The sequence below is a fragment of the Gordonia sihwensis genome (genome assembly GCF_029632925.1).
Classification (GTDB): Bacteria; Actinomycetota; Actinomycetes; order Mycobacteriales; family Mycobacteriaceae; genus Gordonia; species Gordonia sihwensis.
In genome coordinates this window covers 1257507-1708187 of the sequence record NZ_CP121248.1, presented here as the reverse complement: position 1 = coordinate 1708187, position 450681 = coordinate 1257507, and the positions used below count along the sequence as shown (strand labels likewise).

Below are 450681 nucleotides of genomic sequence, written 5' to 3'. Positions count from 1 at the left end.
GCTCATATCCGAGACCGTGCGGCACCGACCCGGCACACAGGAGGCGAGCGTGAACGACGAGAGCATTCCGTCCCGATCCGAGCTCACCCGGCGGCGTCTGCTCGACGCCGCATTGGAGGCCTTCGCCGAACGCGGCTTCCACGGCACCACGACGCGCGACATCGCGTCGGCCGCCGGCATGAGTCCGGCGGCGGTGTACGTCCACTACCGCAGCAAGGAAGACTTGCTCTTCGAGCTCTCGCACACCGGCCACCAGGCCACCCTCGCGACCGTCGAGCAGGCCGACGACCCCGGTGCGGACCCGGCAGAGCGGCTCGCCTCGGTGATACGCGCATTCGCCGAGTGGCACGCGAGGGGACACACCAGCGCACGGATAGTGAACTACGAACTCACGAGTCTGACTCCCGAACACCGCCGCGAGATCGTCGAACTCCGCCGCGACATCACTCGGCGCGTGCGGGCGATCGTCGACGCCGGGATCGCCTCGGGCGCGTTCGACGTCGACGATCCCCACACGACCACGAACTCGCTCCTGTCGATGGGGATCGACATCGCTCGCTGGTACTCCGAGTCCGGCCCGCTCGACCCGAGCCGGCTCGGCGACTTCTACGCGGGCATCGCCCTCCGCGTGGTCGGCGCCGCTCCGGTGCGCGCCGATCGGCCCGATCCGTAGTCCGAATGAATTGATTTGCGACACACCGAGGCCAACCGGGAACATTCAGGGGCCGGTATTCGTCTGACAGAGTGAAGGACGACGAACCGATTCGCGGTTCGCCGGCTATGGGACGGAGGACGACATGAGCGACATCGCCACGACCGCACCCGCGAGGACGCCGCTGACTGCCGCAGACCGCTGCGATCGCTGCAGCGCCGCTGCCAAGGTGCGCGCCACCCTGCCGACCGGTGGAGAGCTGCTCTTCTGCCTCCACCACTACAACGATCACGAGGCCCGCCTCGTCGAGATCGGGGCGGTGGTCGACTGACCGCCGCGCCGGTCACGGCCGGCTGACTCCAGGCTCGAAGCCCTGCGAACCTACCAGGTTCGCAGGGCTTTGATCCTTTCGCGCAACTGTTCGGCGGTCGCCATCGCCGTCGGCGGACCGCCCAGGCGAGTGCGCAGCTCGTTGTGGACCTGGCCGTGCGGCTTGCCCGTCCGGTGGTGATGGAGCGCGACGAGGGTGTTCAACTCCTTGCGCAGGGCGTGCAGGTTCTCCCCCGTCTGCCGTTCAGCGGCGTTCGGAGCGGCCTGCGCCTGAGCGTCGTCGGCGGGACGCGCCTTGGCCGCGGCCGACCGTCGTGTCACCTGGTCGGCCTGCCGCTGCTGCAGCAGCGTTCGCACCTGGTCGGCGTCCAGCAGTCCGGGAAGTCCCAGATAGTCCGACTCCTCGTCGGAACCGACGAGTGTCGTGGTGCCGAACGAGGAACCGTCGTAGATCACCTGATCCAGTTCGGCGTCGGCGTGCAGCGATTCGAAGGTCTTCTCGTCCTCGCCCGGCTCGTCCTCGCGCTTGTTGGCCTGAGCCAGGAGCCCGTCCTCGAGTCCGTCCGACTCACGATGCGGCTTGCCCAGCACGTGATCGCGCTGCGCCTCGAGCTTGCTCGCCAGGTCGAGCAGCACCGGCACGGAGGGCAGGAAGACGCTCGCCGTCTCCCCCGGGCGCCGCGACCGCACGAATCGGCCGATCGCCTGCGCGAAGTACAGCGGAGTCGACGCATTGGTCGCGTACACCCCGACCGCCAGCCGCGGCACGTCGACGCCTTCGGACACCATGCGCACCGCGACCATCCACTCGTCCTGACTCGCCGAGAACTCGGCGATCCGGGAGGACGACTTCGGATCGTCGGACAGGATCAGCGCGGGCTTCTTGCCGGTCATCGACAGCAGGAGCTCGGCGTAGTCGCGCGCGGTCTGCTGGTCGGTCGCGATCACCAGTCCGCCCGCGTCCGGCACACCCGAGTCCCGCAGCTTCATCAGCCGGCGGTGGGCTGCCGAGAGGACCGCGGGGATCCAGTCGCCGTGGGGGTCGAGCGCGGTGCGCCAGGCGCGCGAGGTCTGCTCGGCCGAGAGCGGCTCACCGAGCCGGGCGGTGAACTCCTCACCCGCGCTGGTCCGCCAGCTCGCCTGACCGGAGTATGCGAGGAAGACCACCGGCCGGACCACGCCGTCGCGCAGGGCGTCGGCGTAGCCGTAGGAGTGATCGGCCTTCGAGCGCTGCCCACCGCCCGGCTCCGGTTCGTAGGTCACGAACGGGATCGGGGAATCGTCCGAGCGGAAGGGTGTTCCGGTCAGCGACAGCCGTCGTTCCGCATCGCTGAACGCCTCCCGGATCCCGTCGCCCCACGATTTCGCGTCGCCGCCGTGGTGGATCTCGTCGAGAATCACCAGCGTCCGGTACTGCTCGGTGCGGACGCGGTGGCGGGACGGGTGCGCCGCCACCTGTGCGTACGTCAGGACCACACCGTCGAAGTCCGAGCTGGTCGACCCCGTCGAGTTGGAGAAGTTCGAGTCCAGTGCGATGCCGACGCGCGCGGCCGACTGTGCCCACTGGTGCTTGAGATGCTCGGTCGGCGCCACGACGGTGATCCGTTCCACGGTCCGGTCGGCCAGCAGTTCCGAGGCCACGCGCAGCCCGAAGGTCGTCTTTCCGGCACCCGGCGTCGCGACGGCGAGGAAGTCCTTCGGCCGTCTGGTCAGGTATTTCGTCAGCGCCCGCCGCTGCCAGGCACGCAGCGGCGCGCCCGATCCCACGCGCCGAGCAGCCTCACCGTCGACCTCGTCCACCCCGTCACCGATTGTCGTCCCGGACCCGACTTCTGTCTCCGTGCTGGTCACCCTGCTCCTGCACCCTCCTCGCGAGAAAACCTTCACGAGTCTATCCCGGCCGCCGGACATCCTCGCGGTCGCCGCCGCACGCCTGCGCGCCACGCCCGCCGGCGGGGCGCTCGTTCCGGGCGTGGCGCCCATCCGCCATGCTGGTAGGCATCGACACCGAGCACCACGCGCCCACCGACGGCGAGGAGAACGCGAGTCAGGACGACCGGCAGAGCCGGGCGAGCCTGCCCGAAGTGATACGTGGAATCCCTCGTCTGGCGTGGCGGACGACGGTCAAGTCCTGGGACGACTCGATCATCGGCTGGGCCGCGCAGGCGGCGTTCTGGCAGGCTCTGTCGCTCCCCCCGCTGTTGCTCGGCGTACTGGGCAGCCTCGGATACATCGCCGACTGGTTCGGCCCCGACACCGTGCAGATCATCACGGAGCGCATCATCTCGTTCTCCGAACACGCCTTCACACCGAACGTGGTCGACGACCTCATCGCTCCGACCGTCGAGAACGTCCTCGGGCGGGGCCGAGTGGCGATCATGTCGGTGAGCTTCGTGATGTCTCTGTGGGCGGGATCGTCGGCGATGTCGTGCTTCGTCTCCTCGATCGTGCACGCACACGGACAGCACGAGATCCGCCACCCGGTGTGGCAGCGCATCTTCGCGCTGCTCATCTACATGGTCTTCCTGGTCTCCGGCGTCCTGGTGCTGCCGCTGGTGGCACTGGGGCCGACGTATCTGCACCAGATCCTGCCCGACGCGTGGGATCCGGCGATCTCCGATCTGGTCGACTGGGGCTACTTCCCGTTCGTGGGGGTGCTGTTGATCGGCGCGCTGGTGACGCTGTACCGGTTCGCGCTGCCGCATCCGGCGCCCTGGCACCGGCTGCTGCCGGGCGCCCTGTTCGCGGGTGTCTTCTTCTGGGTCGCGACGTACGTCCTGCGCTTCTACCTGACCGCGCTCACCCGCGCCGGCTACACCTACGGCGCCCTCGCGACGCCGATCGCGTTCCTCCTGTTCACCTTCTTCCTCGGCTTCGCGATCGTCGTAGGAGCCGAGTTGAACGCCTCGATCGAGGAACTGTGGCCGGCGCCGCGCGGCGGCGGGGTGGTGCGCAGCTGGGTCACCAGCCAGACCACCGAACTGACCGACACACTGCGCAATCGCGCACTGAACGGCCGCGGGTCGGGCGACGGCCGGGACAGGGACGACGGCCGGGACGGGGACGATCCCGACGGACCCGCCCCGACCGCCCGCTGAGAATCGGTTACTTCTTCATCTTCTGGTAGATCTTCTTGCACTTCTCGCAGACCGGCGAGCCGGGTTTCGCGGACTTGGTGACCGGGAAGACCTCACCGCACAGGGCGACCACGTGAGTACCCATGACCGCGCTCTCGGCGATCTTGTCCTTCTTCACATAGTGGAAGACTTTCGGAGTGTCATCGTCCTCCTCAGTGCGTTCATCGATGTCCGGGCGTTCGATCGTCTGAGTAGCCATGACTCCATTGTGGACCACTGTGCAACCATGGAGGTATGGCGGAACGACGAGGACGCGATGGTGACGGCGACAGCTTCCTGATCACCAGCGCTGAACCCGACCGCGACGCCGTCTTCCGCGCCCGCAAGCGCCGCTATTTCCTGATGATGTCGATCCGCATCCCCGCACTGATCATCGCGTCGATCGTGTACGGCGTCACGCAGAACGGCTGGATCGCACTGGCGATCATCGTCGCGTCCATCCCGATTCCGTGGATCGCCGTCCTCAAGGCCAACGACCGGGAACCCCGCAAGCACGGCGAGGTGCCGATGTATCACTACGGCAGCACCCGCACCGTGCAGCCGGAGATCGCGCCCGAGCCGCATCGCGATCGCTACGACGACCGGTCGCACCGGATCATCGAATCCGAGGTGGAGGGACGTCCCGATCCCGAGCGCCCGGAACGCGAGTAGGGCTCAGCCCACCGCGCGTTCGTCGCGTCCGCCGCCGATACGGTCGCCGTCCACTCGGTCGCCGTCCACGCCGTCGGCCAGCCAGGTCGCGACCGCATCGTCGACCGGCATCTCCAGCGCCGCGCACAGCCCGACGACGGTCCCGAAACTCGGGCTCGGCATCCGGCCGGACTCGAGCTTGCGCAATGTCTCCGGCGAGATCCCGGCTGCGGCCGCCACCCGCACGGGATCGCGGTCGGCCCGTGCGGAGCGGAAGAGGACTCCGAGGCGTCTGCCTGCGGCGAGTTGCTCGGGAGTCAACGGGAGACGAACCATACCCGCAGCTTAGCGGTATTCGAATACCGCGGGGCTGCTACAGTGTCGGTATTTAAATACCAACGCTGGGAGATGACGATGATGGAGCTCAAAACGCCGGATGAGATCGGGAAGATGGCGGTCACCGGCGCGTTCGTCGCCGAGGTCCTCACCGACCTCTCACGTCTCGCGCGCCCGGGCGTCGACGTGATGGATCTGGAACATCACGCACGACGGCTGATCGCCGATCGCGGCGCGGTCAGTTGCTATTGGGACTACTCCCCCTCCTTCGGCCGAGGACCGTTCCGCAACGTCGTCTGCCTGTCCGTGAACGACGCCGTGCTGCACGGCCTGCCCGTCCCGCACGTCCTCGCACGCGGCGATCTCCTGACCATGGATTTCGCCGTCTCGATCGATGGCTGGACTGCAGATTCGGCGATCACCGTTCAAGTCGGCTTCGACGACGACGTCGCTTCCCGCACCGACGATCCCGACGCACGACTGATCGACTCCACTCGCCGTGCTCTCGAGGCCGGCATCGCGGCCGCCCTTCCCGGAGGCCGACTCGGCGACATCTCCGCCGCCATCGGCGCCGTCGCCGCCGCCGACGGCTACCGCGTGAACACCGACTTCGGCGGCCACGGTCTCGGCCGCACCATGCACGAGGATCCACATGTCCCGAACGTCGGACGCGCCGGCCGCGGCCTCCGATTGAAGCCCGGAATGGTACTGGCTCTCGAACCGTGGTGGGCTGCGGGAACCGATGAGATCGTCTACGACGCCGACGGCTGGACGATCCGCTCGGCCGACGGGAGCAACACCGCGCACTCCGAGCACACCGTGGCGATCACCGAGGACGGACCGACCGTCCTCACCGCTCGCTGACAGCCGCCGTGTCCACAGTGTCTGCAGTCTCCACAGTGTCTGCAGTCTCCACCGTCGCTCCAGTCTCGACCGTCCACGCCGACATTCGGCTGACGGCGCGAGCGGCGTCGGGCAGCCGAGAACGCAGCAGGTCCGCGAGTTCGCCGGGCCCGAAGCTCGCGACGACGGTCAACTCCACGTCGCGATCGTGGGCGACGTCGAGCAGTGCCGCCCACCGGGCGAGCGCGTCGGGGCCGGCGACGCACTCGTCGGGCATCGTCACCCGCCAGCGCGGAAAGCGCTCGGCCAGCGACAGGTAGTCCGATACATGGGCGGGGACCTCGCACAACTCGCCGAACCCGAACTCCACCGTCCCCTCTTCGTCCATCTCTTCGCCGGAGGGGACCGGGCGGCCGCCCCCGGCGCGTCGCACGGATCCCGCACCGCAGATCGTCCAACGCCCCCGACGGAAGCCGCCGGCGGCGAGGACGACCGCCGCACCCGCCTCCCGCAGATCGCGGCCGTCGTCCAGGGTCGCGACGGTGAAGATGTCTTCGATCGTCGCGATGGTCGGCTCGAATGCAGAGTGGAACAACGGGTTCGGCATCAGCTCGGCGGGCGCGCGATTCGAGGTCACGATGATACGGATCCGGCGGCGGTGCAACTCACGCAGCACTCGGTCGAGCAGCACTCCGTCGGCCGGGTCGTGGACGGTGAACTCGTCCAGGCAGACCGCCCGCGCCGAACCGACCAGTGCGGACACGCTCGGGGCGAGCCCGCCGGTCGCACCGATACCGTCGTGCAGATCCCGGAAGAACTCGTGCAGATGCCATCGGCGCGCACCGAGTGCCGCGACCACGGCGTCGACGAGCCAACTCTTACCGCGGCCAGGCGGACCGTGGAGGTAGACGTTCTCCTCACCGGACAGCAACCGCAGCACGGCGAGTTGTCCATCGGTGAGACGCAGTCCTTCCCGTGCCGCGCGCTGATGCACTGCCGCACGGACCGCGGCGCGGCGCTCCCGGTCCGCACGCATCGCTCGCTGCTCTCGCCACTTCCACATAACGAACACTCTATGTTCGTAGAGGGTGATTCAATGAGTGACGTGCCCGATCTCACTCCCAGGACCGATCGACGTGAGGCGATCTGCGAGGCTGCGCTCGACCTCGCCGCCGCCGGCGGCAACCGCGCGGTGACCCACTCTGCCGTCGACCGGGCTCTCGACCTGCCCAAGGGATCGACGTCCTACTACTTCCGCACCCGTGCAGCACTCCTCGGCGGCGCGATCGCGCATCTGACCCGGACCTCGCGCGCCGCCTTCCACCGCGTGTCGGCGACCGCCGAGTCGTCGGGCACGTCACCGGGCACGGTCATCGCCGACTATCTTCACCATCTGACCGGCGTGCGGATGCGCGATGTGCGTGCCCGTTACGCCCTCGCCCCGGACGCCGCCGAAGCCGGCACGGCGACGGCGCTGAGCGAGTGCCTCTTCTCCCGGTCCGCAGCCATCGCGCTCTTCGCCGCCCGTTCCCGTATCTCTCGCGAGCGGGGTGCGGACGATCTGGCCGAGGATCTGATGGTGTTCTGCGAGGGCGTCACGGCTCTCGCCTACTTCTCCGGCACGGTGCGCGATGCGCGGGAACTTCGGGATGCGATCGGTCGTTACTTTCCTGACCTGGTCCAATGAGCCGATTCCACCGCGCAGCGGTAGACTAAGCAACTTCTCAGCAACCACGGGGAACCTTTCCGGCACCCGCGACGTTGGACCTGGTGAACGCACTGATGAATCGCATCTCCAGGAGGTCGCATGGCTCACTCGACGATTGCCCGCCCGTCCGAAGCTCGTTCCACTCGTACTCGCCCGGCTCTCACCGAGCAGGATCTGGATGCGCAGTCACCCTCGGCCGACCTCGTCCGCGTCTATCTCAACGGCATCGGCCGCACCGCTCTGCTGACCGCTGAGCAGGAGGTCGACCTGTCCAAGGCCATCGAGGCCGGGCTGTATGCGAAGCATCTCCTGGCCACCAAGAAGCGCCTGAGCCCGGCCAAGAAGCGCGATTACGCCATTCTGGTCCGCGAGGGCGAACAGGCTCGCGCACATCTGCTTGAGGCGAACCTGCGCCTGGTGGTCTCCCTGGCCAAGCGCTACACCGGCCGGGGCATGCCGCTGCTCGACCTCATCCAGGAGGGCAACCTCGGTCTGATCCGCGCCGTCGAGAAGTTCGACTACGCGAAGGGCTACAAGTTCTCGACCTACGCGACCTGGTGGATCCGCCAGGCGATCAGCCGCGGCATGGCTGATCAGAGCCGCACCATCCGCCTGCCCGTCCACCTCGTGGAGCAGGTCAACAAGCTGGCCCGTATCCGCCGCGAACTGCACCAGCAGCTCGGCCGGGAGGCCACCGACGAGGAACTGGCCCTGGAATCGGGCATCCCGGCTGAGAAGATCGCCGATCTGATGGACCACAGCCGCGATCCGGTGAGCCTGGACATGCCCGTCGGCAACGACGAGGAGGCGCCGCTCGGCGACTTCATCGAGGACGCCGAGGCCACCTCGGCCGAGACCGTCGTCATCGCGAACCTCCTGCACTCCGACATCCGCTCGGTGCTCTCGACGCTCGACGAGCGGGAGATGCAGGTCATCACGATGCGGTACGGCCTCGAAGACGGTCAGCCGCGCACGCTCGACCAGATCGGCCGCGCCTTCGGGCTCTCGCGCGAGCGTGTCCGCCAGATCGAGCGCGAGGTCATGACCAAGCTGCGTCAGGGCGACCGCGCCGAGAAGCTCCGCGCTTACGCGAGCTGATCCGATGAGGGACCGCGCCGCGGTCCCGCCCCAGACCGGCGGCGCGGTCGATGATCCCCCGAGTCAACCCAGCCGCCTCGGCCCGGTGTCCGCGAGTGTGGGCACCGGGCCGACATCTATGTGCGACCCCAGGACCGAGATCCCGTCGGGCGAGGCGAGGATCGGGTCGAGCGTCAGCTCGCGGATCTCGGGGACGTCGTCGATCAGCGCCGACACCCGCTGCAGCAACTCCACCAGCGCGTCCGGATCGGTGTGGTCCTCGGCCAGCAGCGTCCGGACACTCGGCTCGTCGACCAGTTCCCTGGCATCGTGCTCAGTCAGCGGGATCGACCGGAAGCTCCGGTCACCGAGCGCCTCGAACAGTCGTCCGGAGAGGCCGAACGACATCAGCGGACCGAACGACGGACTGTCGGAGACGCGGAGGTACATCCCGACGCCTTTCGGCGCCATCCGCTGCACCTGGAGCGACGAGTCGCCGGTGAGGGTCTGCAGTTCGTTGAACGCGGTGATGACCGCGGTCGCGTCGGACAGGTCCAGCCGGGCGCCCTCCCGGTCCACCCGACCGACCCAGGCCGGCGAGGTGGACTTCACCACGACCGGGAATCCCAGCTCACGCGCCGCCGCAGACGCCTCGTGCATCGTCCGGACGTCCCGGAACGGAACCACTTCGATGCCGAAGTGCCCGAGCACGTACGACCCCTCGCGCGGAGTGAGCGAGCGCGGGCCGTCGGCCATCGCCTCTCGCACGAAGCTGCGCGCGTCCTCCGGCCGCGAATCCGGGATGGGTGCGGGCGCGGCGGCCGGCCGCGACCGCCACCGGGAGTAGCGCCACGCCTGCGCCAGCGCGCTCGCAGCGCGCTCGGGCGTCGGGTACGACGGGATCGACCCGCGCACAGGCAGCCCGTCCGGTCCGGTGCGCGACAGACCGGGCGGAACACCCTCCACCGCGAGGAAGGTCGTCACGACCGGTTTGGTCGGAACATCGCCTCCGTCGGCCGGGCGGGTCGCTTCCAGCAGGCCCAACGCGTAGTCGGACGAGTCGACGGCCACCGGCGGGACGAACACCACGATCACCGCGTCGATCGCGTCGTCGTTCATCGCCTCGGCGACGGCGGCCGACAGTGCGTCGTGTGTCACGGCCGGCCCCAGATCCACGATCGAGACCACTTCGAGGCCCGAGCTGCGGGCGGTGTTGGCAGCCAGGGACGCGATGACCGACGAGTTTCCGAGGATGGCCGTCCGGGGACCCTCGGGCAGCGGCTGGTAGGCCAGCACGGTAGCGGAGTCGAAGAGCTCCGCGATCGTCTCGACCTGGATCACCCCGGCCTGTTCCAGCACCATCTGCGCCACGCGGTCGTCGCGCACCGGACCGGTGCGCTGGGCGTGTACCGGCGACATCGCCCCGCTGCCCGACTTGATCGCGACGATCGGCTTCTTGGACGCCACCCGGCGGGCGATCCGCCCGAACTTGCGCGGATTGCCGAAGCTCTCCAGGTACAGCAGCACCACGTCTGTGTCGTCGTCGGTGTCCCAGTACTGGAGCACGTCGTTCCCGGACACATCGGCGCGGTTGCCCGCGGAGACGAACGTCGACAGGCCGAGCCGGCGGTGGGCAGCGGTGTCGAGGATCGCGATGCCGAGCGCACCGGACTGGCAGAAGAATCCGACACGGCCCGCCCCCGGAATGCGGGGAGCCAGTGACGCGTTCAGCGCGATGTCGGGATGGTTGTTGACCACGCCGAGCGCGTTGGGCCCCACCAGGCGCATTCCGTGGGCGCGGACCTGTTCGGCGAGCCGCTTCTCGTTCTCCAGCCCGGCCTCGCCTTTCTCACCGAAGCCGGCCGACACCACCACCAGGGTCCGCACGCCTTTGGCGAGACAGTCGTCGAGCACTTGGTCTATGCGCGCGGCAGGCACCGCGATGACGGCCAGATCCACCGGGTCGGGGATGTCGCGCACAGTCGAATAGGAGCGGATCCCGCGCACCGACGGCGGTGCGGTGCGCGGCGGTCGTCCGGGACCGCGGCGCGGCTGGGCGTCGTCCGGTTCGGACGCCACCGCCGAACCGTTCACCGGGAACACCGGCCCGGTGAAGCCGGCCGCGAGCACATTCGCCAGCAACACGTTGCCGACCTTCTTGGGGTCGGCGGAGGCACCGATCACGGCCACCGACGAAGGACGCAGCAGATTCGCGATGCTGCGTGCCTCCGAGGCACGCTCGCGGGCGTTGCGCACCGCCGTCAGCGCCTCGGTGGGATCGATCAGGAACTCGACGTGCACGGTGCTGCCGTCGAAGGCCCGGCTGATCTGATATCCCGCATCACGGAATACAGCCACCATGTTGGGGTTCTCCGACAGCACCTCCGCCTCGAACCGGGTGAAGCCGTTCTCCGCCGCCGCACCCGCCAGGTGCTCGAGCAGGATCGGACCCAACCCACGGCCCTGGTGATCGTCGGCGACCACGAAGGCCACCTCGGCGGACGTCGGTTTACCGTCCGCCGCGAGCCCCTCGTACAGCCCCATCGCGATCACCCGGTCGCCGAGGAAGGCCAGCAGGGCGACGCGGTTGCGGTAGTCCACCGTCGTCATGCGCACCACTTCACGCGGCGGGAGCGTCGGCGTCGGACCGAAGTACCGCATGTAGCGGGTGCGTTCGCTGAGACCGTTGTGGAACTCGACGAGCAGGTCGGCGTCGGCGGGCATGATGGGCCGGATGTGAACCACGCCTCCGTCCGAGGCGAGGACGTCGGCGCTCCACTGCCGCGGGTACTCGCGCGGGAGCGCGTCCTCGGTCGTCGGCGTGTCCTCCGTATCGCTCGCGGTGTCCGTCGATCCGGTGTCGGGCGTGTCAGTCACGAGGATCCTCCGGGTCCAGGCCGTGCAGCGGGAACACCGCTCGGCGGGTGGCGATGATGGCTTTGTCGGTCTGCCGCTGGGCGGTCTCCGAGACGCCGTCGGGTGGTTCTGCGCTGCCGTCGCCGTCCCAGCGGACGAAGTCGGTGACGCCGCCGTCTCCCATCGTGGCCTCCGGCGGCCGCGCGTAGTCGGGGTGAACCGTCTTCGCCAGATCCTGCGCGCCGGCGAGCCAGTCGTCCCCGATGCGGGTCTGCGCGGGCACGTCGCGATCGAGCGCCGCGCCGATCAGATGCGTCCAGCTGCGCGGGACCACGTTGATCACGCCGTATCCCCCGCCGCCGACGGCCAGCCAGCGTCCCTCGCAGTACCGGTCGGCGAGTTCGCGCAACGCCCGGACCGCGGCGGCGTGGCCGTCGACGGTCAGTGCCAGGTCGGTGAGCGGGTCGTCACGGTGGCTGTCGACACCGATCTGCGTCACCAGGATCTGCGGCTTGAACGCCTCCACCATCGACGGAACGACGGCGTGAAAGGCGCGCAGCCACAACGAGTCCGGCAGCCCGGGCATCAGTCCGACGTTCACCGCGGTGCCCGTGGCCGGTCCCTCGCCCACTTCGGTGGCCCAGCCGGTGCCGGGCCACAGCGTCGCGGGGTGCTGATGCAGCGACACCGTCATCACCCGCGGGTCGCCGATGAACTCGGCCTGCACGCCGTCTCCGTGGTGCGCGTCGACGTCGATGTAGGCGATCCGGTCGTAGCCGTGCTCGAGCAGCCAGCGGATCGCGATCGAACAGTCGTTGTAGATGCAGAAGCCGGCGGCGTGGCCCTTCATCGCGTGATGCATGCCGCCGCCGATGTTGACCGCTCGGCGCACACTTCCGGACGCGATCGCCGCGGCCGCGGCCACCGAGCCGCCGACCAGCATCGCTCCCGCATCGTGCATGCCCTCGAAGATCGGGTTGTCCGCGCTGCCGAGGCCGAAGAGACGCTCGAGGACCGGGCCGTTGAGCGAGGCGGTGCCGTAGCTGACGGCCCGGACCGCGTCGACGTAACCCTGCGTGTGGACGGTGGTCAGGAGCCCGTCGTCCACCGGCAGCGGCTCGATCGTGTCCACGTCGTCGAGCACACCGAGGCTGCGCGCCAGCGACATCGTGAGGGCGAGGCGCACCGGACTCATCGGGTGGGTGTAGGCCCACTTGTACTCCATGAAGTGCTCGCTCCAGATGATCGCCGCACTCATCGCCTCGCCTCTTTTCGCATCACCCTGTCACGCTAACGGTTTCACGCCACTCGGGGACTGCATCAGGTGCCCCTGACGCCCTGCCTTACAGGTAACCTGAACTGAGGCGAAAGGACTGAGGCTTCGTGAACGATCTTGTCGATACCACAGAGATGTATCTGCGGACGATCTACGACCTTGAGGAGGAGGGGATCATCCCGCTGCGCGCTCGCATCGCCGAGCGCCTGGAACAGAGTGGACCGACGGTCTCGCAGACGGTGGCCCGCATGGAGCGCGACGGGCTCCTGCGCGTCGCGGGCGATCGGCATCTCGAACTCACGGACAAGGGCCGCAATCTGGCCATCTCAGTGATGCGCAAGCACCGATTGGCCGAGCGGCTGCTGGTGGACGTGATCGGTCTGCCGTGGGACGAGGTGCACGACGAGGCCTGCCGCTGGGAACACGTGATGAGCGAGAACGTCGAGCGGCGCATCGTCGAGGTCCTCGACAACCCGACGACGTCGCCGTACGGCAATCCGATTCCCGGGCTGGAGCAGCTCGGGGTCGAGGCCAGTGCGCGCGAGGACACCTCGGTGCGGCTCGTCGACCTCCCCCAGGGCGAGAGCACCGTCGTGATCACGCGTATGTCCGAGCACGCGCAGGCCGACCCGGAGTTGATCTCCGAGCTGCGGCAGGCCGGCGTGGTGCCGAACGCACGCGTGTCGGTGAACGTGACACCCCGTGCGGTCATCATCAACACTCCCGGACACGAGGGGCTGACGCTGTCCTCGGAGATCTCGCACGCGATCTTCGTCAACAAGACCTGATCACCGCACGGTCAGCCGGCCGGCTCGTGCACCGGGGCGGGCAGAGGGCCGCCGAGGCTCTCGGCGATCTCGTATGCGAGTTCGGCGAGTCCGCGCAGTTCCCTCGGTCGCATGCCGTTGATCAGTGCAGTGTCGAGCAGGTTCGCGAGATGGTAGTCGGGGTCGGCGTCGTGCGCCACGCCGAACGCCACGCCCGCGTACGCGCCCTCCCCGGCCATGTAGTGCAGATGCCCGAGCAGTGTGGCCGCCGCCGCGCGGGCATGGCCGTCGAGCCGTCTGGTCAGGGTGCGCCACAGATCCTCCGCCGCGCCGCGCTGTTCGGTGAGCGAGAGTCCGAGCAGCGCGTCGCGCACATGCACCGACACCAGCGCTTCGGCGAGGGTGTTCACGTCCGCGCACGTCAGATCGGTGTCGCCGGCGCTGAAACGGGCCAGCGTTCCCAGCGCGAATGCGAGCCCCTGCGCGTCGACGCGGCCGGGTTCGTGCCGCACTGGAACCGGTGACACGCCGCGGCAGCCCGCCCGGGCGCAGTGCGGTTCCGGCGACAGCAGCGCAAGCATCTCCGACCGCCGCGCCAGAATCCGTCTGCCGGAGTGGACCGCGCGCTCCAGCGCGGTCGGCGAGGCGTTGGGGTCCGACAGCACTCCGGTGGCCGGTACCGCCGCGGTGAACGGATAGGGCGCCGCTCGGCCCCCGGCCGGTCGCCACACGGTGTGCCACCGGCTGCCCGAGGCGGCCTGTGCCATCGCGAACGCCGCGGACAGTCCGCCCGCGGGGCCGAAGCCCTTGTTCGCAGCCGCCGCGACGGCGCGGTAGCGGTCGTCGTCGGGCGGGTAGCGGTCGTCGACGATCACCGCGACGGTGCCGATGGCCCCGTAGGAGGCCGCGAGCGTCCCCAACCGGATGAACAGCTGCCGCATGCCGGCGGACGGCGAACCGTTCTTGGTCAGGCACAGATCGTGCCGCATGGTCGCCACGACAGTGCGGTCGGCACCGAACACCAGCAGCACGATCGACTGTTCGGGCACGAAGCCGAGCAGTCCCGGGACCGCGGCGAGCAACTTGTCGGGATCGGAGCGACCGTCGGTGTGGCCGCCTGCGGGAATGCTGAGTGAATTGGTCATGCACCCACGCTGGCCTCGACGCGGCCGGCCGGGAAGACCCCGCCGGCCGATGTTGACCGACAAGGCGTCGATGCACAGATCGACCTGGGCGTTTGCCCGTCGGTGGTGCGTCAGCCGCCGAACGCGCGTGTCCGTGCGGCGTCGAACAGCGTGCGAGTGGCGCCCAGTTCCTCGGCGCCGAGATCGTCGCCGCCCGGACGCCGATTCTGCACGTAGACGCGGATGTCCCCCTGCTGCGCCACGAACTCGGTCACCGAACTCGTCGGTGGCGGCGCGGGCTGATCGGCCGGTCCCATTCGGATGCGGCGCTCGAGCCGGACTCCGGGAACACCGCCGTCGACGGGAGTGACCTCGGTCGCCACCGACGTGCCGACCGTTCCGCCGAGAGCGAACTCCCCGCACCGGCGAGCCCGCGCGACGAAGTCGTCGAAGCTGTCGGTGGCGCGCACCACCATCGTGGTCAGCGTCCCCTGCGCGGGCCCTCCCGGCCCCACGAGCACCCTCGCCGTCGGCGCATCCACCGGCGCCGGAGTGCAGTCGGCCGGGGTGTTCTCACCGCGGAGCGGACGGAACGTGATGTCCGCCAGGATGCCCGGGACCTGGGCGGACGGGACCTGCTGCCCGGGGCCGTAGGGGAACGCCGAACTCGGTACCGACTTCGACGAGAGATCCAGTGACGGGACTGCCTCTCCCGTCACGGCGCACGCCGACGCCGCCCCGGCCACCATCAACACGGCAGCCACAGACTTCACTCCAGCAACAAGTCGCACACCACCACTGTGCCATCCGCGCGGCCGCGACACGGGAATGACCCGCCGCAGAGCCGTGTTGAACGCGATGAGTCCCGTACGGGACAATGAGATGTCACATTCGAAGGGAGAGACCATGGATGAGCGGCAGGACGACCCCCGCAAGCTCTACGATCTCGAGTTCCCGGCTCCCGCCGTGTACGGCGCCGACGGCGACGGACCGGTGCTGATCCACGCCCTCGAGGGCTACGCCGACGCCGGACACGCCGTCGCGCTGGCCGCGACGCACCTGCGCGAGGCCCTCGACTCCGAACTGGTCGCGACGTTCAACACCGACGAGTTGATCGACTACCGGTCGCGGCGGCCGATGATCTCCTTCAGCGGTGTGGAGTTCGACGGGATCGACATGCACAAGCTCACCGTCCACGCGGTGCGCGACAACGCCGGGGTTCCGTTCCTGCTGTTGGACGGACCCGAGCCCGACCTGCGCTGGGAGCAGTTCACCACCGCGATCACCGCACTCGCCGAGCGGTTCGGCGTCTCGCGAGTGGTCGGTCTGAACTCGATCCCGATGGCGGTTCCGCACACGCGGCCTGCCTCGATCACCGCGCACGGCAACGATTCGGACGCTCTCGGCGACCTGAACCGCTGGGGCAACCCGATGAAGCTGCCCGCCAGCGCGTCGATGCTCCTCGAACTGCGGCTCGGCCAGGCCGGCTACCGCACCGCGGGCCTGTCCGCGCACGTTCCGCACTACCTGGCGCAGGCCAACTACCCCGGCGCGTCCGCCGCACTGATCCAGGCGATCGGAAAGGTCGCCGGTCTCGAACTGCCGGTCGCGGCGCTCGAGAACGCCGCGGAGCAGATGCGCGAGCAGATCGACGGCGAGGTGGCGTCCAATGCGGAGGTCGCGGCCGTCGTCACGTCGCTGGAGAACCAGTACGACGCCTACATGCGCGCGAAGAACGAGCAGGCCTCGCTGCTGGCCGCCGACCAGGATGTCCCCTCGGGCGACGAACTGGGTGCGGAGTTCGAGCGGTTCCTGGCCGAACACGCCGCGGAGTTCGACGGACTCGGCGATGGCGCCTTCCCGGAGCCGGACGACGAGAGCGACACCGGGCCCGACGACACACAAGGACGTGATCCGAGCTGACGACGCCGGCCACGGAACCGAGCGACACCGTTCCGCTGACGCCCACCACTGACGAAGATCTCGCATTCGAGAGGTTCACGACGTGGTGGGCGTCTCGCGGGCTCGACCTGTACCCGCATCAGGAGGAGGCGCTCCTCGAGCTCGTCTCGGGCAGCAACGTGATCCTGGCGACGCCGACCGGATCGGGCAAGTCGCTCGTCGCCTCCGGCGCCATCTATTTCGCGCTCTGCCGCGGGCGGCGCGCGTATTACACAGCGCCGATCAAAGCCCTGGTCAGCGAGAAGTTCTTCGATCTGTGCGATCAGTTCGGTGCCGCCAATGTAGGTCTGCTCACCGGCGACGCGTCGGTCAACGCCGACGCGCCGATCGTGTGCGCGACCGCCGAGATCGTCGCCAACATCGCCCTGCGCGACGGCGCCGGATCCGACGTCGGCGTCCTGGTGGCCGACGAATTCCACTATTACGGCGAGTCCGACCGCGGCTGGGCCTGGCAGGTCCCTCTGATCGAACTGCCGGATCCGTCGCCCGAGACCGCTGTCGACCGGCAGCCGCAGTTCCTGCTGATGTCGGCGACGCTGGGCAGCATGGACTTCTTCGTCGACGACCTCACTCGCCGCACCGGTCGCACCACCGTGCCGGTGACCGGTGCGCAGCGGCCCGTGCCGCTGCAGTACCGATACGCGATCACCCCGATCCACGAGACGATCGCCGAGCTGATCGACGCCGGCCGGGCGCCGGTCTACGTGGTTCATTTCACGCAGCAGCAGGCCGTCGAACGCGCCCAGGCGCTGCTGTCGGTGAAGATCTGTGACAAGGAGGAGAAGGCGGCCATCGCCGAGGCGATCGGCGACTTCCGGTTCCAGACCGGCTTCGGAGGCACCCTGTCGAAACTCCTGCGGTCGGGCATCGGCGTGCATCACGCGGGCATGCTCCCCCGCTACCGGCGGCTCGTCGAACGGCTGGCGCAGGCCGGCCTGCTGAAGGTGGTCGCCGGAACCGACACCCTCGGCGTGGGCATCAACGTGCCGATCCGCACCGTGCTGTTCGCGGGCCTGACCAAGTACGACGGCCACCGGGTGCGCCGGCTGCGAGCGCGGGAGTTCCACCAGATCGCCGGCCGTGCCGGCCGGGCGGGTTTCGACACCGTCGGCTACGTGGTGGCCCAGGCACCCGAACACGACGTCGAGAACGCGCGCGCCGTGGCGAAGGCGGGCGACGACCCCAAGAAGCTGCGGAAGGTGGTGCGCCGCAAAGCCCCCGAGGGGTTCGTCAGCTGGGGCGAGAAGACCTTCGAAACGCTGATCGACGCTCCCGACGAAGAGTTGAAGTCGCATTTCCGGATGACCACCGCGATGCTGATGGAAGTGCTCGAACGGCCCGGCGACTGCTTCGCGGCGCTGCGGCATCTGCTCGAGACCAACCACGAACCGCGCTCGCGGCAACTGCGCCACATCAAGCACACCATCGCGCTGTACCGCGACCTGTGCGAGACCGGGATCGTGACGAAGCTCGACCGGCCCGCGGCGGACGGGAAGCACGTGGAACTCTCCATCGACCTGCCGGAGAACTTCGCCCTCACCAATCCGCTCTCGGCGTTCGCGGTCGCCGCGTTCGAACTCCTCGACACCGATTCGGACACCTACGCGCTCGATGTGATCTCGATACTCGAATGCACCCTCGACGATCCGCGCCCCGTGCTCGTCGCGCAGCGCAAGCAGGCGCGCGACGCCGCCGTCGCCGAGATGAAGGCCGACGGGATCGAGTACGAGGAGCGCATGGAGCGACTCGAGCAGATCACGTGGCCGCAGCCGCTCGCCGAGGAGATCGGTTTCGCATACGAGACCTATCGCCGGGGCCATCCCTGGCTGGCGAACACTCCCCCGTCGCCCAAATCCGTCCTGCGGTACATGCGGGAGCGGTCGATGACCTTCACCGAGCTCATCTCCGACCTCGGGCTCGCGCGCAGCGAAGGCGTCGTCCTGCGGTACCTGACCGACTGCTACCGCGCACTGAACAGCGGGTTGCCGATGTCGGCGGTCACCGACGAGATCGAGGACATCACCGACGAACTTGGCGATCTGATCCGCGACGTCGACTCCAGCCTCATCGACGAGTGGGAGCAGCTCACCGCTCAGGCGTGAGGCCGACGGCGGTGTCGTCGGTGCCGCCGGACCGCGTGCCCACCGGGGTCACCGCGCCTCCGTCGGCCACCAGTTCGGCGATGTCGGCGGCCAGCGCGCGGTAGGCCTCACCCCGGCCCGACGACTCCCGGTACACGAGGCCGATCGTGCGGCCGGGCCGCGGACGCGCGAACTCGGCCGTGGCGAGTCCACCCGCCGCGGTCTCGACGGCCACCGCGGTCTGCGGGATCAGCGTCACTCCCAGCCCGCCTTCGACACACTGCACCGCGGTCGTGAGCGACGCGGCCCGCGTCTGACGCAGATCGGGCGAGACGCCGGCGAGCTGACACACCTCGAGAGCCTGATCGCGCAGGCAGTGTCCTTCGTCGAGCAGCAGCAGCGGAAGATCCTCCAGCATCTTCGGCGACAGCCGCTTCCGTCCGGCGAGCGGATGTCCTTGCGGCAGCGCGAGGACGAAGTCCTCGGCGTACATCGGGATCTCGCCGATCCCCGGTGCGCCGGCGGGCAGGGCGAGGACCGCCGCATCGAGGGCTCCGTCGCGCAATTGTCCGAGCAGACGGTCGGTCTGATCCTCCACCACCAGCAGATCGAGCGCCGGTCGGCGTTCGGCGAGCCCCTGCAACACCCGGGGCAGGATGTAGGGCGCGATCGTCGGGATCAATCCCAACCGGAGAGTCCCCGACAGCGGGTCGAGGTCGCCGGCGGCATCGAGCAGGAAGTCGTCGACGGCGTCGCACACCGCGATCGCCGACCCGAGCAGCCGGCGGCCCTCCGCCGTCAGCATCACCCGCCGGGTGGTCCGTTCGACGAGCCGGAGTCCGAGCCCCGCCTCCAGTCCGGCCAGCGCCTGTGACAGCGAGGGCTGACTGACCCCGAGTTCGGCTGCGGCGGAGCCGAAGTGCAAGTGCTTCGCCACGGACACGAACGCCCTCAGTGCGGTGATGGGCGGCTGATAACTTTGATCGGTCATGCCTATCAATATAGTGACTACTATCGCATTTGCTTTTCACTGGGTTTCGGGCAGAATGGACTCCAGGCGGGAAACCGACCGTTTCTCCGCCGGAATCTTCTCTCCCGCAACATGAATCCGAATTGAAGGAGTACACACATGGCTCTGCTCACCATCGGCGACCAGTTCCCGGCCTACAACCTCACCGCCGTCATCGGCGGCGACCTCTCGAAGGTCGACGCGCAGCAGCCGGACGACTACTTCACCACGGTCACCAGCGACGACCACGCGGGCAAGTGGCGCGTCGTCTTCTTCTGGCCGAAGGACTTCACCTTCGTCTGCCCCACCGAGATCGCCGCCTTCGGCAAGCTGAACGACGAGTTCGCCGACCGCGACACCCAGGTGCTCGGCGCCTCGATCGACTCGGAGTTCGTCCACTTCCAGTGGCGCGCCCAGCACGAGGACCTCAAGACCCTCCCCTTCCCGATGCTCTCGGACCTCAAGCGCGAGCTGGTCGAGGCCACCGGCGTCCTCAACGCCGACGGCGTCGCCGATCGCGCCACCTTCATCATCGACCCGAACAACGAGATCCAGTTCGTGTCGGTCACCGCGGGCTCGGTCGGCCGCAACGTCGACGAGGTCCTGCGCGTGCTCGACGCCCTGCAGTCCGACGAGCTGTGCGCCTGCAACTGGCGCAAGGGCGACCCGACCATCAACGCGGGCGAGCTCATGAGCGCGGGCGTCTGATTCCGGCCGTTCCCGGATCTCCCACGCCACCTCACACTCGAAGGGATCGAGCGATATGAGCATCGACAACCTGAAGAACGCACTCCCCGAGTACGCCAAGGATCTCAAGCTGAACCTCTCCTCGATCAGCCGCACCACGGTGCTGAACGAGGAGCAGCTGTGGGGCACGCTGCTGGCCACCGCCGCGGCGACCCGCAACGCCACCGTGCTGCGTGAGATCGCCGACGAAGCCGCCGACAACCTGTCGGCGGAGGCGTACAACGCCGCCCTCGGCGCCGCCTCGATCATGGGCATGAACAACGTGTTCTACCGCGGCCGCGGCTTCCTCGACGGCAAGTACGACGACTTGCGTCTCGGTCTGCGGATGAACATCATCGGCAACCCGGGCGTGGACAAGGTGAACTTCGAGCTCTGGTCGCTGGCGGTGTCGGCGATCAACGGCTGCGAGCACTGCGTCGGCGCGCACGAGAACGTCGTCCGTGAGGGCGGGCAGGACCGCGAGGTCGTGTTCGAGGCCCTCAAGGCCGCGTCGATCGTGGCCGGCGTCGGCCAGGCGATCACCTCCGCCGAGGCACTCGCCGCCGCGGGAGTCTGACGGACTGCCGCCCGCACCACTGCGGGCCACATGCGGGCAGGCCCCGAGCGCGTGAACTTCACGTGCTCGGGGCCTGCCGTCATTTCAGGTGGGCAACCGCCGTCTGACGTCAGTCAGTCGGTCAGGCGGCGGCCACCTCCTCAGTCCTGAAATTCACCATTTCCCGGACCACCTCCTTCCCTGTTGACGAGCAGAACGCTACGCCGATGCCCGGAGCGGCCGCAACGGGTTTTCCGAGGCGACTTCGGGGTATCGATGTGGTGGCCGTCGATATCGGTGGCTACAGCTCCCGCACGGCTTTCGCCACCCGATCGGCGAGCTCCCCCACCTCGTCCGCGGTCATGATGAACGCCGGCGAGATCTGCAGTGCGCCCTGACCGGCCACCCGGCCGCTGACACCGTGCTCGCGCAGCTTCGTCACGGCGGCCGCTCCCTTCGACGGGTCGGCGAGCTGTACCGCCGTCACCGCTCCCAGACCGGTGCGGACCTCGCCGACCTGAGACAGCTCCGCGAGCGGCGCGAACGCCGCGGCGAGGTCGGACTCGAGACGGCTCGCCGTCTCGAGCAGTCCCTCGCGCTCGATGATGTCGAGGTTCACCAGTGCGGCCGCTGCCGCTGCGGCGTGGCCGCCGTAGGTGTATCCGTGGCGCCACCACGTGCCGCCGGCGAAGAACGGCGCCGCCACCCGCGGCGCCACCACCAATGCGCCCATCGGCACATACCCGCTGGTGAGTCCCTTGGCCGTGGTCATCATGTCGGGATCGAGACCGAATCGGGAGGAGGCGAACCACTCCCGGGCCCCGATACGGCCGAACCCGGTGACCACCTCGTCGGCGATGAACAGCACGTCGTGGTCGCGGCAGATCTCGCGGACTTCGCGCAGGTAGCCCTCCGGCGGCGGATACACTCCGCCCGCGCCCAGGATCGGCTCGGCGATGAAGGCCGCGATGCGCTCGGCTCCGATCCGCTCGATCAGCCCCAGGAGACTCTTCGCGTCATCCCACGCGACGGTCTCGGTGTCGGACATCAACTCGCCGTAGCCCTCGCCGTTGGCGTCTATGCCCGCGAGCGAAGTGCCCGCGACGTGCATCCCGTGATACGCCCGGCTGCGTCCGACGACGATCGTCTTGTCGGGCGCGCCCTGCTCGACCCAGTACCGGCGCGCCAGTTTGACCGCCGACTCGACCGAATCACTGCCGCCAGAGGTGAACAGCACCTTCGAACCCGGTACCGGCGCGATCGCGGCGATGCGCTCGGCGAGTTCGACGGTGATCTCCGACGCCACGTCGCCGAAGTTCGAGTAGTGCGCGAGCGTCGACAGCTGCCGCGCCACCGCGTCGGCCACCTCGGTGCGACCGTGACCGATGTTGGCGAACCACAGACCCGCGGTGGCGTCGATGTATTCCCTGCCGCTGTCGTCGTAGACACGCGTCCCGCGTCCGCGCGTCACGATGAACGGTCCGTCCGCGGTCACCGCACCCATGTCTGCAAAGCCGTGCCAGAGAGAACCCATGCCTTGAATATGGCACTTCACCCCGGGTTGCGCTCACCTCTCAGCCGGACTCCGCGAGCCGGGCGAGACGGTCGATCGACGACGCCAGCCGTTCGCTCGTCGTCGCCCTGGCGCGGGCTTCGCGCTTGGGGTCGTGCAGTTCCGTCCAGTCGTACGTGTGCACCACACGGGTTCCGTCGGCGTGCTCGAAGAGTTCCCAACGCCAGAGGTGGCCGGGCGGATTCTTCCCCACCTCCGACGGCAGCCACGCGATGAGACGTCCCTCGTCGAATTCGACGACGTGATTCGCGCGCACCGCACCGGGTTTGGTGAGCCGCATGGTGAAGACGTCGCCGACGCGGCGCACCCGCCGGCCTGGCTCGGCCGCGGTGAGGTTGTCGTTGCCGTCCCACTCGGGCTGACGGGCGGGGTCCGCGATGAGCTCGAAGATCCGGCTGCGCGGTGCGGCGACGATCCGCTCGGCGGAGACGACGCGTGCGGAGGACTCTGTTCCGGGTGTCATCACCGCATTGTGGCCCACCGTAGAATCGATGTCATCATGCCTTCCGCGATCCCGTCTCCGGACCTGTCCGCCCTGACGATCTCCTATCCGCCGGAACTCCCGGTCAGCGCCTGCCGCGACGAGATCGCCGAGGCGGTCTCCGCACACCAGGTGGTCGTGATCGCGGGCGAGACCGGTTCGGGCAAGACGACCCAGTTGCCGAAGATCTGCCTCGAACTCGGCCGCACCTCGATCGGTCATACGCAGCCTCGGCGGATCGCGGCGACGTCGGTGGCCCGGCGGATCGCCGACGAGTTGGGCACCGAGATCGGCGGGACCGTCGGGTATCAGGTGCGCTTCTCCGACAAGGTCGGCAAAGACACCCGCATCAAGGTGATGACCGACGGCATCCTGCTGCGCGAGATCGGCCGGGATCCGCGGCTGTCCGGTTACGACACGATCATCATCGACGAGGCGCACGAGCGCAGCCTCAACATCGACTTCCTGCTCGGCTATCTCAAGCAGTTGCTGCCGACCAGACCGGATCTCAAGCTCATCATCACCTCGGCGACCATCGAGCCCGACCGCTTCGCCCGGCATTTCGCCACCACCGCGGACACGGTGCCGATCTTGGAGGTCTCGGGGCGGACGTACCCGGTCGAGATCCGGTATCGGCCGCGCGAGAGCGACGACTCCGACCATGACGACCTCGATCAGATCGCGGCGATCGACGCGGCGGTCGGCGAGCTGTGGTCGCACGCCCCGGGCGACATCCTGGTGTTCCTGCCGACCGAGCGCGACATCCGGGACACGGCCGATGCCCTCCGCCGACGCAGCGAGGCCGAGATCGTTCCGCTGTTCGCCCGGCTGTCGGTCGGTGAGCAGCAACGGGTGTTCGCCCCGTCCAACGGTCGGCGGATCGTGCTGGCCACGAATGTCGCCGAGACGTCATTGACCGTTCCCGGCATCCGGTACGTGATCGATGCGGGTACGGCGCGCATCTCCCGCTATTCGACCCGCACCAAGGTGACTCGTCTTCCCGTGGAACGGGTCTCACAGGCCAGCGCCCGTCAGCGCGCGGGTCGCTGCGGCCGGGTGGCGCCGGGCATCTGCATCCGCCTGTACTCGGAGGACGATTTCGACGCTCGTCCGGAGTACACCGACCCGGAGATCCTGCGGAGCAATCTCGCCGCCGTCATCCTGTCGATGCTGTCGCTGCGGCTGGGCGACATCAACGATTTCCCGTTCGTGCAGGCGCCCGACCCGCGAGCGGTCCGCGACGGCATGGCACAGCTGTCCGAACTGGGAGCGGTCACCGGCACCGATTCCGCGTCCGCGCGGCTGACCAAGATCGGCAAGCAGCTCGCGCGGCTGCCCGTCGACCCGAGGTTGGGCCGGATGCTGGTTGCCGGACACGACAACGGCTGCCTCGATCACCTGCTCGTCATCACTGCGGCGCTGGCCCTGCCCGACGTTCGGGAGTTCCCCAGCGACAAGCGGGAGGCCGCCACCGCCGCCCATCGCCGGCACGCGGTGCCTGGGTCGGAGTTCCTCGGGCACCTCAAGCTCTGGGAGTATCTGACGGCCAGGCGCGCGGAACTCTCAAGCAGCCAGTTCCGCAAGATGTGCGAGCGAGAGTTCCTGCACTTCCTGCGGATCCGCGAATGGATCGATCTGAACCGGCAGCTGCGGCGCACCGTCAGCGACCTCAAGTGGCAGATCCCGGACACCGAGGTGGACCCGGCAGCCGTTCATCGCAGCGTGCTCTCCGGCCTGCTGACCAACATCGGTGCGCGGCAAGGCGACTCACGCGACTATCTGGGCACCCGAGGCACGAAGTTCGCGATCTTCCCCGGATCCTTCCTCGCGAACAAACCGCCCGCCTTCGTCGTGGCCGCCGAACTCGTCGAGACCTCGCGCCTGTTCGCACACACCGTGGCCTCGATCGATCCGGCCTGGGTCGAGGAGTTGGCCGGCGACCTGGTGACGCGCACCTACTCCGAGCCGCACTGGTCCACCCGCCGCGGCGCGGTGATGGCGTACGAGAAGGTCAGCCTGTACGGAGTTCCCCTGGTGGCACAGCGCCGCGTGAACTACGGGTCGATCGACCCGAAGACCTCGCGCGAGATCTTCATCCAGGAGGCACTGGTCGCCGGACGCTGGCGTAACCGTCATGCGTTCTTCGCCCACAACGCCGAGTTGCTCCGCGACGCGTCCGAGACCGAACATCGCGCGCGGCGTAGGGACCTGCGCATCTCCGACGACGAGCTCTTCGAGTTCTACGCGGCGCGCATACCGTCCACCGTGGTGTCGACACGGCATTTCGACTCGTGGTGGAAGAAGGCGGGCCGCACCGATCCGGCGCTGCTCAACCTCCGGCCCGAGGACTTGCTCGGAGACGACGTCCCCACGGCCGCCGACTATCCGGCCGCCTGGCAGCAGGGCGAGACCCGCCTGGAGCTCCGCTACCACTTCGAGCCCGGCGCACCCGATGACGGCGTGACCGCGATCATCCCCGAGCCGCTCCTGGCACATGTGCGAGACACCGGATTCGACTGGCTCGTACCCGGGATGCGCGCCGAACTCGCGACGCAGCTGATCAAGTCGTTGCCCAAGGGTCTGCGCAAGTCCATGTCCCCGGCGTCCCGGTACGCCGAACTCGCTCTCAGCCGACTCTCGGTGCGCAGCGAGCCACTGCTCACCGGCCTGGCTCGCGAGCTGTCGTCGATCAGCGGGGTCACCCTGGCTCCGCGCGATTTCAATCCGTCGGCACTCCCCCCGCATCTGCGGATGCACTTCGCAGTCACCGGCACAGACGGCGCGATCATCGCCCGCGGCGACCGGCTCGCCGCGCTTCGCACCGACCTGTCTGCCGACGCCGACCGCGACCGCCGTGCGCCCCTGCACCGCGAATGGACCGCCGACGGTCTGGGCACCCTCGCCGACTCCGAGACGGCGACCGTTGCGGGACAGACGATCACCCGCTATCCCACGCTCGCGACCGTGCCGGGACAGGGCGTACGCATCGCGAAGGCCGCCACCTCCACCGAGCGCGACGCCGGCATCGCCGCCGCCGCCGGAGAACTCCTGCGCCTCGCGATCGCGCCGCCCAGCCGCAAGCTGGCGTCGACTCTGCCGCCGCCGGCCAAGCTCGCGCTGAGCCAGAGCCCGTATCCGGACGTGGACGCGTTGCTGGCCGACTGCACGGCACGGGCGGTCACCGACACCCTGGCACGGGAGCCGGAGTTGGCCGCGCTGCGCAGTCCCGGTGACTTCGGCGCGCTCTCGGCGCGGCTGGGGCCGGTGATCCGGTCGCGCGCACCCGAGTACTTCGACGCCGCCGTCGCGGCGCTCGCCGAATACTCCCCGGTGCGCCGGGCCGTCGACGCCCGGTCCGGGACTCTCGCCGCCGACGACGTCTCCGATCAGGTCAACGATCTGATCTTCGACGGCTTCGTCGGCGCGACGGCATTGGAGCATCTGCGCTCGCTGCCGCGCTATCTCACCGCCGCACGGCTGCGCCTCGAGTCCCTCAACACCGCCGCCGGCCGGGACAACGAGGCGATGGGCGCCATCGACAGGGTGGTGGCAGTCTGGAATAGGCGCCTCGCCCAGCTTCCGGCCGCACGCCACGAGGCGCTGAACGAGTTGGTGCAGTGGCGCCTGGAGGAACTCCGCGTGAGCCTGTTCGCTCAGCAGCTCGGCACCAACGGTCCAGTCTCCGAGCAGCGGATAATCAAGGCGATCGACAAGTTCAGCTGACTGCTCGGGGCGGTGGCTGACTGCTCGGACCGGCGGCGCCGGTGCCGTGAGTGTCAGTGACGGTCGCGGCGCAGCGAATCGATCTCGCGCTGGAAGTCGTCGGCCGACTCGAACGACCGGTAGACCGAGGCGAACCGCAGATAGGCCACCTCGTCGAGGTCGCGCAGCGGACCGAGGATCGCGAGACCGACCTCATTGCTCGGTATCTCGGCCGAACCCGACGAGCGCACGGTGTCCTCCACCTGCACCGCTAGCTTCGCCAGTGCGTCCTCGTCCACCTGACGGCCCTGGCAGGCGCGGCGCACGCCCTGCATCACCTTCTCGCGACTGAAGGGCTCGGAGATGCCGTTGCGCTTCACCACGGACAGCACAGCCGTCTCGACCGTGCTGAACCGCCGCCCGCATTCATTGCACGACCTGCGGCGACGGATCACCTGGCCGTCGTCGGCGACTCGGGAGTCGACGACACGGGTGTCGTCGTTCTTGCAGAACGGGCAGCGCATGCCATGACAATACCCGCCCGCCTCAGCCGTACTGCGGGGCGATAAGCGCTTGTCCGACATGCAGTCCCGATGTCTCGAGGCCGTTCAGGTCGCGCAGCTGGGCGATGACGCCGGCGGACGGCAACTCCGGAGCGATCCGCTCAGCGAGCGCGGTGAGCGACTCCCCCGACCGGACGTACACCACGTGCGTCGCCGCCGGCGACTCCGGCGTCGCCGCATCCTGGTAGCCCGCTCCGACGAGGGCGAGCAGCCACACCATGCCGGCGAGGGTGCCGCCGACCACCGCGGCCCCGGCCCACCGGCGCCTGCGGTACACCGCGGGCGACAGCGCGGTCCGGCCGGCCGGCGGCGCATCGAACATCACTCGCCGGTCCGCGACCGGGCGACGCCGCTCGGGGCGGCCGGTCGGGAAGCACGTTCCGCTCGAGTCGCCTCGCCCCGCTCCGCGTACTCCCCGATCACGGACCAGCGAGCCACGGACCAGCGGGATGTCGCAGGTCATCGCCGACGCGGTGGAGTGCGCAGCAGTGGAGTGCGCAGCGGTGGAGTGCGCAGCGGTGGAGCGCACAGCGGTGGCGCGTCCGGTCGGGGCGGGTGCCGTCCTCGTGCTCATGACTCGTCTCCAATCGATCGCGTGTTCGAAGCACTCTTGTTCGATAGTTAACACGAGGGGTCCGACAAACGCCGACACGCGTCGAACAATTGTTTGAGTTTTGTGACCTACTCAACTAGCCTTTGGACCATCGATCGAACACAGCTGACGAAAGGCCCGACCGTGACCGACACGCCCGATCCGATGCTCTCCACCGCGACGCTCGAGGCCTCATTGACCCAGCGTCAGCGCGAGGTGCTCGAGGTCATCCGTCAGTCGGTCCGCGAGCGCGGCTACCCGCCGAGCATCCGTGAGATCGGCGAGGCCGTCGGACTCACCTCCACGTCGTCGGTGGCCCATCAGCTCCGCACGCTCGAGCGCCGCGGCCTTCTCAAGCGCGATCCGCACCGTCCGCGTGCGGTGAACGTTCGGGACGATCAGCGGACACCGCCCTCGGGCGGTGCCGAGGCCGACGGAGAGTCACTCCCCACGCCGACCTTCGTTCCGGTGCTCGGCCGGATCGCCGCCGGCGGACCGATTCTCGCCGAACAGGCCGTGGAGGAGGTCTTCCCGATGCCGCGCGAACTGGTCGGCGACGGTTCCCTGTTCATGCTTCGCGTGGTCGGCGAATCGATGATCGACGCGGCGATCTGCGACGGCGACTGGGTGGTCGTGCGCCAGCAGAACGTGGCGGAGAACGGTGACATCGTCGCCGCGATGATCGACGGCGAAGCCACCGTGAAGACCTTCAAGCGCACCGACGGTCACGTCTGGCTCATGCCGCACAACGAGCATTTCGAGCCCATCCCCGGCGACGACGCCGCCATCCTCGGCAAGGTCGTCACGGTGATGCGCCGTATCTGAGGCGCCCGGCCGGCCTCAGCGGGACATCACACCTCGCCGGCCAGAACCGCGCGAACCGCCTCGCGCGCCTGTGACGGACTCGTCGCGGCGATCGCGGCGGACGCCGCATCGCGGCACTGATCCATGGTGACGGTACCCAGCTTCAGTCCCACCGCGGCCGACGCCGCAGGCGCGGACGACAACGACGTCACACCCATCCCGACCAGCACACATGCCAGCAACGGATCGGCAGCCGCCTCGCCGCATACGCCCACGGGCTTGCCCTGGTCCCGACCGGCGTCCCCGACCCGCTGTATCAGCGCGAGTACCGCCGGCTGCCACGGGTCGGTGAGCGCCGCCAGCTCCGGCGACATCCGGTCCGCCGCCATCGTGTACTGGGTCAGGTCGTTGGTGCCGATCGAGACGAAGTCCACTTCGGCGAGGATCGCGTCGGCGAGGATCGCCGCCGACGGCACCTCGATCATCACCCCCGGCACCAGACCGCGTTCCCGAACCCGCGCGGCGAATTCGCGCGCCTCGTCGACCGTGGCGATCATCGGTGCCATCACCCACGGCGTCGCACGGCCGTCGTCGCGCGCCGCCTCCGCCAGCGCATCGAGCTGGTTGTTGCGGATGTCCGGATACGTCTGCACGATGCGGTTGCCGCGGACTCCCATCGCCGGATTCGGCTCGTCGGAGTGGGCGACGAACTTCAGTGGCTTGTCCGAGCCCGCGTCGAGGGTGCGGATCACCACCTTGCGCCCGGGAAAGGCGTCGATCACCTCCCGGTAGAGCTCTACCTGCTGGGCGACGGTGGGCTCGGCCGCGCGGTCCAGGAAGGCCAGTTCGGTTCGGAACAGTCCGACGCCCTCCACCGGCGCCTGCGCCGCCGACCGAGCGGACACGCCGTCGGCCACGTTGGCCAGGATCGCGACCGCGTGCCCGTCCGCCGTGCGGCCCGGCCCGCGCCAGGCCGCCGTCTCGGCCGCCCGCGTCGCCGCGGCCGTCACGGCGTCCGAGATGAGTCCGGCGTCCGGGGCGGCCCCCACCGTTCCCGCGTCCCCGTCCACGTAGCCCATGGCTCCGGAGGGGATCTCATCGAGTTCAGCGGCGGCGACCACGCACGGAATACCGAGTTGGCGAGCAATGATCGCCGTGTGGCTGCTGGGGCCGCCGAGCCGCATGCCCAGCCCGATGACGCGTGCCGGGTCCAGACCCGCGGTGTCGGCGGGCGCGAGGTCGTCGGCGAGCAGAATCGACGGTACGTCCGGCACGGGGATGCCCGGCTCCGAGAGCCCGAGGAGTTCGGCGACGACGCGGTCTCGGACGTCCAACAGATCGGTGACCCGTTCAGCCATGAGGCCGCCGAGCTTGGTGAACATCTCCACGAACTGCTCGGTGGCCGCGATCGCGGCGAGCGGCGCTCGAACGCCCTGCGCAATCGACTTGCCCGCGGCCGTCGCCCACCCGCGATCGCGCGCGAGACCGGCCGTGGCAGTCAGGACCTCGGCCGCGACGCCGGTGCTGTGGGAGGCCCGGTCGGCCAGCCGGTCGGCCACCACTCCGGCGGCGGCGGTGAAACGCTCCATCTCTGCGTCGCGGAGCTCCTCCGGAACGGGAGAGTCGTCGATGGCGTCGAAGCCGGGTCGCGGTGCGGGTCTGATGATCGGTCCGTACGCGAGGCCACCGACCACCGGAGTACCGGAGACGATGACGTCGGCGCGGAACGGGTTCTCGGCAGGCACGGGAGAAGTCACCTCGGTCATGTGAGAAAGATTACAGAAAGTCCTTGACGTGTCAACACGTACCCATGTAAACAAAGATGTGTAACCAACCAAATCAACACAGATCCACATCTTTGCACGATCCCCATCGTTGCATGAGATCGGACAGTCGGGAGAGCAGATGTACGCGGAGGAACGCCAGTCGGCGATCGCGAACGAGGTCCGCCTGCGCGGCCGCGTCTCCGTAGCCGATCTCGCCGCGCGCTTCTCCGTGACCGGCGAGACCGTGCGCCGCGACCTGGCTATTCTCGCTCGCAGCGGCCATCTGGTGCGCGTCCACGGCGGAGCCGTACGCCTCGACGTCGCCGCAGTGGTCGACGAACCTGATCTGGTGGTTCGGGAGGAGACCCACCGAGGCGAGAAGAGCGCCATCGGTGCCGCTGCGCTGGCATTCCTGCCCGCCGACGGCGGTTCCATCGTGATCGACGCCGGGACCACCACTCTGCAGTTGGCTCTGTCCATCCCCGCCGACGCCCGCTTGACCTGCGTCACCAACAGCGTGCAGATCGCCGAGGTGGTGGCGGAGTTGCCCGGCTCCGGGGTGCTGCTGACCGGCGGCAGACTCCGGCCCAAGACCGGTGCCTCCGTCGGCGCCGACGCGATCGAGCGACTCTCGCGCATCCGTGCGTCGGTCGGCTTCCTCGGCACCAACGGTCTGTCGCTCGAGCACGGTCTGTCGACACCCGACGCCGACGAGGCCGCCACCAAACGCGCCATGATCGCGGCCTGCACGACGACGGTGGTCCTCGCCGACTCGTCCAAGATCAACCGGGAGGAACTGATGAGCTTCGGAACCCTGGAGGACGTCGATGTCCTCGTGACCGACGCCGGGATCGACTCGGCCTTCGCCGACGAACTGCGCGCCCACGAGATCGAGGTGGTGATCGCATGATCGTCACCGTCACCGCCAATCCGAGCACCGACCGTACGATCGAGCTCGCCGGACCGCTCCGGAGGGGCGAGGTGCACCGTGCGGCCCGCGTCGTCGACCAACCGGGCGGCAAGGGAATCAACGTCGCACGGGTGGTGCGGGCCGCCGGCCTTCCCACACTGGCCGTCCTGCCCGCCCGCGCCGACGACCCGTTCATCGACAGCCTGCGCGCCGTGGCCCTTCCGCACCAGGCGGTGTCGGCGGACGGGACGGTCCGGACCAACCTGACCGTCGCCGAACCGGACGGCACCACCACCAAGATCAACGACGCCGGAACGGCCGTCTCCGCCGAGGCCGCGGCCGCGCTGCGCACCACGATCCTGGCCCGTGCCGAGGGAGCGGACTGGCTCGCTCTGTGCGGCTCGCTGCCGCCCGGCCTCCCCGACGACTGGTACGCGCAGGTACTCGCCGCGACGGCGTCGCTGCACTGTCGGGTGGCCGTCGACACGTCCGGTGCACCCCTGGCCGCGGTGGCCGCCGCCCGTCCGGCACTGCTGAAGCCGAACTCCGATGAGCTCGCCGAACTCACCGGCGACGATCCGGCCGGCATGGAGAGGTCTGCGGCGCAGGGTGATCCCAGCGTCGCAGCGGCCGCCTCCCGAACACTCGCCGACCGGACCGGCGGGACGGTGCTGACCACGCTGGGCGCGGCCGGCGCTCTCCTGACCACCCCGGACGGCATATGGTTCGCCACCGCGCCGGCTGTCGCGGTCCGCAGCACCGTCGGCGCGGGCGACGCCTCACTCGCCGGTTATCTGATCGCGCACCTGCGCGGTGCCGACGAGGCCGGGCTCCTGCGCAGTGCCGTCGCTCACGGCTCGGCGGCCGCAGCACTGCCGGGCACCACGCCGCCCACTCCGGATCTGCTCGACGAAGCGGGTGTGTCCGTCTCCCGGCTGTCCTGATCCGTCCGCGAAGAACCCCGACACCCAGAATCTCCGAGTCCCCGAATCCCCGACCCCCAGAATCCCGACCCCCCCAGAATCACCGAGGGAGCCATCATGTCCCAACAGATCATCACGCCGGAGCTGGTCCTGCTCGACGGTGACGCCGGCGCTGATGCGGACAGTATCATCGCCGCGCTCGCCGGTCTGGTCGCAAACGCCGGCCGCTGCACCGACCCGGCCGAGCTCGCCGAGGCCGCTATGGCACGCGAACGCAAATCCGCGACCGGGCTTCCCGGAGGCATCGCGATCCCGCACGCACGCGTCGCCTCCGTCACCACCGCCACCCTCGCCATGGCACGCCTGACGCGAAAGGCAGAATTCGGTGCTCCGGACGGGCCCGCCGACATCGTCTTCCTGATCGCGGCACCGGAGGGAGCCGCCGGCGAGCACATGAAGGTGCTCAGTTCGCTGGCGCGCGCCCTCGTGCGGCCCGACTTCGTCGCCGCCCTGCGCGCGGCGCCCGACGCCGCCGCCGTCGTCGATCTGGTCAACGAGGCCGTCGAGGGCAAGCCGGCCCCTGCCCCGGCCGCAGCGACCCCCGCAGCGACCCCGGCAACTGAGACCCCGGCAACTGAGACCCCGACCACCGAATCCCCAGCGGCCGAGCCCGGGACCACTCGGATCGTCGCCGTCACCGCGTGCCCCACCGGGATCGCGCACACCTACATGGCCGCCGACGCCCTCAAGCTCGCCGCCGAACGCGCCGGCGTGGAGTTCGCGGTGGAGACCCAGGGGTCGACCGGTTCGACGCCCTTCGCCCCCGATGTGATCGCCGCCGCGGACGTGGTGGTCTTCGCGACGGATGTGGGCGTCAAGGGCCGCGACCGGTTCGTCGGCAAGCCGGTGGTCGCCTCCGGCGTCAAACGCGCGATCAACGAACCCGATGCGATGATCGCCGAGGCGGTCCGCACGGCGCGAGATCCCCGGGCCGCCACCGTCGCCGGGGATGCGAACGCCGGCGCGCAGGCGCCCGCGGCCTCCCGTGTGGGCATCGGAGGTCAGCTCAAGCAGGCTCTGCTGACCGGTGTCAGCTACATGATCCCGTTCGTCGCCGCGGGCGGTCTGCTGATGGCGCTCGGCTTCCTGCTGGCCGGCTACGAGATCGGCAGTTCGACGGTGCAGGAGGGCACCTCGGACGGACTGTACTACGCACTGCACTACAGTCTCTGGGATCTGCCGCCGGGCGGGCTCATGCAGTATCTCGGCGGAGTGAGTTTCGCGATCGGCAATCTGGCGATCGGGCTCATGGTGGCGGTCCTGGCCGGCTACATCGCCTACGCGATCGCCGACCGGCCCGGTCTCGCTCCCGGATTCACCGCGGGTCTGATCGCCGTCGCCGTGAACGCCGGCTTCATCGGCGGTCTCGTCGGTGGTCTGCTGGCCGGCGTCGTCGCCCTCTGGCTCTCCCGGCTGCCGCTGCCCCAGTGGGCGCGCGGACTGCAACCGGTCGTCATCATTCCGCTGGTGGGCACGCTCGTCACCGGCTTCATCATGTTCGCTCTGCTGGCCCGTCCGCTGTCGTGGATCAACACCTCGCTCGAGGACTGGCTCAACTCGATGTCCGGCAGTTCCAAGGTGATCCTCGGCATCGTGATCGGCCTGATGATGTGCTTCGATCTGGGCGGACCGGTCAACAAGGCGGCGTACGCCTTCGGCGTCGCCGGCCTCGGACTCGCCGGCGCGGGCGTCGCACAGTGGGAGATCATGGCCGCGGTGATGGCCGCAGGCATGGTTCCGCCGCTGGCGATGGCGCTGGCGACCACCCTCCGACCGTCGACGTTCACCGAACCGGAGCGCGAGAACGGCAAGGCCGCCTGGCTGCTGGGCGCGTCGTTCATCTCCGAGGGCGCGATCCCGTTCGCCGCCGCCGATCCGTTCCGCGTGATCCCGTCCATGATGCTGGGCGGTGCGGTCACCGGAGCGCTGTCGATGGCGTTGAGCGTCCAGTGCCGGGCACCCCACGGGGGCGTGTTCGTCCTCTTCGCGATGAACGGCACGTGGTGGAAGTTCCTGATCGCTATCGTGGCGGGCGTGATCGTCTCCGCCGTCGCCGTCCTCGCCGCCAAGCAGTACCAGCCCAGCCGGGAGCGCACGCCGATCCCCGCCGAGGCCGCCTGAAACACCCGGGCCCGAGCACGCAGCTCGGGCCGTCACACCGAAAGAAAGGCACGTCCATGCCCAGCACCACCGTCACCGTCGGATCGGCCGTCGGTCTGCACGCTCGTCCCGCCGCCATCATCGCCGACGCGGCCACCGCTCTCGGCGTCCCGGTGACGCTCGCCGCCGGCGGTGATCCGGTCGACGCGGGCAGCGCGCTGATGATCATGACCCTCGGCGCGGAGAAGGGCGCCTCGGTCACCGTCGAAAGCGACGACCAGGCCGCGGTCGATCAGATCGCGGCACTGGTCGCCAAGGATCTCGACGCCGAGTAGCCGGGCGAGACCGTCAGGCGACGGTCAGATCGCTGTACTCGGCCGCGAGCGCAGAAGGCATCCGCACATGCAGGCGGGTGCCTTCGGCGTTGTGCTCCGTGTCGAGCACGTGCGCGTGCTGGTGGAGCCGGGAGATCACCTCTCCGCGGGCGAACGGCACCTGCAGGACGGCGTCCACATCGTCTCGCTGCAGGAAGTCGGTGATCGCGGCGAAGAGCCCGTCGAGCCCCTCACCGGTCCGGGCCGAGACGAACTGCGCATCCGGATACTCGGCCCGCAGCGCCGTCATGGTCACGCCGTCGACGGCGTCGATCTTGTTGACGACCAGCATCTCCGGCGGCGCGGGGCGGTCCTCTTCGGCGAGCACCTCCCCCAACACCTGGCGGACGGCCGAGATCTGGTTGGCCGGGAACGGGTCTGACCCGTCCACCACGTGGACGAGCAGATCGGCGTCGACGGCCTCCTCCAGTGTCGACCGGAACGCCTCGACCAGCTGGGTGGGCAGATGCCGGACGAAGCCGACGGTGTCGGTGAAGACCACCTCGTGCCCGTCGGCGAGCTGCGCGCGGCGGGTGGTCGGATCGAGCGTCGCGAACAGTGCGTCCTGCACGAGGACTCCCGAGCCGGTCATCGCGTTCACCAGGCTCGACTTGCCGGCATTGGTGTAGCCGACCACCGTCAGGGCCGGTACACCGCCCCGGCGGCGCGCCGCGCGCTTCACCGTCCGAGCCGTCTTCATCCCGCGAATCTCCTTGCGCAGCTTGGCCATTCGCTCGCGGATCCGCCTGCGGTCGGTTTCGATCTTCGTCTCACCGGGGCCACGCAGGCCCACGCCGCCGTTGCTGCCGGCGCGGCCACCTGCCTGGCGCGACATCGACTCGCCCCAGCCGCGCAGCCGGGGAAGCATGTACTCCATCTGCGCCAGCGCCACCTGCGCCTTGCCCTCACGCGAGGTGGCGTGCTGGGCGAAGATGTCGAGGATGAGCGCGGTGCGGTCGATCACCTTCACCTTGACGACCTTCTCCAGCGCCGTCAGCTGGGCGGGAGTCAGCTCACCGTCGCAGATCACGGTGTCGGCTCCGCTGGCGACCACCACTTCGCGGAGTTCCTCGGCCTTGCCGGAGCCGAGATAGGTGGCCGGATCAGGTTTGCCACGGCGCTGGATCAGGGCGTCGAGCACCTGCGATCCGGCAGTCTCGGCGAGCGCGGCGAGTTCGGCCATGCTGGCGCGGGCCGCGGCGACGCTCCCCGTGGTCCAGACGCCCACGAGGACGACCTGCTCCAGCCGGAGGCGGCGGTACTCGACCTCGGTGACGTCCTCGAGTTCGGTCGACAGGCCGACGACGCGTTGCAGCGAGGCACGCTCGTCGAGCTGGAGTTCGCCCACCGTGGGTTCGCCCGGGCGTCCACGCTCCGAGAGCCCCGGGACCTCCTCGGCGGACCGGTCGTCGGCGGATTCGTCCAATGCAGATTCTTTGGTCAGTTCAGTCATATGTACATCCATTGTGCCCCCGACCGGCACCGGAACGCATCCGGATTTCCCGCGGGTGCCCGCTCAGTCGGCCCAGCCCGCGACGAGCCGGCCGCGGGCCACCAGCCGAGACGGGCCGCGCAGGACGGCCGAGCCGTCGCCGACAGTGACCAGCACGTCGCCGCCCGGCACTGTGACCGCGACCGACCCCGAGTCTCTGCCGGCCCCCGACAGCGCAGCCGCTGCGGCGGCCACCAGGCCGGTACCGCACGATCGGGTCTCCCCGACGCCCCGCTCGAACACTCGCATGTGCGCATGGAAGTCGGCCTCGTCGGCCGGGGTCGGGCCGCCCGGGGTCAGCGGGGTGAGGATCTCGACGTTCGCCCCGTCCGGAAACAGCGCCGAGTCCAGCTCGGCGCCGGTGGTGAGATCCAGTGTCGCGAGCCGTTCGGGCGTCAGGCCGTCGACCACGCAGGCCAGGTGAGGGTTGCCGACGTCGACGGCCTCGCCCGTCAGCGTCGTACCCGCGATGCGGACCTCGCTCGGACCGCGCAGCGCCACCGGTCCCATCGAGACACTCACGTCGGCGTCGGCGTCGTCGGCCGAGTGCACGGTGACCGGACGGGCCCCGGCGCGCGAACCGACGGTGAACGCATCGGTGTCGACGAGCCCTTCGGTCCGGCAGTAGTGCGCGAACACGCGCACACCGTTGCCGCACATCTCCGCGATGGAACCGTCGGCGTTGCGATAGTCCATGAACCAGTCCACGCCCGAAACGCCTTCGGGTAGCCGTTCCAGCACCTGTTCGGCCACCAGCGATCCGGCGGTCGCGACGCGCAGAACGCCGTCGGCACCGAGTCCCCGCCGGCGGTCGCAGAGAGCGACGACGAGGTCCTCGGTCAGTTCGATCTGGGCCTGAGGATCGGGCAGGATCACGAAGTCGTTCTGGGTGCCATGCCCTTTGACGAAGGTCAGCGCCGGAGAGTTCTTCACGCCCATCAGGCTACGCGGAGCGCGCGGAGCGCATTCTCCAGCAGGGCGGGATCGGCGGCGTCGAGCCACACCGCGCGCGGGTCGCGCCGGAACCACGACCGCTGCCGGCGCACGTACCGTCGCGTGCCGAAGAAGGTGCGCTCCTGCGCCTGATCGAGGTCGTAGACGCCGTCGAGATACTCGATGACCTGTGCATAGCCGATCGCCCGCGAGGCCGTCCGCCCCTCCCGCAGGCCGGTCTCGCACAGTGCTCGCACCTCGTCGACCAGGCCGGCGTCGAACATCGCCGCGGTGCGCAACCGGATCCGCTCGTCGAGGGCCTCCTTCTCTCGGTCGAGGGTCAGGATGCGGGTCCCCCACCGCGGTTCACCGATCGACGGCGCCGACGCCGCGAACGGCTCCCCGGTGATCTCGACCACCTCGAGGGCGCGCACGATGCGCCTGCCGTCCGAGTCCAGGATGGTGGCCGCGGCGGCCGGGTCGACCTCGGCCAGCCTGCGGTGGAGAGCCAACGGCCCGATCTCGGTGAGCAGCGCCTCGTACTTCGCCCGCACCGCGGGATCGGTCGACGGGAACTCCCAATCGTCGAGCAGGCCCTGGATGTACATCATCGACCCGCCGACGATGACCGGCAGCCGGCCCGATGCGAGAAGCGCTTCGACGTCTGCCGTCGCCGCGGACTTGTAGCGGGCGACGGTGGCGGTCTCGGTGACGTCGAGGACATCGATCTGGTGGTGCGGTATCCCCCGCCGTTCGGCGACGGGAAGCTTGGCGGTGCCGATGTCCATCCCGCGGTACTGCTGCATCGCGTCGACGTTGACGATCTCGCCGCCGAAGTGTTCGGCGAGATCGAGGGCGAGTTCTGATTTGCCGCTGGCCGTCGGGCCGATGACGGCGATGGGTGCGAGGGTCACCGCGGCGCCCCCGGCGACCAGACGGCGACGGTGTAACCGACCCCGAACGGGGCATCGCGATACAACACCTCTGCCGCTGCGACATCAGACACAGCGACATCGGCCGCGGGACCGCCGCAGGCGGCCGCCAGGACCTGCCATGCGGCCCTGCCTCCGACTCCCTCCGCGGCGCACGCGTCCGCGTCGAGGGCGGCCAGTGCGCCGGTGTCCGCGCGGGCGAGCGCGTCGTCGATCCGCCGCTGAAGCGCGATCGCCGAGGGCCGCTCGCCGCCGCCCGGAGCGCCCGGCGACAACGCGGTGCAGCCGTCGGCCACCACCAGAAGTCCCACCCGGTCGCCGCTGTCGGGATCGCCGCTGTCGGGATCGTCGCTGTCGGGATCGCCGCCGTCGGACAGGGCGCGCGCGAGTTCCAGTCCGGCTGCCGCGCACTGGTCCGGCGACCACTCCGGATCCACCACCCACGGCGTCACCGTGGTCCGCTCTCCGCCGCCGTCGGCCTCACCGCGGACCCACCCCGCGATCAGCATCGACAGGGGCAGCGGCGCGCCCTCGGTCGGCGGACCGCCGAGTCGTACCGGGTGCGGCACACCGTATCCGCCGAAGTCGCCGCAGCTGCGGTAGTCCGTGGCACCGGCGGAGCCGGCGCGATCGGCTGCGCCGAGTGCGATCCACCGATCGGCCGCGCTGCCGAGCCGCTTCGCCACCGCACGCACGGCCGCGCGTACGGGTTCGGTGTCGGTGGCGGCCGGACCGGCCAGTTCGGGGACGAGCAGCGGAGCGCTCGGGACTATCGCAACCAGGGCTAGCACGGTCTCGACGCTACCGGTGCGCGCGCGGAACATCGGTTCGGGCCCGGCACCGGCGGCGTCCCGGCCTCGATGTGGGAGGCAATGTTGCAGGCCGCGCCCACAACCGTCGCCGTGCCTGCTTGAATGAACCTCGTAGTGAATGAACCACGTGAATGAACCACGCAGTGATCTGGCAGCCGTGACGCGCGGCGAAGACGATTCAAGAGGTACACGCATGATCAACTCGCCCGACTCGAGCAACCCGGCCTCGAACGGCCCGTCGGCCCCCAAGCCCGGCCCGAAGCCGGGACCGAAGCCTGGCCCTCGGCCGCGTCCGGTCCCCCGGCCCGCAGTCGGCGGCCCGACCCCGGCGGTACCGGTCCATCCGGTGCCGGTGGGTGATCCGAACGAGTTCGGCCGGATCGATTCGAGCGGTGCGGTGTGGCTCAAGACTGCGAGCGGCGAGCGCCAGATCGGCTCGTGGCAGGCCGGGACCGTCGAAGAGGGCCTCGCGCACTTCTCCCGGAAGTTCGCCGACCTGGCCACTGAAGTGGAGATCCTCGAGGAGCGTCTCACCGCCCGTTCCGGCGACCCCAGGAAGACTCAGGCGTCGGCGGCGCATCTGCTCGCCGAACTCCCCGACGCACAGGTCATCGGTGACGTCGACAGCCTGGCGGCCCGTCTGGAGGTGATCGTCTCCGGCGCCGACGATGTGGCGCAGGAGGTCAAGGACCTGCGCGAGTCGGCCCGTGTCTCGGCGATCGAACGCAAGGAGGCGCTGGCGGCCGAAGCCGAGCACATCGGGAGCGAGAGCACCTCGTGGAAGGCGGGCGGCGACCGGCTCCGGGCGATCCTGGACGAGTGGAAGACGATCAAGGGCATCGACCGCAAGACCGACGATGCGCTGTGGCGGCGTTACTCGAAAGCGCGGGACGCGTTCAACCGGCGTCGCGGTGCGCACTTCGCCGAACTCGACCGCGAACGGGCGGGAGCCAAGGCGCGCAAGGAGGAACTGATCGCCGAAGCCGAGGCGCTGTCGGACTCCACCGACTGGGGCCCCACGGCGGCCAAGTTCCGCGAACTCCTGGCCGAATGGAAGGCCGCCGGTCGCGCACCGCGCGACACCGACGAGGCGCTCTGGCTCCGGTTCAAGGCCGCACAGGATGTCTTCTTCCAGGCCCGCAACGCGGTGAACTCCGAGCGTGACGCCGAGTTCGCGGAGAACGCGAAGGCCAAGACCGCACTGCTCGACGAGGCCGAGGCGAAGATCGATCCGGCGGCCGATCTGGAGACCGCGCGGCGCGAGTTCCGTACCTTCCGCGAGAAGTGGGACGAGATCGGCAAGGTCCCGCGCGAACAGATGCACAGACTCGAGAGCCGTGCGCGGGCGCTCGAGAAGCGGCTGCGCGACGCCGAGGACGCCGACTGGGCACGCACCGACCCGGAGGCGCAGGCGCGCGCCGCGCAGTTCACCGAGCGCGCCGACAAGCTCGACGAGCAGGCCGAGAAGGCCGCCGCCGCGGGACGCGACCGTGAGGCCGCGGAGCTGCGGCAACAGGCCGCGCAGTGGCGCGAGTGGGCCAGCGCGGCCCACTCGGCGCTCACCGATCGCTGACGCCCACCAGGTCCCGACGGCCCGGGCGCGGTGCGTTCGCACCGAGCCCGGGCCCGGAACTCAGTCGTCCGACGCGGTCCCCTCAGGAGTCTGGTCGCCCCGAGTCTGGTCGCCCTGCGTGTGGGCATTCTCCGCCGAGTCCGCTTCCGCAGAATCCGCTTCGTCGGCTCTCGCGGCCTTCGCGCTGGGCGCCACCGGTCGCTGGAGCGACAGTCCGAAGGCTTCGCGGTTGGCGGCCTCGGCGCGACGTTCCTGCTCCAGCGCGAGGTGGTAGGAGTTGCGATTCCACACCACTCGGGCCCAGTGGAACACCAGAACGATCGCGACGGCCCAACCCAGCAGCAGACCCGCGCCGGCACCCGACGGCGACGCCGTCTCGTCGACTCCGACGGTGTTCCGGGTCCAGATCGCGAGCATGCCCGCCACCGCGTCGACCGCGGTTCCGGCCAGCGCGATCCAGGCGAGCACCCAGCGACGGGTGATCAACGCGAGCGTCGAGAAGCCGATGCCGAAGATCGCCAGCATGTAGACGAAGATCTCCGACGGCAGCTTGATGTGCTCGGCGGTGGCCTTGTCGGTCATCATCAGCACGTCGAGACCCGTGGCGTCGCCGGCATGCGGCAGAACCAGCGAGACCATTGCGAGCAGCACGCATACGGCGACCACCACGGCCCGGGCACCGGGGTCGATCTCCCCCGCGACCTTCTTCTCGGTCTTTCGGAGCTCGCGCTCGTATCGAGTGAAAGTATCCAGATCGTTCTTACTCATGAACAGCCTCCAGTTCCGCATGCGCTCGTCGGCTCAGGAACGGACTGCACTCCGATCGACGGCATCCCGAGCCCGACGCCGACGGGTGGTGTGGTGGGCAGGGTGCCCGCCTCGTGCGCATCGCCGGCGCGGGTACGACGGTGCGAGAGCACCCCGGCGTCGGCGATCAGATGATGGGGGGCGGCGTCGGTGATCACGGTGGTCACGACATCACCCGGACGGATGCCGCCGGTCCGACCGTCCGCATCGCCGGTCGATAGGAAGTGCACCAGACGTCCGTCGCGGGCGCGTCCGGTCATCCGCCCGGTCGAGGAGCTCTTGCGTCCCTCGTCGGCGACGACGAGCAGTTCCGCCTCGGTCCCGACCAGCGCCGTGTTGCCCTCCAGACAGATCCGCTCCTGGAGCGCGATCAGCCGCTGGTACCGCTCGGTCACCACCTCCGGCGGAACCTGATCGGGCATGGTGGCGGCCGGGGTGCCCGGTCGCGGCGAGTACTGGAAGGTGAACGCGCTCGAGAAGCGCGCCCGCTCCACCACGTCGAGCGTCTCCGCGAAGTCAGCTTCGGTCTCGCCGGGGAAACCGACGATGATGTCGGTGGTGATGGCGGCGTGCGGCATCGCGTCGCGGACGCGGTCCAGGATGCCGAGGAACTTGGTTCTGCGGTAGCTGCGTCGCATGGCCTTGAGGACTCGGTCCGAGCCGGACTGCAGCGGCATGTGCAGCTGCGGGCAGATGTTGGGGGTCTCGGCCATCGCCGCGATGACGTCGTCGGTGAACTCCGCCGGATGCGGCGAGGTGAAGCGCACCCGCTCCAGTCCCTCGATGCCGCCGCACGCGCGCAACAGATCGGCGAACGCCCCGCGGTTGCGCGGGATGTCCGGATCCGCGAACGACATCCCGTAGGCGTTGACGTTCTGGCCCAGCAGGGTCACTTCGAGCACGCCCTGGTCCACCAGTGCCTGCACCTCGGCGAGAACGTCGCCCGGACGCCGGTCCACCTCCTTGCCGCGCAGCGACGGCACGATGCAGAAGGTGCACGTGTTGTTGCAGCCGACCGAGACCGACACCCAACCCGAATACGCCGAATCACGGCGCGCGGGCAGGGTGGACGGGAATCGTTCGAGCGAATCCAGGATCTCGACCTGCGCCTCGTCGTTGTGGCGGGCCCGTTCGAGCAGCACCGGCAGCGAGCCGATGTTGTGGGTTCCGAAAACGACGTCCACCCAGGGTGCGCGGCTGCGGACGGTGTCCTTGTCCTTCTGCGCCAGACACCCGCCGACGGCGATCTGCATCCCGGGTCGCCGCGCCTTCACCGGCGCCAAATGCGACAGATTGCCGTAGAGCTTGTTGTCCGCGTTCTCACGCACCGCACAGGTGTTGAAGACCACCAGATCGGCGTCGTCGCCGTCGTCGGCGGCCACATAGCCCGCGTCTTCGAGGAGGCCCGCGATCCGTTCGGAGTCGTGCACGTTCATCTGACATCCGTAGGTACGGACCGAATAGGAGCGCGGCGCCGTCGCCGCATCCTCGGTCGTCGTCTCTCCCAGGGCCTCAACACTCACATCTCAAGGTTACGTGGCGGGGCAAATCCGTCCGCGTCACACGTACCGCATCGCCGGCATGTCCGGTTCCGCGCGGCGACACGCGGGAACATGCGAAAGAACCCGTGCGGCGACGCGCGTCACAACTAGTTTGTTAGTCATGCCCGACACGAACGTCACACCGATGATCTCGATGAAGAACGTGCAGAAGCACTTCGGCGACCTCCATGTGCTCCGCGACATCGACCTGGAAGTGCCCCGCGGTCAGGTGGTGGTCGTCCTCGGCCCCTCCGGCTCGGGCAAGTCCACCCTCTGCCGGACCATCAATCGACTCGAGCCGATCGACAGCGGCGAGATCCGGGTGGAGGGCGAACTGCTGCCCGCGGAGGGCCGCGACCTGGCCCGGCTCCGCGCCGACGTGGGCATGGTCTTTCAGTCGTTCAACCTCTTCTCGCACAAGACGATCCTCGACAACGTGACGCTCGGACCGATCAAGGTGCGCAAGGCCTCGAAGGCGGATGCCCGCAAACGTGCGGAGGAACTGCTCGACCGCGTCGGCATCGCCGCTCAGAAGGACAAGTACCCGGCTCAGCTCTCGGGCGGTCAACAGCAGCGCGTCGCCATCGCCCGCTCGTTGGCGATGGATCCGAAGGTGATCCTGTTCGACGAGCCGACCTCGGCCCTGGACCCGGAGATGGTCAGCGAGGTCCTCGACGTGATGGTCGCCCTCGCCAAGGAGGGCATGACGATGGTGGTCGTGACGCACGAGATGGGCTTTGCCCGCAAGGCCGCCGACCGCGTGATCTTCATGGCCGACGGTCAGATCGTCGAGGACACCGATCCCGAGACGTTTTTCACCGCGCCGAAGTCCGACCGTGCGAAGGACTTCCTGTCGAAGATCCTGGGAGGCTGACATGGCGACCACTTCCCGCAGACGCCCGTCACGCCGACGCCGCGCACTGCCGGCGCTGATCCTCGCGATCGCCCTGGCACTGCCCGCCGTGGCCGCGTGCGGCAGCACCGAACCGCGCGACCTCGTCGAGTCGATCAAGTCCGGCAAGGTCGTCCTGGGCACCAAGTACGACCAGCCCGGGCTCGGTGTGCAGCAGCCGGACGGTTCGGTGGTCGGTTTCGATCCGTCGGTCTCCGAGTACGTCGTCGACCACATCGCCGACCGGCTCGGCGTACCGCATCCGGAGATCACCTGGCGCGAGACACCCTCCGCTCAGCGCGAGACCCTCATCGGCAACGGTGAGGTCGACATGATCGCCGCGACGTACTCGATCAACGAGGCGCGCGCGAAGAAGGTGGCCTTCGCGGGCCCCTACCTCGTGACCTACCAGGGGCTCCTGGTCCGCAAGAATGACTCGTCCCTGAACTCGCTGATGGACCTCAACAACGGCAAGAAACTGTGCTCGGTGAGCGGTTCGACACCGGCGCAGAACGTGAAGGCTCAGCTGCCGGGCGTCCAGCTCCAGGAGTACGACTCCTACTCCTCGTGCGTGGAGGCGCTGCGCCGTGACAAGGTCGACGCGCTCACCACCGACGAGACGATTCTGGCCGGGTACGCCAACCGCTACCCCGGCGAGTTCAAGCTCGTGTCGATGACCTATCCCAAGGACGCCTGCGTCGGCGGGAAGCTGAAGAAGAAGGGCCAGCCGTTCTCGACCGAGCGCTACGGCATCGGCATGGCGAAGAACTATCCCGACTCGGTCGCGAAGGTCAACGAGGCGCTCGAAGCGATGCTCGCCCCGCTGCCCGGCTCCGACCAGTCCGTCTGGAGCCGGGATCTCCGCGACGCGCTCGGCAACGAGACGATCGATTCGTGGATCGCCCGCGCCGACGCGCCGGGATCGCAGTACAAGCTCTTCCCGGACGTCGGGAATCTCGACTTCCTCACCTCCCCGTCGACGCCCTGCGAAGGAGATGCGTAGATGTCCGACCTATGGCAGAGCATGGGTCCGCAGATCTGGCCCGCGTTCTGGATCACCATCAAACTCACTGTCTATTCGGCGATCGGCGCACTGATCTGGGGTGTCCTGCTGGCCGCCATGAAGGTCTCGCCGGTTCCGGTGATGCGCGGCTTCGCGACCGTGTACGTGAACGTCGTGCGCAACACCCCGCTCACCCTGATCGTGCTCTTCTGCTCCATCGGCCTGTATCAGAACCTCGGTCTCACGCTGGCGACGGAGAGCTCGAAATTCATCGCCACCAACAACTTCCGGCTCGCGGTGCTCGCGTTCGTCCTGTACACGGCGACGTTCGTCTGTGAGACCCTCCGCGCCGGGTTCAACACCATTCCGCTCGGACAGGCCGAAGCCGCTCGATCGCTCGGGCTCACCTTCACCCAGGTCTTCGGACTGATCATCCTGCCGCAGGCGCTGCGCACCGTCATCGCGCCGCTCGGATCGGTGCTGATCGCGCTCACCAAGAACACCACGATCGCCTCGGTGATCGGCGTCGCGGAGGCCTCACTGCTCATGAAGTCCGAACTCGAGACCCACGGCGACCAGATCCTGCTGATCTTCGCCATCATCGCCATCGGATTCATGATCATCACCCTCGCGGAGGGTGCGGTCTTCGGATGGGCCGCCAAGCGATGGGCGGTCAAGCGATGAGCGATCAGTCGACCGTCCTCTACGACGCGCCCGGGCCGCACGCCCGGCGCCGCAACCTGATCACCGCGGTCGTCTTCGTCGTGATCCTGATCGCGATCGCCGCGTACATCATCAAAGTGCTGGCCGACAACGGCCAGTTCGAATCGGACATGTGGCGACCGTTCACCGTCGCCGGGACCTGGACCACCTGGCTGCTGCCGGGTCTGTGGGGAACGATCAAGGCGGCGTTCGCCTCGATCATCCTGGCGCTGGTGGTCGGTACGCTGCTCGGCATCGGACGATTGTCGGACCACCGGGCGGTGCGTGCCGTCTGCGGTCTGATCGTCGAGGTCTTCCGTGCGATCCCGGTCCTGATCCTGATGTTCTTCGCGTACTACCTGTTCGCCAAGTACGCGGTCGTGCCGTCGTCACAGCTCTCGTTCGCCGCCGTGGTCTTCGGTCTCACCCTGTACAACGGCTCGGTGATCGCGGAGATCCTGCGGGCGGGAATCCAGTCGGTTCCCAAAGGACAGTCCGAAGCCGCCCTGTCGATCGGCATGCGCAAGTCGCAGATGATGCGGATGATCCTGCTGCCGCAGGCGGTGACCGCGATGCTGCCCGCGTTGATCTCGCAGATGGTGATCGCGCTGAAGGACAGCGCTCTGGGCTACGCCTTCGGATACATCGAGGTGGTGCGGTCGGGCATCGTCTCGGCGTCGTACTGGGGCAACTACCTGCCGTCACTGCTCGTGGTGGCGGTGATCATGATCGCGATCAACTTCTGTCTGACGGGCCTGGCGAACTACCTCGAACGCCGTCTGCGCAGCGGCCGGCGCCGGACCGCGGCTCCCGATCCGGATGTCGCCGATCTGGAAGCGATGGAGAACATCCCCGGCTTCACCGGTATCGGCCGGTGAAGCCGGGAGTCAGGCGGAGTGTCGAGCGCGGTCGAGGACTTCCTTGACCACCGATCCGACCATCTCCGGCGGATAGCCGCGGCGACCCAGGGCCCCTGCGAGCCGCCGATACGCCTTGGCCCGGATCTCGCGGTCACCGAGTTGTTCGCCGGAGACGTTCAGCTTCTTCTCCGCGAGCCGGACGGCGATCTCCCGCTCGTCCTCGGGATCGATCTGGTCCAGTGCCTGCGCCGCGGTCTCATCGTCGATCCCCTTGGTCCGCAGTTCGCGTTTGAGAGCCAGCCGCCCGCGACCGGAGTGCGCATGCCGCGATCGAACCCATTCGGCGGCGAAGTCGGCGTCGTCGAGCAGCTTCCACTCGTCGAGCCGGCGCAAAGTCTGCTCCACCTCGTCCGGGGTGAAGCCGCGTGCGTTCAGACGGTCACGCATCTCCGCCCGGCTCCGGGCCCGGGTCCCCAGGAGCCGCAGCGCAGCATCCCAGGGCGACGGGCCGGACCGGGCCGCCGTATCGTCGGACATAGGTGGATCAGAAGTCGACGGGCTCGGGGGCGATCTCGTCGGCGTCCGCGGCGGGACGACCGATGCCGAGCTTGTCCTTGATCTTGCTCTCGATCTCGTTCGCGACATCGGGATTGGCGATGAGGAACTTACGGGCGTTCTCCTTGCCCTGCCCCAGCTGATCGCCCTCGTAGGTGAACCACGAACCCGACTTGCGGATGAAGCCCTCGGCCACGCCGAGATCGATCAGCGAACCCTCGCGGCTGATGCCGTGCCCGTACAGGATGTCGAACTCCGCCTGCTTGAACGGCGGCGCCACCTTGTTCTTGACGACCTTGACGCGCGTCCGGTTGCCGACCGCGTCCGTGCCGTCCTTGAGCGTCTCGATCCGCCGGACGTCCAGTCGCACAGACGAGTAGAACTTGAGGGCCTTGCCGCCGGTCGTGGTCTCCGGCGAACCGAACATCACACCGATCTTCTCGCGCAACTGGTTGATGAAGATCGCGGTGGTGTTGGAGTTGTTGAGACCGGAGGTCATCTTGCGCAGGGCCTGGCTCATGAGCCGTGCCTGCAGTCCGACGTGGCTGTCGCCCATCTCGCCCTCGATCTCCGCCTTGGGCACGAGCGCCGCCACCGAGTCGATCACCAGGATGTCGAGCGCACCCGAGCGGATGAGCATATCCGCGATCTCCAGTGCCTGTTCTCCGGTGTCCGGCTGCGAGACCAGCAGCGCGTCGATGTCGACACCCAGCTTCGCCGCATACTCGGGATCGAGTGCATGTTCGGCGTCGATGAACGCGGCGATGCCGCCTGCGGCCTGAGCGTTCGCGACGGCGTGCAGGGCGACGGTGGTCTTACCCGAGGACTCCGGGCCGTAGACCTCCACGATCCGGCCGCGCGGGAGGCCGCCGATGCCGAGTGCGATGTCGAGGGCCACCGAGCCGGTCGGGATGACCTCCATCGGCGGGCGGGCGTCCTCACCCAGACGCATCACCGAGCCCTTGCCGAAATTCTTGTCGATCTGAGCCAGCGCCAGATCCAGTGCCTTCTGCCGATCAGTCACGGGTGCCATCGGTCTCTCCTCCGGGTGCTCTGCTGTATTGGAACGTTGCTGTGGATACGAACGTCTTCCGCTTTCGTGACCACACGGTAGGAGACGGGTGTGACATTTCCGCCCGGGCCCGTTCGTACGGTCATTAAATTGGACGCACCAGAGCGCGCTCCGGTTCCATTACAGGATAGCGAACAGATGTTCGACGGCAATCCGACACGCCGGATCCGGCGATCACCAGCGTTCCGGCGGTACGTCGAATTCGCGGCAGAGTGCCCGCCACACCAGCTTCGGATCCACTCCCTGCTCGATGGCCTCCCGGCCCGTGCGGCCGCCCAGTTCCATCAGCACCAGATCGGTCAGCAGACCGTCGGCCCGCTTTCTGCCGAACTCTGCCTCGGTGAGTTCGGCGAACTCCGTCAGACGCATGGTTCCATTCTCCACGATCGCCGGACCGCCGCCACCGACGGTCCGGACGTGCAGGTGTTCACCTCGGCCCGGTCCATCGCCGATACGCGGCGTGCGCGACCCGCACCGGATCGACGACGCCCGAGACGGTGGCGGCGACCCGCCGGGCGGCGTCGGCGTGACGCCGATCGTCCAGCACTCCGGCGATCGCCTCCGCCAGTGCGGCGGTGGTGGCCGGGCGCACCAGCCGTCCGCAGCCGATCCGCGCGACCCGGTTGGCGAGCTCCCACTGATCACCGCCGCCGGGCACGGTAACCACGGGCACTCCCGCGAGCAGCGACTTCGCGAGCAGGCCGTGACCGCCTCCACAGATCACCAGGTCGGCGTCCGGGAGGAGTTCGTCCTGACGGCCCGTCGCCGCGACCAGCCGGTCGGGCAGCACCTCGGCATGCGGTGGCTGCAGGGCGGAGTACACCACCCGCAGCGGTCGCGTGGACTGCAGGTCGGCGAGCGCGGCCAGTGCCGCGGCGCCGAGATCGCCCGCCCCCGTGGCCGCTGTGGACGGCGCGACCACCACGAGCGGGCCGTCGCCCTCGGGCCGAACGAAACAGTCGTCGGTCGGTTCGAACAGCAACGGTCCGATCAGGTGGGTGCGCTCAGGCCAGTCCGGGCGCGGAACCTCCAGTCCCGGCAGGGTCGCGACGAATCGTGCGAGGGGCGTCGACTCATCCGGGAGGCCGATGCTCCGTCGGGCGCCGCGGCGCTGTCGACGGCCCTTGGCCACAGCGGGTGCGGCGCTCGCACGCAGGAGCGCGTCGCGCAGCCGCCCGCCGATTCCCTCGCCGGCGGCCAGTCCCGCGCCGATCGGCGGCAGGCCGGCCGACTGCTCGTAGAGCGGATGCGGCGAGAGCTCGATCCAGGGCAGACCGACCAGCTCGGCCGCCCAGGCCCCGGCCACCGTGATGACGTCGCTGACGACGAGGTCGAATCCGCCGGTCGCCAGTTCCGGAGCCAGGGCCGTCGCCATCCGCGCGGCCCGTACGCTCAGTTTGGCTCCGGCATCGTCATCGTCCTCATCGGGCAGAGCCGCCAGTCCCGGCAGCGGACGCACCTCGAGGCCCCGGCGCGCTGCCGCCGCGGTCCACCGCTCACCGGTGTAGACGACCACGCGGTCGCCTGCCGTACGCAGCGATGTGGCCAGGCCCAGCGCCGGAAATGCGTGTCCGGCGTCGGACCCGGCCACGATCGCGATGCGCAACGGGCCCGTCTCGGACCCGTCGTCACGGCTGCCGGAGCTGTCGAGGGTGCTCAGCTCTGTTCCGGGGTCTGCGGGGCGGGCGCAGCGCCGTCCTGCTCCACCTGGCCCGCCGGGGCGCCCTGTGCGCCGGCGGTCTGCCCCGGCGCGAGCGATCCACCGTTCATGCTGGCCCGGATCTGCTCGAGCCGGGCGTGGCCGGCGAGCTGGACGCCCGCGGCCTCCACCTCCTGCATGCGTCCGGCGACGGTGCCCTTGGCGAGCTCGGCCGACCCCAGGGCATTGGCGTAGCGACGCTCGATCTTGTCGCGCACCTGCTCGAGGTTCGGCGTGTTGCCGGGAGCCGAGAGCTCGCTCATCTGGTTCAGCGAAGCACTGACCTGCTCCTGCATCTTCGCCTGTTCGAGCTGGCTCAGGAGCTTGGAGCGTTCGGCGAGCTTCTGCTGCAGAGCCATGGCGTTGCGCTCGACGGCCTGCTTGGCCTGCGCTGCGGCCTGCAGGGACTGATCGTGCAGCACCTTGAGGTCTTCGACGTTCTGCTCTGCCGTCACCAGCTGCGCCGCGAAGGCCTCGGCGGCGTTGGTGTACTCGCCCGCCTTCGCACTGTCACCGGCGGCCGCGGCCTGGTCGGCGAGCGTGAGCGCCTGGCGCGCATTGCCCTGCAGCTTCTCGATCTCCTCGAGCTGGCGGTTGAGCCGCATCTCGAGCTGCCGCTGGTTGCCGATGACCGCCGCTGCCTGCTGGGAGAGCGCCTGGTGCTGCCGCTGCGCGTCCTCGATCGCCTGCTGGATCTGCACCTTCGGATCGGCGTGCTCGTCGATCTTAGAATTGCCCAGCGCCATCATGTAGTTCCAGAACTTCACAAACGGATTGGCCATCGGTCTTCCAAACTCCTCGTTGCGCGGGTCGCGTCGTCGTTCGATCGATCACGCGGCGGCAAGTGCCGCGGGCACACCCGCGTCGTCCACCGAATCTTCCTGGGGGGCAATGACTTCGACAAGGCTATCGGACGCTCCGACGGGCCGGCCCGCCGGCTGCATCAGGCCCGCGACCTGGAAGAGCACCTCGCCGATCGGCACGTCGAGCGCCTCGCAGATCGACGCCAGCAGCTCGCTGGAGGCCTCCTTCTGCCCGCGTTCGACCTCGGAGAGGTAACCGAGCGACACCCTCGCGTCGGTCGAGACTTCACGCAATGTGCGTCCCTGACCGTTCCGAACACGGCGCAGCTCATCGCCGATCGCCTCACGCAAGAGCAGAGTCACGCGCGGACCTCCTCACGATTCTCCAGGAGCCCGGGGGTCGGGCCGTCGATTCCATCAATAGCCTGTGCCGTCGACCCTAGCCGAATTCCCGACCGGCCGCCGCCGACATACCGCACGCCGCGGCGCTCCCGCGCACGCCCGGCACACTCGGATCTCAACGCCGTGGGCCCCTGGCCTATTCCGCGCCGCGCCGCAGCACGACGGCCCGCCAGACGTAGTCGAGTCCGGTGACCACCGTCGCGACCAGCGCGGCTGCCATGATCGCCCACGCGGCGGTGTGCCACGCTCCCGAGAGCGGCAGCACGAACAGTCCGATCGCCACCGACTGAAGCAGGGTCTTGAGCTTGCCGCCCCGGCTGGCCGGGATCACTCCGTGGCGCAGCACCCAGAAGCGCAGCAGCGTCACTCCGATCTCCCGCGCCAGAATCACGCCGGTGACCCACCAGGGCAACTCCGCCAGGATCGACAGGCCGATCAGCGCCGCGCCGATGAGCGCCTTGTCCGCGATCGGATCGGCCATCTTCCCGAAGTCGGTCACCAGGTTCATGCCGCGCGCCAGGCGGCCGTCGAGCTGGTCGGTGAACGCGGCGACCGCGAAGACCACGAAGGCCGCGATCCGCCAGCTCACCGATTCCCCGTCGTCGACGAAGAGCAGGACCACGAACACCGGGACCAGGACGATGCGGAACACCGTGAGTGCGTTGGCGATGTTCACCACGGGCACCGGGGCCGCATCCTCGCCGAACACACGGCGTACAGGCTCAGTCACGTGATCAAGCCTAACGTCACGCTTTTCTCAGACTCCCGAAGGGCGCGCTCGGACCTGCGGCTACTCTCGATGGCATGCTGAGCGAACAACCCGATTCCCGCACCGGCGAGCCCTCATCGGTCCTCGTCCGCCGTGCCCGGACATCGGATGTTCCCCGCATCAAGGAACTGATCGACATCTACGCCGGCAAGATCCTGCTCGACAAGAACCTGGTCACCCTCTACGAGTCGGTCCAGGAGTTCTGGGTCGCCGAAGACGGCGGAGAGGTGGTCGGTTGCGGCGCCCTGCACGTGATGTGGTCGGACCTCGGCGAGGTCCGCACCGTCGCCGTCGACACCGCGCACGCCGGTCGCGGCATCGGGCACAAGATCGTCGACCGGTTGATGGATGTGGCCCGCGAACTCGAATTGGAGCGGGTCTTCGTCCTCACCTTCGAGACGCAGTTCTTCTCGCGGCACGGCTTCGTGGAGATCGACGGCACCCCGGTCTCCCGCGAGGTCTTCGAGGAGATGTGCCGGTCGTACGACACAGGTGTCGCCGAGTTCCTCGATCTCAGCTTCGTCAAACCCAACACCCTCGGAAACACCCGGATGCTCGCGCATCTGTGACCGCCACGGAAGGACATCGGACATGGCCGGCTTCTTCGCCGTCGAATACACCTACGCCCCGGAGGCCGCGGCGGTGCGGGACCGGTTCCGCCCCGAACACCGGACCTGGCTGGGTGCACAGCACGAGGCCGGCCGTCTCCAGTTCGTTGGTCCGTACTCCGACGGCAGCGGCGCGCTCCTGATGATCACGGCCGACGACGCCGACGCCGCGCGCGACCTGCTTGCGCAGGACCCGTTCGCGCGCGAGTCGGCCGTCGCCGCCGTCTCCGTCAAAGAGCTGACGCAGGTCTTCGGCCCCTACTGACGCGAGGGTCCGACGTCGGCCGCGTCGCGACTGCGCTTGCGGCTGACCACCAGGCTGGCCACCGTGGTCACCAGCAGGGTGCCGCCGATGATGCCCAGCGACAGAGGAGTGCCGATCTCCGGCACCGGAACGGACTCGCCGCCGTTGATGAACGGCAGCGTGTTCTCGTGGAGCGCGTGCAGGACCAGCTTCACGCCGATGAAGGCCAGGATCAGCGACAGACCGTACGAGAGGTAGATCAGCCTGTCGAGCATGCCCCCGAGCAGGAAGTAGAGCTGCCGCAGACCCATCAGCGCGAAGGCGTTGGCGGTGAACACCAGGTACGGCTCCTGGGTGAGTCCGTAGATCGCCGGAATGGAGTCGAGGGCGAACAGCACGTCGGTGAAACCGATGATGATCAGCACCACCAGCAGCGGTGTGATGTAGCGCTTGCCGTCGATCTTGGTGGTGAGACGGTCACCGTCGTAGACGTCGGTGGCGCGGAACCACTTCTTGACGAACCGTTCGAGCCGGCTCTCGCGCTCGCGTTCGTGCACGGCGGGCTCGTCGCTCTCCTTGAGCAGCTTCACCGCCGTCACGAGCAGGATGAGCCCGAACAGATAGAACACCCAGCTGTAGGCGTTGATGGCGGCGGCGCCGACTGCGATGAAGGCGCCGCGCATGACGAGCGCCATCACGATGCCGAGGAGCAGCACCTTCTGCTGGTAGACGCGCGGCACGGCGAACGACGTCATGATGACCACGAACACGAACAGGTTGTCGACCGAGAGCGCCTTCTCGGTGACGTAACCGGCGAAGTACTCGCCGCCGTAGGTTCCGCCCCATTTCCACCAGACGAATCCGCCGAACAGGACGGCGATGCCGATGTAGACCGCCGACCAGAATCCGGACTCGCGGAGCGTGGGCTCATGCGGGGTACGGACGTGGGCGAAGAAGTCGAAGACGAACAGGCCCAGGATCACCGCCCCGGTGACCAACCAGGTCACGACAGTGACATTCATGTATTCCTCCAACACGTAGCACGAAGCGACGATGCTGGAGGTCTCTCCCACCGGCGGCGCCGGCGGCGGCCCCGGGAGCGGTGCACGGCATCCGATCCGCGGATGCCGCACCACCGTTCCGTACTGACGGGAACGCCTGCGAAGCGGGGATACTCCCCTCCAAGATCTCCGTCAGTTTAACGGATCGGCGTCCTCGCCGCCTCCCCCGGTGATCGAGGCGATGACACCGGCGAGGTCCTCGGGCTTGACCAGGACCTCGCGGGCCTTCGATCCCTCGCTGGGGCCGACGATGCCGCGCGTCTCCATCAGGTCCATCAACCGGCCTGCCTTGGCGAATCCGACGCGCAGCTTCCGCTGGAGCATCGACGTCGAACCGAACTGGCTCGACACCACGAGCTCGATGGCCTGCAGCAGATCGTCGAGATCGTTGCCGATGTCGGCGTCGATGTCCTTCTTCTCGCCGGCCTTGGCCGTCGTGACGCCTTCGGTGTAGTCCGGTTCGGACTGCTCGCGGGTGAACTCGACGACGGCCGAGATCTCCTCGTCGGTGATGAACGCGCCCTGCATGCGGATCGGCTTGTTCGCACCCATCGGGAGGAACAGACCGTCGCCCATGCCGATCAGCTTCTCCGCCCCCGGTTGGTCGAGGATCACCCGGGAATCGGTCAGCGAACTGGTGGCGAAGGCCAGTCGGCTCGGGACGTTCGTCTTGATCAGGCCGGTGACCACGTCCACCGACGGTCGCTGCGTGGCGAGGACCAGGTGGATGCCCGCGGCACGCGCCTTCTGCGTGATGCGGACGATCGCCTCCTCCACGTCACGCGGCGCCGTCATCATCAGATCGGCGAGCTCGTCGACGATCGCGACGATGTACGGGTACGGCTTGTACACCCGCTCCGATCCGAGCGGAGTGGTGATCTCACCCGATCGGACCTTGGCGTTGAAGTCATTGATGTGCCGCACCCGGGACGCCTTCATGTCCTGGTAGCGCTGCTCCATCTCCTCCACCAGCCAGGCGAGCGCGGCCGCCGCCTTCTTCGGCTCGGTGATGATCGGTGTGATCAGATGCGGAATGCCCTCGTACGGCGTGAGTTCCACCATCTTCGGATCGATGAGGATCATCCGCACCTCTTCGGGTGTGGCGCGGGTCAGCAGCGACACGAGCATCGAGTTCACGAAGCTCGACTTGCCCGAACCGGTGGAACCCGCCACCAGCAGATGCGGCATCTTCGCGAGGTTGGCGCTCACGAAGTCGCCCTCGATGTCTTTGCCGAGACCGATGACGAGCGGATGATTCTCCTTGCGCGTCGTCGGCGCCGCGAGGACGTCCGAGAGGCGCACCATCTCACGGTCGGAGTTCGGCACCTCGATGCCGACCGCCGACTTGCCCGGGATCGGCGCCAGCAGACGCACGTTGTCGGTGGCGACGGCGTAGGCGATATTGCGCTGCAACTGGGTGATCTTCTCGACCTTGACGGCCGGACCCAGCTCCACCTCGTACCGCGTCACCGTCGGACCCCGGGTGTATCCGGTGACCGCGGCGTCGACCTTGAACTGCTCGAGCACACTGTTGATGCGGTCGATCATCTCGTCGTTGGCAGAGGTCCCCAGCTTGGCGGGCTCGCCCTGCACCAGCAGGTCGGCCGGCGGCAGGAGATATCCCGATTCGGGGTCCTGATCGAGGAACGAACCGCCCGACGGCGCTGCGGGAGGAGCGGTCGTGACCGGCTTGCGAGCGGCCGCCGGTGCGGGAGCGGGCGCCGGCCGGCGGCGCGGGCGCGCCGCGGGAGTCGGCTCGTCCGACTCGTGGTCGTCGGCCTCGAAGGCATCGCTGTCGAGAGCACCGGAGTCGAGAGCGCCGCCGTCCAGACCGTCGTCGCCGAGGACATCGCTGAGGTCGCCCAGCGGCGCGGTCGGATTGTCGTCGACGGGAACGTCGAAGGAAGGCTCCCCCGCCCCGGGCCGGCGTGCGGACGCCGGCAGCGGCGCGTCGATCAACGGCTCGGTCAGCAGATCGGCCATGTGCGAGTCGCGGTCCTGCCCGGCGGTCCTGCGCCTGCGCGGCGACGCACCGCCGGAGCGGGGACGGCGCCGCGTATCGGGCGGGTAGTTCCGGTACGGGTCGCCGTAGTCGATCGCCGCGTCCGGATCGGCACGGCGCTCGTCCGCCGCATCCGGCTTCGGCTCGTCGCCGTAGTCGTCCGGTCCGTACTCGTCGTACTCGTCGTCGGGCCCGTAGTCGTCGGGCCCGTAGTCGTCGTACTCGTAGTCGTACTCCGCCCCCAGGCCCAGGTAGTCCGACGTGGCGGCGACCACCTCGCCCAGTGTCCGTCCGCTGAGGGCGAGCACGCCGAAGGCGGCCAGAAGCAGGAACAGGGGGACGGTGACCCAGACCGTGACCGCGTTCGTCAGCGGCGAACCCAGTACGTAGCCGACGAAGCCCGCCGATCGGGCGCGAGCGTCGTAGCCGGTCGGTGCGCCGTGCATCAGGTGGGTGAGGGCGAGCACCGGAACGGCGATCAGCAACGTCCCGGCGACATTGCGCAGACGACGCTCCGGGTTGGCCGGAAACCTCATCACCAGCACCGCGACGGCGACCAGGAACACGGGGACGCCGTAGGCGAGCGCGCCGAAACCGGCCCGGACGAGCGTGTCGACGAATGCCCCGACCGGCCCCAGTGCGGTGAACCAGACGCCGAGCGCGACCAGCGCTGCGGCGAGTGTGAGAGCCAGACCCGCGCTGTCGCGTCCCTGCGACGGCGCCTCGTCCCGGTGAGCACCGATGCGTGCGACGCCGCCCAGACCGCGTGCGGCGAGGTTCCAGGTCGCCGCTGCGGCCCGGCCCATCCCCCGCGCCACCGACGACCGTTCCGCCGGCCGGCGCTTGAGATCCTGCGAGTGCGCCGGGCGGCGCGCGGTTCCGGCCCGGTCTGCGGGCGGCTTGCGCGCACCGCCGCGGCCGCCCTGTCCGGACTTGGGCCGTGCCGTCGCCGTGGCCCGAGTCCCCCCACGTGAGGCGCCGCTGCGCGACCGGCCGCCGGCCGACGACTTCGGCTTCCCCGAAGTCTCGGATGAGCGGCTGCGCGTTGATGCATTGGAAGCCATGGCCTCCAGCCTAATGCCCGCCAATCACATCAGTCACACTGGCAACACCGCAGAGATCACGGTCGTGTCGATTTCGTGACCGGTTCACAACGTCCGGTGGGCACTGCGCAGGCTCGCTATCGCTGCCGGAGAACCGGAGAACTCCACGTCGACCGGTGCACGGCCGAACGCGAAGAGCAGCAGTTCCCCGACCGAGCCGGACACTCCCACCGGCTGGCCGCGGCCCACGCTCATCACCTCCCGACCGTCCCCGGTGCGCAGGGTGGCCCGCACGGGAGAGCCCGCCATGATCCGGCGTCCCACCGTCCGCAGCGGAAGCTCTAGAGCCCGCTCGAGATCCGGCGACACCTGCCGCGGCAGGAACGGACCGGCCGGATCGGCGCCCCCGCGCAGCACGTCCTCGTGATGAACGAACATCTCGGCGAGGTTGAGGAAGCGGTCGGCCACCCGGAACGGCGAGTACCAGGGCGGCCCGTCGGACAACATGGCCAGCAGCTCGTCCCAGGGCTTGTCGGCGTAGCTGTCGGCGACGGCAGCGGTGTGTCCGGCCAGCGGGCCGATGAAGATGCCCGCTGTCGCATCGAGCCTGCGTTCCCGCAGGATCAGGTGGATCGCGAGATCACGGTTGTCCCAGCCCGCACACAGCGTGGGGGCGTCGGGCCCCGTCCGGCGCATCGTCTCGACGAGCGCCGCCCGCTCGGATCGGGCGAGATTCACCGCCGCTCCCCCACCGCGATGACGGTCGGGACGATCATCGGCCGGCGCCGGTACTTCTCAGCCACCCATCGACCCACCGCGCGCCGCACGCCCTGAGCGATCCGGTGGGTGTCGGTGACCCCTTCGTTGGCCAGTTCGACGAGCGCCTTGTTCACCAGTTCGGCGGCGTCGTTCAGGGCGCCGGGATCGTCGGAGAAGCCGCGGCCGGACACCGTCGGCTTGCTCACCGCGGCACCCGTCGACGCGTCCACCGCCACCGAGATGGAGATGAAGCCGCCTTCGCCGAGCACGAGGCGGTCCGAGAGCGTCGATTCCCCGACGTCGCCGACCGAGAGTCCGTCGACGTAGACGTATCCGACCGGCACGCGGCCGGTGATCCTGGCGCGTCCGTCCACCAGGTCGACGACCACTCCGTCCTCGGCGAGGACGATCCGGTCGGCGGGAACCCCTGTGGCCTCGGCGAGCGCGGCATTGGCGCGCAGGTGGCGCCATTCACCGTGCACGGGCATGGCATTCGACGGGCGCACCGCGTTGTAGAGGTACAGCAACTCGCCCGCGGAGGCATGGCCGGAGACGTGGACCTTGGCGCTGGCCTGGGTCACCACGGTGGCGCCGCGCTTGGCGAGACCGTTCACCACGGCGAACACGGAGTTCTCGTTGCCCGGGATCAGCGACGACGCGAGGACCACGAGGTCGTCGGCGCGGATGTTGATCTGGCGGTGCTCACCGCGGGCCATGCGCGAGAGGGCCGAGAGCGGCTCTCCCTGCGAGCCGGTGGAGATGAGCACCAGCCGGTGGTCGGGCAGGGTGGCCGCGGTGTCCATGTCCACCACCACGCCGTCCGGCACGGTGAGGTAACCGAGGTCTTGCGCGATCTGCATGTTCCGGACCATCGACCGGCCGACGAAGGTCACGCGCCGACCGTGCCGGTGTGCCACGTCGACGATCTGCTGGATCCGGTGGACGTGGCTCGCGAACGAGGCGACGATCACGCGCTGGCGGGCCTTGCCGATGACGGTGTCGAGGACGCCGCCGATCTCACGCTCGGGGGTGACGAAACCGGGGACCTCGGCGTTGGTCGAGTCCACCAGGAACAGGTCGACGCCCTCGTCGCCGAGTCTGCTGAAGCCGGCCAGGTCGGTGAGACGGTTGTCCAGCGGCAGCTGATCGAGCTTGATGTCGCCCGTGTGCAGGACCAGACCGGCCGGCGTACGGATCGCGACGGCGAGCGCGTCGGGGATCGAGTGGTTCACCGCGAAGTACTCGCAGTCGAATCCGCCGTGCGAGAGGCGATCGCCCTCGGCCACCTGGACCAGCTTCGGCCGCAGGCGGTGTTCGCGGCACTTGGCCGCGACCAGTGCGAGCGTGAACCGGGAACCGACGATCGGGATGTCGCCGCGGAGCTTGAGCAGGAAGGGCACTGCGCCGATGTGGTCTTCGTGGCCGTGCGTCAGGACCACCGCTTCGATGTCCTCGACGCGGTCTTCGATGTAGCCGAAGTCGGGCAGGATCAGGTCGACGCCGGGCTGCTGGTCCTCGGGGAAGAGCACGCCGCAGTCCACGACGAGCAACTTGCCGTCGTACTCGAAGACGGTCATGTTGCGGCCGATCTCACCGATGCCGCCGAGCGCGACGACGCGGAGTCCGCCCTTGGGCAGCTTCGGCGGGGCGGGCAGCCGGTCGATGACGTCGCCCGTGACGCTCGATCCGGTGGCCGCGGCCACCTGCGGAGGCAGTTTCGCGGCACCTGAATCGGCCGCCCGCGCCTTGTTCGGGTGGTCGGCGGGCGGGCCCGCCTTGCGTGAGGCCCGCCGACGACCGCCGCCCTTGCGGCCGCCCCCGTCGGCGTTGCCGTTACCGCTGTTGTCGCCGGCGGTGTTGTTGCTGTTGTCGGCCATCAGGAGATCACCTCGGCTGCGCGCAGATCCGTGATGAGTGCTTCGATCTGGGCGGGTTCGGCCGCGACCTGCGGCAACCGCGGATCCCCCACTTCCAGACCGGTGATGCGCAGGGCCGTCTTGACCATGCACACTCCGCCGAGCCGACCCATCGCGTCGACCAGCGGTGCCATCGAGTCGGCGAGCCGGCGCGCCTGCGCGAGGTCGCCGGCGAGCACGGCGGCCCGCAGATCGCGGAGCCGGCCCGGCACGAGATGGCCGATGACGCTGACGAAACCGGTGGCGCCGATCGACAGCCACGGCAGGTTCAGTGCGTCCTCCCCGGACAGGTACTCCAGGTCGGTGGCCGCCAGGATCTTCGACGCCGCATGCAGATCGCCCTTGGCGTCTTTGACGGCTTTGATGTTGGGGTGCTCGGCGAGGCGCAGGATGGTCTCGGTCTCGATCGGGATCACCGACCGCGGCGGGATGTCGTACAGCATCACCGGCAGACTCGACGCGTCGGCGATGGTGCGGAAGTGTGCTAGGACACCCGACTGGGGCGGCTTGCTGTAATACGGGGTGACGATCAGCACGCCGTCCGCGCCGATCTCCTCCGCTTCGCGGACGCGCCGCGCCGACTCGGCGGTGTCGTAGCTGCCGGCCCCGTGGACGACCTTCGCGCGGTCGCCGACCGCGTCGAGCGCGACCCGCAGAAGGTCGTTCTTCTCCTGCACCGTGGTGGTCGGCGACTCACCGGTGGTGCCGTTCACGACGATGGCGTCACAGCCCCCGTCGACCAGGTGAGCGGCCAGCTCCGCGGCTTTGTCGAGATCGACCTTCCCCTCCCGAGTGAAGGGGGTCACCATTGCCACCGAAACCGTCCCGAACGGGTGTTCCGCAATTCCTGCGTCAGCCGAGTTCATGCCGCTCAGGCTACCGTCTGACGGGCCGATCGCCGCGCTCAGCCCTCGAATACGAAGGGCGAGGTCGCGACTTCGGTTCCGTCGGCGAGTTCGCCGATTTCGAAGTCCCCGAACGCCGTCGGTGCCACCTCGCGGAGCCGGCGCAGGCATTCCACGGCCAGCTGGCGGATCTCGACGTCCGCGTGCTCGGTCGCCCGCATTCCGATGAAGTGGCGCCAGGCCCGGTAGTTGCCGGTCACGACGATCCGCGTCTCCGTCGCATTCGGCAGCACCGAGCGGGCCGCCTGTCGGGCCTGCTTGTGCCGCAGGATCGCATTCGGGACGTCGGCGAACTTGGCCTCGAGCTCGGCCAGGAGGTCGGCATAGGCGCGCCGCGCCGCGTCGGTCGCTTCGACGAACAACTCCTCGAGGCGCTCGTCACCGCGGATCGCCGGCGGCGCGACCACGTTGGAATCGTGTTCGGGGACGAAGCGCTGCGAGAGCTGCGAGTAGGAGAAGTGGCGATGACGGATCAGCTCGTGCGTGCACGACCGGGAGATCCCGGTGATGTAGAAGGTGCACGTGGCGTGTTCGAACAACGACGTGTGGCCCACCTCCAGGACGTGGCGCAGATAGCCGGCGTTGGTGGCGGTGCGCGGATTCGGCTTGTGCCAGCTCTCGTAGCAGGCGCGACCGGCGAACTCGATGAGGGCCTCGCCACCGTCGGCGTCGGTATCCCAGTCCACCTCCGGCGGCATGAACTGCGTTGCCGCGACCAGCTGGACCTTCAGCGGCACTAATTCGGACACGTCGCAACTCCTCGGCACTGCAGCGGCTCATGACGGGCTCTGCGGGTCATGGCACCCGGACAGCCTCGAGCCTCGATTGTCTCGCATCCGGTTCGTCCTGCGGCATCCGGGCCGGTGGTGCATCATCGGTCCGGTGAGCTCTTCGATCCGCCGCCGTCGCCTCGCGGCCCTCGCCCTGTCCGCCGCCCTGTCCGCCACCGCCCTGTCCGTCACCGTGGTCGTTCCCACGGCCTCCTCTCCGGCCCTGGCCGCACCTGCCGCCGCATCACCGGTGGCCACGGCCGCCGTCACGAACTCGGCGATCACGCCCGGACGGGAGATCGGGCTGGAGGGGACGATCAACACCAGGACGCTCGAGGGCTATCGCGCCGCCGACGGTCGGCATGTCAACGGACTCGTGCTGCGGAGCGACAATCTCTCGCGGCTCACCGCATCCGACATCTCAGCGCTGCGCGCCCGCGGTCTGGCGACGGTGATCGATCTGCGGACCGGTATCGAGCGGGCAGTCCAACCCGACCGTCGCGTGCCCGGCACGCGCCAGGTGAGTGCGGACGTCCTCGGACAGGTGTCGCCGCTGAGTCTGATCGACGTCGCGTCGGCGTATCCGGAATTCGTCACCGACGCCAACGCGCGCGCTCAGCTCCGCACGGCCGTCCTCGAGATCGCGAAGACGGCGAAGACCGGCCGGACCACGCTTTTCCACTGTTCGGCGGGCAAGGACCGCACCGGCTGGGTGGCGGCCGTCCTGCTGACCGTCCTCGGTGTCGACCGCGCGACGATCGAGGCGGACTATCTCGCCTCCAACCACTATCGGCGTGCATCGGCCACCGACCCGATCAACGGCGTGGACATCTCGATGCTGAACTCGGCCTTCGCGGCCGCTGATCGCGTTTACGGCTCGATGGACGGCTACCTCCGCAAGGGGCTGCGCCTGACGGATGAGGACGTCGACTCGCTCCGGAGCAGCCTGCTGAGCTGAGGCCCCGGTGGCCGGCGCGGCGCGTCAGCCGCGGACGATGGCGCCCAGCTTCGCGTAGGTGTCCTGCCAGCCGTGGACGGCGACCGCGTCGATGCCGAGTTCAGCCACCGGACGGTCGTTGCCGCCCTCGTCGAGACGGTCGCCGAAGAACAGGATGTCGTCGGTGCCCAGGCCGAGGATCTCCATCAGACGGCGCGCCCCGTAGGCCTTGTCGATCCCCTTCGCCGTGATGTCGACCGACGTCGATCCGCCGCTGCGGACCTCGAGGTCGGGCAGCCGCTCGGCGGCGTACGCACGCAGCGACTCCTTCTTGCGCCCGTCCGGATCCCACGCCGCCTTCGCGTCGACCGGCGCGGACTGGCCGAGCGCGGAGAAGGTGACCTGACTGCCGCGGTCCTCCAGGATCGGGCCCCAGGTCTTCTCCTCCCAGAGCCCGAGCTCACGTGCGCCGGCCTCCACCACCCGCATGGCCTCGGCCTTCTGGTGGTCGGAGAGGTCCTCGGCGTACACCGTCTCCCAATCCCGGCCGGACCACCGGACGTAGCGGGTGCCGTTGGTGGGCATCAGGTGCAGGTTGCCGCGGTCCGCGAAGTCGCCGAGCCGGTCGAGCACCTGCGACTGGAACTGCCCGTACTGACCGCCGGAGATGATGCAGCCCATGCTTCCGGCGAGCAGTTCCCGGAACAGCCCGACCATCTCGTCGCTCATCGCGGTCTTCGACGGCGCCAGGGTGTCGTCGAGATCGAACATGACGAGTCGGTAGGTCTTGCCGTTGTGCGTGACGGACACGTGTCCACCCTTCCGTTAAGTGTGCGCGCAGAAGTGTAGCCGGGCGCCGGTCCCGGGCCGGTGCGGGTCAGTCCCCGGCGATGACCCAGTCGAAGGCCTGCGCCTTGGACCGCGCTCCCTGCGCGGCCTTCGACCGCGACTGTTCACCGAGTTCGGCGAGCAGCCGTTCCCCCGCACGGACGAGGTCCGCGAGCACGGCCGGCGTCAGGAATCCGGGGCGAGTGGCGAAGAGGAGGTCCTCACTCGCGGTGTTGCCGCTGGCGCCGGGAGCGAACGGGCAGCCGCCGAGTCCGCCGAGCGCACCGTCCACCAGTCGGGCGCCGCCGTCGGCGGCGGCCAGCGAGTTCGCGACGCCCATCCCCCAGGTGTCGTGTCCGTGGAAGACGAGCCTGCGTTCGCCCGCGCAGACGGTCGCGAACAGGTCGCGCACCTGATCGGGGTGGGCCTGGCCGAGCGTGTCGGCGAGCACCACGTCGTCGGCGTCCGCCGTGCGCGGGTCGGCGACGATGCCGCGGACACGATCCGGGTCCACCGGACCGTCGAACGGGCAGGTGAACGCGGTGGCCAGACAGAGTTGGATGCGGCCGCCCGCCTCCTTGGCCGCCGCGACGGCTCGCGGCATGGCGGCGACGCTGTCCTCGGCGGACCGGCCGATGTTCGCCTTGTTGTGCGCGTCCGACACCGACAGGCAGTACTGAAAGTTCCGGACGCCCGCCGCGGCGGCCTTCTCGACGTGTCTCGGGGTGGCGACCCACACCCAGCAGCGGTCGAGTTCGTCCGGCGTCAGTTGCGCGACGATGTCGAGGGTGCCCGCCATCGGCGGAACCAGATCGGGCCGCGCCATCGAACCGATCTCGAGTTCGGGCACACCCGCCGCCAACAGGGTGCGTGCCAGTGCCACGCGGACTTCGACGTCGAGCACCTTGCCGGTGAGCTGCAGTCCGTCACGCAGGGTCACGTCCCGGAGTGCGACCTGCGAATAGTCCGTGGCTCCGGAGGCCGACTGCGCGCTCATCGCCGTCCTCCCAGAAAACGCGCGCGGATCTCGTCGGTGTGCTCACCCAGGTCGGGGCCGACCGAGCGGATCGGCAGCGAGGTCTCGCCGAGTACCGGGACGATGCCCGGGAACGCGACCCGGCGCGGCTCGGGGCCGCCGGCGTCGACGTCGAACTCCTGAATCATGTTCCGCGCGCGGTACTGCTCGTCCGCGACGATGTCGGCGGCGGTGTAGATCGGACCCGCGGGGACGGCCGCGTCGTCGAGCACGGCGAGCACCTCGTCGCGCGACCTCGCGCCGGTCCACTCCCCGATCGCCGCGTCGATCTCGTCGCGCCGCCGCCACCGGCCGTCGTTGGTGGCCAGATCGGGGTCGTCGGCGAGATCGTCGCGGCCGATCGCCCTCATATAGCGGGGGAAGATCGCATCCGCGTTGCCCGAGATGACGACGGAACTGCCGTCCCGGCAGAGATAGCCGTTCGACGGTGCGATGCCCTCCATGCGTCCGCCGGTCCGTTCTCGCTTCACCCCGTACGCCCCGAGGTCGGGCACCAGCGACTCCATCATCGAGAAGATCGCCTCGTTCAGGGCGACGTCGACGATCCGATCGGCCAACGGCAGGCCGGGCTCACCGTCGCCGCCGCGGTTCTCGTCGCGCCTGCGCAGACGCTCGTAGAGCGCCATCACGGCGCCGAAGGCTCCGTAGAGTCCGGCGATCGAATCCCCTATCGAGACCCCGACGCGCACCGGCGGCCGGTCGGGGTCGCCGACCAGTTCGCGGAACCCGCCGTAGGCTTCGGCGACCGCCGCGAAGCCCGGCCTTTCCGAATAGGGGCCGGTCTGACCGAACGCGGAGATGCGGACGAAGATCAGGTCCGGGTTCGCCTCGCTGAGCGCCTCGGGGCCCAGCCCCCAGCGCTCCAGAGTTCCGGGACGGAAGTTCTCGAGAACCACGTCGCAGTGCGCGGCAAGGCTTTTGACGTCCTCGCGCCCCTGTTCGGTCTTGAGGTCGAGCACCACGGACTTCTTGTTCCGGTTGATCGTCCGGAACAGCATCGACGTCTCGCCGTCGTACAGCCGCCAGTTGCGGAGTTCGTCGCCGGTCTCACGTTCGATCTTGATGACCTCGGCGCCGAAGTCGGCCAGCATGCGCCCGGCGGTCGGCGCCGCGATGTAGTTGCCGAGCTCGAGCACCCGGACCCCGTCGAGCGGCAGCCTCCGCTGGTGTTGTGGAGAGTTCACGCCTGCCAGCCTATTAGCCGCGGGCGGCTTCGGAGCGCAAGGCGGGACCGAGGTCGCCGCGTCCGGTGACCTCCACCCGGTCGAGGCCGCGCCAGTCGGCCAGCGCCGCCAGGTCGACGGCCAGCGACCGCGCGACCCGCGCGGTGTCGGCGCCCGGCTCCGCGTGTGCCGAGAGCACCCGGAGGACGCCCGCGGCGCGGTCGGCTTTGAGGTCGACGCGAGCCGTCAGTTCCTCGTCCATCAGATACGGCAGCACGTAGTAACCGTGCACCCGTTTGTGCTCGGGTACGTAGATCTCGATCCGGTAGCGGAAGCCGAAGAGCCGCTCGGTGCGCGGGCGGTAGAACACCAGCGGATCGAAGGGCGACAGCAGCGTCGAATGCGGTACTCGGCGCGGCAGCCGCGCGTCGCGGTGCAGATAGGCGGGCTCGCTCCAGCCGTCGACCCGCACCGGCGTCACCACTCCGGCGTCGACGAGGTCGCCCAGCACGTCGCGGACCTCGGCGGTCCGCAAGCGGTAGTAGTCGGCCAGGTCGGCCGCCGTCGCGACCCCGTGCGCGGCCGCGGCGCGGGACACCAGCTCGCCGTGCGCATCTCGCCGGCCGACCGTGACACCGACGCGCTCGGCGCCGGCGATGCGCTCGGCGAGGTCGTAGTGCCGGTGGAAGTGCGGGCTCCGCACGGCCGACAGCGAGCCGGCGGCGAACATCGCCTCGCACAGATGCTTCACCTCACCGCGCATCCACCAGGAGCCGCGCTCGGCCGGAGCCCGCGTGATGCCGAGCGCGTCCTCGATCTCGCGCGGGGTCATCGCACCTTGATCGGTGATCACGGCGAGCACGTCGGCCGCACGGGACCTGTTGCGCTGCAGCACCTCTCGCGTATGGCGGTAGCGGCCGTCGCGATACTCGTCCATCCGCCAGCCGAACAGCGGCCAGTCGTCGACCGGAACCAGTGCCGCCTCGTGTGCCCAGTACTCGGCGAGCAGCCGCGGGCTCCGCGCCTGCGGGCGCCAGGCCGCGCCGTCGAGAAGCCCGTCACGATACGCTCCGAGCCGGCTGAACGCGGGGAGGTAGTGCGCTCGCGCGAGGACGTTCACCGAGTCGAGCTGAAGCAGCCGTGTGCGGCTCAGCACTCGTCGCAGATGTCTACGGGTCGGCTCGCCCGCCGGCGGCGGATCCGCGAATCCCTGCGCCGCAAGGGCGATGCGGCGGGCCTGCGCCACCGAGAGTTCGGTGCGCATCGCCGTCATCAGTGCACGGCGTCGAGGGTGATGTACACCGCGGTGCCCTCGTCCGTGGACTTCGCGACAGCCGTGCCGGTGCGGTCGACGCCCTCGAGCCGGATCCCGATCGGCGCCGGTCCGGGATCGAAGTTGCGCCACCAGTTCTTCTTGTCCGGCATCGCGACGCCGACGATCACCTCGTCGGCGCCGCGGCGGCGGTATGCGACCGGCAGCGAGAACTGCTTCCCACTCCGCCGGCCGGTGTAGGTGATCTCGGTCATCGATCTCGACAGCATCCCGCCGACCACGGGCGCCCTCAGAATCGGGGCCACCAGCCTGTTGACACCGTGCGCGACTCGCTGAAACGTGTTCATCTCGACGAGCCTAACCGCGCCGCGCCCGCGCGTCAGCCGGCGGCGTTGATGCGGACCATGTTCCCGGCGGGGTCGCGGAACGCACAGTCCCGCGGCCCCCACGGCTGATCGATCGGCTCCTGGAGCACTTCGGCTCCGGACGCGGAGACCTTCTCGAAGATCGCATCGAGGTCGTCGGAGCGGAACACGATCGGCGGCATCATGCCCTTGGCGACGAGACGGTGGATCGCCTCGGCGTCCTCGGGCGAGCGGCCGCCTCCGGGCTGCGACAGCACCACCTCGACCGACGGCTGATCGGGCAGGCGCAGGGTGACCCAGTGGTGGTCGCCGTTGGCGACGTCGCGCGTCACCTCCAGACCGAGGGCGTCGCGGTAGAAGCCGAGTGCGGCGTCGATGTCGTCGACGGTGATGGGACAGTAGGTCAGTTCGATGTTCGTCATGCGGACAACGCTAGAGGTCCCGCCGTCGCCGTGCTTCTCGAAAACTGCTCGGTTCCCACGGCCGTGCTCCTCGGGGCGTCAGCCGAACGGCATCGGACGCGCGAGGATCTTGGTCATACACGACGGCAGCCCCTCGAGAGGCTCGTGCGAGCGCGCCCGGTAGGCGCTGGGCGTCTCCCCCGTCAGGCGCCGGAACGTGGAACTGAACGAGCCGAGCGAGGTGAACCCGACCTCGACGCACGCATCGGTGACACTCATGCCGGACCGGAGCAGCGCCATCGCCCGTTCCACCCGCCTCGTGACCAGGTAGCCGTACGGGGTCTCGCCGTACGCGATCTTGAACTCCCGGCTGAAATGCGCCGTGGACATCAGCGCCCGGCGCGCCATCGTCGGCACGTCGAGGGGTTCGGCGTATTCGCGATCCATCAGGTCCCGAGCGCGACGGAGGTGGGCGAGCGTCTCCGGAGACTGCGGGGTGGACGGACCGGGCATGTCAGCGCACCCTCCCGGCGATGACCGTCACCGGCCATCGCACGACGCGGCGGTCGTCGCCCCAGCGCGGCGCGAGGTCGGCGGCGAGTGCGTCGACGAGCCCGCCGGCATCGGCCTCGCCGGCGCGGCGGACCGCGGACCAGGTGCCGAGGTAGCCGACGAACTCCTCGAGCGTCCACGATCGTTCGATGGTGACCGCCGGTGTGTCGAGACGCTCGAACGGGAACTCCAGCTCGGCGTAGCCGTTGTCGACGTGCCGGCGCTCGGACGGCCAGTAGGGTCCGATCTCCTCGCGGTAGAACGTCCCGAACCGGTCCGCCAGATCGTCGTCGAGCACGAGGACCCCGTATGTGATCAAGGCCAGCACTGCGTCGTCGACCGCGATCCGGCGCACCTCGCCGTAGAACGCGCTCAGATCGAACCAGTGCGCGGCCTGCGCGGCCGTGACCAGGTCCGCGGTGTGGTCTTCGACTGCGAGGTGCTCGGCCGCACAGACGCGGTAGTCGATGTTGCCCGCGGTCACCGCGTGAGCTATCTGCTCGCCCGCCGGATCGAGTCCGACGACGCCGGTGAAGCGCTCGGCCAGCAGCGCGGTGAGCTGGCCGGTTCCGCAGCCGACGTCGACCGCGCGGCGAGTGTCCGGCGCCGCCGATGCGAGGGCGTCGACCAGTGCGGCCGGATACGTCGGCCGATAGCGGGCGTAGTCGCCACCGCCCGCGCTGAACCAGCTCACCGTCGCCGGTAGTCGATGAACCGGTACAGCGTGCCGGTCGACGAGTACAGCCACTCGCCGACGGTCACCGACTCCCATCGGTCGGGATCCACGACGGGTGCGAAGGCGTCGGCGCCGTCCACCAGCACGTCGATCTCGGTGACCCGCAGGTGTGTGGCCCGGTCGATGGCCGCGGCGTAGATCTCCCCGCCGCCGATCACCGCGGCCGCCTCGCCCGCCGCGTCGAGCGCCGCCTCGAGGCCGGCGACGATCTCGGCACCGTCGGCGCGGTAGTCGCGCGCCCGCGTGATCACGATGTTGCGCCGCCCGGGCAGCGGACGCACCGCGGCCGGCAACGACTCCCAGGTCTTGCGGCCCATGATCACCGTCGAGCCGCCGGTGATCTCCTTGAAGCGCCGCATGTCCTCCGGGACGCGCCACGGGATCGCGCCGGCGCGGCCGATGGCTCCCGCGCGGTCCTGCGCCCACACCAGGGTGATTGTCATGTCCGCTCCGTTCCCGAGGAGGGTGTCACCGGCTCAGACCGCGACCGGCGCTTTGATCGCCGGATGCGACCGGTATCCCACGACCTCGAAGTCGTCGTACTGGTAGTCGAAGATCGAGTCGGCCCTGCGCAACTTGAGCGTCGGATACGGCAGCGGTTCGCGCGAGAGCTGCTCGCGCACCTGGTCGACGTGGTTGTCGTAGATGTGGCAGTCGCCGCCGGTCCACACGAACTCGCCGACCTCCAGCTCGGCCTGCTGCGCCATCATGTGCGTGAGCAGGGCGTAGGACGCGATGTTGAACGGAACGCCGAGGAACAGGTCGGCGCTGCGCTGGTACAGCTGGCAGCTCAGCCGCCCGTCGGCGACGTAGAACTGGAAGAACGCGTGGCACGGCGGCAGCGCCATCTGCGGAATCTCTCCGACGTTCCACGCGGAGACGATGTTGCGCCGCGAGTCGGGGTCGGTGGTCAGCGTCTCCAGCGCCAGGGCGATCTGGTCGACGTGCTCACCCGACGGCGTGGGCCAGTTGCGCCACTGCACGCCGTAGACCGGGCCGAGCTCCCCGTTCGGCGACGCCCACTCGTCCCAGATGCTCACCCCGTGCTCCTGCAGCCACCGGACGTTCGAGTCGCCGCGCAGGAACCACAGGAGTTCGTAGATGATCGACTTGAGATGCACCTTCTTGGTGGTGATCAGAGGAAAGCCCTGCGAGAGGTCGAAGCGCATCTGGTGGCCGAACACGCTGCGTGTTCCGGTCCCGGTGCGATCGGCCTTCGGGGTTCCGGTCTCCAGCACCAGTCTCAGCAGGTCCTCGTACGGGGTCGGGATCGACGCGCTCACGCCGTCGAGTCTAGCGAGCGTTCGCCGGTCCCGGTCGCAGCTCATCCTCCCCGGGCGTCGGCGGCCTCCGCGAACGAGTCTCGCAGGTGTTCTCGCGGCGGTCACGGAATCAGCTGCGCGGCGACCGTCGCCCCCAGCTCCCAGCACGCCTCCAGCACCGCCTTGTCCGGCTTGTTCGCGGCGATGACGTACTCGGCGGACTTCTCCCAGCCGAGTCCGGCGGTGATGCGGTCGATCATGTTCTCCGCGCCTTCGGTCCCCTCGTTGCCGTGCAGGTACAGCCCGAACGGGCGGCCCCGCGTCGAGTCGAGGATCTGGTAGTACGAACAATCGAAGGCGTGTTTGAGGGCCCCTGAAATGGAGCCGAGATTCGCCGGACTGCCGAGCACGTACCCGTCCGCGTCGAGGAAGTCGCTCGTGGACACCGACAGCGCCGCGCGGCGCACCACCTCGACCCCCTCGATCTCGGGATCGGTGGCGCCGGCGATCACCGCCTCGAACATCGCCTGGCAGTGCGGCGAGGGCGTGTGGTGAACGATCAGCAATCGAGCCATGACGCCATCATGCCCCCGATCGCGCGATCACGACCGCTGCTCGGCCTTCGCCGCCCGATACTGCTCCGCGGCGCGCCGCATCATCTCGCGCGCCCGCGAGCGGTCGCCCGCGTAGTCGTAGGCGCGAGCGATGCGATAGGTGCTCACCCAGTCGGACGGGTCGGCCTCCCATTCCACCTTGACCTGCTCGAAAAGTTCCAGGGCGGCGTCCTTCTCGATCCGCCCCGAGGGCCGCCGGGGCAAGTCGTCCACGTCGAGGTCGCGCCCCAGATCCTGCGCGGCCGCCACCATCCGCTGATGCTCGATCCCCGACCGCAGCGTCGACACCACCATCCAGACGCCGAGCAGCGGCAGCACGATCACACCGACGCCGAGCCCGATGCCGACGACACCGCCGTCGGAGATCAGGCCGATCGCGGTCCGGCTCAGCAGGACGAAGTACACGCAGAGCGCGACCACCAGGAAGGCGATGAGCGCGACGATCGGCCGGGCGTCGGCCTTCTTCTTCGCAGCCACCGACGACTACAGATCCATGAAGGTCTCGAGCCCCACCGTGAGCCCGGGACGGTCGACGATCTCGCGGACACCCAGCAGCACCCCGGGAACGAAGGAGTTCCGGTCGATGGAGTCGTGACGGATGGTGAGGGTCTCACCCTGGGTGCCGAAGAGCACCTCCTGGTGCGCGACCAGACCGGCCAGACGCACCGAATGCACGCGGACCCCGTCGACGTCGGCGCCGCGGGCACCCTCGAGTCCGGTCGACGTCGCGTCCGGACTCGCGCCGAGCCCGGCTTCCGCGCGCGCCGCCGCGATGAGCTGCGCGGTGCGCCCGGCGGTGCCGGACGGCGCGTCGGCCTTGTGCGGGTGGTGCAGTTCGATCACCTCCGCCGACTCGAAGAACCGCGCGGCCTGCTGCGCGAAGTGCATCGAGAGCACCGCGCCGATCGCGAAGTTCGGAGCGATGAGCACGCCGACGCCGGGGTTCTGCTCCACCCAGCCGCGGACGGTGTCGAGCCGCTCGGCGGTGAAGCCGGTGGTGCCGACGACGGCGTGGATGCCGTTCTCGATGAGGAACTCGAGGTTGTCCATCACGACGTCCGGGTGCGTGAAATCGACGACGACGCGGGTCTGCGAGTCGACGAAAGCCGAGAGCGGATCGCCCTTGTCGACACCCACGGTGAACACGGTCTCCGCCGACGCCTCGACGCCTTCGACGATCGCCTTGCCGACCTTGCCGTTACTGCCCAGCACACCCACGCGGATGCCGTTGCCCATGAGGGACCCTTTCGTCTCGTGAATCCACCCCAGTCTAGAAGGCGCCCGAACGCACCGCTCCGGCCGCTCGAGCCGGAACGTGCGCCAATCCCGAGCCATCTGTTGATCGTTCGATCAACAGCGGGCTAGGGTCACACCCGATCTGCGCTGAAGCACCCGTCACACGAGGAGTCCCATGAGTTCCGTCTCACGCCGAACCTTCCTGCAAGCCGCGGCCGTAGGGGCCACCGCGGCGACGGCGCTCGGCGCCGCATCGTTCGGCGAGACGGGACCCGCCTCGGCCGCGTCGGGTTATCTCGTCGGCGCGGGCAAGGGCGACATGACGGGAGCGATCGCCGGTCAGGGCATGATGGGCTACTCCGACATGGAACAGGTGGCGAAGGGACTGCTGCAGCGCACCTGGGCGCGGGCGTACATCATCGCCGACGCGGCCACCGGCAAGCGCGTCCTGTTCATCACCGCCGACATCGCGTGCGTCTTCGTCTCGCACCATCAGACTTTGCTCGCCGAACTCGCGAAGCGGTACGGCACCACGTACACCGCGCAGAACGTCAACATCAACGCGACGCACAACCACAACTCCTGCGGCGGCACCGCATGGGATTACGCCTACGTCCTCGCCGCCAAGGGCCATCGGCACAATTCTTTCCGTGCCGAGATCGACGGGCTGCTCGACGCCGTCGCGGCCGCGCACGCCTCGCTGGGGCCGGGGACCGTCGAACTCGGGCACGCCGAACTCCACGACGCGAGCGCGAACCGGTCGATGCCGGCGTTCGAGCTCAATCCCGCCGCCGACCGCAAGCACTTCCCCGACGCCATCGACCCGCAGGTGACGGCCATCCGCCTGCGCCGCGGCGGAGCCGTCATCGGCGAGATCACCTGGTTCGCCACGCACGGCACCTCGCTCACCGACGCGAACTTCCTGATCAGTGCCGACAACAAGGGCTATGCCGCATACCTGGCCGAACAGCGCGACCCGAACGTCGTGAGCGCCCACGCGCAGACCAACGCGGGCGACATGAGCCCCAACCTGTGGCTGCGCAAGATGCATCCGGGCGGTCCGACCGCCGATCACCGGGCCAATCGCATCATCATCGGGCGCCGCCAGGATCAGGCCGCGCAGGCGGCCTTCCGTGCGGCGCGCCCGATGACCGCCGGCGGTGTCGACTCCGCCACCCGGTACGTCGACATGGCGAACGTCTCGATCGACGGCCGCTACACACCGCACGGCAAGGCGGCTCGCACCTCACCCGCCATGATGGGCGCCGCTGCGGCGGCCACCAGCCAGGAGGACAACACCCGCAGCCAACTGGGATTCCTCAACGAGGGCGTGCGGAACGAGTTCGCGATGGCGCTCGGCGCCGGTACGGCCCCGACGCCCGATCCGTGGATCGTCGACAACCAGGCGCCGAAGGCGATTCTGTTCCCGCTCGGCATCCTCCCGCCGCGGCCGTGGATCGAACAGACTCTTCCGGTGCAGTTGATCCGGATCGGCGACCTCGTGCTCGCCGCATTGCCGAGCGAGTCGACGATCGTCGCCGGCCTCCGAATCCGCCGGATCGTCGCCGACGCCCTCAAGGTCCCGCTGGAGAACGTCCTGCTGCAGGGCTACTCGAACGGCTACAGCCAGTACACCGTGACGCCGGAGGAGTACGTGGCCCAGCAGTACGAGGGCGGCGAGACGATGTTCGGCCGATGGACGCTGTGCGCCTACATGCAGGAGTTCGACGCCATGGCGCGGGCGATGGCCCGCGGAACCCGGCTGGCCGCCGGGCGCCGTCCGGCCGACACCTCGGGCCTGCAGCCGGATCTACTGGGCTCACAGCCCGCCGACACCCCGATACCCGGCCGCCGGTTCGGCCAGGTGATCTCGAAGGTGCCCGCCGCGGCGAAGCCCGGCACCACGCTCCGGGTGGCCTTCTGCGGCGCCTACCCGAGCAACCGGATCCGTCGTGGCGGATCGACCACCGGGTACTTCGCCGTCGAGAAGCTCACCGCCCGCGGCTGGACCGTCGCCTACGACGACGATCATGAGACCACCGAGATGACGTGGGAACGTCCCGGCGGCAGCCCGTCGGCGTCGAAGGTGACCGTCACGTGGCGTGTGCCGCGGGGCGCGGAGGGCGACTACCGGGTGCGGTACTACGGCGATGTGAAGAGCGCATCGGGAGCGCTCCGCCCGATCAGCGGCGCGACCGGCCGCATCAAAGTCGGCTGAGACAGCACGCGGATCCGTCGGCTCGCGGGCGAAGTCAGCTCTGAGCGAGATACAGCAGGATCGCGCGCACCCGGCGGTTGTCGGTCTCCGGGGGCAGGTCGAGTTTGAGGAAGATGTTGGCGACGTGTTTGGCGACCGCGGCGTCCGAGACCACCAGGGCGGCCGCGATCTCCGAGTTGCTCGCACCCCGCGCCATCAGTGCCAGCACCTGGGACTCCCGCGGGGAGAGCCGGTCGAGCGCGGCGGTGGCGAACAGCGCCGAGACGACCTCCGGGTCGACCACCACGCCGCCCGCGCACACCGTCTCGACCGCCCGGAGGAAGTCGGCGATCCGCCCCACACGCTCCTTGAGCAGGTAGCCGACCCGACCCCCGCCTTCGGTTCCGAGCAGTCGCCGCGCATAGGCCGCCGCCACGTACTGGGACAGGACCAGCACCGGCAGGTCGGGCCGGCGGCGACGCAGATCGAGCGCCGCCCGCAGGCCGTCGTCCCCGTCACCGGGCGGCATCCGTACGTCCGTGATCAGCAGGTCGATCGAATCCACGTCGATCTCGCGCAGCGCCGGGGCATCGGCGACGGTGCCGACCACCTGGTGCCCGGCGCCCTCGAGAATCCGCACGAGACCTTCGGTCAGCAGCACCGAGTCCTCCGCCACCACGATTCGCACGCTCACGCCTGTCAGTGTGGCCGACGGCCCGCCGGGCACGCCGACGGGGTCACCCGCGGACCGACCCGGACCAGCGAAGGACGGTCGGCCCGCCGACCGGGCTGACGACGGTGAGACTCGCCCCGATCGTCGCCGCCCGTTCCACCAGGCCCGCCAGCCCGCGTCCGGCTGCGGGCACCGCTCCCCCGCAGCCGTCGTCGGTCACGGTCATGCTGACGACGCCCGCCGCCTCGGCGAACTCGATCGTCACCGTCGACGCGCCGCCGTGCTTGGCCGCGTTCGTCACCGCTTCGCTGGCGGTGTAGAACAGTGCGCGCTCGGTCTCTCCCGGGAGCCGCCGGCCGGGTATCCATCCCGGACCCCGGATCACCCGGACCAGGACCGGTCCGCCGAGTTCGGCGCAGGCCGCCTCCACTCCGTGGTCGTCGAGCACCCGTGGATTGACGCCGCGCACCGTGTCGCGCAGTTCGGCCAGCGCCCGCTCCACACGCGCCTGAGCGGTCTCGATATGGGCCCGCGTGGCCGGATCGTCACTGTCCTGCGCGATCTCGCCGAGGTGCATCACCGCACCGACGAGGTGCTGCTGCGGACCGTCGTGCAGATCGCGCTCGATCCGTCGGCGCTCGGCCTCGAACGATCCGACGAGCGTTCCTCGCGACGACCGCAGGTCGGCCACCTGCGCCGCCAGTTCCTCTTCTCGCGGACCGAGCAGCCCGGCCGCGATGGACGCCACGATCGCGGCCGCCGCGCCGAACAGATACAGGGTGAGGATGAACAACGGCAGCGCGACCGGAACCACGCGCCAGGCCTCCTGCGGCGTCTCCAGCTGCCACGGCCCGATCGACATCTGACCGCCGGCCGCGACGACCAGCGGCGCCGCAGCGAATCCGCCGGTCAGCACGCAGGCGATCAGCAGACCGAGCGTCGCCAACGGAGCGAAGGCCGCCAGCGCCAGCGAGTACACCACCTCACGCCAGGTGACCGGCTCGGCGAGTCGGGCTCGCGCGCGGGCGCCGAACGATCCGGTCACCGCCGGATGCGGGTCGGCGATGGCCGCCATCCGGAGCATCCGGACCCGCTGCCGCTCGATGCGGCCCAAGAGGATCGACCAGGCGGGAGCGAACGGGAGCAGCACGATCACCACGTACGCCATGAACACCGTCCAGCCCAGTGCCAGCGAGATGATCGTGTACGCCACCGCGCGCCACGGGTAGGAGGAGAAGAGGAAGCGCAGCGGCGATCCCGAGAGCATTCGCCAGGGTGAGAGCCGATAGGCGTCGTCTGATGTCATGGCAAGAACGCTATCGATCGCCGTCGGTCCAGGGCACGGGAGCGGCCGCGAGTCTTCGGGGTAGTGCCCGCACTACCCCCACTCCGGCGCGGACCGGATGCCTACCGCGACGAGCTCGGCCCGGGACGCATGACACGTCCCGGGCCGAGCTCGTCTAGATCGAACAGGTGCGGTCGCCGTCAGGCGTCGACCGCGACCTCGTCCTTCGCGCCTTCGGCCGCATCGGCGCTGTCGCGCACCGGAACGAGGCTGATCTTGCCGCGCTCGTCGATGTCGGCGATCTCGACCTGCAGCTTGTCGCCGACCTTGACCACGTCCTCGACCTTGCCGATCCGCTTGCCGTTGCCCAGCTTGCTGATGTGGACCAGTCCGTCGCGGCCGGGGAGCAGGGAGACGAAGGCGCCGAAGGCGGCCGTCTTGACGACGGTGCCCAGGAAGCGCTCGCCGACCTTCGGCAGCTGCGGGTTGGCGATGGCGTTGACCTTGTCGATCGCCGCCTGCGCGGACGGGCCGTCTGCGGCGCCGATGAACACGGTGCCGTCGTCCTCGATCGAGATGTTGGCGCCGGTCTCCTCGGTGATGCCGTTGATCGTCTTGCCCTTCGGGCCGATCAGCTCACCGATCTTGTCCATCGGGATCTTGATGGTGGTGATGCGCGGCGCGTACGGGCTCATCTCGTCCGGCTCGTCGATGGCCTCGGCCAGCACGTCGAGAATGGTGAGACGGGCCTGCTTGGCCTGGCTCAGCGCACCGGCCAGGACCTTGGAGGGGATGCCGTCGAGCTTCGTGTCGAGCTGCAGAGCCGTCACGAAGTCCTTGGTGCCCGCGACCTTGAAGTCCATGTCGCCGAACGCGTCCTCGGCTCCGAGGATGTCGGTCAGGGCGACGTAGCGGGTCTCGGTCTTGCCGTCGATGGTGACCTCGTCGGAGACGAGGCCCATCGCGATGCCTGCGACCGGCGCCTTCAGCGGAACGCCCGCGTTCAGCAGCGAGATGGTCGACGCACACACCGAGCCCATCGAGGTGGAGCCGTTGGAGCCGAGGGCCTCGGAGACCTGACGGATCGCGTACGGGAACTCCTCCACGCTCGGGAGCACCGGCACCAGGGCACGCTCGGCGAGCGCACCGTGACCGATCTCGCGGCGCTTGGGCGAACCCACGCGGCCGGTCTCACCGGTCGAGTACGGCGGGAAGTTGTAGTGGTGCATGTACCGCTTGCTGGTCTCGGGGCCGAGCGAATCGATCTGCTGGGCCATCTTGACCATGTCCAGGGTCGTGATGCCCATGATCTGGGTCTCGCCACGCTCGAACAGCGCGCTGCCGTGTGCGCGCGGAACGACGCCGATCTCGGCGGACAACGCACGGATGTCGGTGATGCCGCGACCGTCGATGCGGAAGTGATCGGTGAGGATGCGCTGACGCACGAGCTTCTTGGTCAGCGACCGGTAGGCTGCGCCGAGCTCGCTCTCGCGGCCCTCGAAGCGCTCGCCGAGCGCCTCGAGCACGTCGCCCTTGAGTGCGTCTGTCGCGTTGTCGCGCTCCTGCTTGTCGGCGATCGCCATCGCCTCGCCGAGGCGGGTGGTGGCGAACTCGGCGACCGCCTCGTAGGCGTCGTCCTGGTAGGCCGGGAACAGCGGGAACTCGCGGGTCTCCTTCGCGGCGGCCGCGGCGAGCTGCTTCTGCGCCTCGCACAGGGTGGCGATGAACGGCTTGGCGGCCTCGAGGCCCTCGGCGACGACGGCCTCACTCGGCGCCTGGGCGCCGTCGGCGATCAGCGCGAGGACGTTGTCGGTGGCCTCGGCCTCGACCATCATGATCGCGACGTCGCCGCCGTCGATCAGGCGTCCCGCGACGACCATGTCGAAGACCGCGCCCTCGAGCTGCTCGACGGTGGGGAAGGCGACCCACTGGCCGGCCTTGTTCTGCTCGGTCGGGATCAGCGCGACGCGCACGGCGCCCACCGGACCGGAGAACGGCAGACCCGAGATCTGCGTGGATGCGGACGCCGCGTTGATCGCGACCACGTCGTAGAGGTCCTTGGGGTCGAGCGACAGGACGGTCTCGACGATCTGGATCTCGTTGCGCAGGCCGTCGACGAACGACGGACGCAGCGGACGGTCGATGAGGCGGCAGGTGAGGATCGCGTCGGTCGACGGGCGGCCCTCGCGGCGGAAGAACGAGCCGGGGATGCGACCCGCGGCGTACATGCGCTCCTCGACGTCGACCGTGAGCGGGAAGAAGTCGAAGTGCTCCTTCGGCGACTTGGACGCGGTGGTCGTCGAGAGGATCATCGTGCCCTCGTCGAGGTACGCGGTCACCGAACCCGCGGCCTGCAGAGCCAGGCGGCCGGTCTCGAAGCGGATCGTGCGCTTGCCGAACGATCCGTTGTCGATGACGGCGGAGACTTCGGTGATCGAATCATCGAAGTCGGCGTTGACGTCAGTCAAGAGTGTTTACCTTTCGTGGCGGCCGCGACGACACCACGACGGCGCCTGCGGCCTGTATTCAGCGGTCGGTTCGCGCAAGGCGCGGCGAACCGACAGACGATGGGCGCGAGTCTCGCGCCGGAAGTGGACGGCGCACCTGCGCCGTGAGCAGACGGCCTTCGATCGAAGCGGCCGGAATCGCTTGGGGATTCCGGCGGCCACTACCGAGGACCGATCCGACGATCACTACCGAACTGCCGCCAAGCGGCCTTCGTCCGCTACCAGCCTAACATTCTCCCTGCTGGGACGGCGGCTGTCGTCTGCGGCGACCGTCGGGCGTGTCCGCGGCGTCCTCGCCGACGAATCCCGATGCCGCCGTGCCCGACAGACAGCTGTGGCCGCCGTTCCGCGTGGGAACGACGGCCACAGAAGCAATCAGGGGGCGTCAGCGACGCAGACCCAGGCGCTCGATCAGCGAGCGGTAGCGGTTGATGTCGACGCTCGCGACGTACTTGAGCAGGCGGCGACGGCGACCGACGAGCAGCAGCAGACCACGACGGCTGTGGTGGTCGTGCTTGTGGAACTTGAGGTGCTCGGTCAGATCCGTGATGCGCTTGGTCAGCAGTGCGACCTGCGCCTCCGGCGAACCGGTGTCGGTCTCGTGCAGACCGTACTCGCTGAGGATGGCCTTCTTCTCTTCGGCGGTCAGAGCCATGAGAGATCTCCTTGATTTTCAGTTCCGTGCTCCAGGCCCTGCAACCAGCAGGGGGTGCGCCGCCACGGACCGCAGCTGACACCGGCGGCCAAGACTACCAGCGCTCGACCCCCGACCGGAAATCAGCGCCGGCGCATGGAGCGCTCGGGCGGGTCACTCCGCCCGCAGCAGGGTGCGCGTGCGCTCGACGTCGTTGTTCATCTCCGCGATCAGTGCGTCGACGCTGTCGAAGGGCTCCATGCCGCGCAGCCGTGCGACGAAGTCGACCGCCACATGCTGACCGTAGAGGTCGGCCTCCACATCCAGCACGTAGGCCTCCACCGTGCGGACTCTGCCGGAGAAGGTCGGGTTGGTGCCCACCGAGACCGCGGCCGGGTACCGCCGGCCGATGGTGACCCCGTCGGGCTGCGTGGCGCTGTCGAGCACGGTGAACCATGCCGCGTACACGCCGTCGCCGGGGATCGCGGTGTGCTCGGGCGGCGCGACGTTGGCGGTCGGGAAACCCAGGTCGCGGCCCCGGCGTTCGCCGTGCACCACGACGCCTTCCACACGATGCGGCCGGCCGAGCGCCTCGGCGGCCAGTTCCACGTCGCCCGCCGCGATGCACGACCGGATGTAGGTGGACGAGAAGGTCACGGCATGCTCACCGAACAGGGAGATCGCGGTGACCTCGAAGCCGAACCGCTCCCCCAGTTCACGCAGTTTGGGCACGTCGCCGAGCGCCTTGTGGCCGAAGGTGAAGTTGTCGCCGACCACCACCTCGGCCGCGTGCAGTTCCTCGACGAGGACCGAGTGCACGAAATCCTCCGGCGACTGGGCCGCGAGGGTCGCGGAGAACGGGATCACGCAGAACACGTCGATCCCCATCTCCTCGGCGAGATCGGCACGCCGCCGCAGCGTCGACAACTGCGGCGGGTAAGCACCCGACCGCACCACCGACGACGGGTGCGGGTCGAAGGTCATCAGCACCGAGGGCACACCGCGCTCGGCCGCCGCCTTCGTGGCGGCGGCGACCAACTGCGCGTGCCCGCGATGGATTCCGTCGAACACGCCGATCGTGACCACGCATCGGCCCCAGCCCGCAGGGATGTCGTCCAAACCTCGCCAACGCAACACACGCTAAGCCTACGACTCGCCAGCAGCCGCTGCGCGTTCGGTGGGTAAGGTCGTACGCATGCCCGACTCTCGCCCGGTGAACGAACTCACCTCGGTAACCCAGGACTATCTGAAAGTGATTTGGACCTCGCAGGAGTGGTCGGACACGAAGGTCACCACGAAGTTGCTGGCCGAGAAGCTCGGCGTCTCACCGTCCACCGCGTCGGAGGGCATTCGGAAACTGGCCGATCAAGGTCTCGTGGACCATGCGCCCTACGGCGCGGTGACCCTGACCGAGACGGGGCGGGTGGCCGCCGTCGGCATGGTCCGGCGGCACCGCCTGCTCGAGACCTTCCTCGTCCGAGAGCTCGGCTATCGCTGGGACGAGGTGCACGCCGAGGCCGAGATCCTCGAACACGCGGTCTCGGAGCAGTTGCTGGCGCACATCGACGCCAAGCTGGGCCACCCGAAGCGCGACCCGCACGGCGACCCGATCCCGGCGTCCGACGGCACCGTGCCCGAGGCCGGCGCCGTGCAGCTGGCCGACCTCGACGTGGACCAGACCGGGGTCATCACCCGCATCTCCGACTCGGATCCGGAGATGCTGCGGTACTTCGAGGAGATCGGCGTCAATCTCGACTGCCGGGTGCGGGTCACCGAGAAGCGCTCGTTCGCCGGCACCATCACCGTCTGCGTCGACGATTCGGACCCGATCCATCTCGGTGACATCGCCGCCCGCGCGATTTTCGTCGACGGCTGAGATGCCGGCGCGCAGCGCCGCGGCCTATCGAGACCCGCACCACGTTCACACTCGAATCTCGATACGCTCGCTCACTACGTTCGCCGGCTACTCGATGAGCCTGCCTGAAACTTCCTCCCGACAGGCTCCTCGAGTAGCCCCGGCGCGCAGCGCCGCGGCCTATCGAGACCCGCACCACGTTCACACTCGAGTCTCGATGCGCTCGCTACTCGATGAGCCTGCCTGAAACCACCCTCCCGACAGGCTCCTCGAGTAGCCCCGGCGCGCAGCGCCGCGGCCTATCGAGACCCGCACCACGTTCAGACTCGAGTCTCGATGCGCTCGCTACTCGATGAGCCTGCCTGCCCCCTCTGGCGGACCTGACCAGACCTTCGGCCGCCCTCAGCGCAGCGTCGCCGGTCGCACGACCATCACCGAACTCGCCCGCTTGCCCTTCTCCTGCACGAGAGCGATGGCCTGCCCGCGCGGATCGACCACCGTGTAGATACCCTTCATGCCCACCGGCTCCAGCCAGCGGCCCTGGCTGATCGACTCGGCCTCGTCGTCGGAGATCGCGCGATGCGGGAAGCACAACTTGGCCGCGTCGTCGATGCCGAGACTCAAACCGGGATTCTCGTCGACATCGGCCATCGTTCGCGAGTGCTCCAGGGTGAACGGCCCGACGGCGGTGCGTCGCAGCGCCGTCAGGTGCCCGCCGACGCCGAGCGCGGCACCGAGATCCCTTGCCAGAGAACGGATATAAGTGCCCGACGAGCAGTCGACCTCGACGTCGAGGTCGATGAACTCGCCGTCCCGGCGAGTATCGAGCACGTCGAAACGGTCGACGGTGACCGGCCGCGCCTGCAGTTCGAACTCGGCCCCGGTGCGGACGAGCGCGTGGGCGCGACGACCGTCGACCTTGATCGCGCTGACCTTGGCGGGCACCTGCTCGATGTCGCCGGTGAGCGACGCGACGACCGCCGCGATCTCCTCGTCGCGGACCCCCGAGGCGTCCCGCGATTCGATGACCTCGCCCTCGGCGTCGTCGGTCGACGTCGACTGCCCCAGCCGGATGGTCGCAGCGTACGACTTGGTGGTGAGCGAGAGCAGCCCGAGCAGCTTGGTCGCGCGTTCGATGCCGATGACGAGAACCCCGGTCGCCATCGGGTCGAGGGTGCCCGCGTGTCCGACGCGACGGGTGTTGAACGCCTTGCGGCACTTGGCCACCACGTCGTGGCTGGTGATGCCGGCGGCCTTGTCTACGACGAGGAGTCCGGCGTTCTCGATGGAGGCGTCTGCCATGTCAGGTGAGTGCAATCGTGGTGAGGATCAAACCGCGGGAGATCTGCCAGCGGCCGGGCAGCGTCAGCAGCGGCGGTCCGCCGTCGATCACCGCTCCGTCGATCAGGATGGTCGAGGTGAAAGTACCCGCAGGCGCGCCCGCGGTGCCAATCGAGTCGTCTCGCTCGAACGTGATGTGCGCGTCCTCGAAACCCAGCCACCGCTCGGTGAGCGGAAACCAGGCCTTGTAGGTGGCTTCCTTGGCGCAGAACAGGAGCCGGTCCCAGTGCAGGTCGTGGTCCCGGTCGGCGAGGACCTCGCGTTCGGCCTCGATGCTGGTGTGGTCGAGGACGCCGTCGGGCAGGGCCTGATGCGGTTCGGCATCGATACCCAGCGAGCGAACCTGCATCGAATATGCCGCGACGGCCGCACGGTAGCCGTCGCAGTGCGTCAGGCTGCCGACCACCTGACGGGGCCACAGCGGCATCCCGCGTTCACCGCGCAGGATCGGCACCGGCGCGACTCCCAACTGCCCCAGCGCCTGCCGTGCGCAGTGCCGGGCGGTGGTGAACTCCCGGCGGCGCTTCTCCACGGCCTTGGCGATCAACGCCTCCTCGGCGGGAAGCACGGTGAGCCCGTCGGGGTCGCCGAACGACTCGGCGGTCCCGACTCCCGCGGGCATGAGGTCGTCGATCATCGACCGTCCTTCCTGTTCTTCTCGGCCCTGTCCTTCTCTGCTTCAGCACGGCGCGCGCGGGTGCGCTCCACTCGCGCCCGGAACTCGGCGGCACGCTCCCGGTAGTCCGGCGGCAGGTCGAACCGGGCGCCGAACTCGTTGAGATCGGCCGGATGCAGTCCCTCGTCCGGTGCGATCTTCCGCAGCAGCGGCGACGGCAACCCGCGTCTGCTCCACTCACGCGGATATCCCACCGACACCTCCTCGAAGCGCACGTCGTCGTACCACGTGGTCCTCGGGATGTGCAGATGCCCGTATACGCAGCAGGCCGCGTTGAATCGGGTGTGCCAGTCCGCGGTGAGCTCCGAGCCGCACCAGAGCGCGAACTCGGGATACATCAGCGCATCGCACGGTTCCCGCCGCAGCGGCCAATGGTTGATCAGCACGGTCTTCTCGGCGGGGTCGAGCGCCTCCAGTCGCGACCGCGTGGCCTCGATCCGGGCGCGCCCCCAGGCGTCGCGCGTGCCGAACGGTTCGGGCGAGAGGAGGAATTCGTCTGTGGCGACGACGTTCGCCTCGCGTGCGACGGCGAGCGCCTGCAGCGCCGTCGAGGTGCCCTCCGGCCGGAACGTGTAGTCGTAGAGCAGGAACATCGGCACCACCCGGACCGGCGGTGTCCCGTCCCCGGGATCGAACAGCGGATACCGGTCCTCGGGAGTCACTACGCCGAGATCACGGCAGGCCTGCACGAGGTAGTCGTACCGTGCGACGCCGAACACCTGGAGCGGGTCCTTGGCCGTGGTGTACAGCTCATGGTTCCCGGGCACCCACACCACCGTGCGGAATCTGTTCTTGAGCCGGCGGAGGGTGTCGATGATGTCGTCGGTGCGCTCGGCGACGTCGCCCGCGACGATCAGCCAGTCCCCCGGTTCGGCCGGCCTGATCCGATCGAGGATCGCCTCGTTGCCGCGGTGTGAGACGTGCAGGTCGCTGACCGCCCAGAGCGTTGGCATGGGGACCATGGTGCCACGAGCCCGCTCGGCGACGAACCCGGCTTCGGCTCCACACCGGCGACGACGTCCTCGGCGAGAAGGTGGGCGCGGTGATCGCCGATTTCACGGCGCCGCAGTTCGTCTCCGTGATCACCGCTGAGCGGTCACGGGGAGTGGCACGCTTGGGGCGTGGCGGCGTCGACCTGCACCGATCCGGTAGTAGCGTCGACGACATGACCGCATCAGTCCCCGTTCCGCCGCCGACGGTCGAGCTCACTCCGGCGCCGACACTGCGCAACTTTCCCGATCGGGACCGCTACGAGCTCTGGTCGGGTGATGAACTCGTCGGAGTGGAGGGCTACGAACGCCGCGACGAGCACACCCTCGTCCTGCTCCACACCGTCGTCACCGAGAAGTGCGGCCGGGCGGGCTTCGCTCGGTTGCTCGTCGCCTCGGTGCTCGACGAACTCTCCGCGCAGGGCACGAAGATCGTCCCGGTGTGCACGTACGTGCAGTCGTTCCTCGAGCGTTTCCCGCAGTATCAGCCGGTCGTCGCCGAGCAGTGATCCGGCTGCGATGAATCTGCGCCCGGTGCGGGCGCAGATTCATCGCGGTGAGGTCATACCCGTGCGTTGAGCATCTCGAGCACTTCGTCCACGACCTCTCCCGGCCGATCCGTCAGGTCGTGCCAGGTGTACACCTTCTTGCGCCACCCGGCGGCGTCGAGCGCGTTGTATTTCGCCCGGTCCGCCTGGAACCGGTCATGCTGGTAGTGGAAGGCCAGTCCGTCGATCTCGATCGCGACGCGGAGATCGGGCCAGCCGAAGTCGAGACGCCACCGTCCGAATCGGAGCTGCTGCACCCATCCGGTGATGCCCGCCTCTCGAAGCAGACGTACGAAGAGCCGTTCGGCCGCTGACTCTGAGTCCTGCGAGGCGATGCGCACGAGCCGGCGTGCCTCACCTATCCCGCGACTGCCCGCGTAGCGCTCGACGACGGCCTCGAGTTCGGTGACTGTGACGACACCGCGCTGCAGCGCCCGGTCGAGGAATCGACCACCGTCCGGCATCGCTGCCGCGCCGAACACCACCGTCGCCGGCGGCGTGGTCACGCGGAGCCCGCGGACCGTGGTCAGGTCCGCATCGTCGTAGTGCCGACGAGTGAGGCCCAGCGGGCCGAGCGACCACCGGTCGGCGGTGGTCGTGTTGGCTGTCGCGACGGTCAACGGATACGCCAGGGAATCGAGCATTCCATGCCACCATGCCGCCGTGGTGCGGTCAGCCACGCCATGGTGCGCGGCCACCGCTGCGCGGACCAACAGGCTCTCAGTCAGCGGATGCGAACTCGATCGATAGATTCCGCGAACGAGCGCGCACCACTCCCGCCGGTCCAGTCGGCCGCGGATCTCCTTGCGGGAGAGACCGGCCCGGAGTGCCTGCGCCGAGGTGATGAGTCCATCCTGTTCAGCGATCAACGCGGCCAGCGCGCCCGAGTCCCCCATGTCCTATTGGACGCAGCGGCACGCTCCTCGGTTCCACCGACACGACTACTTCACCCACGCGCCGCTGCGCACCCGCCACACCACCGCGGCGAGTCGAGTGCACATGAACGCGAGCAGTCCGCTCCAGATTCCCGCCAGCCCCCAGTCGAAGGCCCACGACAGCCAGATCAGCGGCAGGAACGCGCCGAGCGCGCCCGCGAGAGTCGCCGTCCGGAGGAATGCGGCGTCGCCGCTGCCCAGCAGCACACCGTCGAGCGCGAACACCGCGCCGGCGATCGGCAGCATCGCGACGAAGAACCACCACGGCGTGCGCATCGCGTCAAGGATCGCCGCATCGTCGGTGAAGATCCGCGGAATCACCGCGACCCCGGCCGCCAGCACGGCGGCGAGAAGAACCGAGATCCCCACCGACACGGCGGTGGCCCGCGTCGCCGCACGCCGGGCCACCCGGAACGCACCCGCGCCCAGCGCCGCGCCCACGAGTTGCTGAGCCGCGATCGCCAGCGAGTCGAGCAGCAGCGAGGTGAACTCCCACAGCTGCAGTACCACCTGATGCGCGGCCACCTGCGCGACGCCGAAGCGCGCGGCCACAGCCGCCGCGGAGATGAAGCACACCTGAAACGACAGGCTCCGCAGCACCAGATCGCGGGCCATCGTCAGCTGGGCGCGGATCACCGGCCAGTCGGGGCGCAGCCGGCCACGACTCTCGCCGATCAGCCGGACCGCGAAGGCGATCCCCGTCAGCGACTGCCCCACCAGATTCGCCCAGGCGCTGCCCTGCAGGCCGAGTCGCGGGAGTCCGCCGACCCCGTGCACCAGACCGACGCAGAGCACGGCGGCCACGGCCAGTCCCGCGACCACGAAGTACACCGGCCGCCGGGTGTCCTGCACTCCGCGCATCCAACCGTTGCCGGCCATCGCCAGAAGGATCAGCGGCACGCCGAACACGGCGATGCGCAACCAGGACGCCGCTTCGGCCGCGACCTGGTGGTCGGGCACCAGCGCGCCGGTGACCGCGGGCGCCAGGAGCCACGCGACGACGACGATCGCCGCCCCCACGCCCACCGCGATCCAGCTCGCCTGCACTCCCTCGTCGACGGCCCGGCGTCGATCACCCGCACCGAAGGCGCGCGCCGACCGCGCGGTGGTTCCATAGGAGAGGAAGGTCAGCTGAGTGCTGATGACCGACAGGACCAGCGTCGCCACGGTCAGGGCCGCGAGTTCGGTCGCGCCGAGGCGGCCGACCACGGCCAGATCGAGCATCAGGTACAGCGGCGGCGCGATGAGCACCACCAGTGCCGACCCGGCGAGTCTCAGCACTCTCGACGCCGCCGATCACCTGCGCAGGGCGGCGAGCAGATGCCCGACGACCTCTGCCGCGTCTCCGGTGTCGCTGTACCCGGCCGCACGCACGTGGCCGCCACCGCCGAGCGACCTCGCGATCGGCACCACGTCGACGTCGGTCTTGCTCCGCAGCGACACGGTCCATTCGCCCGCCCGCACCTCTTTGAAGACGGCGGCCACCTCGGCCTCCCGCGCAGTGCGCACGACGTCGATGACGCTCTCCGACTCGTCCCAGTTCATATCCGACATCTGATCGGCGTTCACGACCGCGTACACCAGTCCGCGCCCGTCCAGTGCGCCTTCATCGAGCACGGAATCGGCGAGCACCTCCGAGAGCATCTGCAGCCACGAGTACGGGTGGGCGTCGAGGAGGAGACGGCTCCACCGCGGACCGTCGACACCGGCCTCGAGCAGTCGTGCCGCCACACCGAACGACGCGGGCCGCGCCCATTTGAACGAGCCCGTATCAGTCACCAGGCCCGCGTACAGGCAGGTCGCGATGTCCGCGGTGAGACTCGCGCCGAGCCGGTCGATCACCCGGAGCACGATCGACGCCGTGCAATCGGACTGCGGGTCCACCAGATCCAGATCCGCGAATCCCGGATTGGAGACGTGGTGGTCGATGCAGACGGTGGTGCTTCCCGAGGTGAAGACCTGCTCCAGCCCGCCGAGACGTTCGACGGTGGCCGCGTCGACCGCCACCGTCACATCGGCGACGGGCAGCCCCGCCTCGTCCACGAGCAGGTCTACTCCCGGCAGTTCCCGCAGCGGACCGGGCAGCGCCTCGGGACCGGAGAACGCGCAGTGCACGCGTTTCCCCAGCCCCGTGAGCGCCAGCCCGAGTCCCAGTGCACTGCCGATGGTGTCGGCGTCCGGACGGACGTGGCTGATGATCGACACCGAATCGGCGCCGAGCAGCGTGGCAGCCACGGAGTCGCTCGAAGCGGGATTCACCCGAGCGCGCCCCCGGATTCGTCCGACGCGGACTCTTCCTCGTCGTGCCGATACGGGTCGACCTCGCCCGCCGGCCGCGCATTGCGCGCGGCGCGGGCCACCGACTCGTCCCGGGCGCGGGCGCGGGCGAGGAGCTCGTCCATCGCACGCGTCGCGTCCGGCACCGTGTCGAGTTCGAACCGCAGAGTAGGGGTGAACCGGACTCCGGTCCCGGCACCGACCTTCGACCGGAGCACGCCGGTCGCGGCGGCCAGACCGGCCGCCGCTTCCGCCACGTTCGGCTCGGCATCCACCGAGTCGCCCAGCACCGTGTAGAACACGGTGGCGTCGTGCAGATCGCCGGTGACCCGGCAATCGGTGATCGTCACATGAGCCAGGCGCGGGTCCTTGATCTCCCCACCGATCGCCGAGGCGACGATGGTGGTGATCCGTTTGGCGAGCCGAGCGGCCCGTGCAGGATCTGCCATGACCTAGTCCCGTGCCTTCTCGACCATCTCGAAGGCCTCGATGACGTCGCCGACCTTGATGTCGCCGTAGGTCAGCGTCAGACCGCACTCGTAGCCTTCGCGGACCTCGGTCGCGTCGTCCTTCTCACGCTTGAGCGAGCTGATCGTGAGGTTGTCGGCGACCACCGCGTTGTCGCGCAGCAGGCGTGCCTTGGCATTGCGCCGCATGATGCCCGACTGCACGAGGCAACCGGCGATGTTGCCGACCTTGGACGACTTGAAGATCGCACGGATCTCCGCCCGGCCCAGTTCGGACTCCTCGTAGATCGGCTTGAGCATGCCCTTGAGCGCGGCCTCGATCTCCTCGATCGCCTTGTAGATGACCGAGTAGTACCGGATCTCCACGCCCTCGCGGTTGGCCAACTCGGTGGCCTTGCCCTCCGCGCGGACATTGAATCCGATGATGATCGCATCCGACGCCGCGGCCAGGTTGACGTTGGTCTCGGTGATGCCACCGACACCGCGGTCGATGACCCGCAGCGAGACCTCGTCGTCGATCTCGATCTGAAGGAGCGCCTCTTCGAGCGCCTCGACGGTACCCGAGTTGTCGCCCTTCAGGATCAGGTTGAGCTGACTGGTCTCCTTGAGCGCCGAATCCAGATCCTCGAGGCTGATCCGCTTGCGGCTGCGTGCCGCCAGCGCATTGCGCTTGCGCGCATTGCGGCGGTCGGCGATCTGCCGGGCGATGCGGTCTTCTTCGACCACCAGGAGGTTGTCGCCCGCACCCGGAACCGAGGTGAAGCCGATCACCTGCACCGGACGCGACGGCAGCGCCTCTTCGACGTCGTCGCCGTGCTCGTCGACCATCCGACGGACGCGGCCGTATGCGTCGCCGGCGACGATCGAGTCACCGACGCGCAGGGTGCCGCGCTGGATGAGGACGGTCGCGACCGGGCCGCGGCCACGGTCGAGGTGCGCCTCGATGGCGACACCCTGAGCGTCCATGTCCGGGTTCGCCCGCAGATCGAGCGAGGCGTCGGCGGTCAGCAGGACCGCCTCCAGCAGCTGGTCGATGTTCAGGCCCTGCTTGGCCGAGATGTCGACGAACATGGTGTCGCCGCCGTACTCCTCGGGAACCAGGCCGTACTCGGTCAGCTGGCCGCGGATCTTGGCCGGGTCCGCGCCCTCCTTGTCGATCTTGTTGACCGCCACGACGATCGGCACGTCGGCCGCCTGCGCGTGGTTGACGGCTTCCACCGTCTGCGGCATGACGCCGTCGTCGGCCGCCACCACGAGGATCGCGATGTCGGTGGCCTTCGCACCGCGGGCACGCATGGCGGTGAACGCCTCGTGACCCGGGGTGTCGATGAAGGTGATCAAACGGTCCTCGTCGTTCAGGTGAGTGTTCACCTGGTACGCGCCGATGTGCTGCGTGATGCCGCCGGCCTCGCCCGCGCCAACGTTCTCCTTGCGGATGGTGTCGAGCAGTCGGGTCTTGCCGTGGTCGACGTGACCCATGACGGTGACCACCGGCGGACGCTGCGCGAGGTCCTCTTCGCCGCCCTCGTCTTCGCCGTAGGTCAGGTCGAAGCTCTCCAGGAGCTCACGATCCTCGTCCTCCGGGCTCACGACCTGGACGACGTAGTTCATCTCGCCGCCGAGCAGCTCCAGCGTCTCGTCGTTGACCGACTCGGTCGCGGTGACCATCTCGCCGAGGTTGAACAGCGCCTGGACCAGCGAAGCCGGGTTGGCGTTGATCTTGTCCGCGAAGTCCGAGAGCGAGGCGCCGCGAGCGAGGCGGATGACCTCGCCGTTGCCGTGAGGCAACCGGACGCCGCCGACCTCGGGTGCGCGCATCGAGTCGTACTCTTGCCGCTTCTGACGCTTCGACTTGCGTCCCTTGCGGGGTGCGCCGCCGGGGCGACCGAACGCTCCCGCGGTTCCGCCGCGGCCACGACCGCCGCCGCCACCGCCGCCGGGACGACCGCGGAAGCCGCCGCCCGGAGCCGCACCGCCACCGCCGCCGTTACGGAAGCCACCGCCGCCGCCGGGACCGCCGCTGCGGCCGCCTGGGCCACCGCGGCCACCGGGCCGAGCGTCGGGACGCGCCGCACGCTGCGGCATCGCTCCCGGGCTGGGACGCGAAGGCATGTTGCCCGGCGTGGGGCGTGCGCCGCCCTGACCGCCGGGACGAGGGCCGCCAGCACCCGGACGTGCGCCCTGACCGCCACCCGGACGGGGACCGCCCTGACCGGCGCCGGGACGCGGACCGCCCTGACCGGGACGACCGCCCGGACGCGGACCCGCCGCACCCGGACGCGGACCCATCGGACGCGGCGCGGGCGCCGGGGCCGAGGAATACGGATTGTTGCCCACTCGGGGCTGCCGGGGACCGGGGCGCGGACCCGGACGGGGACCCGGCGTCGCCGGTGCCTGACCCGACTGCGCCGCCGGTGCCGAGGGCTTGCCGGCCGGCTCGGCGGACTCGGCCGCCGGTGCGGCCGGAGCCTGCGGTGCCGGAGCCGCCTTCGGTGCGGGCTTGGGGCCCGGCTTGGGGCCGCCCGCCGCCGGCTGAGCCGGGGCGGATGCTCGTGCCGCCGGGGCCGCCTCGGCGGCCGGAGCGGAGTTCGCCGCTGCCGGCTTGGGTGCCGGACCGGGCTTGGGACCCGGCTTGGCGCCGGATGCCTTGGCCGCCGGCTTCGCCGAAGCGGAACCGGAGCCGGATTCGAAAGACTCACGCAGTCGACGGGCCACCGGGGCCTCGACAGTCGACGATGCGGATTTGACGAACTCGCCCTGCTCCTTGAGCCGCTCCAGCACTGCTTTGCTGGGTACGCCCAATTCCTTGGCCAGTTCGTGAACGCGGGCCTTGCCTGCCACTGCTCTCCTCACTTGGAGGTCGAGCGGGCTGCCCGCATCGACCTCGGTTTATTCAGTAAACGTGCTCATCGTGGAGACTTCACGGTGTGCTCATGTCTTCTGCTGCCTGTCCTGACTCCCTGCGGAGCCCTCACTGTTGATGATCCCGCCGATGTGCTCGGCCAGATCCTCTGGTCTCACGGCGACGCCGCGATCCCGTAGCGCCGTGCCGAAGGCGTTGCGCCGCACCGCAAGCGAGAGACATCTCTCATCGCGGTGCAGCCAGGCGCCTCGTCCCGGCAGTCTCCCCCGTTCGTCGATCGCCACCTGCGATGCGCTGTCCGCGCCTCGCACAGCCACCAGCCTGACCAGGTGTGAAGCTTGATCACGCCGGCGACAGCCGATACAGGTACGCACCGGAGATGTCGACGTTCGAAGGGCCACAGGTCAGTCTAGCGTATCGGAGGACTCGACGGCGCCACCGTCGGCGTCGCGGGGACCGCCGTCGCCCGCATCCGACCGGATGTCGATCCGCCACCCGGTGAGCCGGGCCGCCAGCCGGGCGTTCTGCCCCTCCTTGCCGATCGCCAGCGACAACTGGTAGTCGGGCACGATGACGCGCGCGGCCTTGGTCTCCTTGTCGATCACGGTGACCGAGACCACCTTGGCCGGCGACAGCGCGTTGCCGACGAAGACCGCCGGATCCGCGGCGTAATCGATGATGTCGATCTTCTCGCCGGACAGTTCGCTCATCACGTTGCGCACCCGCTGTCCCATCGGACCGATGCACGCGCCCTTGGCGTTCAGTCCGGCCACGCCGGTGTGGACCGCGATCTTGGAACGGTGACCGGCCTCGCGGGCCACGGCGACGATCTCGACCGACCCGTCCGCGATCTCGGGTACCTCGAGCGAGAACAGCTTGCGGACCAGGTTTGGATGCGTGCGCGAGAGCGTGATCTGAGGTCCGCGGGCCCCGCGCGCCACCCCCACGACGTAGCACTTGATCCGCTCGCCGTGCTTGTAGCTCTCACCGGGCACCTGCTCCGCGGGCGGGATCACGCCCTCGGTGGCGTTGGAGTCGGTGCCGATCTGCACGATCACCATGCCTCGCGCATTCGCCTTGGCGTCGGCCTGCACGATGCCGCCGACCACTTCGCCCTCGTGGGCGACCAGTTCGCCGTACGTCTTCTCGTTCTCGGCGTCGCGCAGACGCTGCAGGATCACCTGGCGCGCAGTGGTCGCGGCGATGCGGCCGAATCCCTCCGGCGTGTCGTCCCACTCGTGGACCACGGTGCGGTTCTCGTCGAGTTCCTGGGCCATCACGCGGACCTGACCCGATTTGCGGTCGATGTCGATGCGGGCGTTCGGTGCGAACCCGTCGGTGTGCCGGTAGGCGGTGAGCAGAGCTGTCTCGATCGCCGAGAGCACGGTCTCGGTCGGCACGCCCTTGTCGGCCTCGATCAAACGCAGCGCGCTGATGTCTATGTGCATGGTGGCGACTCCTATTCGCTTTTCGGATTGAGTTGTCGGCGGGTGAAGTGAATGTCGTTGGCGGGCGTCACGATTCGCGACGACGAGCGATCTCGTCGTCGTCCAGGCCGCAGGCACGCAGGGCGGCTTCGCCGGGCCTGCCGAAGTCGACCTCGACCACCGCGCGCGCGATATCGGCCAGCTCGACCTCGAAGGAGCGGATCCGGCTCTTGTCGACCGTCACCAGGGTGACGCGGCCCTCGTCGCTGGGGCCCACCCGGGCCTCGACGGTGCGGTCCACACCCTCGTCGGTGTACTCGACACGGACCTTGCGTCCCTGATTGCGGCGCCAGTGGCGCGGCAGCGTCAGCGGCCGGCCGATCCCGGGCGTCGTGACTTCGAGGTCGTACGGGGACTCGCCGAGCAGGTCGGACTCGTCGAACACCGCCTCCAGGCTCCGGCTGAGCTCGGCGACCGCGTCGAGCGGCACTCCGCCGTCACGATCGACGACGATCCGGATCTCGCGGCGTCCCGGCGGGGTCAGCACCGCGACCTCCTCCAGATCGAATCCGAGCCGATCGAGGGTCGAAGCCACCAGGTCGCTGATGCCGCCGGTCAGAGCCTCCGCAGTCATCGTGCGCGTCCTCCTGGGTTTCGGTATCGGGAACCGCTGCCGCGGTTCCCGTCGGCCGCCGGGCCGGGCTTCGAGTGTAGTCGACTCGTCCGACTGGCAGAATCGTCCACCGTGACACGAGTGCCGATCCAGGATCCCCCCGCCCCCGAGCCTCCGCAAGCCGGTCGCCCCGCCACGGGGGTGCCGCGCCGCAGTGTGCTCCGCGGCGGCGTCCTCGCCGGTGCCGCCGCAGTCGCGGGATGGTCGCTGACCGCATGCGATACCGGGCCGACGCAGCGACAGCTCGACGCCGAGACGCTGCTCCCGCACGCCCAGGCGGCGCTGCGGCAGCAGCGGGCGGCCACCGCGCTCGCGCCGCGGAACACCGCGTACACCGAGGCCCTGCGGACCGTCGCCGATCAGCGCGGCGCGCACCTGAAGGCGCTGCGCGACGAGATCAACCGGCTGCACTCCTCGACTGCCGACCGGATCGACTCGCCACCGGCCGCGCCCACGGCGTCGGTGGCGGCCCTCGGCGTCTCGATCGAACGGTCGGCCACCAGCGCGGCGGATGCGTGCGTGGGTCTGTCCGGCTTCAGCGCCGGACTCCTCGGCTCGATCAGCGCCTCCTGCCAGACCCTCTCGAAAGTGCAACTCGCATGAGCCAGAACGCCGCTCTCGACACCGCCGCGGACGCGGAGAACACCGCCGTCTTCACCTACGGCGTGCTCACCGCCTTCACCACCGGAGGGGTGCGCGACACCGTCGCGGAGTACATCGCCGCGCACCGGGTGCGACGCGACCAGCTGAACGAGGCACTGCTCGCCGCCGGGCAGCCCGAGCGCACCCCGGCGGCCGGATACCTGCTGCCCGTCGACGTGACGGACCAGGCCACCGCCGCGAAGGCCGCGCTGACCGCCGAGAACGACTGCGCGAAGGCCTACCGGGCGCTGTTGGAGCAGGCCGATTCGCAGGCGGTGCGCCGGACCGCCGTCGACGGGCTCACCGACTGCGCCCTGCGATCCTCGTACTGGCGCTCGATCGCGGGCGAGAAACCGCTGACGGTGGCCTTCCCCGGTCAGTAGGACCGGAGAGGGCGCCTGGCCCGCGTCACCCGCCTAGGGTCGTCACCATGGCGACAGCGCGCATCGGTTCGATCACCCTCGACTGCGACGATCCCGTCGAGCTCGCCCGCTTCTGGTCGGCGATGCTCGACGGGACCGTGACGCACACGTCCACGAGATATGCCTGTGTGCGGGCCGGCTCCATCGTGATCACCGCGCTTCGGGTGCCCGACCACCGGCCTCCGGAATGGCCCGGCGGTGCGGTGCCGAAGCAGATCCATCTCGACCTGGTGGTCGCCGATCTCGACGAGGGTGCGGCCGAGGCGGTCCGCCTCGGCGCACGGCTGTCGCCACAGCAGGCCGCGCCGGACCTGTGCCGAGTTCTCTTCGACCCCGCCGGGCATCCGTTCTGCGTCTGCCTCGACCGCGCGCCGTTCTAGCGCCGGCGGTCAGCCGCGCGCGGCCGTGACCACCGCGTCGACGGCTCCGTCGACCGGCGCCGCGGAGGTCTCTCCGGTGAGCCGGTCGCGGATCTCGACGGTGCCGTCGGCCCAGCCGCGGCCGACGACCACCACGACCGGCATACCGAGCAGCTCGGCGTCCTTGAACTTGACGCCGGGCGAAGCCTTGCGGTCGTCGAAGAGCACGGACAGTCCGGCGGCGTCGAGATCGGCGGCCAGCTGTTGCGCACCGGCCACCGCGGCCTCGTCCTTGTTCGCGATCACCAGGTGGACGTCGAACGGCGCCACCTCGCGCGGCCAGCGCAGGCCCTTCTCGTCGTGCCACTGCTCGGCGAGCACCGCGACCATCCGCGAGACGCCGAGACCGTACGAGCCCATCGTGGGGCGCACCGGCTTGCCGTTCTCGCCGAGCACGTCGAACTCGAAGGCGTCGGTGTACTTGCGGCCGAGCTGGAAGATGTGACCGATCTCGATGCCCTTGGCGGCCTCGAGCACACCTCTGCCGTCCGGGGACGGATCACCGGCGCGCACCTCGGCGGCCTCGATGACGCCGTCGGGAGTGAAGTCGCGGCCGCACACCAGATCGACGTAGTGCTTACCGGGCGCATCGGCCCCGGTGATCCACGCGGTGCCGCTGACCACACGCGGGTCGACCAGGTACGCCAAGCCCGCCGCCTGGACGGCCTTCGGTCCGATGTACCCCTTGACGAGCTGCGGATTGGCCGCGAAGTCCGCGTCGGTGAGCAGTTCCACCTCCGCCGGCTCCACCGAGGCCTCCAGCCTCTTGAAGTCGACCTCCCGATCGCCCGGCACCGCCACCGCGGTGATCTCCCACTCACCTCCCGGCCTGCGGATCTTGACCATCACGTTCTTGAGGGTGTCGGCGGCGGTGTAGTCACCGTCGAGCTCGCGGTTGGCCCAGTCGACCAGGGTCTCGATGGTCGGGGTGTCGCCGGTGTCGTGGACCACCGCCTCGGGGAGCCCGTCGAGCGGGATCGCCTCGGGAACCGGGGTCACCACGGCCTCGACGTTGGCCGCGTAGCCCGACTCGGTGCTGCGGACGAAGGTGTCCTCGCCGACCTCGCATTCGGCCAGGAACTCCTCCGAGGCGCTGCCGCCCATGGCGCCGGAGGTCGCCGCGACGATGACGTACTTGATGCCGAGACGGTCGAAGATGCGCTGGTACGCGGCACGATGAGCGTCGTACGAGGCCTGCAGACCCCGCTCGTCGAGGTCGAACGAGTACGAGTCCTTCATCACGAACTCGCGCCCACGCAACAGCCCGGCCCGCGGGCGCTCCTCATCGCGGTACTTGGTCTGGATCTGGTACAGGGTGACCGGCAGATCCTTGTACGAGCTGTACTCGCCCTTGACCAGCTGCGTGAAGATCTCCTCGTGCGTGGGCCCGAGCATCATGTCCGCGCCCTTGCGGTCCTTGACGCGGAACAACGCCGGCCCGTACTCGGTCCAGCGCCCGGTGGTCTCGTACGGGTCGCGCGGCAGCAGCGCGGGCAACAGGATCTCCTGCGCGCCCATCGCGTCCATCTCCTCGCGAACGAGGTTCTCGACCGCGCGGAACACCTTGAGCCCCAAGGGCAGCCACTCGTAGACGCCGGGGGCGGCACGCCGGATGTAGCCCGCGCGCACGAGCAGCTTGTGGCTCGGCACCTCGGCATCGGCCGGGTCGTCGCGGAGGGTGCGCAGGAACAGGTTCGACATCCGTGTGATCACGATGTACCAGCTTAATGGGATCACCGGCGTGTTCGTTAGGGTGGTCGCGTGCTCGTCATCCTGCCTCCCTCGGAGACCAAGTCGGACGGCGGCGAGGCCGCTCCGCTCGATCTCGACTCGCTGGTTCTGCCGGAGCTCAATCCGGTCCGACGCAAGCTCGCCGAGGCGATCGTCGACCTCTCCGCCGATCTCGACGCATCCCGCACGGCGCTGGGTCTGGGCGCGACGGCCGTCGCCGAGATCGAGCGCAACGCCGATCTCTGGGAGTCGCCGACGCGCACCGCGATCACCCGGTACACCGGCGTCCTGTACGACGCCCTCGACTATCCGGGCATGACCCGCGCGGCCAAGACCAAGGCCGGCGACCGACTGATGATCGGCTCGGCGCTGTTCGGCGTGGTCCGGGCCGACGACCGCATCCCGGCCTACCGGCTCTCCGGCGGGTCCCGGCTGCCCGGTTTCGGCACCCTCGGCGCACTGTGGAAGCCGGTGCTGTCCCCCGCTCTCGACCGCATCGACGACTTCGTCGTCGATCTGCGCTCGGGCGTCTACCAGAAACTCGGTCCCGTCGACGGTGCGGTGACCGCGACCGTGGTGACCGAGGCCGCGGACGGCTCGCGGAAGGTCGTGAGCCATTTCAACAAGCACTTCAAGGGACTGGTGGCGCGCGAACTGGTCCGGACCCGGCGGAACGTCCGGGATGTGAACGCGCTCGCCGCCGTCCTGTCCGACGCCGGCCAGCGCGTCGAGATCACCTCTGAGTCGCAGATCACGGTCGTCACCGGCTGATCCGAACCCTGATCGGCGGTCCGCATCGCGACTCGCACGGCGCGAGAGCCGGTCACTTGGCCTGAGGGAAGAACCACTGGTCGTCGTCGGTCTCCGGAGTGTCGTCGGCCGGATTCACTTCGACCACCTCGTCGAGCTGTGCCTTCTGTGCCCGGAGGCGGCCGTATCCGTACGCGGCGGCCATGCCGATGACGCCGGTGACCAGGCCGATCGTCTGCAGCTCGCCGGAATCGCCTGCCTCCGCCGAGATCCGGTAGATCCAGCCGTTGAGCGCGACGACCGCCAGCGCTCCGAACGTGAGCGGGATGACGAAGGTGGTCATGGTGCTCGGCGGTGTGGGCGCGATGCCCGCGCGGCGGCGATGGATCTGCCAGGCCGACATGACGACGACGGCCAGCGCGACGAGAATCGCCGTGACCGACGGGGGCACGAACCAGGAGGCGACGGCCGCGACGAGCAGGATCAGTCCGGAGAGTCCTGCGGCTGTGCGTGCGTTCATCTCGACCACCCGCTCAGAACCGCAGAGCCCGGTCGGCGTCGGTGAAACCGGCGACCGGACCGATCACCGCGATCGCCGGGGCGATCAGCTTCTCGTCGACAGCGGTCTGCGCGGCGTGCGCGAGGTCGGTGCGCAGGAGCCGCTGATCCGGCCGCGACGCGTTCTCGATGAACGCCACCGGGGTGTCAGCCGGTCGCCCGCCCTCGAGCAGGGCCGTCGCGAACTCGTCGATGCGCTTGACCGCCATCATCAGCACGATGGTGCCCCGCAGCCGCGCGAGCGCCGCCCAATCGGTGAGCGAGTCGGGGTGCCCCGGAGCCACGTGTCCCGACACGATGACCACCTCGTGCGTCACGCCGCGGTGAGTCACCGGGATTCCGGCCAGGCCGGGAGCCGCGATCGGGCTGCTGATGCCGGGGACCACGGTGACCGGCACACCCGCCGCCACGCAGGCCTGGAGTTCTTCGAATCCGCGGCCGTACACGTATGGGTCGCCGCCTTTGAGGCGGACCACGAACTTGCCCGCCCGCGCGCGGTCGACGAGGAGATCGTTGATCTGTTCCTGACGCATCGCGCGGCCGTAGGGCACCTTGGCCGCGTCGATGATCTCCACCTGCGGACCGAGCTCGTCGAGGAGTGCGATGGGCGCGAGCCGGTCGGCCACCACCACGTCCGCCTCGGCGAGCAGTTTGCGGCCGCGCACCGTGATGAGATCGGCGTCGCCGGGACCTCCGCCCACCAGGGCCACGCCCGCGGCGTGCCTGCGGTCGTCGTCGATGCGCAGCGAGGTGCCGTCCGCGAGAGCCTCGGTGATCGCGGCGCGCACGGCCGCGGAGCGACGATGATCGCCGGCCGCCAGCACCCCGAACTGCAGATCGCGGTGGACTCCGGACGCCGGGGTGACGGCGGTTCCGCGGCGGGCGTCGTCGGCGCGCACGCAGAACACCCGCCTGCGCTCGGCCTCCGCCACCACCGCCGCGTTGACGTCGGGATCGTCGGTGCAGGCCATCGCATACCAGGCTCCCTCGAGGTCGCCGTCGGCGTACGCACGCCGATGCACGGTGATCGCGACCTCCGACTCGACGGCCGGCGTGGGGTCGAGCGCGACGACGTGGACGTCGGCGCCGGCGGCGATCAGGTTCGGCAGGCGCCGTTGCGCGACGCTCCCGCCGCCGATGACGACGACCTTGCGTCCGTGCAGATCCAGCCCCGCGAGGTAATGCGCTTGCATGAGCGATCAGCCTACCGGGACCGTACCGGCGGCTAGACGTGCAGTCCGCGCCTGCGCTCCCGCTCGATCGCGCGCTCGCGGGCGTCCTCGAACTTGGCGACCTTGATGTCCATCTCGGCGAGGAAGGCCGCGAGCTTGTCGCGGTACATCTGGCCGACCGGGCCGAAGTCGTCGCGATCGAAGATCCGCCACTTGCGCAGCACGGGCATCACGACATCGGCCATGTGCTGCGGCAGGTCGTAGATGCCGCCCTTGGCGATCAGGACCGCGTTCCTGCGGAAGTTCGGCATCGTCGCACCGGGCATCTGGAAGTTCGAGACGATCGTGTAGATCGCCACCATCGCCTCGTCGGGCACCAGATCGAGCGCCCCGGCGACGACGTTCCGGTAGAAGAGCATGTGCAGGTTCTCGTCGGCAGCGACTCGCTGGAGCATCCGGTCGGCGATCGGGTCGCCGCAGGCCTTGCCGGTGTTGCGGTGGCTGACGCGCGTCGCGAGCTCCTGGAACGAGACGTAGGCCACCGCGAAGAGCATGTCGTAGCTGTGGTCGCGCTGTCCGTCGTCGTCCGGCAGCGGGTTGAACCCGCCGATCATGTGCGTCATCCGGGTCTGCTCGAGTTCCACCGGATCGACGCCCCGCGTCACGACGAGGTAGTCGCGCATCACGATCGAGTGCCGCATCTCCTCGGCCGTCCAGCGCCCCACCCAGAAGCCCCAGGCGTCGTCGAGGCTGAAGTTCTCGGCGATCACCCGGTGGTACGACGGCAGATTGTCCTCGGTCAGCAGGTTCGTGATCATCGCCGCCTTGGCGGTCTCCGACAGCTGCGACTGCTCCGGATCCCAGTCGACGCCGCCGAGCGCCGCGAAGTTCCGGCCGTCGTCCCACGGCACGTAGTCGTGCGGGTTCCAGTCCCTCGTCATCTTCATGTGGCGCTCCACCTCCGTCTCGCAGACGGGCAGGAGTTCGCGAAGCAGGTCCGAGCCGCTCATGGGCTTGCCGATCAAACTGGTCATATTCCTACGATCTCGCTCACGACCAGCGATTTCAGGGGGCGAAGGTCCCGTGGCGGTTAGGCCCCGAGTCGCCCGCCGCCCTGTTGTAGCGTTGAGGCATGGTCGAGTCGCCTCGTAAGTACCGCGTGTTCCTCGTCGACGACCACGAGCTCGTCCGCCGTGGCCTTCGCGATCTGCTCAGCACCGCCGACGATCTCGAGGTCGTCGGCGAGGCGGCCACCGTCGCCGAAGCCGGAGTCGGTATCGCTGCGACGAAACCCGACGTCGCGGTGCTCGACGTGCGGCTGCCCGACGGCAACGGCGTGGAACTGTGCCGAAGCGTGCGGAGCGCGCAGCCGTCGGTGCACTGCCTGATGCTGACGAGCTACGCCGACGACGACGCCCTGCTCGCCGCCGTCCTGGCCGGGGCCTCCGGCTTCGTACTCAAGCAGATCCTCGGCCACAATCTGATCGCCGCTGTGCGGACGGTCGGCGCCGGCGGATCGCTGCTCGACGACCGCAGCACCGCCGCGCTGCTGGCTCGCCTGCGCGACGGTGAACCGTCCGATCCCCTGGCCCGGCTCACCGGCCAGGAGCGCGAGGTCTTCACCCTGATCGGCCAGGGTATGACCAACCGGCAGATCGCCGACCGGATGTTCTTGGCGGAGAAGACGATCAAGAACTACGTCTCGCGCATCCTCTCGAAGCTCGACATGCAGCGCCGCACTCAGGTGGCGGTGCTGGCCACCGAACTGCGCGAACGCGAACGGTAGTCGTCGGCGTCAGCGCAACGGCGCGGTCCACGTCAACGTGGTGCCCGACGCCGCGCTCGAGGTGATCGTGAAGCTGCCGTCGCAGTCGTCGGCGCGGCGGGTCAGATTCGCCAGTCCCGACTGCCGGGCGGTCGGCGGAATACCGCATCCGTCGTCGGAGATCTCGACGGTCACGACGTCGTCGGCCGCGATGCGCACCCGGATGTGCTCGGCGCCCGAATGCCGGAGCGCGTTGGAGATGCCCTCCCGCAGCACTGCCTCGATGTGCGGCGCCAGGGCGTCGGGGACGAGCGTGTCGACCGGCCCCATGAACGCGACGCTCGGCACGATCGGCGCATGGGTCGCCAACTCGGCGACCACGTCGAGCGCGCGCCTGCGCAGCGTCGCCGCCTCGCCGTGACCGGGAAGGCCCTGCAGATCGAAGATCGAGGTGCGGATCTGCGCGATGGTGGCGTCGAGGTCGGTGATGACCTGCTCCATCCGGGCGTCGTCGGCCGAGGCGGACCCGGCCTGCATGGTCTGCAGCGACATCCCGATCGCGAAGAGCCGCTGAATCACCAGATCGTGCAGGTCGCGGGCGATCCGGTGGCGGTCTTCGAGCAACTGCAGATCGCGCGCCAGTTCCTGCTGGTCGGCGTAGGCCAGGGCCAGCGAGGCCACGCGCGCGACACCCTGCAGGCCCGCGACCTCCTCCCCGGTCCAGACTCGTCGCTCGGGGTGGGTGAGGACGATCGCGCTCCGGCCGTTGGTCGGCTGCAGGGGCTGCATCGAGACCCACCGCGCTCCGTGCCGCAGCCACGGCACCGTGTGTGTTCGCACCTCGCGGACCAGGAGCTTGCCGTCGGCGCGCTCGTTGTCCGGGTCGACGACCTCGAACAGGTCCTCGGTGCAGGGCGCGGTACCGGTGTGTCCGGTGAGGACGCTGCCGGTCACGATGAACACGTCCACCGCCCCGGTGAGCGCGGAGACGTCGCGGCACAGTCCGTCGAGGGTGTCTTCGAGCGCCGTGCCCGCCAGCGGTTCGGATCCGCGGTCGGCGATCACCTGCATCCAGCGCAGCCGGGCCTGGGCCCGCTCGAAGGCGCGCGCGTTGTCGACGGCGATGCCCGCGGCCACCGCGAGGACCGCGACGATCTTCTCATCGAGCGGCGTGAACTCGGGGGCACCCTGCTTCTCAGTCAGGTAGATGCTGCCGAACAACTCGTCGCGGACGATGATCGGCGCGCCCAGGAAGGTGTCCATCGGCGGATGGTTGGGCGGGAAACCCACCGAGGCCGGATGATCGGACAGCTTCGGTATGCGCAGCACCTCGGGGCGGTGCAGCAGTTCGCCGAGGACGCCGCGGCCCACCGGCAGCGGCCCCATCCGAGCGCGGACCTCCGGTTCGATGCCCGTGTACACGAACGCCTGGAGACCGAGCTCGGGCCCGCGGACCCCGAGCGCACAGTACCGGGCGTCGAGGACGTCGGCCGCCACCTCGACGATCCGCTGCAGCGCCTGGTCGAGTTCGAGACCGCGACCCACCAGCAGGACCGCTTCGAGCAGGTCGCGGAGCGCGGTCGGGTCCTCGACGCTGGCGTGGGCGAGCGCGTCGAGTGCCGCGTGGACCTCCGCCAGATCGCGCCTGCGAGTCATCGGACCGCCTCCTCCGGCGAAGGGCTCGGAATGTCGGCGGCCGCGGCCGCCGACACGAATCGTGCCACGGCGGCCGGCTGTCCCACCGGGTGAACGTGCAGATACGACGCGTGCACCCCGCGGTGGATCACGCCGTCGGTCGCTGGTCCGTCGCCACCGGGCCACCCCCAGGCGGGCACCACGTCAGTGGCGAGATCGACGCTGCTGCGGTGGAATTCGTGGCCGGTCACCCGTTCACCGGTGCGATAGAGAACCGAATCGGCCACGGCGACGGCGTCGCGGTAGCCGAGCGTGAGCCGCGGCCCGAAGGCCCCGGTGCCCGGCAGTGCGCCGACCATCGGGACGCCGTCGAGCGCGGACAGCAGGTACAGCAGGCCCGCGCACTCGGCCTGCACCGGCCGGCCCGCGGCCACGTGATCGCGCAGTCCGGCACGGAGGGAGTGGTTGGCGGCGAGCTCGTCCGCGTGGGCCTCGGGGAAGCCGCCGCCGATCACCACCGCCGCGGCGTGCTCCGGAAGCGGGTCGTGCAGCGGGTCGAAGCCGGCCACCTCGGCTCCCGCCGCGCGCAGGAGTTCGGCGTGCTCGGCGTACCCGAAGGTGAAGGCGGCGCCCTCCGCGACGGCCACCACCGGCCGCCGGTGTGGGCCCGTCACCGCGCTCGGGTCCGCGGCGGCGATCGCGTCGGCCGCCGACCAGGCGATCGCCGCGGGCGGTCGGGCCCGGCGTGCGATCTGGACGATCGCCGGAAGGTCGAGCGCCGCCCCCACCTTGGCGACTATCGCGGCCACCGAGTCCAGCGCGTCCCGCCGGCGCTCGGCGGCCGGGATGAGTCCTAGGTGCCGCGACGGCACGGTCAGGTCGGCGTCGCGCCGCACCGCGCCTAGCACCGGCAGTCCGACGCGGTCGCAGGCCTGTCGGAGGACCTGTTCGTGCCGCGGTGAGCCGACGCGGTTGAGGATCACGCCCGCCACGCGGACCCGGGCGTCGTACCCGAGGAAGCCGTGGAGCAGTGCGGCGAGCGACTGGCTGTGCCCGCCGGCGTCGACCACCAGGATCACCGGTGCGCCGATGAGGGTGGCGACGTGCGCGGTGGAGCCGACGCCGAGCGGATCGGGATCGTCGGTGATGCGGCCGTCGAACAGGCCCATCACGCCCTCCACCACGGCGATGTCCGCGTCGGCGGAGCCCGCGGCCAGCAGTGGTGCGATGACGTCGGCGCCGACCAGGTTGGGGTCGAGGTTCCGGCCGACCCGGCCCGCCGCGACGGCGTGGTATCCGGGATCGATGTAGTCCGGGCCCACCTTGAAGGGCGCGACCCGGTGCCCGGCGGCGACGAGCGCGCCGATCAGGCCGGTGGTGATCGTCGTCTTTCCGCTGCCGGACGCCGGCGCGGCGATCACGACCGCCGGGACTACCACTCGATGCCCTTCTGGCCTTTGCGGCCCGCATCCATCGGATGCTTGATCTTCGTCATCTCGGTGACCAGATCGGCGGCCTCGATCAGCGCCTGGGGCGCATACCGTCCGGTGATGACGACGTGCTGCGTCCCGGGGCGGTTGCGGAGGGTCTCGACCACTTCGTCGGTGTCGATCCAGCCCCAGTGCAGCGGGTAGGTGAACTCGTCGAGGACGTAGAAGTCGTGCTCCTGCGCGGCGAGGCGCCGCGTGATCTCCGCCCATCCGGCCCGCGCCGATTCGGCGTGGTCCTCGACGGCGTCGTCACCGCGCTGAATCCACGACCATCCCTGCCCCATCTTGTGCCACTGCACAGGGCCGCCGGCGCCGGTGTCCCGATTCAGGCCGCCGAGGGCGAGCATGGAGTTCTCCTCACCGACCTTCCACTTCGCGCTCTTGACGAACTGGAAGACGGCGACGTCCAGACCGGCGTTCCAGGCGCGCATCGCCATGCCGAACGCGGCTGTCGACTTCCCCTTGCCTGCCCCGGTGTGTACGGCGAGCACCGGCAGCCGGCGTCGCTGCCGGGTGGTCAGTCCGTCGTCGGGAACGGTCTCGGGTACGCCCTTGGGCACAGTGCATCCTCCAGTTCAGCCACCGGCGTCACGCGACGCCGCGGACGTGCTCGGCCAGTCCGGACGAGGTCAGCGAATCCATCGTCGCGTACTGCGCGCCCAGCCGGCGCGCCAGGTCGGCGGCCAGACCGAGACGGACCAGGCCCTGCTCACAGTCCACCACAACGGCGCAGACTCCCCTGCGCGCGACCTCGTCCGCGGCGGCGTCCGCGCGGCGCGGCGCGTCGGCACCGGCCGTGGCTCGGCCGTCGGTGAGCGCCACCAGCAGGGGCCTGCGCTCCGGGTCGGTGCGGCGGGCCCGCTCGATCACCTCGAGCGCCCGGTGCAGTCCCTCGGCCAGCGGCGTGCGTCCGCCGGTGCGCACCTGTGCCAGGCGCGCCACCGCCAGGTCCACCGACCGGGTCGGCGGAACCGCGACGTAGGCATCCCTTCCGCAGGCCACGACCACCGCCACCCGATCACGCCGGGTGTACGAGTCGCGCAGGAGGTCGACGCAGGCGTTGCGCACCGCGGTGAGCCGGGCGCGGGCGGTCATCGATCCGGAGAGGTCGACGACGAAGACCACGAGATTGGCTTCGGTGCCGATGCGCTCGGCTCCGCGGAGATCGTCGGCGATGAGCGCGGGGAGCCCGTCGCCGCTGCTGCGGTGGGCGGCGGCGAGCACGGTGCCGAACAGGTGCACCCCGGTCCGCGGACCGAAGTCGACGGCCCGGGTGGTCATGCCGCGGCTGGTCCGGGCCCGCGAACGGCGGCCCACATCACCGTCCCCGACGCCCTCGGCGCGGAAGGTGCGGATGCGGGCACCACCGGGTGCGGAACCGAAGTCCGGGCCGGTCGGCGCTCCTGAACCGCCGGGCGGATCGGTGTCGGGAGGATCCGTGTCGGGTCCGTCCGGATCGTCGTCCGGTTCCGGGCCGCCTGAGTCTGGGCCGCCTGAGTCTGGGCCGTCTGAGTCCGGGCCGCTGTCGTCGGGTCCGTCCGGCTGCTGCGGCCCGGACTCGGACTCGTCCCGCGGGCCCGCGGCCTGCTCACCGGCGTCCAGGGCGTCGTCGAGCTGCTGGTCGGTCATGCTCGACTCGTCGAAGGGATTGCGGCGCCGTCGATGCGGCAGTGCCAGTTCCACGGCCACCCGCACGTCGTCGGCGTCGATCTCGTCGGCGCCGCGCCATGCGGCGTGTGCGGCGGCGGTCCGGGCCACGACGATGTCGCCGCGCAGACCGTCGACGTCGAGGTGAGAGCAGACGCCGGCGATCCGGCGGAGCTCCCGCTGCGGGATCCGGACGGTCGCGACGCGGTCGCGGGCCGCGGCGATCCGTTGCGCGAGATCGGCCTCGGCGTCGGCGAACCGCTCCGCATAGCCCTGCGGATCGGCGTCGAAGGCCAGCCGTGAGGTGACGATCTCGACGCGCTCGTCGACGTCACGGGCACCGGCGACGTCTACCACCAGCCCGAACCGGTCGAGCAACTGCGGACGCAGTTCGCCCTCTTCCGGGTTCATCGTCCCGACCAGCACGAATGCCGCCGCCTGGGTGTGCGAGACGCCGTCACGCTCAACGGTGACTAGTCCGCTCGCGGCCGCATCGAGCAGGACGTCGACGAGATGGTCCGACAGGAGGTTGACCTCGTCGATGTACAGGACGCCGCCGTCGGCCTGCGCCAGCAGACCCGGCGTGAACCGGGCTTCACCGTCGCGCAGCACCCGAGTCAGGTCGAGCGACCCGATCACCCGGTCCTCGGTGGCGCCGATCGGCAGGTCGACCACGCGCGAATCCTCGCCGAGCAGCGGGGCGAGCCCGCGGACGATCGTCGACTTCGCGGTCCCCTTCTCACCGCGGATCAGGACACCGCCGATCCCCGGCGAGACGGCGGACAGGATCAGTGCGAGCTTGAGGCGATCCTGTCCGACCACCGCGCTGAACGGGAAGCGAACGCCGGCGTCACTCATCGAATCAGGCGTCGGGCCGCGCGGTGAGTCGGAGGCTGCGGTTGGTCCAGTCCCACAACTCGCGGTACAGGGCGGGGTTCTCGTCGAGCTTCTGGCCGAACGACGGGATCATCTCGGTCAGGGTGCTCTTCCAGCCCTCGAAACGACCGCTGAAGCACTGCTGAAGCACCGAGATCATCGCGGGAACCGCGGTCGAAGCGCCCGGCGACGCTCCGAGGAGACCGGCGAGCGTGCCGTCGCCCTCCGCGACCACCGCGGTGCCGAACTCGAGGCTGCCGCCGACACCGGTCTTGCGGATCACCTGGACGCGCTGACCGGCGGTGATCAGCTCCCAGTCCTCGCCGACGGCGCGCGGCGCGAAGTCCTGCAGCGTCTTGACGCGGTCGGCGGGGCTCGCGGCGAGCTCGGAGATCAGGTACTTGAGCAGACCGAACTCCTGCGGGGCGATCGACATCATCGGCAGCAGGTTGCCCGGCTTCACCGACTTCGGCAGGTCCATGACGCCGCCGGTCTTGAGGAACTTCGGCGACCAGCCCGCGTACGGGCCGAAGAGCAGGCCCTTGTCGTGGTTGATGACGCGCGTGTCCAGGTGCGGCACCGACATCGGCGGGGCGCCCACCGCGGCCTGGCCGTACACCTTCGCCGAATGCTGTGCGATCACGTCGGGGTTGGTGCAGCGGAAGAACTCGCCGCTGACCGGGAAGCCGCCGAAGCCCTTGGCCTCGGAGATGCCCGACTTCTGCAGCAGGTGCAGTGCGCCGCCGCCTGCGCCGACGAAGACGAACTTCGCTTCGACGCGAACCTTCTCGCCCGTGCGGTTGTTGCGGATCTTCATCACCCAGCTGCCGTCCGACTGCTTGGTGAGGTTGCGGACCTCGTGCCCGAAGTAGAGGTCGGCGTCACGGCCGACGAAGTTCAGCAGCTGCTGGGTGAGCGCGCCGAAATCGACGTCGGTTCCCTGGGTGTACCAGTTCAGGGCCACCGGATCGGAGTAGTCCCGGCCGGCGCCCATCAGCGGCAGCCGCGCCGCGAACTCGGCGTCGTCGTCGATGAACTCCATGCCCTCGAACAGGGTGTGGCTCGAGAGCGCCGCATGGCGCTTGCGCAGGTACTCGACGCCGTCGGCGCCGTGGCAGAAGCTCACGTGCGGGATCGGGTTGATGAACTCGTCGGGCGCACCGAGCAGGCCGTTGTCGACGCCGTAGGCCCAGAACTGCCGCGAGACCTGGAACTGCTCGTTGATGTTCAGCGCCTTGGTGATGTCGATGTCGCCGTTGGCGTCGGCCGGCGTGTAGTTGAGCTCGCAGAGCGCCGAGTGGCCGGTGCCGGCGTTGTTCCACGGGTCGCTGCTCTCGGCGGCGGCCGCCTCCAGGCGCTCGAACAGGCTGATCGACCAGCTGGGCTCCAGTCGGCGCAGCAGCGCGCCGAGCGTGGCGCTCATGATTCCGGCACCGACGAGCGCCACGTCTGTCTTAATCACCTTGGCCACGCTGCTGAACTCCTCCACCCATAGGGCATTCACGACCTGTATCGCGGATCATTGTTCACCATCGCGTTGTCTGAGGCAGCATCGGTGCGCGCAAGTGTGGGGTGTGCGACACCGGGTGCCACGCCGACGCCCGATCCGCGCACCGACGGGTGCGGCCTAAGCTGGTCGGCGTGAGCAGCGTGAAAAGCCGGCAATGGCGTCCCGACGAACTCCTCGACCGATACGAAGTGCTGACCATCCCCCTCGGCGACGACCCGGACGGCGAGGGCGCCGTGGAGGCCACCCTGATCCGCCAGGCCGGAGCGGAACCGGCCACCGCCGGGACGGTCCTGTACGTCCACGGCTTCACCGACTACTTCTTCCAGGAGGAGCTGGCCGAGTTCTTCCACGATCGGGGCTACGGTTTCTACGCGCTCGATCTGCGCAAGTGCGGGCGGTCGCTCCTGGACGGGCAGCAACCGCACTTCACCACCGACCTCGAGTTCTACGACCAGGAGCTGAACGCGGCACTCGATGTCGTGACCGAGGAATCCGGGTCCGGCGACGAGCCGGCTCGGGTGATCGTGGTCGCCCACTCCACCGGAGGACTGATCACGCCGCTCTGGCTCGACCGACTCCGGCGCACCGATCCGGACCGGCACCGCCGCATCAAGGGGCTGGTCCTCAACAGCCCCTGGCTGGACTTGCAGGGCGATCCCCTGCTGCGCACCGACGCCGTCAATCTGCTGATCCGCGGAGTCGGCCGAGTTCGGGCCAAAGCCGTGCTGCCGCAGAAACTCTCGGCAGCGTACGGCGAGAGCCTGTCCGCCGACGCCCACGGCGAGTGGACCTACGATCTGCGGCGCAAGCCGCTCGGCGGTTTCCCGGTGACCTTCGGCTGGCTGGCCGCCGTCCGCGCGGGACAGCATCGCCTGCACCGGGGGCTCGACATCGGCGTGCCCGCCCTGGTCCTGCGATCGGACAAGACCCGCTTCACCGGGGCCTACGAGCCTGCGGTCGACACCGCTGACTGCGTGCTCGACGTGAAGCAGATCGCGCAGTGGTCCGGCGTGATCGGCCGTCGCGTGTGGGCGGTGGCCGTCCCCGACGCCCGCCACGACGTCTTCCTTTCTCTGGAGACGCCCCGGCGCATCGCCTACGACGAAGTGCAGAACTGGCTGCACACGATCTTCGGCGAGGGGGCGCGGCGATGAGCGCTCAGCAGGTCGATCTGGCGATCATCGGTTCGGGAAGCGGCAACTCCATCCCGGACGAACGCTTCGACGCGATGAGCATCGCGATCTTCGAGGAGGGCGTCTACGGCGGCACCTGCCTCAACGTCGGGTGCATTCCGACGAAGATGTTCGTCTACGCCGCGGACGTGGCCGACACCGTCCGGTCGGCGGCCCGGTACGGCGTCGAGGCGAGCGTCGAATCGGTCGACTGGCCCGCCATCGTCGACCGGGTCTTCGGCCGCATCGACCCGATCTCGGCCGGCGGCAAGGAGTACCGGGTGGAGCGTTGCGACAACGTCACCGTCTACTCCAGCCACGTCCGCTTCGACGGCCGCGACGACGAGTCGGCCCGATACCGCCTGGTGACCGACGACGGCGACCTGGTGCTGGCCCGCAAGGTCGTCGTCGCCGCGGGCTCGCGGTCGGAGATTCCTGAGGTGATCGCCGATTCGGGCGTTCATCACTACACCAACAGCGACGTGATGCGCCTGCCCGCCCTGCCGAAGCGGATGGCGATCCTCGGCAGCGGATACATCGCCGCCGAGTTCGCCCACGTCTTCTCCGCTCTCGGCGTGGACGTCACCGTCGTCGCCCGCAGCGGACGGCTGCTGCGCCGGCTCGACGACGACGTCAGCGAGCGATTCACCGCGGTGGCCCGCCGGCAGTGGGACGTCCGGCTCGACAGCACGCTCGCGGGTGCGATCGACCTCGGCGACGACGGCGTCCGGCTCTCGTTCACCGACGGCCGGCACGTCGATGCCGACGCCCTGCTCGTCGCGACCGGCCGGACACCCAACGGCGACCGCCTCGGCCTCGACACGATCGGTGTGGAGCTGCTCGCCGACGGCCGCGTGCCGGTGGACGCACACGGCCGCACACCGGCTCCCGAGGTGTGGGCGCTCGGCGATGTCAGTTCACCGTTCCAGCTCAAGCACGTCGCCAACCACGAACAGCGTGTGGTCCAGGAGAATCTGCTGCTCGGCTGGCACGCCGACGAGCTGGCCTCGTTCGACCACCGGTACGTGCCGGCCGCGGTCTTCACCCATCCGCAGATCGCCACCGTCGGACTCACCGAGGCGCAGGCCCGCGAGACCGGGCGCGACATCGCCGTCAAGGTGCAGGAGTACGGCGACGTCGCCTACGGCTGGGCGATGGAGGACACGACCGGATTCTGCAAGCTCATCGCCGATCGTCGCAGCGGTGAACTGCTCGGCGCGCATCTGATGGGTCCGCAGGCGTCCACCGTGATCCAGCCCGTCATCCAGGCGATGAGCTTCGGTCTCCGGGTGCCGGACATGGCCCGCGGCCAGTACTGGATCCATCCCGCCATGCCGGAGGTGCTCGAGAACGCACTCCTCGGCCTGGACCTGGAGTGAGGGCGGCGGCGGCCCGAGCGGGTTCTCAGAAGCGCGAGGACCGCAGGGAGATCTCGCTCGCCAGAGCGGCCGCCGCATTCTCGGGAATCCAGTGGTCGACGCCGTGGAGTTCGGAGAAGCGGAAGTCGGAGTAGACGTATCGGCCGCTGAACTCGGCCTGTTCGCGTCCCAGAGCCGCGTCGCCGTCGCTCCACACCATGGTGGTCGGGATCTCGACCGGCGGGCAGGCCAGGGTGGCCGCGACGTCGCCGGTGAAACTGGCGCGATACCAGTTCAGCGGACCGGTCAGCGCACCCGGCTCGAGGATCGGCGCGAGTTCCTCGCCGGTCACGCCGGCACGCCGGAGCAGGACGCCGTCTCGGGCGCTCAGCCTCTCCTCCGCGCCGTCGGCGATGAAATCCTTGATGTAGGCCGACCGCTCACGCTGATCGCCGCCCGCCGCGAGTGCATCGCGCATCGCGGACGGGTGTCCGGTGCTGACGGCCACCAGGCCGGTGAAGCGGTCGGGATGCTTGGCCGCCAGATGCCAGGCGACGATCCCGCCCCAATCGTGGCCGACGACCATCGAGTACGAGATGTTGAGGTGGTTGAGGATCCCGATGACGTCGCCGACGAGCGTGTCGAGACGGTAGGCGTCGACCTCCTCGGGCCGGGCGCCGGGACTGTAGCCCCGCTGATCGATGCGCAGGGTGCGGAGCCCGGCCTCGTGCACGCGCGGAACCACGTCGTCGTAGCACCGCGAGTTCACCGGGAACCCGTGCAGGAGCACCACCCACGGTCCTCGAGCGGGCCCGCTCTCCTCGACGTCGAAGGTCAGTCCGTCATGCTCTACGGTCAGGTGCGCGGTGTTCACCAAGCCAGGATAGGACGGTGGGCACCGCGGGCGGGCCGCCCTCGATCAACCCGTGGATACTCGGCATGTCGAGGTGCTCGCACACCAGATCGGCCATCAGATCCAGTTGCGACCGGCGCACCTGCGCGACGCACAGCCGCGGATCGGCGGTGAAGCCCGTCCGGCCCGCCCGCCGCGCGATCTCGGCCAGGAAGACGCGGCGGAAGCCGTCGCTCTCCAGCGCGCCGTGGCAGTGGGTGCCGTAGACCGCTCCCCTGCGGGCGCCCTCGGGGCCGGTCGCCGCGGAGTCGAGCCAGGGCTGCTCCTCGCTGCGCACCACGACCCCGTGATGGATCTCGTATCCGCGCACCGGCTCACCGGCCGCGTGACCGTCGAAGGTCCGCAGGGTCTTGTCTTCGGCGAACTCGATGTCGACGTCGAGCAGCCCCAGCCCCTCGACGGGCCGGGCGACACCCGACGTCGCTGTGCCGACGGACTCCACCGTGTCGACGATGCTCCGGCACAGCATCTGGAAGCCGCCGCAGACCCCGAGCACCGGCCGGCCGCGCTGCGCACGTTCGATCAGCGCATCGGCCAGACCGGTGGTCCGCAGCCACGCGAGGTCGCTGAGGGTCGCGCGGGTTCCGGGCAGCACCGCCAGATCCGCGGCCCGGACCGCCGACGGGTCGTCGACCCACGTCACGTCGACGTCGGGTTCGCACGCCAGAGCCAGGACATCGGTGCTGTTGGAGATGCGGGGCAACCGGATCGCGGCCACCGACATCCGCTCCCGTCCGGCGCCGCCCACGCCGCGAGGTCCGCCCACGCGGGCGCCGACCGATGCGGCCAGCGAATCCTCGGCATCGAGCCGGAGACCGTCGGCGAACGGGATCACGCCGAAGGTCGGTCGCCCGGTGCGCTCGCGCACCATCTCCAGTCCGGGAGCGAGGATCGCCGGATCGCCGCGGAACTTGTTCACGATGTATCCGGCGACGAGCGCCTGGTCGTCCGCGTCGAGGACCGCCGTGGTGCCGAACAGATGGGCCAGCGATCCGCCGCGGTCGATGTCGGTGACCAGCACCACCGGCATGTTCGCCGCCCGGGCCAATCCCATGTTCGCGATGTCGGTGGCGCGGAGGTTGATCTCCGCGACCGAGCCCGCGCCCTCGCAGATCACCACGTCGAAGTCCCGTCGCAACGACGCGAGTTCGTCGGCGACCACACCCGCCAGCCGGGTGCGCCAGAGCTGATAGTCGGCGGCCCCGACCTCGCCGACCGTGCGTCCGCGCACCACCACGTGCGAGCGCCGGTCACCGCCGGGCTTCAGCAGCACCGGGTTGAATCGCGTGTCCGGTTCCAGCCCGCAGGCCTGCGCCTGAAGCGCCTGTGCCCGGCCGATCTCACCGCCGTCGAGGGTGACGGCGGAATTGTTCGACATGTTCTGCGCTTTGAACGGCGCCACCGTGATCCCGTCACGCGCCAGCGCCCGGCACAGTCCGGCGACGATCAGGCTCTTGCCCGCGTCGCTGCTCGTGCCACCGACCAGAAGTGCGCCGCTCACCCCCGAAGTCAGCTCTCGTCGGGCAGCGTCAGGATCTCGGCACCGGTGTCGGTGACGACGAGGGTGTGCTCGAACTGCGCGGTCCACCTGCGGTCGGCGGTCACCACGGTCCAGCCGTCGTCCCACATCTCCCAGTCGAGGCCGCCCAGATTGATCATCGGCTCGATGGTGAAGACCATTCCCGGTTCCAGGACGGTGTCGACGCTCGGCTGGTCGTAGTGCAGCACCACCAGACCGTTGTGAAAGGTCTCACCGATCCCGTGGCCGGTGAAGTCGCGCACCACCGAGTACCCGAAGCGGTTCGCGTACGCCTCGATCACCCGGCCCACCACGTTGAGCGCGCGACCGGGTTTGACGGCCTTGATCGCGCGCTCGGTCGCGATCCTGGTCCGCTCCACCAGATCCCGCGCCTCCGGTGAGACGTCGCCGGCGAGGAACGTCGCATTCGTGTCACCGTGCACACCGTCGATGTAGGCCGTCACATCGATGTTGACGATGTCGCCGTCCTCGATCACCGTCGAATCGGGGATGCCGTGACAGATCACCTCGTTCAGCGAGGTGCAGCAGGACTTCGGGAATCCCTTGTAGCCCAGCGTCGACGGGTAGGCGCCGTGATCGATCATGTACTCGTGGGCGATCCGGTCGAGTTCGGCTGTCGTGACTCCCGGAGCGACGGCCCGACCCGCCTCGGCCAGGGCGTTGGCCGCGATCCTGCCCGCCACGCGCATCTTCTCGATCGTCTCCGGGGTCTGCACCCACGGTTCGTGGCCCTCGTTCACCGAGTCCTTCCACGCGTACTCGGGACGTTCGATCGAGTCGGGGACGGGCAGCGTCGGAGCCACGACGCCGGGAACCAGTGGTGCGCGAACTGTCATGACGGAAATTCTACGGACGCCTCCGCCGCGGACACCGCTCGGCCGGAATCGCACCGATGTGCGTCGAGGAGGTACCAACCAGTAAGGTGTGCCTAACAGAACTGTGAGCATGACAAGGCGGATTCAGGTGACGACTCCTACCCGGTCCGTGATGTCGATCGCCCCTGTCTGGGCCCTGCTGCTGGTCGTCGGACTGTTCGTATCCGGATGCACCACCGAGCCCATCGACACCGGCGCGACCGCCACCGCGACCAGCGCGACACTGCGCTCCGGCCCCGCCACCGCGGCGCTCCCGGACGCCGACGTCGTCCCGGTCGACTCCGCCGTGGTGCCGGGCCCCCGCGCCGACCGGATCATCGCGCTCGATCGGAACGGCACGCTGGGCGACATCGTCTTCTCGCTCGGCCTGGGCACGCACGTCGTGGGCCGCGACCGTTCCACCACCTTTCCGTCGGCCTCGCGGCTGCCGTACGTGACCGAGACCGGCCACGCGATCAACCCCGAACGCGTCCTCGCGCAGAATCCGTCCATCGTCCTGGTCACCGACGACGCCACCCCCGCGGGTGCGGTCGACCAGATCCGTGCCGCGGGCATCCCGGTGTCGGTCTTCACCGGCCAGCGGTCGGTGGCCGGCAGCCCCGCGCTCATCCGCGATGTGGCCGCCGCGCTCGGCGTACCCGCGCAGGGCGAGAAACTGGTGGCGCGCACCGAGAAGCAGATCGCCGACGCCCGCGCCCTCCTCCCTCGCCCGACCGGCGATCCGACCATCGGCTTTCTGTACATCCGCGGCGAACATCTGATCCTGCTCGCGGGTCCGGGTTCCGGTGCGGACGATCTCATCGAAGCGCTCGGCGGTCGCGACGCCGGCACCAAGGCAGGCCTGACCGCGCCGTTCACGCAAGTCAGCGCCGAATCGATGATCCGGGCCGATCCCGACGTACTGCTCGTGATGACCCAGGGCGCCGACTCGGTCGGCGGCCTCGACAAGGTCCTTCAGCTGCCGGCCGTGGCCGACACCTCCGCCGGGCGCAACCGGCGCATCGTCGAGATGGACGAGACGCAGATCCTCATGTTCGGTCCCGACACCGGTCTGGTCCTCAGCGCGCTGGCGAAGGCGATCTATGTCTGATCTCGCCGACCGCGCCGAGCCGCGGCACAGTGACACCGGACACGGGAACACTGCACCACGGGACCCGCGGTCCGGCAGCGCTCCCGGGTTGCGGTATCGGCTGACGGCCGCGCTGTCGGTCTTCCGCGGCCGCGCACTGTGGGTGATGGCGGCGACGCTCGTCCTGCTCGGCGTGGTGGTCGTCGTCTCCGCGGGCACCGGACAGGTACACATTCCGCCTCTGGAGGTGCTCGGCTCCATCGCGCACCACTGGCACCTCGACATCGGTCCCCTGCCCACGCATCCGCAGGGCGAGAACGCGCTGTGGGTCTCGAGGTTCCCGCGGATCCTGCTCGGGCTGCTGGTCGGGCTCGCTCTCGGCACGGCGGGCTGCCTGCTGCAGGGAGTGCTCGCCAATCCCCTCGCCGAGCCGGGCATCATCGGCGTCTCGTCCGGAGCCGCGGTCGGCGCCTGCCTGATGATCGTGATCGGCGGCACCGGAACCAACGGCTGGGCCGTCGCCGGCGCCGCCGCGCTCTTCGGGCTCCTCACCACGGCCGGCGTCTACGTCTTGAGCATCCGTGACGGTGCGTCGTCGACGATCATGCTGGTCCTGACGGGTATCGCCGTCAATGCCTTCGCGCTCGGGATCATCGCCTATCTGACCTACGTCGCCTCCACCGCAGCCCGCGAGCAGATCGTCTTCTGGCAACTCGGTTCGCTGGCGGGCAACGTCTCGTGGACGCAGGTGAAGATCGTCGCACCGCTCGCCCTCGCCGGCCTCGCGGGCGGAATGGTGCTGGTCAAGAAGCTCGACCTGCTCGCCCTCGGCGAAGTGCAGGCCGCCGCCCTCGGCGTCAACGTGGAGGCCGTGCGACGCCAGGTGATCGTCCTGGTCGCGATGCTCACCGCGGCGGGCGTCGCGTTCACCGGAATCATCATGTTCGTCGGCCTGATCGTCCCGCACGTGATGCGCCTGCTGGTGGGCCCGCGGCACGCGCTGCTGCTTCCGGCGAGCGCACTGGGCGGCGCACTGGTGATCGCCGCCGCCGACCTCGCCGCGCGCACACTCACCGGCGGCGAACTGCCGCTCGGCATGCTCACCTCGCTGATCGGCGGCCCGGTGTTCTTCCTCCTGCTGCGCCGGCGGAATGCGGCGGCACGATGGTGACCGGGCAGACCGCCGTGCACGGCGGAGTCGTCGCCGAGGACGTCACCGTCCGGATCGGCCGCCGGGAGATCGTCCACGGCGTCGACCTGGCCGCGCACCCCGGCGAGATCCTGGCCCTCGTGGGCCCGAACGGATGCGGGAAGTCCACCCTGCTGTCCGCGGTCTCCGGAGTCCGCGCACCGGAGTCCGGGACCGTGCGCATCGGCGACATCGACGTCCACCGGGCCGACTCGCTCACTCTCGCCCGCGCCCGCGCGCTCGTGACGCAGCAGAACCGAGCCGACACACCGTTCACGGTGCGCGAAGTGGTCGAGATGGGCCGATTCCCGTGGACCCGCACCCCGCAGGCGGTGCAGTCGGAGGAACTGATCGACGCCGCGATCGCCGAATGCGGGCTGGAAGATCTACTGAACCGGCCGTTCCCGCAGCTCTCCGGCGGGCAGCAGGCACGGGTCTCGCTGGCCCGTGCGCTGGCGCAGGACACACCGGTCCTGCTGCTCGACGAGCCCACCGCCGCACTCGACATCGGGCACACCGAACAGGTCCTGACGATCCTGTCGCGCCGTGCGGCGGCGGGCGCCACGGTGATCCTCGTGGTGCACGATCTGACGCTCGCGGCCGCCTACGCTGACCGCGTCGCCGTGATGAAGGCCGGACGGCTGCTCGCGACCGGCGCCGTCGACGAGGTGATGACCGCCGACCTGCTGTCGGAGACCTACGATCATCCGGTCCTGATCTGGGACCACCCCGACACCGGCGAACGGATCATCACACCCGCGCGGTGAACCGCAGGCTACGGCCGGTAGCCCGCGGGGATCGCGTCGAGGAAGTCGCGCGTCACATTCACCGAATTGGTGGAGTCGCCGCCGAGCACGATGAGAGTCGCGAACGCGATGTCGCCGCGATAGCCCGCGAACCACGCGTGCGATCCGCCCGCGACCTCCGCCTCGCCCGTCTTGCCGTACACCTCGCCCGATCCGGCGATCGAGGTCGCCGTTCCCTCGGTGACCACCGCGCGCATCATCGGCCGCAGCCGCTGGTACACCTCGTCCGACAGCGCGGCCTGCGGGCCGGTCACCGTCGTCTCGCGTCCGTCGATGAGCTGCGGGACCTGAGCCCTGCCGGTGGCCGCGGCCGCGGCCACGAGCGCCATGCCGAGCGGGCTCGCCAGCACCCGGCCCTGTCCGAAACCGTCTTCGCTGCGGGCCACCAGCTCGGGTTCGACGGGCACCGAGCCGGACTTCACGTCCAGACCGGGCACCCGGTACACCTCTCCCAGCCCCATCGCGGCGGCCGCGTGGGTGAGATCGGTGGGCCCCATCCGGCTGGCCAGGTCGGCGAAGGTGGTGTTGCAGGAGTGGGCGAAGGCGGAGCGCAGCGGCACCGCCCCGAGCGAGAAGCCGTCGTAGTTCGGGATGGAACGCTCACCGATGTGGATCTCGCCGGGACACGGCACGATCGCGTCGGGATCGGTCATCTTGTCGTGGAAGGCCGCCGCGGAGGTGACCATCTTGAAGGTCGAACCCGGCGGGTACAGACCGGAGGTGGCGATGAGGCCGTCACGATCGGCGTCGCGGTTCTGGGCGATCGCGAGGATCTTGCCGGTCGACGCCTGCAACGCCACGAGCATCGCCTGCTTCCCCTGGACGGCGTTCACCGCGCGCTGCGCCGCGTCCTGCACCGACCGCGACAGGGTCAGCAGGACCGCGGGCGCGGGCGTGCCCGACTCGTCGGCGACCACGTCGGCAACCAGTCCGTTGGGGTTGAGCACCGAGACCCGCCACCCGCTGGACCCGGTGAGGCCGCCGGAGACCTCGTCCTTGACCTTCGCGAGCACCGACGGTGCGAATCCGGGGTCCCGCGGAACCAGAACGGCCTGGTCCTCGGTCACGATTCCGGGCACGGCCAGCCGGTCGCGCAGCCGGTCGAAGTCCGCGGTCTGGATCCGGCCGATCGGCAGCGGATCGCTCCGCGCCGTCGACTTCTCGGCGATCGCCTGCGGGTCGAGTCCGGGGATCAGGGGACCCAGGACGTCCACCAGACGGTGCGCCGAATCGCTGACGCTTCCCCCGGCCGCGGCCTTCGCGGCGTCGAACGACACCCCGACCACGGTGCCGTCGACCATCACCTCCGAACCGTCGGACTCGTTGACGGCCGCCCGCGGCGGACTGGTCTGCGACATCGCCAGCCGCTGGTCGGCGCCGAGCTTGGGATGGATCGCCGACGACTTCCACCGCACCGACCAGCCGGTGTCGCCGCGGCCGAGCGCGATGTTCGCCGAGTACTCCCACGATCTGCCGCCGGCCAGGGTCCAGGTGTAGGTGACGGGCACGTCCGCGACGTCCTGATCGATCCGTACCCGCCCGGCGGTCGCCGACATCGAGTCCGCCGCCAGTCCGGTCCACGTCTGCGCGAGTTGGTCGCGAGCCCGGTCCGGATCGGTGGTGACCGCCCCCGCGCCGGAGAAGTCGCGGTCGGCGAACCGGTCGAGGAAGGTCTGAACAGCCGACCGGGGACCGTCGTCCTGCGTCGCACACGCCGTCAGAGTCGCCAGCAGCGCCAGCACCACGACGAGGCACGGCACCGTCGACCGGCTGCGATGAGGGCGACGCACGCGCGCTCGGAGTGTACTGGGCATCGGCCCGATCATAGAGGACGAGCGGGCCGTGGCCGTCAGTCGACCAGGACGGTCGCGAAGGTGCCGACCTGCTGGAATCCGACCCGTTCGTAGGTGTGCCGGGCGGCGGCGTTGAAGCTGTTCACATACAGGCTCGCGATCCGGCCCTGGCGGGCGATCGCCGCGGCCACCGCCGCGGTGCCCACCACGCCGTATCCCCTGCCGCGCCAGTCAGGATCCACCCAGACGCCCTGGATCTGGCCCACCTTGCGGGACATGGAACCGATCTCGGCCTTGAACACCACGCGGTCTCCGTCGAATCGGGCGAATACGCGCCGCGCCGAGATCAGCGCCGCGAGCCGCCTCCGGTACGACCTGCCCTCGTCCCCGGCCCGCGGATCGACGCCGACCTCGCCGATGAACATCTCGACGGCCGCCGGGAAGTAGGCGTCCAGATCGGCCATCGTCACCAGGCGGACCTGCGGATCGGGCGCGATCTCGGGGTAGCCCGTGAGCGCGAGCAGCGGCTGGTCGTCGCGGATCTCCCGCGGGGGACCCCATGCCGCCGCGACGCGGTCCCACAGTCCGAGCACCAGGTCGGCCGATCCCACCACCGACGAGCACAGACGCGGCGACGCCAGTGCGCGGTCGGCGAAGACGTCGAGATCGGTCGCGCCGCCGATCAGCGGCATCAGATTCGCACCCGAGAAGGCGAGTGACTCGCTCGGCTGCGAGGCGGTCCACATCTCGCCTCCGAGGAAGCGGGGCGAGAGCCCGTACGCCTCCACCCGTGCCGCGACCATGCACGACGCCACCGGGTCGAGGTCGAGTGCGCGGGCCACCGCGTCGGCGTCTTTGGCGCCGAGCGGCCGGTCACCGAGGATCCCCAGCACGGCCCACCTCCCTGCTCACTTCAGTTCAGCAGCATCCCGACGTGACAGCGGATCGCTACGTCACGGTCACGACCGGGGCGCCGCTTCCAGTCTCCCCCGACTCCTCGGCGATACGCAGCGCTTCGGTGATCAGAGTCTCGACGATCTGTGCCTCGGGAACGGTCTTGATGACCTCGCCCTTGACGAAGATCTGGCCCTTGCCGTTACCCGACGCGACGCCGAGATCGGCTTCGCGGGCCTCGCCCGGCCCGTTCACCACGCAGCCCATCACGGCCACGCGGAGCGGGATCTCCATGCCCTCCAGTCCGGCGCTGACCTCGTCGGCCAGTTTGTAGACGTCGACCTGCGCGCGGCCACACGACGGGCACGAGACGATCTCCAGCTTCCGCGGGCGCAGGTTCAGCGACTGCAGGATCGCGTCGCCGACCTTGATCTCCTCGGCCGGAGGCGCCGACAGTGAGACGCGGATCGTGTCGCCGATGCCCTCGCTCAGCAGCGCACCGAAGGCCACGGCCGACTTGATGGTGCCCTGGAACGCCGGTCCGGCCTCGGTGACGCCGAGGTGCAGCGGGTAGTCGCACTGCGCGGCCAGCTGACGGTAGGCCTCGACCATCACCACCGGGTCGTTGTGCTTCACAGAGATCTTGATGTCGCCGAAACCGTGCTCCTCGAACAGGCTCGCCTCCCACAGGGCCGACTCCACCAGAGCCTCCGGCGTCGCCTTCCCGTACTTCTCCAGCAGTCGCTTGTCGAGGGATCCGGCGTTGACGCCGATCCGGATCGGGATGCCCGCGTCGCCTGCCGCCTTGGCGACCTCCTTGACGCGGCCGTCGAACTCCTTGATGTTCCCCGGATTGACGCGCACGGCGGCGCAGCCGGCGTCGATCGCGGCGAAGATGTACTTCGGCTGGAAATGGATGTCGGCGATCACCGGGATCTGCGACTTGCGCGCGATCACCGGCAACGCGTCCGCGTCCTCCTGGCGGGGGCACGCCACCCGGACCATGTCGCATCCGGAGGCGGTGAGCTGCGCGATCTGCTGCAGCGTGGCGTTCACATCGTGTGTCTTGGTGGTGCACATGGACTGCACGGAGATCGGGAAGTCGCTGCCGACGCCGACGTCGCCGACGTGGATCTGCCGCGTCTTGCGTCTGGGAGCGAGCACCGGCGGCGGTCCGGCGGGAATCCCGAGACCGATCGATTGAGTCATGTTTCCTCTCCTTGGCACCGTGATCGGCGGGCGCGCCGGCGCGGTCACCCCTCGAGTCTACCGACCCCGGCGCCACCGTGCGCACCGCGTCGACCGGGCCGATGTCCAGGGATTTGGACAGTTCAGCGGCCTGCGGACGCGGCAGCATCAGTGCTGCAGATCACTGTCTGCGCCCCTGTCCGCACGTCCGAATCACCCGTCCCTGTCCGCCACCTCTGCCGAACGGAACCGCCCATGACGACCACCACCCCGAGAATCACCATCCCGACGCCCCCGCACCGCACCTCCGCGAAGAACGCCGGCCGACAGGCGGCGCTCGTCGCCGGCGCCCTCGCACTGGCGATGACCGCCCAGTCGGCGACGACGCCGGCAGCGGGTGCCGATCCCGCGTCGTCGGGCAGTCCGGAGTATCTGGTCGTCGGCGCGAGCGGCACGTCCGGCGTCACCGTCCTGAAGGCCCAGGGGCCGCGGCTGACGAAGGTGAGCACCGCTCCGACGAAGACCTCGTTCTCCCTCTCCCTCCGGCCGCATCCCAACGGGAAGTGGGTCTACAGCGCCGGGGTGGCCTCGTCGAACATCCAGGCGTGGCACCTCACCTCCGCAGGCCGGCTGGTCCCGTTGGCGGGCGGCGGCATCACCGACGCCGGCGGTCCCGTCACCGGCCTCGGCTTCAGTCCCGACGGCCGCTACCTGGTCGCGACCGTTGGCTCGGTGCGCACCACCCTGGTGACCTACCGGGTCTCGAGCACCGGCGGGTTGACGCCCGTCAGCCGGACCGATCAGCCGAACCCCGTCAGCGCCCTGGGCCATCCGCTCTTCACACCGGACGGCAAGCACGTCTACGTGCCGAGCTTCGTGGCCTGCACCATGGACGCGTACTCGTTCAGCGACTCGGGCAAGCTCACCCACATCGGGACCACTCAGGCCGCGGGGCTGATGCCCGCACTCGGCCAGGTCACGCCCGACGGCAAATACCTGTACATCGGCAACGAGCAGTCGCACAACATCAACGGCTGGCGCATCAACCGGAACGGCACGCTGACGCCCATCGGCGCCCCGTTCGTCGGGCTCGTGCCGCACGGCATGGCGGTGACCTCCGACAGCAGGTACGCCTACGCGTCGATGACGATGGGCATGAATGTGGCCTCGTTCCGGATCGGCCGGAACGGGACGCTCAACACGGTCGCGTCGACGCCGACCGGACTCACCAGCCCGCCGGCCCGAGTGGTCCTCAGCCAGGACCAGAAGTGGCTCTACGTCATCGACGTCGCCTCGCTGACCGGCCTCACCTCGCACGTGAGCGCCTACCGCCGACTGTCCGGCGGCCGTCTGGCGAAGTCCGGCACCTCCGCCGACACCGGCCTGGTGTTCACCGACGGCGACACCGCCTTCACCATCCGTCCCTCGGCGTGAGGGCGGGCGCCCCGGCCCGGACGCGCTCGGGGCGCCTGGCGGTGACGGCGTCAGAACACCTTGATCGGGTTGACGATGTCGGCTGTCACGGTGAGGATCATGAACCCGCCCATCACGGCAACCACCGCGTAGGTGATCGGCAGCAGCCGGTAGTAGTCGACCGGACCCGCCGCGATCTTGCCGAAGCGGCGGCGCACGGTGTTGCGGATCTTCTCGTAGAGGGCGATCGCCATGTGTCCGCCGTCCAGCGGGAGCAACGGGATCAGGTTGAAGGCGCCCAGGAAGAAGTTCACGCTGAGCAGCAGCCCGAAGAACATGTCCCAGTAACCGTGTTCCACGGCCTGTCCGCCGAGGACCGACGCGCCGACCACGCTGACCGGACTGTCGACGGCGCGCTCGCCGCCGGTGACCGCGTGCCACAGGCCGGTGACCTTGGACGGCAGCGAGATCAGCGCCTTGAAGGTCTCGCTGAAGATGTCGCCGGTGAAACGCAGCGCGCCGCCCCAGATGCTGCCCGCGCCGTAGTGCTCGACGTAGGCGGTGTCCAGGCCCACGCCGATGGCTCCGACCTGTGCGGGGCGCAGCGCGCCGCCGTCGCCTTCCACCATCCGCTGGACCGGGGTCACCGGCACCGTCAGATCCATCCGGTGGCCGTCGCGCTCCACCGTGAGGGCGACGGTGCCGGCGGACTGCTGGACGCGTTGGATCATGTCGGACCGGTCGGTGACGGTGTGGCCGTCCACCGCGAGCACCTGATCGCCGACCTGCAGTCCGGCTACCGCAGCCGGGGCCGTTCCCGTGCACGCCACGGGCACTCCCTGCGCATCGGTGGTGGTGGCCACGCACTCCAGCGACTTCACGTACACCGGTTGATCGCCGATGATCGGCAGGCCCCACCCCAGACCCAGCACCACGACGAGCGCGAAGCCGAGGATGAAGTTCTGGACGGGTCCGGCGGCGAGAACCACGAGCCGTTTCCAGGTCGGCTGCGCGTACATCGCGCGTTCGCGTTCCTCGTCGGTCAGATCCTCGTGGGGCGTCATGCCCGCGATGTCGCAGAAGCCGCCGAGGGGCACCGCTTTCACGCCGTACTCGGTCTCCCCGCGCCGGGTGGACCACACGGTGGGACCGAAGCCGACGAAATAGCGGCGCACCTTCATTCCCGTCGCCTGCGCGGCCCACATGTGACCGAGCTCGTGCCAGGCGATCGAGATCAGCAGTGCCAGCGCGAAGAGCGCGACGCCGAGCACCAGACTCACTGATCGTCTCCCTCAGACCCGTGGGAGCACCGAGCCCCGCTTGACTGTGTTCGTGCCGGCCGCGTCCGTGCCGAGTGTGTTCTTCCCGACTACGAGCGCGCCGCGACGTGCTCCGCGGCACGCCGCCGCGCCCACTGGTCGGCGGCCAGCACCTCGTCCAGGGTACCCGGCCGCGATGACCACTGATCGGCGTCGGCCAGCACGTCCGCGATGACGCCGACGATCCGCGGGAAGTCGATGGCGCCGGCGAAGAATCCCTCTGCCGCCACCTCGTTGGCGGCGTTGTACACCGCCGTGAGGCTGCCGCCTGCCTTTCCGGCGCTGCGTGCGAGACGGATCGCCGGGAACACCTCGTCGTCCACCGGCTCGAAGGTCCACGTGGACGCGGTGGTCCAGTCGCACGCCGACGACGAGCCGGGGACGCGGTGGGGCCAGCCGAGAGCCAGTGCGATCGGCAGCTTCATCGACGGCGGCGACGCCTTCGCGATGGTGGCTCCGTCGACGAAGGTCACCATCGAGTGCACGATCGACTGCGGGTGAACGGTGACGTCGATGCGGTCGTAGTCGACGCCGAACAGCAGGTGCGCCTCGATGACTTCGAGGGCCTTGTTGACCAGCGTCGCCGAGTTGAGGGTGATCATCGGACCCATCGACCAGGTGGGATGCCTGCCCGCCTGCTCGGGCGTCACACCGCGCACCTGCTCGGCGGTCCACCCGCGGAACGGCCCCCCGGACGCCGTCAGGACGAGTCGCTCCACCTCGTCCGCGGTGCCGCCGCGCAGGCACTGCGCGATCGCCGAGTGCTCGGAGTCGACCGGCACGATCTGACCCGGCGCCGCGGCGTCGAGCACCAGGGCGCCGCCGGCCACCAGCGACTCCTTGTTCGCCAGTGCGAGCCGCGCCCCCGACTCCAGGGCGGCCAGGCTCGGGCGCAGACCGATCGCCCCGACCACTCCGTTGAGGATCACGTCGGCCTCCACCGACTCGATCAGGCGGACCATGGCGTCGGGTCCGCCGAGCACCGGGCCGCCCAGCCGGTCGCCGAGCACGGCGGCGGCGTCGGCGTCGGCGACGGCCACCCGCTGCGGCGCCAGCCCCGTTTCGGCGACCTGCCGCTGGAGCAGTTCCAGGCTTCCCCCGCCCGCCCCGAGGCCGACCACCTGGAACCGGTCCGGGTGCTCGGCGACCACTTCGAGGGCCTGGGTGCCAATGGATCCCGTGGATCCGAGAATCAAAACACGCGTCGTCACACCCGACATTGTCGCGCACGCGGGTCGGGTTATGCTGTAGGCCGGACTACTACCGGTCGTCATAAGGAGTGAACGTGGCAAGCACTGAGGTCGAAACCATCGATACCGGATGGGTTCACGAGCCCGCCGACGCCCCGTCGGCTCGTTTCGGCTGGCACGGTGTGGCCCGCCGCTCGATCGCGATCGCTTCCTTCGTCACCGCGATCATCCTGCTCGGCATGCTCAAGGGTAATCACGTCGGCCACATCGAGGACATCTTCCTCATCGTCATCGCCGTGGCACTGATCGGTTACACCGTCTACGAGATGATTCCGCGCAAGGGCGTCTGGAAGCGCTGACCCGGCTGCGCAGGCACAGTCACCGGAATACCTGAAAGACCCGGACGCCACGTCGTCCGGGTCTTTCTCGTCTCTGTCCGTGTATGACGCGCCTACTTCTCTTCGGCGGCGAGCTGACCGCACGCCGCGGCGATCTCCTGCCCGCGGGTGTCGCGGACCGTGCACGACACCCCGTGTTCGCGCACCCGGCGGACGAACTCGGCCTCCACCGGTTTGGGGCTGGCGTCCCACTCGGATCCGGGCGTCGGATTCAGCGGAATGAGATTCACATGGACGAGCGAACCGAGCGCGGACCGGAGCTTGCGTCCCAGCAGGTCGGCGCGCCACGGCTGATCGTTCACATCCCGGATGAGCGCGTACTCGATCGACACGCGCCGGCCGGTCGTGTCCGCGTAGTAGCGCGCGGCCTCGAGCACCTCGGCGACCGACCACCGGTTGTTGACCGGCACCAGGGTGTCGCGCAGTTCGTCGTCGGGGGTGTGCAGCGACACCGCGAGGGTCACCGACAGCCCCTCGTCGGCCAGGCGGCGGATCGCCGGCGCGAGACCCACCGTCGACACGGTCACCGACCGCGCCGAGATGCCGAAGCCGTCGGGCGCCGGGGACGTGATCTTGCGGACCGCGTCCACCACGCGCCGGTAGTTCGCGAGCGGCTCCCCCATGCCCATGAAGACGATGTTCGACAGCCGGCCCGGCTCTCCGACCTCACCGTCGCGCAGTGCTCGGGCGGCGGCCCGGACCTGGTCGACGATCTCCGCGGTCGACAGGTTCCGGTCGAGTCCGCCCTGACCGGTCGCGCAGAACGGGCACGCCATGCCGCACCCGGCCTGTGAGGAGATGCACAGAGTATTCCGCTCGGGATAGCGCATCAGGACCGATTCCAGCAGCGTGCCGTCGTGCAGGCGCCACAGCGTCTTGCGTGTGCTGTCGTCGTCGCAAGAGATGTGCCGGACGGGTGTCATGAGCGTCGGGAAGAGCGTGCGCGCGACGTCCTCGCGTGCGCCCGCGGGCAGGTCGGTCATCTCCTGAACGTCGGCGGTGAGCCGGCCGTAATAGTGTTTGGCCAGCTGATTCGCCCGGAACTTGGGCAGCCCGAGCTCGGCGGCCGCCTCGATGCGGCCCTGCTCGTCGAGGTCGGCGAAATGCTTCGGCGGCAGGCCGCGCTTGGGTGCGTCGAAAACGAGGGGCAGAGAGCTCACACCGACCATTGTCTCATGCGACGATAGAGGCATGACCACACCTGATCCGAAGCACGGGGACCGATTCGACGAGACGTCCGGCGGCGCGGAGCCACACGAGGTCGCTCCGGTCGAGGGGTCGCAGCAGTACGGCACCGTCGATCCGGTGAAAGCCGAACGCCGACGGGTGGCCGCTGCGGCCTCCGCCGCATCCGGCACACGTACTCAGGCGACGTACGTCGGATGGGTGCTCGGGGTGCTGGTCACGATCCTGTTGATCGTGTTCATCGTCATGAACCCCGACTCGGTGGAGATCGACCTGATCTTCTTCAAGGCCGACCTGCCACTCGGCGTGAGCCTGCTGATCGCCGCCATCGCGGGCGCCCTGATCACCGCACTGCTCGGCGGCGCGAGGATCTTCCAGCTCAACCGGGCGCTGAAGAAGGCGCGCAAGCACGGGTAGCGCTCGCCGCCCCGCTCCTCACAGCAGCCAGGCCAGCACTGCCCAGGTGATGAACGCCGAGGGCAGCAGCGAGTCCAGACGGTCCATGATGCCGCCGTGACCGGGCAGCAGCGTGCCCATGTCTTTGATGCCGAGGTCGCGCTTGATCTGGGACTCGACGAGGTCGCCGGTGGTGGCGACCACCACCAGCAGCGGACCGAGCACGAAACCGATCCACCAGTGCGAGGTGTCGAGGATCCACACGACGCAGGCGAGTGCGCCGAGGGTGCCGACGACAACCGATCCGGCCAGTCCCTCCCACGACTTCTTGGGACTGATCGCGGGCGCCATCGGATGCTTGCCGAACAGCACGCCCGCCACATAGCCGCCGACGTCGGAGCAGACCACCACGATCATCAGGGTGAAGACGCGGAGCGCACCGTCCTCCTGGCGTACCAGGTAGGTGCCGAAGGTCGCGAGCATCGGCAGCCACGCCAGCACCAGGATCGCGACCGACAGATCGCGCATGTAGTTCACCGGAGCGTTCGACAGACCCTGTGCGAACAGCTTCCAGACCATCATCACCAGGATCGTCGCCGCCATCGCGACGAAGGTCCCGGCCAGTCCGAACGGCCACGACAGCCAGATCATCGCCTGTCCACCGGCCAGCAGCGGGATCACCGGGACCGCGAAACCGCCGTCCCGCAGCCGCTTGACGACCTCCCAGGTCGCGATCGCCAGTGCGACAGCGACGACGCCGTACCAGCCGTCCGGGGCCAGCAGCAGCACGGCGATGAGCAGACCGCCCAGGATGCAGCCGACGCCGATGGCTGCCGGGAGGTTCCGGCCGGCCCGGGAACTCCCCCCGGAGGGTTTCTCAGCCTGCTCCGGTGTACTCGTCATACCTCGAGCAGCTCAGCTTCTTTGTTCTTCACGAGCTCGTCGACCGCATCGGTGTAGGTGTGCGTGGTCTTGTCGAGTTCCTTCTCGGCGCGCGTCACCTCGTCCTCGCCCGCGTCGCCGTCCTTCTGGATCCGCTTGAGCTCGTCGACGGCCTTGCGTCGCACGTTGCGGATCGCGACCTTGGCGTCCTCGCCCTTGCCGCGCGCCTGCTTGCCGAGCTGCTTGCGGCGCTCCTCGGTGAGCTGCGGGATCGCGACGCGGATCACCGTGCCGTCGTTGGTCGGGTTGACGCCCAGGTCGGAGTTCCGGATGGCGGTCTCGATGTCGTTCATCGTCGACTGCTCGTACGGCTTGATGACGACGAGCCGCGGCTCCGGGGTGTTGATGCCCGCCACCTGGGTGATCGGAGTGGGAGCGCCGTAATAGTCGATGACGACTTTGTTGAACATCGCCGGGTTGGCACGCCCGGTGCGGATGGAGGCCATGTCGTCGCGCAGGTGGGCGACGGCCTTCTCCATCTTCTCCTCGGCGTCGAGCAGCGCTTCGTCGATCATGATGAGTCTCGTTCCTTCTTTTCGTCGCGGTGGAAGTCTGGGATCGGCAGTGGTCAGGAGGCCTGCGGGGTGCGCACCAGCGTGCCGATCGGTTCACCCGCGACCGCGCGGGCGATGTTGCCGCGCTCGAGGAGATTGAACACCAGGATCGGCATGTTGTTGTCCATGCACAGGCTGAACGCGGTCGCGTCGGCGACCTTGAGCTGCTTCTCGATCGCCTCGCGGTGGCTGATCTCGCGATACAGTTCCGCGTCCGGGTTGCTGCGCGGGTCGTCGGAGTACACGCCGTCGACGGCCTTGGCCATCAGCACCGCCTCGGCCTTGATCTCGAGCGCGCGCTGCGCAGCGGTGGTGTCGGTGGAGAAGTAGGGCATGCCCATACCCGCACCGAAGATCACCACGCGGCCCTTCTCGAGGTGACGTACGGCGCGCAGCGGCAGGTACGGCTCGGCGACCTGACCCATGGTGATGGCGGTCTGCACGCGGGTGGTGATCCCCCGCTTCTCCAAGAAGTCCTGCAACGCAAGGCAGTTCATGACGGTGCCGAGCATCCCCATGTAGTCCGAGCGCGAACGGTCCAGACCGCGCTGCTGCAGTTCGGCGCCGCGGAAGAAGTTACCGCCGCCGATCACGATGCCGATCTGGACGCCCGAGGAGACCACCTCGGCGATCTGGTCGGCCACGGTGCCCACGACGTCCGGGTCGAGCCCCACGGAACCGCCACCGAACATCTCACCGCCGAGCTTCAGAAGCACCCGGGAGAAACCTGCTCTGCCCTCTTCGGCGGTCGACTGCGATTCGCTCATCTCTTCCTTCGCTCGAGTGTCGGCACAAACTCTCTCCATCTTAGGGCGTCGATCGTCCCGCATACGCACTCCGGCCCCGGAGTCGCCCTCGCGGGTCGATTCCGGGGCCGGAGACGCATGCGGCCTAGCGGACTAGGACTGGCCGACCTCGAAGCGGGTGAACGCGACGACGGTGGCGCCGGCCTCGTCCAGGATCGCCTTCACGGTCTTCTTCGAGTCGGTGACCGACGGCTGGTCGACCAGGACGACGTCCTTGTAGAAGCCGTTGACGCGGCCCTCGACGATCTTCGGGAGCGCCTGCTCGGGCTTGCCCTCGGCCTTGGCGGTCTCCTCGGCGATACGACGCTCGTTCTCGACGACGTCCGCGGGGACCTCCTCGCGGCTGGCGTACTTGGCGCGCAGCGCGGCGACCTGCATGGCGGCGCCGCGAGCGGCCTCCGCGGCGGTGTCGCCCTCGCCGGTGTAGGAGACCAGGACGCCGACGGCGGGCGGCAGGTCCGAGGCACGCTTGTGCAGGTAGACGGCCACCGGGCCGTCGTACGACGCGACGCGGCGCAGGACCAGCTTCTCGCCGATCTTGGCCGAGAGCGCCTCGACGGCGTCGGCGACGGTGCCGTCGCCGAGCTTCGCGGCGAGCAGAGCGTCGACGTCGTTGCTGCGCAGCTCGATGGCCGCACCCAGGATGTCGTCGGCGAGCTTCTGGAACTCGTCGTTCTTGGCGACGAAGTCGGTCTCGCTGTTGAGCTCGATCATGACGCCGTCACGGGCGGCGACCAGACCCTCGGCGGTGGAGCGCTCGGCACGCTTGCCGACGTCCTTGGCGCCCTTGATGCGCAGCTCTTCGACCGCCTTGTCGAAGTCGCCGTCGTTGTTCGCGAGGGCGTTCTTGCAGTCGAGCATGCCCGAACCGGTCATTTCGCGCAGACGCTTGACGTCCGCCGCGGTGTAGTTCGCCATAGGTGGCGACCCTCCTTTGTCGATTTGTGATCGAGAGACAAGATTCTCCGGCGGGGTGATCACCCCGCCGGAGAAGGGGCCCGGCTCATCGTGCTCGGGGCCCGTTTCCTGCTTCTCGGCAGTTCTTATTCTGCGGCCGGAGCCTCGGTGGCGCCATCGGTGGCCGGTGCGGCCGCCGGAGCGGTCGCCTCAGCCAGGAGTTCCTGCTCCCACTCCGCCAGCGGCTCGCCCTCGCCGGCCTCCGGCTTGGCGTCGCCCGCGGTCTGGCCGGCACGCGCCTGAACGCCCTCGGCGACGGCCGAGGCGATCACGCGGGTCAGCAGAGCGGCGCTGCGGATCGCATCGTCGTTCGCCGGGATCGGGTAGTCGACGACGTCCGGATCGCAGTTGGTGTCCAGGATCGCGATGACCGGGATGTTCAGCTTGCGAGCCTCACCGACGGCGATGTGCTCCTTGTTGGTGTCGACGATCCACACGGCCGAGGGAACCTTGGCCATGTCGCGGATACCGCCGAGCGTGCGCTCCAGCTTGTTCTTCTCACGCGTGAGCATGAGGATTTCCTTCTTGGTGCGACCCTCGAAGCCACCGGTCTGCTCCATGGTCTCCAGCTCCTTCATCCGCTGGAGACGCTTGTGCACGGTGTTGAAGTTGGTGAGCATGCCACCGAGCCAACGCTGGTTCACGTACGGCATGCCGACGCGGGTGGCCTCGGCGGCGATCGACTCCTGAGCCTGCTTCTTGGTGCCGACGAACAGGATGGTGCCGCCGTGGGCGACGGTCTCCTTGACGAACTCGTAGGCGCGGTCGATGTACGACAGCGTCTGCTGCAGGTCGATGATGTAGATGCCGTTGCGGTCGGTGAAGATGAAACGCTTCATCTTCGGGTTCCAACGGCGGGTCTGATGCCCGAAGTGTGCGCCGCTGTCAAGCAGCTGCTTCATGGTCACGACAGCCATGAATATGTCCTCTCTCGCAGTTGTCACCGGCGCTCGGGTCGAGCTCCGGTCCTGGCGCCCGCCATCGGCGAACACACCCGGAGGTATCCGGGACCGCGTGTTCCGATGTAGCTTCTCGCGGGCGCGCGAAGTCACCCAAGACATGCCTGGGTGCGTCGCCAGACTACTCCGATGCGCGATCACCAGCCAAATCAGCGTCTCGGGCGACGACGGCCGCGCGACACGCCGATGGAGCCGAACCTCCGCGCCGTGCGTCTAAGTCCTATGAGGAGGTCCTATGAGGAGTCTCGACACCCGGCGTCGCGCCACCGCCATCGCGCTGGTGTGCGCGAGCGCGCTGCCTGCCGGCCCCGGCGCGGCGTCCGCGCAGCGTGCGTATCACTGTCCGCTGGCCCCGCGCCCGCCCGTGGTCCGCGGATTCGATCCGCCGGCTGAGCGCTGGCTCGCCGGGCACCGCGGCGTCGACCTGGGAGCACCCGCCGAGTCCGCGGTGGTCGCGGCCCGCGCCGGAACGGTCACCTTCGCCGGACCCGTCGCCGGCCGTTCCACCGTCACGGTGCTGCACCCCGACGGGATCAGCACCACGTATGAGCCGGTGGTGCCCCGCGTGCGTCGCGGCGAGCACATCCGAACCGGTCAGCTGGTCGGTGTGCTGCAAACCGGTCACGAGGGGTGCTCCGCGACGGCCTGCCTTCATTGGGGCGCTCGTCGCGGCAGCGGGCGGAGCGTCCGCTACCTCAACCCGCTGAGCCTGCTCGGGTTGTCGACCGTGCGGCTCAAACCACCCCGCTGACGCTGCCGGGTCGGTGATGCAGCCGGTCTCATTCACGACCGCGGGTGCGCCTGTTTGTGGACCGCGCGCAGTCGTTCCACGCTGACGTGCGTGTACAGCTGCGTGGTCGACAACGACGAGTGCCCCAGCAGTTCCTGCACCACCCGCAGATCGGCGCCTCCCTCCAGCAAGTGGGTGGCCGCACTGTGACGCAGTGCGTGCGGGCCCACCGACCGTCCCGCAGCCTCGGTGGCCCGATGCACCACCGTGCGCGCCATCCGCTGATCGAGCCGTCCTCCCCTGACGCCGACGAACAGGGCCTCCCCCGAGGCGGCGGTCGCGAGCGCCGGGCGCCCACGGCGGCGCCAGGCGTCCAGCGCCGATGCGGCAGGCGCACCGTACGGCACCACCCGCTGCTTGTCGCCCTTGCCGATCACCCGGATCGCGCGGCGATCGTCGTCGACATCGCCGACGTCGAGCCCGCACAGTTCTCCGACACGGATGCCGCAGCCGTAGAGCAGTTCGAGAACCGCACGGTCGCGCAGCGATACCGGGTCGTCGGACGAGGGTCCGTCCGGCGCGGCGGAGTCGACCCGTCGCACCGTCGCCTCGATCGCGTCCGCGGCTTCCTCGGGAGCAAGCACCGCCGGCAGCACCCGGCGCGCCTTGGGCGCCTGGAGGCGCACCGCGGGGTCGACGGACATCTCGCCTTCGCGCGTGGCCCATTCGCAGAACGTCTTGACCGACGACACCCGGCGCGCGACGGTGGTCCGCGCGGCGCCGCGGCGCGAGATCTCCGCCAGCCAGGCGCGGAGCAGGTCGAGATCGACGTCGGTGAGCCGAACTCCGCGCGCACCGGCGAACGCCGTGAGGCCGCGGATGTCGGCGAGATAGGCACGAACGGTGTGCTCACTGCGCCCGGACTCGTATCGCAGGTGCGCTGCGAAGCGATCGAGGAGGTCGGCCATGACTCGATCCTAAAGTCTCACCACATGCACCACATAGACCTCAGCAGCATCAGCGGGCGGATCACGGCAGCGGGGTCGCCCGTGCGGCGGAGCCCCGCGCGGCGATGTCCGCGACTCCCACCGCCGCGGCCAGGAGCGCGACGAGTCCCGCGAACACCAGGCCCGATTCCCGCAGTCCGATGGCGAGCGACAGTGCGCCGACACCGATGGCCGGCACGGCGAGCATGAGGTACAGGCCCGCGAAGAAGGCCGAGGACACCGCACCGCGCTGGGCGGGATCGACGCGCTCCACGGTCGCCGCGAGCCCGGCGTTGACGCACAGACCGGCGGATACGCCGAGGACGATCGGCGCGATCAGCAGCGCGGCGAGCGATTCGGCGGAGAGCGCCACCGCGAGAACGGCGGCCGCGACCACCAGTCCGCCGCATCCGGCCTGCATGGCTGCGCGCGACGAGATCCGGCGCGCGACGAACTGACCGACGACCATGAACGCGAATGCGAGGAAGACCACCAGCCCCGCCACAGTGTGCGAACCGATGCCGAGGTAGCGCACCAGGAACAGGGCCGACACCGCGGTGAGGACACCGCACACGGCGAACCCCGCGCCCGCGGCGAGGACGCCCCGGACGAACGCTCCGCGGATCGGTGCGGGAACGGTCAGTCGCGGCGCCTGCAGTCGCAGCGGCGCGGGGTCGGCCGGGGCCGGCGTGAACGCACGGAGTGTGACGAACGCCAGTACCGACAGCCCCAGGTGCACCGCGTACGGCAGCGTCAGCGGAGCCGACGAGAGATCGGCGACGACCCCGGCGAAGAGGGTGCCGACACCGAGGCCGCCGGTGTTGACGGCGATCGCGAGCATTCCTGCGCGCGCCTTGTCTGCGGGACCGAACAGATCGATCACCGCGGCCGTGCCGGTGCCGCTCATCAGTCCGGCACTCAGTCCCGACACGATCCGGGCCGCGATCAGCAGCGGAAGCGACAGCGGCAGCAAGAACATGACCGCACTGATCACGGCGAGGACCAGGGCGGTCAGCAGGATCGGGCGGCGGCCGATCTGATCGGACAGCCGTCCGAAGACGATGAGCGCGAACATCACGCCGAAGGCGTAGACGGCGAACAGGATCGTCACCGTGAACTCGGTGAAGTCGAGCCGCTGCGAATAGAGCGAGTACAGCGGGGTGGGAAGGGTGGTCCCCATCATCGTGACCAGGAAGGCGAAGGCCGTCGCCAGGACGGCTCCCCGCCGCGCGGGCGCGGAAATCATGAACACTCCACTATTCGCTGAGAACATGCGTTGACTATTCAGAACATGCGTTGACTGGGCGACCGTCGACGAGACAAAGCGGTTCGTAAAGGAAGCTAGCAGCGGATGCCGGTGTGGTATCCCCCACTCGTGCGAAAAGTACTTAACCTCGGTTACCTATTTCGCGCTAAGTTTCCTGATGCCTCGCGTTCCCCGGCCTGGCGTCATCCTTCTTTCGAAAGCTCCACCGCCCCGTGACATCCCCCAGTACCTCCGCCGACCACCACGACACGGCCGAACACCCGCGCCTGGCCGTCGCAATCCTCTGCGCCGCCGGAATCGTGGTGGCGCTGATGCAGACGATCATCGTGCCGCTGATCCCCGACCTGCCGGCCATCCTCGGCACCTCACCGACCAATGCGTCCTGGGCGCTGACGATCACGCTGCTCGTCGGTGCGGTGGTGACGCCCATCTCGGGCCGCCTCGGCGACATGATCGGCAAGCGGCTGGTCCTCATCGCCAGTCTCGGCGCGGTAGCGGCGGGATCGGTCGTCTGCGCGCTCTCGTCGGGGCTGGCACTGTTCCTCATCGGACGCGGAGTTCAGGGTCTGGGCATCGGCACCATCGCGGTCGGCATCAGCCTGATGCGCGACATCGTGCCCCCGGCGCGCCTCGGCTCGTCCATCGGCGCGATGTCGGCCTCGCTCGGCGTCGGCGGATCACTCGGCCTCCCGTTCGCCGCGGTGATCGCCCAGCAGGTGAGCTGGCACGCACTGTTCTGGGTGAGCGCGGCGGTCGGCGTGATCGCCGCGTCGGCCGTCCCGCGCAGTTCGATCGCCACGGGCGGGCGCTTCGACCTGGTGGGCGCGATCGGGCTCACCGTCCTGCTGAGCTGCATTCTGCTCGCTCTCTCCAAGGGCGACGCCTGGGGCTGGTCGAGCCCGGCCGTGCTCGGCCTGTTCGCCGCGTTCGTCGTCTCCTCGGCGCTGTGGTGGCGATGGGAGAAGCGCGTGGACAATCCGCTGATCGACCTCGCCACCAGCATTCGACGTCCCATCCTGCTGACCAACATCGCCTCCGTCGCCACCGGTTTCGCGTTCTACGCCATGCAGATCATGCCGATCCAGGTGCTCGAGGCCCCGACCTCCACCCAGACCGGCGTCGGACTGACCATCGTGGAGGCCAGCCTCGTGCTGATGCCCTCCGGGCTGGTGATGTTCGCGTTCTCCTACGTCAGCGCGTGGATGACGCGGCGCTTCGGCGCACGGGTCTCACTGGCCTCCGGCGGCGTGGTGATCGGCGTCGGTTACCTGGGCTTCCTGCTGATGATCGCGGGACCCTGGCATCCGACGTGGGGATTCATGGTCATCGTGAACTGCTTCGTCGGTGCCGGCCTGGGCGTCGCGTATTCGGCGATGCCCGCCCTCATCATGGACTGGGTCCCGGTGACGCAGACCGGGGAGGCCAACGGCGTCAACGCACTGATGCGATCGGTCGGCACGTCCACTGCGACGGCCGTGATCGGCATGATCCTGGCCGCGTCCGTCGAGACCGTCTCGACGACCGGCGGGGCCGTCGCCGTACCCTCCACGGACGCCTATGTGTGGGCGTCGATCGTCGCGCTCGTCACGTGTGTCCTGGCGACTGTCGCCGCGCTGGGCGTGCCCGCGAGCCGGCTCCGCGACGAACGCGTCGTCTGAGCCGCCCGCCCGTCACACGTGCGATTCGGCCTTGCGCAGTTCGGCCTTCCACTGGCGGAAGCCCTCTTCGGTGCGGCCTCGGCGCCAGTAGCCGGAGATCGACGCCGCGCGCTTGGCGCTCACGCCACGTTCCTTCCGCACGTAGCCGCGCAGATTCTTCATCACCGCCTGTGCCTCGCCGTGGATGAACACCTGCGGTTCACCGTCGAGCCACTGCGCGGCGCGCACCGCGGCGATGACCGGCGCGTTGTCGCCCGACCGGTCGTCGGGGGCCTCGTTGGACGGCGCCCCGCGATGCACCCAGGTGATCTCGGCACCGGCGGGAGCGGTCAGCTCCACCTCGTCCTCGGGGCCGGCGACCTCGATGAACACCTTGGCCACCGCGTCCTGCGGCATCGCTTCGAGCGCCGCGGCCAGCGCGGGCAGGCCGGCTTCGTCCGACACCAGCAGGTGCCAGGGCGCGTCGGCCATGGGCCGGTAGCCGCTGCCCGGTCCCAGGAGGGTCACCGATTCGCCCGGCCGCACGCCTGCGGCCCACGGTCCGGCGACGCCCTCGTCACCGTGGACCACGAAGTCGATCGCCAATTCCGCGGCGTCCGGCCGGTAGTGACGGACCGTGTACGTGCGCAGGATCGGCTGCTGTTCGGCGGGATACGTGTCCCGGATCGCGTCCATGTCGACCGGCCGCGGGTAATCGACGCCCTCGGGTGCGAAGACGATCTTCACGTACATGTCGGTGTCGTGGTGACCGTCCTGTCCGCCCGCGGGGCGGAAGGCGGCGAACTCGTCACCGCCCAGCCACACGCGCACCATGTGCGGGGTCAGCCGCTCTGTCCGCAGGACCGTCAACGTGGTCACCGGCTTCGCCATCTGGTCTCCTCTTTCGGCACAACAAGATTAGGGCATCCTAAGATGCTCGCTCCATCGTAGGCGTCCCCCGACGTTCCCACCACCGGCGGTGTCCCACTCATCGAGCTCCTAACCGCCACGTGCCGTCGGAGCCGGCGACATGACCGGACAGATCGAGCGCCGCGAGGGCCCGAAGGACGTCGTCGATCGGCAGCCCCGCGGCGAACGCGATCTCGTCGACGGTCAGACCGCCGCGCGCGGGCAGCGCCTCCACCACGCGCAGCTGATCCGGACGCAGATCGTCGGTGCGGCGGCGCGGTGCCGCCTCCCGCGTGTCGCATCCGTCCGGGCTCGCGAGCGAGATCGCGGCGCCCGAATCGGCGACCAGCACGGCGTCGCCGTCGGCGATCATGGCGTTGGCACCCACCGAGGTGGCGCTGGTGACCGACCCGGGCACCGCCCCGAGCGGCCGGCCCAGCCGTTTGGCCCACGCCGCGGTGTTGGCCGCGCCCGACCGCCGTCCGGCCTCCACCACGATCACCGCGGACGAGAACGCCGCGACCAGACGATTCCGGGTGAGGAATCGATGTTTGGCCGCGGATGTGCCCGGCGGATACTCGCTGACGACGAGCCCGGTCTCGGCGATCCGGTGCAGCAACTGCGCGTGCCCGGACGGATACGTGCGGTCGATGCCGCACGCGAGGACGGCCACGGTGGTGCCTCCCGCACCGAGCGCTCCGCGATGCGCTGCCCCGTCGATCCCGTACGCCCCACCCGACACCACCGACCAGCCCTCGTCCGCCAGCGCGGCCGCCATCGCTCCGGCGACGTGATCGCCGTACGACGATGAGGCGCGCGAACCGACCAGCGCCATCGACCTGCCCACCGCGTCACCGCACGAGGCCGGCCCCCGCACCCAGAGTGCGAGCGGAGCTCCGCCCCGCGCGGCACTGTCCGCCTGATCGAGCGCCAGCAGCTGCCATCCGGGCCAGTCCGGATCGTCTCTGGTGAGCAGGCGCGCACCGATGCGCTCACACCTGGCCAGGTCCTCCGCCGCGGTGTCGGTCGCGGCGCGCGCCTGGGTGGGTGCCAGAACGCCGCGGTGCGCGGCGGGAACCTTCCGCGAACGAACCGCCGCGGCGGCGCCCAGCGGGCCGAGTTCGGCCACCAACGCGATCAGTGCCGCACACGGCGGCTCGGCCACCGCCGCGAGGTATGCCCACGCGCGGGCCGCCTTGTCGTCGGTCACGGTCGCCCTCCCCGGTCGCGGTACAGCAGCGCCGACACGATGTCGTCCTCCCCCGGCGCGTCGCCGCCCCGCAGATCGGTCAACGTCCAGGCCAGACGCAGCGCCCGATCGGCTCCGCGCGCCGTGATCCGTCCGGTGCGCAACGCCGCCTCCAGCGGCCGGCGCACCTGCGGCCCCGGCCGGAATCGGTGCCGCAGCGCGCTGCCCGGCACCTCCGCGTTGGTGCGCCAGCCGAATTCGGACCACCTCTCCCGCGCCGCCTCGCGCGCCCGCAGCACCCGCTCGGCGATCGCCGCGCTCGGCTCACCGCGTTCGGTCAGCAGTGTGACGTCGCCGGGCGGGTCCATGGCCACGCGGATGTCGATCCGGTCCATCAGCGGGCCCGACAGCCGGCCCAGGTAGCGGCGGCGCTGGATGGACGTGCAGATGCAGTCGACGTCCTTCGCGGGCGCGCACGGACACGGGTTGGCCGCGAGGATCAACTGGAAGCGCGCCGGATAGCGGGCGGTCCCGTCGCGACGCGAGATCCGGACCTCCCCCTCCTCCAGCGGCTGCCTCAGCGAATCGAGGACTTTCGGTCCCATCTCCGCGCATTCGTCGAGGAAGAGGATTCCGCGGTGCGCCCGCGACACCGATCCCGGCCGCGCGATCCCGGTCCCGCCGCCCAGCAGCGCGGTGATGCTCGTGCTGTGGTGCGGTGCCACGAACGGCGGCAGGGTGATCAACGGCCGATGCTCGGGCAGCGTTCCCGCGATCGAATGGATCGCGGTCACCTCGAGCGACTCCTCCTCGGTGAGGCTCGGCAGAATACCCGGCAACCGGCACGCCAGCATCGTCTTGCCGATGCCGGGCGGACCGGTCATCAGCAGGTGATGCGATCCGGCCGCGGCGATCTCGAGCGCGCGCCGTGCCGTCGCCTGGCCGGCCACGTCGGCCATGTCGGGGATCGCCGGCGGCGCCGGCTCCGCGGTCTCGCCGTCGACGGTGTCGAGCGCGCGATCTCCGCTCAACCACGACAGCACGTCCGACAGCGACCGCGCCCCGCCGATGTCGAGCCCCGACACCAGAGCCGCCTCGGCGACGTTCTCGGCCGGCACCACCGCCCGCTCGAACCCGGCCTCCCGCGCTGCCAGCAGCAGTGGCAGCACCCCGCGCACCGGACGCACCCGGCCGTCGAGCGCCAGTTCGCCGAGCATCACCGTCCCCGGCAGCCTCGTGGTGGGCACCTTCTGCGCCGCGATCAGCACACTGACCGCCATCGGCAGATCGAAGCCCGGCCCGCTCTTGGGCAGTCGGGCCGGTGCCAGCGCGATCGTGACCTTGGTGGTCGGGAACTGTATCGCGCTGTTCGCGATCGCGGCCCGCACGCGCTCCTTCGCCTCACGCAGCGAGGTGTCCACACTCCCGCTGATGGTCAGCCCGGGCAGCCCCGCGCTGATGTTGGCCTGAATCTCGATCACATCAGCGGCGAAGGCGTTGAGCCCCACCGAATGTACTCTCCCCAGTCCGGACATCGGGCGCTACTCGCACACACCGACGTGGTGCCACCACATCGCGCGCTCGAGGTCCTCCGGATCGGTCATGTCCAACTGCACCGAGACCACGTCGAAACGGACGACCTCCCAGAACGCGTCCTGCTGAGCCAGCCACTGCTGTGCCAGCCGCCGCATTCGGCGCAGCTTGTCGGGGGTCACCGCACCGAGCGGATCGGTGAACGTCCGGCTGGCCCGCGTCTTCACTTCCACGATCACCAGAGTCCGACCGTCGGCGGCGACGATGTCGAGCTCGCCGTACCTCGTCCGCCAGTTCCGGTCGAGGATCCGCCAGCCGAGATCCGCCACGCGCGCCGCGGCCAGATCCTCGCCGACCCGCCCGATCAGACCGCGGCGGTCCACGCCCCGCTTCTCCCGCTTTCGCTGCTCCTGTTGTTCCCCCATGCGGGACAGGATGCGCCAATGCGGCGACCCGTGACAGGTCCCGATCGCCCGTTCCTCGGCGAGTGTGCATACCGCGGATGTTCTGCACAGTCCGCGACCACCCGCCCGGGGCTCAGGGCTCGTCGGGCAGCCGCAGTTCCGGCTTCTCCAGTTCCTCGATGTTGACGTCCTTGAACGTCACCACGCGAACCTGCTTGACGAAGCGAGCGGGCCGGTACATGTCCCACACCCACGCATCGGTCATGTGAATCTCGAAATAGACTTCGCCGTCCGCATTGCGCGGAACCAGATTCACACCGTTCGCGAGGTAGAAGCGGCGCTCGGTCTCCACGACGTAGGTGAACTGACCGACGATGTCCTTGTACTCCTTGTACAGGGACAGCTCCATCTCGGCTTCGTACTTCTCGAGATCCTCAGCGCTCATCAGGCCAGCCTATCGCGGACGTTCCGGTACGACATACGGTGCTCCGCCGAGGGACCGCGCGCGTCCAGACACTCCATGTGCAGCGCCGTGCTGTAGCCCTTGTGCACCGCGAACTGATAGCCCGGCACCTCGTCGTCGAGTGCCACCATCATCCGGTCGCGGGTCACTTTCGCGAGGATCGAGGCGGCGGCGATGCACGCCGCGTTCGCGTCGCCCCCGATCACCGGGAGCGACGGCGCGGGCAGCCCCGGCACGTGGAATCCGTCGGACAGGACGTACCCGGGCCGCACCGACAGTCCGGCCACCGCGCGCCGCATGCCTTCGATGTTGGCGACGTGGACCCCGAGGCGGTCCACCTCGGCCGCCGGGATCGCCACCACCTTCCAGCTGACCGCATGCCGCACGACCGCCGAGTAGAGCTTCTCGCGCACCGGCTCCGAGAGCTTCTTCGAGTCGTCCAGCGCAGCGAGAGACTTCAGTTGCGAAGTGCTCAGCACGCATGCCGCCACCACGAGCGGGCCGGCGCACGCACCCCGGCCCGCCTCGTCGACGCCGGCCACCGGGCCGAGCCCCTGGCGGGCCAGGGTGAACTCCAGTGTCCGCAATCCCGCTGCCTTCCGAACCGGCGACCGCGGGGGCCATCGAGTCGATCCGGGCATCAGCTCTGCGGGTCGACCGAGCCCACGCCCCCGATCCGGGAGAACGGGTAGATGATGAACCGGACCTTGCCGCGGACGTCGGAGACCGGCACCGTGCCGTGGAACTCGTCGTCGATGTGGGCCCGTGAGTCGGCGGAGTTGCTGCGGTTGTCGCCCATCACCCAGAGATTGCCCTCGGGCACCTTGATCGGGCCGAAGTCGCTGCCGTAGCACGAGCCCTGACCGAGCACCCCGCCCGACTGCTGGTAGGTCTGCGCCTGCAACTGCTTGTCGATGTACGGCTCGTGGAGGGGCTTGCCGTCCACCGTGACACCCTTGCCGTCGGCCTCGCGGCACTGGACGGTCTGCCCGCCGACCGCGATCACCCGCTTGACGAGGTTGTTCTCGTCCGGCGGCGCGAGAGCGAACAGCGACAGCACGTCCTGGATCTTGTGCACCACCGGGTTCGACGAGCGAGGCGACGACCATCCTTCGTCCCACGAACTGGTCGGGGCCTTGAAGACCACCACGTCACCGGGCTTCGGGTCACTGAACCGGTACACCATCTTGTCGACCACGATGTGGTCGTTGGTGCACCCGTAGCAGCCGTGCAGGGTCGGTTCCATGGACTCCGACGGCACCACGTACTGCCGAAAGAAGAACTGGGTGAACACGAACATGAGCACCAGTACGATGCCGACGATGATCAGCAGTTCGCGGAGCCAGCGGCTCTTGCCCTTCTGCTCGTCCTCGGGGGCGTCGTCCCGGAAGGTGAAGCCGGAATCGGACTCGGCGCCCCCACTGCTGCCGCGCTCGTCGTTCGCCTGCGACGGGTCGTCCCCGCGGGTGTTGTCGTCCACGTAGAACAGGGTACTGATGTCCGTCACCGCTCCCGACCACCCGGTTCACTTTCGACGCGCCGCCGGGCCGACACGAACAGACCCCGCCCCGCGGGCCGAGGTGGTCGGCGCCGTGCGGGACGGGGTCTGGATGTTCGTTTCTCGCCGGGGCGAGCAGAAGCTCAGCGCTTCTCCTTGATCTTCGCAGCCTTGCCGCGCAGATCGCGCAGGTAGTACAGCTTCGCGCGACGGACGTCACCGCGGGTCAGGACGTCGATCTTGGCGATGTTCGGGCTGTGCACGGGGAAGGTGCGCTCCACACCGACACCGAACGAGACCTTGCGGACCGTGAAGGTCTCGCGGATGCCGCCGCCCTGGCGGCGGATCACGACGCCCTTGAAGACCTGCACGCGCTCCTTCGAGCCCTCGATGACCTTGACGTGCACGTCGAGGGTGTCGCCGGGGCCGAACTCGGGGATGTCGTCGCGAAGGGACTGCTTGTCGATGAGGTCCAGGGTGTTCATTTCTCGTCCAATCTGGGCGGGGACAGAGGAACCTGGCGGCCCCGACGCGAATTCGGCGGGGTTCGACCGGTTCATGCCCGTGGCATGGGGTCCGTGCGCTGCAGCGGTCGACGCGAGGTCTCCGGCAGGCAACCTGAAACATTGTGCCACCTCCACCCGGCATGAGGGAAATCCGCGATCACAGCGTCAGGTCGAGTTCCTGGTCGTCATCGTCGCCGGGCGGTTGCACGTCGGTGCCGGGCCCGGCCTCGGGGACGCCTTCCTCGAGATCGCCGATGACCGCCGGCGCGACGAGCGGCTGCGGGCCCAGCACGAGGATTCCCTCCGTCGCCGAGCGCAGATAGTCGGCGGGCCTGTGGCCGTCCTCGTCCTCGGAGCGTCGCGCCGACGGTGCGGCTCCGTACGGCCCGCCGCCCGGCCGGGAGGCGGAGGCATTGCCTGCCGTCGCCGTGCGCCCTGCCGGCACCGACGCCGCTCGCGACGCGGACGAGGTCGTCTGCGCGGTCGTCTCAGACACGACCGACCTCGGCGCGGCCGGCACCGACGGGGCGGCCCGCACCGGCGGCGGGACGGCGTCGAGGACGCCAGGCGCGGCTGAGAGCTCCGCCGACCGAGCCGAAGACGTGTGACGAGACGGGCCAGGGCGGGCCGTTCTGCCCGGCGGGCCGATACCGTCGTCGCCCGCGGCGGGGCCGGTCGGGCCTCTCGCAGCGGCCGGAGCCGCTCCCGGTGAGGGTCCGGGACCCGCCGACGACTGCTTCGGGCCCGCATCCGCGGCGACACCGGGTCGCGGAGGGCCGGCCGCGGGCGCGGCGCCGGCGCCCTGATCGGGTGCGGCGGCGACCGGACCGTCCCCGACCGGCGGTCCGTCGCCGGACGGGACGTCCACGGCCATCGGTCCGGCCACTGCCGGAACTGCCGCTCGGTCGGCCGTGTCGGCGGCCGCGGGCGCTCCGTGCGAGGCAGGCGACGCGTCCGGACCGCCGGAGAGGAGGCCGCGGGCCGAGGAGTCCATCGGAGCGTTGTACACCCCGGCCAGTTCGGTACCGACGCCGAGCAGCGCCGACAGCACTGCGGGCTGGGTGGTGCCGACGACGCTCAGTGCGACGACCCTGGGCCGATACGCCACCGCTCCGGCCAGCACGCCCGAGGCGGAGGCCAGCGAGCTACGGCCGCTCGCGAGACGATCCGAGGTGGAAGTGATCCGCTCCGCGAGATCGACACCGGCCCTCGCCCCGCCGTCCGCGGCCGCACCGACGAGCGAACCGGTGCCGAACACGGCGGCCATCCGCTCCCCGATCGCCCGCGCGGCGTCGACGATGCGGGCGATCTCCGCGGCGTCGGCCGCGGCCGCGCCGGGATCCATCGAATCGAGCCGGGCGAGGAGTTCCTCGGCGGCCACCGTCCACGTGGTGCTCATACTCGTTGGACGCAGCGGCGGCCGCACCGGTTCCGCGACACGCCGCAGCACACGGCGTCCGCCCGCCCGGATCAGTCCTGCAGCAGGTCCGGGCGCCGCTCACGCGTGCGTTCGCGCGACTGCTCTCGCCGCCACTGCGCGACTCGGCCGTGGTCTCCGGACAGGAGCACCGCGGGCACCTCCAGTCCGCGCCACACTCTGGGACGGGTGTAACTCGGACCTTCGAGCAACCCGTCGGAGAACGAATCCTCCTGGTGCGACTGCGGATTGCCGAGCACACCCGGCATCAGACGGGTGGTGGCCTCGACCATGGCGAGGACGGCCACCTCGCCGCCGATCAGCACGAAGTCGCCGAGCGAGACCTCCTCCACACGCACCCGGCGGGCGGCGTCGTCGAAGACCCGCTGATCGATCCCCTCGTAACGGCCGCACGCGAAGACCAGATGCCGCTCGGAACTCCAGCGCTGGGCCGTGGCCTGTGTGAAGGGCACGCCCGCCGGCGTCGGCACCACCAGCAGCGCGTCGTCCGGGCAGACGGCGTCGAGCGCCTCGCCCCACACCTGTGGCTTCATCACCATCCCTGGACCGCCGCCGTAGGGCGCGTCGTCGACGCTGTGGTGGACGTCGTACGTCCACTGCCGCAGATCGTGGACGCCGACCTCGATCAGTCCGGCGTCGATCGCCTTTCCGAGGAGTGCCGCCCGCATCGGTTCGAGGTACTCCGGGAAGATCGTCACGACATCAATGCGCATGTCAGTCCTCGACGGGGTCGATCAGACCGTCGGGCGGATCGATCTCGATGCCCTCGCGGGTCACGGTGGGGACGATCTCGCGCACGAACGGCACGAGCACCTCGCGACCGTCACCGGTGGTCACCGACAGCAGTTCGCCACCGGGCAGGTGCAGCACCTCTCTGACCGTGCCGACGCTCTCACCGCCGACCGTCGCGACGGGCAGTCCCTCGAGCTCGTGGTCGTAGAACTCGTCCGGGTCGTCGCCGGAGTCGACGTCGGCGGCGTCGATGACGAACAGGGTGCCGCGCAGCCGGTCCGCCTCGTCGCGACCGCCTACGCCGGCAAGCGACAGCAACAGCCGCCCGGCATGCATCCGGGCGGCTGTCACTTCGTACTCGGTCTCCCCGCCGCCGGCAGTCCGCGGGGCACGGCCGCGCAGGCGCGTGCCGACCGCGAAACGTCCGGCGGGATCGTCCGTGCGGATGTCGACGACGACTTCACCACGGACTCCGTGCGTCTTGACGACACGACCGATCACCAGATCCATCAGATCCGAGTCCTGCTTTCGATCAGCGATCGGTGTCGACGATGTCCACGCGCACACCGCGGCCGCCGATGCCGGAGACCAGGGTGCGCAGCGCGGTGGCGGTGCGGCCGTTGCGGCCGATCACCTTGCCGAGATCGTCGGGGTTGACATGAACCTCGACCATCCGGCCGCGACGGCCGGTGATGAGGTCGACCCGGACGTCGTCCGGGTTGGCGACGATGCCGCGAACGAGGTGTTCGACGGCGTCGGCGACGACGGCGCTCACGCGTCCGCCTTGGCGTCACCGGCCTCCTCGGCGGGAGCCTCGGCAGCGGCGTCGTCGGCCTTCTCGTCAGCCTTCTTCGCCTTCTTCTTGGCGGTGGTCGCGGCGGCGGCCGGCTCGTTCTCGGCAGCGGCGAGGGCGGCGTTGAACAGATCCTGCTTGGAGGTCTTCGGCTCGGCGACCTTCAGGGTGCCCTCGGCGCCCGGCAGGCCCTTGAACTTCTGCCAGTCACCGGTGATCTTCAGGATGGCGGCGACCGGCTCGGTCGGCTGCGCGCCGACGCCCAGCCAGTACTGAGCGCGCTCCGAGTCGACCTCGATCAGCGACGGCTCTTCCTTCGGGTGGTACTTGCCGATGGTCTCGATGACGCGGCCGTCGCGGCGAGTGCGGGCGTCGGCGACGACGATGCGGTACTGCGGGTTGCGGATCTTGCCGAGCCGGGTGAGCTTGATCTTGACAGCCATGTGGGCGTCTCCTTGTGTCACAGCGCAATTCAGCGACCCGTCGATCGGCGACGAGCCCGGTTTTGCGTTCTCTATCGGGGTGACCGCCGGTCGGCCGTGGCCGGCTCCGGCGAACCAGCGACTCATTCTGCCAGAGGTACGAGCCGCCACCCAAACCGGAGCGCCGGCTCACTGGGTCCCGACCACCGGAAATCGGTCCCGGCGCGTGCAGCCGGTAGCGTGACATCGGACATCGGCGGCCGCACCGGCCGCCGCACGACGCCCCGGAGACCTGAGAATCCATGCTGCACGCCCTGTCGCTCGCATTCGTCGACTCGGTGAACGTGCTCCTGATCGGGGTTCTCGTCACGCTGGCGCTCATACTGGGTCCCGGCCAGTACCGGCGGATCGCACCGCTGGTGCTGATCGGCGACTGGCTCGGCGTTCTCGTTCTGGCGATCGCCGTGATGCTGGTGTTCGACGGCCTCCAATCGGTGGTCGACGCCGTGATCTCCTCACCGCTGTTCGGGATCCTGCTGATCCTGACCGGTCTGCTCACCGCATTCCTCACCTGGCGCGGCGGTGACTCGTCGGACCTCGTCGACAAGATCCTCACGCCGCTGCGGGCGCCGTCCCCCCTGACCCTGCTGGTCGGATTCGTGCTCGGCGTGGTCCAGTCGGCCACGTCCGTGCCGTTCTACGCGGGCCTGGCGGTCCTGTCGGCGACCGACATCCCGCTCACCGAGCGGTATCTCGGTGTGGTCCTGTACGCCACGGTGGCCCTGAGCCTGCCCCTGCTCGCCGGCCTGGCGCTGGTGGTGGTGCGTGCCCGCCCACACTGGTGGATCGGTCGGGTGTTCGCCTACGGCCGGCGCAACCGCGAAGTGGTGATCCGCTATGCGGGCTGGTTCGTCACGGTGCTGCTGATCGTGATCGGCGTGCTGCAGATCCTCGGCTGACCGGCGCGGCTCACGCCGTGGGCTATGCGATCTTCTCGCCGCCGCAGACCACGTGGAGCGGTCGCCGCAACGTCGTCAGGTCGGCAGCCGGATCGGCGTCGAGGACCATGAAGTCGGCGCGTGCACCGTGCTCGAGCCCGGACGCTCCCAGCCACTCGCGCGGGGCGGTCGAGGCCGCGGCCAGCGCGTCGAGCGGGCTGAAACCGACACCGACGAGGGCCTCGATCTCGTCGACGATCCGGCCGTGCCCGATGAACCCGCCCGCATCGGTGCCCGCGTAGATCCGCACCCCCGCCTCGCGGGCCCGGGCGAAGACCTCGCCTCGACCGGCGTACAGCGCCCGCATGTTGGCCTGGTACCTCGGGAATCGGTCCGCACCGTCGGCGATCTCCGGGAAGTTCTCCAGCTGAATCAGGGTCGGCACCAACGCGATGTCCTTGCGCACCATCTCGTCGATCAGGTCCTCGCTCAGACCGGTGCCGTGCTCGATCGAGTCGAACCCCGCCCCGATGATGTCGTCGAGCCCGTCCGCTCCGAAGACGTGGGCGGTGATCCGGGCACCGTTCTCGTGCGCGGCGGCGACGGCCGCGTCGAGCTGATCGCGGGTCCACAGCGGAGCCAGATCGCCCACCTCGCGGTCGATCCAGTCGCCGACCAGCTTGACCCATCCGTCTCCGTCGCGGGCCTGACGTGCCACCTCGTCCGCCAGATCGTCCGGGTTCTCGAGTTCCACACCGTAGTCGCGCAGGTAGCGCTTGGGCCGGGCGATGTGCTTGCCCGACCGGATGAAACGGGGCCCGGTCGGGTCGGCGTCGAGCGGATGGGTGTCGAGCGGCGATCCCACCTCGCGGATCAGCAGCGCACCGGCCCGGGCGTCGGCCCTCGCGTACTCGCGCGCCCGGTCGATGGTGACCCCGAGCCCGGGTGCGATGCCGACGTGGTTGTGCGCGTCCACCAGACCCGGGACGATCCATCCGCCCCCGGCCTTCTCAGCGCCGGCGACCGGCTCGGTCGAGACGGCTCCGTCGACGACCCAGAGGGTCAGGGCCTCGCCGGTGAACGGATCGGTACCGGTGAATTCGAGCGCTTGAGTCATCACAGGGCCTTTCGCGGCCGAGCCGTTCGCGATTCGGCGACGGCCGGCGACCGCTGACTTCTCGGGAAACCTACTTCTTGGGGAACTTCAGGTCGTTGAGGTCGATGCCCTCCAGACCGGGCGGCAGTTCGTCGAGGCCGGGAGGCATGTTGCTCAGATCCAGACCGGGCGGCAGTCCCATGCCCGGCGGCATGCCGGGCATGCCCGGGAATCCGCCGCGCATCGCCTTGGGCGGCGTGGGTCCGCGACCCTTGCCCTTCCCCTTCTTGCCCTTCTTGCCCTTGCGCGCGTTCTTGCGGCCGCCGCCCATGCCCATCCGGCCCGACATCTGCGACATCATCTTGCGTGCGGCGAAGAACCGGTCGACGAGCTGGTTCACGTCGGTCACCGTGACGCCGGAGCCGTTCGCTATGCGGATCCGTCGGGAGGCGTTGATGATCTTCGGGTTGTCGCGCTCGGCGGGCGTCATGCCCCGGATGATCGCCTGGATCTTGTCGAGCTGCTTGTCGTCGACCTGCGAGAGCGCGTCCTTCATGTCGCCTGCGCCGGGAAGCATGCCCAACAGGTTCCCGATCGGTCCCATCTTGCGGATCATCAGCATCTGCTGCAGGAAGTCCTCCAGCGTCAGCTCGCCCTGGCTGATCTTGGCAGCGGTCTTCTCCGCCTCGGCCTGGTCGAAGTGCTGCTCGGCCTGCTCGATGAGCGAGAGGACGTCGCCCATCCCCAGGATGCGGCTGGCCATGCGGTCCGGATGGAAGACGTCGAAGTCGTCGAGTTTCTCACCGGTCGAGGCGAACATGATCGGCCGTCCGGTGATCTCGCGGACCGAGAGCGCGGCGCCGCCCCGGGCGTCGCCGTCGAGCTTGGTGAGGACCACGCCGGTGAAGTCGACGCCGTCGGCGAAGGCCTGGGCGGTGGTGACCGCGTCCTGGCCGATCATGGCGTCGAGGACGAACAGCACCTCGTCCGGGTCGGTCGCGTCCCGGATGTCGGAGGCCTGCCGCATCAGTTCCGCGTCGATGCCCAGACGGCCCGCGGTGTCGATGATGACCACATCGTGCTGCTTGTCGCGGGCCTCCTGCACGCCGGCCCGTGCGACGGCGACCGGATCGGCCGAGCCGTCGACGCCGAGTTCGCCCTCGCCGCCGACCGAGGTGCCCGGATGCGGCGCGAAGACCGGCACTCCGGCCCGCTCACCGACGATCTGGAGCTGCTGCACGGCGCCGGGGCGCTGTAGGTCACAGGCCACGAGCAGCGGCGTGTGACCCTGCTTGACCAGCCACGCCGACAGCTTGCCCGCGAGGGTCGTCTTACCGGCGCCCTGCAGACCGGCGAGCATGATGACCGTCGGCGGGTTCTTTGCGAGGCGGATGCGCCGCGTCTCGCCGCCCAGGATGCCGACCAGTTCCTCGTTGACGATCTTGACGATCTGTTGAGCCGGATTCAGGGCGCCGGAGACCTCGGCGCCCTTCGCGCGTTCCTTGATGCGGCTGATGAAGGCGCGGACCACGGGCAGCGAGACGTCGGCCTCGAGCAGTGCGAGGCGGATCTCGCGCGCGGTCGCGTCGATGTCCGCGTCGGTCAGCCGTCCCTTGCCGCGCAGGTCCTTCAGAGCACCGGTCAACCGGTCAGAGAGGGATTCGAACATTCCTCCATCCTTCCACGTCCGGGCACGGCGATGTCGCGCGGATCGTGATCGGCTCCGGGCCGGGCCTCACCGCGTGGGCGCGCAGACCGCCAGGACCGCCGCCGCCACCGCGTGGCGCGCCGCCGGTCCGTCGTCCGGGAGGCTGAGGCAGAAGGTGTCGACGGCCGTCGCACCCAGGGTGGAGACCTTCGCCCAGGCGACGTCGGCACGCGCCTTCTCCAGCTCGGCGGCGACGCGCGCGAGAAGGCCTTCGTCGTCGGCCGCGCGCAGTTCCAGCAGCGGACGCCCGTGCGGGCCCGCGAGCCAGCGTGCCCGCGGCGGCGCCGCGGTGCGGCTCACCGGGACCGCGGGTCGGCCGGAGACCCCCGCCTCGGGCAGGCGGGCTGCCGCCCGCGCCGCCAGCTCGGCCACCGGGTCCCGATCGCCGTCGAGCACCGCGGCCAGACGTTGCCGCAGCAGCGGCGCATCGGGCGGACCGCCGAAGGTCGGCATCACCACGAACGAGTCGACGGCGTGCCCGGCATGACCGGCGACCGTCGCCGAGTGCGCGTGCAGGCCCGACAGTGCGAGCACACCGGCCATCTTCGACAGCAGTCCCGGCCGGTCGGGCGCGATCATGGTGACGATCGTCATGTTCGGACCGTCCCCGGGACGCAGGCTCACGTGGAGACCGCCGCGGTCGGCCAGCTCACGCAGGTCCGGCGGGATCGGGTCGGGTGCGGGCACCGGCGCTCCGCCGATGTGCGCGACGACGCGTTCGACCAACCCGGAGATCAGGGTGGCCTTCCACTCCCCCCACACCCCCGGGCCGGTGGCGCGGGAGTCGGCGTCCGAGAGGGCTCCCAGGAGTTCGGCCAGGACCGCGCTCCCGCCGAGCACGTCGGCCACGTGCGCCACGACCTCCGGATCGGCCGGGTCGCGACGCGTCACCACCCGGTGGAGCAGCAGATGGTGGCGGACGAGTTCGGCGAGCAGGCGCCGATCCGGCTCCCACAGGCCCAGACGCCGCCCGATGTGTTCGGCGAGTTCGGCGCCGACGGCGCAGTGGTCGCCGCCGCGCCCCTTGCCGATGTCGTGCAGCAACGCGCCGAGCAGCAGCAGATCGGGACGCGAGACGCTGGTGGTCAGTTCCGCCGCCGCGGCGACCGTCTCGATGAGATGCCGGTCGACGGTCCAGGTGTGAATGCCGTCGCGGGGCGGCAGGTCGCGGACCCGATCCCATTCGGGGAACAGTGCGCCCCACAGTCCGGCCCGGTCGAGGGCCTCGATCGGGCCGGCCATGTCGTGCCCCGACGCCAGCAGCACCAGCAGATCGGCGAGGGCCTCCGACGACCACGGCTCCGGCATCGGCGCACCGTAGGTGGCCAGGCGCTCGAGCGCCGGGCCGTTGATCGGCAGCCGGTTCCGGGCGGCCGCGGCGGCCACCCGCAGCACCAGACCCGGATCCTGGCTGGGAATGGCCGAGCGTGCGAGTACCACCTCGCCGCCCTGTTCGACCACCCCTTCGTCGAGCGGGCGCCGCAATGCCGCGGCGCGGCGCAACCGAGAGAACCCGCGTCGGCTCACGGCGTTCTGGGCGGTGCGCAAACCGGCGTCGACAGCGTACGAGGTGGTCCGTCCGGCATCGCTGATCCGCCGGGAGAGCTCGAAGCGATCGGCGACACCGAGTGCCGCGGCGATGTCGTCGGCATCCTGGGCGCGGATCTGGTCACGTGCCCGGCCGGCGATCCGATGCGCCTCGCCGCGCGCGGCGAGCAGGAAGTCGTAGGCACGCGGCAGCGGCGAACCCTCGGTGCCGGGATCGAGACGGGCGAGCCCGTCGGTCAACTGCGCGAGCGCGAGCGCATTCAGCAACTGGATGTCGCGCAGTCCCCCGCGGCCGTTCTTCAGATCCGGCTCGGCGCGGTGGGCGATGTCGCCGGTGCGCCGCCAGCGGTCTTCCGCGGCTTCGATCACCTGCGGCAACCGCATCCGCGCCTCCGACCGCCAGAGGTTGCGCACCGAGACGGTCATCAACCGGGCGAGGTCCTCGTCGCCGGCGATGAACCGGGAGTCGAGGAGCCCGAGCGCGGCCGTGGCGTCCTCGCGCGTCACCCGCATGGCCTCCGGCACCGATCGCACACTGTGGTCGAGGGAGATTCCCGCGTCCCACAGCGGGTACCAGAGTCCGTCCGCCACCTCCGACAGTCGTTCGGGGTACCGGTCGTCGTGCACCAGGATCAGGTCGAGGTCGGAGTAGCCGACCATCTCCCGGCGACCCAGGCTGCCGACCGCGACAACGGCGAATCCGCTGCGCTCGACGATCCCGAGCGACCGTGCCCGTTCCACGAGCCAGTCCTCGAACAGTGCGCCGATCGCCTCGCGCTGACGCGCTCCGACCAGGGAATCGTCCTGCAGCAGCACCGATCTCGCCGCACCGAGCGTGGCGCCGGAGGTGGACCCCGGCGCCCGCCCGGCCTCAGATGGCCTCTGGTCCGCGTTCACCGGTCCGCACCCGGATGATCGACTCCACCGGTGTCACCCAGACCTTCCCGTCACCGATCTTCCCGGTGCGGGCCGACTCGACGATCACCTCGGCCACCTGGTCCACTGCCTCATCGTCGACGACGACCTCCACCCGGACCTTCGGGACGAAGTCGACGGCGTACTCGGCGCCGCGGTACACCTCGGTGTGCCCCTTCTGCCGCCCGTAGCCCTGTACCTCGCTGACGGTCATCCCGACGATCCCGATGTGCTCCAGACCGGCTTTGACGTCCTCGAGGGTGAACGGCTTGACGATTGCGGTGATCAGTTTCATGGATAAACCCTTCTCTCCCGATCGAGACTAGTGTCTGCTGAACTCATGCCGGCTCGTACGCACTCTCGGCGTGCTCGGCGCTGTCGATGCCGGTGAACTCCGCCTCCCGGTCCACACGCCAGCCGAGCGGCTTGAGCACCATCGCGATCGCGAAGGTCAGGATTCCGGTGAACACGAGCGCGAACAGGGCGATCGCCGCCTGCACCACCAGCTGTTTGTAGTCATGGCCGTAGAACAGACCCGAGTCCTTGGAGAGGAGACCGATCGCGATCGTGCCCCACAGACCGGCGACGAGGTGCACGCCCACCACGTCCAGCGAGTCGTCGAAGCCGAGCCGGTACTTCAGCCCGATCGCGACGGCCGCGAGCGCACCGGCGACCACACCGAGGAACAACGAGCCGACCGGGGTGAGGGCGCCGCAGGCGGGCGTGACTGCCACCAGTCCGGCGACGACGCCGGAGGCCGCACCGACGCTCGTCGGGTGGCGGTCTCGGATCCATTCCACGGCCAGCCACCCGATCATCGCGGCGGCCGTCGCCGCGGCGGTGTTGATCCACACGAGGCCGGCGGTGGCGTCGGCGGCGAGCTCGGAGCCGGCGTTGAAGCCGAACCAGCCGAACCACAGCAGGGCCGCGCCGAGCATCACGAAGGGAATGTTGTGCGGACGGTACGAGGTGCGGCCGAACCCGCGGCGTTTGCCGACCACCAGCGCCAGCACCAGGCCGGCCATGCCGGCGTTGATGTGGACGACGGTGCCTCCGGCGAAGTCGATGGGCGCGACCTTCGCCACTCCGTCGGCGACGCCGAACAGCCAGGAGGCGATCGAGTCCTTCGCGTTCGACATCAGTCCGCCGCCCCACACCATGTGGGCGAGCGGGAAGTAGACGATGGTCGCGAACAGCACGGTGAACGCCACCCAGGTGGCGAACTTGACGCGTTCGGCGATCGCACCGCTGATGAGCGCGACTGTGATCACGGCGAAGGTCAGTTGGAACGCCATGAAGACGGTCGCCGGAATCTGGGTGCTCCCCCACACCACGAACTGCGTCGCATCGCCGACCGACCTGGTCTGCATCAGTTGGTCCGACCCGAACAGTGAGAACGGATTGGCGAACAGTCCCCCGATGTCGCCGGTGCCGGTCAAGGAGTTCCCGAAGGACATCGAGAATCCCCACAGCACGTAGATCACCGTGACCGTGCCGAGCGCCGCGAACGACATCATCATCATGTTCAGCACGGACTTGGCACGCGAGAGCCCTCCGTAGAAGAACGCCAGCGCGGGTGTCATCAACAGCACGAGCGATGCGCTCACGATCACCCAAGCGGTATTACCCGCATCAACGGTTCCGAACACGTTGTCCGGCAATGCAGTCTGCACTCCTCGCACCTCCTCGCGAGACGTCGCCGATCGACGTCTCGCGATAAGAGTGCAACGCTGGTGTTGCGTGCCGCGTCGCGCAGAAGTTTCGGGGCCGTCAAGGAATCCGCGGAAATGTTTCGCGGGTGTTGCGCGGCGGCCGGGTCACACTTGTCCGCGCAGTACGTGCTTGAGGATCTTTCCGCTGGGATTGCGCGGCAGTGTCTCGACCGTCACCACCTCGCGCGGCAGTTTGTAGCGAGCGAGCTTGTCGGCGAGGAACTCGCGCACCTCGTCGAGCGTCAGTTCGGTCCCGTCGACGGTGACGCACATCGCGACGACCGTCTCGCCCCATTCGGGGTGCGGACGGCCGATCACCGCGACGTCCGCCAGGCGGGGATGCGCGCGCAGCACCTCCTCCACCTCCTGCGAGTGGACGTTCTCGCCCCCGACGATGATCACGTCCTTCAGTCTGTCGACGATGTAGAGGTAGCCGTCCCGGTCCATCCGTGCGACGTCGCCGGTGCGGAACCAGTCGCCGACGAAGCAGTCGGCTGTGGCGGTCTCGTTGTTCAGGTAGCCGATCATCCGGGTGTCGCCGCGCAGCCAGATCTCGCCCGTGTCGCCGGGACCGACGTCGCGTCCGTCGGCGTCGACCAAGCGCAGGTCGACGCCGACCATCGGACCTCGGCCGATCGAGCCGGCCTTCGCCAGTTGCTCGTGGGGATACAGGGCCGTGCCCGCCGGCCCCATCTCGCTCATGCCGTACACCTGGAAGAAGCGGTCGCTGCGGTAGGCCGCCACCAGCCTGCGGGCCGTGGCCTCGCCGAGCGACGCGCCGCCGTACAGCCACTTCGACACGGTCGACAGGTCGTGGTCGGCGAAGTCGAGCGCGCCGGCGTCGGCCAGTTGCACCGGCAGGAGGTATGCGATCGGCGAGCCGAAGAAGGCGGTGATCCGGTAGCGCTCGACGGCGGGCAGCAGTTCGGCCGGATGGAACTCACGCATCAGAACAGTCGTCGCACCGAGGGCGATCATCGTCAGCAGCCAGTCGTTGAGCGGCGCGGCGTGCCAGATGGGCATCGCGAGCAGGAACCGCTCGTCCTGCGTGAACCCCAGGGTGGCCGCGAGCGCCGGCGCCAGGCCGGACAGGGTGCGATGCGTGTGCAGGCAGCCTTTGGGCGAACTGGTGGTCCCCGACGTGTAGAGCACCTGCGCCACCGCGTCGAGGCCCGAGTCGACGGCGCCCGGGACAGGAGCGGCGGCGCGGACCGACTCGTCGAAGTCGGGCAGGCCGTCGTGAGCGCTCTCGGTGGTGAACCACCGGAACCCCGGCGCGCCGGCCGCCGCGGTCTCGGCGAGGGATCCGGAGACGACGCCGACGACCGCGCCGCTGTGCTCGAGCGCGTAGGCCACCTCCGGCGCGGCGAACTTGTGGTTGACCGGAACCAGCGCGGCACCCGCGAACCAGGCGCCGAACGCCGCCACGACGAACCCCGGCGTGTTGTACGTCATGACCGCCACCCGGTCGCCCGGCCCGACACCGGCGCCGATGAGCACCGACGCCGCACGTCGCGCCCGGTCGAGGAGCTCGCTGTACGTGATCTCCTCCTCGCCGTGGACGACGGCGGCTTTGGTCGGATTCAGGCGCGCGCTGCGCTCCAGAGTGGCGGTCAGATGCATCGAGACGCTCTTTCGAAAGACGACGGCCTCGGGAGGCCGGGGAGGGAGGGTGCGGTGGTGTGGACCGTGGGCCGGTCGCGCCGGATTCAGGCGCGGGCGACGATTCCCGCGAGGTCGAGTGCCGAGTCGAGGACGCCGTACATGTGGCCCGGATCGGCGATCCGTCCGGCGACGAATGCGTCGGTCACCGACTCGGGCGCCTGCCGGATGAGGATCGAGCCCTGCAGCGCGATCGCCATCGATTCGGTGAGCCGGCGGGCCACTGCGGGAGCGCCCGCGGGGTCGGCGGACGCCTGCGCGACGAGTTTGCGGGTCTTCTCGACGTGGAGGTCGTACTCGCGATACACCCCGAGTGCGCGCTCGAACTCGTTGTCGACCGCCTCCACGGACATCGGGTCACGCATCATGGCACGCAGGACGTCGAGTGCGATGACATTGCCCGACCCCTCCCAGACCGCCATGACCGGCTGTTCCCGGTACCGGCGCGAGAGCGGGAAACCGTTCTCGCAGTAGCCGTTGCCGCCGAGACATTCGAGCGCCTCGTAGGCGTGGTTGGGACCGCGTTTGCAGACCCAGTACTTGCCGACGGCGGTCGCGAGCCTGCGGAAGGCCGCGGACTCGTCGGCGTCGTCGTCATAGGCGGCGGCCAGTCGCATCGCGGTCCAGATCGCGGCCTCGGCCTCCACCTGCAGGTCGGCGACGACGGCGGTCATCGCCGGCTGGTCGACGAGCCTCGCGCCGAAGGCCGAGCGGTGGCGCACATGCCACGCCGCCTCGGCCACTGACTGGCGCATGCCCGCGGCGCTGCCGATCACGCAGTCGAGCCGGGTCTGGTTGACCATCTCGATGATGGTCCGTACGCCCGCGCCCTCGTCGCCGAGGCGCCAGCCGACGGTGCCGTCGAACTCCACCTCGCTCGAGGCGTTCGACTTGTTGCCGAGCTTGTTCTTGAGCCGCTGGACGTTGAAGACGTTGCGGGTGCCGTCGGGCAGCACGCGCGGCACCACGAAGCAGGTGACGCCCGGAGCGGTCTGGGCGAGCACCAGGAAGGCGTCCGACTGCGGTGCCGAGCAGAACCACTTGTGGCCGGTGATCGAGTACATGCCGTCCGACAACTCCACCGCGCGGGTGGTGTTGGCGCGGACGTCGGAGCCACCCTGCTTCTCGGTCATCGCCATGCCGAAGATCGCCGAGGTCTTCTGTCCGGAACCGAGGTCGTGCCGGTACTCGCGCGAGAAGACACGCGGAAGCCACTGCTCGGCGAGCTTCTCGTCCACTCGCAGCGACGGGACGACGGCATGCGTCATGCTCACCGGGCAGGCGTGGCCCGGCTCGATCTGCCCGAACTGCATGAACATCGCGGCCCGCGCCACGTGCGCACCCGCGCGCGGGTCCGACCAGCAGCTGGTGTGGGCGCCGTGGGCGATCGCGTCGCCGATGATGCGGTGATAGGCCGGGTGGAAGTCGATGTCGTCGATCCGGTTGCCCCAGCGATCGTGGGTGTGCAGTTCGGGGGTGATCGTGTTGGCGAGTTCGGCGTCGCGCTGGAAATCGGCCCGGCCCACCAGGGCGCCTGCCTCGGTGAGCGCATCGGCGGCCCATCCGGCGCCGTAGACGTTCACCGCCTCCACCAGCGCTGTGTGGCTGGTGAACTCGTTGACGTCGACGCGGGCGGGCGCCTGATTGAAGACCTCGTGTGTGGCGGGCATGGCGGCGGGCTCCTTCGGTTGATCGATCGGGGTCTGTCGGTTCGGTTCAGACCGGCGCGGTGGCACCCAGCGCCAGAAAGCAGAATCGGCGGATGGTCGCCACCAGCTCGGCCGGGTCGGAGTGCGGAAGCGGTGCCGTGTCCGGGTCGAGCGCTCCGACGAGCGCTTCGGAGATCGCTCCCATCACGGCCGACGCCACGACCGGCGCGTCCTGGTCGACGAACACTCCGGCGGCGACGCCGTCGGCGATGATCCGCTCGCCGAGCTCGCGGTACGACTGCCGGAGATGCAGACGTTCGGCCTCCACCGTCGGTATCACCGGCTCGAAGAGCAGCGACCACGCCAGGCGGCGGCCGCGAAGAGCGCGGTCGGCGAAGACGTCGATGAGCGTGCCCAGCTCCCGGCCGGGATCGCCGCCGACCGCCTCGACCGCGCGACGCACCTGGTCGAACTCGTAGCCGGCGGCGTCCCGGAAGACCTCGGCCAGGAGCGCCTCACGGTTGTCGAAGTACGAGTACACCGATCCGACGCTGACTCCGCTCCCCTCGGCGATCGCCGCGACGGTAGCGCCGGAGAAACCGGAGTCGGCCACGATCCGGCGCGCCGTCGCGAGGATCGAGGCACGTTTGGCCTCCGCACTCCGTCGGGTGGCCGCGGTCGGTCGGTACGCCATCGTCACCTCTCAGCCCGGGCTCAAACTTTGAATCGCGATTCAACTGTTAGAAGAATTGAATCACGATTCAACCGAAGTCACAAGGGGGTCGGAGAACAAGATCGTCCCTGCGACGGACCGGCGAGGGCGATGTGTCCTCGACCGTCCGTCACAGGGACGATCCTGGCGACTCAGTTCGGTACAGACGTCAGTTCGGTACAGACGCCGGTTCGGTACAGACGTCGGTTCGAAAAAGCAGCGCGCTACAGCAGCGCGTCGACGAATGCCTCCGGCTCGAACGGAGCGAGGTCGTCGGCGCCTTCGCCGAGCCCGACCAGCTTCACGGGGACGCCGAGCTCCTCCTGGATGCGGAACACGATGCCGCCCTTGGCGGTGCCGTCGAGTTTGGTGAGCACCACGCCGGTCAGCGAGACCACTTCGGCGAACACCTTGGCCTGCATCAGACCGTTCTGGCCGACCGTGGCGTCCAGGACCAGCAGCACCTCGTCCACCACGGCCTTCTTCTCGACCACTCGCTTGACCTTGCCGAGCTCGTCCATCAGGCCCGCCTTGGTGTGCAGACGGCCCGCGGTGTCGATCAGCACCACGTCCACGCCTTCGGTGATTCCGGTGCTGACGGCGTCGAAGGCGACCGAGGCCGGGTCGGCACCCTCCTTGCCGCGGACGATTCCTGCGCCGACGCGCTCACCCCAGGTCTGCAGTTGGTCGGCCGCGGCGGCACGGAAGGTGTCGGCGGCGCCCAGCAGCACGCGGCGGCCGTCGGCCACCAGCACGCGCGCGAGCTTGCCGGTGGTGGTGGTCTTGCCGACGCCGTTGACCCCGGCCACCAGCACGACCGCCGGTCGGTCCGCATGGGGAAGGGCCCGAACGGAGCGATCGAGTTCGGGATGCAACTGCTCCACGAGGACCCGCTTGAGGGCGGCGCGCGCGTCCTCGGCCGAGCGGACCTTGCCCGTCGCCAGTTCCTCACGGAGCCGTTCGGTGACCGTCGACGTGGCGGCGGTGCCGAGATCGGCCATCACCAGCGTGTCCTCGATCTCCTCCCAGCTGTCCTCGTCCAGATCGCCCGCGCCGAGCAGCCCGAGCACGCTCGCGCCGATCGCACCCTGCGACCGCGACAGGCGCCCGCGCAGGCGGGAAAGCCGTCCCGCGGTCGGCGCGATCTCGTCGAGCGCTGGAGCGGTGTCGACGGGTGCCGGTTCGGCGACAGGTGCGGGTTCGGCCACGGGCTCGGGTTCTGCGACCGGCTCGGGCTCGACGACCTGCTCGGGCTCGACGACCGGTTCCGGTTCGGCCGCCGGCGGTTGTACGACGGTGGTTTCGTCGGTCTCCGGCTCGACCTGAGCGGCAGGCTCGGGCTCGGCGACGGGCTCCGGTGTGGGCGGCGTCGGCGGCTCCGGACGGTCGAGGGTCGCCGATCCCGCCCCGCCCTGGCTGAAGGAGAATCCGGAACCGGCCTTGTAGCCCCCGGAACGATCGACTTGCCGTTGCGATCCGTCGGTGACCTGATCGGTCCCGGCGGCGGGCTCGTCCCGGAGCGAGATCCGGCGGCGGCGATTCAACGCGTAGCCGGCGCCGGCGACCAGGGCGAGGATGACGACGATCGCGATGACGATGACGACGATGAGTTGGGTGTCCACTGGAGAAGTTGTCCCTTCAGCTCGTGGGAGCGGAGTCGGTTGGTGAAGTCGAAGGATCGGGTGCGGCGGCGGCCGGGGTCACGTCCACCCCGCGCAGTCGTTGGGAGATCACCTGGGTGATCCCGTCGCCCCGCATGCTCACGCCGTAGAGCGCGTCCGCGATCTCCATGGTCGGTTTCTGGTGGGTGATGACGATCAGCTGGGACTTCTCCCGCAGCTGTTCGAACAGGGAGATGAGCCTGCGCAGATTCGCGTCGTCGAGGGCGGCCTCCACCTCGTCCATCACGTAGAAGGGCGAGGGCCGCGCCCGGAAGATCGCGACGAGCATGGCGACGGCGGTCAACGACTTCTCGCCGCCGGAGAGCAACGACAGTCGCTTCACCTTCTTGCCCGGCGGCCGCGCCTCCACGTCCACCCCGGTGGTGAGCATGTCGTCCGGATCGGTCAGGACCAGCCGGCCCTCGCCCCCGGGGAACAGCGTCGCGAAGACCTGGACGAACTCTCGCTCCACGTCGGCGTACGCATCGGTGAAGACTTGGAGGATCCGGGCGTCGACGTCGTCGATGACGTCCATCAGGTCTTTGCGCGCAGCCTTCACGTCCTCCAGCTGCGCCGACAGGAAGTTGTAGCGTTCCTCGAGGGCCGCGAACTCCTCCAGGGCGAGCGGGTTCACGCGGCCGAGTGTCTTGAGGTCCTTCTCCGCCTTGCGCGCACGCATCTCCTGGGTGGCGCGGTCGAAGGGCATCGGCGCGGGGGCCACCACTTGTTCGCCGCGAGCCTTGGCGTCCTCGTACTCGCGCATCTCCAGATCCGACGGCGGCATCGGGACATCCGGTCCGTACTCGGCCACCAGGTCGTCCGGCGCGATCGCGAACTGTTCGAGCACCTGTTCCTCGAGCTGTTCGATGCGCAAGGCGGCCTGCGCTCTGGCGAGTTCGTCGCGGTGCACGGCGTCGCGCAGTTTGTTCATCACCGTGCTGAGCTGGTCCACCTGCGCCCGCAGGGCGTCCACCTCGGCCGTGCGCTGGGAACGGATGGCTTCGAGTTCGTCGCGAGCCTGCGCCGCGTCGGTCACGGCCGCGGCCACCGCGTCCGCGAGTCGTTCTCCGGTGTCGGCCACCGCACTCGCCACGCCGGCCGCGTACTTGCGGAGAGCGTCCTGGCGCCGCTGGCGCTCCCGATTGGCCCGCTCGTTGGCCGCCGCGCGACGCAGACTCTCGGCCTTGCCGCGCACCGACGCCAGGCGTTCCTCGGCGGTCCGCAGTGTCAGACGCGTCTCGACCTCGGCGGACCGAGCGGACGCGACTTCCGCCGCGGCGGCATCGCGCATCGCTCTGTCGCCGTCGGCGACCGGCTCTTCGGCTGCACCGTCGACGGCGCGGGCCAGGCGCTCCTCCACCTCGGTGAGCTTCTCGAGATTCTCCGCGCGGCCCTGTTCGACGAAGTTGCGTTGCCGCACGAGCCGGTCGGCCTCATCCCGTGCAGCACGGATGTCCGAACCGAGACGCCCGAGCGACTCGTAGGCCGCCCCGAGGTTCGCGTCGGACTCGTGGAGGGCAGCGAGCGCCCCCTCGGCGTCCTCACGCGCCCGTTCCTGTTCGGCGATGGCCGCGGCCAGCTCCGATTCCAGACGCAGTGCCGTCTCCTCGGCGGCCGCGAGGTCGTGTGTCGCGGTATCGATCGCGGACTGCACCTCGATGGTCGACGGACGTCGTGCGGATCCGCCCTCCACGCTGGCCGAGGAGATGCGGTCGCCGTCGCGCGTGACGCCGACCACTCCGAGCTCACGGGCCAGGTCCAGCCCGGTCTCGGGATCGTCGACGACGATCGTCTCGGCGAGCAGCACGTCGAGCGCGCCCGCCACCTCGTCGGGTGCGGTGACCAGGTCACGGGCCCACACCGCACCGTCGGGCAGCGACGGCCGACGGTCGGGGTCGACGCCGGGCAGTCCCCCGACGATGAGGGCCGCTCGCCCGCCGTCGCCGCTGCGCAGTTCGCGCAGGGCCCGCACCGCGGCGAGCGCGTCGACCGTCGTGATCGCATCGGCGGCCGGCCCCAGCGCTCCCGCCATGGCGGCTTCGTAGCCCGGCTTCACCGTCAGCAGCTCCGACAGCGGCACGAGGACGCCCTCGGTTCCGCGTTCGATCAGCCAGGCCCCGCCGTCACCGCGTTCCAGACCGACCGAGAGCGCTTCGATCCGCGCGCTGAGCGACGCGATCGATCTGGCGGTCTCGCGCTCACTCTGGCGGAGCCGTTCGACGGTCGCAGTGGCCTCGGCCAGCGCCGCCGCACATCGTTCGTGGTGCTCATCGAGGCCGCGTTCGGCGTCCTCGAGGATCCTGACCCGCGCCACCTCCTGATCGAGGGCCGCCTGCGCGGTGTCGGCCCGCTCGGCGGCCGCCTCGATCGACGCCGTCAGCCGGGCGGTCTCGGCGTCCACCGACTCCACCTTGGTTCGCAGGTTCGCGGCCTCGCCCTCCAACCGCGCCAGACCCTCGCGGCGGTCGGCGACGGCCTGCACCGCGGCCAGGTGCGCGCGCTCGGCCTCGTTGGCCACCTGCTCGGCGGCCTGCAGCGCGGCGGTCGCGTACTCCAGCCGCTCGGCGGCCTCCTCGACCGCCTCGGTGTGCTCGGCCTCGGTCATCGCAGCGCGTTCGGCCTGCCGTTCCAGTTCCTCGGGATCGGGACCGGAGTTGGCGACGCTCGGCGAGGCCAGGTTCGCCGCGCGTTCACCGGCGAGCCGCAACGTGCCGCCGACCCGCTCCGACAGTGCGCCGAGTTGGTAGAAGACGCGTCCGGCCTCACTCGCCGCGGGCGCCACCTGCGCCAGATGCTCCTGTGCTGCCGACAGCGCCTCCGTGGCGGCGTCCAGCGCGGCCGCCACCTCGTCCTGCTGTCGCCGGACGTCGGCCTCCACGGCGCTGTGCTGCGCCATCTCCTCGCGTCGCTTCACGAGGTCGTCGGCGGCCAGCCGCAAGCGGGCGTCGCGCAGGTCGGCCTGGACGGTCGCCGCGCGCCGCGCCACCTCGGCCTGCCGGCCGAGCGGCTTGAGCTGGCGGCGGAGTTCCGTCGTCAGATCGGTGAGACGGTCCAGGTTGGCGGCCATCGCGTCGAGTTTGCGGACCGCCTTCTCCTTGCGGCGACGATGCTTGAGGACCCCGGCGGCCTCCTCGATGAACGCGCGCCGTTCCTCCGGCCGGGCCTCCAGGATCGCCGCCAGCCGGCCCTGCCCCAGGATGACGTGCATCTCGCGGCCGATGCCCGAATCGGACAGCAGTTCCTGAACGTCCATCAGGCGGCACGAATTGCCGTTGATCTCGTACTCGCCCGCGCCGTCGCGGAACATGCGCCGCGTCACCGACACCTCGGAGTACTCGATCGGCAGCGCGCCGTCCGAGTTGTCGATGGTCAGGGTCACTTCCGCGCGGCCCAGCGGGGCGCGACCGGAGGTCCCGGCGAAAATGACGTCGGCCATCTTTCCGCCGCGCAGGGCCTTGGCCCCCTGCTCCCCCATCACCCAGGTCAGGGCGTCGACGACATTCGACTTGCCCGACCCGTTGGGCCCCACCACACACGTGATGCCGGGCTCGAACCGCAGCGTCGTCGACGACGCGAACGATTTGAACCCTTTCAGGGTGAGGCTCTTCAAGTGCACGACCTGACAGCCTACCCGGATCAGCGCTCGACGAAGCCCGTCAAACCACCGCGTGCCGCCTCGAAGGACTCCACCACCAGATCGACTCGGCCGGGGGTGTCGGACGAGCGCAGCGCGGCCAGCAGTGCCGTCAGCGATTCATGCGGACCTTCGGCGACCACGAGCACCCGACCGTCGGGCTGGTTCGAGGCGTATCCCACCAGACCGAGTTCCAGCGCTCGCGACCGGGTCCACCAGCGGAATCCGACGCCTTGGACTCGCCCGTGCACCCACGCGGTGAGGCGCTGCATCACTCGGTCTCCATGGTGAGCGAGACCTGAGTTCCCGCCTTCAGGGTGCGGCCGACCGTGCAGACCTTGTCGATGGCGCGCTCGACGACCACGAGCAGGCGCTCGGCGGCCTCCGGGTCGAGTTCGGAGAGGTCCACTTCCAGGACCTCGTCCAGCTGCGGGTACTGCTCGTTCTCCCGGTCGGCGTCGCCCGAGACCCGCACGGTGGCGTCGTAGTCGTCGCCCAGTCGGCGCGAGAGCGGCCGGTCCGACGACATCCCGGTGCACGCGGCGAGTGCGATCTTCATGAGTTCGCCCGGGGTGAAGACGCCCTCGACGTCCTCCGAGCCGATGAGGACCTGCGCCCCGCGCGAGCTCTGCCCGGTGTACCTCCGGGTTCCGGTCCGCTGGACCCACAGTTCAGTCATGTCGTCGTGCCTTTCATCTGCCGTTCGTGGAGGTGTTCACGTCTCGGTGTTCACGTCTCGGTGTTCACGCCTCCCCCGGTCGAACGCCGCCGGCCTCGCAGACCTTCCCGGCCGTCGGCGTTCCAAGACTGTTCAACCTACCGGGTGGCCGGCTCGCCCTGCGGATCGGCTTGAGGACGTCGACGAGAGCGCGTCGCCGAGAACGGTGCGCTGAATCCGCCTCGTTCCGTTCGAGTGATTTGTCAGACCCTGCCGATATCATCGAATGTAAGTTCGAGGCACTCGAAGGGGAGGCGTGAACATGCAGGTGAGGGAGCATTCCGGCTCGTCGGTGGTGGTCGACGACGGGTCGATCGTGATCCGGATCGGATGTCCGGCAGGTTCGACCGACGGGTCCGGTTCGGATGCGGCTGCGGTGTCGCGGGCTGATCGTGCCGCGTTGTTGACCTTCGCAGCGCGGGCTGACTGCTATCAGGGGTTGGTGATGTGGCATCGCTATCAGGCGGTGTACTCGCTGTATCGGGCGAAGCAAGCGGAATTAGAGGCCGACGCGTCGGTCGATGCGTACACGCGGTTGTTTGATCCGCAGTGCCAGATGGCGGCCTCGTATGCGACAGCGGCCGGGGTCCGGCAGTACGCGGGTGAGTTGTTCGTCGATCGGGCGATCGCGTGTTTCGAGCGGATTCCGTCGATCGGCCGACTGATGCGCGACGGGGTTCTCACTCCGGGGTGGTTCGTTCGAGCCGTGGAGCAGACCGCGTTGGTCGACGACGGCGACCTGCTCGCCTTCATTGATGCGGAGATCGCACATCGTCTGGCCGGAATGGGTGGACTGTCGGCGAACCGGGTGGAGTCGACCGTCGCCGCGATCGTGGCCGAGCACGACCCGGACGCCGCGACCCTGACTCGTGAGCAGGTCGCGTCGAGCAAGAAGGTGTCGGTGACGCCGGTCGCCGACGGCGTGTCGGAGATGGTGATCGTCGGCTCCACCGAGGACGCGGCGATCTCCCTCGGGGCGATCAACGCGCTCGCCGACGGCGTGTGCCCGTTCGACCCGCGAACCAAGCAGGCCCGCCGGTCCGACGCCGCTACCGCACTGCTGCAGCAGAGCCAGTTCACCTGCCTGTGCGAGCGGGACGACTGCGTCTCGGAGTTGGCGCCCGCGCAGATCGACGCGCGGCGCGCCCAGGTGATGGTTCACGTCGTGGTGCGCAAGGAGGCGCTCGACGGCGTGTCGCAGCTACCGGCGTACGAGGATGGCGTCGGTCCGATCTCCGCCCGCCACGCCCGGGAGTTGGTGCGTCGTCCCGACGCGGTGATTCGCGAGTTGGATCTGGACACGGTGATCGCCGACTGCATGCGACACGCCGGTCGGTACCGCCCCTCGGCGGCGGTCGACACAGCCGTCCGCGCCCTGTTCGGCACCTGCACCGTCGCCGGCTGCGACCGCCCGGCGTGGAAGTCCGACCTCGATCACGTCGTCGAATTCGACCACCGCGATCCGGGCAACGGCGGGCCGACGTGCGTGTGCAATCTGAATCCGAAGTGCCGTTTCCATCATGGCGTGAAAACCCACGCCGAAGGGTGGGTCGATGATCAGATCGTCGACGCCAACGGCGTCATCTGGACCGAAGTCACCACGCCGGACGGGATGACCGTCCGCCGACAGGCGATGAACCTGTGGCTGCTGCCCGAGCTCGGGCACATTCAGTGCCGGCACGGCGTGTCGTTCGGCATGTCGGACTCGCCCGCGACGCGCCCGGAGAACCGACACGCCGAGAATGAACCGGAACGGCGACTGACCCGCACTCAGGCCAAGCACCGCTACCGCACCCAGAGGCGCGCCGCCAACCGCCGACAGCGGGAAATCGCGACGGTCACCGACGGCGAGCCGCCGTTCTGAGTCCAGCGGCATCGGCGGAGCCGGTCGATCGCCACAGACTCAACCAGCCGTGACCGGCCGCGGGAGCCGTGTCCAGATGCAGACGCAGCACCTCGGTCAGCAACAGTTGCATGAGGTCAGTGACGATTGAATCGTCCCGGGTTTGATGGAGGCAGGTTTGACCGGAAGGGACACTTGTTTCATGCCTCGCCCATCGAAGTACTCGAAGGAGTTGCGGGACCGTGCCACGCGGATGGCCATCGATGCCCGTAGCGATCCTGCGACCGCGCCGGGTGCGTTGGCGCGGATCGCCAAGCAACTCGATATCCACCCCGAGACTCTGCGGAACTGGGTCCGCCGCGTCGAGAAGGGCCAAGCCGAAACCCCTGGCGTGGAGACGGTCTCCGATATCGAGAGGATCCGTCAGCTCGAGCGTGAGAACGCGGAGTTGCGGCGGGCGAACGAGATGGCGGATTCAAGCGGTGGGCGCAAGAAGCTCTGCGAGCTTCTCTGATGGTGTCAGATAGCCCAGAGTCTTGCGCGGTCGGCTGTTGAGGCTGTCCTGGATCGCGTCCAACTCCTCGCGGGTGACGGCGCTCAGGTCGGTGCCCTTGGGCAGGTACTGACGCAACAGGCCGTTGGTGTTCTCGTTGCTCCCGCGCTGCCAGGGCGAGTGGGGATCGCAGAAGTAGATCGGGATACCCGTGGCAGTGGTGAACGCCGCGTGCTGCGACATCTCCGCGCCCTGGTCCCAGGTGATCGTTCTGGCCAACGAGGACGGTAGTTTGCTGATCGCGGCGCGCATCGCTGCCTCGACCTGCTCGGCTGTCTTGCCATCTGGGAGGTGCAACAGCAGCGTCATCCGCGTCGATCGCTCGACGAGCGTCCCGACCGCGCTGCGGCTGCCCTCGCCAAGGATGAGGTCGCCTTCCCAGTGTCCGGGCACGGCGCGGTCGTCGGCTTCTGCGGGGCGTTCGCTGAGCATCACCATGCCGGGGATCCGGCCGCGGCCGTCAGTGGTGCCGCGGGGCTTTCGGGCCGCTCTTCCGGACCGTAGACACCGCGCCAACTCGCGGCGCAACTCGCCTCGGCCCTGGACAAACAGGGACTGGTAGATCGTCTCGTGGCTCACGCGCATCTCCGGATCATCGGCGTGATCCAACCGTAGGCGCGCCGCGATCTCCTCGGGGGACCACAACTGCTCCAGCCGGCTGGAGACCTCCTCGAGCAACCGGCCTGACGCGAGCTTGAAAGACTTCGGCCGACGAGCTTGATCGCGAGCGCGTTCGTGCGCATGCCATGCCGAGTAGCCGCAGCGACCACCGCCGCGCTTCACCTCGCGGCTGATGGTCGACACCGCGCGCCCCAGGTGCTCGGCGATCGCGGTGAAGGTGTCGCCACGATTGATCCCCACCAGGATCTGCTCGCGCTCGTCAATCGTCAGGCAGCCCTGGCGTGGCTCCCAGCCGAACGGCTTGGCGTCGGCGTGCCTGCCGGTGCGGGCCATGATCCCGACCATCGGCGCGCTGCAGCCGATCTCCTTGGCGATGTCGACCAGCCGCCAACCCCTCGCATGCAGCCTGAGTGCCAGCCGCTTCTGCTCCCGACTGAGATGACCGTGCTTGCCCTGCATCCGGATCCTCCTGTGATCAGTGACTGCCTCATCTCACAGGACTCGTTGCACTGACCGCTTGAATCCGCCGATCTTGAAGACCGCGTCGGCTTTCTTCGCGGCCGAGCTCGACCGGCCACGCCGCTGATCGTCGATTTCATCGACCAGTACCGCCGTCGATGGCCCGTCGAGGCGATCTGCACCGCCCTCACCGAGGCCGGATGCGCGATCGCGCCATCGACCTACTACGCCGCCCGAGGCCGCGGTCCATCGGCCCGCGCCCTGCGCGACGAGGAACTCAAAGAACAGATCATGGACGTCTACGAAGACTCCGGCGGTATCTATGGGCGCCGCAAGATCCGCGCCGCACTCGCCCGCAAAGGGATAACGGTCGCGAAGTGCACGGTCGAACGATTGTGCGGTGACCTGGGAATCCGTGGGGTGGTGCGCGGGAAGTTCCCGCGCACCACGAAACCAGCGGCCGAGACCGAACACCCCGGTGATCTCGTTGACCGCGCATTCGCCGCGACAGCGCCGAATCAGCTGTGGGTTGCCGACATCACCTACGTCCGCACCGATGCCGGCTGGGTCTACGTGGCATTCGTCTTGGACGTGTTCTCGCGGATGATCGTCGGCTGGCAGACCTCGACCCGCATGTTCGCCGACCTGGCGATCGACGCCCTCGCGATGGGCTTGTGGCTGCGGCGTCGGACCGGCCAGGACATCACTGGCCTGATTCATCATTCCGACCGCGGAGTCCAGTATCGAGCGGTGCGCTACACCCAGGCCCTCGACGAGGCCGGCGCCGTCGCCTCAGTCGGCTCGCGCGGGGACTCCTACGACAACGCGATGGCCGAAGCCCTGAACTCGCTGTACAAGCACGAGCTGATTTACCGGAAGGGCCCGTGGCGATCGACGAACGCCGTCGAGATCGCGACTGCCGAATGGGTCCATTGGTACAACACCGCCCGACTGCACGGCGAACTCGATCACCGGCCACCGACAGAGATCGAGGACCTCTACTGGCAGCAGCACGCTGCTGCCGAGACTGAACCTGCACTACAGAACAAATGATCGGTCTCTAACAAACCCGGGACTTGACAGACCGCGCAAGACTCTGGGCTATCTGACACCATCAGAGAAGCTCGCAGAGCTTCTTGCGCCCACCGCTTGAATCCGCCGATCTTGAAGACCGCGTCGGCTTTCTTCGCGGCCGAGCTCGACCGGCCACACCGCTGATCGGTCAAGTCCCGGGTAGTGGTGTAACTGGTTGTGGTCCTTCGTAGGTGGTCAGGCGGGTAGTTGGATCAGTGGGTCGGTGTTCACCTCCGGCGTGTGGTCGGTGACGGTCAGGCGGCAACGGCTGAGCACCTCGAGGCCGAGGTAGCGGCGGCCTTCGGCCCATTCATCTGTCTGCTCGGCGAGCACTGCTCCGATGAGCCGGATGATGGCGTCGCGGTTGGGGAAGATGCCGACGACGTCGGTGCGGCGGCGGATCTCGCGGTTGAGCCGTTCGGTGGGGTTGTTGGACCAGATCTGGCGCCACACATCTTCCGGAAACGCGGTGAACGCCAGCAAGTCTTCACGGGCGTCGCCGAGGTGTTCGGCGACGTCGGGTAGCCGGTCTTCGGTGTATTCGAGCAGCCGGTCGAACTGGGCGTTCACCGCCTCTGGTGTGGGTTGGTCGTAGACGCTGTGCAGCATCGCTTTCACAGCCGGCCACATCGATTTCGGGCACACCGCCATCAGATTTGCGGCGTAGTGGGTGCGGCAGCGCTCCCAAGCGGCGCCGGGCAGGGTCGCGGCGATCGCCTCGACCAATCCCGGCATGGGCGTCAGAGGTCACCAGGCGGACTCCGCCGAGGCCGCGGGCGACCAGGTCGGCGAGGAAGGTGTTCCACGAGGCTTTGGTTTCGCTGGTGGCGACCTGCTGGAGTCGTTCATGCCGACGAGGCAGATGACGCTCGTATCTACCCTGACCTCACCGCTGTCTGTCGATTCGCAACCAAGATATTGCCATCGCCGGCTGCAGGCTCGAGGAAAGTCCTGTCGACAAAGTCAGTGCCGGTCTCCAGGTCCTCGCGCACGAGGTCAAGCATCCGCTCAACCATGTGGCGCGGCGTGAAGACCTCACCGTGGGCCTTCACACGGTTGCCTCGACTTCATCAGTTGCTCCCTCCTGTCGGCCCGCGATTGCTGGCCTCTACTCGATGGCTACACCCTATCGGCCGGTACCGACGTCGAGTGACGCACACGAGCGCGGCAGGTTCCAAGGAAGGATTCTGAACGGACCGCCCGATAGAAGGCGACGTACACCGACAGCAGGCACCAATACATTGCGAGTAGTCGGTCAGGCAACCCTCCGGCGCCGCGGCACCCGCTGACACGTCGGGCAGAAGAACGAGCTCCGGTTCATGAATGCTTCGCGCACCATCGGCGTCTCGCAGCGACGGCACGGAAGTCCTTCGCACCCATAGGCGTTCAACGATCGTTCGAAATAACCCGACTGCCCGTTCACGTTCACGTACAGGTCGTCGAACGACGTGCCGCCGACCTTGACCGCCTCCCGCATCACCTGGGTTGCGTGATCGACGAGTTCTCCCAGCCGGGCGCGCGGAATGCCGCGCGTGCGTCGCCGGCCGTGCAGGCCGGCGCGCCAGAGCGACTCGTCGGCGTAGATGTTTCCGACACCGGAGATCACGGTCTGGTCGAGGATCGCGCGCTTGATCTCCGTGTCCCGACGCCGCAGCGCGGTGACCACGCCGTCGCGGTCGAAGGCCGGCTCGAAGGGATCCGGTGCGATGTGCGCCACCGACTCGGGTACGCGGCGCGGCCCGGCGTCGACGAGTTCGTCCAGATGCCAGCCGCCGAAGGTCCGCTGGTCGACGAAACGCAGTTCGTTCCCGTCGTCGAGGGGCACGCGGATGCGCAGGTGCACCGGATCGGCGGCGCCCTGCTCGGCGAGGAGCATCTGCCCGCTCATGCCGAGATGGACCACGACGGCCACCTCGTCCGCGCGGTCCGCGGCCAGCAGCCACATGTACTTACCGCGCCGCTCGACGGCCTCGAAGGTCTTGCCGCGCAATCGACTCGAGAGATCGACGGGTCCGCCGACGTGGCGTCTGGCCGCGCGCGGATGCAGCACCTCGACCTCTCGCGCCGTCCGACCGGAGAGATGGGTCGACAGGCCGAGACGGATGGTCTCGACCTCGGGAAGTTCAGGCACCGGACGGTCCGATCAACGCGGCTGTTCCTCGAGTGCCTTCCACGCCAGTTCGGCCGCGTTCTGTTCGGCTTCCTTCTTGGTCCTGCCGGTACCGGTGCCCAGTTGAGTGCCGCCGACCACGGCGATCGCGGTGAACTCCTTGTTGTGGTCCGGTCCGGTCGACGTGACCTGGTACTGCGGCTGGCCGAGGCTCCGCTCGGCCGAGAGCTCCTGCAGCGAGGTCTTCCAGTCCAGTCCGGCACCGAGCCGGCCCGATCGTTCGATGATCGGCTCGAACAGCTTCATGATGACCGTTTTCGCGACCTCGATGCCGTGGTCGAGGAAGATCGCCCCGAACAGCGATTCCAGGCCGTCGGCGAGGATCGACGCCTTGTCGCGGCCGCCGGTCAGTTCCTCACCGCGGCCGAGATGCAGATGTGCGCCGAGCCCGCCGTCGCCCAAGCCGCGGGCGACGTCCGCGAGGGCGTGCATGTTGACCACGCTCGCCCGGATCTTCGCCAGCTCGCCCTCGGGACGGTCCGGGAAGCCGACGTACAGCCGTTCGGTGACGACCACGCCTAGGACGGCGTCGCCGAGGAACTCGAGGCGCTCATTGGTCGGCAGCCCGCCGTTCTCGTACGCGTACGAGCGGTGGGTCAGCGCCAGGTTCAGCAGATCGTTCCTGATCGTGACGCCGAGCACATCGGTGAGCAGCGACGGGTCGGGCCGTTTGCTCACCGGTCACCGTCCTCGCCGGCGTCCCCGTCCGTCTCGGTCAGCCGGTCGGCCAGCTTCGCCCATCGGGGGTCGATGATGTCGTGGCCGTGGCCCTCCTCGGCGTCGGCCAGCTTCACTCCGCAGATCGGGCACAGTCCCGGACAGTCCTGCGTGCACAGCGGCGACAGCGGCAGCTCCGTCGCGATCGCGTCGATCACCACCTGCTCGAGATCGATCCGCTCGTCGACGATGCGCTCGAGTTCTTCCTCGTCCTCCGCTGTGCGGTCGGTCTCGCTGTCGGGGTACGCGAACAGTTCCGTCAGGTACACGGAGACGTCCTGGGTCAGCGGGTCCAGGCAGCGGCCGCACTGGCCCTCGGCGACGGCCGTGACCGTACCGGTCACGAGGACACCCTCGATCACCGACTCGAGGCGCAGGTCGAAAGCCACCTCGCCGCCGGCGGGAATGCCGATCATCTCCGCACCGATGCGGTCGGGGGTTTCGAGGGTCCACGCCTTCTCGATCATCGAACCGGCCCGGCGGGGCACCGACCGGACATCGATCACGAATCCAGAATCAGTCACCCGAACGATGTTACTCAGTAGTCCCTGCTCGAACGAAGTTCAGTGGCCGCGTCCCGGATCGAGCGCGACCTCAGCCCGCCATCTGCGCCGGACCCGGCTGCGGTCCCTCGTCCATGCCGTGCGGATACTCGACGTAATCGTGCATGCCCGCGCCCGTCCGCAACTGCTGGCGTCCGCGGTTCACCGACCGCAGCGTGCCGGTGAGGATCTCCTCGAAGTCGGCGAGTTTGTCGTCGACGTAGATGTCGCAGTCACCGCGCAGCCGGTCTGATTCGGCGTGCGCCGCATCGATGATCCGCTCGGCCTCCTGCTTGGCGGCCGAGACCACCTCGGACTCGGACACCAGCCGCTGCTGCTCGGCGATGCCGTCGGCGACGGACTTGTTGTAGCTGGCGTTGCCCGCCTCGACGACGCGTCCGGCCTCGGCGCGGGCTCGGCCGGTCACGGCCTCGTACTCGCGTGCGGCGCTGTGCTCGAGCCGCTGGGCCTCGTCGTTCGCGTCGGCGATGACGGCCTGCGCGTTGCCGTTCGCCTCGTCGAGCATCCGGTCGGCTCGAGCCTTCGCCTCGGCGAGGATCCGATCGGCTTCGGCCCGCGCATGAGCGAGCATCGCCTCGGAGTCGCGTTCGGCACCGGTGATGAGGCGATCGGACTGCTCACGCGCGTTCGACACGAGGGTGTCGCGTTCGTCGAGCACGTCCTGCGCGTCGTCGAGCTCGCCGGGCAGCGCATCGCGCAGATCGTCGAGAAGTTCCAGCACATCGCCCCGGGGAACCACACACCCCGCGGTCATCGGCACGGTGCGCGCCTCTTCGACGATCGCGACCAGCTCGTCAAGCGCTTCAAATACGCGGTACACGATTCAATCTCCGATCCGGCACAGCCGTAGGTTCGGCGGCCTTTGATATCACTGAGGCCATTGTGCCGAATGTTGCGACTGTGACGCCGGAGGGCCGCATCGGGCGTGTCGCCCCGTCAGGCCCCGGACTATCAGTGGGCGTATCCGTCAGACACTGCGCGTCTGCGACAAACGGTCGGCCAGCGCCTGGTGAATGTGCTCGGAGAGATAGGGCGTCACGTCGCCGCCGAGCTTGGCGACCTCTTTCACCAGCGAACTGGAGACGTGCGCGTACCGCGGATCCGTGAGCATGAAGTACGTCTCACACCCGGTCAGCTCCCGGTTCATCTGCGCCATGGGGATCTCGTAGGCGAAGTCGCTCTCCGAACGCAGCCCCTTGACCATCGTGTCGGCGCCCTCTGCCACCAGCAGATCCACCACCAGACCGGTCCAGCTGCGCACCTCGACGTTCTCCAGGTCGGCACACTCCCGCTCGATGAGCGCGATGCGCTCTTCGACGGTGAACATCCCCTGCTTGTTCGGGTTCACCACGACGGCCACGACCACCCGATCGAACCGGGCAGCCGTGCGTTCGACGACGAAGCGGTGGCCGAGAGTGAACGGATCGTACGACCCGGGACAGACTGCAGCACTCATGTCTGCTGAATCTACGCGACGCCGTCTCCGGCGCCGCGGCGACGGCCGCGGTCAGCGACCGCCCAGCACGACCACCGTGTCGCCGTACTGCTTCGACGTCACTTCCTCCAGTCCGTCGGGCCAGGTGACCGCGGCGCTGCGACGGCCGCGCTCCACCACCACCCAGCCGTCGGACGCCAGAACCGGTTCGCATGCCGAGATCATTCGGTCGACCTCTTCGGAAGGCACCTCGTAAGGCGGATCGAGGAGGATCAGATCGAACGTTCCGGACGGCGCCGCCAGAAACGACTCCACCGGGCGGTTGACGATCCGGACCCGCGACGCTGCGCCGCAGACGGCGACGTTGTCCCGCAGCACCCCGGCAGCCCGGCGGTCGGACTCGACGAGCACCGCCGACGCCGCTCCCCGGGACACCGCCTCGAGTCCGAGCGCGCCCGTGCCGGCATAGAGGTCGAGCACGCGGACTCCGGACAGGTCCATCCGGGAGCCGAGCATGGAGAAGAGTGCCTCGCGAACGCGGTCGGAGGTCGGCCGGGTGGTGTCGGCCGGAACGGCGAGCCGACGGCCGCGGAAGTCACCGGCGATGATTCTGGTCATATCGAGGCCCATGGTAGTGGATGGTCGCGGCCGCGAACCCGCCCGCAGTAGCGTTGTCGGCATGCGCATCCGCACGACGGCCCGGACCCCGGCAGCGCCCACGGTGGCCGATCCGGACCCGGACGGCCGTGCCGAGCAACTCGCCGAACTCATGGACGGCCGCCGCGCGGTGGCGCTGACGGGCGCCGGACTGTCGACACCCTCCGGAATCCCCGACTACCGGAGCCCCGACTCCCCCGTGCGGCGTCCCATGACGATCGAGGCCTTCCTCTCCTCCCCAGAGAGCCGGCGCCGGTATTGGGCCCGCAACCATCTGGGATGGCGGCATATGGACGCCGCCGCGCCGAACGCCGCCCATCGGGCACTGCGCACCCTGCAGGACGCGGGAGTCCTCTCCGGGGTGATCACACAGAACGTCGACATGCTCCACATGAAGGCCGGGTCGCGCCCGGTGGTCGATCTGCACGGCTCCTACGGTCGCGTCCGCTGCCTGGGCTGCGGCGAACAGCTCTCCCGCCACCGGCTCGCCGAGGCTCTGGAGTCGGCGAACCCCGGCTACGCCGATCGGGTGGCCTCCCGAGGCGCGATCGGGGTGGCCCCCGACGCCGACGCCGCGCTCGAGGACATCGGCGACTTCGTGATGCTCGACTGCGAGAGGTGCGGCGGAGTATTGAAGCCCGACATCGTCTACTTCGGGGAGACGGTGGGCCCGGATGTGGTGGCTCAGGCGTTCTCCCTGGTCGACGACGCCGACCTGCTGCTCGTCGCCGGGTCGTCGCTGACCGTGATGTCCGGACTGAGATTCGTCCGCAGAGCGGTGGCCGCGGGCAAGCCGGTAGCGATCGTGAACCGCGGCCGAACGCGCGGCGACGACCTGGCGACCCTCAAGATCGACCACCGGTGCGAGGTCATTCTTCCCGCGGTCGCAGACCGCATCGCTGCCGCACGTTCAACGTTACTGTGACGTACACCACATTGTTTGCTTGAACTGCACAAAGGCGGGGTTCCGCGCAGCCAATATTCGATCTGCGGTGACTTTCCTATGAACGGCCGATAGCCTCGGTCACGTCATGAACCCGAATGATCCTTCACCGGAGACAGACAACGGAAACACGGTCACCTTCCGGCGACCGCGGGCCCGTGACGGAAAGAGAATATGGGAGATCGCTCGCGATTCGCGCGTGCTGGACGTTAATTCGCCCTATGCCTACGTTCTCTGGTCACAGGATTTTTCCGAGACGTCGATCGTGGCTGAATTCGACGGAGACGTCGTCGGTTTCGCTACCGGATACCGTCGACCAGCGGCACCCGACACCCTCATGGTGTGGCAGGTGGCCGTCGACGAGACGCAACGCGGGAAGCAGATCGCCAAGCGGATGGTCTGCGAGTTGTTCCGGCACTGCGCTCAAGCCGGTGTCGTCGCCATCAACACCACGATAAGCCCCGACAATCAGGCGTCCCAGCGACTGTTCGCAGGCGCTGCCCGAGCCCTCGGTTTGCAATTGACACGCGAACCGTTCTTCAGCGCGGAACTGTTCATCGACTCCCATGAGCCCGAGGACCTGTATCTGCTGACGCCGGGCTCCGCTCAATAGCGGAACCGGCAGAACTCAAACGAGGAAACTCTCGAAAATGACAATCGAAACTGCACTGGACGACCGAACTTTCACCAAGCACGAATCCGAAGTCCGCTCCTACTGCCGTGATTGGCCCGCCGTCTTCGACACTGCTCAGGGCAGTTGGCTGACAGACGTCGACGGGAATCGCTATCTTGACTTCTTCGCAGGCGCAGGCGCTCTCAATTACGGCCACAACAATCCTGTTCTGAAGGATGCGCTCGTCGACTACATCGTCCGTGACGGAATCACTCACGGACTCGACATGTCGACCCGCGCGAAGGGCGAATTCCTCGAGACCTTCGCCGCCAAGATCCTGGAGCCCCGCGGCCTGGACTACAAGGTCCAGTTCCCCGGCCCCACCGGGACCAACGCGGTCGAGGCAGCGCTCAAGCTGGCCCGCAAGGTGACCGGCCGCGAAGCGGTCATCAACTTCACCAACGCCTTCCACGGCATGACGCTCGGCTCGCTGGCGGTGACCGGCAACGCCATGAAGCGCAACGGCGCCGGCGTGCCGCTGGTGCACACCACGCCGATGCCCTTCGACAACTACTTCGACGGCAGCGTCGAGGACTTCGCCTGGTTCGAGCGTGTTCTCGAGGACTCCGGCTCGGGCTTTAACCGGCCTGCCGGCGTCATCGTCGAGACCGTTCAGGGCGAGGGCGGCGTCAACGTGGCGCGTCCCGAGTGGCTGCGCGGCCTGGCCGACCTCTGCAAGCGCAAGGACATCCTGCTGATCGTCGACGACGTGCAGATGGGCTGCGGCCGCACCGGCGAGTTCTTCTCGTTCGAGGAGGCCGGCATCGTGCCGGACATCGTGACGCTGTCGAAGTCGATCGGCGGCTACGGACTGCCGCTCGCACTGACCCTGCTCCGTCCGGAGCTGGACGTCTGGGAGCCCGGCGAGCACAACGGCACGTTCCGCGGCAACAACCCCGCGTTCGTGACCGCGACCGCCGCCATCAACAAGTACTGGTCCGACGATGCGCTCTCGGTCCAGGTGAAGGCGAAGGGCATGGAGATCGCGCAGTCCTTCGAGGACCTGTGCCAGCGCCACGACGGATTGTCGCACCGCGGCCGCGGCATGGTCCAGGGCCTCGCCTTCGACAAGCCCGAGCTGGCCGGCCGGACGTGCGAGATCGCGTTCTCCAAGGGCCTGCTCGCCGAGACGTCGGGTCCTGACTCCGAGGTCGTCAAACTCCTTCCCCCGCTCACCATGAGCAGCGAGGATCTCGCCCACGGTCTGCAGATCCTGAGCGAATCGGTCGACGAGGCCTTCGCTGCCGACACCGCCCCCGAGGAGGCCGAAGCATGATCGTCCGCACCACCGAAGAGATCACCGGAACCGACCGCGAGGTGGCCGACCCGAAGGGCAACTGGGTCTCCAAGCGGATCGTGCTCGGTGGCGACGGGGTCGGATTCTCGTTCCACGAGACCACGATCGCGGCCGGCTCGATCAACGAGTTCCACTACGCGAACCACGTCGAGGCCGTCTGGCTGGTCGAGGGCAAGGGCACCCTGCTCGACCGGGAGACCGGGAAGATCTACCCGCTCCGCGCGGGCAGCATGTACCTGCTGGACGGCCACGAGCGTCACACCGTGACCGTCGACGAGCAGATGCGGATGCTGTGCGTCTTCAACCCGCCGGTGGTCGGCACCGAGGTCCACGACGAGAACGGCGTCTACCCGCTCGTCACGGTCCCCGCCGGCGAGGGCAAGCACCGAGCCGACTGACTGTTTCCCGCAGCGAAAGCGCCCACCCGATCGCTGGTCGGGTGGGCGCTTTCGGTTCCCCTCCGCCCGGTCTCGATACGCCCCTCCGCTGCGCTCCGGGCCTACTCGACAACCCTGCCGGGCCGTCCCCCACAGTCCAATCGACAAGCCGCTCCCCCAGGCCAGTCGAGTCGCACGCGAACGAAGTGAGCGAGCGTATCGAGACACCCCTGCCTCGACACTCTCCTCCGACGAAACCGGAGTCAGGCCGGGACCAGGTCGTCGGCGTGGATGATCGGACGGCGCAGATCGGCGGGCAGCTCGGACGTCGAACGGCCGATCATCTGCGCGACGTCGTCGGCGTCATACGATGTGACGCCTCGGGCGCGAACTGTTCCGGCCGCGTCAACCAGCTCCACCACGTCGCCGTCGGAGTAGTCGCCGACCGTCGCGGTGACACCCGCGGCCAACAGCGACCGTCGCCGACCGCAGACCGCGGCGACAGCACCGTCGTCGAGCGTCAGCGTGCCGCGCGCCTCGGCTGCGTGGCGCACCCAGAACCGTCTGGCCGACATCCGGGTCGGCCGGGCTTTGAAGACGGTGCCGACCGAAGCGTTCGACAGCGCCTCACCGGCGGCCGAGGCCGCGGCCAACAGCACCGGGACACCCGAGTCGGCCGCCAGCCGCGCCGCCGCCAGCTTCGATGCCATGCCGCCCGTTCCCAGCGCACCGCCGTTGCCTGCGATCACTCCGTCCAGGTCGTCGGGTCCGTCGACCTGTTCGATCAGCCGCGCCGGTTGGCCGTCAGGGCCGGGTTTGCGGGGATCGCCGTTGTACAGCCCGTCGACGTCCGACAGCAGCACGAGCGCGTCCGCGTGCACCAGGTGCGCGACGAGGGCGGCCAGCCGGTCGTTGTCGCCGAAGCGGATCTCGTTGGTGGCGACCGTGTCGTTCTCGTTGACGACCGCCACCGCATGCAGCGCGCGAAGCCGGTCGAGCGTTCGCTGCGCATTCGCGTGGTGTGACCTGTTCGACACGTCGTCGGCGGTCAGCAGCACCTGGCCGACGGTACGGTCGTAACGAGCGAACGACGTCCCCCAGGCGTGCGCCAGGCGGAGTTGGCCGACGCTCGCCGCCGCCTGCTTGGTCGCGAGATCGCGGGGCCGCTTCTTGAGGCCCAGCGGCGCGATTCCCGCGCCGACGGCCCCCGACGACACGACGATGACGTCCGATCCGGCGCGCATCCGTGCTTCGAGTGCGTCGACCAGCGCGTCGAGCCTGGCGTGGTCGATGCCGGTCACCATGTCGGTGACGGCGGACGAACCGATCTTCACGACGATGCTGCGGGCCGTCGCGAGGAACTGCCGAACATCACTCGTCATCGACGTCCGACTCCTCCTGCCCGAGATCCCCTGCGCCCCAACCCAGCTCGTTCTCATCGGAGGCCTGGCGGCGCATCTTGCGCGCGAGCTTGCGCTCTGCGGCACCCACTCGGTCGTTGCGCTCCAGACGGATGTCGGTGCCGCGGCCGGTGATCGGCACGGCCTCGCCCATCGGAGTCGTCGGCTCCCAGTCGAAGGTCATCTCGCCGATCGTCACCGGCGCGCCCGGCTTGGCACCGCGCTTCACCAGCGCGTCCTCGACGCCGAGGCGGTTCAGCCGATCCGCGAGATAGCCGACGGCCTCATCGTTGTCGAACTGCGTCTGACGCACCCACCGCTCCGGACGGGCCCCGCGCACGATGAACCCGCCCTCGACATCGGGATCGGCGACCACGGTGAACTCCGACTCGTCGACTGCCTTGGGCCGGATGACGGCGCGGCGGGCCACGGGCTCGGCGTGCTCGGCCCGGTACCGCGCCACCATCTCCGCGAGCGCGAAGGTCAGCTCCGACAGTCCCTGGTGGGCCACAGCGGAGATGCGGAACACCGGCCAGCCTCGCTCGGCGATGTCGGCTTCCACCAGATCCGCCAGCTCAGCCGCCTCGGGAATGTCGATCTTGTTCAGGATGACCACGCGCGGCCTCGTGGCGAGGTCGCCCAGCGAGTGGTCGGCGTCCAGCGCCGGCTGGTACGCCGCGAGTTCGGCCTCGAGCGCGTCGATGTCCGACACCGGGTCGCGTCCCGGTTCGAGGGTCGCGCAGTCCACGACGTGCGCCAGGACGGCGCAGCGCTCCAGGTGCCGGAGGAAGTCCAGTCCCAGTCCGCGACCCTGCGACGCTCCGGGGATCAGGCCGGGCACGTCGGCGACGGTGAATACCTCGGCACCGGCGGTCACGACGCCCAGGTTGGGAGCCAACGTGGTGAACGGGTAGTCGGCGATCTTCGGCTTCGCCGCGGAGAGCACCGACACCAACGACGACTTGCCCGCCGACGGGAAGCCGACGAGCCCGACGTCGGCGACCGACTTGAGCTCGAGGGTCAGTTCCCGCTCGTCTCCGGGCTCGCCGAGCAGCGCGAATCCCGGCGCCCGGCGCGCCCGCGAGGCCAGCGCCGCGTTGCCCAGACCACCCCGGCCGCCCTGCGCGGCGATGAACTCGGTACCGGCACCGACCAGGTCGGCGACGATCTCGCCGTCCTCGTCGATCACCACCGTCCCGTCGGGCACCTTGAGGATCAGGTCCTCACCGGCGCCGCCGTTCCGGTTGCCGCCCATGCCGGGCTTCCCGTTGGTCGCCCGCGCATGCGGCCGGAAGTGGAAGTCGAGGAGGGTGTGCACCTGCGGGTCGACGACCAGCCGGACGTCGCCGCCCCGGCCGCCGTTGCCCCCGTCGGGGCCGCCCAGCGGCTTGAACTTCTCGCGATGCACGGACGTGCAGCCGTGGCCGCCGTTGCCCGCCACGACCTCGATCTTCACGCGGTCGACGAAGCGTGACATGTTCCAGCCTTCCTCGAATGGGTCCAGATAAGCCGACAGGGCGGGTCAGGGTGTCTAGAGACCCTGCCCGCCCTGTCGAAAAGAGCTATGAGTTCGGATGCCAGGTCAGACTGCGACCGGCTCCGGGACGATGTTCACCGTCTTGCGACCGCGCTTCACATCGAACTTGACCGCACCGGCCGCGAGAGCGAACAGCGTGTCGTCCTTACCGCGGCCGACGCCCACACCCGGGTGGAACTTGGTGCCGCGCTGACGGACCAGGATCTCGCCGGCGCTGACGACCTGGCCGCCGAAACGCTTCACACCGAGTCGCTGAGCATTCGAATCGCGACCGTTGCGCGAGCTCGATGCACCCTTCTTATGTGCCATCTGACTGTCCTCCTGAAATGCTGAAGAGCGAGTTCTACTTGATACCGGTGACCTTGAGGACCGTCAGCTGCTGACGGTGGCCCTGGCGCTTGTGGTAGCCGGTCTTGTTCTTGAACTTGTGGATCCGGATCTTCGGGCCCTTGGTGTGCTCGACGACCTCACCGGTGACCGAGACAGCGGCGAGCTTGTCGGCGTCGGTGGTCAGATTCGCACCATCGACGACCAGCGCAACCGGCAGCTGCACAGTGCTGCCAGGCTCTCCGTCGATCTTCTCGACCTTCACAATGTCGCCCTCGGCGACCTTGTACTGCTTACCGCCGGTCTTGACGATCGCGTACGTTGCCATTCCCGCTGTCCTCTTAACTCGTCTCATCGGGCCGGAGTGCGCAGGCCGATCCTGCGTGTCCGACATAATCTGGTGTGTGCGGTCCGCGGCCTCAAGGCCCTCGAACCTCTCCCGCCGATGCGCGCAACTGTCTACGCGCCTGCGGGAGGCGACCTGTCAAGGCTACGGTACCGGGCCTGTCCAGGTCAAACTCTCGGCGCGCGGGCCGCGCGCCGAGAGGAAGGTCACTGCTGCGCGGGCGGCGGCCCCGCGGCGCGGCGACCACTGCGCCGCCGGGGCGAGCGCGTGACCGCGACCACCGGCTCGGCGGACTGTTCGGCCACCGTCGTCACCGGCTCATGCTCCACGACCTCGTCCACCGACTCGACGGCCGTCGTCGGTGCGGCCGCACGGCGTACTGCGCGACGACGTCGACGCGTCACCACCGCCACCGGCGGCTCCGGTGTCTGCGTCATCGTCTCGACGACGACCTCCGCCGCGACTTCGCTCACTGCACCGTCTGTGGCAGCGACCTCGGCCACGGCCACCTCAGCGATTTCGACCTCGGCATTCTCGACCTCGGGCGCCTTCACCTCGGGCACCGAGGTATCGGCGGCCGGCTCGGCCGCCGCGTCGTGCTCGTCGTGGTCGTCCGGATGAGCCATGGCGCGGAACAGCGGATGCTCGGCGGCCGGCTTGTGCGGTGCGGGCTTGGCCGGCGCCGCCTCCTGCTGAGGCTGCTGGTCTCCCCCGCGCCGACGCGAGCGGCGCGACTTGCGTGAACCTCCGTCGCCGCCGTTGCGGCTTCCGTCGTCAGCCGGGCGTACCTCAACCGGATTGGCGTGCACGATCACCCCGCGACCGGAGCACGCGGTACAGGTGGTCGAGAACGCCTCGAGGAGACCGGTGCCGAGCCGCTTGCGGGTCATCTGCACCAGTCCCAGCGAGGTGACCTCGGAGACCTGGTGCCGCGTCCGGTCCCTGGCCAGGGCCTCGGTGAGCCGTCGCAGAACGAGGTCGCGGTTCGATTCGAGAACCATGTCGATGAAGTCGACGATGATCATGCCGCCGATGTCGCGCAAGCGCATCTGCCGCACGATCTCCTCGGCGGCTTCGAGATTGTTGCGCGTGACGGTCTCCTCGAGGTTGCCGCCCGAGCCGGTGAACTTGCCGGTGTTCACGTCGACCACCGTCATCGCCTCGGTGTGCTCGATGATCAGCGTGCCGCCGGACGGCAGCCACACCTTGCGGTCGAGCGCCTTGGCCAGCTGCTCGTCGATGCGGTGCACGGTGAACGAGTCGGGCGCGTCGGCATGCGCCTTGGTGAAGCGTTCGAGCCGCTCGGCGAGGTCGGGAGCGACGTCGTTGACGTACCCCGATACCTGCGACCATGCGCGTTCGCCCTCGACGACCAGCTTGCGGAAGTCCTCGTTGAACAGGTCACGGACCACTCGAACCAGCAGATCCGGCTCTTCGTACAGCGCCTTCGGAGTGCCCGGTGCCTTCGACCGGTGCTCGTCGGCCGCCGCCTCGATGCTCTTCCACTGTGCTTCGAGGCGCTCGATGTCCGCGCCGAGTTCCTCGGCGCTGACGCCCTCGGACGCGGTCCGGATGATGACGCCGGCCTCGTCCGGGACGAGCTTGGCCAGGATCTGCTTGAGACGCTTGCGCTCGGTGTCGGGGAGCTTGCGGCTGATACCCGTCGACGTCCCTCCCGGCACGTACACCAGGTACCGGCCGGCGAGGGAGATCTGCGTCGTCAGCCGTGCGCCCTTGTGCCCGATCGGGTCCTTGCTGACCTGGACCAGAACGTGGTCGCCCGGCTTGAGAGCCTGTTCGATCTTGCGCGAACCGCCGTCGAGGCCGGCGGCCTCCCAGTTGACCTCGCCGGCGTAGAGGACGCCGTTGCGTCCGCGGCCGATGTCGACGAAGGCGGCTTCCATGCCCGGAAGCACGTTCTGCACGCGCCCCAGGTAGATGTTGCCGACCATCGACTGCGAGGTCTCGGTGGTGACGAAGTGCTCCACCAGCACGCCGTCCTCCAGGACGGCGATCTGCGTGTAGTCCTCCACCGGCGCCGCATGCTGATCGTGGCCGTCGCCCGCACCGGAGGCGGCGCGCTCACGCACCACCATCACGCGCTCCACCGATTCCCGGCGCGCCAGGAACTCCGACTCGGTCAGGATCGGCGGACGACGCCGCCCGGCGTCACGACCGTCTCGCCTGCGCTGCCGCTTCGCCTCCAGCCGCGTGGAACCCGAGATGCCCTGCACCTCGTCACGCACCTTCTTGGCGCGCGGCTCACGCTCGTGGACCACGGTGTTGGGCGGATCGTCCGCCGAGACCGTCTCATCCGAGTCGGACCCGCCACGGCGGCGGCGCCGGCGGCGACGCCGCTTGCTCGACGGGACCGCTGCCTCGGAGTCCGCCTCGGTCTCTTCGTCCGACTCCGATCCGGTCGCATCGGCCTGTGTCTGGTCCGCATCGGCCGTGTCGTCGTCCGGCCCGTTCTTCTCGGGACCGCTCGTCTCGGCGGTGTTCTGGTCCGACTCCACGCCGTCCTGAGCGTCGTCCGACTCACTGTCGGATCCCTCGGGGCCCTGATCGCCGCGACCGCGACCGCGCCCGCGACGCCCGCGCCTGCGCCTGCGGGACCGGCTCTCGCTCTCGCCGGACGTCTGTTCGTCATCCTCCCCGCCGGCTGCCGGAACCTCCGACTCGGGCTCGACGGGCGCTGTGGCGGTCTCCGGAGCGGCCGGCGTCTCGTCACCGGTGCCTGCCTCGTCGACCTCGGACTTCTTGGGCTTCTTCGCCGACGCCTTCTTCTTGCCCGGCTTCTTGTCGGCCTGCTTCTCGGACCCATCCGATTCCGGGACGTCCGTGGTCTCGGCCTTCTTGCCCTCGGTCTTCTTACCGTCAGCTTTCTTGCCGTCCGACTTCTTGCTGTCGGCTTTCTTGCCGTCCGACTTCTTGCCTTCGGCCTTCTTGCCGCCGGCCTTCTTGGCTTCGGCCGTCTTCTCACCGTCCGGAGCGGTCTCATCGGCGTCCGCCGCCAGGAACAGCGGCGCGGTCGCCTCGGCCTTCGCCGTCGACACCGGCTGCGGCGTCTCGACCGCCGAGAACAGCGACGGCGCCCCCGGCTCTCCGGCCTCATCTGCCGCATCCTCGACGGCACCACTGATACGGAGCTCGACGGCTTCGGCGTCGGCTCGAGAGATCGACGACTGCGCGGTGCGCGCCGTCACCCCCATCTCCTGCAGGTGCGCGAGCACCTGCTTGCTGGTCAGTCCGAGCGTGCGGGCGAGCGCATGCACGCGGAGTCGAAGGGGGAATTTTTCCGCTGGCTGATCTGCCGAAGTGGCATCAGCCGACGACCCGTTATCTGTCACGTGGTCTCCTCAAGACCCCCGGGCGCGTCGCACAGATGAACTCGACAACGCGGCCACGCGAGGGCCTTTCCAATGTGTGCCGGCCTCTACGGCCGGGTGTTATGTGGTCTTCGCGTCGTCAAGACGCCTTGCGTGACGCAGGCCTGGGACCGAAGCCGGACCCCAGGCTGGGGTCGGACGGAACCGGGTACTCAAAACGGCTGTGCGTCGATCGTCGGTGCCAAAGCGTGACTCCGACGACTAGGCAAGTATCCCACATCACGGGCCGTAACCCGCACACGAGTGACGAAAAGGCTCCCGCGCGCCGTGTCGGCGTCGTCGAATCAGGAGTTCAGAGAGGGGAACCAGAGAGCGATCTCACGCGCCGCGGATTCGGGCGAATCCGATCCGTGCACGAGGTTGAACTGCGTTTCCAGCGCGAAGTCACCCCGGATGGTGCCCGGCGTGGCCTTCTCGACGGGATCGGTGCCGCCGGCGAGCTGGCGGAATGCGGAGATGGCCCGCGGACCTTCGACGACGGCCGCGACGACCGGACCCGAGGTGATGAACTCGAGCAGCGAGCCGTAGAACGGCCGCTCGGCGTGCTCGGCGTAGTGCTCGCTCGCGACCTCGACGGTCACGTCACGCAGTTCCAGGGCAGCCAGGCGCAGTCCCTTGCGCTCGATGCGGGCGATCACTTCGCCGACCAGTCCGCGCTGGACGCCGTCGGGCTTGATGAGGACGAGAGTCTGTTCAGTCACGCAGGACACTGTAGCGATGCACGACACCGCCCGCACCGTCCCACCCCCGCGGGCGGGTTCACCGTGCCTGACTCACCGCGCCCGAGTCACTTCGGGCAGTACTGCTTCTCGACGGCGAAGAACCCGTAGTTGAACACCCCGCCCGCCTGGCCGGGACCGTCGACGATGATCTGCAGGCACGCGCCCGGCGTGTCGACGGCCGCATCGAGCTCCTGCTTGAGCGTCTTGGCCATCTGCCGGTTGGCGCTGGAGTACGCGGGCGGCGCGGGCAGGTTGGCGATCACCTGGTCGACGCCGCGGTCGGCGAGCCACAGGGTCGAGGACCGCGTCGCGAGATAGCCGAGCGCCCCCTCGCGCACCGGCATCGGAATGCTCGCTTCCGGTGTCTGCGACGGCTGTGACGGCTGCGACGAGGGCTCCGCGCTCGCGATCGGCGCCGCCAGCACCGTCGCCGCAGCGACGGCCCCGGCTACGATCCCCACCCGGCCTGCGCGACTCGTCACCCTGTCGGTCCTCCCCATCCACTGCCTCCATCGATTCGATTGCTGCCGTGTCGTACGACACAGTGGTGAGTGAGTGTAACCGACGGTCGCAGAAATCGACGATTCCGCGGGAGCCGAGCGCGTCCGGGCCGATCAGATCGGGTGCTGGCCCGGCAGCCGCCCCTGCTCGATCCGCTTCTCGACGTCGCGCTTGATGTACGCGATGTAGATCCACACGATCAGGAAGATGACGCCGACGATCGCGATGGACCAGTGGAAGAATCCTCCCGCGATCACGAACACCTGCATCACCAGGTTGACCTCCAGCGCGCGGGGCCTGCCCTGACGGCCGGACAACAGCAGCAGGATCAGCGTCACGATGCCGAGGTAGAGTCCGGACGCCCAGGTGACGCCGCCGGCCAGCTTCGCCACCACCGGGAACGCCAGCGCGACCACGATCACCTCGAGGATCAACGTCCCCGCCATGACCCCTCGGAAGCCCTTCCACGGGTCGGCGGCGGGCGGGGTGAACTGCGCGGCGTTCTCCGGAATCGATTTCTCGGTCATGACGGCTCCTTGCCGAAGAGTGTACGGCCCGCGCCCGCGGTGACGACGGATCCGGTGATGATCACACCGGCTCCGGAGACCGCTCCCCCCTCGCCCTCCTCGGCGAGCGAGACGGCGGCCTCGACCGCGTCCGGAAGGAACGGTTCCACCACCACGCGTTCGGCTCCGAACACGTCGTTCGCGATGTCGGCGAGCGCGTCGGTGTCGAGCGCTCGGGGCGAGCCGTTGTTGGTCAGGACGACGACGTCGAGCACCGGCTCGAGTTCGGTGAGCACACCGCGCGCGTCCTTGTCGCCGAGGACGCCGACCACCCCGACGAGCCTGCGGAAGTCGAACTCCGAGACCAGCGCTCGGGCGAGCGCGCGGGCGCCGTGCGGATTGTGCGCGGCGTCGACGAAGACGCTCGGGGCGCTGCGCACCCGCTCGAGACGGCCGGGACTGGCGACATCGGCGAAACCGGCTCGCACCGAGTCGACGTCGAGCCTGCGGTCGGCGCCCGCACCGAAGAAGGCCTCGACCGCGGCGAGTGCGAGTGCCGCGTTCTGCGCCTGATGCGCACCGTGCAGGGGCAGGAAGATCTCGTCGTAGACGCCGCCGAGACCGCGGATCGTGAGCAGTTGTCCGCCGACGGCGGTGGTGGACTCGAGGACGGTGAACTCCGAGTCCTGCCGGGCGACGATGGTGCCTGCCTCCACCGAGGCCCGCAGCAGCACATCGGTCACCTCGGGCTGCTGAGGTGCGATCACCGTGACCGGATCCATCGCGATCACCGCGTCCGACGGCCCCGGTTTGATGATCCCGGCCTTCTCGCCCGCGATGGCGGCCAGGGTATCGCCCAGATAGTCGGCGTGGTCCATTGCGATCGGGGTGATCACCGCGACCTGCGAGTCGATCACATTGGTGGCGTCCCAGCGCCCGCCCATGCCGGTCTCGACGACGGCCACCTCGATCGGGGCCTCCGCGAAGGCCGCGTACGCGATGGCGGTCAGCACCTCGAACTTGCTCATCCGAGGTCCGCCGCCGGCCGTCGACGAGTCGTCGACCATCGTCACGTACGGCTCGATGTCGCGATAGGTGTCGATGTAGGTGCGCGCCGGTATCGGCGCGCCGTCGATGGCGATCCGTTCGGTCACCGACTGCAGATGCGGGCTGGTGATCCGGCCCGTACGCCGATGGAAGGCGCGGAGCAGCGAATCGATCATCCGGGTCACCGAGGTCTTGCCGTTGGTTCCCGCCACGTGGATCGACGGGTACGCGTGCTGCGGGTTGCCCAGCAGTTCCATCAGCGCGTTGATCCGGGTCAGCGACGGCTCGATCCCGGTCTCGGGCCAACGCGTGTCGAGTTCGGCTTCGAGCGCGTGGAGTTCGGCGAGATCGTCGGCGGAATCGCGTGAGCGCGTCACCGGCCGGCCAGCCCCTCGAGTTTGGCCTTCAGCCGCGCCACCTCGGCCTCGGCGAGATCCCGGCGCGCCTTGATCTTCTCGACGACCGCGTCGGGCGCCTTCGACAGGAACTGCTCGTTGCCGAGTTTGGCGGACGTGCCCGCGAGCTCCTTCTCCGCGGCGGCCAGATCCTTGGCGGCGCGCTTGCGCTCGGCTTCGACGTCGACCGTCCCGGAGGTGTCGATCGCGACGGTCGCGGTGCCGGTGGAGAGGCGGACCTCCACGGTCGCGGTGGCCGCGAAGCCGTCGCCCGCGCCCTCGAGCCGGGCCAGCGAATCGAGTTGCGGGCGCAGTTCGGCCAGCCCCGCGGCGTCGAGTCCGTCGACGGTCGCGGCGACCCGCTGCCCCGGCTTGAGACCCTGGTCGCTGCGGAACCGACGGACCTCCGTGATCAGCTTCTGCAGGTCCTCCACGCGGCGGGCGGCGTCGACGTCGGCGGGCGCGCCCGACGGCGTCGGCCACTGCGCCACGACCACCGACTCCGACCCGGTGAGCGTCTTCCACAGAACCTCGGTCACGAACGGCATCACCGGATGCAGCGCCCGCAGCAACTTGTCGAGAACGGTGCCCAGGACCAGCGCGGTCCGCTCGGCCCGCTCACCGCCCTCGGCCACCTGGACCTTCGACAGCTCGAGGTACCAGTCGCAGACCTCGTCCCACGCGAAGTGGTAGAGCGCCTCGCACGCCTTCGAGAACTCGTAGCTCTCGAAGCCCTCGTCGACCTCCGCGAGCACCTCGTCGAGCCGGGACAGGATCCAGCGGTCGGCGACCGTCAGCTGTTCGCCGGCGGGGAGTTCGCCCACGCGCGCACCGTTCATCAGGGCGAACTTGGTGGCGTTGAACAGTTTGGTGGCGAAGTTGCGCGAGCTCTGCGCATGGGACTCGCCCACCGAGATGTCGCTGCCCGGATTGGCGCCGCGTGCGAGCGTGAAGCGCAGTGCGTCGGCGCCGAATCGGTCGACCCAGTCGAGCGGGTCGATGCCGTTGCCCTTCGACTTGCTCATCTTGCGCCCGTGCTCGTCACGGACCAGACCGTGCAGGAAGACGTCGTGGAACGGCACCCGTGCGTCTCGGCCGGAGAATCCGCTCGCGTCGAGCTTGCCGACGTAGGTGCCGAACATCATCATCCGGGCCACCCAGAAGAACAGGATGTCGTAACCGGTCACCAGCACCGAGGTGGGATAGAACTTGTCCAGCTCAGCGGTCTTGTCCGGCCATCCCATGGTGGAGAAGGGCCACAATCCCGACGAGAACCAGGTGTCGAGGACGTCCGGGTCCTGCTCCCAGCCCTCGGGCACGGTGTCGTCCGGACCGAAGCACTCCACCTCGCCGTTCGGGCCGTACCAGATCGGGATCCGATGCCCCCACCACAGCTGCCGGGAGATGGTCCAGTCGTGCATGTCGTCGACCCATGCGAACCAGCGCGGTTCCTGGCTCGCCGGATGGATCACCGTCTCCGAATCGCGGACGGCGTCGCCCGCGGCCTTGGCGAGGGCTTCGACGCTGACCCACCACTGCATCGACAGCCGCGGCTCGATCGGCTCGCCCGCGCGCTCGGAGTGCCCGACGCTGTGCAGGTACGGCCGCACCTCCTTGACGATGCGCCCCTGTTCGGCCAGGGCCTCGCGAACCGCGACCCTGGCCTCGAAGCGGTCGAGTCCGTCGAACCGCGTCCCGGTCCCCTCGATCCTGGCGGTCTCGTCCATGATCGTGATCATCGGGAGATGGTGCCGCTGCCCGATGGCGAAGTCGTTCGGATCGTGGGCGGGAGTGATCTTGACCGCGCCGGATCCGAACTCCGGGTCGACGTAGTCGTCGGCGATGACCGGGATCTTCCGATCCAGGAACGGGTGATCGAGCTCGACGCCGATCAGATCGCGGTAGCGCTCGTCGTCGGGATGGACCGCGATGGCGGTGTCGCCGAGCATCGTCTCCATGCGGGTGGTCGCGACGACGATGTGCGGCTCGGCGTCGTCGAGCGATCCGTACCGGAACGAGACGAGCTCTCCCTCGACGTCCTCGTACTTGACCTCGATGTCGGAGATGGCGGTCTGCTGGGCGGGCGACCAGTTCACGAGGCGCTCGGCCCGGTAGATCAGCCCGTCGTCGTACATCCGCTTGAAGATCGTCTGGACCGCGCGGGAGAGCCCCTCGTCCATGGTGAAGCGGTCGCGGCTCCAGTCGACGCCGTCGCCGAGCCTGCGCATCTGGCCGGCGATGGTGCCGCCGGACTCGGCCTTCCACTGCCACACGCGCTCGATGAAGGCTTCACGGCCGAGTTCCTCGCGGCTGGTGCCCTCCGCCGCGAGCTGCTTCTCGACGATCGTCTGCGTCGCGATTCCCGCGTGATCCATGCCCGGCAGCCACAGCACCTCGTAGCCCTGCATGCGCTTGCGGCGCGTCAGCGTGTCCATCAGGGTGTGATCGAGAGCGTGGCCCATGTGGAGCGAGCCGGTCACGTTCGGCGGCGGCAGGACGATCGAGTAGCCCGGCTTGGCACTCGAGGCGTCGGCCGTGAAGTACCCGGCGTCCACCCAGCCCTGGTAGAGGTCTGCCTCTACCGCACTCGGGTCCCAGCTCTTCGGCAGGGCTTCGGCGGTGGTCTCTGGGTCACGGGATTGCGCACTGGTCACCTGGGTGATTCTAGAGAACACCGCGCACCGCCGTCGCCGCCATGTCGCCGTAAGCGGCCTGGCTCACTCCCCGAGCCCCGGTCCCGGTGTCAGCCGAGGTCGTCGAGTCGCGCCGCGAGCGCTGCGAGCGCGGGCACCGCGACCCTGATCGCCGCGCGCTGGTCGCCGTCCAGCCCGGCCAGCGCCTCCGAGATCCGCCGCTCGTTCGCCCGCGTCCACTCGTCCAGCCGGGTGCGCCCGACCTCGGTGAGCCGTACCTGGACAGCGCGGCGGTCGTCAGGGACCGGTTCTCGGACGATCAGCCCGTTCTTCACCATCTGATTCACCAGAGTGCTGACCGTGTTGGTCGCCATCCGGTGTTTGCGGGCCAGCTCGCCGATCCGCAGTCCCGGCTCCCGCGCGAGGCGCTGCAGGAACTCGACCTGCGCCATCGGCAGCGACTCCCACGCGAAGTCCTCGCGCACGCTCGACCGCAGCGACCGGCGCAGCTGCGTGATCACAGCGGTCAACTCCCACGCGCCGTCGTCTTCTGTGACCCGGTCCACACCGGGCTCGGTTTCAGTCATGTTAATCTACTTCTGTCTGCTACAGAACTATTTACGTCGACGCTGTTCATGTCGACACGCCTCCGCGCCGGTACCCCGGCACCGGCCACGACGATTGAGATCAATGAGCAATACCCTCCCGCAACGCCGACCCGCCGCCGTCTACTCCGTCGGTGAGGAGCCGGACGTCCGCTTCTCCCTCGCGAACGAACGCACGGCACTGGCCTGGGTCCGCACCGCTCTCGCCCTGATCGCCGGCGGTATCACGCTGACGACCGTCGCCGGCCTGACCTCGTCTCCGATGGTCGTCCACCTGCTGTCTCTGGTGGCATGCGTCGCCGGCGGCGCGCTCGCTATCGTCGCACTGCTCTCGTGGCGGCGCAACGAGCGGGCCCTGCGACTCGGCCTGCCCTTGCCGCCCCCGCTGCCGCTGCCCTGGCTCGTCGTGGGCATCGCGGTCGTCGCCGCCGGGCTCGTCGGCTTCGGCGTCGTGTCGATTCTGCGTCTCTCGTGAGCATCGACCCGGGCCTCCAACCGCAGCGCACCGCATTGGCCTGGCAGCGGACCGGCCTCTCCGTCCTGCTCGCCTGCGCGGCCGCCGGCTTCGCCGCCCTGCGTCACGGATTCCCGGCGGCGGCCCTCTGCACGTTCGTCGCCGGTGTCGTCCTGTGCCACGTCGCAGTCCGGCACTTTCCGAAGGGGCCGGACCGCGTCGCCGGGACCGGTTCGGTCTGGCCGACGATGGTCGCGACCGTTGGCGTGGTGGTCGTCATCGCGCTAGCGGGTACCGCACTCGCCATAGCCGATATGGTCTTCGGCTGACCGGCCCTCACGATGCGCGCGAACTGCGCAATCGATGCAGGTCCTCGGGTGCGTCGACGTTGGTGAGCCAGTCCGGGTCCGAGACCCCGATGCGGCGTGTGACGAGCGCATCGAGGGCCGCACCCATCCGGAGCTCGCCCTTCTCCACGAGGTCGGCGAGTTGCTGCGCGGAGCGAGTGCGGTAGACGCCGGCCATCGGGTGATCGCGCCCACCCTCGTGCGCGACGACGACGTCGGTCGATTCGGTCAGCCCGTCCAGGAGTTCGTCGATCAGCCCGGTGTCCACGAGCGGCATGTCGGTGGCGCAGACGAAGGCCGCCTCGGCACCGGCGTCCGCCGCCGCCTGCAACGCCGCCACCAGTCCACCGAGGGGGCCGCTGCCCGCCTTCTCCGTGGTGACCCAGTCGAGGTCCGTCTCGTCGCTCAGCTCGAGGTACGCCTGCGATGTCCGCGGCGCCGCGACCAGCACCGGTTCGCACCGGGCGCTGATCGCCCATGCGATCCGGCTGAGCATCGGCGCGCCGTCCCACTCCATCGCCGCCTTGTCCTGCCCCATGCGGCGAGAACGCCCGCCCGCGAGGATGATTCCGGCCAGTCTGTCTTCGCCCGTGCGCGTCATCTGCCCAGTGTCCCAAAGACTCCGCGGAACCGGGTCCGTCTTGGTTCAAACGGTCGGCCGCGGGCTGCATCGCACGGGAGCCGGGCACGACGACGGCCGGCGTCCCCGTCTCGACGGGACACCGGCCGTGTCGTGATTCTCGGTCAGGCCGACTTCTCGCGCGGCCCCTCGTCTTCGCTGCGCGGCACGATGGTCGGCAGCACGTTGTCGCGCACCGTCTCCCCCGTGACGACCACCTTGGCCACATCGTCGCGGCTCGGAATGTCGTACATCACCGGCAGCAGTACCTCTTCCATGATGGCCCGCAGACCACGCGCTCCGGTTCCCCGGTGGATCGCCTGGTCGGCCACTGCTTCGAGCGCGTCCTGACTGAACTCGAGTTCGACGTTGTCCATCTCGAACAGGCGCACGTACTGCTTGACGAGCGCGTTCTTGGGCTCCGACAGAATCGAGACCAGCGCTTCCTTGTCGAGGTTCGCGACCGATGCGACCACCGGCAGGCGCCCGATGAACTCGGGGATCAGACCGAACTTGATCAGATCCTCCGGCATCACCTCGGCGAAGTGGTCGGTCGTGTCGACCTTGTCCTTACTCGGGACGTCGTTGCCGAAGCCGATGCCACGCTTGCCGATCCGCTCGTCGACCACCTTCTCGAGGCCGGCGAACGCACCCGCGACGATGAAGAGCACATTGGTCGTGTCGATCTGGATGAACTCCTGATGGGGATGCTTGCGGCCGCCCTGCGGCGGCACGCTGGCCTGCGTTCCCTCCAGGATCTTCAGCAGCGCCTGCTGCACGCCCTCGCCCGACACGTCGCGGGTGATCGACGGGTTCTCGCTCTTGCGGGCGATCTTGTCGACCTCGTCGATGTAGATGATGCCGGTCTCGGCCCGCTTGACGTCGTAGTCGGCGGCCTGGATCAGCTTCAGCAGGATGTTCTCGACGTCCTCGCCCACGTAGCCGGCCTCGGTCAGCGCGGTGGCGTCCGCGATCGCGAACGGGACGTTGAGCATCTTCGCGAGGGTCTGCGCCAGGTACGTCTTGCCGCAGCCCGTGGGGCCGAGCATGAGGATGTTCGACTTCGCCAGTTCCACGGGCTCCACCGCGGACGAGCGCTTGTCGCCGGACTTCTTCTCACCCGCCTGGATGCGCTTGTAGTGGTTGTAGACGGCCACCGCGAGGGTGCGCTTGGCCGAATCCTGGCCCACCACATAGTTGTCCAGGAAGTCCCGGATCTCCGCGGGCTTGGGCAACTCGTCGAGCTTCACATCGCTGGTCTCGGCGAGTTCCTCCTCGATGATCTCGTTGCAGAGGTCGATGCACTCGTCACAGATGTACACCCCCGGACCTGCGATGAGCTTCTTGACCTGTTTCTGGCTCTTGCCGCAGAAAGAGCACTTCAGGAGGTCACCACCGTCTCCCATTCGCGCCACTACGCCCCACCTACTTCCCTATCTGCGGACAACCTCGACGGTACCCGCGCACGATGCCTTCGACGAGCCGAAATGCGGCAGTCGCTGAGATTCGACGCTCGCTCAGCTCCGCGCCGACTTCTTGCGGTAGTCGAACACCTCGTCGACGATTCCGTACTCCTTGGCCTGGTCGGCCGTGAGGATGTTGTCGCGGTCGGTGTCCTTGCGGATCTTCTCCGGGTCCTGGCCGGTGTGCGAGGCGAGGATCTCGTCCAGCCGCCTGCGGATACGCTCGATCTCCGCCGCCTGGATCTCCAGATCCGACACCTGGCCCTGGTAGGCACCGCCGGTGCGCGGCTGATGGATCAGCACCGTCGCGTTCGGCAGCGCCGCACGCTTGCCCGGCGTGCCGCCGGCCAGCAGGATCGCCGCGGCCGAGGCCGCCTCGCCGAGGCAGACGGTCATCACGTCGCAGTGCACGTACTGCATGGTGTCGTAGATGGCGAGCATGTCGGGCACGCTGCCGCCGGGCGAGTTGATGTACATGGTGATGTCGCGGTCGGGGTCCTGGCTCTCCAGGACCAGCAGCTGGGCCATCACGTCGTTGGCGACCGTCTGATCGATGGGCGTTCCCACGAAGACGATCCGCTCTTCGAACAGCTTGGCGTACGGGTCGTACTGGCGCTGGCCGTTGGGGGTGTTCTCGATGAACGACGGCAGGATGTACCGAGCCTCGATGCTCTTGAGCGCCAGGGCCGCATCCGGGATGCCCGCGCGGACGTCGGCGGGAAGCAGGTTAGTCATGTTCTCTCCGTAACCGGTGAAGTGAGGTGAACGTGGGTGGCGACGGGATCAGGCGACCGCGCCCGCGCTGGTCACGACGTGGTCGACGAAGCCGTAGGCCTTGGCCTCCTCGGCGGTGAACCAGTTATCGCGGTCGGCGTCCGCCTCGATCTTCTCCAGCGGCTGGCCGGTGAACTCGGCGTTGAGCCGGTTCATCTCACGCTTGGTGGCGGCGAACTGCTCGGCCTGGATGGCGATGTCCGCGGCCGTGCCACCGATGCCCGCCGACGGCTGGTGCATCATGATCCGCGCGTGCGGCAGCGCGTGACGCTTGCCCTTGGCGCCGGCGGCCAGGAGGAACTGTCCCATCGAGGCGGCCATGCCCATCGCGTACGTGGCGACATCGCACGACGCGAGCTGCATCGTGTCGAAGATGGCCATCCCCGCGGTCACACTGCCGCCCGGCGAGTTGATGTAGAGGTTGATGTCCTTGGTCGGATCCTCGGCCGCGAGCAGCAGGATCTGCGCGCAGAGGCGGTTCGCGATGTCGTCGTCGACCTGGGTGCCCAGGAAGATGATGCGCTCGCGAAGCAGACGCTCGAAGACCGAGTCGGTCAGGTTCAGGCCGACTGCGCCCGAGCTCATCGAGGGCGTGTACAGATTGCTCACTGAGATGTCCCATCTGTCTAACGGTGCGGATCTCCCCGGAAGGTCTCGTCGACCGAGTCCATCGGACGCATCGCGCCCGTCCTTCGGAGAAGCTGTCACCGAGATTAATCAATTCCACCCCCGGGGTTGTTCCTCCGACACCCCTTATTCGCTTACAGCGGAACGGCTCGGCGGATGTTCGATCCCCGGTCGAAGGCCCTCTGACAGCGCGACAGCCGGGACGATCACTCGTCCCGGCTGTCGCGGTGGTGTCGGAGGCCGGCGGTCAGGCGTCCTCGGCCTCGTCGGTCTCGGCCTCATCGCTCTCGGTGTCGTCCGCCGATCCGAAGAAGGCCTTGGTGTCGATGGTCTCGCCGTTGGTGTCGGTGACCTTGACCTCGCCGATGACCTCGGCGAGCGCCTTGTTGCGGCGCACGTCGGCGTACAGCGCGCCGATCTGGTTGGCGTTCTGCAGCTGCTGGATGAACTCCTGCGGCGCGATGCCGTAGCGCTGCGACTGCATCAGGATCTGCTGGGTCAGCTCGTCCTGAGCGACCTCCACCTCCGTCGCGTCGGCGATGGCGTCGAGCAGCAGCTGAGTGCGCACCGACTTCTCCGCGTCGGCCTTGCTCTCGGCGTCCCACTCCTCGCGGGTCTTGCCCTGCGCTTCGAGGAAGCGGTCGACCTGTGCGTCGTCGTGTCCGAGGGCGTGGACCAGCTGGTGCTGAACGGCCTCGACCTCGTCGGCGACGACGGACTCGGGCAGCGGGAAGTCGACGGTGTCGAGCAGCTGCTCCAGGACGGCGTCACGGATGGCGCCCGCCTGCTCGTACTTCTTCGAGTCGGCGACCCGATCGCGAACGCTGTCACGCAGTTCGTCGACGGTGTCGAACTCCGAGGCCATCTGAGCGAACTCATCGTCCAGCTCCGGCAGTTCACGGACCTTCACCGAGTTCACCTTGGCCGTGATCTCGGCGTCCTCGCCGGCATGGTCACCGGCGACCAGCTTGGAGGTGAAAGTGGCCGAGTCGCCGGCCTTGACGCCCTCGAGCGCCTCGTCCAGGCCCTCGATCAGGGTGTCGCTGCCGACCTCGTGCGAGAGACCCTCGGTGGAGGCGTCTTCGACGGTCTCGCCGCCGACGGTCGCCGACAGGTCCAGTGACACGAAGTCGCCGCCGGTGACGCCGCGGTCGACTCCGACGAGGGTGCCGAACCGGCCCCGCAGGTTGTCGAGCTCCTCTTCCACGTCGGCGTCGGCGATCTCGATCGGGTCGACCTCGACGGCGATGGACGAGAACTCCGGCAGTTCGATCTCCGGGCGGACGTCGACCTCGGCGGTGAACTTCACCGGCTCGCCGTAGACGAGCTCGGCCAGATCGATCTCGGGCTGACTGATGGCCTTGATCTCGGCCTCGGTGACGGCCTGCGAGTACTTCGCCGGAACGGCGTCGTTCACGACCTGCTCCAGGATCGCCTGCCGGCCGACACGCGCCTCGATCAGCTTGGCCGGAGCCTTGCCCGGGCGGAAGCCGGGGATGCGGATCTGCTGGGCGAGCGACTTGTACGCGCGGTCGAAGTCACCGGAGAGTTCCTCGAACGGAACCTCGACATTCAGCTTGACTCGGGTCGGGCTCAGCTGCTCGACGGTGCTCTTCACGGTGTTGGTACTCCTTGTCGGTTCGTGCTGGCAGTTCGTACTGTCGGGCCGTTCTCCGGCGGTGCCGTCGGGCCTGCGACATCTTCGTCGGGATGACAGGATTTGAACCTGCGACCCTCCGCTCCCAAAGCGGATGCGCTACCAAGCTGCGCCACATCCCGTCGGGCCACGCCGAACACCGGCGGGACCAAAGGAACATAGTACGGGCCGAAGCGCCGCCACGACGAACCCGCCTCCCGTTTTGTGAATCGGCGCGAGGCTCGGTAGAGTTCTGCAAGCGCGCAGCGCGGCCGGGACTCCCGGCACGTCAGCCGCACGCGGGTGTAGCTCAATGGTAGAGCCCTAGTCTTCCAAACTAGCTACGCGGGTTCGATTCCCGTCACCCGCTCCAGACAACGCTTCAGGGCCGGTCTCCGACACAGGAGGCCGGCCCTGAAGCATCGTGAGCGTCTCGTCCCGTCCGGTCCGGGGTTAAAGGCGGGGTCAGAGCCCGCCGTCGCGGAGACGCCGGGAGTAGTCCTGAGCGCCGTGGCGCACCGCGGCGTGGACGGCCCGCGCGAGCGCCCCGCCCCAGTGCGACCGCGGCCCCGCGAAGGGCTCGGGTTCTCCGCCGTGATCGCAGACCACCACGACGGCGTCCGATGCGGTTCCGGTCGCCGGGTACCCGGCCTCGAGCAACGCCTGGGTCTTGGCTTCCGTCACGGTGATGACGGCGTTCACCAATGCCGCGTCGGTGAGGGCCACCGGAACGTCGACGGTGATGTTGACGGTCCCCGGCACAACGGTCCCGGGCACCGGCCGGTCGGACGGAAGCAACGGCGCCAGTTCCGGATCCGCGGCATCGACGGGCGCCGCCGCCCAGGTCGGCACCCTCAGCCCGACGGTCGCCGACGCGGTGACAGCACCGTCGGCGCATGTCACGGTCCGATCCACCGCCGCCGCGGTCAGCATGCCCACTCCGCGTCCGCGCAGTCCGCTGCCCGCGGCGACCTCCCGGAGATGCGCCACCGGGTCCATCCGCCGATAGTCGCCGGGGACCTGCACGTTGAGCACCCACTCCACTGCTCCGATACCGCCGCCGAGCATGGCCGACGAGACACCGCGACGTCCCGGCCCGACGCGCCAGAGACTGGTGACGAGCGGAGCCTCGTCGCCAAACGCCCGAAGGAACTGCAGGTCGATGCTCATATCGCCGTTCACGCTAGCCGAGAACGACGGGCCGCTCACGGCCTGCCGACACCCAGCCCGCGGAGCACGATCCCGGCGAGCAACGCCCAGAAGGCCGAACCGACCCCGACCACCGCGATCCCCGATGCCGCGACCACGAACGTGACCGCGGCCGGCAGCCGATCGTCGACCTGCGACATCGCTGCCGCGCAGGCACTCGCGAAGGCTCCGAGGAGTGCGACGCCGGCGACCGCCTGAACGACCCCGTCGGGCGCCGCGAGCACCACCGCCACGAGCCCGGTCGACGTGAGTCCGAGGACGAGGTACGTGACGCCGGCGCTCAGCCCGGCGACCCACCGTCGTTCCCGATCGGGATCGGCGTCGGGCGCCGCGGCGAGGGCCGCGCTGATCGCGGCGAGGTTGATCGCGTGTCCGCCGAACGGCGCGGCCAGCATCGATCCCACGCCGGTGACCGTCATCGCCGGACGCCAGGGAACGTCGTAGCCGAAGCCGGCCATCACCGCGACGCCCGGTATGTTCTGCGCGGCCATCGTCACCAGATACAGCGGCACCGCCGCCCCGATCGACGCGCCGACGGTCCACGACGGCGAGGTCACACTCAACTGCGGAATGAAGTCCGCCAATCCCGGACCTCCGCCGTCACGCGCGAGAGCTATTCCGATCACCACGAGCGCGGCCCCGAACGCCCCGGGCACCGCCCACCGCGGTCGCACCTTCAGCAGCACCAGCCACACCGCCAGCACGGGTCCGACCGCCGCCGGGTTCGTCGCCAGCCCGCGGAGGGGTTCCACGCACAGCGGCAGCAGCACGCCCGCCAGCATCGCCTGCGCGATCGACACCGGAATCCGCCGCACCAACTTCGCGAGTCCGGGCCACCACCCGGTGACGACGAGAAGCACACCGCACGACAGAAATGCCCCGACCGCTGCCGACCACCCGCCGGCGACCGCCCCGGTGGTCGCCAGCAGCGCCGCCCCCGGCGTCGACCACGCCGAGGTGACCGGTATCCGGAACCGCCACGACAGCAGGACCGTCGCGGCACCCATCGCCACCGACACCGCGAACAGACCGGACGCGGCCTGCGCGGCATCGGCCCCGACGGCCCGCAACCCGGCCAGGACCACCGCGAAGGACGAGGTGAAGCCGACGAGCGCGCAGACCACCCCTGCTCCGACGGGTACCGCGATCGATACCCGCTCGCGCCCGCGCACCCCGGCGTCCCGCGTGGTCTCAGTCATGGGACTACCGTTCCATAAACCGAACGTTCTGTAAACCGAACGGTCCTGAGGGTGTTCCCGCCGTACCATCGGCAGACGTGAACGACCTCGGAATCGCCGACCGGCTGCGCGAGCTTCGGCTCGCGCGCGGGTTCAGCCTGTCGGAGCTGGCGCGCCGTGCGGACATCGGCAAGGCCACGCTGTCGGAGATCGAGAGCGGCCGCCGCAATCCCAACATCGAAACCCTCTACGCCCTGTGCGAGCCGCTCGACGTCCCTCTCACCGGCATGCTGGGCGAGACTCCCGGCGCACACGGCACCGCGGCCGGCGGCATGGTGACGGTGCTGTTGTCGACGCGACATCTCGACGGCGCGACCATCGAGGTGTTCCGCCTCGAGTTCCCCGCAGGGGCGCGCCATGTCTCGCCGTCGCACGGCGAAGGGGTGCGCGAACAGCTGTCGGTGGTCTCGGGGACGCTGATCGTCGGCGTCGCCGACCGTCCCGCGACGGTGCACGCAGGAGAATGCCACGCGTGGACCAGCGACCGGGAACACGTATTCGCCGCGCCGGACGGTCCGGCCGAGGCGGTCGTCGTGATCACCACCCACTCCACCACCTGTGACCGATGACACCCCACTGACCTGCCGATTCGCCCGATTCACAGGTGAAGTTCACCCGGAATGTGTTGGCGCGGGTACAACGGTTGTGTAACGATACTCTTCGAGCGCCCACGGGGGTGGCGCTAGTTCACGACCACGAAATGAAGGTAGAGACCACGTGTTTTCCACCAAGTCTTCGAGCCGCCGGGTGAGCCGGACCGCTCGAGTCGTTGCTGTGGCAGCCGGTGCGGCTGCGCTGGCGATGGGGGCGCCCGCAGTGGCCGAGGCAACGCCGGTCACCGTCGTTCCCGGCCTTCCGCCGGTCCAGGTCCCCGATCTGCCGACCGTGCCCGGGCTGCCGCAGGCGCCCGCGCCGAAGCCGAAGCCCAAGCCTCAGCCGCAGACCACGACGCCGGAGAAGCCGGCCGTGCCTGCCGAGCCGAACGTCAAGAGCCCGACCGGCTGGGTCGCGCTCGCAGTCGACGGCGACCACCAGATCTACTGGTGGAAGAACCACGAGTTCGTCAAGCAGATGCCGATCTCGATGGGCACCGACAAGCACCCGACTCCCAATGGCGTGTACCACACCAAGGAGAAGTACCGGGACATGTACATGGACAGCTCCACGTATGGAGTGCCGGTCGACTCGCCCGAGGGCTACCGCACCTACGTCGAGTACGCCACGCGCATGTCGTGGGACGGTATCTTCATCCACGCCGCTCCCTGGTCGGTCGCTCAGCAGGGCGTCTCGAACGCCAGCCACGGCTGCATCAACGTGAGCACCGAGAACGGTAAGTGGGTGTACGACAACATCGGTCAGGGCACCCCGATCGTCGTCCGCGGCACCGTCGGCGGTCAGTACACCGGCGACTAGTCGGCGTGCACTGACGATTACTGTCAGAGACACATCAGAAGCCGGGCCTCCCCGATCAGATCGGGGAGGCCCGGCTTCGTGTGCGCGTCACCCGGCGCGGCTCAGCTCTCCCATGGTCGCCTGCAACTGCAGCCAGTGGGCCAGCGTCTCGCATCCGGTGGTGTCGGGCGCCGTCATCGGGGCGCGACGGTACGGTTCGCTCGCGTACGAGACGTGACGTCCCCCCAGCGGATTGCGCACCCGCCAGCGGCCGAGTTCGACGGTCGGCGGCAGGTATCCGCGGATCTCGCGGGCCGCGGCGCGCAGCCGCACCACATCCCGGCGCCACTGAGCCGGCGAGAAGCGGGTGGCATCCGCGTTCTGCATGCGCCGGCTCATCACCCGAGCCGTCGCGTCGACCACCCACTGCCGCAGCGCGGTCAGCGACAACGAATCGGTGAGGTCGGCGATGTCCCGGATCAACGAATCGTCACTGGCATTGCAGATCATGTCCGACGGCGCTCCCACCCAGTACGCGGGGAGATCGTCGGGCAGATCCGCGCCGGGGCCGGCGACACCCCAGCCGTTGCAGCCGTCGATCACGCCGGGCGGCTGATTCGGATCCGCGACGAAACCGACCGCCGCGATCGCGCCCGCGAAGCGCAGACTCGCCGGGTGGGCGAGCAGCGTCCTGATCACCGCGGCTCCCTGCGAGTAGCCGATCAGCATCACGGGCCGCTCCGCCGCGGCGATGGCCCGCGCCAGGTTGGTCACGCCGGCCGACACGCTCTCGACGTAGCTGACGCCGTCGTGCGCGGGTGCCGGACCATAGCTGGCCGGGTAGCCCACCCACCGGGATTCGAAGCGGGCGTCGAGGCGGTCGGTGACCGCCCGCAGGAGTCCGGTGACCTCGGTCCGCGTGTCGCCGTCGAACGACTCCCCCGTGCCACCCACGACCAGAACCGTGAATTTCAGTGTCGCACCCATGTCTTCGAGCATGCGCCATGAGTCTTTGAGTCGCATCCGGTGGAGGATGAGGAAACGCTGAGGACTTCGACCGGCTCACCCGAGGTGGGTACTCACCGCTGACAGTTCGGGCACCAGAAGAGGTTCCGGCCCTCCATCTGCTCGGATGCGACGGTGGTACCGCACAACCGGCACGGCTCCCCCGCCCTGCGGTACAGGTAGGTCCGCGGGCGGTCGGGCGCATACGCGGGGGCGCCGTGATCGTCGGACGGCCGTACCACGTGGATGTGGCCGCGCCGCACCCCGATCGGCATCAGATGGAGGAGATCGGCCCACATCTCGTCGAACTCGTCGCGGGTCACCGCGACACCTGGGCGATGCGGGTCGACACCGGCGCGGAACAGGACCTCGGCGCGGTAGATGTTGCCGATGCCCGCGATCACCCGCTGGTCCATGAGCAGCGAACCGATGGCCCGGCGCGACCGGGATACGGCGCGCCACGCGATCTCCGGATCGGCGTCCGGGCGCAGCGGGTCCGGTCCCAGCCGGGCGACGAGGGCGTCGAGATCGTCAGGCGTGTACAGCTCACACGCATTGGGCCCGCGCAGGTCGATTCCGAGGACGTCGCCGATCAGCCGCATCCGGACTTGTCCCGTCGGCTCCGGCATCGGCAGCGCTTCTTCGCGGAAGGTGCCGTAGATGCCGAGGTGGATATGGACGATCCGGCGGGTGGCTGCGGTGCCGCGGCGACCGTCGTCGTAGCGGTGGATCAGGTGTTTGCCCCACGCCTCGGCGCGGCGGAAGACCATGCCGTCCAGAAGGGCCGCTTCGTGAGCGAAGCGGCCCTGGGGACTGGAGACGGATAGTCGCTGCCCGCCCAGGAGACGTTGCTGCCGCCGGGCCAGCCGGTGCAGCGCATGCCCTTCGGGCACCGCCTGCTACTCGCCGGGAAGCGCGGGTGCCTCGCCGGTGCGCTCGTACTCGGCGAGGATGTCGATACGACGCTGGTGACGCGGTTCCTCCGACCACGCGGTGGAGATGAACGCATCGACGATCGCCAGCGCCTCCTCCTTGGAGTGCATGCGTCCGCCGATGCCGATGAGCTGCGCGTTGTTGTGCTGGCGCGCCAACTGCGCGGTCTCGACGCTCCACGCGAGCGCACAGCGCGCGCCGGGGACCTTGTTCGCGGCGATCTGCTCACCGTTCCCGCTGCCGCCCAAGACGATTCCGAGGCTGCCGGGATCGGCGACCGTGCGCTGCGCGGCCGCGATGCAGAACGCCGGGTAGTCGTCGAGGGCGTCGTACTCGTGCGCACCGCAGTCGACGACATCGTGGCCGCCCGCGGTGAGATATTCGGAGATCTGGTTCTTGAGTTCGAAGCCCGCGTGGTCGGCACCGAGATAAATCCGCATGGCGTCAGTCTAGGGCCTGCGCGGCGGCGGACCGGCACGGGGAGGCCAGTAGATTGGTGGTCGTGGATACCCACGGGCCCATTCCCTCAGTCCCCGGCGTCGACGATCCGCTGATCGTCGAACCGCCCGTCGATCTGCCCGGCCCCGGTGCCGTGTGGCGACCGCCCGCCGCCTACGCGGGCGCGCCGCGGCGTCACCCGTGGGAGATTCCGGTGCTGGTGGTGGGCGTGCTCATGGCGGTAGCGGCGTACGCGGTGGTGGTCGTGCTGGTCGCCGTGGGCGCGGTCTCCGAATGGCTGCTGCTCGCGCTCGCGCTTCCGCTGCTCGTGTTCCTCGGACGCGGTCTGAATTACGCGAACATGCGGGTCAACGCGGTGCAGCTGAGCCCGACGCAGTTCCCCGACGGCTATCGCATGCTGGTGGAGGCAGCCGCCCGCTACGGAATGGAGTACGTGCCCGACGGATACGTCGTCAACGGCAACGGCGCCATCAACGCCTTCGCCTCGGGGCATGGGTTCCGCCGCTACGTGGTGGTGTACTCGGACCTGTTCGAAGTCGGCGGCCGGGCACGCAGCCCCGAGGCCCTCGAGTTCGTGATCGGGCACGAGGTGGGACACATCGCCGCCGGTCACGTCTCCTACTGGCGACAGCTCTTCAGCAGTCTCATCATGGGGCTCCCCCTACTGGGATCGCTTCTCTCACGTTCGCAGGAGTACACGGCGGACAACTACGGCTACTACACCCGGCCCGACGGCGCGCACGCGGCGATCGGCCTCCTGGCGGGCGGCAAGTACCTGCTCAGTGCCGTCGACTTCGATCAGTTCGCCGACCGCGCGGTCCACGAGAAGGGCTTCTTCGTCACGCTCGCGAACGCGGTGGCGTCGCATCCGGTCCTCACCTGGCGTGCGGCGGCACTGCGCGACCGGACACGCGCCGGTGCGATTCTGCTGCGGCCCAGGCAGTTCGTGCGCGGTTCGGGCAGCGGCAACGTGGTGCCCGTGCCGCCGCCGGCGCCACCGGCCTCGACCGCTCCCGGCAGCCTGCCCAACCAGCTCGAACAGACCCGCACCTACTGAGGCGCGCGAACCGATCAGCCGAACTCGGGATCCTCGGTGCGGGTGCGCTTGAGCTCGAAGAAGTGCGGGTACGAGGCCAACGCCACCGTGCCGTCCCAGACTCGGCCGGCGTCCTCGCCGCGCGGAATCCGCGACAACACCGGGCCGAAGAAGGCGACGCCGTTGACATGGATGGTGGGAGTCCCGACGTCGTCGCCGACCTTGTCCATGCCCGCGTGGTGACTGACCCGGATCGCGCCGTCGAACTCGGTGGAATCGGCGGCACCGGCGAGGTCGGCCTCCAGACCCGCGGCCTGCAGCGCAGCCGGGATCACGATGTCGTAATCCTTGACGCCCTCATTGTGGAACCGGGTGCCCATCTCGGTGTACAGGCGCGGCAGCACCTGCTCCCCGTGGCGCGCGGCGGCCGCGGCGAGCACCCGAACCGGCGTCCATGCCGTATCGAGCATTGCGCGGTAGCTCTCGGGCACGTCCCGGTTCTCGTTGAGAACCGCCAGGCTCATGATGTGGAAGTTCACGTCGATCGGGCGGACCTTCTCGGCTTCGAGGATCCAGCGGGAGGTGATCCAGCACCACGGGCAGAGCGGATCGAACCAGAAGTCGACGCGGTCGGTGGAGGAAGCGTTCTCAGCCATGCACCCATTCAACCACCGCCGAGGCGGCGGCCGGCGGCGTCGGAGGCCACCCGCCACTACTGTTGACACCGTGAGCGCACCAAATCTGACACGTGACCAGGCGCGGCAGCGCGCCGCCATCCTCTCGGTCCAGAACTACCGGATCGAACTCGACCTCACCGACGGCGCCGGCGCCCCCGGCACCGAGCGATTCGGCTCCACCACGACCGTGACCTTCAGCGCGACTGCAGGCGCCACCACCTTCATCGACCTCGTGGCGCCCAAGCTGGTGTCCGCGACGCTCAACGGCGAAGAACTGGACGTGAGTGCCTTCGACGAGTCCACCGGCCTCGAGCTCCCCGGGCTGGCCGCGGAGAACACTCTCGAGGTGGTCGCCGAATGCGCGTACTCGAACACCGGCGAGGGGCTGCACCGTTTCGTCGACCCGGCCGACGGCAACGTCTACCTCTACTCGCAGTTCGAGACCGCCGACGCCAAGCGGATGTTCGCATGCTTCGACCAGCCCGACCTCAAGGCCTCCTACTCGGTGACGGTCACCGCACCGGGGAACTGGCAGGTGATCTCCAACGGCGCCCCCACCGGTGAGCCCGGCACCGCGGCCGACGGCGCGCTGGTGCACCGGTTCGCGACCACGGAACGGTTCAGCACCTACCTCGTCGCCCTCATCGCCGGACCGTACGCGGTCTGGAACGACGAGTACTCCGACGAGCACGGGACGATCCCCCTGGGCCTCTACTGCCGAGCATCACTCGCCGAGCACATGGACGCCGAGCGCCTCTTCGCCGAGACCAAGCAGGGATTCGGCTTCTACCACCGGGTCTTCGGGGTTCCGTACGCCTTCGGCAAGTACGACCAACTGTTCGTCCCCGAGTTCAACGCCGGCGCCATGGAGAACGCCGGCGCCGTCACCTTCCTCGAGGACTACGTGTTCCGGTCGCGGGTGACCCGTTACCTGTACGAGCGGCGCGCCGAGACGGTGCTCCACGAGATGGCCCACATGTGGTTCGGCGACCTGGTCACGATGCAGTGGTGGGACGACCTCTGGCTCAACGAGTCGTTCGCGACCTTCGCCTCGGTCCTCTCCCAGGTCGAGGCCACCGAGTACACCAACGCGTGGACCACCTTCGCCAACGTCGAGAAATCGTGGGCATACCGGCAGGACCAACTGCCGTCCACCCATCCGATCGCCGCCGACATCCCCGACATCGCCGCGGTGGAGGTCAACTTCGACGGCATCACCTACGCCAAGGGCGCGTCGGTGCTCAAGCAGCTCGTCGCCTACGTGGGGCTTGAACCCTTCCTCACCGGCCTGCGGGAGTACTTCGCCGAGCACCGCTTCGCGAACGCCACTTTCGCCGACCTGCTCGGCTCGCTCGAACGGGCGTCGGGCCGTGACCTGTCGGACTGGGGTGCGCAGTGGCTCAAGACCACGGGCATCAACGTCATGCGCCCCGAATTCGAGACCGACGCGAACGGTCGCTTCACCTCCTTCGCGGTGCTCCAGGAGGGCGCGGCGCCGGGTGCCGGCGAGACGCGCGTGCACCGCATGCGGATCGGCGTGTACGCCGACGAGGGCGGCAAGCTCGTCCGCAGCCACGTCGTCGAACTCGACGTGGAGGGTCCGCGCACCGACGTTCCCGACCTGATCGGCGTCGAGCGGGGCCGACTGGTACTGCTCAACGACGACGACCTCACCTATGCGTCGGTACGGCTCGACGCCGACTCGCTGGCCACCGCGACGGCTCGGATCGCCGACATCGCCGACCCGATGCCCCGGACGCTCATCTGGTCGGCCGCGTGGGAGATGACCAGGCAGGCCGAGATGAGCGCACGCGACTTCCTGACGCTCGTCGGCGAAGGCATCGGAGCCGAATCCGAAGTCGGCGTGGTCCAGCGGGTCCTACTGCAGGCGGTCACCGCACTGGAGTCGTACGCCGACCCCGCCTGGGCCGCGCAGACCGGATGGCCCACGTTCGCCGGGCGCCTGCTGACTCTGGCACAGAACGCCGAGAGCGGCTCCGACCATCAGCTCGCCTTCGTCAACGCGCTGCTGGGCGGCGTCACCCGCGACGACCAGCAGCCGCTGCTCCGCGCGCTCCTCGACGGCGACGAGCCGGCCGATCACGGACTGCCGGGCCTCGTCGTCGACGACGAACTCCGCTGGAAGCTGGTGAAAGCCCTCGCGACCCACGGCACCGTGGGCGACGACGTGATCGACGCGGAGGCCCGCAGGGACAACACCGCGGCCGGTGCACGGCACGCCGAGGCGGCGCGCGCGGCGCGACCCGACGCCGAGGCCAAGGCGACCGCGTGGACGCGTGCCTTCGACGACGACGGCATCGCCAACGTCACCGTGCGGTCGATCGTCGAGGGTCTGGTGCGTCCCGGCCAGTCGGCATTGCTGTCCGACTACACGCAGCGCTACTTCGACGATGTCGCGGCGCTGTGGGACCGGCGCACGAGCGAGGTCGCGCAGACGGTCGTGATCGGTCTCTACCCGTCCTGGGACATCACCGACGCGGCGCTGCAGAAGGCCGACGCCTTCCTGGCCGGTGACCATCCGCCCGCCCTGGCGCGTCTGATCGCCGAAGGCCGGGACTCCACCGCCCGCGCACTGCGCGCCCGGGACCGCGACCGCCGCTCGTCCGAGTAGCGCGCCCGCGGGCATCAGCCCAGCGAAACGAGACAGGCCCCACCGTTCGGCGGGGCCTGTCTCGGTGAGTCGGATTCAGGGACGGTCGACAGCCGTGGCCATCACGCGCAGCGCGGAGACCAGTCCGTCGATGAGGTCGCCCCGCTTGAACGACGACAGCGCGGCCGAGACGCCGAGCTCCGCGACGCGGTCGTTGACCCGGCCCGCGACCAGCGCACCGGACACGACGGCGACGTCCTTCGAGTTCGGCGACACCGCGATGAGCGCGCCGTGGGCGGGCTCGGGCGCCTGAGCGAGGATCTCGCGGGCGCCGGCGACCGGGTCGGATCCCAACTCGCCGATGTAGACCGAGAAGCGCACGAGGGCGACCTCGCTGGCCTGGCTGAGAGCGTCGTCGAGCATGATCAGCTCGTCGCGGGTGAAGGGCGGGGTGCCGAAGCCGTCGCCGGGGAACAGCGCGGCCGAGATGCGGCCGCTGCTGGTGACGACGGTGCCGAGCGGAAGACCGTTCGACGGCGCGACCGCCGTGCTCTGCTGAGTCACATCACCACTTGCCACTTGCCGAACCTCCCTCGACATCACCCGGCTCGAAGTGCCGGCTCAGGGCCATCGGCTCGATGTCGGTCGCGCTGAACAGAGTGGGACCGTTCTCCCACGGCTGATCGAGCGTGTACTCGGTGACCTTCGGCCGCTTCATTCCAAAAGAGAACACCATCGAGACCACACACAGCGCCACTGCGATCACACACAGCACCACGACGGTCATTCCGACGGGGACAAGAAGTTGATCCACACCCCACCCTTTCGACTAGCGCTCGGAGCTAAGCGCGGAGACCTGCCGTGTGCAGATCGTCTGGTTCAATTTATCGCACCGCGTGCGGCGCTGTCGCCGGAGGGCCTACACAGTGTCGTAGATGCCACGGGGGCGATAGTGGACAATGGTGAGCGTGAGCACGTTCTACGAGGAAGCCGGCGGTCACGAGACGTTCCGCCGGATCACCGCACGCTTCTATGAGGAGGTCGCGGCCGATGAGATCCTCCGGCCGATGTACCCGGAGGAGGACCTCGGCCCGGCCGAGCGACGTCTGCGAATGTTCTTGGAGCAGTACTGGGGCGGGCCGCACACCTACAGCGAGGAGCGCGGCCACCCGCGATTGCGAATGCGTCACGTCCCCTACAAGATCGGCCCCATCGAACGGGACGCGTGGTTACGGTGCATGAACATCGCCATCGAGTCGATCGAATCGGACGTTCTGGACGATGAGCATCGCCGGGCTCTGACCGACTACGTCACCATGGCGGCCGACACGCTCGTCAACAGCCCGTTCTGACCCACCGCGCGGGTATGAACGATTCAGTGAAGGCAGGAGAGGGAACAGAAGACGGTGAGTGAGCAGAGCATGGCGAACGTCCCCGCGACCGACGACGCCCAATGGTGGCGGTCGGCCGTCGTCTACCAGGTGTATCCCCGATCGTTCTCGGATCTCAGCGGCGACGGCGTCGGCGACCTCGCCGGGCTGATCGACAAATTGGGATATCTCGAACTGCTCGGCGTGGACGCGATCTGGCTCTCGCCGATCATGCGCTCACCGATGGCCGACCACGGGTACGACGTCTCCGATCCCCGCGCGATCGATCCCCTCTTCGGTGACCTGGACACCTTCGACGAGCTCATTCGCCAGGCCCACGACCGCGACATCCGGGTGACGATGGATCTCGTCCCCAACCACACCAGCGACCAGCATCCGTGGTTCTCCGGCGCGCTGGGAGCGGCCCCGGGCAGCCCTGAGCGCGAGCGCTACATCTTCGCCGACGGCCGCGGCGATGACGGCGAGCTGCCGCCGAACAACTGGACCAGCGTCTTCGGAGGTCCGGCGTGGACGCGGATCGTGGAGCCCGACGGCCGCCCCGGCCAGTGGTATCTGCACCTGTTCGCTCCCGAGCAGCCCGATCTGAACTGGAACAACCCGGAGGTCCTCGCCGACCTGCAGACGACCATGCGCTTCTGGCTCGACCGCGGCATCGACGGCTTCCGCATCGACGTCGCGCACGGCATGGCCAAGCCCGACGGCCTGCCCGACCTGGAGCACCCGGCCGAGGTGCTGCTGCACTCCGACGACGATCCGCGGTTCAACAACGAGGCCGTCCACGACATCCACCGCGCGATCCGGTCGGTGATGGACGAATACCCCGGAACCTTCAACGTCGGCGAGGTGTGGGTCCGCTCCAACGAAGCCTTCTCACGGTACGTCCGGCCGGACGAACTGCATCTGGGCTTCAACTTCCGGCTGGCGACCGCCGGATTCGACGCCGATGAGATCAAGGAGGCGATCACCGAGTCGCTGGCCGCCACCGCCTCGGTCGGCGCGGTGCCGACGTGGACCCTCTCGAACCATGATGTGCCGCGCGAGGTGACGCGCTACCAGCCCACCGGTGAGGCGGCCGACGGGCGCACGCCCGACGACCTCCTCGCCATCGGCACCATCCGAGCGCGGGCGATGATCATGGTGGAGCTGGCGCTGCCGGGCACCGTCTTCATCTACAACGGTGCCGAACTCGGTCTGCCCAACGTCGATCTGCCCGACGACGCACTCGTCGACCCGGTCTGGGAGAACTCCGGTCACACCGACCGCGGCCGCGACGGCTGTCGGGTTCCGCTGCCGTGGGAGGGCACCGAGCCGCCCTTCGGATTCAGCAGCCGGTCGGACACCTGGCTGCCGATCCCCGCCGACTGGGCGGCACTGACCGTGGAGTCTCAGCTCGAGGACATCTACTCGATGCTGTCTCTGTACCGGCAGGCGATCGAACTGCGCTACGCACGTCCGGAGTTCTCCGGTGACACCGTGCAGTGGTACGGCGCCCCCGAGGGCTGCCTCGCCTTCCGCCGGCCCGGCGGCCTCATCTGTGCGCTCAACGCCTCCGATCGCCCGGTACCGCTTCCGCCCGGACAGATCCTCCTGGTCAGTACCCCGCTGGAGGGCGGTCTGCTGCTCCCCGGCGCCGCCGCCTGGCTGGTGTGAGGTCCGGGCCGGGGATCACGGTCAGCCGTTCGCTCCGGTTCGGAGGTTCCGCAGGGCCCGTTTGACGACCTTTCCGTTGGCATTCTTGGGAAGCTCGTCGAGAAATGTGACGGACTTGGGCTTCTTGAAGGACGCCAAGTGCGCACGGGTGTGAGCGATGAGCTGCGGTTCGGTGACGTCGGCGCCCGGGCCGGTCACGACGAACGCGCATACGTTCTCGCCCCATTCGGGGTCGGGGACGCCGACGACTGCGGCCTCGTGGACAGCCGGATGAGCGAGCAGGACCTCTTCCACTTCGCGGGGATAGATATTGGAGCCACCGCTGATGATGACGTCTTTGGACCGGTCGGTGAGGTAGAGGAACCCGTTCTCGTCGAAGTGCCCGACATCTCCGGTGCGCAGCCACCCGTCGCTGATGGCGGCCGCGGTCGCGTTCGGATCTGACCAGTACCCCGCCATGACGACATCGCCGCGGACTTGGATCTCTCCGGTTGTACCTGCAGGCGAGTCGGCACCGTCGTCGTTCACCACCCGCACCTCGACGCCGGTGAACGGCTGGCCGCAGGATCTGCGCCGAGGATCGGCGCTGTCGTGGGGAACCTCGTCCGGTTTCATCACGGCTATCGTCATGGGGCACTCGCCCTGTCCGTACATCTGGGTGATGATGGGACCGAACGTATCGAGCGCGTCCTGCAGATCTTCTTGATACAGCGCGGCTCCGCCGATGACCAGGCTGCGCAGGTGCGGAACCGCCGGTGCCGAACCCCCTCGGACCTCGTCGGTGAGACGACGCAGCATGGTAGGCGCGAGGAACGCTCCGTGGGTGACCCGGTCGGACTGGGCGAGGGCGAGATAGTCGGCTGGATCGAAGCTGCCGGCCGACGAGATCACGTTGACTGCTCCGTGGCCCACCGCGGGGAGCAGGTAGAGCCCGCTGCCGTGGGTGAGCGGAGCGGCGTGCAGATAGACGGCGTCGTCACCGACCGGGTCGATGTCGGCGTAGTAATTGAGCGTCATGCTCAGCAGATTCCGGTGCGTGAGAGTGGCACCTTTGGGACGCCCGGTGGTCCCCGAAGTGTAGAAGATCCACGCTGGGTCCTCGGGGCGGACGTCGGCGACAGGGACCGGTTGCCCGACGCGGAGCGCCTCGTATGCTGCCGAGTCGGTCCGCAGCACAGTGGCTTCGGACGTGCCGCAGCTCACTGCGCCGTCCGTCTCAGGCGCGATGACCACGAGTTTCGCCGCACAGTGGTCGAGAACGTACGACACTTCTCGGGGGTGCAGGTGACGGTTGAGGGGTACCACCACCAGCCCGGCCCAGAGCGTCGCCCACAGGAATTCGAAGAGTTCGGGCCCATTCGGCAGGACGAGGACCACCCGATCGCCGCTACGGAGCCCGGACGCCCTGAGGCCGCCGGCCATCCGTGCGATCCGATCGCTGGCGACCGCGTAGCTCGCCGATCGGTCGCCGTAGCGCCAAGCGTCCCGTGTCGGCACCCGAAGCGAGCTCGCTGCCAGCAGAGTTGCAGTGTTCATCGTGCCCGTCAGCCTTCGGCGTCGTCCGGTTCGGGAAAGTACTCCACCGACGACCCCGGCGGGACGGCGTCGTTGACCAGCGGACCGGCGGCGTCACGCCACATCTCGTATGCGATCTCCTTGGTGATCTCACCGTCTCGGAGTTCGAAACAGTGCACCAGCCGCAGGCTGATCCGAGTGCCGATGGGGAACGGCAGGTTGGGCATCTCGTCACCGATCACGGTCACGTCGGCAATCGCGTCATCGAACACGAACTGCTCCGTGCCGAAGCGTCGCAACGTGGTGAGCGAATGGAATTGCAGCGTGCGAAAGATCTTCATGTAGGCGCTGCGCACCTCGGCGGCATCGGTGTAAACGAGGCCGCGGTTCGGGGCTTCCCAGGAGATATCGGACGCGTAGAGGGCGATCGCCTTGTCGACGTCGTCGGGGTTCTCATTGTGGAAGTGCTCTTGGACCACCGCGAGGTTACGGGCGATGATCTCGTCGCGGGACAGTTCTGCGTCCGGGCGCATGGTCGTCATGAGTGAGGGTCCTTACAGTAGATCGGGAGCGGTTATCTGGTGAGCCACGGGTAGCGGGCGGAGTCGGCGTCGGCGTAATCCGGGTCGAGATATACGAAGAGACGGTGGATCTTGAAGTCGCGGATTTCGAACACGTCGCACCAGGGCCCGGCGTAGGTCAGCCCCGCTCGCCACTCGACGCCGGTCGCAGTGGTGCCGTGGCTGGTGCCTTCGACCACGACCCTGTCGCCTTCGACGATGTAGTTGAAGTAGGCGGAGTGGTGTTCGATCGACGAGATGATTCCGCCGAGTTCGCCGAGGAACTCCTCGATCTTCTCGACGCCTCGAACCATGCCGTACTTGGGGAAGCAGAACAGAGCGTCGTCGGCGAAGAGTTCGATGACGTCGCCACCGGTATCGACGCGTTTGAGGAACTCCAGAGCGACTGACTTACGCTGTTCGTCGGTCATGGTGCCGGTCGTGATGGTCATTGGAAGCCTCCTTCATCAAATGGAGCGGAGTCAGACTCGGGACAGGACGGCGTCGATCGCTTCACGCAGCGCGCTGAGCGGGTCGTCTGCCATGCCGTGGCTCCGCCAGGCGATGTGACGGTCGGGCCGGACCAGCAGGCAGCCGCCGTCGGAGATCTCGCGGGCTCGCGCCCAGTCGCCGTATACGTCGTCGAAGGCGAGACGGTAACCGATGGGGGCACTCGCGATCTCGACGCCCACCTCCGCACCGATCTTCTCGGCAGCCGCGACCCACGCCTCGCCGCCGATTCCGGTGATCACTGTGAATCTGCCGTGACCGACGGCATCGAGTGTCGAGATCTGTTCGCCGTTCCGCTCGATCCAGACATGCGGCAGATATGCGCCTGGATGAGTGGTCGGTTGATAGTAGAGCTCGGGATCGCGAGTGTGAGCCGGGAACGGGGTCCCGTCGCCGACCACCGCCGTCGAGGTGTACCGATGGCCGAGTTCGACACCGTGCGCGTGGAAATGGTAGGCGTTTTCGTCGATGCAGTCTTCAAGCGCCTTGCGCCGCTTGCGTCCGTCATCGGTGTCGGCGAAGAATTCGTCGATCGCCGCCCACCCTTCCTCGTCGGTCTGGCCCGGCCGGATGCCGAGGATCGACGGGACCCGCCCGACGATGTCTGCACTCTTCAAGGCGCGGTCCACCACCTGCCTGCCTACCGGATGGCGCTCCTGGTGGTAGCTCTCGAGCAGAGATGGTCCGGCCTGCTCCTTGACGACCGCGGCGAGCTTCCAAGCGAGGTTGTACGCGTCTTGGATGGAGGTGTTGGACCCCAACCCGTTCGCCGGTGGGTGGCGGTGTGCGGCGTCGCCGGCCAGAAACACCCGCCCCCGCTGGTACTCGGAGGCGAGTACGTGATTGACCTGCCAGGTCGAGACGTTCTTGATCGTGACCGGAATGCTGTCGTCACCGATGGCCTTGTAGATGCGAGGCAGCATGGCTTCCTCGCTGGTGTCGATCTCTTCGGTGTCCGGGTCGTACATGAACACCAGCACCCACTCGTTCCACGGCCGCACGGTGATGAAGACTCCGGAGCCGAGCCAGAAGTCCTTGCCGGGCTGTGCGGTCCAGAACAGCACGCCCGGCCGGTGAGCGCGGTACTTGGACAGATCGGCTTCGAGCCAGATGTTGACCGCGTAGCCGAGCCCTGTTTCTCCCTCGAGTGAGAATCCCAACTGCTCGGCGACCGTCGAGCGACCGCCGTCGGCGCCGATCGCGTACTTCGCCCGCACCTGATAGGTCTCACCGGTGTGGCTGTATCGAACGGTCGCGGTGACCCCGTCGGCGTCCTGCGAGATCTCGGTCAGTTCCGTGGAGAACCGGATGTCGGCCCCGCGGTCGAGCGCACCCTGCAAGATCAAGGGCTCGAACAGGTGCTGGGGCATGTTGCACATGGCCGACGGGCTTCCCGCCTCGTAATCCGCTTTACGGTCGACCTTCGTCCCCCAGGTCTTCACCCGGGCGATCTCCTTGCCCGCCATGCTGGTGGCCCACACGTTGTCGGCCATCAACTCGTTGGGGACGGAGACGCTGCGCACCTGATCCTCGATCCCGAGGTCGCGCATGACCTCCATGGTGCGCTGGTTCGTGATGTGTGCCCTCGGCGTGTTGGCGGTACGCGGGTACTTGGTGACCGTGACGGCATCGACGCCGTGCATCGCCAGGAACGCCGCAGCTGTCAGTCCGGAGGGCCCGGCACCCACGACGAGCACATCGGTCTCGACGACTCTCATGGCTTATCTCCTTCTCGTCAGTCGCGGGGTGCGACGAGGCGATGGCTCATCTGACCCAGCCCCTCGATGCTGGTAGTCAGCACCTCGCCGGCGGCGAGGTAGCGTTGCGGATCCGCGGCGAGGCCGACTCCGGCCGGGGTCCCGGTGAAGATCAGGTCGCCCGGGTAGAGCGTGACGACCTCGGAGAGCTGTGCGATCAGTTCGGGTACGGAGAAGATCAGGTCGGAGGTCGAGCTCTTCTGGACCTCTTCTCCGTCGATCGCGCAAGCGATCTCCAGATCGTCCGGATTCTCCAGTTCGTCCGGAGTCACCACCCAGGGCCCGATCGGGCCGAAGCCGGGATGCGATTTGGCGAGACTGAACTGCGGTGCGGGTCCGGCGAGCTGACGGGATCGCTCCGAGATGTCCTGGCCGTTGGTCAGTCCCGCGACGTGGTCCCACGCGTTCTCCACATGCACTCCGCGTGCTTCCCGACCGATCACCACCACCAGCTCCGCTTCCCAGTCGACGTTCCCGTCGACGAGGGCGATGTCCCCGAAGGGTCCGGTCAGGGATGAGGCGAATTTGGTGAACACCGACGCCCTGGCCGGGATTTCGAATCCTGACTCGGCGGCGTGTTCCCGATAGTTGAGCGCAATGGCGAAGATCTGCCGCGGCCTCGACACCGGCGGTCCGAGCAACGTCTCGTCGAAACTCTGCGGCGTCAATGCAGCTGTCCGCGCCCACTCGCGGAACTCATCCCAGCGTGCGAGCACAGACTCCGGATCCGGCCCGAAACGCCCTTCGCTGTCGCGGGCGATGTCGGCCGCCCCGTCTTCGGTCACCAGTACCGCTCGTCCTGCAAGATTCGCCAGCTTCATCGTCATCCTCCTCTTCCAGAGTGACGGGCGCCACTCTGTGGTGTGCGTTTCAGCATGCGCCACAACTTTCCATCCGTCAAGAGAAAGTAGAAAGTTATACGGAAGTTCCTTTCCTGCTAGGGTCGAAGCATGGCGCGATCCACGTATGGGACCCGCGCGGACGACACGTTCGCGACGATGAGAGCCGACATTCTGGCCGGCAGGTTGACACCCGGCGAGAAGCTGAAGTTCCCGGAACTGAGCACCAGATACGGCGTCGGCGTAGGGGTGCTTCGCGAAGCTCTGACCCGCTTGGTCGAACAGGACCTCGTCCGGTCTCAACCGCACCAAGGGTTTCAGGTGACCCCGCTGTCCGCAGAGGACCTGATCGAACTCACAACCGCGCGCGTGGCGATCGAGTGCCTGGTGTTCCGCATGTCACTGGCTGAAGGCGACACTCCGTGGGAGTCGGATCTGGTCGCGAAGCACCACACACTCGAGAGGACTCCGCAGTACGACCGGGACGATCCAGAACGCGTGGGCGACGCGTGGTCGCGGGCGCACGCCGATTTCCATCATGCGCTGTTGGCCGGCTGCCGAAACTCCAGACTGCTGGGGATCGCGACATCGTTGCGTGATTCCGCAGAGCTCTACCGATCGTGGTCCCAGCAGCACTTCAGGCACCCGGACCGTGACGTGATCGCAGAACACCGTGAACTCATGGAACTCGCACTCGCGCGAGATGCCGATGCCGCGGTCGAGGCGTTGGCGCGGCATATCAGCCACACCACCGACATTCTTCTCGGCACCGACCACCGGCAGGAATCGATGTCGGCCGGAAACGTGGGCAGCGGCGTGTCCGCCTAGCTGCGCACGGCCAGATTCAGCACCGAGCGCCGTTGGTAGACCGAGCCGAAGCGCGCGTCCACCCGCACCCAGCTGGACGAGAGACGGACCCGCACCGGCTCGTCCGGCGCGATCGCGTCGATCGGTGAGTCGGCAGTGATCTCGCGGCCGGCGGCGTCGCGGACGAAGCCCATCGCGGTGAGGGCGAAGATCGCACGCATCGACACCTTCGCCCGAGCGCCCGATCCGTTCGGCCCGCTCACCTCGATCACCGTCTGATCCAGCAACGACGACGCCGGGCCGAGCGCGCCGGATTCCGTGCGGGCCACGTCGGCGCCCCTGCGGGCGAGTGACACCAGCTCGCGCGCCGGGACGTCGTCGAGGTGATCGAAGCCGTCTGACGGGGGCAGCGCGCCCTGCCAGGCTCCGGGGAGTGCGAAGCCGAGCGGGAGCGGACCGTCGCCGCCCACCGCCGCCGACATCGCGCCGACGTCGGCGACCACGTCGGCCGGAGTCACCGAACCGAACACCGAGCGGGTCGCGAGGATGTCGAAGCCGGTGCGCACCCACAACCCGACGCGCCCGTCCGGCCGCTGCTGAGCCCGCAGCACGCCGGAGTCGTCCACCCGGCGAGCCCGTTCCAGGAATGCCGCCAGATCGGTTCGGTCGGCCGGCCCGTGCGGGACCAGCACCCGCTCCCCCGCCGCCGCGTCGGTCACCTGTTCACCGGCTCGCGGAGGAAGCTCTGCAGGTACGCCTTCTCGTCGGCGGTCATGCGCCGGGGCCGCTGCGTGTCGATGTCGAAGGAGACCAGCTGAGTGGTGGCGACGACCGACGGCCGGGACTCGTGATCGGCTCCGTACGGCCGGACCTCGTAGCCCACCGTGAAGTCGACCGCGCGCAGTCGCTCCACGAACATGGTGACGCGGATCGGCGACTCGTCGTGGCGGATCTGTCCCTGGTACTTGACGTGCAGGTCGGCGACGAGACAGCCCTTGCGCATCAGCGCGGTGGGCTTGTCATCGTAGAAGAGCCAGGGGATCCGCGCCTCCTCGAGCAGGGTCACCATGCGCGCGTGGTTGATGTGCGCGAATACGTCCATATCCGACCACCGCACCGGGACCGACACCTCGTACCCCCGGTCGGTCCGACAACCGTTATCCGCGAAAAGCCTTCGCTTGTCGACGTTCTCGTCTACGGCGAGGGATTCTTGATCTGCCATGCGCTGTGTGCCTCCTAGCCGACCACACTACGCAACGAGCGCACCGCCACCGACAGGGTGGCGAGGTCCCACCGGCCGGTGGCGGCCAGATCGGCGAGTGTCGACTCGGTCCGCGCGATCATCGCCGACCTCGCCTGCGACCAGTCCGAGATCTTCTGGGCGGCCGGCTCCTCGGGCTCGGACATCGTCAGGATCGCACGCGTCAGCGAGCGCAGCACCGCGAACACCTCGTCGCGCAACGACAACCGTGCCAGCTGGGTCCACCGGTCGGCGTGCCCGAGTTCGGCGATCTGGGAGACCAGCTCGTCGATCCCGAACCGCTCGACCACCGCGAACAGCAGCTCGCCCACCTCGTCGGGCGAGCGGTCGGAGATCTCGGCGATGTCGAGCACGTCGAGCAGTTGCAGCCGGTAGGGACTGATCGCCACCGCCTGCGCCAGTGCGGGCCGGACGCCGCTGTCGGCGAGGGCCGCGGCCCGTTCCCGCACCGAGCGCTCGGCCGTACCGGTGAGCCATTCGTCCAGGCGTCCTCCCAGATCCGCGACCTGCGCGTACCGGGTGGTCTCGGCGGCGATCGCGAGCGGTTGCGGACGGTGCGCGAGAAACCAGCGCGACCCCGCCGCGAGCAGGTTGCGGATCCGGCGGGTCGCGTCGTCGACCGTCGTGGCGGAGACCTGCTCGGTCCGCAGTTCCTCCAGCAGCGCGGCGGCACCGAACACCCGCATCGCCACCACCGTCGCACGCGTCGCATCCTCGACTTCGGTTCCGGAGGTCTCCCCCAGCGCGTACAGGTGTGTCATGCCTCCGTCGGCGACGATCCTGTTGACCAGCACCGTGGTGACGATCTCCCGCCGGAGACGGTGAGTCCGGATTCCCGCGGCGAACCTGGCGCGCAGGGGTTCGGGGAAGTAGCCCGACGCCAGCGCGTCGAACATGTCGTTGTCCGGCAGACCCGACTCCAGCAGCCTGCTCTTGGCGTCGAGCTTCACATGGGCCATCATCGTCGCCAGCTCGGGGCTGGTGAGTCCGCGCTGGAGATCGCCCGCGCGGCGTCTGCGCAGTTGCTCCGGAGTCGGGAGGGCCTCGAGTTCCAGATCGACGCCGGTCGACGCGAGGTGGGCGAGCATCCGCGCGTGCAGTTCCACGTCCTCTCCCGCGGTGTCGCGCGCGAGACCGAGTTCGGCGTTCTGGTCGATGTTGTCCGCGAGGACCAGTTCGGCGACATCGTCGGTCATCGACAACAGCAGGTCGTTGCGGTCGTCGGCGTCCAGCACGCCCGCCGAGATCTGCGAGCCCAACAGCACCTTGATGTTGACCTCGCGGTCGGAGCAGTCGACACCCGCCGAGTTGTCCAGGGCGTCGCTGTTGATGCGCACTCCCGCCAGATCGGCCTCGATCCGGCCGCGCTGGGTGACGCCGAGATTGCCTCCCTCGCCGACCACCCGGACCCGGAGCTGCCCGCCGGTGACCCGGATCGGGTCGTTGGCCTTGTCTCCCACTTCCGCGTCGGCCTCGTCCGACGCCTTCACGTACGTCCCGATGCCGCCGTTGAACAGCAGGTCGACCGGCGCGAGGAGCACTGCGCGGATCAGGTCGGGCGGCGACATCCTCTCCACGGCGTCGTCGAGCCCGAGGGCGTCCCGCATCTGCGGTGTGACGTCGATCGACTTCTGTTCGCGTGACCACACGCCGCCGCCTGCGGAGATCAGGCTGCGGTCGTAGTCGTCCCAGGTCGACCGCGGCAGTGCGAAGAGTCTGGCCCGCTCGGCGTAGGAGGTCGCGGCCACGGGATCCGGGTCGATGAAGATGTGCCGGTGGTCGAAGGCCGCCACCAGCCGGATGTGCCGCGAGAGCAGCATGCCGTTGCCGAAGACGTCACCGCTCATGTCGCCGATGCCGACCACGGTGAAGTCCTGGGTCTGCGTGTCGACTCCCATTTCGCGGAAGTGTCTCTTGACCGACTCCCACGCTCCACGGGCCGTGATGCCCATGGCCTTGTGGTCGTAGCCGACCGAGCCGCCCGAGGCGAACGCGTCGGCGAGCCAAAAACCGTAGTGGTCGGCGACCTCGTTCGCGATGTCGGAGAAGCTGGCCGTGCCCTTGTCTGCGGCGACCACCAGGTACGGATCGTCGGCGTCGCGCCGGAGGACGCGCGCCGGCGGCCGCACCCGGCCGGTGGCCGGATCGAGGTTGTCGGTGATCTGCAGCAGGGCCGCGATGAACGCCCGGTAGCACGCGATTCCCTCCTCCCGCAGAGCCGATTGATCGACGGCCGCGTCGCCGGTCGCCACCGGGGGGTGACGGAGGACGAAACCGCCCTTGGCGCCGACCGGCACGATCACCGCGTTCTTGACCGCCTGCGCCTTCACCAGCCCCAGGATCTCGGTGCGGAAGTCCTCACGACGGTCCGACCAGCGGAGTCCCCCGCGCGCCACATCGCCGAACCGCAGATGCACCCCCTCCACCCTGGGTGAGTACACGTAGATCTCGAACTTCGGCCTCGGCTGCGGGGCCTGCGGGATCGCGCCGGTGTCGAGCTTCATCGCGATCGTCGGTCCGATGCCGGCCGCCGGGTCGCCGGAGTCTGCGTAGAAGTTGGTCCGCAGGGTGGCCTCGACCGCCGATGCGAGCGCGCTCACCACTCGGTCCGCGTCCAAGCTCAGGATCTCCGCGATGCGCGCGCGCAGATCCTCGAGCGCACGGTCGCGCCGTCCGGGTTCCGCGCCGTCCGGATCGAAACTGGCCTCGAACAACTCCACGAGCCCGTTGGTGACACCGCGATGGTTGCCGAGGACCGCGGCCACGTGGGTCATCGCGAATCCGACGCCGCACTGATTGAGGTAGCGGGCATACGCGCGGATCATCGCCACCGTCCGGGACGTCAGCCCCGCGCGCAGCACCAACTCGCCGAGCGCATCCACCTCCGTGACGCCGAGCCACATGTCGGAGAACGCCTCGGCGATCCGCGCGTCCACGTCGCCGGCCTCGGCGACGTCGACGTGCGGCGCGGGCCGGACCGTGAAGTCGTAGACGGCCACCTGCACCCCGTCCGGGCGGTCCACCACGTGCGGATGCTCGTCGAGGACGGTCAGGCCCAGGCTCTGGAGCATCGGGAGGATCTGCGTCAACGCGGCACGCTGGTCGGCGAGGTAGAGGACGAACCGCCAGGCCTCCGGATCGGTCCGGTCGAGTCTGACGTGCAGTCCGCCGGGGGCCAGGCCCGCCGCGATCGGCAGGTCGACGGCCGCATCCTGCGGATCCCGCTCGTCCCGGTAGCGTTCGCTGACGGTGCCGAGCAGCCGGGCGACCTCCGGGTCGGCCTCCCGCACCGCGCGCACCCGGTCCGGCCACGAGCGGACCGCCTCGTTCAACCGGTCGAGCAGGCGGTCGTCGACCCGGTGCCGCGCCTCGGGATCGGTGCGCATCAGCACCTGCAGCTGGGCCAGCGGCGAGTGCGAGAGGCGGGTCAGGAACTCAGTACGGCTGCCGCCGAGGTCCTCCTCGAGCAACGTGACAACCCTCGACCGCACCGCGGTCGAGTAGGTCTCGCGGGGAATGAAGATGAGCACACTCGCGAAACCGCGAGCGGGACCGGTCCTGGCGTAGAACCGCGGATTACGCGAGGTCTGGGCCTCGAGGAGTTCGCCGATCCGGCGGGTGAGCTCGGCACTGTCGCCGGCCATCAGGTCCGCGAGCGGATACGTCTGCAGCAGTTCCAGCGCCGCCAGTCCGCTGTAGGAGTCCTCGCTCAGACCCAGTCCACGCAGGACATCGGCCACCCGGCCGCGGACTCCGGGCACCGACCGCACCGACTGGTACAGGCCGATCGAGGTGATGGTGCCGACCACCTGGTGCTCGACGCCGTCCAGTCGGACGCGCACCATGATCGGAAAGCGGCTGCGGAGCAGACCGGTCGGCAGATACACCTGGTCGACGCCGACCGGCTCCTCGCCCGCCACCGGCTCCGGCCGGTCGGTGTCCGGATCGCGCCACACCCCGAGGCCGTTCTCCGCGTGCCCGCCGGCGGTGCGGGCGCCCACGGGCAGGAAGTTGTCGCGGGTGGCGAACCAGCTCAGCAGGTCCGCGTCCTCGTCGTCCGCGCTCAACGCGTCCGCGAAGCTCAGCAGCCGTCGATGGATCTGGGCGGCGTCGGCGTGCACCGCCTGTGCCCGGGTGAGTGCCGCGCCGACGTCGGCGCACAGTTCGTCACCGTCGACGCCGGACGCGGGGGCTGTGGTGACGCTGATCCACGACTCGGCTCCCGCCTCGTCGCCGCCGACCACGACCACATCGTCGAGGCCGACGATCCGCCCCTGGTCATCGCGGCGGACGGCGAGCACCGGATGGTCGTTCGCGACGATCGTCAGACCACGGCTGTCCAGCACCGCCAGCGTCGATTCGACGAGCAGCGGGGCGTCGTCGGCGACGATCTGAATCTGGATCGATCCGTCCGGCAGATCGGTGGTCGCGACCGCGGTCTCCCCCGGCTCACGGACCTCGCCGAGGCGCAGATGACGCTCGAGGCGGTCCCAGGCCGACGACGCGACGGCGGCGCCGTCGGAGAAATCGGGAAAATAGTAGGCCGCGAACTCCGTAGCGAATGGGACGGTCACTCTGATCTGCCTCCCTAGTGGACCAAGGCAGAGCGCAACACGAGCCGACCGGCGGCCGGGGATCCACCTTGCTAGCGTCGTACGGCTCGTACGTTACCGCGCCGTGGCGCCGCGTGTTCGGATCCCGCGCGAGAGCGACAGAGCCGATCCGGACGTTCCGGATCGGCTCTGTTCGGGTTCGGTGCCGCGGTTCGGCGGCGGACCGTTCAGTCGCGAGTGAGGCGACGGTGCGTCACGCGATGCGGGCGGGCCGCGTCGGCACCGAGACGCTCCACCTTGTTGGCCTCGTAGGCTTCGAAGTTGCCCTCGAACCAGAACCACTGGCCCTCGGAGACGTTGCCCTCCCACGCCAGGATGTGGGTACAGGTCCGGTCCAGGAACCAGCGGTCGTGGGAGATCACGACGGCGCAGCCGGGGAACTCCTGCAGCGCGTTCTCCAGCGAGCTGAGAGTCTCGACGTCGAGGTCGTTGGTCGGCTCGTCCAGCAGGATCAGGTTGCCGCCCTCTTTCAGGGTCAGCGCCAGGTTCAGCCGGTTGCGCTCACCGCCCGAGAGGACCTCGGACGGCTTCTGCTGATCGGCGCCCTTGAAGCCGAAGGCGCTGACGTAGGCGCGCGAAGGCATCTCGTTCTGGCCCACCTCGATGTAGTCGAGACCGTCGGAGACCACCTCCCACACCGTCTTCTTCGGATCGATGTTCGAGCGACCCTGATCGACGTAGCTGAGCTTGACGGTCTCGCCGACCTTCACCTCGCCCGAGTCCGGCTGCTCCAGCCCGACGATCGTCTTGAACAGGGTCGTCTTGCCGACGCCGTTGGGGCCGATCACGCCGACGATGCCGTTGCGGGGCAGAGTGAACGAGAGGTCCTTGATCAGCACGCGACCGTCGAAGCCCTTGTCCAGGTGACTCACCTCGACCACCACGTTGCCCAGCCGCGGCGGGGTCGGGATCTGGATCTCCTCGAAGTCGAGCTTGCGGTGCTTCTCGGCTTCGGCCGCCATCTCCTCGTAGCGGGCCAGGCGGGCCTTGTTCTTGGTCTGGCGGGCCTTGGCGCCCGAGCGGACCCACGCGAGCTCCTCTTTGAGGCGCTTCTGCAGCTTCTGGTCCTTCTTGCCCTGGACCTCGAGGCGCTCGGCCTTCTTCTCCAGGTAGGCCGAGTAGTTGCCCTCGTAGCCGTGCAGCTTGCCGCGGTCCACCTCGCAGATCCACTGAGCGACGTGGTCGAGGAAGTAGCGGTCGTGCGTCACGGCGAGCACGGCGCCCGGGTAGTTCGCCAGGAACTGCTCCAGCCACAGCACGCTCTCTGCGTCGAGGTGGTTGGTCGGCTCGTCGAGGAGCAGCAGGTCGGGCTTCTGGAGCAGGAGCTTGCAGAGCGCCACCCGTCGGCGTTCACCGCCCGAGAGGTTCGTGACCGGAGAGTCCGGCGGCGGGCACCGCAGGGCGTCCATCGCCTGCTCCAGCTGCGAGTCGAGGTCCCAGGCGTCGGCGTTGTCGAGCTCCTCCTGGAGCTTGCCCATCTCCTCCATCAGCTCGTCGGAGTAATCGGTGGCCAGGAGCTCGGCGATCTCGTTGAAGCGGTCGAGCTTCACCTTGATCTCGCCCATGCCCTCCTCGACGTTCTCCTTGACCGTCTTCTCCTCGTTGAGAGGCGGCTCCTGCAGGAGGATGCCGACGGTGGCCTCCGGATCGAGGAAGGCCTCGCCGTTGCTGGGCTGGTCGAGCCCGGCCATGATCTTCAGGATCGACGACTTGCCCGCGCCGTTGGGACCGACGACACCGATCTTGGCTCCGGGGTAGAAGCTCATGGTGACGTCGTCGAGGATCACCTTGTCGCCGTGCGCCTTGCGCACCTTCTTCATCGTGTAAATGAACTCACCGGCCACCGGTTACAGCTCCTGCCTGCAGCCTTCGCTGCGACGAAATGATTGCTCTGAAAATGACTGCTCTTCGGACATGCTGGCCGAACGCCTCTGCGCCGGCGCATGGTTCTGTGGTCCATCCTATCGGTCCCGGCGCGGGCCGATTCCGGACGGCCGCGGTACCCGGCCGCCGCGGCGATGCGTGCCCCGGGCCGTGGGTCGAATACGTGACACACGGCTGCGCACCTGACGATCCACAGTGTGGTGTGTCACACTGGGAACCGCCCTGCGGGGCCACCCGTTACCTGTGGGTAACCGCTACGACGACGAGGGGATCTGTCCACGATGCGACTCCGGTTGAAGATCTGGCACCGGCGACGACGCTATGCGATCCGTCAGCAACCGGTCCTCAACCGCTTCTACCGCATCGGCGTCGGCTTCGTCGGCACACTTCTGGTGCTCGCCGGCCTGGTGATGATCCCCTTGCCGATCCCGGGCCCCGGCTGGGTGACCTTCTTCCTCGGCCTCGGCGTCCTGTCCACCGAGTTCGAATGGGCGCACCGCGTGACCTCGTTCATGCGCAGACTGCTCCACAAGGCGGGCGAGATGACCGCCGACGTGGCACACGCCGCGCGCACGTGGACCGCCGGACACCTCGACTACCACTCGGGCCTGGTGTATTTCCGCAGCTGGATCGAGCATCAGCGTGCGCTTCAGCTCGGCCAACTCCAACTCGCGATCGCATAGCCGCCCGCCGGGCGGGCCCGGCCGCGGCGGTTATCTCTCGCCGTCGCCCTGCGCTGCGAGATCCTCGGCTCCCGTCTCGGCCTCGGCGGACACGGGTGCCGGGGCGTTCATCCGCCGCAGCATCTGGTTGTAGCTCTCCAACTCGGCGTCGTCGTCCCGCTCCTCCTTGCGGTCGAACCTGCGGGCCGCGCGATCGTCCTGCCGGTGCCACTGGATCAGCAGTGCCAGCATCACCACCACCAGCGGGAACTCACCGGTCGCCCATGCGATGCCACCGCCCATCCGCTGATCGGCCGCCATGTCGAAATTCCACGGGTGCTGCAGCGAGCGGTAGTAGGTTTCAGCGATGATCGAGCCGGTCATCATCAGCGCGACGCCGAAGAAGGCGTGGAACGGCAGCGATCCCCACACGACGCCGAGCTTGGCCACCGGACTGATCTGCCGCGGTGCGGGATCGATCCCGATCACGAGCCAGTAGAACAGATACCCGCTGACCAGGAAGTGCAGATTCATCAGCAGGTGCGCGGAGTGGTTCTCGACCACCGCGTCGAACAGTCCGCCCAGATACAGCACGTAGAAGCTGCCGACGAAGAGTGTGACCACGATGAACGGATTGGTGATGAAGCGCGAGTACGGGCTGTGGATCGCGGTGAGGATCCATTCACGCGGCCCGGGCGGGTTGCCGCGTCCGGCGGGCGGGATCGCGCGCAGCGCCAACGTCACCGGGCCGCCGAGGACCAGCAGTACGGGGACCAGCATCGACAGCATCATGTGGCTCATCATGTGGATGCTGAACATCGCCGGCGCGTACCGGCCGAAACCCGATGAGGTCGCGATCAACAGCGCCGCGCAGCCGAGCAGCCACGACACCGTCCGGCCCACCGGCCACTTGTCTCCGCGTTTGTGCAGCCGGTACACGCCCCGCAGGTAGACGATGGCCGCGACGATCGCGAAGGTGCCGAAGATGAGGTCGAAGCGCCAGTCGACGAACAGTTTCGTGAAGGTCGGCGGACCGTCGAGGTCGTATCCGATCTTCAACTCCATCGGCGAGACGTTCGCCGTCCCCAACACCGGCGGCGGCGTGCGCGACAGCCCGGCGCCGAGGCCGAAGGCGACCGCGAACACCACCAGTTCGACGACGGCGAACCGCACGAACAGCGACTTGCGCGGCTCGTCGGTGGCTGCGAGTTCGTCGATCGTGACCTTGCGGTGCAGGCCGCCGAGTAGTCCGGCGAGGACCACCGCGACGAACTTTCCGACGGCCACCAGACCGTAGGTGGTCGTGAGCAGATCCCCCAGGGACATGCGGACCAGCGCGTTGATGATGCCGCTGAGCGCCACCACCAGCAGACACCAGAACGCCACCCGCGAGTAACGGGCCACGGCGAGCGTCCGCCACCGGCCGTCACCGAACGCATACGCCAGGACGGCCATCAGCCCACCCATCCATAGGGCGGCCGCCACGATGTGCAGGATCAAGCTGTTGGTCGCGAGATCGTGCGCACCGCCGGCCGACGAATGCCCCAGCAGCGCCGACGGCATGAGCGACAGCAGCGCCAGCGCCATCGCGAGGAACGTCCATCCCCAGCGCATCGCCACCCGCGCCACCACCGCCGCAAGCACGGCGAAGATCGCGGTCCACAGCCAGTAGCGGCCGTCGGCGACCACCCCGTAGGCGGTCATCAGGTTCTTCGGGACGAGGGTCTCGGAGAGCGGTGAGCCACTGACGTCGGAGATCGACAGCGGGATCATCGCCAAGGCGCACACCGCCCAGACAGTCATCGACGTGGCCGCCCAGCGCATGGCGCGGAAGCCGCCGACGTCGAGCGCCCCGTTGTCCTGCGAGGGCACGAAGAAGGCGGCGAACACCACGCAGCCGAGACCGATGGCGGCGCTGAGCTGGCCGATCACCGTCATCACCGGCATCCCGTAGGTGGTGAGCCACCCCGGATCGGGCACACCGGTCAGTTGCAACGCCGTCGCCGCCGACGCCGCGGTCACGATGACCGCGGCGATCGATCCGACGACTGCCAGCAGCGCGATGAGGACCGACCGCACCCCCGACGGGTCGGTCAGCCGATCGCGCACTGGTTGCTCCGCCGGCCCGGCGGACGTCACTGTCATGGTGTCCACTGTAGGACGGGATATAGTAGTCCTTCGCCGGCACCTGTCGAGGGCCGGCAAGCCTCCATAGCTCAGATGGATAGAGCAAGAGCCTTCTAATCTCTAGGTCGCAGGTTCGAGTCCTGCTGGGGGCGCTTTGACCTGCAGAGACGCTGGTTCGCCGCACGACGAGGTGGAGCCTCGTCCCGACGAGAGGGACGTGGCCGGAATCTCACCGGTGGCGACGGTGAGTCCGGGACCGACTCAGAAGGGCGGTTCGCCCGGACTGTCGAGGACAGGACTCTCACCGCAGCGGCGCTGCGACCGGAGCCGCATTCGGTACGCGTGTTTGGCCTGAGTACGGGTCCGTGACCGTCCCGGCTGCGTCGTCGTGTCGACGAATCCGGGCGCGACGGGTGCGCCGTGCAGGCACGGCACCGAACCGAGGTCGGGCAGGAGCCAGTGGTTCCTGGCGCGGGCCCGGACGGTGTAGCCCGACGGCGTGGTGGTCTCGGTCCAGATCACGCCATTCGCATCGACGACTTGATCATCCAGCCAGCCGTCGGCGTAGGTCTTGATCAGATGATGGAAACGACACTTCGGATTCAAGTTGCACGGGCAGGTCTGCCCGCCAGCTGCCGGCTGGGCATGGTTGTACTCGCAGACATGATCGAGATCGCACGCCCACGCTGACCGGTTGCAGCCGGGCACCGAGCAGGTGCCGTGCACGGCGCGGACGGCGGCGTCGCAGGCAGCGGTCGGGCGGTACGGGTTGCCTGCCTGCGCGGTCTGCTCGGCCAAGCCTGCGATGTCGAGCGGCCGCACCGTCGCATCCGCGCGAGCGGCGATCTCCCTCGCGTGATGTGCGTCGATCACGCCGAAACCGTCGAGATAGGCGGCCTTGTCCCCGCCGCCGGACAATGTGGACGCGTCGACGACGACGTGCACGACGATCTTGGCGAACTGCGCCCGGACCTCTTCCTCGGCCGCACGTGCCGGGCAGTCATCGCGGCCGCAGTCGCAGCCGAACCGGGTGCCGAGTACGGCGGCGACGACCACATCGGCGCGCCGCTGGCCGACGGTGCGGGAGTCCGCCTCGCACACCCGGGCGGCGCGCGCCCTGGTGGCCTTGTCCATCAGAGTCACGTCCTCCGCGCGGGTGGCGACGGTGAGGGCGGACTGGTCGACGTCGTGGGCGATGGTGACGCCGGGCGTGTTGGCGCGGCGTTTGTCGCGCACCCCGTCGGCGTCGTACTCGGCGACGAACCGGCGCGCGGTCTGCTCGGCCACACTCATCGACACAGCGCCGTGCCCGCGGAGGTCCTGAGCGATCTCGGCGTCGATGGCTGCCATCAGCGCGGCGTCGGTGACCGCGCCGCACTGCAGGACGATGGCGCCGAATGCACGTGCGCTGATGACTCCGTCGCGGAGCAGGCGTGCGGTCTGCGGCAGACGTTCGGAGGCTTCGACGGCGAGGGTGACCTGTCGGATACCGGTGTCCTTCGAGACCGCCTGCACGATAGCGGCCTCAGCGCCCACGATGGCGGTGGCATCGGCCAGCAGTCGTGCGGACTCGACGTCACCGGCCGAGCCCGCGGCACGACGCCGCTGCATCGCATACAGGTGCCCGAGCCGCAACCACGCAAGGTGGGACTCCTGACGGGCGATCTCCGCGACCGCGGTGATGTCGGCGAGATCCTGTGCGGCAGCGTCAGACGTGTCGACGCCACCCACCCCCGCAGCGTCGATGCTCGGGTTCGTCATGTCCGCCTCCCCTGCAACACATATCGAACGTATGTACCCATATTATGTGATTGAATCTCATATGGCAATAGTGTAATTCGATATTCTTAGACTCTCGTCGACGCTCGCCCCTCCGCTCGAGAACAGTCACTCACACCCGAGATTCACGCGCATTTCCGACGAATCCGGTGCCACCGCGAAATTCGGTGACTTCCTTTCGTTTGCGACAGCATTCAGCTGTTCTCACAACGACGACTTCGGCGTAGCGTCGTATTCGTCGTCAGATGCATGCAGTCAAAGGAGATACCGACATGAACAATCGAATCGTTCGGACGGCGACGGTGGCCGGAATCGGCGCCCTCTCCCTGCTCGGCGCCGCCGCGGCGCCCGGCATGGCCGCTGCCGCACCGCACATGACCGATCCGGCGAAACTCGCGATCGACGGCGACTTGATGATCGCCCCCGGCGTCCACCTGCTGAACATCGAGGCGCAAGGTGCACGCGACATGGACGGCAAGACCCACGGGACCTACGTCGCGACGATCATGGACGGTATGCACAAGACTCCGTTCCAGGTGAAGGGCCCGGTGACGTGCATCTGGACACACGGCGACACCGCCTCGCTCGTCTACCCGATCACCGAGACCTCCCCCAACATCGTCCCCGCCCAGCTCAGCGGCGCGTACGCGGTGAAGATCTCCGTCCGCAAGGGCAGCGGGATGATGAACGAAGTCGGGGTGATGGGTCCGATGGCGACCTCGTCGTTCCACGGTTGCGCGCCGGGCGCGACTCCGAACATGTTCCACGGCGACGTCATGATCGGGTGAGGCGGAGTTCAGGCGGCCGTCGAGTCATCGAGCAGAACGCACTGGCGCCAATTGCCTCGTGAATGCGTCACGGCCCGCGATATCGCACAAATGGCGCAGGAGGATGCGATCCGGAAGAATTCGACTTACCCGAATGACGCGGCCCCAGAACAGGGTTTGCGGCGCATTCACAATGCGGCCGATCATCTGTGATTCACGGACCACCCGCCGCACTCGGCGACGCCTCACGTCATGGAAGAGCTGCAGTGCATCCTCCGGACCCGCACTCGTGCGGAGAGCGGCCGCCAGTACGACGGAGTCTTCGATCGCCTGACATCCGCCCTGCCCCAGATGCGGACGCATCGGGTGAGCAGCGTCGCCGATGATCACCGCACGACCGTCGTGCCACCGGCGTGCGACGGGCCGGTCGTACAGGTCGTGTCGCATCAGCGCCGAAGACGGCGTCGCTGCGATCACCGCGTCGACCGGCTCCGGCCAGCCTCTGCCGACGCGAGCGACCTCGGCGCGCTCGTCGTCGAAGACCGCGGCCTCCGGGGCCTGTGCCGTGGCGAACCAGTACGTCCGCCCGGCCGGAAGCGGCACCGCGCCGAACTGCGACCGCGGGCCGATCATCTCGCCTGCGAGATCGGGGTCGATCGAGATGTCGGCCACGCCACGCCACGCGGTGTACCCGGCGTACCTGCTCGACAGACGGTCGTTGAAACCGCGGGCGATACGGGAATGCGTTCCGTCCGCGCCGACGACGAGATCGGCTCGCATCTGAGCACCGCCGGCCAGGGTCACGACTGCCTCGCGGCCCACGGTGCGCACGGTCTGCACGGCGACACCGGTGCGCACCGAGTCGGTGGGCAGCGCACTGGCGAGCACCTCGTGCAGCGTTCCCCGCAGAATGACGGCGAGTTCCTCGCCGGCCGCCGCGGCGAGCGCGCCCGGCGGAGGCTTCCGGATCCACGTTCCGTCTCGCCACCTCAGTGCTCCGCCGCCCACGCGTGCCGACTGCGACCGGACCGCGTCGCCGAGGCCGATCCAGTCCAGTGCTGCCAGCGCGTTCGGCCAGAGACTGATGCCCGCGCCGCCGGTCGACTGCCGTCGAGATTCGAGAACGACCACGTCATGGCCGTCGCGGACCAGGGCCGCGGCAGCGGTCAACCCGGCGATGCCCGCACCCACGACGACCACCCGCACGGCGACTACGCCCCGGTAAACCGTCCGGGCCGCTTCTCGAGGAACGCGGCGACGGCCTCCCGATGGTCCTCGGTGTGGTGCGCCACCGCCTGCATGGTCGCCGAGAGCTCGAGCAGCTGGTCGAGGGTCTGCTGCGAGGACTCCCGCAGGAGCTTCTTGGTCATGCGCACCGCCACCGGTGGGTTCGCGGCGATCCGCGACGCGATCTCACGAGCGGTCGGCAACAGATCGGCCGGTTCGACGACGCGCGAGACGATGCCCCACTTGAGCGCCGTCGCGGCGTCGACGCGATCGCCGGTCAGTGCCATTTCTGCGGCCCGCGCCGGCCCGATCGCCCGGGGCAGCAGCCACGCGCCGCCGTCGCCGGGGATCAGCCCGAGCTTCACGAAGCTCTCGGCGAAGAAGGCCGTGTTCGAGGCGATCCGGATGTCGCACATCAGCGCCAGATCGCACCCGGCGCCCACCGCGGGGCCGTTGACGGCCGCGATCACCGGCACCTCGAGCGCGTACATCGCGCGCGGTATCCGCTGGATGCCCTCGCGATAACCGACGCGCTGCTGGTGCGGAGCCCCGCCGAACAGACCCGCCGCGGCCGCCATGTCTTTGACGTTGCCGCCGGCCGAGAAGGCCGAACCGGCGCCGGTGAGGATCACCGCCCGGACCGACTGGTCCCGGTTCACCGCCGTCGCGGCGTCGACGAGTGCGTCGATGGCATCGTCCTCGGAGATGGCATTGCGAGTCTCGGGTCGATTGACGGTCCAGGTCACGACGTCGCCGTCGCGCTCGACCAGCAGCACGTCGCCGCTCACAGAAGTTCCAGAATCGTTGCGTTCGCCATACCTCCAGCTTCGCACATGGTCTGCAGACCGTACTGGATCCCGTTGTCGCGCATGTGGTGGACGAGCCGGGTCATCAGGATCGCGCCCGACCCGCCGAGCGGGTGGCCCACCGAGATGGCACCGCCGACTGGATTGAGGACGTCGTCGGAGGCACCGATCTCGGCCTGCCAGGCCATCGGGACCGGCGCGAAGGCCTCGTTCACCTCATAGGCGCCGATGTCGGACACCGCCAGTCCCGAGCGGTCCAGCGCCTTGGCGGTGGCGGCGATCGGTCCGGTGAGCATGATGACCGGGTCGTCGCCGGCGAGGGTCGCGGTGTGCACCCGCGCCATCGGTCGCCAGCCGTTGGCCGCGGCGATCTCGCTGGTCGTCACCAGCAGGGCGCCGGCACCGTCGGAGATCTGCGAGGCGTTGCCCGCGGTGATGACGCCTTCGGGGTCGAACGGGGTCTTGAGCCCGCCGAGCTTCTCCGCCGTGGTGCCGCGGCGCAACCCCTCGTCGACGGCGAGGCCGCCCGGGATCGGAGCGATCTGCGCATCGAAGGCGCCTGCGTCCTGCGCGGCGGCGGTGCGCTCGTGCGAGCGGGCCGAGTACTCGTCGAGCTGCTGCCTGCTGAAGTTCCAGCGCTTGGCCATCATCTCGGCGCCGAGGCCCTGGTTGAAGCCATCCACGCCGTATCGGTCGAGCACGGACGCCGGATAGGGAGCACCGTCACCGCGTGCGGCACCCATCGGTACGCGCGACATGGACTCCACGCCACCGGCGACGGCGATGTCGTACTGTCCGGCGATCACGCCGGCGGCGGCGAAATGCACCGACTGCTGACTCGAGCCGCACCGACGGTCGACGACGGTCGCCGGAACGGACTCGGGCCAGCCCGCGGCCAGCACGCCGACCCGACCGATGCTGCCCGCCTGGTCGCCGACCTGGCTGACGCACCCCCAGATCACGTCGTCCACGCCGGCGGGATCGAAACCCACGCGGTCGGCCAGCGCCGACAGCACGTGCGCGCTCAGGTCGCCGGGATGGATCTCGGACAGGCCGCCGTTCCGCTTACCGATCGGAGTACGGACGGCATCGACAATCACTGCATCTCGCATGCCGTCCTTCATACCCTAACAAGCGCTCGGTTGGGAAGGAGGTGTCCCGATAGTTGACCTGGCTGTAACGCCGCTCTGCACGCGCCGAAACAGTTCCACGGAACCGTGACTGGCATGTCCCTGGAACCGCTGGCTCCCACTGCCGTCGACACCGTGTGCGGTTACTGCGGCGTGGGATGCGGACTGACCCTCGACGTCGCGGACGGGGCCGTCACGGGGGCGCGGGGCACCAAGAGCCATCCGGCCAATCGGGGCAGGCTGTGCACCAAGGGCGCCACCACCGTCGACATGCTGCGCGCCCCCGGACGACTCACCACCGCTCTGATCCGGGAGCGGCGCGACGGTGACGCCCGACCCGCCGACGTGGACGACGCGATCGCCGAGACCGCCCGCCGACTGACACGGATCCGTGACCGCCACGGCCCCGAATCCATCGCGGTGTACGTCTCCGGCCAGATGTCACTCGAAGCACAGTATCTGGCGAACAAGCTGGTCAAAGGCTTCCTCGGCACCAACCAGATCGAATCGAACTCCCGGCTGTGCATGGCGAGTGCGGGGACCGGCTACAAGCAGTCGCTCGGTGCCGACGGACCGCCCGGCAGCTACGACGACATCGACCACGCCGACGCCTTCCTGGTGATCGGTTCCAATATGGCCGACTGCCACCCGATCCTGTTCCTGCGCCTCCTCGACCGGGTGGCCGCGGGCGCCCGGCTGATCGTGGTCGATCCGCGGCGGACCGCCACAGCCACCAAAGCGCACATCCATCTCCCGGTCCGGCCGGGCACCGATCTCGCACTGCTCAACGGCCTGCTGCGGCTCATCGTCGACGAAGGCGGGCTGGACGAGGAGTTCGTGGCCGCGCACACGCGGGGGTGGGACGCGCTCGCCGCGATGCTCGACGACTACCCGCCCGAACGAGTCGCCGAACTCACCGGCGTCGACGAGGACGCCCTGCGGGAGACGGCCCGCATCCTCGCCGGCGCCGAGAACTGGATGACCCTGTGGACGATGGGGCTCAATCAGTCGACGCACGGGACGTGGAACACCAATGCCGTCTGCAACCTCCATCTCGCCACCGGAACCATCTGCCGGACGGGATCCGGCCCGTTCTCGCTGACCGGGCAGCCCAATGCGATGGGCGGTCGCGAGATGGGCTACATGGGTCCGGGCCTGCCCGGGCAGCGCAGCGCGCTCGATGCCGGCGACCGCGCCGACGTGGAGGCAGCCTGGGGTCTCGAACCGGGGACGCTGAGCACCGATCCGGGCGGCGGCACCGTCGACATGTTCGAGGCGATGGCCGATGGCCGCATCCGCGCCGCGTGGATCATCTGCACCAATCCGGTGGCCTCGGTGGCGAACCGCTCGACCGTCGTGCAGGCCCTCCGGCGCGCGGACTTCGTCGTGGTCCAGGAGGCCTTCACCGGAACCGAGACCTGCGAATACGCCGACATCGTGCTGCCCGCCGCACTGTGGACCGAAGCGCAGGGGACGATGGTGAACTCCGAACGCAGCATCAGTCTCACCTCCCCCGCCGTAGCGCCGCCGGGCCAGGCGCGGGCCGACTGGGAGCTGATCTCCCAGATCGCCCGCGGCATGGGCTTCCGCGACGGGTTCTCGCACGCCGACGCGGCGGCCGTGTTCGACGAGATCCGCGGCTTCCACAATCCGCGGACCGGCTGGGACCTCCGCGGCGTCGACTACGCGAGGCTGCGCGAAGGACCCGTTCAGTGGCCGGCGGCGCCGGGCGGACCGGCGCGCAATCCGATCCGCTACCTCAGCGACGACCCGGCCGAGCCCGGTCCCCTCTTCCCCACCCCGGACCGGCGCGCGCGGTTCCTCGCCCGCCCGCACATGCCGCCCGCCGAACTCCCCGACGACGACTATCCGATGGTCCTGACCACCGGTCGGCTGGCGCACCAGTGGCACACCATGACGAAGACCGGCCGGGTCGCGAAACTCTGCCGGCTCGACCCCGGCTCCTTCGTGCAGATCCATCCCGACGACGCACGCCCGGCGGGTATCGGCGACGGAGACATGGTGGAGGTGCGATCCCGCCGCGGCGCGGTACGGGTACCCGCGCGCGTCGACGACGCGGTGAGCGCCGGCGTCTGCTTCGTCCCCATGCACTGGTCCGACGCCTTCGGCGAGATGCTCGCGGTGAACGCCGTGACCACCGATGCCGTCGACCCCGATTCGCTGCAACCGGAGTTCAAGGCGTGCGCCGTGGCGCTCACCCGGCTCTCCGGACCGGTGCCCGATAACCAGGAGCCGCCCATGACCACCGCCGATCCGACCGCCGCCGATCCGACCGCGACCGAATCGTCGTCGCTGGCCGTCGCCCTGCGCGTCGACGCCGGCGAGCCCGTGCTGACCGAGACCGAGCGCGGCTATCTGGCGGGTCTGCTGCGCGGCCTGACCGCCAATCCGCCCCGCGACGCGGTTCCGACGGTCCCGTCACAGGCGCCGCTCTCGGAGCCGGCCCGGATCTGGGTCGACGGAGTGCTGGCCGGATACTTCTCCCGGGTTCCGATGACGGGACCCGGATCCGCGTCCGTCGTCGATTCACCGGCGCGCAGAATCCGGCTCGTATGGGCGTCGCAGACCGGCACCGCGGAGGAGTACGCGGCGCAATGCGCCGGCGCATTGCGCGACGCCGGCTTCGACGTGATCGATGCGAGCGCCGAACGCACCGGACTCGGCGACCTGGTCGGCGACGTCCTGTTCATCGTCTCGACCACCGGTGACGGCGACGCACCGGATGCCGCCGTCGGACTGTGGGACGCGCTCGCCGGCGCGTGCGCGCAAGACGTGGACGGACTGCGCTTCTCAGTTCTCGGGTTCGGCGACTCGTCGTATGCGGATTTCTGCGGTTTCGCCCGCAAACTGGACGCACGGCTGGCGACGCTGGACGCGCAGCGGATCGCGCCCGCCGGATACTGCGAGCCCGACTACGACACCGCGGCCGCCGCATGGCTCGCCGGGGTGGTCGCCGTGCTGGACTCACCGGCCTCGCCGGACGACCCCGACACCGCTGCCGACTCCCGGACCTGCGCCGAATCCCCTCCGGCTCCGGGCTATTCACGGAAGAACCCGTTCACCGCGCGCGTGCTGGAGAACGCAGTCTTGACGACGGGTACAGCGAAGGAGGTGCGCCGCATCGCGTTTCATCTGCCGCCGGGCTCCCTCGAGTACACCGCCGGAGACGCCCTCGGCGTGTGGCCGCGCAACAGCGAGACGCTGGTCGACGAATGGCTCGCGCGCACGGGGCTCGACGGCGCGGAGGCGGTGACCGTCGACGGCGCCCCCGTCCCGCTCCGGCAGGCGCTCACCGAGGACTACGAGATCGCCGACTGCTCCCGCGATCTGGTCGCCTTCGTCGCCGAGCGGACGGGCGACTCCGAACTGCGCGCCCTCCTCGACGATCCGGCCGGCTTCGCCGACTGGGCGTGGAACCGCCAGTCGGTGGACCTACTGGCCACTCATCCGGTCTCGGCCACCGCGGCGCAGTGGCTCTCGGTGTGCCGACGGCTGCGCCCCCGCCTCTACTCCATCTCCTCCAGTCCGTCCGCGCACCCGGAACGGGTGGAGGCCACCGTCTCGGTGGTGCGGTTCGGCGACGAGTCCGCGCCGCGCCGGGGCGTGTGCTCGGGATTCCTGGCCGATCGCGGCCCCGCCGACCTCGCGCGCATCTTCATCACGCCCAACAAGAAGTTCGGCCCGCCCGTCGACCCGGAGGCTCCGGCGATCATGATCGGTCCCGGAACCGGAATCGCTCCGTTCCGGGCCTTCCTGCACGAGCGGGCCGCGTCCGGGGCCGCCGGCGACAACTGGATCTTCTTCGGTGAACGCCACCGCGCCACCGAGTTCTACTACGAAGACGAGCTCGCCGGGTTCCGGGAGGCCGGGGTCCTCACGCGACTGGACACCGCCTTCTCGCGCGACCAGCCGGAGAAGGTGTACGTCCAGCATCTGATGCGCGAGCGCGCCCCGGAGATCTGGGAGTGGCTGCGGCGCGGCGCGCACGTCTACGTCTGCGGCGACGCCAAGCACATGGCGCGCGACGTGGACGACACCCTCAAGCAGATCGTGGCCGAACACGGGCGTCTCGCGCCGTCCGGCGCCGAGAACTATCTGCGGGCGCTCTCCGCCGAAGGCCGGTACGTCCGCGACGTGTACTGAAGCCGCACCCCCGTCGCCCCCCCGACTCGAAACATGCTCGAAACCCGGTGCGGGACTCGTCATCTGACCGCAACGCGACCCGAGCGGCATCGCAACACCCCGTTCGTAACGTCGCTTCCGAGCCGAACGGATCGGCTGCGAACTCGAGTGGAAGGACCTGGAGTCGATGAGCGAAACCGTGGTGGTCATCGGACACGGAATGGTCGGGCACCGCTTCGTCGAGGCACTTCGCGCCCGGGACGTCGACGGCGGATGGCGAGTGGTGGTGCTCGGCGAGGAGACCGACCCCGCGTACGACCGCGTGGGGCTCTCGGGATACGTCGGCTCCTGGGAGCGGGCCGAGCTGGCGCTGGCGGGCAACCGCTACGACGGCGACGACGCCGTGGAGTTGCGGGTCGGGGACGCCGTCGTCGCGATCGACCGCGACCGTCGCGTGGTGCGAACCGCTTCGGGCGCCGAGATCGCCTACGACGCGCTGGTGATGGCGACCGGATCGCGAGCCTTCGTGCCGCCGGTCCCGGGACACGAGACGCCGGGCTGCCACGTCTACCGGACCCTCGACGATCTGGACGCCATCCGCGCCGACGCGGAGCGGGCCCTCGCGCGCGATGCCCGCACCGCGCCGGTCGGCATGGTGGTCGGCGGCGGGCTCCTCGGACTCGAAGCCGCCAACGCTCTTCGATTGATGGGTCTGGCGCCTCACGTGGTGGAGATCAACCCGAGGCTGATGCCTCAGCAGGTGGACGCCGGGGGCGGCGAGCACCTGGCCCGGATGATCGGCGAACTCGGGATCGAGGTGTCCCTCTCGTCGGGCACCGAGTCCATCGAGCCCGGCGACGCCGGCGTGCGTGTCACACTCGCCGACGGCACGGTGGTCGACGCCGCACTCCTGGTGTTCGCCGCCGGGGTCCGTCCCCGCGACGAACTCGCCCGCGACTGCGGTCTCGCGGTTGCCGAACGGGGCGGGATCCTCACCGACGAGCGCTGTGCCACCAGCGACCCGTCGATCTACGCGATCGGCGAGGTCGCGGCGATCGACGGTCGTTGCTACGGCCTCGTGGCCCCCGGCTACGCCACCGCCGAGGTGGTCGCCGACCGGCTGCTGGGCGGCTCTGCGGTGTTCCCCGGCGCCGACATGTCCACCAAGCTCAAACTGCTCGGCGTCGACGTCGCCAGCTTCGGCGACGCGCTGAGCGCCACTCCCGGAGCGCTCGACGTGGTGGTCTCGGACCCGATCGGCGGCGTCTACGCCAAGCTCGTGCTGTCCGACGACGCGTCCACCCTGCTCGGCGGCGTGCTCGTCGGCGACGCGAGCGCATACGGCCTCCTGCGCCCGCTGGTGGGATCGAGCCTGCCGGGAGACCCGGTGAGTCTGATCAGCCCGGCCGGCGACGCACCGGCCCTCGGGGTGGGCGCGCTCGGCGACGACGCGCAGATCTGTTCGTGCAACGACGTCAGCAAGGGCACGCTGTGCGCCGCGATCGCCGACGGCGCATGCGATGTGGCGGCCCTCAAGGGCTGCACCGGCGCGGGCACGTCGTGCGGCTCGTGCGTTCCGCTGCTGTCGCAGATCCTGGCCGAGGAGGGAGTCGAGCAGTCGACCGCCCTGTGCGAGCACTTCGCGCAGTCGCGCGCCGAGCTGTTCGAGACGATCAGGGCCTGCGACATCCGGACCTTCTCCGGCATCGTCGAACGGTTCGGCACCGGCACCGGCTGCGACATCTGCAAGCCGACGGTCGCGTCCATTCTGGCGTCGATCGGCTCGGGCCACATCCTCGACGGCGAGCAGGCCTCGCTGCAGGATTCGAACGATCACTTCCTGGCGAACATCCAGCGCAACGGCACCTATTCGGTGGTCCCGCGGATGCCGGGCGGCGACGTCACGCCCGAACAGCTGATTCTGATCGGCGAGATCGCCCGCGACTTCGGTCTGTACACCAAGATCACCGGCGGTCAGCGCATCGACATGTTCGGTGCCACCGTCGACCAGCTGCCGCTGATCTGGCGGCGCCTGGTGGACGCCGGGATGGAGTCGGGCCACGCCTACGGAAAGTCGCTGCGGACCGTGAAGAGCTGCGTCGGCTCCGACTGGTGCCGGTACGGTCAGCAGGACTCCGTTCGGATGGCGATCGATCTGGAACTGCGGTACCGCGGGCTGCGGTCGCCGCACAAGATCAAGATGGGCGTCTCGGGCTGTGCCCGCGAGTGCGCCGAGGCCCGCGGGAAGGACGTCGGCGTCATCGCCACCGAGAAGGGCTGGAATCTGTACGTCGGCGGCAACGGCGGCATGACTCCCCGGCACGCGCAGCTCCTGGCCGGCGACCTGGACGATGCCACCCTCGTCGCCTACATCGACCGTTTCCTCATGTACTACATCCGCACGGCCGAACGACTTCAGCGCACCGCCGCCTGGCTCGACGGACTCGACGGCGGCATCGAGCGGCTCAAGGCCGTCGTGATCGACGACGTGCTGGGTCTGGCCGACGACTTCGAAGCCGACATGGCCCGCCACGTCGACGCCTACGAATGCGAATGGAAGGGCGTCCTCGACGACCCGGACAAGCTCCGGCGGTTCGTCTCCTTCGTCAACGCGCCCGGCGTTCCCGACCCGACGGTCGCCTTCGGCGAGAGCCACGGGCGCCGAGTTCCGGTCCTGCTCGGTTCGCCCGCGCTGCCGCAGTCGTGAACCGGCTCGTTCCGCCCGCCCCCGAACACACCTGAAAGGTCTGTCATGACCCTCGCCTTCGACCTCCACCGTTGGACCCGCGACTGGACCGCCGCGTGCCACATCGACCGGCTCGACCGCCTGCGCGGCGTGGCCGTGCTGCTGCCGGACGGCGCGCAGGTGGCGCTGTTCCGGCTCGCCGACGACACGCTCCGCGCGGTGGGCAACATCGATCCGATCGCTCGCGCCGCGGTGATGTCGCGCGGCATCGTCGGCGACCGGAACGGTTTCCCGGTGGTCGCCTCGCCCTTGAAGAAGGAGGCGTTCAGCCTCATCGACGGACGCTGCCTCGATTCCCCCGGAGTGCGGATCCCGGTGTACGGCACGCGCATCGGGCTCGACGGGACCGTATTCGTGGCGAACTCCCCCGACATCCGGTTCGGCTTCCGGCCCGAGGGCTTCAAGCCCGCCACGAGTTCGGCGGCGAGCCCGCGATGACCGTCCTGCTCGTCGCGCACGGCACCCGCGACCCACGGGGCGTGGAACTGATCTATCGGCTCGCCGACGAGATCGGACGCCGCCGGGACGGGCCGGTGGCGGTGAGCTTCGTCGACGTCGTCGGGCCCTCGCCGAGCGACCTGCTCCCCGATCTGCCCGACGGCCCGGTCACGGTGCTGCCCGCGTTCCTGGCGCGCGGCCACCACGTGCGGGTCGACATCGCCGCGCACCTGGCCGCGGCCCGCCGGCCGGTACGGCTGGCCCCGGCACTGGGACCGTCTCAGCTGCTGACCCGTGCGCTCACGATCCGCCTGGCCGAGGCCGGGGCGACGAGCGACGACGCCGTCGTCCTGGCCGCGGCCGGCTCCGCGGATCCGGTGGCGCAGCGGGACATCGAGACCACCGCGCGCCTGCTGTCCGCGCGGCTGGCAACGCCGGTCCGCATCGCATTCGCGAGCACCCGCGCGGACTCGCCTCACGCATCGGTCCCGGACACCGTTGCCGCCCTCCGTGCGGACACACCCGGACGCCGGATCGCGGTGGCGTCGTACCTGCTCGCCGACGGGCTGTTTCAGCAGCGCCTGGACGACTCGGGGGCCGACGTCGTCGCCCGCCCCCTCGGTCTCGCGGCACCGGTCGTCGACGCGGCCTGCGGCCGGCTCGACTCGGCCGGCGAGTTCACTGCTCGTCCAGTGCCAGCCGGTAGCCGCGTTTGACGACCGTCGCGATCATCTCGCGGCATCCCAGCGCAGTCCGGAGCCTGCCGATCGCCACCTCCACCGCATGTTCGTCACCCGCGCCGATCACCGCGAGTAGATCGGTGCGCGACACCACCGTGCCCGGCCGCTGAGCGAGGGCCTTGAGCAGACGCAGCGCCGACGCGGGCACGTCACGGACCTCTCCGTCGACCACTACCGCCGAGGCATGCACGCCGAGGCGGTGCCCGGCCACCGCGAGTTCGGACTCCCGGACCGGCAGATCCTCGGCCACGAGCCGCGCCAGCGCGCCGAGCCGCATCCGGTCCGGCCAGCGCGCGGCGACCCCCGCCAGCTCGAGCGGCGCGGCGGTCACCGGGCCCACGCAGTAGACGGCGACCGCCTCCCGGAGTGCGGAGACGAACGGCTCGCGCACGCCCAGCTGAGTCGATCGCGTCAGCATCGACACGGCGGCCGGACCGGAGGTGAAGGTCACCGCGTCCAACCGGCGGGCGGCGACGTCGTAGATCAGCGCATCGAAGTCGCCGAGATCGGCGGGCCGGCGCCAGCTGTAGACCGGCACGGAGACGACATCGGCTCCCATCGCGATGAGACCGTCGACGAAGTCGCGGTTCGGGTCCCAACCGTCGATCGCACCGTGCAGCTGAACCGCCACTCGCCGACCGGCGACGTCGTCGGGGCTCAGGTGCGCCAGCACTTCGGCCGACGACTCCGATTCGGGCGACCATTCCTCGCGCAATCCCGCCGCACGCAACGCCCCGGTCACCTTCGGCCCGCGCGAAAGGATGCGCGCGCCGGCGAAGGCGCCCATCAACTCGTCGGCCAGCCCCCATTCGTCCGCAGCCTCGATCCACCCGCGGAAGCCGATTCCGGTCGTCGGGATCAGCAGATCCGGCGGCTCCGCGATCACCGCATCGGTGCCCGCGCGCAACGCCGGGTCGTCGGCCAGCGGCACCATCTCGATCGCCGGTGCGGCGACCACTCGTGCGCCTCGTCGCATGAGCAGCGCGCCGAGCTCCTCAGCTCGGCGCGCTGCGGTGACGGCGACGGTGAACCCCGCCAGCGAGGGCGGGGCCGACCGGTCGCCGGTGGTGGCAGAACTCATGAAGACAGCTTCGCAGACTGCGGTGCGCCGGGCGCATCGGCCGCCGCGCGCGGCACTCCGACGTACGCCCGCCAGGTGACGGCCGCGGCGACCAGGTAGAAGGCGGCGAAGACCACCACCGCGACGGTCGCCGACCCGGAGCTCAGGTACGACTGTCGCAGCACCATGTTGATCCCGACGCCGCCGAGTCCGCCGACCGCGCCCGCGATCCCGATCACCGCTCCAGACATGGCTCGCGAGTACGCCGCCCGCCCGTCCTCGTCGAGCGGCAGCGCGCGGGACTTCGCGTCGAACACCGACGGGATGATCTTGTACACCGAGCCGTTCCCAATCCCGGAGAGCACGAAGAGCGCCACGAAGCCCACCACCTGAACCTCGAGGGACGAGCCCACCAGGAGGACGGCCGCGGCGCCGACCATGCCGGCGAACACCCCGAGCGTCACTCGGCTGCCGCCGATCCGGTCGGCGAGCCTGCCGCCGCACACCCGTGCCACCGACCCGAGGAGCGGGCCGATGAAGGCGATCTGCGCGGCGTGCAGTGAGGCCTGCGCCGCGGTGTCGCCGCGATCGAGGAAATTCAGCGCCAGTACCTGCGAGAAGGCGAAGGAGAACCCGATGAACGAGCCGAAAGTCCCGATGTAGAGCAGCGAGATCAGCCACGTGTCGCGGTCGGTGATCGCCGACCGCATCGCGGACAGGTCCACGCCCGGCCCCTCGAGGTTGTCCATGAAGAGCGCGGCGCCGAGCCCGGCCACCGCGAGCAGCACGAGGTAGACGGCGCACACCCAGTACGGTTCGCCGACCCCGGCCCACGCGATCACCAGCAGTCCCACCAACTGCACCGCGGGCACCCCGAGGTTGCCGCCGCCCGCGTTCAGACCGAGGGCCCAGCCCTTGAGGCGCTGCGGATAGAAAGCGTTGATGTTCGTCATCGACGACGCGAAGTTGCCGCCGCCGAGCCCGGCGAGTGCGGCGCACACCAGATACAACCACAGCGGCTGACCCGGATTCGCGAGAAGGACGATCGTCGCCATCACCGGCACGGTCAGCACGACGGCCGAGAAGACCGTCCAGTTGCGGCCGCCGAATCGCGATGTCGCCAGGGTGTACGGGAAACGCAGCAGAGACCCGGTGAGGGTGGCCACGGCTCCGATGAGGAACTTGTCCCCCGCCGAGATGCCGTAGACGTCCGACGGCATGAACAGCACCATCACCGACCACAGCGTCCAGACGGAGAATCCGACGTGCTCGGCGACCACCGACCAGATCAGGTTGCGCCGCGCGATCGCCGATCCGCCCGCCTCCCATGCCGCGGTGTCCTCCGGATCCCAGTCGGTGATCGTCCTCGACGCGAATACTGCTCGTCGTTCTCGGGGTCGGGTGTGAGCTGGTCCCATCCGCACGCGGTGCCTCCTTCGTCCTCCCGGGCATTCGACCGGGTCGCGATCGACGCTAGGCAGGCGGTGTTGCGGGCGGTCGCCGCGGCGATCACGGGCGCGTAATGAAGCCCTCACCGACATGCGGGGAGCCGTGTGAGCAGCCTGAAACACGGCGGAATGCCGCAGTTCCGACGGTTCCGAGATGTTCCCAGAATGCTGCCAGTCGCGCGCCAGATCCTCCACAGACGGGGTCCATAAATTCATCTGTGTCGGACGCGAGATACGCGAGCGGAAATAGCCGCCGAGCCGACCGGATAAGGAGAATGACATGGCATTCGACAACAACCGCCGCCCCGAGCAGAACAACCGTCAGAACTTCGGATTCGCGCACCCCGCTCCGCGTCGGCGTCGTGAGCGTCGGTGGGATGCCCGCAATCACCGCTGGTACTGGATCTGGGTCCGCTGACCAGGTGTGAACTGATCGGGTTCCACACCCTCGGATGCGCCGGTCCCGGAAATGTATTCCGGGACCGGCGCATCGGCATTTCTTTTGAAGAGAATCGGTCCGTTTCATCGATTACAGGAGATCACCCAAATGACATTTCTCACCGCGATGCGCCGATTCTCCCATTTCGCCTCCGGACATCGCGTCGCACTGAGCGGTGCCGCATTCTTTCTACTGGTCGCAGCCGCATGCGACGCCGTCGGCGTGTTCTTCCTATCCGACGTCGTCGACGGTGCCCTCGGTTCCTCCGACTGGCAGTCGTTCGCGCGTCTCGCCGCACTGTGGCTCGCCGTGACCGCGGTCAGCGTCGGTGCCGACTACGTCGGCACCCTCCTGTCGACGGTGGCCTCCGAAGGTGTGGTGCTCCGGCTCCGCACCGCTCTGTTCGCACACGTCCAGCGGTTGGCACCGATCACGCATCGGCGCCGCGGGCTCGGCGACCTCGTCGTGCGGCATTCGAGCGACCTGGAAGCCGTCGAGCACTTGATCGGCACCGGGATGATGTCCCTGGCGGTGGCGGCCGCCAACGCGCTGGGTCTGATCGTTGCCGCGTTCGTCATGAGCCCGGTCGTCGCGGGGGTCGCACTGGCCGCATGCCCGGCCCTGTGGGCGGTCTCGTCGTTCTTCGGGAGGCGCCAGAGCCGGACGACGCACGCCGAGCGCGCCGCGAACAGTGACATCGCCGACGCCGTCTACTCCGCGCTGGCCGGCCACGAGACCACCGTCGCGTACAACCGCGAGCGCGACGAGGCCGACGAGCTGGAGCGTCACGGCCGCCGATGGGCGCGCACCCGGGTGTCGCAGACGCGCATCGAAGCCGGCTTCGGCGGAGTGCTCGGCTTCGCGCAGGTGTGTCTGTCGCTCACCGTCACCCTCGTCGGCGTCTGGCAGGTGCGTGAGGGCGCACTCAGCGTCGGCCAGCTGCTGGCACTGTCGGGCTACCTGGCGATGCTGTATCCCAAGCTCCAGCAGATCGCCGACGTGCGGCTCGCGGTGGCCGAGGCATGCGTGAGCGCCGAGCGGATCGCGGAGATCCTCGACGAACCGGTGCACCGTGCCGAACTCGGCGACGCGCGGCCGCTGCCACCGGTCCCGAGTGGCGCCCCCGTGCCGGTGCGGCTCGACGGCGTCTGCTTCGCGTACGAGGGCAGGCAGATCCTCCGAGGCGTCGACCTGGAGTTGCGGCCGGGTGTCATCACGGCTCTCATCGGCCCCAGCGGCACCGGCAAGTCGACGCTCGCATCGCTGATCTGCGCGCTGGAGGATGCGGAGTCCGGCACCGTCACCGTCGGCGGCCACGACGTGTCCGAGGTGACCGGCGCGTCGGTCCGCGAACAGGTCACGCTGCTGCCGCAGACGGCCCACATCCGGCCGGGGACGGTGGCCGACAACATCGCGTTCGGCCGTCCGACGGCAGGCCGGGAGGAGATCATCGAGGCGGCGCGCGACGCCGGCGCCCATCGGTTCATCGCCGCGCTGCCGGACGGATACGACACCGTGCTCGCCGGCGACGGCTTGGAACTGTCCGGCGGACAGCGCCGACGGATCACCATCGCGCGGGCGATGCTCCGGAACACGCCCGTCCTGATCCTCGACGAGCCGACGGCCGCGCTCGACGACGAGTCGGTCGCCGGAGTGATCGGGCCGCTGCGCCGACTGGCCCGCGGACGCACCACCCTGCTCATCACCCACGATTCGCGGCTGACCGCGATCGCCGACGAGGTGGTGCGACTCGAGGACGGGCGAATCCGCCGGGTGTCAGCTGCGCAGGTCGAGCACGCCGAGCGCGTTGCCGAGGATGGTGCCGAGATACAGGACCCCGTCGCGCTCCGCGACGGCGGTGACGAAACCGAAATCGAGGTCGTCGATCCGCACCTCGCGGGCCATCGTGCCGTCGAAGTCGAAGGCCTGTACCCAGACCACCTCCTCCGGCGTCGGTCCGACACCCTGCGGGGCCCGCGCGAGCACCTTCCGGGCCCGCAGCGGAAGCCGGAAGATGCCCTCCAGCACAGCATTCCGCGGTGAGGCGAGCGCCACCCACAGTCGCCCGTCGCTGCCGATCGACATGTTGTCCGGATAACCGCCCAGACCGTCGAGGAAGACCTCGGAGGTGCCCGCCGCCGGTCCGGTGAGCCAGTACCGCGAGATCCGGGAGGCCCCCGTCTCCGCGACCAGCACGTAGTCCTCACCGGGGCCCAGGACCACGCCGTTCGCGAACTGCAGATCGTCGCGCAGCACCTGGACCTCACCGCTCGGCGACAGTCGCATGAGCCTGCCGGTCCCGGAGTGCTCGATGATGTCCGCCCGCCAGCGGTCGAACATGAAGTTCTGAGACGACGACGAGAAGTACAGCGTTCCGTCGGAGGCGTGGGCGACGTTGCTGGCGAACCGCAGCGGCCTGCCGTCCACCGTGTCGACGAGCACTCGTGCGCGCGAGCGATCCGGATCCAGGACGAGCAGCCCGCGATCGTGGTCGCAGATGTAGATCGAACCGTCGGCACCGTAGTCGAGGCCGAGGAGCCGTCCGGCGGTGTCGGCCAGCACGCTGATCTCCCCCGTCGACGGCTCCACCGACAGCAGACGACCGTCGTCGAGTCCGGTCACGACCCGCCCGTCGGGCAGGCAGATCACGTCCTCGGGTGCGGTTCCGGGAAGGGCGATGCGGCGAAACGAGGTCACGGCCAAGTCTTAGCAGCAAATCGGCGGCGGTGTGTCCGACCCGCCGCTTTATATGCATCGGAGTTCATATGAACCCTATTGCATAGAACTAAGGTGCATTGTTACGGTGTCACGCATGGCACTCGAGCACGCGATCCTCGTCTCGCTCTCCGAGCGGCCCGGGACCGGGTACGAGATCGGGCAACAGTTCTCGCGGTCGATCGGATACTTCTGGTCGGCTACGCACCAGCAGATCTATCGGACGCTCAAGAAGCTGCACTCCGACGGGCTGGTGAGCTTCGAGTCCGTGGCACAGGACGGCCGCCCGGACAAGAAGGTGTACACGCTCTCGCAGGCGGGACGCGACATGCTCGCCGAGTGGGTGAACAGCCCGACGCCGCTCCCGCCGCTGCGCAGCGATCTCGGAGTCAAGCTGCGCGCCGCCGATCTCGGCGACCTGCCGACGGTGATGGCCGAACTCCGCGCCCACCGCGACGAGGCCGCCGCGATGCTCGAGGTGTATCGGGGATGGGTGGAGCAGTACTACCCCGATCCCGATGCCCTCTCCGGACGCAAGCTGAACCAGTACCTGGTGCTCCGCGGCGGAGTCCGGATGAGCGAGCAGACCGTCGACTGGTGCGACGAGGTGCTCGACCGCTTCCAGCGCGAACTCGAGCGCTCTGCCGCCGTCGCCGCCCCGCAGCACTGAATTCCACAGAAACCACTGCATCCCACCGAGACCCACAACGAGAAAGGTCGCCCAATGACAGCCCAGACGGCGCCCAACGCCCACTTCCCCAGACTGTTCGAACCGCTTCGGATCGGCGGGATCACGCTCGACAACCGCGTCGTCATGGGATCGATGCACACCGGCCTGGAGGACCGGTTGTGGGACACGCCCAAACTCGCCGCCTACTACGCCGAACGCGCCCGCGGCGGCGTCGGGCTCATCATCACGGGCGGTTTCGCACCGTCGCGCACCGGCCAGCTGCTGCCCTTCGCGGGCAAGATGACGAACCGCGCCGATGTGCTCCGGCACCGCGAGTTCACCAAGGCCGTCCATGCCGAGGGCGGAAAGATCGCCCTGCAGATCATTCACGCGGGGCGCTACGGGTATACGCCCTTCAAGGTTGCCGCCGGCAGCGAGCCGAGCCCGATTCACCCGTTCAAACACCTCAAGATGACCGAGCAGATCATCTGGCATGTGATCCGCTCATTCGGCACCGCGGCGCAGCTCGCGCACCGAGCCGGCTACGACGCGATCGAGCTGATGGGCGGCGAGGGATACCTGATCAACCAGTTCCTCTGCCCGCACACCAACGACCGCACCGACAAGTGGGGCGGCAGCACCGAGAACCGTCAGCGCTTCCTCGTCGAGATCATCAAGGACGTGCGCAGGAAGGTGCCGCGCGAATTCCCGGTCATCCTGCGCCAGAGCGTCGCCGACTTCGTGAAGAACGGACAGACCTTCGACGAGATCGCACTGCTCGCCAAGCGGGCCGAGGAACACGGCGTCGACGCCATCAACACCGACATCGGCTGGCACGAGGCCCAGGTACCGACGATCGTGACGTCGGTACCGCGGGGCGCGTTCGTCAAGTTCACCGAGCGGCTGCGCGATGTGGTGGACATCCCGCTGATCGCGTCCAACCGCATCAACACCCCGGACTTCGCCGAGGAGATCCTCGAGCGCGGCAAGGTGGACGCGGTGTCGATGGCCCGCCCGCTGCTGGCCGACCCGGAGTTCGTCGACAAGGCGCGCACCGGCCGCGCCGACGAGATCAACACGTGCATCGGCTGCAATCAGGCGTGCCTGGATCACGCCTTCGTCGGTCAGAAGGTCTCGTGCCTGCTGAACCCGCGCGCCGGCCGCGAGACGGTCCTCACCCTGGGGGCCACCCGCACGGCCAAGCGGGTGGCCGTCGTCGGAGCCGGTCCCGCCGGGCTGTCGGCGGCCGTCTCCGCCGCGCAGCGCGGCCACCGCGTCGACCTCTACGAGGCCGGGCCGGCCATCGGCGGGCAGTTCTCCATCGCCGCCCGCATCCCCGGCAAGGAGGAGTTCAACGAGACCATCCGGTACTTCACCCGCCAGCTCGAGATCAACCACGTCGCCGTTCACCTCGACACCCGGGTGGGCGCACAGGAGCTCATCGACGGCGGGTACGACCAGGTGATCGTCGCGACCGGCGTGGTCCCGCGCGTGCCTGCGATCGACGGCATCGACCACCCGATGGTCATGTCGTACGCCGACGCGGTCCTCGGCCACCGCGAGGTCGGCAAGCGCGTGGCCGTCATCGGTGCGGGCGGCATCGGATTCGACGTCACCGAATTCCTCACCACCGATGAGTCGCCGACACTGAACCTCAAGGAATGGGAGCAGGAGTGGGGCGTCACCGACGACCTCGACACTCCCGGCTTCCTGACCGAGCCGAGGCCGATGCCCGCCGTGCGCGAGGTGTACATGGTGCAGCGCAAGCCGGGCAAGCAGGGCAAGTCGCTCGGCAAGACCACCGGCTGGGTGCATCGTGCCGCGGTCAAGATGAAGGGCGTCGAACAGATCTCCGGCGCCACCTACGACAGGATCGACGACGCCGGCCTGCACATCACGCTGCACGACAAGGAGGGCAACGAGGTCGGCAAGCGCCTGCTCGAGGTGGACAACGTCGTCGTCTGCGCCGGTCAGGAATCGGTGCGCGACTTGGTCGACCCGCTGACCGCGGCCGGTGTGATCACCCACGTCATCGGCGGTGCCGACCTCGCGTCCGAACTCGACGCCAAGCGCGCCATCCGGCAGGGCACGGAGGTCGCCGCGGGCTTGCCGTGAGGTGCTGCTCTCTACGATGACTCGGTACCCGCATCGGAACGACGGCGCCCGCAACCAGAAGAGAAGAGCCCGAATGAACGAGAACGAGATCGTCATGATCGCCACCTTCCCGAACATCCCGGAGGAGAACGTCGCCGCGTTCACGGCGGCCGTCGCCGAGTCCCTCGACGCGGTGCGGACGGAGAAGGGCAACCTGCAGTACGACTGGTTCATGGACGACGACCGCAGCCGATGCGTGGTGCTGGAGCGCTACCGAGACGCGGCGGCGGTGGTCGAACACGTCGGCAATGTGGCCGAGGTCCTTCCGCGGCTGGCTCAGCTCGGGGGCGGGGTGGAGATCGACGTACTCGGCACGCTCCCCGCGGACCTGCACGCCGCACTCGAATCCCGCGTGCGAGCGATCCACGGTCTCGTCGCGGGCAAGTAGCCGACACCTTTCGGCCGATGTCCGAGGCCGTCGATACGATGTGGCCCATGTTGATGCCGCCTCGTTCGTCTGCCCGCGCCGTGGTCACCGGAGCGTCCTCCGGCATCGGAATGGCGTTGGCGCGGACGCTCGCCGCTCGCGGCCACTCGGTGATCCTGGTGGCGCGGCGGGAGAACGTACTTCATGAGCTCGCCATCGAACTGCGGTCGCGATTCCAGGTGGACGCGGACGTGCGGGCGGCGGACCTCTCCGATCTCGACGCGGTCGACGCACTGTGCGACGAACTGTCGAGTCGCGAGATCTCCATCCTCTGCAATAACGCGGGGATCGCGACCTTCGGGCCGCTCGCCGGCCTCGACTCCGCATACGAGCGCGCCCAGGTCCGGCTCAACGCGAACGCCGTGCACGATCTCACTCTCGCGGTTCTTCCGCAGATGGTCGAACGCGGCTCCGGCGGCATCCTGATGGTCGGCTCCGCCGCAGGCAATATGCCGATTCCCAACAATGCGACGTATGCGGCGACGAAGGCCTTCGTCAACACCTTCAGCGAGTCGCTGCGCGGGGAACTCAAAGACACCGGGGTGCACGTCACACTGCTGGCTCCGGGACCGGTCCGCACGCACACCCCCACCGCCGAGGAGGCGTCGATCGTCGACAAGCTGGTCCCGGGCTTCCTCTGGCACGATTCCCAGAAGGTAGCGGAGATGAGCCTGGATGCGTTGAGCCGCAACAAGATGCGCGTGGTTCCGGGGACACTGAGCAAGGCGATGTCCGTGGCCGGCGGCTATTCGCCGCGTGCCGTGGTCGCGCCGATCGTCGGCAAGTTCTACAGCAAGCTCGGCGAAGGCGAGTAGCTCGTACCGCGCACGCGGACAGACGGCGGCACGCCGTCCCGATTACAGTTGATCGAGTGCAAGACAAACTCGTGTGGATCGACTGTGAGATGACCGGACTGGATATCGGCTCGGACAAGCTCATCGAAATCGCCGCTCTCGTCACCGACAGCGACTTGAACATCATCGGCGAGGGGGTCGACCTCGTCATCCACGCCGACGACGAGGCCCTCGCGGGCATGCCCGAGGTGGTCGCCAAGATGCATGCCGACTCCGGGCTCACCGAAGAGGTGCGCGCCTCCACCGTCACGCTCGCCGAAGCGGAGAAGGCGGTTCTGGACTACCTGCGCGAGCACATCACCACGGCCGGCGCGGCCCCGCTCGCGGGCAACTCCATCGGCACCGATCGCGGCTTCATCGCCCGGGACATGCCCGAGCTGAACGCCTACCTGCACTATCGGATGGTGGACGTCAGCTCGATCAAGGAGCTGTGCCGTCGCTGGTACCCGCCGATCTACTTCGGTCAGCCGCAGAAGGGGCTCGCCCATCGCGCACTCGCCGACATCCGCGAATCGATCCGGGAACTGCGCTACTACCGCGAGACCGCCTTCGTTCCCGCCCCCGGCCCCGACGCGAAGACCCTCGAAGAGGTCGTCGAACGGCTTGGCCCCGCGTAAACACGCTGGTCAGGAACCGATTGGAGTTTCTGGGTGAAAACCGGCTAGAGTATGAGCCTGGCTCGGCAAACAACGTGTGAACGCTGTGCAGCTGCGCCGATGGTGAGTGTAGTTCAGTTGGTAGAGCACCAGGTTGTGATCCTGGCTGTCGCGGGTTCGAGTCCCGTCACTCACCCCGAAGAACGACGAGGGCCCGGACGGCGAGAACGCCGACCGGGCCCTCGTCGCATATCGCACGGACTCCTCACCCCACGGGGGTTAAAGGCCAAAATGTGTGTACAGATACGCTGGTTTCCGGTGTCTGACCTCGACTGACAGTGCGCCGGACATGCTTTGAAAGCATGTTCGGTGTCAGGTTCTCGGAATTCCCCCTCATGTGGTGTATGCGGCCGCAAGCTCGTCAAGAACGGAACCACCAGCGCCGGCCGCACCCGCTGGCGCTGCAAAGACTGCGGCGCCTCCAGCACCCAGAAACGCCCCGACATCACCCGCAAAGCCGAACTCACCGCGTTCCTCACCTGGCTCCTGCACGGCCGACAACCCGACCACATCAGCGCACGCACGTTCCGCCGATCACGCTCCTGGTGCTGGAACATCGAAGTCCCACCACCTGCACCCCCGACTGAGCCGGCCCAGGTATTGATGCTCGATGGCACCTACTTCCAATCCTGGTGCCTGCTGATCGCCTTCGACGGCACCCACGTCGTCGACTGGCAATGGTGCGACCGCGAGAAGAAGATCGCCTGGCAGCAAATCCTGCAACGCCAACCCGCCCCGCACGTCGCGGTCATCGACGGTGGCCGCGGCCTGCTCGCCGCGATCGCTGACGATTGGCCCACCACTCGAGTCCAGCGCTGCTACTTCCACATCTTCCAGACCGTGCGCCGCCACCACACCTTCAAACCCCGACTCGATGCTGCCCGTGAAATTGTCACTCTGACAACCGCTTTGATGAACATCCGCAATTCCGAGCAGGCCGTGCTCTGGCTTCAGGCCTACAACGACTGGGAAATCAAGCACGACCGATTCCTCCGGCACCGGACCTACGCCCGCCCGCACGCTGTGCGCCCGAAGGGCGTCGCCGAGACCAGCACCTGGTGGTACACCCACCGCGACCTACGCAAGACCCGAGGACTGTTCCGGCGGCTGATCTCAGAAGAGCACCTGTTCACCTGGATCGACCCCCGCCTGACCGATGAAGAGCACCCCCTGCCGCGGACCACCTCACCGCTCGAAGGCGGCCCCAACAAAGGTCTCAAAGACCTGTTCCGCGCTCACCGAGGACTTCTGACCGAGCACGCCCGCCGAGCCGCCGAATGGAAGCTCAACAGCCTCACCGCCCACCCACACGATCCGTGGAGCCTGGTCCGCGAAGAGCACCACAACCCACCACCGCAGCGACCGAAGGAAACGCCCGTCGAGGACGAGCAGATCGGGCCCGCCGCCTACGACACAGGCTTCAACTGGGAAGACGGCAACGGCATCCAACACGGATGGGGAGGCCGAAACCGGTAAACCACCCGACGCCACGCCCGAACCGTACACACATTCTGGCCTTTAACCCCCCCACGGGCAAGAACATCCCGGCATGCAGAACGCCCCGGATCTCGCGAGAGATCCGGGGCGTTCCGTGTGTCTAAGTCTTTAGACTGCTGTCACGTTCGTCGCCTGGGGGCCCTTGGCGCCCTGCTCCAGGTCGAACTCGACCCGCTGTGCTTCCTCCAGGTTGCGGAATCCTCCGCCGGAGATAGCCGAGTAGTGGACGAAGACGTCTTCACTACCGCTGTCGGGAGCGATGAAGCCGAAGCCCTTTTCGCCATTGAACCACTTGACGGTTCCTTGTGCCATGCTGTGTTACTGCTTTCTTCAGATTGCAGGGGGCAAAATCTGCCCACCCGCTTCATAGAGCATCTCACAGATCTGCGAACTTCGCAGTGCCGTGGCTCACCGCGCCCGTATCGAGCACAGATGCCCAGCGGTCAGGTGATCGATACCCGCTGCAGGTCCTGGCCGATCACCACCTCGCCGCCGTAGCCATTCGAGGCCCAGTTCTTCCAGCGCTCTCGGTCGATCGGCGTCTGCGAGACGCGGTGGGTTACCGCACCGCGGAGACGTGCGCGCACGTCGACCTCGCCGACGGCACCGTGGAGCGCGCCGAGGTGGTGATCGCGGGACCGTCCCCGCCGAGACCCCGCGCGCCGCGGGCGTCGATCTGTCGGAAGTGGACGTCTACGTAGGGCCTCGGGGCCACTTCGTGCACTACGGCCTGCGTGGCGGAGCGATGCTCAACCAGGTGTACGTCTTCGAGTCGCCGAAGGCCCTCGCCGGCGAAGAGGACTGGGGCACCCCCGATGAGCTGGACGCGGCCTTCGAGCACACCGTCGACTTCGTCCGCGACGAAGTGGCCCACATGTGGCGCGACAAGTGGTGGCGCATGTTCGACCGGGAACCGCTCGACGACTGGGTGCACGGCCGTATCGCACTGCGCCCGGCACCGGCGCGCCGACGGCGGCGTCGACTGGGACGCCGCGCTCGCCGGGTACAACGCGGTCCGTCTGGAGCACTGCCGCCGGGCACTGACCACGTCCCGGGCCTGGGGTGAGCTCTGGCACCTGGACGGCGAGTCACGCGCCACGGCCCTGGATCCCGAGGACGAGCCCGCGATGTTCACTCCGGTTCCGCTGTCGACCGCGGACGCCCTCATCCCGCGCGAGGGTTCCGGCGCGCCGTCATGACCGGCAGACGACGGACGGCCGATGGTCGATGACCATCGGCCGTCCGTCGGTCGTCACCGGGGTGGGCGCGTACCTCAGCCGCGCGCCTGCTCCAGTGCCGTGTTGAGCGTCTCGCTCGGGCACATCACCTTCTCCAGCTTCGCGGAGTCGGCGAGGTAGTAGCCGCCGAGATCGACCGAGTGGCCCTGGACCGCGGCGATCTCGTCGACGATGCGCTGCTCGTCGGCGGCCAGCTTCTCGGCCAGCGGAGCGAAGTGCGCGGCCAGTTCCGCGTCCTGCGTCTGCGCCGCCAGCTCCTGTGCCCAGTACATCGCCAGGTAGAACTGGCTGCCGCGGTTGTCGAGCTCGCCGGTCTTGCGCGACGGCGACTTCCGGTTGTCGAGCAGCTTGCTGGTCGCCGCGTCGAGCGTGGTGGCGAGGACCGCGGCCTTCTCGTTGTCGTACTTGCGGCCCATGTCCTCCAGGCTTGCGGCCAGCGCCAGGAACTCGCCCAGCGAATCCCAGCGGAGGTGATTCTCCTCGACCAACTGCTTGACGTGCTTGGGCGCGGAGCCGCCCGCACCGGTCTCGTAGAGTCCGCCGCCGGCCATCAGCGGCACGATCGAGAGCATCTTGGCGCTGGTGCCCAGCTCCAGGATCGGGAACAGGTCGGTCAGGTAGTCGCGCAGGATGTTGCCGGTCACCGAGATGGTGTCGAGACCGCGCCAGGCGCGCTCGAGGGTGTAGCGCATGGCGCGCACCTGGGACATGATCTGGATGTCCAGGCCCTCGGTGTCGTGGTCCTTCAGGTACTTCTTGACCAGCGTGATCAGGTTGTTCTCGTGCGGACGGTACGGGTCGAGCCAGAACACCGCGGGCATCCCCGAGGCGCGCGAACGCGTGACGGCCAGCTTGACCCAGTCCTGGATCGGCGCGTCCTTGACGATGCACATGCGCCAGATGTCGCCGGCCTCGACGTTCTGCGACAGAAGCACCTCGCCGGTGCCCGCGTCGACGATGTTGGCGACGCCGTCCTGCGGGATCTCGAAGGTCTTGTCGTGCGAGCCGTACTCCTCGGCCTTCTGCGCCATCAGTCCGACGTTCGGCACCGTGCCCATGGTGGTGGGGTCGAACGCGCCGTTGGTCTTGCAGAAGTTGATGATCTCCTGGTAGATCCGCGCGAAGGTCGACTCCGGCATCACCGCCTTGGTGTCCTTCTTGCGGCCGTCGGCGCCGTACATCTTGCCGCCGATGCGGATCATGGCAGGCATCGACGCGTCGACGATCACATCGCTGGGCGAGTGGAAGTTCGAGATGCCGCGCGCCGAGTCGACCATCGCCAACTCCGGGCGATGCTCGTGGCAGCGGTGCAGATCCTCGATGATCTCCTCGCGCTTGGACGCGGGCAGTGTGTCGATCTTCTCGTAGAGGTCCACGAGGCCGTTGTTGACGTTGACGCCGAGTTCGTCGAAGAGAGCGCCGTGCTTGGCGAAGGCGTCCTTGTAGAACACCTTGACGCAGTGGCCGAAGACGATCGGGTGCGAGACCTTCATCATGGTGGCCTTGACGTGGAGCGAGAACATGACGCCGGTCTCCTTGGCGTCGTTGAGCTGCTCCTCGTAGAACTCGAGCAGCGCCTTCTTGCTCATGAACATGCTGTCGATGACGTCGCCCTCGTCCAGCGGCACCGTCTTCATCACGTGCGTCTCGCCGTCGGCGGTCACCACCTCCATGCGCGCCTCGCACGCGTGGTCCATGATCATCGACTTCTCGCCCGCGTAGAAGTCGCCGTGCGTCATGTGCGCCACGTGCGACTGCGAGGCCATCGACCACTTACCCATGCTGTGCGGGTTCTTGCGCGCGTACTCCTTGACGGCCTTCGGCGCGCGCCGGTCGGAGTTACCTTCGCGGAGAACGGGATTGACCGCACTGCCCAGACATGCCGAGTAGCGGTTGCGGATCTCCTCCTCCTCCGGGGTCTTCGGATCCTGGGGGTAGTCCGGGACCGCGTAACCCTTGGCCTGCAGCTCGTGGATGGCCGCGTTCAGCTGCGGAACCGATGCGCTGATGTTGGGGAGCTTGATGATGTTGGTGTCGGGCTTCTGCGTCAGCCGACCGAGCTCGGCGAGATTATCGGGCACCTTCTGCTCGTCGGTCAGATAGTCCGGGAACGCGGCGAGGATGCGCGCTGCTACCGAGATGTCACTGGTCTGGACGTCGATGCCGGCGGGTTCTGCGAACGTGCGGATGATCGGCAGGAACGCGGAGGTCGCGAGTCGCGGTGCCTCGTCGGTGAGGGTGTAGATGATCGTCTGGTCCGTGGAGGCCATAGGTGGAAACCTCTTATCTGATCGTCGTTCTTGTGGAACTCTCTGATATTTAGTCGCATCCATTGTCCCGCTGCCGGTGATTCAAAACGACTCGACTCGCGAATGCGAGACGTTGCACACACTTCTGATTCCGCTGACCTGCGTCGCTAGCTGTAGTAAGCGGCACAAACCCTCGCCCACACGGCGCCGGCGTCAGTCCGGCCATACCCCCGACGTCCCCCGGCGATGAGAGCCCAGCAGATGGGTGTCGACGATTCCGACCGCCTCCATCAGCGCGTACATCGTGGTCGGTCCGACGAAGGAGAAGCCTTCGCGTCTCAGCGCTTTCGCCAGCGCCTTCGACTCGGGCGACTGGGTGGGCACGTCCGCGTGCGTGCGCGGACGCGGCGTCTCGTCGGGCCGGAAGCTCCAGATGAACTCGGCCAGACCGCCCTTCTCGCGCAGCGACAGGGTGGCCCCGGCGTTGGTGATCGCGGCGAGGATCTTCGCTCGGTTGCGCACGATCCCGGCGTCGTTCATCAGTCGGGCGACGTCGGCCTCGCCGTAGCGGGCCACGCGTTCCGGATCGAAGCCGTCGAAGGCCCGGCGGAACGCGGGGCGTTTGCGCAGAATCGTCGCCCACGACAGCCCCGACTGGAAGGCCTCGAGACTGAGTCGTTCGTAGAGGCCCTGCTCATCACGCACGGGCACACCCCACTCGGTGTCGTAGTACTCGCGAAGGAGCGGATCGGTGCTCGCCCACACCGGGCGCGCGAGGCCGTCGTCGCCGACCACCAGGCCGGAGCCGGTGACGTCCTCGGGTTCTGCAGTCATGGTGTCCTTCCTGAAATCCTCACTCGCCCGTCACCGGCTTCGGCTCGCCATCACTCCGACAGCCCGGTGACCCGCATGGTGATGTTGATCCGGCCCGCCGCGAGACCGCAGTCGTCCGGCGCGGTGCCCGGATGGATGCGCTGCACGCCGTGATACGCCAGCCGCAACGGTCCGCCGAAGACGAACAGGTCCCCCGACTCCAGGTCGAAGTCCCGGTACGGTCGACTCCGGTTCTCGGTGTTGCCGAACCGGAAACGCGCCGTATCGCCGATCGACAGCGAGACCACCGGCTCGCGCGACACCTCGTCCCGGTCCTGATGCATCCCCATCCTCGCGCCGGCGTCGTAGTAGTTCACAAGCGCCGTGTCGGGCGTGTACCGCTCGGCGCTCGGATCGCCGGCCGCCGTCAGCGCCTGGCGCCCCAGCCGCACCATCCAGTCCGGGAAGCCGAGCACCCGGCGCCCGTTGACGTCGACGGCGTCGCGCGAGTACCGGTACGGACGCCAATGCCAGCCGAGGCAGACGGTCCGCACGCTCATCCGATGCTCCCCGATGCGCGCCGAATGCGGCGGCACCGGTCCGGCCGCCCACCGGCGGTACTGCGCGACCAACCACCGCTGCTGGTGCGGCGTGAGCCACCCGCGGACCAGCGCCGCGCCGTCCGGGAGCTCGGGCGGCGGCCGCCCCGGATCGTCGTCGCCGAAGAGCGAGTTCGGGCTCCCGTTCACGCGACACGCTCCAGCGTCAGCAGTGCCGTCTTCGCTTCGACGCCCCCCAGATAGCCGCCGAGGCTCCCGTCGGCGCGCAGCACCCGATGGCATGGGACGACGACGGGCAACGGGTTGGTGGCGCATGCGGTGCCGACCGCGCGCACGGCCCCCGGGTTACCCACCGACTCGGCGACCTCCCGGTACGACTGCGTGTGCCCGTACCCGATGTGCGGCAGATACCGCTGCACCGTCTGCCGGAAGCCGGACGACAGCCGGAAGTCCAGCGCCACGTCGAATTGCCGGCGCCGGCCGCGGAAGTACTCGTCCAACTGTGCTGCGACGACGTCGAGCCGACGCGGCGCGCGAAGTATCCGGGAACTCACCTTCGCGGCCAGAACGTCCAGCACCGCGTCGAAGTCCTCGCTCTCGAACGCGATGCGGACCAATCCGGCCTCGGTGGCGGCCAGGAGCAGCGGCCCGATCGGGGTCTCGACCGTCCGATACGCCACGTCCAGCAGCGCGTTCTCGTCAGCGGCTGTCGTGAGCCGGGCGTGCAGCCGGCCGAGGTCGTCCGGTGCGACCGGGAACAGGTCCGTCATCGCGGGCCTCCCTTCTCCGAGCAGGTGCCGGTGGTGCCGTAGGTCTTGCGCAGGGATCTGATGCCGTCGGCGGCGGCGCGCCGGACCGCCGCGGGCGTTCCGCCGATGATCTCGGCCGTCTCGACGTGACTGAGCCGAGCGAGGTAGTGGTAGCCGACCGCCAGACGCTGCCGGGGCGGGAGGTCGGCGACCGCGTCCCACACGTCCGCGTCCCCGGTTCCCGGCAGCCCGTATTGCGACTCCCGTTCGGGCACCTCGTCGATCGGCACCGCGTTCCGCGCACGCGCCCGGATGACGTCGATCGCCTTCCGTTGCGCCACCCGGACCAGCCAGGCTTCGACGTCGGTGCCCTCCTCCAGATCCGGCCACGCTCGCAGCGCCGCCAGAAAGGTCTCCGACCACGCGTCGTCCGCATCCGGGCCGGCACCGAGCACACCGCGGCACACGCGCAGCACAACGGCTCCGTGCTGCGCGACGATCCGGTCGAAGGGCTCCCTCATCGTGGATCGTCAGAACAGGCGGGCATCGGACACCTCCGGCGGTTCTTCGATCTCCAGCAGCCGACGTTTGCGATCCAGCCCGCCGGCGTACCCGGTGAGCGAGCCGTCCGCGCCGATCACGCGGTGGCACGGAATGATCACGCTGATCGGGTTGCGGCCCACGCACTGACCGACGCGCTGTGCCAGGCGCGGGTTGCCGAGCCTGCGCGCGAGCTCACCGTACGTCGTCGTCTCCCCGTACGGGATCTCTCTCAGCATCGCCCACACCCGTTCGGAGAAATCGTCTCCGGAGGTCGCGATCTCGACGTCGAACTCACGCCGGTCGCCGGCGACGTACTCGTCGAGTTCCCGGGCCGCCTGGACGAACACCGGGTCGTCGGCGGCGGTCGGCTCCCCGTACTCCGTTTCGGGCGGCAGATGCCAGTGGTGGGGGAAGTAGACGGCTGTCAGTGCCGAGCCGTCGGCGACCATGGTCAACCGGCCCAGTTCGGTGTCCACCACCGCGTGTCGTCTCGTCATCGCACTCACCTCGCTTTCCATTCATAGAGCAGACGTTCTGGCGACGCCGAGTGTGAGGTCCCAGTGGCGTCGATCATGTGTGTCGTACCGGTAAGGTGTCGAGCGCCATGTACACCACCGACGACGCCCGCGACTTCGAACTCGATCCGCGCCCGGCACGAGTGGTCGCCTTCGGGTCGCAACTGGTCTTCGGCTCCGTCGGTCTCAACGCGGCCATGCCCGTCTACGAAGAGGCCGGTGTCCGTTGTGCGGCCGTTCCCACACTCGTCCTGAGCAATCTCCCCCATTACCCGTCGGTGCAGACCGTCGAGGTCACGCCGGAATGGATCGACGCCGCCCTGCGCGACCTCGGCGCCACGGGCGCCCTGCGCGCGGTGGAGGCGATAGCCGTCGGCTATCTGGCGTCGCCGGGACAGGCGCACGCCATCGCCGCGTGGTACCGCTCACTCGACGAGCGCGAGCGTCCGCCGCTGATCCTCGATCCGACCTTCGGCGACTCGGACGTCGGCTTCTACACCGACCCCGCCGTCGCCCCGGCACTCCGCGACGCGCTGGTGCCGCTGGCGGCGGTACTCACGCCGAACCGATTCGAACTCGAGCACCTCGTCGGCCCCGAACACCCCGCCGGCGAAGCCTCGGATGAGGCCGACTCCGGCATCACCGGCCTGGCACGCAGACTCCTCCTCCCCGCCGGCCGCGCGCCCTCCGATCACTGCACCGTGATCGTGACGGGCGTGCACACCGACGCGGGCGTGATCGACAACCTCATCGTGACCGCCGACGAGCAGCGGACCGTGTCGGGCCCGGAGATCGCGACCTGGGCGAAGGGACTCGGCGACACCTTCACCGCCGCACTGGTGACCCGCCTCCTCACCGGCGACGACGTTCACGCCGCGGTCGCCGCCGCGGCGGCTCGCGTCCGGTACGCGATCGAACACCGGTGACCGAGCACCCGCTCGGCGAAAGCACCCAGACGGCGACCGCGTCGCACTAGGGTCGACACCGTGAGCCGCTCGAACAGTTCTCCGGCCGACGATCGCGTCACTGCGCGGGTCCTCGTCTACTCCGACGACTCCGGCACCCGCCGCCAGGTCCTCAGCGCACTCGGCGAACGCCTCCACCCCGACCTTCCCGATCTGGAGTACATCGAGGTGGCCACCGCGCCGATGGTGCTCGCTCACCTCGACGAGGGGACGGTCGATCTCGCGGTGCTCGACGGCGAGTCCGCGCCCACCGGCGGGCTCGGTCTGGCCAAGCAGATCCGCGACGAATACGACCCGTGCCCCCCGCTGCTCGTGCTCATCGCTCGCCGGGCCGACCGCTGGCTCGCCGACTGGTCGCGGGCCGACGCCACCGCCGATCTCCCGGTGGATCCGCTGGAGCTGCCGCGGACCGTCGTCGCGCTGTTGCGGTAGCCCTCGCCGACTCGCGACTTCACCGAGAAGTCCCACAGCACACGCAATTACGTGAGTAGGGTGTGGGTTGAGTCACAGATCATCTGGCACGTGATGGCCGTCTCGACCAGCACTGCGGAAGTGGAGGCTACGCCGGCATGAACGCTTACGGACCGATCCTCGTACTGGGTGCCATCGCGCTGGCGTTCGCACTCGTCTCCGTGGTCATCGCCTCCGTGATCGGCCCTCGCCGCCGCAACCGCGCCAAACTCGAGGCCTACGAATGCGGTATCGAACCGCTGCCCCCGACCGCCGGCGTCGTCCAGCGATTCCCGGTGAAGTACTACCTCACCGCGATGCTGTTCATCATCTTCGACATCGAGATCGTCTTCCTCTACCCCTGGGCGGTGGCCTCCGAGAGTCTCGGGTGGTTCGGGCTCATCGCCGTCGCCCTCTTCCTCGTCAACGTCTCAGTCGCCTACGCCTACGAATGGCGTCGCGGAGGACTCCGCTGGGACTGAGAGCACTGCGAACGAGCACGACCGAAGGAGGCGGGCAATGGGACTCGAAGAGCAACTCCCCGGCGGGTTCCTGCTGAGCACAGTCGAGAAGCTGGCGGGCTACATGCGCAAGGGGTCCCTGTGGCCCGCGACCTTCGGGCTGGCCTGCTGCGCGATCGAGATGATGGCCACCACAGCCGGCCGTTACGACCTCGCTCGCTTCGGCATGGAGGCCTTCCGAGCCTCTCCCCGGCAGGCCGATCTGATGATCGTGGCCGGACGCGTCAGCCAGAAGATGGCACCGGTTCTCCGCCAGATCTACGACCAGATGGCCGAGCCGAAGTGGGTCCTCGCGATGGGCGTCTGCGCGTCCTCCGGCGGGATGTTCAACAACTACGCGATCGTCCAGGGCGTCGACCACGTGGTGCCGGTCGACATCTACCTCCCCGGCTGCCCGCCGCGGCCGGAGATGCTGCTCAACGCGATCCTGATGCTCCACGAGCAGATTCAGCAGATGCCGCTCGGCGTCCACCGGGAGGAGGCGATCCGCGCCGCCGAGGCCGCCGCACTCTCCGCCCCGGCGACCATCGAGATGAAGGGACTGCTGCGATGAACGGCGAGGTGTCGCGGCCGCGGCCCGAGCACGAGGTGATCGGAGCACGACACGGCCTGTTCGGCGTCACCGGGACCGGCGACACATCGGGATACGGTCGCCTCGTCGCACCGATCACGCTGCCGGGCAACACGACCCGCCCCTTCGGCGGCTACTTCGACGAGATCCTCGACGAGTTGGAGACCGCGCTGGACCGCCGCGGCGTCCCGTTCGACGACGCCGTGGAGAAGACCGTCGTCGACCGCGGCGAGATGACGATCTTCGTGACCCGGGAGCACCTGCTGCCGGTCGCGGCCGCGCTGCGCGACGAGCCCGCCCTCCGCTTCGAACTGTGCCTCGGTGTCAGCGGGGTGCACTACCCCGACGAGGCCGGACGCGAACTCCACGCCGTGTACCCGCTGCGGTCGATCACCCACAACCGCCGTGTCCGGCTGGAGGTCGCGATACCCGACGCCGACCCGCACGTGGTCTCCCTGCTGCCGGTGTATCCGACCAACGACTGGCACGAGCGGGAGACGTACGACTTCTTCGGCATCGTCTTCGACGGACACCCGTCGCTGACCCGCATCGAGATGCCGGACGACTGGGAGGGCCACCCGCAACGCAAGGACTATCCGCTCGGCGGCATCCCGGTCGAGTACAAGGGTGCGACGATCGCGCCGCCCGATCAGCGGAGGCGGTACAACTGATGACCGGAGAATCCACGTTCACCGTCTCCGGCCGCGACTGGCAGGAGGTCGTCAGCGCGGTCCGCGAACGCGCGGCCGCCGCCCCCGACGACGAGCGGATCGTCGTCAACATGGGCCCGCAGCACCCGTCGACGCACGGGGTTCTTCGCCTGATCCTGGAGATCGACGGCGAGACCGTCACCGAGGCGCGGTGCGGAGTGGGTTACCTGCACACGGGAATCGAGAAGAACCTCGAGTACCGGACCTGGACGCAGGGGGTCACGTTCGTGACCCGGATGGACTATCTCTCGCCGTTCTTCAACGAGACCGCCTACTGCCTGGCGGTGGAGAAGCTGCTCGGCATCACCGACGACATCCCCGCGCGCGCGAGCGTGATCCGGGTGCTGCTCATGGAGCTCAATCGCATCGCCTCGCATCTGGTGGCTCTCGCGACCGGCGGCATGGAATTGGGCGCCGTGACGCCGATGTTCCTCGGCTTCGGCGCCCGCGAGACGATCCTCGACCTCTTCGAGGACATCACCGGACTGCGGATGAACCACGCGTTCATCCGTCCCGGCGGAGTGTCGCAGGACCTGCCCGACGGCGCCGAGGCGAAGATCGCCGCCGTCCTCGACGCGCTCGGCGCCCAGATCGGCGAGGTGGAGTCACTGCTCACCGACAACTACATCTGGAAGGCCCGGACCCAGGGCGTCGGCTACCTCGACCTCACCGGCGCCATGGCGCTCGGCGTCACCGGCCCGGTCCTCCGCGCCGCCGGACTACCGTACGACCTGCGTAGATCGGATCCGTACTGTGGCTACGAGAACTACGAGTTCGACGTCGTCACCGATACCGGCTGCGACGCCTACGGCCGCTACCTCATCCGCGTGGAGGAGATGAAGCAGTCCGTCCGGATCGCCCGGCAGTGCCTGGACGCCCTAGAGCCGGGACCGGTGATGGTGGCCGACCGCAAGCTGGCCTGGCCCGCCGACCTCGCCGTCGGCCCCGACGGTCTGGGCAACTCTCCCGAGCACATCGCCGAGATCATGGGGATGTCGATGGAAGCGCTGATCCATCACTTCAAGCTCGTGACCGAGGGGATGCGCGTGCCGTCCGGTCAGTGCTACGTCGCGATCGAGTCGCCACGCGGCGAGCTCGGTGTCCACATGGTCTCCGACGGCGGCACCCGGCCCTACCGCGTCCACTTCCGCGATCCGTCGTTCACCAATCTGCAGGCCGTGGCCGCGATGTGCGAGGGCGGCCTGGTGGCCGACGTGATCACCGCGGTCGCCAGCATCGATCCGGTGATGGGAGGCGTCGACCGATGAATGAACCCGTCCGCCTGGAGTTGTCGGCCGGTCCGCCGGTCTACTCGACCGGAGTCCCGCATCCGCCGGTGGAGTTCGCCGGTCCCGAGCACTATTCGGCCGAGGACACCGCGGCACTGGCCGACGACGCGGCCACGATCATCGGCCGCTACCCGCAGTCGCGCTCGGCGCTGCTTCCGCTGCTGCATCTGGTCCAGAGTCACGACGGCTACCTCACCCGAGCCGGGATCGCCTTCTGCGCGGAGCAGCTCGACCTGACCGCGGCGCAGGTGGCGTCGGTGGCGACCTTCTACTCGATGTACCGCCGCGCACCCACCGGCGACTACCTGGTCGGGATCTGCACCAACACGCTGTGCGCGGTGATGGGCGGCGATGCGATCGCCTCCCGGATCACCGATGAGCTCGGCGTCCGCCCCGGCGAGACCACCGCCGACGGGCGGGTCACCGTCGAGCACGTCGAGTGCAATGCGGCCTGCGACCACGCGCCGGTGGTGATGGTCAACTGGGAGTTCTTCGACGACCAGACTCCCGAATCGGTGCAACAGCTCCTCGACGATCTGCGCGCCGGCGTGCCGCGATCGCCGACGCGCGGATCGGACACACTGTGCACGTTCCGCCAGACGGCACGCCTGCTGGCCGGCGTGGAGGAGGCGCCGAAATGATCGCCGTGAGCCTGCCCTCGTCCACCCCGGAACCGGCCCGCGTTCCGATACTCAGCAGACACTGGGACGAGCCGGAGTCGTGGACGCTGCGCAGCTACATGGGCCAGAACGGGTATCAGGGGCTCAAGGCCGCGCTGCGACTGTCGCCCGACGAGGTGATCGAGCAGGTCAAGGCGTCCGGGCTCCGGGGCCGCGGCGGCGCGGGCTTCCCGGTCGGCACCAAATGGTCGTTCATCCCGCAGGGCCCGGCACCCGGCGGCGACGGGACACCGCACTACCTCGTGGTCAACGCCGACGAGTCGGAGCCGGGCACCTGCAAGGACATGCCGCTGCTCCTGGCCTCGCCGCACACGCTGGTGGAGGGGGTGATCATCGCGGCCTACGCGATCCGTGCCCACCATGCCTTCATCTACGTGCGCGGCGAGGTGGCCGGCGTGGTCCGCCGCCTGCGCACCGCCGTCGAGGAGGCCTACGACGCCGGGCTGCTGGGCCGCGACGTCCTCGGGTCGGGCTTCGCGCTCGACCTGGTGGTGCACGCCGGCGCGGGCGCCTACATCTGCGGTGAGGAGACCGCGCTCCTCGACTCACTGGAGGGCCGTCGCGGACAGCCGCGACTGCGGCCGCCGTTCCCCGCCGTCGCCGGGCTGTACGCCAGTCCGACCGTCGTGAACAACGTGGAATCGATCGCCAGCGTGCCGTCGATCATGCGCAACGGACCGGACTGGTTCCGCGAGTTCGGAACCGAGAAGTCGCCGGGCTTCACCATGTACTCCCTCTCCGGCCACGTCGCCCGGCCGGGCCAGTACGAGGCACCGCTCGGGATCACCCTGCGCGAGCTGCTGGCGCGGGCCGGCGGCGTGCGCGCCGGTCACGAGCTGAAGTTCTGGACGCCCGGCGGGTCGTCGACTCCGATGTTCACCGCCGAGCACCTCGACATCCCGCTCGATTACGAAGGAGTGGGGGCCGCGGGCTCCATGCTCGGAACCAAGGCGCTGCAGATCTTCGACGAGACGGTGTGCGTGGTCCGCGCCGTCCTGCGGTGGACGGAGTTCTACGCGCACGAATCCTGCGGGAAGTGCACCCCCTGCCGCGAGGGCACCTACTGGCTGGTGCAGCTGATGCGTCGCCTGGAGGCCGGCGACGCCACCGAAGCCGACCTCACCACGCTCACCGACGTCACCGACAGTGTGGTCGGCAAGTCGTTCTGCGCTCTGGGCGACGCCGCCGGTGCCCCGATCATGAGCTCGCTGACCCACTTCCGCGACGAGTACCTGGCGCACTTCCCGCACGACGGGCATCCGGGCGGCTGCCCGTTCGACCCCGAGAAGTCGACGGTCTTCGCGTCCGTGTCGCCCGAGTCCGAGGGAGGCGCGCGATGACCGCCGCGGCGACCGACCTGATCACCCTGACGATCGACGACGTCGAGGTCTCGGTCCCGAAGGGCACCCTCGTGATCCGCGCCGCGGAACTGATCGGCGTGGCGATTCCGCGCTTCTGCGACCACCCGTTGCTGGCGCCCGCCGGTGCCTGCCGGCAATGCCTCGTCGACGTGGAGGGCCAGCGCAAGCCGATGGCCTCGTGCACCATCGTCGCCACCGAGGGGATGGTGGTCCGCACCCAGCTCACCTCGGCCGACGCCCGCCGCGCCCAGGAGGGCGTGATGGAGCTGCTGCTCATCAACCACCCGCTCGACTGCCCCACGTGCGACAAGGGCGGCGAGTGTCCCCTGCAGAACCAGGCGATGTCGGCCGGACGGCCGCAGTCGCGCTACGGCGGCGTCAAACGGACGTTCACCAAACCGGTTCCGTTGTCGAGCGAGGTGTTGCTCGACCGCGAACGGTGCGTACTGTGCGCCCGGTGCACCCGCTTCTCCAACGAGATCGCGGGCGATCCGCTGATCGAGCTCGCCGAACGCGGCGCGTTGCAGCAGGTCAGCGCGTACGCCGACGAACCCTTCGAATCGTACTTCTCCGGCAACACCGTGCAGATCTGTCCGGTGGGAGCGTTGACGGGCACCGCGTATCGGTTCCGCTCGCGGCCCTTCGACCTGATCTCCTCGCCCAGCGTGTGCGAGCACTGCGCGGCCGGCTGCGCCCAGCGCACCGACCACCGGCGCGGCGAAGTGCTGCGACGGCTGGCCGGCGACGACCCCGAGGTGAACGAGGAGTGGAACTGCGACAAAGGCCGCTGGGCGTTCACCTACACCTCCCGGCCCGATCGCATCACCACACCGCTGGTGCGCGGCGACGACGGTGAGCTGCACCCGGCTCCGTGGTCGTACGCGCTCGCCGCCGCGGCGCGCGGCCTGAGTGCCGCGGGCAGTCGGACCGGAGTGCTCGTCGGCGGCCGCGCCACCGTGGAGGACGCCTACGCCTACGGCAAGTTCGCCCGCGTGGCGCTCGGCACCAACGACGTCGACTTCCGGATCCGCACCCACTCGGCGGAGGAGGATGACTTCCTCTCGGCACATGTGGCGGGCAGCGGGATCGGACTGACCTACGCCGAGCTCGAGCAGGCGTCGACGGTGGTCCTCGCCGGACTCGAACCGGAAGAGGAATGCCCGATCCTCTTCCTCCGCCTGCGCAAAGCGGTCCGGCGTCACGGTCAGGCGGTGCACACCGTCGCACCGTGGACCAGCCCCGGTGCCGCCAAGCTCGGCGGCTCCGTCCTGCAGTGCGTGCCGGGGCGAGAGGCCGCGGTGCTGCGCGGCCCCCGCGTGCACGAACTGCTCTCCGCACCCGGCGCGGCGCTCCTGATCGGGGAGCGCCTCGCCGGGTGTCCCGGTGCGCTGACCGCCGCAGCCGAGGTGGCCGCCGCCACCGGCGCCAGACTGGCCTGGGTGCCGAGAAGGGCGGGCGAACGCGGCGCCCTCGACGTCGGTGCGGCGCCCAACCTGCTTCCGGCCGGCCGGCCGCTCTCCTCCGAACGGGCCCGGCGCGACGTCGCAGCGATCTGGGGTGTTCAACCGCAGGCAGCACCCGGCCGCGACACCGCGCACATCTTGAGTGCGCTCACCACCGGAGACCTGTCGGCCGCGCTCGTCGGCGGCGTGGAACTCGGGGATCTGCCGAGTCCGTCGGCGGGCGATGCGGCACTCGCGGCCGCCGGTTTCGTGGTCAGTCTGGAACTTCGCCGCAGTTCGGTCACCGCACACGCCGACGTGGTGCTCCCGGTGGCCGCCGTGGCCGAGAAGCCGGGCACGTTCGTCGACTGGGAGGGGCGCCCGCGTCCCTTCGACGTGGCCCTGCCGCCGGCGCAGTCGAACGGAGCCGCGCTGCCGCTCTCGGATCACCGCGTGCTCCACGCGCTCGGGCGGGAGATGGGTTTCGACCTGCGGTGCGACGACCCGGGCACCATTCACCGCGAGTTCGCGGAGATCGGCGGCTGGACCGGCGAACGGCATCGGCCGGCGCCCGGACCGGCCGCCGAGCGCGGCGAGCCGCCGGCGCCGGAGGCGGGCCAGGCCGTGCTCGCGTCGTGGCGGATGCTCCTGGACTTCGGCCGCATGCAGGACGGAGAGCCGCATCTGGCGGGCACGGCACGGCCGGCCACCGTGCGGCTCTCGGCCGCCACCGCCGCGGAGATCGGCGCCGCCGACGGCGAGCGCGTCGTCGTCTCGACCGATCACGGGGCGATCGCCCTTCCCCTGACGGTCACGGATCTGCCCGACCGCGTGGTGTGGCTGCCGATGAACTCCCCCGGTTCGCGGGTCTGCCCGATACTCGAGGCGGAGCCGGGCGCGATCGTCACGATCGGGAGGGACGATCATGCCTGACCTGTCGAGCTTCGGACACGACGCCTGGTGGCTGATGCTGGGCAAGTCGGTCCTCATCTTCGTCTTCCTGGTTCTGACCGTGCTCGTCGCCATCCTCGCCGAACGCAAGATCATGGCGCGGATGCAGTATCGGATCGGCCCCAACCGGGTCGGCTGGCACGGGGCGCTGCAATCCCTGGCCGACGGTGTGAAGCTGGCACTCAAGGAAGGCCTCACCCCGTTCGGCGTGGACAAGGTGCTCTACCTCCTGGCGCCGATCATCTCGGTGGTCCCGGCCATCATGGCGTTCGCCGTGATCCCGATGGGACCCGAGGTGTCGGTGTTCGGTCATCACACACCGCTGCAGCTCACCGACCTGCCGGTCGGGGTCCTGTACGTGCTGGCGATGGCGTCGATCGGCGTGTACGGGATCGTCCTCGCCGGCTGGTCGTCGGGATCGACCTATCCGCTGCTGGGGGGACTCCGTTCCACCGCGCAGGTGATCTCCTACGAGATCGCGATGGGCCTGTCGTTCGCGGCGGTCTTCCTGCTCTCGCGCACGATGTCGACCTCGGAGATCGTCGCGGGCCAGGTCCACCACTGGTACGTGCTGCTGGTGCTGCCGTCGTTCGTCATCTACGCGATCTCGATGGTCGGTGAGACCAATCGCGCACCGTTCGACCTCCCCGAAGCGGAGGGCGAGCTCGTCGGCGGATTCCACACCGAGTACTCGTCGCTGAAGTTCGCGATGTTCATGCTCGCCGAGTACATCAACATGGCCACCGTGTCGGCGCTCGCGACAACGCTATTCCTGGGCGGCTGGCAGGCGCCGTGGCCCCTGTCGATCTGGGACGGCGCCAACTCGGGATGGTGGCCGCTGCTCTGGTTCGTGGGCAAGATGTGGGCCTTCCTGTTCGTCTTCTTCTGGCTCCGCACCACGCTTCCCCGACTGCGGTACGACCAGTTCATGGGTCTGGGATGGAAGGTCCTGATCCCGTTCGCCCTGGCCTGGGTGATGGTGGTCGCCGTGATCCGGGAGGCCACCCGTGACTCGTCCGAGTGGACGGCGGGGGTGATCCTGGCGGCCGCCGGTCTGGTCGTCGCGGCGGCGCTGCTGTTCACGATCGCGCGGGTGGTCGGCCGGCGTCCCGGGCCCGCGCCCGACCGTCCGGATCCCGCCGCCCCGTTCGATCCGATGGCGGGCGGGTTCCCCGTCCCGCCGCTGCCGGGCCAGGTGCTGCCCGATCCCATGCTTCCGCGCTCGACGTCCAAGGAGGCCCCTCATGTCTGATTCCAGACTCCCCGACGCTCTCGCCGGCTTCGGCGTCACCTTCTCCGGCATGTTCCGCAAGACGATCACCGAACAGTATCCGGAGCAGAAGGAACCGACCGCCCGGCGCTACCACGGCAGACACCAGCTCAACCGGTACGCCGACGGACTGGAGAAGTGCATCGGCTGTGAACTCTGCGCGTGGGCGTGTCCCGCCGACGCGATCTACGTCGAGGGCGCCGACAACACCGACGACGAGCGTTACTCTCCCGGTGAGCGCTACGGGCGCGTGTACCAGATCAACTACCTGCGCTGCATCGGATGCGGACTGTGCATCGAGGCCTGCCCCACCCGCGCGCTGACCATGACCAACGAGTACGAGATGGCCGCGCCGACGCGCGCCGGAATGATCTACGAGAAGGACCAGCTGCTGGCTCCGATGGAACCGGGGATGAGGCCCACGCCGCACCCGATGGCCGAGGGAACCCGCGCGGAGAACTACTATCGCGGCGACGTGGGGCCCGACGCATGACGTCGATGCTGGCCGAGGAACTCGTCCGTACCTCCGGCACCGAGGCCGTCACCTTCTGGGTGCTCGGCGCGGTGGTGGTGATCGGGGCGCTCGGGGTGGTGCTGAGTCCCAAAGCCGTCTATTCGGCCGTCTTCCTCGCGATGACCATGATCGTGCTGGCGGTCTTCTACGTGATGCAGGGCGCTCTCTTCCTCGGTGTGGTGCAGGTGGTGGTCTACACCGGCGCGGTGATGATGCTGTTCCTGTTCGTGCTGATGCTGATCGGAATCGACTCCTCGGAGTCGCTGGTGGAGACCATCCGGGGCCAGCGATTCGCGGCCGCGGGGCTCGGCCTGGGCTTCGCCGTTCTGCTGATCGCCGCGATCGGCACCGCCTCGCTGGCGACCTTCGCCGGCGCCCCCGATCACAGCCACTCCGCCGCGCCCGGCGGCGGCAACGAGAACATCCGCGCGCTCGCCGAACTGATCTTCGGCCGCTATCTGTGGGCCTTCGAGCTCACCGGCGCACTCCTGATCACCGCCACCCTCGGAGCGATGGTCCTGGCGCACCGCGAGCGCTTCGGTCCGCGCCGCGGGCAGCGCGAGCGGTCGGTGGAGCGCTTCAAGAACGGCGGTCACGTCACACCGCTGCCTCCGCCCGGCGTGTACGCGCGGCACAACGCCGTCGACGTTCCGGCGCGCGAGCCGGACGGATCGCCGTCGAAGCTGTCGGTGAACGCGACGATCACCGCGCGGGAGATCGACGCCGCGCGGGAGGCGGAGTCCGATCCGGCGCTGGAGGACCGATGACGTTGGAGGAACGCCGATGAACCCGGCCAACTACCTGTATCTCTCGGCGCTGCTGTTCGCGATCGGCGCCTCGGGCGTCCTGCTTCGACGCAACGCGATCGTGGTGTTCATGTGCATCGAGTTGATGCTCAATGCGGGCAACCTCTCGTTCGTCACCTTCGCCCGCATGCACGGCAGCCTCGACGGTCAGGTGATCGCCTTCTTCACGATGGTCGTCGCCGCCGCCGAGGTGGTGGTGGGACTGGCGATCATCATGATGATCTTCCGTACCCGCAGGTCGGCCTCGGTCGACGACGCCGACCTGTTGAGGCGGTGAACCGATGAGCCACGATCTCACCAGCGCCCTGCTCTGGCTGATCCCCGGACTGCCCGCCCTCGGCGCGGCCGTCCTGCTGATCGCCGGCCGCCGCACCGACCGCTGGGGCCACCTCGCCGCCACCGCGCTGGTGACGGTGTCGGCGGTGCTCGGAATCGCGATGTGGATCGGCATGATCGGGCGCGACGGCGGGGCCCGCACAGTGACCAGCGGAAGCTACCGGTGGATCACCGCCGGTGATTTCAGCGTCGACGCCGCGCTGCGCCTGGACCAGCTGTCGATGTGCTTCGTGCTGCTGATCACCGTCGTCGGCGCGCTGATCCACGTCTACTCGATCGGCTACATGAGTCACGACCCCGACCGCCGCCGGTTCTTCGCATACCTCAACCTGTTCGTCGCGGCGATGCTGATCCTCGTGCTCGCCGACAGCTACCTCGGGCTGTATCTGGGCTGGGAGGGCGTCGGTCTGGCGTCGTACCTGCTGATCGGCTTCTGGCAGCACAAGCCGAGTGCCGCGACGGCGGCCAAGAAGGCCTTCGTGATGAATCGGGTGGGCGACATCGGCATGGTGATCGCGCTGGCCGTCATGTTCGCGACCTTCGGCTCGGTGAGCTTCGACGGTGTCTTCGGCTCGGCGGCCACCGCGAGTGAGGCGACGCTGACGGCGATCTGCTTCATGCTGCTGCTCGGCGCGTGCGCGAAGTCGGCGCAGGTGCCGCTGCAGGCCTGGCTCGGCGACGCGATGGAGGGCCCCACCCCGGTCTCGGCGCTGATCCACGCGGCGACCATGGTGACCGCGGGCGTCTACCTGATCACCCGGTCGGCGCCGCTGTTCGATCTGGCTCCGCACGCGCAGACCGCCGTCGTGGTCGTCGGCGCGGTGACCCTTCTCTTCGGCGCGATCATCGGCTGCGCCAAGGACGACATCAAGAAGGCGCTCGCCGCCTCCACCATGAGTCAGATCGGCTACATGGTCCTCGCCGCCGGACTCGGGCCCGCCGGGTACGCCTTCGCGATCCTGCATCTGCTCACCCACGGATTCTTCAAGGCCGGACTGTTCCTCGGGTCCGGCTCGGTGATGCACGCGATGAACGACGAGACCGACATGCGGCGCTTCGGAGGGCTCCGGGCCGCCATGCCGATCACGTTCGTCACGTTCGGGTTCGGCTACCTCGCGATCATCGGCGTCCCGCCGTTCGCGGGCTTCTACTCCAAAGACCACATCATCGAGGCCGCTTTCGGTGACGGCGGTGTTCGCGGATGGCTGCTGGGCGGGGTGGCCGTCGTCGGCGCGGGAGTCACCGCCTTCTACATGACGCGCGTGATGGTTCTGACCTTCCTCGGCGAGAAGCGGTGGGCACCCGACGCCAAGCCGCATGAGGCGCCGCGGTCGATGACCGGGCCGATGATCGTGCTGGCGGCCGGCTCCCTGCTCTCGGGCGGTCTGCTCGCGATCGGCGGCTCGCTCGCCGACTTCCTCGCGCCGGTGGTCGGCGCCGTCCCCGAGGAGAGCGGTCCGCTGCCCGCCTGGTCCGTGACCGTGATCGTGCTGGCCGTAGTGGTGGTCGGCGCGGCGATCGCCTGGCGTCAGTACGGGCGGGGTGATGTCCCGGAGACGGCACCGGCCGACGTCTCGGGTCTCACCGTCGCGGCGCGCGCCGACCTGTACGGCGACGCCTTCAACGAACGGGTCTTCGCGATCCCCGGTGCCCGGCTCACCGCCGGGCTGGTACGGGCGGAGGACCGTGGTCTCGGCGCGGTGCCCGCGGGGGTCGGAGCCGGCGTCACCGGACTGTCGGTCCTGGCCAGGCGCGGACAGAACGGCTTCGTCCGGTCGTATGCCCTTTCGATACTCGCGGGCACCGTCGCGGTGGCCGCCCTGACCCTGGTGGTGAGCGCGCTGTGACGAACTCCGGAACCGTTCCGTGGCTCACCGTGCTGTGGCTGCTGCCCGCGGTGGCCTCGCTCGTGGTGATGCTCCTGCCCGCCGGCCGGGCCGCCGACGCCCGCCGGGTCTCGCTCGGGGCGTCGCTGCTCACCCTCGGCTGGGCGGTCGTCGTCGCCACCCGATTCTCGTCCGGCACCGGCGGCTACCAACTCACCGAGGACGTCAGCTGGATCCCGGCGTTCGGCGCCCGCTACAGCCTCGCGCTGGACGGGGTCGGGCTGGCGCTGATCCTGTTGACGGCGGTGCTGACACCGATCCTGCTGCTCGCCGGATGGCGCGACGTGAGCGATGCCGGCAATCGCCGGGTGCACATCTACGTGGCGCTGATGCTCGCGGTCGAGTCGATGGTGCTGATGAGCTTCGTCGCGACCGATGTACTGCTGTTCTACATCTTCTTCGAGGCGATGCTGGTGCCGATGTACTTCCTCATCGGCGGTTTCGGCGCCGCTGACGAGGGACGCCGGTCGCGGGCGGCCGTCGAGTTCCTGCTCTACAACCTCTTCGGCGGGTTGATCATGCTGGCGGCGGTGATCGGGCTGTACGTGGTGAGCTCCCGGTCGGGTCTCGGTCCGGACGGGGCCGGGACATTCAGCTTCTCCGACCTCGCCGCGGCCGCGTCCGCCGGTGGCCTCGACGCCTCCCAGGCGACGCTCGACCTGCTCTTCCTCGGATTCTTCTTCGCCTTCGCGGTCAAGGCACCGCTGTGGCCCGTGCACACCTGGTTGCCGGACGCGGCGGTGTCGACCACGCCCGCGGCCGCGGTGATGATGATGGCCGTCATGGACAAGGTCGGCACCTTCGCGATGCTGCGGTTCTGCATCGGTCTCTTCCCCGACGCGTCGGCCCGGTTCGCACCGTGGATCTCCGCGCTCGCCGTCGTCAGCATCGTCTACGGAGCGCTGTGCGCCATCGGGCAGCGCGACGTGATGCGCCTGATCTCGTACACCTCCATCTCACACTTCGGGTTCATCGTCCTCGGCGTCTTCGCCCTCACCGGGCAGGGACAGTCCGGCTCGGCGCTGTACATGGTCAACCACGGTCTCTCGACGGCCGCGCTGTTCCTGGTGGCGGGATTCCTGGTGAGCCAGCGGGGCAGCTCGCTGATCGCCGATTACGGCGGGGTGCAGAAGCTCGCCCCGATGCTGGCAGGCACGTTCCTGGTGGCCGGTCTGGCGACTCTCTCCCTTCCTGGACTGGCGCCGTTCGTGAGTGAGTTCCTGGTCCTCATCGGCACCTTCACGCGGTATCCCGTCGCCGCGATCGTCGCCGCGTCGGCCCTGGTGCTGTCGGCGGTCTACATCCTGTGGACGTATCAGCGCATGATGGGCGGACCCGAACGGCTCAGCGCCACGGTCGACGCCGGAGCGCAGGTGCCGATACGGGATCTCGATCTGCGGCAGAAGGCGGTCGTCGCGCCGTTGATCGTCGGACTGCTGGTGCTCGGTTTCTTCCCGCGGCTGGTGCTGGACTACATCGATCCGGCGGTGTCCCCGGCCCCGATCAGCACCCCGGCCGTCAGTGCCGGTGAAGGAGGTCATCGATGACCCTCGCGAGTGCTCTCGACGCTCACAGCATCGACTACTTCCGGCTCTCCCCCATGCTGATCGTCTTCGGCGCCGGAGTGATCGCGGTCCTGGTGGAGGCCTTCGCTCCGAAGCAGCGGCGCTACCGTGCCCAGCTGTGGATGGCCGGAGGCGCCCTGGTGGCGGCCTTCGTGGCGCTGATGTTCGTCACCGCGTCCTTCATGGCGGACGGCGCCTCGGTGGCGATGTCCGGTGCCGTGGTGATCGACGGTCCGGCGCTGCTGCTGCAAGGTGCGGTGCTGGTGGTCTCGCTGGGCTCGATCGCGGTGATGGGCGAGCGCCGGCTCGACCGGGTGTGGGCGCCGCTGGAGGTGCGCACCGCGGCGGGCGAGCGCATCGCGGTCGGCGGGTCGAGCGGCGACGCCGCCGACGCCGATCTCCCCGCCGACGCCTTCACTCCCTCCGGCGCCACCGTTCCCGGCTCCCCCGACGAACTCGTCGCCGGGCGCGCGGGGGCGATCACCACAGAGGTCTACCCGCTCGCACTGCTCGCCGTCGGCGGAATGATGCTGTTCGGTGCGTGCGGCGATCTGCTCACCATGTTCATCGCGCTCGAGGTGCTGTCGCTCCCGCTGTACCTGCTGTGCGGACTCGCACGGCGACGCCGGCTGCTGTCGCAGGAGGCATCGCTCAAGTACTTCCTGCTGGGTGCGTTCTCGTCGGCGATCTTCCTGTTCGGCGCCTCGTTCGCCTACGGCGCGACGGGATCGCTGTCGCTGTCGGCCATCGGCGACGCCGTCGCGGGCGGTGAGCTCGAACCGGCCGCCGACCGCACGCTCGCGGTGCTCGCGGTGACCCTGCTCGCCGTCGGACTGCTCTTCAAGGTCGGCGCGGTGCCGTTCGGCTCGTGGGTACCCGACGTCTACCAGGGCGCTCCGACTCCGGTCACCGCGCTGATGGCCTCCGCGACCAAAGTGGCGGCGTTCGGCGCACTGCTGCGGGTGCTGCACGTATCGTTCGGCGCGCTGGAGCCGCAGTGGCGGCCCGCCCTGTGGGCGGTCGCGATTCTCACGATGGTGGTCGCGACGCTCATGGCCGTCACCCAGGGCGACCTGAAGCGCATGCTCGCCTACTCCTCGGTGAGCCACGTCGGTTTTGCACTGGTCGGGGCGATCACGATGTCGAAGGACGGCGTGGCCGCCACGCTGTTCTACGTCTGCGCCTACGCGTTGTCTGCATTCGGTGCTTTCGCGCTGCTGTCGGTGGTCCGCGACGGCGCCGGGCGCGAGAGCACCGAGATCGCCGCGTGGGCCGGGCTCGGCCGCAGGCGACCCCTGGTCGGGGCGATGATGTCGCTGTTTCTGCTCTCATTCGCCGGCATCCCGCTCACCAGCGGATTCATCGCCAAGTTCGCGGTCTTCAGCGCGGCCGGCGACGACGGCGCCTGGCCGCTGGTCATCGTCGGCGTCCTCTGCAGCGCCGTCGCCGCGTACTTCTACATCCGGGTCATCGTCGCGATGTTCTTCTCCGATCCCCCGCAGGATGCTCCCGAGGTGGTCACTCCGAGTCTGCTGACCTCGGTGCCGATCGCGCTGTCGGCGGCGCTGACCCTCGTGCTGGGTCTGTTCCCCCAGTGGCTACTCGACCTCGCGACCTCCGCCGCCGCCTTCTACCGAGGCTGACTCAGCGCCGCCGAAGGCCGTCGCACCGGTGCCACTGACTGCGAGCTCGATCCGCTTCCTCAGGTCGTCGGAGCCGAGATCGTCGAGGTCGTCGAGACGTCGCCACATCACCTCGGTCAGTTCGCCGTCGGACGGTACTGGGTCGCCCGACCGCCAGCGGCAGCGGAACGTCAGATCGAGGTAGTCCACCTGGTCGCCGTTCACGTGCGTGCGCCGGGGCAACTGGTGCACCCACGCCAGCCGCTCCACCTCGATGTCGACTCCCGCCTCCTCCAACGCCTCCCGCCGCGCGGCCGTCGCGGGTTCCTCACCGGGATCGACGATCCCGGTGATGGGCGCCAGCGCGCCGTTGTCCGACCGACGTCCCAGCAGAACCCGTACTTCGTTCGCGTCCTCCCGCAGGATCACGGCGGTCACACCGATCAGCACCAGCGGGTCATGACCGATGTGCTCGCGCAGCTTCAGGACGTACTCGGGGGTCGGCATGAGCGTCAGGCTACGCGGGCTCGATTCCCTTCTCCGCGGCGATCGCGTCGATCCGCTGCGCCAGCGCGACGTCGAAGGAGGTCAGCTGACCGACGCTGTGCGTCACCAGCCGGAAGGCCACCGCCGGATACCGCAGGTCGACGTCGGGGTGATGACCGGCCTCCTCGGCCGCCGCCACCACGGCGGTCACCATCTCCAGACCGCGGACCATGTTGCCCGGCCGGTACTCGGCCACGAGCATCCCGTCGTCGACGGTCCAGGCATCGGGGGTCTGGGCGAGCGCCTCCGCCCGGGTCACGGGCTCCGGTTTCTGCGTCATGATTCATCCTCCTGTCACCGGTGACACGTCGACGCAGGGCACCGGACGCGGATGCGCCGGATCCAGGGCGTTGAGTACCAGCGCCGCGCTGCGTCTGTTCGACGTGATCGACATGTGGTCGGAACGGTCGCGGGAGCAACCGTCCTGTACGACGATGTTGCGCACCCGGGTGCCGGGCGGACCGTCGAGCAGCCCGGCGGTGTACGGCGTCACGATCTCATCGTCGCGGGTCACGATGTTGGTGTAGGCGACGCCGGGCAGATACGGCGTCGGCTCGCGGACGGCTCTGTTGAAATCGAGATCCTTCGGCGGCGACGAACACTCCGGGCAGGCCGGCCGGACGGGTTCGGCGATGCCGAGGCTCCGGCGGAACGACGCGATCGCCTCACCGCGCGCATCGTCGTCGTCGGGGCCCTGCCGCCAGTACGGCGCCAGGGAGACGTAGTGCGCCACCTCTCCCCGGCCGCCGAGGTACTTCATCCAGTACGTGGGGATCTCGGTGCCAAGCGAGTGCCCGACCAGATCCACCTGGTCCGCGCCGGTGGCGGCCCGCACGCGGTCGATGAATCGCTTGACGTCCCAAGCACTGTCGAGCTTGGGACCGAGGCCCCCGAGCGCGGAGACCGGCCAGACTCGCGCGAGCGCACCGTAGGTCGGGGCGAAGACGCAGTAGCCGTCGTTCTTGAGTACCGGAGCCAGTGTGGCCCAATTGGTCTGGCGGCCGCCGCCGCTGCCGTGCAGCAGCACCACCGGGTGCGGGTGACGCGGCGTCGGTCGGCACGAGAAGTCGTTGGTGCCCGGCAGCGAGCCGCCGGGGTTCGCCAGCTCGGCGCGGATTCCGGCGAGGAAGTCGTACGGGACCGGCAGCCGGGCCGGAGCCGCGGTCGCGGTTCCGGGGACACAGGCCAGCGCGACGAGGAGAATCACCAGTGAAAGCCGCGCCGCCACCGTCTCAACTCCTCGCGGCGGCCAGGTAGTCGTCTTGGAAGATGCCCATCCGCGTGGCGTCCCGGTAGGCGCCGTCGGCGAAGAACTCTCGGCGCAGCACCCCCTCGACGACGAACCCCGCCTTCTCGTACACGTGGATGGCCGCGGCGTTTTCGGTGTCCACCAGCAGGTACACCTTGTGCAGGTTGAGCGAGCGGAATGCGAAGTCGAGCGCCGCGCGCGTCGCCGCGCCGGCGTATCCGCGTCCCTGCTCGCCGGGCGCGATGATGATCTGGAATTCGCAGTTGCGGTGCACCTGGTCGATGTACACCAACTCGACCAGCCCCACCCGGCGTCCGGCGGCGTCGACGATGAAGCGGCGCTCACGGTCTCCGCACCGCTGCTGCCGGACGAATGTCTCCTCGAGGTCGGTGATGGTCACGTGCGCCGGCTCGAACCAGTAGCGCATCACCTCGGGATCGTTGAAAAGGCCGTGGACGAACTGCAGATCGGCCCGTTCCAGCGCCCGGAGCCTCGGCGCTGCGAAGGTCTCCGGAGTCGTAGCGTCACCCATGTCTGAGACCCTACTGCGACGCGGCCCGGCGCGGGAGTGCCGGATGCCCGACTCAGGGTGTCCGGGTCAGATGTCGTCGAACGACCCGCCGCGTCCCCTGCCCGCCGCGAAACGCTGCGCGCCGCCGACACCGTCCGCACGCAGCGAGGTCATGCCGATCGCGAACTCCCGGCGCAGCGCGGCCTCCTCGGAGTCCGCCCATTGTGCGCGGGCCGAGCGACGGTCGCCGCGCATGCAGGTGGCGGGCATGCGCGCGATGTCGTGGGCGAGCGCAACCGCCGCCTCGCGTGCGGTCCCCGCCGGGACCACGCGGTTCACCAGACCGAACGTCAGCGCCTCCGCGGCGTCGACGGGACGGCCGGTCAGGATGAGGTCCATCGCACGGCTGTGTCCGATCAGGCGCGGCAGGCGGACCGTTCCGCCGTCGATCAGCGGTACGCCCCACCGGCGGCAGAACACGCCGAACGTGGCGTCCTCGTCGGCGACCCGGAGATCGCACCACAGTGCCAGTTCCAGCCCGCCGGCCACCGCGTGCCCGTTGATCGCGGCGACGACCGGCTTGTCGAGGTCCATCCTGGTCGGTCCCATCGGGCCGTCTCCGTCCGGCGTCAGCACATTGGTGCGCTCGGTGCCGACGGCCTTGAGATCGGCACCGGCGCAGAACGACGGACCGTCGCCCGCCAGCACCGCCACCCGGGCCTCGGAGGCCTCGAATTCGCGGAAGGCGGCCGCGAGTTCGCGCGCCATGCCGGCGTCGACCGCGTTGTGCCGTTCCGGCCGGGCCATGATCACCACCGTCACGTCGCCGCCGCGCTCCACCCTGACGTCGTTCATCACTGCACTCCTTCGCCGGAAACCCCGATCTTTTGGGGAGTTCGGCGTTCTGTCAAGGCGACCGCGTGACAGGCTGGCCGATATGCGTGATGTCGTCATCTGTGAACCCCTCCGCACTCCGATCGGCAGGTACGGCGGTGCGCTGAGATCGCTGTCGGCGGCCCAGCTGGGCGAGATCGCGCTCCGCGGACTGATCGAGCGCACGGGTCTGGACCCGGAAGCCGTCGACGACGTGGTGCTCGGCAACGTGTACCCCACCAGCGAGGCACCCGCCATCGGACGCGTGGTCGCACTCGACGCCGGACTGCCCGTGACGGTGCCCGGCGCGCAGGTGGACCGCCGCTGCGGTTCCGGTCTGTACTCGGTGATCATGGCCGCCATGCAGGTGGCCACCGGCGCGTGCGGCCTGGCCGTCGCCGGCGGAACCGAGTCGATGAGCAACGTCCCCTTCTACAGCACCGACATGCGCTGGGGCGTGCGCGGGCCTGGTGTGATGCTGCACGACGGCTTGGCGCGCGGGCGTGTGACCGCGGGCGGGCGCCATCACCCGGTCCCCGGCGGCATGCTCGAGACCGCTGAGAATCTCCGCGAGCGGTACGGGATCTCCCGCACCGACCAGGACGCCCTCGCCGTCGAATCGCATCGGCGAGCGGTGGAGGCACAGCGGTCCGGCGTGTTCGCCGAGGAGATCGTGCCCGTCACGGTTCCCTCGAAGGAGGGCGACATCGTCGTCGACTCCGACGAACATCCCCGTGCCGATACGACGATGGAGACCCTCGGGCGGCTCCGGCCCATCCTGGCCGCCTCCGACCCCGACGCGACGGTCACCGCGGGCAATGCCAGCGGGCAGAACGACGCGGCGGCGGTCTGTCTGGTGACGCACCCCGAGCGGGCGCAGGAGCTGGGTCTCGAGCCGATCGCACGCCTGGTCTCGTGGTCCGTCGCCGGAGTGGACCCGGCCTACATGGGCATCGGACCGGTTCCCGCGACCGGCGCCGCCCTCGCCCGCGCGGGTCTGTCCCTCGCCGATATGGATCTGATCGAACTGAACGAGGCCTTCGCCGCCCAGGCTCTCGCCTGCACTCGCGAGCTGGGTCTGGGAGCCGACGATGCCGCTCGGATCAACGTCCACGGTTCGGGCATCTCGCTGGGGCATCCCGTCGGCGCCACCGGGACCCGGATGCTCGGCACGCTCGCCCGCGAGCTGCGCCGCCGCGACGCCCTGTACGGTCTGGCCACCATGTGCATCGGCGGAGGTCAGGGGCTCGCAGCGATCATCCAGCGCGTCTGAGGGCTACCGGCCGATGTCGCCCGCGTTACCCGCGGATCACGGAGTTCTCGCATCCGCACCCCGCTCGCCGGTGCGTTCGGCACGTGGTCCAGCATTGCCGAATCCCCGAACAGGAGAAGGCGATGCACCTCAGCGACCGGCAGATCACCCTGCGTTTCATGGCGGCCCCGACCGATGTCGCGACCCTCGGCGGCGGTGTCCGCGGCGGTCGGATCCTCGAATGGGTCGACAAGGCGGCCTACGCGTGCGCGGCGGCCTGGTCCGGCGGCTACAGCGTGACCGCCTACGTCGGGAACATCAGCTTCGGGCGGGACATCGATTCCGGCGACATCGTCGAGGTGACGGCCACTCTCATCCTCACCGGCCGATCGAGCATGCACATCGAATGCCGGGTGGCCTCAGCCGATCCGCGGCTCGGCGAGTTCACCGAGGCGAGTCGCTGCATCCTGGTGTTCGTCGCCGTCGGCGACGACGGCACGCCGACACCGGTCCGTCAATGGCGGCCCGTCCTGCCCGACGACCTCGACCGCGCCGCGTACGCCGCCGAACGCATCGAGGTCCGCAATCGGATCACCGCGGCGATGGCCGGGGCCGACTACGGCGCGCCGTCGACCGCACCCGAGGCCTCCACCCGATTCCTCGCCGCCCCCACCGACGTCAACTGGGGCGGCAACACCCACGGCGGCCGGGTGATGGGCTGGATCGACGACGCCGCGTACCTCTGCGGGGTGCGGTGGTGCGGCGGCGAAGCGGTGACCGTCTACATGGGCGGCGTCCGCTTCTACGAGCCGATCCGCATCGGACAGGTGGTCGAGGTCAGCGCGCGTCTGATCCACACCGGCCGCCAGACCATGCATGTCTCGGTGCACGTCCACGCCCACTGGCCGCGCGACGGGCGGCAGACGCGCCGCCTCGCGGCCCACGGTCTGACGGTGCTGGCAGCGCTCGACGCGGACGGTGACGCCGCGCCGGCACCGACGTGGACGCCGAGGCTTCCCGGCGACGTCGCCCTCGACCGACACGCCCGCGAACTGATCGCGATCCGCGGCCAGCGGCGCCCGGCTCGCGAGCACCGGATGGTGGAGATCTGACACCTGGCGCAGGCCCGGCGCGCCGTGGCATGCCGGCCCGGGATAATCGGTGCCATGACCGAATCCGCCGAGCAGAGCCGTCAGTACACCACCGCCGTCGCCGTCGAGGACTTCCGGCGCAACATCGCCGCCGTGCAGGCACGGATCGACGCCGCCGCGCGTCGGGCCGGACGTGATCCGGCTCAGGTGCAGCTCCTTCCGGTGTCGAAGACGGTGCCCGAGGAGCGGATCGTCAACGCCGTCGCCGCCGGCTGTCGTCGCCTCGGCGAGAACAAGGTGCAGGAGGCCAAGCGAAAGCACGGCGCCCTCGCCGACCTCGACGTCTCCTGGTCGGTGATCGGGCACCTGCAGACCAACAAGGCCAAGGACGTGGCCGCTTTCGCCGACGAATTCCAGGCGCTCGACAGCCTCCGCGTGGCCGAGGCGCTCGACCGCAGGCTGCAGGCCGCGGGCCGCGGCCTCGACGTGTACGTGCAGGTGAACACCTCGGGCGAGGACAGCAAGTACGGGCTCGCGCCCGACGAGCTGCCTGCGCTGCTCAGGCAGCTGCCGAACTACTCCGCCCTGCGCGTTCGAGGGCTGATGACGCTCGCGGTCTTCTCCGACGACACCGCTCGCGTGCGCTCGTGCTTCCGGCTGCTGCGCGACCTCCGCGACCGGACCCGCGACGCCGACCCGGATCTCCTCGGCGACGGCGGACTCTCGATGGGCATGTCGGGCGATTACGAGCTCGCCGTCGAAGAGGGCTCCACCTGTGTCCGGGTGGGCCAGGCGATCTTCGGCGCACGGGCGACTCCGGACAGTATGTACTGGCCGGGCTGACCGCGGCCGGTCGCGTCGCTCAGGCCTCCCTGGCGCCGATCAACGCCTCCGAGATCACGCCGGTGGCCCGCCGGAGCGCGAGGATCGCCCGCTCCTGCAGTTCATCGTCCATCCGCGACGTCGGACCGGAGATCCCGACGGCCATCGGGGTCGGCGCCCCGGGAACCGCCATCGCGACGCAGCGGACGCCGAGTTCCTGCTCCTGTTCGTCCACCGAGTAGCCGTTCGAGCGCACCCGTTCCACCTCCGCGAAGACGCCGGAGAGGGAGGTGACGCTGTATTTCGTGGTCGCGGGCATGCCCGCCTGCGACACGAGCTTGAGGATCCGGGCGTCGTCGAGCTCTGCCAGAATCGCCTTGCCGACCCCGGAATTGTGCAAGTTGACCCGTCGTCCGACCTCGTTGTTGGTGCGCATGGTGTGCGGCGACGGCACCTGGGCGGTGTAGATGACCATGTCTCCGTCGAGGACCGCGAGGCTCGCGGTCTCCGACAGCTCGGCCACCAGCGCCTCCAGTACCGGATCCGCGACCGCGCCGAGCTGCCGGTTGGCGACCTCGCCCAAGCGGATCAGTCGAGGTCCGAGCGCGTACCGCTTGTTCGGCAGCTGCCGGACGTATCCGATGCCGACGAGCGTGCGAAGCAGCCGGTGGATGGTCGGCGGAGGCAGCGGCGACTCGCCGGAGAGGTGGCTGAGCGAGCACTCGCCGCCGGCTCGGCCGATCAACTCCATCAATTCGAATGCGCGCTCGACGGACTGCACGCCGCCCGTCTTGCTCTCGCTTGCCGCTGCGGCCACCGTCTCGCTCCTCAGGTCTGGGACACCAGAACTCTATCTTCCACCATGCGGAACACAAAGCGTCTCCACAATCCGTGTCCGCTTGTGTGAAGTGCACAATTCGCACTAGACTCCACAATGCGGAATTGCAATTCCGTATTCGACTGAAAGGGAGGGTGAATGAGCAGCGGCTATCTCAGCGATTCCTTTCTGGCCGACGTCGACAGCCGATTGTCGGAGGCGGACGAGGACCTGGCACGCCGCTACCCCGGCGACGACGGTCGACGCCAGCCGGTCCACACCGTGTACGTTCCCGCCGACCGCTACACACCCGAACTCCCGCGACAGTGGGGCGCCGCCGCACTGGACGCCGCGCGCGCGGCCGGCGGCCTCGACGCGGTCGCGGCGATGATCGGACTCGGCGCCGCGCCCGAGTCCACGCCGGAACGGCTCGCCGATCTCGTCGCGGCCAAACTGAGGTCCGAACCCATCGAGGACCTCCGTCTCGACTTCGAGGACGGATACGGCGACCGCGGTGACGCCGCCGAGGACGCCGACGTCGCATCCGCCGCCGCAGCGGTGCGCTCCGCGATCGACTCCGACGCGCTCCCGCCGTTCATCGGCATCCGCTTCAAATGCTTCGAGGCTCCCGTCCGGCGCCGCGGGCTGCGCACGCTCGACGCCTTCATCGGCGCCTTGGCGGCCGGAGGGCCGCTGCCCGACGGCCTCACCCTCACGCTTCCGAAGGTCACCTCGGTGGACCAGGTGGAGGCGATGGTCCAGGTCGCGGCAGCGCTGGAACAGGCGCACGGCCTCCCGTCCCGGCGCATCCGGTTCGAGGTCCAGGTGGAGACGCCGCAGGCCGTCCTGGGCCCCGACGGCACGGCTCCGGTGGCGAGGCTGATCCATGCGGGCGACGGACGGGTCAGCTCACTGCACTACGGCACCTACGACTACTCGGCGTCGCTCGGCATCGCGGCGGCGTACCAATCGATGGAGCACCCGGCGGCCGACCACGCCAAGAACGTCATGCAGCTGGCCGTCGCCGGCACCGGCGTTCACCTGTCCGACGGTTCCACCAACGTCCTGCCCGTCGGCGACGACCGGGAGCGGGCGGCGGCCTGGCGGCTGCACGCCCGACTCGTCCGCCGCCACCTGGAGCGCGGCATCTACCAGGGGTGGGATCTGCACCCGAACCAGCTCGTGACCCGTTTCCTGGCCACCTACGCCTTCTACCGCGACGGCTTCGCTCCCGCCGCCGCGCGTCTGCGGAACTACATGCACCGCATCGACTCCGGGATTCTCGACGAGCCGGCCACGGCCCGCGCACTCGCCGGTTTCATCGACCGCGGCGCCGTCTGCGGCGCACTCCCCGCCGACGATGTGGAAGCCGCCACCGACCTCCCGATGGAGACGGTCCGGGCCGTCGCCCTCGGTCGCATCACCACTCCGCTCGCCTGAACCGAACTCACACCCCACAGAGGAGACGTCGTGACCCCACCGCAGAAAGCGTCGTACTACACTCCCCGCGGCGGCCTGCCGCCGCAGACCGCGCTGCTCACGGATCGGGCCGTGGTCACCGAGGCGTACACGGTGATCCCCCGCGGTGTCCTCTCCGACATCGTCACGTCGGTCTTCCCCGAGTGGACCCGCACGCGCGGCTGGATCCTGAATCGGCCGGTCGCCGGCGGTTCCACCACGTTCTTCCAGGCCATCATGGAGGTCCAGCCCGGTGGAGGCGCCGACCGGCCCGAGCCGCAGCCCGAGGTGGAGGGTTTCCTGTTCGTCACCTCCGGCGCGCTGTCGGTGGTCGCCGGCGGACATGCGCAGACGCTCACCGAGGGCGGGTTCGCCTACCTCCCCGCGGGCACGGCGTGGTCGGCACGCAACGACGCCGACGCCGACGCGACCTTCGTCTGGATCCGCAAGCGTTATCAGCCCGTCGACGGCCATGCGCCGTCGGTCCGCTTCGGGAACGAGCGGGACATCGAACCGTCCGCGATGCCCGGCACCGACGGCAAATGGCGCACCACCCGCATGCTCGATCCGCAGGACCTCGCCTACGACATGCATGTCAACGTCGTGACCTTCGAGCCCGGCGCCACGATCCCCTTCGCCGAGACGCACGTCATGGAGCACGGACTCCTGATGCTGGAAGGCAAGGCGGTCTACCACCTCAACGGCGACTGGGTGGAGGTGCAGGAGGGCGACTACCTCTCCCTGCGCGCGTTCTGCCCGCAGGCCTGCTACGCCGGTGGGCCGTCGAACTTCCGGTATCTGCTCTACAAGGACGTCAACCGACAGATCCTGCTCTGACTTCAGGCAGATCGTCTCCCCGCACTCCGCCCGGTACGCGTGCTCCCCCACCGCGTGCCGGGCGGTTCCATGCTTCGGTGGTCGGCGGATCAGATCTGGAACGGCCAGCCCACGACCTTCTTCTCACGCGGCGGTGCGTACGTGCGCACCTTGGAGGTCGACAGCCCCATGCGAACGAGCCCCTCGGCGACGGTGACCGCCGAACGCACGCCGTCGACGATGGGAACGCCGGTCGCGGCCCTGACCTTCTCCTCGAGCTCGGCCATTCCGCCGCAGCCGAGGCAGATCACCTCGGCGTGATCGCGCTCGACCGCTTCGCGCGCCTGCGCGACGATCGCCTCCACGGCACGCTCCGGGTCGGACTCCAATTCGAGGACGCCGAGGCCGGACGCCCGCACCGACGCGCAGCGCGTCGCGAGACCGGCGAGGCGCAGTCGGTCCTCGATCAGCGGAACGGTGCGGTCGAGCGTCGTGACGACCGAGTACTTGTGACCGAGGTACATGGCCGTCGAGGCGGCCGCCTCGGTGATGTCGACGACGGGCACGTCGAGCAATTCCTGGAGTCCCTCTCGGCCGTGTTCGCCGTAGCCGGCCTGGACGACGGCGTCGAAGGGCTCGGGATAGGACGTGATCGCATCCATGACGGCGATAGCGGCGAGGTACGACTCGAAGTTGCCCTCGCAGGAGTCCGCGCCGAAGCGCGGAGTGACGCCGACGATCTCGGTCCCGGGCGCGGCGACGGCCCGGGCCGACTCCGCGATCGCGTCGGTCATGGACTGCGTGGTGTTGACGTTGGCGACGAGGATCCGCACGGATTCGCTCCTTCGGGGGAATGGACGGGAATGGGGCGTGCCGGACGTCAGTGCGTGCTGGCGACGGCGATGGCCTCGCCGGAGACGTCGGCGAACGGTCCCTTGCGATCGGCGACGAGCAGATAGAGGATCGCACCGACGGCGGCCCCGATGAACCACGAGTACTCCGAGACCACTTCGAAGGCCGGCACGAAAGCCAGGACGAGAGCGAACGCCGCCGTCGGGATCAGTGCGATCACCGCGCGGGGGTTGACGCCGCCCCGGTAGTGGTAGGCGCCGTCGGGGTCCTCCGTGAACAACTCGGGAACATTGACCCGCGATCGCCGGACCAGCCAGTAGTCGGCCATCACGATGCCGAACAGCGGGCCGAGCAGGGCACCGAGTCCGCCGAGGAAGTAATTGATGACCGCGGGCGAGTTGTAGAGGTTCCACGGCAGGATCACCAGACCGATGACCGCGGAGACCAGCGCCGCGCGCTGAAAGTTCAGCGTCTTGGGGAACAGATTGCTCAGCGCGTAGATCGGTGCGACGAAGTTCGCCATCATGTTGACCGCGACCGTCAGGATCAGCAGCGCGAGGCAGGCGAGCACCAGCAGGAACGTGTTCGGCACGGCCTGGACGATGTCGGCCGGCGATTCGATGACCCGGCCGTCGATCCGGAACTGCGCGCCGGCGAGGGTGATGACGATGCCGCCGAAGAGCAGCATGTTCAGCGGAATGCCGAAGAAGTTGCCCCGCACGATGGAGCCCTTCGACTTCGCGTTGCGGGTGAAGTCGCAGAAGTTGAGGACGAACGTGCCGTAGATCGCCACCCAGAGGCTGGCGCCGCCGACGATCTTGGCCCACATCTCACCGCCGGTGAGCGAGTCCGGCGTCGTCCACGCGATGGCCCAGTCGGCCTGGCCGAGCATCCAGACGGCCAGCGCGATCATGGTGATGAGAATGACGGGTCCGGCGAAGGCCTCGTACCGGCGAATCATCTCCATGCCGTAGCTGACGATCACCAGCTGGATCACCCACAGCGAGACGAACGAGATCCAGCCGAGGGTGGAGAGTCCGAGGAACCTGTTCGCATCGAGGTTCTGGGCCGACGGGATCAGCGCGACGATCAGGATGCGCAGCACCACCGACGCGAGGAAGGTCTGGATGCCGAACCAGGCGATGGCGACGGCGCCGCGGATGAGGGCGGGGATCTGCGCACCACGGATGCCGAACGAGATCCGGCTCATCACCGGGAACGGGACGCCGGTCTTCTCGCCCATGAATCCCGAGAGATTCAGGAGCAGGAACAGGAACAGTCCGCCGAGGCCGAGGGCCAGCAGGATCTGCCATCCGCCCAGGCCGAGCGCGAACAGGCCGATCGCGAACGCGTAGTTGCCGAGGCTGTGCACGTCGTTGGCCCACAGCGTGAAGATGTTGTACGCGCTCCATCGTCGTCCGGCCCGCTTGGTCGGAGCCAGATCGGCGTTGTAGAGGGCGGGACTCACGCATTCCGGCAGTCCCTGCTCGGTCCGCACGGCGACGTCGTCGAACGACACCGCGGACTCAGTGCGGCAGGCGGGGCCGGCGTCCTCGATCACTCCGGATGATTCGGTGCTCATGGCAGGACTTTCACTCGTCGCGGAGGACCTTGCCGCCAACCGCTGATTCCACTGTGTGGAATTAAGATTCCGTGGTTTTGAATATTTACGCCTACCGCTCGGTCAGATGTCAACCCCCGAGCACGTCGCACGCCCGCTGGGCACCGTTCCAAAAAACGACGATGTGATTCCACCATGAGGAATTACTCTGCGGTATTCTCTCCTCGACAGATCTGTCCGGCGACCACGTGGAGGAGCAGCCGCACATGAGTACCAGCCCGGAGAGCAACGAGACGGCGCAGTCCGTGTCCGCCGAGCCCGCGACCGCGTTCGATCTGGTCCTGCGCGGCGAGCAGATGTTGACGACGGCGGGGATCGTGGCCCGCGAGATCGGCATCCGCGACGGCCGCGTCACCGCGATCGAGCCGCTCGGCAGCGGCCTGCAGGGTGCCGAGGTCATCGAACTCGCGTCGAATCAAGTGATGATTCCGGGGCTGGTCGACACCCACGTGCACGTGAACGAGCCGGGTCGCACCGAATGGGAGGGCTTCGAGTCCGCCACCAAGGCGGCGGCCGCAGGCGGCGTCACCACGCTGATCGACATGCCGCTGAACTCGATTCCGTCCACCGTCACGGTCGAGGCGCTCAACATCAAGCGGCGGGCAGCCGCGGGCAAGACCTACATCGACGTCGGCTTCTGGGGCGGCGCCATTCCCGGCAACGAGGGCGACCTCCGCGGGCTGCACGACGAGGGCGTCTTCGGCTTCAAGTGCTTCCTGCTGCACTCCGGCGTCGACGAGTTCCCGCATCTCACCGCCGACGAGATGGAAGCGGATATGGCGGAGCTGGCGAAGTACGACTCCCTGATGATCGTTCACGCCGAGGACTCGCGGGCGATCGACCACGCGCCCACCGCGGAGGGCAACCAGTATGCGAACTTCCTGGCCTCCCGCCCGCGCGGCGCAGAGAACGTGGCGGTCGCCGAGGTGATCGAGCGCGCCCGCTGGACCGGCGCCCGCGCGCACATCCTGCACCTGTCGTCCTCGGACGCACTGCCGATGATCGCCTCGGCGCGCCGCGACGGCGTCAAGCTCACCGTCGAGACGTGTCCGCACTACCTGACGCTGCTCGCCGAGGAGATCCCCAACGGCGCCACCGCGTACAAATGCTGTCCGCCGATCCGCGAGGCGTCGAACCGAGAACTGCTCTGGCAGGGGCTGCTCGACGGCACCATCGACTGCATCGTGTCCGACCACTCGCCGTCGACGGTCGACCTCAAAGACGTCGAGGGCGGCGACTTCGGCGTCGCCTGGGGCGGCGTCGCATCACTGCAACTGGGACTGTCGCTGATCTGGACCGAGGCCAAGCGCCGCGGCATCGGCCTGCCGCAGGTGATGGAATGGATGTCGGCCAAGCCCGCGGCTCTGGCCGGGCTGACCAACAAGGGCCGCATCGCCCTCGGCTGCGACGCCGACTTCGCGATCTTCGAGCCCGATTCGGCGCAGGTGGTCGACGTCCGCAACCTGCATCACAAGAACCCGATCAGTCCGTACGACGGCCGCGCCCTGGCCGGCGTCGTCACGGGCACCTGGCTTCGCGGTCAGAAAGTCGACTTCGAGAACCCCCGCGGCCGGATGCTGCGCCGCGGAGACGTCTGATCCCATCACCTGGTCAGACAACGGAAAACGACTTCGCCGGCGAGGCACCACCTCGCCGGCGAAGTGCGTTGTGGCACAGCGAACTTCCAAACGCTTGTCGGCTGATCGGTCTAATCGTCCACCGGGCTCGCTGATATCCCCGAACAAGACATTGCCGACTCCTAAGATTCGTACGGTTTCCGCGCATTGCGCACACGCACATTCAGGAGCACGATGACCAATCAGCCACCCCTTCCACCGAATGGCCCCTACCCGCAGTATGGCCATCCACAGTATGGCCATCCACCCGTCGGCCAAGGGATGCAACCGCCCGTGCCGCCGGCCAAGCAGCGCAAGAAGTGGCCATGGATCGTCGGCATCGTCGTCGTAGTGGTGATCATCGCGGCGGCGATGAGCGGCGGCGACGACGACAAGTCCACTGACAAGACTGCGAAGAGCGCGGCGACCGTTTCCCAGCGAGCCGACACAGCGACCGCTGTCCCAGACGATGAAACGTACGAGAAGTCTGACAAGAAGCCGAAGGACGCGGGGCTCAACACTCCCGTCCGGGATGGCAAGTTCGAGTTCACTGTCACCGGTGTCGAGAAGGGCGTGCCCTCTGTGGGTGACAATCCCTACCTCACCGAGCAGGCTCAAGGGCAGTTCGTCATCCTGTCGGTCACAGTGAAGAACATCGGGAAGAAGCCCCAGTCCTTCTCTCCGACCGCCCAGAAGCTGACCGACTCCGAAGACCGGACATTCGAGCCCGACACGACAGCGCAGATCGCGCTCGGCGGGTCGGACATCACCGTCTGGGACAACATCAACCCGGGCAACGCAGTCGACGTCAAGCTCGTATTCGATATGCCGAAGGGCGCTGTTCCCGCAGCCGTGGAACTGCACGATTCGATGTTCTCGAATGGAGCCTCGGTGGATCTGGCCTAACCGCCTACACCACACGCTTCAGGCGGTCACCCGGGTCATCGCCCAGGTCCAGCACCTCGTTGAAGCCGTCGACGAGGCACTCGGCGAACAATTCCGGCTCGGTGACGGCGGCGGCGTCGAAGTTCAGGCCGAGGCACGCCGTGCCGTTGTGCGTGATCATCGTGGCCATCACCGCGCAGCCGGGCAGCGGGCCGAAGGGGAACATCCGCTCCACACGGGCGCCGGCGACGAACGTCTCCCACGGAATCCCCGGCACATTGCTGGCCTGCAGATCGTTCTGCGACGTGGTGCCGCTGAACTGCGCCAGCAGCGGGCCGGGCAGCCAAGCCGCCACCGGCCCGATGGTGTTGAGGATGTCGACCGCGGGCTCGGCGCGCGCCGCGCGGACCTGCTCCCGGATGGTCAGCACACGCTCGAACGGGTCGTCGATCCCGATCGGTCCCGCGAGCCGCCCGACAGCGATCCGGTTTCCGCCATCGGGATCGCCGGGTTCACGGACCGAGATGGGGATCGCGACGGGAATCGTGTCGACCACTGTCCCCATCCTCTCGTGGTACCGCCGGAAGCCGCCGATCAGGCCGCCGAGGTAGACGTCGTTGATCGACGCGCCGGTCGCCGAACTCACGGCGCGCAGCGCGGCGAAGTCCACCTCGAACGCACTGAACCGCCACGAGAGGCTGCGAGCCGCCAGCAGCGGTGATCCGGGCGGACTGATCATTCCGGCGACTCGCGGAACCGATCGGCCGTACCGAAGCACGCGGCGCAGGGTCCGCTTGGGATCACCGATCGCCCGGACTCCGGCGACGGCGAGTCCGGCCAGTTTCGGCAGCCGGCGGATCTCCTCCCCGATCTGGCGGCTCAGCACGTCGAGAGACGACAGATCCCCGGGTGCGGGGGCGGGCGGCTGCGGCTTGCCCGGTATCGGCTCGCGGCTGGTGGAATGCAGTTGCGCGAGAACGAGAATCGCACCGAGTCCGTCGGTGAGAGCATGATGCGCCTTGAAGAAGTACGCGGTCTTGCCGTCGGCCAGCCCGTCGATGAGGTAGCCCTCCCACGGCGGTCGAGCCGAGTCGAGCGGTGTCATCGCGAGCTGTTCGCAGAGGGTGAGGACCTCGCGCATCGATCCGTCGCCGGCCACCCGGACGCGCCGCAGGTGGTAGTGCAAGTCGAAGTCGGGGTCCACCTCCCAACTCGGGGTGCCGGTGCGCAGCGGCGATTCGATCACTCGCTGACGGAACCGCGGCGCCATCCGGCTTCCCCAGTCGTGCGCCGCCACGAGCCGATCCCAATCCGGTTCACAGTCGTAGACCTCGAGCATCGAGATCGTCGACCGCAACCGGCGGTCGGCGTCGCCGCGCCACATGACCGTGTCGACCGCACTCATCTCCGGTTCGGTGCCCCATGCAAGAGGCCGGTCCACCACCGGCTCGCGCGGTGCGCCGGAATCACTCGTCACCTTCGGACTCCTGCCACTCGAAGACTCCCATCGTCCTGGTCATCCGGCCGTCGTCGAACGCGGTGACCGGCCAGTCGGCCAGCGCGTCCAGGAACTGCTGTCGCACCTGGCTCGCGTACTCGCCGACCTTCTCGGGCACCCACGAGGAGGTGTCCACCGGCGGCAGCACTCGGACCTCGACCGTGCCGGGTTTGATCAACTGCGCTCCGCGCCACATCAGCTCGCCCGCGTTGCGCAAGACCACCGGCACCACCGGCACGCCGGCCTGCATGGCGATGTGGAACGGTCCCTTCTTGAACTCACCGATCCGCGGCGTCGCCGACCTCGTCCCCTCCGGGGCCACGACGAGCGAGAACCCCTCGTCGACCACCTTCCGGACCACCGGTTCCAACTGTTCGATCGCCCGGCCGGCGTCGGCGCGGTCGATGAACGCCACACCCCCGACCTCCAGGATTCTGCCGAACAGCGGCAGGTCGCGGATCTCCTTCTTCGCCACCCCCGTGGCCTGGCCGCGGATGAGATGGATCATCACCGGGAGATCGAGCTTGGACTGGTGGTTGAACACGAAGACGCACGGTCGAGCCGACTGCAGATAGCCGCCTCCGTCGAGGACGTCCACCCGGACCCCGGCGAGTGCGAAACCGGTGTCGATCCCCGACGAGACAGCCTTCTGCATCACCTGCGTGCCGTCGTCGCTGAGCACTCCCCTGGCGAATCCGACGGCGGCGCCTCCGAGAAACGAGCCGTAGAAGGCACTGGTGCGGGCGAGCATGCCGAGCCTGTTGTGCGACGGATTCCGCAGTTCCAGGATCGGCCAGCCACGCGATTCGGCGACCGCCCGCAGCCCCCGCTGGGGCGACACCGCCGCCGGATGTCCTACCGCCTCCAGATAGGGCACATCCTCGTTTCCGTCGCTGTAGGCGAACGACGACGCCAGGTCCAGATCGTGCTCGGCGGCCAGACGCCGCACCGCGGCGGCCTTGCCGGGGCCCCACAGCGGTCTGCCGAGGATCTTGCCGGTCGCGATCCCATCGATCACCTCGACGTCGGTCGCGAGCGCGTCGTCGGCATCGATCTGCCGGGCGATGGGCTCGATCTGAAAGCGCGTGGCCGAGGACGCGATCACGATGCGGTGTCCCTTGGACCGGTGCGCGCGAATGATCTGCCACATCTGCGGCCGCAGCTTGGAGGCCGTGTCCTCTTTGAACAGCCGCTCGCCCATCGCCAGCAACTCGGCGTAGGTCTTGCCTGCGAACGCCGGCCGCGTGGCTTCGAGCACCTCGGCGAAGTCCTGCTCCGACGAGCAGCCGCGCAGGGCGATCATCAGTCCGTCGAGGAGTTCGCCGGGCGTGAACTCGAGGCTGCGCAGACGCGCCCGCAGGATCGCCGTGGCCGAGAACCCCTCGATCAGCGTTCCGTCGTAGTCGAAGAAGGCACAGACCCGCCCGCCCTCGGGCGCGGACCGGATCGCCCGCAGCCGCTCCGCCAGCGCACTCATGCGTCCGCCTCCCGCGCTGCGGCCTGCGCCGCTTCGATCTCGGCGATCCGGGCGAGCCTGCACCGCATCTCCTCCACCTCGTCGAGCCAGGCTCTGCGGCGGGAGGCCACCTCGCTCGCCGAATCACCGTGCACCGCGCCGCGGTTGTCGGCCAGCCGGTACGCGCCGTCGTACAGTTCCCGGGACACCGAGTCCTTGCTGTGCACCACGCCCTGCAACGACAACTGGCGGCCCAGGCCGAGACACTCGGTCAACACCTCCTCCTTGTCGAGTTCCTCGGATCCGAGGGCGACCAGCCGGGTCGCCACCACCAGCTGCGCGTCGAAGAAGGTCTGCAGCGTGCGGCGGGCGAACAGTTGCCCCGCGCTCGCCAGCAGCGCCGCATGCACCCATTCCTTGGTCCGCCGGTCGGTCCGCCAACCGGGAGCGAGCAGATCCATCTCGGCTCCGAGCCGATGGAGGAACTCCTGCTTGGCGGGGAAGAAGAACTCGAACTTGAGCAGATCGCGGATGCGGAGCACCTCCTGCTGCGCGGGAGCGAGCAGCCCCTCGTCGGCGCCGGCCTGCGCGTCGGGCGCCGGGCCTCCCTCCACCACGTCGCCCGCCGACACGGCGAGCATCCCCAGTTCGACGATCGCCCGGCCGACGAAGTGGTGCAGCGCGCCGTTGCGGTAGTAGGCGGCGACCGCATGATTGTCGGGGGCGATGGACCACACCTGCTCCGGGCCGCCGTCGAAGGTCTCGAGGACACCGGCGTCGGTGAGTTCGCGGAGCGTGGTGAGCAGCCCGAGCCCGCGGCACAGCGACGGGTCGGGGCCGGGCAGGCCGCGGGTGTCGATGTAGGTCAGCAACGGCGCCAGAATCACCTCGATCTCCCGCGCCGTGTACGCCCGGTCCGCGGCGCCGAGCAATGCGAACCCGGCCAGAGACGTCGCCGAGATCGGAGTCGCGGCGTTGATCTCGTCCATGACCTTGAACGCGACCTTCTCCAGGCGTGCCCGCCCGGTCCCCGCCTCGGCCAGCGCTTCGCGGAGCGAGAACGGTTCACCGAACCGGACGCGGGCCTCGCCGCGATACGTCCGCTGGGCGCGAGCGTACTTGAGCAGCCACTTGAGGTCCTCGGGACTCTTGGTGCCCCCGGCCGACTCCTTCGCCATGGCGGCGATCTCCGGAAGCTGGTCGTAGACGATCGAGGTCGGCACCACCACCACGTCCGCGGCGTCGAGCGCCTCCACAGCGTCCGCGACGTAGGCGAGCAGACCGAGCATCGGCGGCCGCAGCTTGCCGGTCCGGCTTCGGCCGCCCTCGATGTACCACTCCAGATTGAAGCGCTTCTCGACGATGAAGGAGAGGTACGAGCGCATCGCCAGCTTGTAGACCGGGTCGGCGCCGAACTTGCGCCGGATGAACACGGTGCCCGCGCGGCGGGCGATCGGTCCCATCGGCCAGAACGCCAGGTTCTCACCCCCGAGCACGAGGTTCGGCGGAAAGTCGTGCTGATGCAGCACACTGGCCAGGATCAGCGAGTCGACGTACGACCGGTGCGAGGGCAGGAACACCAGCGAACTCGACTTGTTGACCGAGCGCAGACGTCCGAGGGTGTCCAGATCCGCCGACACCGACCATGCGCGCTCGTAAAGTCCGCTGAAAGTGGAGGTGAAGACGTCGCGGACCAGTCTGCTCTGGGTTGCGACGAAGGCGCTCATCTTGTCGGTGGCCTCCTGCGCCACGGATGCGGCGGACCGCCCGAGTTCGGCCGCGAGTTCGGCGGCCGCGGCCTGGAATCTGGCCGACGAGCTGATCTGCTCGGCCACCAGTCGCGGCACCTTGTACCGGGTTCCGACGAGTTCGAGTTCCGCGCGCTCGGCCGAGATCGCGGCCTGCATGCCGACGAAGCCTGCGAACGACGTCCCCTCGGCCTGCCGCTCGTCGTAGCGAGCGCCGAGTTCGGCCACTGTGGCGGGGACGCCCTGCACCACGCGGACCCGATCCGGTCCGTGCCTGCGGATGGCCGCCTGCCGGAAGGCCGGTGGGCGCCGCGGATTCGAGAGCACGATCGCGTCGGCCAACGCGACCTTGCGTTCACCGCGACGCACCGGCGGCAACCACACCACGCGCGCCGGAATCAGGGTGGTGTCCGGATCGAGAGCGGCCACGTCGACGTCCTCGAGCCTGACCACGCCGACACCCGGATGATGCTTCGCCGCCCACTCGTCGAGGATCTCCTGCTCCACTCCGGTCCGCACCTGCGCCAGTACGATCGCGCTCACCGAATCTCCTCGTCCGACGATCTGCCCCCGGACACGGCTGAGTTCCGGCGGGAACTGAATTGTCGCCGATCGCGGATCGGTCCGGGGCGGTATTCGATGCCGTTCGGTATTCCGGTCGAGCCGGCACCAAACACTCCCGCCGGTCTTGATCGTCTGATCTACTCGATCGTGTGAGTGTTTCGACCTCCGCGCCGCCGGTGTCACGCCGGGTCACCGCGGGCTTCGCGGCCGGCAGTCTGGGAACCGGTGGCTTCGGCGTGCTGCCCGGACTGGTGCTGGCGTACTACCTCACGGACACTCTCGCGGTCGGCGCCCTGCTCGCCTCGGCGATCGTGGTGATCCCCAAGATCGTCGACGTCCTGGTGAACCCGCTGATCGGCGCTCGCAACGACACCGCGTTCGCCGCCACCGGATCCCGCACGCGGTTGATGTGGATCGGCACCCTCGCGATCGTGCCGACGTTCATCCTCACCTTCGCCGCACCGACGGCCGCGCCGCCCGCGGTGGCCGCACTGTGGGTGCTCGTCTTCTTCACCACCGCTGCCGTGGCCTACGCCTGCTTTCAGGTCCCGTACATCGCGCTGCCCACCGATCTGACGCCCGACTATCACGCGCGCACACGTCTGATCTCGGCGCGGATCGCGGTTCTCGCGCTGGCGATCCTGTTGATCGGCGCGGGCGCTCCCGCGGTCCGCGATGCGCTCGGGGGCGGCGCCGCCGGTTACGCGGTGATGGCTGCGGTGTCCGTGGCCGTGATCGCGGGAGGCATGGCCGTCTCGACAGCGGTCGCCGGCGCCGCGGGCCGTCGGGCGCCGATCCGGGCGCGGACCGCGACGCACGCGGTGGGCGGAGCCGCGGCGTTCCGGGCCGTCCGCGATCATCACCACTATCGGGTCCTGTTGTCGGTCTTCGTGATTCAGGCGCTCGCGAGCGCGGTGATGCTCGCCGGAGCGCAGTATCTGGCGACCTACGTCCTCGACAGCTCCGCCGCGCTGACCCCGCTGTTCGTCGCGCTCGTGGCACCGGCGCTGCTGGTGATGCCGCTGTGGGTCCGTGTGGGACGACGTTTCGGGAAGCTGCGCGGTCTGTACGCGGCGTCGGCGTTGTTCCTGCTCGCGGACGTGATCCTCGCTTTCGCGATCGCGGCGCCGGGGGCGTGGGTCTTCGGAGTCCTGGCGATCACCGGCGTCGGCTACGCCGGCATGCAGACCTTTCCGCTCGCGATGCTTCCCGACGTGATCGACGAATACTCCGCGCGCACCGGCCGCGAGCAGGGCGGCGCCCTGTCCGGCCTCTGGACCGCGGGCGAAACGCTGGGCATGGCCGTGGGACCGGGTCTGTACCTGCTGGTGCTCGCGGCCACCGGGTTCGTCTCGTCGACGGCCGACACGGTCGCCGATCAGCCGCGCAGCGCGATCATCGGCATCACCGCGGGATTCTCGGTGCTGCCCGCAGTCCTGGTGACGCTGAGTCTGGTGCTGCTGACCCGCTACGAGAGGAGACACCCGTGACGAGCCGCGACCCGGACGAGGTACTGGCCAGACTGCGCCGACTGCGCGAATCCGACGCGCCGACCCACGGCGGCCGGATCCTCTCCTACGTGTACGACAGCGGGCTGGGCGTCCTCGACCGGCTGGCCGCGGACGCAGCCGAGCTCGTCCGTCCGGTGAACGGACTCGATCCCACGGTCTTCGGATCGGTCGCCGCGATGGAACGCGATCTGATCGAGTTCTCCCGGAGCGCGTTCGGCTCCCCCGACGCCGTCGGGACGGTCACCTCCGGCGGCACCGAGAGCTGCCTCCTCGCCGTCGCCGCGGCCCGCCGGACCTCCGGGCTCCCGCGCGGGCACGGAAATGTGGTCGCACCGTCGACGGCGCACGCCGCCTTCGACAAGGCCGCCGAACTGCTCGGCGTCGATCTACGACGAGTTCCGGTGGATCCCGACTCCACTCGACCGTCCGCCGCCGACGTCGCCGCGCACGTCGACGACGAGACCTTCCTGCTGGTCGCGTCCGCTCCGAACTATCCGACCGGAACGATGGACCCGATCGCCGAGTTCGGCGCGCTGGCGCTCGAACGCGGGCTGCCGCTGCACGTGGATGCCTGTCTCGGCGGCTTCGCACTCGCCTGGTGGCCCGAACCGTCCGATCCGTGGGACCTGTCCGTGCCCGGTGTCACCAGCCTGTCCGCCGACTTCCACAAATACGGCTACGCCCCGAAGGGCGCGTCCATCCTGCTGCACACCGATCGGGATCGGCACCGCGCCGGCTACTTCGCCACCGCGGACTGGCCGGGCTATCCGGTGGTCAACCCGACGCTGCTCGGGTCGCGATCGGCCACCGGCACCGCCGCAGCGTGGGCGATCACCCAGTTCCTCGGCCCCGAGGGGTTCGCCGGACTCGTCGGCGACGTCGCCGCCGCGCGCACGGCGCTCCTCGAACAGATCTGCGCCATCGACGGGCTCCGGGTGGTCGGCGACCCCTTCGGTCCGGTCTTCGCGGTGGCCGCCGACCACGCGTCGGCGCGGCCGATCGACCCCCACCGGTGGGCCGACGAGGTCCACGCGCGTGGATTCACCCTGCAGGCGCAGCCCCGCTACCGGCAGTCCGACGGCTCCGAACTCGCCGCGAGCACCCACCTGACGATCACTCCGGTGACCCGGACGGTGGCCGCCGAGCTGTCGGCCGCAATGGTCGACGCCGCGACCGCGGCTCGTGCACTTCCGCCGATCGACGCACCGGGCCCGCTCCGCGAGCTGGCCGCGGCGTTCGAGTCGGGAGCCGTCACGGTCGAGGACGCCGTCGGGCTGGACTCGGCGGCCACCGAGGCCGTGCTGATCGGAGCGGGGATCGACCCGCACTCCGACCCGGCGCGGTCGGAGGAGGCGCTCGACATCGGCGCCGTGATCGCCGCCATCGACCTCCTCCCCCGACCGGTGACGGCGAAGATGCTCATCGAGTTCCTCGCCGCCTTCACCAATCCGCCGCCGGCCGGGACGGGCACTACAGTGCGCGCGAGATGATCTCCTTCATGATCTCGTTGGTGCCGCCGTAGATCATCTGGACGCGGTTGTCGGCCCACATGCGGGCGATCGGGTACTCGTTCATGTAGCCGTAGCCGCCGAAGAGCTGCAGGCAGGTGTCGGCGACCTGCATGGCCTTCTCGGTGGTCCACCACTTCGACATCGCCACGGTCGGGATGTCGAGTTCTCCGCGCAGGTGCTGCTCGATGCAGTCGTCGATGAACACCCGGGCGACGTGTGCTTCGGTCGCGACCTCGGCGAGCTTGAACTTGGTGTTCTGGAAGCCGTAGATCGGACGGCCGAAGGCGGTGCGCTCCTTGGTGTACTCGAGCGTCTTCTCCAGGGCGACCTCCATGCCTGCGACGGACGCGACACCGATGATCAGGCGCTCCTGCGGAAGCTGCGTCATCAGCTGGATGAAGCCCAGCCCCTCCTGGTCGCCGAGCAGATTCGACTGCGGCACACGCACACCCGAGAAGTTCAGCTCGGCCGTGTCCTGGCCGCGCATGCCGACCTTGTCGAGGATCCGGCCGCGGCTGAAGCCCTCGCGGTCGGTCTCGACCAGGATTAGCGAGATGCCCTTGGCGCCCTCGTTGGTGTCGGTCTTGGCGACGACGATCACCAGATCGGCCTGGCCGCCGTTGGTGATGAAGGTCTTGGAACCGTCGATGACGTAATCGTCACCGTCCTTGATCGCCTTGGTCTTGACGTTCTGCAGGTCCGATCCCGTTCCCGGCTCGGTCATGGCGATCGCACCGACCACCTCTCCCGAGGCCATCTTCGGCAACCAGTGCTGCTTCTGCTCCTCGGAGCCGTACGCGAGCAGGTAGTGCGCGACGATCCCGTTGTGCAGGCTCTGGCCCCATGACGAGTCGACGGCCCGCGCCTGCTCCTCGATCAGGACCGCCTCGTGGGCGAACGTGCCGCCGCCGCCCCCGTACTCCTCCGGGATCGACATGCAGAGCAGGCCCACCTCGCCCGCTTTGAGCCACAGATCGCGGTCGACGTGGTGCTGCTCGATGAAGCGTTCGGTGTTCGGAGCGAGCTCCTTCTCGCAGAACGCGCGCGCCATGTCGCGCAGCGCGGTGAGTTCCTCGGTCTCCCACGAAGGACGTCGTGCCATGAGTTGAGCTACCTATCTCGAGTGCGGTGTTCGACGCTGAGCGTGCCGCCCAGCCCTACCGGCGACTATACAGTCGTACCGTATTTTGAGTGCCTCGCGAGCTTAACATCGCTCGATGTCAACGTCGCGTCCGGGGCGGCGCCGACCGCCGCTCCGGCCACCCCGCGCACAACCGTAAACGCCCGGAACCAGGCGGTTCCGGGCGTTTACGGGGACGAGAGATGCAGGTCAGGCGTTGCCCTTAGACCACGTCGACCAGGGGATGTTCCAGTCGCCGAGACCGTCGGTGCCGGGCAGTTCGGGCCCGATCGTGTTCTTCACCGTCACCGGGTCGCCGCGCAACGTGTTCCGGACCACCCAGAGGGCGTCGTCCGGGCTGAGGTTCAGGCACCCGTGGCTGGTGTTCGTGTTGCCCTGCGCCCACACCGACCACGGAGCCGAGTGCAGGTAGATACCGCTGTACGACATCTGGGTCGCGTAGTCCACGGGGGTGCGGTAGCCGTCGGCGGAGTTCGTCGGGACGCCGTAGGTCGAGGAGTCCATGATGATGTGATCGAGACGGTCACCGATGATGTAGATGCCGTTGTCGGTGGGGGCGCTCTCCTTGCCCATCGAAGTCGGCATGGTCCGGATGACCTTGCCGTCGCGCTTGACGGTGACCATCTTGGTGTTGTCGTCCGCGAACAACTCCATCTGGCGGCCGACCTTGAACGACGACGAGACGTTCTCCTGGCCGAAGAGCCCGTCGCCCAGATCGATTCCGAAGGTGTTGACCTTCACGCTCACCTTGGTGCCCGGCTTCCAGAAGTGCTCGGGACGCCAGCGGACCTCCTGGTCGCTGATCCAGTAGAAGGCGCCCTCCACCTTCGGGGTCGAGGTGATCTTGATGGCGGCCTGGGCCGCCTTGCGGTCCGGGATCGCCTCGTCGAAACGCACACCGATGGTCTGCGCGATACCGACGGTCTCACCGTCGGGCGGGCTGATGTACGCCTGCGTCACGTTGTTCGGAGCGCGGGTGGTGAAGGTGCTCTTGCTGGTCGTGGTGCCGCCGACCCCGATCGCGTCCGCGGTGACCGTGTACGACCTGTCGTATCCGAACGGCTCGGCACTGGTCCACTTGGTGCCGTCCTCGCTCAGCACGCCCTTGATCGGCGTGCCGTCCGACTTCGGGATGTTGACATTGCGGATGGTGCCCTCGGTCGCGGTCACGACGATCGGCGCACCCGGCTGGACGCCCACCTCACCCTTCTGCAGAGGCTTGCCCGACTCGTCGGTGAACGCGAGTGCAGGCTTGATCATGTCCCCGAACTCACCGTTCGCGTGGACCTGACCGTCATAGCTGCTGCAGGACGAGATCAGCGCGATGGCGGCAAGCATGGCAAAAACGGCAGTGACCTTGGCCCCGAACCGACGGCCGCGCATCCGACGAAAACGCATTGTGCTCCCAAGAAGAATTCAGCGGGCTCCGCAGAGACGGAGCCTGTTCCGGCTGCCCATTGTACGAGAGGCGCCAGACCGCCTGCACCTCGGACGCGTGTGGAGCGCCACACATCATTCACGCGAACGACCTGCGCACGTTCCCGGCGTCGAGCGGTCGTCCCGGACGGCTCAGGCCGCCGACTCCGCGAGCGGGCGGCGGTCGCCGGTCCCGTCGGGGCCGCCGGCGTCGGCGCCGCGCCCGGCCGAGCGGTCCACCTGCGCGAATCCCGGCCGAGCCGAGCCCGCGAAGGAGCGGAACCAGGACAGCACGGCGCCGACCCTGTTCCGGAATCCCACCAGGTAGAACAGGTGCACCCCGAGCCACGTGAGCCAGCCGAGGAAGCCGGTGAGCTTGATGCCGAACGGCGCGTCGACGACGGCGTTATGGCGGTTGATCACCGCCATGCTGCCCTTGTCGAGGTAACGGAACCGGGTGCCGCGGACCGTGGCACCGCGGATCATGTCGGCGGCGTGACGGCCCTGCTGCATCGCGACCGGACTCTGGCCGGGCAGCCTGTCGAGGCTCGTCATGTCGCCGATCGCGAAGACGTCGGCGCGGCCGCCGACCGTGAGGTCGGGGTTGATGAGCAGTCGCCCGGCGCGGTCGGTCTCGCATCCGGTCGCCTCGGCCACCACCTGCGCGAGTGGCGTGGCCTTCACTCCAGCCGACCACACCACCGTCCGCGCCCGCAGAACCCGCTCGGTTCCGTCGGCGGCCCGGACGGTCACCGCGTCGCCGTCGATATCGGTCACGACGGTCTCGGTCATCACGTCGATTCCCGACTTCTCCAGCGTCTTGCGCGCGAAGTCCGACAACTTGCCCCCGTACACGGGAAGGACGTCGCCCGCCCCCTCCACGAGGTGGACGGTGGCCGGCGCGTCGGTGAAATAGCGCAGGCCCAGCTCTTGGATCTGGCCCGCGATCTCGACACCCGTGGCGCCGGCGCCGACGACGACGAAGGTGTGCGCGGTCTCGTCGGCGAGCGGAGCCTCGAAGCAGTCCAGCAGGTGCGCCCGCAGATCGATCGCGTCGTCGCGCGTCTTGAGCGAGAAGGTGCTCTCAGCCCACTCGTCGTGGCCGAAGTATCCCTGGCTCGCGCCGGCGGCGACGATCAGGAACTCGTAGGCGATCTGCTCGCTGCCGTCGTCGGTGCTGTAGGTGATCACCTTGCGCTCGGCGTCGAGCGCGGTGACGTAGCCTTCCACGACGTCGAGCGACTTCTTGTCCGCGAGAACGTCGGCGATCGACGGCGCGATCTCCTGCGCCGGGAGGACGCCGGTGGCGACCTGGTACAGCAGCGGCTGGAACAGATGCTCCGGCGTCGCGGAGATCAGCACCGTCTCGACCTTCGACTTCGCCAGCTGCTTGGCTGCCGCCAATCCGCCGAATCCCGAGCCGATGATCACGACCTCGGTGCTGCGCATGTGCCTCATCTCCTGTGCGTTGTCCGCCAATTGCTTTCACTGATCACAGTGCCGGATAGCTGCGTTGCCCCTCAACCCGATTGACCACTCGTTTACCGATGACATTTATCTGTTCTACTCATACAGTGAGGGAATGGAGTTCCGGCAGCTCGAGTACCTGACCGCGGTCGCCGACACCGGCGGCTTCTCCAAGGCCGCCGAACGGTGTTTCGTCTCGCAGTCGGCGATCAGTCACCAGATCGCCGCGCTCGAGCGCGAGCTCGGAACCGAGCTCTTCGACCGCTCCACCCGCCGGGTCCGACTGACCGAGGCCGGCGAGACCCTGCTGCCACGCGCGCGGGAACTGCTGGGCTTGCGCGATGCCGCGATCGCCGCCGTGAGCCCACAGCCCAACCGGATCCGGATCGCGGCGAACATGTCGTTCGCCGGTTCGGCGCTGGCGGCCGTGTCGGCGATCCGCGACCGCCATCCGGACGCAGAGATCGACTTCCTCATCAAACCCTTCGCCCAACGGATCGAGGCCGTCGCCGCCGGCGACGCCGACATCGCACTGATCCGCGGCAGCCTCGACCACGAGGGTCTCTACCTCGATCCGCTGTGGATCGAGCAACCCGTCGTCGCATTCAGTCCGCGTCACCGTCTCGCCAAGCTCGGAAGGCCGCCCCGGCCCGAAGAACTCGCCGAGTACCCGCTGCTGCTCCCGCCGATCGAGAAGCAGGTTCTCCTGCACCGTCTCGTCGAGCGAGTCTTCGCCAAGGCCGGAGTCGCCACCCTGCTCGGTCCCGAGATCCGCGACGGACACCCGGTGACCTTCGATCTCATCAACCGGCCGGAGTCGTGGACGCTGCTGTACGAGGATCTCAAACAGCCCGGCATCATCTGCAGGCACAATCCGGCGTTCACGCTGACGGTCTCGGCGGCGCTGCGCACCGACGCCGCACCGAACCCACTGGTCGCCGACCTGCTCACCGAACTCTCGGGAGGGTATCGGCGCGGCTGACCGGGGAGTCCGGGGTTAAAGGCCAAAATGTGTGTACAGATACGCTGGTTTCCGGTGTCTGACCTCGACTGACAGTGCGCCGGACATGCTTTGAAAGCATGTTCGGTGTCAGGTTCTCGGAATTCCCCCTCATGTGGTGTATGCGGCCGCAAGCTCGTCAAGAACGGAACCACCAGCGCCGGCCGCACCCGCTGGCGCTGCAAAGACTGCGGCGCCTCCAGCACCCAGAAACGCCCCGACATCACCCGCAAAGCCGAACTCACCGCGTTCCTCACCTGGCTCCTGCACGGCCGACAACCCGACCACATCAGCGCCCGCACGTTCCGCCGATCACGCTCCTGGTGCTGGAACATCGAAGTCCCACCACCTGCACCCCCGACTGAGCCGGCCCAGGTATTGATGCTCGATGGCACCTACTTCCAATCCTGGTGCCTGCTGATCGCCTTCGACGGCACCCACGTCGTCGACTGGCAATGGTGCGACCGCGAGAAGAAGATCGCCTGGCAGCAAATCCTGCAACGCCAACCCGCCCCGCACGTCGCGGTCATCGACGGTGGCCGCGGCCTGCTCGCCGCGATCGCTGACGATTGGCCCACCACTCGAGTCCAGCGCTGCTACTTCCACATCTTCCAGACCGTGCGCCGCCACCACACCTTCAAACCCCGACTCGATGCTGCCCGTGAAATTGTCACTCTGACAACCGCTTTGATGAACATCCGCAATTCCGAGCAGGCCGTGCTCTGGCTTCAGGCCTACAACGACTGGGAAATCAAGCACGACCGATTCCTCCGGCACCGGACCTACGCCCGCCCGCACGCTGTGCGCCCGAAGGGCGTCGCCGAGACCAGCACCTGGTGGTACACCCACCGCGACCTACGCAAGACCCGAGGACTGTTCCGGCGGCTGATCTCAGAAGAGCACCTGTTCACCTGGATCGACCCCCGCCTGACCGATGAAGAGCACCCCCTGCCGCGGACCACCTCACCGCTCGAAGGCGGCCCCAACAAAGGTCTCAAAGACCTGTTCCGCGCTCACCGAGGACTTCTGACCGAGCACGCCCGCCGAGCCGCCGAATGGAAGCTCAACAGCCTCACCGCCCACCCACACGATCCGTGGAGCCTGGTCCGCGAAGAGCACCACAACCCACCACCGCAGCGACCGAAGGAAACGCCCGTCGAGGACGAGCAGATCGGGCCCGCCGCCTACGACACAGGCTTCAACTGGGAAGACGGCAACGGCATCCAACACGGATGGGGAGGCCGAAACCGGTAAACCACCCGACGCCACGCCCGAACCGTACACACATTCTGGCCTTTAACCCGGAGTCCGCCCTGGGAACGAGAAGAGCCCCCGTCGAACCGAGTGGTTCAAACGAGGGCTTCTGCTGTGCGCCATCAGGGACTCGAACCCCGAACCCGCTGGTTTACGGCCGGCCCAGGTCGCGGCGTCGCATCAACGGTAGTTCCGATGCGCAGGACGACTCCGGCACGCGAGACGCCGCTCCGTCCGACCGGAATCCAGGGCCCGAACTGTCCGATGAAGGCGGACGCGGCGTGATTCCGACTCCACTCCCCCGGCTGTGAAGCCACCCAGCTGCCAGTCGGGCTCCGCGCCACCGAGCACAGCTGCTCAGAAATACCACTGACCAGCACTTTTCGAGGCAGATTCGTCCAAACGGAGGACGTGAGAATGTACACGCGACACGCCCGAAACGCATCGGTTATGCCAATCGACAGAATTGGCGTGATATACGCTCACCTCTCCCCCGAATGGTCCCTCGCACTCTCCGACTTCGCCGCGTGGCTGATCGCTGCGGGCATGGCGCCCAGTTCGCAGAGAATCCGCTGCTATCACGTCCGCCGGCTCGCGGAAGCTGTGCACCTCCCCCCGGACAAGCTCGAGCTCGACGATTTGGTCGAGTACTTCGCAGCCCAGGAATGGGCGCCCGAAACGCGTCGCGGAAACCGCGCCAGCATCGTCAAGTTCATGACGTGGATGCACTCATCGGGTCGGCGGCCCGACAACCCAGCAGCCCTCCTGCCGACCGTCAGCGTCCCGACTGGCTCGCCGCGGCCGACTCCTGAGAAGATCCTGCGCTCCGCGCTCATCGCTTCGAGTCCGCGCACCCGCCTCATGGTCAGCCTCGGCGCGTTCGTCGGTCTCCGTCGCGGCGAGATCGCGACGACTCGCGGCGATGCGGTTGGAGAGGACCTCGACGGCCCCGTCCTTCGTGTCACAGGCAAGGGCGGGCACGTGCGGGTCGTTCCCCTCGATGAAGGCATCGCCGAGCAGATCACTGCGCGAGGCCCAGGATGGACCTTCCCTGGCCAGATCGACGGCCATCTGTCACCAGCGCATGTGGGAAAGCTCGTGTCGCGGGTTATGCCGGAAGGATGGACGGCGCACTCGTTGCGGCACCGTTTCGCCAGCGCCGCATACGCACACGAGCGCGATATCCGCGCCGTACAGGAGTTGCTCGGGCACAAGAGTGTACGGACGACGCAGATGTACACCGCGGTTCCGGATCGCGCCCGCCGTTCGGCGGCATCGGCGGCTGCCGCAGGGTTCAATCACATCCGAGATGCGGCGTAAAGCGACATAACCGGACTAGCGTTAGCCATTCACGGATCACCTAGAGAAGGCATATGAGCAAATGAGCGTACGACTGATGGGCCGCGCAGCGATCGCGGCGGCAGGCATCTGCGCCGCGGCGCTCGTCGGCGCATGCGGTTCCTCCGACGAGACGACGCCGACGCAGAGCAGCGTGGCGCCGACGTCGAGCACCGACGAAGGCTCTATCCAGCCCGTCGGCTCGATCATTCGCGGCCAGTCGGGCGCGACGGTGGAACTTCAGACCGTCACCCAGCGTGGTGCGTCGACCGTGCTCGGCGTCAAGTTCACCGCGGGCAGGACCAATCTCGAGGGCTACAACATCCTGACGCCCGTGCTGACCTACGGGCAGGACGGGAAGGAGGCTGCGGTCGACTACGCGATCACCGAGCCGGTCTCGGGCATCATCCCGGCAGGCACAGCGCGATCGGTTGAGTTCGGTTACGAGGTCGACAAGGCGAAGCTCAACCCTGCGACGGTCACTATCGGAATCGGGCTGGCCGAAGCTGGATGGCACGGGGATTTGACGACGGTGAAAGCGGCGCCGGCCGAGTCCGCTGAACCGGACACCCCGGCCGCCGCCGAAGTGCCAGCCACGACTGAAACACCCGCGCCAGAGCCGGCGCCCACCGAGGAGTCGGCCGATGCGCCGCCAGCGACCTTCGACCCGGACAGCGGGGACGGCTACGGACCGAACCAGAAGCTGCCGCCGTTGTGCGAGCGGTTCCCCGACGAGTACGGGCCGTGCTGATGCAAGCGCCACCCACTGACGCCGAGGTCATTGAGGCGTTCGCCGTCTACATCGGTCAGCGGTCGGCCGCGGGGGTCCTCATGGCGAAGGCGGTCAGCGACATTGCGTTTCGCGACGGTCGAGTGCGCATTACGCTCGACCCGGCGCGAGCCGGTGCTGAGTACTGGGCACTGATGGAGGTTCAGCCGTTCGACAATCCGGCCTACTTCTACGGCACTGTCGTCGCATTCAACGACGACGAGGGAACTTGGCTTCGCCGGCGGGTGACTGATGTCGATGTCGTCGACGTGGACGGCAGGCCGCTCGGCACGGCGACCGTCGCTGAGCTCTACAGCCGAGCAACGGGGTAGGCGGGAGGAATTGCATCGGCGGGGTGTTCGGCGCGCAGTGACCCAACGGTCGAGACGGCGAAAAGGCCCCCAGGAACCGCCGGTAGCGGACCTGGGGGTCTTCCGTTGCGCGTGTCTTCCCCACGCGCACATTGCACGATAGCGCGCTGGTCGGACAACAGGTGGCGGGCGTCAGCGCGTGTACACCGCCACACCTCGTCGTTGTCGGGTGCATACTCGGCGATCTCGCCGAGATCGGGCGCTCCGCCGCCTGCGCCCGGCATCAGGACCGGCAACCGCAGCGGAACGGCGTCTACGTCGATGATGCGGCCGTCGTGCGGTCCGCCGTGAAGGGTGACGAGCATGCCCAGGAGTATGCCCCAGCACAGGTCGCACGCTTATGTCAGCGGGAGCGTGACCGACCCCTCGGCGCCGGAGACCGACGACTGCGCGCCTTCCACGATCGACACCGAGCACGACCATCCGCCGCCCTTGTAGGCAGTCGACCGAAGCGTGCCCGCGCTGGCCGCACTCACCTGATTGCCGCTCGTGAAGATCGCCACTTTCGTCGCTCCGGTGGGCGCCGTTGCGGACGTTGTGCCGCTCGCCCATACAGGGGTTCCGAGCGTGGCTGTACCGCGGTATGCGGCCGCAACGATGGCGCGGTCCGAGTCGCTCGTGATCAGGTGCGTCCCGGCGGGTAAGTCGAAGCGTGCCACCGTCAGCCGGATATTGGTTCCGGCGTGCGTGTACACCTGCGTTCCGGTGATGTCGCCGCAGGTCACGGTCGATGCCGCGGGCGGGCCCCCGCCGACTCCCGCAACCGCCACGAATACCGTCGCGGCGGCCGGCAGTATGATCTCGACCGTGGCCGATCCTGTCGTGCCGTTGGTGGCCGACGCGACTGGCTCATTCGGTAGTTGCGGTGCGTTGAGCCACAGACACGCCCCGCGTTGAGGTTGGGTGAGCCCCATGATGGCGTCGTCCGACGTCGTGCCGTGGATCGCGACGCCGTCGTTCAGGCGCGGCGACACGATCCGCAGTATGTCGCCCTCAGTGGCGGTCCGAATGCCGCCTGCAGTCCAGAACCCGACGGCCAGCCTCGCGGAGTTGGTGAGCGTGATCGGCGTCGTCGTGGTGACCTGCGGGATACCGACCGTTTGCACGTTAGCGAACGACATGGCGGCGTAGTTCGCGGAGAAGTTGCCACCGGGCGACGACCAGATCACTTCCACAGTCGAGGTCCCCGCAGACAGCCCGGATACGACGAACAGCTTCCATCGCTGCGCCGCGTCGATGAGCGTCGCGGCGATACCCCCGACCTTCACCACGACGGTGTCGATGTAGGTGTCGTTGTTGGTGTGGACTCCGATCAGGACGGCGCCGCGCGGACCGACCTGGATCGCGTCGGCATAGTTTGGCGGGAACGATCCGCCCTTGGCCACCGAGTCCACGTACTCCGGAACGCCGCCGGCGGGCGGCGGGGTCGACATGATGATCACGCGACCACCGCCTCCACGTGGACCGCAAGACCGTTCCCGGGCGTCCCGCCGACGCCGGTGACGGCAGCGGTGAGAACATCTCCGGCGGCGAGTTGAACGTTCAAGCCCGTCTTGCGGCTTCCTGCACCCTGGTCCGCCGCGGCCACCGAATGCGACGTCCCAACGATCGGGGCGCCGTTCTTCCGCAGTTCCACAGTGAGGCTCCCGCTCGCGTCGGCGGTCAGGCACTGCACGTCGAACCCCTTGATCGTGATGGCTCGCTGGCACTTGTGACCGAACGGATTGTCACCGACCCCGGTCGCGCGGGGGCTGTCCTTGCCGAACACGATGAGCGACAGATCGGATGGGAGCAGCCCGGCGGCGAGCTTCGCGAACGTGACACCGCCGTCGGCGATCGACAGCGTTCGGTTCTGGCCGAGCGTTCCGCCACCCTGCAGTCCGCCGGAGGTCGCGATCGTTCGCGAGCCCTGGACGGCACCGACAATCCGCCCGTCGTTGCCCTGAGCCGCGGTTCCGGCGTCGGTGCCGAACTGCACCGACAGGGTGCGATCAGTCGACAGGTCGCCACCACCGGTGAGGCCAAGGCCGGGCTGAACCCTGATCGTCTTGTCGACCTTCGTGTCGAGCGCGTCCTGCTGTGGACCGCTGACAGGCTTGCTGAGGTCGCTGGTGTTGTCGACGAGGCTCAACCCGACGTCACCCTTGCCGAGGACGACGATGCCCTGGTAGCCGTTCACCGACGAGACGGCGTCGGTCGGTGCGACCTGGAGTACCCACGAGCCCTCAGCCGACGGGTCCTCGGCCTGCAGGATGTACGTACCTCGGCCGGGGTTGCCGGTCTGGATCGCGACGTCACCGGGCTGTACCTGCGCGGTGGTCAACGCGAGACGCTCAGCCGTACTGGCCACCACTACTGACTCGTGCGTCGCCTGAGCCGGAATCTGTGAGACCGGGATCTTCCCGCCCACGAGGTCGGCCTTGCTCGACCACCCGGTGACCGTCGGATGGTCGAAGGTGCCGCCGAGCTCGCCGGGCGCCTCACCGGGGAGCATGACCGCTCCCTTCACGGTCTTGGTCGCCGACGGGACGCCGGACCCGACGACCTCGGAGGCCTGCGATGCCCAGTACTGCGCGTCATCAGCCGACCCGGATGCCGACGTCGCCGAAGCGGCGGAGTTCGACTCCGAGGCCGCCGCGGCAGCAGCGGCGGCCATCGCCGACGATTCGGATGCTGCGGCGTTGTCCTCCGAGTCCTTGGCGTTGCCGGCCGAGGTTCCGGCTGCAGTCGCCGCCGCGGCGGCCGCGGCGCGGTCGGCAGCGACGGCTTGGGTCAAGATCTCGACGGTCTCGTCGGCCGCTTCCTGCGCGGCCGTGTCGGCGGCGGACTGTGCTGCGCCAGCGAACGATTCCGCCTGGTTCCGGAAGGTCTGCGCCGATCCCGCCGACGCTCCGGCCTGGTTCGCTGATGTTTCGGCGGCAGCCGCCTTCTGTGTTGCGGTGGTGGCCTTCTGTCCAGCAGTTGTCGCCGAGGCGGCTGCCGCGGCTTCCGACGTGGCGGCGGCGGTCGCGGCCGCCGCAGCGTCGGCAGCGCGCGCACCAGCGATGCTCGCCTGATTCTGCGCGCGGTCGGCGTCGGCTTGAACGTGGTCGCGGATCGCGGCGGCACCGTCGGCGACGACCTGGTCAATGTGCGCACGGTCATCGGCGGTCGATGCCGCGGCGGCCTGAGCCTCATCGCGGGCCGTTCGTGTCTCGCCGAGGTACGCGTTGACCTGGTCGACCTGCTCGCCGATGTCGGAGATCGTCTCAGCGACGAACTCCGCGCGGTCGGCATTGGCCTTTGCCGAGTCGGCGGCAACCTCGGCGCGCGCCGCTGACGCCGCGGCGTCGAGGTAGGCCGGCCAGTAGTCGCGCGGCAGGTCACCGGCGTCGATCAGATCGTTCAGGTGCAACTCTCGATTGCCGTTGGCGGCGAACTGGACCGTGCGGCCCGGGAGCTTCTTGTTGTTCCACCACAGCTCGGCAGTCGCGGTCCACCACACCGGGTAGTCGCCGATGGCTCCGACGAGCTCGACGCCGTCGCGGCGCTGCAGATCCCGCAGGCGGCCGTCGACGATCAGCCCGGTGATCGGCGAGGCGGATACTGAGCGCGAGGGCAGTCCGGTCGGTAGCGAGCCGTACGAGCCGAGGTTCGGCGTGAACACGACTTTGCCGGTGGGCAGGACCTCGTCGGGCAGCGCGTCGTCGTCGAGAACGCCGTCGTCGATCAGGTGCGCCCAGGATCCGGTGATGTGGACGTAGGTGTACTCGTCGGCCATGGGGATGGCTCCTTTTAGATGGGAGATTCAGTGGACCTGCTGATGTGCTGGACCGTCAGGCGGGAACGGTGGTCGCCGCCGCGGATCCAGCGGCCGACAAGCAGTGTTCGCACATAGACCTGCACCTGGTATCCCGCGTCGGGAACCACGACTGACGTGTTGATCTCGCGAGTCTGTGCGCTACCGCCGGTGTAGACGTCTTCGGTGGTTGAGAAGATGGACCCGTCGGGAGCGAGGACGCGAACCTCCCAGGCGACATCGAGTCCGATCGGCGAGACGGTGTAGTCGATATAGATGCGGGCACTCAGATTCCACAGGCCCTTCTCCTCGAGGATCAAGCGGCCATTCGCGATGTGGCACGCCTGCATGGGGCCGATCTGGTTGCTGTAGGAGAACTGCCCCGTGTTGGTTATCCCGTTCGCTGTCGACGCGTAGGCCGATCCGTAGTCGAGCAGGGGCGACAACAGATCCGTGCGGTTGTTCAGCGCCTCCTGGCCCTCTTGGAGCTTCCCGACGCTGTCGCGGATCTGGCGTGTTTCCTCCGCTGAGGCGATCCCCTCGCTGATGCCCTCGACTTTGTCGACCATCGAGTCGTAGTCGGTGGACGTCGACGGCGGCGGGAAGTAGAACCTGTCGCGCCCGACACCCATGTCAGCGGACCCTCAGCAGCCGAACCCGCAGCTGCGCGTAGTTGCTGCGGACACTCCAATCGCGGAGCGTGCCGGCGCGTTTCACCGCGGCGACGTACAGCGTGATCGGCGTTCCAGGTTCGATGACGGCCACGCGGTTGCTCGGGTCGATCGCGACATCGGAGAACGCGCGGATCGCCACATTCGACCAGCCGCCGCCGTCGGAGCCGATACCGATGCCGACCAGTGTTCCCGTGGTGGCGTTGTCGCGGCGGATTTCGATGTCGACCTGGTGTCCCGAGTACGCGTTGATGTCGACGCCACCGGTGAAGTCGAGTCGGTACGGGAACGTCTTGGCCGGAATCGTCACGACTACGAGTTCGGCGCGGGTGTCGGTGCGAGACTTGGACACGTCCGGGAATCCCGACGGCGGGACGACATACTCCTCGATCCAGTAGCCGCCGGGCGACCACTCCAGCAACTCGGTTTCAGCGTTGTAGGCCAGGACGTCGCCGTTGGTCGGCGGGATGTCCTGGTCGACGTCGACGCTGTCGTAGATCGACCCTGACGGGCCCGCGTCGCCCTTGTCCCCCTTCGGCATGGGCGGCAGGTCGAGGCCGATGCTGTAGGAGCCCGCTGACCCGCCGCCGATCCGGACGCCGAACCCGTCGTCGACCTTCTGCCCGTTGATGGTCAGGTCGCCGGGCCGCATCGTCGGCGCTGGGCCGACGGGTCCTGGCGTTGCGTAGACGCCGTGGTAGATGACGAACATCGATCCGGTCCACACGTACTGGTCGTTGGTGTCGGTGTTTCGGTAGGCCCAGTTGGTGTGCTCGGTGCCCAGGGCGGTCTTGAGCGCTTCGAGTTCGGCGGTCGTCCGCTCTCCCTGGTGTATCGCCCCGGGTCGACCGGGCGGCCCTTGCTCGCCCTGATAAGCAGGCAGACCCATCACTGCGCGCTCGCCCGCACCGTCCTGACGACGGCGGACATGGAGGTAGGTGTCGGTCATCGGCGGCGCGTCCGGCGGCTGCGGGATGCCGTAGATTTCCAGCTCGACCGACAGCTTCTCGATCGGGTCGTCAGGCATGTGCGGCCACCTTCTCTCGCAGTTGCTTCCACGCGTCGTCGTAGTCCTCGCCGAGCACACTCAGGCCGGTGCCGCGGTGGATCATCCGGACGGCTTCGTTGTCGCCGATGGTCTCGACCGCCACGTCCTCCAGGTCGGGCAGCGACTCCCACTTCTGCAGCTCGACGTAGCGCTGGCCTTCGTGGTCCCAGACGAGGTTCTGGGTGTAGTTGCACACCGCCTGCGCCAGCAGCTCGGAAATGCCGGCCGGCACCTGGGCCGGCGTGCCGTTCTTCAGGGGTGCGTTGCGCAGGAAGCGGCCGAGGCGGATCACTGTCGGGTCGTCGACGGCGTAGGCCTTCTGGTCGGTCATCGGATTCTCCTGAGTGCTTGTCTGGTCTCGCGGTTTCGATCGCGTAGTGACTGTGCGACGTCGGGGTGTTGATCCCTCAGCAGTGGGACGGCGGTGTCGACGCTGTCGGTGAGCTCGACGACGGCATCGGCGAGGTGGTCGACCTTCGTGCCGAGATCGGTGAATTGTTCGTTGATCGTCTTGGTCATCCCGGTCGCGATCTCGGTCAGCTGCTTCGCGGCGTCGGCGCGGTTCTTCCCGCGCCCAAACAGTCCGGTTACCAGGCCGGTTATGAGTGCCGCGAGGACCGAGCTGCCGCCGATGGCAACGACCAAACTAGGAACGTCCATTGGACGCCTCCTTCGCTGCGCGGTGCAGCGTGAACAGGTCGACCACGATCAGGAGCAAGGTGCACGCCGACAGTCCGATTCCGGTCCATGCGGTCCACGTCAACGCACCGTTGGCGATCGATACCGCGGTGATGAGCGCGATGAGGGCCCCGTACACGGAGGTGTTCCCGGCGACCCGGACCCACAAGCCGAGCCAGCGATTCGGCAGGCGGGTGCCCACGACGGACAGGGGTGGGCCGACGAGCAGGAGAACCAGCCAGATGTGGTGCCAGCTCGTCCCCATGGTGTCGAGTACTGCCGAGGGCACGTGACCGACGAGCATGGACCACCCCGCCAGCCAGTACGTGGTCATCATGATCGAGTTGAACGTCCGGTGGATGGCTGCGGGATCGCCGCGGATGAACTGCTGCCACCAGTTCACAGCACGTGCCGTCCGCCGGGGCTGGTGTCGAGTGCATCGAGGAATCGTTGAGCCGACTGCTCAGGAGGGAGGCCGAGGAACCGCGGGTCGTGCTCAGACCAGCCCCGAGACCGCGCGAGATCGAGCGTGTCCGCGCGGTGCGCATCGAGCACATCGCCCGCGGTCTGGCGTGCGCCGGCCGCCGCGTCGGCGACGACACCCTCGATCGTCGGGGCGATCACGTCGAGAGTCTCCCGCGTGCCCCGCGGGGTCAATCCGTTCTTCGTGGAGCGTTGCGCGAGGACGCCGGCGACCATGACGACGCCGCCGATGATGGTCGCGACGACCGGTGGTAGGTCGGTCCAGGTCATCGTCACCCACGTGCCGAGCGCGACGACCCCGGCTGCGGCGGCGGTGATCGTGTTGCTGTACCGGCGGTACCAGGGCTGGTCCTTGATCGCGGCGTCGAGGACGCTCGACAGGATCACCGGCGCGCTCATTCGGCGCTCCTGAAGTCGATGACCGCCTGTCTGACCGCGCAGTCCTTCGCCTCGACGAGCTTGCGGAGCGCCGTCGATAGCTCCGGGCCGTCACCGAGGTTGGTGACGAGCGTGTCGGCGAGGTCAGCGAACTGCCGCGACACGAGCTGGAGGTACGGCGGCAGATGCTCGTAGGTGAACAGGGACAGCAGGTGCTCGGTGCCGGGGTGCCGTGCGCTCATGCCTGGCCCCCGATCTTGGCGAGGATGCCGCGCGCCGCAGGGTCACCCTTGGCGGCTTCGCGCTTGACCAGCGCCACGCACGCCGGATCACCGAGCAGTGCGTTCCGCTCGACGAACTCTTCGTGGATGCGGGCGTCGATGTTGAGGATGAACCCCGCCATCGTGTCCACGAGTCCGTCCGATGCGCGGTACTTCGACCGGGACGGGAACCGCTTCGTCAACTCGGATGATGCGTCCATTGTGAGACCTCCTGGTGAGGGTGGAAGTAGCTTGTCGCCGAGGCGCTTACACCGGGCGAGTCGGTCGCGGCGATCGTCGAGACCGTTCGTGCCGCCGTTGATCGCGCGAGTCACGCCGATCAGGTCATCCCGATCGGCGAGCGGGTTGAGTTGCGGCCGCGCGACCGTCCAATACCAAGACGCCGCGAGGAATCCCCACTTCGGTTCGCGGCGTACCCGCTCCGGATGGTCAACGAACTCGCGAGGGTTGGTGGTGTACCGCTTCGCGAAGCACCACTCGGAGAACCGGGAGAAGTTCGCGCGCCCGGTGAGTTGAATCGGCCCCGATCCCTTGAAGCGCATCCCATCGCCCGGGTACACGTTGCCGAGGTCTGCGCGACCCTCGTATGCGCTGCCGTCGGCGATCTCCTCCATGTAGACCAGCCCGCCGGACTCGTGGCCGATCTGCGCGCACCAGTGCGCCGCGCGCAGCGGTGTCGTGATCTGCGCCGCCTGCATAGCGCCGACCATCCCCGACAGCATCTCGCGAGCGCGTGCGGGGCTGCAGCCCATCGCCTCCGCGAGGGTCTCCGCGGTCATGCCCTGCCGCGGCGCCGGCGGCGGCGCTGGTGTCGCGGTGACCGACTCGGCGACGACGCACCAGCCTTTCGGCGGGATCAGCGTCGCCAGCTGATCGAAGCTCAGCCAGTACGCGAACGGCGAGAAGCCGGGGTCGGCGACCCAGACGGCACGCGCGGCCTCGTCGATCCCCATTACCGCGACGTAGTGCCGCACCGTGCCACCCGAATACGCCGGGCTGATACTGCCCTTGACGCCGCGCGGGTAGTTCGACGGCGGCGCCACCCAGTTCACGAGGACGCCGAACCCGGCGGCGATCGAGCGTCGCACGTCAGTCCACAGCTGGTCCTTCATGCGCTGCGACATCGGATCGCCGTCGGCATGGCGGGTGATCCAGTCGACGCCGGTGCGGCGCTGCAGGACTGGGCGGACGTCGTTGACGTCGTTGGTGCCCCTGACGGTGGTTCCGATCTCGCGGATCAGGGTGTTCTCGTCGACGACTTTCCCGCGGCCCGACAGGATGACTTGCGTGGACGCGGGTCCGCAGTCCCAATACTGCTCCTGCGGCGTGATGCCGTGGTCGTAGTTGAGGATGTTCTCAGCCATGCGCCGTCTCCTATTCGCTGAGTGCCAGTCGGGTGATCCAGGTGCCGAGCGACCGGATCTTGCCGAGCGCGATCGAGCCGGGCTCACGCTCGGCGTCGGGGCGGCCGATCTGCAGCGTGTACCGGCCGCGCACCGAGCGGCTGTCCTCGTAGGTGATCTCCTCGAGGTAGTCGACCTCGACCTTGCCGTCGGCCATCTCGACGCCGATCAGGTCACCGAGCTGCAGGTCCTTCCCGATGTAGTACGGGCTGCCGTTACTGGCGGTGATCGCGTGCGAGACGTACGCCCGGTTCTTGAAGTGCTGGTTTTTCATCCCGGCGAACGTGTTCAGCGTCAGGCCCGTCGACGCCGACTCGGCGAAGTCCTCCCGGAACCGCCACGGCCCTGCCTCGTTCGCTGCCCGCAGGTCTTCGTCCGAGTGGAATGCCATGATCGTGTCTTTGACCAGGCCATCGAAGATGCCCAGCGACAAGCCGGCGAGGCCGAATGCTGAGCCGAGCGCGCCAAGTATCAAGTTCATGCCCGACACCACGGTGTTGTTCAGCCAGTCGGGGCTCTTGCCTCCCGCGGTGATACGAGTGGCCAGCCCGGTGTGGGTGGTCTGTTCGAACTCGTCGACAGGGCTGTAGTCGCCGGTGGTGTAGACCGCGATCGGCTTGTCGGCGATGGCGCCGGCTGCCTTCTGCAGGTAGTCGTCGTAGTTCTCTTCGCCGAGGATCGGATAGAGGATCCACTTCATGGCGTCGTCGGCCATCTGCAGTCCAGTTCGGAAGAATCCGTCGACGATGGTGCCGGTCCATCCGACCGGTGCGCCCTTCTCTACGAAGTCGAAGATCAGCTTGGGTTCGGTGATGGTCGCGTACTCAGGGAACGGTTGCGGATCGACGTCCGGATCGACGAATGTCGCCGTGATCTGCATGTTCTCGGCGTCGCACACCTCGGTGAAGGCGTCCATCATCTTGTCCATGCGCCAGCTGGAGGCGATCCACGGCGTGGTGTCTCCCAAGAGCTTGTGCCGCGGGTTCACCATCAGCGGGTGCATGGCGGTCTTGAGGATGTTCCACGACTTCAGATCGAGCAGGTTGCCGGTTGGAATCGACCACAGAGAAGCCTGCAGGCGCACGGCGTTTGCCGCGAACGCCCCGGACATGACCGAGGCCGCGGGGCCGAGTCCGAACCAGAACTTGATCGGCTGGAATTCAGGAGGGAACCACGGGCACGGCCAGATCCGCATCCAGTTCAGGTACTCGAGCGCGCCAACCGCGGAGACCTCGTAGTAGCGCTTGAACCCTTTCCGAACGCGGGTGAAGTCGGTGATGATCCACAGCGTCGTGTAGTGCGGCAATCGCACCACGATCGGCCGGACAGTGCGCTTGGGCTGGCCGTCGAAGTATGCATGCCAGTGGTCGTCGTCCGGGACGGTGATGTTGAGCGAGCCCGACTTGTTCTTCTGGTCGGTGAACTTGAGCTCACGGTAGTCACCGCAGATGCCCCAGGTCTTCATGTCCTTGGTCTTGAACTCGACGTACGCCGACGGGTTCAGGTACTCGTCACGCTCGTCCGCCTCGGCCTGGGTGAGGCTGGCGTACGCGTCCCGCACCGCGGTCACAGCAGTCCCTCATGACGCCAGGCGCAGCGGGCGTAGACCTGGGTCTCGCGCGAGCCGCCCTTGACCTCGATCTGGACGGTCGTGACCTTCCCGGCCGGTATGGGCTTGCGGTACTTCTGGCCCTTCATCAGCGGCCAGAGGTTGCGGCCCGTCGAGGACCGCACGGTCGGGCGTGCCTCGTCGGTGTTGACCAGGATCTGCTCACCGGCGTTGGCGGCCGGATGGATGATCTTGTTGCCCGCGTACGACAGCGTCACTTCCCCGGGGCCTTGGATCACGAACTGCGGCCAGGCGTCCCACTCCGGGCCGGGGTACAACGAGAGGGAGCCCTTTCCGGTTCCGGTCTCGTTGTCCCACGAGTCGGCGTAGTCGGCCTCGCGCGCTAGTGGGGCCTCGACGATCAGGGTCATCTCGAACTTCGCACCGCGGGTGATTCTCGGATCGAACGGCACGAGCGGCTTGAGCTCGCCGAGTTTGACCCCGACCCAACGCCAGCCGACGGCATTGCTGTAAGTGACGAGCCAGCCGAGCTCGTGCCGGCGGACGATCGTCTTGAAGTGCTCACGGCGACGACGGAAGTCGTCGGGACTCGACCCGAGGATGAACAGCGGGAGGTCGAGCTCGGCGTGATTCATCGTCTCGCCGACCTTGGTCTCGCCCCACTGCCTCGCAGCGGCGTCGAAGATGTCATCGATGTCGACGTGACCGAGTCCGTCGGGGCCTGACACATCGAGCCACGCACCGAGTTCATCGCCGCCCTTGGCGCCAGAGAGCCGGACACGTTCGCCGTGCGGCGAGATGAGCTCGACAATCGTGTGATCGGTGAGGGTGGCAGCCATTTACAGACCTCCGACGAGGGCATCAGACCGGGACAGGCGGCGTTGCTCGCGGGTCGCCTTGCGCACCGCATCGGAGACGTCCTCGGTGTGGAAGTGCTGATGCAGTTGCCCGCGGCTGCGCGGATCGACGGGAACGTCGTCCATGTCGGCGTCGGAAGCGCGCATCGGCTGTGCGGCGGTCACAGCGGCTGCGGCCTTGAACTCGGCGGCCGACGGGAGTGCCTCGAGCATGGCGTCGATCCGGCCCCACTGGCCCGCGGTCAGAACCGCTTCGGGCTTGCGGGTCTTGTTGACGGCCATGGTCAGACCGGGCTTCAGCCAGCCGCCCGAGTCGTAGCCGTGTCCGTGGCCCCACTGCGCGGTGAGGTCGTCGCCGTAGCGCGACTTGTAGTAGCGCAGCGCCGCGACCATGTTCGACATCGGATTGCGACGATCGTCGGGCAGGGACGGGTCACGGTGTGCAGCGAAGGTCGAGGGGATGATCTGCAGCAGGCCGACTCCCGCCCCCTCGCCGGTGCCGTTGACATCCGAGATCTGCTGCGCGATGTTCGGGTCGCCGCCCGATTCAGACTGGATCTGGCTGATCATCGCGTCGACCTGCGGCTTGGCCGTCGACAGCCCGACACGCTTGATCGCCTCGATGGCCATCGGGCGCCACTGCTCGGCGCCGGCGCCAGGCTGGTAAGTGTGCGAGGTGCCCATGTCGGGCATTGGCGTCGTCGACTTCTCTTCGTGCGTCTGGTACGTCGCGTTCGGATCGCCGTAGGTCGGGTCGGTGTACGCGGTTCCGGACTGCTCGGTCGAATCGATCGCGTCCTGGCTCTGCTCGGTTGCTTCGAGAGCGTCGTCGCTCTGCCGGGTTGAGGCGACGGCATCGTCGGACTGCGAGGTCGAGTCGGTGGCGTCCGCGCCCTGGTTCATCCGAGACTCGACGGCGTCGTACAACTTGTCCGAGATCGTCTTGAATCCGAAGAAGTCCGCGACGCCGCCAACGGTCTCCTTGAGCGCGTCCTTTCCGGTCTGCTGCGCCAGCTCGAGGAGCTTCTTCAGCAGCTCGACCTGGTCCCAATTCAGGACTGCTTCGGGCTTGCCCGTCTCGTTGGTGACCACAGACTTTCCGGGCGGAATGTAGCCGCCCTTGTCACGCCACAGCCCCGGCTCGACAGCTCCGCCATCGGCAAACGGCAGGATCTTGCCGAGGGTGTTGTCGTAGACACTCTTGACCGCGCCGGTGACGACGTTCTTGACCTTCTTCGCGCCCTCGTAGACCGAGCGGAGCTTGTCGCCGAGACCACCGACGATCTTGAAGAACTCGTCGAGGACCTGCTTCTTCGACCAGTCGAGCATGCGTGGCGGGATGCCCAGCCACTCCGGAGGTGGGGTGCCGATCATGCGGCCCATGCCGCTCTTGATCGGGTTGAGGGCCTTGTCGAGCAACTCGGAGATCTTCTTCTTGATGATCCCCATCTGCTCTTCGGGCGAAGGGCCACTGCCGCCGGCCTCGAAGGCTCCGTCGGAGCCGATCGATAGGTGGTACCGGCCAGGGAACTGCGGATGATCGGCACCGACTGCGGGGCCGCCGTATGCGATGTTGCCGTGACTGCCGCCCGACTCGACATTGACTGCCGAGAAGCCCTTGACTGCCGACAGGGTGCCCGCGGTGTGGCCGTTCTGACCGCCCGAGTCCGGACCACCCTTGATGCCGATCGAGAATCCGCGCGAGAGGCCCTTGACCCATGGCTGCCCCGCGGCACTGACGCGGTCGCCCTGACCGGCCGGGAACGCCGGAGTCGCCCAGTGGCCCTTGTCGTTGCCTGAAATGATCACCGAGGCCAGGGCCGACATGTAACCCGAGCAGTCCGCACCGGCTGGGAATTGGTTGCCGGCCAGGTATGGCTTGCCGTTCTGCGCCTTAGCCCACGCGTGCCCGCGGGCGAGTTGGCCTTCCCACGCGGCCGGCGCTTCCGCGACCGCGCCGCCGTCCTTGAATCCGGGAATCTCGGCCGCGTGCAGGAATCCGCCGATTGGAGCGGCAGACGGGGCTTGCGCGATCGCCCCGGCAACCTTCGGGTGCGCCTCCAGTCCGCGGGCCGCGCCCCAGGTGAACGGGATGCCCCGTTCGATCATGGCGCGCATCGCGTACATCACCTCGTGCCCGCCGGCGCGGACGACGTCCATGACGTCCCAGACGTGCTCGCCGGGCATCATCAGCGCATGAACCGAGTCCTTGCCGCGGGTTGCGCCCTGAGACATCGGGACCGGGCCGCCGTGGCGGAACGCGACCTCGGGCAGAGGTGACATCTCCTTGAGGCCCGGCAGGAAGCTCGCGACCTTGTTCCACGCCTTGAGCAGACCGTTGTTCCAGACGGTGCCGATGACGAAGTTGATCGGCTTGGCCACGAACGACTTGATCTTGTCCCACGCATTGCCGATGCCGCGTACGACCGAGCCGAAGAAGTCGCCGACCACAGCCAGTGCGCGCTTGAATCCCTCGAAGGCGGGCTTGACGACATTGTCGACGACCATCCGGATGCCCTTACCGAGCAGGTCCCAGCCCTTCTTCATCGCGTCGAAGATGACTCTGATGCCGTTCCACATGAACCCCGCGGCGGCTTTCAGCGCGTTCCAGACCGGGATGATGACGGCGTTCGCGATCGACTGGACGACGCTTCCGAGGGCGGTGACGCCTGCGCGGAACCACCCGAAGATGGTCGAGATGCCGAGCCACATGAACTGCGCCGCGGCCTTGATGCCGTTCCAGACCGGGACCATGACTGTTTGCCAGAGCCAGTTGGCGACCGTCGCGACCACGCGCATCACCGCCATGAAGGCGTTGAAGACGACCTGCACGCCAGCCCAGAAGAACCCGATGACAGCCTTGATGCCGTTCCAGACGGGCATCATGACCGTCTGCCACAGCCAGGTCGCAACTGAGCCGAGCAGCCGCAGGCCGGCCATGAAGAGGTTGAGGATCGGCTGGATCACGACCCAGGCGAGCTGCACCGCTGCCTTCAGGAGGTTCCAGGCGACCAGAACGGTGCCGATGATGACCGTCGCGACGATCGCGCCGATGTACTTCACGACAGTCAGGAATCCGCTCAGGATCGGCTTGATGACGCCCCACACGGTGGAGAAGACGGTCTTGACGGTGTCCCAGTGCTTAACCAACTGGACGATGATGCCGATGATCGCGCCGATCGGACCGAGGCCGAACAGCAGCACCTGCCAGAAACGCTTCACGAAGTTGATCACCGGCTGGACGGCCTGCCAGACCCACTTGAACCCGGCGACGAGTCCATCGATCGCAGGCTTGAGGACGTTGTTCCACGCGGCGAGCGCAGCGTTCTTGATGCCGTTCCATGCGCCCTGCACGACGTTCCGGAAAGCCGCGGACCTCTTGTACGCAACGACGAGTCCAGCGACGAGGGCCGCGATCGCCATCACGACGAGCATCACCGGGTTTGCGGCCATGACCGCGTTGAACGCGGCCTGGACGGCCATCGCCCCCTTGGTGACGAGATTCCAGAGCTTGATCGCTCCGGTCCACACTCCCCAGGCGGTAGCGGCGGCGCCGATCGCGGCGGCCAGCGGCGTGATCCACTCCTGATTGCGCTTCACCCACCCGCCGAACTCAGCGAGGGCATTCTGCACGAGCTTGATGGCCGGGGTTGCCTTCTTGAATCCAGTTGTCAGGGCGTCGGCAAGTCGGGTGACGAGCGGAATGATCGGCTCGAGCGCTGTGGCGGCGGCACTGGCCAGCGCCGTCTTCATGTTCGCGAGCTTGGCCGGAAGGGTCTGCCCCATTTCCTGGGCGTAGGTGCCCATGCCGGAGTTGATGGCACCGACGAGCTGCTCGAAGCTGATCTTGCCTTCGGAGGTCATCTTGCGGACCTCGGCTACGGACTTACCGGTGGACTTCGACAGATACTCCGCGGCGTTGACGCCCGCGTCTGAGAGCTGATTGAGGACGCCCGCGTCCATCTTTCCGGAGGCCGAGACCTGCTGGAGGATGCGGCCGACGTCGATCCCGGTGCCCTGTGCGGCGGCCGAGAGGTTGGTGAACGCCTTGATCGCGTCGTCCATGGGCTTGCCCATCTGGACGCCGGACTGGGCGAACATCGCGCTGTACTTGGCGGCGTCGGCCAGCGAGACCGAAGTGCCAGTGACCTGCTCGGTGAGCGTGGCCATCTGCTTCTTCGTCTGCTCGGACGTCAGGCCGACGTTCTTGAACTGGATCTCGGCGCGCTGAATGTTCATCAGGCGGTCGAATCCCGACTTGAGTACTGATCCCGCACCAGCGAGGCCGGCGAATGCGCCCGCGGCGCCGAGAGCGCGCTTGGCTGCGCTCATGATCGAAGTGCCGAAGCTCTGCACCGACGGGTGCGCCGATCCGTACGCTCGCCCGACCTCGCCGGCCGAACCGGCGGCGCGCCTATTCGCGGAGGCCGACTCGTCGGCGCCGGCGGCCGCACGCCGGGCAGAGTTCGCGGCGTCGTCCTGCGCGGCCTTCAGTAGTGCTTCGCTGGAACGAACCTGATCGGCCGCGCTGGCCGCTCCCCGGCGCGCGCGAGTGACCGCCTCCTCGGCGGTCATCAACTGCGACTTGGTCGCCTTACCTGAGTCCTGCAATTCGGTCAACCGCGTCTCAGCGATCCGGACCTTGCCGATCGCGTCCTCGGATCGCACGCGGGCCTGCGAGAGCTGCGACTCGGCTCGAATCACGCTCGATGCGGTAGCGACCTCGCCGGAGCGAACTCTGTCGAGTTGGCCGGACGCCGACACCGCCTCGGCACTCGCGGCGATCTGACGACGCTGCGCCGCGGCGAGTTGTTCTTCGGCCCGAACGACCTGACTGCTCTTCGCACCGGAGTTACTGCGAACCTCCTGGAGCTTTTGCTCAGCGATGCGGACCGCGCTGGCCGCGTCAGCTTCGGCAGATCGAGCGGTCGCGAGTTGCTTCGAGACCCGCTCGATCTGCTTCTGCTGAGACGCGAGGCCGGCCGCGGTTGCCGCACCCGCCTTGCGGCCGGCATCGCGGCCCTGCGATTCCATCTCCGAGGACGCAACGCCCATACCGCGCTTCGCCGCGCCGGAGATTTCCTTGGCGAATTGCGCACCCATTCCCTTGAAGGAGCCTGCTACGGGCACGTAAATGACCGAACCAGCCACGCTGTCTCCTTCTGCTATTTGGAATCGAGGAAGTCCATGACTTCGTCGGATGAGTGCTCGCCCCGGCCGCCGATTTGGATTCGCGAGTCGTCCTCGCTCTCAGACCACGGGTAATCCGGGTGTTTCTTGGGGAGCCGGAGCTTCTTGTTGCCGAGCGCCTTACCGACGACGACCGTGTTCTCCTCTATGCGCCGGACGAGGAGCCACAGGAGGCGGTCGGTCATCGTGTAGGGCTTGCCGTCAGCGACCTGCTGGAGTGCCCATTCGGCCAGGACGCGGAATCGTCGCAGAGTGATCTCACCGCGGTAGTACTCCGCGATCACGTCCCGGCCGTAGATCTGCTCTAGCGCGCCTTCCGCTTCTTCGAGGCCGCCGAACGCCGCTGCGACCGATTCGGCCGTGTAGGTTTTCCCTCGAGCTCGTCCGTGACCTTGTCGGTGTAGGCCTTCATGGCCCGGAAGAAGATCGACGAGCTACCGCCGACGGCGAGGAATGCGTCGTATTTCTCCGGTCCACACAGGAACCATTCGGCGACGTCGATGTCATTGTCTCCGAGCTCGTCAAGCTCTTCCTTCTCTTCGTCGGAGAGCATTTGCGGGTCCCGAGCCGTGAATTCCTGGCCCTTGAATGTGAACGTGAACGTATTGCCCTCGTCGCCGCGCGCTTCTGCGCGCTTCTCGAGGATCTGATCGAGGTCGATATCGGCCATGGCAGGCTCCTTCTTTTCGATGATCGCTGGCAGGCGAGTTTCGACATGGGGGTGCGATCGGGCCGGGCGAGCCTGCCAGCATCAAAATTCCCGGCCCGATCGCGTAGTCAGCCCCTACGGACTGACCGTCTATTCGCCGCTCGGTGACTCCAGAGCGGCTACGCGGGCTTCGAGAGCGGCGTTCTGCGCCTCCAGCGCTGTGACGCGGCCCGTGAGCGCGTCACTGTCGGAGCGCAGACCGTCGACGCTGGTGGTCGCGGCGTCTATTCCGCCCTCGATGCGGTTGAGTTCGGCGGCGTCGATCGGCGTGCCGCCGTCCTTGCCGTCTTTCCATTCCTTGGGCGTGTAGCCGGCCATCAGGCGTCACCTCCGGGGAACAGCGCCGCGCCGGGGAAGAGGTCCGGCCCCGGCACGGCGGTCAAGGGACCTCCGGATTGGTCGGCTCTTCCGGCGTCGCGTCCTCGATCTCGCCAACGTCATCCCAGTTCTCGGCGAAGATTCGGCGGGCGGACCAGCCGTCCGGGCCGGGGTAGCCGGTGACGGTGACGCCGTAGCCGATCATCTCGTCGGACTTGTACGAGATCTCCTGGCGCTCAGTGACCTGAGCGTTGGCCAGGACGACGCGTCGCGCGTGCTCGCCGTCGACGACAGTGAGGACGAGCTGGTTGCGCTTGAGGTCCGGCTTGCCGCCCTCTTCGAAGTAGACCGAGCCGTCGGGGTTCTTGCGCATGTCGGCCTTGGAGACACCGAAGTAGAACCCGGCGGTCGCCGCGGTCGACTGCCAGAGCACGAACTCGAAGCTCACCGTGGACTTGGTGATCTCGATGCGGATCGGCGAGTTCTCCTGCCAGGGAGTGAACTCCTCGTTGTCCTCATCGCGGTTCTCGGTCACGCCGTCGTCGGAGATGTACCCGAGGTTGGTGAATATCTGGGAATCGAGCGCGCTCATGTCGCGGGGCGCGTCCGCGCCGACCTCCGCGATATCGATACGGCCGGTGACGCCGACGCGCGCGGCCTCGGCCTTGAACCCGTCAATGGTGGGTGCTGCCATCACGTCCTCCTGGTGATGCGAGGGAGCAGCCCCCAAGGGAGAGCTGCGGAACGGTGCTGGCAGGCCCGTGGAATGCAGCGAACCCCCAAGGCGTCCTTGGGGGTTCGGGTGTGACAACCGCGTGAAACGGTTTCGCCGCTAGGTCACATATGGTCGGCGTAGCTCGTACTCGGCGCCATCGCGGACGATGTACTTGTTGTGGTCAGGGCGACGGGCGAACCCGACAACCTCGGTCACCGAGCGTGCGGCGACGTTGGGATCGAGGATCATCGCGGCCAGGATTCGGCGGAGTTTGCGCGAGATCGCGCGGCAGTCCTCGCGCCGTGCCGCGTACACGTCGACGTCGAATGCGAAGACCTCGGTGAGGGCTCCGAACGCCGACTGCCAGGGCATGTCGTCGACGCCGCCGGGCAGGTCGCGGATGAGCACGACCGGCAGACGCTTCTCGAAGGCTGTCTCGGGTGGCGCTTCGTCGGCGACGTAGCAGTCCGGCAGGCGCGGCTCGACGTAGGCGATGACGTCGGCAAGGGGGTCGTTGCTCACCGGCCGGCCGCCCGTCGCAGTGTGCGCCGCCGTGCGGCCCGGCTGGTGCCGTACTCGCCTTCGACGTCGTCTGAGGTGACGTGGTAGACGAGGCGTCCGTTGCGCATCCAGTGCTCGGTGATCTCGATCTTGGCCGTTCCTTTGCCCTCGGAGGCGTCGAGGCGGCGTGCACGAGCAGCGATCGTGGTGGCGCGCTTGAGCAGTCCTGCGTTGACCTGGCTGGTCTCGTTCATCTGCTTGAACAGCTCGTCGAGGTCCAGGTCGACGATGACCTTGTCACTACTGGCCACGGCGCGCGATCCTTGCGAGCTTCTCTTCGAACGCTTCGACCGGCGTCGGCACAGATTCCGGCTCGACGGGCTCGGGTTCGGGTGGCGGGATGATCCGCATTGCGTCGACTTCGAGCGTGAGGACGGCGACCGCGCGGTCGTTCTCCTGGATGACCTTGATCTGGATCTGCGAGAGCGGGAACGGCAGGTCGTCGCCGTCGAAGACGATCGCGTCACGCGCGTAGTCGAGGATGAGCTCGACGGGGTCGTGGTGCATCTCAGCCCTCCGGCCACATCTCGCCGCACTGACGGCAGCAGCGCACGACTTCGCAGGTCGACTGGTCGACGCGGTAGCGCAGGTCGATCGGATTGACGCGCGCGATCTGGCCAGCCCATACCTGAACATCGGCAGTGTCCTCGAAGTGCGATGCCTGACCAGCGGGGATCGAGGTGTCGACCTCGGGAGGCAGTTCCCAGCCGTGGGCGTCGACCGCGCCGCAGCCCGGACACACGGACCAGGCGGAGAATTGGCGCGGCTCGTGAGTGGAGGCCGAACTACGCATGGCAGGCTCCTATCCGGCGTAGAAGGTGAGGGCGACTTCGACATGGTCGACGCCGCCGGGGTATTCGACCGACGGCCACCGGTGGACGTCGCCGTCGACGTCGAGGTGGCGGCCGGCATAGACGATTCGGTCGGTCGCGGTCAGGTCCAGGTCGTGGCCAGGCGGGGTGTGCAGTTCGTAGCCGATCTGAATACTGACGCGGCCCTCGTCCGCGCCGAGTTCGAGCTCGGTGCGCGGCTGCATGTCGACGCCGAACGGAACCTCGGTCAGCGTCGCGCCGTCGTCGAGGTCGTAGCTGAGTCGTTCGTCGCCGCCGTAGCGCCCGCTGATCTTCGCCGGGCGCAGGATCGAGACGCGCTGACCGTAGAACTCGTCCATCATCAGTAGTCGTTTCGCGGGAAGTTGCCGACCGGTCTCGCGCGGCCGGAGATCCCGAGCAGGGACAGCCACGGCGTGAAGTCCAGCGCGGCAGCCGGGTTCGCCAGCGTCGCCGTCGTGGTCCGCTGCCCGACAGTCTTCGACCACGACGAGTACCCCGACCACTGGCCAGGCAGCAGGACCGCTTTGACGACCTCGACGACGACGGTCTTTGCTGCCGGGTCGTCATCGCGGATGCCGGGCTTGTGCTCGCGAATCCAGTTCGACGCGGCGAGCAGCAGGATCGCTCCGTACTCCTTCTCGGCACCGGAGAGCGGGCGCCACAGTTCGGCGAACTCTTCGATGGAGACGAACGGTGGCGCCCCCTCTCCGGTGGTCATCCGACAGCCTCGATGAGCTCGGCTCGGGTCATGTCCTCGACGTCGGCCGGGTCGAGCCCGCGCGAGAGCGCGTACTCGGCCCACGCGGCCCGCGTCGCGGTGTGCTTCGGCTTATCCGGAGCGCTTGCGGCGGGGGCTTCGGGCTGCACGACGGTCGGATCGGCCGGCGGCGTCTGTGGGGATCCGCTGGGCTCCTCGGCGCTGGTGTCGTCATCGAGTGACGTCAGTGCGCCAGCCGCCAGGAGGCGAGCTTCCTCGGAGCCAGTGACTTCGACGATGTCGCCCCGCCGATGTCGGACCCGCCTGACCGTTCGATCGGGGCGCTCCTGGCCGCACTCGGGGCAGGTCGGATCGTCGAGAACCTCCCACCACTCGAGCGCGGCCAGTCGGTACTGGGTCACGGCGTCACCAGTCCGGTCAGCCAGAGCGCAGCCTTCGGCTGATCGAGGCCCATGGCCCGCTTGTGCGAGGCGTCGCTGCGCCAGGTCTCCGTCGGACCACCGTTCGGGCCGTTGCCCTCGGGGTAGAGCGCGGTGAACTGCAACGGCCGAGTGTCGCTGTAGAAGCCGACAGTGCCTCGCTCCAGAATCAGTGCCCTGTCGGCAGGGAACGTGCGCGACTTGATCACGTTGAGTCCCAGGATCGTTCCCGGGATTGCGCCCGTGTACGCGATCGACTCGTTGGCAACGTTGCCCTGGTAGACCTTGAGGATCTGCTCGTTGTCCATCAGGGTTGCGAGCAGGCCTGGGTGGACGACGAGCGTGTCCGGCTCGAAGCCGTAGTACTCGTCCTCGGAGGCCTCATCGGGCGCGGCAGTGGAGATCGCCTCGATGGCCCGAGCCAGGTCTGTGCGAGGCTTGCCGCCGGCAGCGTCCCAGGCTGCGCTGACCGGCATGGTCGGGACGCTCGACGACTGCAGCAGCGCCTTGGCGCCGCGATCGTTGGCGCGGACGAAGGTGTTGCGCAGGCCGATCATCTGCTTATTGACGGCGTCGATGTTGTTCTCGTCCTTCATCTCCTTGGAGACGCGGACGCCGAGCGCCTTCTTGGTGGCGAATGCGGTGCGCGGCAGGCCGAGCTTGCCCGTGCTGACCGGGATCTCGCCGAACTCGGCGACGTCCTGGACGTCGTCGTCGAGGAACGTCGGGTCACCTTCGCGGAACGCGACGACGCCGGCGTCGTTCTTGCCGCCATTGCGCAGCAGAGCCTCGCTGATGAACTGATTCTCGATCAGTTCCTTCAGCTTCGTCGGGATGAACAGCGGGTTCTTGACGAGGTCCGAGACGGTCAGGCGAGACCCGTCGCTGACGCTCACGATGTTGGTGGGCATCTGATGTCCTTTCGGTGTTTGGTGGGTCTCAGGCGAGACGGATCAGGCCGACAGAGCCGGAGGCCACCCCGCCGGGTTCGGTGCAGGTGCCGACAATCGCGCGGGCATCGACGCCGCCCTCGTAGGCTGCCGGAGTTACGGCGCCGTTGGCCGCGGCGACGAGCTTGTCGCCGAACTTGGCGGCTTCGGCGTAGGTGACCTTGACCTCAGTCGCGCCGTAGGCGACGGCCACGTTGGTCGGCACGGCCACCGCGGACACAACCGGTCGGCCGAGCGCGTCCGTACTGTTCTCTCCGGGGAACCCCTCGGGCGAGAGCGCGTCAGTCAGCGCGACACCGAGGACGGTGACACTCCCGGCGCCGGCGACGCCGATCCGGCCGCCGTCGCGGGCTTCCACGACCTGTCCACCGGTGATCACCTCCCCCTCGGCCGGGGTGAAGGTCTTCGGGCCACCCTTGGTGACCTGTGCGATGCCGCTCATCAGAGGCTCCAATTCTTGAACTTGTCGTCCTCGCGGACGTCGGTGGTGTCGGCAGGCTCGGTGGAGTGCCCCAGTTCACCGACCGGGACCGCCGAGTTCGGTGCCATCGAAGCGAGGAGCTCGGCGGCCTGGTCGGCGTTGGCTTCGAACGTCTTGCGCCAGGTCTCGCGATTGGCCGGGGTGATCCGACCCTCGGCGATTGCGGCATCGAGCTTGGCTTCGATGTGGCGCTTGCGCTCGTCCTCCAGGTGCTCGGCAAACCGGGCGCTGTTCGCCTCGAGGGTCGCGAGGCGTCCGGCATCGACTGCGACGACACCGTCGGGCAGTGGCGCGGTCGATGCGGCGGCGGGGGTTCCGCCGTCGGACTCGGCGTCTTCGGACTTCTTCGCGAGTTCCTGGACGGCGGTGATGATGCCGTCGAGGTCGACGTCGTCCGCGAGCCCGAGGGCCGTGCGGAGAGCCGCCAGCTGTTCGTTCGTGATCTCCACGCTCGAACCTCCTTCTGTGGTCGCCTCATCCGCTTGCGCGGCGGGCCGGGGTGGCGTCCCGGCCGGTCGGCCAGGACGAGACTCGGTCCGCGAAGCGAATCGAGCAGCTCGGGGTGCCGAGGCGGCGACAGTCGCGTCGTCGTCGGCGGCAGGCTCGAGGTCAGGCGCGGATTCGTCGATGTACTCGACCTTCACCGGTACCGCCTCGCCGAAGGTGACCTCGTCGTTGACGACGCTGTAGGGCACCTTGAGCAGGCTGTCGTTCTGGTCGTTCTGGACGATCAGCACAGGCGGGTCGACCAGCATTTCGCGGATCCAGAGCGCGTAGTTCGCCGCGGCCGGACCGTTGTAGTACGCAGACCGGACTTGGTCGATGGTCACCGACGTCATCACTGCCGATGTCATGGGCTTCTCCTCTGGTTGTGGCGCTTTCGCGTAGAGGTCGTAGAGCGATTCGAGGGTTCCGATTCCCGGTCGCACGACGCCGAGCAGCGCCATCGCATGAAGCACGAACGGGTGTGTGTGGCCGAGCTGGCAGACGTAGTTGTGTTCCCACTCGCCGGAGCGGTCGGGGTAGGCCGAGGCGATGACCGATCGCCCCTCGTCATCTGCGGCGGCGAGCCAGCTCGGGACTCCGACGAAGTCGCCGACGAGCGTCTGGCCCTCGTCAGTGACCGCGAGGTTGTCGATGACGCCGATCGCCGGATCGCCGGGACCATCGGAGTGCCCCAACTTCAGGACAGGGCGGCGCACCGCAGGGCAATCGAGTGCAGCGACGGCGGAAGCAAAGTCGTCGGCGGTCGGGTGCCAGCCCGCGATGTTGCTGATGTCCCAGGTTCCGACCGAACCGAGTTCGACGCGCGGAATCGTCGCCAGGATCGGCGCGTCCGGAATCTCTACCACAGCTGACCCTGTTCGACTGGTCCGACAGCGCCGCCGGACATGGGCGTCGGTGCCGCAGGCACGGTCGGTTCTGCCTCCTTAGCCGGCGGCTTGGCGGGGAATCCCATCCGCTGACGCACGGTCTGCTCAACCAGCACGTCCGGCGACAGCAGCCCGGCGTCGACGAGCATCTTCAGCGCCGCTGCCGTCGCATCCTGGCGGGAGCCGATCTCGTCGAACACGATCCGGGGAGCCTGCTCGTCCGGCCCCCAGTTCACGTCGACCAGATCCTCGACGATGTGCGCGGTGGCAATGTCTCGGACCGATTCGGCGAAGGTCTGCACGGACTGGACGAAGGTGTCGGCCTGCACGCTGGCAAGGGCATACGAGCCGCCGCCGCTGAGGTTGAGGAAATGTGCGAGTCCGGCGATCGCGATCATGTTGTCGTGGTAGGCGATCGCCTGCTGGATGTCGGGCAGGTTGCCCTGCACTCCCAGTAGCTCCAGCTTCGACCCCGCGGGCAGGGCCGCACCCGCATTGTCGCCGCCGCGGTAGGACTGTGCGATCTGTGCGAGCTCGTCGACCTCTTCCTGGGTCGCATTCTCCGGTGCAGTTCCGATCGGCACACCCATGCCGTTGCGGCGGATCGCGACGGCCTGATACCTGATCAGTTCGTCCTTCAGGATCCAGTGCTTGTAGCTCGGGCGCAGGAGCGACTTGCCGATCCACATGCCTGGCTCCATGTCCCGGCTGTAGACCACGAGGCGATCAATCGGGATCGTGAGCGGCTTCGGCCCGTACATGACCTTCGCCGTCGAGGCTGGTGCCATCTGCTCGATCGAGGTCAGGCCTCCGTCGAGTGCGACGTTCCACGCCGATATCGTCCGCTGAGGACGGGGGGCGAGCTTGCGCAGCCATGCCCGGCCGTCATCGTCGATCCGGTAGATCTGCTCGAAGACCGAGTGCCCGTAGACGAGCATGGTCAGCGCTTGTTGCAGATGGTTCTGCCATGAGAACCGACCTTTGGAGCGGCCCGGTAGGTCCAGATCGTCGCCGCCCGCAATCGGTAGACGCAGATTGCGAGCGACGGCCTCGGTGACTTCGTCGCGCGCACCATTGGACTCGATTCGCCACGGCGTGCGCCTGATCGGGAGGCAGATTGCGGCGATCAACGACGAGACGCGAGAGTCCTCGCGCTCCATCCGCGAGTAGGTCTGGATCGACGCCGGCCACTGCAGGTCGGGGACGCGTTCGAAGTGCTCCCACTGCGAGAAGTCCGTCAGGCCCGCAGTGTCGGTCACGTAGCCGCGCTCACGCAGCGCGGCCTTGGGCCGGGTCGACATCTCGGTCATGCGTCAGTGCCTCCTCTCGTCAGAACGCCGTGGTCAGTACGTCGAGCTCGCCGCTGCGGCGCGGGAGCCCTCGAACGGTGTACTTGGGACCACTCGACGGCAGGGGTCGGTCGACCTGCGCGCGTCCGCCGAACTCGACGAGACCGCCGTGCGCGAGCGTGGTGGCCTCGATCGGGGCGGTCGAGCCGTCCATGGCCCGGACCCAGGTGAAGTCACCCTGCGGCAGAACCTTCATCGCGACGGTGGCAACCGCGTCAGTCAGCGGTTGCTGGCCGGTGTGCGAGAGCAGTCCGGCCAATGCGTCGTCGAGGAACCCGCCCGACCAGCGCGCAATCTGCGGCGTCGTGGCCATCTCGGGTTCAATCCCGGCATTGATCAGCTTCGACTCAATGACTGCCGCCGGCGACCGCGAGTCGATCACGACGGCGGCTGGGTCCCATGCCTCGACGATCAAGATGACCAGCTCGACGAGCTCGTCGTGTGTCGCGGGCTGGAAGGCCCCGATCTCGACATGGGTACGGTGCTCGGCGGTTCCCTGCGCCGCGGCGATGGCCCACCGACGGCGATCCGGCGACAACGCCAGACCGATCACGACCGGTCCGACCAGGGTAGGTTGCAGGTTCGTCATGTCCGACCAGCTATCGGCGTTGATGATGGGCTCGTGCGCCGAGACATCGGCCGGCCAGCGGCCGACTGCCAGGCGCTCGATCTCCCACTCGTCGAGCGCATTGCGGAACCCTTCGAGCTCCTCTTCGATGTACTCCTCGGTCACCAGGACGTGCCCCGGCGCGACCTCGCGACCCATGCTCGGGTTCGCGATCGCCCAGTTCTCGCGGTCCTCGCGCCACTGCGTGCGGGCTAGTGCGTCGGCCAGCTCGTCGCCGGTCGGCTCCGGAGGCTCGGGTGCCGACCATTCCATCCACAGCAGCCGCGCCGGAGGCTTCTCCGACATCGCTGCGCGGCGCAGGCTCGCCCACTTTCCGCAGTGCTCGTGCACGTTCGCATCCGCTGCGCTCCCGAGGTACCAGATCTGCGGATCTTTCGCGGTCGTCAACAGTGGACGGATCGCAGCCTGGCTCGCCTTCGACCAGATCATCGCCTCATCAATCACCAGGCGGTCGACCGAGAATCCGCGTCCGCCGGATTTCGTTCGAGTGCGGTAACGGATCTCGCTGCCGTTCTTGAGCTTGATCCGCTCCTTGCCGTTCGACGTCTTGACCGACAGCACCTGATTCTCCAGCGACGGGTGCGACAGAATCAGGTTGTGCAGGCGGTCCATCGACTCCATGGCCGTCTGGAACTCGTGCGCGGTATGCAGGATGTGCACGCCCGGCTCGGTGATCATCCAGGCGAGCTCGACGACCTCGATCGAGGCCGTCTTGCCGTTCTGGCGTGAGACCTCGATGCCAACCTCGGCGGCGGCCCACCGGCCCGACGCGTCGCGCGCCATTCCTTCGCGGACCACGTCCTCTTGCCAGCCGAGCAGCGTCGCATCGGCCATGAACGCGATGTCGAGGGCCTTCTCGCCGCGGCTGTAGTCGGTCGCGCCGGCCGGACGGTGGAAGACCCTAGGAGTGCGCTGTCCGAGCAGCCCGCGCTTGGGCGAGCTCGTCGTCGAGGGAGGTGTCAGCGTCGCCGTCATCGTCACCACCTCCGTCTGTGGATCTCATCGCCATCCGCCAGGCGAACAGGTCGGGGCGGGCGGCCTCCCAGCCGCGCATCTCGCGCGAGGCCGCCCGTTCGATCTCCAGAGCCGGGTGGGGCACGCTCACGCCGTTGCGGGTGATGAACAGGCCGTCTTTGTCGATCTGCTCGCGGGCCTGGCGCATCCGCTCGGCCTGCCCCGCGAATGCCTCGAGCGCGGCGCGATCAACGGCATTCACGGACTCGGTACCGGCGAGGATGCCGTCGCTCATCCGGACTCCTGGACTAGACGCGCGCATCGCGGCGACCGGCGACCCGACAAGGCTGCACGAGGTCGGTAGGCGCGCATTACGCGGCTCCCCGGCCTGTTTTCCCAGGCCGGGGAGAGAGAAAAGCGAGACACTGTCCGCACCACCAGCACGGCGAGCCGTCGACGTGCCTACTGAGCAGGCTGTCGCGGTTCTTGCGGTGTTGGTATCCGAGGCCTCGACGGTGTGCCGATGGCTTCTTGGTCATGAGCGAGCGAGTACGTACACGTCGAGTCGACGTGGTACGAGTCCAGCCAGGTGTAGCGCGGTCGCGCCGATGGCGAACAGGATGGCGGCGTTGGCCGCCGGGCTCGATGCCCGAGCGCGCTCGATGCCGCGCGAGAGCAACTGTTCGTCGTTACCGGTTGCCACGCACCACAGTTCGTAGCCGGTGACGCCGCCGACCACTATGGACCAAGCGCGCATGGCGTTCACGACACGCTCCCCTCGACAGGCTAGGCCCCGCCGGCGTCGCGCCCCGCAGCAACCACCTCGGCCCTGTAACGAGAGGCGGGCGTCATGGGTATGTGCCACCGAGGTTGCGATGCGCGGTGCGCTTCGGCGGGCGGTGGCGGCGCTTGCTGAGTGAGCAGATCGGATCAGATCCCAGTTGACGGGGCGCGACGATCGGCGAAACGACGAAGGCCCGTGCGGGAGCACGAGCCTTTTGGGCAGCACTGTTGTACTGCGATTCAGAGTCTAACCCCCCTGACCTGGGGTTTCAAACAGGCTCTTCCGTCGCGTGCCCGCGCCCCGTACCATCCCTAGTATGTCATACATACTCGTTGCAATTCTCGGGTATGTATGACATACTAGATGCATGCGATACAAAGTCTCCCGATCAGCCCGCCGCCACCGGATCGGCAACGCGCACATCATCGCCGCGCTGCAGAGCGAGACGGCCACCGTTGTCGAGCAGCGCGACAACGGCGCGCAGCTGATCATCGCGACTGACGATCGCGGCGTCGAGTTGGAGATCGGCATCCGCCCGTCGATCGAAGACCCGGCTGACCTGGCCATCATCTTCCACTGCATGCCCACCCACTACCGCAAGGAGCAGTCATGAACGACAAGGATCGGGTTGAGCGCAAGGGCTCGACCATCGAGAATGTTGACCTCGACGCCGAGGAGGTCCGGGTCAACGGCGAGCGCTACACCGAGGCCGACGCCGAGGACGACGCCGCATGGGCCGAGGGCGCGGCTCGGCGGCGAGCATCGAACCTGGTGCCCGGCGGCAAGTCCCTCAGCGGCGGCAAGGCCCACTCCCCCGTGCTGAACGTCCGCGTTCCCGCATCGGTGAAGGACGCTCTTGATGCCGAGGCGAAGGCCGCCGGCATCGGTACCTCGAAGCTCGTGCGCCGAATTCTGGAAGCGCACATGAAGGCGAGCTGACTGCGGTCACATACGGGCCGTAGTGGCGGCCATGCCCGCTTCTCGCAGTGCCCGCACGTCGTCGAGCCTGTAGAGCTTCTCGTCCTCGGACGTGAGCCAATAGTTCACGATCCGTCCGCGGTGCCGCCACGCGCGCGGCTGGATCTTGCCTTTGGCTCGCCAGTTGTGCCAGGTGCTCTTGGCGACTGGTTCGCCGAGCTCGCGCATGACGCGCAGGATCTCGTCGGCCGGCATCAGGTAGCCACTCATCTTGGCCAGCAGCTTCTGCTCGAGCGCGCGCCCGTCGTGCGTGGTGCCGCACCGCACGCACGTGACCATGTCGGCGCCGACGGTCACGCCGCCCTCGGTTTCGGTGCGCTGAGCGTAGAGCGGGACCCCGCAGGTGATCGGCCGACCGCGCTGGTCGGTACCGACGACCGCCGGGCACGGACCGCGGTAGACCGGTGGGACCGGCCGGTTGATCGCGGCGATGCCGCGCTCGGCAACGTCGACGAGCTCGCCGAGCGCCAGGCCCGCGTCCTCGCTGGTGATCAGGCGGTCCAGGTGAGCGAGCAGCCACGCCGACAGGTCGGCGATCGTCGCCGGTTCGCTGCCGGTGAACTCGATCCCGATCTGCTCGCACAGGTCGCGCACCCACCGCACCAGCACTGTCCGGATCTCGTCGTATCGGTCACGTGCGGCGGGAACGAACGGCAGCGGCGACTCCTCGTCGTCCTCGCTCACTGGACGCCGACGAGCCGCACTCGGCGCAGGCGTGAGGCGGCTCTGGCGCGCGAACGTGAGCGCGAGCTGGTTGGCCAGCCACGGCAGTTGCTCGACGGTCTGACGCAGCGTCGCGGTGCACGAGTTGCAGATCCACATCTCAGTGCGAGCCCCACAGTGCTGGCACGGTGACGGGTTCATCGATCAGCCTCCCTGTTCGGCGTCAGTGGTCGACCAGAGCCTTGGCCGACGGCGATTCCATCGGTGACGATGCGCCTGCATGCCTCTAGTGCCTGCGGATCGACGGCGACCGACAGGAGCGCCCGGACGGTATCGCCACCCGCCTGCCACAGGTGGCCGATCAGCGCCGGCGGCACGGTGATCTGGGTCGTCCTCCCGGTGATGATCCGATACGCGCGGGCGTAGTCGGCGTGTTCGCCGCGGGTCATCGGGGCGTCGCCCCCTCGGGCCAGGTGATGTTCTCGATTCCCGCGTGATGCCGACGTCGGACTTCGAACGGAAGCTCTCGGCCGAGGTGGAGCGCTCCCATTGCGGCCATGGTCAGCGCGTCCGCGCAGTCGTCGTTCGGGATCCGCACCTGGGACCAATCAGCCCGGACCGCGGCGAGCACGGCGCGCTTGTCGCTGTTGCCGTTGCCGGTCGCCCACTTGGCGCGCGTCTTCGGATTCACGACGGCGATCGGCGTCTGACGGGCTCGGATCGCCGAGTACAGGCCCCACCAGAGTGCCCAGCGGTCGCCCAGGCCGGGCTGGGGTCGCATGTGCGACGGCATGTCCTCGATGACGACGAGCGCGGCGTCGACGGGGATCTGGCGCAGCACCAGGCGCGTCTGCGCGACGATCCGGTCCGAACGGTCGGCCCAACTCGCGCCGTCAGTTCCGGTGTGGCCGACCGACCAGGTGCGCGCTGATCCGTCTGCGCCGAGTATCGCGATACCGGCCGAGACCAGGCTCGGGTCGAGTCCGACGACGGCGCTCACTGGCCGCCCTCCTGCGTCTGACTACCGATGCCCAGGCCGAACAACGCGCCGAGTTCGCGGCGCCAGCGCTCGCTGTGGGGGTGCATCTGGACGGTCAGCTCTCGGTAATCGTCGTTGCGTGGTTCCTCTCCCGTGATGACGCCGGTGTAGATCTGGCCGCGAGGTCCCTCGAACGCGACGGTCTGGCCGACCTCGAAGCGGTGAGCGACCTGCCATGGCGGCGGCGGGTTCCCGTCGCGGTCCAGCCAGGTGCCGGTGATCTCCGGCGGCGGCGACGTCGCATAGATCTCCACGGCCGTCGGTGCCGACTCGAGATCGGGTCGTTCGATGCGAATGTAGTTTCCGTTGCCCGGGTCGGTACGCAGATCGATGAGGCAGATCGGTGGAGCGTCCGCGCTGCGTCGCACGATCAGCGTCGCCGTGAAGTGTGTCGGTCCGACGGTGTAGCCGAGCCAGTCGCGTTCACGGCCGGATTCTCTGGTGACCTCCCACTCGAGCTCGTTGTTCGGGTTCTCGCAGCGCCACCACTGCGCGGACGAGACCGGCGTCGCTCCGGCTCGGAGCGGGCCGCCGTCGTCGCCGTAGCGTGCGGCCAGGTAATCCCGCGCGGTCGGCCAACCCTCCCAGGGTGTCTGACTCCGCCTGTTCTCACCTGGTCGGGGTGCGCGCGGCCCGATGAACGTCGAGCCCGGGCAGAGCACCGCCGAATCGTCCTCGTCGTAGCGGTAATCGCCGAGGATCGCGCTGGTGGCGTACTCGATCTCGCCGCCCTGGCGCTCACGCTCGGACGCCATCCGGCCGTACTCGCGGCGCATCTGATCCATCCGCTCGGTGATCGCCAGGCCGTGCCAATCGCGGTGACAGTGCGGGCAGCGATCCGACACCGCAGGCTCGGGCTCGTCGGTCTCGTCGAGGAAATCGTCGAGATGATCGAGGAAGTCGCGGTCAGGCATGGCTCTGGTCCTCTCGGTGAGTGCAGCGATGGGCGCGACCGGCGATGATCAGCCAGCCATTCGGGTCGCATCGGCCGCAGGCGGCGATCTCGCGGCGGCGGGCGGCGGCGGCCTCGCGGCGCCGCTCGGCGGTGGTCTTGCGATCAGGCACTGCGATCGCTCCGCTTGCGGGCGGCGAGCGCTTCGCGGGCCGCGGCGATGCCACGAGCGTTGCGCTCGTCGGCCTCGGGGTCGTGGTCGCAGACCCGACCACCGCGGTAGCCGTCGTCGTTGCAGAGATCGCACCGATCGATCGCAGCGCGCTCGACCTCGGCCTGGCGCTGGAGATCGGCCTTGCGGGCTTCGTTGGCCAGTTCCGCCCGCCGGGCCTGCCATGCCTCGAGCCGCTGCCGGGCCTCGCCGCAAGCGCGGCAGTTCGGCGGGTTCGGGTCACCGAGATGATCGGGGCAATTTCGGGGTGGGGGGTCGTCGCGGTCGGTGTCCGATTCCAAGTGCCGTTCCCCAGTTACGTAACCACCCACTATGGAGCTGGCTGTAGGAGCTGGAGCAGGAGCTGGTAGGGAGTCGACCCCTAAACCTTGGGGGTCGGTTTCACCCTGAGTGACCCCCAAACCTTCCCCTAAACCTTGGGGTAAATGGTGGGGTAAACCTTCCCCCAAACCTAGGGGGTAACGTTCCCCCAAATGGTCCCCTTGACCCTCGGGGTAAGCGTCCCCATCTTCGACCCCGAAGCCTTCCCCCAACTCGTCCAGAAGCGATGACGGATCGATGCTCTCGCGGTCGAGGATTTCGGTGACCTTCTCGACTCCCCACGCCTTCAGATCAGGCTGTGCGTCGCGGAGTCGGTGGAGCTGATGGACGATCACCCCGCGCAGGGTCGAGGACGCCACGGCGGCAAATGCGTTGGCCATCGAGACACTCACCTTCGGGTTGCGCAGGAGGCCGTCGTGCTTCACGAACGACCGGATCAGTGCCTCCTCGGTGTCCTCGTCGACAACAATGAACAGCCCGTCGATCAGCTCAGCCGCGGCGGCGCGCACAGCCATAGCGCTCCATCCCGCGGCGCCCGCTGCGATTCGTCCTGGACGCCAGTCGACGACGCCGCAATAGGTCATCGTCGGCGACGTCAGTAGGGCGAAGTAGAGGTGTTGGGCGCCCGGCGTGAGCTTGCGCCACTCGTCATCACCCCAGATGTCGAGCCGGATCTGTGCGTAGTCGCGTGCCATGGCCTATCCCTCCTTCCGTGGCCGGCCAGTCGGCGGTCCGGCGATGATTTCCATGTCGACGAGGTCCTTCATGACGACCTCGAACGGCACATGCATGGTGGCCGCGATCGCGGCGGCAGGCAGCCCCGCTGCGGCGAGCTCACCGACGCGGATCTGGCGGCGGGCCTTGGCGCGTACCGACTCGGTCATGCCGCACCCCCGAAGAGCACGTACTGGTCACCGACGGCGGCCGCATCGTTGCGGCGCACGATCGGCGAGACCGGATACTCCGGCGGCCCGAGGAGCCTGACGCGCAGCCAGTGGTCGTCTCCGACGCATATCTGCACCCGTTGCTCGTGCGTCGTCGCCTTGATCGGCGCGACGACGTCGTCGGGAAGGCCGCTGGCCCATGCGGTGAGTCGGGTGAAGCTGATCGACGCGGTGCGGTGGGTGCCGACGCGCTCCCAGTGGTCGTGGTGACCGGTCTGCTTGTCGTCGGGGTTGCAGATCGCCAGGCGCGGCCACCTGCTGTTCACGCCGGTGGTGCATCGGGCAGTGCAGTTGTCTCCTGATGTTCGGTGGGTGACGACCGAGTGCCACGTGTAGACGAGATGCGTCCTGGTGACCTGGTAGCCGCCGAAGATATCGCCGCCGCTGACATGAGTGTTCTTGATCTGCTCGATCGTTGAGTCAGGCGCTGCAACCAGAGCAGCGAGCGCTTGGCCGCTGATTCCCCACCAGATCGCGGCGGCCTCGTCGGCGGTGAGCGGCTTCATGCTGCCACCTGCTCAGGCGTGACGACGGCAGCGATCGCGTCGAGGTTCCAGATGCAGCCCGATGCGCAGTCCCAGCCCGCGTACCAGAAAGTGGACAGGTTGTTGCGCCGCCGCCACTGGTAGGGCGCGATGATGATGCCGTCGTACTCGCGGGCCAGGCGTGGCCAGTCGATGCGCCACCCGTCAGGGATGTCGTACGCGAGGCCCGGGAGCCCGTACTCAGCCGTGAATGCGTCGATGTGGGCGACCGTTCCGACGGTCAGCAGCTGGGCAGTGTCGGCGAGGGTGACGGTGTGCTCGTTCTCGTCGACCGTCGAGTCGACGGAGAACTCTTCGCGCTGAGTCCACTGCTGCCAGTCGTCGTCGCCCTTGACTGAGACCCAGAGCCCGTCCGGCTTGTCGTAGCGTCGCGTCGGGTCGTACGTCCGTGACCGGTCGAAGGTGAACGGCCCGTCGCCAGCGGGGTAGTGCTTAAGATCCATTGATCAGCCCTCCTTCGGCTCGGCGGTGGTGGTGCCCTCGCAGCGCTGGTAGTACGCGCCGCCGCGAGCCGGGATGTGGACCCAAACGGTCGTCCGGCCGACTCCCATGCGGGCGGTGATCGGCTTGCCACAGTGACGGCAGGTGAACGTGTGTCTCATGGCCGGCCTCGCTGCGCGGCTGCGCGGCGCCTCGCTGCTCGTGCCCCGGCACTGACGCCGTTCAGAAAAGCCCACGCGTCCTCGAACCTGAACGCAGACACGGAGATGGTCTGCCCGACCAGAAAGCCGTACAACCCCGGAATCGGGGCACCACCATTCGTGACGTTCGCGTGGTGCACGCGAACGCTCAGCCCGGTGTCCAGGGCGACCAGGGCCGCCTTCCATCGGAGCTTTGCCAGCGGCGACCAGTCGGGGTTCAGCGGCGGCTCGACGCCCTCCTCGGTGCGGGTGACGGTCATCATCCCCTCGGCTGCTTGAGGCTTCTTCTTGCGCAGGTGCACCGTCCCAGTTCGCGCGAGCGCGTCAGCGACATTGATCGCGTCGGCGAAGGATCGGGCGGACGCGAACGGGATACCGCCTTCCGTGACGCCGACTGACCACTTGAGGTATCCCGGCTCCGAGAACGAACTCCGGTCGGTCCACTTCGCCTCTCGGTTGCCGTACGTGCGACTCGGCTCGGGCAGCTCCACGACTGTGAAGTCTGCGGCGGTGAGTCCGTCGAGTGCCGCGTCCGCCATGTGGAGGTACCGGAGCCGGGTCAGGTTGTCTGGGGCGTAGTCTCGCCAAGCCGTCCTCGCCTCGTTTTCGGGCACTGGGTGATTGGCGCGCACGTACAGCGCTTCGGCGATCACGTCCCGCGCGTTCTGCCCGCTCATGCCGCACCGTCCTCGGGCGTCCACACGACGAGAGCGGGCACGCCGAGGTCCTTGCCGACCTCCATGCCGGAGAATCGCCGATGACCGGCGAGCTTCTCCCACACGCGCCCATACCCGCACCGAAGGATCGTCCCGACCGGTAGCGCATCGAGTTCTTCAACGGTCTGTACCGTGCGAGCCTCACGCCAGGTGTCGGCTACATGCTCGGCATGTTCCTCCGTGCTGAACATGGTCGCACCGCAAACACAGTCGCCGTCTGCATCCCGTTCATGCTGAATGAGATGCACGTCGAGCGTAATCATGCTGCTGCACCGCCGTCCGACTCCGGCGCAGACAGGAAATTGGCGTCCCAGAGGGCGCGAGCAGAGGCGATAAACGATTCCTTCGTGCGCTCAGTAAGAACATCCCACTCGGTGTCAGGGTTGTGCTCAGCCGCCATAGTGCGAGCGGCCTCCTTGATTAGCTTCTCCCGCTCAGCCTCCGCAGCAGCCTTCTTCTCCTGCTCAGCACGGTGCTCGGCTTCGAGTCGGTCAGCGAGACTGGTCGCGGCCTCGTGCCAGGGCCTCGGACCTACAAAGTCATAGCCGACCTGCGCGGCCTGCCGCAGCACCTCCCACGGCTGCGGCTCCTGCGCGTGGCGAGCCTCCACCAGCCCGCGATCATCACACGGCGCGATCAGCACGCCGTCGATCGTCACATGTGACCGTCCATCTCGGACGTCGCGGACCAGTTGCGCCAGGGCCTCGCCATCAGCGGTCGGCTCGTCACGGGTGGCGAGTAGTACGAGGTCAACAACAGCGCGGACCCCGGCGTCCAGGTGCCTCGGGTCGGTTAATGGCCTCCATTCGTAATGCTCGTCGCGGATTTCCCGGTACTTGTCAATCGCCTGCTGGTACAGGTCTTCGGTGGTGGTCATGAGTAGTCCGCCGATCCGGTAATCGGAGCCAGCCCGGCAACCGACTGCGCGATGGCCTCGTCGTCCCCGGCCTCGTGCGCCGCGGCGAGCGACTTCGCGAAGTCGTGCTGATTGCCGGACGTGCCGAGCTCACGGGCGAGGCGGTCGACCTCGGCGTGATCGTCGGCGGCATAGGCCACGGCGAGCTGGGCGATCGCGAGTTCGTACCCCCACCCCTCGAGGAGGAACTTCTCGCCGGCAGCCTCGCGGAACCGATTGATGCGCGCGCGAATCCATCCCGGTAAGGACTGCTCAACCGCCCACCACTTCGCCTTGTTCGCCTCGAGCTGCTCGACCTGCTTCCGCCGGAACGCTTCGGTGCGCTCACGGGCCTCACGAGCCAAGTCCTGGTTCGTGAGCCGGAATCGCCACCGACCATCGACTCGGAAGCCGGTGATGATCGAGATGTTCACCGTCTCGAGATCGAACTCGGCACCGGGCGCAAGAGGTGCGCCGACGTCTGCCTTCGACCGGATGAAGCCGATGCCGTTCGTCGTCGATATCTGGTAGTCGCCGCGCTCTGTCTCAACGCACTCCCTGACCGTGTAGGTGTCGATCGATCGCGGCCGGGCCGCCCAGAACTCGGCGTCGTGTGAAGTGTGCTCGCTCATGCCTGCCCCGCCTTTCCTGCCGGGAGCCATTCCCAGCCCCAGGTGCGCCCGTTCCAGTGCCACACCGAGAACCACGACTGGCCGCACGTCGGGCACTGCCAATCACGTGGTCGCAGAATCGCGAACCGCGGGCGCTTCGGGCACTGGCAGGTAGCCGTATTCGAGATGCTCATCAGTGGGCCTCTCGCTTCGGCAGATGCGCCCGGACGAAGGCGATTCGTGCGCACGAGAGCGCCACGAGCACGAGGATGTAGACCCACAACATGAACAGCGAATGTCCGTGAGCGAGAACCAAGAGTGAGTAGAACCCGGCAGTCGCAATCGCTGCGAGAGCGGTGTTCACCGTCAGCAGTACCTTCAGGCGGGCCTCGGCCCGTTCCTCGGTGGCGGTCATGATTCCTCCGAGAACTCGAGTGGCGGCACGGCCGACAGTTCAGCGCCCCGTTCGTCCTCCTCGTCAGCGGCCGGAGTGGTGACGGAGTTGTCGACGGTCTCCATCTCGTCGTGGTCGTCGAACAGACCTGGCTCGCCCTTCTTCTCGTCGACGATCGGGACCTTGCCCTTCTCGTAGATCGAGGAGTGCTCCATCACGCACACCAGGCGCGTCTCACCGTCAACGTGATCGAGTTCGTGCTTCTTGCAGAACGCCTCAACCCAGTAGATGCGCTTCTCGCCGATCCGCGGCGGGTTCTGCAACGCGTGCTCGCTCATGCCGCCGATGATCTTCACCTTCGCGGTCGACGGCTCCTCCTCGAAGATCGGCGCGTTGGCCTTCGGGATGTCGTCGGGCGGCTGGTGGTATTCGATCGGGACGTCGTTGCCGTCGTACTTCGTCATCGTGAGAGGCCTTTCAGATCTGGATCGTGTTGTCGTAGAGGCGGACTGCCGCGGTGTGTGCGAGGGCTCGTGTGACGGAGCAGCCCGTGCACTGGCATTCGAGGTCGCGGCGACGCTGGCTGCCGTATCGCTCCTCGACGAACGTCGGATGCCCCTCGGTCGCGGCCGTCAGCCTGTGCTTGATCAGGTCCAGCTCCGAGCGCAGCTCGCGCAGCTGCTCGCCGAGCTCGGCCTCGCGGCAGTCGCACGCGAGGTGGTGGTCGGTGCACTGCGCCCAGCGGTCGCCGTCGACGGTGTCGCGGGGTGGCGTGCGATCGACCGGGACCGCGTACTGGTTGCGGAAGTAGACGACCGGACCGACGAGTTCGCGGCCCGGACGCCACGGCGGGGTGCGGTAGCCCATCAGAGGCCCCGATCCTTGGGCTGCCGGGCGGCCATTACTGCTGCCCCTTCGCCGCGTCCTCGGCTTCCCATCGCTCGAACTGCTCGATGAGTGAGTGCGCCTCGGCCTTCGAGATGTCCTTGCTGGTGGTGATCTCCCGCTTCAGGTTCTCCGACAGCCACGTCAGGCCTGCGGCGCGGTCGCCGAGGTCGAACTTCGTCATCATCGCGTGCAGCTTCGCCAGCTGCGGCTTGGTGATCGCCTCCTCGCCCTGCGAGTTCTGCCCCACCTCGGTTACCGATTCCGTTGCCGAACTTGCGGCAGTCGTTGCGGGCTCCGGGTCGTCACCCGGGAGCGGCGGCTGGTCGCCGGGATCGTTGACCGGCGCAGCCGTCGCCTTCTTCGGCGCGGCGGCAGTCTTCTTCGCCGCGGCCTTGCGGGGGCTCGTCTTGCGCTGGATCGGAGCGGACTCGACGGCGCGCTGCACGCCATCCTCCGTCGAGGTCGGGTCGGCGACGATCTCGCCGTCGATGACGTCCTCGATGATCAGCGATCCGCCGAGGACGTCGGGGAACACGCGGCGGCACAGGCGCGAGCTCGCGCGAGCGACGAGCTTGTCTGCGGGATAGGCCTTGATGTCGATGCCCGCGGTCTTGGCGTTGTCCGCGGTGAACGTGACGCGCTGCCACTCCTCGGAGTCCTTGCGACGCCCCTCGATGACACAGCGGGTATCGGTCGATTCCTTGATCCGGATCTCGTGGCCGGCCTCGATGATCCGTCGCCGCATGAATTCGGCGGCGAAACCGACCTTGCCCTTGACGACGTGGATGTTCTGCAGCGCATCCAGTGGATCGATGCCTAACTCGGAGCCCTTCATCATCGCAGCGGCGACGGCTTCGGGCTTGCCCTGCAGGCCCGCCGGGACGAAGTCGGTTGCGGCGAGGTACTTGGCGGCTTCGCCGATCTGGATGTACAGCTCGGCCCACTCGCGCAGGCGTGCCATCTGATCCGGCTGCTGCGACGCGCGAACGACTGTCTGATTGGGCTGGAAGGGGCTCGGCGCGTTTCCGCCGTACTGGGCGATCTCATTGCTCACTGGTGGTCTCCTTCGGTGATACGGGTGGCGGTTACGTCGGCCGTCGAGGGCCACGGGTCGTCGCCGGTGACGATGTACTGAGCGACGGATACGAGGTCGATGGGGTCGACGGCTTCGCGGCGTGCGAATCCGGTGGCGGCGAGGACGCCGTTGGCGGCGCGTAGAGCGGCGACCCGGGCGCGCTGTTCGGGATCGAGGGCCTTCATGTCGTTGGACTGGGTATTGCTGGCAGTGGCGGGCTGATCTGCCATCACTTCGCCTCCTTCCACTCGATCGACGCGATCGTCGTCTCGCGGGGCGGGTCCATCGGGGCGCCGACGAGGTCGCGGGACTCGGCGTCGAAGCGGCGGATCTCTCGGGCGTAGCGGAAGTCGAGAAACTGCTGCCGCTCGGCCGTCACCGGGATCAGCTCGGCCGAGTCACTGGTGACGTGGATGGCGGCGCAATGCGAGACCTCGATCATCGGCCTCTCTTCGCCGCCGTCGCCCTCGGACAGGAACTCGGCATACCGGTAGGCGGCGAGCTGTAGGGCAGTCTCGCCGTAGATGCCCTTCTCGTTGGTCTTGATGTCGGCGAGGATCCGAACGTGTTCGCGGGTCCTCGGGTCGAGAATGTCGGCGATCATGTCCAGCGTTCCGGCGTAGCCGACCGTGTAGTTGACGACCGAGGCCTCGACGACGACGGGCTGGACGTCGAACTGGTCCAGGAATCGCGCGTAGGCCTCAACGTGACCCCTCAGCAGGTCAGGCACCCCCTCGACCTTCTCCCCCTGGATCAGACGATCGGCGTAGCCGTGGACCTCGGTGCCGCGCTTCTTGGCCTTGTCGGTGATGCCGTAGCGGCCGCCCTGCATCTTCTTGAGTCGCTCGGAGGCCTTCATGTCGCCTAGCTCGTCCCAGTGGTCGATCGCGTACTCGGCGGTGGCGTTGGCGGCCCAGTTGATCAGCGCCTTCTTCGGCAGACCGTCGCCGAGGATCGTCGTGACGCCCGGTATCCGGTCACCGTTTGCATCGACGTAGTAGTGCCCCTTGCCGGTGTTCCGTCGCTTCATCGGGGCCTGGAATCTGCTCACTGCTCGCTCTCTTCGGGTTCGTGGTGGGTGCGGATCGAGATGACGTTCACGTGTGGAATCAGGTAGGTGTCGTCGGCCGTCTCGACGCGCAGATAGATCGGGTCGTCGAGCAGGACCTCGCCCTCGATCTGTTTCGGCGCGGGGTCCTGCAGCCTGGGGGAGAAGTCGCGGTAGCGGACGGTCGTCACGTCGGCTACGCAGGTGGTGACCGAGTCGGAACTCTCGAGGAGATCCGATGGCGCGACGTCGAGGACATCAGCGAGTGCGACCAGGTCGTCGACGTCGATTCGGCGCCTACCGGTTGCCATCTGACTCAGCGAGGAATAGTGGATTGGGTGACCGGCCGCTTCCAACTTCAGAGCCAGTTGACGCAAGGTGACGCGCCTCTGCTTGCGCACCTCGGTCATAATTCTGGCCGTTCGAAACCCGTTTTCACCCACTCTGATCGGCTCTTTACTCATCGGCGTGCCCTCGCCTTCTTGCGGAAGTCGTCGGCGTTGGGACACGTCGCGAAATGAGCGCGGTAGGTCGGAATCCCCGCCTCGCGCATACCCGCCGCCTGACCTGGACGGACGACGATCGCGGTCGGACTGCTGACGCCTGCGAGGTAGAGGTTCCCGTCGCTGGTGGGCTTCTCGTCGATCGGAATCCGCCGATCGTCCGGTGTGATCGCGAAGAAGATCGGACGACGGCAGCCGCGGCACCGTGTGATCTGCTTCGGCGACGGTACGAAGACCCGGTGGAAGTCGCTCATCCGAATACCGCCTCAGCACGGCGGCCCACAGGCACACCCTCGACCGGGCGCCGGTTCGACATCGGGCAGCGTCGACCCGCGGTGTCGAGGTGTGTGTAGACGGTCTTGCGAACATAGATCAGCCGCCAGCAGACGGGGCAGGTGCGAACGACGGGCTCGTCCACGTTGCCGAGAGTCATGACCAGTCCTCGCGTGAGATCCGGTCGAGCGCCCGGTCCAGCATCTCGACCGGGTCATCGCTCTCCTCGAGGAAGATGCGGTCGCTACCCGGTTCGGCGCCGAGTTTGGTGACTCGGATGGCGCAGCTGTCGGCACCGGCGTCGTAGTAGGCGAGCTGAACGTCGACGCCGTCGTTGGAGACGTGCGCCCGCAGTGCGCGCAGCAGCCGGCCTTCGCGCTCGTCGCGGTTGCGATAGTCGGTCGACGTTGCGACGCGGATGTTGTCGGCGATTTCGCCGTAGCGGTCAGCGCTGCTCATGACAACTGCCCATCGAGCTTGAGCGAGATGTCCCGCAGCGCCTCGGCGAGCTCGTGCGGCTCCATGACCGACGGATCGCAGAGGACATGCGAGTTGACCGACCCCGGGGCGCCGTCGGGATCGGGGCCGACGGTGATGATGGCTCCGGCGTACGGCGCGTCGGCGGCCATCTTCCGCAGCTCCGACGGCAGCATCGCCTTCAGTTCCTGAACGAGGCGCTCCTTGACGGCGTCCGATTCCATCGATCGCGTCTCGCGGCGGATCCGGCGCGAGTACGCGAGCAGCCCGAACGAGCAGAGATTGATCACGGTCGCGAGCCCCAGTAGCGCCCAATCCATCAGAACACCTCCTTGGACTCGCGGAGGTCGCCGTCGTGAACGAGCATCGGATGCCAGTCGGCCGGCCCGTCATCGCGCCGGTCGTCGGCGATCGCGCGCAGCAGCCACATCGTCAGCGCGTACGCAATACCGGCCAGGACTGATGCGGCGGCCAGGAGGAGGAAGAAGGTCAGATCATCGCTCATTGCGGGTGAAGTCCTCTCGGGAGGTAGTGGATGGGATGGAGGAAGGCCCTGGCCCCGCTTCCCCGGCGGGGCCAGGGGGCTCAGGGGCGTGGTGGCGGCGGGGTGAGTGCGATACAGATGCCGATGACGGCAGTCAGCGCCAGGAACGCGACGGCGAGGAGGCTGAAGGTCATCGCCGACCTCCGGACTGGGAGGCGGCACCGACGGCGGGTGATTGCCGTCGGCGCCGCGCCTTACGCTGCAAGCAGACCGCCGCGGCAAGGATCGCGACGGCGAGCAAGCGGGCTGCAACCCGCGCAACGCAAGGAGAATTGAGATGGATGAACTTCAGATGCCGGAACTCGTCGAAATCAGGGCGCTCGCCGTTCCTGACCGCTTCGAGTTTGTAGTCGGTAGAAGTCGCCACCTGCTCGTGAGCATCACCGTTCTGCCCGCAGAGGTCACCCTGCATGCCATCGAAGCCGTTGGCCGCTCCTTTGATTCCCCTGAGTTCGTTCAGTTCCGAGTTCGCGACGAACGCGGGGTGGAGTATCCGCTCAGGTCCGGCGGCGGCGCGAGCGGCGTCAGCGGCAGCCCCTGCCATTTGCTGCAGCACTTCGCTCGTCCTGATCAGCACGACCCACAGCAGCTCACGCTGACGTGGGAGAGCCAGGGTGGACCCAGGGGCCCCGAAACCGGCGACATCGGCACGTTCGTCATCGAATCGCGGCGGATGTAGCCAAACGGTGCGGCCGTCGTCGAGTGTCATCTGCACTCGGCGACAGTCGGCCGCAAGTCGGACGCGCTGCGCGCCAAGAAGTACCGTCGCCGTTCGGGCGGTCTCTACAGGAACGCCTCGCGAGGTACGGCGCACGCGCCCCTGCGGACTCATGCCTCACCGCCGGACCGGATCTCCGCGAGTTTGGACCGATCAAACCGTCGGTGCCCTGTCGGCGTCCTGAACGCAGTGAGCTTCCCTGCGCCCTCCCAGCGGCGAATAGTGTCCGAGGAGACGCCGAGAAATGCGGCTGCCTGACCTACACTCAGCCAGTCTGTTTCTTCTTCAGCATGCTCACTTTGCATACGGCAGAGTTAAGCATGCTTGTTTCTAGAGCGTCAAGGCCCCTTCGGGCAATCCATCGTCATACTTCGGTGCTTGCGCAAGTTTGCGCATGTATGCCATAGTTTGGGCATGACTGTTGACGCGGGCGATGCATACGTCTACCCGGAGTGGACGTTCGGAGACAAGGTGCGCAAGGCACGGTCGATCTCAGGCCTGGACCAGCGTGCGTTCGCGGAAGCGATCGGAGTTAAGTCAGGGTCAATCGCAGCATGGGAAACTGACCGTGCGAAGCCCCGCGACATTGTCGCGATCGCCCGCCGAATCGAGATGCTGACGCGCATCCCTGCGGGATGGGTGCTTGGAGTACAAGAAACCCCCGCCGGACCGAATGGTCCAGACGGGGGCTCCGTGGTGCGCCATCAGGGACTCGAACCCCGAACCCGCTGGTTTACGGCCGGCCCAGGTCGCGGCGTCGCATCAACGGTAGTTCCGATGCGCAGGACGACTCCGGCACGCGAGACGCCGCTCCGTCCGACCGGAATCCAGGGCCCGAACTGTCCGATGAAGGCGGACGCGGCGTGATTCCGACTCCACTCCCCCGGCTGTGAAGCCACCCAGCTGCCAGTCGGGCTCCGCGCCACCGAGCACAGCTGCTCAGAAATACCACTGACCAGCACTTTTCGAGGCAGATTCGTCCAAACGGAGGACGTGAGAATGTACACGCGACACGCCCGAAACGCATCGGTTATGCCAATCGACAGAATTGGCGTGATATACGCTCACCTCTCCCCCGAATGGTCCCTCGCACTCTCCGACTTCGCCGCGTGGCTGATCGCTGCGGGCATGGCGCCCAGTTCGCAGAGAATCCGCTGCTATCACGTCCGCCGGCTCGCGGAAGCTGTGCACCTCCCCCCGGACAAGCTCGAGCTCGACGATTTGGTCGAGTACTTCGCAGCCCAGGAATGGGCGCCCGAAACGCGTCGCGGAAACCGCGCCAGCATCGTCAAGTTCATGACGTGGATGCACTCATCGGGTCGGCGGCCCGACAACCCAGCAGCCCTCCTGCCGACCGTCAGCGTCCCGACTGGCTCGCCGCGGCCGACTCCTGAGAAGATCCTGCGCTCCGCGCTCATCGCTTCGAGTCCGCGCACCCGCCTCATGGTCAGCCTCGGCGCGTTCGTCGGTCTCCGTCGCGGCGAGATCGCGACGACTCGCGGCGATGCGGTTGGAGAGGACCTCGACGGCCCCGTCCTTCGTGTCACAGGCAAGGGCGGGCACGTGCGGGTCGTTCCCCTCGATGAAGGCATCGCCGAGCAGATCACTGCGCGAGGCCCAGGATGGACCTTCCCTGGCCAGATCGACGGCCATCTGTCACCAGCGCATGTGGGAAAGCTCGTGTCGCGGGTTATGCCGGAAGGATGGACGGCGCACTCGTTGCGGCACCGTTTCGCCAGCGCCGCATACGCACACGAGCGCGATATCCGCGCCGTACAGGAGTTGCTCGGGCACAAGAGTGTACGGACGACGCAGATGTACACCGCGGTTCCGGATCGCGCCCGCCGTTCGGCGGCATCGGCGGCTGCCGCAGGGTTCAATCACATCCGAGATGCGGCGTAAAGCGACATAACCGGACTAGCGTTAGCCATTCACGGATCACCTAGAGAAGGCATATGAGCAAATGAGCGTACGACTGATGGGCCGCGCAGCGATCGCGGCGGCAGGCATCTGCGCCGCGGCGCTCGTCGGCGCATGCGGTTCCTCCGACGAGACGACGCCGACGCAGAGCAGCGTGGCGCCGACGTCGAGCACCGACGAAGGCTCTATCCAGCCCGTCGGCTCGATCATTCGCGGCCAGTCGGGCGCGACGGTGGAACTTCAGACCGTCACCCAGCGTGGTGCGTCGACCGTGCTCGGCGTCAAGTTCACCGCGGGCAGGACCAATCTCGAGGGCTACAACATCCTGACGCCCGTGCTGACCTACGGGCAGGACGGGAAGGAGGCTGCGGTCGACTACGCGATCACCGAGCCGGTCTCGGGCATCATCCCGGCAGGCACAGCGCGATCGGTTGAGTTCGGTTACGAGGTCGACAAGGCGAAGCTCAACCCTGCGACGGTCACTATCGGAATCGGGCTGGCCGAAGCTGGATGGCACGGGGATTTGACGACGGTGAAAGCGGCGCCGGCCGAGTCCGCTGAACCGGACACCCCGGCCGCCGCCGAAGTGCCAGCCACGACTGAAACACCCGCGCCAGAGCCGGCGCCCACCGAGGAGTCGGCCGATGCGCCGCCAGCGACCTTCGACCCGGACAGCGGGGACGGCTACGGACCGAACCAGAAGCTGCCGCCGTTGTGCGAGCGGTTCCCCGACGAGTACGGGCCGTGCTGATGCAAGCGCCACCCACTGACGCCGAGGTCATTGAGGCGTTCGCCGTCTACATCGGTCAGCGGTCGGCCGCGGGGGTCCTCATGGCGAAGGCGGTCAGCGACATTGCGTTTCGCGACGGTCGAGTGCGCATTACGCTCGACCCGGCGCGAGCCGGTGCTGAGTACTGGGCACTGATGGAGGTTCAGCCGTTCGACAATCCGGCCTACTTCTACGGCACTGTCGTCGCATTCAACGACGACGAGGGAACTTGGCTTCGCCGGCGGGTGACTGATGTCGATGTCGTCGACGTGGACGGCAGGCCGCTCGGCACGGCGACCGTCGCTGAGCTCTACAGCCGAGCAACGGGGTAGGCGGGAGGAATTGCATCGGCGGGGTGTTCGGCGCGCAGTGACCCAACGGTCGAGACGGCGAAAAGGCCCCCAGGAACCGCCGGTAGCGGACCTGGGGGTCTTCCGTTGCGCGTGTCTTCCCCACGCGCACATTGCACGATAGCGCGCTGGTCGGACAACAGGTGGCGGGCGTCAGCGCGTGTACACCGCCACACCTCGTCGTTGTCGGGTGCATACTCGGCGATCTCGCCGAGATCGGGCGCTCCGCCGCCTGCGCCCGGCATCAGGACCGGCAACCGCAGCGGAACGGCGTCTACGTCGATGATGCGGCCGTCGTGCGGTCCGCCGTGAAGGGTGACGAGCATGCCCAGGAGTATGCCCCAGCACAGGTCGCACGCTTATGTCAGCGGGAGCGTGACCGACCCCTCGGCGCCGGAGACCGACGACTGCGCGCCTTCCACGATCGACACCGAGCACGACCATCCGCCGCCCTTGTAGGCAGTCGACCGAAGCGTGCCCGCGCTGGCCGCACTCACCTGATTGCCGCTCGTGAAGATCGCCACTTTCGTCGCTCCGGTGGGCGCCGTTGCGGACGTTGTGCCGCTCGCCCATACAGGGGTTCCGAGCGTGGCTGTACCGCGGTATGCGGCCGCAACGATGGCGCGGTCCGAGTCGCTCGTGATCAGGTGCGTCCCGGCGGGTAAGTCGAAGCGTGCCACCGTCAGCCGGATATTGGTTCCGGCGTGCGTGTACACCTGCGTTCCGGTGATGTCGCCGCAGGTCACGGTCGATGCCGCGGGCGGGCCCCCGCCGACTCCCGCAACCGCCACGAATACCGTCGCGGCGGCCGGCAGTATGATCTCGACCGTGGCCGATCCTGTCGTGCCGTTGGTGGCCGACGCGACTGGCTCATTCGGTAGTTGCGGTGCGTTGAGCCACAGACACGCCCCGCGTTGAGGTTGGGTGAGCCCCATGATGGCGTCGTCCGACGTCGTGCCGTGGATCGCGACGCCGTCGTTCAGGCGCGGCGACACGATCCGCAGTATGTCGCCCTCAGTGGCGGTCCGAATGCCGCCTGCAGTCCAGAACCCGACGGCCAGCCTCGCGGAGTTGGTGAGCGTGATCGGCGTCGTCGTGGTGACCTGCGGGATACCGACCGTTTGCACGTTAGCGAACGACATGGCGGCGTAGTTCGCGGAGAAGTTGCCACCGGGCGACGACCAGATCACTTCCACAGTCGAGGTCCCCGCAGACAGCCCGGATACGACGAACAGCTTCCATCGCTGCGCCGCGTCGATGAGCGTCGCGGCGATACCCCCGACCTTCACCACGACGGTGTCGATGTAGGTGTCGTTGTTGGTGTGGACTCCGATCAGGACGGCGCCGCGCGGACCGACCTGGATCGCGTCGGCATAGTTTGGCGGGAACGATCCGCCCTTGGCCACCGAGTCCACGTACTCCGGAACGCCGCCGGCGGGCGGCGGGGTCGACATGATGATCACGCGACCACCGCCTCCACGTGGACCGCAAGACCGTTCCCGGGCGTCCCGCCGACGCCGGTGACGGCAGCGGTGAGAACATCTCCGGCGGCGAGTTGAACGTTCAAGCCCGTCTTGCGGCTTCCTGCACCCTGGTCCGCCGCGGCCACCGAATGCGACGTCCCAACGATCGGGGCGCCGTTCTTCCGCAGTTCCACAGTGAGGCTCCCGCTCGCGTCGGCGGTCAGGCACTGCACGTCGAACCCCTTGATCGTGATGGCTCGCTGGCACTTGTGACCGAACGGATTGTCACCGACCCCGGTCGCGCGGGGGCTGTCCTTGCCGAACACGATGAGCGACAGATCGGATGGGAGCAGCCCGGCGGCGAGCTTCGCGAACGTGACACCGCCGTCGGCGATCGACAGCGTTCGGTTCTGGCCGAGCGTTCCGCCACCCTGCAGTCCGCCGGAGGTCGCGATCGTTCGCGAGCCCTGGACGGCACCGACAATCCGCCCGTCGTTGCCCTGAGCCGCGGTTCCGGCGTCGGTGCCGAACTGCACCGACAGGGTGCGATCAGTCGACAGGTCGCCACCACCGGTGAGGCCAAGGCCGGGCTGAACCCTGATCGTCTTGTCGACCTTCGTGTCGAGCGCGTCCTGCTGTGGACCGCTGACAGGCTTGCTGAGGTCGCTGGTGTTGTCGACGAGGCTCAACCCGACGTCACCCTTGCCGAGGACGACGATGCCCTGGTAGCCGTTCACCGACGAGACGGCGTCGGTCGGTGCGACCTGGAGTACCCACGAGCCCTCAGCCGACGGGTCCTCGGCCTGCAGGATGTACGTACCTCGGCCGGGGTTGCCGGTCTGGATCGCGACGTCACCGGGCTGTACCTGCGCGGTGGTCAACGCGAGACGCTCAGCCGTACTGGCCACCACTACTGACTCGTGCGTCGCCTGAGCCGGAATCTGTGAGACCGGGATCTTCCCGCCCACGAGGTCGGCCTTGCTCGACCACCCGGTGACCGTCGGATGGTCGAAGGTGCCGCCGAGCTCGCCGGGCGCCTCACCGGGGAGCATGACCGCTCCCTTCACGGTCTTGGTCGCCGACGGGACGCCGGACCCGACGACCTCGGAGGCCTGCGATGCCCAGTACTGCGCGTCATCAGCCGACCCGGATGCCGACGTCGCCGAAGCGGCGGAGTTCGACTCCGAGGCCGCCGCGGCAGCAGCGGCGGCCATCGCCGACGATTCGGATGCTGCGGCGTTGTCCTCCGAGTCCTTGGCGTTGCCGGCCGAGGTTCCGGCTGCAGTCGCCGCCGCGGCGGCCGCGGCGCGGTCGGCAGCGACGGCTTGGGTCAAGATCTCGACGGTCTCGTCGGCCGCTTCCTGCGCGGCCGTGTCGGCGGCGGACTGTGCTGCGCCAGCGAACGATTCCGCCTGGTTCCGGAAGGTCTGCGCCGATCCCGCCGACGCTCCGGCCTGGTTCGCTGATGTTTCGGCGGCAGCCGCCTTCTGTGTTGCGGTGGTGGCCTTCTGTCCAGCAGTTGTCGCCGAGGCGGCTGCCGCGGCTTCCGACGTGGCGGCGGCGGTCGCGGCCGCCGCAGCGTCGGCAGCGCGCGCACCAGCGATGCTCGCCTGATTCTGCGCGCGGTCGGCGTCGGCTTGAACGTGGTCGCGGATCGCGGCGGCACCGTCGGCGACGACCTGGTCAATGTGCGCACGGTCATCGGCGGTCGATGCCGCGGCGGCCTGAGCCTCATCGCGGGCCGTTCGTGTCTCGCCGAGGTACGCGTTGACCTGGTCGACCTGCTCGCCGATGTCGGAGATCGTCTCAGCGACGAACTCCGCGCGGTCGGCATTGGCCTTTGCCGAGTCGGCGGCAACCTCGGCGCGCGCCGCTGACGCCGCGGCGTCGAGGTAGGCCGGCCAGTAGTCGCGCGGCAGGTCACCGGCGTCGATCAGATCGTTCAGGTGCAACTCTCGATTGCCGTTGGCGGCGAACTGGACCGTGCGGCCCGGGAGCTTCTTGTTGTTCCACCACAGCTCGGCAGTCGCGGTCCACCACACCGGGTAGTCGCCGATGGCTCCGACGAGCTCGACGCCGTCGCGGCGCTGCAGATCCCGCAGGCGGCCGTCGACGATCAGCCCGGTGATCGGCGAGGCGGATACTGAGCGCGAGGGCAGTCCGGTCGGTAGCGAGCCGTACGAGCCGAGGTTCGGCGTGAACACGACTTTGCCGGTGGGCAGGACCTCGTCGGGCAGCGCGTCGTCGTCGAGAACGCCGTCGTCGATCAGGTGCGCCCAGGATCCGGTGATGTGGACGTAGGTGTACTCGTCGGCCATGGGGATGGCTCCTTTTAGATGGGAGATTCAGTGGACCTGCTGATGTGCTGGACCGTCAGGCGGGAACGGTGGTCGCCGCCGCGGATCCAGCGGCCGACAAGCAGTGTTCGCACATAGACCTGCACCTGGTATCCCGCGTCGGGAACCACGACTGACGTGTTGATCTCGCGAGTCTGTGCGCTACCGCCGGTGTAGACGTCTTCGGTGGTTGAGAAGATGGACCCGTCGGGAGCGAGGACGCGAACCTCCCAGGCGACATCGAGTCCGATCGGCGAGACGGTGTAGTCGATATAGATGCGGGCACTCAGATTCCACAGGCCCTTCTCCTCGAGGATCAAGCGGCCATTCGCGATGTGGCACGCCTGCATGGGGCCGATCTGGTTGCTGTAGGAGAACTGCCCCGTGTTGGTTATCCCGTTCGCTGTCGACGCGTAGGCCGATCCGTAGTCGAGCAGGGGCGACAACAGATCCGTGCGGTTGTTCAGCGCCTCCTGGCCCTCTTGGAGCTTCCCGACGCTGTCGCGGATCTGGCGTGTTTCCTCCGCTGAGGCGATCCCCTCGCTGATGCCCTCGACTTTGTCGACCATCGAGTCGTAGTCGGTGGACGTCGACGGCGGCGGGAAGTAGAACCTGTCGCGCCCGACACCCATGTCAGCGGACCCTCAGCAGCCGAACCCGCAGCTGCGCGTAGTTGCTGCGGACACTCCAATCGCGGAGCGTGCCGGCGCGTTTCACCGCGGCGACGTACAGCGTGATCGGCGTTCCAGGTTCGATGACGGCCACGCGGTTGCTCGGGTCGATCGCGACATCGGAGAACGCGCGGATCGCCACATTCGACCAGCCGCCGCCGTCGGAGCCGATACCGATGCCGACCAGTGTTCCCGTGGTGGCGTTGTCGCGGCGGATTTCGATGTCGACCTGGTGTCCCGAGTACGCGTTGATGTCGACGCCACCGGTGAAGTCGAGTCGGTACGGGAACGTCTTGGCCGGAATCGTCACGACTACGAGTTCGGCGCGGGTGTCGGTGCGAGACTTGGACACGTCCGGGAATCCCGACGGCGGGACGACATACTCCTCGATCCAGTAGCCGCCGGGCGACCACTCCAGCAACTCGGTTTCAGCGTTGTAGGCCAGGACGTCGCCGTTGGTCGGCGGGATGTCCTGGTCGACGTCGACGCTGTCGTAGATCGACCCTGACGGGCCCGCGTCGCCCTTGTCCCCCTTCGGCATGGGCGGCAGGTCGAGGCCGATGCTGTAGGAGCCCGCTGACCCGCCGCCGATCCGGACGCCGAACCCGTCGTCGACCTTCTGCCCGTTGATGGTCAGGTCGCCGGGCCGCATCGTCGGCGCTGGGCCGACGGGTCCTGGCGTTGCGTAGACGCCGTGGTAGATGACGAACATCGATCCGGTCCACACGTACTGGTCGTTGGTGTCGGTGTTTCGGTAGGCCCAGTTGGTGTGCTCGGTGCCCAGGGCGGTCTTGAGCGCTTCGAGTTCGGCGGTCGTCCGCTCTCCCTGGTGTATCGCCCCGGGTCGACCGGGCGGCCCTTGCTCGCCCTGATAAGCAGGCAGACCCATCACTGCGCGCTCGCCCGCACCGTCCTGACGACGGCGGACATGGAGGTAGGTGTCGGTCATCGGCGGCGCGTCCGGCGGCTGCGGGATGCCGTAGATTTCCAGCTCGACCGACAGCTTCTCGATCGGGTCGTCAGGCATGTGCGGCCACCTTCTCTCGCAGTTGCTTCCACGCGTCGTCGTAGTCCTCGCCGAGCACACTCAGGCCGGTGCCGCGGTGGATCATCCGGACGGCTTCGTTGTCGCCGATGGTCTCGACCGCCACGTCCTCCAGGTCGGGCAGCGACTCCCACTTCTGCAGCTCGACGTAGCGCTGGCCTTCGTGGTCCCAGACGAGGTTCTGGGTGTAGTTGCACACCGCCTGCGCCAGCAGCTCGGAAATGCCGGCCGGCACCTGGGCCGGCGTGCCGTTCTTCAGGGGTGCGTTGCGCAGGAAGCGGCCGAGGCGGATCACTGTCGGGTCGTCGACGGCGTAGGCCTTCTGGTCGGTCATCGGATTCTCCTGAGTGCTTGTCTGGTCTCGCGGTTTCGATCGCGTAGTGACTGTGCGACGTCGGGGTGTTGATCCCTCAGCAGTGGGACGGCGGTGTCGACGCTGTCGGTGAGCTCGACGACGGCATCGGCGAGGTGGTCGACCTTCGTGCCGAGATCGGTGAATTGTTCGTTGATCGTCTTGGTCATCCCGGTCGCGATCTCGGTCAGCTGCTTCGCGGCGTCGGCGCGGTTCTTCCCGCGCCCAAACAGTCCGGTTACCAGGCCGGTTATGAGTGCCGCGAGGACCGAGCTGCCGCCGATGGCAACGACCAAACTAGGAACGTCCATTGGACGCCTCCTTCGCTGCGCGGTGCAGCGTGAACAGGTCGACCACGATCAGGAGCAAGGTGCACGCCGACAGTCCGATTCCGGTCCATGCGGTCCACGTCAACGCACCGTTGGCGATCGATACCGCGGTGATGAGCGCGATGAGGGCCCCGTACACGGAGGTGTTCCCGGCGACCCGGACCCACAAGCCGAGCCAGCGATTCGGCAGGCGGGTGCCCACGACGGACAGGGGTGGGCCGACGAGCAGGAGAACCAGCCAGATGTGGTGCCAGCTCGTCCCCATGGTGTCGAGTACTGCCGAGGGCACGTGACCGACGAGCATGGACCACCCCGCCAGCCAGTACGTGGTCATCATGATCGAGTTGAACGTCCGGTGGATGGCTGCGGGATCGCCGCGGATGAACTGCTGCCACCAGTTCACAGCACGTGCCGTCCGCCGGGGCTGGTGTCGAGTGCATCGAGGAATCGTTGAGCCGACTGCTCAGGAGGGAGGCCGAGGAACCGCGGGTCGTGCTCAGACCAGCCCCGAGACCGCGCGAGATCGAGCGTGTCCGCGCGGTGCGCATCGAGCACATCGCCCGCGGTCTGGCGTGCGCCGGCCGCCGCGTCGGCGACGACACCCTCGATCGTCGGGGCGATCACGTCGAGAGTCTCCCGCGTGCCCCGCGGGGTCAATCCGTTCTTCGTGGAGCGTTGCGCGAGGACGCCGGCGACCATGACGACGCCGCCGATGATGGTCGCGACGACCGGTGGTAGGTCGGTCCAGGTCATCGTCACCCACGTGCCGAGCGCGACGACCCCGGCTGCGGCGGCGGTGATCGTGTTGCTGTACCGGCGGTACCAGGGCTGGTCCTTGATCGCGGCGTCGAGGACGCTCGACAGGATCACCGGCGCGCTCATTCGGCGCTCCTGAAGTCGATGACCGCCTGTCTGACCGCGCAGTCCTTCGCCTCGACGAGCTTGCGGAGCGCCGTCGATAGCTCCGGGCCGTCACCGAGGTTGGTGACGAGCGTGTCGGCGAGGTCAGCGAACTGCCGCGACACGAGCTGGAGGTACGGCGGCAGATGCTCGTAGGTGAACAGGGACAGCAGGTGCTCGGTGCCGGGGTGCCGTGCGCTCATGCCTGGCCCCCGATCTTGGCGAGGATGCCGCGCGCCGCAGGGTCACCCTTGGCGGCTTCGCGCTTGACCAGCGCCACGCACGCCGGATCACCGAGCAGTGCGTTCCGCTCGACGAACTCTTCGTGGATGCGGGCGTCGATGTTGAGGATGAACCCCGCCATCGTGTCCACGAGTCCGTCCGATGCGCGGTACTTCGACCGGGACGGGAACCGCTTCGTCAACTCGGATGATGCGTCCATTGTGAGACCTCCTGGTGAGGGTGGAAGTAGCTTGTCGCCGAGGCGCTTACACCGGGCGAGTCGGTCGCGGCGATCGTCGAGACCGTTCGTGCCGCCGTTGATCGCGCGAGTCACGCCGATCAGGTCATCCCGATCGGCGAGCGGGTTGAGTTGCGGCCGCGCGACCGTCCAATACCAAGACGCCGCGAGGAATCCCCACTTCGGTTCGCGGCGTACCCGCTCCGGATGGTCAACGAACTCGCGAGGGTTGGTGGTGTACCGCTTCGCGAAGCACCACTCGGAGAACCGGGAGAAGTTCGCGCGCCCGGTGAGTTGAATCGGCCCCGATCCCTTGAAGCGCATCCCATCGCCCGGGTACACGTTGCCGAGGTCTGCGCGACCCTCGTATGCGCTGCCGTCGGCGATCTCCTCCATGTAGACCAGCCCGCCGGACTCGTGGCCGATCTGCGCGCACCAGTGCGCCGCGCGCAGCGGTGTCGTGATCTGCGCCGCCTGCATAGCGCCGACCATCCCCGACAGCATCTCGCGAGCGCGTGCGGGGCTGCAGCCCATCGCCTCCGCGAGGGTCTCCGCGGTCATGCCCTGCCGCGGCGCCGGCGGCGGCGCTGGTGTCGCGGTGACCGACTCGGCGACGACGCACCAGCCTTTCGGCGGGATCAGCGTCGCCAGCTGATCGAAGCTCAGCCAGTACGCGAACGGCGAGAAGCCGGGGTCGGCGACCCAGACGGCACGCGCGGCCTCGTCGATCCCCATTACCGCGACGTAGTGCCGCACCGTGCCACCCGAATACGCCGGGCTGATACTGCCCTTGACGCCGCGCGGGTAGTTCGACGGCGGCGCCACCCAGTTCACGAGGACGCCGAACCCGGCGGCGATCGAGCGTCGCACGTCAGTCCACAGCTGGTCCTTCATGCGCTGCGACATCGGATCGCCGTCGGCATGGCGGGTGATCCAGTCGACGCCGGTGCGGCGCTGCAGGACTGGGCGGACGTCGTTGACGTCGTTGGTGCCCCTGACGGTGGTTCCGATCTCGCGGATCAGGGTGTTCTCGTCGACGACTTTCCCGCGGCCCGACAGGATGACTTGCGTGGACGCGGGTCCGCAGTCCCAATACTGCTCCTGCGGCGTGATGCCGTGGTCGTAGTTGAGGATGTTCTCAGCCATGCGCCGTCTCCTATTCGCTGAGTGCCAGTCGGGTGATCCAGGTGCCGAGCGACCGGATCTTGCCGAGCGCGATCGAGCCGGGCTCACGCTCGGCGTCGGGGCGGCCGATCTGCAGCGTGTACCGGCCGCGCACCGAGCGGCTGTCCTCGTAGGTGATCTCCTCGAGGTAGTCGACCTCGACCTTGCCGTCGGCCATCTCGACGCCGATCAGGTCACCGAGCTGCAGGTCCTTCCCGATGTAGTACGGGCTGCCGTTACTGGCGGTGATCGCGTGCGAGACGTACGCCCGGTTCTTGAAGTGCTGGTTTTTCATCCCGGCGAACGTGTTCAGCGTCAGGCCCGTCGACGCCGACTCGGCGAAGTCCTCCCGGAACCGCCACGGCCCTGCCTCGTTCGCTGCCCGCAGGTCTTCGTCCGAGTGGAATGCCATGATCGTGTCTTTGACCAGGCCATCGAAGATGCCCAGCGACAAGCCGGCGAGGCCGAATGCTGAGCCGAGCGCGCCAAGTATCAAGTTCATGCCCGACACCACGGTGTTGTTCAGCCAGTCGGGGCTCTTGCCTCCCGCGGTGATACGAGTGGCCAGCCCGGTGTGGGTGGTCTGTTCGAACTCGTCGACAGGGCTGTAGTCGCCGGTGGTGTAGACCGCGATCGGCTTGTCGGCGATGGCGCCGGCTGCCTTCTGCAGGTAGTCGTCGTAGTTCTCTTCGCCGAGGATCGGATAGAGGATCCACTTCATGGCGTCGTCGGCCATCTGCAGTCCAGTTCGGAAGAATCCGTCGACGATGGTGCCGGTCCATCCGACCGGTGCGCCCTTCTCTACGAAGTCGAAGATCAGCTTGGGTTCGGTGATGGTCGCGTACTCAGGGAACGGTTGCGGATCGACGTCCGGATCGACGAATGTCGCCGTGATCTGCATGTTCTCGGCGTCGCACACCTCGGTGAAGGCGTCCATCATCTTGTCCATGCGCCAGCTGGAGGCGATCCACGGCGTGGTGTCTCCCAAGAGCTTGTGCCGCGGGTTCACCATCAGCGGGTGCATGGCGGTCTTGAGGATGTTCCACGACTTCAGATCGAGCAGGTTGCCGGTTGGAATCGACCACAGAGAAGCCTGCAGGCGCACGGCGTTTGCCGCGAACGCCCCGGACATGACCGAGGCCGCGGGGCCGAGTCCGAACCAGAACTTGATCGGCTGGAATTCAGGAGGGAACCACGGGCACGGCCAGATCCGCATCCAGTTCAGGTACTCGAGCGCGCCAACCGCGGAGACCTCGTAGTAGCGCTTGAACCCTTTCCGAACGCGGGTGAAGTCGGTGATGATCCACAGCGTCGTGTAGTGCGGCAATCGCACCACGATCGGCCGGACAGTGCGCTTGGGCTGGCCGTCGAAGTATGCATGCCAGTGGTCGTCGTCCGGGACGGTGATGTTGAGCGAGCCCGACTTGTTCTTCTGGTCGGTGAACTTGAGCTCACGGTAGTCACCGCAGATGCCCCAGGTCTTCATGTCCTTGGTCTTGAACTCGACGTACGCCGACGGGTTCAGGTACTCGTCACGCTCGTCCGCCTCGGCCTGGGTGAGGCTGGCGTACGCGTCCCGCACCGCGGTCACAGCAGTCCCTCATGACGCCAGGCGCAGCGGGCGTAGACCTGGGTCTCGCGCGAGCCGCCCTTGACCTCGATCTGGACGGTCGTGACCTTCCCGGCCGGTATGGGCTTGCGGTACTTCTGGCCCTTCATCAGCGGCCAGAGGTTGCGGCCCGTCGAGGACCGCACGGTCGGGCGTGCCTCGTCGGTGTTGACCAGGATCTGCTCACCGGCGTTGGCGGCCGGATGGATGATCTTGTTGCCCGCGTACGACAGCGTCACTTCCCCGGGGCCTTGGATCACGAACTGCGGCCAGGCGTCCCACTCCGGGCCGGGGTACAACGAGAGGGAGCCCTTTCCGGTTCCGGTCTCGTTGTCCCACGAGTCGGCGTAGTCGGCCTCGCGCGCTAGTGGGGCCTCGACGATCAGGGTCATCTCGAACTTCGCACCGCGGGTGATTCTCGGATCGAACGGCACGAGCGGCTTGAGCTCGCCGAGTTTGACCCCGACCCAACGCCAGCCGACGGCATTGCTGTAAGTGACGAGCCAGCCGAGCTCGTGCCGGCGGACGATCGTCTTGAAGTGCTCACGGCGACGACGGAAGTCGTCGGGACTCGACCCGAGGATGAACAGCGGGAGGTCGAGCTCGGCGTGATTCATCGTCTCGCCGACCTTGGTCTCGCCCCACTGCCTCGCAGCGGCGTCGAAGATGTCATCGATGTCGACGTGACCGAGTCCGTCGGGGCCTGACACATCGAGCCACGCACCGAGTTCATCGCCGCCCTTGGCGCCAGAGAGCCGGACACGTTCGCCGTGCGGCGAGATGAGCTCGACAATCGTGTGATCGGTGAGGGTGGCAGCCATTTACAGACCTCCGACGAGGGCATCAGACCGGGACAGGCGGCGTTGCTCGCGGGTCGCCTTGCGCACCGCATCGGAGACGTCCTCGGTGTGGAAGTGCTGATGCAGTTGCCCGCGGCTGCGCGGATCGACGGGAACGTCGTCCATGTCGGCGTCGGAAGCGCGCATCGGCTGTGCGGCGGTCACAGCGGCTGCGGCCTTGAACTCGGCGGCCGACGGGAGTGCCTCGAGCATGGCGTCGATCCGGCCCCACTGGCCCGCGGTCAGAACCGCTTCGGGCTTGCGGGTCTTGTTGACGGCCATGGTCAGACCGGGCTTCAGCCAGCCGCCCGAGTCGTAGCCGTGTCCGTGGCCCCACTGCGCGGTGAGGTCGTCGCCGTAGCGCGACTTGTAGTAGCGCAGCGCCGCGACCATGTTCGACATCGGATTGCGACGATCGTCGGGCAGGGACGGGTCACGGTGTGCAGCGAAGGTCGAGGGGATGATCTGCAGCAGGCCGACTCCCGCCCCCTCGCCGGTGCCGTTGACATCCGAGATCTGCTGCGCGATGTTCGGGTCGCCGCCCGATTCAGACTGGATCTGGCTGATCATCGCGTCGACCTGCGGCTTGGCCGTCGACAGCCCGACACGCTTGATCGCCTCGATGGCCATCGGGCGCCACTGCTCGGCGCCGGCGCCAGGCTGGTAAGTGTGCGAGGTGCCCATGTCGGGCATTGGCGTCGTCGACTTCTCTTCGTGCGTCTGGTACGTCGCGTTCGGATCGCCGTAGGTCGGGTCGGTGTACGCGGTTCCGGACTGCTCGGTCGAATCGATCGCGTCCTGGCTCTGCTCGGTTGCTTCGAGAGCGTCGTCGCTCTGCCGGGTTGAGGCGACGGCATCGTCGGACTGCGAGGTCGAGTCGGTGGCGTCCGCGCCCTGGTTCATCCGAGACTCGACGGCGTCGTACAACTTGTCCGAGATCGTCTTGAATCCGAAGAAGTCCGCGACGCCGCCAACGGTCTCCTTGAGCGCGTCCTTTCCGGTCTGCTGCGCCAGCTCGAGGAGCTTCTTCAGCAGCTCGACCTGGTCCCAATTCAGGACTGCTTCGGGCTTGCCCGTCTCGTTGGTGACCACAGACTTTCCGGGCGGAATGTAGCCGCCCTTGTCACGCCACAGCCCCGGCTCGACAGCTCCGCCATCGGCAAACGGCAGGATCTTGCCGAGGGTGTTGTCGTAGACACTCTTGACCGCGCCGGTGACGACGTTCTTGACCTTCTTCGCGCCCTCGTAGACCGAGCGGAGCTTGTCGCCGAGACCACCGACGATCTTGAAGAACTCGTCGAGGACCTGCTTCTTCGACCAGTCGAGCATGCGTGGCGGGATGCCCAGCCACTCCGGAGGTGGGGTGCCGATCATGCGGCCCATGCCGCTCTTGATCGGGTTGAGGGCCTTGTCGAGCAACTCGGAGATCTTCTTCTTGATGATCCCCATCTGCTCTTCGGGCGAAGGGCCACTGCCGCCGGCCTCGAAGGCTCCGTCGGAGCCGATCGATAGGTGGTACCGGCCAGGGAACTGCGGATGATCGGCACCGACTGCGGGGCCGCCGTATGCGATGTTGCCGTGACTGCCGCCCGACTCGACATTGACTGCCGAGAAGCCCTTGACTGCCGACAGGGTGCCCGCGGTGTGGCCGTTCTGACCGCCCGAGTCCGGACCACCCTTGATGCCGATCGAGAATCCGCGCGAGAGGCCCTTGACCCATGGCTGCCCCGCGGCACTGACGCGGTCGCCCTGACCGGCCGGGAACGCCGGAGTCGCCCAGTGGCCCTTGTCGTTGCCTGAAATGATCACCGAGGCCAGGGCCGACATGTAACCCGAGCAGTCCGCACCGGCTGGGAATTGGTTGCCGGCCAGGTATGGCTTGCCGTTCTGCGCCTTAGCCCACGCGTGCCCGCGGGCGAGTTGGCCTTCCCACGCGGCCGGCGCTTCCGCGACCGCGCCGCCGTCCTTGAATCCGGGAATCTCGGCCGCGTGCAGGAATCCGCCGATTGGAGCGGCAGACGGGGCTTGCGCGATCGCCCCGGCAACCTTCGGGTGCGCCTCCAGTCCGCGGGCCGCGCCCCAGGTGAACGGGATGCCCCGTTCGATCATGGCGCGCATCGCGTACATCACCTCGTGCCCGCCGGCGCGGACGACGTCCATGACGTCCCAGACGTGCTCGCCGGGCATCATCAGCGCATGAACCGAGTCCTTGCCGCGGGTTGCGCCCTGAGACATCGGGACCGGGCCGCCGTGGCGGAACGCGACCTCGGGCAGAGGTGACATCTCCTTGAGGCCCGGCAGGAAGCTCGCGACCTTGTTCCACGCCTTGAGCAGACCGTTGTTCCAGACGGTGCCGATGACGAAGTTGATCGGCTTGGCCACGAACGACTTGATCTTGTCCCACGCATTGCCGATGCCGCGTACGACCGAGCCGAAGAAGTCGCCGACCACAGCCAGTGCGCGCTTGAATCCCTCGAAGGCGGGCTTGACGACATTGTCGACGACCATCCGGATGCCCTTACCGAGCAGGTCCCAGCCCTTCTTCATCGCGTCGAAGATGACTCTGATGCCGTTCCACATGAACCCCGCGGCGGCTTTCAGCGCGTTCCAGACCGGGATGATGACGGCGTTCGCGATCGACTGGACGACGCTTCCGAGGGCGGTGACGCCTGCGCGGAACCACCCGAAGATGGTCGAGATGCCGAGCCACATGAACTGCGCCGCGGCCTTGATGCCGTTCCAGACCGGGACCATGACTGTTTGCCAGAGCCAGTTGGCGACCGTCGCGACCACGCGCATCACCGCCATGAAGGCGTTGAAGACGACCTGCACGCCAGCCCAGAAGAACCCGATGACAGCCTTGATGCCGTTCCAGACGGGCATCATGACCGTCTGCCACAGCCAGGTCGCAACTGAGCCGAGCAGCCGCAGGCCGGCCATGAAGAGGTTGAGGATCGGCTGGATCACGACCCAGGCGAGCTGCACCGCTGCCTTCAGGAGGTTCCAGGCGACCAGAACGGTGCCGATGATGACCGTCGCGACGATCGCGCCGATGTACTTCACGACAGTCAGGAATCCGCTCAGGATCGGCTTGATGACGCCCCACACGGTGGAGAAGACGGTCTTGACGGTGTCCCAGTGCTTAACCAACTGGACGATGATGCCGATGATCGCGCCGATCGGACCGAGGCCGAACAGCAGCACCTGCCAGAAACGCTTCACGAAGTTGATCACCGGCTGGACGGCCTGCCAGACCCACTTGAACCCGGCGACGAGTCCATCGATCGCAGGCTTGAGGACGTTGTTCCACGCGGCGAGCGCAGCGTTCTTGATGCCGTTCCATGCGCCCTGCACGACGTTCCGGAAAGCCGCGGACCTCTTGTACGCAACGACGAGTCCAGCGACGAGGGCCGCGATCGCCATCACGACGAGCATCACCGGGTTTGCGGCCATGACCGCGTTGAACGCGGCCTGGACGGCCATCGCCCCCTTGGTGACGAGATTCCAGAGCTTGATCGCTCCGGTCCACACTCCCCAGGCGGTAGCGGCGGCGCCGATCGCGGCGGCCAGCGGCGTGATCCACTCCTGATTGCGCTTCACCCACCCGCCGAACTCAGCGAGGGCATTCTGCACGAGCTTGATGGCCGGGGTTGCCTTCTTGAATCCAGTTGTCAGGGCGTCGGCAAGTCGGGTGACGAGCGGAATGATCGGCTCGAGCGCTGTGGCGGCGGCACTGGCCAGCGCCGTCTTCATGTTCGCGAGCTTGGCCGGAAGGGTCTGCCCCATTTCCTGGGCGTAGGTGCCCATGCCGGAGTTGATGGCACCGACGAGCTGCTCGAAGCTGATCTTGCCTTCGGAGGTCATCTTGCGGACCTCGGCTACGGACTTACCGGTGGACTTCGACAGATACTCCGCGGCGTTGACGCCCGCGTCTGAGAGCTGATTGAGGACGCCCGCGTCCATCTTTCCGGAGGCCGAGACCTGCTGGAGGATGCGGCCGACGTCGATCCCGGTGCCCTGTGCGGCGGCCGAGAGGTTGGTGAACGCCTTGATCGCGTCGTCCATGGGCTTGCCCATCTGGACGCCGGACTGGGCGAACATCGCGCTGTACTTGGCGGCGTCGGCCAGCGAGACCGAAGTGCCAGTGACCTGCTCGGTGAGCGTGGCCATCTGCTTCTTCGTCTGCTCGGACGTCAGGCCGACGTTCTTGAACTGGATCTCGGCGCGCTGAATGTTCATCAGGCGGTCGAATCCCGACTTGAGTACTGATCCCGCACCAGCGAGGCCGGCGAATGCGCCCGCGGCGCCGAGAGCGCGCTTGGCTGCGCTCATGATCGAAGTGCCGAAGCTCTGCACCGACGGGTGCGCCGATCCGTACGCTCGCCCGACCTCGCCGGCCGAACCGGCGGCGCGCCTATTCGCGGAGGCCGACTCGTCGGCGCCGGCGGCCGCACGCCGGGCAGAGTTCGCGGCGTCGTCCTGCGCGGCCTTCAGTAGTGCTTCGCTGGAACGAACCTGATCGGCCGCGCTGGCCGCTCCCCGGCGCGCGCGAGTGACCGCCTCCTCGGCGGTCATCAACTGCGACTTGGTCGCCTTACCTGAGTCCTGCAATTCGGTCAACCGCGTCTCAGCGATCCGGACCTTGCCGATCGCGTCCTCGGATCGCACGCGGGCCTGCGAGAGCTGCGACTCGGCTCGAATCACGCTCGATGCGGTAGCGACCTCGCCGGAGCGAACTCTGTCGAGTTGGCCGGACGCCGACACCGCCTCGGCACTCGCGGCGATCTGACGACGCTGCGCCGCGGCGAGTTGTTCTTCGGCCCGAACGACCTGACTGCTCTTCGCACCGGAGTTACTGCGAACCTCCTGGAGCTTTTGCTCAGCGATGCGGACCGCGCTGGCCGCGTCAGCTTCGGCAGATCGAGCGGTCGCGAGTTGCTTCGAGACCCGCTCGATCTGCTTCTGCTGAGACGCGAGGCCGGCCGCGGTTGCCGCACCCGCCTTGCGGCCGGCATCGCGGCCCTGCGATTCCATCTCCGAGGACGCAACGCCCATACCGCGCTTCGCCGCGCCGGAGATTTCCTTGGCGAATTGCGCACCCATTCCCTTGAAGGAGCCTGCTACGGGCACGTAAATGACCGAACCAGCCACGCTGTCTCCTTCTGCTATTTGGAATCGAGGAAGTCCATGACTTCGTCGGATGAGTGCTCGCCCCGGCCGCCGATTTGGATTCGCGAGTCGTCCTCGCTCTCAGACCACGGGTAATCCGGGTGTTTCTTGGGGAGCCGGAGCTTCTTGTTGCCGAGCGCCTTACCGACGACGACCGTGTTCTCCTCTATGCGCCGGACGAGGAGCCACAGGAGGCGGTCGGTCATCGTGTAGGGCTTGCCGTCAGCGACCTGCTGGAGTGCCCATTCGGCCAGGACGCGGAATCGTCGCAGAGTGATCTCACCGCGGTAGTACTCCGCGATCACGTCCCGGCCGTAGATCTGCTCTAGCGCGCCTTCCGCTTCTTCGAGGCCGCCGAACGCCGCTGCGACCGATTCGGCCGTGTAGGTTTTCCCTCGAGCTCGTCCGTGACCTTGTCGGTGTAGGCCTTCATGGCCCGGAAGAAGATCGACGAGCTACCGCCGACGGCGAGGAATGCGTCGTATTTCTCCGGTCCACACAGGAACCATTCGGCGACGTCGATGTCATTGTCTCCGAGCTCGTCAAGCTCTTCCTTCTCTTCGTCGGAGAGCATTTGCGGGTCCCGAGCCGTGAATTCCTGGCCCTTGAATGTGAACGTGAACGTATTGCCCTCGTCGCCGCGCGCTTCTGCGCGCTTCTCGAGGATCTGATCGAGGTCGATATCGGCCATGGCAGGCTCCTTCTTTTCGATGATCGCTGGCAGGCGAGTTTCGACATGGGGGTGCGATCGGGCCGGGCGAGCCTGCCAGCATCAAAATTCCCGGCCCGATCGCGTAGTCAGCCCCTACGGACTGACCGTCTATTCGCCGCTCGGTGACTCCAGAGCGGCTACGCGGGCTTCGAGAGCGGCGTTCTGCGCCTCCAGCGCTGTGACGCGGCCCGTGAGCGCGTCACTGTCGGAGCGCAGACCGTCGACGCTGGTGGTCGCGGCGTCTATTCCGCCCTCGATGCGGTTGAGTTCGGCGGCGTCGATCGGCGTGCCGCCGTCCTTGCCGTCTTTCCATTCCTTGGGCGTGTAGCCGGCCATCAGGCGTCACCTCCGGGGAACAGCGCCGCGCCGGGGAAGAGGTCCGGCCCCGGCACGGCGGTCAAGGGACCTCCGGATTGGTCGGCTCTTCCGGCGTCGCGTCCTCGATCTCGCCAACGTCATCCCAGTTCTCGGCGAAGATTCGGCGGGCGGACCAGCCGTCCGGGCCGGGGTAGCCGGTGACGGTGACGCCGTAGCCGATCATCTCGTCGGACTTGTACGAGATCTCCTGGCGCTCAGTGACCTGAGCGTTGGCCAGGACGACGCGTCGCGCGTGCTCGCCGTCGACGACAGTGAGGACGAGCTGGTTGCGCTTGAGGTCCGGCTTGCCGCCCTCTTCGAAGTAGACCGAGCCGTCGGGGTTCTTGCGCATGTCGGCCTTGGAGACACCGAAGTAGAACCCGGCGGTCGCCGCGGTCGACTGCCAGAGCACGAACTCGAAGCTCACCGTGGACTTGGTGATCTCGATGCGGATCGGCGAGTTCTCCTGCCAGGGAGTGAACTCCTCGTTGTCCTCATCGCGGTTCTCGGTCACGCCGTCGTCGGAGATGTACCCGAGGTTGGTGAATATCTGGGAATCGAGCGCGCTCATGTCGCGGGGCGCGTCCGCGCCGACCTCCGCGATATCGATACGGCCGGTGACGCCGACGCGCGCGGCCTCGGCCTTGAACCCGTCAATGGTGGGTGCTGCCATCACGTCCTCCTGGTGATGCGAGGGAGCAGCCCCCAAGGGAGAGCTGCGGAACGGTGCTGGCAGGCCCGTGGAATGCAGCGAACCCCCAAGGCGTCCTTGGGGGTTCGGGTGTGACAACCGCGTGAAACGGTTTCGCCGCTAGGTCACATATGGTCGGCGTAGCTCGTACTCGGCGCCATCGCGGACGATGTACTTGTTGTGGTCAGGGCGACGGGCGAACCCGACAACCTCGGTCACCGAGCGTGCGGCGACGTTGGGATCGAGGATCATCGCGGCCAGGATTCGGCGGAGTTTGCGCGAGATCGCGCGGCAGTCCTCGCGCCGTGCCGCGTACACGTCGACGTCGAATGCGAAGACCTCGGTGAGGGCTCCGAACGCCGACTGCCAGGGCATGTCGTCGACGCCGCCGGGCAGGTCGCGGATGAGCACGACCGGCAGACGCTTCTCGAAGGCTGTCTCGGGTGGCGCTTCGTCGGCGACGTAGCAGTCCGGCAGGCGCGGCTCGACGTAGGCGATGACGTCGGCAAGGGGGTCGTTGCTCACCGGCCGGCCGCCCGTCGCAGTGTGCGCCGCCGTGCGGCCCGGCTGGTGCCGTACTCGCCTTCGACGTCGTCTGAGGTGACGTGGTAGACGAGGCGTCCGTTGCGCATCCAGTGCTCGGTGATCTCGATCTTGGCCGTTCCTTTGCCCTCGGAGGCGTCGAGGCGGCGTGCACGAGCAGCGATCGTGGTGGCGCGCTTGAGCAGTCCTGCGTTGACCTGGCTGGTCTCGTTCATCTGCTTGAACAGCTCGTCGAGGTCCAGGTCGACGATGACCTTGTCACTACTGGCCACGGCGCGCGATCCTTGCGAGCTTCTCTTCGAACGCTTCGACCGGCGTCGGCACAGATTCCGGCTCGACGGGCTCGGGTTCGGGTGGCGGGATGATCCGCATTGCGTCGACTTCGAGCGTGAGGACGGCGACCGCGCGGTCGTTCTCCTGGATGACCTTGATCTGGATCTGCGAGAGCGGGAACGGCAGGTCGTCGCCGTCGAAGACGATCGCGTCACGCGCGTAGTCGAGGATGAGCTCGACGGGGTCGTGGTGCATCTCAGCCCTCCGGCCACATCTCGCCGCACTGACGGCAGCAGCGCACGACTTCGCAGGTCGACTGGTCGACGCGGTAGCGCAGGTCGATCGGATTGACGCGCGCGATCTGGCCAGCCCATACCTGAACATCGGCAGTGTCCTCGAAGTGCGATGCCTGACCAGCGGGGATCGAGGTGTCGACCTCGGGAGGCAGTTCCCAGCCGTGGGCGTCGACCGCGCCGCAGCCCGGACACACGGACCAGGCGGAGAATTGGCGCGGCTCGTGAGTGGAGGCCGAACTACGCATGGCAGGCTCCTATCCGGCGTAGAAGGTGAGGGCGACTTCGACATGGTCGACGCCGCCGGGGTATTCGACCGACGGCCACCGGTGGACGTCGCCGTCGACGTCGAGGTGGCGGCCGGCATAGACGATTCGGTCGGTCGCGGTCAGGTCCAGGTCGTGGCCAGGCGGGGTGTGCAGTTCGTAGCCGATCTGAATACTGACGCGGCCCTCGTCCGCGCCGAGTTCGAGCTCGGTGCGCGGCTGCATGTCGACGCCGAACGGAACCTCGGTCAGCGTCGCGCCGTCGTCGAGGTCGTAGCTGAGTCGTTCGTCGCCGCCGTAGCGCCCGCTGATCTTCGCCGGGCGCAGGATCGAGACGCGCTGACCGTAGAACTCGTCCATCATCAGTAGTCGTTTCGCGGGAAGTTGCCGACCGGTCTCGCGCGGCCGGAGATCCCGAGCAGGGACAGCCACGGCGTGAAGTCCAGCGCGGCAGCCGGGTTCGCCAGCGTCGCCGTCGTGGTCCGCTGCCCGACAGTCTTCGACCACGACGAGTACCCCGACCACTGGCCAGGCAGCAGGACCGCTTTGACGACCTCGACGACGACGGTCTTTGCTGCCGGGTCGTCATCGCGGATGCCGGGCTTGTGCTCGCGAATCCAGTTCGACGCGGCGAGCAGCAGGATCGCTCCGTACTCCTTCTCGGCACCGGAGAGCGGGCGCCACAGTTCGGCGAACTCTTCGATGGAGACGAACGGTGGCGCCCCCTCTCCGGTGGTCATCCGACAGCCTCGATGAGCTCGGCTCGGGTCATGTCCTCGACGTCGGCCGGGTCGAGCCCGCGCGAGAGCGCGTACTCGGCCCACGCGGCCCGCGTCGCGGTGTGCTTCGGCTTATCCGGAGCGCTTGCGGCGGGGGCTTCGGGCTGCACGACGGTCGGATCGGCCGGCGGCGTCTGTGGGGATCCGCTGGGCTCCTCGGCGCTGGTGTCGTCATCGAGTGACGTCAGTGCGCCAGCCGCCAGGAGGCGAGCTTCCTCGGAGCCAGTGACTTCGACGATGTCGCCCCGCCGATGTCGGACCCGCCTGACCGTTCGATCGGGGCGCTCCTGGCCGCACTCGGGGCAGGTCGGATCGTCGAGAACCTCCCACCACTCGAGCGCGGCCAGTCGGTACTGGGTCACGGCGTCACCAGTCCGGTCAGCCAGAGCGCAGCCTTCGGCTGATCGAGGCCCATGGCCCGCTTGTGCGAGGCGTCGCTGCGCCAGGTCTCCGTCGGACCACCGTTCGGGCCGTTGCCCTCGGGGTAGAGCGCGGTGAACTGCAACGGCCGAGTGTCGCTGTAGAAGCCGACAGTGCCTCGCTCCAGAATCAGTGCCCTGTCGGCAGGGAACGTGCGCGACTTGATCACGTTGAGTCCCAGGATCGTTCCCGGGATTGCGCCCGTGTACGCGATCGACTCGTTGGCAACGTTGCCCTGGTAGACCTTGAGGATCTGCTCGTTGTCCATCAGGGTTGCGAGCAGGCCTGGGTGGACGACGAGCGTGTCCGGCTCGAAGCCGTAGTACTCGTCCTCGGAGGCCTCATCGGGCGCGGCAGTGGAGATCGCCTCGATGGCCCGAGCCAGGTCTGTGCGAGGCTTGCCGCCGGCAGCGTCCCAGGCTGCGCTGACCGGCATGGTCGGGACGCTCGACGACTGCAGCAGCGCCTTGGCGCCGCGATCGTTGGCGCGGACGAAGGTGTTGCGCAGGCCGATCATCTGCTTATTGACGGCGTCGATGTTGTTCTCGTCCTTCATCTCCTTGGAGACGCGGACGCCGAGCGCCTTCTTGGTGGCGAATGCGGTGCGCGGCAGGCCGAGCTTGCCCGTGCTGACCGGGATCTCGCCGAACTCGGCGACGTCCTGGACGTCGTCGTCGAGGAACGTCGGGTCACCTTCGCGGAACGCGACGACGCCGGCGTCGTTCTTGCCGCCATTGCGCAGCAGAGCCTCGCTGATGAACTGATTCTCGATCAGTTCCTTCAGCTTCGTCGGGATGAACAGCGGGTTCTTGACGAGGTCCGAGACGGTCAGGCGAGACCCGTCGCTGACGCTCACGATGTTGGTGGGCATCTGATGTCCTTTCGGTGTTTGGTGGGTCTCAGGCGAGACGGATCAGGCCGACAGAGCCGGAGGCCACCCCGCCGGGTTCGGTGCAGGTGCCGACAATCGCGCGGGCATCGACGCCGCCCTCGTAGGCTGCCGGAGTTACGGCGCCGTTGGCCGCGGCGACGAGCTTGTCGCCGAACTTGGCGGCTTCGGCGTAGGTGACCTTGACCTCAGTCGCGCCGTAGGCGACGGCCACGTTGGTCGGCACGGCCACCGCGGACACAACCGGTCGGCCGAGCGCGTCCGTACTGTTCTCTCCGGGGAACCCCTCGGGCGAGAGCGCGTCAGTCAGCGCGACACCGAGGACGGTGACACTCCCGGCGCCGGCGACGCCGATCCGGCCGCCGTCGCGGGCTTCCACGACCTGTCCACCGGTGATCACCTCCCCCTCGGCCGGGGTGAAGGTCTTCGGGCCACCCTTGGTGACCTGTGCGATGCCGCTCATCAGAGGCTCCAATTCTTGAACTTGTCGTCCTCGCGGACGTCGGTGGTGTCGGCAGGCTCGGTGGAGTGCCCCAGTTCACCGACCGGGACCGCCGAGTTCGGTGCCATCGAAGCGAGGAGCTCGGCGGCCTGGTCGGCGTTGGCTTCGAACGTCTTGCGCCAGGTCTCGCGATTGGCCGGGGTGATCCGACCCTCGGCGATTGCGGCATCGAGCTTGGCTTCGATGTGGCGCTTGCGCTCGTCCTCCAGGTGCTCGGCAAACCGGGCGCTGTTCGCCTCGAGGGTCGCGAGGCGTCCGGCATCGACTGCGACGACACCGTCGGGCAGTGGCGCGGTCGATGCGGCGGCGGGGGTTCCGCCGTCGGACTCGGCGTCTTCGGACTTCTTCGCGAGTTCCTGGACGGCGGTGATGATGCCGTCGAGGTCGACGTCGTCCGCGAGCCCGAGGGCCGTGCGGAGAGCCGCCAGCTGTTCGTTCGTGATCTCCACGCTCGAACCTCCTTCTGTGGTCGCCTCATCCGCTTGCGCGGCGGGCCGGGGTGGCGTCCCGGCCGGTCGGCCAGGACGAGACTCGGTCCGCGAAGCGAATCGAGCAGCTCGGGGTGCCGAGGCGGCGACAGTCGCGTCGTCGTCGGCGGCAGGCTCGAGGTCAGGCGCGGATTCGTCGATGTACTCGACCTTCACCGGTACCGCCTCGCCGAAGGTGACCTCGTCGTTGACGACGCTGTAGGGCACCTTGAGCAGGCTGTCGTTCTGGTCGTTCTGGACGATCAGCACAGGCGGGTCGACCAGCATTTCGCGGATCCAGAGCGCGTAGTTCGCCGCGGCCGGACCGTTGTAGTACGCAGACCGGACTTGGTCGATGGTCACCGACGTCATCACTGCCGATGTCATGGGCTTCTCCTCTGGTTGTGGCGCTTTCGCGTAGAGGTCGTAGAGCGATTCGAGGGTTCCGATTCCCGGTCGCACGACGCCGAGCAGCGCCATCGCATGAAGCACGAACGGGTGTGTGTGGCCGAGCTGGCAGACGTAGTTGTGTTCCCACTCGCCGGAGCGGTCGGGGTAGGCCGAGGCGATGACCGATCGCCCCTCGTCATCTGCGGCGGCGAGCCAGCTCGGGACTCCGACGAAGTCGCCGACGAGCGTCTGGCCCTCGTCAGTGACCGCGAGGTTGTCGATGACGCCGATCGCCGGATCGCCGGGACCATCGGAGTGCCCCAACTTCAGGACAGGGCGGCGCACCGCAGGGCAATCGAGTGCAGCGACGGCGGAAGCAAAGTCGTCGGCGGTCGGGTGCCAGCCCGCGATGTTGCTGATGTCCCAGGTTCCGACCGAACCGAGTTCGACGCGCGGAATCGTCGCCAGGATCGGCGCGTCCGGAATCTCTACCACAGCTGACCCTGTTCGACTGGTCCGACAGCGCCGCCGGACATGGGCGTCGGTGCCGCAGGCACGGTCGGTTCTGCCTCCTTAGCCGGCGGCTTGGCGGGGAATCCCATCCGCTGACGCACGGTCTGCTCAACCAGCACGTCCGGCGACAGCAGCCCGGCGTCGACGAGCATCTTCAGCGCCGCTGCCGTCGCATCCTGGCGGGAGCCGATCTCGTCGAACACGATCCGGGGAGCCTGCTCGTCCGGCCCCCAGTTCACGTCGACCAGATCCTCGACGATGTGCGCGGTGGCAATGTCTCGGACCGATTCGGCGAAGGTCTGCACGGACTGGACGAAGGTGTCGGCCTGCACGCTGGCAAGGGCATACGAGCCGCCGCCGCTGAGGTTGAGGAAATGTGCGAGTCCGGCGATCGCGATCATGTTGTCGTGGTAGGCGATCGCCTGCTGGATGTCGGGCAGGTTGCCCTGCACTCCCAGTAGCTCCAGCTTCGACCCCGCGGGCAGGGCCGCACCCGCATTGTCGCCGCCGCGGTAGGACTGTGCGATCTGTGCGAGCTCGTCGACCTCTTCCTGGGTCGCATTCTCCGGTGCAGTTCCGATCGGCACACCCATGCCGTTGCGGCGGATCGCGACGGCCTGATACCTGATCAGTTCGTCCTTCAGGATCCAGTGCTTGTAGCTCGGGCGCAGGAGCGACTTGCCGATCCACATGCCTGGCTCCATGTCCCGGCTGTAGACCACGAGGCGATCAATCGGGATCGTGAGCGGCTTCGGCCCGTACATGACCTTCGCCGTCGAGGCTGGTGCCATCTGCTCGATCGAGGTCAGGCCTCCGTCGAGTGCGACGTTCCACGCCGATATCGTCCGCTGAGGACGGGGGGCGAGCTTGCGCAGCCATGCCCGGCCGTCATCGTCGATCCGGTAGATCTGCTCGAAGACCGAGTGCCCGTAGACGAGCATGGTCAGCGCTTGTTGCAGATGGTTCTGCCATGAGAACCGACCTTTGGAGCGGCCCGGTAGGTCCAGATCGTCGCCGCCCGCAATCGGTAGACGCAGATTGCGAGCGACGGCCTCGGTGACTTCGTCGCGCGCACCATTGGACTCGATTCGCCACGGCGTGCGCCTGATCGGGAGGCAGATTGCGGCGATCAACGACGAGACGCGAGAGTCCTCGCGCTCCATCCGCGAGTAGGTCTGGATCGACGCCGGCCACTGCAGGTCGGGGACGCGTTCGAAGTGCTCCCACTGCGAGAAGTCCGTCAGGCCCGCAGTGTCGGTCACGTAGCCGCGCTCACGCAGCGCGGCCTTGGGCCGGGTCGACATCTCGGTCATGCGTCAGTGCCTCCTCTCGTCAGAACGCCGTGGTCAGTACGTCGAGCTCGCCGCTGCGGCGCGGGAGCCCTCGAACGGTGTACTTGGGACCACTCGACGGCAGGGGTCGGTCGACCTGCGCGCGTCCGCCGAACTCGACGAGACCGCCGTGCGCGAGCGTGGTGGCCTCGATCGGGGCGGTCGAGCCGTCCATGGCCCGGACCCAGGTGAAGTCACCCTGCGGCAGAACCTTCATCGCGACGGTGGCAACCGCGTCAGTCAGCGGTTGCTGGCCGGTGTGCGAGAGCAGTCCGGCCAATGCGTCGTCGAGGAACCCGCCCGACCAGCGCGCAATCTGCGGCGTCGTGGCCATCTCGGGTTCAATCCCGGCATTGATCAGCTTCGACTCAATGACTGCCGCCGGCGACCGCGAGTCGATCACGACGGCGGCTGGGTCCCATGCCTCGACGATCAAGATGACCAGCTCGACGAGCTCGTCGTGTGTCGCGGGCTGGAAGGCCCCGATCTCGACATGGGTACGGTGCTCGGCGGTTCCCTGCGCCGCGGCGATGGCCCACCGACGGCGATCCGGCGACAACGCCAGACCGATCACGACCGGTCCGACCAGGGTAGGTTGCAGGTTCGTCATGTCCGACCAGCTATCGGCGTTGATGATGGGCTCGTGCGCCGAGACATCGGCCGGCCAGCGGCCGACTGCCAGGCGCTCGATCTCCCACTCGTCGAGCGCATTGCGGAACCCTTCGAGCTCCTCTTCGATGTACTCCTCGGTCACCAGGACGTGCCCCGGCGCGACCTCGCGACCCATGCTCGGGTTCGCGATCGCCCAGTTCTCGCGGTCCTCGCGCCACTGCGTGCGGGCTAGTGCGTCGGCCAGCTCGTCGCCGGTCGGCTCCGGAGGCTCGGGTGCCGACCATTCCATCCACAGCAGCCGCGCCGGAGGCTTCTCCGACATCGCTGCGCGGCGCAGGCTCGCCCACTTTCCGCAGTGCTCGTGCACGTTCGCATCCGCTGCGCTCCCGAGGTACCAGATCTGCGGATCTTTCGCGGTCGTCAACAGTGGACGGATCGCAGCCTGGCTCGCCTTCGACCAGATCATCGCCTCATCAATCACCAGGCGGTCGACCGAGAATCCGCGTCCGCCGGATTTCGTTCGAGTGCGGTAACGGATCTCGCTGCCGTTCTTGAGCTTGATCCGCTCCTTGCCGTTCGACGTCTTGACCGACAGCACCTGATTCTCCAGCGACGGGTGCGACAGAATCAGGTTGTGCAGGCGGTCCATCGACTCCATGGCCGTCTGGAACTCGTGCGCGGTATGCAGGATGTGCACGCCCGGCTCGGTGATCATCCAGGCGAGCTCGACGACCTCGATCGAGGCCGTCTTGCCGTTCTGGCGTGAGACCTCGATGCCAACCTCGGCGGCGGCCCACCGGCCCGACGCGTCGCGCGCCATTCCTTCGCGGACCACGTCCTCTTGCCAGCCGAGCAGCGTCGCATCGGCCATGAACGCGATGTCGAGGGCCTTCTCGCCGCGGCTGTAGTCGGTCGCGCCGGCCGGACGGTGGAAGACCCTAGGAGTGCGCTGTCCGAGCAGCCCGCGCTTGGGCGAGCTCGTCGTCGAGGGAGGTGTCAGCGTCGCCGTCATCGTCACCACCTCCGTCTGTGGATCTCATCGCCATCCGCCAGGCGAACAGGTCGGGGCGGGCGGCCTCCCAGCCGCGCATCTCGCGCGAGGCCGCCCGTTCGATCTCCAGAGCCGGGTGGGGCACGCTCACGCCGTTGCGGGTGATGAACAGGCCGTCTTTGTCGATCTGCTCGCGGGCCTGGCGCATCCGCTCGGCCTGCCCCGCGAATGCCTCGAGCGCGGCGCGATCAACGGCATTCACGGACTCGGTACCGGCGAGGATGCCGTCGCTCATCCGGACTCCTGGACTAGACGCGCGCATCGCGGCGACCGGCGACCCGACAAGGCTGCACGAGGTCGGTAGGCGCGCATTACGCGGCTCCCCGGCCTGTTTTCCCAGGCCGGGGAGAGAGAAAAGCGAGACTACCGGCGGAGTCTCGCTGAGGGGGGTGCCGGAATATTTCCGGCCCCGGCGCCGAGGGCGGGCCAGGGCATGGCCCGGACGCCGAGTGGGTCGGCGGGCTCCTCCCCCGGCCACGCCCCGGTCACAGCGGGACGCAGCGCGTCCCTAGACCCGTCCCCACGCTGCCGGTTACACGTGTGGTGCAGTAGCCGGTCAGCCTTGCGCAAGGCCGACACCGCGATGCCGGCGGCGCGCTGAGCTTTCCGGGACTGTGAGTGATCGGCCTCGAGCGGCGCGGCGTCGAAGTTTCGTGTCGGGTCGCGCCACATGGGCTGTCCGCACCACCAGCACGGCGAGCCGTCGACGTGCCTACTGAGCAGGCTGTCGCGGTTCTTGCGGTGTTGGTATCCGAGGCCTCGACGGTGTGCCGATGGCTTCTTGGTCATGAGCGAGCGAGTACGTACACGTCGAGTCGACGTGGTACGAGTCCAGCCAGGTGTAGCGCGGTCGCGCCGATGGCGAACAGGATGGCGGCGTTGGCCGCCGGGCTCGATGCCCGAGCGCGCTCGATGCCGCGCGAGAGCAACTGTTCGTCGTTACCGGTTGCCACGCACCACAGTTCGTAGCCGGTGACGCCGCCGACCACTATGGACCAAGCGCGCATGGCGTTCACGACACGCTCCCCTCGACAGGCTAGGCCCCGCCGGCGTCGCGCCCCGCAGCAACCACCTCGGCCCTGTAACGAGAGGCGGGCGTCATGGGTATGTGCCACCGAGGTTGCGATGCGCGGTGCGCTTCGGCGGGCGGTGGCGGCGCTTGCTGAGTGAGCAGATCGGATCAGATCCCAGTTGACGGGGCGCGACGATCGGCGAAACGACGAAGGCCCGTGCGGGAGCACGAGCCTTTTGGGCAGCACTGTTGTACTGCGATTCAGAGTCTAACCCCCCTGACCTGGGGTTTCAAACAGGCTCTTCCGTCGCGTGCCCGCGCCCCGTACCATCCCTAGTATGTCATACATACTCGTTGCAATTCTCGGGTATGTATGACATACTAGATGCATGCGATACAAAGTCTCCCGATCAGCCCGCCGCCACCGGATCGGCAACGCGCACATCATCGCCGCGCTGCAGAGCGAGACGGCCACCGTTGTCGAGCAGCGCGACAACGGCGCGCAGCTGATCATCGCGACTGACGATCGCGGCGTCGAGTTGGAGATCGGCATCCGCCCGTCGATCGAAGACCCGGCTGACCTGGCCATCATCTTCCACTGCATGCCCACCCACTACCGCAAGGAGCAGTCATGAACGACAAGGATCGGGTTGAGCGCAAGGGCTCGACCATCGAGAATGTTGACCTCGACGCCGAGGAGGTCCGGGTCAACGGCGAGCGCTACACCGAGGCCGACGCCGAGGACGACGCCGCATGGGCCGAGGGCGCGGCTCGGCGGCGAGCATCGAACCTGGTGCCCGGCGGCAAGTCCCTCAGCGGCGGCAAGGCCCACTCCCCCGTGCTGAACGTCCGCGTTCCCGCATCGGTGAAGGACGCTCTTGATGCCGAGGCGAAGGCCGCCGGCATCGGTACCTCGAAGCTCGTGCGCCGAATTCTGGAAGCGCACATGAAGGCGAGCTGACTGCGGTCACATACGGGCCGTAGTGGCGGCCATGCCCGCTTCTCGCAGTGCCCGCACGTCGTCGAGCCTGTAGAGCTTCTCGTCCTCGGACGTGAGCCAATAGTTCACGATCCGTCCGCGGTGCCGCCACGCGCGCGGCTGGATCTTGCCTTTGGCTCGCCAGTTGTGCCAGGTGCTCTTGGCGACTGGTTCGCCGAGCTCGCGCATGACGCGCAGGATCTCGTCGGCCGGCATCAGGTAGCCACTCATCTTGGCCAGCAGCTTCTGCTCGAGCGCGCGCCCGTCGTGCGTGGTGCCGCACCGCACGCACGTGACCATGTCGGCGCCGACGGTCACGCCGCCCTCGGTTTCGGTGCGCTGAGCGTAGAGCGGGACCCCGCAGGTGATCGGCCGACCGCGCTGGTCGGTACCGACGACCGCCGGGCACGGACCGCGGTAGACCGGTGGGACCGGCCGGTTGATCGCGGCGATGCCGCGCTCGGCAACGTCGACGAGCTCGCCGAGCGCCAGGCCCGCGTCCTCGCTGGTGATCAGGCGGTCCAGGTGAGCGAGCAGCCACGCCGACAGGTCGGCGATCGTCGCCGGTTCGCTGCCGGTGAACTCGATCCCGATCTGCTCGCACAGGTCGCGCACCCACCGCACCAGCACTGTCCGGATCTCGTCGTATCGGTCACGTGCGGCGGGAACGAACGGCAGCGGCGACTCCTCGTCGTCCTCGCTCACTGGACGCCGACGAGCCGCACTCGGCGCAGGCGTGAGGCGGCTCTGGCGCGCGAACGTGAGCGCGAGCTGGTTGGCCAGCCACGGCAGTTGCTCGACGGTCTGACGCAGCGTCGCGGTGCACGAGTTGCAGATCCACATCTCAGTGCGAGCCCCACAGTGCTGGCACGGTGACGGGTTCATCGATCAGCCTCCCTGTTCGGCGTCAGTGGTCGACCAGAGCCTTGGCCGACGGCGATTCCATCGGTGACGATGCGCCTGCATGCCTCTAGTGCCTGCGGATCGACGGCGACCGACAGGAGCGCCCGGACGGTATCGCCACCCGCCTGCCACAGGTGGCCGATCAGCGCCGGCGGCACGGTGATCTGGGTCGTCCTCCCGGTGATGATCCGATACGCGCGGGCGTAGTCGGCGTGTTCGCCGCGGGTCATCGGGGCGTCGCCCCCTCGGGCCAGGTGATGTTCTCGATTCCCGCGTGATGCCGACGTCGGACTTCGAACGGAAGCTCTCGGCCGAGGTGGAGCGCTCCCATTGCGGCCATGGTCAGCGCGTCCGCGCAGTCGTCGTTCGGGATCCGCACCTGGGACCAATCAGCCCGGACCGCGGCGAGCACGGCGCGCTTGTCGCTGTTGCCGTTGCCGGTCGCCCACTTGGCGCGCGTCTTCGGATTCACGACGGCGATCGGCGTCTGACGGGCTCGGATCGCCGAGTACAGGCCCCACCAGAGTGCCCAGCGGTCGCCCAGGCCGGGCTGGGGTCGCATGTGCGACGGCATGTCCTCGATGACGACGAGCGCGGCGTCGACGGGGATCTGGCGCAGCACCAGGCGCGTCTGCGCGACGATCCGGTCCGAACGGTCGGCCCAACTCGCGCCGTCAGTTCCGGTGTGGCCGACCGACCAGGTGCGCGCTGATCCGTCTGCGCCGAGTATCGCGATACCGGCCGAGACCAGGCTCGGGTCGAGTCCGACGACGGCGCTCACTGGCCGCCCTCCTGCGTCTGACTACCGATGCCCAGGCCGAACAACGCGCCGAGTTCGCGGCGCCAGCGCTCGCTGTGGGGGTGCATCTGGACGGTCAGCTCTCGGTAATCGTCGTTGCGTGGTTCCTCTCCCGTGATGACGCCGGTGTAGATCTGGCCGCGAGGTCCCTCGAACGCGACGGTCTGGCCGACCTCGAAGCGGTGAGCGACCTGCCATGGCGGCGGCGGGTTCCCGTCGCGGTCCAGCCAGGTGCCGGTGATCTCCGGCGGCGGCGACGTCGCATAGATCTCCACGGCCGTCGGTGCCGACTCGAGATCGGGTCGTTCGATGCGAATGTAGTTTCCGTTGCCCGGGTCGGTACGCAGATCGATGAGGCAGATCGGTGGAGCGTCCGCGCTGCGTCGCACGATCAGCGTCGCCGTGAAGTGTGTCGGTCCGACGGTGTAGCCGAGCCAGTCGCGTTCACGGCCGGATTCTCTGGTGACCTCCCACTCGAGCTCGTTGTTCGGGTTCTCGCAGCGCCACCACTGCGCGGACGAGACCGGCGTCGCTCCGGCTCGGAGCGGGCCGCCGTCGTCGCCGTAGCGTGCGGCCAGGTAATCCCGCGCGGTCGGCCAACCCTCCCAGGGTGTCTGACTCCGCCTGTTCTCACCTGGTCGGGGTGCGCGCGGCCCGATGAACGTCGAGCCCGGGCAGAGCACCGCCGAATCGTCCTCGTCGTAGCGGTAATCGCCGAGGATCGCGCTGGTGGCGTACTCGATCTCGCCGCCCTGGCGCTCACGCTCGGACGCCATCCGGCCGTACTCGCGGCGCATCTGATCCATCCGCTCGGTGATCGCCAGGCCGTGCCAATCGCGGTGACAGTGCGGGCAGCGATCCGACACCGCAGGCTCGGGCTCGTCGGTCTCGTCGAGGAAATCGTCGAGATGATCGAGGAAGTCGCGGTCAGGCATGGCTCTGGTCCTCTCGGTGAGTGCAGCGATGGGCGCGACCGGCGATGATCAGCCAGCCATTCGGGTCGCATCGGCCGCAGGCGGCGATCTCGCGGCGGCGGGCGGCGGCGGCCTCGCGGCGCCGCTCGGCGGTGGTCTTGCGATCAGGCACTGCGATCGCTCCGCTTGCGGGCGGCGAGCGCTTCGCGGGCCGCGGCGATGCCACGAGCGTTGCGCTCGTCGGCCTCGGGGTCGTGGTCGCAGACCCGACCACCGCGGTAGCCGTCGTCGTTGCAGAGATCGCACCGATCGATCGCAGCGCGCTCGACCTCGGCCTGGCGCTGGAGATCGGCCTTGCGGGCTTCGTTGGCCAGTTCCGCCCGCCGGGCCTGCCATGCCTCGAGCCGCTGCCGGGCCTCGCCGCAAGCGCGGCAGTTCGGCGGGTTCGGGTCACCGAGATGATCGGGGCAATTTCGGGGTGGGGGGTCGTCGCGGTCGGTGTCCGATTCCAAGTGCCGTTCCCCAGTTACGTAACCACCCACTATGGAGCTGGCTGTAGGAGCTGGAGCAGGAGCTGGTAGGGAGTCGACCCCTAAACCTTGGGGGTCGGTTTCACCCTGAGTGACCCCCAAACCTTCCCCTAAACCTTGGGGTAAATGGTGGGGTAAACCTTCCCCCAAACCTAGGGGGTAACGTTCCCCCAAATGGTCCCCTTGACCCTCGGGGTAAGCGTCCCCATCTTCGACCCCGAAGCCTTCCCCCAACTCGTCCAGAAGCGATGACGGATCGATGCTCTCGCGGTCGAGGATTTCGGTGACCTTCTCGACTCCCCACGCCTTCAGATCAGGCTGTGCGTCGCGGAGTCGGTGGAGCTGATGGACGATCACCCCGCGCAGGGTCGAGGACGCCACGGCGGCAAATGCGTTGGCCATCGAGACACTCACCTTCGGGTTGCGCAGGAGGCCGTCGTGCTTCACGAACGACCGGATCAGTGCCTCCTCGGTGTCCTCGTCGACAACAATGAACAGCCCGTCGATCAGCTCAGCCGCGGCGGCGCGCACAGCCATAGCGCTCCATCCCGCGGCGCCCGCTGCGATTCGTCCTGGACGCCAGTCGACGACGCCGCAATAGGTCATCGTCGGCGACGTCAGTAGGGCGAAGTAGAGGTGTTGGGCGCCCGGCGTGAGCTTGCGCCACTCGTCATCACCCCAGATGTCGAGCCGGATCTGTGCGTAGTCGCGTGCCATGGCCTATCCCTCCTTCCGTGGCCGGCCAGTCGGCGGTCCGGCGATGATTTCCATGTCGACGAGGTCCTTCATGACGACCTCGAACGGCACATGCATGGTGGCCGCGATCGCGGCGGCAGGCAGCCCCGCTGCGGCGAGCTCACCGACGCGGATCTGGCGGCGGGCCTTGGCGCGTACCGACTCGGTCATGCCGCACCCCCGAAGAGCACGTACTGGTCACCGACGGCGGCCGCATCGTTGCGGCGCACGATCGGCGAGACCGGATACTCCGGCGGCCCGAGGAGCCTGACGCGCAGCCAGTGGTCGTCTCCGACGCATATCTGCACCCGTTGCTCGTGCGTCGTCGCCTTGATCGGCGCGACGACGTCGTCGGGAAGGCCGCTGGCCCATGCGGTGAGTCGGGTGAAGCTGATCGACGCGGTGCGGTGGGTGCCGACGCGCTCCCAGTGGTCGTGGTGACCGGTCTGCTTGTCGTCGGGGTTGCAGATCGCCAGGCGCGGCCACCTGCTGTTCACGCCGGTGGTGCATCGGGCAGTGCAGTTGTCTCCTGATGTTCGGTGGGTGACGACCGAGTGCCACGTGTAGACGAGATGCGTCCTGGTGACCTGGTAGCCGCCGAAGATATCGCCGCCGCTGACATGAGTGTTCTTGATCTGCTCGATCGTTGAGTCAGGCGCTGCAACCAGAGCAGCGAGCGCTTGGCCGCTGATTCCCCACCAGATCGCGGCGGCCTCGTCGGCGGTGAGCGGCTTCATGCTGCCACCTGCTCAGGCGTGACGACGGCAGCGATCGCGTCGAGGTTCCAGATGCAGCCCGATGCGCAGTCCCAGCCCGCGTACCAGAAAGTGGACAGGTTGTTGCGCCGCCGCCACTGGTAGGGCGCGATGATGATGCCGTCGTACTCGCGGGCCAGGCGTGGCCAGTCGATGCGCCACCCGTCAGGGATGTCGTACGCGAGGCCCGGGAGCCCGTACTCAGCCGTGAATGCGTCGATGTGGGCGACCGTTCCGACGGTCAGCAGCTGGGCAGTGTCGGCGAGGGTGACGGTGTGCTCGTTCTCGTCGACCGTCGAGTCGACGGAGAACTCTTCGCGCTGAGTCCACTGCTGCCAGTCGTCGTCGCCCTTGACTGAGACCCAGAGCCCGTCCGGCTTGTCGTAGCGTCGCGTCGGGTCGTACGTCCGTGACCGGTCGAAGGTGAACGGCCCGTCGCCAGCGGGGTAGTGCTTAAGATCCATTGATCAGCCCTCCTTCGGCTCGGCGGTGGTGGTGCCCTCGCAGCGCTGGTAGTACGCGCCGCCGCGAGCCGGGATGTGGACCCAAACGGTCGTCCGGCCGACTCCCATGCGGGCGGTGATCGGCTTGCCACAGTGACGGCAGGTGAACGTGTGTCTCATGGCCGGCCTCGCTGCGCGGCTGCGCGGCGCCTCGCTGCTCGTGCCCCGGCACTGACGCCGTTCAGAAAAGCCCACGCGTCCTCGAACCTGAACGCAGACACGGAGATGGTCTGCCCGACCAGAAAGCCGTACAACCCCGGAATCGGGGCACCACCATTCGTGACGTTCGCGTGGTGCACGCGAACGCTCAGCCCGGTGTCCAGGGCGACCAGGGCCGCCTTCCATCGGAGCTTTGCCAGCGGCGACCAGTCGGGGTTCAGCGGCGGCTCGACGCCCTCCTCGGTGCGGGTGACGGTCATCATCCCCTCGGCTGCTTGAGGCTTCTTCTTGCGCAGGTGCACCGTCCCAGTTCGCGCGAGCGCGTCAGCGACATTGATCGCGTCGGCGAAGGATCGGGCGGACGCGAACGGGATACCGCCTTCCGTGACGCCGACTGACCACTTGAGGTATCCCGGCTCCGAGAACGAACTCCGGTCGGTCCACTTCGCCTCTCGGTTGCCGTACGTGCGACTCGGCTCGGGCAGCTCCACGACTGTGAAGTCTGCGGCGGTGAGTCCGTCGAGTGCCGCGTCCGCCATGTGGAGGTACCGGAGCCGGGTCAGGTTGTCTGGGGCGTAGTCTCGCCAAGCCGTCCTCGCCTCGTTTTCGGGCACTGGGTGATTGGCGCGCACGTACAGCGCTTCGGCGATCACGTCCCGCGCGTTCTGCCCGCTCATGCCGCACCGTCCTCGGGCGTCCACACGACGAGAGCGGGCACGCCGAGGTCCTTGCCGACCTCCATGCCGGAGAATCGCCGATGACCGGCGAGCTTCTCCCACACGCGCCCATACCCGCACCGAAGGATCGTCCCGACCGGTAGCGCATCGAGTTCTTCAACGGTCTGTACCGTGCGAGCCTCACGCCAGGTGTCGGCTACATGCTCGGCATGTTCCTCCGTGCTGAACATGGTCGCACCGCAAACACAGTCGCCGTCTGCATCCCGTTCATGCTGAATGAGATGCACGTCGAGCGTAATCATGCTGCTGCACCGCCGTCCGACTCCGGCGCAGACAGGAAATTGGCGTCCCAGAGGGCGCGAGCAGAGGCGATAAACGATTCCTTCGTGCGCTCAGTAAGAACATCCCACTCGGTGTCAGGGTTGTGCTCAGCCGCCATAGTGCGAGCGGCCTCCTTGATTAGCTTCTCCCGCTCAGCCTCCGCAGCAGCCTTCTTCTCCTGCTCAGCACGGTGCTCGGCTTCGAGTCGGTCAGCGAGACTGGTCGCGGCCTCGTGCCAGGGCCTCGGACCTACAAAGTCATAGCCGACCTGCGCGGCCTGCCGCAGCACCTCCCACGGCTGCGGCTCCTGCGCGTGGCGAGCCTCCACCAGCCCGCGATCATCACACGGCGCGATCAGCACGCCGTCGATCGTCACATGTGACCGTCCATCTCGGACGTCGCGGACCAGTTGCGCCAGGGCCTCGCCATCAGCGGTCGGCTCGTCACGGGTGGCGAGTAGTACGAGGTCAACAACAGCGCGGACCCCGGCGTCCAGGTGCCTCGGGTCGGTTAATGGCCTCCATTCGTAATGCTCGTCGCGGATTTCCCGGTACTTGTCAATCGCCTGCTGGTACAGGTCTTCGGTGGTGGTCATGAGTAGTCCGCCGATCCGGTAATCGGAGCCAGCCCGGCAACCGACTGCGCGATGGCCTCGTCGTCCCCGGCCTCGTGCGCCGCGGCGAGCGACTTCGCGAAGTCGTGCTGATTGCCGGACGTGCCGAGCTCACGGGCGAGGCGGTCGACCTCGGCGTGATCGTCGGCGGCATAGGCCACGGCGAGCTGGGCGATCGCGAGTTCGTACCCCCACCCCTCGAGGAGGAACTTCTCGCCGGCAGCCTCGCGGAACCGATTGATGCGCGCGCGAATCCATCCCGGTAAGGACTGCTCAACCGCCCACCACTTCGCCTTGTTCGCCTCGAGCTGCTCGACCTGCTTCCGCCGGAACGCTTCGGTGCGCTCACGGGCCTCACGAGCCAAGTCCTGGTTCGTGAGCCGGAATCGCCACCGACCATCGACTCGGAAGCCGGTGATGATCGAGATGTTCACCGTCTCGAGATCGAACTCGGCACCGGGCGCAAGAGGTGCGCCGACGTCTGCCTTCGACCGGATGAAGCCGATGCCGTTCGTCGTCGATATCTGGTAGTCGCCGCGCTCTGTCTCAACGCACTCCCTGACCGTGTAGGTGTCGATCGATCGCGGCCGGGCCGCCCAGAACTCGGCGTCGTGTGAAGTGTGCTCGCTCATGCCTGCCCCGCCTTTCCTGCCGGGAGCCATTCCCAGCCCCAGGTGCGCCCGTTCCAGTGCCACACCGAGAACCACGACTGGCCGCACGTCGGGCACTGCCAATCACGTGGTCGCAGAATCGCGAACCGCGGGCGCTTCGGGCACTGGCAGGTAGCCGTATTCGAGATGCTCATCAGTGGGCCTCTCGCTTCGGCAGATGCGCCCGGACGAAGGCGATTCGTGCGCACGAGAGCGCCACGAGCACGAGGATGTAGACCCACAACATGAACAGCGAATGTCCGTGAGCGAGAACCAAGAGTGAGTAGAACCCGGCAGTCGCAATCGCTGCGAGAGCGGTGTTCACCGTCAGCAGTACCTTCAGGCGGGCCTCGGCCCGTTCCTCGGTGGCGGTCATGATTCCTCCGAGAACTCGAGTGGCGGCACGGCCGACAGTTCAGCGCCCCGTTCGTCCTCCTCGTCAGCGGCCGGAGTGGTGACGGAGTTGTCGACGGTCTCCATCTCGTCGTGGTCGTCGAACAGACCTGGCTCGCCCTTCTTCTCGTCGACGATCGGGACCTTGCCCTTCTCGTAGATCGAGGAGTGCTCCATCACGCACACCAGGCGCGTCTCACCGTCAACGTGATCGAGTTCGTGCTTCTTGCAGAACGCCTCAACCCAGTAGATGCGCTTCTCGCCGATCCGCGGCGGGTTCTGCAACGCGTGCTCGCTCATGCCGCCGATGATCTTCACCTTCGCGGTCGACGGCTCCTCCTCGAAGATCGGCGCGTTGGCCTTCGGGATGTCGTCGGGCGGCTGGTGGTATTCGATCGGGACGTCGTTGCCGTCGTACTTCGTCATCGTGAGAGGCCTTTCAGATCTGGATCGTGTTGTCGTAGAGGCGGACTGCCGCGGTGTGTGCGAGGGCTCGTGTGACGGAGCAGCCCGTGCACTGGCATTCGAGGTCGCGGCGACGCTGGCTGCCGTATCGCTCCTCGACGAACGTCGGATGCCCCTCGGTCGCGGCCGTCAGCCTGTGCTTGATCAGGTCCAGCTCCGAGCGCAGCTCGCGCAGCTGCTCGCCGAGCTCGGCCTCGCGGCAGTCGCACGCGAGGTGGTGGTCGGTGCACTGCGCCCAGCGGTCGCCGTCGACGGTGTCGCGGGGTGGCGTGCGATCGACCGGGACCGCGTACTGGTTGCGGAAGTAGACGACCGGACCGACGAGTTCGCGGCCCGGACGCCACGGCGGGGTGCGGTAGCCCATCAGAGGCCCCGATCCTTGGGCTGCCGGGCGGCCATTACTGCTGCCCCTTCGCCGCGTCCTCGGCTTCCCATCGCTCGAACTGCTCGATGAGTGAGTGCGCCTCGGCCTTCGAGATGTCCTTGCTGGTGGTGATCTCCCGCTTCAGGTTCTCCGACAGCCACGTCAGGCCTGCGGCGCGGTCGCCGAGGTCGAACTTCGTCATCATCGCGTGCAGCTTCGCCAGCTGCGGCTTGGTGATCGCCTCCTCGCCCTGCGAGTTCTGCCCCACCTCGGTTACCGATTCCGTTGCCGAACTTGCGGCAGTCGTTGCGGGCTCCGGGTCGTCACCCGGGAGCGGCGGCTGGTCGCCGGGATCGTTGACCGGCGCAGCCGTCGCCTTCTTCGGCGCGGCGGCAGTCTTCTTCGCCGCGGCCTTGCGGGGGCTCGTCTTGCGCTGGATCGGAGCGGACTCGACGGCGCGCTGCACGCCATCCTCCGTCGAGGTCGGGTCGGCGACGATCTCGCCGTCGATGACGTCCTCGATGATCAGCGATCCGCCGAGGACGTCGGGGAACACGCGGCGGCACAGGCGCGAGCTCGCGCGAGCGACGAGCTTGTCTGCGGGATAGGCCTTGATGTCGATGCCCGCGGTCTTGGCGTTGTCCGCGGTGAACGTGACGCGCTGCCACTCCTCGGAGTCCTTGCGACGCCCCTCGATGACACAGCGGGTATCGGTCGATTCCTTGATCCGGATCTCGTGGCCGGCCTCGATGATCCGTCGCCGCATGAATTCGGCGGCGAAACCGACCTTGCCCTTGACGACGTGGATGTTCTGCAGCGCATCCAGTGGATCGATGCCTAACTCGGAGCCCTTCATCATCGCAGCGGCGACGGCTTCGGGCTTGCCCTGCAGGCCCGCCGGGACGAAGTCGGTTGCGGCGAGGTACTTGGCGGCTTCGCCGATCTGGATGTACAGCTCGGCCCACTCGCGCAGGCGTGCCATCTGATCCGGCTGCTGCGACGCGCGAACGACTGTCTGATTGGGCTGGAAGGGGCTCGGCGCGTTTCCGCCGTACTGGGCGATCTCATTGCTCACTGGTGGTCTCCTTCGGTGATACGGGTGGCGGTTACGTCGGCCGTCGAGGGCCACGGGTCGTCGCCGGTGACGATGTACTGAGCGACGGATACGAGGTCGATGGGGTCGACGGCTTCGCGGCGTGCGAATCCGGTGGCGGCGAGGACGCCGTTGGCGGCGCGTAGAGCGGCGACCCGGGCGCGCTGTTCGGGATCGAGGGCCTTCATGTCGTTGGACTGGGTATTGCTGGCAGTGGCGGGCTGATCTGCCATCACTTCGCCTCCTTCCACTCGATCGACGCGATCGTCGTCTCGCGGGGCGGGTCCATCGGGGCGCCGACGAGGTCGCGGGACTCGGCGTCGAAGCGGCGGATCTCTCGGGCGTAGCGGAAGTCGAGAAACTGCTGCCGCTCGGCCGTCACCGGGATCAGCTCGGCCGAGTCACTGGTGACGTGGATGGCGGCGCAATGCGAGACCTCGATCATCGGCCTCTCTTCGCCGCCGTCGCCCTCGGACAGGAACTCGGCATACCGGTAGGCGGCGAGCTGTAGGGCAGTCTCGCCGTAGATGCCCTTCTCGTTGGTCTTGATGTCGGCGAGGATCCGAACGTGTTCGCGGGTCCTCGGGTCGAGAATGTCGGCGATCATGTCCAGCGTTCCGGCGTAGCCGACCGTGTAGTTGACGACCGAGGCCTCGACGACGACGGGCTGGACGTCGAACTGGTCCAGGAATCGCGCGTAGGCCTCAACGTGACCCCTCAGCAGGTCAGGCACCCCCTCGACCTTCTCCCCCTGGATCAGACGATCGGCGTAGCCGTGGACCTCGGTGCCGCGCTTCTTGGCCTTGTCGGTGATGCCGTAGCGGCCGCCCTGCATCTTCTTGAGTCGCTCGGAGGCCTTCATGTCGCCTAGCTCGTCCCAGTGGTCGATCGCGTACTCGGCGGTGGCGTTGGCGGCCCAGTTGATCAGCGCCTTCTTCGGCAGACCGTCGCCGAGGATCGTCGTGACGCCCGGTATCCGGTCACCGTTTGCATCGACGTAGTAGTGCCCCTTGCCGGTGTTCCGTCGCTTCATCGGGGCCTGGAATCTGCTCACTGCTCGCTCTCTTCGGGTTCGTGGTGGGTGCGGATCGAGATGACGTTCACGTGTGGAATCAGGTAGGTGTCGTCGGCCGTCTCGACGCGCAGATAGATCGGGTCGTCGAGCAGGACCTCGCCCTCGATCTGTTTCGGCGCGGGGTCCTGCAGCCTGGGGGAGAAGTCGCGGTAGCGGACGGTCGTCACGTCGGCTACGCAGGTGGTGACCGAGTCGGAACTCTCGAGGAGATCCGATGGCGCGACGTCGAGGACATCAGCGAGTGCGACCAGGTCGTCGACGTCGATTCGGCGCCTACCGGTTGCCATCTGACTCAGCGAGGAATAGTGGATTGGGTGACCGGCCGCTTCCAACTTCAGAGCCAGTTGACGCAAGGTGACGCGCCTCTGCTTGCGCACCTCGGTCATAATTCTGGCCGTTCGAAACCCGTTTTCACCCACTCTGATCGGCTCTTTACTCATCGGCGTGCCCTCGCCTTCTTGCGGAAGTCGTCGGCGTTGGGACACGTCGCGAAATGAGCGCGGTAGGTCGGAATCCCCGCCTCGCGCATACCCGCCGCCTGACCTGGACGGACGACGATCGCGGTCGGACTGCTGACGCCTGCGAGGTAGAGGTTCCCGTCGCTGGTGGGCTTCTCGTCGATCGGAATCCGCCGATCGTCCGGTGTGATCGCGAAGAAGATCGGACGACGGCAGCCGCGGCACCGTGTGATCTGCTTCGGCGACGGTACGAAGACCCGGTGGAAGTCGCTCATCCGAATACCGCCTCAGCACGGCGGCCCACAGGCACACCCTCGACCGGGCGCCGGTTCGACATCGGGCAGCGTCGACCCGCGGTGTCGAGGTGTGTGTAGACGGTCTTGCGAACATAGATCAGCCGCCAGCAGACGGGGCAGGTGCGAACGACGGGCTCGTCCACGTTGCCGAGAGTCATGACCAGTCCTCGCGTGAGATCCGGTCGAGCGCCCGGTCCAGCATCTCGACCGGGTCATCGCTCTCCTCGAGGAAGATGCGGTCGCTACCCGGTTCGGCGCCGAGTTTGGTGACTCGGATGGCGCAGCTGTCGGCACCGGCGTCGTAGTAGGCGAGCTGAACGTCGACGCCGTCGTTGGAGACGTGCGCCCGCAGTGCGCGCAGCAGCCGGCCTTCGCGCTCGTCGCGGTTGCGATAGTCGGTCGACGTTGCGACGCGGATGTTGTCGGCGATTTCGCCGTAGCGGTCAGCGCTGCTCATGACAACTGCCCATCGAGCTTGAGCGAGATGTCCCGCAGCGCCTCGGCGAGCTCGTGCGGCTCCATGACCGACGGATCGCAGAGGACATGCGAGTTGACCGACCCCGGGGCGCCGTCGGGATCGGGGCCGACGGTGATGATGGCTCCGGCGTACGGCGCGTCGGCGGCCATCTTCCGCAGCTCCGACGGCAGCATCGCCTTCAGTTCCTGAACGAGGCGCTCCTTGACGGCGTCCGATTCCATCGATCGCGTCTCGCGGCGGATCCGGCGCGAGTACGCGAGCAGCCCGAACGAGCAGAGATTGATCACGGTCGCGAGCCCCAGTAGCGCCCAATCCATCAGAACACCTCCTTGGACTCGCGGAGGTCGCCGTCGTGAACGAGCATCGGATGCCAGTCGGCCGGCCCGTCATCGCGCCGGTCGTCGGCGATCGCGCGCAGCAGCCACATCGTCAGCGCGTACGCAATACCGGCCAGGACTGATGCGGCGGCCAGGAGGAGGAAGAAGGTCAGATCATCGCTCATTGCGGGTGAAGTCCTCTCGGGAGGTAGTGGATGGGATGGAGGAAGGCCCTGGCCCCGCTTCCCCGGCGGGGCCAGGGGGCTCAGGGGCGTGGTGGCGGCGGGGTGAGTGCGATACAGATGCCGATGACGGCAGTCAGCGCCAGGAACGCGACGGCGAGGAGGCTGAAGGTCATCGCCGACCTCCGGACTGGGAGGCGGCACCGACGGCGGGTGATTGCCGTCGGCGCCGCGCCTTACGCTGCAAGCAGACCGCCGCGGCAAGGATCGCGACGGCGAGCAAGCGGGCTGCAACCCGCGCAACGCAAGGAGAATTGAGATGGATGAACTTCAGATGCCGGAACTCGTCGAAATCAGGGCGCTCGCCGTTCCTGACCGCTTCGAGTTTGTAGTCGGTAGAAGTCGCCACCTGCTCGTGAGCATCACCGTTCTGCCCGCAGAGGTCACCCTGCATGCCATCGAAGCCGTTGGCCGCTCCTTTGATTCCCCTGAGTTCGTTCAGTTCCGAGTTCGCGACGAACGCGGGGTGGAGTATCCGCTCAGGTCCGGCGGCGGCGCGAGCGGCGTCAGCGGCAGCCCCTGCCATTTGCTGCAGCACTTCGCTCGTCCTGATCAGCACGACCCACAGCAGCTCACGCTGACGTGGGAGAGCCAGGGTGGACCCAGGGGCCCCGAAACCGGCGACATCGGCACGTTCGTCATCGAATCGCGGCGGATGTAGCCAAACGGTGCGGCCGTCGTCGAGTGTCATCTGCACTCGGCGACAGTCGGCCGCAAGTCGGACGCGCTGCGCGCCAAGAAGTACCGTCGCCGTTCGGGCGGTCTCTACAGGAACGCCTCGCGAGGTACGGCGCACGCGCCCCTGCGGACTCATGCCTCACCGCCGGACCGGATCTCCGCGAGTTTGGACCGATCAAACCGTCGGTGCCCTGTCGGCGTCCTGAACGCAGTGAGCTTCCCTGCGCCCTCCCAGCGGCGAATAGTGTCCGAGGAGACGCCGAGAAATGCGGCTGCCTGACCTACACTCAGCCAGTCTGTTTCTTCTTCAGCATGCTCACTTTGCATACGGCAGAGTTAAGCATGCTTGTTTCTAGAGCGTCAAGGCCCCTTCGGGCAATCCATCGTCATACTTCGGTGCTTGCGCAAGTTTGCGCATGTATGCCATAGTTTGGGCATGACTGTTGACGCGGGCGATGCATACGTCTACCCGGAGTGGACGTTCGGAGACAAGGTGCGCAAGGCACGGTCGATCTCAGGCCTGGACCAGCGTGCGTTCGCGGAAGCGATCGGAGTTAAGTCAGGGTCAATCGCAGCATGGGAAACTGACCGTGCGAAGCCCCGCGACATTGTCGCGATCGCCCGCCGAATCGAGATGCTGACGCGCATCCCTGCGGGATGGGTGCTTGGAGTACAAGAAACCCCCGCCGGACCGAATGGTCCAGACGGGGGCTCCGTGGTGCGCCATCAGGGACTCGAACCCCGAACCCGCTGATTAAGAGTCAGCTGCTCTGCCAATTGAGCTAATGGCGCTTGGCCTTGCTGCATCGCCGTGGCGGTCTGCGCCGCTGCGGCCTTGCGGAGAAAACATTAACACCATGGTTGCCGAGATTAAAAATCGGCTGGTCAGATGCAGTTTCGCGTCATCTTCCGCGGTTGCAGCACGCGCGGCTCAGCGGAGGATCTTGCGCACCACCACGACCGCGACGAGCGCTCCGACGGCGATGAGTCCGTACTTGACCGGCGGACGGCTCACGATGGCGACGGCCTTGGTCTTGGCTTCGTCGGCCAGCCGCTGCGGATTAGCTCGCTCCACGAGCTGGTCGAGCGTGCCGGCGAGTTCCTCGCGGGCCTTCGTGATCTCCTGCTCGATGCGTGCGGTTTCGTCGGCCACTGCGATCCTCCGTGATCTGTCGGGACGTATAGACGGCTGTACGCTGCGCGAGTACACAACGGTTCTGAGCCTACAGAGTCAGACGTCGATCCGAATCCGATAGCCTGGCCGTATGTCTGCCAATGGACGACTTTCGGTCGGAGACAAGGCCCCTGCGTTCACTCTTCCCGACTCGACGGGCAAGCCGGTCTCGCTCTCGGACTACGCCGGCCGCAAGGTGATCGTGTACTTCTACCCGGCCGCGATGACGCCCGGATGCACCAAACAGGCCTGCGACTTCCGCGACAACCTGGCCGAACTGAACGACGAGGGCATCGACGTCATCGGTGTCTCGCCCGACAAGCCGGAGAAGCTGGCCGAGTTCGTCGAGCGGGATCAGCTCACGTTCCCGCTGCTGTCGGACCCGGAGAAGGAGGTCCTCGCCGCGTGGGGCGCCTTCGGTGAGAAGAAGCTGTACGGGAAGATCGTCAACGGTGTCATCCGCTCCACCTTCCTGGTGAACGAGGACGGAACCATCGGTGCCGCGCAGTACAACGTGCGCGCGACCGGCCATGTCGCGAAGCTGCGCCGCGACCTGTCGATCTGATCGACCCCGGCATCACTTCATGTCCGAGCATTCGACGTCCGACATCAGTTCCCCGGAACCGCTCGTCCCCCGCAAGCGGCCCACCCAGGAACGGAGCAGGCGCACTTTCGAGTCGATCCTCACCGCGGCCCGCGAGGTGCTCATCGACGTCGGCTTCGAATCGCTGACATGCGAGCAGATCGCCGCACGCGCCGAACTGCCGATCGGCACCATCTACCAGTATTTCGCGAACAAGTACGTGGTGGTCTGCGAACTGGACCGCAACGATTCGAGTGCGGTGCGCGACGAACTCACCTCGTTCGCCTCGGAGATCCCGTCACTCAAGTGGCCGGAGCTGCTGGAGAAGTTCCTCGACCACCTCGCCGAACTGTGGCGCACCGATCCCTCGCGCCGCGCGGTGTGGCTGGCCGTGCAGTCGACCCCCGCGACGCGCGCGACGGCCTCGATCAACGAAGGGATCCTCGCCGACCAGGTCGCGCGGATCCTGGCGCCGTTGACGCCGGATCAGCGCGACCGTCGGGCGATGATGGCCCAGGTGCTGGTCCACACCGCGTACTCGCTGCTGAGCTTCTCGGTCCAGGACGGTCACGATCATGAGATGACCGTGTACGAACTCAAGCGGATGCTCGGCGGCTATCTCATGCTCGAAGAGGTCTCCGGCCGGAGCTAGCTCTCGCCCCGATCCTCGAGGATCGCCACGGCGGCGGCCATGTCGCCGTCGTGGGTGAGCGATACGTGGATCGACAGTCCCGCGAGTGCCTGGGCGATGTCGCCGTGCAGCCGGATCCGCGGGCGTCCGTGAGCGTCCGACTGCACCTCGACGTCGTTGACCGCGGACTCCGGAAGGAGCGGCGCCAAGCCGAACCGGCTCGACGACCACGCCTTCACGACCGCCTCCCTCGCAGCCCAGCGGGCCGCGAGGTGACGCGCCTCGTCGCCGGTGCGCTCGGCCGCATCCCGCCGCTCCCCCACGCTGAAGTGAGCGCCGAACGAGGAGCCCGGAGTGCGGAGTTGCTCGGCGAACTCCGGCACCGACACCATGTCGATGCCGACCCCGACGATGCTCACCGGGCGAGACCGTCCACGGCGTAAGCGCCCTCGTCACCGAGGCGGACCTCCGGATCGAGCAGGAGCCCGGCTTCGGTCTCGTGCTCGTCACCGTCGCCGAGGCGGCGGTCGGCGGGACGCTGGTACATCGCATCGCCGCCGCACATCGCCTGCAGCAGACGCTGACGGCCGTCGCGCAGACGCCGGGCGCTCTGCTCGCGGTACGTCGCCCGCTCGGACTCGTCGAGAGTGGCGACGAACGCCTCCGGATGCACCACCGCGATGAGGCCCGAGACGTGACCGAAGCCCAGCGAGGTCAGCAGTCCGGCCTTGAGCGGGAAGCGTCCGCCCATGCGGAGGGTCTCGCGCGGCCACACCAGGTGCGGGTACTCGCGCATCTTCTCGTCGACGCAGTCCAGGCTGCGGTTCGGGGGGATGACGCCGTCGCGGAGCACCTGGCACAGGCCGATCAGCTGGAAGGCGGCCGCACCGCCCTTCGCGTGACCGGTCAGCGACTTCTGCGAGACGACGAACAGCGGCGCACCGGAGTTGCGGCCGATCGCCTCGGCCAGACGCTCATGGAGTTCGGACTCGTTCGGATCGTTGGCACGGGTGGAGGTGTCGTGCTTGGACACCACGGCCACGTCGTCCGGGCTCACCCCCAGGGCTGACAGCGCGGACGCCAACGGCGAGGCCTTCTCGCCGCGGGCCGCGCCCAGCGCCCCCAGTCCCGGCGCCGGGATGGACGTGTGGACGCCGTCGCCGAAGCTCTGCGCCCAGGCCACCACGCCGAGGACCGGCAGTCCCAGCTGAGCTGCCACATCGCCGCGCGCCAGCAGCACCGTGCCGCCGCCGGCCGACTCGACGAAGCCGCCGCGCCTGCGGTCATTGGCTCGGGAGAACCGTCGGTCGTCGATGCCCTTGGCGGTCATCTTGGCCGAGTCGGCGGTCGCCGACATGTCACCGAATCCGACGATGCCCTCGATGCCGAGGTCGTCGAATCCGCCGGCGACCGAGAAGAGTGCCTTCCCGAGGCGGATCTTGTCGACACCCTCCTCCACCGAGACGGCGGCGGTGGCGCACGCGGCGACCGGGTGGATCATCGCGCCGTAGCTGCCGATGTACGACTGCACGACGTGCGCGGCGACCACGTTGGGCAACGCCTCCTGCAGGATGTCGTTGGCCTTCGACTCCCCGAGCAGGGTGTCGACGTACAGCGACCGCATCGACGTCATGCCGCCCATGCCCGTGCCCTGAGTGTTGGCGACCAGACCCGGGTGCACCCAGCGCATCAGTTCCGACGGCGAGAAGCCGGCGGTGACGAAGGCGTCGACGGTCGCGACCAGGTTCCACAGGGCGACGCGGTCGACCGACTCGGCCATGTCCGGAGAGACGCCCCAGCGGACCGGATCGAAACCGGTCGGGATCTGGCCGCCGACGGTGCGCGACAGGCTCGCACGGCGCGGGACGCGGATCTCGGTGCCCGCCAGGCGGGTGACCGTCCAGTCGCCGGTCTCGGCGTTGGGTGCGATCCGGGTGCGTTCGGGGTCGGCCGAGACGAACTCGCGGGCCGCGGCCTCGTTCGGGACGGTGAAGGTCAGATCCTGGTCGAGGAACACCGACTCCAGCAGCGGCGAGGTGTTGTCGACCATCGCCCCCTCGTCGGCGTAGCGGCGGATGCCGCACCGTTCGACGACGGCGTCGTGATAGCGCTCGGCGATCTCCGACTCGGCGACCGGCTCACCGGACTCGACGTCGTACCAGCCGGCCTTCGGGGTCTCCTCCCACGTCACCAGACCCGTGGTCCACGCGAGTTCGAGGACGCCTGCGGCCGAGAGCTTCTCGTCCACCTCCATCTCGAATCGGGTGCGTGCCGAGCCGTAGGGGCCGACCTCGCCTGCGCCGACGATGACCACCAGATCCTCGGGGCGCGAATCGAGTTCGGGCCACGCGTGCTCGATCGGGACGTCGGCGCGGGCCGGCGCGGGAAGCGCCGCCACCGTGACGCCCGCGGTGCTCGCAGCGCCGTTCTCCTCAGGGCCGTCCTCGGTCTGTGCCTCGGCGGCAGCAGCCGCCAGGGCCCGCAGATCGATCTTCTCCGGGTCGAGCCCGGCCGTCAGATCGGCGATCAGCGGCTCGGCGACCGCGCTCTCACGCGCCTGCTCCGAGCACAGTTCGACGAGGGCCGCGGCCATCTCGGGCGTGCTCCAGGTCTTGACGCCCGCGGCTTCGACGGCCTCGACGAGTCCGTCGTTGTGGCCCATCAGTCCGGTGCCGCGCACCCAGCCGATGAGGGCGTGCGCGAGGGTGGTCCGCTTGTTCCAGGACTCCTCGGCGCCCCACCGGGTGACGAGCGCGTCGAGCGCGGCCTTGGCCTCGCCGTAGGCGCCGTCCCCGCCGAACATGCCGCGGTTCGGCGATCCCGGCAGCACCACGTGCAGGCGGGCGTCGATGTCGTGGTCGGCTCCGATGGCCGACAGACCGGCGATCAGCCGTTCCACCGACCACAGCAGCACCTTCATCTCCAGTTCGGCGCGCGAACCGGCGTCGGTGAGATCGCCCGCCACCCGCGGCGCGGCGAACGGGAACAGCAGCGTCGGGCGCATCACCGGCTTGACGACGGCAGTGCTGGCACCGAGGTTCTCGGTCTGTTCGGAGCCGAGCCACTCGATCAGTCCGTCCACATCGCCGTACGACGCGAGGTTGGCCGGCACCACCCACAGCGCGGCGTCGTGCCGTGCGTGGGTGCGGTAGAGCTCCTTGTAGAAGTCCATCCGGTCGCTGTTGAGGCGCGAGGTGGTCGCGACCACCGTCGCGCCGCCGGCGAGCAGCTCGCCGACCACGGCCGCGGCGATCGATCCCTTCGACGCACCGGTGACGACGGCGATGTCGTCGGCGAACCGGCCGGGCTCGGGCAGCTGGGCCGCGTGGGCGATGGCACCGTACACATCGGCGTGCTCGCTGTATCCGAGGGCCAGGGCCTTGCCCTGCCACCAGGTGGCGTGCTCGGCGACCTGGTCGCCCGCACCGGTCATCGCCTCGGCCAGCTCGTGATGACGTCCGTGGACGTCCTCCTCGGAGTCCAGCCACAGGCGGGCGAGATCCTCGCGGGCGGTGGCCCAGCGGTCGTCGAGCAGCACCGCGCGCTCGGCGTCGAACGCCGGGGCGACGGTCCGCTGCCAGTCGGAGCCGAGCTCGCTGCTGACCAGGTCGGCCAGCTCAGCGGTGGGGTCGGTCTCGGCCTGCGAGGCGTCGACCACATCGGTCAGCCCCAGCTGATCGAGGATCGTGTGCGCAGTGCGTGCCAGGACGCCGCTCGGGCCGGTGATCTGCTCGGTGAATTCGCCGAGCGCCGCCGCGTCGACCGTCCCGCCGGACGCCGATGCCGCGGCGGGCAGTTCCACGGCGATGCCGCGGGCCTGGCCGACGCTGCGGACCGCGCGGTCGATCAGCGCGTCGAAGTCGGCGGCCGAGCCGACCGCGCCGTCGAGCAGATCGCCCAAGTCGCCGCCCCGGACGCTGACGCCCTCGCGGGAGCCGAGGGCCACGGCCACCAGCGTGTGCCGACCCCAGCCCTCCCCCAGCTGCCAGGCGTTGGTCACGCGATCGGTGATGTACGAGGCGCGCTTGCCGATGGGACCGGCGATCTTGCGGATCTGGTCGCCGACGGCGTCGGTGAGCACGTCGCCGAGCGGCTTGTAACCGCGGGCCAGGGTGCTGACCGTGGACGCGAGCGCCCCCATGTCGGCCTCGGCCGCACCGTCGATGGCTCCGAGTCCGAGCTCGGTGCCGATGTCGAGCAGCAGCTGGTTGCGCCGGGACGACACGCCGTCGCACAGCGATTCGATGGTGTCGGCCGGGCCGATCTGCGCCGGCGTCATCTTGGTCCACAGGGCGATCACCGCGCGCACCGCGTCGGCCGGGCCGAACGCGATGTCGTCCGGTCGGGGCCCGGCGGCAGCCGCCGGAGCCGGAGCGGGAGCCGACGGTGCCGGAGCCGCGGCGGCAGCAGTCTCCGCCGGCGCCTCCTGCACCACGTCGTCCTCGACCGGCTCGGGTGCGGAGTCCTCCGCGCGCAGCACCGCTGCGTCGGACTCGGCGTTGAGCACCTCGGCGGCGGCCGCCGCGTAGTCGGGCAGCTTCAGGGTGTTGCGGGCCAGGCCGGAGAGCGTCGGGGCGTTCTTGACGCCCACTTCGACGAACCGGTCGATGCCCAGGCCGCCGTCGGCAGCCGGTGTGAACAGCAGATCCTGCGTCTCGATCCAGCGGACCGGGCTGGCGAACTGCCAGGCCAACAGCTCGATCAGGATGACGCGCGTCAGCTCGGAGGGCCGTGCGGCCCACGAGTCCCACTCGGCGAGCACCGCGTCGAGCGGATCGGACGGCACCAGTCCGGCGATCTCGGTGACGAACTCGCGGCTCAGGTTGAACAGCCGAGGCACCAGGTTCGGAATGTAGCGGCCGACGAGGATGTCGGGATCGATGTCGGCGGGCAGGAGTTCCTCGAGCTTGCCGCGGAACTCGGGCACACCGGCACGGAGCACCGTCGAGTGGAACGGCACGTCGATGCCGGGCACCAGGATGAAGGCGCGCTTGCCTCCGAACTCCTCGACGCGGCGGACGATCTCCGCCTCCAGCCGCTCCAGTCCGCGGACGGTACCGGCGATCGCGTACTGCGAACCGAGCAGGTTGAGGTTCACCACCTCGAGGTACTCGTCCACCTCGCGGCCGACGGACGCGACGAACTCCTCAACGTCGGCGTCCTTGAGACCGAACTGGCTGGGCCGGATGGCGGCCATGCGGTAGTCGGAACGGCCCTGCTCGTCGCGCGGAACCAGGTGGTGCATCGCGGAACCGCGCTGGAACACCACCTCGAGCACCGCCTCGAGCGGAAGCACGCCGGCGCAGGCGGCGAGCGCGTTGTACTCGCCCACCGAGTGACCGCAGGTGATGGATCCCTCGACGAAGGCCCCGGCTTCACGGAGCTCGGCGATCTGCGCGACACCGAGCGTCGCCATCGCGACCTGGGTGAACTGCGTCAGGAAGAGCACGCCGTCGGGGTGGTGGTACGTGGTGCCCTTCGCCACCAGAGTGGTCGGGTTGTCGCGCACCACTGCGAGGATCGAGAAGCCGAGCGCCTCGCGGGTGTGCTTGTCCGCGCGGTCCCAGACCTCGCGGGCGGCCGCCGAGCGCGAGCGTGCCTCCAGGCCCATGCCCTTGTGCTGAATGCCCTGGCCCGGGAAGGCGTACACCGTGCGCGGGGCGTCCAGCAGCGCGGTCGCCGCCATCACCAGTTCGCCGTCGACCTTGGCGGTCAGTTCGACGGTCTCCCGACCGGCATCCATGCCGACGCGGTCGATGCGAATGTCGACGGTGTCGCCGAGCCGGACCATGCCGAGGTAGCGGGCGGTCCAGCCACGGATGGCGCGCGGAGCGGGAACCGGGTTCTCCCGGTCGCCCGCCGCCAGCACCTGCTGGGCCGCGGCCGAGAGCCACATACCGTGGACGATCGGATCGCCCAAGCCGGCCAGCCGGGCCGCCAGCGCGTCGGTGTGGATGGGGTTGCGGTCGCCGGAGACCACGGCGAATCCGTTCATGCGGGCCGGTGCGGTCAGCGAGGCCGAGCGGAGGAATTTCCGCGTTCCCGGCTGCTCACCGGCGGCAGCGCCGCCCGCGCGGACCGGGTCGGGCAGCGCGGCCGAACCGATCCGGCCGCGGATGGCGAAGCGCTCACGCAGCACCGCGATCGGAGAGTCGTCGGCGGCGGCGACCTCGACATGCACCTCGACCACTCGGCCGACGCCGGTGTCGGAGACGCCGATGAGGCGGGCGGTCACCGTCAGTTCGGTGTCGACCGCGGGGATCTCACCGGTGAGTTCGACCGCGTGGTCGAGGTGGACCAAGTCCAGCAGACCCTCGACCACGGGATGGCCCGCGTCGGTCCGGGCGGCGCCGATGACGCTGAAGACGCTGGGCCAGCAGGCGACGACGAGGGTGTCGGGCACGGCGAAACCGTTCGGGGCCACCGGCGTGGTCGGGGTCAGCGGGCCGGGCAGGCTCGACGCGGTCGCTCCGCTGTGGTCGGCGACCGAGTCGGCCTTCCAGGCGACCGTCGACGTGACGACGCCGTCGACCGAGTCGAGCAGCGAGCCGCCGGCCGCGACGGTCAGGAGTTCGGTCATCGCGTCCGCCGCGCCGGCCGTGGTGATCCGAGGGCTGCCGCCGTCGGTCGCCCGGAGGTCGCCGGTGAACGGGATGCGCAGAATCGAGCCCGACACCGGGACCACCAGGTCGAGCCGGATCTCGTCGTCGGCCGTCTCGGCATCGGGGACGAAGGCGACCATCGCGCCGCTGGGGTGTTCGGCGTACTCGCCGTCGTAGAGCTTCCAGGCGTCGCGGTCGCCGAGCAGAGCGATCGGGTTGCGGACCTGTCGGCCGGCCCACAGCACGTCCTCCGCTTCGATGAGAACGCTGAGCGGTCCCGACTCCGGGACGATGTCGCGGTGACGGCGGGCCGCGACCACCCGTGCCTGCTCACCGGCGGCCCGCAGGTCGGCGGTGACCTGCGCCTCGAAGCGGTTCAGCAGTTCGCCGACCGGCTCGTCGACGCGGGTGATGCCCGCGACGGCGACGGTGCCCGGGATGATGCAGACCTGGTCGGCCGAGTAGCGGGCGTCGTGCGCCTGCCACAGCGAGTCGCTGCGGTACCAGCGACGGACGTCCTTGTCGATCACCGGAACGAAGTTCACGGGCTTGCCGGGCGTACGGCACAGCTCGAGGAAGAACGCGACGTCGGCCGGGTGGAGGATGTCGGACTCGATGGCCGGGTACAGCTCGGCCAGCTCGGCGATCGCCTCGTGCGGGTTCGGGACATCGCCGGCGAAGGCGGAGACGAACTCACCCGAATCGAGCTCGTTCATGCGCGCCTCGGTGCGCCGCAGCATGTCGGAGAAACGCTGCTCCCAGGTGATGTCGGCCCACTCGAGGGGTGCCTGCGCGCTGCCCACGGCGAGTTCGGCGTAGCGGTCGAGCCACTCGTGGTACGTCATCGTCGCGACGTCGCCGAAGTACGGCTTCGCGGTCGCGGCGAGGGCCTCGATGATCTCGTCGCGGCGTTCCGCGACGGCGTCGGCGTCGCCGGCCACCTCGTCGAGCAGGCGGCCGGTGCGCGAGGCGGAGTTGTCGATCTCGTGGATGTCGGCGCCCAGCTGGCTGCGGCCCGAGGCCATGCCCGCCTCCGCGTGACCGGCACCGATCCAGGTGTCGCAGCCCTGGGTCTCGACGAGGAGCTGCTTCACCTCGGGTGCGGTGGTGGCCTCGAGGGTCGCCATCGCCGCGGTGCCGACCAGGATGCCGTCGAGCGGCATCGCCGGGTAGCCGTGCGCTGTGGCCCACGCGCCGGTCAGGTACTCGCTGGCACGCTCGGGTGTGCCGATGCCACCGCCGACGCAGAGCACGATGTTGGGACGGTCGCGCAGTTCGGCGTAGGTCGCCAGCAGCAGGTCGTCGAGGTCCTCCCAGGAGTGGTGACCGCCGGCGCGTCCGCCTTCCACCTGGACGATCACCGGGAAGTGCGGCACCTGCAAGGCGATGCGGACCACCTGACGGATCTGGTCGACGGTGCCGGGCTTGAACGCGACGTAGTGCAGGCCGGCCTCGGTGAACTCGTGGACCAGGTCGACGGCCTCATCCAGTTCGGGGATGCCCGCGGTGACGATCACGCCGTCGAACGGCGCTCCCTTGGCACGTGCCTTCTGGACCAGCTTGTTGCCGCCCAGCTGCAGCTTCCACAGGTACGGATCGAGGAACAACGAGTTGAACTGGACCTGGCGGCCGGGTTCGAGCAATTCCTGCAGCCGCGCGAGGTTGCCCTCGAAGATCTCCTCGGTCACCTGACCGCCGCCCGCGAGCTCGGCCCAGTGGCCGGCGTTGGCGGCCGCGGCCACGATGGCGGGGTCGACGGTGGTCGGGGTCATGCCCGCGAGCAGCATCGGCGAGCGGCCGGTGAGACGGGTGAACGCGGTGTCGACCACGGTGCGACCGTCGGGCAGGTTCACCAGGCGCGGCGCGAACACCGACCACGGCCGCGAGACCTCCGGAGCCGAGCCGGGGACGAAGAGGTTGCGCTGACCGCCGCGGGTGGCCGCGGCGATCACGCCGACGCCCTGCCCGCGCAGGTTCGGCGCCGACAGCCGCGACGCGAGATCGGCGGGTCCGAAGTCGATCACCCAGCGAGCGCCGGAGTCGACGGTGTCGCCCACCAGCTCCACCCAGTTCACCGGGTCGACGAGCACGGCCGCGGCGTGCCTGCGGACCAGCTCGGTGTCCAGACCGCAACGCTGAGCCCAGTCGACGGCCAGTTCCACCGCCGGTGCGAGATCAGGGTGATGGAAGGGGACGGTGACGTTGAGGTCCTCGATGACCGGCGAGAAGGGCGTGCCGCCGGTGACCTTGCGCTTGCGTTCGTCGGCCTCGGCGGCCGCGCGGAGCTCGGCGAGCGCACTGAACGCCGCGAGATGGCGCGGCGAGCCCGTCAGCACCACGGTGCGCCGGGAGTTCACGATCGCGACGGTCGGCAGCCCCGTGGCGTCGGCGGGCTGTCCCGCGACGTACTCGGCGAGCAGTTCGTCGATCTGCGCGGGGCTCACGCCGGCGACGGAGATCATGGGGGCGGCCTCGTGGGTGCCGAGCAGACCCGTCCGGCGGGACACGACTGTGGCCGCCGCGCCGATCAGCTGAGCGATCGCCAGCAGGTCCGACTCCGCGACTGCCGGCAGCTGGCCGTCGGCGGCCACGGCCTCGGTGGCGAGGATCCCCTGCGAGTGGCCGATGACGGCGCTCGGCGGAAGAACCGTGGTGTCCAGCCCCTGCTTGCCGAGGTTCGACACGGCCGCGAGCTGGGTGAGCAGGATCCCGGGCAGCGAGACGAGCGCGTCGGCCAGTTCGGTCTCACTGGGAACCGGCAGTTCCTCGTCGTGCGCGCGGATCCAGGAGAGGGGCTCGAAGCGGTCGGCGCCGGCGGCGGCGAGCTCGTCGGCGACCGGCTCGAGGACCTCGCGCGCGTCGTCGGCGATTCCGGCGATCGTCTCGCCGAGATCGGCGTCGTTCACCAGTTCGGTGAGCGTCGGCAGCCACGCGCCGCCCTGTCCTCCGAAGCAGATCGCATAGCTCTCGCCTGCGGCGAGACGGTCGAGCAGACTTCCGGAATCGATTCTGTCGGTGTGCTGGCCGGTGCGGTGCTGGTCGAGGGTCACAAGCTCTCCTGTCGATGCGTCACGTCGGACATGGCCCGTCGCTGGAACGTGGCCAATCGTCGCACAGAAACATGAGGCATCCCTCATGTTTGTTGGCGACCGACAGGTATACCCGCTGGTAGACCGGCGGGTAACCGCCTCGGCCAGCGTCGAAGGAATTTTCGTGACCGTTATCACATTCGGGTCCGGGCTCCGCGTGTCATCCCGATGATCGACTCATTCTTCGCGCAGGTCACTCATCGCTGTAAGTTCCGTTGCAGGGAAATTCGCGACAGCCGTCCAGATCCGCTGGAGGGGCCTGCTGCGGGGAGAAAATCAGGAGGATCCCACTTCATGAAACGTTCGAAGCGATTCGCGCTTGCCTCGGCGGCAGCCGTCGTCACCGCCGCCGTCGCGCTGACGGGATGCTCCAGCAGCGACAGCGGCGACACCGACTCGACGACCACGTCCGACTCGGCCGCCACCACCTCACTCGATGCGGCCGCCGACACCGCCGCCGCCCTGACCGGTGCGAAGGTCGACATCGAGGTGGAGGGCTCGCTGCAGGGCCTCAACGCCTCCGAGGTCGAGGCGTCCATCGGAACCAAGCCGAAGATGGTCGGCGAAGGCACCGCGACACTCGACATGGGCGGCAAGTCCGTCGAGGCGCCGTTCGTATACGTCGACGACCACATGTACGCCGACGTCGACGACAAGGGGTACATCGACTACGGCAGCGGCCGGTCGATCTACGACGTCTCCAAGATCCTCGACGTCAACGAGGGCGTGCCGCACGTCCTGCGCAGCATTCAGGGAGCGAAGGAGGAGGGCAGCGAGACCGTCGACGGTGTCGAGGCCACCAAGATCACCGGAACCCTCCCGGCCAAGGATCTCGCGGGCCTGACGGGAACCTCACCTCAGGCCAAGGGCCTCGACGGCGACATCCCGGTGACAGTCTGGGTCACCAAGGACGGCAAGAACAACGTCGTGCGCGTCGCCTCCGAACCCGCCAAGGGTGCCTCGATGACCGTCACCCTGAGCGACTGGGGCAAGACCGTCACCGTCACGAAGCCGGCCGACGTCAAGTCGCCGAGTGCCAAGCCGTCTCACGCACCGAAGTCCGGTGAACCGACCCGCAGCCCGGTCGGCTGATCGCCGCCGATCCAGAGAAGAGAAGACCATGAAGACTCGTCCGATCAGCCTGCGCAAGCGCCTGGCCACCGCGGCACTCGTGACCGCCGGTGTCGGTGCGGCGCTCACCGTTCCCGCCGCGATCACGCCGGCCCCGGCCCACGCGGCCAACTACTACGGCGCCATCGCGCTCTCACCCAGCACGGGAGCCACCGGTCGCGCCATCGACTATCCCGACTGGTCGAGCGCGTCCAACGCGGCCCTGTCGTGGTGCGGCTACAGCGACTGCCAGGTGGTGGTGCAGATGCGCAATGCCTGCGGCGCGATCTCCAGAAGCAGTTCGTACTGGGGTTACGCCTGGGGCGCTGACCTCTACACCGCGGAGTCGAATGCCCTGTACTACTCGGGCGGCGGATACATCCACGACTGGGCCTGCACCTCGGGACACCAGTAGCCGAAGCAAGCGCGAGCGCCGGGACACCCTCATCGGAGGTCCCGGCGCTCGTGTCGTTGCGGGCGGTTACGCTCGGGTGCCATGACCGACTGCGTCTTCTGCGGCATCGTCTCCGGCGTCTCCCCCGCCCACGTCGTGTACTCCGACGACGACGTGATCGCCTTCCTCGACCTCTCACCGATCACGCGGGGACACACCCTGGTGGTCCCGCGAAAGCACTCGTCCGGTCTCGCCGATCTCGATCCGGAGATCGGCGGAAAGATGTTCGGCGCGGGTCAGCGGATCGCCGGTGCGATGCGGTCGAGCGCGATCGGCGCCGACGGAGTGAATCTCGCGATGAACGACGGCCGTGCCGCATCCCAGACCGTCTTCCACTCGCACCTGCACGTGGTGCCCAGGCATACGGGCGACAAGCTGACCTTCGCTAAGGGGTTCCTGACGCGTCGTGCCGGCGACTTGGAGTCGACCGCCGCAGTGTTGCGATCGGCGCTGGAGTCGCAGTCGTGACCTGGACTGTCACTCCCGAATCGCTGGCGCAGGCAGCCGCACTGATCGCCGCCGCGGACCATGTCTGCGTCTTCTCCGGCGCGGGGATGTCGGCCGAGAGCGGGATTCCGACCTTCCGCGACGCCCTGACCGGACTGTGGGAGAACTACGATCCCGCCGATCTCGCCACGCCCGAGGCGTGGCGGCGCGACTCCGACCTCGTGTGGGGCTGGTATCGGGACCGCGCGGCGCGTCTTCGCGAGGTGGAGCCGAACGCCGGGCACCACGCGGTGGCCGAGCTCGGCCGGAAGAAGGAGTCCGCGGGCGGTCGTGTCAGCGTCATCACGCAGAATGTCGACGATCTCCACGAGCGAGCTGGGTCGACGGTCGACGCTCATCTGCACGGCAGTCTCAAGGCTCCGCGCTGCGAGGCCTGCCCGCATCGCGCGGATCCGGACGTCGCACTCGAGTCGGTGCGCCCCCGATGCCCCGAGTGCGGCGCGAGTCTGCGCCCCGGCGTCGTGTGGTTCGGCGAATCGCTTCCGAACCTCGACTGGCTGACAGCGTCGCAGACGGTCGTGGCCTGCGATCTGCTGATCATCGTCGGTACCAGCGGTGTGGTCCACCCCGCCGCGGGACTGCCGATGCTCGCCGCGGAGGCGGGCACGCCGATCATCGAGGTGAATCCCGAACCGTCCGCGCTCACCCCTCTGGCGACCCTGTACCTTCCGACGACCGCCGCCGCGACGCTGCCGCTGATCCTCTGACGGCGTCGGGTGTCGCCTCGTTGAGCGATTCCCCGACCCCGCTGGTTGAGCGAGCGGAGCAACACCCCGCTGATTGAGCGTCCCCAGCGACATCCCGCTGGTTGAGCGAGCGGAGCGAGTCGAAACCAACCCGCCAACCCGAGAACCTCAGCCGACGATCATCAGCAGCGGCGCGACCAGACCCATTCCCGCGAACCAGCCGGGCTGCTTCTGCTCGAGCGTCTGAGGGGGAAGGCTACTCGCAAAGCCCCATGGGACAGAGCAGCCGCACAAGATTGACCGCTCACGGCCCACAGCTGCGAGAACAGGCATCCTGGGCCGTGAGCGGTCAATCTCATGCGGCAGTGCGCGCTGAGCCTAGCGACTGTCGCGACCGCGGCCGGCCACGCGGGCCGGTCGCTTGCCGAACTTGTCGCCGCCCTTGCGGTAACCGCCCTTGCGGCCGCGGTCTTCGTATCCGCGCGCCGATCCGCGAGCGCCTCCCCGACCGCGCGGCGGACCCATGTCCGGGCGCAGGTCGATCGGATGCTTGCCGATCTTGGTGTGCTTGAGCATCCCGAGCGTCTCGGCGTCGAGATCGTTGGGGAGTTCCACGAGGCTGAAGTCGTCGCGGATGCTGATGTTGCCGAAGTCACCGCGAGTGAGGCCGCCCTCGTTGGCGATCGCGCCGACGATCGCGCCCGGCGACACCTTGTGCTTGCGGCCGACGGCGATGCGGTACGTGGCGAAATGACCGCCGCCGCGCGGTGCACGGTCACGCCGGTCCCCGCGATCGCCCCGCTCGCCCTTGGGCGGATCGGGAGCCATCAGGAAGCCGCCGTCTCGGGTCTCCAGGGCCAGCGCCGCGGCGATGTCGGCCATCGCGACATCGTTCTCGCGGGCGTAGTTCTCCACCAGCCCGCGGAACAGATCCAGATTGTCGGAGGCGAGGTTCTCGGTGATCGAATCGGCGAACTTGGCGACGCGCTGGGCGTTCACATCGTCGACGCTCGGCAGATCGATCTCTTCGAGATCCTGCCGCGTGTGGCGCTCGATCGACCGCAGCAGATGACGTTCGCGAGGCGAGACGAACAGCAGCGCGGTGCCCGACCGCCCGGCCCGGCCGGTACGCCCGATGCGGTGCACGTACGACTCGACGTCGTGCGGGATGTCGTAGTTCACCACATGCGAGATGCGGTCGACGTCCAGTCCTCGAGCGGCCACGTCGGTGGCCACGAGGATGTCGAGCGAACCGTCCTTGAGCTGATTGATGGTGCGCTCACGCTGGGCCTGGACCATGTCGCCGTTGATCGCCATCGCGCTCAGGCCGCGAGCTCGCAGCTTCTCGGCGAGCTCCTCGGTGGCCGACTTGGTCCGGACGAAGACGATCATGCCGTCGAACGGCTCCACTTCGAGCACCCGCGTGAGGGCGTCGAGCTTGCGCTGGTGCGACACCTGCAGGTACTTCTGCGTGATGTTCTGCGCGGTCGCCGTCTTGTTCTTGACGGTGACTTCCTGCGGGTTGTTCAGGTACTTGCGCGCCAGGCGGCCGATGGCGGCCGGCATGGTCGCGGAGAACAGCGCGACCTGCTTCTGATCCGGGGTGTCGGCGAGGATTCGCTCGACGTCCTCGGCGAAGCCCATCGTCAGCATCTCGTCGGCCTCGTCGAGCACGAGGAACTCGAGCTGCGACAGGTCGAGGGTGCCCTTGTCGAGATGATCGATCACGCGGCCCGGCGTGCCGACGATCACCTGGGCTCCGCGGCGCAGGCCGGACAGCTGGATCCCGTAGCTCTGGCCGCCATAGATCGGCAGCACCTTGACCTCGGGAAGGTACGTCGAATAGCTGCCGAAGGCCTCGGCCACCTGCAGCGCCAGTTCGCGCGTGGGCGCGAGCACGAGGGCCTGCGGCTTGCGGGCCGAGGTGTCGAGTCGGGTGAGGATCGGCAGTGCGAAGGCAGCGGTCTTGCCGGTGCCGGTCTGCGCCAGTCCGACGACGTCGCGTCCCTCCATCAACGGAGGGATGGTCGCCGCCTGGATCGGCGACGGCGTCTCGTAGCCGACGTCGTCGAGCGCCTTGAGCACGCCGGGGTCGATGCCGAGGTCACCGAAGCCGGTGGACTTCTCGGCCGCGGGCGCGGTAGAGCTGGTGTTCTCGGATTCGCTCATCGGCGAACATTCGTAGTCATCGGGTGTAGATAATACCCCGCCGACACCCTGTGACGCCCCTCACTGAGATGTGCGGTACGGTTCCATCACTTGGATCGCGTTAGACAGATCAAGCAATTCGTATCACAAGGGGACGTCACCATGCAGGAGTTCACTGCTCCATCCATCACGACCGTTGATGAGAACGCCACCACGATCACTGCTCTGCAGCGCTACCGGAAGGACCGCCCGACTCTGCCGCTGTTCCGCAGGCGCGCGGACTCCGGGCAGTGGATCACCGTCACCGCCGGCGCTTTCGCCGACGACGTCGACGCCGTCGCGAAGGGCCTGATCGCCGCCGGCGTGAGCCGTGGCGACCGCGTCGCGCTGCTGTCGTCCACTCGGTTCGAGTGGAGCCTGATCGACTACGCGATCTGGCGCGCGGGTGCCACCACCGTCGCGATCTACGAGACCTCGTCCCCCGACCAGGTGGAGTGGATCCTCACCGATTCGGGCGCATCGATACTGATCGTGGAGACCGCGGCCAACCGGTCGACCCACCAGGAGGTGATCGCGAAGGCGCCCGAGCTTCGCGAGACCTTCGTCATCGACGACGGCGCGATCAACGCGCTCCGCAAGCGCGGCGCCGACCTCCCCGACTCGGTGCTCGACGAGCGGGAATCGCAGGCCCGGGCCTCCGACGCCGCCACGTTGATCTACACCTCCGGAACCACGGGCCGGCCGAAGGGCGTCGTCTTGACGCACGAGAACTTCCTCGCCGAGTGCGCGGCGACCGCCGAGGCCGTCGGCACCGGCCTCGAGGAGGGGAAGTCGACGCTGCTGTTCCTGCCTCTCGCACACGTCTTCGCACGGGTCGTCGCCGTGGGCTGCGTGGAGAACGCCGTGGTACTGGGCCACACCAACGACATTCCGAACCTGATCGCCGACCTGGCCGTATTCAAGCCGAACTACGTGCTGTCGGTCCCGCGCGTCTTCGAGAAGGTGTACAACACCGCCGAGCAGAAGGCGATCGACGGAGGCAAGGGCAAGATCTTCGCGAAGGCCGTCGACACGGCGATCGAGTACAGCCGGGCGGTCGAATCCGGCGACGCGGGCGTCCTGCTCAAGGTGAAGCACGCGGTCTTCGACAAGCTGGTGTACGGAAAGCTGCGCGCCGCGCTCGGCGGCAACTGCGAGGGCGCCATCTCCGGCGGCGCCCCGCTCGGTGAGCGGCTGGGCCATTTCTTCCGCGGCGCCGGGGTGCCCGTGTACGAGGGCTACGGCCTCTCCGAGACCACCGCCGCGGTCACCGCCAACAACGAGGAGCACAGCCGCATCGGTTCGGTGGGGCGTCCGGTGCCCGGCGTCACGGTGAAGATCGCCGACGACGGCGAGATCCTGCTCAAGGGGCCGATGGTCTTCTCCGGCTACTGGCGCAACGAGCAGGCGACGGCCGACGCGATCCGCGACGGTTGGTTCCACACCGGCGACATCGGCCGCCTCGAGGACGGCTACCTGTTCATCACCGGGCGCAAGAAGGAACTGATCGTCACGGCAGGCGGCAAGAACGTCTCGCCCGCCCAGCTGGAGGACACCATCCGGGCGCACCCGCTGGTGAGCCAGTGCCTCGTCGTGGGCGATCAGAAGCCGTTCATCGCCGCACTCGTGACCCTCGATCCCGAAGCGGTCCCCGGATGGCTCGAGCGCAAGGGGCTGCCCGCGTCGACGCCGTTGTCGGAGCTGATCCGGAATCCGGAGCTGCGCGCCGAGATCGACGCGGCGATCGCCGGCGCGAACAAGACCGTGTCCAAGGCCGAGGCCATCAAGAAGTACGAGATCCTCGAGACCGACTTCACGATCGAGACCGGTGAGCTCACGCCCACGCTCAAGCTGAAGCGGAACGTGATCCACCAGTCGTACCAGGAGGCGATCGCCGACCTGTACAGCTGAGCGGCACGTCTCGACGTCGACTCCCGCGGCGGCGCACCGGCATCGATTCCGGTGCGCCGCCGTTCATCGCGGGGACCTGCGCGGACTGCGCGCTTCGCCCGGTCTTACGCTGGCGGTGCCGCAGCGCTGCGGCCGCGAGTGGGCAGGTGCCCGGAACGGAGTACGACGAGATGAACAGGCCCGATAAGTGCGTCCCCGGGTCACTCGGTGAACAGACGCTGAGCGTTCACGGCGGCAATCACGCCTCCGGCACGGGCACCGACGGCGACGGCGCGGCGATTCGCGTGCCGATCATCATGGCGAACTCCTACAACCTGCCGCCCGATCCGTCGACCATGGACTGGTCGAACCCCGAGCACCTCACCTACACCCGCAACACCGGGATCAATCAGATCGCGCTGCAGGACAAGCTCTGCGCGCTCGAGCACGGTGAGGACGCCGTCGTCCTCGCCTCCGGCGTCGCCGGACTGCACGCGGTGTTCTTCGGGCATGTCAACGCGGGCGATCACGTCGTCGTCTCCGACACCACCTACGAGGCGACCTACAAGCTCTGGACGTCGCTGCTGCCTCGCAAGTACGGGATCGAGGCCACGTTCGTCGACATCACCGACCACGACGCCGTGATCGCAGCGATCCGTCCCGAGACCAAACTCATCGCCACGGAGGTGATCGCGAACCCCACCACCAAGGTCGCCGACATCGCCGCGCTGGCGGAGATCGCGGACGCCCGCGGCATCATCCTGATGGTCGACTCCACGTTCACTCCCCCGCCGCTGTACCGCCCGCTCGACGACGGCGCCGGCCTGGTGGTGCATTCGCTCACCAAGTACATCAACGGCCACGGCGACGCGATGGGCGGCGCGGTGATCGGGCGTGCCGATCTCGTGGAACCGATCCGGTCGGAGGCGATGGTGGACGTCGGCGGCGTGATCTCGCCCTTCAACGCCTGGCTCATCATGCGCGGCTCGGTGACACTGCCGCTGCGCCTGCGGCAGCATCAGGAGTCGGCGCTGGAGCTCGCCCGGTTCCTGGAGGCCGACGAGCGCATCGCCTACGTGGCCTATCCCGGTCTGGAGAGCCACCCGCAGCACGAGCTGGCCAAGCGTCAGTTCGGCGCGGGCGATCGCGGCATCGGCGGTTTCGGCGGCATCATGTCGTTCGCACTGAAAGGCGATCCGGACCTGCAGAATCGCTTCGTGAACGACCTGAAGGTCGTGACGTCGGCGGTCTCCGTCGGCCACGACGAGTCGCTGATCGTGCACGTGGGCACCAGCGGACCGCGCGTCGCCGCCTACCCGGAGGGCTTCCGCGAGTACGGGCACCTGCGATTCTCGGTCGGCCTCGAGGACGTTGACGATCTGAAGGCCGACCTCGCGGCCGCCCTCGACTCGGCCGCGGGCTAACCTCGCGCCCGGTCCTCGGCCACTCGCCGCACCACGCTCTCGTCGATCTCGAACCCGAAGGTCTCTGGTGCGCGGGTCGCGGCCAGCACGCACAGACCGTGCACGGCGGCCCAGCACGACACGGCGCGCAGTTCGTCGCCGGTCGCCTCGACCAGGGCCGAGAACCAGCCGCCCGTGGTCTCGCGGAGGCGGCCGCCGGCCGAGTCGAGCAGGTCGTGCCGGAAGATCAGCGTGAACATGCCCGGCCGGGCGCGCGCGAACCGCCAATAGGCGACGGCGCCGTCGCCGATGCCGTTCGCGATGGCGGGTGCGAGAGCGGCGTTGAGATCGGCCACGCCTTCGGCGGCGATCGCCGCCAGCAGACTCTCGAGCGTCGGGAAGTATCGGCGCGGAGCGCCGTGCGAGACGCCTGCCCGGGCGGCCACCGAACGCACGCCCACCGCACCGAATCCCGCGGTGTCGACGAGGTCGACCCCCGCGGCGACCAGCCGTGCGCGCGTACTCGGATCGTCAACCACGTTGACAGTGTCTACGGTCGCCCCCACACTGTCCAGTAGACACTGTCTACGAAAGGCCTCCCGTGCTGTATCCGCTCTGCAAACACGTTCTGATCGGCCCCGCACTCCGGCTCTGGGTGCCGATCACCGTCGACGGCGCCGACCGCGTTCCCACCAGTGGCCCGGTCATCGTGGCGGCCAACCACCTGGCGGAGATCGACTCCCTGGTCCTCCCGCTGGCCATACCCCGCCGACTCTCGTTCTTCGCCAAGGCGGAGTACTTCCGGGGTTCCGGAGTCCGCGGCGCGGTCAGTCGTGCGTTCTTCCGCGGAACCGGTCAGATCCCGGTCGACCGGTCGGGCGACGACGCCGCGCTCGAGGCTGCGGCGCAGTTGCTCGCCCGGGGCGGCGCGTGGGGCATCTACCCGGAGGGCACGCGCTCGCCCGACGGGCGTTTGCACCGCGGACACACCGGGATGATGCGAGTCGCGGCGCGAGTCCCGGGCACCGTCATCGTCCCCGTTCGGCTCTCGGGAACACGCGAGGTGAATCCGCCCGGCACCCGGCGGATCGGTCGCGGACCGGTGCGCATCCGCATCGGCGACCCGATGCCGGCCGATGAGTTGCTCGGCGCCTCACACGACGTCCGCGGCGCCACCGACGCCGTCATGGCCGTGATCGCCGCACTCGGCTCCGTCGCCTGCGTCGACGAGTACGCGCGGCCCTACCATTGACGGATGCTGTCGTCTCTCGCGTCGTTCACTCTCGCGTCGACGCTCCTGGTACTGCTGCCCGGCCCCGACTCCCTCGTGGTGATGCGCGGATTGGCCCGCGGCGGCCGGGCCGGCGGGGTCCGGACGTCGCTGGGCGTGATGACCGGACTGCTGGTCTGGATCCTCGCCGCCGTCCTCGGTCTCTCGGCGATTCTGCAGATGAGTGAGATCGGTTACGAGGTGCTCAAGATCGTCGGCGGCTGCTACCTGGTGCTGCTCGGCGTCCAGACACTGCGCTCGATCCGGTCCCTGCGCGGCGGGCCGTCGGTCGATGAGGCGCCGTCGTCGCGCCGGGCGGGCTTCCTCACCGGATTCACGACCGACATCCTCAATCCGAAGATCGGCATCATGTTCATCACGCTGCTGCCGGGCTTCGTTCCGGACGGTGCGCCCGTCGCATGGACGACGCTCGGCTTCGGTCTGGTCTATCTGGCGCTCACCGGCGTCTACTTCGCCGTGCTCATCGTCGCCGCCGACCGGATCGGCGCCTGGATGCGTGCGCCCCGCATTCGGCGCCGCATCGATCTGGTGGCCAGTCTCGCGCTCGTCGGTTTCGGGCTGAGGCTGGCGACGGAGTAGCCGGGGCGTCGTTCCGCTACCAGCCCGACGTTCAGTCGGCCCGGTAGAGGATCCCGCGCCCGATGGCTTCGCGGATCGCCGGCATCGCCGCCGCGGCGAGCGCGTCGGCGTCCACGCCGTGGAAGTCGGCCAGCAGTGAGATCAGCGCGGCCAGCGGCACCTGGCCGCGACAGCCGGCGAGAAGCGACGTCAGCACCTCGTCCACCGGAAGCACCGCTCCCGGACCGCCGGGGCGGGTCACCGAGGCGCTCACCTGCTGCCAGCCGTCGTCGCCGGGGAGCGCCTGGGTCTCCAGAAACACCGGTGAGGTGCTGAGCCGGGAGGCCAGCAGGTCGGCGTCGGAGTTCTCACGCAGGAAGTCGCGCCGCGCCCAGAAGGCCTGCGCTTCGAAGCCGGTGACCTCCTGGCCGGCGGCGGTGATCTCTTCGATCACCACATCGGCCGGACGATCCTCGACGGGTCGGCGGAAGGTGATCGAACCCATGCCGACGGCGACGATCCCCTCGGACTCGAACCAGTCGAGCCACCGCGCACCCCGCTCGGCCGCGTCGACCACCGACTCCCCCGCATCCGAGACCCAGAGCGAGACGTAGCTGATGGGATCGGCCAGTTCCCGCTGGACCACCCAGGCGTCCAGACCGCTCGCCTGCACCCACTCCCGGACCCGGTCGTCCCATGCGTCGAGGTCGCGCACCTCCCAGTTCGCCAGGATCTGCGCGATGCCGCCCGGATTCAGATGTTCGCCGATCCGCTCGATGAGGCTTCGGCTGATGCCGTCTCCGGCCATCCCGGAGTCGCGGTAGATGTAGTCCTGCGCACCGCTGCCGACCACGAACGGCGGATTGGACACGATCAGGTCGAATCTCTCGCCCGCCACCGGCTCGAACAGGCTGCCCTCCCGCAGGTCCCAGTCCAGTCCGTTCAGCCGCGCCGTCGCCGCCGCCAGTGCCAGCGCCCGCGCGTTGGTGTCGGTGGCGACGATCGTCTCGCAGTGAGACGACATGTGCAGCGCCTGTACGCCGCATCCGGTTCCGAGATCGAGCGCCCGCGCGAACGGCGTGCGGATCACCGCCTGCGCCAATGACATCGACGCCCCGCCGATGCCGAGCACGTGGTCGTGGGCCACGGCGCCGGGACGCATCGACGCGTCCTGATCGGCGACGACGAGCCGGTCGGCGTCGTCGCTGCCGTGCGGCCGGATGTCGAGGACGGCGCGAACACCGCCGTCCGCGGGCTCGATCACCTGCTGGTCGACGAGGGCCTCCGGTCCGACGCCGGGCAGTGCGGCGGCGACGTCGTCGGCCGGTTCCGTGGCGCCGAGCAGGAACAGCCGGATCAGAGTCGCGAGCGGCGCGCGGTCGGGGGCCGCTCGCCGCGTCTGACGCAGAGCGGGCCACCACACACCGCTCACCAGCGCTTGGCCGGCCTCCTCGCCGAGGAGGTCGGCGATTCCGTCGGAGGTGTAACCGGCGGCGCGCAGGTCCGCCCCGAGGGCGTCGACGATGTCCGGAGCGTCCAGAGGGTAGCGAATCACCGCACGAGCGTACCGGTACAGTTGCACTGCACGCGCGAGTGGCGGAATTGGCAGACGCGCTGGATTTAGGTTCCAGTACCCACTAGTGGTGTGAGGGTTCAAGTCCCTTCTCGCGCACCAGCGGCCCCGGTCGTTTGCCCCGTCAAGATCAGTAGCTACAGGGCGTACCGAGGGCATATCGCCCTCGGCGCGCCTTGCCACGCCTGATGTCAGCAGCGTCCCGGTCTACGACACTCCCGGGGTACGGGACGAGCGTTCTGCCAACCGCACGAGGCACCATCGAAGGATGACGCATCGCACTTCACCGATCGCCGCCCTCGCGGCCGCGATCCTCGCGTCGCTCGGCATCGCCGCGACGTACGAGCTCCTCGTCGTCTCGTACGCGGGCCAGATGGTCGATCAGGACGTGATGGAACTGATGGGCGCGCGCACCGGGAACGACGCTCCGACGGGCGGTCTGCTCGCCGAGATACAAGTCCCCGTGCTCGCCGGCTGCGGCCTGCTGATCGGCGCGATCTGTCTCGCGCGACGATCCTGGCGGCTCGCCCTGCACGCGAGCCTGCTGATCGGCGCCGTCGTGGTGCTCGCGGTCGTCCTGAAATCCGAGCTGCAACGACCGCCGCTGGACGTCGGCAACGCGCTCAACTCGTTCCCGTCCAACACGGTCGCCGCGTTCGCCGCGGCGGGGATCGCCCTGTGCGCGGTCACGCCCCGCCGTGCGCGGCCGCTCGCGGCGATCGCCGCGACGGCAGGTCTCGGAGTGGTCTCGTTCACCGTCGTCAGCCAGCAATGGCACCGACCGTCGGACGTCATCGGCGGAGCGCTCCTCGCGGTCGCCGTCGCGGCGGTCGTCGATCTGCTGATCCCGGCGTGGAACGCGCGGCCGGCACGCGCTCACACCGAGCACGACGTGCGGGACTGGCAACGGTCGCGAGCGGCTGTGCGGTGAGACCACCCCGGGCGCACCCCTAGACCTGCCAGCCCTCCGCTTCTCGCCACCGCTGCCACAGGTCGGCGAACACCCCGCCGCGCGCGAGCAGGTCGTCCACCGCACCCGAGTCCACCACCCGGCCGTGGTCCAGGACGATCACCGAGTCGGCGAGCGCCACCAGCGCGGGTCGGTGCGTCACCACCACAACCGTCCGCGTCCCGCGGATCCGCCGCAGCGAATCGACCACGGCGCGTTCGGTGATCACGTCGAGTGACGACGTCGCTTCGTCGACCAGCAGCAGTCCGGCGGGCTTCGCCAGCGCGCGGGCGAGCCCGACCCGCTGGCGTTCGCCCCCCGACAAGGTATTGCTGCCGTCGCCGATCCGCGAGTCCCAGCCCTCGGGGAGCGAGTCCAGCACGGCGTCGAGTCGAGCGAGATCAGCGATCTCGACGAGATCGGGCTCGGCGCTGGTGACCACGTTCTCGCGCACCGTCCCCGGCCGCAGCGAGGTGGTCTGGAAGACCATCGACGCGTTCTGCAGCCGACCGGCGGCAGTCGTCTCGTCGCCGCCGAAGTCGACTCGTCCGGTGCTGGGTTCGCGGAGCCCGGAGATGACGTCGAGCAACGTCGACTTGCCCGAGCCGGACGCTCCGACCAGCACCGTGATCTCCCCGGCAGGGATGGTCAGCTCCACCCCGTCGAGGGCCCGCGTCCCGTCCGGGTAGGTGTAGCCGACCTCGCTCAGACGGACCGGCACGGGAGCACCGTAGGCTTCGCGGAGCGCGTCGTTCGACGTCGATCGCCGCACTGTGTTCTGTTCGGCAGCCAGATCCTCGACGACCAGGTCGCGCAGCTGTGCCAGCAATCGCTCCACTCCGGCGATCGGGGTGGCCAGCAGCGAGAGCGAACCGGTGGTCTCCACCACTCGCAGCAGGACGACGACCATCGCCGCCGCGGTGACTCCGGAGAGGGTGCCGTCGAGGTAGAGCGCTCCGGTGGTGACGCCGAAGGCCAGTAGAACGAGCTGACCGGCGACGGTGAAGAGCAGGTCGCCGGGGATCTGCCAGGCGAGGAGCCGGAAACCGCGCCGCCGCGAATCCGCGAGCACCTCGTCGACGGTCCCGGTGCCGACCCCCGCGGCGCGCAGCGTGGGCTGTGCCCAGCCGAATTCGAGCATGCGGTCGTCCAGCGCGCGGCCTGCCTCGGCGAACCGATCCTCCGACTTCGCGACGGCCCGGCGTCCGCCGTAGAAGGCGCCCAGCAGGACGATGCCGCCGACGAGAGCGACCACCGCGAGCTGCCACGACACGAACAGCAGGCCGACGGCCAGCATCGGCACCAGCAGGGCCGCATGGATCAGCGGCGAGAAGAGCAGGACGATCGCCGAGACCGACTCCGGGCCGGACTTGGTGACCAGGTCGCGCAGCCGGGACGCACGATCGCCGTGGAGTTCGGCCGGATCGAGCCGGCCGATGGCCGACACACCGGCGCTTTCGGCGGCGTCGATCAAGCCGAATCCGACGCGGAGTCCGGCGCGGGTCGCGAGGATGTCCGCGGTCCAGCCGACCGCGAGCACCGCGACCATCGCCGCCACCCAGACCCACGCGTCCGACGGGGTGTCGCCGAACAACGCGCGCAACAGCGGGATCGACAGCAGCACGGCCGCCGCCTGCAGCGCCGTGGACAGCGTCGTGAGCGCGTAGAAGGCGAGACGGTGCGGCCGCCCTGCGGCGCCGGTGATGACGCGGACGTCGGCGAAGACGGTCGGCAGGATTCGGGTCGAGTCTGAACTCATCGGAGGGCCTCCTGCGCCTGCGCGGTCATCGCCGCGTATCGTCCACCGGCCGCGATCAGTTCCGGGCCGGTCCCCTGCTCCACGATCTGTCCGCCGTCGAAGACGACGATCCGATCGGCGTCGGCGACGGTGTGCAGTCGGTGCGCCACTATGAGCACCGTGCGCCCCGCCAACAGCCTCGACAGGCCTTGCCGCACCTCCCACTCCGAGTCGGGGTCGGCGGCGGCGGTCGCCTCGTCGAGGACCACGAACCGCGGGTCTCCGAGCAGCGCCCGGGCGATCGCGACCCGCTGCCGCTGGCCTCCGGAGAGGCTGTCGCGATCGACCACCGTGTCGTATCCGTCGGGCATTGATTCGATGACGTCGGCGATGTGAGCCGCCCGGGCCGCCTCCGCGATCGCCGCACGATCCGCGTCGGGCATGCCGAGCGCGATGTTGTCGGCGATGGTGCCGCGGATGAGTTGGACGTCCTGCAACACCACGGCGATCCGCTGCCGCAGCTGCACCTCGGGAATGTCGCGCAGGTCGACGCCGTCGAGCAGTACCGCGCCGGCATCCGGGTCCCACAGGCGAGCGACCAGAGCCGCCACGGTGGACTTGCCCGCACCCGACGGTCCGACGAGGGCCGTCGTCCCGCCCGCGGGCAGGTCCAGGTGCAGGTCCCGCACCACTGGCCGACCGGGCGTGTACCCGAAGGTGACGCCGCGCAGTTCCACTCGCGCCGGGCCGCTCGGCTCCGGCCCGGTGCTGCCGTTCTCCGCCTGTTCGAGCTCACCGCTCGACAGCAACAGATCGAGCGAGGTCTTGCCGTTCATCCCCTCGCGCAGTCCGCCGACGGCGTACGACGCGGCGAGCAGCCGGTCGCCGAACGAGGTGCCGAGGATCAGGAAGGGCAGGATCGCGGCCGCGTCCATCTGGTCGGCGGTGATCAGTGCCGTGCCCGCCAGCGCGACCACCACCATCGACGTCGTCGGCCGGTTGAGCTGCAGAATCACCGACTTCGCATCGATCGTGGCGCGCTGCCAGTCCTTCAGGAACTCGGTGAGACGCCGCAGTCGGGCGGGCAGGTCGGTGATCGCGCCGTCGCCGAACACGCGGCTGACCTGCTGCGTGCCGATGTAGCGTTCGGCGTCGCCCGGCAGGGTCGCGTCCCATCGCATCTTCTGTTCCAGGCGGGCTCTGTCGGCAGTCGCCAGGCGTGCCATTGCGACGATGTACCCGAGTACCGGCACCAGCAGCACCAAAGCGAGTACCCAGTTCACCGAGAAGAGGTACCCGAGGATCGCCAGCGGCGTGACGATCGCCGTCACGAGATCGGGCACCGCGTGGGTCACCAGATAGTGCAGCGACGAGATGTCGTCGGCGACTAGCTTCTTGACCTCCGCGCTGCGGCGGCCGAGGAACCATCCGAGCGGCAGTCGGGTGAGTTTGTGGAGCACTCGCCGCCGCAGCGCCGCGGCATACACCTGGTCGTAGAAGTGCAGCACGGTGATCAGCACCGCGCTGCCGGCGGCGCCCGCCACCAGAACGATCAGTGCCGTGACCGCGACGTCGATCAGCTCGTGGCGGCCGGCCCCCTCCACCAGCAAGCGCGCCAGCTCCGCGAAGAGCACCAGAGGAACCACCGCGAGCACCGCGAGCACGAGCGCGAACAGACCGGCGACGATCAGCGCGGGAAGGGCGGGTTTGAGGACGGGCTCGGCGGGCGCTGCGGCCTTCGGGGCGCGGGGCGGGGTCAGAGCGGCCTCCGCGACATCGTCCGTCGCCGTCTCGGAGGCGGTCGACACGGCGGTGTCCTCAGTCGCCGTGTCGACCTGTTTTCCCATCGCACGTCCGGCCATCCAGTAGGCCTGGGTGTGCATGGTGGCCTTGTTCTGCTCGTGGTTCAGGGCGAGCGCGCCCTTGGCCAGTCGCGTCGCCTTGCTCTCGGCCGTGACCCACGTGTGCCATCCGCGATAGTCGTCCTCGCCGATCGCCTCGGTCAGCGCCCGGCGGTCCGGACTGGTGGGCACCCAGTCGACGGTGAGGCCCGGATGCTCGGGCAGCGGCAGGTCGCGGTCGTCGTCGTTCTCGTGCTCGATGACCGCCCGGATCGGGATGTCGTCGCCGATCTCCTCGATCAGCCGCACGATGGCCGGCCATGCCGCCACGTCTCCCATCAGCAGGTATCCGCGCGGACGCTCGCCGTCCGCGGCGATGTCGTAGCCGTCGCCGCCGAGCCGTGTCATCAGCAGTTCATCGCCCACGACGGCATTGCGCGCCCAGGTGGACGCGGGTCCGGCCGGATCGTGGACGAGGAAGCAGATCGCGAACGTCCCCGCCGCCGGGTCCGGATCCAGCAGCGTGTATCCGCGTTGATGGAACTTGGCCGCGTTGTTCACATCCGGGAACCAAGCACGGATCCAGGCGGCCGGCTTCTCGCCGCCCGCATGCAGGATCTCGCCGCACTGGAACTCGATGCGAACGACGTGTTCGGTCACCCACCGCACACCGGTGACCGTCGCCGGATGATTCTTCGCTCCGAGAGCGCGAAGCACCGCTCCCTGGAAGCCCTTGCCCATGTCCACCCCATCGTCAACCACTCGAACCTAAGATTAGGCTTGGCTAATTAGTAGCAGACTGGTGGCAGAACGCACAGTGAGGGCGGCCGCACCGGGCCCGATGCACGGCAGCCGACCAGGTACCTTCGATACTGTGAAGTCCTCTCTGCCGTCGCCCGCCAAACGACGTCACCGCCCCGCACTGATCGCGCTGGTGGCGGTCGCGGCATGCGCTTGCCTGGCGCTCGCCTGGTGGCAGTGGGGCCGCTACGAATCGTCGACGGGCACCGGCCAGAACCTGGGATACGCCCTGCAGTGGCCGGCCTTCGCGGTGGCCGTCGTGTACGCCTATCGCCGCTTCGTCGTGATGGAAGCCGATCCGGACGCTGAACACCGCGACCGCGCCGAGCCGACCGAGATACCCGAGGGGGTCCTTCCCGAGCGGCCCACGCGACACGACCCGTCGGTCGCGGCCATCCTCGACGCCGCACCGGACGACGACCTGGCCGAGTACAACAGATACCTCGCCGAACTCGACAGACACCCGACGCACGACTGACGCATCAGCTGAAATCTCCGCGCGACCGATGAAGGACCACGACGTGACCGAATCCGCCAAGACCGCCGACGACGCCCCGGACGGGACTGTGACTGCGACCATCCCCCAGATCCGCAGTGCGCTGCTGCGCTACCGCGTTCTGGCCTGGGTCACCGGCGTGTGGCTGCTCGCCCTGTGCGCCGAGATGATCGCAAAGTTCGGCTTCGGAGTCGAGGGCTTCGGCTGGGTCGGCGTCGCTCACGGCTGGATTTACTTCATCTACCTGATCTGCACCGTCGACCTGTCGATCAAGGTCCGGTGGCCGCTGCCGAAGCTGGTGGCGACCGCGATCGCGGGCACCATCCCGTTCCTGTCCTTCTGGTTCGAGCACATTCGCACTCGCGATGTGAAGGAGCAGTTCAAGCTCGATCAGTGATCGTCTAGCTCGATCCCCAGGCGCTCGGCACCGGCCTTGTAGAGGGCGACCACCTCGCGACGGATGGACGCTCGGTCGGTGAGCTCGGTCGGCCACGGCACGCGGACGGGACGGTCCGCTCCGTCGACGGTCGCCGTCCACTCCCCCGCGACCGAGTCGAAGCCCGTCATCACCGCGGCGGTGGCGTCGGGTTCGGCGAACGCCCGCACGATGACGAGATTGTCGGTCGCATGGTCGTCGTTCATATGCCGGAGCACAGCGGTCACGACCGCGTCCTCGAATACGGTCATCGGTCTCCTCCGCCCGCGCCGGCGAGGGCCCGGAGTGCCGGGACCAACTGCGCCAGCGCCTTGCCACGGTGGCTCAGCGCGTCCTTCTCCGCGGGCGGCAGCTCCGCGGAGGTGCGCCCGGCGGCCACCTCGTCATCGGGAATGAACAACGGGTCGTAACCGAAGCCGTTCGCGCCGCGCTCGTCACGCAGGATGGTGCCGCGCCACTCTCCGCGGACCACGGTCTCGGCGCCCGTCGGCAGCACCAGCGCACACACCGAGACGAACGCCGCACCGCGTCGCTCGTCCGGTACGTCGGCGAGCTGGGCCAGCAGCAGGCGATTGTTGGCGGCGTCGCCGGCGCCACCGCTCCACCGTGCCGACAGGACTCCCGGCATGCCGTTGAGCGCGTCGACGGCGAGGCCGGAATCGTCGGCCAGCGATGGCAGTCCGGTTGCGGCGACGGCCGCGCGAGCCTTGAGCAGCGCATTGTCCTCGAACGTCGCACCGTCTTCCACCGGTTCCGGATAGCACGTGACATCACCCAGCCCGAGCACCTCGAGCCCGGTGATGCCCGCCGCTTCGACGACGCGTCGCAGCTCGGCCAGCTTCTTGGCGTTGTTCGACGCCAGCAGGACCGTCCCGGTCACTGCCCGCTGCCCGGGAGCGATCCGGGGTACGGCTGCGACAGCACTTCGCGCTGCGCGGCGACGATGTTCTCGATGCCGGCGCAGGCCACGTCGAGCATCTTGTCGAGCGTTCCGCGCGCAAAGGTCGCGCCCTCGCCTGTCCCCTGCACTTCCACGAGGGTGCCCGCGTCGGTGGCGACCACATTCATGTCGACCTCGGCACGCGAGTCCTCGTCGTACGGCAGGTCGAGGCGGACGCGGCCGTCCACCACACCGACGCTCACCGCCGCGATGATGCAAGACAGCGGCTGCGGGTCGGCCAGCTTGCCCGCCGCGCCGAGGTAGGTGACGGCGTCCGCGAGCGCGACGTAGGCGCCGGTGATGGCGGCCGTCCGCGTTCCGCCGTCGGCCTGCAGGACGTCGCAGTCGATGGCGATCGTGTTCTCACCCAGCGCCGCCAGATCGATGCACGCGCGGAGCGAACGTCCGATCAAGCGGCTGATCTCGTGCGTGCGTCCGCCGATCTTGCCGCGCACCGACTCACGCTTCGAGCGCTCGTGGGTCGCGGCGGGAAGCATCGAGTATTCGGCGGTGAGCCAGCCGAGCCCCGATCCGCGCCGCCACGACGGCACGCCCTCGGTGACGCTGGCGGTGCACATGACGCGGGTGTTGCCGAATTCGACCAGCACCGAACCGGCCGGATGAGAGGTGAAACCGCGGGTGAACTTGATGGGCCGGAGTTCGTCGTCTGCCCGGCCGTCTGCTCGTGAAGTCACGCCCCGACCTTACTGGACAGGCCGACATATCCGCCGACGAGGAGGTGCCGGGCAGCGCGCGGTGCGTCAACCCGACCGCCCGCTGGTTGAGCCGCGACGAACGTAGTGAGGAACGTGTCGAAACCACCGTCGCCACGCTGGAGTCGGATCACCGGCTCTTGGATGCCTCGACCAACTCCACGATCCGACTCCACGGAACAACCGCTCGAAACGCAGCGGCCTCGCTGGATGGGTTGCCGAAGGCACCGTCTACTCGCGCGATCGCCTGCCGGAGTACCACAGGGTCCTCGCCGAGCCCTTCAGCCAGCCACATCAATCCAGGCGCACACCGGAAGTGATTGTAGAAAGCCTTGCCGCTGTTCGACGGACTCTTCCGCCCGTAATATCCCGGCGAGCCGTACTCACCGAGCCACCCGTCCAGGTGCGCCTTCTGGTTGCCGTTTGAGTTTCGGCCCGCGGCCGCCGTCCGAGCCTCGTACTCGTCCGTGAGTGGCTGTCGCGCATCCAGCTTCTGCACCAGCTTGCGAAGGGCAACTGTCGAGATGTCGCCCTCCGCGACCCTGTCACGCCGGTTGAACATCGAACACCTTGGTCACCTCGTCACCGTAGTCATTGATCACTTTGACTGCGACGCGTCCAGTTGACGGTCGGCTGAATGGACGAGATTCGGTGCGGTACAACGACGCCCACGCATCGGCGTCGATATCGGCCTTCAACGAAGTCTTCAACTTCTTGTACGGATCGTTCCCTCCGGTGAAGTAGCAGTGCCGAACGAAGAACGATTCGCCGTCGTAGTCGGTGTCGATCATCCACAGCGCGATGCGACCGGTGTCCGTGCTCCGCACCTCACTGCTGTCAAAGCAGCTGGGAGTCCTTGTCGCGCGAATGCGGACCGAGAAGGAGCTGAGTCAAGAGACTCTCGCCGCGGAAATCGGAATCAGCACCAACCACCTGCAACTGCTTGAGTCCGGGCTCTCCGACCGCCAGAAGCAGTACCTGCCAACCCTCGGCTCAGCACCCTGTTTGCGCTCAGTGAGGCGCTCGAAGTGTCGCTCCCTGATCTGCTGAAGACTGCGCAGGGCGGTGCGCCGGACTAGTCCGCGCAACGACAGTCCCAGCCCGACTGCGAAGGGTTTCGACACCCTCCTCACCACGTTCGTCGGGGCTCAACCAGCGAATCCAGCACATCCGCGCAACTCCGCGACGAACGCGCGGGCTGGGAGCGCGCGTCCGTCGTCGAACTGCGCGGATAGAAGAACGGGCAGACCGGAAGCGACCGTCGCGGCTCAACCAGCGAGGCGATCTATGCGACCGGCTTACGGACCTCGATGACCTGACCCTGGTGGACGAGTTGCAGCGGTCCCGCATACTCGCCCGACGCCTCGTCGAGGATGGCGGCGGAGTCGGCCCACGGGACCACGTGAGTCAGGGCGAGCGAGCGGACCGATGCGCGGGCGGCCACCTGTCCGGCTTCGACCCCGGAGAGATGCAGCCCCTCGGGCCGGACGCCGGGCTCGTGCGTCCACGACGCCTCGCACAGGAACAGGTCGGCGTCGCGCGCGAGATCGACCACCTCCTCGCACACGCCGGTGTCGCCGCTGTAGGCGAGCACCTCGCCGTCGGGGCCGACGATCCGCAACCCGAAGGTGCTCGGCGGATGGTTCACCTTGTACGGCTCGATGTGGAGGCCGTGGATCTCGACGGCTTCGCGGTCGACCCACTCGCGCACGTCGTAGGTGTCCGACAGGTCGTCCACCTCACCCGGGTACTCCGACGCCCCGGCACCGACGCGCAGCGCCGTGCCCTCCGGCCCGTACAGGAGCGAACGTTCGGTGGCCGGAGTCGGCGCCCACCGACGCCACACCAGCATTGCGGGCAGATCCATGCAGTGGTCTGCGTGCAGATGACTGAGCAGGACGGCGACCTGGTTCGGATCCGCGTGTTGCTGCAGTTCACCGAAGACACCGTGTCCGCAATCGATCAAGACCGGCGGGTGTCCGTCGGCCTGAACCAGGTATCCGGAGCACGGTGCACCAGGGCCGTTCACACTCCCTGAACACCCGAGCACCGTCAAACGCATGGGACACACTCTGCCATGCCGCTCCGGAAATCCGGCATCAATCCGCCCTCCTGTGACCGGTGAGTTGGCACTGCATCGACCGTGCCGAACGCCACACGGGAGTGGTCAGAAATGCTCTACGTGGCCCACCGAAGGTCCCAAGAACCGGGTCGAGAGCTTGCGGAACGAGTCCGGATCGCCGGTCGCGGAGAAATGACGCCGGGCCACGCGATTCGAGTGCGGATGCAGGGCGTCGCGCTCGGTCAGGACGCGGACAGTGTCCTTCGCCGTCTCCTCGGCGCTCGACACGAGCGTCACCTGATCGCCCATCACCAACTGCACCACACCCGACAGCAGCGGATAGTGGGTGCACCCCAGGACCAGAGTGTCGACGCCGGCCTCCTGCAGCGGCTCGAGGTAGCCCTCGGCAAGACCCAGGATCTGGCGTCCGCTGGTGATCCCCCGCTCCACGAAGTCGACGAACCTCGGGCAGGCGACGGCCGTGATCTCCACATCGCGTGCCGCGGCGAACGAGTCCTGATACGCGCGCGACGCGATGGTCGCCTCCGTGCCGATGACGCCGATCCGACCGGTCTTGGTCGCGACCACCGCGCGACGCACGGCGGGCAGGATCACCTCGATGACGGGAATGGGGGCATAGCGTTCACGCGCATCGCGCAGACAGGCCGCCGACGCGGTGTTGCAGGCGATGACGATCGCCTTGACCCCACGGTGCACCAATTCGTCACCGATGGCCAGCGCATGCCTGCGGATCTCCGGAATGGTCAACGGCCCGTACGGCCCGTTCGCGGTGTCGCCGATGTAGATGACATCCTCATCGGGCAGCTGATCGATGATCGCGCGCGCGACGGTGAGCCCGCCGACGCCCGAGTCGAAGATGCCGATGGGACCGGTTTGCAGCTCGGTTATCGGGGGCCTCCCTTGAGTTCTGGTCGTCGGGGCTCAGAGCTGCCCGGATCGCGTCGGTCGCTGAGCATCCACGCCGCCAGCACGCCGCCGACGGCGCCGAACAGGTGTCCCTGCCACGACACTCCACCTCCGTGCGGCAGCACGCCCCACAGGATCCCACCGTAGACCGCCAATAGGACCACCCCGCCCAGCACCTGCCACACGTCGCGGTTGAATAGACCGCGGACCAGCAGATACGCCAGCCACCCGAAGACGATCCCCGATGCGCCGATCGTCACCGAGCCGGTCGGGGCGGTGAGCCACACTCCCAGACCGCTGATGACCCATACGATCGCCGTCACCCACAGGAAGCGTCCCGACATCAGCAGCAGGAAGCCGAGCACCACGCCCGGGATCAGGTTGCCGATCAGGTGAGCGAAGTCCGAGTGCAGCAGCGGCGCCCAGATGATCCCGTCGAGTCCGGACAGCCGTCGCGGCACGATGCCGTACTCGTCGAGGTCCCCACCGGTCGCCATGTCGATCGCCTCGACCACCAGCAGCACGACGGCGATGACGCCCATCGTGATGCCCGACCGCTCCCACTTGGGCATCGGCGACCGACGCGGCTTCGGAAGACGAGGGTCGGACGGCGACGCGATCCCGCCGCTCATGCGTCGCCGAAGGCGGAGAACAGCACGTCGCGGTATGCCGGAATCCCGGCGACGCCGGTCGCGGCGACCACCGCCGAGACGATCGCCCGCTGCACCACCGTCGCCGATGCGTCGGCCAGTGCCGCGACGATCGCGGTGTCCGGGTCCATCCCCGGCGGAACGTCGACCGCGGTGTCCGGATCGGCGGCCTTCTCGCCGGTGGCGACGGCGAACAGGGTGTCGCCGTCGAGCGGTGAATGCGCGGGACGGACCGCCCGCGCGAGGCCGTCGTGCCCGGACATCGCCAGACGCCGGGTGCTCGCCACCGACAGCGTGGCATCCGTCGCGACCACCCCGATCGTCGTGTTCAGTACCGTGCCCTTTGCGGTGAGCTCGGCGAGCCTCTTGATCTCGAGTTGCTTCGGCGCGCGCAGACGGTGCAGTTCGAGGTCGTCCGCACCCCACGGCAGCCCTGTCGACGGATCGACGACACCGCCGACCGGATTGGCCACGACGAGAGCGCCGATCGTCAATCCGCGAGCCGGACCGTCGGAGAACGTGATCGACGCGGTGCCCACGCCGCCCTTGAGTGCGCCGGCGCGCGCCCCGGTCCCGGCCCCGACCGATCCGATCGCGAAATCGGTCCTGGCGTCGGCGAGCGCCCGCGCACCGAACTCGGCGGTCGGACGGTTCTCCCACCGGCCGACCGGGAGGTCGAAGATGACCGCGGCCGGCACGATGGGCACCACGTGCCCCTGACCGTCCATCGGCAGTCCGACGCCGGCCTCCTCGAGTCCCCGCATCACTCCGTCGGCCGCGGCAAGACCATAGGCACTGCCACCGGAGAGCACGATCGCGTCGGCGCCGCGGACCGTGTTGACCGGATCGAGCAGGTCGGTCTCGCGCGTCCCAGGACCGCCGCCGCGCACGTCCACCGCCGTCGCGCACCCGCGCGGCAGGGTGATCACCGTGGTCCCGGTCGCCCACCCGCTGCCGGGTTCAGCGACACTCGCGAGCACCACCTCGTCGTCGAGTCGGTGGTGATGGCCCACCGCGATTCCGGCGACATCCGTGATCCGGTTGCCGGGGCGCGACACAGACGACTTCGGCTCGGTCACCATCCGTCGTGCCCCCACTCCCCTTGCGACGGGTCCTCCGGCTGCGTCCACTCCGCCGACATCAGTGCTTCGACCAGCAGCCCCTGCACCACCGACAGCCAGTCGTAGACGTCCTGGTGTGCGGCGTGCGGATGGTCGGGCGGCAGCTTCGAGGGCTCGTCGGTGATCCCGAGCATCGCGCCCAGGGCCAGTCGGATGTCGGTGAGCGCCGTCAGCCAGCGGTCGGCCTGGGACTCGGTCAGCGAGACGTCCCCGCCCCCGCTCGGCAGTGTTTCGAGAACGGTGCGTGCCGCGGCGAGTTTCGCGTCGATGATCTGCGGTTCGTTGACGCTGCGCAGTCCCCCGTTGAGGTCCGCGGCGATCGGTCCGGCCGCGAGTTCCGGCTCCTGGTCGGGTCGATGGAAATCGGGCAGCAGCCGTCCCAGCGTGACATCGTCCGGTGCGCGGGTGTGCCCCGTCTGGATCCCCGTCAGCTCCGACAGTTCGTCGCGCGGAGCCGACTCGGCACGCTCGTTGAGCAGATCGGTGATGGACTCGACCATCGACGCCAGCAGTTGGCATTCGTAGTTCTCGAGGTTGGAGCAGATGCGGACGTCCTCGCCCGCACCGGTTCTGCGCCAGGTCCGCATCAGGAGTCGTGCTGCATGGTCGCCCACAGGCCGGCCGCATGCAGTTTGCGGACGTCGGCCTCCACCTTCACGCGGTCGCCGCTGGAGACCACGGCCTTCCCCTCGGTGTGCACCTGCATCATCAGCGCCTTGGCCTTCTCCTCCGAATAACCGAAGATCCGCTGAAAGACATAGGCGACGTAGTTCATGAGATTGACCGGGTCGTCCCACACCAGCGTCACCCAGGGGCGGTCGTGAGTCACCTCTGGTTCTGCCACCGCGGTACCGGTGCTCGTACCTGGTGTCGCCTCATCGCGCGCCATGAGTAATAGGGTAGCGAAGGTGACCAGTACCGCGCTGCTGACCGATCAATACGAGCTGACCATGCTTTCGGCCGCCCTGAGGGCCGGGACGGCGCAGCGCAGCTGCGTGTTCGAGGTCTTCGCCCGCCGCCTCCCCGACGGCCGACGCTACGGAGTCGTCGCGGGCACCGGACGTCTGCTCGACGCCCTCGAACGCTTCCGATTCGGTCCGGAGGAGATCGACTCGCTCCGGACCGTGGTCGACCAGGACACCCTGGCATGGCTCTCCGACTACCGCTTCCGCGGAGAGATCGACGGGTACCGCGAGGGCGAGCTCTACTTCCCCGGCTCGCCCATCCTGACCGTGCGCGGCGGCTTCGCCGAAGCTGTGGTGCTGGAGACGCTGATCCTCTCGATCCTCAATCACGACAGCGCGATCGCCTCCGCGGCGGCGCGTATGGTGAGCGCTGCCGCGGGCCGCCCGATCATCGAGATGGGCGGACGCCGCACGCACGAGCGCGCGGCGGTCGCCTCAGCGCGCGCCGCATATCTCGCGGGAGTCGACGCGACCAGCAATCTCGAGGCCGCTCGCACCTACCGCGTGCCGAGTGCGGGAACCGCGGCGCACGCGTTCACGCTCTCGTTCGCGCATCCCGACGGCAGCGACGAGCGGGCCGCCTTCGCCGCGCAGGTCGAGGCGCTCGGCGTCGGGACCACCCTGCTCGTGGACACCTACGACATCACCACCGGTGTCAAGAACGCGATCGAGGTCGCAGGCACCTCGCTCGGAGCGGTCCGGATCGACTCGGGGGATCTGGGCGTCCTCGCCCGCCAGGTACGCAGGCAGCTCGACGAGCTCGGCGCCACCGGCACCAAGATCGTCGTCTCCGGCGATCTCGACGAGTACGCCATCGCCTCGCTGCGCGCCGAACCCGTCGACATCTACGGCGTCGGAACCTCGCTGGTGACCGGCAGCGGTTCACCGACTGCGGGCATGGTCTACAAACTGGTCGAGGTGGACGGCGTCCCGGTCGCGAAGCGGTCGAGCCACAAGGAGAGCCACGGCGGACGCAAGCGCGCCGTTCGCGCAGCCCGCGCGTCCGGAACCATCGTCGAAGAGATCCTGTTGCGTGCCGACGCGCCCGCGGATCAGGCGATCCCGGGCACCGGAGGCCTGGACGTGGCCGAACTCCAGATTCCACTGGTCCGCGGCGGCGACCGAGTTTCCGGGCTGCCTACACTGGAGCAGTCCCGCGGGCATCTCGCGCACGGGCTCGTCACCCTCCCGTGGGAGGGTCTCGGGCTCAGCCACGGCGACCCCGCAGTCCCCACCCGCTACCTGACCGAACCGGAGAGTCGATGACCGAGGAGACCCCACCGCGGAATCGTGCGCTGATCGTCGTCGACGTCCAGAACGACTTCTGCGAGGGCGGCTCCCTCGCGGTGGCCGGCGGCGGTGCGGTCGCCGCCGCGATCAACGCGATCACCGGCTCGTATCCGGTGGTGGCGGCCACCCGCGACTACCACGTCGACCCCGGGGGGCACTTCTCCGAGACCCCCGACTTCGTCGACTCGTGGCCACCGCACTGCGTGGTGGGCACGCCCGGCGCCGAGTTCCATCCGGCCTTCCGCACCGGCCCCGTGCAGGCGGTCTTCTCCAAGGGCGAGTTCGACGCCGCGTACTCGGGCTTCGAGGGCCGCGACGAACACGGAAACGGCCTGGCCGACTGGCTCACCGCGCGCGACGTCTCCGAGGTGGACGTCGTCGGCATCGCCACCGACCATTGTGTTCGCGCGACCGCGGTCGACGCCGCCGCGGCCGGCTTCGCCACACGTGTGCTGCTGGACTTCACCGCGGCCGTCGCCGAGACCACCACCGCGACCGCGTTCGACGTCATGCGCGACGCGGGAGTCGAGCTGGTGGGCACCCTCGTGCACACCGGTGCCCCTCACGAAGACGACGCGGCCGAGTGAGCGTCCCCGATGTCGCCGACCTCCTGGCCACCGCCGTCGAATCCCTCGGCGGAGCCCGGCGCGACGGTCAGCTGGCGATGGCCGAGGCCGTCGGCGAGGCGATCGAGAACGACCATCACCTCGCGGTCCAAGCCGGTACCGGCACCGGAAAGTCGCTGGCCTACCTGGTCCCCGCGCTCCGGCACGCCGTCGACACCGACGAGACCGTCGTCGTCTCGACGGCCACCATCGCCCTCCAGCGCCAGCTGACCGAACGTGACCTACCGCGTCTCGCGGGCGCGCTCGCGAAGCCGCTGGGCCGCGAACCGTCGTTCGCGATCCTGAAGGGTCGCGCCAACTACCTGTGCCTCAACAAGATCCACTCGGGAGTGGCCGACGAGGATCCGAACGCCGAGCTGTTCGACGCCTTCGACCTGTCCCGCATGGGCCGCGAGGTGACGCGGTTGCGCGAGTGGACCTCCGACACCGAGACCGGAGACCGCGACGATCTCTCCCCCGGCGTCAGCGACCAGTCGTGGCGCCAGGTGAGCGTCTCCTCGCGCGAATGTCTCGGGGCGTCGAACTGCCCCTACAGCGAGGACTGCTTCGCCGAACTGGCACGGAAGAAGGCCGGCGCCTCCGACGTCGTGGTCACCAACCACGCGATGCTCGCCATCGACGCGATGAGTCCGGCGACCATCCTTCCCGAGCACCGCGTGGTGGTCATCGACGAGGCCCACGAACTGGTGGACCGGATCACCTCCGTCACCACCGAGGAGATCTCGGCCGCGAGCGTCTCGCAGGTCGCCCGCCGGCTCGGCAAGTTGATCGACGACGAGAGCGCCGACGCGCTGGTCGGCGCGGGCGAACAGCTGGAGTTGCTGCTGGAGGACTCACCCCAGGGCGAGTGGACCCGACTCCCGAGCGGCGCACCCGAGGTCCTCGCATCGCTGCGCGACCGCCTCTGGAACGCGCGGAACGCGGTCGGTCCGGCGCCGTCGGCAGGCACCGATCCGGAGGCTGCGGCCGCCAGGCAGATGGCGCTGTCGGCCACCGACTCGCTGCACGATTCGGTGGTGCGAGTGCTGACGGTCTTCGCCGAGACCGACATCACCAAGAGGCACGACGTCGTCTGGCTGTCCGCCGACCGGATCCGCGGAAACGTCCGCCCGACGCTGCGGATAGCGCCGTTGTCGGTGGCCGGGCTGCTGCGTACCTCGCTGTTCACCGACTCGACTGTGATCCTCACGTCCGCGACCCTGACCATCGGCGGCAACTTCGACGCCCTCGCACGCACCTGGGGGCTGCCCGCCCACGGTGGCAAGGACGTGGAGGCCGCGGGATGGCGCGGCATGGACGCCGGCAGCCCCTTCGACTACCAGCGCGCCGCGATTCTCTACGTCGGCAAGCACCTGCGGGCGCCCGGCCGTGACGGCATCGCGGAGTCGACGCTGGACGAGATGGTCGATCTGATGAACGCTGCGGGCGGTCGTACCCTCGGCCTGTTCTCGTCGATGCGGGCCGCCAAGGAGGCCGCGGAGAAGCTCCGCGACCGAGTCGGGTTCCCGATCCTGTGCCAGGGCGACGATGCGACGTCGGCACTGATCGAGAGATTCGCCGCCGACGAGGCCACCTGTCTGTTCGGCACTCTGTCGCTGTGGCAGGGCGTCGACGTCCCGGGTCCCTCGTTGCGGTTGGTGATGATCGATCGGATCCCCTTCCCCAGGCCCGACGACCCGCTCCTGTCGGCGCGCCAGCGCGATGTGGACGCGCGCGGCGGCAACGGCTTCCTGACCGTCTCGGCGAACCACGCGGCACTGCTCCTCGCCCAGGGCGCGGGCCGGCTCCTCCGCGCCACCGACGACCGCGGCGTGGTCGCCGTGCTCGACTCACGTCTGGCGACGGCGCGGTATGCGGGCTACCTCCTGGCCGGGCTTCCACCGTTCTGGCGGACCACCGACCGCGATGCCGTCCGAGCCGCGCTCACCCGCTTGACGACGGGCGCCGCGAAGAAGTGACGGGGCGATCGTGACGGACCCGCTGTGGCAGCGGCTCGGCGCCCGGCCCCGCGTCGCGGACACCGAATTCGCCGTGTGGGCGCCCAATGCGCGATCGGTCACCGTCTTCGGCGACTTCGACCGATGGGCGGGCACCGACCACCCGATGGAGCGCGGACCGCACGGCGTCTGGACCGCCACGGTCGACGGCGCGCGGCCGGGAATGGCGTACAAGTACCGCGTGGTCGGAGCCGACGGACTGACACGCGACAAGGCCGATCCGCTCGCCCGTGCGACTCAGCGACCACCCGAGACGGCGTCGGTGATCGCCGGTCCGTCGTCGTTCGTCTGGAACGACGAGACGTGGATGGCCGCGCGCGCCGACCGGCGCCCCGAGCGCGAGCCGATGTCGATCTACGAGGTCCACCTGGGGTCGTGGCGCTCGGGCCTGAGTTATCGCGAGGCCGCCGTCCAGCTGGCTGAGTACGCCGCCGACCGCGGCTTCACGCACGTACAGCTGATGCCGATCACCGAGCATCCCTACGGGGGATCGTGGGGCTATCAGGTCGGCTCGTACTTCGCCTGCTCCAGCCGGTGGGGCACCGCCGACGACTTCCGCTTCTTCGTCGACCACCTGCACTCGAAAGGGATCGCGGTACTCCTCGACTGGGTCCCGGCGCACTTCCCCAAGGACGCCTTCGCGCTCGGCGAGTTCGACGGCACTCCCCTCTACGAGCACGCCGATCCGCTGCGGCGGGACCAGCCGGACTGGGGCACGTACGCGTTCAACCTCGGTCGGCCCGAGGTCCGCGACTTCCTGATCGCGAGCGCCGTCTACTGGTGCTCGGAGTTCCATCTCGACGGGCTGCGCGTCGACGCGGTCGCGTCCATGCTGTACCTCGACTACTCGCGCGGCCCGGGCCAATGGCGGCCGAATGCGCGCGGGACACACGAGAACGACGAGGCCGTCGACTTCCTGCGGCGCCTCAATGACGCCGTCCACGAGGCGTGTCCGGGCGCCGTGATGATCGCCGAGGAGTCGACGGCGTGGCCGGGGGTGACAGTCTCCACCGACCGCGGCGGGCTGGGCTTCGACTTCAAGTGGAATCTCGGCTGGATGAACGATCTGCTGTCGTTCCTCTCGCTCCCGCCGCGGCGGCGTGCGGAGCTGCACGAACGTGTCGCGTTCGGCCTCACGCACGCCACCGCCGAGCGCTACGTCCTGCCGATCAGTCATGACGAGGTGGTCCACGGCAAGGGCACCCTCGTCACGAGAATGCCAGTCTCAGCCGACGCTGCGGCGGGGGTGCGGCTCGCCCTGGCCTTCCAATGGGCCCATCCCGGCAAGAAGCTGCTGTTCATGGGGCAGGAGTTCGGGCAGACCCGAGAGTGGGCCGACGACCGCGGGCTCGACTGGAACCTGCTCGATCCGGACGGGTCGAACGCCTCGGTCCACCGCGGCATCGCGCTCGCGGCCCGCGACCTGGCCCACCTGCACGCCGAACTGCCGGCGCTGCACCGAATGGACTGCGACGCCCGCGGCTTCGCCTGGCTCGACGCCCGCGACACCGCCAACACCGTCATCGGCTTCCTGCGGCTGGCCGACGACGGGGCGGCCACCGGGGGCCGCATCGTCGCCTGCGTCTTCAACTTCTCCGACCGCGATCTCCACGGCTACCGGCTGGGCTTCCCGCTCGCCGGGCCGTGGCGCGAGATCCTCAACACCGCCGCGCGGGAGTACGGCGGTCACGGGGTGGGCAACCTGGGCCGGATCGTCGCGGTCGACGAGCCGAGCCACGGCCGTCCCTACAGCGCGGCCATCACCCTCCCCGCTTCCGCCGCGGTCTTCTTCACACCGGGCCGCTGACCCTGCCGGTGGCCGGCGGACGGTCGGAGGCGTCAGTACAGCGCTGTGTCAGTACAGCGCTGTCGCCAGCTTCCGGCGCGCTGCCGTGACGAAGGGCTCGGCGGGGTCGAAGAGCTCGAACAGCTCGAGGAGCCGGGCGCGCGCCCGGGTGCGGTCGTCGTCGCGCGTCACCTTCACCAGCTCGATGATCCGATCGAACGCGGCCTCCGGCCGCTGACCGAGCAGCAGCACGTCGGCTGCGGCGAGCTGAGCGTCCACGTCTCCGGGCGCGGCGGTGTTGACGATCTCGGGTTCGTGGGCCTGCGCTCGGGTGACGAACTCGAGGTTGCGGACCACGGACTTCGCCTCGACGTTGTCCGGCTCGAGTTCGGCGATCGCGCGATAGGCGGCCAGCGCCCCGTCGAGGTCGCCGGAGTTCATCAACTCCTCGGCGGCCGCCATGCGCGGATCCTGCTCGGGCTCGTCGTCGGATGCCGTCGCCGCGGTCTCCGGAAGCAGATGTCCGGCCTTCGCGAAGATCTCGTCGATCCATCCGCGGATCTGCTCCTCCGGCTGCGGCCCCTCGAACATCGCGACCGGCCGACCGCCGATCAGTGCGATCACCGTCGGCACCGACTGAGCACCGAAGGCCTGTGCGATCCGCGGGTTCGTGTCGACATCGACCCGCGCGAGTGCCCACCGGCCGCCGGCTGCCTCGGCCAGGCGCGCCAGCACCGGGGACAGCTGCGTGCTCAGTTCCGACCACGAGGCCCACAGGTCCACCACCACCAGCTGCCGGGTGGAGCGTTCGACGATCTCCGTCTCGAAGTCGAGTTCGGTCACATCGAGGACGACGGCGCCGGGGCGAGAGTCAGAAGCGGGCCGGGACGCAGCTGCCCGCTGCGCCTCGGCCCGCTCCTTGAGAACTGACAGATCTACGGCACCCGCCATCGCGATGGCGGCGTTCGCCGGTTCATTGCGTCGAGAAGGTCTGGTCACACCTTCAGTGTGTCACGATCGGCGGACTCACTGAACGTCGAGTCGGACAGTTCGCCCAGATGACCGTTCTTACTGGCCCACTGCTCGAACCACACCGTGAAGAACGGCGGGATCGAGGCGACGAGTGCCAGCGCCAGAACCTTGAGGTTCCACTTCAACGACCGCGCGGTGAGCACGGTGATGATCAGGTAGACGACGAACGCCACACCATGGAGCGCGCCGGGGACCATCGTCGCCGCATCGATTCCGGCTCCGTACTTGACCCCCATGCTGATCAAGAGCAGGCCCCAGGTGATCGCCTCGATGACGGCGATCAGCCGGAAACGCTTGGCCGGGGTCGAGACGTCGAACACGTTGCCCATCCCACTCACGCCTTCGGGACTCGGACGATGAGCGCATCGCCCTGGCCGCCGGCGCCGCACAGCGCCGCCACGCCGACCCCGCCGCCGCGACGGGCGAGCTCGAGAGCCAGGTGAAGCGTGATACGTGCGCCCGAGGTACCGATCGGGTGACCGAGCGCGATTCCGCCGCCGTTGACGTTGACCTTCTCCGGGTCGACGCCCAGCGCGCGGGTCGACGCCAGGCCGACGGCCGCGAAGGCCTCGTTGATCTCGATCAGGTCGAGATCGGCGGGGGTGATGCCCTCGCGCTCGCAGGCCTTGACGATCGCGTTGGCGGGCTGCTGCTGCAGCGACGAGTCCGGGCCGGCGACCACACCGTGGGCGCCGATCTCGGCGATCCATTCGAGTCCGAGCTCCTCGGCCTTCGCCTTGCTCATCACGACCACGGCCGCGGCTCCGTCGGAGATCTGCGAGGAGTTGCCCGCCGTGATCGTGCCACCCTTGCGGAACGCCGGACGCAGACCCGCGAGGGTCTCCACGGTGGTGTCGGCGCGCACACCCTCGTCCTCGTTGAACAGGATAGGGTCACCCTTGCGCTGCGGGATCTCGACCGGAACGATCTCGTCGGCGAAGACGCCCTTGGCGATCGCCTCAGCGGCCAGCCGATGGCTGCGCGCGGCGAAGGCGTCCTGCTCCTCACGGCTGAAGCCGTCGGTGTCGTTGCCCTGCTCGGTCAGCGCACCCATCGGCTGATCGGTGAAGACGTCGTGCAGTCCGTCGAACGCCATGTGGTCGACCAGTTCGGTGTTGCCGTACTTGAATCCCGAGCGGCTGCCGGGCAGCACATGCGGGGCCTGGGTCATCGACTCCTGGCCGCCGGCGACCACGCAGTCGAACTCGCCCGCGCGGATCAGCTGATCGGCGAGCGCGATGGCGTCGATTCCCGACAGGCACATCTTGTTGATCGAGAGCGCCGGGACGTCCCAGCCGATGCCCGCCTTGACTGCGGTCTGCCGGGCCGGCATCTGGCCGGCTCCGGCGGTGAGGACCTGTCCCATGATCACGTACTGGACATGCGACGGGTCCACGTTGCCGCGCTCGAGCGCGCCCTTGACCGCGACCGCGCCGAGATCGACGGCGGAGAAGTTCTTCAGCGATCCCTGCAGGCGTCCCTGAGCGGTGCGCGCGCCGGAAACGATCACTGTGGTGTTGTCGGACATGTATCAGCTCCTTGGCGGTGGGGGCAGCGGTCGTCACGGCGGCACACGCCGTCGCTGCGGTACTGCTCGGGGCAGCCGCGATGGCGACCCCGTCTGCAAACAACGCTACCGTTATGGCATGACCAACTCCCCATCGAACGACGTGACAAACACCACCAACGGAGGCCCTCTGACCTCGATCGGCGATCTCGTGACAGCGATCGACCATGTCGGCCTCGCGGTCCCGGATCTCGACGCCGCAGCCGCCTGGTGGCTCGACAACTTCGGCTTCGCGAATCAGCACGAGGAGGTGAACGAAGAGCAGGGCGTCCGCGAAGCGATGATCGGCCCCGAGAACGGCGACACCTTGATCCAGCTCCTCATGCCGCTCAACGAGGAGTCGACCATCGCCAAGTTCATCGACCGCAACGGACCGGGAATGCAGCAGATGGCCGTCCGCGTCACCGACCTGGACGAGGTCGCCAAGCGTCTGACCTCGGCGGGAGTGCGACTGCTCTACCCGCAGCCCAAGCGCGGAACCGCCGACTCGCGCATCAACTTCGTCCATCCGAAGGACGCGGGCGGGGTTCTCCTCGAGCTGGTGGAACCGGCCGTCGGTCACTGATCACGACCGCATTCTCGTCGCCGAGCGGGCGGTCGGCCCCGTGCCGGCCGCCCGCGCTGTGCAAGCTCGCTCGCAACACCCCGCATTCGATACTGAATTCGGACGCCGATCGGACCTAGACTGGCATCATGTCAGCCCCTGGACATCGTCAGAGCCCCTTCCCCATCGTGATGCGCGGATACGACCGCGACCAGGTCACCGATCACCTTCGGCGGCTCGAAGCCGAATTGCGCATGATGGCCGCCGATCGTGACTCCGCTCATGCCAGCGCGGACGAACTCCAGGCGCATCTCGACGACGCCCGACACCGCATCCGTGAGCTCCAGGACGAGGTGAACACTCTCTCCGTCCCGCCGACGACGGTCGCGGGGATGACCGAGCGCGTCTCCCGCATGCTGCAGTTGGCCACCGACGAGGCCAGCGAAGTCCGTGCCAACGCCAAGGACGAGGCCGACGAGACGCTGTCCGTCGCCCGCCAGGAGGCCGAGGACATCCGTGCGTCCGCGGCAGCGGCCGCCACCCGGACCAAGGAACTCGCGCAGGAGCACGCCGACGCGAAGATCACCGAAGCCGAGGAGCGAGCCGCCGAGATCGACGAGGCCGCGCGGGAACGCGAAGCACAGTCCAAGCGGGATCTCGAGGCCGCACGGGAACGGGCCCGGGAGATCATCGCCGCCGCCGAGGAGGACGCCGCGCGCCTGCGCGGGGCCGCGCACAACGTCGCGATGAACCGCCTCGCACGCTCCCGTGAGCTGGCGGAATCGGCCCACGATGCACACAAGCAGATCCTCGACCACCTCGACGCTCTCCGCGAGCACATCACCAACCTCCCCGGCGCCCTCGAACTGTCGGACGAGGAGCGGGATCTGGTCTCTCTCACCGAGACCGACGACCTCGAACTCCTCAACCGCACGCTGCTCGGGAGGGATCGATTCACCCCGCAGGACGACGCCTCCACCACGCCGGCCGAGAAGACCGATGTGCTCGACGCCGTCGACGCGGAATACGACGACGATCACGGTGACGAGCGCTACGGCGGTCCGGCGCGTAAGGAGGACTCACCGAAGGGCGATCAGGTCACGGCCTGACCGTCAGAACAGCTTGAACTCGTTGTCCTCGGTGCCGCGCAGCTTGTCGTAGTCGAGCGTCACGCACCGGATCCCCCGATCGTTGGCCAGAGTCTTGGCCTGAGGCTTGATCGCCTGTGCCGCGAACACTCCGCTGACCGGTGCGATCGTCGCATCGCGGTTGAGCAGATCCAGATACCGCGTCAGCTGCTCCACACCGTCGATCTCGCCGCGTCGCTTGATCTCCACAGCGACGGTGTGGCCATCCGCGTCTCGGCAGAGGATGTCCACCGGCCCGATCGCGGTCATGTACTCGCGGCGGATGAGCGTGTAGCCGGCACCGAGCGTCTCGATGTGCTCGGCCAGCAGTTCCTGGAGGTGTGCCTCCACACCGTCCTTCACCAGTCCCGGGTCGAGCCCGAGTTCGTGGCTGCTGTCGTGATGGAATGCCGCGATGCTGATCCGCAGCTGCTCCCCCGCCTTGTTCTCGACCACCCAGACCGAGTCGATACCGTCGGCTCCGTCTGCCGCCGGCTCCTCGACGAGCCAGCACGGCGGGCTCATCCAGTTCAACGGCTTGTAGGCTCGGTCGTCGGCGTGAATGCTGACCGAACCGTCGGACTTGATCAAGATCAGCCGCTTCGACATCGGCAGATGGGCGGTGAGCCGACCGACGTAGTCGACCTGGCAATCGGCAATCACAAGACGCACCTCAGCGAGTGTAGTGGAGACCCCCGACGCGCCCGAACAGCCTTGCCGAGCCGTATCCGAGTCACGAACGTTTCGACTCGCTTCGCTCGCTCAACCAGCCTGAAGGGGGTGCTCCCTCAACCGGCCTGCGGGAAGTGCTCTCCGACTCCTCGAGGTTTGTCGAGTAGGCGGGTGAGCGTAGCGAGCACGCCGTATCGAGACCACTCTGCCCGTCGTGCGGTGGTTTCGACTCGCTTCGCTCGCTCAACCAGCCTAAGAGGGTGCGCGCTCGACCGGCGTGGAATCGCCGGCTCCCTCGAGGTTTGTCGAGTAGGTGGGTGAGCGTAGCGAGCACGGCGTATCGAGACCAGTCTCCCGTCGTGTGGTGGTTTCGACTCGCTTCGCTCGCTCAACCAGCCTGAAGAGTGCGCGTTCGCGGTCCGTCAGGCGCGCCGTACCCCAGACACCACTCGCCGGCCGGGGGTCACGTCCCGGGAAATGGGTTGAGCCCCGATCAGACGGGGTCTGATCGGGGCTCAACAAGTTGTGTTCGGCGGTGTCCTACTCTCCCACACCCATTACAGTGCAGTACCATCGGCGCAGGTGGGCTTAGCTTCCGGGTTCGGAATGGGACCGGGCGTTTCCCCACCGCTATAGCCGCCGTAACAATATGAAACTATCCACACCACAACCCCCACCCAGGGGAATCATGGTTTGTGTGTTGTTTCAGAAGTACATAGTGGATGAACGAGCAAACATTCTGTGTGCGTGTAACAATCACCGAAACCGACTCACACAACCTCGTGATTCGTTGAATCCGAAAAAACAAATTGTTGGTGAGTGTTGTTGGTAAGTCCTCGGCCGATTAGTACCGGTCACCTGAACACATTACTGTGCGTACAGTTCCGGCCTATCAACCCCATCATCTGTAGGGGGCCTTACCCCACCCGAAGGTGGGTGAGAAACCTCATCTTGGAACAGGCTTCCCGCTTAGATGCTTTCAGCGGTTATCCCTTCCGAACGTAGCTAACCAGCAGTGCTCCTGGCGGAACAACTGGCACACCAGAGGTTCGTCCGTCCCGGTCCTCTCGTACTAGGGACAGGTTTCCTCAAGTTTCTACACGCGCGCGGCGGATAGAGACCGAACTGTCTCACGACGTTCTAAACCCAGCTCGCGTGCCGCTTTAATGGGCGAACAGCCCAACCCTTGGGACCTACTCCAGCCCCAGGATGCGACGAGCCGACATCGAGGTGCCAAACCATCCCGTCGATATGGACTCTTGGGGAAGATCAGCCTGTTATCCCCGGGGTACCTTTTATCCGTTGAGCGACACCGCTTCCACATGCCGGTGCCGGATCACTAGTCCCGACTTTCGTCCCTGCTCGACATGTACGTCTCACAGTCAAGCTCCCTTGTGCACTTACACTCAACACCTGATTGCCATCCAGGCTGAGGGAACCTTTGGGCGCCTCCGTTACACTTTAGGAGGCAACCGCCCCAGTTAAACTACCCACCAGGCACTGTCCCTGAACCCGATCAGGGTCCGAGGTTAGAAGCCCAATACGATCAGAGTGGTATTTCAACAACGACTCCACCCACACTAGCGTGCCGGCTTCACAGTCTCCCACCTATCCTACACAAACCGCACCGAACACCAATACCAAGCTATAGTGAAGGTCCCGGGGTCTTTTCGTCCTGCCGCGCGTAACGAGCATCTTTACTCGTACTGCAATTTCGCCGAGCCTGTGGTTGAGACAGCAGAGAAGTCGTTACGCCATTCGTGCAGGTCGGAACTTACCCGACAAGGAATTTCGCTACCTTAGGATGGTTATAGTTACCACCGCCGTTTACTGGGGCTTAAATTCTCAGCTTCACCACCCCGAAAGATGATTAACCGGTCCTCTTAACCTTCCAGCACCGGGCAGGCGTCAGTCCGTATACATCGTCTTACGACTTCGCACGGACCTGTGTTTTTAGTAAACAGTCGCTTCTCTCTGGTCTCTGCGACCACCACCAGCTCAGAGTGCAAGACCCATCACCGGTCGTGGTCCCCCTTCTCCCGAAGTTACGGGGGCAATTTGCCGAGTTCCTTAACCACAGTTCACTCGATCGCCTTAGTATTCTCTACCTGACCACCTGTGTCGGTTTGGGGTACGGGCCGTGTACCAACTCACTAGAGGCTTTTCTCGACAGCATAGGATCACCGAATTCACCACAACGGCTACGCATCACCTCTCAGGCTCAATAAGACACGGATTTGCCTATGTCTCACCCTACAGGCTTACACCAACTATTCCACCAGTTGGCCCGGCTACCTTCCTGCGTCACCCCATCGCTTGACTACTACACCCAAGGTCCCACGCAGCCACCATCAGAGAAATCCGAAGAAATCAACGACAGCTTTTGGATGGTTAGTACAGATGATTCATCACTGGGCGCGGATACACGGGTACGGGAATATCAACCCGTTGTCCATCGACTACGCCTGTCGGCCTCGCCTTAGGTCCCGACTCACCCTGGGCGGATTAACCTGGCCCAGGAACCCTTGGTCATCCGGCGGACAAGTTTCTCACTTGTCTTTCGCTACTCATGCCTGCATTCTCACTCCCACACCCTCCACAACTGGATCACTCCGCTGCTTCCACGGATGCAGGACGCTCCCCTACCCACCCACACCACTACACACCCACCCGCAGGCAGGCATGGATGAAATGTGTGAGTGCCGCGGCTTCGGCGGTGTACTTGAGCCCCGCTAAATTGTCGGCGCAGAATCACTTGACCAGTGAGCTATTACGCACTCTTTCAAGGGTGGCTGCTTCTAAGCCAACCTCCTGGTTGTCTCAGCGACCCCACATCCTTTTCCACTTAGTACACGCTTAGGGGCCTTAGCCGGCGATCTGGGCTGTTTCCCTCTCGACTACGAAGCTTATCCCCCGCAGTCTCACTGCCACGCTCTCACTTACCGGCATTCGGAGTTTGGCTGACGTCAGTAACCTGATAGGGCCCATCGGCCATCCAGTAGCTCTACCTCCAGTAAGAAACACGCAACGCTGCACCTAAATGCATTTCGGGGAGAACCAGCTATCACGGAGTTTGATTGGCCTTTCACCCCTACCCACAACTCATCCCCTCCATTTTCAACTGAAGTGGGTTCGGGCCTCCACAACCTCTTACAGCTGCTTCACCCTGGCCATGGGTAGATCACTCCGCTTCGGGTCTAGACCCAGCGACTCAACACGCCCTATTCAGACTCGCTTTCGCTACGGCTACCCCACACGGGTTAACCTCGCCACTGAGCACTAACTCGCAGGCTCATTCTTCAAAAGGCACGCCATCACCCACCACCCCAAAAGGGTGCGCAGGCTCTGACGGATTGTAAGCGTCCGGTTTCAGGTACTATTTCACTCCCCTCCCGGGGTACTTTTCACCTTTCCCTCACGGTACTAGTCCGCTATCGGTCACCAGAAAGTATTTAGGCTTACCGGGTGGTCCCGGCAGATTCACAGCAGATTCCACGAGCCCGCTGCTACTTGGGAACAATCGAAGCCAGTCAACACGCTTTCAGCTACGGGACTCTCACCCACTACGGCAGACCATTCCAGGCCACTTCACCTAACATGTCGATTTATCACTGACCCACCGCACGGCAGCACGATGAACGATCACCCCACAACCCCACACGCACAACCCCTGCCGAGTATCACATACGCATGGTTTAGCCTCCTCCGCTTTCGCTCGCCACTACTCACGGAATCACACTTGTTTTCTCTTCCTGTGGGTACTGAGATGTTTCACTTCCCCACGTTCCCTCCACACCCGCTATACATTCACGAGTGGGTAACACCACATCACTGGTGCTGGGTTTCCCCATTCGGACACCCTCGGATCACAGCTCGTTTGACAACTCCCCGAGGACTATCGCGGCCTACCACGTCCTTCATCGGCTCCTGGTACCAAGGCATCCACCGAACGCCCTCAAACACTTACAACAACACCCACAAACACACCCCACACACCAAACAGTGCCCGAGACGCGAATGCGGACAACAAACAAAAACAACGATCACAACACGCGATCGCACAAACCAGAATCGAAATTGCAGAACACACAACCCAACAAGAACACCAAGGAACTCGCCGGGCTAGATGCTCGCATCCACTATGCACTTCTCAAACAACACACACCCACCACCCCCAACACCCCACAAACTCCGGGGCGGAAAACAGTGAGCACCAAGACAACCCGCGCAGAACGCGTGTTCCCTCAGAACCCCGATAGTGTGCTTCGTCCACAACCGCAATCACTCACGGTCGACCACCCGCCGGCCCGCCCGCATCTCGCAGGCCACCGACAAACAAATGATGGTTTCTTGTGTTTCACCCATGAACAAACACCGACCCGATACACATTCGGCACCAGCATCGACGTGTTGTTTGCTCCTTAGAAAGGAGGTGATCCAGCCGCACCTTCCGGTACGGCTACCTTGTTACGACTTCGTCCCAATCGCCGATCCCACCTTCGACAGCTCCCTCCACAAGGGTTAGGCCACCGGCTTCGGGTGTTACCGACTTTCATGACGTGACGGGCGGTGTGTACAAGGCCCGGGAACGTATTCACCGCAGCGTTGCTGATCTGCGATTACTAGCGACTCCGACTTCATGGGGTCGAGTTGCAGACCCCAATCCGAACTGAGACGCGCTTTAAGGGATTCGCTCCACCTCACGGTCTCGCAGCCCTCTGTACGCGCCATTGTAGCATGTGTGAAGCCCTGGACATAAGGGGCATGATGACTTGACGTCATCCCCACCTTCCTCCGAGTTGACCCCGGCAGTCTCCTGCAAGTCCCCGGCATAACCCGCTGGCAATACAGGACAAGGGTTGCGCTCGTTGCGGGACTTAACCCAACATCTCACGACACGAGCTGACGACAGCCATGCACCACCTGTACACCAACCACAAGGGGGGCCGTATCTCTACGGCTTTCTGGTGTATGTCAAACCCAGGTAAGGTTCTTCGCGTTGCATCGAATTAATCCACATGCTCCGCCGCTTGTGCGGGCCCCCGTCAATTCCTTTGAGTTTTAGCCTTGCGGCCGTACTCCCCAGGCGGGGTACTTAATGCGTTAGCTACGGCACGGAACTCGTGAAATGAGCCCCACACCTAGTACCCACCGTTTACGGCGTGGACTACCAGGGTATCTAATCCTGTTCGCTCCCCACGCTTTCGCTCCTCAGCGTCAGTTACTACCCAGAGACCCGCCTTCGCCACCGGTGTTCCTCCTGATATCTGCGCATTTCACCGCTACACCAGGAATTCCAGTCTCCCCTGTAGTACTCAAGTCTGCCCGTATCGCCTGCACGCCTGCAATTGAGTTGCAGAATTTCACAGACGACGCGACAAACCGCCTACGAGCTCTTTACGCCCAGTAATTCCGGACAACGCTCGCACCCTACGTATTACCGCGGCTGCTGGCACGTAGTTGGCCGGTGCTTCTTCTCCAGGTACCGTCACTTACGCTTCGTCCCTAGCGAAAGAGGTTTACAACCCGAAGGCCGTCATCCCTCACGCGGCGTCGCTGCATCAGGCTTGCGCCCATTGTGCAATATTCCCCACTGCTGCCTCCCGTAGGAGTCTGGGCCGTGTCTCAGTCCCAGTGTGGCCGATCACCCTCTCAGGTCGGCTACCCGTCGTCGCCTTGGTAGGCCATTACCCCACCAACAAGCTGATAGGCCGCGGGCCCATCCTGAACCGCAAAAGCTTTCCACCACCAACCATGCAATCAGTGGTCCTATCCGGTATTAGACCCAGTTTCCCAGGCTTATCCCAGAGTCCAGGGCAGATCACCCACGTGTTACTCACCCGTTCGCCACTCGAGTACCCAGCAAGCTGGGCCTTTCCGTTCGACTTGCATGTGTTAAGCACGCCGCCAGCGTTCGTCCTGAGCCAGGATCAAACTCTCCAACAAAAAATGCAGAAACCACAAGATTTCAACACAAAGCCAGAAAACAGAACCTGACCAAATCCAAAAAACTGACATGGTAAAAAATTCATCCAAAACACTCACCAACCCCCCAAAAGGGCCGGCAAGCACAATCTGTCCAAAAATCTCCCACGCCACAAAACAAAAAAATAGTGGCACAAGAAATCCAAAACACACTATCGAGTTCTCAAAGAACACACACCCACCAGAACCAACCCCCACAAACAAGGGCCGAACACCAGCAGACATCTGCAATTAACTGTCAGCCACCCCGTCTCCGAGGCGACCTTCCCAGCCTACCAGACCGGAATCCTCCCTGCAACCGCGACATTCTCGAACTCCGAAGAAGAACGGGAAGTCCGCCAGACGCAGGACCGCTACTCTACCCCCACCACCCCGGCAAGATCAACTCACCGACCGGAAGGACATTTCGCTCGCCAGCACCGACGCGCTGACCTGCAATAAGTTACGCAGCGCGGCCCGGAAGGTCAAATCGCCAGGTCGCGAGAGTGAACATTCGGCGGTTTCCGCAGGTCGACGGTCGCAGACCTGTACTTTCGGTCAGCTCCCACGACCGTTGGGTCAGTTACCCCGAGGGCGCCACCGTCTTAGCGTCGGAGAATGAGCACCGCCACCGCACTCCCAGCCGCTCTATCTGCGCCGACACGTGGCTTGGTCGTCGAGACCGTGTCCGGCCGCTCGGCACTCGCCGGTTTCCGAGGATCCGGTCGGCTGAGGTGGCGACGATCCGGCGATCTGCTCGAGCTGGCGCACCCCTACGGTCCACGCGACATCAGCGATTCGGTGGTTGTCGGCGAACTCACCGCGCTGGTGTCGGCCGGCGCGATCGCCGGCCAGGAGGAGTTCGAGGCTGCGGCGGTCGAACTCATCACCGGGTGCACCGCCGATTCGGACGAGGCCTGGGTCGCCTTCTATCGCAACTCAGTCCGGGAACTCCGTGATGGCTCAGTGCCGTTCAGTCCGATCCATCGCCGCGCTCGCGGCCTTCTCGTCGGCGAATCCGTCCTCGAGGTGGGCTCGTGCTTCGGCTTCTTCGCCCTGCAGTGCGCCGGCGACGGATTCGCGGTGACGGCCACCGACATCTGCCAGGGCGCCCTGGACCTCCTCGGCCGCGCCTCGTCGAGCCTGAATCTCCCGGTGACGACCGTCCCGGGCGATGTTCGCCGCCTGCCTTTCACTGATGACAGTTTCGACACAGTGACGATACTGCATCTTCTGGAGCACCTCCCCGCAGACGATGTCTGCACCGCGATCGCCGAATGTTGCCGGGTCGCGCGGAGTCGCGTGGTGGTCGCGGTGCCGTACGAGGATGAAGTGTGTCCCCACTTCGGCCACCTCGAGCTGCTCCGCGAGGCCGACCTCCGGCAGTGGGCGCAGGCGGTCGGTGAGCACCGCACGACGATCTTCGCCGACCACGGTGGCTGGCTCGTCATCGACCTGTAGACGAAGACGGCCGTCATTCACCGCCGGGGTCGCGATCAGATCAGTCCGCGCTTGCTCGCGACGTACACCGCGTCCGTGCGCTTCGAGACCCCGAGCTTCCGGATCACATTGCGGATGTGGAACTTCACCGTCGATTCCGAGATGAACAGCGTTCTGCCGATCTCGGCATTCGATTTTCCGTCCGCCAGCAGCTTGAGTACTTCGCGTTCGCGGTCGGTGAGATCCGCCGGCGCCTCGTGCTCACCGGACACGGTGCGGAGCACGATCGCGGCACTCCGCGGGTCGAAGGCGCTTCCGCCCGTCGAGACGGTGCGGATGGCGCGGATCAGTTCGGTGGTGTCGACGTCCTTGACCACGTACCCCTTGGCGCCGGCGCGGACGGCCCGCACCACCAGATCGTCGTCGAGGAACGTGGTGAGCACCAGAGTCGCGACCCCGGGATTCCGCTTGGCTATCTCCCGGATCAGGCGCAGACCCTCGTATTCGGTACCCGCCGTGAGCTTGAGATCCACCACGACCACATCGGGCGCACAGTGGGCGATCTCGGCCAGCGCGGCGTCGAAGGTTCCGGCCTCGCCGACCACCACCACGTCGTCGTCCCGCTCCAGCAACGACCGCAGGCCTTCGCGCAGCAACGCGTGATCATCGATCAGGACCGTACGTATCGGTGCACCCATCAGATCTCCTCCTCCACCGAGTCGCCGGAACCCGGCGGAACGAGCGGCAACACGGCGGCGATCCGCACGCCACCGAGCCGCGACCTGCGGATACGCAGAGTCCCGCCGAGTTCTTCGGCCCGAGACGCCATGTTCGCCAATCCCCGATGACGGCCGGCCGCGCGGTCTCCGGCCAGTGCTGCCCGCAGAACCGAACGCAGGTCGTCGGGATCTCCGGCCCCGTCGTCGTCCACCCACAGCGTCACCCGCTCATCGGTGTAGCCGAAGGTGACGTTCACCCGTTCGGCCTCGGAGTGCACGGCGGCATTGAACAAGGACTCCCCCGCGATCCGCAGCACGGCGTGCTGGAGGTCGCCGGAGAGCTCGCGCGGCCGCCCACGGACGGTCACTGACGTCTGTGTGTCGGCAGGCATGTGCAGGGCGCACAATTCATCGAGGGTCTCGGCGATGCTGGGCGCCGGTGTCCGCGCATCGGCGAGCGTGTAGATCGCGTTCCGCAACTGCTCCATCGCGTCGCGAGTGAGCCGGACCGCCTTGTCGACGTGGTCGGCTGCCGGACCCGACACCGACGGGCGGCACAGTTCCATCTGCAGCCCGGCCGAGAGAACCGACTGACCGACCGAGTCGTGCAGCTCGCGCGCGATGCGCGCCCGCTCGCCGCCCAAGAGTGCGGTGCGCTGGGCCGCGGACAGCTCGCGCTGGGTCCGGAGCAGTTCCGAGTTCCGCTCCGCGAGTTCCTCAGCCCGACGGTCGGTCTCCGCGAACAGCGCGGCATTCACCATCGCCACAGTTGCCTGACCGGCGAGGATGCGTAGAACCATGAGATCGGCCGGGTCGACGTCGCGGTCGGCGGGCGTCCACGCCGACAGTCCGCCCACCACTCGCCCGTCCAATTCGACCGGCACATGGATGTGGTGCTCGGAGACGATCGGGCCGTGAAGGACATCGCGTTCGCCGCGCAGGACGTCGTTGAGCCTGTTGAGCACCTGATCGGGCAGATCCGTCGGCTCGGTCGCGATCCGGACGCCCTCGAAGGCCATGATCCGCCCGTCCCCCGACGCGATCAGGTGCCGCGGGGTGGTCTTGCCCAACTGACCGTCGGCCAGCGCGAACAGCACCCAGTCGGCGCCGAGATGGTCTCGTACCGTCTCCACCACCGCGACCACCAGTGCCTCGGGCCCCTCGGCGGTCTGCACCAGCGCCTTCGAGATCCCCTCCAACGCGGTCATCACCCGGCTCAGGCGCGCCGCCGTGCCCCGGAACTGCGCGTAGTGCCCGCCTTTGACGGTGCGCAGGCCGACGAGGCTGGCGAGGTCCGGTTCCTTCTCGGGCACGGTCACATCGCCTGCCGGTACAGGTCGAGGATCGCGGCCTCCTCCGGCCGCCGCGGGTTGGTGATCATGCACGAATCCGCCAGAGCGTGCGAGGTGAGCAGATCCAGGTCACCGGACCGCACGCCGAGGGGCGACAACGTGTCGGGCATGCCGACCCGCGCCGCGAGCCGTGCGACGGCGTCGGCCAGCCGGTCGGCCACGGCCCGCGGGTCTCCCGACGTCGCCAGCCCGACGGCGTCGGCGAGTTGCACGAAGTCGTCCGCGCACACCACGGCGTTGTAGCGGATGACGTGCGGCAACAGGACGGAATTGATGGTGCCGTGCGGGGCGTCGCAGTATCCGCCGACCGGGTGGCTCATAGCGTGGGCGGCGCCGAGGATCGCGTTGGTGAACGCCATACCGGCCCGCAG

455 protein-coding genes, 6 tRNA genes, 3 rRNA genes and 3 pseudogenes (1 of these 467 cut by a window edge) are annotated in these 450681 nt (G+C 68.4%); 139 read left to right on the top strand and 328 right to left on the bottom strand.

Annotation, left to right across the window (positions count from 1 at the left end; translation table 11 throughout):
* Positions 1-49 precede the first annotated feature (49 nt).
* A complete protein-coding gene (locus tag P5P27_RS08250; RefSeq protein WP_045538181.1) occupies positions 50-673 on the top strand; it encodes a TetR/AcrR family transcriptional regulator in 624 nt (207 codons plus the stop codon).
* Between the two features lie 124 nt (positions 674-797).
* Positions 798-983 carry a DUF7455 domain-containing protein gene (locus P5P27_RS08245; protein WP_045538182.1) on the top strand — a complete coding sequence of 62 codons (186 nt, stop codon included), beginning with the start codon at positions 798-800 and terminating at the stop codon, positions 981-983.
* A 50-nt stretch (positions 984-1033) separates the two neighbouring features.
* On the opposite strand, the gene P5P27_RS08240 is transcribed toward P5P27_RS08245, so the two are convergent.
* Positions 1034-2833 carry a DEAD/DEAH box helicase gene (locus P5P27_RS08240; RefSeq protein ID WP_375002019.1) on the bottom strand — a complete coding sequence of 600 codons (1800 nt, stop codon included), beginning with the start codon at positions 2831-2833 and terminating at the stop codon, positions 1034-1036.
* Positions 2834-2970: 137 nt separating this feature from the next.
* Between P5P27_RS08240 and P5P27_RS08235 the strand changes: the two genes are divergently transcribed.
* The gene (locus P5P27_RS08235; protein WP_278127226.1) at positions 2971-4080 is read left to right on the top strand and encodes a YihY/virulence factor BrkB family protein; all 1110 of its coding nucleotides are present in this window, start codon (positions 2971-2973) and stop codon (positions 4078-4080) included.
* Positions 4081-4087: 7 nt separating this feature from the next.
* Here P5P27_RS08235 and P5P27_RS08230 read toward each other — a convergent pair whose 3' ends face one another.
* Positions 4088-4318 carry a DUF3039 domain-containing protein gene (locus P5P27_RS08230; protein WP_006896303.1) on the bottom strand — a complete coding sequence of 77 codons (231 nt, stop codon included), beginning with the start codon at positions 4316-4318 and terminating at the stop codon, positions 4088-4090.
* A gap of 35 nt (positions 4319-4353) precedes the next feature.
* On the opposite strand from P5P27_RS08230, the gene P5P27_RS08225 reads away from it, so the two are divergent.
* Positions 4354-4770, top strand: coding sequence for a DUF3099 domain-containing protein (locus tag P5P27_RS08225; RefSeq protein WP_006896302.1), 417 nt, complete (start codon positions 4354-4356; stop codon positions 4768-4770).
* A gap of 3 nt (positions 4771-4773) precedes the next feature.
* Here the strand turns inward: P5P27_RS08225 and P5P27_RS08220 are convergent, their stop codons facing one another.
* Positions 4774-5085 carry a helix-turn-helix domain-containing protein gene (locus P5P27_RS08220; protein WP_006896301.1) on the bottom strand — a complete coding sequence of 104 codons (312 nt, stop codon included), beginning with the start codon at positions 5083-5085 and terminating at the stop codon, positions 4774-4776.
* 78 nt (positions 5086-5163) lie between these two features.
* On the opposite strand from P5P27_RS08220, the gene map (P5P27_RS08215) reads away from it, so the two are divergent.
* Positions 5164-5949: a type I methionyl aminopeptidase gene (map, locus tag P5P27_RS08215; RefSeq protein ID WP_278127223.1), complete on the top strand. Its 786-nt coding sequence runs from the start codon at positions 5164-5166 to the stop codon at positions 5947-5949.
* On the opposite strand, the gene zapE is transcribed toward map (P5P27_RS08215), so the two are convergent.
* Positions 5936-6991 (bottom strand): cell division protein ZapE, encoded by a 1056-nt coding sequence (gene zapE / locus P5P27_RS08210; RefSeq protein ID WP_278127221.1) that lies wholly within the window; start codon positions 6989-6991, stop codon positions 5936-5938. The two genes, map (P5P27_RS08215) and zapE, sit on opposite strands and share 14 nt — an antisense overlap.
* A 33-nt stretch (positions 6992-7024) precedes the next feature.
* Here zapE and P5P27_RS08205 point away from each other — a divergent pair, with 33 nt between their 5' ends.
* Both P5P27_RS08205 and P5P27_RS08200 read left to right on the top strand, forming a co-directional pair.
* Positions 7025-7615 carry a TetR/AcrR family transcriptional regulator gene (locus P5P27_RS08205; RefSeq protein ID WP_278127219.1) on the top strand — a complete coding sequence of 197 codons (591 nt, stop codon included), beginning with the start codon at positions 7025-7027 and terminating at the stop codon, positions 7613-7615.
* Between the two features lie 120 nt (positions 7616-7735).
* Positions 7736-8734, top strand: coding sequence for a sigma-70 family RNA polymerase sigma factor (locus P5P27_RS08200; RefSeq protein ID WP_006896297.1), 999 nt, complete (start codon positions 7736-7738; stop codon positions 8732-8734).
* A 63-nt stretch (positions 8735-8797) separates the two neighbouring features.
* Here the strand turns inward: P5P27_RS08200 and P5P27_RS08195 are convergent, their stop codons facing one another.
* Entirely contained in the window at positions 8798-11590 is a 2793-nt protein-coding gene (locus P5P27_RS08195; protein ID WP_411815839.1) for a bifunctional acetate--CoA ligase family protein/GNAT family N-acetyltransferase, read from the bottom strand.
* The gene (locus tag P5P27_RS08190) at positions 11583-12827 is read right to left on the bottom strand and encodes an acetoin utilization protein AcuC (protein ID WP_006896295.1); all 1245 of its coding nucleotides are present in this window, start codon (positions 12825-12827) and stop codon (positions 11583-11585) included. Before P5P27_RS08190 ends, P5P27_RS08195 begins: the two co-directional genes overlap by 8 nt.
* A 125-nt stretch (positions 12828-12952) precedes the next feature.
* On the opposite strand from P5P27_RS08190, the gene P5P27_RS08185 reads away from it, so the two are divergent.
* A complete protein-coding gene (locus P5P27_RS08185; RefSeq protein WP_006896294.1) occupies positions 12953-13633 on the top strand; it encodes an iron-dependent transcriptional repressor DtxR in 681 nt (226 codons plus the stop codon).
* Between the two features lie 11 nt (positions 13634-13644).
* Here the strand turns inward: P5P27_RS08185 and P5P27_RS08180 are convergent, their stop codons facing one another.
* Complete coding sequence (locus tag P5P27_RS08180; protein ID WP_006896293.1) at positions 13645-14757, bottom strand: DUF4192 domain-containing protein; 1113 nt, start codon at positions 14755-14757, stop codon at positions 13645-13647.
* A 110-nt stretch (positions 14758-14867) separates the two neighbouring features.
* Entirely contained in the window at positions 14868-15500 is a 633-nt protein-coding gene (locus P5P27_RS08175) for a hypothetical protein (RefSeq protein WP_278127214.1), read from the bottom strand.
* Positions 15501-15642: 142 nt separating this feature from the next.
* Between P5P27_RS08175 and P5P27_RS08170 the strand changes: the two genes are divergently transcribed.
* Positions 15643-16659, top strand: a complete 1017-nt coding sequence (locus P5P27_RS08170) for a proteasome assembly chaperone family protein (RefSeq protein WP_278127212.1) — start codon at positions 15643-15645, stop codon at positions 16657-16659.
* Entirely contained in the window at positions 16656-18800 is a 2145-nt protein-coding gene (locus P5P27_RS08165; protein ID WP_045540548.1) for a DEAD/DEAH box helicase, read from the top strand. The genes P5P27_RS08170 and P5P27_RS08165 overlap by 4 nt, the downstream gene beginning before the upstream one ends.
* On the opposite strand, the gene P5P27_RS08160 is transcribed toward P5P27_RS08165, so the two are convergent.
* The gene (locus tag P5P27_RS08160) at positions 18784-19770 is read right to left on the bottom strand and encodes a hydrogen peroxide-inducible genes activator (RefSeq protein WP_278127211.1); all 987 of its coding nucleotides are present in this window, start codon (positions 19768-19770) and stop codon (positions 18784-18786) included. The two genes, P5P27_RS08165 and P5P27_RS08160, sit on opposite strands and share 17 nt — an antisense overlap.
* A 138-nt stretch (positions 19771-19908) precedes the next feature.
* Between P5P27_RS08160 and P5P27_RS08155 the strand changes: the two genes are divergently transcribed.
* Positions 19909-20496 carry a peroxiredoxin gene (locus P5P27_RS08155; RefSeq protein WP_006896288.1) on the top strand — a complete coding sequence of 196 codons (588 nt, stop codon included), beginning with the start codon at positions 19909-19911 and terminating at the stop codon, positions 20494-20496.
* Between the two features lie 55 nt (positions 20497-20551).
* Positions 20552-21091, top strand: coding sequence for an alkylhydroperoxidase, AhpD family (ahpD, locus tag P5P27_RS08150; RefSeq protein WP_278127208.1), 540 nt, complete (start codon positions 20552-20554; stop codon positions 21089-21091).
* Between the two features lie 280 nt (positions 21092-21371).
* On the opposite strand, the gene P5P27_RS08145 is transcribed toward ahpD, so the two are convergent.
* Both P5P27_RS08145 and P5P27_RS08140 read right to left on the bottom strand, forming a co-directional pair.
* A complete protein-coding gene (locus P5P27_RS08145) occupies positions 21372-22604 on the bottom strand; it encodes an aminotransferase family protein (RefSeq protein ID WP_045540064.1) in 1233 nt (410 codons plus the stop codon).
* A gap of 40 nt (positions 22605-22644) precedes the next feature.
* Positions 22645-23106: an SRPBCC family protein gene (locus P5P27_RS08140; RefSeq protein WP_278127205.1), complete on the bottom strand. Its 462-nt coding sequence runs from the start codon at positions 23104-23106 to the stop codon at positions 22645-22647.
* A gap of 36 nt (positions 23107-23142) precedes the next feature.
* Between P5P27_RS08140 and hrpA the strand changes: the two genes are divergently transcribed.
* Positions 23143-26847, top strand: coding sequence for an ATP-dependent RNA helicase HrpA (hrpA, locus tag P5P27_RS08135; protein WP_222111114.1), 3705 nt, complete (start codon positions 23143-23145; stop codon positions 26845-26847).
* A gap of 53 nt (positions 26848-26900) precedes the next feature.
* On the opposite strand, the gene nrdR is transcribed toward hrpA, so the two are convergent.
* On the bottom strand, positions 26901-27350 hold the full coding sequence (gene nrdR, locus P5P27_RS08130; RefSeq protein ID WP_006896283.1) for a transcriptional regulator NrdR: 450 nt from the start codon (positions 27348-27350) through the stop codon (positions 26901-26903).
* Between the two features lie 22 nt (positions 27351-27372).
* Positions 27373-27963, bottom strand: coding sequence for a LysM peptidoglycan-binding domain-containing protein (locus P5P27_RS08125; protein WP_278127202.1), 591 nt, complete (start codon positions 27961-27963; stop codon positions 27373-27375).
* 183 nt (positions 27964-28146) lie between these two features.
* Here P5P27_RS08125 and lexA point away from each other — a divergent pair, with 183 nt between their 5' ends.
* Positions 28147-28806 (top strand): transcriptional repressor LexA, encoded by a 660-nt coding sequence (gene lexA / locus P5P27_RS08120; RefSeq protein WP_231650344.1) that lies wholly within the window; start codon positions 28147-28149, stop codon positions 28804-28806.
* Between the two features lie 26 nt (positions 28807-28832).
* On the opposite strand, the gene P5P27_RS08115 is transcribed toward lexA, so the two are convergent.
* Positions 28833-30551 carry a putative PEP-binding protein gene (locus tag P5P27_RS08115; protein ID WP_006896279.1) on the bottom strand — a complete coding sequence of 573 codons (1719 nt, stop codon included), beginning with the start codon at positions 30549-30551 and terminating at the stop codon, positions 28833-28835.
* A 139-nt stretch (positions 30552-30690) separates the two neighbouring features.
* On the opposite strand from P5P27_RS08115, the gene P5P27_RS08110 reads away from it, so the two are divergent.
* The 4 genes from P5P27_RS08110 (at position 30691) to P5P27_RS08095 (ending at position 34879) form a co-directional block, all read left to right on the top strand.
* A complete protein-coding gene (locus tag P5P27_RS08110) occupies positions 30691-31461 on the top strand; it encodes a DeoR/GlpR family DNA-binding transcription regulator (protein ID WP_045540810.1) in 771 nt (256 codons plus the stop codon).
* Positions 31458-32405, top strand: a complete 948-nt coding sequence (locus P5P27_RS08105) for a 1-phosphofructokinase family hexose kinase (protein ID WP_045540812.1) — start codon at positions 31458-31460, stop codon at positions 32403-32405. The genes P5P27_RS08110 and P5P27_RS08105 overlap by 4 nt, the downstream gene beginning before the upstream one ends.
* Before the next feature lie 96 nt (positions 32406-32501).
* Positions 32502-34565 carry a PTS fructose transporter subunit IIABC gene (locus tag P5P27_RS08100; protein WP_278127198.1) on the top strand — a complete coding sequence of 688 codons (2064 nt, stop codon included), beginning with the start codon at positions 32502-32504 and terminating at the stop codon, positions 34563-34565.
* Between the two features lie 56 nt (positions 34566-34621).
* Positions 34622-34879 (top strand): HPr family phosphocarrier protein, encoded by a 258-nt coding sequence (locus P5P27_RS08095; RefSeq protein WP_006896274.1) that lies wholly within the window; start codon positions 34622-34624, stop codon positions 34877-34879.
* Positions 34880-34892: 13 nt separating this feature from the next.
* Here the strand turns inward: P5P27_RS08095 and hflX are convergent, their stop codons facing one another.
* The 4 genes from hflX to P5P27_RS08075 all read right to left on the bottom strand — a co-directional run bounded on the left by hflX (position 34893) and on the right by P5P27_RS08075 (position 39066).
* Positions 34893-36371 carry a GTPase HflX gene (gene hflX / locus P5P27_RS08090; RefSeq protein WP_045540414.1) on the bottom strand — a complete coding sequence of 493 codons (1479 nt, stop codon included), beginning with the start codon at positions 36369-36371 and terminating at the stop codon, positions 34893-34895.
* A gap of 63 nt (positions 36372-36434) precedes the next feature.
* Positions 36435-37349 (bottom strand): diaminopimelate epimerase, encoded by a 915-nt coding sequence (gene dapF, locus P5P27_RS08085; protein ID WP_006896272.1) that lies wholly within the window; start codon positions 37347-37349, stop codon positions 36435-36437.
* Positions 37349-38257, bottom strand: a complete 909-nt coding sequence (miaA, locus tag P5P27_RS08080) for a tRNA (adenosine(37)-N6)-dimethylallyltransferase MiaA (protein ID WP_045540412.1) — start codon at positions 38255-38257, stop codon at positions 37349-37351. Before miaA ends, dapF begins: the two co-directional genes overlap by 1 nt.
* On the bottom strand, positions 38254-39066 hold the full coding sequence (locus tag P5P27_RS08075; protein ID WP_278127195.1) for a class III extradiol ring-cleavage dioxygenase family protein: 813 nt from the start codon (positions 39064-39066) through the stop codon (positions 38254-38256). Before P5P27_RS08075 ends, miaA begins: the two co-directional genes overlap by 4 nt.
* Positions 39067-39280: 214 nt before the next feature.
* Between P5P27_RS08075 and P5P27_RS08070 the strand changes: the two genes are divergently transcribed.
* Positions 39281-40660, top strand: coding sequence for a DUF349 domain-containing protein (locus P5P27_RS08070; RefSeq protein WP_006896269.1), 1380 nt, complete (start codon positions 39281-39283; stop codon positions 40658-40660).
* 60 nt (positions 40661-40720) lie between these two features.
* On the opposite strand, the gene P5P27_RS08065 is transcribed toward P5P27_RS08070, so the two are convergent.
* Positions 40721-41428 carry an Rv2732c family membrane protein gene (locus tag P5P27_RS08065; protein ID WP_222111119.1) on the bottom strand — a complete coding sequence of 236 codons (708 nt, stop codon included), beginning with the start codon at positions 41426-41428 and terminating at the stop codon, positions 40721-40723.
* A complete protein-coding gene (gene miaB / locus P5P27_RS08060; protein WP_045540079.1) occupies positions 41425-42990 on the bottom strand; it encodes a tRNA (N6-isopentenyl adenosine(37)-C2)-methylthiotransferase MiaB in 1566 nt (521 codons plus the stop codon). Before miaB ends, P5P27_RS08065 begins: the two co-directional genes overlap by 4 nt.
* Before the next feature lie 163 nt (positions 42991-43153).
* Here miaB and P5P27_RS08055 point away from each other — a divergent pair, with 163 nt between their 5' ends.
* The 4 genes from P5P27_RS08055 to P5P27_RS08040 are packed head-to-tail and all read left to right on the top strand — an operon-like array spanning position 43154 to position 46483.
* A complete protein-coding gene (locus P5P27_RS08055; RefSeq protein WP_045540090.1) occupies positions 43154-43882 on the top strand; it encodes an amino acid ABC transporter ATP-binding protein in 729 nt (242 codons plus the stop codon).
* Position 43883: 1 nt separating this feature from the next.
* A complete protein-coding gene (locus P5P27_RS08050; protein ID WP_278127193.1) occupies positions 43884-44903 on the top strand; it encodes a glutamate ABC transporter substrate-binding protein in 1020 nt (339 codons plus the stop codon).
* Positions 44904-45587 (top strand): amino acid ABC transporter permease, encoded by a 684-nt coding sequence (locus tag P5P27_RS08045; RefSeq protein ID WP_045540084.1) that lies wholly within the window; start codon positions 44904-44906, stop codon positions 45585-45587. It begins immediately after the preceding gene.
* Positions 45584-46483, top strand: a complete 900-nt coding sequence (locus tag P5P27_RS08040) for an amino acid ABC transporter permease (protein WP_006896263.1) — start codon at positions 45584-45586, stop codon at positions 46481-46483. Before P5P27_RS08045 ends, P5P27_RS08040 begins: the two co-directional genes overlap by 4 nt.
* A gap of 9 nt (positions 46484-46492) precedes the next feature.
* On the opposite strand, the gene P5P27_RS08035 is transcribed toward P5P27_RS08040, so the two are convergent.
* From P5P27_RS08035 to pgsA, 7 genes are all read right to left on the bottom strand, one after another.
* Positions 46493-47002, bottom strand: coding sequence for a regulatory protein RecX (locus P5P27_RS08035; protein WP_006896262.1), 510 nt, complete (start codon positions 47000-47002; stop codon positions 46493-46495).
* A gap of 7 nt (positions 47003-47009) precedes the next feature.
* Entirely contained in the window at positions 47010-48053 is a 1044-nt protein-coding gene (gene recA, locus P5P27_RS08030) for a recombinase RecA (RefSeq protein ID WP_006896261.1), read from the bottom strand.
* A 213-nt stretch (positions 48054-48266) separates the two neighbouring features.
* Positions 48267-48461, bottom strand: coding sequence for a DUF3046 domain-containing protein (locus P5P27_RS08025; RefSeq protein WP_006896260.1), 195 nt, complete (start codon positions 48459-48461; stop codon positions 48267-48269).
* A 58-nt stretch (positions 48462-48519) separates the two neighbouring features.
* Positions 48520-49698, bottom strand: coding sequence for a glycosyltransferase (locus tag P5P27_RS08020; RefSeq protein ID WP_278127189.1), 1179 nt, complete (start codon positions 49696-49698; stop codon positions 48520-48522).
* A 50-nt stretch (positions 49699-49748) separates the two neighbouring features.
* Positions 49749-50573: a PspA/IM30 family protein gene (locus P5P27_RS08015; protein ID WP_278127187.1), complete on the bottom strand. Its 825-nt coding sequence runs from the start codon at positions 50571-50573 to the stop codon at positions 49749-49751.
* A 48-nt stretch (positions 50574-50621) separates the two neighbouring features.
* Positions 50622-50957, bottom strand: coding sequence for a helix-turn-helix domain-containing protein (locus P5P27_RS08010; protein ID WP_006896257.1), 336 nt, complete (start codon positions 50955-50957; stop codon positions 50622-50624).
* 175 nt (positions 50958-51132) lie between these two features.
* The gene (gene pgsA, locus P5P27_RS08005) at positions 51133-51726 is read right to left on the bottom strand and encodes a CDP-diacylglycerol--glycerol-3-phosphate 3-phosphatidyltransferase (RefSeq protein ID WP_006896256.1); all 594 of its coding nucleotides are present in this window, start codon (positions 51724-51726) and stop codon (positions 51133-51135) included.
* Positions 51727-51800: 74 nt separating this feature from the next.
* On the opposite strand from pgsA, the gene P5P27_RS08000 reads away from it, so the two are divergent.
* Positions 51801-52334, top strand: a complete 534-nt coding sequence (locus P5P27_RS08000) for an amino-acid N-acetyltransferase (RefSeq protein ID WP_045540257.1) — start codon at positions 51801-51803, stop codon at positions 52332-52334.
* A 22-nt stretch (positions 52335-52356) separates the two neighbouring features.
* Positions 52357-52638, top strand: a complete 282-nt coding sequence (locus P5P27_RS07995; RefSeq protein WP_045540259.1) for a YciI family protein — start codon at positions 52357-52359, stop codon at positions 52636-52638.
* Here P5P27_RS07995 and P5P27_RS07990 read toward each other — a convergent pair.
* From P5P27_RS07990 to thyX, 6 genes are all read right to left on the bottom strand, one after another.
* On the bottom strand, positions 52632-53639 hold the full coding sequence (locus tag P5P27_RS07990; RefSeq protein WP_278127183.1) for a TerC family protein: 1008 nt from the start codon (positions 53637-53639) through the stop codon (positions 52632-52634). The two genes, P5P27_RS07995 and P5P27_RS07990, sit on opposite strands and share 7 nt — an antisense overlap.
* Positions 53640-53810: 171 nt before the next feature.
* Complete coding sequence (locus P5P27_RS07985) at positions 53811-56486, bottom strand: FtsK/SpoIIIE family DNA translocase (protein ID WP_411815882.1); 2676 nt, start codon at positions 56484-56486, stop codon at positions 53811-53813.
* Positions 56487-56828: 342 nt separating this feature from the next.
* A complete protein-coding gene (locus tag P5P27_RS07980) occupies positions 56829-57461 on the bottom strand; it encodes a TIGR03085 family metal-binding protein (protein ID WP_006896250.1) in 633 nt (210 codons plus the stop codon).
* The gene (locus P5P27_RS07975; RefSeq protein WP_006896249.1) at positions 57458-59359 is read right to left on the bottom strand and encodes a ribonuclease J; all 1902 of its coding nucleotides are present in this window, start codon (positions 59357-59359) and stop codon (positions 57458-57460) included. Before P5P27_RS07975 ends, P5P27_RS07980 begins: the two co-directional genes overlap by 4 nt.
* Positions 59359-60264, bottom strand: coding sequence for a 4-hydroxy-tetrahydrodipicolinate synthase (gene dapA / locus P5P27_RS07970; RefSeq protein ID WP_006896248.1), 906 nt, complete (start codon positions 60262-60264; stop codon positions 59359-59361). Before dapA ends, P5P27_RS07975 begins: the two co-directional genes overlap by 1 nt.
* 38 nt (positions 60265-60302) lie before the next feature.
* Positions 60303-61052 (bottom strand): FAD-dependent thymidylate synthase, encoded by a 750-nt coding sequence (thyX, locus tag P5P27_RS07965; RefSeq protein ID WP_006896247.1) that lies wholly within the window; start codon positions 61050-61052, stop codon positions 60303-60305.
* A gap of 133 nt (positions 61053-61185) precedes the next feature.
* Here thyX and P5P27_RS07960 point away from each other — a divergent pair, with 133 nt between their 5' ends.
* Positions 61186-62031 carry a tyrosine-protein phosphatase gene (locus P5P27_RS07960; protein ID WP_278127179.1) on the top strand — a complete coding sequence of 282 codons (846 nt, stop codon included), beginning with the start codon at positions 61186-61188 and terminating at the stop codon, positions 62029-62031.
* A gap of 24 nt (positions 62032-62055) precedes the next feature.
* On the opposite strand, the gene P5P27_RS07955 is transcribed toward P5P27_RS07960, so the two are convergent.
* From P5P27_RS07955 to dapB, 13 genes are all read right to left on the bottom strand, one after another.
* On the bottom strand, positions 62056-62820 hold the full coding sequence (locus tag P5P27_RS07955; RefSeq protein ID WP_045540388.1) for an HAD-IIB family hydrolase: 765 nt from the start codon (positions 62818-62820) through the stop codon (positions 62056-62058).
* A 67-nt stretch (positions 62821-62887) separates the two neighbouring features.
* Complete coding sequence (locus P5P27_RS07950; RefSeq protein WP_278127176.1) at positions 62888-63835, bottom strand: beta/alpha barrel domain-containing protein; 948 nt, start codon at positions 63833-63835, stop codon at positions 62888-62890.
* Complete coding sequence (locus tag P5P27_RS07945) at positions 63832-65058, bottom strand: CaiB/BaiF CoA transferase family protein (RefSeq protein WP_006896243.1); 1227 nt, start codon at positions 65056-65058, stop codon at positions 63832-63834. The genes P5P27_RS07950 and P5P27_RS07945 overlap by 4 nt, the downstream gene beginning before the upstream one ends.
* 13 nt (positions 65059-65071) lie before the next feature.
* Positions 65072-66301 carry a winged helix-turn-helix domain-containing protein gene (locus tag P5P27_RS07940; RefSeq protein ID WP_278127419.1) on the bottom strand — a complete coding sequence of 410 codons (1230 nt, stop codon included), beginning with the start codon at positions 66299-66301 and terminating at the stop codon, positions 65072-65074.
* Between the two features lie 8 nt (positions 66302-66309).
* Entirely contained in the window at positions 66310-66657 is a 348-nt protein-coding gene (locus P5P27_RS07935; protein ID WP_006896241.1) for a nitroreductase/quinone reductase family protein, read from the bottom strand.
* A 32-nt stretch (positions 66658-66689) separates the two neighbouring features.
* Positions 66690-67097 (bottom strand): VOC family protein, encoded by a 408-nt coding sequence (locus P5P27_RS07930; RefSeq protein WP_006896240.1) that lies wholly within the window; start codon positions 67095-67097, stop codon positions 66690-66692.
* Positions 67098-67175: 78 nt separating this feature from the next.
* Positions 67176-67589 (bottom strand): helix-turn-helix domain-containing protein, encoded by a 414-nt coding sequence (locus tag P5P27_RS07925; RefSeq protein WP_006896239.1) that lies wholly within the window; start codon positions 67587-67589, stop codon positions 67176-67178.
* Position 67590: 1 nt separating this feature from the next.
* Positions 67591-68322, bottom strand: a complete 732-nt coding sequence (locus tag P5P27_RS07920) for a class I SAM-dependent methyltransferase (protein ID WP_278127172.1) — start codon at positions 68320-68322, stop codon at positions 67591-67593.
* Positions 68319-68807: a dihydrofolate reductase gene (locus P5P27_RS07915; RefSeq protein WP_278127171.1), complete on the bottom strand. Its 489-nt coding sequence runs from the start codon at positions 68805-68807 to the stop codon at positions 68319-68321. Before P5P27_RS07915 ends, P5P27_RS07920 begins: the two co-directional genes overlap by 4 nt.
* A gap of 33 nt (positions 68808-68840) precedes the next feature.
* The gene (locus tag P5P27_RS07910) at positions 68841-69692 is read right to left on the bottom strand and encodes a thymidylate synthase (protein WP_278127169.1); all 852 of its coding nucleotides are present in this window, start codon (positions 69690-69692) and stop codon (positions 68841-68843) included.
* A 56-nt stretch (positions 69693-69748) separates the two neighbouring features.
* Positions 69749-70201: a flavodoxin family protein gene (locus P5P27_RS07905; RefSeq protein WP_278127166.1), complete on the bottom strand. Its 453-nt coding sequence runs from the start codon at positions 70199-70201 to the stop codon at positions 69749-69751.
* Positions 70202-70228: 27 nt separating this feature from the next.
* Positions 70229-70717 (bottom strand): hypothetical protein, encoded by a 489-nt coding sequence (locus P5P27_RS07900; RefSeq protein WP_045538527.1) that lies wholly within the window; start codon positions 70715-70717, stop codon positions 70229-70231.
* Positions 70718-70723: 6 nt separating this feature from the next.
* Positions 70724-71476: a 4-hydroxy-tetrahydrodipicolinate reductase gene (gene dapB / locus P5P27_RS07895; RefSeq protein ID WP_278127164.1), complete on the bottom strand. Its 753-nt coding sequence runs from the start codon at positions 71474-71476 to the stop codon at positions 70724-70726.
* Between the two features lie 175 nt (positions 71477-71651).
* Between dapB and P5P27_RS07890 the strand changes: the two genes are divergently transcribed.
* The gene (locus tag P5P27_RS07890) at positions 71652-73694 is read left to right on the top strand and encodes a neutral/alkaline non-lysosomal ceramidase N-terminal domain-containing protein (RefSeq protein ID WP_278127163.1); all 2043 of its coding nucleotides are present in this window, start codon (positions 71652-71654) and stop codon (positions 73692-73694) included.
* Between the two features lie 34 nt (positions 73695-73728).
* On the opposite strand, the gene P5P27_RS07885 is transcribed toward P5P27_RS07890, so the two are convergent.
* From P5P27_RS07885 to P5P27_RS07865, 5 genes are all read right to left on the bottom strand, one after another.
* On the bottom strand, positions 73729-74367 hold the full coding sequence (locus tag P5P27_RS07885; protein ID WP_039867346.1) for a response regulator: 639 nt from the start codon (positions 74365-74367) through the stop codon (positions 73729-73731).
* Positions 74368-74410: 43 nt separating this feature from the next.
* Positions 74411-75652 (bottom strand): sensor histidine kinase, encoded by a 1242-nt coding sequence (locus P5P27_RS07880; RefSeq protein WP_006896229.1) that lies wholly within the window; start codon positions 75650-75652, stop codon positions 74411-74413.
* Between the two features lie 179 nt (positions 75653-75831).
* Positions 75832-78099, bottom strand: coding sequence for a polyribonucleotide nucleotidyltransferase (locus P5P27_RS07875; protein WP_278127162.1), 2268 nt, complete (start codon positions 78097-78099; stop codon positions 75832-75834).
* Positions 78100-78523: 424 nt separating this feature from the next.
* Positions 78524-78793 (bottom strand): 30S ribosomal protein S15, encoded by a 270-nt coding sequence (rpsO, locus tag P5P27_RS07870; RefSeq protein WP_006896227.1) that lies wholly within the window; start codon positions 78791-78793, stop codon positions 78524-78526.
* A 153-nt stretch (positions 78794-78946) separates the two neighbouring features.
* A complete protein-coding gene (locus P5P27_RS07865; RefSeq protein WP_081598100.1) occupies positions 78947-79909 on the bottom strand; it encodes a bifunctional riboflavin kinase/FAD synthetase in 963 nt (320 codons plus the stop codon).
* Positions 79910-79967: 58 nt separating this feature from the next.
* Between P5P27_RS07865 and P5P27_RS07860 the strand changes: the two genes are divergently transcribed.
* On the top strand, positions 79968-80648 hold the full coding sequence (locus P5P27_RS07860; RefSeq protein ID WP_197462915.1) for a metal-dependent transcriptional regulator: 681 nt from the start codon (positions 79968-79970) through the stop codon (positions 80646-80648).
* Positions 80649-81029: 381 nt separating this feature from the next.
* On the opposite strand, the gene truB is transcribed toward P5P27_RS07860, so the two are convergent.
* Genes truB through P5P27_RS07845 form a run of 3 tightly spaced genes read right to left on the bottom strand, consistent with a single transcriptional unit; the run spans position 81030 to position 83597 of the window.
* Positions 81030-81929, bottom strand: coding sequence for a tRNA pseudouridine(55) synthase TruB (truB, locus tag P5P27_RS07855; protein ID WP_045538520.1), 900 nt, complete (start codon positions 81927-81929; stop codon positions 81030-81032).
* Position 81930: 1 nt separating this feature from the next.
* Entirely contained in the window at positions 81931-82605 is a 675-nt protein-coding gene (locus P5P27_RS07850; protein WP_045538518.1) for a 4'-phosphopantetheinyl transferase family protein, read from the bottom strand.
* On the bottom strand, positions 82602-83597 hold the full coding sequence (locus tag P5P27_RS07845; RefSeq protein WP_278127155.1) for a metallophosphoesterase family protein: 996 nt from the start codon (positions 83595-83597) through the stop codon (positions 82602-82604). Before P5P27_RS07845 ends, P5P27_RS07850 begins: the two co-directional genes overlap by 4 nt.
* An 89-nt stretch (positions 83598-83686) precedes the next feature.
* Here P5P27_RS07845 and P5P27_RS07840 point away from each other — a divergent pair, with 89 nt between their 5' ends.
* Entirely contained in the window at positions 83687-84142 is a 456-nt protein-coding gene (locus tag P5P27_RS07840; RefSeq protein WP_341338384.1) for a GNAT family N-acetyltransferase, read from the top strand.
* Between the two features lie 53 nt (positions 84143-84195).
* Here the strand turns inward: P5P27_RS07840 and P5P27_RS07835 are convergent, their stop codons facing one another.
* The 8 genes from P5P27_RS07835 to rimP all read right to left on the bottom strand — a co-directional run bounded on the left by P5P27_RS07835 (position 84196) and on the right by rimP (position 92784).
* Positions 84196-85077 (bottom strand): type IV toxin-antitoxin system AbiEi family antitoxin domain-containing protein, encoded by an 882-nt coding sequence (locus P5P27_RS07835; RefSeq protein WP_278127153.1) that lies wholly within the window; start codon positions 85075-85077, stop codon positions 84196-84198.
* 45 nt (positions 85078-85122) lie between these two features.
* Positions 85123-86397 (bottom strand): MATE family efflux transporter, encoded by a 1275-nt coding sequence (locus tag P5P27_RS07830; protein WP_222111130.1) that lies wholly within the window; start codon positions 86395-86397, stop codon positions 85123-85125.
* Positions 86398-86412: 15 nt separating this feature from the next.
* On the bottom strand, positions 86413-87375 hold the full coding sequence (locus tag P5P27_RS07825) for a DHH family phosphoesterase (RefSeq protein WP_006896217.1): 963 nt from the start codon (positions 87373-87375) through the stop codon (positions 86413-86415).
* Positions 87372-87842, bottom strand: coding sequence for a 30S ribosome-binding factor RbfA (gene rbfA / locus P5P27_RS07820; protein ID WP_278127150.1), 471 nt, complete (start codon positions 87840-87842; stop codon positions 87372-87374). Before rbfA ends, P5P27_RS07825 begins: the two co-directional genes overlap by 4 nt.
* 3 nt (positions 87843-87845) lie before the next feature.
* A complete protein-coding gene (infB, locus tag P5P27_RS07815) occupies positions 87846-90701 on the bottom strand; it encodes a translation initiation factor IF-2 (RefSeq protein WP_222111131.1) in 2856 nt (951 codons plus the stop codon).
* Between the two features lie 90 nt (positions 90702-90791).
* A complete protein-coding gene (locus P5P27_RS07810) occupies positions 90792-91034 on the bottom strand; it encodes a YlxR family protein (protein WP_278127147.1) in 243 nt (80 codons plus the stop codon).
* 93 nt (positions 91035-91127) lie between these two features.
* Positions 91128-92171: a transcription termination factor NusA gene (nusA, locus tag P5P27_RS07805; RefSeq protein ID WP_006897857.1), complete on the bottom strand. Its 1044-nt coding sequence runs from the start codon at positions 92169-92171 to the stop codon at positions 91128-91130.
* 67 nt (positions 92172-92238) lie between these two features.
* Positions 92239-92784: a ribosome maturation factor RimP gene (gene rimP, locus P5P27_RS07800; protein WP_278127144.1), complete on the bottom strand. Its 546-nt coding sequence runs from the start codon at positions 92782-92784 to the stop codon at positions 92239-92241.
* Positions 92785-92895: 111 nt separating this feature from the next.
* Here rimP and P5P27_RS07795 point away from each other — a divergent pair, with 111 nt between their 5' ends.
* The 3 genes from P5P27_RS07795 to P5P27_RS07785 are packed head-to-tail and all read left to right on the top strand — an operon-like array spanning position 92896 to position 94267.
* Positions 92896-93426, top strand: a complete 531-nt coding sequence (locus P5P27_RS07795; protein ID WP_278127142.1) for a hypothetical protein — start codon at positions 92896-92898, stop codon at positions 93424-93426.
* The gene (locus P5P27_RS07790) at positions 93423-93848 is read left to right on the top strand and encodes a ferritin-like domain-containing protein (protein WP_278127141.1); all 426 of its coding nucleotides are present in this window, start codon (positions 93423-93425) and stop codon (positions 93846-93848) included. Before P5P27_RS07795 ends, P5P27_RS07790 begins: the two co-directional genes overlap by 4 nt.
* Positions 93849-93895: 47 nt before the next feature.
* The gene (locus P5P27_RS07785) at positions 93896-94267 is read left to right on the top strand and encodes a VOC family protein (protein ID WP_006897861.1); all 372 of its coding nucleotides are present in this window, start codon (positions 93896-93898) and stop codon (positions 94265-94267) included.
* Positions 94268-94276: 9 nt separating this feature from the next.
* Here P5P27_RS07785 and P5P27_RS07780 read toward each other — a convergent pair whose 3' ends face one another.
* Complete coding sequence (locus P5P27_RS07780; protein WP_039868026.1) at positions 94277-96007, bottom strand: proline--tRNA ligase; 1731 nt, start codon at positions 96005-96007, stop codon at positions 94277-94279.
* A 60-nt stretch (positions 96008-96067) separates the two neighbouring features.
* Here P5P27_RS07780 and yaaA point away from each other — a divergent pair, with 60 nt between their 5' ends.
* Positions 96068-96808, top strand: a complete 741-nt coding sequence (gene yaaA, locus P5P27_RS07775) for a peroxide stress protein YaaA (protein WP_006897863.1) — start codon at positions 96068-96070, stop codon at positions 96806-96808.
* Between the two features lie 52 nt (positions 96809-96860).
* Here the strand turns inward: yaaA and P5P27_RS07770 are convergent, their stop codons facing one another.
* The 3 genes from P5P27_RS07770 to P5P27_RS07760 are packed head-to-tail and all read right to left on the bottom strand — an operon-like array spanning position 96861 to position 99551.
* Positions 96861-97307: a hypothetical protein gene (locus P5P27_RS07770; RefSeq protein WP_006897864.1), complete on the bottom strand. Its 447-nt coding sequence runs from the start codon at positions 97305-97307 to the stop codon at positions 96861-96863.
* A gap of 13 nt (positions 97308-97320) precedes the next feature.
* Complete coding sequence (gene cobA, locus P5P27_RS07765; RefSeq protein WP_006897865.1) at positions 97321-98538, bottom strand: uroporphyrinogen-III C-methyltransferase; 1218 nt, start codon at positions 98536-98538, stop codon at positions 97321-97323.
* Positions 98539-98570: 32 nt separating this feature from the next.
* Positions 98571-99551, bottom strand: coding sequence for an acyl-ACP desaturase (locus P5P27_RS07760; RefSeq protein ID WP_039868014.1), 981 nt, complete (start codon positions 99549-99551; stop codon positions 98571-98573).
* A gap of 98 nt (positions 99552-99649) precedes the next feature.
* Here P5P27_RS07760 and P5P27_RS07755 point away from each other — a divergent pair, with 98 nt between their 5' ends.
* Positions 99650-100303 (top strand): response regulator, encoded by a 654-nt coding sequence (locus P5P27_RS07755; protein ID WP_006897867.1) that lies wholly within the window; start codon positions 99650-99652, stop codon positions 100301-100303.
* 9 nt (positions 100304-100312) lie between these two features.
* Here P5P27_RS07755 and P5P27_RS07750 read toward each other — a convergent pair whose 3' ends face one another.
* Genes P5P27_RS07750 through mqo form a run of 5 tightly spaced genes read right to left on the bottom strand, consistent with a single transcriptional unit; the run spans position 100313 to position 107353 of the window.
* Positions 100313-101938 (bottom strand): GAF domain-containing sensor histidine kinase, encoded by a 1626-nt coding sequence (locus P5P27_RS07750; RefSeq protein WP_006897868.1) that lies wholly within the window; start codon positions 101936-101938, stop codon positions 100313-100315.
* On the bottom strand, positions 101935-103356 hold the full coding sequence (locus tag P5P27_RS07745; RefSeq protein ID WP_278127138.1) for a cobyrinic acid a,c-diamide synthase CobB: 1422 nt from the start codon (positions 103354-103356) through the stop codon (positions 101935-101937). Before P5P27_RS07745 ends, P5P27_RS07750 begins: the two co-directional genes overlap by 4 nt.
* Positions 103350-103967, bottom strand: a complete 618-nt coding sequence (gene cobO, locus P5P27_RS07740; protein ID WP_045541006.1) for a cob(I)yrinic acid a,c-diamide adenosyltransferase — start codon at positions 103965-103967, stop codon at positions 103350-103352. Before cobO ends, P5P27_RS07745 begins: the two co-directional genes overlap by 7 nt.
* A gap of 28 nt (positions 103968-103995) precedes the next feature.
* The gene (locus P5P27_RS07735; protein ID WP_278127134.1) at positions 103996-105912 is read right to left on the bottom strand and encodes an AAA family ATPase; all 1917 of its coding nucleotides are present in this window, start codon (positions 105910-105912) and stop codon (positions 103996-103998) included.
* Between the two features lie 4 nt (positions 105913-105916).
* Positions 105917-107353 (bottom strand): malate dehydrogenase (quinone), encoded by a 1437-nt coding sequence (gene mqo, locus P5P27_RS07730; RefSeq protein WP_372452493.1) that lies wholly within the window; start codon positions 107351-107353, stop codon positions 105917-105919.
* Between the two features lie 209 nt (positions 107354-107562).
* Here mqo and P5P27_RS07725 point away from each other — a divergent pair, with 209 nt between their 5' ends.
* On the top strand, positions 107563-108594 hold the full coding sequence (locus tag P5P27_RS07725) for an alpha/beta hydrolase (RefSeq protein ID WP_039868030.1): 1032 nt from the start codon (positions 107563-107565) through the stop codon (positions 108592-108594).
* Positions 108591-109991 (top strand): mycothione reductase, encoded by a 1401-nt coding sequence (locus P5P27_RS07720; protein ID WP_006897874.1) that lies wholly within the window; start codon positions 108591-108593, stop codon positions 109989-109991. Before P5P27_RS07725 ends, P5P27_RS07720 begins: the two co-directional genes overlap by 4 nt.
* A gap of 25 nt (positions 109992-110016) precedes the next feature.
* Here P5P27_RS07720 and P5P27_RS07715 read toward each other — a convergent pair whose 3' ends face one another.
* Genes P5P27_RS07715 through map (P5P27_RS07705) form a run of 3 tightly spaced genes read right to left on the bottom strand, consistent with a single transcriptional unit; the run spans position 110017 to position 113259 of the window.
* Entirely contained in the window at positions 110017-110844 is an 828-nt protein-coding gene (locus tag P5P27_RS07715; RefSeq protein ID WP_278127131.1) for an alpha/beta fold hydrolase, read from the bottom strand.
* Positions 110813-112384 (bottom strand): cobyric acid synthase, encoded by a 1572-nt coding sequence (locus P5P27_RS07710; RefSeq protein WP_156150469.1) that lies wholly within the window; start codon positions 112382-112384, stop codon positions 110813-110815. Before P5P27_RS07710 ends, P5P27_RS07715 begins: the two co-directional genes overlap by 32 nt.
* An 8-nt stretch (positions 112385-112392) precedes the next feature.
* Complete coding sequence (map, locus tag P5P27_RS07705; protein WP_062366811.1) at positions 112393-113259, bottom strand: type I methionyl aminopeptidase; 867 nt, start codon at positions 113257-113259, stop codon at positions 112393-112395.
* A gap of 127 nt (positions 113260-113386) precedes the next feature.
* Between map (P5P27_RS07705) and P5P27_RS07700 the strand changes: the two genes are divergently transcribed.
* Genes P5P27_RS07700 through P5P27_RS07690 form a run of 3 tightly spaced genes read left to right on the top strand, consistent with a single transcriptional unit; the run spans position 113387 to position 116323 of the window.
* On the top strand, positions 113387-114388 hold the full coding sequence (locus P5P27_RS07700) for a heme/hemin ABC transporter substrate-binding protein (RefSeq protein WP_278127128.1): 1002 nt from the start codon (positions 113387-113389) through the stop codon (positions 114386-114388).
* Positions 114381-115538: a FecCD family ABC transporter permease gene (locus tag P5P27_RS07695; RefSeq protein ID WP_156150468.1), complete on the top strand. Its 1158-nt coding sequence runs from the start codon at positions 114381-114383 to the stop codon at positions 115536-115538. The genes P5P27_RS07700 and P5P27_RS07695 overlap by 8 nt, the downstream gene beginning before the upstream one ends.
* On the top strand, positions 115532-116323 hold the full coding sequence (locus P5P27_RS07690; protein WP_045538423.1) for a heme ABC transporter ATP-binding protein: 792 nt from the start codon (positions 115532-115534) through the stop codon (positions 116321-116323). The genes P5P27_RS07695 and P5P27_RS07690 overlap by 7 nt, the downstream gene beginning before the upstream one ends.
* An 8-nt stretch (positions 116324-116331) precedes the next feature.
* Here the strand turns inward: P5P27_RS07690 and P5P27_RS07685 are convergent, their stop codons facing one another.
* From P5P27_RS07685 to ispG, 3 genes are read right to left on the bottom strand one after another with little or no spacing between them, the layout of a single operon-like run.
* Positions 116332-118176, bottom strand: coding sequence for a penicillin-binding transpeptidase domain-containing protein (locus P5P27_RS07685; protein WP_278127126.1), 1845 nt, complete (start codon positions 118174-118176; stop codon positions 116332-116334).
* Between the two features lie 35 nt (positions 118177-118211).
* On the bottom strand, positions 118212-119048 hold the full coding sequence (locus P5P27_RS07680) for a GNAT family N-acetyltransferase (protein ID WP_006897882.1): 837 nt from the start codon (positions 119046-119048) through the stop codon (positions 118212-118214).
* Positions 119049-119103: 55 nt separating this feature from the next.
* On the bottom strand, positions 119104-120258 hold the full coding sequence (gene ispG, locus P5P27_RS07675; RefSeq protein ID WP_006897883.1) for a flavodoxin-dependent (E)-4-hydroxy-3-methylbut-2-enyl-diphosphate synthase: 1155 nt from the start codon (positions 120256-120258) through the stop codon (positions 119104-119106).
* A 234-nt stretch (positions 120259-120492) separates the two neighbouring features.
* Here ispG and P5P27_RS07670 point away from each other — a divergent pair, with 234 nt between their 5' ends.
* Positions 120493-121671, top strand: a complete 1179-nt coding sequence (locus P5P27_RS07670; RefSeq protein ID WP_278127125.1) for a lactonase family protein — start codon at positions 120493-120495, stop codon at positions 121669-121671.
* A 50-nt stretch (positions 121672-121721) separates the two neighbouring features.
* On the opposite strand, the gene P5P27_RS07665 is transcribed toward P5P27_RS07670, so the two are convergent.
* Together P5P27_RS07665 and dxr are read right to left on the bottom strand one after the other, a co-directional pair.
* The gene (locus P5P27_RS07665) at positions 121722-122930 is read right to left on the bottom strand and encodes a M50 family metallopeptidase (protein ID WP_006897885.1); all 1209 of its coding nucleotides are present in this window, start codon (positions 122928-122930) and stop codon (positions 121722-121724) included.
* A gap of 89 nt (positions 122931-123019) precedes the next feature.
* Complete coding sequence (dxr, locus tag P5P27_RS07660; RefSeq protein ID WP_039868018.1) at positions 123020-124189, bottom strand: 1-deoxy-D-xylulose-5-phosphate reductoisomerase; 1170 nt, start codon at positions 124187-124189, stop codon at positions 123020-123022.
* A gap of 65 nt (positions 124190-124254) precedes the next feature.
* Between dxr and P5P27_RS07655 the strand changes: the two genes are divergently transcribed.
* Positions 124255-124518 carry a DUF2631 domain-containing protein gene (locus tag P5P27_RS07655; protein WP_006897887.1) on the top strand — a complete coding sequence of 88 codons (264 nt, stop codon included), beginning with the start codon at positions 124255-124257 and terminating at the stop codon, positions 124516-124518.
* A gap of 92 nt (positions 124519-124610) precedes the next feature.
* On the opposite strand, the gene rlmN is transcribed toward P5P27_RS07655, so the two are convergent.
* On the bottom strand, positions 124611-125717 hold the full coding sequence (gene rlmN, locus P5P27_RS07650) for a dual-specificity RNA methyltransferase RlmN (RefSeq protein WP_039868035.1): 1107 nt from the start codon (positions 125715-125717) through the stop codon (positions 124611-124613).
* Between the two features lie 31 nt (positions 125718-125748).
* Between rlmN and P5P27_RS07645 the strand changes: the two genes are divergently transcribed.
* Positions 125749-126159 (top strand): LapA family protein, encoded by a 411-nt coding sequence (locus P5P27_RS07645; protein WP_006897889.1) that lies wholly within the window; start codon positions 125749-125751, stop codon positions 126157-126159.
* Positions 126160-126177: 18 nt separating this feature from the next.
* Here P5P27_RS07645 and P5P27_RS07640 read toward each other — a convergent pair whose 3' ends face one another.
* The 5 genes from P5P27_RS07640 to rpsB all read right to left on the bottom strand — a co-directional run bounded on the left by P5P27_RS07640 (position 126178) and on the right by rpsB (position 130314).
* Positions 126178-127041, bottom strand: coding sequence for a phosphatidate cytidylyltransferase (locus tag P5P27_RS07640; RefSeq protein ID WP_006897890.1), 864 nt, complete (start codon positions 127039-127041; stop codon positions 126178-126180).
* A complete protein-coding gene (gene frr, locus P5P27_RS07635; protein ID WP_006897891.1) occupies positions 127038-127595 on the bottom strand; it encodes a ribosome recycling factor in 558 nt (185 codons plus the stop codon). Before frr ends, P5P27_RS07640 begins: the two co-directional genes overlap by 4 nt.
* Positions 127596-127648: 53 nt before the next feature.
* A complete protein-coding gene (pyrH, locus tag P5P27_RS07630) occupies positions 127649-128401 on the bottom strand; it encodes a UMP kinase (protein WP_006897892.1) in 753 nt (250 codons plus the stop codon).
* Positions 128402-128533: 132 nt separating this feature from the next.
* Positions 128534-129358: a translation elongation factor Ts gene (gene tsf, locus P5P27_RS07625; protein WP_006897893.1), complete on the bottom strand. Its 825-nt coding sequence runs from the start codon at positions 129356-129358 to the stop codon at positions 128534-128536.
* A gap of 125 nt (positions 129359-129483) precedes the next feature.
* Positions 129484-130314 carry a 30S ribosomal protein S2 gene (rpsB, locus tag P5P27_RS07620; RefSeq protein WP_006897894.1) on the bottom strand — a complete coding sequence of 277 codons (831 nt, stop codon included), beginning with the start codon at positions 130312-130314 and terminating at the stop codon, positions 129484-129486.
* Positions 130315-130591: 277 nt separating this feature from the next.
* Between rpsB and P5P27_RS07615 the strand changes: the two genes are divergently transcribed.
* Complete coding sequence (locus P5P27_RS07615; RefSeq protein ID WP_278127118.1) at positions 130592-131107, top strand: M23 family metallopeptidase; 516 nt, start codon at positions 130592-130594, stop codon at positions 131105-131107.
* Between the two features lie 32 nt (positions 131108-131139).
* Here P5P27_RS07615 and P5P27_RS07610 read toward each other — a convergent pair whose 3' ends face one another.
* Entirely contained in the window at positions 131140-132054 is a 915-nt protein-coding gene (locus P5P27_RS07610; protein WP_006897896.1) for a tyrosine recombinase XerC, read from the bottom strand.
* Between the two features lie 61 nt (positions 132055-132115).
* A complete protein-coding gene (locus P5P27_RS07605; RefSeq protein ID WP_006897897.1) occupies positions 132116-133318 on the bottom strand; it encodes an MFS transporter in 1203 nt (400 codons plus the stop codon).
* A 233-nt stretch (positions 133319-133551) separates the two neighbouring features.
* Between P5P27_RS07605 and P5P27_RS07600 the strand changes: the two genes are divergently transcribed.
* Complete coding sequence (locus P5P27_RS07600; protein ID WP_278127115.1) at positions 133552-134997, top strand: MFS transporter; 1446 nt, start codon at positions 133552-133554, stop codon at positions 134995-134997.
* Between the two features lie 12 nt (positions 134998-135009).
* Here the strand turns inward: P5P27_RS07600 and P5P27_RS07595 are convergent, their stop codons facing one another.
* The 13 genes from P5P27_RS07595 to rpsP form a co-directional block, all read right to left on the bottom strand.
* Positions 135010-135867, bottom strand: a complete 858-nt coding sequence (locus P5P27_RS07595) for a siderophore-interacting protein (RefSeq protein ID WP_278127113.1) — start codon at positions 135865-135867, stop codon at positions 135010-135012.
* Positions 135868-135964: 97 nt separating this feature from the next.
* Complete coding sequence (dprA, locus tag P5P27_RS07590) at positions 135965-137095, bottom strand: DNA-processing protein DprA (RefSeq protein WP_278127111.1); 1131 nt, start codon at positions 137093-137095, stop codon at positions 135965-135967.
* Entirely contained in the window at positions 137092-138609 is a 1518-nt protein-coding gene (locus P5P27_RS07585) for a YifB family Mg chelatase-like AAA ATPase (protein ID WP_039868021.1), read from the bottom strand. Before P5P27_RS07585 ends, dprA begins: the two co-directional genes overlap by 4 nt.
* A 6-nt stretch (positions 138610-138615) precedes the next feature.
* Positions 138616-139032, bottom strand: a complete 417-nt coding sequence (locus tag P5P27_RS07580; protein ID WP_006897902.1) for a YraN family protein — start codon at positions 139030-139032, stop codon at positions 138616-138618.
* A gap of 112 nt (positions 139033-139144) precedes the next feature.
* On the bottom strand, positions 139145-139456 hold the full coding sequence (locus tag P5P27_RS07575) for a DUF2469 domain-containing protein (RefSeq protein WP_006897903.1): 312 nt from the start codon (positions 139454-139456) through the stop codon (positions 139145-139147).
* Positions 139456-140115, bottom strand: coding sequence for a ribonuclease HII (locus P5P27_RS07570; protein ID WP_062366791.1), 660 nt, complete (start codon positions 140113-140115; stop codon positions 139456-139458). Before P5P27_RS07570 ends, P5P27_RS07575 begins: the two co-directional genes overlap by 1 nt.
* Complete coding sequence (lepB, locus tag P5P27_RS07565; protein ID WP_006897905.1) at positions 140115-140981, bottom strand: signal peptidase I; 867 nt, start codon at positions 140979-140981, stop codon at positions 140115-140117. The genes P5P27_RS07570 and lepB overlap by 1 nt, the downstream gene beginning before the upstream one ends.
* A 134-nt stretch (positions 140982-141115) precedes the next feature.
* A complete protein-coding gene (gene rplS, locus P5P27_RS07560) occupies positions 141116-141457 on the bottom strand; it encodes a 50S ribosomal protein L19 (RefSeq protein ID WP_006897906.1) in 342 nt (113 codons plus the stop codon).
* 178 nt (positions 141458-141635) lie between these two features.
* Positions 141636-142877 carry a hypothetical protein gene (locus P5P27_RS07555; protein ID WP_278127107.1) on the bottom strand — a complete coding sequence of 414 codons (1242 nt, stop codon included), beginning with the start codon at positions 142875-142877 and terminating at the stop codon, positions 141636-141638.
* 71 nt (positions 142878-142948) lie between these two features.
* Positions 142949-143629, bottom strand: a complete 681-nt coding sequence (gene trmD / locus P5P27_RS07550) for a tRNA (guanosine(37)-N1)-methyltransferase TrmD (RefSeq protein WP_278127105.1) — start codon at positions 143627-143629, stop codon at positions 142949-142951.
* Between the two features lies 1 nt (position 143630).
* Entirely contained in the window at positions 143631-144158 is a 528-nt protein-coding gene (gene rimM, locus P5P27_RS07545; RefSeq protein ID WP_006897909.1) for a ribosome maturation factor RimM, read from the bottom strand.
* Positions 144159-144180: 22 nt separating this feature from the next.
* Positions 144181-144423 carry an RNA-binding protein gene (locus P5P27_RS07540; RefSeq protein WP_006897911.1) on the bottom strand — a complete coding sequence of 81 codons (243 nt, stop codon included), beginning with the start codon at positions 144421-144423 and terminating at the stop codon, positions 144181-144183.
* A complete protein-coding gene (rpsP, locus tag P5P27_RS07535; protein ID WP_006897912.1) occupies positions 144420-144884 on the bottom strand; it encodes a 30S ribosomal protein S16 in 465 nt (154 codons plus the stop codon). Before rpsP ends, P5P27_RS07540 begins: the two co-directional genes overlap by 4 nt.
* A gap of 281 nt (positions 144885-145165) precedes the next feature.
* On the opposite strand from rpsP, the gene P5P27_RS07530 reads away from it, so the two are divergent.
* Positions 145166-145822 carry a hypothetical protein gene (locus P5P27_RS07530; protein ID WP_006897913.1) on the top strand — a complete coding sequence of 219 codons (657 nt, stop codon included), beginning with the start codon at positions 145166-145168 and terminating at the stop codon, positions 145820-145822.
* Between the two features lie 22 nt (positions 145823-145844).
* Here P5P27_RS07530 and P5P27_RS07525 read toward each other — a convergent pair whose 3' ends face one another.
* From P5P27_RS07525 to P5P27_RS07470, 12 genes are all read right to left on the bottom strand, one after another.
* Complete coding sequence (locus tag P5P27_RS07525) at positions 145845-146918, bottom strand: amidohydrolase family protein (RefSeq protein WP_006897914.1); 1074 nt, start codon at positions 146916-146918, stop codon at positions 145845-145847.
* A 70-nt stretch (positions 146919-146988) separates the two neighbouring features.
* The gene (gene ffh, locus P5P27_RS07520) at positions 146989-148566 is read right to left on the bottom strand and encodes a signal recognition particle protein (RefSeq protein WP_006897915.1); all 1578 of its coding nucleotides are present in this window, start codon (positions 148564-148566) and stop codon (positions 146989-146991) included.
* Between the two features lie 66 nt (positions 148567-148632).
* The gene (locus tag P5P27_RS07515) at positions 148633-151050 is read right to left on the bottom strand and encodes a [protein-PII] uridylyltransferase (protein ID WP_062366784.1); all 2418 of its coding nucleotides are present in this window, start codon (positions 151048-151050) and stop codon (positions 148633-148635) included.
* The gene (locus P5P27_RS07510) at positions 151025-151363 is read right to left on the bottom strand and encodes a P-II family nitrogen regulator (RefSeq protein ID WP_006896676.1); all 339 of its coding nucleotides are present in this window, start codon (positions 151361-151363) and stop codon (positions 151025-151027) included. Before P5P27_RS07510 ends, P5P27_RS07515 begins: the two co-directional genes overlap by 26 nt.
* Positions 151364-151406: 43 nt before the next feature.
* Positions 151407-152741, bottom strand: a complete 1335-nt coding sequence (locus P5P27_RS07505; RefSeq protein WP_278127100.1) for an ammonium transporter — start codon at positions 152739-152741, stop codon at positions 151407-151409.
* Positions 152742-152885: 144 nt separating this feature from the next.
* On the bottom strand, positions 152886-154403 hold the full coding sequence (locus P5P27_RS07500; protein WP_062366782.1) for a class I adenylate-forming enzyme family protein: 1518 nt from the start codon (positions 154401-154403) through the stop codon (positions 152886-152888).
* 86 nt (positions 154404-154489) lie between these two features.
* Complete coding sequence (locus P5P27_RS07495) at positions 154490-156112, bottom strand: acyl-CoA dehydrogenase family protein (RefSeq protein WP_278127097.1); 1623 nt, start codon at positions 156110-156112, stop codon at positions 154490-154492.
* A gap of 46 nt (positions 156113-156158) precedes the next feature.
* Entirely contained in the window at positions 156159-156785 is a 627-nt protein-coding gene (locus tag P5P27_RS07490) for a TetR/AcrR family transcriptional regulator (RefSeq protein ID WP_045539699.1), read from the bottom strand.
* A 242-nt stretch (positions 156786-157027) separates the two neighbouring features.
* On the bottom strand, positions 157028-158425 hold the full coding sequence (gene ftsY / locus P5P27_RS07485; protein ID WP_278127094.1) for a signal recognition particle-docking protein FtsY: 1398 nt from the start codon (positions 158423-158425) through the stop codon (positions 157028-157030).
* Between the two features lie 16 nt (positions 158426-158441).
* On the bottom strand, positions 158442-162080 hold the full coding sequence (gene smc / locus P5P27_RS07480; protein WP_222111144.1) for a chromosome segregation protein SMC: 3639 nt from the start codon (positions 162078-162080) through the stop codon (positions 158442-158444).
* A 20-nt stretch (positions 162081-162100) separates the two neighbouring features.
* Entirely contained in the window at positions 162101-162370 is a 270-nt protein-coding gene (locus P5P27_RS07475; RefSeq protein WP_006896669.1) for an acylphosphatase, read from the bottom strand.
* Positions 162370-162777, bottom strand: a complete 408-nt coding sequence (locus P5P27_RS07470) for an OsmC family protein (protein WP_006896668.1) — start codon at positions 162775-162777, stop codon at positions 162370-162372. Before P5P27_RS07470 ends, P5P27_RS07475 begins: the two co-directional genes overlap by 1 nt.
* A gap of 295 nt (positions 162778-163072) precedes the next feature.
* On the opposite strand from P5P27_RS07470, the gene P5P27_RS07465 reads away from it, so the two are divergent.
* Both P5P27_RS07465 and P5P27_RS07460 read left to right on the top strand, forming a co-directional pair.
* A complete protein-coding gene (locus tag P5P27_RS07465; protein ID WP_006896667.1) occupies positions 163073-164680 on the top strand; it encodes a DUF222 domain-containing protein in 1608 nt (535 codons plus the stop codon).
* Positions 164681-164861: 181 nt separating this feature from the next.
* Positions 164862-165173, top strand: a complete 312-nt coding sequence (locus tag P5P27_RS07460; RefSeq protein ID WP_278127090.1) for a transposase — start codon at positions 164862-164864, stop codon at positions 165171-165173.
* Here P5P27_RS07460 and P5P27_RS07455 read toward each other — a convergent pair.
* The gene (locus tag P5P27_RS07455) at positions 165135-166292 is read right to left on the bottom strand and encodes an IS30 family transposase (RefSeq protein WP_006896665.1); all 1158 of its coding nucleotides are present in this window, start codon (positions 166290-166292) and stop codon (positions 165135-165137) included. The genes P5P27_RS07460 and P5P27_RS07455 overlap by 39 nt on opposite strands.
* 123 nt (positions 166293-166415) lie before the next feature.
* Between P5P27_RS07455 and P5P27_RS07450 the strand changes: the two genes are divergently transcribed.
* Positions 166416-167345, top strand: coding sequence for an IS3 family transposase (locus tag P5P27_RS07450; RefSeq protein WP_045537938.1), 930 nt, complete (start codon positions 166416-166418; stop codon positions 167343-167345).
* Positions 167346-167561: 216 nt separating this feature from the next.
* Here P5P27_RS07450 and P5P27_RS07445 read toward each other — a convergent pair.
* The 7 genes and pseudogenes from P5P27_RS07445 to rsmD form a co-directional block, all read right to left on the bottom strand.
* Positions 167562-168201: pseudogene (locus tag P5P27_RS07445) on the bottom strand (IS256 family transposase); the annotation flags it as partial.
* Between the two features lie 420 nt (positions 168202-168621).
* Positions 168622-169497 (bottom strand): bifunctional DNA-formamidopyrimidine glycosylase/DNA-(apurinic or apyrimidinic site) lyase, encoded by an 876-nt coding sequence (gene mutM, locus P5P27_RS07440; protein ID WP_006896662.1) that lies wholly within the window; start codon positions 169495-169497, stop codon positions 168622-168624.
* A 12-nt stretch (positions 169498-169509) separates the two neighbouring features.
* Positions 169510-170214, bottom strand: coding sequence for a ribonuclease III (gene rnc, locus P5P27_RS07435; protein WP_006896661.1), 705 nt, complete (start codon positions 170212-170214; stop codon positions 169510-169512).
* The gene (locus P5P27_RS07430) at positions 170211-170759 is read right to left on the bottom strand and encodes a YceD family protein (protein WP_341338697.1); all 549 of its coding nucleotides are present in this window, start codon (positions 170757-170759) and stop codon (positions 170211-170213) included. The genes rnc and P5P27_RS07430 overlap by 4 nt, the downstream gene beginning before the upstream one ends.
* An 88-nt stretch (positions 170760-170847) precedes the next feature.
* Positions 170848-171636, bottom strand: coding sequence for a DivIVA domain-containing protein (locus tag P5P27_RS07425; protein ID WP_006896659.1), 789 nt, complete (start codon positions 171634-171636; stop codon positions 170848-170850).
* A gap of 147 nt (positions 171637-171783) precedes the next feature.
* Entirely contained in the window at positions 171784-172272 is a 489-nt protein-coding gene (coaD, locus tag P5P27_RS07420; RefSeq protein ID WP_278127083.1) for a pantetheine-phosphate adenylyltransferase, read from the bottom strand.
* Positions 172273-172323: 51 nt separating this feature from the next.
* Positions 172324-172869, bottom strand: a complete 546-nt coding sequence (gene rsmD, locus P5P27_RS07415; protein WP_039867503.1) for a 16S rRNA (guanine(966)-N(2))-methyltransferase RsmD — start codon at positions 172867-172869, stop codon at positions 172324-172326.
* A 61-nt stretch (positions 172870-172930) separates the two neighbouring features.
* On the opposite strand from rsmD, the gene P5P27_RS07410 reads away from it, so the two are divergent.
* From P5P27_RS07410 to P5P27_RS07395, 4 genes are all read left to right on the top strand, one after another.
* A complete protein-coding gene (locus P5P27_RS07410) occupies positions 172931-173833 on the top strand; it encodes a Sir2 family NAD-dependent protein deacetylase (protein WP_278127079.1) in 903 nt (300 codons plus the stop codon).
* A 106-nt stretch (positions 173834-173939) separates the two neighbouring features.
* Positions 173940-174464 (top strand): diaminobutyrate acetyltransferase, encoded by a 525-nt coding sequence (ectA, locus tag P5P27_RS07405; protein ID WP_006896655.1) that lies wholly within the window; start codon positions 173940-173942, stop codon positions 174462-174464.
* 37 nt (positions 174465-174501) lie between these two features.
* Entirely contained in the window at positions 174502-175800 is a 1299-nt protein-coding gene (ectB, locus tag P5P27_RS07400) for a diaminobutyrate--2-oxoglutarate transaminase (protein ID WP_006896654.1), read from the top strand.
* Entirely contained in the window at positions 175797-176219 is a 423-nt protein-coding gene (locus P5P27_RS07395; RefSeq protein ID WP_006896653.1) for an ectoine synthase, read from the top strand. Before ectB ends, P5P27_RS07395 begins: the two co-directional genes overlap by 4 nt.
* Before the next feature lie 242 nt (positions 176220-176461).
* Here the strand turns inward: P5P27_RS07395 and proB are convergent, their stop codons facing one another.
* The 11 genes from proB to P5P27_RS07340 form a co-directional block, all read right to left on the bottom strand.
* Complete coding sequence (proB, locus tag P5P27_RS07390; protein WP_222111796.1) at positions 176462-177580, bottom strand: glutamate 5-kinase; 1119 nt, start codon at positions 177578-177580, stop codon at positions 176462-176464.
* Entirely contained in the window at positions 177570-179075 is a 1506-nt protein-coding gene (gene obgE, locus P5P27_RS07385) for a GTPase ObgE (RefSeq protein WP_222111797.1), read from the bottom strand. The genes proB and obgE overlap by 11 nt, the downstream gene beginning before the upstream one ends.
* A gap of 105 nt (positions 179076-179180) precedes the next feature.
* The gene (gene rpmA, locus P5P27_RS07380; protein ID WP_006896650.1) at positions 179181-179444 is read right to left on the bottom strand and encodes a 50S ribosomal protein L27; all 264 of its coding nucleotides are present in this window, start codon (positions 179442-179444) and stop codon (positions 179181-179183) included.
* A 34-nt stretch (positions 179445-179478) separates the two neighbouring features.
* On the bottom strand, positions 179479-179790 hold the full coding sequence (rplU, locus tag P5P27_RS07375) for a 50S ribosomal protein L21 (protein ID WP_006896649.1): 312 nt from the start codon (positions 179788-179790) through the stop codon (positions 179479-179481).
* 224 nt (positions 179791-180014) lie between these two features.
* Positions 180015-183158 carry a translation initiation factor IF-2 N-terminal domain-containing protein gene (locus P5P27_RS07370; protein ID WP_278127076.1) on the bottom strand — a complete coding sequence of 1048 codons (3144 nt, stop codon included), beginning with the start codon at positions 183156-183158 and terminating at the stop codon, positions 180015-180017.
* A gap of 323 nt (positions 183159-183481) precedes the next feature.
* Positions 183482-183898, bottom strand: coding sequence for a nucleoside-diphosphate kinase (ndk, locus tag P5P27_RS07365; RefSeq protein WP_278127075.1), 417 nt, complete (start codon positions 183896-183898; stop codon positions 183482-183484).
* Between the two features lie 86 nt (positions 183899-183984).
* Complete coding sequence (locus P5P27_RS07360; protein ID WP_278127073.1) at positions 183985-184401, bottom strand: hypothetical protein; 417 nt, start codon at positions 184399-184401, stop codon at positions 183985-183987.
* A gap of 132 nt (positions 184402-184533) precedes the next feature.
* Positions 184534-184947, bottom strand: a complete 414-nt coding sequence (locus P5P27_RS07355; RefSeq protein ID WP_006896645.1) for a DUF4233 domain-containing protein — start codon at positions 184945-184947, stop codon at positions 184534-184536.
* Complete coding sequence (gene folC / locus P5P27_RS07350; RefSeq protein WP_278127070.1) at positions 184944-186350, bottom strand: bifunctional tetrahydrofolate synthase/dihydrofolate synthase; 1407 nt, start codon at positions 186348-186350, stop codon at positions 184944-184946. The genes P5P27_RS07355 and folC overlap by 4 nt, the downstream gene beginning before the upstream one ends.
* The gene (locus P5P27_RS07345) at positions 186347-189022 is read right to left on the bottom strand and encodes a valine--tRNA ligase (protein ID WP_278127068.1); all 2676 of its coding nucleotides are present in this window, start codon (positions 189020-189022) and stop codon (positions 186347-186349) included. Before P5P27_RS07345 ends, folC begins: the two co-directional genes overlap by 4 nt.
* Before the next feature lie 89 nt (positions 189023-189111).
* Complete coding sequence (locus P5P27_RS07340) at positions 189112-189588, bottom strand: MarR family winged helix-turn-helix transcriptional regulator (RefSeq protein ID WP_006896642.1); 477 nt, start codon at positions 189586-189588, stop codon at positions 189112-189114.
* Between the two features lie 103 nt (positions 189589-189691).
* Between P5P27_RS07340 and P5P27_RS07335 the strand changes: the two genes are divergently transcribed.
* Together P5P27_RS07335 and P5P27_RS07330 are read left to right on the top strand one after the other, a co-directional pair.
* Entirely contained in the window at positions 189692-190081 is a 390-nt protein-coding gene (locus P5P27_RS07335) for a YidH family protein (RefSeq protein WP_278127065.1), read from the top strand.
* Positions 190078-190389 (top strand): DUF202 domain-containing protein, encoded by a 312-nt coding sequence (locus P5P27_RS07330; protein ID WP_006896640.1) that lies wholly within the window; start codon positions 190078-190080, stop codon positions 190387-190389. The genes P5P27_RS07335 and P5P27_RS07330 overlap by 4 nt, the downstream gene beginning before the upstream one ends.
* A gap of 7 nt (positions 190390-190396) precedes the next feature.
* Here the strand turns inward: P5P27_RS07330 and mobA are convergent, their stop codons facing one another.
* The 6 genes from mobA to P5P27_RS07300 all read right to left on the bottom strand — a co-directional run bounded on the left by mobA (position 190397) and on the right by P5P27_RS07300 (position 195669).
* Positions 190397-191008: a molybdenum cofactor guanylyltransferase gene (gene mobA / locus P5P27_RS07325; protein ID WP_006896639.1), complete on the bottom strand. Its 612-nt coding sequence runs from the start codon at positions 191006-191008 to the stop codon at positions 190397-190399.
* 143 nt (positions 191009-191151) lie between these two features.
* Positions 191152-192441, bottom strand: coding sequence for an ATP-dependent Clp protease ATP-binding subunit ClpX (clpX, locus tag P5P27_RS07320; RefSeq protein WP_045537004.1), 1290 nt, complete (start codon positions 192439-192441; stop codon positions 191152-191154).
* A 102-nt stretch (positions 192442-192543) separates the two neighbouring features.
* Positions 192544-193224, bottom strand: coding sequence for an ATP-dependent Clp protease proteolytic subunit (locus P5P27_RS07315; protein ID WP_006896637.1), 681 nt, complete (start codon positions 193222-193224; stop codon positions 192544-192546).
* 48 nt (positions 193225-193272) lie between these two features.
* Positions 193273-193848, bottom strand: a complete 576-nt coding sequence (locus P5P27_RS07310; RefSeq protein WP_039867541.1) for an ATP-dependent Clp protease proteolytic subunit — start codon at positions 193846-193848, stop codon at positions 193273-193275.
* Positions 193849-194137: 289 nt separating this feature from the next.
* Entirely contained in the window at positions 194138-195508 is a 1371-nt protein-coding gene (gene tig / locus P5P27_RS07305; protein ID WP_006896635.1) for a trigger factor, read from the bottom strand.
* Between the two features lie 87 nt (positions 195509-195595).
* Positions 195596-195669, bottom strand: a tRNA-Pro gene (locus tag P5P27_RS07300).
* Positions 195670-195825: 156 nt separating this feature from the next.
* Between P5P27_RS07300 and P5P27_RS07295 the strand changes: the two genes are divergently transcribed.
* Positions 195826-195899, top strand: a tRNA-Gly gene (locus P5P27_RS07295).
* Positions 195900-195991: 92 nt separating this feature from the next.
* Here the strand turns inward: P5P27_RS07295 and P5P27_RS07290 are convergent.
* On the bottom strand, positions 195992-196696 hold the full coding sequence (locus P5P27_RS07290; RefSeq protein WP_278127062.1) for an adenosylcobinamide amidohydrolase: 705 nt from the start codon (positions 196694-196696) through the stop codon (positions 195992-195994).
* 35 nt (positions 196697-196731) lie between these two features.
* Positions 196732-197934 carry a benzoate/H(+) symporter BenE family transporter gene (locus P5P27_RS07285; RefSeq protein ID WP_278127060.1) on the bottom strand — a complete coding sequence of 401 codons (1203 nt, stop codon included), beginning with the start codon at positions 197932-197934 and terminating at the stop codon, positions 196732-196734.
* 77 nt (positions 197935-198011) lie between these two features.
* On the opposite strand from P5P27_RS07285, the gene P5P27_RS07280 reads away from it, so the two are divergent.
* On the top strand, positions 198012-198542 hold the full coding sequence (locus P5P27_RS07280; RefSeq protein ID WP_006896632.1) for a helix-turn-helix domain-containing protein: 531 nt from the start codon (positions 198012-198014) through the stop codon (positions 198540-198542).
* A 148-nt stretch (positions 198543-198690) separates the two neighbouring features.
* Positions 198691-199386, top strand: coding sequence for a L,D-transpeptidase (locus P5P27_RS07275; RefSeq protein WP_278127058.1), 696 nt, complete (start codon positions 198691-198693; stop codon positions 199384-199386).
* A gap of 87 nt (positions 199387-199473) precedes the next feature.
* Here the strand turns inward: P5P27_RS07275 and P5P27_RS07270 are convergent, their stop codons facing one another.
* The 3 genes from P5P27_RS07270 to P5P27_RS07260 all read right to left on the bottom strand — a co-directional run bounded on the left by P5P27_RS07270 (position 199474) and on the right by P5P27_RS07260 (position 201743).
* Positions 199474-200364, bottom strand: a complete 891-nt coding sequence (locus tag P5P27_RS07270) for a PE-PPE domain-containing protein (RefSeq protein WP_278127417.1) — start codon at positions 200362-200364, stop codon at positions 199474-199476.
* A gap of 80 nt (positions 200365-200444) precedes the next feature.
* The gene (locus tag P5P27_RS07265; protein ID WP_278127056.1) at positions 200445-201263 is read right to left on the bottom strand and encodes an Fpg/Nei family DNA glycosylase; all 819 of its coding nucleotides are present in this window, start codon (positions 201261-201263) and stop codon (positions 200445-200447) included.
* Between the two features lie 6 nt (positions 201264-201269).
* A complete protein-coding gene (locus P5P27_RS07260) occupies positions 201270-201743 on the bottom strand; it encodes a ribose-5-phosphate isomerase (protein WP_278127054.1) in 474 nt (157 codons plus the stop codon).
* A gap of 53 nt (positions 201744-201796) precedes the next feature.
* On the opposite strand from P5P27_RS07260, the gene P5P27_RS07255 reads away from it, so the two are divergent.
* A complete protein-coding gene (locus tag P5P27_RS07255) occupies positions 201797-202819 on the top strand; it encodes a M48 family metallopeptidase (RefSeq protein WP_006896627.1) in 1023 nt (340 codons plus the stop codon).
* A 14-nt stretch (positions 202820-202833) separates the two neighbouring features.
* Here the strand turns inward: P5P27_RS07255 and P5P27_RS07250 are convergent, their stop codons facing one another.
* Positions 202834-203454, bottom strand: coding sequence for a mycothiol-dependent nitroreductase Rv2466c family protein (locus P5P27_RS07250; protein WP_006896626.1), 621 nt, complete (start codon positions 203452-203454; stop codon positions 202834-202836).
* A gap of 70 nt (positions 203455-203524) precedes the next feature.
* On the opposite strand from P5P27_RS07250, the gene pepN reads away from it, so the two are divergent.
* Complete coding sequence (gene pepN, locus P5P27_RS07245) at positions 203525-206107, top strand: aminopeptidase N (protein ID WP_278127051.1); 2583 nt, start codon at positions 203525-203527, stop codon at positions 206105-206107.
* A 75-nt stretch (positions 206108-206182) separates the two neighbouring features.
* Here pepN and P5P27_RS07240 read toward each other — a convergent pair whose 3' ends face one another.
* Positions 206183-206665, bottom strand: a complete 483-nt coding sequence (locus tag P5P27_RS07240; protein ID WP_372452526.1) for a DUF5130 domain-containing protein — start codon at positions 206663-206665, stop codon at positions 206183-206185.
* The gene (gene ctaJ, locus P5P27_RS07235; RefSeq protein ID WP_006896623.1) at positions 206652-206900 is read right to left on the bottom strand and encodes an aa3-type cytochrome oxidase subunit CtaJ; all 249 of its coding nucleotides are present in this window, start codon (positions 206898-206900) and stop codon (positions 206652-206654) included. The genes P5P27_RS07240 and ctaJ overlap by 14 nt, the downstream gene beginning before the upstream one ends.
* A 145-nt stretch (positions 206901-207045) precedes the next feature.
* Here ctaJ and P5P27_RS07230 point away from each other — a divergent pair, with 145 nt between their 5' ends.
* The gene (locus tag P5P27_RS07230; protein WP_006896622.1) at positions 207046-207438 is read left to right on the top strand and encodes a globin; all 393 of its coding nucleotides are present in this window, start codon (positions 207046-207048) and stop codon (positions 207436-207438) included.
* Between the two features lie 69 nt (positions 207439-207507).
* Positions 207508-209127, top strand: a complete 1620-nt coding sequence (locus tag P5P27_RS07225; RefSeq protein ID WP_039867539.1) for a glycoside hydrolase family 13 protein — start codon at positions 207508-207510, stop codon at positions 209125-209127.
* Between the two features lie 21 nt (positions 209128-209148).
* On the opposite strand, the gene P5P27_RS07220 is transcribed toward P5P27_RS07225, so the two are convergent.
* Genes P5P27_RS07220 through P5P27_RS07200 form a run of 5 tightly spaced genes read right to left on the bottom strand, consistent with a single transcriptional unit; the run spans position 209149 to position 214290 of the window.
* Positions 209149-210663, bottom strand: a complete 1515-nt coding sequence (locus tag P5P27_RS07220; RefSeq protein ID WP_278127049.1) for a class I adenylate-forming enzyme family protein — start codon at positions 210661-210663, stop codon at positions 209149-209151.
* A gap of 8 nt (positions 210664-210671) precedes the next feature.
* Positions 210672-211184 carry a nuclear transport factor 2 family protein gene (locus P5P27_RS07215; RefSeq protein WP_006896619.1) on the bottom strand — a complete coding sequence of 171 codons (513 nt, stop codon included), beginning with the start codon at positions 211182-211184 and terminating at the stop codon, positions 210672-210674.
* 32 nt (positions 211185-211216) lie between these two features.
* Positions 211217-211654, bottom strand: a complete 438-nt coding sequence (locus tag P5P27_RS07210) for a nuclear transport factor 2 family protein (protein ID WP_278127047.1) — start codon at positions 211652-211654, stop codon at positions 211217-211219.
* Between the two features lie 30 nt (positions 211655-211684).
* A complete protein-coding gene (locus tag P5P27_RS07205) occupies positions 211685-213430 on the bottom strand; it encodes an FAD-dependent monooxygenase (protein ID WP_006896617.1) in 1746 nt (581 codons plus the stop codon).
* A 17-nt stretch (positions 213431-213447) separates the two neighbouring features.
* On the bottom strand, positions 213448-214290 hold the full coding sequence (locus P5P27_RS07200) for a fumarylacetoacetate hydrolase family protein (RefSeq protein ID WP_278127045.1): 843 nt from the start codon (positions 214288-214290) through the stop codon (positions 213448-213450).
* Positions 214291-214419: 129 nt separating this feature from the next.
* Between P5P27_RS07200 and P5P27_RS07195 the strand changes: the two genes are divergently transcribed.
* Complete coding sequence (locus P5P27_RS07195) at positions 214420-215136, top strand: GntR family transcriptional regulator (protein WP_062367605.1); 717 nt, start codon at positions 214420-214422, stop codon at positions 215134-215136.
* On the opposite strand, the gene P5P27_RS07190 is transcribed toward P5P27_RS07195, so the two are convergent.
* From P5P27_RS07190 to ettA, 4 genes are all read right to left on the bottom strand, one after another.
* A complete protein-coding gene (locus P5P27_RS07190; protein WP_278127042.1) occupies positions 215133-215834 on the bottom strand; it encodes a DUF8185 domain-containing protein in 702 nt (233 codons plus the stop codon). The two genes, P5P27_RS07195 and P5P27_RS07190, sit on opposite strands and share 4 nt — an antisense overlap.
* Complete coding sequence (locus P5P27_RS07185) at positions 215831-216337, bottom strand: acyl-CoA thioesterase (RefSeq protein ID WP_278127040.1); 507 nt, start codon at positions 216335-216337, stop codon at positions 215831-215833. The genes P5P27_RS07190 and P5P27_RS07185 overlap by 4 nt, the downstream gene beginning before the upstream one ends.
* Positions 216338-216351: 14 nt before the next feature.
* Positions 216352-220950, bottom strand: a complete 4599-nt coding sequence (locus P5P27_RS07180) for an NAD-glutamate dehydrogenase (RefSeq protein ID WP_278127029.1) — start codon at positions 220948-220950, stop codon at positions 216352-216354.
* Positions 220951-221156: 206 nt separating this feature from the next.
* Complete coding sequence (ettA, locus tag P5P27_RS07175; RefSeq protein WP_039867534.1) at positions 221157-222809, bottom strand: energy-dependent translational throttle protein EttA; 1653 nt, start codon at positions 222807-222809, stop codon at positions 221157-221159.
* Positions 222810-223154: 345 nt separating this feature from the next.
* Here ettA and P5P27_RS07170 point away from each other — a divergent pair, with 345 nt between their 5' ends.
* Positions 223155-223556, top strand: a complete 402-nt coding sequence (locus P5P27_RS07170; RefSeq protein ID WP_006896610.1) for a TIGR02611 family protein — start codon at positions 223155-223157, stop codon at positions 223554-223556.
* Between the two features lie 30 nt (positions 223557-223586).
* Here P5P27_RS07170 and P5P27_RS07165 read toward each other — a convergent pair whose 3' ends face one another.
* Positions 223587-225680, bottom strand: coding sequence for a bifunctional copper resistance protein CopD/cytochrome c oxidase assembly protein (locus tag P5P27_RS07165; RefSeq protein ID WP_006896609.1), 2094 nt, complete (start codon positions 225678-225680; stop codon positions 223587-223589).
* 60 nt (positions 225681-225740) lie between these two features.
* On the opposite strand from P5P27_RS07165, the gene P5P27_RS07160 reads away from it, so the two are divergent.
* A tRNA-Arg gene (locus P5P27_RS07160) sits at positions 225741-225814 on the top strand.
* Positions 225815-225923: 109 nt separating this feature from the next.
* Here P5P27_RS07160 and P5P27_RS07155 read toward each other — a convergent pair.
* Positions 225924-227423 (bottom strand): HNH endonuclease signature motif containing protein, encoded by a 1500-nt coding sequence (locus P5P27_RS07155; protein ID WP_052692365.1) that lies wholly within the window; start codon positions 227421-227423, stop codon positions 225924-225926.
* Positions 227424-227713: 290 nt separating this feature from the next.
* Here P5P27_RS07155 and P5P27_RS07150 point away from each other — a divergent pair, with 290 nt between their 5' ends.
* Entirely contained in the window at positions 227714-228229 is a 516-nt protein-coding gene (locus P5P27_RS07150) for a hypothetical protein (RefSeq protein ID WP_006896606.1), read from the top strand.
* Between the two features lie 24 nt (positions 228230-228253).
* Here P5P27_RS07150 and P5P27_RS07145 read toward each other — a convergent pair whose 3' ends face one another.
* The 3 genes from P5P27_RS07145 to P5P27_RS07135 are packed head-to-tail and all read right to left on the bottom strand — an operon-like array spanning position 228254 to position 231353.
* Positions 228254-229399 (bottom strand): FAD-dependent monooxygenase, encoded by a 1146-nt coding sequence (locus P5P27_RS07145; RefSeq protein ID WP_423201246.1) that lies wholly within the window; start codon positions 229397-229399, stop codon positions 228254-228256.
* A gap of 20 nt (positions 229400-229419) precedes the next feature.
* Positions 229420-230223, bottom strand: coding sequence for a crotonase/enoyl-CoA hydratase family protein (locus tag P5P27_RS07140; protein WP_045536980.1), 804 nt, complete (start codon positions 230221-230223; stop codon positions 229420-229422).
* On the bottom strand, positions 230220-231353 hold the full coding sequence (locus P5P27_RS07135; protein ID WP_045537008.1) for a thiolase family protein: 1134 nt from the start codon (positions 231351-231353) through the stop codon (positions 230220-230222). The genes P5P27_RS07140 and P5P27_RS07135 overlap by 4 nt, the downstream gene beginning before the upstream one ends.
* A 114-nt stretch (positions 231354-231467) precedes the next feature.
* On the opposite strand from P5P27_RS07135, the gene P5P27_RS07130 reads away from it, so the two are divergent.
* From P5P27_RS07130 to P5P27_RS07115, 4 genes are all read left to right on the top strand, one after another.
* Positions 231468-235535, top strand: a complete 4068-nt coding sequence (locus P5P27_RS07130; protein ID WP_062367601.1) for a bifunctional nitrate reductase/sulfite reductase flavoprotein subunit alpha — start codon at positions 231468-231470, stop codon at positions 235533-235535.
* Positions 235536-235701: 166 nt separating this feature from the next.
* Complete coding sequence (gene nirB / locus P5P27_RS07125; RefSeq protein WP_278127022.1) at positions 235702-238221, top strand: nitrite reductase large subunit NirB; 2520 nt, start codon at positions 235702-235704, stop codon at positions 238219-238221.
* A 45-nt stretch (positions 238222-238266) separates the two neighbouring features.
* Positions 238267-238698 carry a nitrite reductase small subunit NirD gene (gene nirD, locus P5P27_RS07120; protein WP_278127020.1) on the top strand — a complete coding sequence of 144 codons (432 nt, stop codon included), beginning with the start codon at positions 238267-238269 and terminating at the stop codon, positions 238696-238698.
* A complete protein-coding gene (locus P5P27_RS07115; protein ID WP_278127018.1) occupies positions 238695-239414 on the top strand; it encodes a sirohydrochlorin chelatase in 720 nt (239 codons plus the stop codon). The genes nirD and P5P27_RS07115 overlap by 4 nt, the downstream gene beginning before the upstream one ends.
* Here P5P27_RS07115 and P5P27_RS07110 read toward each other — a convergent pair.
* Positions 239377-240519 carry a uroporphyrinogen-III synthase gene (locus P5P27_RS07110; RefSeq protein WP_278127016.1) on the bottom strand — a complete coding sequence of 381 codons (1143 nt, stop codon included), beginning with the start codon at positions 240517-240519 and terminating at the stop codon, positions 239377-239379. The two genes, P5P27_RS07115 and P5P27_RS07110, sit on opposite strands and share 38 nt — an antisense overlap.
* Positions 240516-241916 carry an MFS transporter gene (locus tag P5P27_RS07105; protein WP_278127014.1) on the bottom strand — a complete coding sequence of 467 codons (1401 nt, stop codon included), beginning with the start codon at positions 241914-241916 and terminating at the stop codon, positions 240516-240518. Before P5P27_RS07105 ends, P5P27_RS07110 begins: the two co-directional genes overlap by 4 nt.
* A 310-nt stretch (positions 241917-242226) precedes the next feature.
* On the opposite strand from P5P27_RS07105, the gene P5P27_RS07100 reads away from it, so the two are divergent.
* Positions 242227-242364, top strand: a complete 138-nt coding sequence (locus P5P27_RS07100) for a hypothetical protein (RefSeq protein ID WP_156150514.1) — start codon at positions 242227-242229, stop codon at positions 242362-242364.
* A gap of 129 nt (positions 242365-242493) precedes the next feature.
* Complete coding sequence (locus P5P27_RS07095) at positions 242494-244428, top strand: ABC transporter ATP-binding protein (RefSeq protein ID WP_278127012.1); 1935 nt, start codon at positions 242494-242496, stop codon at positions 244426-244428.
* 57 nt (positions 244429-244485) lie between these two features.
* Here the strand turns inward: P5P27_RS07095 and P5P27_RS07090 are convergent.
* Positions 244486-245034 (bottom strand): annotated as a pseudogene (locus P5P27_RS07090) (SMP-30/gluconolactonase/LRE family protein); the annotation flags it as partial.
* A gap of 163 nt (positions 245035-245197) precedes the next feature.
* Between P5P27_RS07090 and P5P27_RS07085 the strand changes: the two are divergent.
* The 7 genes from P5P27_RS07085 (at position 245198) to P5P27_RS07055 (ending at position 251337) form a co-directional block, all read left to right on the top strand.
* The gene (locus P5P27_RS07085) at positions 245198-245770 is read left to right on the top strand and encodes a PadR family transcriptional regulator (RefSeq protein WP_006896595.1); all 573 of its coding nucleotides are present in this window, start codon (positions 245198-245200) and stop codon (positions 245768-245770) included.
* A gap of 54 nt (positions 245771-245824) precedes the next feature.
* On the top strand, positions 245825-247885 hold the full coding sequence (locus P5P27_RS07080; protein WP_006896594.1) for an NADPH-dependent 2,4-dienoyl-CoA reductase: 2061 nt from the start codon (positions 245825-245827) through the stop codon (positions 247883-247885).
* Positions 247886-247958: 73 nt separating this feature from the next.
* Positions 247959-248312, top strand: a complete 354-nt coding sequence (locus P5P27_RS07075) for a putative quinol monooxygenase (protein ID WP_006896593.1) — start codon at positions 247959-247961, stop codon at positions 248310-248312.
* Positions 248313-248359: 47 nt separating this feature from the next.
* Positions 248360-249166: a mycolate reductase gene (gene cmrA / locus P5P27_RS07070; protein WP_006896592.1), complete on the top strand. Its 807-nt coding sequence runs from the start codon at positions 248360-248362 to the stop codon at positions 249164-249166.
* A gap of 56 nt (positions 249167-249222) precedes the next feature.
* Positions 249223-249822, top strand: a complete 600-nt coding sequence (gene orn / locus P5P27_RS07065) for an oligoribonuclease (protein WP_006896591.1) — start codon at positions 249223-249225, stop codon at positions 249820-249822.
* Positions 249823-249924: 102 nt separating this feature from the next.
* Positions 249925-249997 (top strand) — tRNA-His (locus P5P27_RS07060).
* 173 nt (positions 249998-250170) lie between these two features.
* The gene (locus P5P27_RS07055) at positions 250171-251337 is read left to right on the top strand and encodes an IS1249 family transposase (RefSeq protein ID WP_278125867.1); all 1167 of its coding nucleotides are present in this window, start codon (positions 250171-250173) and stop codon (positions 251335-251337) included.
* Positions 251338-251466: 129 nt separating this feature from the next.
* Here the strand turns inward: P5P27_RS07055 and P5P27_RS07050 are convergent, their stop codons facing one another.
* Positions 251467-251670 (bottom strand): cold-shock protein, encoded by a 204-nt coding sequence (locus P5P27_RS07050; RefSeq protein ID WP_006896590.1) that lies wholly within the window; start codon positions 251668-251670, stop codon positions 251467-251469.
* Between the two features lie 131 nt (positions 251671-251801).
* Entirely contained in the window at positions 251802-251945 is a 144-nt protein-coding gene (locus P5P27_RS07045; protein WP_156150521.1) for a hypothetical protein, read from the bottom strand.
* Between the two features lie 98 nt (positions 251946-252043).
* Between P5P27_RS07045 and P5P27_RS07040 the strand changes: the two genes are divergently transcribed.
* A complete protein-coding gene (locus P5P27_RS07040) occupies positions 252044-252424 on the top strand; it encodes an FAD-dependent monooxygenase (protein ID WP_006896589.1) in 381 nt (126 codons plus the stop codon).
* Positions 252425-252631: 207 nt separating this feature from the next.
* On the opposite strand, the gene P5P27_RS07035 is transcribed toward P5P27_RS07040, so the two are convergent.
* From P5P27_RS07035 to P5P27_RS07010, 6 genes are all read right to left on the bottom strand, one after another.
* The gene (locus tag P5P27_RS07035) at positions 252632-254866 is read right to left on the bottom strand and encodes an NADP-dependent isocitrate dehydrogenase (RefSeq protein ID WP_006896588.1); all 2235 of its coding nucleotides are present in this window, start codon (positions 254864-254866) and stop codon (positions 252632-252634) included.
* Positions 254867-255058: 192 nt separating this feature from the next.
* A complete protein-coding gene (locus P5P27_RS07030) occupies positions 255059-255679 on the bottom strand; it encodes a DNA-3-methyladenine glycosylase I (RefSeq protein WP_006896587.1) in 621 nt (206 codons plus the stop codon).
* Positions 255680-255729: 50 nt separating this feature from the next.
* Positions 255730-256407 (bottom strand): alpha-ketoglutarate-dependent dioxygenase AlkB family protein, encoded by a 678-nt coding sequence (locus P5P27_RS07025; protein ID WP_372452528.1) that lies wholly within the window; start codon positions 256405-256407, stop codon positions 255730-255732.
* Entirely contained in the window at positions 256404-256988 is a 585-nt protein-coding gene (locus tag P5P27_RS07020; protein WP_006896585.1) for a methylated-DNA--[protein]-cysteine S-methyltransferase, read from the bottom strand. Before P5P27_RS07020 ends, P5P27_RS07025 begins: the two co-directional genes overlap by 4 nt.
* On the bottom strand, positions 256985-257488 hold the full coding sequence (locus tag P5P27_RS07015; protein WP_006896584.1) for an RNA polymerase sigma factor: 504 nt from the start codon (positions 257486-257488) through the stop codon (positions 256985-256987). The genes P5P27_RS07020 and P5P27_RS07015 overlap by 4 nt, the downstream gene beginning before the upstream one ends.
* A gap of 9 nt (positions 257489-257497) precedes the next feature.
* Positions 257498-258007 carry a methylated-DNA--[protein]-cysteine S-methyltransferase gene (locus P5P27_RS07010; protein WP_039867493.1) on the bottom strand — a complete coding sequence of 170 codons (510 nt, stop codon included), beginning with the start codon at positions 258005-258007 and terminating at the stop codon, positions 257498-257500.
* Between the two features lie 107 nt (positions 258008-258114).
* Between P5P27_RS07010 and P5P27_RS07005 the strand changes: the two genes are divergently transcribed.
* The 15 genes and pseudogenes from P5P27_RS07005 (at position 258115) to nuoN (ending at position 274985) form a co-directional block, all read left to right on the top strand.
* Positions 258115-258951, top strand: a complete 837-nt coding sequence (locus P5P27_RS07005; RefSeq protein WP_052692458.1) for a bifunctional hydroxymethylpyrimidine kinase/phosphomethylpyrimidine kinase — start codon at positions 258115-258117, stop codon at positions 258949-258951.
* 60 nt (positions 258952-259011) lie between these two features.
* Positions 259012-259422, top strand: a complete 411-nt coding sequence (locus P5P27_RS07000; protein WP_006896581.1) for a DNA-binding transcriptional response regulator — start codon at positions 259012-259014, stop codon at positions 259420-259422.
* Between the two features lie 137 nt (positions 259423-259559).
* On the top strand, positions 259560-259922 hold the full coding sequence (locus P5P27_RS06995) for an NADH-quinone oxidoreductase subunit A (RefSeq protein ID WP_006896580.1): 363 nt from the start codon (positions 259560-259562) through the stop codon (positions 259920-259922).
* Between the two features lie 37 nt (positions 259923-259959).
* Positions 259960-260514: a NuoB/complex I 20 kDa subunit family protein gene (locus P5P27_RS06990; RefSeq protein ID WP_006896579.1), complete on the top strand. Its 555-nt coding sequence runs from the start codon at positions 259960-259962 to the stop codon at positions 260512-260514.
* A complete protein-coding gene (locus P5P27_RS06985) occupies positions 260511-261203 on the top strand; it encodes an NADH-quinone oxidoreductase subunit C (RefSeq protein ID WP_045539934.1) in 693 nt (230 codons plus the stop codon). Before P5P27_RS06990 ends, P5P27_RS06985 begins: the two co-directional genes overlap by 4 nt.
* On the top strand, positions 261203-262510 hold the full coding sequence (nuoD, locus tag P5P27_RS06980; RefSeq protein WP_045539936.1) for an NADH dehydrogenase (quinone) subunit D: 1308 nt from the start codon (positions 261203-261205) through the stop codon (positions 262508-262510). The genes P5P27_RS06985 and nuoD overlap by 1 nt, the downstream gene beginning before the upstream one ends.
* Positions 262507-264551: pseudogene (gene nuoF / locus P5P27_RS06975) on the top strand (NADH-quinone oxidoreductase subunit NuoF). The gene nuoD and the pseudogene nuoF overlap by 4 nt, the downstream one beginning before the upstream one ends.
* Positions 264548-266947: an NADH-quinone oxidoreductase subunit G gene (locus P5P27_RS06970; protein ID WP_006896574.1), complete on the top strand. Its 2400-nt coding sequence runs from the start codon at positions 264548-264550 to the stop codon at positions 266945-266947. Before nuoF ends, P5P27_RS06970 begins: the two are co-directional and overlap by 4 nt.
* Positions 266940-268217, top strand: coding sequence for an NADH-quinone oxidoreductase subunit NuoH (gene nuoH, locus P5P27_RS06965; RefSeq protein ID WP_006896573.1), 1278 nt, complete (start codon positions 266940-266942; stop codon positions 268215-268217). Before P5P27_RS06970 ends, nuoH begins: the two co-directional genes overlap by 8 nt.
* Entirely contained in the window at positions 268210-268728 is a 519-nt protein-coding gene (gene nuoI, locus P5P27_RS06960; protein ID WP_006896572.1) for an NADH-quinone oxidoreductase subunit NuoI, read from the top strand. The genes nuoH and nuoI overlap by 8 nt, the downstream gene beginning before the upstream one ends.
* On the top strand, positions 268725-269516 hold the full coding sequence (locus P5P27_RS06955) for an NADH-quinone oxidoreductase subunit J (protein WP_062367591.1): 792 nt from the start codon (positions 268725-268727) through the stop codon (positions 269514-269516). The genes nuoI and P5P27_RS06955 overlap by 4 nt, the downstream gene beginning before the upstream one ends.
* Before the next feature lie 16 nt (positions 269517-269532).
* Positions 269533-269832: an NADH-quinone oxidoreductase subunit NuoK gene (gene nuoK / locus P5P27_RS06950; RefSeq protein ID WP_006896570.1), complete on the top strand. Its 300-nt coding sequence runs from the start codon at positions 269533-269535 to the stop codon at positions 269830-269832.
* 4 nt (positions 269833-269836) lie between these two features.
* Complete coding sequence (nuoL, locus tag P5P27_RS06945) at positions 269837-271738, top strand: NADH-quinone oxidoreductase subunit L (protein WP_278126996.1); 1902 nt, start codon at positions 269837-269839, stop codon at positions 271736-271738.
* A gap of 68 nt (positions 271739-271806) precedes the next feature.
* Positions 271807-273324 carry an NADH-quinone oxidoreductase subunit M gene (locus P5P27_RS06940; RefSeq protein WP_423201254.1) on the top strand — a complete coding sequence of 506 codons (1518 nt, stop codon included), beginning with the start codon at positions 271807-271809 and terminating at the stop codon, positions 273322-273324.
* The gene (gene nuoN, locus P5P27_RS06935; RefSeq protein ID WP_278126992.1) at positions 273321-274985 is read left to right on the top strand and encodes an NADH-quinone oxidoreductase subunit NuoN; all 1665 of its coding nucleotides are present in this window, start codon (positions 273321-273323) and stop codon (positions 274983-274985) included. Before P5P27_RS06940 ends, nuoN begins: the two co-directional genes overlap by 4 nt.
* On the opposite strand, the gene P5P27_RS06930 is transcribed toward nuoN, so the two are convergent.
* The 5 genes from P5P27_RS06930 to P5P27_RS06910 form a co-directional block, all read right to left on the bottom strand.
* A complete protein-coding gene (locus P5P27_RS06930) occupies positions 274941-275471 on the bottom strand; it encodes an NUDIX hydrolase (RefSeq protein ID WP_278126990.1) in 531 nt (176 codons plus the stop codon). The two genes, nuoN and P5P27_RS06930, sit on opposite strands and share 45 nt — an antisense overlap.
* Before the next feature lie 10 nt (positions 275472-275481).
* Entirely contained in the window at positions 275482-275790 is a 309-nt protein-coding gene (locus tag P5P27_RS06925) for a 4a-hydroxytetrahydrobiopterin dehydratase (protein ID WP_278126989.1), read from the bottom strand.
* A 3-nt stretch (positions 275791-275793) separates the two neighbouring features.
* The gene (locus P5P27_RS06920; RefSeq protein WP_375002194.1) at positions 275794-276738 is read right to left on the bottom strand and encodes an esterase/lipase family protein; all 945 of its coding nucleotides are present in this window, start codon (positions 276736-276738) and stop codon (positions 275794-275796) included.
* A gap of 4 nt (positions 276739-276742) precedes the next feature.
* The gene (locus P5P27_RS06915) at positions 276743-277291 is read right to left on the bottom strand and encodes a GNAT family N-acetyltransferase (protein WP_062367587.1); all 549 of its coding nucleotides are present in this window, start codon (positions 277289-277291) and stop codon (positions 276743-276745) included.
* A 66-nt stretch (positions 277292-277357) separates the two neighbouring features.
* The gene (locus tag P5P27_RS06910; RefSeq protein WP_278126986.1) at positions 277358-278125 is read right to left on the bottom strand and encodes a crotonase/enoyl-CoA hydratase family protein; all 768 of its coding nucleotides are present in this window, start codon (positions 278123-278125) and stop codon (positions 277358-277360) included.
* Between the two features lie 82 nt (positions 278126-278207).
* Here P5P27_RS06910 and P5P27_RS06905 point away from each other — a divergent pair, with 82 nt between their 5' ends.
* The 3 genes from P5P27_RS06905 to P5P27_RS06895 all read left to right on the top strand — a co-directional run bounded on the left by P5P27_RS06905 (position 278208) and on the right by P5P27_RS06895 (position 281329).
* The gene (locus P5P27_RS06905) at positions 278208-279416 is read left to right on the top strand and encodes an acetyl-CoA C-acetyltransferase (RefSeq protein ID WP_278126985.1); all 1209 of its coding nucleotides are present in this window, start codon (positions 278208-278210) and stop codon (positions 279414-279416) included.
* Between the two features lie 122 nt (positions 279417-279538).
* Positions 279539-280507: an acyl-CoA thioesterase gene (locus tag P5P27_RS06900; protein WP_278126983.1), complete on the top strand. Its 969-nt coding sequence runs from the start codon at positions 279539-279541 to the stop codon at positions 280505-280507.
* A 54-nt stretch (positions 280508-280561) separates the two neighbouring features.
* A complete protein-coding gene (locus P5P27_RS06895; protein ID WP_278126982.1) occupies positions 280562-281329 on the top strand; it encodes a YggS family pyridoxal phosphate-dependent enzyme in 768 nt (255 codons plus the stop codon).
* A gap of 19 nt (positions 281330-281348) precedes the next feature.
* Here P5P27_RS06895 and P5P27_RS06890 read toward each other — a convergent pair whose 3' ends face one another.
* Positions 281349-282059 (bottom strand): IclR family transcriptional regulator, encoded by a 711-nt coding sequence (locus P5P27_RS06890; RefSeq protein WP_045538990.1) that lies wholly within the window; start codon positions 282057-282059, stop codon positions 281349-281351.
* A gap of 225 nt (positions 282060-282284) precedes the next feature.
* Between P5P27_RS06890 and P5P27_RS06885 the strand changes: the two genes are divergently transcribed.
* On the top strand, positions 282285-283565 hold the full coding sequence (locus tag P5P27_RS06885) for a DUF6986 family protein (RefSeq protein WP_278126978.1): 1281 nt from the start codon (positions 282285-282287) through the stop codon (positions 283563-283565).
* Positions 283566-283595: 30 nt separating this feature from the next.
* Positions 283596-284420: a bifunctional allantoicase/(S)-ureidoglycine aminohydrolase gene (locus P5P27_RS06880; protein WP_278126977.1), complete on the top strand. Its 825-nt coding sequence runs from the start codon at positions 283596-283598 to the stop codon at positions 284418-284420.
* A gap of 89 nt (positions 284421-284509) precedes the next feature.
* Here P5P27_RS06880 and P5P27_RS06875 read toward each other — a convergent pair whose 3' ends face one another.
* Positions 284510-285232, bottom strand: a complete 723-nt coding sequence (locus P5P27_RS06875; RefSeq protein ID WP_006896555.1) for an aspartate/glutamate racemase family protein — start codon at positions 285230-285232, stop codon at positions 284510-284512.
* A 47-nt stretch (positions 285233-285279) separates the two neighbouring features.
* Positions 285280-286833 (bottom strand): NCS1 family nucleobase:cation symporter-1, encoded by a 1554-nt coding sequence (locus P5P27_RS06870; protein ID WP_278126974.1) that lies wholly within the window; start codon positions 286831-286833, stop codon positions 285280-285282.
* Positions 286834-287078: 245 nt separating this feature from the next.
* Here P5P27_RS06870 and allB point away from each other — a divergent pair, with 245 nt between their 5' ends.
* Positions 287079-288470: an allantoinase AllB gene (allB, locus tag P5P27_RS06865; protein WP_039867516.1), complete on the top strand. Its 1392-nt coding sequence runs from the start codon at positions 287079-287081 to the stop codon at positions 288468-288470.
* 213 nt (positions 288471-288683) lie between these two features.
* Positions 288684-289394 (top strand): DUF4352 domain-containing protein, encoded by a 711-nt coding sequence (locus P5P27_RS06860; RefSeq protein ID WP_278126972.1) that lies wholly within the window; start codon positions 288684-288686, stop codon positions 289392-289394.
* Between the two features lie 4 nt (positions 289395-289398).
* Here the strand turns inward: P5P27_RS06860 and P5P27_RS06855 are convergent, their stop codons facing one another.
* The 3 genes from P5P27_RS06855 to P5P27_RS06845 are packed head-to-tail and all read right to left on the bottom strand — an operon-like array spanning position 289399 to position 294618.
* Positions 289399-290850, bottom strand: a complete 1452-nt coding sequence (locus P5P27_RS06855) for a wax ester/triacylglycerol synthase domain-containing protein (RefSeq protein ID WP_372452529.1) — start codon at positions 290848-290850, stop codon at positions 289399-289401.
* Positions 290840-292348, bottom strand: coding sequence for an HAD-IB family hydrolase (locus P5P27_RS06850; protein ID WP_006896550.1), 1509 nt, complete (start codon positions 292346-292348; stop codon positions 290840-290842). The genes P5P27_RS06855 and P5P27_RS06850 overlap by 11 nt, the downstream gene beginning before the upstream one ends.
* Positions 292345-294618: a glycerol-3-phosphate 1-O-acyltransferase gene (locus P5P27_RS06845; protein WP_006896549.1), complete on the bottom strand. Its 2274-nt coding sequence runs from the start codon at positions 294616-294618 to the stop codon at positions 292345-292347. Before P5P27_RS06845 ends, P5P27_RS06850 begins: the two co-directional genes overlap by 4 nt.
* 170 nt (positions 294619-294788) lie before the next feature.
* Here P5P27_RS06845 and P5P27_RS06840 point away from each other — a divergent pair, with 170 nt between their 5' ends.
* On the top strand, positions 294789-296129 hold the full coding sequence (locus P5P27_RS06840; protein WP_006896548.1) for an MFS transporter: 1341 nt from the start codon (positions 294789-294791) through the stop codon (positions 296127-296129).
* Positions 296126-297640, top strand: coding sequence for a pyridoxal phosphate-dependent decarboxylase family protein (locus P5P27_RS06835; RefSeq protein ID WP_062367577.1), 1515 nt, complete (start codon positions 296126-296128; stop codon positions 297638-297640). Before P5P27_RS06840 ends, P5P27_RS06835 begins: the two co-directional genes overlap by 4 nt.
* Here the strand turns inward: P5P27_RS06835 and P5P27_RS06830 are convergent.
* From P5P27_RS06830 to P5P27_RS06820, 3 genes are all read right to left on the bottom strand, one after another.
* Positions 297621-298763: an acyl-CoA dehydrogenase family protein gene (locus P5P27_RS06830; RefSeq protein WP_006896546.1), complete on the bottom strand. Its 1143-nt coding sequence runs from the start codon at positions 298761-298763 to the stop codon at positions 297621-297623. The genes P5P27_RS06835 and P5P27_RS06830 overlap by 20 nt on opposite strands.
* A gap of 228 nt (positions 298764-298991) precedes the next feature.
* On the bottom strand, positions 298992-300200 hold the full coding sequence (locus P5P27_RS06825; protein ID WP_006896545.1) for a L,D-transpeptidase: 1209 nt from the start codon (positions 300198-300200) through the stop codon (positions 298992-298994).
* A 171-nt stretch (positions 300201-300371) separates the two neighbouring features.
* Positions 300372-301667: an NAD(P)/FAD-dependent oxidoreductase gene (locus tag P5P27_RS06820; RefSeq protein WP_278126968.1), complete on the bottom strand. Its 1296-nt coding sequence runs from the start codon at positions 301665-301667 to the stop codon at positions 300372-300374.
* A 133-nt stretch (positions 301668-301800) separates the two neighbouring features.
* Here P5P27_RS06820 and P5P27_RS06815 point away from each other — a divergent pair, with 133 nt between their 5' ends.
* From P5P27_RS06815 to P5P27_RS06795, 5 genes are all read left to right on the top strand, one after another.
* Positions 301801-302667, top strand: a complete 867-nt coding sequence (locus tag P5P27_RS06815) for a LysR family transcriptional regulator (protein ID WP_278126966.1) — start codon at positions 301801-301803, stop codon at positions 302665-302667.
* Positions 302668-302772: 105 nt separating this feature from the next.
* Positions 302773-303939, top strand: coding sequence for an IS1249 family transposase (locus P5P27_RS06810; protein WP_278125867.1), 1167 nt, complete (start codon positions 302773-302775; stop codon positions 303937-303939).
* A gap of 471 nt (positions 303940-304410) precedes the next feature.
* On the top strand, positions 304411-305259 hold the full coding sequence (locus P5P27_RS06805) for a tyrosine-type recombinase/integrase (protein ID WP_278126963.1): 849 nt from the start codon (positions 304411-304413) through the stop codon (positions 305257-305259).
* Positions 305260-305320: 61 nt separating this feature from the next.
* Positions 305321-306028, top strand: a complete 708-nt coding sequence (locus tag P5P27_RS06800; RefSeq protein WP_278126961.1) for a hypothetical protein — start codon at positions 305321-305323, stop codon at positions 306026-306028.
* Positions 306028-306378, top strand: a complete 351-nt coding sequence (locus P5P27_RS06795) for a hypothetical protein (protein ID WP_278126959.1) — start codon at positions 306028-306030, stop codon at positions 306376-306378. Before P5P27_RS06800 ends, P5P27_RS06795 begins: the two co-directional genes overlap by 1 nt.
* A 377-nt stretch (positions 306379-306755) precedes the next feature.
* Here P5P27_RS06795 and P5P27_RS06790 read toward each other — a convergent pair whose 3' ends face one another.
* The 31 genes from P5P27_RS06790 to P5P27_RS06640 form a co-directional block, all read right to left on the bottom strand.
* Positions 306756-307859 (bottom strand): hypothetical protein, encoded by a 1104-nt coding sequence (locus P5P27_RS06790; protein WP_278126957.1) that lies wholly within the window; start codon positions 307857-307859, stop codon positions 306756-306758.
* Positions 307856-310177, bottom strand: coding sequence for a hypothetical protein (locus P5P27_RS06785; RefSeq protein WP_278126955.1), 2322 nt, complete (start codon positions 310175-310177; stop codon positions 307856-307858). The genes P5P27_RS06790 and P5P27_RS06785 overlap by 4 nt, the downstream gene beginning before the upstream one ends.
* Before the next feature lie 14 nt (positions 310178-310191).
* Positions 310192-310827 carry a hypothetical protein gene (locus P5P27_RS06780; protein ID WP_278126954.1) on the bottom strand — a complete coding sequence of 212 codons (636 nt, stop codon included), beginning with the start codon at positions 310825-310827 and terminating at the stop codon, positions 310192-310194.
* A gap of 1 nt (position 310828) precedes the next feature.
* Positions 310829-311893 carry a hypothetical protein gene (locus tag P5P27_RS06775; protein WP_278126952.1) on the bottom strand — a complete coding sequence of 355 codons (1065 nt, stop codon included), beginning with the start codon at positions 311891-311893 and terminating at the stop codon, positions 310829-310831.
* Positions 311886-312245 (bottom strand): hypothetical protein, encoded by a 360-nt coding sequence (locus tag P5P27_RS06770; protein ID WP_278126950.1) that lies wholly within the window; start codon positions 312243-312245, stop codon positions 311886-311888. Before P5P27_RS06770 ends, P5P27_RS06775 begins: the two co-directional genes overlap by 8 nt.
* Entirely contained in the window at positions 312242-312574 is a 333-nt protein-coding gene (locus tag P5P27_RS06765; protein WP_278126948.1) for a hypothetical protein, read from the bottom strand. Before P5P27_RS06765 ends, P5P27_RS06770 begins: the two co-directional genes overlap by 4 nt.
* The gene (locus P5P27_RS06760; protein WP_278126947.1) at positions 312561-312995 is read right to left on the bottom strand and encodes a hypothetical protein; all 435 of its coding nucleotides are present in this window, start codon (positions 312993-312995) and stop codon (positions 312561-312563) included. The genes P5P27_RS06765 and P5P27_RS06760 overlap by 14 nt, the downstream gene beginning before the upstream one ends.
* Positions 312992-313474, bottom strand: coding sequence for a hypothetical protein (locus P5P27_RS06755; protein WP_278126944.1), 483 nt, complete (start codon positions 313472-313474; stop codon positions 312992-312994). Before P5P27_RS06755 ends, P5P27_RS06760 begins: the two co-directional genes overlap by 4 nt.
* The gene (locus P5P27_RS06750; RefSeq protein WP_062367894.1) at positions 313471-313695 is read right to left on the bottom strand and encodes a hypothetical protein; all 225 of its coding nucleotides are present in this window, start codon (positions 313693-313695) and stop codon (positions 313471-313473) included. The genes P5P27_RS06755 and P5P27_RS06750 overlap by 4 nt, the downstream gene beginning before the upstream one ends.
* Positions 313692-315098 carry a C39 family peptidase gene (locus P5P27_RS06745; RefSeq protein ID WP_278126942.1) on the bottom strand — a complete coding sequence of 469 codons (1407 nt, stop codon included), beginning with the start codon at positions 315096-315098 and terminating at the stop codon, positions 313692-313694. The genes P5P27_RS06750 and P5P27_RS06745 overlap by 4 nt, the downstream gene beginning before the upstream one ends.
* Positions 315099-315108: 10 nt before the next feature.
* Positions 315109-316707: a Gp37-like protein gene (locus P5P27_RS06740; protein ID WP_062367896.1), complete on the bottom strand. Its 1599-nt coding sequence runs from the start codon at positions 316705-316707 to the stop codon at positions 315109-315111.
* Positions 316704-317546: a hypothetical protein gene (locus tag P5P27_RS06735; RefSeq protein ID WP_062367897.1), complete on the bottom strand. Its 843-nt coding sequence runs from the start codon at positions 317544-317546 to the stop codon at positions 316704-316706. The genes P5P27_RS06740 and P5P27_RS06735 overlap by 4 nt, the downstream gene beginning before the upstream one ends.
* Complete coding sequence (locus P5P27_RS06730; protein ID WP_278126939.1) at positions 317547-322715, bottom strand: tape measure protein; 5169 nt, start codon at positions 322713-322715, stop codon at positions 317547-317549.
* A 14-nt stretch (positions 322716-322729) separates the two neighbouring features.
* Positions 322730-323038, bottom strand: a complete 309-nt coding sequence (locus tag P5P27_RS06725; protein WP_062367899.1) for a hypothetical protein — start codon at positions 323036-323038, stop codon at positions 322730-322732.
* A gap of 20 nt (positions 323039-323058) precedes the next feature.
* Positions 323059-323424, bottom strand: a complete 366-nt coding sequence (locus tag P5P27_RS06720) for a hypothetical protein (protein WP_062367900.1) — start codon at positions 323422-323424, stop codon at positions 323059-323061.
* 129 nt (positions 323425-323553) lie between these two features.
* Positions 323554-323781, bottom strand: a complete 228-nt coding sequence (locus tag P5P27_RS06715) for a hypothetical protein (RefSeq protein ID WP_062367901.1) — start codon at positions 323779-323781, stop codon at positions 323554-323556.
* A 61-nt stretch (positions 323782-323842) separates the two neighbouring features.
* The gene (locus P5P27_RS06710) at positions 323843-324475 is read right to left on the bottom strand and encodes a phage tail tube protein (protein WP_062367902.1); all 633 of its coding nucleotides are present in this window, start codon (positions 324473-324475) and stop codon (positions 323843-323845) included.
* A gap of 138 nt (positions 324476-324613) precedes the next feature.
* Complete coding sequence (locus tag P5P27_RS06705; protein WP_062367903.1) at positions 324614-325018, bottom strand: hypothetical protein; 405 nt, start codon at positions 325016-325018, stop codon at positions 324614-324616.
* The gene (locus P5P27_RS06700) at positions 325015-325308 is read right to left on the bottom strand and encodes a hypothetical protein (RefSeq protein ID WP_062367904.1); all 294 of its coding nucleotides are present in this window, start codon (positions 325306-325308) and stop codon (positions 325015-325017) included. Before P5P27_RS06700 ends, P5P27_RS06705 begins: the two co-directional genes overlap by 4 nt.
* Positions 325298-325564, bottom strand: coding sequence for a hypothetical protein (locus P5P27_RS06695; protein WP_278126935.1), 267 nt, complete (start codon positions 325562-325564; stop codon positions 325298-325300). Before P5P27_RS06695 ends, P5P27_RS06700 begins: the two co-directional genes overlap by 11 nt.
* A gap of 1 nt (position 325565) precedes the next feature.
* Positions 325566-325850, bottom strand: coding sequence for a hypothetical protein (locus P5P27_RS06690; protein ID WP_062367906.1), 285 nt, complete (start codon positions 325848-325850; stop codon positions 325566-325568).
* A gap of 9 nt (positions 325851-325859) precedes the next feature.
* Positions 325860-326231 carry a hypothetical protein gene (locus P5P27_RS06685; protein ID WP_156479460.1) on the bottom strand — a complete coding sequence of 124 codons (372 nt, stop codon included), beginning with the start codon at positions 326229-326231 and terminating at the stop codon, positions 325860-325862.
* Complete coding sequence (locus P5P27_RS06680) at positions 326231-326608, bottom strand: hypothetical protein (protein WP_062367908.1); 378 nt, start codon at positions 326606-326608, stop codon at positions 326231-326233. Before P5P27_RS06680 ends, P5P27_RS06685 begins: the two co-directional genes overlap by 1 nt.
* Entirely contained in the window at positions 326605-327009 is a 405-nt protein-coding gene (locus P5P27_RS06675; protein WP_062367909.1) for a hypothetical protein, read from the bottom strand. Before P5P27_RS06675 ends, P5P27_RS06680 begins: the two co-directional genes overlap by 4 nt.
* Complete coding sequence (locus tag P5P27_RS06670) at positions 327006-327938, bottom strand: phage major capsid protein (RefSeq protein WP_062367910.1); 933 nt, start codon at positions 327936-327938, stop codon at positions 327006-327008. Before P5P27_RS06670 ends, P5P27_RS06675 begins: the two co-directional genes overlap by 4 nt.
* A gap of 28 nt (positions 327939-327966) precedes the next feature.
* A complete protein-coding gene (locus P5P27_RS06665; RefSeq protein WP_278126930.1) occupies positions 327967-328419 on the bottom strand; it encodes a hypothetical protein in 453 nt (150 codons plus the stop codon).
* Positions 328419-329810: a phage protease gene (locus P5P27_RS06660; RefSeq protein ID WP_278126929.1), complete on the bottom strand. Its 1392-nt coding sequence runs from the start codon at positions 329808-329810 to the stop codon at positions 328419-328421. The genes P5P27_RS06665 and P5P27_RS06660 overlap by 1 nt, the downstream gene beginning before the upstream one ends.
* On the bottom strand, positions 329804-331141 hold the full coding sequence (locus P5P27_RS06655) for a phage portal protein family protein (RefSeq protein ID WP_278126928.1): 1338 nt from the start codon (positions 331139-331141) through the stop codon (positions 329804-329806). The genes P5P27_RS06660 and P5P27_RS06655 overlap by 7 nt, the downstream gene beginning before the upstream one ends.
* Positions 331142-331160: 19 nt before the next feature.
* The gene (locus P5P27_RS06650; RefSeq protein WP_278126926.1) at positions 331161-332783 is read right to left on the bottom strand and encodes a hypothetical protein; all 1623 of its coding nucleotides are present in this window, start codon (positions 332781-332783) and stop codon (positions 331161-331163) included.
* A complete protein-coding gene (locus P5P27_RS06645; RefSeq protein WP_278126924.1) occupies positions 332710-333057 on the bottom strand; it encodes a P27 family phage terminase small subunit in 348 nt (115 codons plus the stop codon). Before P5P27_RS06645 ends, P5P27_RS06650 begins: the two co-directional genes overlap by 74 nt.
* Positions 333058-333297: 240 nt before the next feature.
* Positions 333298-333519, bottom strand: a complete 222-nt coding sequence (locus P5P27_RS06640; protein WP_423201253.1) for a DUF7427 family protein — start codon at positions 333517-333519, stop codon at positions 333298-333300.
* 394 nt (positions 333520-333913) lie between these two features.
* On the opposite strand from P5P27_RS06640, the gene P5P27_RS06635 reads away from it, so the two are divergent.
* Together P5P27_RS06635 and P5P27_RS06630 are read left to right on the top strand one after the other, a co-directional pair.
* Positions 333914-334159, top strand: a complete 246-nt coding sequence (locus P5P27_RS06635; protein WP_062367917.1) for a hypothetical protein — start codon at positions 333914-333916, stop codon at positions 334157-334159.
* Complete coding sequence (locus P5P27_RS06630) at positions 334156-334485, top strand: ribbon-helix-helix protein, CopG family (protein ID WP_062367918.1); 330 nt, start codon at positions 334156-334158, stop codon at positions 334483-334485. The genes P5P27_RS06635 and P5P27_RS06630 overlap by 4 nt, the downstream gene beginning before the upstream one ends.
* Before the next feature lie 6 nt (positions 334486-334491).
* On the opposite strand, the gene P5P27_RS06625 is transcribed toward P5P27_RS06630, so the two are convergent.
* The 25 genes from P5P27_RS06625 to P5P27_RS06505 all read right to left on the bottom strand — a co-directional run bounded on the left by P5P27_RS06625 (position 334492) and on the right by P5P27_RS06505 (position 347186).
* On the bottom strand, positions 334492-335388 hold the full coding sequence (locus P5P27_RS06625; RefSeq protein ID WP_156479463.1) for a hypothetical protein: 897 nt from the start codon (positions 335386-335388) through the stop codon (positions 334492-334494).
* Positions 335385-335636 carry a hypothetical protein gene (locus P5P27_RS06620; RefSeq protein ID WP_062367920.1) on the bottom strand — a complete coding sequence of 84 codons (252 nt, stop codon included), beginning with the start codon at positions 335634-335636 and terminating at the stop codon, positions 335385-335387. The genes P5P27_RS06625 and P5P27_RS06620 overlap by 4 nt, the downstream gene beginning before the upstream one ends.
* Positions 335633-336187 carry a hypothetical protein gene (locus tag P5P27_RS06615; protein WP_278126918.1) on the bottom strand — a complete coding sequence of 185 codons (555 nt, stop codon included), beginning with the start codon at positions 336185-336187 and terminating at the stop codon, positions 335633-335635. Before P5P27_RS06615 ends, P5P27_RS06620 begins: the two co-directional genes overlap by 4 nt.
* Positions 336184-337140 (bottom strand): hypothetical protein, encoded by a 957-nt coding sequence (locus P5P27_RS06610; RefSeq protein WP_278126916.1) that lies wholly within the window; start codon positions 337138-337140, stop codon positions 336184-336186. Before P5P27_RS06610 ends, P5P27_RS06615 begins: the two co-directional genes overlap by 4 nt.
* A complete protein-coding gene (locus P5P27_RS06605) occupies positions 337133-337291 on the bottom strand; it encodes a hypothetical protein (protein WP_156479464.1) in 159 nt (52 codons plus the stop codon). Before P5P27_RS06605 ends, P5P27_RS06610 begins: the two co-directional genes overlap by 8 nt.
* On the bottom strand, positions 337284-338366 hold the full coding sequence (locus P5P27_RS06600) for a hypothetical protein (protein ID WP_062367923.1): 1083 nt from the start codon (positions 338364-338366) through the stop codon (positions 337284-337286). Before P5P27_RS06600 ends, P5P27_RS06605 begins: the two co-directional genes overlap by 8 nt.
* A 3-nt stretch (positions 338367-338369) precedes the next feature.
* Positions 338370-338555 carry a hypothetical protein gene (locus P5P27_RS06595; protein ID WP_062367924.1) on the bottom strand — a complete coding sequence of 62 codons (186 nt, stop codon included), beginning with the start codon at positions 338553-338555 and terminating at the stop codon, positions 338370-338372.
* Positions 338552-339121, bottom strand: a complete 570-nt coding sequence (locus tag P5P27_RS06590) for a hypothetical protein (protein ID WP_278126914.1) — start codon at positions 339119-339121, stop codon at positions 338552-338554. The genes P5P27_RS06595 and P5P27_RS06590 overlap by 4 nt, the downstream gene beginning before the upstream one ends.
* On the bottom strand, positions 339118-339603 hold the full coding sequence (locus P5P27_RS06585) for a hypothetical protein (RefSeq protein WP_062367926.1): 486 nt from the start codon (positions 339601-339603) through the stop codon (positions 339118-339120). Before P5P27_RS06585 ends, P5P27_RS06590 begins: the two co-directional genes overlap by 4 nt.
* A gap of 3 nt (positions 339604-339606) precedes the next feature.
* Complete coding sequence (locus P5P27_RS06580; RefSeq protein ID WP_156479465.1) at positions 339607-339762, bottom strand: hypothetical protein; 156 nt, start codon at positions 339760-339762, stop codon at positions 339607-339609.
* On the bottom strand, positions 339759-340478 hold the full coding sequence (locus tag P5P27_RS06575) for a hypothetical protein (protein ID WP_062367927.1): 720 nt from the start codon (positions 340476-340478) through the stop codon (positions 339759-339761). The genes P5P27_RS06580 and P5P27_RS06575 overlap by 4 nt, the downstream gene beginning before the upstream one ends.
* Complete coding sequence (locus tag P5P27_RS06570) at positions 340475-340708, bottom strand: hypothetical protein (RefSeq protein WP_156479466.1); 234 nt, start codon at positions 340706-340708, stop codon at positions 340475-340477. Before P5P27_RS06570 ends, P5P27_RS06575 begins: the two co-directional genes overlap by 4 nt.
* 68 nt (positions 340709-340776) lie before the next feature.
* Entirely contained in the window at positions 340777-341394 is a 618-nt protein-coding gene (locus P5P27_RS06565) for a hypothetical protein (protein ID WP_062367929.1), read from the bottom strand.
* Positions 341391-342044, bottom strand: a complete 654-nt coding sequence (locus P5P27_RS06560; protein WP_062367930.1) for a hypothetical protein — start codon at positions 342042-342044, stop codon at positions 341391-341393. Before P5P27_RS06560 ends, P5P27_RS06565 begins: the two co-directional genes overlap by 4 nt.
* Before the next feature lie 172 nt (positions 342045-342216).
* Positions 342217-342438 (bottom strand): hypothetical protein, encoded by a 222-nt coding sequence (locus tag P5P27_RS06555; RefSeq protein WP_062367931.1) that lies wholly within the window; start codon positions 342436-342438, stop codon positions 342217-342219.
* The gene (locus P5P27_RS06550; RefSeq protein WP_062367932.1) at positions 342435-342881 is read right to left on the bottom strand and encodes a hypothetical protein; all 447 of its coding nucleotides are present in this window, start codon (positions 342879-342881) and stop codon (positions 342435-342437) included. Before P5P27_RS06550 ends, P5P27_RS06555 begins: the two co-directional genes overlap by 4 nt.
* 13 nt (positions 342882-342894) lie before the next feature.
* Positions 342895-343284, bottom strand: coding sequence for a hypothetical protein (locus tag P5P27_RS06545; protein WP_278126910.1), 390 nt, complete (start codon positions 343282-343284; stop codon positions 342895-342897).
* A 34-nt stretch (positions 343285-343318) separates the two neighbouring features.
* Complete coding sequence (locus tag P5P27_RS06540) at positions 343319-344359, bottom strand: hypothetical protein (protein WP_278126908.1); 1041 nt, start codon at positions 344357-344359, stop codon at positions 343319-343321.
* Complete coding sequence (locus P5P27_RS06535; protein WP_278126906.1) at positions 344356-344610, bottom strand: hypothetical protein; 255 nt, start codon at positions 344608-344610, stop codon at positions 344356-344358. The genes P5P27_RS06540 and P5P27_RS06535 overlap by 4 nt, the downstream gene beginning before the upstream one ends.
* Entirely contained in the window at positions 344610-345431 is an 822-nt protein-coding gene (locus P5P27_RS06530; protein WP_278126905.1) for a hypothetical protein, read from the bottom strand. The genes P5P27_RS06535 and P5P27_RS06530 overlap by 1 nt, the downstream gene beginning before the upstream one ends.
* A complete protein-coding gene (locus P5P27_RS06525; RefSeq protein WP_062367936.1) occupies positions 345428-345838 on the bottom strand; it encodes a helix-turn-helix domain-containing protein in 411 nt (136 codons plus the stop codon). The genes P5P27_RS06530 and P5P27_RS06525 overlap by 4 nt, the downstream gene beginning before the upstream one ends.
* Before the next feature lie 50 nt (positions 345839-345888).
* Positions 345889-346185, bottom strand: a complete 297-nt coding sequence (locus P5P27_RS06520) for a hypothetical protein (RefSeq protein ID WP_062367937.1) — start codon at positions 346183-346185, stop codon at positions 345889-345891.
* Between the two features lie 175 nt (positions 346186-346360).
* Positions 346361-346663 carry a hypothetical protein gene (locus tag P5P27_RS06515; RefSeq protein WP_278126902.1) on the bottom strand — a complete coding sequence of 101 codons (303 nt, stop codon included), beginning with the start codon at positions 346661-346663 and terminating at the stop codon, positions 346361-346363.
* Positions 346660-347001 carry a hypothetical protein gene (locus P5P27_RS06510; protein ID WP_278126900.1) on the bottom strand — a complete coding sequence of 114 codons (342 nt, stop codon included), beginning with the start codon at positions 346999-347001 and terminating at the stop codon, positions 346660-346662. The genes P5P27_RS06515 and P5P27_RS06510 overlap by 4 nt, the downstream gene beginning before the upstream one ends.
* Entirely contained in the window at positions 347001-347186 is a 186-nt protein-coding gene (locus P5P27_RS06505; protein ID WP_278126898.1) for a hypothetical protein, read from the bottom strand. Before P5P27_RS06505 ends, P5P27_RS06510 begins: the two co-directional genes overlap by 1 nt.
* Before the next feature lie 316 nt (positions 347187-347502).
* Here P5P27_RS06505 and P5P27_RS06500 point away from each other — a divergent pair, with 316 nt between their 5' ends.
* On the top strand, positions 347503-347904 hold the full coding sequence (locus P5P27_RS06500) for a hypothetical protein (RefSeq protein ID WP_278126897.1): 402 nt from the start codon (positions 347503-347505) through the stop codon (positions 347902-347904).
* Positions 347905-348053: 149 nt separating this feature from the next.
* Here P5P27_RS06500 and P5P27_RS20770 read toward each other — a convergent pair whose 3' ends face one another.
* On the bottom strand, positions 348054-348248 hold the full coding sequence (locus P5P27_RS20770; protein WP_082781347.1) for a MerR family DNA-binding transcriptional regulator: 195 nt from the start codon (positions 348246-348248) through the stop codon (positions 348054-348056).
* A 748-nt stretch (positions 348249-348996) separates the two neighbouring features.
* On the opposite strand from P5P27_RS20770, the gene P5P27_RS06495 reads away from it, so the two are divergent.
* The 3 genes from P5P27_RS06495 to P5P27_RS06485 all read left to right on the top strand — a co-directional run bounded on the left by P5P27_RS06495 (position 348997) and on the right by P5P27_RS06485 (position 350964).
* Positions 348997-349845, top strand: coding sequence for a tyrosine-type recombinase/integrase (locus P5P27_RS06495; protein WP_278126963.1), 849 nt, complete (start codon positions 348997-348999; stop codon positions 349843-349845).
* A gap of 61 nt (positions 349846-349906) precedes the next feature.
* The gene (locus tag P5P27_RS06490) at positions 349907-350614 is read left to right on the top strand and encodes a hypothetical protein (protein WP_278126961.1); all 708 of its coding nucleotides are present in this window, start codon (positions 349907-349909) and stop codon (positions 350612-350614) included.
* Positions 350614-350964 carry a hypothetical protein gene (locus P5P27_RS06485; RefSeq protein WP_278126959.1) on the top strand — a complete coding sequence of 117 codons (351 nt, stop codon included), beginning with the start codon at positions 350614-350616 and terminating at the stop codon, positions 350962-350964. The genes P5P27_RS06490 and P5P27_RS06485 overlap by 1 nt, the downstream gene beginning before the upstream one ends.
* Before the next feature lie 377 nt (positions 350965-351341).
* On the opposite strand, the gene P5P27_RS06480 is transcribed toward P5P27_RS06485, so the two are convergent.
* From P5P27_RS06480 to P5P27_RS06330, 31 genes are all read right to left on the bottom strand, one after another.
* A complete protein-coding gene (locus P5P27_RS06480; protein ID WP_278126957.1) occupies positions 351342-352445 on the bottom strand; it encodes a hypothetical protein in 1104 nt (367 codons plus the stop codon).
* Entirely contained in the window at positions 352442-354763 is a 2322-nt protein-coding gene (locus tag P5P27_RS06475; RefSeq protein WP_278126955.1) for a hypothetical protein, read from the bottom strand. The genes P5P27_RS06480 and P5P27_RS06475 overlap by 4 nt, the downstream gene beginning before the upstream one ends.
* A gap of 14 nt (positions 354764-354777) precedes the next feature.
* On the bottom strand, positions 354778-355413 hold the full coding sequence (locus tag P5P27_RS06470; RefSeq protein ID WP_278126954.1) for a hypothetical protein: 636 nt from the start codon (positions 355411-355413) through the stop codon (positions 354778-354780).
* Position 355414: 1 nt separating this feature from the next.
* Entirely contained in the window at positions 355415-356479 is a 1065-nt protein-coding gene (locus P5P27_RS06465) for a hypothetical protein (RefSeq protein WP_278126952.1), read from the bottom strand.
* Positions 356472-356831 (bottom strand): hypothetical protein, encoded by a 360-nt coding sequence (locus tag P5P27_RS06460; protein WP_278126950.1) that lies wholly within the window; start codon positions 356829-356831, stop codon positions 356472-356474. Before P5P27_RS06460 ends, P5P27_RS06465 begins: the two co-directional genes overlap by 8 nt.
* Positions 356828-357160: a hypothetical protein gene (locus P5P27_RS06455; protein WP_278126948.1), complete on the bottom strand. Its 333-nt coding sequence runs from the start codon at positions 357158-357160 to the stop codon at positions 356828-356830. Before P5P27_RS06455 ends, P5P27_RS06460 begins: the two co-directional genes overlap by 4 nt.
* On the bottom strand, positions 357147-357581 hold the full coding sequence (locus tag P5P27_RS06450; protein WP_278126947.1) for a hypothetical protein: 435 nt from the start codon (positions 357579-357581) through the stop codon (positions 357147-357149). Before P5P27_RS06450 ends, P5P27_RS06455 begins: the two co-directional genes overlap by 14 nt.
* Positions 357578-358060 (bottom strand): hypothetical protein, encoded by a 483-nt coding sequence (locus P5P27_RS06445; protein ID WP_278126944.1) that lies wholly within the window; start codon positions 358058-358060, stop codon positions 357578-357580. The genes P5P27_RS06450 and P5P27_RS06445 overlap by 4 nt, the downstream gene beginning before the upstream one ends.
* Complete coding sequence (locus tag P5P27_RS06440; RefSeq protein ID WP_062367894.1) at positions 358057-358281, bottom strand: hypothetical protein; 225 nt, start codon at positions 358279-358281, stop codon at positions 358057-358059. Before P5P27_RS06440 ends, P5P27_RS06445 begins: the two co-directional genes overlap by 4 nt.
* A complete protein-coding gene (locus P5P27_RS06435) occupies positions 358278-359684 on the bottom strand; it encodes a C39 family peptidase (protein ID WP_278126942.1) in 1407 nt (468 codons plus the stop codon). Before P5P27_RS06435 ends, P5P27_RS06440 begins: the two co-directional genes overlap by 4 nt.
* 10 nt (positions 359685-359694) lie before the next feature.
* Entirely contained in the window at positions 359695-361293 is a 1599-nt protein-coding gene (locus P5P27_RS06430) for a Gp37-like protein (RefSeq protein ID WP_062367896.1), read from the bottom strand.
* Positions 361290-362132: a hypothetical protein gene (locus P5P27_RS06425; RefSeq protein ID WP_062367897.1), complete on the bottom strand. Its 843-nt coding sequence runs from the start codon at positions 362130-362132 to the stop codon at positions 361290-361292. The genes P5P27_RS06430 and P5P27_RS06425 overlap by 4 nt, the downstream gene beginning before the upstream one ends.
* A complete protein-coding gene (locus P5P27_RS06420) occupies positions 362133-367301 on the bottom strand; it encodes a tape measure protein (RefSeq protein ID WP_278126939.1) in 5169 nt (1722 codons plus the stop codon). It abuts the gene before it with no gap.
* Positions 367302-367315: 14 nt separating this feature from the next.
* The gene (locus tag P5P27_RS06415; RefSeq protein WP_062367899.1) at positions 367316-367624 is read right to left on the bottom strand and encodes a hypothetical protein; all 309 of its coding nucleotides are present in this window, start codon (positions 367622-367624) and stop codon (positions 367316-367318) included.
* Between the two features lie 20 nt (positions 367625-367644).
* Positions 367645-368010 carry a hypothetical protein gene (locus P5P27_RS06410; RefSeq protein WP_062367900.1) on the bottom strand — a complete coding sequence of 122 codons (366 nt, stop codon included), beginning with the start codon at positions 368008-368010 and terminating at the stop codon, positions 367645-367647.
* A 129-nt stretch (positions 368011-368139) separates the two neighbouring features.
* The gene (locus tag P5P27_RS06405; protein ID WP_062367901.1) at positions 368140-368367 is read right to left on the bottom strand and encodes a hypothetical protein; all 228 of its coding nucleotides are present in this window, start codon (positions 368365-368367) and stop codon (positions 368140-368142) included.
* 61 nt (positions 368368-368428) lie between these two features.
* The gene (locus tag P5P27_RS06400) at positions 368429-369061 is read right to left on the bottom strand and encodes a phage tail tube protein (RefSeq protein WP_062367902.1); all 633 of its coding nucleotides are present in this window, start codon (positions 369059-369061) and stop codon (positions 368429-368431) included.
* A 138-nt stretch (positions 369062-369199) separates the two neighbouring features.
* Positions 369200-369604 (bottom strand): hypothetical protein, encoded by a 405-nt coding sequence (locus tag P5P27_RS06395; protein WP_062367903.1) that lies wholly within the window; start codon positions 369602-369604, stop codon positions 369200-369202.
* On the bottom strand, positions 369601-369894 hold the full coding sequence (locus tag P5P27_RS06390) for a hypothetical protein (protein ID WP_062367904.1): 294 nt from the start codon (positions 369892-369894) through the stop codon (positions 369601-369603). Before P5P27_RS06390 ends, P5P27_RS06395 begins: the two co-directional genes overlap by 4 nt.
* A complete protein-coding gene (locus tag P5P27_RS06385; RefSeq protein ID WP_278126935.1) occupies positions 369884-370150 on the bottom strand; it encodes a hypothetical protein in 267 nt (88 codons plus the stop codon). The genes P5P27_RS06390 and P5P27_RS06385 overlap by 11 nt, the downstream gene beginning before the upstream one ends.
* Position 370151: 1 nt before the next feature.
* Positions 370152-370436 carry a hypothetical protein gene (locus P5P27_RS06380; protein WP_062367906.1) on the bottom strand — a complete coding sequence of 95 codons (285 nt, stop codon included), beginning with the start codon at positions 370434-370436 and terminating at the stop codon, positions 370152-370154.
* 9 nt (positions 370437-370445) lie between these two features.
* Positions 370446-370817, bottom strand: coding sequence for a hypothetical protein (locus P5P27_RS06375; protein WP_156479460.1), 372 nt, complete (start codon positions 370815-370817; stop codon positions 370446-370448).
* Entirely contained in the window at positions 370817-371194 is a 378-nt protein-coding gene (locus tag P5P27_RS06370; RefSeq protein WP_062367908.1) for a hypothetical protein, read from the bottom strand. Before P5P27_RS06370 ends, P5P27_RS06375 begins: the two co-directional genes overlap by 1 nt.
* The gene (locus P5P27_RS06365) at positions 371191-371595 is read right to left on the bottom strand and encodes a hypothetical protein (RefSeq protein ID WP_062367909.1); all 405 of its coding nucleotides are present in this window, start codon (positions 371593-371595) and stop codon (positions 371191-371193) included. The genes P5P27_RS06370 and P5P27_RS06365 overlap by 4 nt, the downstream gene beginning before the upstream one ends.
* Positions 371592-372524, bottom strand: coding sequence for a phage major capsid protein (locus tag P5P27_RS06360; protein ID WP_062367910.1), 933 nt, complete (start codon positions 372522-372524; stop codon positions 371592-371594). Before P5P27_RS06360 ends, P5P27_RS06365 begins: the two co-directional genes overlap by 4 nt.
* A gap of 28 nt (positions 372525-372552) precedes the next feature.
* Positions 372553-373005, bottom strand: coding sequence for a hypothetical protein (locus P5P27_RS06355; protein WP_278126930.1), 453 nt, complete (start codon positions 373003-373005; stop codon positions 372553-372555).
* Positions 373005-374396 (bottom strand): phage protease, encoded by a 1392-nt coding sequence (locus tag P5P27_RS06350; protein ID WP_278126929.1) that lies wholly within the window; start codon positions 374394-374396, stop codon positions 373005-373007. Before P5P27_RS06350 ends, P5P27_RS06355 begins: the two co-directional genes overlap by 1 nt.
* On the bottom strand, positions 374390-375727 hold the full coding sequence (locus tag P5P27_RS06345) for a phage portal protein family protein (protein WP_278126928.1): 1338 nt from the start codon (positions 375725-375727) through the stop codon (positions 374390-374392). Before P5P27_RS06345 ends, P5P27_RS06350 begins: the two co-directional genes overlap by 7 nt.
* Positions 375728-375746: 19 nt before the next feature.
* Positions 375747-377369, bottom strand: coding sequence for a hypothetical protein (locus P5P27_RS06340; protein ID WP_278126926.1), 1623 nt, complete (start codon positions 377367-377369; stop codon positions 375747-375749).
* Positions 377296-377643, bottom strand: a complete 348-nt coding sequence (locus P5P27_RS06335; protein WP_278126924.1) for a P27 family phage terminase small subunit — start codon at positions 377641-377643, stop codon at positions 377296-377298. The genes P5P27_RS06340 and P5P27_RS06335 overlap by 74 nt, the downstream gene beginning before the upstream one ends.
* A gap of 550 nt (positions 377644-378193) precedes the next feature.
* Entirely contained in the window at positions 378194-378415 is a 222-nt protein-coding gene (locus tag P5P27_RS06330; RefSeq protein WP_423201253.1) for a DUF7427 family protein, read from the bottom strand.
* 394 nt (positions 378416-378809) lie between these two features.
* Here P5P27_RS06330 and P5P27_RS06325 point away from each other — a divergent pair, with 394 nt between their 5' ends.
* The gene (locus P5P27_RS06325; protein WP_062367917.1) at positions 378810-379055 is read left to right on the top strand and encodes a hypothetical protein; all 246 of its coding nucleotides are present in this window, start codon (positions 378810-378812) and stop codon (positions 379053-379055) included.
* The gene (locus P5P27_RS06320; protein WP_062367918.1) at positions 379052-379381 is read left to right on the top strand and encodes a ribbon-helix-helix protein, CopG family; all 330 of its coding nucleotides are present in this window, start codon (positions 379052-379054) and stop codon (positions 379379-379381) included. The genes P5P27_RS06325 and P5P27_RS06320 overlap by 4 nt, the downstream gene beginning before the upstream one ends.
* A 6-nt stretch (positions 379382-379387) precedes the next feature.
* Here P5P27_RS06320 and P5P27_RS06315 read toward each other — a convergent pair whose 3' ends face one another.
* The 25 genes from P5P27_RS06315 to P5P27_RS06195 all read right to left on the bottom strand — a co-directional run bounded on the left by P5P27_RS06315 (position 379388) and on the right by P5P27_RS06195 (position 392082).
* Positions 379388-380284: a hypothetical protein gene (locus P5P27_RS06315; protein ID WP_156479463.1), complete on the bottom strand. Its 897-nt coding sequence runs from the start codon at positions 380282-380284 to the stop codon at positions 379388-379390.
* A complete protein-coding gene (locus P5P27_RS06310) occupies positions 380281-380532 on the bottom strand; it encodes a hypothetical protein (protein ID WP_062367920.1) in 252 nt (83 codons plus the stop codon). The genes P5P27_RS06315 and P5P27_RS06310 overlap by 4 nt, the downstream gene beginning before the upstream one ends.
* Complete coding sequence (locus P5P27_RS06305) at positions 380529-381083, bottom strand: hypothetical protein (RefSeq protein ID WP_278126918.1); 555 nt, start codon at positions 381081-381083, stop codon at positions 380529-380531. The genes P5P27_RS06310 and P5P27_RS06305 overlap by 4 nt, the downstream gene beginning before the upstream one ends.
* Positions 381080-382036 carry a hypothetical protein gene (locus tag P5P27_RS06300; RefSeq protein ID WP_278126916.1) on the bottom strand — a complete coding sequence of 319 codons (957 nt, stop codon included), beginning with the start codon at positions 382034-382036 and terminating at the stop codon, positions 381080-381082. Before P5P27_RS06300 ends, P5P27_RS06305 begins: the two co-directional genes overlap by 4 nt.
* The gene (locus P5P27_RS06295) at positions 382029-382187 is read right to left on the bottom strand and encodes a hypothetical protein (RefSeq protein ID WP_156479464.1); all 159 of its coding nucleotides are present in this window, start codon (positions 382185-382187) and stop codon (positions 382029-382031) included. The genes P5P27_RS06300 and P5P27_RS06295 overlap by 8 nt, the downstream gene beginning before the upstream one ends.
* A complete protein-coding gene (locus P5P27_RS06290) occupies positions 382180-383262 on the bottom strand; it encodes a hypothetical protein (RefSeq protein WP_062367923.1) in 1083 nt (360 codons plus the stop codon). Before P5P27_RS06290 ends, P5P27_RS06295 begins: the two co-directional genes overlap by 8 nt.
* A 3-nt stretch (positions 383263-383265) precedes the next feature.
* Positions 383266-383451 carry a hypothetical protein gene (locus tag P5P27_RS06285; RefSeq protein ID WP_062367924.1) on the bottom strand — a complete coding sequence of 62 codons (186 nt, stop codon included), beginning with the start codon at positions 383449-383451 and terminating at the stop codon, positions 383266-383268.
* Positions 383448-384017, bottom strand: a complete 570-nt coding sequence (locus tag P5P27_RS06280; RefSeq protein WP_278126914.1) for a hypothetical protein — start codon at positions 384015-384017, stop codon at positions 383448-383450. Before P5P27_RS06280 ends, P5P27_RS06285 begins: the two co-directional genes overlap by 4 nt.
* The gene (locus tag P5P27_RS06275; RefSeq protein WP_062367926.1) at positions 384014-384499 is read right to left on the bottom strand and encodes a hypothetical protein; all 486 of its coding nucleotides are present in this window, start codon (positions 384497-384499) and stop codon (positions 384014-384016) included. The genes P5P27_RS06280 and P5P27_RS06275 overlap by 4 nt, the downstream gene beginning before the upstream one ends.
* Before the next feature lie 3 nt (positions 384500-384502).
* Positions 384503-384658: a hypothetical protein gene (locus P5P27_RS06270; protein ID WP_156479465.1), complete on the bottom strand. Its 156-nt coding sequence runs from the start codon at positions 384656-384658 to the stop codon at positions 384503-384505.
* Positions 384655-385374, bottom strand: a complete 720-nt coding sequence (locus tag P5P27_RS06265) for a hypothetical protein (protein ID WP_062367927.1) — start codon at positions 385372-385374, stop codon at positions 384655-384657. The genes P5P27_RS06270 and P5P27_RS06265 overlap by 4 nt, the downstream gene beginning before the upstream one ends.
* Complete coding sequence (locus tag P5P27_RS06260) at positions 385371-385604, bottom strand: hypothetical protein (RefSeq protein WP_156479466.1); 234 nt, start codon at positions 385602-385604, stop codon at positions 385371-385373. Before P5P27_RS06260 ends, P5P27_RS06265 begins: the two co-directional genes overlap by 4 nt.
* Positions 385605-385672: 68 nt before the next feature.
* Positions 385673-386290 (bottom strand): hypothetical protein, encoded by a 618-nt coding sequence (locus tag P5P27_RS06255; RefSeq protein WP_062367929.1) that lies wholly within the window; start codon positions 386288-386290, stop codon positions 385673-385675.
* Entirely contained in the window at positions 386287-386940 is a 654-nt protein-coding gene (locus tag P5P27_RS06250) for a hypothetical protein (RefSeq protein WP_062367930.1), read from the bottom strand. The genes P5P27_RS06255 and P5P27_RS06250 overlap by 4 nt, the downstream gene beginning before the upstream one ends.
* 172 nt (positions 386941-387112) lie before the next feature.
* Positions 387113-387334, bottom strand: a complete 222-nt coding sequence (locus P5P27_RS06245; RefSeq protein ID WP_062367931.1) for a hypothetical protein — start codon at positions 387332-387334, stop codon at positions 387113-387115.
* The gene (locus P5P27_RS06240) at positions 387331-387777 is read right to left on the bottom strand and encodes a hypothetical protein (RefSeq protein WP_062367932.1); all 447 of its coding nucleotides are present in this window, start codon (positions 387775-387777) and stop codon (positions 387331-387333) included. The genes P5P27_RS06245 and P5P27_RS06240 overlap by 4 nt, the downstream gene beginning before the upstream one ends.
* Before the next feature lie 13 nt (positions 387778-387790).
* Positions 387791-388180, bottom strand: coding sequence for a hypothetical protein (locus tag P5P27_RS06235; protein WP_278126910.1), 390 nt, complete (start codon positions 388178-388180; stop codon positions 387791-387793).
* A gap of 34 nt (positions 388181-388214) precedes the next feature.
* Complete coding sequence (locus P5P27_RS06230; protein ID WP_278126908.1) at positions 388215-389255, bottom strand: hypothetical protein; 1041 nt, start codon at positions 389253-389255, stop codon at positions 388215-388217.
* Positions 389252-389506 carry a hypothetical protein gene (locus tag P5P27_RS06225; RefSeq protein WP_278126906.1) on the bottom strand — a complete coding sequence of 85 codons (255 nt, stop codon included), beginning with the start codon at positions 389504-389506 and terminating at the stop codon, positions 389252-389254. The genes P5P27_RS06230 and P5P27_RS06225 overlap by 4 nt, the downstream gene beginning before the upstream one ends.
* A complete protein-coding gene (locus P5P27_RS06220) occupies positions 389506-390327 on the bottom strand; it encodes a hypothetical protein (protein ID WP_278126905.1) in 822 nt (273 codons plus the stop codon). Before P5P27_RS06220 ends, P5P27_RS06225 begins: the two co-directional genes overlap by 1 nt.
* Positions 390324-390734, bottom strand: a complete 411-nt coding sequence (locus P5P27_RS06215) for a helix-turn-helix domain-containing protein (RefSeq protein ID WP_062367936.1) — start codon at positions 390732-390734, stop codon at positions 390324-390326. Before P5P27_RS06215 ends, P5P27_RS06220 begins: the two co-directional genes overlap by 4 nt.
* Positions 390735-390784: 50 nt before the next feature.
* Positions 390785-391081, bottom strand: coding sequence for a hypothetical protein (locus P5P27_RS06210; protein ID WP_062367937.1), 297 nt, complete (start codon positions 391079-391081; stop codon positions 390785-390787).
* Positions 391082-391256: 175 nt separating this feature from the next.
* Positions 391257-391559: a hypothetical protein gene (locus tag P5P27_RS06205; RefSeq protein ID WP_278126902.1), complete on the bottom strand. Its 303-nt coding sequence runs from the start codon at positions 391557-391559 to the stop codon at positions 391257-391259.
* Positions 391556-391897: a hypothetical protein gene (locus P5P27_RS06200; RefSeq protein ID WP_278126900.1), complete on the bottom strand. Its 342-nt coding sequence runs from the start codon at positions 391895-391897 to the stop codon at positions 391556-391558. The genes P5P27_RS06205 and P5P27_RS06200 overlap by 4 nt, the downstream gene beginning before the upstream one ends.
* On the bottom strand, positions 391897-392082 hold the full coding sequence (locus P5P27_RS06195; protein ID WP_278126898.1) for a hypothetical protein: 186 nt from the start codon (positions 392080-392082) through the stop codon (positions 391897-391899). Before P5P27_RS06195 ends, P5P27_RS06200 begins: the two co-directional genes overlap by 1 nt.
* Before the next feature lie 316 nt (positions 392083-392398).
* Between P5P27_RS06195 and P5P27_RS06190 the strand changes: the two genes are divergently transcribed.
* Positions 392399-392800 carry a hypothetical protein gene (locus P5P27_RS06190; RefSeq protein ID WP_278126897.1) on the top strand — a complete coding sequence of 134 codons (402 nt, stop codon included), beginning with the start codon at positions 392399-392401 and terminating at the stop codon, positions 392798-392800.
* Positions 392801-392949: 149 nt separating this feature from the next.
* On the opposite strand, the gene P5P27_RS20765 is transcribed toward P5P27_RS06190, so the two are convergent.
* From P5P27_RS20765 to P5P27_RS06180, 3 genes are all read right to left on the bottom strand, one after another.
* Complete coding sequence (locus P5P27_RS20765; protein WP_082781347.1) at positions 392950-393144, bottom strand: MerR family DNA-binding transcriptional regulator; 195 nt, start codon at positions 393142-393144, stop codon at positions 392950-392952.
* A 389-nt stretch (positions 393145-393533) separates the two neighbouring features.
* Positions 393534-393609, bottom strand: a tRNA-Lys gene (locus P5P27_RS06185).
* A gap of 139 nt (positions 393610-393748) precedes the next feature.
* Complete coding sequence (locus tag P5P27_RS06180; protein WP_278126895.1) at positions 393749-393970, bottom strand: DUF3618 domain-containing protein; 222 nt, start codon at positions 393968-393970, stop codon at positions 393749-393751.
* A 112-nt stretch (positions 393971-394082) separates the two neighbouring features.
* On the opposite strand from P5P27_RS06180, the gene bcp reads away from it, so the two are divergent.
* Together bcp and P5P27_RS06170 are read left to right on the top strand one after the other, a co-directional pair.
* On the top strand, positions 394083-394556 hold the full coding sequence (gene bcp / locus P5P27_RS06175) for a thioredoxin-dependent thiol peroxidase (protein ID WP_045538928.1): 474 nt from the start codon (positions 394083-394085) through the stop codon (positions 394554-394556).
* Positions 394557-394575: 19 nt separating this feature from the next.
* On the top strand, positions 394576-395226 hold the full coding sequence (locus tag P5P27_RS06170; protein WP_006896540.1) for a TetR/AcrR family transcriptional regulator: 651 nt from the start codon (positions 394576-394578) through the stop codon (positions 395224-395226).
* On the opposite strand, the gene acpS is transcribed toward P5P27_RS06170, so the two are convergent.
* Both acpS and P5P27_RS06160 read right to left on the bottom strand, forming a co-directional pair.
* Positions 395223-395624: a holo-ACP synthase AcpS gene (acpS, locus tag P5P27_RS06165; RefSeq protein ID WP_062367943.1), complete on the bottom strand. Its 402-nt coding sequence runs from the start codon at positions 395622-395624 to the stop codon at positions 395223-395225. The genes P5P27_RS06170 and acpS overlap by 4 nt on opposite strands.
* Positions 395621-404857, bottom strand: a complete 9237-nt coding sequence (locus P5P27_RS06160; protein ID WP_278126892.1) for a type I polyketide synthase — start codon at positions 404855-404857, stop codon at positions 395621-395623. Before P5P27_RS06160 ends, acpS begins: the two co-directional genes overlap by 4 nt.
* Before the next feature lie 333 nt (positions 404858-405190).
* On the opposite strand from P5P27_RS06160, the gene P5P27_RS06155 reads away from it, so the two are divergent.
* The 4 genes from P5P27_RS06155 (at position 405191) to P5P27_RS06140 (ending at position 407674) form a co-directional block, all read left to right on the top strand.
* Positions 405191-405988 carry an SCO4651 family lipoprotein gene (locus P5P27_RS06155; protein ID WP_045536681.1) on the top strand — a complete coding sequence of 266 codons (798 nt, stop codon included), beginning with the start codon at positions 405191-405193 and terminating at the stop codon, positions 405986-405988.
* 28 nt (positions 405989-406016) lie between these two features.
* A complete protein-coding gene (locus P5P27_RS06150) occupies positions 406017-406421 on the top strand; it encodes a DUF4189 domain-containing protein (RefSeq protein WP_278126889.1) in 405 nt (134 codons plus the stop codon).
* Positions 406422-406502: 81 nt separating this feature from the next.
* Complete coding sequence (locus P5P27_RS06145) at positions 406503-406928, top strand: HIT family protein (RefSeq protein WP_222111403.1); 426 nt, start codon at positions 406503-406505, stop codon at positions 406926-406928.
* Positions 406925-407674 carry an SIR2 family NAD-dependent protein deacylase gene (locus P5P27_RS06140; RefSeq protein WP_278126887.1) on the top strand — a complete coding sequence of 250 codons (750 nt, stop codon included), beginning with the start codon at positions 406925-406927 and terminating at the stop codon, positions 407672-407674. The genes P5P27_RS06145 and P5P27_RS06140 overlap by 4 nt, the downstream gene beginning before the upstream one ends.
* Positions 407675-408031: 357 nt before the next feature.
* On the opposite strand, the gene P5P27_RS06135 is transcribed toward P5P27_RS06140, so the two are convergent.
* Positions 408032-409822: a DEAD/DEAH box helicase gene (locus P5P27_RS06135; RefSeq protein WP_278126885.1), complete on the bottom strand. Its 1791-nt coding sequence runs from the start codon at positions 409820-409822 to the stop codon at positions 408032-408034.
* A 141-nt stretch (positions 409823-409963) separates the two neighbouring features.
* Between P5P27_RS06135 and P5P27_RS06130 the strand changes: the two genes are divergently transcribed.
* The gene (locus P5P27_RS06130) at positions 409964-411751 is read left to right on the top strand and encodes an AMP-dependent synthetase/ligase (RefSeq protein WP_006898243.1); all 1788 of its coding nucleotides are present in this window, start codon (positions 409964-409966) and stop codon (positions 411749-411751) included.
* Positions 411752-411921: 170 nt separating this feature from the next.
* A complete protein-coding gene (locus tag P5P27_RS06125; protein ID WP_045536760.1) occupies positions 411922-413154 on the top strand; it encodes a trans-sulfuration enzyme family protein in 1233 nt (410 codons plus the stop codon).
* Here P5P27_RS06125 and P5P27_RS06120 read toward each other — a convergent pair.
* Positions 413151-413672 carry a TetR/AcrR family transcriptional regulator gene (locus P5P27_RS06120; protein WP_231649983.1) on the bottom strand — a complete coding sequence of 174 codons (522 nt, stop codon included), beginning with the start codon at positions 413670-413672 and terminating at the stop codon, positions 413151-413153. The genes P5P27_RS06125 and P5P27_RS06120 overlap by 4 nt on opposite strands.
* 62 nt (positions 413673-413734) lie before the next feature.
* Between P5P27_RS06120 and P5P27_RS06115 the strand changes: the two genes are divergently transcribed.
* Positions 413735-414385: a lysophospholipid acyltransferase family protein gene (locus P5P27_RS06115; RefSeq protein ID WP_278126883.1), complete on the top strand. Its 651-nt coding sequence runs from the start codon at positions 413735-413737 to the stop codon at positions 414383-414385.
* 3 nt (positions 414386-414388) lie between these two features.
* Positions 414389-415003 (top strand): LysE family translocator, encoded by a 615-nt coding sequence (locus P5P27_RS06110; protein ID WP_278126882.1) that lies wholly within the window; start codon positions 414389-414391, stop codon positions 415001-415003.
* Between the two features lie 31 nt (positions 415004-415034).
* Here P5P27_RS06110 and P5P27_RS06105 read toward each other — a convergent pair whose 3' ends face one another.
* Positions 415035-416537: a DUF7782 domain-containing protein gene (locus tag P5P27_RS06105; RefSeq protein WP_278126881.1), complete on the bottom strand. Its 1503-nt coding sequence runs from the start codon at positions 416535-416537 to the stop codon at positions 415035-415037.
* A gap of 32 nt (positions 416538-416569) precedes the next feature.
* On the opposite strand from P5P27_RS06105, the gene P5P27_RS06100 reads away from it, so the two are divergent.
* Positions 416570-416657, top strand: a tRNA-Leu gene (locus tag P5P27_RS06100).
* 166 nt (positions 416658-416823) lie between these two features.
* Entirely contained in the window at positions 416824-417486 is a 663-nt protein-coding gene (locus P5P27_RS06095) for a phosphatase PAP2 family protein (protein WP_006898236.1), read from the top strand.
* Between the two features lie 19 nt (positions 417487-417505).
* Here P5P27_RS06095 and P5P27_RS06090 read toward each other — a convergent pair whose 3' ends face one another.
* Together P5P27_RS06090 and P5P27_RS06085 are read right to left on the bottom strand one after the other, a co-directional pair.
* Entirely contained in the window at positions 417506-419263 is a 1758-nt protein-coding gene (locus P5P27_RS06090; RefSeq protein ID WP_278126880.1) for an ABC transporter ATP-binding protein, read from the bottom strand.
* The gene (locus P5P27_RS06085) at positions 419260-421824 is read right to left on the bottom strand and encodes an ABC transporter ATP-binding protein/permease (RefSeq protein ID WP_006898234.1); all 2565 of its coding nucleotides are present in this window, start codon (positions 421822-421824) and stop codon (positions 419260-419262) included. Before P5P27_RS06085 ends, P5P27_RS06090 begins: the two co-directional genes overlap by 4 nt.
* A 133-nt stretch (positions 421825-421957) precedes the next feature.
* On the opposite strand from P5P27_RS06085, the gene P5P27_RS06080 reads away from it, so the two are divergent.
* Positions 421958-422362, top strand: a complete 405-nt coding sequence (locus tag P5P27_RS06080; protein ID WP_006898233.1) for a hypothetical protein — start codon at positions 421958-421960, stop codon at positions 422360-422362.
* 43 nt (positions 422363-422405) lie between these two features.
* On the top strand, positions 422406-422777 hold the full coding sequence (locus P5P27_RS06075) for a DUF3817 domain-containing protein (RefSeq protein ID WP_039868175.1): 372 nt from the start codon (positions 422406-422408) through the stop codon (positions 422775-422777).
* Here P5P27_RS06075 and P5P27_RS06070 read toward each other — a convergent pair.
* The 5 genes from P5P27_RS06070 to P5P27_RS06050 form a co-directional block, all read right to left on the bottom strand.
* Positions 422771-423067, bottom strand: coding sequence for a DUF2470 domain-containing protein (locus P5P27_RS06070; protein ID WP_278126879.1), 297 nt, complete (start codon positions 423065-423067; stop codon positions 422771-422773). The two genes, P5P27_RS06075 and P5P27_RS06070, sit on opposite strands and share 7 nt — an antisense overlap.
* A complete protein-coding gene (rdgB, locus tag P5P27_RS06065; RefSeq protein ID WP_278126878.1) occupies positions 423064-423696 on the bottom strand; it encodes an RdgB/HAM1 family non-canonical purine NTP pyrophosphatase in 633 nt (210 codons plus the stop codon). The genes P5P27_RS06070 and rdgB overlap by 4 nt, the downstream gene beginning before the upstream one ends.
* Positions 423693-424451 (bottom strand): ribonuclease PH, encoded by a 759-nt coding sequence (gene rph / locus P5P27_RS06060; RefSeq protein ID WP_006898227.1) that lies wholly within the window; start codon positions 424449-424451, stop codon positions 423693-423695. Before rph ends, rdgB begins: the two co-directional genes overlap by 4 nt.
* A gap of 148 nt (positions 424452-424599) precedes the next feature.
* The gene (locus P5P27_RS06055; protein WP_278126877.1) at positions 424600-425031 is read right to left on the bottom strand and encodes a hypothetical protein; all 432 of its coding nucleotides are present in this window, start codon (positions 425029-425031) and stop codon (positions 424600-424602) included.
* The gene (locus P5P27_RS06050; protein ID WP_278126876.1) at positions 425015-425296 is read right to left on the bottom strand and encodes a hypothetical protein; all 282 of its coding nucleotides are present in this window, start codon (positions 425294-425296) and stop codon (positions 425015-425017) included. Before P5P27_RS06050 ends, P5P27_RS06055 begins: the two co-directional genes overlap by 17 nt.
* Between P5P27_RS06050 and P5P27_RS20760 the strand changes: the two genes are divergently transcribed.
* Positions 425271-425519: a helix-turn-helix domain-containing protein gene (locus tag P5P27_RS20760; RefSeq protein WP_411815880.1), complete on the top strand. Its 249-nt coding sequence runs from the start codon at positions 425271-425273 to the stop codon at positions 425517-425519. The two genes, P5P27_RS06050 and P5P27_RS20760, sit on opposite strands and share 26 nt — an antisense overlap.
* Before the next feature lie 235 nt (positions 425520-425754).
* Here the strand turns inward: P5P27_RS20760 and P5P27_RS06045 are convergent, their stop codons facing one another.
* The 6 genes from P5P27_RS06045 to clpS form a co-directional block, all read right to left on the bottom strand.
* Positions 425755-426531: a cyclic nucleotide-degrading phosphodiesterase gene (locus P5P27_RS06045; RefSeq protein WP_006898226.1), complete on the bottom strand. Its 777-nt coding sequence runs from the start codon at positions 426529-426531 to the stop codon at positions 425755-425757.
* A gap of 105 nt (positions 426532-426636) precedes the next feature.
* Positions 426637-427440 (bottom strand): glutamate racemase, encoded by an 804-nt coding sequence (gene murI / locus P5P27_RS06040; protein ID WP_045536770.1) that lies wholly within the window; start codon positions 427438-427440, stop codon positions 426637-426639.
* A complete protein-coding gene (locus P5P27_RS06035) occupies positions 427437-428030 on the bottom strand; it encodes a rhomboid family intramembrane serine protease (RefSeq protein WP_006898224.1) in 594 nt (197 codons plus the stop codon). The genes murI and P5P27_RS06035 overlap by 4 nt, the downstream gene beginning before the upstream one ends.
* A gap of 56 nt (positions 428031-428086) precedes the next feature.
* On the bottom strand, positions 428087-429190 hold the full coding sequence (locus P5P27_RS06030) for a P1 family peptidase (protein WP_006898223.1): 1104 nt from the start codon (positions 429188-429190) through the stop codon (positions 428087-428089).
* Positions 429184-429816 (bottom strand): oxidative stress transcriptional regulator AosR, encoded by a 633-nt coding sequence (aosR, locus tag P5P27_RS06025; RefSeq protein ID WP_006898222.1) that lies wholly within the window; start codon positions 429814-429816, stop codon positions 429184-429186. The genes P5P27_RS06030 and aosR overlap by 7 nt, the downstream gene beginning before the upstream one ends.
* Positions 429816-430118 (bottom strand): ATP-dependent Clp protease adapter ClpS, encoded by a 303-nt coding sequence (gene clpS / locus P5P27_RS06020; RefSeq protein WP_081598161.1) that lies wholly within the window; start codon positions 430116-430118, stop codon positions 429816-429818. The genes aosR and clpS overlap by 1 nt, the downstream gene beginning before the upstream one ends.
* A gap of 19 nt (positions 430119-430137) precedes the next feature.
* Here clpS and P5P27_RS06015 point away from each other — a divergent pair, with 19 nt between their 5' ends.
* From P5P27_RS06015 to glgB, 4 genes are read left to right on the top strand one after another with little or no spacing between them, the layout of a single operon-like run.
* On the top strand, positions 430138-431460 hold the full coding sequence (locus P5P27_RS06015) for a nicotinate phosphoribosyltransferase (protein WP_006898220.1): 1323 nt from the start codon (positions 430138-430140) through the stop codon (positions 431458-431460).
* Complete coding sequence (locus tag P5P27_RS06010; protein ID WP_278126875.1) at positions 431457-432071, top strand: isochorismatase family protein; 615 nt, start codon at positions 431457-431459, stop codon at positions 432069-432071. Before P5P27_RS06015 ends, P5P27_RS06010 begins: the two co-directional genes overlap by 4 nt.
* Positions 432068-434068, top strand: a complete 2001-nt coding sequence (locus P5P27_RS06005) for an ATP-dependent DNA helicase (RefSeq protein WP_278126873.1) — start codon at positions 432068-432070, stop codon at positions 434066-434068. Before P5P27_RS06010 ends, P5P27_RS06005 begins: the two co-directional genes overlap by 4 nt.
* A gap of 10 nt (positions 434069-434078) precedes the next feature.
* A complete protein-coding gene (gene glgB, locus P5P27_RS06000) occupies positions 434079-435914 on the top strand; it encodes a 1,4-alpha-glucan branching protein GlgB (RefSeq protein ID WP_278126871.1) in 1836 nt (611 codons plus the stop codon).
* Between the two features lie 48 nt (positions 435915-435962).
* On the opposite strand, the gene P5P27_RS05995 is transcribed toward glgB, so the two are convergent.
* From P5P27_RS05995 to P5P27_RS05985, 3 genes are read right to left on the bottom strand one after another with little or no spacing between them, the layout of a single operon-like run.
* A complete protein-coding gene (locus P5P27_RS05995; RefSeq protein WP_278127415.1) occupies positions 435963-436844 on the bottom strand; it encodes a tetratricopeptide repeat protein in 882 nt (293 codons plus the stop codon).
* Between the two features lie 44 nt (positions 436845-436888).
* The gene (locus P5P27_RS05990; RefSeq protein WP_006898215.1) at positions 436889-437254 is read right to left on the bottom strand and encodes a DUF3817 domain-containing protein; all 366 of its coding nucleotides are present in this window, start codon (positions 437252-437254) and stop codon (positions 436889-436891) included.
* A 5-nt stretch (positions 437255-437259) separates the two neighbouring features.
* Positions 437260-438453 carry an acetyl-CoA C-acetyltransferase gene (locus tag P5P27_RS05985; protein ID WP_006898214.1) on the bottom strand — a complete coding sequence of 398 codons (1194 nt, stop codon included), beginning with the start codon at positions 438451-438453 and terminating at the stop codon, positions 437260-437262.
* Positions 438454-438571: 118 nt separating this feature from the next.
* Here P5P27_RS05985 and mce point away from each other — a divergent pair, with 118 nt between their 5' ends.
* Complete coding sequence (mce, locus tag P5P27_RS05980) at positions 438572-439057, top strand: methylmalonyl-CoA epimerase (RefSeq protein WP_039868171.1); 486 nt, start codon at positions 438572-438574, stop codon at positions 439055-439057.
* Positions 439058-439185: 128 nt separating this feature from the next.
* Positions 439186-440145, top strand: a complete 960-nt coding sequence (locus tag P5P27_RS05975) for a coiled-coil domain-containing protein (protein ID WP_062367949.1) — start codon at positions 439186-439188, stop codon at positions 440143-440145.
* A gap of 3 nt (positions 440146-440148) precedes the next feature.
* On the opposite strand, the gene nucS is transcribed toward P5P27_RS05975, so the two are convergent.
* The 4 genes from nucS to P5P27_RS05955 form a co-directional block, all read right to left on the bottom strand.
* Positions 440149-440835 carry an endonuclease NucS gene (nucS, locus tag P5P27_RS05970; protein ID WP_278126867.1) on the bottom strand — a complete coding sequence of 229 codons (687 nt, stop codon included), beginning with the start codon at positions 440833-440835 and terminating at the stop codon, positions 440149-440151.
* A gap of 527 nt (positions 440836-441362) precedes the next feature.
* Positions 441363-441479, bottom strand: a 5S ribosomal RNA gene (rrf, locus tag P5P27_RS05965).
* Positions 441480-441659: 180 nt separating this feature from the next.
* Positions 441660-444804: ribosomal RNA gene (locus P5P27_RS05960) — 23S ribosomal RNA — on the bottom strand.
* A 456-nt stretch (positions 444805-445260) separates the two neighbouring features.
* Positions 445261-446781: ribosomal RNA gene (locus P5P27_RS05955) — 16S ribosomal RNA — on the bottom strand.
* Together the 16S, 23S and 5S rRNA genes form the textbook arrangement of a ribosomal RNA operon.
* A 636-nt stretch (positions 446782-447417) precedes the next feature.
* On the opposite strand from P5P27_RS05955, the gene mftM reads away from it, so the two are divergent.
* Positions 447418-448260, top strand: coding sequence for a mycofactocin oligosaccharide methyltransferase MftM (mftM, locus tag P5P27_RS05950; RefSeq protein WP_278126865.1), 843 nt, complete (start codon positions 447418-447420; stop codon positions 448258-448260).
* 35 nt (positions 448261-448295) lie between these two features.
* Here mftM and P5P27_RS05945 read toward each other — a convergent pair whose 3' ends face one another.
* The 3 genes in view from P5P27_RS05945 to P5P27_RS05935 are tightly spaced (at most 2 nt apart) and all read right to left on the bottom strand, a layout consistent with a single transcriptional unit that may run on beyond the window.
* On the bottom strand, positions 448296-448937 hold the full coding sequence (locus tag P5P27_RS05945) for a MadR family response regulator transcription factor (RefSeq protein WP_062367570.1): 642 nt from the start codon (positions 448935-448937) through the stop codon (positions 448296-448298).
* A complete protein-coding gene (locus P5P27_RS05940; RefSeq protein WP_411815879.1) occupies positions 448937-450271 on the bottom strand; it encodes a MadS family sensor histidine kinase in 1335 nt (444 codons plus the stop codon). The genes P5P27_RS05945 and P5P27_RS05940 overlap by 1 nt, the downstream gene beginning before the upstream one ends.
* Before the next feature lie 2 nt (positions 450272-450273).
* Positions 450274-450681: the end of an iron-containing alcohol dehydrogenase gene (locus P5P27_RS05935; RefSeq protein WP_062367568.1), read on the bottom strand. It continues 771 nt past the right edge of the window; only the last 408 of its 1179 coding nucleotides appear in the window; its start codon lies off the right edge, out of view; the stop codon is at positions 450274-450276.

What these genes read in the sequence shown, in the direction of transcription:
- P5P27_RS08245 (WP_045538182.1), top strand. Translation starts at nt 798, where the DNA reads ATGAGCGACATCGCCACGACCGCACCCGCGAGGACGCCGCTGACTGCC.
- P5P27_RS08235 (WP_278127226.1), top strand. Translation starts at nt 2,971, where the DNA reads ATGCTGGTAGGCATCGACACCGAGCACCACGCGCCCACCGACGGCGAG.
- P5P27_RS08230 (WP_006896303.1), bottom strand. Translation starts at nt 4,318, where the DNA reads ATGGCTACTCAGACGATCGAACGCCCGGACATCGATGAACGCACTGAG.
- P5P27_RS08225 (WP_006896302.1), top strand. Translation starts at nt 4,354, where the DNA reads ATGGCGGAACGACGAGGACGCGATGGTGACGGCGACAGCTTCCTGATC.
- P5P27_RS08220 (WP_006896301.1), bottom strand. Translation starts at nt 5,085, where the DNA reads ATGGTTCGTCTCCCGTTGACTCCCGAGCAACTCGCCGCAGGCAGACGC.
- map (WP_278127223.1), top strand. Translation starts at nt 5,164, where the DNA reads ATGATGGAGCTCAAAACGCCGGATGAGATCGGGAAGATGGCGGTCACC.
- zapE (WP_278127221.1), bottom strand. Translation starts at nt 6,991, where the DNA reads ATGTGGAAGTGGCGAGAGCAGCGAGCGATGCGTGCGGACCGGGAGCGC.
- P5P27_RS08205 (WP_278127219.1), top strand. Translation starts at nt 7,025, where the DNA reads ATGAGTGACGTGCCCGATCTCACTCCCAGGACCGATCGACGTGAGGCG.
- P5P27_RS08200 (WP_006896297.1), top strand. Translation starts at nt 7,736, where the DNA reads ATGGCTCACTCGACGATTGCCCGCCCGTCCGAAGCTCGTTCCACTCGT.
- P5P27_RS08190 (WP_006896295.1), bottom strand. Translation starts at nt 12,827, where the DNA reads ATGAGTGCGGCGATCATCTGGAGCGAGCACTTCATGGAGTACAAGTGG.
- P5P27_RS08180 (WP_006896293.1), bottom strand. Translation starts at nt 14,757, where the DNA reads ATGACCAATTCACTCAGCATTCCCGCAGGCGGCCACACCGACGGTCGC.
- P5P27_RS08170 (WP_278127212.1), top strand. Translation starts at nt 15,643, where the DNA reads ATGGATGAGCGGCAGGACGACCCCCGCAAGCTCTACGATCTCGAGTTC.
- P5P27_RS08160 (WP_278127211.1), bottom strand. Translation starts at nt 19,770, where the DNA reads ATGACCGATCAAAGTTATCAGCCGCCCATCACCGCACTGAGGGCGTTC.
- P5P27_RS08155 (WP_006896288.1), top strand. Translation starts at nt 19,909, where the DNA reads ATGGCTCTGCTCACCATCGGCGACCAGTTCCCGGCCTACAACCTCACC.
- ahpD (WP_278127208.1), top strand. Translation starts at nt 20,552, where the DNA reads ATGAGCATCGACAACCTGAAGAACGCACTCCCCGAGTACGCCAAGGAT.
- P5P27_RS08145 (WP_045540064.1), bottom strand. Translation starts at nt 22,604, where the DNA reads ATGGGTTCTCTCTGGCACGGCTTTGCAGACATGGGTGCGGTGACCGCG.
- P5P27_RS08140 (WP_278127205.1), bottom strand. Translation starts at nt 23,106, where the DNA reads ATGACACCCGGAACAGAGTCCTCCGCACGCGTCGTCTCCGCCGAGCGG.
- hrpA (WP_222111114.1), top strand. Translation starts at nt 23,143, where the DNA reads ATGCCTTCCGCGATCCCGTCTCCGGACCTGTCCGCCCTGACGATCTCC.
- nrdR (WP_006896283.1), bottom strand. Translation starts at nt 27,350, where the DNA reads ATGCGCTGCCCGTTCTGCAAGAACGACGACACCCGTGTCGTCGACTCC.
- P5P27_RS08125 (WP_278127202.1), bottom strand. Translation starts at nt 27,963, where the DNA reads ATGAGCACGAGGACGGCACCCGCCCCGACCGGACGCGCCACCGCTGTG.
- lexA (WP_231650344.1), top strand. Translation starts at nt 28,147, where the DNA reads ATGCTCTCCACCGCGACGCTCGAGGCCTCATTGACCCAGCGTCAGCGC.
- P5P27_RS08115 (WP_006896279.1), bottom strand. Translation starts at nt 30,551, where the DNA reads ATGACCGAGGTGACTTCTCCCGTGCCTGCCGAGAACCCGTTCCGCGCC.
- P5P27_RS08110 (WP_045540810.1), top strand. Translation starts at nt 30,691, where the DNA reads ATGTACGCGGAGGAACGCCAGTCGGCGATCGCGAACGAGGTCCGCCTG.
- P5P27_RS08105 (WP_045540812.1), top strand. Translation starts at nt 31,458, where the DNA reads ATGATCGTCACCGTCACCGCCAATCCGAGCACCGACCGTACGATCGAG.
- P5P27_RS08100 (WP_278127198.1), top strand. Translation starts at nt 32,502, where the DNA reads ATGTCCCAACAGATCATCACGCCGGAGCTGGTCCTGCTCGACGGTGAC.
- P5P27_RS08095 (WP_006896274.1), top strand. Translation starts at nt 34,622, where the DNA reads ATGCCCAGCACCACCGTCACCGTCGGATCGGCCGTCGGTCTGCACGCT.
- hflX (WP_045540414.1), bottom strand. Translation starts at nt 36,371, where the DNA reads ATGACTGAACTGACCAAAGAATCTGCATTGGACGAATCCGCCGACGAC.
- dapF (WP_006896272.1), bottom strand. Translation starts at nt 37,349, where the DNA reads ATGGGCGTGAAGAACTCTCCGGCGCTGACCTTCGTCAAAGGGCATGGC.
- P5P27_RS08070 (WP_006896269.1), top strand. Translation starts at nt 39,281, where the DNA reads ATGATCAACTCGCCCGACTCGAGCAACCCGGCCTCGAACGGCCCGTCG.
- P5P27_RS08065 (WP_222111119.1), bottom strand. Translation starts at nt 41,428, where the DNA reads ATGAGTAAGAACGATCTGGATACTTTCACTCGATACGAGCGCGAGCTC.
- P5P27_RS08055 (WP_045540090.1), top strand. Translation starts at nt 43,154, where the DNA reads ATGATCTCGATGAAGAACGTGCAGAAGCACTTCGGCGACCTCCATGTG.
- P5P27_RS08050 (WP_278127193.1), top strand. Translation starts at nt 43,884, where the DNA reads ATGGCGACCACTTCCCGCAGACGCCCGTCACGCCGACGCCGCGCACTG.
- P5P27_RS08045 (WP_045540084.1), top strand. Translation starts at nt 44,904, where the DNA reads ATGTCCGACCTATGGCAGAGCATGGGTCCGCAGATCTGGCCCGCGTTC.
- P5P27_RS08040 (WP_006896263.1), top strand. Translation starts at nt 45,584, where the DNA reads ATGAGCGATCAGTCGACCGTCCTCTACGACGCGCCCGGGCCGCACGCC.
- P5P27_RS08035 (WP_006896262.1), bottom strand. Translation starts at nt 47,002, where the DNA reads ATGTCCGACGATACGGCGGCCCGGTCCGGCCCGTCGCCCTGGGATGCT.
- recA (WP_006896261.1), bottom strand. Translation starts at nt 48,053, where the DNA reads ATGGCACCCGTGACTGATCGGCAGAAGGCACTGGATCTGGCGCTGGCT.
- P5P27_RS08025 (WP_006896260.1), bottom strand. Translation starts at nt 48,461, where the DNA reads ATGCGTCTGACGGAGTTCGCCGAACTCACCGAGGCAGAGTTCGGCAGA.
- P5P27_RS08015 (WP_278127187.1), bottom strand. Translation starts at nt 50,573, where the DNA reads ATGGCCAATCCGTTTGTGAAGTTCTGGAACTACATGATGGCGCTGGGC.
- P5P27_RS08000 (WP_045540257.1), top strand. Translation starts at nt 51,801, where the DNA reads ATGCTGAGCGAACAACCCGATTCCCGCACCGGCGAGCCCTCATCGGTC.
- P5P27_RS07995 (WP_045540259.1), top strand. Translation starts at nt 52,357, where the DNA reads ATGGCCGGCTTCTTCGCCGTCGAATACACCTACGCCCCGGAGGCCGCG.
- P5P27_RS07990 (WP_278127183.1), bottom strand. Translation starts at nt 53,639, where the DNA reads ATGAATGTCACTGTCGTGACCTGGTTGGTCACCGGGGCGGTGATCCTG.
- P5P27_RS07985 (WP_411815882.1), bottom strand. Translation starts at nt 56,486, where the DNA reads ATGGGCCGGGCCGCAGCGGCGACCTGGAACCTCGCCGCACGCGGTCTG.
- P5P27_RS07975 (WP_006896249.1), bottom strand. Translation starts at nt 59,359, where the DNA reads ATGGCCGACAACAGCAACAACACCGCCGGCGACAACAGCGGTAACGGC.
- dapA (WP_006896248.1), bottom strand. Translation starts at nt 60,264, where the DNA reads ATGAACTCGGCTGACGCAGGAATTGCGGAACACCCGTTCGGGACGGTT.
- P5P27_RS07950 (WP_278127176.1), bottom strand. Translation starts at nt 63,835, where the DNA reads ATGAGCGCGCAGTCGGCCTCCGGAGCCACGGACTATTCGCAGGTCGCA.
- P5P27_RS07940 (WP_278127419.1), bottom strand. Translation starts at nt 66,301, where the DNA reads ATGCGCACCGAACTCTCGGTGGCGCAGGCCCGCCGCATCGCCCTTGCG.
- P5P27_RS07935 (WP_006896241.1), bottom strand. Translation starts at nt 66,657, where the DNA reads ATGAACACGTTTCAGCGAGTCGCGCACGGTGTCAACAGGCTGGTGGCC.
- P5P27_RS07930 (WP_006896240.1), bottom strand. Translation starts at nt 67,097, where the DNA reads ATGACGAACATCGAACTGACCTACTGTCCCATCACCGTCGACGACATC.
- P5P27_RS07925 (WP_006896239.1), bottom strand. Translation starts at nt 67,589, where the DNA reads ATGCCCGGTCCGTCCACCCCGCAGTCTCCGGAGACGCTCGCCCACCTC.
- P5P27_RS07915 (WP_278127171.1), bottom strand. Translation starts at nt 68,807, where the DNA reads ATGACAATCACCCTGGTGTGGGCGCAGGACCGCGCGGGAGCCATCGGC.
- P5P27_RS07910 (WP_278127169.1), bottom strand. Translation starts at nt 69,692, where the DNA reads ATGAGCTGCGACCGGGACCGGCGAACGCTCGCTAGACTCGACGGCGTG.
- P5P27_RS07905 (WP_278127166.1), bottom strand. Translation starts at nt 70,201, where the DNA reads ATGGCTCGATTGCTGATCGTTCACCACACGCCCTCGCCGCACTGCCAG.
- dapB (WP_278127164.1), bottom strand. Translation starts at nt 71,476, where the DNA reads ATGGGCAACGGCATCCGCGTGGGTGTGCTGGGCAGTAACGGCAAGGTC.
- P5P27_RS07890 (WP_278127163.1), top strand. Translation starts at nt 71,652, where the DNA reads ATGAGTTCCGTCTCACGCCGAACCTTCCTGCAAGCCGCGGCCGTAGGG.
- P5P27_RS07880 (WP_006896229.1), bottom strand. Translation starts at nt 75,652, where the DNA reads ATGACATCAGACGACGCCTATCGGCTCTCACCCTGGCGAATGCTCTCG.
- rpsO (WP_006896227.1), bottom strand. Translation starts at nt 78,793, where the DNA reads ATGGCTCTGACCGCCGAAGAGAAGAAGGCCATCCTCAGCGAGTACGGT.
- P5P27_RS07860 (WP_197462915.1), top strand. Translation starts at nt 79,968, where the DNA reads ATGCCCGACTCTCGCCCGGTGAACGAACTCACCTCGGTAACCCAGGAC.
- truB (WP_045538520.1), bottom strand. Translation starts at nt 81,929, where the DNA reads ATGGCAGACGCCTCCATCGAGAACGCCGGACTCCTCGTCGTAGACAAG.
- P5P27_RS07850 (WP_045538518.1), bottom strand. Translation starts at nt 82,605, where the DNA reads ATGATCGACGACCTCATGCCCGCGGGAGTCGGGACCGCCGAGTCGTTC.
- P5P27_RS07845 (WP_278127155.1), bottom strand. Translation starts at nt 83,597, where the DNA reads ATGCCAACGCTCTGGGCGGTCAGCGACCTGCACGTCTCACACCGCGGC.
- P5P27_RS07835 (WP_278127153.1), bottom strand. Translation starts at nt 85,077, where the DNA reads ATGGGGGACTCGGGCGCGCTGGCCGCGTTGATCGCTGAACAGGATGGA.
- rbfA (WP_278127150.1), bottom strand. Translation starts at nt 87,842, where the DNA reads ATGGCAGATCCTGCACGGGCCGCTCGGCTCGCCAAACGGATCACCACC.
- nusA (WP_006897857.1), bottom strand. Translation starts at nt 92,171, where the DNA reads ATGCACATAGACATCAGCGCGCTGCGTTTGATCGAGGCCGACAAGGGC.
- rimP (WP_278127144.1), bottom strand. Translation starts at nt 92,784, where the DNA reads ATGACTGCGGAGGCTCTGACCGGCGGCATCAGCGACCTGGTGGCTTCG.
- P5P27_RS07790 (WP_278127141.1), top strand. Translation starts at nt 93,423, where the DNA reads ATGAGCCAGAACGCCGCTCTCGACACCGCCGCGGACGCGGAGAACACC.
- P5P27_RS07785 (WP_006897861.1), top strand. Translation starts at nt 93,896, where the DNA reads ATGGCGACAGCGCGCATCGGTTCGATCACCCTCGACTGCGACGATCCC.
- P5P27_RS07780 (WP_039868026.1), bottom strand. Translation starts at nt 96,007, where the DNA reads ATGTCGAACCTGTTCCTGCGCACCCTCCGCGACGACCCGGCCGATGCC.
- P5P27_RS07770 (WP_006897864.1), bottom strand. Translation starts at nt 97,307, where the DNA reads ATGAACGCACGCACAGCCGCAGGACTCTCCGGACTGATCCTGCTCGTC.
- cobA (WP_006897865.1), bottom strand. Translation starts at nt 98,538, where the DNA reads ATGCAAGCGCATTACCTCGCGGGGCTGGATCTGCACGGACGCAAGGTC.
- P5P27_RS07760 (WP_039868014.1), bottom strand. Translation starts at nt 99,551, where the DNA reads ATGACCAGTTTGATCGGCAAGCCCATGAGCGGCTCGGACCTGCTTCGC.
- P5P27_RS07755 (WP_006897867.1), top strand. Translation starts at nt 99,650, where the DNA reads ATGGTCGAGTCGCCTCGTAAGTACCGCGTGTTCCTCGTCGACGACCAC.
- P5P27_RS07750 (WP_006897868.1), bottom strand. Translation starts at nt 101,938, where the DNA reads ATGACTCGCAGGCGCGATCTGGCGGAGGTCCACGCGGCACTCGACGCG.
- P5P27_RS07735 (WP_278127134.1), bottom strand. Translation starts at nt 105,912, where the DNA reads ATGAGTGACGCCGGCGTTCGCTTCCCGTTCAGCGCGGTGGTCGGACAG.
- mqo (WP_372452493.1), bottom strand. Translation starts at nt 107,353, where the DNA reads ATGAGCGCCACGCTCGGCGCGCTGCTGCGCCGACTGGAGCCCAGCTGG.
- P5P27_RS07720 (WP_006897874.1), top strand. Translation starts at nt 108,591, where the DNA reads ATGAGCGCTCAGCAGGTCGATCTGGCGATCATCGGTTCGGGAAGCGGC.
- map (WP_062366811.1), bottom strand. Translation starts at nt 113,259, where the DNA reads ATGACAGTTCGCGCACCACTGGTTCCCGGCGTCGTGGCTCCGACGCTG.
- P5P27_RS07695 (WP_156150468.1), top strand. Translation starts at nt 114,381, where the DNA reads ATGTCTGATCTCGCCGACCGCGCCGAGCCGCGGCACAGTGACACCGGA.
- P5P27_RS07690 (WP_045538423.1), top strand. Translation starts at nt 115,532, where the DNA reads ATGGTGACCGGGCAGACCGCCGTGCACGGCGGAGTCGTCGCCGAGGAC.
- P5P27_RS07685 (WP_278127126.1), bottom strand. Translation starts at nt 118,176, where the DNA reads ATGCCCAGTACACTCCGAGCGCGCGTGCGTCGCCCTCATCGCAGCCGG.
- ispG (WP_006897883.1), bottom strand. Translation starts at nt 120,258, where the DNA reads ATGACTCAATCGATCGGTCTCGGGATTCCCGCCGGACCGCCGCCGGTG.
- P5P27_RS07670 (WP_278127125.1), top strand. Translation starts at nt 120,493, where the DNA reads ATGACGACCACCACCCCGAGAATCACCATCCCGACGCCCCCGCACCGC.
- dxr (WP_039868018.1), bottom strand. Translation starts at nt 124,189, where the DNA reads ATGTCGGGTGTGACGACGCGTGTTTTGATTCTCGGATCCACGGGATCC.
- P5P27_RS07645 (WP_006897889.1), top strand. Translation starts at nt 125,749, where the DNA reads ATGACCACACCTGATCCGAAGCACGGGGACCGATTCGACGAGACGTCC.
- P5P27_RS07640 (WP_006897890.1), bottom strand. Translation starts at nt 127,041, where the DNA reads ATGACGAGTACACCGGAGCAGGCTGAGAAACCCTCCGGGGGGAGTTCC.
- frr (WP_006897891.1), bottom strand. Translation starts at nt 127,595, where the DNA reads ATGATCGACGAAGCGCTGCTCGACGCCGAGGAGAAGATGGAGAAGGCC.
- pyrH (WP_006897892.1), bottom strand. Translation starts at nt 128,401, where the DNA reads ATGAGCGAATCGCAGTCGACCGCCGAAGAGGGCAGAGCAGGTTTCTCC.
- tsf (WP_006897893.1), bottom strand. Translation starts at nt 129,358, where the DNA reads ATGGCGAACTACACCGCGGCGGACGTCAAGCGTCTGCGCGAAATGACC.
- rpsB (WP_006897894.1), bottom strand. Translation starts at nt 130,314, where the DNA reads ATGGCTGTCGTGACCATGAAGCAGCTGCTTGACAGCGGCGCACACTTC.
- P5P27_RS07615 (WP_278127118.1), top strand. Translation starts at nt 130,592, where the DNA reads ATGAGGAGTCTCGACACCCGGCGTCGCGCCACCGCCATCGCGCTGGTG.
- P5P27_RS07610 (WP_006897896.1), bottom strand. Translation starts at nt 132,054, where the DNA reads ATGGCCGACCTCCTCGATCGCTTCGCAGCGCACCTGCGATACGAGTCC.
- P5P27_RS07605 (WP_006897897.1), bottom strand. Translation starts at nt 133,318, where the DNA reads ATGATTTCCGCGCCCGCGCGGCGGGGAGCCGTCCTGGCGACGGCCTTC.
- P5P27_RS07595 (WP_278127113.1), bottom strand. Translation starts at nt 135,867, where the DNA reads ATGGCGAAGCCGGTGACCACGTTGACGGTCCTGCGGACAGAGCGGCTG.
- P5P27_RS07585 (WP_039868021.1), bottom strand. Translation starts at nt 138,609, where the DNA reads ATGTCCGGACTGGGGAGAGTACATTCGGTGGGGCTCAACGCCTTCGCC.
- P5P27_RS07580 (WP_006897902.1), bottom strand. Translation starts at nt 139,032, where the DNA reads ATGGGGGAACAACAGGAGCAGCGAAAGCGGGAGAAGCGGGGCGTGGAC.
- P5P27_RS07575 (WP_006897903.1), bottom strand. Translation starts at nt 139,456, where the DNA reads ATGAGCGCTGAGGATCTCGAGAAGTACGAAGCCGAGATGGAGCTGTCC.
- P5P27_RS07570 (WP_062366791.1), bottom strand. Translation starts at nt 140,115, where the DNA reads ATGCCCGGATCGACTCGATGGCCCCCGCGGTCGCCGGTTCGGAAGGCA.
- rplS (WP_006897906.1), bottom strand. Translation starts at nt 141,457, where the DNA reads ATGAACACCCTGGACCTCATCGACAAGCAGTCCCTTCGCGACGACATC.
- P5P27_RS07555 (WP_278127107.1), bottom strand. Translation starts at nt 142,877, where the DNA reads ATGAGCACCACGTGGACGGTGGCCGCCGAGGAACTCCTCGCCCGGCTC.
- trmD (WP_278127105.1), bottom strand. Translation starts at nt 143,629, where the DNA reads ATGCGCATTGATGTCGTGACGATCTTCCCGGAGTACCTCGAACCGATG.
- rimM (WP_006897909.1), bottom strand. Translation starts at nt 144,158, where the DNA reads ATGGATCTGGTGATCGGTCGTGTCGTCAAGACGCACGGAGTCCGTGGT.
- rpsP (WP_006897912.1), bottom strand. Translation starts at nt 144,884, where the DNA reads ATGGCTGTCAAGATCAAGCTCACCCGGCTCGGCAAGATCCGCAACCCG.
- P5P27_RS07530 (WP_006897913.1), top strand. Translation starts at nt 145,166, where the DNA reads ATGCTGCACGCCCTGTCGCTCGCATTCGTCGACTCGGTGAACGTGCTC.
- P5P27_RS07525 (WP_006897914.1), bottom strand. Translation starts at nt 146,918, where the DNA reads ATGACTCAAGCGCTCGAATTCACCGGTACCGATCCGTTCACCGGCGAG.
- ffh (WP_006897915.1), bottom strand. Translation starts at nt 148,566, where the DNA reads ATGTTCGAATCCCTCTCTGACCGGTTGACCGGTGCTCTGAAGGACCTG.
- P5P27_RS07510 (WP_006896676.1), bottom strand. Translation starts at nt 151,363, where the DNA reads ATGAAACTGATCACCGCAATCGTCAAGCCGTTCACCCTCGAGGACGTC.
- P5P27_RS07500 (WP_062366782.1), bottom strand. Translation starts at nt 154,403, where the DNA reads ATGCATCTGACCGCCACTCTGGAGCGCAGCGCGCGCCTGAATCCGACC.
- P5P27_RS07495 (WP_278127097.1), bottom strand. Translation starts at nt 156,112, where the DNA reads ATGCCCGCCACACACGAGGTCTTCAATCAGGCGCCCGCCCGCGTCGAC.
- P5P27_RS07490 (WP_045539699.1), bottom strand. Translation starts at nt 156,785, where the DNA reads ATGGCGTACCGACCGACCGCGGCCACCCGACGGAGTGCGGAGGCCAAA.
- P5P27_RS07475 (WP_006896669.1), bottom strand. Translation starts at nt 162,370, where the DNA reads ATGCAGCGCCTCACCGCGTGGGTGCACGGGCGAGTCCAAGGCGTCGGA.
- P5P27_RS07470 (WP_006896668.1), bottom strand. Translation starts at nt 162,777, where the DNA reads ATGACTGAACTGTGGGTCCAGCGGACCGGAACCCGGAGGTACACCGGG.
- P5P27_RS07460 (WP_278127090.1), top strand. Translation starts at nt 164,862, where the DNA reads ATGCCTCGCCCATCGAAGTACTCGAAGGAGTTGCGGGACCGTGCCACG.
- P5P27_RS07455 (WP_006896665.1), bottom strand. Translation starts at nt 166,292, where the DNA reads ATGCAGGGCAAGCACGGTCATCTCAGTCGGGAGCAGAAGCGGCTGGCA.
- coaD (WP_278127083.1), bottom strand. Translation starts at nt 172,272, where the DNA reads ATGAGTGCTGCAGTCTGTCCCGGGTCGTACGATCCGTTCACTCTCGGC.
- rsmD (WP_039867503.1), bottom strand. Translation starts at nt 172,869, where the DNA reads ATGACCAGAATCATCGCCGGTGACTTCCGCGGCCGTCGGCTCGCCGTT.
- P5P27_RS07410 (WP_278127079.1), top strand. Translation starts at nt 172,931, where the DNA reads ATGCGCATCCGCACGACGGCCCGGACCCCGGCAGCGCCCACGGTGGCC.
- ectA (WP_006896655.1), top strand. Translation starts at nt 173,940, where the DNA reads ATGAACCCGAATGATCCTTCACCGGAGACAGACAACGGAAACACGGTC.
- ectB (WP_006896654.1), top strand. Translation starts at nt 174,502, where the DNA reads ATGACAATCGAAACTGCACTGGACGACCGAACTTTCACCAAGCACGAA.
- P5P27_RS07395 (WP_006896653.1), top strand. Translation starts at nt 175,797, where the DNA reads ATGATCGTCCGCACCACCGAAGAGATCACCGGAACCGACCGCGAGGTG.
- proB (WP_222111796.1), bottom strand. Translation starts at nt 177,580, where the DNA reads ATGACGAGTGATGTTCGGCAGTTCCTCGCGACGGCCCGCAGCATCGTC.
- obgE (WP_222111797.1), bottom strand. Translation starts at nt 179,075, where the DNA reads ATGTCACGCTTCGTCGACCGCGTGAAGATCGAGGTCGTGGCGGGCAAC.
- rpmA (WP_006896650.1), bottom strand. Translation starts at nt 179,444, where the DNA reads ATGGCACATAAGAAGGGTGCATCGAGCTCGCGCAACGGTCGCGATTCG.
- rplU (WP_006896649.1), bottom strand. Translation starts at nt 179,790, where the DNA reads ATGGCAACGTACGCGATCGTCAAGACCGGCGGTAAGCAGTACAAGGTC.
- P5P27_RS07355 (WP_006896645.1), bottom strand. Translation starts at nt 184,947, where the DNA reads ATGACCGAGAAATCGATTCCGGAGAACGCCGCGCAGTTCACCCCGCCC.
- P5P27_RS07340 (WP_006896642.1), bottom strand. Translation starts at nt 189,588, where the DNA reads ATGACTGAAACCGAGCCCGGTGTGGACCGGGTCACAGAAGACGACGGC.
- P5P27_RS07335 (WP_278127065.1), top strand. Translation starts at nt 189,692, where the DNA reads ATGAGCAATACCCTCCCGCAACGCCGACCCGCCGCCGTCTACTCCGTC.
- mobA (WP_006896639.1), bottom strand. Translation starts at nt 191,008, where the DNA reads ATGACGCGCACGGGCGAAGACAGACTGGCCGGAATCATCCTCGCGGGC.
- P5P27_RS07315 (WP_006896637.1), bottom strand. Translation starts at nt 193,224, where the DNA reads ATGACTAACCTGCTTCCCGCCGACGTCCGCGCGGGCATCCCGGATGCG.
- P5P27_RS07310 (WP_039867541.1), bottom strand. Translation starts at nt 193,848, where the DNA reads ATGAGCTCGGGCGCAGTCGGCCTGAACCTGACCGACTCGGTCTTCGAG.
- P5P27_RS07290 (WP_278127062.1), bottom strand. Translation starts at nt 196,696, where the DNA reads ATGAGCATCGACCTGCAGTTCCTTCGGGCGTTTGGCGACGAGGCTCCG.
- P5P27_RS07285 (WP_278127060.1), bottom strand. Translation starts at nt 197,934, where the DNA reads ATGACTGAGACCACGCGGGACGCCGGGGTGCGCGGGCGCGAGCGGGTA.
- P5P27_RS07270 (WP_278127417.1), bottom strand. Translation starts at nt 200,364, where the DNA reads ATGCTCGAAGACATGGGTGCGACACTGAAATTCACGGTTCTGGTCGTG.
- P5P27_RS07260 (WP_278127054.1), bottom strand. Translation starts at nt 201,743, where the DNA reads ATGCGGATTTATCTCGGTGCCGACCACGCGGGCTTCGAACTCAAGAAC.
- P5P27_RS07250 (WP_006896626.1), bottom strand. Translation starts at nt 203,454, where the DNA reads ATGGCTGAGAACGCTTCCTCCACCGACCGCGTCGACTTCTGGTTCGAT.
- P5P27_RS07230 (WP_006896622.1), top strand. Translation starts at nt 207,046, where the DNA reads ATGGTGAGCGTGAGCACGTTCTACGAGGAAGCCGGCGGTCACGAGACG.
- P5P27_RS07225 (WP_039867539.1), top strand. Translation starts at nt 207,508, where the DNA reads ATGGCGAACGTCCCCGCGACCGACGACGCCCAATGGTGGCGGTCGGCC.
- P5P27_RS07220 (WP_278127049.1), bottom strand. Translation starts at nt 210,663, where the DNA reads ATGAACACTGCAACTCTGCTGGCAGCGAGCTCGCTTCGGGTGCCGACA.
- P5P27_RS07215 (WP_006896619.1), bottom strand. Translation starts at nt 211,184, where the DNA reads ATGACGACCATGCGCCCGGACGCAGAACTGTCCCGCGACGAGATCATC.
- P5P27_RS07210 (WP_278127047.1), bottom strand. Translation starts at nt 211,654, where the DNA reads ATGACCATCACGACCGGCACCATGACCGACGAACAGCGTAAGTCAGTC.
- P5P27_RS07205 (WP_006896617.1), bottom strand. Translation starts at nt 213,430, where the DNA reads ATGAGAGTCGTCGAGACCGATGTGCTCGTCGTGGGTGCCGGGCCCTCC.
- P5P27_RS07200 (WP_278127045.1), bottom strand. Translation starts at nt 214,290, where the DNA reads ATGAAGCTGGCGAATCTTGCAGGACGAGCGGTACTGGTGACCGAAGAC.
- P5P27_RS07195 (WP_062367605.1), top strand. Translation starts at nt 214,420, where the DNA reads ATGGCGCGATCCACGTATGGGACCCGCGCGGACGACACGTTCGCGACG.
- P5P27_RS07185 (WP_278127040.1), bottom strand. Translation starts at nt 216,337, where the DNA reads ATGGCAGATCAAGAATCCCTCGCCGTAGACGAGAACGTCGACAAGCGA.
- ettA (WP_039867534.1), bottom strand. Translation starts at nt 222,809, where the DNA reads ATGAAGAAGGTGCGCAAGGCGCACGGCGACAAGGTGATCCTCGACGAC.
- P5P27_RS07170 (WP_006896610.1), top strand. Translation starts at nt 223,155, where the DNA reads ATGCGACTCCGGTTGAAGATCTGGCACCGGCGACGACGCTATGCGATC.
- P5P27_RS07165 (WP_006896609.1), bottom strand. Translation starts at nt 225,680, where the DNA reads ATGACAGTGACGTCCGCCGGGCCGGCGGAGCAACCAGTGCGCGATCGG.
- P5P27_RS07155 (WP_052692365.1), bottom strand. Translation starts at nt 227,423, where the DNA reads ATGACGAACCCGAGCATCGACGCTGCGGGGGTGGGTGGCGTCGACACG.
- P5P27_RS07150 (WP_006896606.1), top strand. Translation starts at nt 227,714, where the DNA reads ATGAACAATCGAATCGTTCGGACGGCGACGGTGGCCGGAATCGGCGCC.
- P5P27_RS07135 (WP_045537008.1), bottom strand. Translation starts at nt 231,353, where the DNA reads ATGCGAGATGCAGTGATTGTCGATGCCGTCCGTACTCCGATCGGTAAG.
- P5P27_RS07130 (WP_062367601.1), top strand. Translation starts at nt 231,468, where the DNA reads ATGTCCCTGGAACCGCTGGCTCCCACTGCCGTCGACACCGTGTGCGGT.
- nirB (WP_278127022.1), top strand. Translation starts at nt 235,702, where the DNA reads ATGAGCGAAACCGTGGTGGTCATCGGACACGGAATGGTCGGGCACCGC.
- nirD (WP_278127020.1), top strand. Translation starts at nt 238,267, where the DNA reads ATGACCCTCGCCTTCGACCTCCACCGTTGGACCCGCGACTGGACCGCC.
- P5P27_RS07115 (WP_278127018.1), top strand. Translation starts at nt 238,695, where the DNA reads ATGACCGTCCTGCTCGTCGCGCACGGCACCCGCGACCCACGGGGCGTG.
- P5P27_RS07110 (WP_278127016.1), bottom strand. Translation starts at nt 240,519, where the DNA reads ATGAGTTCTGCCACCACCGGCGACCGGTCGGCCCCGCCCTCGCTGGCG.
- P5P27_RS07105 (WP_278127014.1), bottom strand. Translation starts at nt 241,916, where the DNA reads ATGGGACCAGCTCACACCCGACCCCGAGAACGACGAGCAGTATTCGCG.
- P5P27_RS07100 (WP_156150514.1), top strand. Translation starts at nt 242,227, where the DNA reads ATGGCATTCGACAACAACCGCCGCCCCGAGCAGAACAACCGTCAGAAC.
- P5P27_RS07095 (WP_278127012.1), top strand. Translation starts at nt 242,494, where the DNA reads ATGACATTTCTCACCGCGATGCGCCGATTCTCCCATTTCGCCTCCGGA.
- P5P27_RS07085 (WP_006896595.1), top strand. Translation starts at nt 245,198, where the DNA reads ATGGCACTCGAGCACGCGATCCTCGTCTCGCTCTCCGAGCGGCCCGGG.
- P5P27_RS07080 (WP_006896594.1), top strand. Translation starts at nt 245,825, where the DNA reads ATGACAGCCCAGACGGCGCCCAACGCCCACTTCCCCAGACTGTTCGAA.
- P5P27_RS07075 (WP_006896593.1), top strand. Translation starts at nt 247,959, where the DNA reads ATGAACGAGAACGAGATCGTCATGATCGCCACCTTCCCGAACATCCCG.
- cmrA (WP_006896592.1), top strand. Translation starts at nt 248,360, where the DNA reads ATGTTGATGCCGCCTCGTTCGTCTGCCCGCGCCGTGGTCACCGGAGCG.
- P5P27_RS07050 (WP_006896590.1), bottom strand. Translation starts at nt 251,670, where the DNA reads ATGGCACAAGGAACCGTCAAGTGGTTCAATGGCGAAAAGGGCTTCGGC.
- P5P27_RS07035 (WP_006896588.1), bottom strand. Translation starts at nt 254,866, where the DNA reads ATGGCCTCCACGGACCAGACGATCATCTACACCCTCACCGACGAGGCA.
- P5P27_RS07030 (WP_006896587.1), bottom strand. Translation starts at nt 255,679, where the DNA reads ATGACTGCAGAACCCGAGGACGTCACCGGCTCCGGCCTGGTGGTCGGC.
- P5P27_RS07020 (WP_006896585.1), bottom strand. Translation starts at nt 256,988, where the DNA reads ATGACGGACCTGTTCCCGGTCGCACCGGACGACCTCGGCCGGCTGCAC.
- P5P27_RS07015 (WP_006896584.1), bottom strand. Translation starts at nt 257,488, where the DNA reads ATGAGGGAGCCCTTCGACCGGATCGTCGCGCAGCACGGAGCCGTTGTG.
- P5P27_RS07010 (WP_039867493.1), bottom strand. Translation starts at nt 258,007, where the DNA reads ATGACGAGACGACACGCGGTGGTGGACACCGAACTGGGCCGGTTGACC.
- P5P27_RS07005 (WP_052692458.1), top strand. Translation starts at nt 258,115, where the DNA reads ATGTACACCACCGACGACGCCCGCGACTTCGAACTCGATCCGCGCCCG.
- P5P27_RS06995 (WP_006896580.1), top strand. Translation starts at nt 259,560, where the DNA reads ATGAACGCTTACGGACCGATCCTCGTACTGGGTGCCATCGCGCTGGCG.
- P5P27_RS06990 (WP_006896579.1), top strand. Translation starts at nt 259,960, where the DNA reads ATGGGACTCGAAGAGCAACTCCCCGGCGGGTTCCTGCTGAGCACAGTC.
- P5P27_RS06985 (WP_045539934.1), top strand. Translation starts at nt 260,511, where the DNA reads ATGAACGGCGAGGTGTCGCGGCCGCGGCCCGAGCACGAGGTGATCGGA.
- nuoD (WP_045539936.1), top strand. Translation starts at nt 261,203, where the DNA reads ATGACCGGAGAATCCACGTTCACCGTCTCCGGCCGCGACTGGCAGGAG.
- P5P27_RS06970 (WP_006896574.1), top strand. Translation starts at nt 264,548, where the DNA reads ATGACCGCCGCGGCGACCGACCTGATCACCCTGACGATCGACGACGTC.
- nuoH (WP_006896573.1), top strand. Translation starts at nt 266,940, where the DNA reads ATGCCTGACCTGTCGAGCTTCGGACACGACGCCTGGTGGCTGATGCTG.
- nuoI (WP_006896572.1), top strand. Translation starts at nt 268,210, where the DNA reads ATGTCTGATTCCAGACTCCCCGACGCTCTCGCCGGCTTCGGCGTCACC.
- P5P27_RS06955 (WP_062367591.1), top strand. Translation starts at nt 268,725, where the DNA reads ATGACGTCGATGCTGGCCGAGGAACTCGTCCGTACCTCCGGCACCGAG.
- nuoK (WP_006896570.1), top strand. Translation starts at nt 269,533, where the DNA reads ATGAACCCGGCCAACTACCTGTATCTCTCGGCGCTGCTGTTCGCGATC.
- nuoL (WP_278126996.1), top strand. Translation starts at nt 269,837, where the DNA reads ATGAGCCACGATCTCACCAGCGCCCTGCTCTGGCTGATCCCCGGACTG.
- P5P27_RS06940 (WP_423201254.1), top strand. Translation starts at nt 271,807, where the DNA reads ATGCTCCTGCCCGCCGGCCGGGCCGCCGACGCCCGCCGGGTCTCGCTC.
- nuoN (WP_278126992.1), top strand. Translation starts at nt 273,321, where the DNA reads ATGACCCTCGCGAGTGCTCTCGACGCTCACAGCATCGACTACTTCCGG.
- P5P27_RS06930 (WP_278126990.1), bottom strand. Translation starts at nt 275,471, where the DNA reads ATGCCGACCCCCGAGTACGTCCTGAAGCTGCGCGAGCACATCGGTCAT.
- P5P27_RS06925 (WP_278126989.1), bottom strand. Translation starts at nt 275,790, where the DNA reads ATGACGCAGAAACCGGAGCCCGTGACCCGGGCGGAGGCGCTCGCCCAG.
- P5P27_RS06915 (WP_062367587.1), bottom strand. Translation starts at nt 277,291, where the DNA reads ATGGGTGACGCTACGACTCCGGAGACCTTCGCAGCGCCGAGGCTCCGG.
- P5P27_RS06910 (WP_278126986.1), bottom strand. Translation starts at nt 278,125, where the DNA reads ATGAACGACGTCAGGGTGGAGCGCGGCGGCGACGTGACGGTGGTGATC.
- P5P27_RS06905 (WP_278126985.1), top strand. Translation starts at nt 278,208, where the DNA reads ATGCGTGATGTCGTCATCTGTGAACCCCTCCGCACTCCGATCGGCAGG.
- P5P27_RS06900 (WP_278126983.1), top strand. Translation starts at nt 279,539, where the DNA reads ATGCACCTCAGCGACCGGCAGATCACCCTGCGTTTCATGGCGGCCCCG.
- P5P27_RS06895 (WP_278126982.1), top strand. Translation starts at nt 280,562, where the DNA reads ATGACCGAATCCGCCGAGCAGAGCCGTCAGTACACCACCGCCGTCGCC.
- P5P27_RS06890 (WP_045538990.1), bottom strand. Translation starts at nt 282,059, where the DNA reads ATGGAGTTGATCGGCCGAGCCGGCGGCGAGTGCTCGCTCAGCCACCTC.
- P5P27_RS06885 (WP_278126978.1), top strand. Translation starts at nt 282,285, where the DNA reads ATGAGCAGCGGCTATCTCAGCGATTCCTTTCTGGCCGACGTCGACAGC.
- P5P27_RS06870 (WP_278126974.1), bottom strand. Translation starts at nt 286,833, where the DNA reads ATGAGCACCGAATCATCCGGAGTGATCGAGGACGCCGGCCCCGCCTGC.
- allB (WP_039867516.1), top strand. Translation starts at nt 287,079, where the DNA reads ATGAGTACCAGCCCGGAGAGCAACGAGACGGCGCAGTCCGTGTCCGCC.
- P5P27_RS06860 (WP_278126972.1), top strand. Translation starts at nt 288,684, where the DNA reads ATGACCAATCAGCCACCCCTTCCACCGAATGGCCCCTACCCGCAGTAT.
- P5P27_RS06850 (WP_006896550.1), bottom strand. Translation starts at nt 292,348, where the DNA reads ATGAGTGCGCTGGCGGAGCGGCTGCGGGCGATCCGGTCCGCGCCCGAG.
- P5P27_RS06830 (WP_006896546.1), bottom strand. Translation starts at nt 298,763, where the DNA reads ATGGCACGACGTCCTTCGTGGGAGACCGAGGAACTCACCGCGCTGCGC.
- P5P27_RS06825 (WP_006896545.1), bottom strand. Translation starts at nt 300,200, where the DNA reads ATGCGTTTTCGTCGGATGCGCGGCCGTCGGTTCGGGGCCAAGGTCACT.
- P5P27_RS06820 (WP_278126968.1), bottom strand. Translation starts at nt 301,667, where the DNA reads ATGCGCAGCACCGAGGTCGTGATCATCGGCTCGGGATTCGGCGGATTG.
- P5P27_RS06815 (WP_278126966.1), top strand. Translation starts at nt 301,801, where the DNA reads ATGGAGTTCCGGCAGCTCGAGTACCTGACCGCGGTCGCCGACACCGGC.
- P5P27_RS06800 (WP_278126961.1), top strand. Translation starts at nt 305,321, where the DNA reads ATGAGCGTACGACTGATGGGCCGCGCAGCGATCGCGGCGGCAGGCATC.
- P5P27_RS06795 (WP_278126959.1), top strand. Translation starts at nt 306,028, where the DNA reads ATGCAAGCGCCACCCACTGACGCCGAGGTCATTGAGGCGTTCGCCGTC.
- P5P27_RS06785 (WP_278126955.1), bottom strand. Translation starts at nt 310,177, where the DNA reads ATGGCCGACGAGTACACCTACGTCCACATCACCGGATCCTGGGCGCAC.
- P5P27_RS06780 (WP_278126954.1), bottom strand. Translation starts at nt 310,827, where the DNA reads ATGGGTGTCGGGCGCGACAGGTTCTACTTCCCGCCGCCGTCGACGTCC.
- P5P27_RS06775 (WP_278126952.1), bottom strand. Translation starts at nt 311,893, where the DNA reads ATGCCTGACGACCCGATCGAGAAGCTGTCGGTCGAGCTGGAAATCTAC.
- P5P27_RS06770 (WP_278126950.1), bottom strand. Translation starts at nt 312,245, where the DNA reads ATGACCGACCAGAAGGCCTACGCCGTCGACGACCCGACAGTGATCCGC.
- P5P27_RS06765 (WP_278126948.1), bottom strand. Translation starts at nt 312,574, where the DNA reads ATGGACGTTCCTAGTTTGGTCGTTGCCATCGGCGGCAGCTCGGTCCTC.
- P5P27_RS06755 (WP_278126944.1), bottom strand. Translation starts at nt 313,474, where the DNA reads ATGAGCGCGCCGGTGATCCTGTCGAGCGTCCTCGACGCCGCGATCAAG.
- P5P27_RS06750 (WP_062367894.1), bottom strand. Translation starts at nt 313,695, where the DNA reads ATGAGCGCACGGCACCCCGGCACCGAGCACCTGCTGTCCCTGTTCACC.
- P5P27_RS06745 (WP_278126942.1), bottom strand. Translation starts at nt 315,098, where the DNA reads ATGGCTGAGAACATCCTCAACTACGACCACGGCATCACGCCGCAGGAG.
- P5P27_RS06735 (WP_062367897.1), bottom strand. Translation starts at nt 317,546, where the DNA reads ATGGCTGCCACCCTCACCGATCACACGATTGTCGAGCTCATCTCGCCG.
- P5P27_RS06720 (WP_062367900.1), bottom strand. Translation starts at nt 323,424, where the DNA reads ATGGCCGATATCGACCTCGATCAGATCCTCGAGAAGCGCGCAGAAGCG.
- P5P27_RS06715 (WP_062367901.1), bottom strand. Translation starts at nt 323,781, where the DNA reads ATGGCCGGCTACACGCCCAAGGAATGGAAAGACGGCAAGGACGGCGGC.
- P5P27_RS06710 (WP_062367902.1), bottom strand. Translation starts at nt 324,475, where the DNA reads ATGGCAGCACCCACCATTGACGGGTTCAAGGCCGAGGCCGCGCGCGTC.
- P5P27_RS06695 (WP_278126935.1), bottom strand. Translation starts at nt 325,564, where the DNA reads ATGCACCACGACCCCGTCGAGCTCATCCTCGACTACGCGCGTGACGCG.
- P5P27_RS06690 (WP_062367906.1), bottom strand. Translation starts at nt 325,850, where the DNA reads ATGCGTAGTTCGGCCTCCACTCACGAGCCGCGCCAATTCTCCGCCTGG.
- P5P27_RS06685 (WP_156479460.1), bottom strand. Translation starts at nt 326,231, where the DNA reads ATGATGGACGAGTTCTACGGTCAGCGCGTCTCGATCCTGCGCCCGGCG.
- P5P27_RS06680 (WP_062367908.1), bottom strand. Translation starts at nt 326,608, where the DNA reads ATGACCACCGGAGAGGGGGCGCCACCGTTCGTCTCCATCGAAGAGTTC.
- P5P27_RS06670 (WP_062367910.1), bottom strand. Translation starts at nt 327,938, where the DNA reads ATGCCCACCAACATCGTGAGCGTCAGCGACGGGTCTCGCCTGACCGTC.
- P5P27_RS06665 (WP_278126930.1), bottom strand. Translation starts at nt 328,419, where the DNA reads ATGAGCGGCATCGCACAGGTCACCAAGGGTGGCCCGAAGACCTTCACC.
- P5P27_RS06655 (WP_278126928.1), bottom strand. Translation starts at nt 331,141, where the DNA reads ATGACCGAGATGTCGACCCGGCCCAAGGCCGCGCTGCGTGAGCGCGGC.
- P5P27_RS06650 (WP_278126926.1), bottom strand. Translation starts at nt 332,783, where the DNA reads ATGACGGCGACGCTGACACCTCCCTCGACGACGAGCTCGCCCAAGCGC.
- P5P27_RS06645 (WP_278126924.1), bottom strand. Translation starts at nt 333,057, where the DNA reads ATGAGCGACGGCATCCTCGCCGGTACCGAGTCCGTGAATGCCGTTGAT.
- P5P27_RS06640 (WP_423201253.1), bottom strand. Translation starts at nt 333,519, where the DNA reads ATGCGCGCTTGGTCCATAGTGGTCGGCGGCGTCACCGGCTACGAACTG.
- P5P27_RS06635 (WP_062367917.1), top strand. Translation starts at nt 333,914, where the DNA reads ATGCGATACAAAGTCTCCCGATCAGCCCGCCGCCACCGGATCGGCAAC.
- P5P27_RS06630 (WP_062367918.1), top strand. Translation starts at nt 334,156, where the DNA reads ATGAACGACAAGGATCGGGTTGAGCGCAAGGGCTCGACCATCGAGAAT.
- P5P27_RS06625 (WP_156479463.1), bottom strand. Translation starts at nt 335,388, where the DNA reads ATGAACCCGTCACCGTGCCAGCACTGTGGGGCTCGCACTGAGATGTGG.
- P5P27_RS06620 (WP_062367920.1), bottom strand. Translation starts at nt 335,636, where the DNA reads ATGACCCGCGGCGAACACGCCGACTACGCCCGCGCGTATCGGATCATC.
- P5P27_RS06610 (WP_278126916.1), bottom strand. Translation starts at nt 337,140, where the DNA reads ATGCCTGACCGCGACTTCCTCGATCATCTCGACGATTTCCTCGACGAG.
- P5P27_RS06600 (WP_062367923.1), bottom strand. Translation starts at nt 338,366, where the DNA reads ATGGCACGCGACTACGCACAGATCCGGCTCGACATCTGGGGTGATGAC.
- P5P27_RS06595 (WP_062367924.1), bottom strand. Translation starts at nt 338,555, where the DNA reads ATGACCGAGTCGGTACGCGCCAAGGCCCGCCGCCAGATCCGCGTCGGT.
- P5P27_RS06590 (WP_278126914.1), bottom strand. Translation starts at nt 339,121, where the DNA reads ATGAAGCCGCTCACCGCCGACGAGGCCGCCGCGATCTGGTGGGGAATC.
- P5P27_RS06585 (WP_062367926.1), bottom strand. Translation starts at nt 339,603, where the DNA reads ATGGATCTTAAGCACTACCCCGCTGGCGACGGGCCGTTCACCTTCGAC.
- P5P27_RS06580 (WP_156479465.1), bottom strand. Translation starts at nt 339,762, where the DNA reads ATGAGACACACGTTCACCTGCCGTCACTGTGGCAAGCCGATCACCGCC.
- P5P27_RS06575 (WP_062367927.1), bottom strand. Translation starts at nt 340,478, where the DNA reads ATGAGCGGGCAGAACGCGCGGGACGTGATCGCCGAAGCGCTGTACGTG.
- P5P27_RS06570 (WP_156479466.1), bottom strand. Translation starts at nt 340,708, where the DNA reads ATGTTCAGCACGGAGGAACATGCCGAGCATGTAGCCGACACCTGGCGT.
- P5P27_RS06565 (WP_062367929.1), bottom strand. Translation starts at nt 341,394, where the DNA reads ATGACCACCACCGAAGACCTGTACCAGCAGGCGATTGACAAGTACCGG.
- P5P27_RS06560 (WP_062367930.1), bottom strand. Translation starts at nt 342,044, where the DNA reads ATGAGCGAGCACACTTCACACGACGCCGAGTTCTGGGCGGCCCGGCCG.
- P5P27_RS06555 (WP_062367931.1), bottom strand. Translation starts at nt 342,438, where the DNA reads ATGACCGCCACCGAGGAACGGGCCGAGGCCCGCCTGAAGGTACTGCTG.
- P5P27_RS06550 (WP_062367932.1), bottom strand. Translation starts at nt 342,881, where the DNA reads ATGACGAAGTACGACGGCAACGACGTCCCGATCGAATACCACCAGCCG.
- P5P27_RS06545 (WP_278126910.1), bottom strand. Translation starts at nt 343,284, where the DNA reads ATGGGCTACCGCACCCCGCCGTGGCGTCCGGGCCGCGAACTCGTCGGT.
- P5P27_RS06535 (WP_278126906.1), bottom strand. Translation starts at nt 344,610, where the DNA reads ATGGCAGATCAGCCCGCCACTGCCAGCAATACCCAGTCCAACGACATG.
- P5P27_RS06525 (WP_062367936.1), bottom strand. Translation starts at nt 345,838, where the DNA reads ATGACCGAGGTGCGCAAGCAGAGGCGCGTCACCTTGCGTCAACTGGCT.
- P5P27_RS06520 (WP_062367937.1), bottom strand. Translation starts at nt 346,185, where the DNA reads ATGAGCGACTTCCACCGGGTCTTCGTACCGTCGCCGAAGCAGATCACA.
- P5P27_RS06515 (WP_278126902.1), bottom strand. Translation starts at nt 346,663, where the DNA reads ATGAGCAGCGCTGACCGCTACGGCGAAATCGCCGACAACATCCGCGTC.
- P5P27_RS06510 (WP_278126900.1), bottom strand. Translation starts at nt 347,001, where the DNA reads ATGGATTGGGCGCTACTGGGGCTCGCGACCGTGATCAATCTCTGCTCG.
- P5P27_RS06505 (WP_278126898.1), bottom strand. Translation starts at nt 347,186, where the DNA reads ATGAGCGATGATCTGACCTTCTTCCTCCTCCTGGCCGCCGCATCAGTC.
- P5P27_RS06500 (WP_278126897.1), top strand. Translation starts at nt 347,503, where the DNA reads ATGGATGAACTTCAGATGCCGGAACTCGTCGAAATCAGGGCGCTCGCC.
- P5P27_RS20770 (WP_082781347.1), bottom strand. Translation starts at nt 348,248, where the DNA reads ATGCAAAGTGAGCATGCTGAAGAAGAAACAGACTGGCTGAGTGTAGGT.
- P5P27_RS06490 (WP_278126961.1), top strand. Translation starts at nt 349,907, where the DNA reads ATGAGCGTACGACTGATGGGCCGCGCAGCGATCGCGGCGGCAGGCATC.
- P5P27_RS06485 (WP_278126959.1), top strand. Translation starts at nt 350,614, where the DNA reads ATGCAAGCGCCACCCACTGACGCCGAGGTCATTGAGGCGTTCGCCGTC.
- P5P27_RS06475 (WP_278126955.1), bottom strand. Translation starts at nt 354,763, where the DNA reads ATGGCCGACGAGTACACCTACGTCCACATCACCGGATCCTGGGCGCAC.
- P5P27_RS06470 (WP_278126954.1), bottom strand. Translation starts at nt 355,413, where the DNA reads ATGGGTGTCGGGCGCGACAGGTTCTACTTCCCGCCGCCGTCGACGTCC.
- P5P27_RS06465 (WP_278126952.1), bottom strand. Translation starts at nt 356,479, where the DNA reads ATGCCTGACGACCCGATCGAGAAGCTGTCGGTCGAGCTGGAAATCTAC.
- P5P27_RS06460 (WP_278126950.1), bottom strand. Translation starts at nt 356,831, where the DNA reads ATGACCGACCAGAAGGCCTACGCCGTCGACGACCCGACAGTGATCCGC.
- P5P27_RS06455 (WP_278126948.1), bottom strand. Translation starts at nt 357,160, where the DNA reads ATGGACGTTCCTAGTTTGGTCGTTGCCATCGGCGGCAGCTCGGTCCTC.
- P5P27_RS06445 (WP_278126944.1), bottom strand. Translation starts at nt 358,060, where the DNA reads ATGAGCGCGCCGGTGATCCTGTCGAGCGTCCTCGACGCCGCGATCAAG.
- P5P27_RS06440 (WP_062367894.1), bottom strand. Translation starts at nt 358,281, where the DNA reads ATGAGCGCACGGCACCCCGGCACCGAGCACCTGCTGTCCCTGTTCACC.
- P5P27_RS06435 (WP_278126942.1), bottom strand. Translation starts at nt 359,684, where the DNA reads ATGGCTGAGAACATCCTCAACTACGACCACGGCATCACGCCGCAGGAG.
- P5P27_RS06425 (WP_062367897.1), bottom strand. Translation starts at nt 362,132, where the DNA reads ATGGCTGCCACCCTCACCGATCACACGATTGTCGAGCTCATCTCGCCG.
- P5P27_RS06410 (WP_062367900.1), bottom strand. Translation starts at nt 368,010, where the DNA reads ATGGCCGATATCGACCTCGATCAGATCCTCGAGAAGCGCGCAGAAGCG.
- P5P27_RS06405 (WP_062367901.1), bottom strand. Translation starts at nt 368,367, where the DNA reads ATGGCCGGCTACACGCCCAAGGAATGGAAAGACGGCAAGGACGGCGGC.
- P5P27_RS06400 (WP_062367902.1), bottom strand. Translation starts at nt 369,061, where the DNA reads ATGGCAGCACCCACCATTGACGGGTTCAAGGCCGAGGCCGCGCGCGTC.
- P5P27_RS06385 (WP_278126935.1), bottom strand. Translation starts at nt 370,150, where the DNA reads ATGCACCACGACCCCGTCGAGCTCATCCTCGACTACGCGCGTGACGCG.
- P5P27_RS06380 (WP_062367906.1), bottom strand. Translation starts at nt 370,436, where the DNA reads ATGCGTAGTTCGGCCTCCACTCACGAGCCGCGCCAATTCTCCGCCTGG.
- P5P27_RS06375 (WP_156479460.1), bottom strand. Translation starts at nt 370,817, where the DNA reads ATGATGGACGAGTTCTACGGTCAGCGCGTCTCGATCCTGCGCCCGGCG.
- P5P27_RS06370 (WP_062367908.1), bottom strand. Translation starts at nt 371,194, where the DNA reads ATGACCACCGGAGAGGGGGCGCCACCGTTCGTCTCCATCGAAGAGTTC.
- P5P27_RS06360 (WP_062367910.1), bottom strand. Translation starts at nt 372,524, where the DNA reads ATGCCCACCAACATCGTGAGCGTCAGCGACGGGTCTCGCCTGACCGTC.
- P5P27_RS06355 (WP_278126930.1), bottom strand. Translation starts at nt 373,005, where the DNA reads ATGAGCGGCATCGCACAGGTCACCAAGGGTGGCCCGAAGACCTTCACC.
- P5P27_RS06345 (WP_278126928.1), bottom strand. Translation starts at nt 375,727, where the DNA reads ATGACCGAGATGTCGACCCGGCCCAAGGCCGCGCTGCGTGAGCGCGGC.
- P5P27_RS06340 (WP_278126926.1), bottom strand. Translation starts at nt 377,369, where the DNA reads ATGACGGCGACGCTGACACCTCCCTCGACGACGAGCTCGCCCAAGCGC.
- P5P27_RS06335 (WP_278126924.1), bottom strand. Translation starts at nt 377,643, where the DNA reads ATGAGCGACGGCATCCTCGCCGGTACCGAGTCCGTGAATGCCGTTGAT.
- P5P27_RS06330 (WP_423201253.1), bottom strand. Translation starts at nt 378,415, where the DNA reads ATGCGCGCTTGGTCCATAGTGGTCGGCGGCGTCACCGGCTACGAACTG.
- P5P27_RS06325 (WP_062367917.1), top strand. Translation starts at nt 378,810, where the DNA reads ATGCGATACAAAGTCTCCCGATCAGCCCGCCGCCACCGGATCGGCAAC.
- P5P27_RS06320 (WP_062367918.1), top strand. Translation starts at nt 379,052, where the DNA reads ATGAACGACAAGGATCGGGTTGAGCGCAAGGGCTCGACCATCGAGAAT.
- P5P27_RS06315 (WP_156479463.1), bottom strand. Translation starts at nt 380,284, where the DNA reads ATGAACCCGTCACCGTGCCAGCACTGTGGGGCTCGCACTGAGATGTGG.
- P5P27_RS06310 (WP_062367920.1), bottom strand. Translation starts at nt 380,532, where the DNA reads ATGACCCGCGGCGAACACGCCGACTACGCCCGCGCGTATCGGATCATC.
- P5P27_RS06300 (WP_278126916.1), bottom strand. Translation starts at nt 382,036, where the DNA reads ATGCCTGACCGCGACTTCCTCGATCATCTCGACGATTTCCTCGACGAG.
- P5P27_RS06290 (WP_062367923.1), bottom strand. Translation starts at nt 383,262, where the DNA reads ATGGCACGCGACTACGCACAGATCCGGCTCGACATCTGGGGTGATGAC.
- P5P27_RS06285 (WP_062367924.1), bottom strand. Translation starts at nt 383,451, where the DNA reads ATGACCGAGTCGGTACGCGCCAAGGCCCGCCGCCAGATCCGCGTCGGT.
- P5P27_RS06280 (WP_278126914.1), bottom strand. Translation starts at nt 384,017, where the DNA reads ATGAAGCCGCTCACCGCCGACGAGGCCGCCGCGATCTGGTGGGGAATC.
- P5P27_RS06275 (WP_062367926.1), bottom strand. Translation starts at nt 384,499, where the DNA reads ATGGATCTTAAGCACTACCCCGCTGGCGACGGGCCGTTCACCTTCGAC.
- P5P27_RS06270 (WP_156479465.1), bottom strand. Translation starts at nt 384,658, where the DNA reads ATGAGACACACGTTCACCTGCCGTCACTGTGGCAAGCCGATCACCGCC.
- P5P27_RS06265 (WP_062367927.1), bottom strand. Translation starts at nt 385,374, where the DNA reads ATGAGCGGGCAGAACGCGCGGGACGTGATCGCCGAAGCGCTGTACGTG.
- P5P27_RS06260 (WP_156479466.1), bottom strand. Translation starts at nt 385,604, where the DNA reads ATGTTCAGCACGGAGGAACATGCCGAGCATGTAGCCGACACCTGGCGT.
- P5P27_RS06255 (WP_062367929.1), bottom strand. Translation starts at nt 386,290, where the DNA reads ATGACCACCACCGAAGACCTGTACCAGCAGGCGATTGACAAGTACCGG.
- P5P27_RS06250 (WP_062367930.1), bottom strand. Translation starts at nt 386,940, where the DNA reads ATGAGCGAGCACACTTCACACGACGCCGAGTTCTGGGCGGCCCGGCCG.
- P5P27_RS06245 (WP_062367931.1), bottom strand. Translation starts at nt 387,334, where the DNA reads ATGACCGCCACCGAGGAACGGGCCGAGGCCCGCCTGAAGGTACTGCTG.
- P5P27_RS06240 (WP_062367932.1), bottom strand. Translation starts at nt 387,777, where the DNA reads ATGACGAAGTACGACGGCAACGACGTCCCGATCGAATACCACCAGCCG.
- P5P27_RS06235 (WP_278126910.1), bottom strand. Translation starts at nt 388,180, where the DNA reads ATGGGCTACCGCACCCCGCCGTGGCGTCCGGGCCGCGAACTCGTCGGT.
- P5P27_RS06225 (WP_278126906.1), bottom strand. Translation starts at nt 389,506, where the DNA reads ATGGCAGATCAGCCCGCCACTGCCAGCAATACCCAGTCCAACGACATG.
- P5P27_RS06215 (WP_062367936.1), bottom strand. Translation starts at nt 390,734, where the DNA reads ATGACCGAGGTGCGCAAGCAGAGGCGCGTCACCTTGCGTCAACTGGCT.
- P5P27_RS06210 (WP_062367937.1), bottom strand. Translation starts at nt 391,081, where the DNA reads ATGAGCGACTTCCACCGGGTCTTCGTACCGTCGCCGAAGCAGATCACA.
- P5P27_RS06205 (WP_278126902.1), bottom strand. Translation starts at nt 391,559, where the DNA reads ATGAGCAGCGCTGACCGCTACGGCGAAATCGCCGACAACATCCGCGTC.
- P5P27_RS06200 (WP_278126900.1), bottom strand. Translation starts at nt 391,897, where the DNA reads ATGGATTGGGCGCTACTGGGGCTCGCGACCGTGATCAATCTCTGCTCG.
- P5P27_RS06195 (WP_278126898.1), bottom strand. Translation starts at nt 392,082, where the DNA reads ATGAGCGATGATCTGACCTTCTTCCTCCTCCTGGCCGCCGCATCAGTC.
- P5P27_RS06190 (WP_278126897.1), top strand. Translation starts at nt 392,399, where the DNA reads ATGGATGAACTTCAGATGCCGGAACTCGTCGAAATCAGGGCGCTCGCC.
- P5P27_RS20765 (WP_082781347.1), bottom strand. Translation starts at nt 393,144, where the DNA reads ATGCAAAGTGAGCATGCTGAAGAAGAAACAGACTGGCTGAGTGTAGGT.
- bcp (WP_045538928.1), top strand. Translation starts at nt 394,083, where the DNA reads ATGTCTGCCAATGGACGACTTTCGGTCGGAGACAAGGCCCCTGCGTTC.
- P5P27_RS06170 (WP_006896540.1), top strand. Translation starts at nt 394,576, where the DNA reads ATGTCCGAGCATTCGACGTCCGACATCAGTTCCCCGGAACCGCTCGTC.
- P5P27_RS06155 (WP_045536681.1), top strand. Translation starts at nt 405,191, where the DNA reads ATGAAACGTTCGAAGCGATTCGCGCTTGCCTCGGCGGCAGCCGTCGTC.
- P5P27_RS06150 (WP_278126889.1), top strand. Translation starts at nt 406,017, where the DNA reads ATGAAGACTCGTCCGATCAGCCTGCGCAAGCGCCTGGCCACCGCGGCA.
- P5P27_RS06145 (WP_222111403.1), top strand. Translation starts at nt 406,503, where the DNA reads ATGACCGACTGCGTCTTCTGCGGCATCGTCTCCGGCGTCTCCCCCGCC.
- P5P27_RS06135 (WP_278126885.1), bottom strand. Translation starts at nt 409,822, where the DNA reads ATGAGCGAATCCGAGAACACCAGCTCTACCGCGCCCGCGGCCGAGAAG.
- P5P27_RS06130 (WP_006898243.1), top strand. Translation starts at nt 409,964, where the DNA reads ATGCAGGAGTTCACTGCTCCATCCATCACGACCGTTGATGAGAACGCC.
- P5P27_RS06125 (WP_045536760.1), top strand. Translation starts at nt 411,922, where the DNA reads ATGAACAGGCCCGATAAGTGCGTCCCCGGGTCACTCGGTGAACAGACG.
- P5P27_RS06110 (WP_278126882.1), top strand. Translation starts at nt 414,389, where the DNA reads ATGCTGTCGTCTCTCGCGTCGTTCACTCTCGCGTCGACGCTCCTGGTA.
- P5P27_RS06095 (WP_006898236.1), top strand. Translation starts at nt 416,824, where the DNA reads ATGACGCATCGCACTTCACCGATCGCCGCCCTCGCGGCCGCGATCCTC.
- P5P27_RS06090 (WP_278126880.1), bottom strand. Translation starts at nt 419,263, where the DNA reads ATGAGTTCAGACTCGACCCGAATCCTGCCGACCGTCTTCGCCGACGTC.
- P5P27_RS06085 (WP_006898234.1), bottom strand. Translation starts at nt 421,824, where the DNA reads ATGGGCAAGGGCTTCCAGGGAGCGGTGCTTCGCGCTCTCGGAGCGAAG.
- P5P27_RS06070 (WP_278126879.1), bottom strand. Translation starts at nt 423,067, where the DNA reads ATGACCGTATTCGAGGACGCGGTCGTGACCGCTGTGCTCCGGCATATG.
- P5P27_RS06055 (WP_278126877.1), bottom strand. Translation starts at nt 425,031, where the DNA reads ATGTTCAACCGGCGTGACAGGGTCGCGGAGGGCGACATCTCGACAGTT.
- P5P27_RS20760 (WP_411815880.1), top strand. Translation starts at nt 425,271, where the DNA reads ATGCGACCGGTGTCCGTGCTCCGCACCTCACTGCTGTCAAAGCAGCTG.
- P5P27_RS06045 (WP_006898226.1), bottom strand. Translation starts at nt 426,531, where the DNA reads ATGCGTTTGACGGTGCTCGGGTGTTCAGGGAGTGTGAACGGCCCTGGT.
- P5P27_RS06035 (WP_006898224.1), bottom strand. Translation starts at nt 428,030, where the DNA reads ATGCCCAAGTGGGAGCGGTCGGGCATCACGATGGGCGTCATCGCCGTC.
- P5P27_RS06030 (WP_006898223.1), bottom strand. Translation starts at nt 429,190, where the DNA reads ATGGTGACCGAGCCGAAGTCGTCTGTGTCGCGCCCCGGCAACCGGATC.
- aosR (WP_006898222.1), bottom strand. Translation starts at nt 429,816, where the DNA reads ATGCGGACCTGGCGCAGAACCGGTGCGGGCGAGGACGTCCGCATCTGC.
- clpS (WP_081598161.1), bottom strand. Translation starts at nt 430,118, where the DNA reads ATGGCGCGCGATGAGGCGACACCAGGTACGAGCACCGGTACCGCGGTG.
- P5P27_RS06010 (WP_278126875.1), top strand. Translation starts at nt 431,457, where the DNA reads ATGACCGAGGAGACCCCACCGCGGAATCGTGCGCTGATCGTCGTCGAC.
- P5P27_RS05995 (WP_278127415.1), bottom strand. Translation starts at nt 436,844, where the DNA reads ATGGCGGGTGCCGTAGATCTGTCAGTTCTCAAGGAGCGGGCCGAGGCG.
- P5P27_RS05990 (WP_006898215.1), bottom strand. Translation starts at nt 437,254, where the DNA reads ATGGGCAACGTGTTCGACGTCTCGACCCCGGCCAAGCGTTTCCGGCTG.
- P5P27_RS05985 (WP_006898214.1), bottom strand. Translation starts at nt 438,453, where the DNA reads ATGTCCGACAACACCACAGTGATCGTTTCCGGCGCGCGCACCGCTCAG.
- mce (WP_039868171.1), top strand. Translation starts at nt 438,572, where the DNA reads ATGACCAACTCCCCATCGAACGACGTGACAAACACCACCAACGGAGGC.
- P5P27_RS05975 (WP_062367949.1), top strand. Translation starts at nt 439,186, where the DNA reads ATGTCAGCCCCTGGACATCGTCAGAGCCCCTTCCCCATCGTGATGCGC.
- mftM (WP_278126865.1), top strand. Translation starts at nt 447,418, where the DNA reads ATGAGCACCGCCACCGCACTCCCAGCCGCTCTATCTGCGCCGACACGT.
- P5P27_RS05945 (WP_062367570.1), bottom strand. Translation starts at nt 448,937, where the DNA reads ATGGGTGCACCGATACGTACGGTCCTGATCGATGATCACGCGTTGCTG.